Origin of the sequence: Pseudomonas sp. B19125 (assembly GCF_044218855.1) — a bacterium.
Taxonomy (GTDB): domain Bacteria; phylum Pseudomonadota; class Gammaproteobacteria; order Pseudomonadales; family Pseudomonadaceae; genus Aquipseudomonas; species Aquipseudomonas edaphica.
In genome coordinates, this window is sequence record NZ_CP162589.1 from 3,096,137 (window position 1) to 3,557,509 (window position 461,373).

Consider the following 461,373-nt stretch of genomic DNA (forward strand, 5'->3'; position numbering starts at 1 on the left):
CGATGGGCGCCGGAAATGCTGGCAGGTATGGGTAAGCTGGGTATTACCGGCATGGACGCGGTAACGCAGCTGGGCGCCATGCTTCAGGTGCAGATGAAAACTGCAGGTGGTGCCGACGAGGCGGCGAACAACCTCAAAAACTGGATGGAGAAAATCGGCGCACGGGATACCGTCACAGCCTACAAAAAGGCCGGGATTGATTATCAGGGTTCCATGCAAACGGGCTTGCAAAAGGGCATGTCTACGCTGGAGGCGAGCTTGGCGCTCGCTCAGCGCTACGTTGCTGCAACGGACCCGGCCAAGGCTAAGGCCATGGCCGAGGCTACCGCGAAGATCAACAAGGAAACGGACCCTGTAAAAGCCAAGGCCATGATCAACTCCTTGGAGCAGGCCTTGCGGACCGGCGATATTTTCGCAGACATGCAAGTTAAAGCCGCGCTCACGGCCTATACGCAGAACAAAGAGCTGTATGAGCAGCTTAAAAAAGACTCGAAATCTGCTACCGGTATTCTGGATAAGAACTTAACCGAGCGGCGCGAAGCGTCTGCGCAGAAGTGGGCCGAAATGGCGCAGAGCATGGATGACTCTATGCGCATGATCGGCGATGCAATCCGTCCTATGACAGATAGTGTTGCTGATGGTTTGGCCTGGGTAGGGCGTGGGCTTAGCTCGCTGGGTGATGAATCGCCCAAGGTGGTATCCAGCATTGCCGCCATTAGCGCGGGGCTTATCGCCTTTCGTGGTGTGGCTAGCACTGTGAAGATCGGCCGGGGGCTTTTGAACATTGCCCGTGGCGGCCTGCGTGGCGGTGATCCGAATATCCCTCAACGTGTGATCGTTACTAACATGCCAGTCGGCGGCCTTGACGGCCCTGGCATGGATTCCGTGGACGGTAAGCGCCGGAAGAAATCCAAAAGGGGTAAGTCAGGCACGACAGGCGCTGCGTCACCGTCGGCGGCACCCGCTGTTGCCCTGGGCACAGCGCGCGCCGTGCCAAGTGCCACGCGTGGTGGAATGAATACCGGCGGTATGGTCAAAGGTACGGCAGTGTTTGCTGCAGTCGATTCGTTGCTGATGGCAAAGGACACCTACGACAACGCAAAAAACCGCGACGAAATGGCCGAGGGGTACGGTGAGGCGGCCGGCAACTTGGCGGGCACGTTGGCCGGCGCAGCGGCGGGCGCTGCTATTGGTTCAATGGTGCCGGTTATTGGCACGGTTGTGGGCGGGTTGATCGGCGCCTATTTGGGTAGCACCGGCGGCCAAGCCCTCGGCGGTTACGCTGGTAAAAAAGCGTTTGGCAGTGATCCCGCGTCGAAGGTAATGCCGGCGGCCGGGCCGTTGATGATGACGGATGCCGGCAAGAATATCCCGCCTGTGCTGGGGGATATTGCCGAGTCGTTTAAAGCTACTCCGAAGGTGGCGGCGCCTGGGCCGTTGATGATGCTACGTCAGCCGGTGCCGTCAGCCACGGCGCCCGGGCCAGCATCGAGGGCGCAGCCCGTTACGCCGGAAACGAGTAACGCAGCGCCTGGGCCTACATCCTTATTGCGTGTAAAGCCTGTGCGTCTGGCTGTGCCTGATAAGTCGCTGGCGCCGCTACAAGCGGCCCCCGCGCGGACGGTCACGCCTGGTCAGCCATTGCCACCGGTTGTTCATGCGGTTACACCGCTGGAGCCGCTACGGGTCACGCCTGATCGGAACGTTGCGCCGCCTGCGCCGTTGCAGTCCGCCCAGGAGCGAGCTGTTGCGGCTATTCACCTACCGTCGCCTGTTCCACCCGCATTGGCATCTGTAACGCCGCTGCGTGACGCTTCTAAGCGTGATGCCGTACCTGTTCAGCCGTTGGCCCCAGTTGTGCGCGTTACGCCTCCTGTCGCACCCGTGGGAGCGCCTGAGCGCGCGCGCAACGGCCCGCTGTTGTTTCCGGTTCCTCTGGTGGTGCCTAGTCGCGCGCGGGATGATGTGAAATCTTCGCCGGCGCTGCTGCCTGATCGTGCGCTTGATGGTTCTGGCGTTACGCGTAACGCGCCAGGTGCTGAGGTGGGCGATTTGGTCAGGGCGTTGGCCCAGGCACCGGCGGCTAAGCCTGGCCAGGTTCTGCCGAAGCTACCAGCACCGGCAAAGCCTGAGCGTGCGAAGTTGGAGCAGGTGGTGCATGTGACCGCGCCGTTTACTTTGACCGTGAAAGGCGATGTGAAAGACGCGCAGCAGCTCGCCCGGGAGATCGAGCCTTACTTGCAGCAACATCGGCAAGAGATCAGCCGGCAGTTGTCGAGTGCAAGCCTGTTTGATGAGCCTCACGTGGGGTAAGGGGGAAGTATGGAAGATCCAGGGTATCTGGAGCGACTCCAGGCGGCGCTGAAGTACCTGGCTACCACCGGTGAGACGGGCCGGCGCAGCCTGGATGGGATGCTTGGCCCGCTGGATGGGGCTATTAGCGAAATCACGGGCGCCGCCTCAGAGCTTGAGGGGTTGCCTGTGATCGGGCCGGCCATGGGGGAAAAACTTCAGCGGGTTATGCGAGGCGTTAACGCGGCTCAAGCGAAAGTCGGCACGGTGCTGGAGACCTACAACAAGGCCTCCCGCGCAGTGTCGCAAATTGATGAACGTATGGGCGTGCTGAAGGAGCAGGCCGGAAAGGCCGGCGCCGCTATCAACCAAATCGCCGGCAAGGTCAGCCCGTCATTGGCCAATATCTTGCCCACCGGGACGTTTGCGGCGAATGCCACGCCGGCGCCGGAGGCTGTTAAACCGTATCCGCATCTGTTGATCATTCAGCCGCTGGACCCCAAGGAGGAACCCTATTTCTTCAACTTGGATACGGCGGCCTTTGACGAACTACGGCGCTCTACTGAGTTTCGCTGGGCTTCACAGGAGCGTTTAAGCCGCCGTCCGGCACAGCAGGCAGTAGGCATGGGCGAGGAAAAGATAACGCTCAAGGGCGCAATCTTTCCGGGTTTCAAGGGCGGATTGAAGCAGTTGGACACGCTGCGGCGTATAGGGGCAAGGCTGCAACCATTGGGCTTAACCACCGGCTACGGCGATGTACTTGGGAACTGGTGCCTTAAAAACATCGAAGAAGAACAGAGCGCTTTGTTGCAAGGCGGTATTCCGCGCAAGCAGGGCTTTACATTGGAGTTTGTGCGCTATGGCGACGACATGCAGAACGTCTGACGGGGATCTACTGGACACCATCTGCAATAACTTCTATGGCCACCTCAACGGCACCCTGGAGGCGGTGTTTGACGCCAATCAGGGGCTTGCCGATGAGGTCCAACCTTTCCGTGCCGGCGTGGTGATTCTGTTGCCAGATATCCCGGTAACGCGGGAAGAAGTCGTGATGTTGTGGGATTAGCTTTCGCCTGCGGCCTCTCGGCATTCGGCTTCGGATTTTAGGTAGCTGTCGTATGCGCTTTCGAACTGTTTGGCGTTATTGCCGATAAGCCCTTGCCATGATGACGCCGCGTCTATGGCAGCCTCATTGCACTTGTGGAAAGGAGTAAACAGTACGCCGAACCGCTGCGCCTCGTCCTGAAGCGCGGTCAAGGCCTGTGCCTGGCGGCGCCGCTGAACGGGGTCTATCTGCGGGTCTCTGAGTTGTTCCATTCCACGATCAACAGTTGCATTCAGCCGCTCAATAAACCCCCGCGCCTGTCCGGCGGTTGGCACCGCTTCGGGTTGTGCTGGGGCGCTGGGTGCTTGGGTTGCCGCTGGCTCTGGCTCACCCAGGTCAATGATTCTGAGCTTTTCCTGGGCCAAGGCTGGCAGGGCGGCGCAGGCAAATAGCACCGCGATGTAAGTCCGTTTCATTCATTTTCCCTTCTGGCTGGTTAATCAGCCGCAAATTCTATAACGGCCAGGCCTTGAGTCTATCCGTCATTCTGGATCGCCCAATGAAACCAACTTTCCGCATCGTTGCCGATGGGGCGGACATTACCGCCTTGATTAACGATCGGCTTTTGCTGCTGCGCACATCGGACAAGCCGGGGATGGACTCGGATGAGTTTGAGTTGCGCATTGATGACCGTGACGGCGCGGTATCGCTGCCCAAAAGGGGCGCAGGCATCGAGATCTATTTGGGCTATACCGGCGGACCTATGGCCCGCCTGGGGCGCTATGTTGTGGATGAGGTCGAGCTTTCCGGCCCCCCTGATACCTTGGTGATCAGAGGCAAGGCGAGCGATATGCGCGGCAGTGGTAAGACCATCCGCAGCGGTAGTTGGGAGAATGTGCCGCTGTCTGAAATTGTGCGCGACATTGCGGCCAGGAATGGCTGGCAGTGGGTGTGCCCGGTTGCAACGAAGGTGCCCCGGGCTGACCAGTTGAGCGAATCAGATTTTAACTTCATCACCCGCTTGGCCAAGCAATACGACTGTACCGCCAAGGTGGGTGACGGCAAGTTGTTGGTAATGCCCCGTCAGGGCGGCCAAAGCGCGAGCGGCAAGGTTTTGGGCGTCGTTACCCTAACGCGAAGTGACGTAAGCCGCTGGCAGTTTCGGCTAGGCGACCGTAGCACGCACAAGGCTGTGGCGACCAAGCATCAAGACAAGGCCACCGGGAAGTTATCCATTGTCTCCCTGGACAATGAGGACGCGCCGGCAGGCCTCCCCCCGGTTCATACAGACCGGCACATATACCCCAATAAAAGCGCCGCTGAGCAGGCGGCTAAAGCCAGGCTAGCGGCCTTTAACCGTTCTACCGCTGGCGTGCGCCTCGAAATGCCCGGGCGCACGGATTTGGTCGCTGAGCGGCAAATCAACGCCGTGGGGTTCAAGGTCGGGTTGGACGGTGAATATCTGGTGGACTCGGTAGAGCAAGTATTCACCCAGTCGGGCTGGAGTACGACGGTTGAATGCAATGGAGGCAAGAAAGGCAAAGCCAAAGCCAAGGGCAAGAAAAAGAAGAAAGCAGAAAAGCCGGTCAGAGTCGTCAACCTTTGAGCGGCGGCACGTATCACCTAAACCCGCAGCTTGCGGCTTGTTTCTGTTAGGAGTCTGTATGTCCATCACTCAGCAGCAGTTGCTGCAAATCCTCCCAAACGCCCGCCCAGTCGCGGGCGTTTTTGTTCCTGTGCTGAATGCCGCCATGGGCAAGTACGGGGTCGTCACCAGCCAGCGCATTGCTGCATTTATAGCCCAGGTCGGGCATGAGTCTTGCCAGTTGCGTTACGTGCGCGAGATCTGGGGGCCAACGGCGCAGCAACTCGGCTATGAGGGCCGCGCCGACCTGGGAAACATCGTTAAGGGTGACGGCTCCAAGTTCCGTGGCCGTGGCCTGATCCAGATTACCGGGCGGGCGAACTATGCCGCGTGCGGTGAAGCCTTGGGCATGGACCTAATCAACAAGCCGGAACTGGTCGAACTGCCGCAGAGCGCTGCGATGTCGGCTGCCTGGTTCTGGTCAACGCGCGGGCTTAACACGCTGGCGGACCAGGGCGACTTCGTGAAGATCACTAGGCGCATCAATGGCGGTGTAAACGGTCTTGAGGATCGCCTGGCGCTGTGGGAGCGGGCGAAAAAGGTGCTGGCATGACGCCCTGGCAGATCCTGGCGGCGATCCTGCTATCCATGGCCGTTAGCGCGGCCGGCACCTGGCAGGTTCAGGATTGGCGACTGGGCAAGCAACTCGCCGAGCAGCTAACCGAGCAAGGTGACGCGCACCAGAAAGATATCGATGCAATCACTGGGGAGGCCTGGCGTCAGCAGCAGGCCGAGCAAGACAAGCGCTTGGCCACCGAGCATCAGCTCGCCACCCTGGACCAACAACACACAAAGGAATTATCCGATGCCCAGCGCAACCAGGCTCTGCTGCGTGACCGCCTTGCTACTGCTGATGTGCGGTTGTCAGTCATTCTCGACGCCACGGATTCAGCCAGTGGCTGCGAAGTGCCTACCGCCCCCGGCGCCGCCGGCGTGGTTCATGCAGCCCGTCGAGCCCAACTTGACCCAGCGCATGCTCAACGAATTATCGCCATCACAGACGCCGGCGACCAAGGACTGATCGCGCTCAGTGCATGCCAATCGTATGTGCACCTGGTCAATGATAGGCAACTTCACTAGAACTCCTGAGTTCTATCCACCGCCGTCAGTTTCACCATCAGCTTGTGCCCTACGGTCTCGGTGTTCTCATAAAAGATATGGTCAATATCTTTAATTCTGAACTCCTGACCATCTGCAAGCGATCCCCAGGAACCCGAAGCTAATGCTCCAGGATTGAAACGTTCGCCTACGTGAAGAGCTTGGAATGGCGCCTGCGCCTCGGCGGTCCAAACTGGATCGTTTTCAAAGGTTTCTTCGAATACTTCAATCTGGTACTCGTTTTTTCTAATGCTCATTTCGATTCCTTTCATCGGTTGATTAGAGTTCAATCTTACAATGAAATGAAAAAGCGTGTTTCTAGCTTCGGCCCGCCTTCGTCCACCCTCTCAAACCAGTTATCGACGGGCGAGATTGTCCGGTGCGGCGCGGTCTTCTGCCAAGTGCGGCCGCCAGCCCTATCGCACCAGGTCGGCGTGCAGAACATCGCCCTGCAGGTAGAGGAGGGCGATTTGGGTTGTCGGGGCGACATTGTAGTGCTCAAGCGGCAATTCACCGACGGAGTTCGCCAAGGCATTGAGCATGCTCAGCGTTGCTACAAAGTTGTGGATTCCGCTGTGCTGTGGAAGTTTTCCTCACATACGCACCTCTCCGTCTGTCGAAATCTCCTACAGAAAAATTGACCGCAAGCGGGTGGCAAAGTTAACTGTACATTCGTACAGTATTTGCATAAGGCATCGCCATGAGCTTCAACATCTTGGGTCCAATCGCTAACGGGGGCGTCAAACTGCCTCTGTGCTCGTTCCACGTGCCGGCTGGCTTTCCATCCCCGGCAGCGGACCACATTGAGCAGCATATTTCCCTGGATGAAGTGCTCAATATTAGAGCCCCTCACGTGTACCTAGTGATGATCACGGGGGAGAGCATGCAGGGTGCCGGGATTTTTGAAGGTGATCTGGCGGTGGTAGATCGCTCGATAGAGCCCGCCCACGGGCATATAGTAGTAGCGCTGCTGAACAACGACCCCATGTGTAAGCGCCTCTGCAAGCGCGGCAAGGAAGTGATCCTGCTATCCGAAAACCCTAAGTACCCGGCGCGCTATGTTCTGGAGGGCGACGAGCTTTCGATCTGGGGCGTGATCACAAGCACAGTCCGCAGTCATGTCTAACTCGCCAGTTTTCGCACTGATCGATTGCAACAGCTTTTACGCCAGCTGTGAGCGCGTATTCCGGCCCGATCTGGCTAAGACGCCGATCGTAGTCCTTAGCAACAACGACGGCTGTGTGATCGCCCGCAGCTACGATGCGAAGCCCTTCATCAAGATGGGCGAGCCGTATTTCCAGATAAAGCACAAACTCAAACAGCACGGCATTGTCCCGTTTTCCTCAAATTACGCTCTGTATGGGGATATGAGTGAGCGAGTCATGACGCTGATCGAGAGCATGGTGCCCGCCGTCGAGATCTACAGCATCGACGAAGCCTTTGCCGACCTCACAGGCATTGTTGGGCTTGACGCACTCGGGCGGCAGATCCGTGCCAAGGTGCTTCGATGCACGGGAATCCCTGTAGGCGTCGGCATTGCCAATACGAAGACCCTGGCCAAGCTCGCGAATCACACCGCGAAGCGCCTTCAAGCGCAGACCGGCGGCGTGGTGAACATCACTGATCCGGTCAAGCGAGACTGGGTACTTCGCAACACCGACGTTTCTGAGGTGTGGGGCGTTGGCCGAAAAATGAAACTCCACCTCGACGCTCTGGGCATCAAGTCCGCTATGGACTTGGCCAAGGCGGATCCCTGGACGCTCCGCAAGAAGTTCAGCGTTGTTATCGAGAAAACGGCGCGGGAGCTTGCGGGTACATCGTGCCTAGAACTGGACGAACCAGACCCGCCGAAGCAGGAAATTTGCTGCAGCCGGATGTTCGGCAAGCGCCTGACGGAGTTGGCACCCATCCAAGAGGCGGTGGCCACCTACATGATGAGAGCCTCGGAAAAGCTTCGAGCTCAGCACTCGCTATGCAAAAAAGTCCGAGTCTGCATCCGCACCGGGATGTTCAACCCGGAGGAAGCGAAGTATGCCAATGGCGTGGTGGTGGATATGCCCTATCCAACAGACGACGTGAGATTGCTGACGAAGGCTGCCGTCGATGCGCTCGACCGCATTTTTCGGCCTGGCTTCAACTACAGCAAGGCCGAAGTAATGCTGCTAAACCTTTGTCAGCCAGGCGAGTACACCGACGATTTGTTCGCTATATCGCAGCCAGCAGAGGCAACAAGAGTCATGACGGTGCTGGACCAGATCAATGACCGGTGGGGAAGGGGAACGCTACGGTCGGCCAGTGTGCCGACGAACCCCGACTGGGGGATGCGCCGGGAGATGATGAGCCAGAGCTACACCACCAAACTGGACCAACTCTGGTCAGTGGCCTGCAAGTAGTGATTACTCGGGTGCCATTAGTACCGCCAGCGTGAGCTTGATGAACTCTTCGTTCTCATCGATGGTGTGCAAGGCGCCGCGCACATTCTCAGCCACGTCGGCAGAGCCGCGCTGCTCTACCCAGTTTGCAATTTCCACGATGGAAGCTTCAAGGGCCAACTGGTTTTCGTAAAGTTTGGAGAGCAGTGAAGGGAGTAGGTCTGAGTTCGGCATTGGTGTTCCTCTAGTGGAGTGAACAGTGTAGGAGCAGACGTTTGGTCGCCTGCACCAAAGTTATGAGTGTCCGCTCTCGACCCATAGCTGCCGTTCGGGAGGAGCTGCTTTCGGACAGAAAAGACGCTCCTTATGTCTGTAAAGCTACTCGGATCTTTCACACACTCAGCATCAACTCTAAAAGTCTTTTTCAATTTGCTCTAAAGAAATAACACTAGATCTCAAATTCTGAAGCTGAGCGCCATTATATTCTCCATCAACCTCCATTTGATTCAATATATTAAAGAGCACTATTCTATCCGCATCTTTTTGCACTATCACGTAATTTATGTCTTTAATATCAAAGCGCAGAAGATAATTATCAAATGTATGTTTATTATAAGCATCCTGTTCTGATTCAAACTTTTGAATGGGTATGCATTTTCGACCTTGAGCAAGAGTTGGCGTAAATCGCCATTCATTTTCCAAATAGAAATCCTTATCTGCCTCCCCCCCTCCAGAGCGCATCACTTTACCATTTAAAGGCTTTATGAGAGCTAACAACTCGAATAAATGATCAATGAATTTTGGCACCTGCGCTGGATGCACGTAGCATTCAGGCTGAGCTAAATTCAATATGCTGTATCTAAGTGCGCTATTTTCAGACAAATAGATCACAGGGTTCAAGCGCGCCCGGATGGCCCAGTCTCTAGACATTCCGAAGCCGAACCCACCGTAAAAGCCCACATGATCTTTTATTCTTGTTAATGGTATATCGCAAAAACTAACTAAAGGATAGGCAACATAACCTAACTGTTCGTTATACCACCTGAAGTCTTCTGAACAATAACGAGGCCAAAATCCTGTGCGAAGAATTTTGACTAGGGTTTCAATACTATCCGTGAAATGAAATAACGTATGTGATTTCGATCCCATGTCGCTGATTCTCCGAGTTGACTCTTTGCCTAGCATCATGAATCAGAAGCATTAAACATCGGCTTTAAAATATAAAACTGGAACTTTAGATTGAAAGCTGTCTGTGTCAGGTCGTTGCACTAAAACTGTCGTATTTGCGTATTTGCGTATTTGCGTATTCGCATCCTTAATTGCTCTCGATATTATCCAGAGTTTCCATAGTTAGAATTGCGCTACTGCAACGCCCAGCAAAATCCCGGACATACTTATGAGAAACTAACCGCCAGATTCATCCTGACTTAGATAGAGCAGATGCTTTTCTTTCGTTTCCCGAGAGCTTCGCTTCTGCTTCACCGGCGCTGATGATGTCATCCAGCAGACCATGGACATCAGACGGTGTTTTGTTTAGACGAACGCCTACGTAGGTTCCCTCAAAAGAGGACGCCGACGCAGTAATCTTTCGTTCCGCCCCAATAACCTTGGCCTGCCCACTGCCCAACATGAACCATCCAAAGTTGCTTCCTAACTGACTTAATACGTAAAGCCCAAAGCCAGAGTTGTCATAGATATTTTCTTCTTTCGTCAGTCCAGCGGTGCGACTAACACCCGGATTAATGGCCGTAATCAGAGCTTCCTCGTCGTTTTTTAGATCGTATGCCGTCCGTAATGTAGTACATACGCCCACCCCTTCATCAACGACTGCAAACTCAGCAGCGCCATTTCCCCATCGCTGACCGCATATGAAGCACCGGCTTGCACCAGAGTGTTCAAAAACGTTCCTGATTATTTCTCTAATTGAATAAGAATAAATCCTCAGATCCTTACTGTCGTCATGGGATCCGGCTAAAACTCCGGCAAGACTACGTGAAATCTGAATTATGCTCTCATACCAAGCTTCGAGGTCGCCGGATTTGGCGGCATCCTGTGGTTTCTCTATGACGGTTATAGGCAGATATGTTTGCGACCCCGTTGCTTCGCCGACCAACTTCCCCGCTTGAATATTAATAAAATCAAAAAAACCTAAATGCATCAGGTATGAGTGAGCCTGATTGGTGTCGCTCAATCCAGATCGCCAAGTTTCTAACCCTAGAGACTTACGATGACTAACCCAATTGCGTAATACCACTCCTAAAGCCAGCATGGACGTTGGCGTAGAAAATCCTAATGTACTGAAGTTTATTGTCACCTTGTCAGGATGTGTTTCGACCGCGCGCAGCCGTTCAAAAAAAGGATCTAAAGAGTCTTTGTCTAACTGGATAGGAAAATCAATTTTCATTTAATCTCCAAACCGGATCGAAGTGGCGGTCTGCATCTGCAGTTATAGTTATCTCGATTTTACCTGCTCGTAAACATCCTGCAAGTGGGTGCAGAAATTTATCTTCTGCTCAAAAAAGTGGTTATAAAAGAAACTACCAGTCGCTCAATAATCACTCAGCACAGCCTCGACTCCCCGAACTACCTGAAATGATAAATATGTAGAGTATTAACCGACGCACGTCTTTAAGCCAAGCAAAAGATTTGGTATGAATCAGCTTGGAAGATGCGACCCTGAGCATCACGGTCAGCTCAGGGTCGCAAGCGAACGTAGTCGAACGTCCGTTTTTTGGCCGAACGCCGCCTTACGATATGCATCATGAGGCATTGGCTGTTTGGTAGTTTGTGTTCGGTCGGCAGGACGCCGGGGAGGGGCAAAAACAGTTCCAAAACTAAAACCGCACCCCTTGTAGAATGCGGCCTGTAGCCCGGTCACTTTCCCTGAGTAATGGAACTCCGCAGGCCTTCAACGCCCCGGCCCGCTGGAGTTTGCATAGCGGTCTTGAAAACCGGCGGACGTTAATAGCGTCTCCAGGGTTCGAATCCCTGGTTTCCCGCCAAGATTTACACGAAAGCCCCGCGAAAGCGGGGCTTTTGCGTTTCTGGGGGTTGGTCGTGGCGGGTTTGTATTTGTTCCGCGTTCCATAGCTATTATGGAAGTGTTCCAGAACTTTTCTATTTTGACGGCTTCGCAGTGGCGCCAAGCCTTCTGTAAACGCGCTTTGCGATTTCCTGATTGCTATGCCCCAGCAACAGGCTTGCATCGCCAATATCCACGATTTCTGACCCCGCTTTGGGTCGAATATTCCTGAACTGATACCCGCCGATCTTTGCGGCAAGCGCCGGATCTCCCTGCCCAATTCAGTCACTACGATCGCCTCGTTAGCATCTGTGTAAAACAGTAGCGATGACATAGCTCTTCCTTGAATTGACAGTAACTGCCTATATGCGCGCCTCAACACCCGGCAAACTGCACGCCTGCCGGGTTCAAGAGCGTTTAAGGCATCAAGACCGAGTCGATAACGTGGATTACGCCGTTGGACTGCATAACGTCTGCGATGCTGATACTCGCCTTACCGCCTTTGGCATCGACAACCCAAAGCTTGCCGTCGTGCAGCTTAATATTCAGCGACTCCCCCTGAACTGTTTTCAACACAACGGTGCCGCCATTCTTCTTGGCGTCGGCCATCAGCTGTGCTGATGTATGTGTGCCAGCAACTACATGGTAGGTCAGAATTTTAGTCAGGTCGGCTTTGTGCTCAGGCTTGACCAGAGTTTCGACGGTGCCTGCTGGCAGCTTGGCAAAGGCTTCGTTTGTCGGAGCGAATACGGTAAAAGGACCTTTGCTGTTGAGTGTATCAACCAGGCCGGCAGCTTTGACTGCCGCTACCAGTGTGGTGTGGTCCTTTGAATTGACTGCGTTCTCCACGATGGTTTTGCTTGGGTACATCGCTGCGCCTCCGACCATCACAGTGTCGGCAGCAAAGCTGAGTGTTGCAGTAACGGAGAGAAACGCGAAGCAGGCTGCAGCAGCAATTTTTTTGTAAAAGGCGTGCATGATGAATCTCCTTGGCTCTTGTGCCCTCCGAGTGAGGGTATTGAATCTACGAGCCAACGATCAAAGTGGATGCACCTTTTCAGAAAATAACTTTTTAAGCGCAACGCCTGCCGGTTCAAACCTGTCGGTCGCTGTTCCTGACATTCCATCCACACTGAATGCCTGGGCAGGGGCGCAATTGTGATTTGTCCGTTCTTGGTCAAAAATGGTCATTCCACCTGCCTGCCAAATCAGCGACGATTCAGTATGAGTAGTTTAAAAAGCCCGAGATTCAAAAAAATCAGGTCTGTAATTGCGACAGTGTTGGTCGTCGTGATAGCAGGGTTTGTGCTGAGATACTACGAGGCAAAGGATGAGGCGAATATTGCGTTTCAGGAGTATTTACGTTCAAACCAACAGGTGACTACTCAGATAGGTAATGTTGCTTCCTTAACCTTGTTGAAACGGTTTGTATACGATGAAAGTGACACTGGGCCAGGTTTTCATCTTTACCTTTACTTGGTCAAAGGCGAGCATGGGAGCATGACTGTAGAAGTCAAAAGGATCGAGGGGAGCTCGCAGATTGTGATCAGTGATATACAGCAGTAGCTGAATCGCCCCGAATTTCGTAGGCACTCCTGGTGGTCGGCCATTTGCCGATATCCCTGACTCGATATCCTTTCGGCAGGTCGCCAGGCTATTCGACTTTCTTGCCTGGCAGATGGATGACAACGGATCAGCGATGACTCGCACCGCTGAGTGCTGGCTCGTCGAAGGCACAGATCTGCGCAAGATTCAGATCGCTCTCAACCTCGAGGTTTACCCGTTTGCGGACGAGCATGAGATGTACCGCGTGTTGTCTGATGTGGCTGTATCCCTCCCGCAGATGGCGGGTAGATGCCAGTTGCTGATTAGCGCTCGGAAAGTCGGTAGATAGCACCTGGTCACACAGTCAATTCAGCACATTCAGCCCGCGCAATGGCGGGCTTCAAGCCAATGCCGTGAGCGGCGCCTATCCCGCCACATGCAAATCGCCACGATGAGCGATGTGCACCTTGTTGCCATCTGGATCACGCAGGTACGCACCGTAGTAACCGTCACCATAGTGAGGGCGTTGGCCAGGTTCACCCTCATCAGATCCACCTGCAAGAAGCCCGGCTGCATAGGCGCTATCTACCGCATTTGGAGAGGGTGCAGTGAAAGCCACCATGCTGCCATTCCCTGCTTCGGCCTCATTGCGGTCATAAGGGCTGTACACATAGAAGCGAGGGAGAGCGTTATCTGGCTTGATCCAGCATGCCGAAGGTGGCCCGCCATCAGGGGTTACAGGCCGACGACAGAGCCCCAAAGGGATCAGCACCGCGTCATAGAAGCTAGACGCCTTATCAAGATCGTTTGTCCCAACGGTTACGTGACTGAACATCCTGTATTCCTGCTTACGAAGGCAAGGCGTTATCGTGTCATTTTGAAGGTGGGCGTGTATAGCGGTCGTCGGGTAAGACGTCGAGGGCACGTCTCGGCTCTCCAAATCGCAGACAAAGAAAAGCCCGCGATGGGGATTAGCGGGCTTAAAGGGATGTTCTCTAGGAGCTGGGGTAACCCTAAGCGCCCGAGTGTGAAAGGGATGTGAAAGGATGCGCTCAGTAGGACGCCGCGATCGCCTTGGCCAGTTGCATATCGGACATGAGCGGTGATCTGTAACTCAATCGATAGTGTCGGCAGGCTTGCTCAAACTGTGCTCCGCGAATCTCGCCGTCCGAACCTATGAACGCCAGTGCGTCAGTCTTGGCTGACTTGAATATCTTTGGCGGCTCGGTGGTGAGGGATGTGGTTGCCCCAATTAAAATGGTTGGCAAGGAAATGGTGATAAATATTCCTGCAGCGACAGGGTTGACGTTGTCACCTGATACGGCCTGTGTGCTGGCCGATGCCAGTAAGGCGATTGCCAGAGTCTTCCATGAATTCATGCTTCGATGCTTCCACTGCGATCAGAGCGGGCCACGATAGCAGAGCGGGGCGCCTGCCAGAAACAAGAAGCCCGGCGCTGGGCCGGGCTTCGATCTAACAGCGTCAGAACCTAACGATGCTTGTTCTTGTGTTTATGCTTGTTGTTGCCTTTGTGCTTTCTGCCATCGGATCGATGATTGCTCTCATCGTCCGCCAGGTTGTTTCCCAGCGCGCCACCCGCCGCGCCGCCGAGACCTGCACCGATAGTCGAGCCGGTTGTACCGCCGAGGCGATTACCAATCAATGAGCCACCCGCGCCGCCAATTCCTCCACCTAATGCAGCTTCCGCTCTATTGCCTTTTTGAGCACCGACAGCACTGCCGGCAGCACCACCTACGCCTGCGCCTACCGCCGCGCCCGTTGAGCCGCCGAGCTGTTGACCTACGATGTTGCCAAGTGCACCACCAACGCCGCCTCCAAGGGCGGCTGTGCCATCTCCGGCAGCCATTGCTCCTTGCGAAATGAGGACGCCCAGAAATAGGGCGGGCAGTGTCATTTTCATTTTGTGAACCTCTATGGGTTGTCAGCAGGCGCTCACGGTTTAAAGCACGCCTGTCATTGGGACTAGGACAAAAGTTTGAAGTTCTTTGCGGGTGGTGCCTGCGGGCAAATGGTTGTAACAAGATATAAGCGTACCGCCTTCACCTCATCCTCGCACACCATAGAAGTGGTTCAGCGCTATCAGCTCAACCACAGCCACGAAAACGCACAGCGCAACGAAGCCAGGGCTGAAGACTCGCTTGCGATTGGACGAGCCTGCGCCCATCCAGCCTGCGTCGCAAGCGCCAGGAATGACCATGAGGAACGTCAGCCAGGCAATGACCCCGACCTTGCTCCAGAAGCTCTGATTTCGCCATACTGTCATGCGTTATCTGTTATCCATGAATGTCATCGCCAGTCCACTTTTGGCGTCTACGGCTCGTGATACAAGAACATTCCCTTCTCGTTACTTTCATCGGCAGCGCTGAGCGCTCGAGCCGCCAAGGCCATCGTTTCACGGTATTGAAAGTGATGCCGGGGCGGCAGTACAAGCACGCTTGTCCACGAGGGGTCGCCTTCTATAGCCAGCGGTAGATTATGGCAAATCAGCTGATGCTCAGCAGATCTATTGCCCAGCGCGGCTCTTAATTCCTTAGTCAGATCCGATGCGCCGGGGCGGGTGTAGTAGTTAGCCAGCACCAGACCATAGGCCTTCAGCGCGCCTAAAATCTCACCTTGGTCTGACTCATCATTCAGCACAGCTACCACTGGCATATCGCGCTCCTTGCAATGCAGATTTAAGACTCTCGACTGCCGAATGGATGTCGGCGTTACTGGAACTCCATCCATGCTGGATGGGCCCACAAGCCAATGACAAGTTTTCTGACACAGAGATCACACTTACATACCAAGAGTAGGCATGATTACCCGGCCGCACTCTATGAGTTGGCCGGCTGTTACTTGAAGTTCGCGGGTGGGTTTCGCTGCATACCCGGCAAGGAAGCCAGCGGCGACAAGCGCAATGTACAGTAAGGTGTTTCTCAAAATCATGCTGGGCGCTCGCTAATTGATTGATGTAAAAGCAAGCAGCACTGATTCCAGATTATGCAAAAGGTTCCTGATGGTAGCCCTCATTGAGCTATGGTAATCACTGACGCTGGCGACCAAGGACTGATCATCAGGCACGTGATATTGCACACTGAGAACACTCAACTACTCTGATTGGATGCGTTCGTATTGCCGTCATCCGGTTTTTGATAGGGCACAATGGATAAGCGGCTCGCAGGTCTATCATTTTTGCTTACCCTAGGATGGGTTGCCACCGTGATAGCTGTAATGTGGTACTTCTACGACAATTAGTCTAAAGGCCAGTATCCACTTCTGGCTCCTCAGAACGCAGCGCCGGAGCGCCGCGCTTTACATCACGCCACGATGTCGCTGATGGCCGCCTGGCCCACGGTGGTGACGAGGAAATCGGCCACGCCGTGCCCGGAGAAGTCCACCGCCAAGGTGCCCAGGTTGGTACCCGAGGCATAGCTCAGCACAGCATCGCCGGCATGCCCGGTGAATGCATTGACGAAGCTCAAGCCTGCACCTTTGGTAATGCCCGACAGGTCGATCTTGTCGGAGCCCGAGGTGAAGTCGAAGATCGTGTCTGCAGCCCCTGGCCTGGAGTCGGAACTGGCACCATACACGAAGGTGTCGTTACCGGCGCCGCCCCACAGCTGGTCCGCACCGCCACCGCCGTAGATGATGTCGTTGCCGGCACCGCTTTTAATGATGTTGGCAGCGTTGTTGCCAATGATCAGGTCGTTGCCCGCGCCACCAAAAGCGTTCTCGAGGGTAACGCCCTTGGCGATGGACACGTTACCCACCAGGCCGCCGACGTCGGAGAACGCGCCTTCAGTGAGGTTGATCTTCTGGTTCTGGGTGAAGCCGGAGAAGTCCAGGGTGTCGTTGCCGCCACCGTCCCATACCGAGAACACCAGCTTGTCGGTATTGGAGGCGGCACTGTAGAAGTCCCGTCCGGTATTGGAGTTGAACCCGTAAGTGGTGTCGCCGGCGCGGGTGGCGTAGTTGGCGCCGTAGAGCTTCTGGATCGCAGCAATGTCGTCGATCAGCGGGCCGGCTGCATAGGCTTCGCCCCCGCCTTTACTGAAGTTTTGATGGGTGTTGTTCTCGTTCCAGTAACTCATCACGGAGTAGCCGTGTGTATCTTCGGCATATTTCGCATCCGAATAGGACGGCTGACCCACACTGGCATCGTAGGCGCCTGGGTGTTGCAGGCCAAGCGTGTGACCAATTTCATGGGTTAGCGTTTGACGGCCGTAATTGCCGTTCGCTGGCGTTAAATTTTCCTGGTAGCTTTTATTGGTATAAAACAGGGCGTCACTGTTTTCGCTGTTGTTTGGGTAGAACGCGAAAGCCGACCGGGCACCGCCATGCTGCAGATCATTGCTATAGTTACCCAAGGATATATGTCCGTCGCCTCCGCTTTTAGATTCACGGAATGAGATATTAGCGACGTCCGACCAGGATTGGAACGAAAGGGCTGCCTGGGACTTTTGTTGTGCGTAGAAAGCGGTGAAGCCGGAAACTTTCTCGGCGGCGTAAGATTTACTTTCTGAGGTCAGAAAGCTGTAGGTGAAATTGTATTTGCCGTTATGGTCATTGTCGCCCCAATAGTAACCGCCTCGGGTTATTTCATCCGTTGCCTGCGTAATGGTGTAAGACGGCTTTCCATTTAAATTAAATCCTCCTCGATCATAAGCGTGTGAAAAATTCAGGAGGCTTTGGTAATCTTCACTCGTCTGGATTCCTGCCGAAGAGGCAGTTGGATTAACAAGATTTTTCGTTGAGACAGTCATAAGTTTACATTCCTTCGTGTCCATTGAGCGTGGAGTGCTATAGGCTTATCACGTGTTCGCTGTTTTCTTGTTGTGTTGATCTTTATAAAGGAGTTATGCGTTTAGTGTTATTTGAAAATTAAATATAGTATATAACGTATTGAAATATCCTTAAATATTTTGAGAGCCTCAGTTTTGTGAGAGGTCGCTGACCATGGAGTGGGCGCTCCGTTAGATAAATATGAGCGGGTGGCAATAACTTCCAGCGCTTACTTGTAAGCCTCAGGAAACCAGCGTTGTGCCAACTTCACCTTGATCGCCAGGTCCTCTTTCGACTTCTGGCATTCGAGTGCTCGCTGCTCAGCGCTCGGGATGGCCGGCCAATTGCGCTCCCCTCGGGAGACGACTTGTTCATAGCCTTCATCGTATTCCGCGCTTGGCCCTGCAATCAGCTTGGATGCCTTTACGTAATCGGCAACAAGATCGGCGGGCAGCGCCCCGCAGGTGAATTGCGCCCGGGAGTACATCAGGCCATCGCTTGCCCCGAGTACCTTCCCGTCGGCAGGTTGGGTGGCTGCAACGGATAGCGTGGGGTGGGCAAGCAACATAACGACCAGCAAGGTGCGTCCGTTCATTTGAAATATCCTTAACACTCCGAGCACTGGAGGTATTTTCTCATCGGGCAATTCCCTTTGCAGGGTGATAGGCGTGCATTAAAGCATGTCTACCTCCTCGGGCTGCACACGGCAGATAGCCAAGTACCGGTCGTAAAAAAGCCCGCAACCGCGGGCTCTTCTCACATCAAATTTCGACTTACTTGAACAAACCACCAATGGCATTAATCGCATCCGCAGCCTTGTTCACGTTTTGCTGGTGTTGTGGGTTGGTATCCACCTGCGCCTGGGTGTTGTAACGCGCGTTACTGCAGCTTTTGTTGGTTTGCGTCAGGGCCGCCTGAAAGGCTGTCGCGCGCAAGGTGTCGCCTTTGGCGTTGGCTGCATTGATGTTGGCCTGCAGATCGCGGATCTGCTGCTGGCAGGAGGCGTTGTTGGTATTAGTGTTGACGGTGTTGTTGCTGCTGCCACCCAGGGCGGAGGACAGCGCGCCCGTCAGGGCTGTCAGGTCGGCGGCGTGGGCGGGCAGGGTAAACAGGCTGAACAGGGCGGCGGCGGGTGCGAGTTGGGTAAGACGCATGGTAAACCTCAATGTTTGATTGCCTGCACACGTGTCAGCGCCCGAGCTGGCGCAGAGCAATATCCGTATAAAGTTGGGCGCTCGGGTGGAGGGAAATACTATTGGGGCAATTTTTGTGCTTCAACACTGGCGTTGCGGAAGTGTGAATGCCTTCACGTTGTTGGCGGGGCATGGCCTGGGCTGTCTACACCTCTAACCGCTCGGCACGCAGGTAAAACCAGACAAAGAAAAGCCCACGATGGGGGCGCGGGCTTAAAAGGTGTTCACTTAGGAGCTGAGTTCAGGCTAGGCGCGCCACTGTGAAAACCGCGTGAAATCCGCATGTGAATTATGTTTTTTGCACCCAGGCATCACGCTCAAGTACTGTGCTGCTTCCTTATCCAGCCTAAGTGACGGTGTGTTCATGCCAAATGAAGTGCGGCTTGTCGTGATGATCAATACCCAGCCCGGCAAGGGCTTGCAGCAGTTGGCAGCGTTTCAGGCGCTGGCACCTAAGGTGCGGGCCGAGCACGGGTGCCTGAACTATGATTTGCATCCCGTGGTGGGCAACCCCGACAGCTTTGTCCTCATCGAAAAATGGGCTTCAAAGGCTGCATTGGACGCCCACCATGTCGCCCCTCATATGGTGGAAGCGGCCCAACACAATCCGTCGTTTCGTGCGGGGCCTGCGACCGTCTTGCTGCTGGAGGACGCGGTATAAGGCCGTTTTCAGAGCCAGCGCTTTCAAGGTCTTTGAATAACCCGCGATACCCTTTAATCAAGGACGAACACTGTCACTGTGGCGAGCAGGCTTGCCCTGCGTTGGGTGGCGAAGCCGCCCCAAATCAGGCGACTCGGTGAGCCAGTTACAGCGGGCTGGGGCTGCTGCGCAGCCCATCGCAGGGCAAGCCTGCTCGCCACGGGTTGCTTTTCTTCAGCTCGATTTCTGATTCGACTTGCTTGACTGCGTAGGGCATGGTTTCAAAGCGGCACCCGCCTTATCTTGCCGCTCAATGGCACCACTGTGTTGTAGGGCGTGGGGATTGGCCGCCCGGCCAGGCCCATGCCTTCGCTGATCAGCACGGCGTCCTGTACCACACATAAGTTGGACGGCGTATCCAGGCCGCGCACCAGCACTTCGACTTCCCGGGTGTGCAGGTTGCAACGCAGCAAACGCCCACTGAATCGGGTAAAACCGCCGTGCAGCGGCTCGCCGCTCCAGTCCGGCAGCAGCGGTTGTTGCAGGTGGCTGCACAGTTCCAGCACCAGCAGCCTGCCGCGCGAGCACAACGCCAGGCCCGTGGGCAATTGCAGGCCGCGTATCACCACTTCCATCTGCCCGGTGGCCGGGTGCACGCGGATCACTTGGCCGGCAAAGTCGGCAAAGTCGATGCCCTTGCGCGCCGGGTCGCCGTGCAGCTCGCCAGAGAACAGGCTGATCAACACTGCATCCGTCTGCGGTTCGTACACCAGGGTCACGGGCACGGCTTCCTGGCCCTGATCGAGTGCCGGCAGTTGCGCCAGCACCCGTTCGTCCCTGCCTTGTGTGAACTCCACCAGTTGATTGGTATCAGGTTTTACCGCCAGCCAGCTGCGGCGCGTGGGGTGGTAGCACAGCGCATTCAAATTGCCCCGGCTGTGGAACACCGGCTCAGGCGGGTTGTATTGCAGGTCGAGCAGTTGCGAGCCGCCGACGTAATCGGTCAGGCTGGCCAGGCAACGCCCATCAACACAGGCGATGTCCGACACGCCCATGATTTCATCGCGCAGCATGCGCGCCTGCATGTTCATGCTGCGAAAGCCTTGGGCGATGACTTTGCCGGGCAAGTATTCACCAGGCCGCGCAGGGTCGGGTTGAAGTTGGCTGATGCGGCCGCTGAAGGGCTGGTCCGCCAGGCCGGAACCGGCTTCGGCCAACAGCAGGCTGCCATCGTCTTGCAGGCACAGGCCGCGTGGGTTGAGCAGGCCGTCGGCGATCAGTGTAATGGGGTGCAGTGCCTCAATGGGCTGCGCCGGAATATGCAAGGTCATGGGGTGTGCTCCTATTGCGGCGGCTGCCATGGGCTGCCGGTGAGGTAGGCGCGCAGCAACGCACGCTGGGCCGGCGACATCGAGCGCACGACCGGCATGAACAGCGTGGTGCCTTTGTAGGCGTCCGAGGTGCGCGCCAAAATCGCGTTTTTGGCGCCCATGATCGCGTCGGGCTGGTTGAGCGGTACGTAGCGCGACATGGCGGGGAAGGCCAGGTAGTGAAAGCGCAACACGTTCGGGTAAACCTGTGCCCAGGTGATGGTGCTGCCCTTGGCGATGCCGAAATCAGTCTGGGCGTATTTGCGCAAGTTGGTGAAGAAGGCGCCATCGTCCACGCCGTTGGCCGTGCAGGTCAGCGCGACAAAACCGGCCTGGCCGGCACTGCCGCTTTTGAGCGTGACCGGGAAGCTCACCGTCTGTTGCCCGGCATTCACGGTCAGAGACGTGGGGAAGTTAAGGAAGTCAAAATACTGCTTTTGATCGTAAGCCCCCGGCGCGCTGGCTGCGAGGCTCACCTTGGTGGCGTTGGGCACCGGTCCGCCCAGGTAGCTGACGCGCAAGGTGATGGTCAAACCAGTGGGGTAGTCCTCCAGGTACACATTGCGCTGGTCGGCATACACCCGGTACGTCGCTTCGGTGGCGTTGAGTTTTTTACCGTTCACTGCATTGGGGGCGGTGATGTTCAGCGCCGTGGTACTCACGGCTTGCTGTTGGCTGGTATTCAGGGGCAGGTCAACGATACCGCCATACACGTAGTAATTGACCAGCGGGCTGGCGGTGGGATTGAGTGTCGTCAGCGGCGCGGCACCGGCGGCAATGGTCACCGGCCCGTAATTGGCATTCGGCCCGATGGGGCTGGTGATGTCATCGCGCACGGCGCGGAAGGTTTGCTTGGGGATGACGTTGACCATATCGAGGCTCAGCAAACCGTTGTTGCCCAGCGCTGCATAGGCGGCGTTGCCCGTGGCCTGGTTGACTATCTGGCGGCCCGGCTGGCAGCCCGGCAGTTCGCCGGCAAACGCCGGGGCCAGGGTGCCGATCACCCGGCCGATGCTCGGGTTAGGCGTATATTTACCGGCGGCGTAATCGGCGTCCAACTGCGCCGTGGTCATCTGCGGGCACATCTCAAACATCACAAACCGCAAGACAATGCCCGTCGCCCCCGGCGCCTGGATAATCGCCTTGAGGCCGGCGCTGTTCTGGTTCCAGCTGACGATACTGCTCAGCGGGAAGGTCAACTGGAACGTGCCACTGGCATGGAACGAGCCCGGTGCGTCCATTTTTGCCGGGTCGAGCACGCGGCCGGTCACGTCGTAACTGCTGCACACCGCATTGTTGCGGATCAGCAACTGGATATTGTCGTTGCCACCTATTTGCAGGCCACCCACAAAAATCTGCGTGGTGGTCGAGGCGCTGGGGTCCAGGTCCACCATCATCGGGCCGGAGACCGGGCCCTGGCCGGTCACCGGGTCCACCGAGCCGAGCAGGTACACCGGCTGGCCAATCAGGTCGCCGGTGGTGCTGATGTTGCCCGGCACACCTTGGGAACTGATCAGGGCGTTCTGCATGTCCACCACATGCTGGCCATAGTGGTTCCAGCCGCCGGCGGTGTAGTAGTTGCCGGCCGGCGCGTTGATCATGTTGTTCAGTTGGTCATCGGTATAAGACTGCGCACCCGGCGCCAGGGTCGAGGTGGTCAGGTCAAACAGCGGCCAGTTCGGGTTGCCATTGAACGGGATGGTCGGCGAGTTGTTCGGCAAGCTCACGTCGGTGCGGATGCCGCCCCAGAAATTCAGTCGTGGTCCATTGAGGATGCTCATGGTCTATTCCTTGTCCGTGGCGTGTGGGGTGACGGGCGGGTTGGCAAATTTGAACAGGTACGAGAAGTCAGACTTGAACGGGCTCTTCACCGGCGTGGCCATGGAATGGCAATTCATGCAGCTGCTGTTGGGCTGGATATAACTCTCCATGGTCACGTTGGCCGACAGCGCCGGTGTCGGCTGGCCCAGTGGGTTGCTCGGGTTGTTGGGCATCAGCGGGCGCTGGGTGGTGATCAACTGGTAGTACTTCAAAACGCTGCGTTGCAGGCCGGGGTTGGCTTGGTAATTGGCATTCACCCAGCCTGTGGCGTCGGCAATCGGCGTTACGCGGTTAAGCGGGTTCGGCGTCTTGAACGTGGTGCCGGGCTTGGGCACACAGACCAGTTGCGTGCCCTGGGTCTGCCAGTTGCACGGCGACTGGTTGAGCGTGGCGGCCGGGGCCAACGGGGTGTAGTAGGAATACGCCGTACCGGACACCGGCTGATCGACCCACTGGCCATTGACCTTGGCCTTGGGCGGCACGTTTTCGATCTGCTCGAAGGTCGACCAGATCCACTGCGGGTAGCCATTGACCTTGGTAATGATATGCAGGCCCACCAGCCCCAGATACGCCTCGGTCACCCCGGTGCGTTGGCCCTGGCTGTTGAAGGTGGCCACGCGCGCAATCTGCGTCAGGTAATGGCTGGCGTTGTCCCTGGGCGTGAGGATACGCCAGCTCGATTTGATCTCGATCACCCCATTGGGGAAGCTGATGTTATTGGCTTTGGACACCACGTTCGCGTTGTAGAAGCGGTTGCCGACAATGTAGTTATAGGACGCCTGGTTGGCCGAGATATCGTAGTAGGTCGGGTTGCCCGCCTGGTCGATCAGCCAGCCACCGACCGCCTGGTCGATGGAGTTGACCAGCGAACTGTTCTTCAACGCAGCGATATTGATGATGCCCAGGCTGCGGGCCGTCAGCGGGCTGTTCCACGGCCCGGGGTTGGCGGCGCCCGGCAGGAAGATCTCACTGACGGTCTTGTAGGTCTGCCACACGGTGTAGCCAGAATCCCCAGGCTGTTTGTTGCAGTTGGGCGTGCCACGCTGCCCGTCCTGGGCCGGCCAGTTCAGGGCGACGAACATCTGCCAGCTGTATTGATCGAACTGGTCCTGCGGCGCATTGGCGGCGGGTGCGCTGGTGGGTGGCTGGCAGTTGAGCTGCGTGGCCAGCATCGACGGCTGCGGCTCTTCGCGCGCCAGGGCCGGCAAGCTGACCAGCCCCAGCAGCATCACACTCAGTAGTGTTTTCATGATGATCTTCCTCAAGGCTTACGCTGCATCAACTGGTTCCATTGCGCCTTATGGCCGTTGCTCTGGGAGGCCGGCGGCTCGAACAGCTGGCAAGGCGGCGGGTTGGACGGGCACATCGCAGCCACTTGGTCCCAGGTCTGCCTGGGGTCGGGTTTGGCGATACGGAAGTTGGTGTAGTTCTGGCTCACGATCGGCGCATTGGCCACGCTGGTGTCCCCGGAAAAGAAGAACGACTGCGGCGAACGGTAGGGTGGTGAGCCTGTCTGGCGCTTGTTGAAGGCATAACCAAACAGGATCGGCCCCGACGGTGATTGCAGGTCCAGGGCATAGGCCTGCACGCTGGCGTTGAGGTTTTTGCTGCGCTCGGCGCTGTAGGGCAGGTGCTCGATAAAGTCCTGGCGCGGTGGGTGGTTCATCGGCGAAAACATGCAGCAGGCCGGCATGTCTTTCGGGCGGTCCTGCGGGTAAGTCAAAAAGTACGCCTTGTTGCCCAGGGACACGAATGAGCAGGTGTAGTTGTTGTTCTTGATCGGGAAGATCGGCAGGCAGTACTTCTCGTAGTGCTCCATCATCGCGCCGAAGCCGTCGCCATCCGGCGGGATATACGTGGTGTCGTAGTAGCTCGTCCCGCGCGAGACCGTGTAGTCGGCAGGTGTGAGGGTCGAGGGTGGATTGCTATAGGGCGGCGGGTTTTTCGCGTAGTTGTTCATGACCCGGTACATCGTCCAGTCGCTGATCCATTGCGCCGGAAAAAACGGATCGGACGGCTCGCCTGGCGCGCGTTTGGCGATGCAGTTGCCGTTCTGCGCGTTGCACCCTTCGCTGTTGTGTACACCATTGGTGAAGTACACGGCGCCGCTGTCGTCGGCGGCAAACGCGGCGGGGCTGAGCAGCACAAGCAGCAGCAACAGTCGGCTCAAAAGGCTGGTGTTCATAGGACACTCCTGTGAGGTGCCGGGCAGCCGTCAGGCCACCCGGCGCTCCTGCGTGTGGCTTAGTGGTAGTCGCTCATGCTCAATTGCACGGGCGGGTAGTTGCGTTTCACCAAGGCTTGCGCCCACAACTCCAGTACGGCTCGACGGCTTTGCGGCATGTCTCGCGTAATGGGCATCGCCAGGGTGCTTTCTTCCTGATAGGGCTTGCTGATCAACACAATCAGTTGGTCCACCGCGCCCTCAATGCGCGACAAGGAGTTGAGCGGCATGAACTTGCTCATGATCGGGTACAGGTAATAAAACGGCTGCAGGATGAAGGGGTAGATGAAGGTCTCCCAGATCAGCTGGCCGGCGTTTTCGCGTTGATAAATCAGGTTCCAGGCGTTGACGAAGTTCTGCTGCAACTGCGGTTCCAGCGGCAGCACCCGCAGCGGCGCGAGGAAGTCGGTGAAGGCCGTGGGCAGCGGGAAGCTGAACGGGATCGCCGGTGCCTGCTGACCTTCCTGCACAAAGAAACGCAAGGTCGGAAAACCCGGCGCCTGGGCGGTGACGGTCAGGTTGGCGATGCCGTTGGCGTCGGTCTGGATCTTCGCCAGGCTGTATTGCACCGTATTGTTGAGCGGGTCTTGCAAGGTGCCTTGCATGGCGATCGGGTTGGCGAACGTGAGCGTCGGGCTTAAGGCCACTGCCGCAGGTGTCGGTAAAAATTCCTGGTAGGTCACCGGCGTCATTTGATCGGCTGACACCGCCAGCCGCGTGGCCATCAATTGGCGACCGGTGCCCTCGGTCACGTGGCTGCGCAGCGTGGTTGCGCCTTGAAATTGCGGCCAATTGGCGCTGTTATTCGCCGGGTTGGCCGGGTCGTTGTTGAACAGCGTGAAGTTCGCCGCGTTGCTGAAGGCCAGGTAGTAGTCGGTGGTACACAGCATGTAGGCATTGCCGTATTCGGCCACCCACAACGTGGTGCCGGCAGGCGCGGGCAGGCCGTCGTATTGCACCATAACCTGCAGGGTTTTGGTGTCGCCCACGTCGATAAAGCTCGCGCTCTCGACGACTTCGGCGGTCCACATCTGCTGGGTCGCGGCGATCACGGGCGTGGTGCCGGGCTGTTGCAGTTCCAGGGTGCCGGTTTGCAGGAGTGCCTGGGCGTCCACGCCCAGCGGCAGGTCGAGGATGCCCGAGCGTTTGTCGAAGGCCGCCTGTTGATAATCGTCATAACCAAAACTGGCCAGCGGGCTGAATTGCGTGCCCTGGCGGATGCCGATCTGGTAATTGCCGGCCTGGAATTTGGCCGCGACCGGGATGTCGGCCGTCTTGTCGATCGGGTAGAACGGGAAGGCATTGCCCAGGTCCAGCGACAAGGTGTTGTCGTGGGCCTGCGCCGAGATCACCCCGAGCTGCGCCTGGGTGGCCGTGCCCGGCGAGGTCTTGTAGATGGGCACTGCACCGGCCGGCACCAGGCGCCGGCCGGCGGGGGCGGTGGGGAACTCATCGTCGAGCCACAGGCCCAGGGTGCCGACCGTGCGGCTATAGGCCGGGTTGAAGAAGATATCGCCGACGTTATCCAGCCCCTGTTGGTACATGGCCTGCACCTGGGCCTGGGCCGCCGCGCTGGAGGAGTGGGTGTCGATCGGCGGGTAGTTGTTGAGGATGCCGTTCTTGTCGTAGCACGTCAGGTAGGTCGAAAAACGGAACATCAAACCCTTGGCATTTTGCTGCGCCATCTGGGTCTGCAGGTTTTGCAGCAAGGCGGAATTGCCGATCACCCATTCCAGGTTCTCTTTGGGGAAACAGGTTTGCCAGGTGGTGGTCACGTAGGCCAGGCCACCGAGGTTGGCCCAGTTGAAGTTGAGGAAACGGTCGAGCATGCGGAACTGGCGATTGAGCGTCAGGCCGCACTCGGCGTTGCCCAGCACCAGCTTGTCGAAGTACAGCGCGGTGAAGGTGTTCTGCCAGGGGCTCACGTCGACAAAGCGCGCCGGCGAGCTGGGGGCACCGCCGAAGGGGTTGCCGAGCAACTGGAAGCTCTGGTTGATCAGCGGGTCCTGGTCCACGTAGCCACCGCCGGGCAACTCGCCGCCGGTGATCACCGACTGGGTCTGGTTGTAGCTCACGGTGCCGCAGGCATTGTCGCCGAACAGGTTCCACTCGCCAGGGATCATCGGCGTGGTCAACTGCCCGGCATTGCCTGGCACCTGCATCACGTAGTCGGGCACGCTGGCGGGCGGCAGCGGGGCGATGGTCCAGGGCAGCAAGGTGCTGGCGGCATTCAGTGGCGTGATGTCGAAGGCCTTCAAGAACGGCCAGTTCATCTGCATTTTTACCGCATCGTACAGCGGGTACATGTCGTTGTTGTTGGCCGTCGGCGGGTTCCAGAACATATGGCCGCCCAGGTAGATACGCGGGAAATTCAAGACGCTCATGTGAGGCTCCTTAACGTTGCCACTGGGCGCGTTTGAGCGACCAGACAAAGTCCAGTTTGTGGTAGCCGACAAAGTCGGAGGCGGGCAACGGCGCGGTGGGGTAGACGATGCCGCCGTCTTTGTTCAAGGCGAAATTGAAGTAGCCCTGCTTGGGCGAATAGGCCGCGGTGCCATGGCAGGCAAAGCATGAAGATTCACTTTGGAACGCCGATTCCAGCTGGGAGTTGGCCAGTAACGTTGGCGTGGTGTTGGATTGCACGCCGATCAGCTCGTACTGCGCCAACGCCGGGTATTGAGCCTGGAAGGTGGCGTTCACCGGCTGCGCCGCCGCTGTTGGCCCGGTGCTGTTGGTCATCGGCGCAGCGGGTGCGGCGTTGGTCACCGTGTACTGGCTGTTGTTACGGTTTTCGAAGGTGGTCCACACCCAATCGGGGTTCAACTTGTTGATCACATGCAAGCCGCTCAGCGCCGCATAGCCAACCTGATACTGCTTGCCCTGCTGGTAGTAGGCCTGGGCAATGTAGTAACCCTGGCTGGCCAGTTGTTGCTGGTAGGCCGTGTCGTTACCGATCCACAACCACGCGGCTTTCAGCTCCCAGGCGGTGGAGGGGAAGTTCAGGTCGCTGGTGAGTGCGGCCTGGCCGTTCACGTTGTAGACCTTCTGCTGCACGATGTACTCGAACGTGTCCTGGCCCATCAGCAGTTGGAAGCGCACCGGCTGGCCTTTCTCGGCTGCCGGCACCTGGCCGCCCATTTGCAGGATGAGCCCGTCCACCTGTTGCGTGGCGTTGAGGTTATGCAAGATTCGGTTGGGGTTCATGCCCATCGCCTGGGCCTGGCTCAGCACGGCGGCGGGTGGCGGCACGCTTTGGCCATACGGCAGCGGTTGGGCGCCGTTAGGCAGGTAGACCTGGTCTGACGGTTTGAGGGTTTCCCAGAACCGGTCAGGGCTTTGTGCGCCGGCAGGCTGGTTCAGGCAGGCAAACCAGTTCCAGGCGAGGGTGTCGGGGCCTTGGGTGAAGGCGGCCCGGGTGGCGTCGAGATTGTCTCCAAACTGCAGAAAGTTGCTGCAATCGAAGGGGGTGGTGTCCTGTGCCTGGGCCAATCCGGCCAGTGCGCTCAGGACCGTTATAGATAAGGCTCGCCGCATGAAAGCTCCTTGGCATTCGCCAGTTCGAGGTGAGGGCGCCCCAGGAAGTGCTCCAGGAGCAGTTGCTTGACTGCCGTCGCCGCCAGTTGCTGCGGCAACGCCAGGTCGCAATTGGTGATCAGCAGCGGGCCGGTCTGCGCACTGCTGGGCAGACGACCATGGCTACCACGGACTAACCCTGTGTCCAGTGGGATCAGGTCCATGTAGTAGCGAAAACCGAGTTTTTTTTGCAGCAGGCGGCGCGCCACTTTGAGCTTGGGCAAGCGAATGGCCGGGTCGATAAACAACTCGACCGGGTCGTAGCCGGGCTTGCGGTGAATGTCCACGGTGCGCGCAAAATCCGGCGCTTTGCGTTCGTCCAGCCAGTAGTAGTAATCGAACCAGAACCCGGCGGCGGCCACGGCCACCAGCTCGCCGCTGCGTGGATGGTCGAGCTGCCAAACGCGTTGTTCGGCTTTGTCCAGCACCTGCTCGATGCCGGGCTGGCGCTGCAACAGGGCTTTGACCCGCGGGATGTCTTGCGCGTGCTTTACGTAGACATGCGCAACCTGATGGTCCGCCACCGCAAACGCTGCGCTGGCGCCGGGGTCGAGCAGTTCCCAGCTCAAGGATTGGCGCACCTGCAACAGGCCTTCGGCGCGCAGCACGCGGTTGATCGACACCGACTGCGCGACGGCTTCGATGCCGTACTCAGACAGCAGCATCACCGCCGCACCCTGGGCCTCGGCGAAGGCCAGCAAACGCCCGACTTCGTGGTCGATGGCGCGCACTTCATCAGCAATCGACGGGTGCTCAGGCCCCACGCGCTGCAAGCTGTAATCAAGGTGCGGCAGGTAGATCAATTGCAGGTGCGGCCGGCTGATCTGGAACTCGGCCATGGCGCACTCGACAATCCAGCGGCTCGACGCGATGCCCGCCGCCGGCCCCCAAAAACCATGGAACGGGAACTCGCCAATCTGCGCCTCGATCTGCTCATGCAAACCGGGCGGCGACGAATACAGGCCAAATTGCTTGCGCCCATCGGCCGGGTAATGCGGGCGCGGTGTGATGGAGGCGTCCACATCGGCGTACATGTTGTACCACCAGAACAACTGGCTGCAGCGAAAGCCCGGCATTTCACGCTTGAGGGTGTGCCAGACCTTTTCGCCCTGGATCAGCGCATTGGGTTGCAGCCAGAAACGCACTTCGGCCTGGTCGCGAAAGTACCAGCCATTGCCGACGATCCCATGCTGCGACGGCGGCGCGCCGGTGAGGATCGAGGCCTGCACCGTGGACGTCACGGCAGGGAACACCGGTTGCAGGCTGGCCATCTTGGCGGTCTTGAGCAGCGCGTTGATCTGCGGCGTCGCCTCGCCCAGCAGCGACGGCGTCAGCCCGACCACATTGATCAGCAGCAGCGGTTGCTCAGAGCGCATCGGCATACGCCTCCTGCATCAGGGTTTGCAGCAGGTTGCGCTGGCGCAATTGGCTCTCGACCCAACGCAGCTCGGCGGCGATGCCTTCCAGCTGCGCCTGTTGCGTGGTGGGCCGCAGTTGCGCGGGCAACACGCCCCAGCTGTAGGTTTCCACCTCCAGCACCGGGCGGAACTCAGTGTGGGCGGCCAGGTAGTCGAAGGTCTGGGCCAGGGCCGCCTGGCTGCCGCGCAGTTCGGGCAACAGCAAGTGTTCGCTGAACAGCGGGATATGGAAGTGAATGCGCAGTTCGTTGAACCCGGTGCAACCTTGCAATGCCGCCGGCAGATCGGCCCAGGCCACGCGACGGCCCTGTGCATCGAGTGCCTTGACCTGGTGCAGGTAGGTGGCTTCGGCAAAGCTTGCGAGGGTGTCGAGCACGGCTTCGCGCCGAACGGCATCGTCGGGCGGCAAGTGGCAGATCATCGCATTGGACAGCTGGACCTTGCCCACCGGCACGCCGGCGGCACGCAGCCGTTCCAGGGATTGATAACAATCCTCGAACATCACCGCTTGGTGGCACACATCAAAACACAGCGCCAGGTAGGCATGGTTCGGGTCCATGGCCTGCCGGTGCTGGAAGAATGCGAGGGTCTGCTCGGTGTTTTCCAGCACACAGTCGGGCTCCATCTCCAGGCAGAACACAATTTTCTTGCCGGTTTTGTGGTGCAGCGTGGCAAGTGCGGCTGTGAGTTGGCTGAGGTGTTCATCGGCGCGCAGTTGCCGCGCTTTGCTCCAGGTTGCGGCATAGCCCAGCGGCACCGTGGAAATTACCCCTTGGCGGCAATCGTCGGGCAGGGCGTGGGCAAGGATGCGCGCCAGGTCCAGGCTGTAAGCCAGCCGTTGCGGGTCGGCCCAACTGGGCAAATACACTTCGGCCTTCACCGCTCCCTGGTGGAAGTCGCCATAGGGAAAACCGTTCAGTGAGGTCAGGCGCACGCCGCTTTGCTTGAGTAACTGCACAAACTGCGTGCGCGCCGGGGCGTGCTGTAATTGCGCCGCCGCCTGGGCGCAGATCCACAGGCCGCTGTCTTGTTGGGCCAGCCCGCGCAAGGTGCGCACGCCCTGAAAATGCTCGGTGATGGAGGCGCGCAGCCCGGCCAGGTCGCGTGCCGGGTGTACATTGCTGCAATAGCCGATCTGGCTGGCGGCCCAGCCGTTGGCGGCGCTCATTTGACCACCGGGTCCTGGCCACGCAGGGCCGAGTTTTCTTGCCATTGCTTGCGTTGGTCGATGGGCAGCGGCGTGCTCACCAGGGCCTTGTCGAGTTGGCCGCTCTGGGCAAAAAAGTCCACCGGGTTATGGAACAGCACCTGTTCCACCTGGGCAGCACTGAACCCGGCCGCGAGCATCGCCTGGCCGGTCTTGGGCACCTTGAGCGGGTCGCTGATGCCCCAGTCCGCCGCGCTGTTGACCACCATTTTTTCGGTGCCGTATTCCTGCAGCAACGCGACCATGCGCTGCTCCGACATCTTGGTGTTGGGGTAGATCGAATGGCCGCGCCAGCAGTCGCTGTCGAGCACCAGCGGCAAGGTCAGTTCGTTGAGGTGGTCGATGATCACCAGGTGTTCGGCAATCCCCACTTCGCGGATGACGGCGAGGGTGCGTTTGGTGCCGCCGATCTTGTCACGGTGCGGCGTGTGCACCAGCACCGGCAGGTTGAATTGCTTGGCCAGTTCCAGTTGCGCGGCGAGGAAGCGGTCCTCTTCGGGAGTGATGTCGTCGTAGCCGATTTCACCCACCGCCACCACACCATCCTTGACCAGGTAACGCGGCAGAATCTCCAGCACTTCATTGGCAATCGACAGGTCATTGGCCTCCTTGGGGTTCAGGCCGATGGTGCAGAAGTGATGGATGCCGAACATGCTCGCGCGAAAGCGTTCCCAACCCAGCAGCGTGTCGAAATAGTCGACGAAACTGCCCAGGCTGGTGCGCGCCTGGCCTTGCCAGAATGCCGGTTCGATCACCCCGGTGATGCCGGCGGCGGCCATGTTCTGGTAGTCGTCGGTGGTGCGGCTGACCATATGGATATGCGGATCGAAGTACTTGAGCATGGTGAGTCCTCGTCAAGGGAAGGCGATGTGCATCAGTTCAGGTAGGCGTGCCATTCGGGCGGCAGGCGCAGGCCGCGCAAGCGCTGTAGTTGCGCCGGGCTGAGCAGGTCAAAGGCGATCGCTTTGGGTAAGCCTGGGGACACGGTGCGTGAGGCCGCGAGCTGTTCGTCGAGCAGGTCGAGGGCGAGCTGGTTGAGGGTCACGCTGTGGTGTTGCGCCAGGTTCACCAGGCGCCCGATGTCGAGGCCCATGCCGAGCGCCTTGAGCACCAGTTGGTGAAAGGCGCGTTCCGGGTAATGACGTGACGGGTAGGCGGTGTCGAGGGCGAGCGCGGCAAACACCTGCGGGTTGCTGGTGCGCCCGGCCTGCAACGCCAGTTCCAGGCACATCCCGTCGCGGTCGAGCCAGTCGAGGGCGCTGAGCAGGGCGATTTTTTCCTGGTCATCGCCCCACAGGAACAGTTGGCGCAGCAGCGGCAGGTGATCGTCTGCCGGCGTGTGTTCCAGCGCCTTGGCTATCACCAGTGCCCGGGCTGGCGCGACAACGGCGGCAGGCAACTGGCGTTTGCACTGGCCGCTCAGCAGCGCCGCCGTGGAAGCATGCGGTTGTTCTTCAAGCTTTGCATGTGCCTGCAACCACCAATGCAGCTGCGTGGCATCCAGCCGTTGGATGAGGCTCAAGCGAAGGTCGGCGAGGTTATCCGGGCGCATGTTCATGTCGGCTTGATCCAACGCTGAAAGTGGGGAAGCAGGAAAAACACCAGCACACACACCAGGCTGCCCAATGGCTGATTGGCCACCGCCAGCACCAGTGCATCGAACAACGGCAGCGCGGCCAAACCTGCGCCGATAAACGCGCGCACCTGGCGCTGTTGCGGGTGGGCCAGGTGTTTACAGTAATGCCAGCCCAACCAGCCCAGCCACAGCAGCAATACCGGCCAGAACCACAGGTTGTTGGAGTAGAGCGCCAGGGCCAGCGGGCTGAGCATCAACAGCAGCGGCAGGCGGCTGATCAGTTGGTTGCGGTGCTCCTGGCGGGCCAGGTAGGTCAGGCCGCTGATGTACACGCCAAGCAGAATCGCGCAGAGCCAGATCGGCTCCGGCGGCACCGCCAGGCTGGCGGCGGCGGTGAGGTACAGCGCCGAGCGGCAGGCGCCCATCAGCCACACGCTGTGCGCATATTTTTTGTGCAGCAGGTTGTAGCCGAAGATGCAGCCCACCAGCAGCACCACGCCGCCGAGCAACCAATGCGGCGTGTCGATCAAGCGGCTCAGGCCCAGCACCGCCGCTGCCGCGAGTACCAGCAGCAAGGTTGTGGCCAGGCCGACTTGCTGACGGCTGGCGAGTCCCAGGGTAATGGGGCGCGGGTTGTGGTGTTGTTCGTCCCAGTCGGCATCCAGCAGGTCATTCAAGAACATGCCGGCCAGGTACAGCAGCGACAAGGTGGTCAACAGCAGCACCCACACCAGCGAGGAGGGCGGCGCCAAGGCCCCGGCGCTGCTGGCGAGCAGGGCGGCGGCCAGGGTGTTGGTCCACACCGTCGGCAGGTTGGACACGCGGCCGAGGGTCATCCAGGTTTTCATCGGGCTCATCGCGCGTAGCCCTCGGTGGCCGCCAGTGCCGGGCTGCTGTGGGCCGCCAGCCGTTGCAGCGCCGTTTGCATTTTTGCGCTGTCGATTGCATGCAGGTTCACCGATTGGCCGATGCAGGTGAGCATGGGGATCGACAGTTGCCCGCCCAAGTGCTGGCGAAATTCCTCCAGGCCGAGCAACAGCGGTGAGCGGCCCTGTGCGTCGGTCACACTCAGTTCCGGCGGGCACAGGTTGAAGCCCAGCGTGTGCAGCAGGCTCATCACCCGCTCAGTTTCGGAATCGCTCAACAGGCCCAGTGCGTTTGCGTAGAGCCCATCCAGGGCCATGCCCACGGCTACTGCTTCGCCATGGCGCAGCCGGTGGTGGCTAAGGTTTTCCAGTTTGTGCGCGGCCCAATGCCCATAATCCAGCGGGCGGCCGTTACCGCGCTCGAACGGGTCACCTGCGCCGGTGATATGCCCCAGGTGCAGCTCGGCGCAACGGCGAATCGCGTAGCGGCTGGCCGCGTGGTCGAAGTGGGCGAGGGCGCTGGCATTGGCTTCCATCCACTCGAAGAACGCGGCGTCCTTGATCAGCGCAACTTTCACCGCTTCGGCCAGCCCGGCGATCTGGTCGCGGCGGGTGAGGCTGGTGAGCAACTGGAAGTCGTTGATCACGGCGGTGGCGGGGTAGAACGCGCCGAGCAGATTCTTCTGGCCAAAGGCATTGATGCCGTTTTTGACGCCGATACCGGCATCGTTCTGGGCCAGCACTGTGCTGGGGATGCGGATCAGCCGGATGCCCCGGTGGAAGGTCGCGCAGGCGTAACCCACCGAATCCAGCACCGCGCCGCCGCCCAGGGCCAGCACGTAGCAATGCCGGTCCAGGCCGTGTTGCAGCATGTCGCTGTAGAGCTGCTGCAACACCTCTGAGGTCTTGCTCAGTTCACCGGCCGGCACCGCGATGGGCGCGGCGAGCAACTGCAGATCGGCATGGGCCGCGAAGTAGGCGTCGATCTGGTCGCGCAACGCGGGCGCGCTGTGCAGCAGTTGCTCGTCGGCGAACACCATCACTGTCACTTGGCCGCTGTGCGCTGCGGTGAGTTGCTGGTGCAAGCATGGGTTGTGCGGGTCGAACAGGTGGTCGGTGAAGATCACCGGGTAGTCATAAGCGACCGTGAACCGCCCACGCAGAGGCTGATCCCCACTTGGCTTGCGTTTGAGCAGGCTGTAAATCGCCACAAACGCCAGCGGCAACACCATGCTGGCCAGCACCGTGACCAGCAATGAATTCTGCTCGATCAGGAAGGTGCCGATGGCCGTGTAGGCCAGCGCCAGGCCGGCATTGGCCAAAGTGGTGATCAGCAAAAAGGCCCGCAGCGGGTAGCGCTGCATCCCGGCGGCCACCACCGAGGTTTCCGCCAGCACCGGTACACCGCGCAGGCAAATCAACGACAGCGTGCCCAAGCGGTACGCCAACTGCCCGGGCGAGCGCTGATGCAAGCCAAGGCGGCCGGACAGCAAACGAAAATAACCGGCGCCCAACGCATACCCCAAGCCTGCACCCAGGCACAGACCGATAAAAATCACCAGGTAACCGCCAATGCTGCCGAGCATGGCCACCGCCAGCAACGCCACCATGCTCGACGGCACCGGCAGCACCACGTCCAGCGCGAGCAGGGCGACCAGCAGCAGTGCCAGGTTGAACGCCTGGGCAGGCGAGGACGGTTGGTACAGGTTGAGGTGAATCAGGAAGTCTTGGATCTGTTGTTCAAACAACAGGAAGCTGGCAATCACCAGCACAGAAAAGCACACCAATGACAGCCAAAAATGTTCGGCTGGGCCCTTTTTCGTGAACGCACGATACCACCGGCTGCGCTTCATCAAAGCATCCCTTTTGAGTATTGAGACTTAAATTCCGTGTCTGTGCTTGCGCTGTTTTTAGAGCAATAAAACCCCTCACCTGGCGGGCAGGTTTTGTGCGTAATGGCTGATGGCTTTCACGGTATTCATGAACTTAGCCGGTTGTGGTTGTTTTGCAAGTTTGTGCGGGCGGGAGTTTGAAAAGGGCGCTTGAGTGGAGCAGGAGTGGCGATGATTATTCAATATTTACAATTAGTTGTATGGCTTTTTTGTCTGCGTCAAGAAGCTGTTGGTGAGGGGCTTTGAAAGTAACAAGTGGATTACATAAAGGTGGGGTTTGTTTGGTTAATTATTGCGGCTGGCTATAACAAGTTTATGCGCGCGTAGTTGTCGAGAACTATTCCGTTTAGTGGGTGCGACGATGGTCAATTGTGGGAGCTGGCTTGCCTGCGATAGCGGTGTATAAGTTAGAAAATCAGGTGCAGATATACCGCCATCGCAGGCAAGCCAGCTCCCACATTTTTTTACCGCGTTTAAGCCATTGCCTTGGTGGGTTGCAGGCACTCGATAGAGCGATCCACCGTGGTGCGGGCCAGCTCAAGCAAATGCCACACCGCCAGAATCTTCGCCCGTTCGGGGCTGGCGAGCATTTCACTGCAATTGAGCGTGGTGGCCGAAGCGCTGTCGAGCAGGCTGGCGGTGTAGAGCAGGGCGTCTTCAAAGCTCAGGTCTTCGATCACGCTGTGAACGCCGGGGGTGGGCAGGTAATGGTCGAGGGCGCGGTTGAAGGCGGCGCGGTCTTTGGCGCAATTGCGGGGTGGGTCGGGGACGACTTTTTTCATGGTGTAACTCCTATTGAACCAGAGAGCTATCACCAACGCTGCTAAACGAGGGTGGTAGCTGTACGCGGGTTAGCAGACCGGTCAATAGGAAAACCAGCGCACCCGAAGGTGCCCCACGCACAGCCACCATAAACGCAGCGGTGAACCGTGTTCCTATTGAAGTCAGGCTGCTAAACCCCATCACTGATGAGCAGTGACGGATCGCAGACTAGCCATCGATTCCAACAGGCACAAGGCGGCAGGGATTGTCTAGGAAACGTCCTGCAATTAAAAGGGACGCGCCTTGCTGGCCCTTTACAAACCATGTCGAAAGGCCACCGACTGATCAGCCACCTGGAGCAGCAGCCACAGATCTAATGTGGGAGCTGGCTTGCCTGCGATAACGGTATATCTGCACCTAATTTTCTGTCTGATACACCGCTATCGCAGGCAAGCCAGCTCCCACATTTTTGACCGTGTTTAAGCCATTGCTTTTGCGGGTTTCAGGCACTCGATAGAGCGATCCATCGTGGTGCGGGCCAGCTCCAGCAAATGCCACACCGTCAGGATCTTCGCGCGTTCGGGGCTGGCGAGCATTTCACTGCCATTGAGCGTGTTGGCCGACCCTTATGAGGTGCTCTCTCGGTTGATCAGGCTATTCGCTAATTCGATATACTTTTCTCGGGCCTCATGTTGTGGCGTACCTTTTAGTTTGTTCCAAGCATCCCATTTAGCTTTTCCTGCAAAATCAGTGAAGCCAGGCCTTGCAGAGTTATTGTCACCCTGTGTGGATTGTTTGTGTAACCCATACAGTTCAAGAAGTTCATCGTCGGCTGGTCGTTTTGATAACCGTGTGACCGCTTCCACTGCTGAGTCGAAATCTGCAAAGCTCATGGTGCCTCCAAGGTATTAAACCGGGTTAGGTGTGCGCTACAAATAGTAAGTGCCAGGCATAAACAATACGCCTGGTATAATTCACAGTTATCAATACCTGTTGGCTATAAGCGCCACGCTTAATGGCGCTGATTTATTCGCACAACCTCGCCTCATCCCACAAACCGAAACCCACTCGACAGTTTCTCCTTCAGGTACCCCACCAACGCACTCACCGACTTCGGCACATGGGGCGAATACGGGCGGATCAAGTAAATCTCATCGGCAAATGCGCCCTTGAGTGTCCAGCCCTTGAGCACGTGTACCAACTTGCCGCTGGCCAGGGCCGCCTGGGCGCTGAAATCCGGGAGCAGGGCGATGCCCAGGTGGTTGAGCGCCGAGTCGCGCAGGGCTTCGCTGTTGTTGGTGGAAAAACTGCCGGCGATGGGCACGGTGACGCGTTCGACTTTTTTGCCGCCGCGCTCGAATGTCCAGGCCGGCTGGTCGGCGCCGCGTGGGTAGTAGAGGCAGTTGTGGGCGCTGAGGTCGTTGGGCTCGCGGGGTTCGCCGTGGCGCTGCAGGTAGTCCTGGGTGGCGACCAGCACCGAGCCGGTGTCGCACAACTTCCAGGCCACGTGGGTTTCTGGCACCTGGAAACCGTGGCGCACCGCCAGGTCGTAACCTTCGGCTGTCAGTGAACTCAGGGCATCCGACACGTCCAGTTGAATACGCACTTGCGGGTATTGCTGCAGGAATTCCGACAGATGCGGCACCAACTGCTGCCGGGCAAACGCCACCGGCGCGGTGAGGCGCACCAGCCCGCGAATCTCTCCGGCCGAGTCGCGCACCGACGAGAAACTGCGGGCGATATGTTCGTAGGCGCTGCGCACTTCGCGGGTCAACGACAGCCCCGCATCGGTAAGCCGCACACTGCGCGTGGTGCGGGTGACCAGGCGGGTGCCGGTGGCCTTTTCCAGGTCCGAGATGCGCTGGCTGACCGCCGACTTGCTCACCCCCAGACGCGCTGCGGCGGCGGTGTAGGTGCCTTGCTCTTCGAGCACCGACAACCAGTGAATATGGGTCCACAGCCCTTCGATCTCGGATTTTTCCATGATGCTATTGTTCGCTCACAAGGACAATAAGTTCAGGATTCTGCTCTGGTTTGGAACAAACTGAAAGCCTATCGTGTGCCTCAACGCTACCCACCTGGGATCACCTGCCATGACCAGTACGATCGAGCACTACATCAACGACCAACGCGTGAGCCGCGATGATCGCTATCAGGACGTCTACAACCCAGCCACCGGCGAAATCACCGGCCGCGTCGCCCTGGCCAGCCGCCAGACCGTCGGTGAAGCCGTCGCCGCTGCCCAGGCCGCGTTTGCCAGTTGGGCCGACACGCCGCCGATCCGCCGCGCTCGCGTCTTGTTCGAGTACCTGCACTTGCTGCGTGAACGCAAGGACGACCTGGCGCGCATCATCGTCGCCGAGCACGGCAAAGTCTTCACCGATGCCCAGGGTGAAGTTGACCGTGGCATCGATATTCTGGAATTCGCCTGCGGCATTCCCAACCTGCTCAAGGGCGAGCATTCCGACCAGGTTTCCCGTGGTATGGACAACTGGACGATGCGCCAGCCGCTGGGCGTGGTTGCCGGCGTCACGCCGTTCAACTTCCCGGTGATGGTACCGATGTGGATGTACCCGATCGCCATTGCGGCCGGCAACACCTTTATCCTCAAGCCAAGCCCGACCGACCCGAGCGCCTCGCTGTTCATGGCCGAACTGCTGCGTGAAGCCGGCCTGCCCAAAGGCGTGTTCAACGTGGTGCAGGGCGACAAGGAATCGGTGGATGCACTGCTCGAACACCCGGACGTCAAGGCCATGAGCTTTGTCGGCTCCACGCCGATTGCGCAATACATCTACGAAACCGGCGCGCGCAACGGCAAGCGCGTACAAGGCCTGGGCGGCGCGAAAAACCACATGGTGGTGATGCCCGACGCCGATATAGAAAAAACCGTGGATGCGCTGATGGGCGCCGCCTACGGCAGTGCCGGCGAGCGCTGCATGGCGATTTCCGTCGCCGTGTTGGTAGGCGATGTGGGTGACAAAGTCATCGCGTCCTTGACCGAGCGTGCCAAGCAATTGCGCATCACCGACGGCCGCGATTTGAAGGCTGAAATGGGTCCGATCGTGTCGCGTGCTGCGCTGGAGCGTATCAGTGGCTACATCGAACAAGGCGTGCAAGCCGGCGCGCAATTGCTGCTCGACGGGCGTGATTACGTGCCAACCGAGGCAGGCTTGGAAAACGGCTTCTGGCTCGGCGCGACCTTGTTCGACCACGTGACCCAAGACATGAGCATCTACCGCGAGGAAATCTTCGGCCCGGTGCTGGCCTGCGTGCGCGTGAATGACTTTGCCGAGGCGATCAAGCTGGTCAACGACCACGAGTTCGGCAACGGCGTCAGCTGCTTCACCCGCGACGGCAACATCGCCCGCGAATTCGCCCGGCGCATCGAAGTGGGCATGGTCGGCATCAACGTGCCGATTCCGGTGCCGATGGCCTGGCACGGCTTTGGTGGCTGGAAGAAGAGTCTGTTTGGCGACATGCATGCCTACGGCACGGAAGGTGTGCGTTTTTACACCAAGCAGAAGTCGATCATGCAGCGCTGGTCGGAGAGCATTGAGCAGGGCGCGGAGTTTGCGATGCCGGTGTCGAAATAACTTAAATACACTGCAGGTCAATGGTGGGAGCTGGCAAGCCAGCTCCCACATTGGCGCGACCCTGTCAGCGGCGCCCCGCCCGCGTACTCACATCCACCCACACCGCCAGCACCAGAATGCTGCCCTTCACAATCATCTGCCAGTAGCTGTCCACGTCCAGCATCGACATGCCGTTATCCAGGCTGGTAATCACCAGCGCGCCGAGCAACGCGCCATACACCGTGCCCGAGCCGCCGCGCATGGAGGTGCCGCCGATAAAACACGCGGCAATCGCATCCAGTTCGCCCATATTGCCCGCCGACGGCGAACCCGCAGCCAGGCGCGCGGTGTTGACCAGGCCGGCGAGGGCGCACATCACGCCCATGATGCCGAAGATCCACAGTTTTACCGCCTGCACGTTGATGCCCGACAGGCGTGTGGCTTCCATATTGCTGCCCACCGCGTAAACGCGACGGCCGAACACGGTCTGGCTGGTGACGTAGCTGAACACGCCGAGCAGCACCAGCAACAGCAACACCGGCACGGGGATGCCGTCGTAACTGTTGAGGGTGGTGACGAACCCGGCCAGCACTGCGCCGATCACAGCCACGCGCAACAGGTCACGCACCAACGAATGCGCCGCCAGGCCATGCAGCGCGCGATTGCGCCGTTGCTTCCAGGTCAGGAACAGGGTCAAGGCAAATAGCAGCACGCCCAGCCCCACGCCCACTGAATGCGGCAAATACCCCTGGCCCACATACACCAGCGATGGCGACACCGGCGCAATGGTGGTGCCGCCGGTAATGCCGAGCAAAATCCCGCGAAACGCCAACATGCCGCCCAGGCCGACAATGAACGAGGGGATGCGCAGGTAGGCGGTCATGTAGCCGTTGGCCAGGCCGATCATCAAACCGCACAGCGCCACCAGGCTCAGGTTGGCGAGCAGCGGAATGTGGTAGACCACGTCCAGAATCGCCGCCAGCCCGCCCAGTAACCCCAGCAGTGAACCCACCGACAAATCGATCTCGCCGCTGATGATCACCAGCACCATGCCGCACGCCAGGATCCCGGTGATCGACATCTGCCGCAGCAGGTTGGACAGGTTGCGCGGCGTGAGAAAGCCGCCTTCGGTCTGCCAACTGAAAAACACCCAGATGATCGCCACTGCGATCACCAGGGCGAGCATTTTGTAGCGGGTAAAAAGGTGTTTGACCTGGTTCATCTACGCGGTTTTCCCATTCTTATTGTGTTGGCTGAGCGCAGCGGCGAGCACCTGTTCCTGGGTGAGCCCCTGGTTGATGAAGTCTCCACGCAACTGGCCGTCGCCAATCACTAGCACGCGGTTGGAAACCCCCAGCACTTCGGCCAGTTCCGAGGAGACCATGATGATCGATACACCCTCGGCGGCCAGCGCGCCCATCAGTTTGTAGATCTCATACTTGGCGCCCACATCCACGCCGCGTGTGGGCTCGTCGAGGATCAACACCCGTGGCTTGGCCATGAGCATTTTCGCCAGCACGGCCTTTTGCTGGTTGCCACCGGACAGGCTGGTGATCGGCAAAAACGGGCTGGCGGTCTTGAGGTGCAGGCGCGCGATTTGCTGGTCGATGCTGCCAAGCTCGGCCTCGGCGTCGATGCGGGTCATATGCGCGTAGCGGTCGAGCACCGCCAGGGTGATGTTCTGGCCCACGCCGAAGTCGGGAATGATGCCTTGGCGCTTGCGGTCCTCGGGCACCATGCACAGCCCGGCGCGGATCGATTTGAGCGGCGTGCGCGTGTCGATCAGTTGGCCGTCCAGCCACACCTCGGCGCTGTAGCGGCCTGGGTAGGCGCCGAACAAGGCCGACACCAGTTCCGTGCGCCCGGCACCGACCAGCCCGGCAATGCCGAGAATTTCCCCGCGCTTGAGCGCGAAAGAAACATCGTCCACGCGTTTGCGCTTGGGGTTGTCGACGTCATAGCAGGTGACGTTGCGCGCCTCGAAAATCACCTCACCGACTGCATGGGGCTCGGTGGGGTAAAGGTTGCTCATCTCGCGGCCGACCATCTGCGTGATGATCTGCGCGATATCCATGTCGGCCATGGCTGTGGTCGCGATGTGCTTGCCATCGCGAATCACTGCGATGGTGTCGCACACGGCCGCCACTTCATCGAGCTTGTGAGAGATGTACACGCAGGCCACGCCCTTGGCCTTGAGGCCTCGGATAATGTCGAGCAGCACCTCGATTTCCGAACGGGTCAGTGCCGAGGAGGGCTCGTCAAGAATCAACAGTCGCGCCTGCTTGTTCAGCGCCTTGGCGATTTCCACCAGTTGCTGGTAACCGCCGCCATACTGCGACACCGGCAGCGCCACATTCATGTCCGGCACCTTGAGTTCGCGCATCAGCGCTTCGGCGCGCTGCAGCATGGCCGGGTAGTTCATGCGCCCGCCGGGCAGGGTCAATTCGTGGCCCATGAAGATGTTTTCGGCCACCGACAAGTCCGGCACCAGGGTCAGTTCCTGATGAATGATAACGATGCCGGCGGCCTCGGTTTCGCTGATGGAATGGGCTTTAAGCGGCTGCCCGTCCCAGAGTATTTCCCCTTCCCAGGTGCCATACGGGTAGACCGCCGACAGCACCTTCATCAAGGTGGATTTGCCGGCACCGTTTTCACCGCACAGGCCGACGCATTCCCCCGGCCGTACCTTGATATCGATGCCGTTCAGAGCGTTGACACCGCCAAACGTTTTGACGATGCCGTTCATTTGCAGCAAGTAGTCGGCCATGGCGGTCACTGCCCGGCAATCTGCTCTTTGGTATAGAAACCATCCTTCTCCAGCAGGTCGATATTGGCCTTGGTCAGCGGGGTCGGCGTGAGCAGGATGGTGTCGACTTTTTTGCTGCCATTATCGTATTGCGAGCTGTAGGTAGGTTTTTCATTACGCGCAAGCTGTACCGAGAGCTTGGCGGCTTCGGTGGCGATCAGCTTGAGAGGCTTGTACACGGTCATGGTCTGGGTGCCGTCGATCACGCGCTTGACGGCGGCGAGGTCGGCGTCCTGACCGGAAATCGGCACCTTGCCCGCCAGCTTCTGCGCGGCCAGGGCCTGGATCGCGCCGCCGGCGGTGGCGTCGTTGGAGGCCACAATGGCATCGATCTTATTGTCGTTTCGGGTCAGGGCGTTTTCGACGATGCTCAGGGCTTCGGTGGGGTTCCATTCCTTGACCCATTGCTGGCCGACAATCTTGATATCGCCCTTGTCGATGGCCGGTTGCAGCACCTTCATCTGGCCTTCGCGCAGCACCTTGGCGTTGTTGTCGGTGGGCGCGCCGCCGAGCAAAAAGTAATTGCCCTTGGGCGCCGCTTGCAGCACGCCGTTGGCCTGCATCTCGCCGACTTTTTCGTTATCGAAGGAGATATAGGCGTCAATATCGGCGTTGAGAATCAGGCGGTCATAGGACACCACCTTGATCCCGGCCTTCTTGGCTTCGGCGACGGCGTTGGTCAGCACGGTGGCGTTGAACGGCACGATGACGATCACGTCAACGCCGCGAGAGATGAGGTTTTCGATCTGCGAGATTTGCTTCTGCTCGTTGGCATCGGCCGACTGCACAAACACCTTGGCGTCGAGCTTTTCGGCCGCGGCGACAAAGTAATCGCGGTCGCGGGACCAGCGCTCCAGGCGCAGGTCGTCGATGGAAAAGCCGATTTTCGGGTGGGCCGAGTCGGCCATCACCGGCAGGGCGAGCAGAGCCAGGGCAGTGGCGAGCAGGGTACGTTTGAATGCTTTCATGGTGGTGCGTCCTTTTATTGTTGTTGGAAAGACACTGACTTGATGAATGTACCGTACCTGTGGCGAGCGGGCTTGTGTGGCGAGCGGGCTTGCCCCGCGTTGGGCTGCGAAGCGGCCCTGAAACCAGGCGATGCGGTGTATCTGTTAAAACCGAGTTGCCAGTAACAGGGGCCGCTTCGCGCCCCAACGCGGGGCAAGCCCGCTCGCCACAAAATCAGCAGGCGGTCAGGTGTAGATAAACCGGTTGACCACGCCTTCGAGCATCTCCTGACGGCCGCTCACAGCCTGCGGGTTCAGCTCATGGGCAAACGCGTGCTCGGCCAACGATGCCAGGCTGAACTCACCGGCCAGCACCGCCTGGCCCAAGGGCTGCTGCCACCCGGCATAACGCTGGTCCTTGAACTGCTGCAATCGGTCGTTTTGCACCATGGCCGCCGCACGCTCCAGAGACAGGGCCAGCACATCCATGGCGGCGACATGCCCGTGGAACAGGTCAACCTCATCCAGGCTCTGGCGGCGCACCTTGGAATCAAAATTGTAGCCGCCGTTCTTGAAGCCCCCGGCCTTGAGGATTTCATAGGTGGCCAGGGTCATCTCCTCGACACTGTTGGGGAACTGGTCGGTGTCCCAGCCGTTCTGCGGGTCGCCGCGGTTGGCGTCGATGCTGCCGAAAATCCCCAGGGACACGGCGGTGGCAATTTCATGGTGAAAACTGTGCCCGGCCAGGGTGGCGTGGTTGGCCTCGATATTCACTTTTATCTCGTGTTCCAGGCCGAACTCATGCAGGAAGCCGAACACCGTGGCGCTGTCGTAATCGTACTGGTGCTTGGTCGGCTCCTGGGGCTTAGGTTCGATCAGCAGGTCACCCTTAAAGCCGATCTTGTACTTGTGCTCCACCACCATGCGCATAAAACGCCCGAGTTGTTCGCGCTCGTGCTTGAGGTCAGTGTTGAGCAGGGTTTCATAGCCTTCGCGACCGCCCCACAGCACGTAGTTGGCACCTTTGAGGCGTTGGGTGGCGTTCATCGCGCTGAACACTTGAGCGGCCGCGTAGGCGAATACCTCCGGGTCCGGGTTGCTGGCGGCGCCAGCGGCAAAACGCGGGTTGCTGAAACAGTTGGCGGTGCCCCACAGCAACTGGATGCCGGTCTGTTCCTGGTGGCGCTCCAGGTGGTCGACCATCTGCGCGAAGTGGTTGCGGTATTCCTTGAGCGAGCTGCCTTCGGGTGCCACATCGGTGTCGTGAAAGCTGTAGTAATCAATGCCCAGCTTGGAGAAAAACTCGAACGCCGCTTCAGCCTTGCCGATGGCCACGTCCATCGGCTCGCCGCTGCGCTGCCACGGGCGCTTGAAGGTGCCCATGCCGAACATGTCCGCCCCCGGCCACACGAAGGTGTGCCAGTAGCAGGCGGCCATGCGCAGGTGTTCACGCATGGGCTTGCCGAGGATCAGTTTGTTGGCATTGTAATGGCGAAAGGCGAGAGGGGCGTCGCTGCTGGGGCCTTCGAAGCGAACCTTCTCGACACCTGGGAAGTACGGCATGGTGTTTTCCTTATTGTTCTTGGTGGTGCCCCGATACTAGCAACGGCATCGGGACTGCCGATTATGAAAATCACCAAGACGTAGTGCGATTTTGACCAGCCAGGGCTAGTCTGTAGCGACCGGCCCCAGGATAAAAACAATGAAAACCCTACCGCCCGTGCACCGCATTGCCCTGTTGTTCAACGGCAGCAAAATCTACGATCGCGGCATCATTACCGGCATCGGCAATTACCTGAGCAGCACGCGTGTGTCCTGGGACTTGTTCCTGGAGGAAGACTTTTTGTGCCGTTTAAGAGGCATCGAGCGCTGGCAGGGCGACGGCATCATTGCCGACTTCGATGACCCGCTGATCGGTGAGGCGCTGGCCGATATTCATTTGCCGGTGGTGGCAGTGGGCGGCTCCTATCAGGATGCACGCGCCTACCCCAAGGGCATTCCCTATGTGGCCACCGATAACCATGCACTGATCAAGTTGGCGTACGAACATTTGATTGAGGCGGGGCTGACCCGCTTTGCCTGCTTCAGCCTGCCCGAAGCCCAGGCCAACCGCTGGGCGCAGGAGCGCGAGAAAGCCTTTCGCCGCCTGATGCAACGCGATGGTTTGCAGGTTGAGGTTTACCGTGGGCTGGGCACCAGTGCGCCGCTGTGGGACAGCGCGGTGGAGCAGCAGATCGCCTGGCTGCAAGCCTTGCCCAAGCCCATCGGCATCATCGCCGTCACCGACGCCCGCGCCCGGCAATTGCTGCAAGCCTGCCTCACCGCCGGCATCGCCGTGCCGGAACAGGTCGCGTTGATCGGCATCGACAATGACCCGCTGACCCGCACCCTCACGCGCGTGCCGCTCAGCTCGGTCATCCAGGGTACCGAAACCATGGGCCGCACGGCCGCCGCGTTGCTGCACCAGATGCTGCACGGCAAACCCTGCGCGGGCACGCAGATTTTGGTGCCGCCGGATGCAATCAATGTGCAGGCCTCCAGCCTGCATCAACCGTTGGGCAACCCGTATGTGATGCAGGCGTTGCTGTTTATTCGCCAATACGCCTGCCAGGGCATCAAGACCGCGCAGGTGGCGGCGTATGTGGGGGTGTCGCGTTCATCCCTGGAGTCGCACTTTCGCAAGGTGCGTGGGTGCAGCGTGCATGACGAGATTCTGCGCTTCAAACTTGCGGCGGCGGCCAAAAGCCTGGAAAACCACGCCCTGGCGATCGCCGACATTGCCCAGGGTTGCGGCTTCAAATCGGCGCAGTACCTGCATACAGTGTTTCGGCGAGAGTTTGGCTGTACGCCGCGCGAGTACCAGCATGGCGCAAGTGTTCCTTGAAGTGAGATCGTTCCCACGTTCTACGTGGGAATGCATCCCGTGACGCTCCGCGTCACACAGGCGCAGGTGGCGGGACGCGGAGCGTCCCATGATGCATTCCCACGCGGAGCGTGGGAACGATCCTCATTTCAGGCTTTTAGAATACGGCTTTGACCTGCAACCCCAGTACCAGCGCGTTATCGATGCTCTCACCGGAAAACGCCCCAGGCTCGATGATGTATTGCACATCCGGGCGCAGCGTCAGCCACGGCGTGGCCTGGTAGCCATAACTGAGTTCGATCAATTGCTCGGCATTGTTCAGGTTGGGGTAGTCCGTCCCCGCATTGAACGCTGCCAACTCCTGCACGTCACGGCTGCGTGGGTTGGGCACCGCACGGCCATAACCCAAGGCGATTGTGTCGCGTGGGCGGCCTTCAAACGGCTTGTACAGCACCACCCCCGCGCCGTACCACTTGCTGAACGGTGAGGCGGCTTCGCTGGCGGCCGAGTATTGGCCGAAAGCGTGCAGCACACGGCCTGCGGATGTGCTGGAGGCCCAGACGGCCTGGTCGATCAGCAGGTAGTGACCGCCGCGACCGTTCACGTCTTTGTTGCTGCCAATGCGCTTCACATCGGAGCTGTCGTAGTAATAACCCAGCTTGTACTCACCCGGCAGCGTGCCCGCGTGTTTGTACACCAGCTCGATCGGCACTACGGTGCCGGTGGTGTGTTTGGGGTCCAGGCGCCAGGCGCGGCTGGAGTTGCCGTTGCTGTCGGGGTCGACATTGAATGCCGCCACACGCAGCTGCCAGTTTGGCGAAAAATCGTATTTCACCCGCGCACCCAGGCGTGCATTCGGGTAGTTGGTCCAGCCGCTGCCGCCGGACATGTTCAGCGGGTGCCCGCAGAAACCGGCGTTCATGAAGTTGCACAGGATGCCGCTGTCGAGGCCGCCGAGGTCGTTGCCCATCGCCATGTAACCGAGCTTGATGTTCAGCGCGGGCGTGAACAGCGTGCGCTCGTAGCTCAGCTCGGTGAGGCGGGTGTAGAGGCCGCCATAGTTTTCCTGGATCGGCAGGCGGTTGCCTACCAGGTCTTCGGAGGCGCTGTTGCCGCGCCGGTCGTTGATGGTCAGCTGAATGCGGTCGCCGTTGGTGAAGCCGTAGAGCTTGCCGAGGTCGAACTGCACACCGAGCTTGATGTTTTGCGAGTAGCGCGCCGAGCGGTGTTGGCCGCCGTCGGCGTTGTAGGCGGTCTCGCCGCTGTAGTCGCCGGTGAAGCGGATGCCTTGCTCGTCGAGTTCACGGCGCAGGCCGCCCCAGTCGCCGGTCAGGGTAGTGTCGTCGGCTTGAACGGGCAGGGCGGCAGCCAAAGCCAGGCCCAGCGCCAGGCGGCCGAAGGGCATAGGAGAAGTGAGGGTCATGCGGGGTCTTCCAAACGGCATGTATAGAAAGGCGCGCGCGGTGCAGGAGAGCACCGCGCGAACAGAGGGGGCGTTACGGCAGGGCGTAGGCGATTACGTAGTCGCCACGGTCAGTGGACTGGCGAGCACCGCCGGCGGTGATGACGATGTACTGCTTGCCGGTTTTTGGCGACACATAGGTCATCGGGCCGCCCTGGCTGCCCACTGGCAGGCGGGCTTTCCAGACTTCATCACCGTTGCCGCTGTTGAAGGCGCGCAGGTAGAAGTCCTGGGTGCCGGCGATAAAGATCAGCCCGCCCTGGGTCGACAAGGTGCCGCCCAGCGTCGGCAGGCCGACCTTGATCGGCAGGTGCATGCGGATGCCCAGCGGGCCGGTGTCCTCAACAGTGCCCACCGGCACTTGCCAGGCGATCTGCTGAGTCTTCATGTCGATGGCCGTCAGGGTGCCGAACGGCGGTGCCTGGCACGGGATGCCAGCCACGGACAGGAAGCGGTTTTTGTTCACCGCATACGGCGTGCCCTTGAGCGGCACGGCGCCCATGCCGGTGTTCAGCGCTTCACCACCGGACGCGGCCTGGGCCTTGTTCTGCGACGGCACCATCTGGATCCACAGGCCCAGGCGCATGTCATTGACGAAGATAAAGCCGTGCACCGGGTCGGTGGAAATACTGCCCCAGTTCATGCCGCCCAGAGAGCCCGGGAAACTCAGCGATTTATCCGTGCCCGGCGCGGTGTACAACCCTTCGTAGCGCATGCCCTTGAAGTCGATACGGCACAGCAATTGGTCGAACGGCGTGGCGCCCCACATGTCCGATTCGGTCAGCGTCTGCGCGCCGATCTGCGGCATGCCCACCGATTTAGGCTGGGTCAGCGAGTAAGGCTCGTTGGGGATGTTGGCGGCCTTGACCGGTACTTCCTTCACGTCGGTCAGCGGCTTGCCGGTGGCGCGGTCGAGCACATAGATCTGCCCGGCCTTGGTGCCGATCACCACCGCTGGCACGGCCTTGTCGCTGCCCGGTGGGGTGAAGTCGATCAGGCTCGGCTGCATCGGCAGGTCGAAGTCCCACAGGTCATTGTGGACGGTCTGGTACACCCACTTTTCTGCACCGGTAGAGGCGTCCAGCGCCAGCACCGAAGCGCCGTATTTGTGGTTCAGTTGGGTACGTTCAACGCCGTAGATGTCGGTGGACGAGCTGCCCATCGGCAGGAAGACCGTGTTCATCTGCGGGTCATAAGACATCGGTGCCCAGCTGTTCGGCGTGCTGCGTACATAAGTGCTGCCGGCTGCCGGGGCTTGCTTGTCTTCGGGGTTGCCCGGGTCGAAGGCCCAGCGCATCTGGCCGCTGATCACGTCGAAGCCGCGGATCACACCGCCGGGCATATCGGTTTGCACGTTATCTGCCACGCGGCCGCCGACCACTACGGTGGTGCCGGCGATCAAGGGCGCAGAGGACAGTTGGTAGTAGCTGTCCGGTACATTGCCCAGGCCGGCCTTGAGGTCCACCTGGCCGTGGGTGCCGAAGTCTTCGCAGAACTTGCCGGTGTCGGCATCCACTGCGATCAGGCGTGCATCAATGGTGTTGGTCAGCAAGCGGCGCTGGCATTGCGCGCCGGCCGGTACGCTGGCAGCAATGATCGGCGAGCTGTTTGGCTGGGTTGGCTGGGCAATCGGCGCAGTGGCATCGAAATACGCCATGCCACGGCAACGCTGCCAGACCGCCGATTTGGCGTTGACTTCGTTCTTCCACAGCTCTTTGCCGGTGTCGGCATCCAGGGCGATCAGGTTGTTGTGCGGGGTGCAGATGAATACCTTGTTGCCGATCTGCAGGGGCGTCAGTTGGTCTTCGGCACCGTTGCCGTCGCTGATCGCCACGTCGCCGGTGTGGTAGGTCCACGCCACTTTGAGCTTATTGACCGTGTCGCGGTTGATCTGGTCCAGCGCCGCAAAACGGCTGCCGCCTTCGGTGTTGCCGTAATGCGCCCAGTCCTTCTGCGCATCGGCGGCGGCCACTGGCGTGACGCCAGGGCCTTTGCCGGTGGGCGCAACGCTTGGGTGTGCAACGAACATATTGCTCGCCGCCACCGCCACGCCGACGGCCAGCACGGCGGCAACGCCATAGGCGCCACGCGCCGGTCGGCCGGCCAGCAGCGGATACACCAGCGCCACCACCAGGCCGATCACGGCAAACATGAACAGCCGCGAGAACAGCGGCCAGTACACCAGGCCCACGTCCGCAATCGCCCACACGGCGGTGCCAACCAGGAACGCGGCGAACAGCCAGGCGCCCGCCGGCTTGCACCGCGCGATCAACATGCCGGAAACGGCCATGGCCACGCCACCGACCAGGAAGTACCAGGAACCGCCCAGGCTGACCAGCTTGGCGCCGCCCACAGCCAGCGCTACGCCGAGCAGGGCGATAACCACGCCCAGGCCCAGCAGGAGAAATCTAGAGGCGCCAGCGGCGCGCGATGCTCTTTTCATGTCGACAGGACTCGAAGGTGAGAGGGCAAAGACGCGATTTTAGCAATATAAGTAACCAGTTAGTACATTGTGCTGCGTAATAGTCTTTTACAAATGTGTGTACAACAGCAAAACCCCGGTTCGCAGGGCGCCGATGCGAACACAGATGTCCCCAGCGACAAAAACCAACTGTGGGAGCTGGCTTGCCTGCGATGCAGACACCTCGGTACATCAGGTACACCCAGTTGATGTCATCGCAGGCAAGCCAGCTCCCACACCAGCCCCATTCCACATTGGCTTTAGTGTAGAGCGTCAGCGACAAAGCTCAATTTGACTATGACTCCACGTGTGCCAGAAACCCCTCCACACACGCCATGCACGCCTCACGCTCCTCAACATGGGGCATATGGCTCGACTGCTCAAAAATCTGCCAGCGCACGTCGCGGATGCCATCGGCAAACGGCTGTACCGTGGCGGGTGTGGCTTCATCAAAGCGCCCGGAGATCAACAACGTCGGCACCTGGATGCGTGGCAGTCGCTCGATGATGCTCCAGTGGCGCAGGCTGCCGATCACGTGGAATTCAGTGGGGCCGTTCATGGTGTGATAAACGGTCGGGTCGTCTTCGATGGCGGCATTGGTGCGCAGCACTTCGGCGGGCTCCGGCTGGAGGCGGCAGACGTGGCGGGCGTAATACACATCCGAGGCTGCGCGGTACTCGGCGCTGTCAGTGGTGCCTGCCGCCTCATGGCGCAGCAGGGTGGCCTGCACTTCGGTGGGCAATGCCTGGCGCAGCTCATTCGCGGCGGCGCACCACAGGTCCATGGAGGCGGGCGAATTGGCGATGATCAATGCCTTTAACCCGGCGGGTTGGCGTACCGCGTGTTCAGCCCCAAGCATGCCGCCCCAGGACTGGCCCAGCAGCGCGTAGTCGCTGATGTCCAAATGCTCGATCAGGTTGTCCAGTTCCGCCAGGAACAACGCCACGTTCCAGAAGTCAGCGGATGCGTCGCGCAGGTGAGTGGAGCGGCCATTGCCCAATTGGTCGTAGTGCACCACCGCGCGCCCCGTTTCGGCCAGGTCCTTGAAACTGTCGACGTAGTCATGGGTGCAGCCGGGGCCGCCGTGCGCGACGATCAAGGGCAAGCGCCCGGAACTCAAATCGCCGGTGACCCGGAACCATGTCCGGTAGCCACGGAAATCGGCATAACCTTCGCGAACCTGCATGCTGTGTGCCTCCTTGGATAGATGCGCTACAGGCTAGTCAAAACCGCGCGTCAGGGGCACTGGTAAAAATGATAGGTTCTTGAATTAAAAAGCACCTTGAGCTTAAGCCAGCGCATCCCGCTGCATCGACTGCAGGTTCTTCTCGATGGTTTCGCAGATGGTTTCCATCTGGATCTGGTGTTCGCTGGAATGAAACGGGCTTTGCAAGTCAGTGCCGATGCGTTCGATCGCCAGCAGCATAAAGCCCACCACGGTCGAGGCCAGCGGGGTGAACCAGCCCAGGGATTCAACCAGGCCCACCGGCACGATCAGGCAGAACAGCGAGATAAACAGCCGCGGGAAATATACGTAAGGGTAGGGCAGCGGCGTATTGGCGATTCGCTCCATGCCGCCTTGGGCGTTGGACAGGTCCACCAGTGTCGACTCCAGCCGCGCCAGGCGAATACTGTCCATGTGCCCGGCCTTGTATTCGCGGGCCAATAACGTCGCTGATCCGGTGAGGATGTCATTGGCAAAGTTGTTGGTGGCGCCATTGCGCGCAAACTCTTCGGCGGGGATAAACGCACGTACTTCATCCGGGCACGGGCGGCCCTTGAGGTGCGCCGCCAGGCAATTCACATAGGCCACATGGCGGCGCAACAGGGTGGCCTTGACCGGGTTTACCTCGCCCTCGGGGTCATCCAGCAGTGTCAGCACCTGGCGGGCGAAACTGCGCGAGTTATTCACCATCGCGCCCCACAACGTGCGTGCTTCCCACCAGCGGTTATAGGCGCTGCTGTTACGAAAGCTGATCAACACCACCAGCGCCGACCCCAGCAGGGTCAGCGGCATCAGCGGCAAGTTGATCTTGGTGGTCAGGAACAACATGAAATCGACCGTGACGGCCACATCCCACAACAACAGCCAGAACAAGGCCCAACCCACATAGCCCATGGTTTTGATAATCAGGCGGTACTTTTTGATGATGGCGGCTTTCAAGCGAGGACCTCACGGCGAGCAATGGGCAATAAATACCCTAGCTCGGACGCCCGGGGGCGGTGAAAGGTTCGCGGTCATATTTCTGGCGCCATTTATTGGCTCTGCTTCACACGCAATCTTTGCACTGCTATTTCAAGCAAGTTCACCGCTTGCGCGTTAGCAAATAGCCCAGGAAGTGCAGTTGGAACAACTTTGGTAATGATGCTGTGCCACGCGGCAATCACTGTACATTGACCCCAAAGGCAAAGCGCCATCAGGGGCCGTTTTACGACGTGATTTGTTTTGGGACCTGACTACGTGAACTTTGTAGTCTAGATCAGTGGGATGAAGTTGGTTGATCAGGGTTCTTTCATGCGTGTCAGTTCGTTAAAGTTGGATATCGGTAATACTGCACAAGCACTTGAACGTCATGAGGACTTTGAATCTTGTATTCGGGCACATTATCAGGTGCTTCTTGGCCCTTACTCGAAACGCCCGTTTTTCTACAAAAGTGCAATGAAATACAGCCGTTTGATGGTCTCATTTGCACTGTTCAGCGAGTACTTTTCCAAACCGACAGCCTTGCTTTGCGAGGTGAAAGCCTTTTGTGTGGCGCGGGGGTATTGCTCAAGAAACAGCCTGGAGTCGATCTTCCTGCTGTTTCGGGCGCTGGGGTTCATGGTGGTCGACGCACACCCGGAGGACAGCCGGTTCAGGGTGTATGCGCCCTCGGATGAAGCCTGCCGGGAAGTGCGGCTGATGCTGACGTCCATTACCGACTCACTGGCGCTGATGTGCCCTGAGAAGGAGCGTTTTCGCACGATGCGCGAGATGGACGACCGCAGTTTTCTAGCCCTTTATTTCAAAGGCTTCGCTCAAATCCTGGCCGACGAAATGACCGTTGATGTGTTGCTGCCCGACTGTTTTTGGCTGGTGAAGAAAGATGCAGGCCATTTGTTGATGCTGGCGATATATAACGATGCCTTTTCACCGGAAAACGAGCGCATGACCTTCAAATCGTCATCTTATCTTGCGCTCGCCCAGCAGCTGTCGGTATCAAAAACCCATATTATTCGAATGGTCCGGGAGGGTGTCGAGAAGGGCTATTTCAAAGTGCATGCGAAAAAACAGCTGGAAGTGCTGCCCGCTTTTGTTTGCCTGGTAAGACGCTTTATGGCGTTTTCATTTGCGGTTGGCCTGCACGCGGTTGAAAGAGGGGAAAGGGATGCCTGCTAACTTGAAGTTAAGGCCACGGATGCGCCGGTTACTGTCGCCAGCGGTCACCCAGGCCGAGTTAATCGGGATTATTGCCTGGCTCGGGGTGTTGTTGATTCATCCGGACATGCAGCTGGATATATATCTGGTGGCGATCAGCCTGTGCCTGATGGCGGTGTGTCGACTTCACCACATGACCCCCCACTTTTACCTGTGGCGTGCGCTCGGGGTTGTGTATGTCGTGCTACTGTCCGTGGGGTTTGCCTATGTCATCAGCGCGCATGGAGAGTTGCGCCTGTTTGGCTTGCCGCTGGCGGTTATCCTGGTGATCAGCAGCGCCATCCTGTTTATCAGTGTGCAGGATTATCTGGTCTGCGCCACGTTGGTCTGGTTGATTTTATGGCCGTGCATCCAGGCGGACATTTACGGCGATGCCCAGGTCTATCTGTATATTTTTTGCGTCGCGTCGGTGGCCATCGGTTTTATCCTGAGTTTTTCCTATTTGAAGAACCTGCGCTCGGTGTTGCTGGTAGAAAGTGAGTTTCGCGAGCTGGCAGAGACGGATTACCTGACCTCCATTCTCAACCGGCGCGCCTTCATGCAGGGCTTTGACGCGTTGATCGCCAGCGGCCACAGCGGCTATTTCATGATGTTGGATATCGACAGTTTCAAACTCAAAAATGACCGGTATGGCCACGATGTGGGCGACAGCATTCTTTGCGCCATGGCCACCTGCCTGAAAACCGCCAAAGGCAGCCACAGTTTTGGCAGGATCGGCGGCGAAGAATTCGGCGTGCTGCTGTTGGGCGACGACCCGGCTGTCGCCTGCGAGTTCGCACGGGATTTGTTGCAGGCTATCCGGCACAGTGTGGCGGCGCCGCACAATTACACGTGCAGCGCGGGAATGGCGCGGTTTTCGGCGGGGGACCAGATGTCGGCAGTGCTTAAGGACGCTGACCGCAACCTGTATGGCGCCAAGCAAAATGGCAAGGACCGGGCCTATGTGGAGGGCAGGCCGATTAATCCGCACGGGTGTGCAGTCGCCCAATGAGTGCTCAGCGCGGCTGGATCAACGCTGGCCCATGGTTGCGTGTGTTGCCCACGGCACTGTCGACCTTGAACCATTCGAACACGTCTGCCGGGTCGCCCTGCAACAGCACCATCTGCTCGGCGCGACTTCGGGAGGTGGCCGGGTCCAGCCACTCACGGGCCAGTTCCGGAGTGAACACCACGGGCCTGCGGTCATGGATGTCGAGCATGCCACCGGCGCTGTCGGCGGTGATGATCACGAAGCCATCGTGCGCGTGCGCGCCCTCATCGGCGTCGGGCAGTTGGCCTATGGCGGCACAGAATACCGGCGCGCCGTCGCGGCGACGAATCAGGTAGGGCTGTTTTTTCGCGCCGCCTTCATCCACCCATTCAAACCAGTTGTCCACCGGCGCAATTGCGCGATGCGGCCAGATCGCGCGAAAGAACGCGCCGTGCGCGACCTTCTCGACACGCGCGTTGATCGCCAGCAGGCGTTCTTTGCTCCAGTGCGGGCGCCAGCCCCAACGCACCGGGTCAGCGTGCAAAAGATCATTGTCCAGGTGCAGTAACGCCACGGGGGTGGTCGGCGCCACGTTGTAGCGCTCAAGCGGCTGGTCGCCCACGCTATTGGCCAGCGCATTGGGCATGCTCAGCGCCGCCACAAAGTCATGAATACCGCGGTACTGCGAAAGTCGTCCGCACATGGCCGGTTCCTCGAACTGACTCCCTGAGCGTAGACGATCAATTTACAGCGGCGTGAGCACGTTCATCACCGTGTCCAGCGCCACCCGCGTGTCATCCAGTTGCACCAGCGAGGCGTGCCGGGCGCCGAGGGCGTCACGGTTCTGGATGGCGGTGAGGATCGCTTTGTGGCGGGGCAGGCTCAGGCCCTGGATGTCAGGACGGCGGTTGGTGATGTTGATCGACTCGCGCAGCGGCAACGACAGCATGTTGCACATGTAGGCGAGCAAGTCGTTGCGGGTCGCGTCGGCGATGGCTCGGTGGAAGTCCAGGTCGGCCTGCAGCAGGTCATCGTGGGTCTTGGCGGTTTCCATGCCCCGGTAGGCGGTTTCGATGGTGGCGATGTCTTCGGCGGTGGCCGTGGTCGCGGCCATGGCGGCGATTTCCGGTTCGAGGATGCGCCGCACGCCGGCCAGGGTGTTGAAGAATTCGCTGTGGGGCGTGGACTGCATCAGCCAGGACAGCACGTCCGGGTCAAGCAAATGCCATTTCACCCGTGGACGCACCACCGCGCCCACCCGTGGTTTGGAGTACACCAGGCCCTTGGCGCTGAGCACGCGGGTCGCCTCACGCAACACCGAGCGGCTGACCTGGTATTCCTCGCACAGCGTGGCTTCCATGGGCAGGCGTTCTTCGGGCTTGAAGCGACCGGAAACGATGTGCATGCCCAAGTCCTGAACGATCTGGGCATGCTGGCTCTTGCGCGGCTTGGGCGGCTGGTGATCCATAACGACGGGGAGGCTCTGGCTTAGGTTCGCGGCATCATAGCATCCCAATTAGTGGGAATGCCGGGGGACTTCAGCGCCACGGCAGCCCACCAGGAAGTCGAAGTCGCAGCCTTGATCGGCCTGCAGCACGTGATCGATATACAGCTGGCGGTAGCCGCCGACGATCAGGTTTTGCGCTGGCGCAAGGTCAGCCATGCGCGCCGCCAGTTCGGCGTCGGGGATATCCAGGTGCAACCGGCCGTTGGCGCAGTCGAGCTCGATCCAGTCACCTTCCTGCACCGTGGCCAGCGGCCCACCGGCGGCAGCTTCCGGTGCCACGTGCAGCACCACCGTGCCGTAGGCGGTGCCGCTCATGCGTGCATCGGAAATGCGCACCATGTCAGTCACGCCCTGGGCCAGCAGCTTGGCGGGCAGGCCCATGTTGCCGACTTCGGCCATGCCGGGGTAACCCTTGGGGCCACAGTTTTTCATGACCAGAATCGAGTTGGCATCCACGTCCAGTGCCGGGTCATTGATGCGTGCCTTGTACATGTCGAAGTTCTCGAACACCACCGCGCGGCCACGGTGCTGCATCAACTCGGGGCTGGCGGCGGAAGGCTTGAGCACGGCGCCCAGCGGCGCCAGGTTGCCGCGCAATACGCAAATACCGCCATCGGCGCGGATCGGGTTATCGAGGGTGCGGATCACCTCATCCTGGCCGTAGATCGGCGAGTCCTGGGTGTTCTCGCCCAACGACTTGCCATTGACCGTCAAGGCATTCGGATGCGGGATCAGGTTGGCTTCGCCCAGGCGACGCAGCACGGCCGGCAGGCCGCCGGCGTAGTAGAACTCTTCCATCAGGAAACGGCCTGACGGCTGCAGGTCGACGATGGTCGGCACGCCACGGCCCATGCGGGTCCAATCGTCGAGGTCGAGCTCGACACCGATACGCCCGGCGATGGCTTTAAGATGGATCACCGCGTTGGTCGAACCGCCGATGGCCGCATTCACCCGGATCGCGTTTTCAAATGCTTCCTTGGTGAGGATCTTCGACAGTTTCAAATCCTCACGCACCATCTCGACCGCGCGCATGCCAGACATATGCGCCAGCACATAGCGCCGCGCGTCCACCGCCGGAATCGCCGCGTTGTGGGGCAGGGAAGTGCCGAGTGCTTCGGCCATGCAGGCCATGGTCGACGCGGTGCCCATGGTGTTGCAGGTCCCCGCCGAGCGCGACATGCCGCCTTCGGCCGCAAGGAAATCGTCAAGGGTGATGGTGCCGGCCTTGACCTGCTCGCTCAGTTGCCACACCACCGTACCCGAGCCGATGTCCTGGCCCTTGTGCTTGCCGTTGAGCATCGGCCCGCCGGTGACCACGATGGCCGGCACGTCACAACTGGCCGCGCCCATCAGCAGCGCCGGGGTGGTTTTGTCGCAGCCGGTGAGCAGCACCACGCCGTCGATGGGGTTGCCGCGAATGGCTTCCTCTACATCCATGCTCGCCAGGTTGCGGGTGAGCATGGCGGTGGGGCGCAGGTTGGATTCGCCATTGGAGAACACCGGGAATTCCACCGGGAAACCACCTGCCTCGATCACACCGCGTTTGACGTGCTCGGCGATCTGGCGGAAATGCGCGTTGCACGGGGTCAGTTCCGACCAGGTGTTGCAAATGCCAATGATCGGTTTGCCATGGAACTGATGGTCGGCAATGCCCTGGTTCTTCATCCAGCTGCGGTACATGAAACCGTTCTTGTCGGCGGTGCCAAACCACTGGGCGGAGCGTAGGGCGGGCTTTTTATCAGGCATGATCGACTCTCTTATTGTATGACTATATGTTCTATATTTGCTTAAACATAAGCGCAAAAACGCAGCTTTGGAAGTGTTGTTTTGTAAATAGTCATACTATATAGTCCGGCTTAATTGAGGTTTGACCCTGGCGGATTTTCGCGAGAGGCAGCCCCCGGGCTTCTATAAAAACAACAATCGGAGATCGACCCCATGAGCCAGGAATTGCGGCTTGTTCGGCGTATCACGCTGAAACTGATTCCCTTCCTGATCCTGCTGTACCTGATCGCCTACGTGGACCGCTCGGCGGTGGGGTTTGCCAAACTGCACATGGGCGCCGACGTCGGCATCGGCGATGCCGCCTATGGTCTGGGGGCGGGGTTGTTTTTTATTGGCTACTTCCTGTTTGAGATCCCCAGCAACCTGATGCTCGACCGCTTCGGCGCGCGGCGCTGGTTTGCACGGATCATGCTCACCTGGGGCGCCATCACCGTCGGCATGGCCTTTGTGCAGGGGCCGCACAGTTTCTATGTGATGCGCTTTCTGCTTGGCGCGGCCGAAGCCGGGTTCTTTCCGGGCGTGCTGTACTACATCACCCAGTGGTTCCCGGTGCGCCATCGCGGCAAGATCCTGGGGCTGTTTATCCTCTCCCAGCCGATTGCCATGATGATCACCGGGCCCGTGTCCGGCGGCCTGCTGGGCATGGACGGCATCCTCGGTCTGCACGGCTGGCAATGGCTGTTTATCGTGATTGGCACGCCGGCGTTGCTGCTGACCTGGCCGGTGTTGCGCTTTCTGCCGGACGGCCCCAAGCAGGTCAACTGGATGAGCGAAGACGAAAAAGCCTGGCTGACCGCTGAGTTGGCCAAGGACCTGCAAGCCTACGGCCAGACCCGCCACGGCAACCCGCTGCATGCCCTCAAGGACAAGCGCGTGTTGTTGCTGGCGCTGTTCTATCTGCCGGTGACCTTGAGCATCTATGGCTTGGGCCTGTGGTTGCCGACCCTGATCAAACAGTTCGGCGGCACTGACTTGGTGACCGGCTTTATCTCGGCGGTACCCTACATTTTCGGCATCATCGGGCTGCTGATCATCCCGCGCAGTTCCGACCGTTTGAACGATCGTTATGGCCACCTTGCCGTGCTCTATGTGCTCGGCGCCATCGGCTTGTTTTGCAGTGCCTGGCTGAGCGTGCCGGTGCTGCAAATGGCGGCGCTGTGCCTGGCGGCATTCGCCTTGTTTTCCTGCACGGCGGTGTTCTGGACCTTGCCGGGGCGGTTCTTTGCCGGCGCCAGTGCGGCGGCGGGCATTGCCTTGATTAACTCGGTGGGCAACCTGGGCGGCTATATCGGCCCGTTCGTGATCGGCGCGCTCAAGGAATACACCGGCAACCTGGCTTCGGGCCTGTATTTTTTGGCTGGCGTCATGGTGTTCGGGCTGGTGTTGACCGCTGTGGTGTACCGCGTGCTGGAGCGCAAGCATGTGCTGCCCGCCGACCAGTTTGCCGCCAGCGCCCGAGGCGCCACACGTACTTAATCCTGGAGAAGTTTGATGCGTTTAGTTCAGTTCGAATTGCGTAACGGTGAGCGTCGTGTCGGCGTGGTGCAAGGCAACACACTGCGCGAAGTGCACACCGCGCGCAGTGTGCGTGAGTTGGCGCTGGCCGCCATCGATGCCGGTGTGGGCCTGGCGCAACAGGTCGACAGCCTCGGGCTGGGCGACAGTTACGACTACGCCGCGCTGTTGGCGGACCTCAAAGTCCTGCCGCCGCTCGACCATCCCGACCCCGCGCACATGCTGATCAGCGGCACTGGACTGACGCACCTGGGCAGCGCCTCGGCCCGCGATAAAATGCATCAGGCCGGTGACGACAGTGCCTTGACCGACACCATGCGTATCTTCAAATGGGGCGTGGAAGGCGGCAAACCGCCGGCCGGCCAGGCCGGCGTGCAACCGGAATGGTTCTATAAGGGCGATGGCAATATTGTCGTGCGCCCAGGCCAGGCATTCCCGGTGCCACCCTTTGCTGAAGACGCCGGTGAAGAGCCGGAAATCGGCGGGTTGTACGTGATCGGCCGTGACAGCAAACCCTACCGCCTGGGTTTTGCGGTGGGCAACGAGTTCTCCGACCACGTCATGGAGCGCAAGAATTACCTGTACCTGGCCCATTCCAAGTTGCGCAGTTGCAGCTATGGTCCGGAGTTGCGTGTGGGTGAGTTGCCCGAGCATCTGGCCGGCACCAGCCGCATCCGCCGAGACGGTCAAGTGATATGGGAAAGCGAATTTCTCAGTGGCGAGGCGAACATGTGCCACAGCCTGGAAAACCTCGAGTACCACCATTTCAAATACAGCCAGTTCCTGACCCCGGGCGACGTGCATATTCATTTCTTCGGCACCGCCACCTTGTCATTCGCCGACGGTATACGTACCCAGCCGGGGGATGTGTTCGAGATCAGCCAGGCCGAGTTCGGCGCGCCGCTGGTCAATCGGGTCGGCAGCGCCGAGGCGGCGTTCGCACCTGGCACTGTCATCAGCCTTTAAGGAGATCAGCATGAATCCGTTTCTCGGCCACAACTACATCGGCGGCCAGCGCAGCGCCCAGGGCAGCATCACCCTGAAAAGCGTCGACGCCAGCACCGGCGAGGCCTTGCCTCAGGATTTCTATCAGGCCACGCCCGCCGAGGTGGATGCCGCCGCCAAGGCCGCCGCTGCCGCCTATCCCGCGTACCGGGCATTAAGTGCATCGCGGCGGGCGCAGTTCCTGGAGACGGTGGCTGATGAGCTGGACGCGCTGGGGGATGATTTTATCGAGTTGGTGTGCCGCGAAACGGCATTACCTGCTGCGCGCATCAAAGGCGAGCGCGGGCGCACCAGCGGCCAGATGCGCCTGTTCGCTACGGTATTGCGTCGTGGTGATTTTTACGGCGCGCGTATCGACAGAGCCTTGCCCGACCGCCAACCCCTGCCGCGCCCGGACCTGCGCCAATACCGCATCGGCCTCGGCCCGGTGGCGGTGTTTGGTGCGAGCAACTTTCCCCTGGCATTTTCCACCGCCGGCGGCGACACCGCTGCCGCACTGGCAGCCGGCTGCCCCGTGGTGTTCAAGGCCCACAGTGGGCATATGGCGACGGCCGAGCGGGTGGCCGATGCAATCATCCGGGCGGCCGAGGCTACCGAGATGCCGGCGGGGGTGTTCAACATGATCTTCGGTGGCGGCGTCGGTGAGGCGCTGGTCAAGCACCCGTCGATCCAGGCCGTGGGTTTTACCGGCTCGCTCAAGGGCGGCCGTGCCTTGTGTGATATGGCGGCGGCACGCCCGCAGCCGATCCCGGTATTTGCCGAGATGTCGAGCATCAACCCGGTGATTGTGCTGCCCCAGGCCTTGCACGCCAGGGCCGCGACCATCGCCCGCGACCTCACTGCCTCGGTGGTGCAAGGCTGTGGCCAGTTCTGCACCAACCCTGGCCTGGTGATCGGTATTGCCTCGCCACAGTTCACCGCGTTTACCCAACAGGTGGCGCAACTGATCGGTGAACAGCCGGCGCAAACCATGCTCAATGCCGGCACCCTGGGCAGTTATGGCAAAGGTTTGGAAAAGCTCTTGGCGCACCCTGGCATCCAACACCTGGCGGGCAGCGCTCAAGTGGGCAGTCAGGCGCAGCCGCAGCTGTTCAAGGCCGACGTGCGCTTGCTGATCGACGGTGATGAGGTGTTGCAGGAAGAGGTGTTCGGCCCTGCCACGGTGTTTGTCGAGGTCGCCGATCAGGCCCAGCTCAGCGCGGCCTTGCACGGTCTGCACGGCCAGCTCACCGCGACGCTTATTGCTGAACCGGCCGACCTGCAGCACTTCACTGAACTGACGCCGCTGCTGGAGCAGAAAGTCGGGCGCATCCTGCTCAACGGCTACCCGACCGGCGTGGAAGTGTGTGATTCGATGGTTCACGGCGGGCCGTACCCGGCCACATCCGATGCCCGTGGCACCTCGGTCGGCACCCTGGCCATCGACCGTTTCCTGCGCCCGGTGTGCTTGCAGAATTACCCTGATAGCCTGCTGCCCGACGCGTTGAAAAACGCCAACCCGTTGCGTATCCAGCGGCTGGTGGATGGCACGCCATCGCGCGACCCGCTGTAACACCAGGAGGTTTTATGTCGTGTACCGCAGTCACTGCGCACCGTGCGCAGCTGGGCGAAGGCCCGTTCTGGGACGTGCCGACCCAGGCGCTGTATTGGGTGAATATCGCCGGCAAGCAGGCGCTGCGCCTGATGGGCGGGCAGTTGCAGATCTGGCAGTTGCCCGAGCACGTCTCGGCCTTCATCCCCTGTGAAAGCGGGGATGCACTGGTGACGCTGAGCAGCGGCGTGTACCGGCTGAACCTGGAAACCGAAGCCCTCACGCTGTTGTGCGTGGCCGACCCGCAACCGGGTAACCGTGGCAATGAAGCGCGCTGCGATGCCCAGGGCCGCCTGTGGTTGGGCACCATGCAGAACAACATTGGCGAGCAGGGTGAAGACCTGCCGATTACGCGGCGTTCCGGCGGCCTGTTTCGGATCGATGCCAACGCGCATGTCACGCCGCTGCTGCAAGGGCTGGGCATTCCCAACACCTTGGTGTGGAGCGATGACGGCGCGCACGTGCATTTTGGCGACAGCCTGGACGGCACTTTGTACCGGCATGCGGTCAAGCCAGAGGGTCAGCTCGAGCCTGCCCGGGTCTGGTTCGGCCCGCATGAGCGTGGTGGCCCGGATGGCTCGGCGATGGACGCGGATGGCTATATCTGGAATGCCCGTTGGGATGGCAGTTGCTTGCTGCGCCTGACGCCTGCCGGCGAGGTCGACCGCATTGTCGAGTTGCCCGTGAGCCGCCCCACCAGTTGCGTGTTCGGTGGCCCCAACCTCACCACCCTCTACATCACCAGCGCCGCCAGCCCACTCGATCACCCGCTGGATGGCGCAGTGCTGGCCATCGAGGTCGATGTGCCGGGCACCCCCTGTCACCGCTTTGCCGGATAAACCCAAGACCTGAAAACAATAACAAGGAGTCACCCGTATGAATCGTCGTCGAGGTATGCGTTCCCTGTGCTGCGCCGCTGTGGCGGTGTCGGCCCTGAGCTTGGGCGGTCTGTTGCAGGCCGCTGAAGCCGTGAAGATTGGTTTTTTGGTCAAGCAGGCTGAAGAGCCGTGGTTCCAGACGGAATGGGCGTTTGCCGAAAAAGCCGGCAAGGAGCATGGCTTTACCGTGATCAAGATCGCCGTGCCCGATGGCGAGAAAACCCTCTCGGCCATCGACAGCCTGGCGGCCAACGGCGCCAAGGGCTTTGTGATCTGCCCGCCGGATGTGTCGCTGGGCCCGGCCATCGTTGCCAAGGCAAAGGCCAACGGCCTGAAAGTGATTGCGGTGGATGACCGTTTTGTCGACGCCAAAGGCAACTTCATGGAGGACGTGCCGTACCTGGGCATGGCCGCGTTTGAAGTGGGCCAGAAGCAGGGCGCGGCGATGGCGGCGGAGGCGAAAAAACGCGGTTGGGATTGGAAGGACACCTATGCGGTGATCAATACCTTTAACGAACTGGACACGGGTAAAAAGCGCACTGACGGTTCGGTTAAATCCCTGGAAGATGCTGGTTTTCCTAAAGACCACATTCTGTTCACCGCGGCCAAGACGCTTGATGTACCGGGCAGTATGGACGCCACCAACTCGGCACTGGTCAAGCTGCCCAGCGGTGCCAAGAACCTGATTATCGGCGGTATGAACGACAACACGGTGCTCGGTGGCGTGCGCGCAACCGAAACGGCCGGTTTTGCCGCGGCCAATGTGATTGGTATCGGCATCAATGGTACGGATGCCATTGGCGAACTGAAAAAGGCTGACAGTGGATTTTTCGGTTCGATGCTGCCTAGCCCGCATATCGAGGGCTACAACACGGCGCTGATGATGTATGAGTGGGTCACCAAGGGGACGGAGCCGCCCAAGTACACGGCCATGGACGAGGTGACGCTGATTACACGGGAGAACTTCAAGCAAGAGCTGACGAAGATTGGGTTGTGGCAATGAGGTAGGCTTGGCGGGAGGGGTTGGATCAGACGGAGTACATATCCATTTCTTCGGTAATGGCTACTTATGGTTCCGCCCTTACGGCGGGTCACTTTTGCAAGGAAAAACGCCCCAAAAGTAACCAAAAGGTCTTCGCCCCACCACTCGGCACCTCGCTAATGCTCGGTGTGCCCTCACTCCGGCTTGAATCCGTGGGCCGCCGCGATGGGCCATCCTTGGCCCAGCGCGGCTAACCCGGCGTCCTGCCGGGTTACCCACGGATTCAAGCCTGCGTTCGGCCATCGTGGTTAACGGGGCGCCTCAGATCAAGATCAAGATCTACAGCACGGCGGCCTGAAAGCCGACCTGAGTGGTTAGATCAAAAGCGAAAAGCGGATTTGCATACACTGAAGAGCTGCTTTTCTGTGGGAGCTGGCTTGCCTGCGATGCAGACACCTCGGTACATCAGGCACACCGAGTTGATGCTATCGCAGGCAAGCCAGCTCCCACCTTTGACCGAGTATGGCTCTGCTGTTGCTGTTGCTGTTGCTGTTGCTGTTGCTGTTGCTGTTGCTGTTGCTGTTGCTGTTGCTGTTGCTGTTGCTGTTGCTGTTGCTGTTGCTGTTGCTGTTGCTGTTGCTGTTGCTGTTGCTGTTGCTGTTGCTGTTGCTGTTGCTGTTGCTCCGGCTCTTACATCCTTTTCGATGACGAAGTCAGCGGTCTTTTGATCTGCGCTTTTGATCTTGATCTGAAATCGCCCCGTTAAACACGATGGCCGGAATCTGACAGTGATTTGGGGGGTAAACCGGCAGGGATGCCGGTTTAGCCGCCCCGCGCCATGGATGGCGCGTGGCGGCGGCCCCCCAAATCAGTGTCGGATTGCGGGCATGCCGAGCCACAGCGAGGCACCGAGTGTTGGGGCGAGGACTTTTTGCTTACTTTTTGGTCCTTCAAAAAGTGAGCCGCTGTAAGAGCGGAACCATAGGCCGCCGTTACCGCAGCAACGGATATGTACTCAGCAACCCTGAGCCAGCCCAAGACTTCAAACTGCCCCGGCACTCCCCGGTCACAAGGAAAAACCGGGGTGCCTGTCGCGAGGGCCGGCTCCTGCACCCCGGTTGCACCAACACTCAGTCGGCAGAAAACTTGAGCACAGTGTTCTGGCTATAAGTCTGCCCAGGATTCAACCGAGTCGAAGCAAACTTGGGCTGGTTGGGCGCATCGGGAAAGTGCTGGGTTTCGAGGGTAAAAGCACTCCAGTGCTGATACGTCTTGCCTGCTTTGCCCTTCACCGTGCCATCGAGGAAGTTGCTGGTGTAGAACTGCACCCCAGGCTCGCTGGTGTAGAGCTTCAAACGCCGGCCAGACGCAGGGTCGTGTACTTCGGCGGCGAGTTGCTTGATATCGCCCTGGGTGTCGAGCGCCCAGTTGAAGTCAAACCCGCCTTGTTTCGGCTCGGCAAATTTAAGCTGCGGATGCTCGTCCTTGATGTGCTGGCCGATCGGCGTGGGTTTGAGAAAGTCCATCGGCGTGCCCTTGACCGGTGCCAGCTCGCCGGTCGGAATCAGGGTGGCATTTACCGGTGTGTAATGGCTGGCATGCAAGGTCGCGACCTGCTTGAGAATGTCGCCGTTGCCCGCGCCTGCCAGGTTGAAATAGCTGTGGTTGGTGAGGTTGAGCACGGTGGGTTTGTCGGTGCTGGCTTTGTAGTCGATATGCAGTTCGTTGTTATCGTTGAGGCTGTAGGTGACCTCGGTTTTAAGGTTGCCAGGGAAGCCCATTTCACCGTCCTTGGACAGGTAGCTGAGCTTGACGCCGACCGAGTCCTTGCCCTTGACGGGTTCGGCTTGCCAAACGTGCTTGTCAAACCCCTGGGCGCCGCCGTGCAGCGAATTTGGCCCGTCGTTGAGCGGCACCTGATAGCGCTTGCCATCAAGCTCAAACGCACCGCCCGCCAGGCGGTTGCCGAAGCGCCCGATGGTCGCGCCAAAAAACGCCGTGCCGCTCTGATAGCCCTGCACGTCATCAAAACCCAGTACCACGTCATCGACCTTGCCGTTTTTATCCGGCACGTGCAGTGACTGCAACACGCCGCCGTAGGTGATCACCGTGGCTTGCATGCCGTGGCTGTTGCGCAAGATGTACTGCTCGACGGCGGTGCCGTCATTTGTTTTACCGAAGGGTTTGTGTTCGCTGGTGAGGCCCGCAGCCTGGGCGCCGCCGCTGGCAATCAGCAGGGACAAGGCGAGGCCGGAAAGCAGGTGACGAGGGTGCTTCATGGTCGAACTTCCTTTTGTTGTTTTCAGTGGAATAGTTCTACTAATGTGCGATATTTTGTCGTTGCAGCAGCAGATTTATAGCCTTTTACGGCCTGTTTGCAAAATAAAATAAGACTAATTAAGTGAGGCAACCTTTATATGACCACTCAGCAGGCTGTTTACCCCGACCTTGAGGGTAAGACCGTTCTGGTTTCCGGTGGTGCCTCAGGCATCGGCGAATTCCTGGTGCGCGCGTTCGCCGCGCAGGGCGCCAAGGTGGGTTTTGTGGACCGGGCGCAAAGCCAGGGTGAGCGGCTGGCCGCGCTGCTGCATTCCCAGGGCTACAAGGTTGAGTTCGTGTGTTGCGACATCACCGATGAAATCGCCTATAAAGCGGCGATCGAACGCTTTGAGCACTCGTTGGGGCCGATCACCGTACTGGTCAATAACGCGGCCAACGATGTGCGTCACACCCTGGAAGAAGTCGATTCGGCGATGTTCGACAGGCTGATCGCGGTCAACCTCAAGCACGCGTTCTTTGCTGCCAAGGCCGTGGTGCCGATGATGAAACGCGCTGGTGGCGGGGCGATCATCAACCTGGGCTCGGTGGGGTGGATGATGGCGTCTGCTGGCTACCCGGTGTACGCCGCCAGCAAGGCGGCGGCCCATGGCATGACCCGCGCCCTGGCACGTGAGCTGGGGCCGAACCATATTCGCGTGAATACCCTGGTGCCCGGTTGGGTCATGACCGAAAAACAATTGGCAATGTGGGTCGATGATGCGGCCAAGGAGCTGATCAGCCGCAGCCAGTGCCTGCCCGGCAGCGTACTGCCGGAACACATCGCCAATATGGCGTTGTTTCTCGCCTCCGATGCCTCGGCGATGTGTTCGGCGCAGAACTTTATTGTGGATGGCGGCTGGGTCTAGGCCTGCTACTCGATGGGGTAGCGCTTGAACGCCGGGTGCTGTTCCAGTTGGTCGGCGTGACGTTGCAGGTTAGGGAATGCCTTGGGGTCGAGCACCGACGGCAGTTTGAGTTGGGTGAACGACCACGCGACTGCCGCGGTCAGCGCCGCCTGGGTCAGTGGCGCGTCGGTGGTTTGGGCAAGGTGCTTTTCCAGCAGCGAATAGGCGGCCAACAGTTGACCGGTCACGCGGTCTATCCACGGTTCATGGCGTTTTTCTGCCGGGCGCAGATTGTCCTCATAGACGATCTGCACGGTTTTCTCGCAGGCCGCCAGGGCCAGCCCGAGCAGGTGCAGTTCGTGGGCGCGGGCGCCAGGCGCTTGTGCCAGCAGCTTCTTGTCGGTGGGGGCCTGGGCTTCGAAATAATCCAGGATCAGGCTGGAGTCCATCAGCAAGGTGCCGTCGTCCAGCACCAGGGTCGGCGCCTTGACCACCGGGTTGATCGCGTGGAACTGCTCGAAGGTGCTGAACACCGACACCGACTGATGTTCAAACGCCACGCCGTACAGGTCCAGGGAAATTGCCACGCGGCGTACGTAAGGCGAGTCAAGCATGCCTATCAGTTTCATGAAGCCTCCGTTGCTTTCAGGTGATGGGATCAGGAGATTAAGGGCACATGATTGTCCTGCGCAATGGCCTTGCGCAGTTGCTGATAGGCATCCACTAACTGCTCCAGGTTGAACGCCAAATTGCGCCCGCTGGGGTTGGGCAACACCCATACCGCTGCGCCGCCCAACAACAGCGGCTGCAACCCCCAGGCAACCTCGCGTTGGCCGGACACGGCGCTATAACCGACCTTGCCCAGAAAGGCCACGAAGCGTGGCTGCCAGCGGCGGATTTTTTGCTCAAACGCAACCGCGGCGTCGTTGAATTCATGCCGCGCCAATTCCCCCGCACTCGCCGTCGGACGCTCCACCAGTGTGGTCAGGCCGCAGTGGTAGTCGAGCAAGGTGCGCCCCTCTTCGGGGTGAATTTCATGGGGCGTGAAGCCGGCCAGGTGCAACGTGCGCCAGAAGCGGTTGCTGCGGTTGGCGAAGTGCAGGCCCAAGGCGGCGGAGCCTTTGCCGGGGTTGATGCCGCAGAACACCACGTTCAAGTGCTCGGTGAGGATGTCTTCAAGTCTGTCGCTCATGTCGGGTCTACCTGCAAATGCATCAGCAACCATTGGGTAAAGCTGCGCGCCAGTGGTGCATTTTCACTGTCACGGTGGGTCGCTTAGGCGTCCTTGGCCAACAAGGTGCGGGCAAATTCGTCGGAGGCGATAAAGTCCAGGGTCTGGCGCAGTTGCGCCGCCGCTTCACGGCCGAATGCCTGATCGAAGCGTTCGGCCATTTGCGTGGAAATACGCTTGGCCGCCAGGTGGGTGCGCTTGCCTTGTTCGGTCAGCAGCACGCGCCGGGTACGCCGGTCGAGTTCGTCCACGCGCAGCTCCACCAGGCCGTCACGTACCAGCGGTTTGAGCGTGTGGCCGAGCGCGGACAAATCCATCACCAGGGTTTGTGCCAGCTCGCCCATTTTCGGCGTGCCGGCCTTGGCGATGCGGTTGAGCAGCGCGTATTGCGTGGCTTTGAGCCCGCAGGGCGCGAACGCTTCGTCATAGATCTGGCCCAGGCGGCGCGAGGTGCGGCGCACGGCACCGTTGACGCAGGCGCTGGGGCTCTCGGAGCAAGGCGGGGCAGATTTCAAGGGCAGATACTCTCTGATACAAAACACGACGCGGCTGATTATGCCTGCGCGACCTGTCAGGACAAGGCCTTTCGGACCGAACTGACGTTCCAGATGAAAACTGAGACAGCTTGAAACAAATTAGTTGCGTATGCCACTAAGTTCGATATCGTGGCATATGCCTCTTTGTGACCGGGATGTCGTTACAAAAACCCCAGGACGTGCATGGGGCGAGGCGGGAAAACGGCATGGCGAAGCCTGCTTGATCAAACAATCTCCTGTCTGGATCACCTCCTATGCTCAACCTCGTGCGCATCGCCTTGCTGCGCCCCTATACCTTTGTGGTATTGGCCATTTTCATCCTGATCGTCGGGCCGCTGGCAGCCTGGCGCACGCCGACGGACATCTTCCCGGAAATCCGCATTCCGGTGATTGCGGTGATCTGGCAGTACACCGGTTTGCCGCCAGACCAGATGGCCGGGCGCATCACCTCGCCGTTCGAGCGGGTGCTGACCACCACTGTGAACGACATTCGCCATATCGAAGCGCAGTCGATGAACGGCTACGGGATTGTGAAGATCTTCTTCCAGCCCGGCGTCAACATCAGCACCGCCAACGCCCAGGTGACGTCGGTGTCCCAGGCGATCCTGCGGCAATTGCCGCCCAGCACCGTGCCGCCGCTGGTGCTCAACTACAGCGCCTCCACCGTGCCGATTGTGCAGCTTGCACTCTCTGGGCCGGGGCTGAGCGAACAGCGCTTGGGTGATATCGGCCTGAACCAGGTGCGCCTGATGCTCACCAGCGTGCCCGGCGCAGCACTGCCATACCCGTTTGGCGGCAAGAGCCGGCAGGTACAGATCGACCTCGATTCGGCGCGCATGCAAGCCCGTGGCCTGTCGGCACAGGACGTCGCCACTGCCCTGGCCACGCAGAACCTGATCACCCCGGTAGGCACCCAGAAGATCGGCAGCTACGAATTCAACCTGCAACTGAACAACTCACCGTCGGATTTCCATGACCTGGAAAACCTGCCGATCAAGACCGCCGACGGCACCACCGTGCTGATCCGTGACGTGGCCACCGTGCGCGACGGCAACCCGCCGCAAACCAACATCGTGCATGTGAACGGCAACCGCTCGGTGCTGCTGCCGGTGCTCAAGACCGGTTCGGCGTCGACCTTGGGCGTGATCGCCGGGATCAAGGAAAAGCTTGCCGACAACAAGGCTGCGTTGCCGCCCAACTTGAATATCGATTTGATCGGCGACCAGTCGCTGTTCGTGCGCTCGGCCATCAGCGGCGTGGCCCGTGAAGGCTTGATCGCGGCGGCGCTGACCAGCCTGATGATTTTGCTGTTCCTCGGCAGTTGGCGTTCGACGGTGATCATTGCCACCTCGATTCCATTGGCGATCCTGGCCTCGATTGCCACGCTTTCGGCCCTCGGCGAAACCCTGAATATCATGACCCTCGGCGGCCTGGCGCTGGCCGTGGGCATTCTGGTGGACGACGCCACGGTAACCATCGAAAACATCAACTGGCACCTGGAGCAGGGCAAGCCGGTGCAGACGGCAATCCTCGACGGGGCGGCGCAGATCGTGACGCCGGCGTTTGTCTCGCTGCTGTGTATCTGCATCGTGTTTGTGCCGATGTTCTTCCTTGATGGTGTGGCGCGCTTCCTGTTCGTGCCGATGGCCGAAGCGGTGATCTTTGCCATGATCGCCTCGTTCCTGCTGTCGCGGACCCTGGTGCCGACATTGGCCAACTACCTGCTCAAGCCGCATGTGCATGGCGAGCACGGGCCTGCGCCGTCGCGCAACCCGCTGGTGAATTTCCAGCGCGGTTTCGAGAAGCGTTTTGAAGCCTTTCGCGAGCGTTACCACAGCGTGTTGCACAGCGCCTTGCACCATCGTCGCGCGGTGGTGATTGGCCTGCTGGCGTTTGTCGCCGTGTCGTTTGCACTGGTGCCGTTCCTGGGCCGCAACTTCTTCCCCGAGGTCGATTCCGGGCTGATCCTGTTGCACGTCCGCGCTCCGGTGGGCACACGGGTGGAGAGTAATGCGCACCTGATCGCCGACATCGAAAACGCGATTCGGCGCAAAGTCCCGGCCCAGGAGCTCAAAGCCTTGGTCGACAACATCGGCCTGTCCATCAGCGGTATCAACGTGGTGTACAACAACACCGGCACCGTGGGTTCCCAGGACGCCGATATCCAGATCAGCCTGAACGAGGGCCATCGCCCGACGGCCGAGTACATGCGCCAATTGCGCGAAACCCTGCCACGGGAATTCCCGAGCGCGGTGTTCTCGTTCCCGGCCTCGGACATTGTCGGGCAGATCCTCAACTTCGGGTCTTCGGCACCGATCGATCTGCAAATCACCGGCAATAACCTGGCGGGCAACTTCACCTATGCCAGCGCGTTGCTGCGTGATATTCGCCGGGTGCCGGGGGTGGTGGATGCGCGCATCCAGCAGTCGCGGCAATTGCCGACGTTCAATATCGACGTGGACCGCACCCGTGCGCAGTTGGTCGGCCTCACCGAGCGTGATGTCACCAACAGCCTTGTGGTCAACCTTGCCGGCTCCAGCCAGGTGGCGCCGACGTTCTGGTTGAACCCGGCCAACGGCATTTCCTACCCGATCGTGATGCAAACCCCGCAATACAACCTGGAAAGCCTGGCCGCACTGCACAACTTGCCGCTGAGCGGCAGCAATGGCGCGGCCACCGACCAGACCTTGGGCGGCCTGGCGAATATCCAGCGCAGCCACAGCAGTTCGGTGTTCAGCCAGTCGGATATCCAGCCGGTGGTTGAGGTGCTGACGGCGATTCAGGACCGCGATTTGGGTGGCGTCGCCGCCGATATCCAGAAAATCATCGCGGCCCACGCCGGTGAAGTACCGACCGGCTCCAAGGTGATTTTGCAGGGCCAGGTGCAGACCATGAACGCGGCCTTCAGTGGCTTGCTGTTCGGCCTGTTGGGCGCAGTGGTGCTGATCTATCTGCTGATCGTGGTCAACTTCCAGTCCTGGGCCGACCCGTTTGTGATCATTACCGCGTTGCCGGCGGCATTGGCGGGCATTGTGTGGATGCTGTTTGTCACGCATACGCCGCTGTCGGTGCCCGCCTTGACGGGGGCGATCATGTGCATGGGCGTGGCCACCGCCAACGCCATCCTGGTGGTGAGCTTCTGCCGTGAGCGCCTGGCCGTGCATGGCGATGCCGTGCAGGCCGCGCTGGAGGCCGGTTACACGCGGCTGCGGCCGGTGTTGATGACCGCCATCTCGATGATTATCGGCATGGCGCCCATGGCTTTGGGCCTGGGCGAGGGCGGCGAGCAGAACGCGCCGCTCGGCCGTGCGGTGATCGGCGGGCTGGCGTTTGCCACCATCGCCACGTTGATTCTGGTGCCATTGATTTTCAGTCTGGTCCACGGGCGTCGCCAACACGCCACGCTGGCGACTACCGTTTCCCAAGGGGTTTGACATGTCCGTTTCTATTGCTGAAAAAAAGCCGTCCCGTGGCCTGCTGTGGCTGATCGTGGGCGGGGTGACGGTGGTGGTCATCGTCGGTGTCGGCCTGAGCGTGCGTGCCAGTGAGTCCCGTGACCTCAAGACCTGGACCGACGCCCAGGCACTGCCCAGCGTCAACCTGGTCAAGCCGGTGGTGCAAGCGCAAGGCCCGGTCCTCAACTTGCCGGGGCGCATGGAAGCCTATTCGCGGGCGTCGATCTTTGCCCGGGTCAATGGCTACCTGAAATCCTGGAATGTCGACATCGGCACGCGCGTCAAAGCCGGCCAGGTATTGGCCGAAATCGACACCCCGGAACTCGACCAGCAACTGCTGCAAGCTCGCGCCACTTTGGCCTCGGCCCAGGCCGATGAACACCTGGCCGACACCACCGCCAAGCGCTGGCAAGCGATGCTCGCGACCGACTCGGTGTCGCGCCAGGACGTCGACGAGCGCACCGGCGACCTGACCGCCAAGCAGGCCAAAGTGACGGCGGCCAAAGCCAATGTCGAGCAGTTGGTGGCGACCAAGGGCTTCCAGCATCTGGTCGCGCCGTTTGCCGGTGTGGTCACCGCGCGCAGTACCGACGTGGGCGCGTTGATCAGCGCTGGCGGCACCGCCGGCAAAGAGCTGTTTGCGGTGGCCGAGGTCAGCCGTCTGCGCGTGTATGTGCAGGTGCCGCAGACCTTCTCGCCACAGATTCGCGAAGGCACTACGGCGCGCCTGAGCGTGCCGGAGTATCGCGGCGAAACCTTTACCGGCAAGGTGATCGCCACTGCCGATGCGGTCAACGCCGCGTCCGGCAGCACCTTGGTGCAACTGCTGGTGGACAACCCCGGCGGCCGCCTGCTGCCCGGTGGCTACACCAGCGTGCAGTTTGATTTGCCGGTGCAGGCCGACGTGCTGCGCGTACCGTCCAGTGCCCTGGTGTTCGATGACAAGGGTATGCGCGTCGCCACCCTCGACAGCCAGGACCATGTGCACTTCAAGACCGTCACCATCGCCCGTGACTTTGGCGACAGCGTGGAGATCGCCAGCGGCCTGCAAGCGGCTGACCGCGTGATCGATACGCCGCCGGATGGCCTGGCCGATGATGATTCGGTGCAATTGGCTGCCGCTTCCGTCGAGGCCAAACCCCATGGCTAAGCGCAACCTGCTGGGCCTGCTCGCCACCTTGAGCCTGGGTGCCTGCTCGTTGGCGCCGCCGCTTGAAGTGCCGCAAACACCTGTCGCCGCGCAGTTTCACACCCAAGGCCCGTGGACGGTCGGCGCGCCCGACGACCAGGCCAACCGAGACGGCTGGTGGCGCATCTACAACGACCCGCAGCTGGATGCGATGCAGCAGCAGTTGCTGAAAAACAACCCGGACCTGAGCGCGGCACTCGCGCATTACCAGCAGTCCCAGGGGTTCCTGGCCCAGGACCGTTCGGGGCTGTTCCCCAAGCTCTCGGCCATCGGCAGCGGCCAGCGTATTCGCCAGTCGGGCACCAAACCGCTGCGCTCGGCCACCTCGCCGGACGTCTATAACTCCGCGACATTGGGCCTGGAGGTGGATTATGAAGTCGACCTGTGGGGCCGCGTGCGCGACACGGTTGCGGCCGGCACCAGTGACTCGGAGGCGGCCAGGGCCGACCTGGCGTCGGTACGCCTGAGCCTGCAAGCGCAATTGGCTGACAGTTACATCCGCCTGCGCGGTATCGACTGGCAGAACCAACTGCTGGAACAGACCCGCGACGCCTACACCAAAGCCCTTAGCCTGACCGAAGGCTTGCACGGCGGCGGGATCGTGTCCGGGCTGGACGTGGCGCGGGCGCGCACGCAGCTGTCGACGGTCAAGTCGCAATTGAACCAGAGCCTGGTGCAACGGGCGGTGTTGGAGCATTCGATTGCGGCGATGCTGGGGGAGTCCGCCTCAACCTATACCGTCGCCGTGAATGTGGCGCCGATTGCCTTGCCCAACGTGCCCACGGGCGTGCCGTCGAGCCTGCTGCAACGCCGCCCGGATATTGCCGCTGCCGAGCGTCGCATCGCGTCGGCCAATGCGCGGATCGGCGTGGCCAAGGCCGCATGGTTCCCGCAGATCACCTTGAGCGCCCAGGGCGGCTATCAGAGTGACGAGTTTGCCCGTTTGCTCAGCGCACCCAACCTGTTCTGGGCCATCGGCCCGTCGCTGGTCGGCACAATCTTTGATGGCGGCGCGCGCCAGGCCCAGGTGGATATTGCCAAGGCCGCCACTGACGAAGCCGCGGCTAAATACCGCGGCGTGGTGCTGGGCGCTTTCGAGCAAGTGGAAGACAACCTGTCGCAGATCGCGGGCCTGGGCAGTGCCCTGGATGACCAGCGTGACGCGGCCGCTGCCGCGCAATACGCCGAAGACCTGTCGACCTCGCGTTATCGCCAGGGCGCCGTGGCCTATCTGGATGTGGTCACCGCCCAAGTGGCTGCGCTGGAAGCCAAGCGCAGTGTGCTGCAACTGCAAACCCAGCAATTAAGCGCTAATGTGGGCCTGATCAAGGCGCTGGGCGGCGGATGGAACGTGGCCCAACTGGCTGCATCGAACAGTACTCAAATCAAGGAGAAGTGAGCATGACCGACTACCTACCCCCGAAGGTGTGGACCTGGGACACCGAAAGTGGCGGCACTTTCGCCAGCATCAACCGACCCATTGCCGGTGCGACCCATGACAAAGCACTGCCGGTCGGCAAACACCCGTTGCAGCTGTATTCCCTGGCCACGCCGAATGGGCAGAAGGTCACCATCCTGCTCGAAGAGCTGCTGGCCCTGGGGCACAGCGGCGCGGAATATGACGCGTGGCTGATCAAGATCGGCGATGGCGACCAGTTCGGCAGCGGCTTTGTGGCAGTCAACCCCAACTCCAAGATCCCGGCGTTGATGGACCACAGTGGTGACACGCCGATTCGCGTATTCGAGTCGGGTGCGATCCTGCACTACCTGGCCGAGAAATTTGGCGCGTTCTTCCCCACCGAGCCTGCTGCGCGGGCTGAGTGTTTGTCGTGGCTGTTCTGGCAGATGGGCAGCGCGCCGTACCTGGGCGGCGGCTTCGGGCATTTTTACGCCTATGCGCCGAGCAAGATGGAATACCCGATCAATCGCTTCGCCATGGAAACCAAGCGTCAACTGGACGTGCTCGACCAGCGCCTGGCGGTGAGTAAGTACATTGCCGGCGATGAGTACACCATTGCCGATATTGCGATCTGGCCGTGGTATGGCGGCTTGGTCAAAGGCCGTTTGTACGGCGCGTCAGCGGAGTTTTTGTCGGTGCACGAGTACAAGCACGTGCTGCGCTGGGCCGAGGCGATTGAAGCACGTCCGGCGGTGCAGCGTGGGCGGCGGGTGAATCGGGTGTCCGGGGCACCTGAGGAGCAACTGGCTGAGCGCCACGACGCCACCGATCTGGACTGAAACCCGGGCAAATTGTGGGAGCTGGCTTGCCTGCGATGACGGAGTGTCAGTCGATAAATTTGCAACTGACCCACCGCTATCGCGGGCAAGCCCGCTCCCACCTTTGGACCTCCATATTCTTCCAAACTATTTGTAGCGCTGCTCGAACTGCACCCACACGTTGCGCTGGCCGAGGCGGTTGAAATACACCGATTTTGGACTGAAACTCGATCAAACTGTGGGAGCTGGCTTGCCTGCGATTGCGGTGGGCCAGTTTTTGATCGTTGTGTATCAGTTGGACAGGTTCTCCGAGGTCACGATCTGCGGTGGGATATGCACTCTGTGCCGCAGTGGATCGAAGGCCTCGGCGGCCTGCAACTCCACCAGTAATTCGATCAGCGCGGTCGCCGTCTGCCGAGGCTGCGAGTCCATCACCACATCAATCAAACCTCGGCTCAGCGCCTCACGCGACAACGCGGTGGACTCCTGCAAAATGCAGCACAGCGCCGGCCGTTTGGGCAGCTGCGCCAGGGCATTGATCACGCCGTCACCGCCGCCGCCCACCACGCACAGGCCGCGCAGGTCGGTGTGGCGGGTGAGCAGGTCGAGGGTGGCTTCTTCAGTGATGTCGCTGTTGTCCAGGTTGATCAGCGGTTCCAGCGGCTTGAGCCCCGGCGCATGCTCGGCCAGGTAACTGTGCAAGCCTTCAACCCGCGCCTGGTGGCCGAGAAAGCGATGGCCGCCCAACAGGATGCCGACGCTGCCTTTGCGTGCGCCGCAGGTGCGCGCCAGCAGCCAGCCCATGGTGCGCCCGACCACGTGGTTATCCTGGCCCACATACGGCTCCAAGGCTTGTTCGTGGATATCCGAGAGCAGCGCAACCACCGGCACGCCGGCTTCGCGCACTTGCGCCAGTGTGGCGTTGATCAACGGGTGGGCGAAGCTGACGACGGCGAGCGCGTCGCATTGCACCGCCAGTTGCTCGATTTGCGTAGCGATGGCACTGGGCGTGCGGTCGAGAATGTAGTCGAACTGGCAGGTCAGGTTGGCTGTAGCGTGCTGCTGCGCGGCCGTGCTGATCGACTGCGCCAGGTTGGCGTAAAACGCTTGGGCGGTGCCCAGCAGCAGGATGCCGAAACGGTAGGTGGGGCGCCGCTCACGAATGCGTTGGCCGATCAGCCGTGCGGCAAAATAACCCACGGCTTCGGCGGCCTGGAATACTTGCTCGGCGGTCTGCGGATTCACCGGCGCACGGGCGTTGAGTACGCGGTCGACGGTGGCCACACTCAAGCCTGCCTGGGCGGCGACAGTGGCGATGGTCGGGCGTTTATTATTCATGACAGGCCTCTCAAGCGTCTTGATAGAAAACTATCAAGCCTCGCTGGGCCTGGATGATAGCTTGATAGGGAATGGATTCAAGGCCTTGAGGCGGATTTATCCGCGCTCTATGGTTGGTTCGCAAAGCACCTGTTACCCAACGCTTGCGGAGAACAATAACAATGCCTGAACACACGCCTCACCGCGCCCGGCGCGACTACAGCCTCACCGGTCCGGAAGCTGCCCGCGCCGCAGAGAAGGGGCTGGTCTCGGCCAGTTGGTATCAATCGCCGATCTCGCGCAAACGCATGAAAGAACTGATGCAGCGCCTCGACGGCCCGGCGTTGCTCGATACGGCCCTGTGGGTGTCGGCGCTGCTGGTTACGGGTTTTGGCGGCTACTGGTTCTGGGGCTCGTGGGCCTGCGTGCCGTTCTTTATGGCTTACGGCGTGCTCTACGGCACCGCGTCCAACCCGCGTTGGCATGAGACCGGCCACGGCACCGCCTTCAAGACCCGCTGGATGAATGATGGGCTGTACCAAGTGGCGAGTTTCATGTGCATTTTCGAGCCGCATGTATGGCGCTGGAGCCATGCGCGGCACCACACCGACACCATCGTGGTCGGGCGTGACCCGGAGATCGTCGAGCCGCGCCCGCCGAGCCTGTTGATGATGGGCCTGAGCCTGTTCAACCTGCCGCTGGCCTGGAAAACCTTCAGCGGCGTGGCGCGCCATGCGATCGGCAAGATGAGCGCCCAGGAACAGGACTTTATCCCCGAGTCCGAATGGCCCAAGGTGTTCCGCGCTGCGCGGATCTGGGTCGGCATTTATGCGCTGGTGATCGGCACCGCGTTGTACCTGCACAGCTGGCTGCCACTGATGCTGGTCGGCCTGCCGAGCCTGTATGGCGCCTGGCTCGGCTACCTGTTCGGCCTCACCCAGCATGTGGGCCTGGCCGAGGATGTGCTGGACCATCGCAGCAACTGCCGCACCATCTACATGAATCGCGTGCTGCGCTTTATCTACATGGACATGAACTACCACCTCGAACACCACATGTACCCGATGGTGCCGTACCACGCCTTGGCGCAACTGCACGAAGAGATCCGCAGCGACTGCCCGCCGCCGTACGCGAATATTCTTGAGGCGTACAAGGAAATCCTGCCGACGATCTGGAAGCAGCGCAGCGATCCGACCTACTTCGTGCAGCGCCCCACTCACAGTGGCGAGCGAGCTTGCTCGCGCTGGGCTGCGCAGCAGCCCCAATAAAAACCACCGCATTCTTTCAGACAATACTCGACTGCCGACCTTGGGGCCGCTTCGCAGCCCGGCGCGAGCAAGCTCGCTCGCCACTAGGAAGGCCATGCATAGAGAGAACAACGCCATGAACGATCAATGGATCGACGTCTGCGCCGTGGGCGAGATAGACGAAGAAGACGTGCTGCGCTTCGACCATGGGCCGCACACTTACGCGGTGTATCGCTCGGCCGAGAACGAGTTTTTTGCCACTGCCGGCCTGTGCACCCACGAGAAAATCCACCTGGCCGACGGCCTGGTGATGGACCACGTGATCGAGTGCCCCAAGCACAACGGGCGCTTTGATTACCGCTCCGGCAAGGCCCTCGGCGCGCCAGTGTGCGTCAACCTCAAGACCTACCCGGTGCGAGTCGAAGCGGGGCGGGTTCTGCTCGCCGTGACGGCGTGAGCATGAACGCCCCCCTGATCATCGTCGGCGCCGGCCATGCCGGTGGCCGTGCGGCGCTGACCTTGCGCGAAGAAGGCTACACCGGGCGCCTGATCCTGATCGGCGATGAACCGCACTTGCCCTACGAGCGCCCGCCATTATCCAAGGGCTTGCTGCAAGGCAGCACGGACCTGGCGGGTTGCAGCCTGTGTGACGGCCAGCGCATGGAGGCGCTGGGCATCGAACATATCGTCGGCAACCCGGTTACGCGCCTGGAGCCGCACCAGCACCGGCTGCAACTGGCTGACGGCCAATGGCTGGACTTTGCCGGTGTGCTGCTGGCCACCGGCGGCCGGGCGCGACGCTGGCCTGTGGAGCAGGCGAACGTGCTTTACCTGCGCACCCATGATGAGGCGCTGGCCCTGCGCGACGCCTTGCGCCCCGGCACGCGGCTGGTGGTGGTCGGCGGTGGTTTTATCGGCCTGGAAGTGGCGTCGACCGCGCGCGGCCTGGGCTGCCAGGTCACGGTGCTTGAAGCTGGCCCACGCTTGGCGGGCCGGGTGTTGCCGCCGGTGATCAGCGCAGCGCTGCTGAATTTGCACCGCCAGCAAGGCGTTGAGGTGCGCTTGAATGTGGCACTCGAATCCATCGACGCCGACGCGGTGCAACTGGTCGATGGGCAGCGCTTGCCGTGTGATCGGGTGGTGGTCGGCATTGGCATGCAACCCAATCTCGAACTGGCTGCAGCGGCGGGGCTGGAAGTGGGGCAGGGCATTCGCGTCGATGCGCAACTGCGCACCAGTGCGCCGAACATTTATGCGGCGGGCGATGTGTGTGAGTTTCGCCTGGGTGGCCTGTATCAACGCCAGGAAACCTGGCGCAATGCCGAAGCCCAAGGCCGTCACGCCGCCCTGAATATGCTGGGCCGGGAGTTGCCGTTCGAGGCGCTGCCGGGTTTCTGGTCCGACCAGTACGACTGGGGCTTGCAGACCGTTGGCGTGATGACCCCGCTGACGGTCAGCCGCGCACTGCCGAGCGGTGGTTTGCTGTTGTTCCACCTGGATACCGACGGGCATTTGCAAGGCGCTTGCGGCTGGGCGCTCGGCAATGGCGTGGCCAAGGACATCAAGCTGTGCGAACGCTTGATCAGCGCGTGCATTGCACTCAATACGGCCGACCTGGCCGACCCGGATGTTTCCCTTAAACATTTGCTGCGAGGCTGATATGCGCCAATTGCTGGTGTTCCAATCCCTCTGGGCCATGCAGACCGAACCCGGGCCGCTGGAAGCTCAGCTCGATCGCATCGCCGCCGCCGGCTTCGACGGCATCACCGATCATTACTGGAAACCCGCCGAGGTCGCGCGCCTGCACGCTGCCGCCAGCGCCAGGGGCTTGCAGATCGAAGGCCAACTGTTCCCGCAATCGGTGGATGACCTGGCCGCCGTGCTGGATGTGATCAGCCGCTACGGCTGCCACCACCTCACCCTGCAGGCCGATGTGCGCCCGCGCACGCTGGCCGAGGCGGCCCGCCTGGTCGAAGGCTGGCAGCGCCTGGCCGAACAGGTGGACTTTCCGATCCTGCTGGAAACCCATCGCTACCGCCTTACCAACGACCTGCTGTTTACCCTCGCCCTGCTCGCACAGATGCCCGACCTGAAACTGCTCGCCGACCTGTCCCATTACGTCGTCGGCCGGGAGTTACCGGAACCGGGCGCGTTCGAGGACGACGAGCAGATACGCACGATATTGCGCCACAGCTGGGGCTTTCACGGGCGAGTGGCCAGCAGTGAACAGGTGCAGGTCTCTGTGGGTTTCCCCCAACACCAGGCCTGGGTAGAACGCTTTACCGGTTGGTGGCGCTACGGGATTGAAGACTGGCTGGCCCGGCCCGATGCGCCCAATAGCCTGTCGTTCACCTGTGAGCTGGGCCCGCCGCCCTATGCAATCACGGATGCAAACGGCGGTGAAATCAGCGACCGCTGGGCCGAGGCGCTGAAGCTGAAGACCCTGATTCGCCAGGTGTGGGAGAGCTGCCAGCGATGATCTGCTAATCTGCGCGGGTTAAAACCGCCCTTAGCCTGTGGACTTTCATCATGAAGACTTGCCCTGTTCAGCCACCTCTTGAGCCGCAGTCCGTCTGCCATCCCATCACCAGCAGCGCGATCTTCATGGTTGCAACCGTCGCTCCCGGCAGTGAAGACCAGGTGCGCGCCTGGTGCGGCGATATCGCCGGGCTGGTGCGTTCGGTGGGCAAGCGCGTGCCGGCGGGCAACCTGACCTGCGTCTGCGGGTTCGGCTCGGATGCCTGGAGCCGGCTGTTCGGCGGGCCACGCCCGGCGGCCTTGCACCCGTTTCGCGAGTTCGGCGTGCCAGGGCGCATGGCGCCGTCGACGCCCGGCGATATCCTGCTGCATATCCGCGCCGAGCAGATGGACCTGTGCTTCGAATTGGCCACGCAGTTGATGGTGGCCCTGGGCGACAGCGTCAAGGTGGTGGATGAGGTCCAGGGTTTCCGTTACTTCGATATGCGCAGCATCATCGGTTTTGTCGACGGCACCGAGAACCCGGTGGGGCGCAAGGCCGTCGGCTTTACCATCGTCGGCGATGAAGACGCGGAATTTGAAGGCGGCAGCTACGTGCTGGTGCAGAAGTACCTGCACAACATGAGCGCCTGGAACGAGCTGACGGTGGAAGCGCAGGAGAAAGTGATCGGGCGTACCAAACTGGCCGACATCGAGCTGGATGAAGAGACCAAACCGAGCAACTCCCACAGCGCCCTGACCGTGATCACCGACCAAAACGGCGAAGAAGTAAAAATCCTGCGCGACAACATGCCCTTTGGCCGCCCAGGCGCCGGCGAGTTCGGCACCTACTTTATCGGCTACGCGCGCTCGCCGCAGCCCTTGGAGTTGATGCTGGAAAACATGTTCGTCGGCCGCCCGGTCGGCAACTACGACCGCTTGCTGGACTTCAGTACCGCCGTGACCGGCGGCCTGTTTTTTGTGCCTTCGGCCGATTTGCTTGAAGAGCTGGCCGACCGTCAACCGGGGTCTTAACTGAGCAACCCGGTGCTGACCGCCACAATCAAGAAGACTCCCAGCAGCGCGCGATAAATCACAAACGGCCAGGTGGAGAACCGCTCCAGGAACTTCATCAGGCCCCAGATCGCGAAGAACGCCGAGATACTTGCCACCACCAGGCCGAAGAGCAAATGCGGCCAGGCGTGGGCGGGCATGTCGGCGTGCAGCAGCACCCACAGCTCTTTCAAACCGGCCAGCGCGATGGCGGGCAGGCCCAGCAGGAATGAAAAGCGCGCGGCTTCTTCACGCTTGAAGTTGAGGAACAGCGCAGCGGTCAGCGTCGAACCCGAGCGCGATACGCCGGGGATCAATGCGCCGATCTGCGCAACCCCGACAATCAGTGCATCGCGCAGGCGCATCTGGCCCATGTCCCGGGTGTGGCGTGCACGCACTTCGGCCACTGCCAGCAGTACCGCCATCACCACACAGGAAATCCCGATCACCATCAGGCCGCGCAACGGCGAGTTGCAGCTGTTGAGGGTCGAGGACAAGGCCAGGCCGGCAATGCCGATGGGGATGGTCGCCAGCACAATCGCCACCGCCAGCTTGAACCACGGGTCGTTGTAGTCGCCCCGGCGTACCGCACCGATGCTGCCCGTGGTGACCTGGCGCACATCGCGCCAGAAATAACTGACCACCGCCGCCAGCGCCGCCAACTGCATCGCCGCCGAAAACGCCGAGCCGGGGTCTTGCCAGCCGAGCAGGGCGGGCACCACACGCATGTGGGCGGTGGACGACACCGGCAGCAGCTCGGTAATGCCCTGGATCACACCCAGGATGAAAATCTGCAGGTAATCCAGGGAGGCAAAGCCCACATCCAGGCCGGCGGAACAGACGTTGGTCAAAATAGAGGTCCTTGAGGAAAAGGTCGAAGCTGACGAAGTTTATTCTAAATGTTTCAGGAGTTTCGGTTGGACGGGGCAAATCCGCAATCGGTTCAGCAAACAGAAAGGTTATGCAATGTATTGGCCTGCGCGCGTGTTTTGTGAACAATGGCGCCCTGCGTTTTGTCACCGAGAGCCCCATGCCTGAAACCACCGTTGAACTGATCCAGACTGGCCCCGAAGAGTCCGAGCTGATCCGCAACCTTTACCAGTATTACGCCTATGAGTCCTCGGACTGGGAACAGGAAGATGTCGAGGCGGATGGCCGCTTCTACATCCACGATGAGCACCTGACCCGTTACTGGCACGACCCGCAATGGAGCGCCAACCTGCTGCTGGTGGACGGTTATATCGCCGGCTTCTTGCTGATCGAAGGCAGCGAACTGCCAGGCATCGACGCCCTGGAACTGGCCGACCTGTTCATTCTCAAGCGCTACCGCCGCAAAGGCATTGGCCGTGCCATTGCCACCCAGGTGTTGAGCAGCGGCCAGGCCGATTGGCTGGTGCGTTTCTATGACCAGGATGAAGTGTCCCAGGCGTTCTGGCGTGCGGTGCTGGATGATTTGCCGCGCCCGGTGCAGACCCTGGAGCTGGAGGATGACCCGCAGTTGGTGAGTTACCTGATTACGCGAGCGGTCCTGCATTAAAGGCCTGTTGCATGGCCTGTGGCGGCTGCCCGAAGGCACGCAGAAACGCCTGGCGCATGCGTTCGCGGTCACCAAAGCCGGTTTCGCGGGCCACCACTTCGACCGGGTGGCGGCTGGTTTCCATCATCGCCCGGGCTGCTTCCACGCGCAGTGATTCGATGGCCTTGGCCGGTGTTTGCCCGGTTTCTTCGCGAAACACCCGGCTGAACTGGCGCGGGCTCAAGCGGGCAACCTCGGCCAGGGCTTCGACCGAGAGGTCGTGGGTCAGGTTTTCGCGGGCATAGGCCAGGGCCAGCTGCACGCGGTCGGATTTGGGGTCCAGTTCCAGCAGGGCTGACAATTGCGACTGCTCACTGCCGCGGCGTTGGGCGATCACCAGTTTGCGGGCGATGCGCCGGGCCAGGTCGCTGCCCAGGTCAGCCTCGACCATGGTCAGTGCCAGGTCGACGCCGGCACTCATGCCGGCGCCGGTCCAGATCTGGCCGTCGACCACGAACAGTTTGTCTTCCTCAAGCTGGATGTGCGGGTAGCGCTTGCGAAAGGCGGGCGCGTGGATCCAGTGGGTGGTGGTGCGCTTGCCCTCGAGCAAGCCGGCTTCGGCCAACACGAAGATGCCCATGCACAATGAGGCCACGCGCCGTGATTGGGCGGAGGCGGCCTTGACCAGTTCGAGCAGGTTGGCTTCCGGCAAGCGAAATTCCAGATAGCCGCTGACGATCAGCGTGTCATAGCCCTGCGCGCGGATCGGCGTGGTGTTCACCGAAAAGCCTTGGGAGGTCATCACGGCACCGCCGCTTTCCGACACCAGGTGAAACTCATAGGCCGGTTCGCCGCGCAGCAGGTTCGCGCATTCAAATACCGAGCCCAGGCTAAGGCTCAGGGATTGAAAGTTCGGGTAAACCATCAGCGCAACGCTGTGCATCATTGTTCTCCAAAAAACGCGGGCCAGGGCACGGGAGTGGCGATTGTCGGCGGGTGTCGGGTAAACGGCAACCGGCTTTGTGGCATGTCCGGAATCCTTGCGCATCTGACATTGTTGAAGGTGTGCGTGGCGCCTAACATCCCCTCAACGAACTAGACGACTGGTCTAATCGGACGGGAAGCGTGATGAACAACGAAACTAAAAGTACCCGGCAGGCGATTCTTGACACGGCGCAAGTGATTGTCGGCCGTAAAGGATTTTCTGCGGTGGGCTTGAACGAAATACTGCAAGCCGCCGAAGTACCCAAAGGCTCGTTCTATCACTACTTCAACTCCAAGGATGCCTTCGGCGTGGTGTTGCTCGACAGCTACTTCGACCACTACGTCAACGGCATGCAGCAGTTGTTCGATCAGCCTGAAGTGTCAGGTTTCGCCAAGTTGATGCGCTATTGGCACTCCTGGGTCGACAACCAGACCGGCTGCACCGATACGGGCAAATGCCTTGCCGTCAAACTCGGTGCCGAGGTGTCAGACCTTTCAGAGCCGATGCGTCTGGCCCTGCAGCGCGGCACTGCACGCACCATTGAATTGCTTGCCCAGGCCTTGCAGCACGGCATTGAAGACGGCTCGCTGCAGGCACAGCCACACCCCGAAAGCCTGGCCCGGCGCCTGTATGCGTTGTGGCTGGGGACCAGCGTCATGAGCAAGATCACCCGAACATCCGCGCCGTTTGATGAGGCGCTGCTGCTCACACAACACCTATTGCAACCCATCGATCGAGGCACTGGAAAATGAAAGTATTAATGGTACTGACCTCTCACGACCAGCTGGGCGATACCGGTCGTAAAACCGGCTTCTGGCTCGAAGAATTTGCCGCTCCGTATTACACCTTCAAGGACGCCGGTGCCGAACTGGTGCTGGCATCGCCGGCCGGTGGTCAGCCACCGCTGGACCCGGTCAGTGACCAGCCGGATGCGCAAACCGACGATACCCGGCGCTTTGCCGCCGATTCGGCCGCGCAGCAGGCCCTGGCCAACACGGTCAAGCTGGACTCGGTGAATGCTGCCGACTTCGACACGGTGTTTTACCCAGGTGGTCATGGGCCATTGTGGGACCTGGCCGAATCGCAAGCGTCGATCGCGCTGATCGAAGCCTTTGAGCGCGCCGGTAAGCCGATTGGTTTTGTCTGCCATGCGCCGGGTGCGCTGCGTCACGTCAAGGCAGTCAACGGTGAAACGTTGGTGAAAGGCCGTCGTGTGACGGGCTTCTCCAATTCCGAAGAAGCCGCCGTGGGCCTGACCGATGTGGTGCCGTTTTTGATTGAAGATGATTTCAAGGCACTCGGTGGCCTGTATGAGAAGGGCGCCGACTGGCAGTCCTTTGTGCTTGAAGATGGCTTGCTGGTGACGGGGCAGAACCCTGCCAGCTCCAGCGATGTGGCCAAGGCCCTGCTGAAACTCACCGCTTAAATTAACTAACCGTTGCAGGCATTGGCGGCTCTCAAGAGCCGCCAATGCTTTTGTTCGCCCTGAATTTGGACTTTTACTCATGACCATGCGTGTTTTAAATACCCCGGTAAAGCTGGGGCATCACAGCCTCAATAACCGGGTTGTGCTGCCGCCCTTGACCCGTCAACGCAGTGCGCAACCGGGTGATATCGCCACCGACCTGATGGCCGAGTATTACCGCCAGCGCGCCAGCGCCGGGTTCATGGTCAGTGAAGGCACACAGATCGAACCTCGCGGCCAGGGCTATGCGTGGACGCCGGGTATCTACACGCCCGCGCAGATCGACGGCTGGCGCCAAGTCACCGAGGCGGTGCATGCCGAAGGCGGGGTGATTTTCGCTCAGCTGTGGCATGTCGGCCGTGTGTCCCATAACGCCCTGCAGCCAGAAGGGTTGGCCCCGGTCGCGCCTTCTGCGTTGCGGGCGGAGCAGGCGAAAGCCTTTATCGAAACCGGCCCCGGCGTGGGTGAATTGAAACAGCCGCCGGTGCCGCGTGCATTGAGCGTGCTGGAGATTGAGGAGTTGGTTGGGCATTACGCACAGGCTGCGCGCAATGCCTTGGACGCCGGTTTTGACGGCGTGGAAATCCATGCTGCCAATGGTTACCTGGTCAACCAGTTCATCTCTGCCCATGCCAACCAGCGCGACGACGAATACGGCGGCTCGTTGCACAATCGCCTGCGCTTTTTGCGCGAAATCGTTGAAGCAGTGACGGCCGTGGTCGGGCCGGAGCGTCTTGGCGTGCGTTTTTCGCCGTTGTTCAGCGGCACTGATCAGGACCGCGTGTATATCGGCCTGGTGGAGGAAGACCCGCATCACACCTATATCGAGGCGATCAAGGTGCTGGAGGCGTCCGGCATTGCCTATGTGTCCATCGCCGAAGCCGACTGGGACAACGCGCCTGACCTGCCGGAAACCTTCCGCCAGGCGGTGCGCAACACCTTCAGCGGACGGATCATCTACGCCGGGCGCTACACCGCTGAGCGCGGTGCAAAGCTGCTGGAGGCGGGGCTGGCAGACCTGATCGCATTCGGTCGCCCGTTCATCGCCAACCCGGACTTGCCACAGCGGCTTTTCAACGGCTGGCCATTGAACCCGCTGCGGGCTGAGGGCATGTATGGCGGCTCTGAGCTGGGCTATACCGATTACCCGGTGTACGCCGGGTAAGTGCGCCAAGCCGCTGCGATGGCGGTGGTTCAGGTGGTTTATGTTTCGCCTGTGCCGCCGTCTTCGCAGCCTCGCCGGGGCTCGACAGCTCCCACATTTGAGCTTTGTCGCTGGGTGAATCTGCGTTCGATGCGATGGCCCTGCAAACCGAACCCCCAGCAACACAGCCGATTCCCTGTGGGAGCTGTCGAGCTTTAGCGAGGCTGCGAAAGCGGTGGGTCAGGCAACTTGTATGTCGCCTGTGCCGTCGCCTCGCCGGGGCTCGATTACTTCACTTGCAACACGATCTTGCCGATATGGTCCCCACCTTCCATGCGCGCATGGGCCTGGGCGGCGTCGGTGTATGCGTACACTTTGTCGATGATCGGCAGGCAGCGCCCGGCGGACAGCACCGGCCATATGTATTCGCGCAGTTGCTCAGCGATTGCGGCTTTCTCGTCCTTGGTGCGAGCGCGCAACAAGGAACCGGTGATGACTGCGCGTTTGCCGAGGATCGTCAGCAGGTCGACGTCATTGGCTTTGCCGCCGCCGAGGAATCCCAGCATCACCAAGTGCCCGTCCATGCCCAGGGCCTTGAGGTTGTTGTTCAGGTAGGAGGCTCCCATGATGTCGAGGATCACGTCGACGCCCTGGTCGCCGGTCTTCTTGGCGATGACCTCGGCAAAGTCCTGCTCGCGGTAGTTGATCGGCTCGGCGCCCAGTTTTGCAATCGCCGCGCATTTGTCGGCGCTGCCGGCGGTGGCGAACGCCTGGATGCCGAACTCCTGGCAGAGCATCAGCGCGGTGGTGCCGATGCCGCTGGTGCCGCCGTGGATCAAGGCGCGTTGGCCTGTGTGCGCGCCACCCAGGCCGAACAGGTTGGCCCAGACAGTAAAAAAGGTTTCCGGCACGGCAGCGGCTTGAATCCAATCCATGCCTTCAGGCACCGGCAGGGCCTGGCTGGCGGGTACGGCGCAGAACTGTGCATAGCCGCCACCATTGGTCAGGGCACAGACCTTGTCACCCAGGCTGTATTCACTGACGCCGTCGCCCAGCGCAACCACTTCGCCGGCCACTTCCAGGCCCGGTATCGGGCTCATGCCGGGCTTCATCGGGTACTTGCCGGCGCGTTGCAGGGCATCAGGACGGTTGACCCCGGCGGCATGCACGCGGATCAGAATTTCGCCGGGGCCGGGTGAGGGCACTGCAACCTGACGGGGCTGGAGAACCTCGGGGCCGCCGAAGGTGGTGATTTCAATCTGGGTCATGTCGTGGGGCAGAGTCATGTTTACGATTCCTGTAGCGATGAGCGTATGAAGTGGGACCGCAGCCTGGGGTGGTTGATTCAACCGGGGTAGTTTGTGTGGCGCCCAGCATAGCCGGCTCTTTGCCATAAGGTCAGCACAGGCTTGCAAGCTCGGGCGCGGCTCTGCGGACACAATCGACGTCGGTTTCTTTTATGGACGTTGCAGATGAATGAATCAAAAAGTCAGGCGCTTGGGCTGCTGTTTCTGCGAGTGAGTGCATCGCTGTTCTTGCTGTGGGTACATGGGCTGCCCAAACTGCTCCACTACAGCCAACAATTGACGCTGATCGAAGACCCGTTCCACCTGGGTGCCAATGTCACGTTATGCCTGGCGATTGGCGCTGAAGTCGTCTGCCCGTTGTTGATTATCGCCGGGGTCTGGGTGCGCCTGGCCTGTTTGCCGATCCTTGCAGTGCTGCTGGTGGCTTTGCTGGTAGTGCACCCGCAGTGGTCGCTGTTTGAAGGGCAGTTTGGATGGCTGCTGTTGATCCTGTTTTCCAGCATTCTGATCGCAGGGCCCGGTCGCCTGGCACTTGATCACGCCTGAACAAAAAAAGGCCGGGCAAGCCCGGCCAAAGAAAGGAGAGGGTGACGCCGTTGCTTCAGCGGTTGAGGAAGGCCAACAGGTCTTCGTTCAACTGCTGGGTGTGAGTGGCGGCAAAACCATGCGGCGCGTCCTTGTACACCTTCAATTGCGCGCCTTTAATCATCTGCGCCGCCACCTTGCCGGTGGTCTCGAACGGCACGATCTGGTCGCCATCACCGTGGATCACCAGGGTCGGCACATCGACCTTGGTCATGTCCGGGCGGAAGTCGGTTTCGGAGAATGCCGTGACGCAATCAACCGTCGATTTGAGCGATGCCAGCAAGGCGATCTGCAAGGTCTGGGTAAGCACGCCCGGCGAGACCTTCTGCCCCTGGTTGATGCCAAAGAACGGGGTATTGAAATCGCTGATAAATTGCGCGCGGTCCTTGAGTAGCCCGGCCTTGATACCGTCAAATACATCGGCGGGCACACCTTGCGGGTAGTCTGCTTTCTGACCAAAGATCGGCGTCACGGCACCCAGCAATACCAGGCCGGCTACGCGTGCGTTGCCATGGCGGGCAATGTAGCGAGCGACGTCGCCGCCGCCCATGGAGAAGCCCACCAGGGTCACGTCGGTGAGGTCCAGGTGTTCAATCAACTGGGCAATATCGTCGGCGAAGGTGTCGTAGTCATTGCCGGTCCATGGTTGGTCGGACCGGCCAAAACCACGGCGGTCGAAAGCGATGGTGCGAAAGCCGCGGCTGCTCAGGTATTCCATCTGGTATTCCCACATATCCGCATCCAGCGGCCAGCCGTGGCTGAACAATACAGGTTTACCGCTGCCCCAGTCCTTGAAGTAGATCTGGGTACCATCTTTGGCAACGAATGTGCTCATGCATAACTCCTTTATTGAGGGGGATGACTGCGCGTTACTATTGCCCTGCACGTGTCGAAGGGCTTGTACACCTGTGCTTGCTTGGGTTTACCAACTGAATTTGAGCTCGACTCCCAGGTAATTGCTGTCGTCACCACCGGCCTCGCGCAGGGTGCGGCCCACCGCGTAATGCACGGCTTCCACCGCGCCGGTAAGGTTCGGTGTGAAGTCATAGTCGGTGCGCAGCTGAGTGTAGGCGCCGGTCCAGCGTTCACCTTTGCCTGCAGTGCCGGCCACGGGCAAGTTCGGTTGGGTATAGACCGCGTCTTCGGTGGTCTGTCGCCAGAGCAGGCCGATGGCAGTCTGTACGCTCAGTTTGGCAATGGGCTTGACGGTGATCGACGGTTTGACGTGGATCAGGTTGCTGTAGCCCGTATAGCCGGCCAGTGAAAAATAGTAGCCGTTGGGAAACAGCGGGTTGAACGTGCCGACGGTAGCGTCACCCGCTTTGCGGTCGCCGGAGGCGATATCCAGTTGCACGCCGAGCCGTGGTTTCCATGCCAGGCCGTCAAGCGTGTAGCCCGTACGGCTGCCAGCGGCCCACGCCCGAATCGACTTGCTCCCCACCGACCCCCTTTGCAGCATCGCCTCGATGTCCCAATCGAAGCCCCGGGCCACACCGCCCAGGCGGGCGTCGAACAGCTGGCGGGTTTCCTCGCCGTCGGCGTCCAGGTAATGCGCAGCGCTGCGTTCATACACGCCGTAGTAGGCCGACAACTCATTGCTGCCGCCCACCAGTCGCTCGACCCGCAGCAGGTGAAAGCGAGCGTCGCTGTTGGAGCGGTCGTCAAAGTGTCTCTCGTCCTGATACTGCACCGGCTGGCTGGCGATCGCGATAAAACGCCAATGGGTGGTTTCCCAGTCGGCCCAGAGCGCGTCGAACGACTGGCGCACATTCGGCCCATCCCGCGACGAGATAAAACGCTGCAAGTCGAAGGCGAAGTCCTGGCGGCCGATACGGCCCTTGAACGTCCCGCTGCTGAAGGTGTTCACGTACTCGGCAAATGCCAGCCGCAAGTCGACACGGTTTTGATCGGCACCACCCACTGTGGTTTTGTCGTACGCCCGAGCATCTTCGAGTTGGGTGAACACCCGCCAGTTTTCGTCCAGGTGCAGGTCCGCGTGGATCTCAAAGCGCTGGATCAGGTAGCGATCACGCTTCACATCGCGCACGCCGAAGCCACTGGCATCGTTCATCTCGAAGCGTTCGCGCAAGCTCGCGCCCAACGACAGGTACGTCAACGGGTTGGTGCTTGACAGCGGGATGTACTTCAAGTTGTCCAGAGGTTGCGTGCGCAGCACCGGGTCTTGCAGCACCGACCAGTTTTCCTGCCAGCGGTTGGTTTTGAGCACCGGTCGGGTGGCTTGCTCCTCTGCGTGGGCGCTGGCGGTGAGCAGCGGCCACAGCACGGCCAAGCCCCAGGGGGTATGACGATTCATTTTGTCGCGCTGAGCTGGTGAATTTCCGCGACGTATCCACCGGGAAATTCGACCATTGCGCTGCGCCGCCCTTTGCTCGCGAACGCCGGTACCAGCACAGTGGCGCCAGAGCCTGTGGCTTTGGCCAGGGTAGCCGTCAGGTCGTCGACTTGGTAACCGGTGGTCTCATGGCCGAACGGGTAGGGCAGTTGGCCATTGGTCACCAGTACGGCCATGCGTCCGAACGGCGATTGCAGGTCGACACGCCGGTAGAGGCCGCCCTGGCCGATATCGATACCCGGCGCGTGTTTGTCGTCAGCCAGGACCTTGCCATGGGAAAAACCGAGGAAAGCGTTGATAAACGCCTCGGCCCGCTCGGCTGGCAGGTAGACGCGGTTTTCCGGCACCGTCTGGAACCCTGCGTAGTTCGGGGCCTGGGTGTGCCAGTAGAGCTGCATGTTCACACCGCCCGGCCACTGCACCACGGCATCGCGGCCGATGGGGTCGGGAAAGTCACTGACAATTACGGCTGCACCATTTTCCCGTGCGGCCTTGAGTGCCACGTCCATGTCTTTGACCAGATAACCGTTGCGCTCCTGGCCAAACGGATGTGGGATAGGTGTGCTGAAGCCGAACAGTGACACCGTACCGACTGGCGTCTGCAGCAATTGCGAGGTGGTACTGCTTGGCACTGGCAGTACGTTCACCACCACCTGTGGGGTACTTTTGCCACCGAAGGTCGCGAGGAAGCTCGTGGCAAAGCGGTCCACATCAGCGGGTGCCACGTAGACGTGGCTGGTGTCGTATTGCGGTGCCACTGCCACGCTCGGCTTTGCCGCAAACGCGCTGTTCATCATGGCCCCGACCAACAGCGTCAATGCCAGGCTTACCGTATTCGCGTTTCTACCCATGCCTGCTCTCCAGCCGTTTTTGGAAAGTCAGGAGCTTAGGCGGCCGGCACGGATGCGAATTGTACGGGCGTGCTCGATGGAACACTTGAGGCGGGAAAGTCACAGGGCATGACAGGTGCGTTTTTCAGCGCGCAGCACTGCTGTAGCTTCGAGTGATATCGCAACCCGACAAAAATCTACCTCCGTCAGGCCACCATAATAATTTTCGACACCAATTCCACCACCGTCTTGGCCTGCAACTTTCTCATCAAGCGCGCCCGGTGCACCTCCACCGTGCGGTGGGAGATCGCCAGGCGCAAGGCGATTTCCTTGGACTTGAGGCCATTGACGATGTGCATGGCGATTTCCCGCTCCCGTGGCGTGAGGTCGCCGGTGCCCTGGTGGGTGCGGTCCAGGCGTTCGAAGTGCCAGATCATCAGCTTGAACGGGTCTTTGGGCGTAAGGGTGTAGCCGTGGGACCTGGCCCAGAACACTTCGCCGTTGTGGTGCTGCATGAAACGTTCGTCGGAGTAAAAGCCGTTTTCGCTTTCCAGCAGCCATTCATGGCTGCGCTTGCCAATGGCGTGGTAGTCAGCCTGGGAAGGGTAGATCAGCAGCGTCAGCTGGTTGACCAATGCGTCGCGCGAATAGCCGAACAACTGCAGGAAAGCCTCATTACAGTCGACCATTACGCGGTTGCGGGTGACCAGTTGCGGCGCGGGGGAGAGCTGGAACGCCAGGCGTTCTATGTCGTGGAACTGCTGTGCAAACGCGTTCATTGGGCATCCTGCCTCGTCGCTTTTCTCAACTGGGGCTACTTAGCCATGTAAGTAGTTGCACGAATTGGCGCGCGCCCAACGGTGGGTCATTGTAGGTAAATGTCCGCGCCAAAAATAGAAGAAATTGATTATGCCAGCTGATTGCGTCTCCATTGTTGCTGCCGGTCATTCACGTTTTGGTCGCCTTGAAGGCACCCGCCTGGAGGATCTGATCGTACAGGTCACCCGCGAAGCCCTGAAGGACGCGGCGATTGACGCGAGCGAGATCGACGCGTTGTTCCTTGGCCACTTCAACTCCGGGTTGGTGCCCGACGGGTTCCCGGCCTCGCTGCTGCTGCAGGCCGACCCTGGGCTGCGCTTCAAACCGGCGACCCGCTGTGAAAACGCCTGCGCGTCCGGCTCGGCGGCAATCCTGGCCGGGGTCCAGGCGATCCTGTCCGGCAGCGCCGAGCTGGTACTGGTGGTGGGCGCGGAAAAGATGACCCACACCACCACCGCCGAGGTGACCCAGGCCTTGGCCGGCGCCGGCTATCAGAACGACCCGGCCGAAGCGGGCTTGAGTTTCCCGCAGCTGTTCGGCCGTGCGGCGCGCCAGTATGCCGAGCGCTACCACTGCCCGTTGGGCTCGATGGCGGCCATCGCCACCAAGAACCACTCCAACGCCATGGCCAACCCGCTGGCACAGATGCACCGGGTGATGGATTTCGAGCACTGCAACAACGTGTCCAAGAGCAACCCGTTTGTGGCCGATTCGCTGCGCCTTACCGACTGCTCGCTGATCAGCGACGGCGCCGCCGCGATCATCCTGGCCTCGCCCAAGCGCGCGCGGGCGTTCCGCCGTGATGTGCAGATTCGTACACTGACCCAGGTCAACGATTGCCTGCCGATTGCCCAGCGCGACATCCTCGCGTTTGAAGGCCCGCAACGCGCGATTCATGCGGCGTTGCGCGGGGCGAATATCACCCTGGCCGACCTGAGTTTCGCCGAGGTGCATGACTGCTTCACCATCGCTGAGCTGCTGATCTACGAGGCCATGGGCCTGGCGCCCAAAGGTGAGGGGCACCGTGTGCTCGACAGCGGTGTGGTGCGCGCGGGCGGGCGGTTGCCGGTGAACCTGTCCGGCGGGCTCAAGGCCAAGGGGCATCCGGTGGGCGCCACCGGTGTGTCGATGCATGCCCTAGCGTTTCGCCAGTTGACCGGCGAGCCGATCGGCCTGGCGGTACCCAACCCCGAATTCGGCCTGGTGTTCAATATGGGCGGGATGGCCGTGGCCAACTATGCCTCGGTGCTGCACGCGCGTCGGAGCTGAACCATGAACATTGCCAACTGGCTGCACGACACCCAGCGCCGCGATCCGCTACGCCCGGCGTTGTTTGAGGGCACGCGGCAAGTCGCCGACTACGCGACCTTCACCGCCCATGTCCGTCAACGCGCTGCGCAACTGGTCGATCAATATGGCCTGGTGCCGGGCGATGCGGTAGCGCTGCTGATGAAGAACAGCTGCGACTACCTGGAAGTGCTCTACGCCGTCTGGTGGCTGGGTGGCGTGGTGGTGCCGATCAACGCCAAACTGCACCCGGCAGAGGCTGCATGGATTGCCACCCATGCCGAGGCCCGCTTGATCTTTACCGACGGCGGCCGGGTCTTCGCGTCATCCCGGGACTTGCCTGCGCGCTGCAAGGAGCTGGACGCTCACACGCTGCCGCCGACCCGTGGCTGGCCGACGCTGGAGCAGCCGGTGCCGCGCCTGGACGAGGACCTGGCCTGGCTGTTCTACACCTCCGGCACCACCGGGCGCTCCAAGGGCGTGATGTTGTCCCACGGCAACCTCATTGCGATGTCGCTGTGTTACCCCACGGATGTCGACGCGGTCAGTGCCGACGATGCAGCCGTGTATGCCGCGCCGATGTCCCACGGTGCGGGGCTGTACAACTTCATCCATGTGCGCTGCGGCGCCCGGCATGTGGTGCCGGCTTCCGGCGGTTTTGATGCCGGCGAGTTATTTGGTCTGGCTACGGAGCTGGGCAATGTATCGCTGTTCGCCGCACCGACCATGGTCAAGCGCATGGTCGAACAGGCGCGGCGCCAGGGTTATGGCGGCGACGGCATCAAGACCATCGTCTACGGAGGCGGGCCGATGTACCTGGCCGACCTGTGCGAGGCGCTCGACACCTTCGGCGCGCGCTTGGTGCAGATCTACGGCCAGGGTGAAAGCCCGATGACCATCAGCGTATTGCCACGCGCTCTGATCGCGGACCGCCAGCGCCCAGGCTGGTCAACCTTGGCGGCGTCTGTTGGCCATGCGCAAGCCTGTGTCGAAATCCGTATTCTGGATGCCCGGCACCAACCGCTGCCGACCGGCGAGCGCGGTGAGATCGCCGTGCGCGGTGCCACGGTGATGCAAGGTTATTGGCGCAACCCGCAGGCCACCGCGCAAACCCTGGTGGATGGCTGGTTGCTCACCGGCGACATCGGCTTTCTCGACCTGGCCGGCTTCTTGACCCTCACCGATCGCTCCAAAGACGTAATCATCACTGGCGGCAGCAATGTGTACCCGCGTGAAGTCGAGGAAGTGCTGGTGCAGCATCCCGACGTGTCCGAGGTGTGTGTGGTGGGTGAGCCGGACGCGCAATGGGGCGAGTCAGTGGTGGCCTTCGTGGTTACACGCAGCGGGCAGGCGTTGGATGAGGCCGAACTCACCGCGTGGTTTCTGCAGCGCATGGCGTCATTCAAGAAACCCAAAAAGTATGTGTTCAGGGCCGATTTGCCGAAGAACAGCTACGGCAAAACCCTCAAGACCGACTTGCGGCAGTGGTTGAAAGCAGCGAGTATCGCCGCGCTTTCCTAGCTTTTCATGGACAGAACAACCGACAAGGAGTCCCTTCGATGGGCAATACAGCGCAAGACACGCAGCGCAAGCGCCGCCGTGCATTCCTCGGTGCCACCTCCGGCCACTTGATCGAGTGGTACGACTATGGCGTCTACGGCTTTCTCGCCGTGTACATCGGCCAGGCGTTTTTCGTCTCCGACGACCCCACCACCAGCCTGCTCGCCAGTTTCGCGGCGTTTGCCCTGAGCTTCTTTATCCGGCCGTTGGGCGGGCTGTTCTTCGGCCCGCTGGCGGACAAGATCGGCCGGCGCAAAACCCTGATCATGGCGCTGGTGATGATGACCGGCTCCACTGTAATGCTGGGCCTGTTGCCCACTTATGCGACCCTTGGTATCGCCGCGCCGATCCTGCTGATTCTGGTGCGCTGCGTGCAGGGCTTTTCGGCGGGCGGCGAGATCGGCACCGTCACCAGCTTTATCTCCGAATACGCCGGCCCCGGCCGCCGCGGTTTTGCCACGTGCTGGTTGATGGTTACCGCCGTGCTCGGCCTGCTGCTGGGTGGCGCCGTGGCGAACGGCATGACCTGGATTCTGGGCGCCGACACGATGCAGGAATGGGCCTGGCGCGTGCCGTTCCTGATCGCGGCGCCGCTGGGGTTTATCTCCATGTATATCCGCCTCAAGCTCGAAGACAGCCCGGAGTTTCTGGCCCTGCAACGCGCCGGGCAAACCTCCCGCGCGCCGCTGCGCGAGGTCTGGCAGTGGAAACGCGCCATCGCCCTGGTGTTCTTCATCATTACCTTGCACAGCTCGATCTTTTACCTGGTGCTGACCTTCGCCTCGACCTACATGGCCAAGATCCTCAAGTTCGACAGCGGCACCACCTTGCTCTATGTGTTTGTCGCCAGCTTCTCGGCGGCATTCGTGATGCCGTTTGGTGGCGCCTTCACCGACAAATACGGGCGCAAGCCGTTTCTGATGGTGATCGGCACCCTGGCCACGCTGGCGATGTTCTGGCTGTTCAAATCGGCACCCACCGCCACGCCCGCGTCGTTCTTCGCGCCGTTGATGGCCGTGGCGATCCTGTTCGGGCTGTACGCCTCATCCACCTACGCGCTGATGAGTGAGTTGCTGCCCACGCGCATCCGCTCCACCGGGATTGCCGTGGCCTATAACGTGCCGGTCGCGGTGTTTGGTGGCAGCGCGCCGCTGATCTCCACCTGGCTGATCAAAGTGACGGGCGACATTACTTCACCGTGGTACTTCTACGTGGCCACCGGTGTGGTATCGCTGATTGCCCTGGTGGTGTTGCGCAAAGAAGATTTTGTTGCCAGCGGTAGCCCGGTGGTTGTGCCGCCTGCGGCTGCGGCGTTGGCCTGATTGCTCAGGGGCGTTGGGGTTTTACCGACGTCCCGAACGTATTGCCCATGCGGTTACTGGTCGCCGCCGGCGTGGCCAACCCCACCTGGTTCGGCGGCCGCTTGTGTACCGGGAGGTTCTGCGCCTCGCGGTTCTTTTGCGCGGCCTTGGCCGCGTCCGGGTCATTGCCCATTTGCTGGCTCAGGCAGCCATAGTCGGGCGCCTTGTACCCATCTACCGTGACTTCCGTGCAGCCTTTGGCAGCGGTTTCGGCGTGGGCGGCCAGTGGCAATGCGACGCACAGCAACAGGCCGGCGAATGGGGTGTAACGCTTCATCGGAGCCTCCTGGCAGGCCCGCACAGAGGGGCCGTTAGTGTTGCGAAGTGTAGTTCAGCGGGCTTGCCGTCACCGTGATGTTTTTTTTGCTATCACCGTAACATCAGGTTCATAAACGGGCCTCAGGATGACGGTTTTCAAGGACACGTCAGCCGTGCAGCGATGCCGCGTGGGGGGTGAACAGGGAGGCTGGAAGCGCGCCATGGGTGCCCTGGCCTTGCTGTTGCTGTTGGTTGGCATAACGCCCGCCAGCGCCGCGCCATCGCTGCTGACATTGGACCTGCCCGCGCAGGACCTGGAACACGCACTGCATGCCTACAGCCGCGCCACCGGGATGGCGGTGCTGGTCGACCGTGAGTTGACGCGGGGCCGGCGCTCCATCGGTGTGCGCGGGCGGTTCACTGCGCAGGAGGCGCTGGCGGTGCTGCTGACGGGGAGTGGGCTGATGGCGCGTTATGCACGTGATGATGCGGTCACCCTGCAAGTCCCGCCGACCCCGGCGCCTTTGCTGCGGGGAGCGTCAGCGCGCAATACGGCACGCATCAACACCAGTTACGCCGCCGCGCTGCAACAGGCGATCGAAGCCAGCCTGTGCCGCTCACCACTGACCCGGCCCGGCAGCTTTCGGGCGTTGGTGCAGGTGTGGGTCAACGCTGATGGCGTGATTGAACACAGCCGGCTGGTCAGCTCCACCGGCGACGAACAACGCGATGAAGCACTGGTGCGCAGCCTTGGGACAACCCGGGTCGAACGCCCGGCACCCAGCGCGCTGCGCCAGCCGGTGACGTTACTTTTGATGCCCGACACAACAGGAATACGCATGGAATGCACAGCAGGGACGGGAGCCGCGGGCGTATGAAGAACACCGGGCACAGTGCGATGGTCAGTCTGTTTCTGGCCTCCTATGAAGACTTCAAGGTGCGCCTGCGCAAACGCTTGGGCTCGGAGGACCTGGCCAATGATGTGCTGCACGAAACCTACCTGCGGGTCGACCGCATGGACGTGCCGCCGAACCTGCAACAACCCAACGCCTACCTGTACCGCATGGCCCTGAACATCGCCGCCGACCGCCGCCAGGCGGATGCGCGCTTGCTCACCGGCAGTGAAGTCGAGGCGTTGCTGCAAAGCGCCGATGAGGCCCAGGACCCTTCGCGGGTGGTGGGTGGCCAGCAAGAGATCCAGTCGTTGGTCAAAGCCCTGTACGAACTGCCGGCGCGCCGACGCAAGATCCTGATCGCTGCGCGCCTGGAAGAAGCGCCGCACCTGGAAATCTCCCAGCGCTTCGGTATTTCCACGCGCATGGTAGAGAAGGAAATCAAGGCTGCTTTGGGCCATTGTGCCAAGCGCCTGGAAAGAAAAGTGATTCAGCGGTTCGGTCCCGGGGCCGGAAAACCGTCTTAGTGTCGAGTCCCTGATAAAACCGTGAGTATGTGCGCGCTTGAACATTTTCAGTTTCCCCTCCACCCGGCAATCGCCCGCTGACCCTGTGCACGAACAAGCCCGTGATTGGTTGCTGTTGCTGACCTCGGGCCGGGCCACCGTGGCTGATGCCAAGGCGCTGCAGGCCTGGGTCGCGCAAAGCCCGGCGCATGCCCAGGCGTTCGAGCAGGCCAAGCTGTTGTGGCGGCAATTGGGCGCGGCCGCCGAACAGTCGGCGCCGCACCGTCAGTTTGGGCGTCGTGCGTTCCTGGGTGGCGCGATTGCGGCCACGGCGGCAGTGGTGATGGTGCGTGTGGGCGTGCCGGGCGGGTTTGCCGGATTGAGGGCCGACTATCGCACCGAGGTGGGTGAGCAGCGCCAGGTGCTGTTGAGCCAAGGCGTCAGCCTGGAGCTCAACACACAGACGCGTATCAGCCGGGTCGGGCAGGGGATTGAGTTGCTTGAAGGCGAAGTCGAAGTGCTTGCACAGCTGGCGCAACCGCTCAAGGTGCAGGCCGGCGAGGGCTGGGTGACTGCGGCGCAGGCGCGGTTCAATGTGCGCAACACCGACCGCAATGTGTGCGTGACCTGTATCGAGGGTTCGCTGACGGTGGATGTTTCCGGGCGCAGTGTGCGCTTGGACAGTGGCCGGCAACTGACTTATGGCGCGGGTGGTGTGGGCGAGCCGATTGGGGTGGATGCGCAGGCGGTCGTCGCTTGGCGTGAACAGGTGCTGGTATTTAACAACGCGACATTGGCGACGGTGGTGGATGAGATCAATCGTTATCGGCCGGGGATGTTGGTGTTGCTTAACAAGGAACTGGGGCAGCGGCGGGTGCAGGCGCGGTTCAGTTTGCAGCAATTGGCAGGCGTGGCGCTGTTGATTCGGGATGCGTATGGGGCCAAGTGTACTGAGCTGCCGGGTGGGGTGGTGTTGCTCAGTTGATCGTTCCCGCGCTCTGCGTGGGAATGCCGCCATGGACGCTCTGCGTCCGCTTTTAAACACTGCTTGGTGTGTAGGATTTTTTCCTCGGTGATTGTAGGTGTCTTCTCGTTGTGTTTTTTCGGCCTCTTTGAACAGCTGCCCAATCCCACGGGCGGTGTTTATAGTCACTGCTGGGAAAAAGCACGGCAGGGAGCCGATCCTTCATGAATATCTGCAATAAGCATCTTCAGGGGCAGGCGGCACAGCCAACTTGTCTTGTGCATTCGGGGCACCGCCTGCGGGTGGCGCTCAAAGCGTGCGAAATTCCTCCGACGGCGTTTGCCGAGTGGTTGCGTATTAGTCCGCAACGTTTGAATAATTGGTTTTTGCGGGGTTTGCCGGATGTGCATCTGGAGGGGCTGGCGAGCGCGTTGAGTTTGAGCAGGGTCTGGCTTGAGACTGGGGAGGGGGAGCCGTAGGTTGGGGGTATATCCGTTATTTGGGTAACGGCGGCTATTGGTTCCGCTCTTACAGCGGGTCACTTTTGGCAAACGCCCCAAAAGTAACCAAAAGGTCTTCGCCCCACCACTCGGTGCCTCGCTTAGGCTCGGCATGCCCTCACTCCGGCTTGAATCCGTGGGCCGCCGCGATGGGCCATCCTTGGCCCAGCGCGGCTAACCCGGCGTCCTGCCGGGTTACCCACGGATTCAAGCCTGCGTTCGGCCATCGTGGTTAACGGGGCGCCTGAGATCAAAAGCAGATCAAGATCAAGATCTACAGCACGGCGGCCTGAAAGCCGACCTGAGTGGTTGGATCAAAAGCGAAAAGCGAAAAGCGGATTTGCATACACTGAAGAGCTGCTTTTCTGTGGGAGCTGGCTTGCCTGCGATGCAGACACCTCGGTACATCAGGTACAACCGGTTGATGCCATCGCAGGCAAGCCAGCTCCCACCTTTGACCGAGTATGGCTCTGCTGTTGCTGTTGCTGTTGCTGTTGCTGTTGCTGTTGCTGTTGCTCTGGCTCTTACATCCTTTTCGATGACGAAGTCAGCGGTCTTTTGATCTGCGCTTTTGATCTTGATCTGAAATCGCCCCGTCAAACACGATGGCCGGAATTCGACAGTGATTTGGGGGGGTAAACCGGCAGGGATGCCGGTTTAGCCGCGCTGGGCCAAGGATGGCCCAGCGCGGCGGCCCCCCAAATCACTGTCGGATTGCGGGCATGCCGAGCCACAGCGAGGCACCGAGTGTTGGGGCGAAGACTTTTTGGTTACTTTTGTGTCTTTATGTACGGACCGGACACATGGTTGACGGGTGTGCGGGGACATGGTGGACACTTCTCGGCGAAGCCAGCTTCGCCGGGAGGCCATCATGCCCTGGAACACGAGAGACGCCATGAGCCTAAAACAAGAGTTTGTTTCATTAGCAAAGAAACCCGGCAGTAATAAGCGAGAGCTGTGTCGACGATTTGGTATAAGTCCGCAAACCGCCTACAAGTGGCTAAAGCGTTACGAGGCCGGCGGCTCTGCGGGTTTGCAAGAGAAGTCACGCAGGCCCGCCAGCAGCCCCAAACTGACCCGGGCCGAGCTGGAGGCTGAGGTCGTTGCACTTCGCCAAGATCATCCGGCATGGGGCGGACGCACAATTAGCAGCATGCTGGACAAGCGAATTGCTCCCAGTACTGTCACTAATGTCCTGCACCGGCACAGCTTGATTAAGCCTTCAGAGAAAGAACCAGAGGCCCGGCTGAGATTTGAACATCCTGAGCCCAACGATCTTTGGCAGATGGATTTCAAAGGCCACTTTGCAATGCAGCAAGGCCGATGCCACCCCCTGACCATCCTGGACGATCATTCGCGGTTCAACCTGGCCATCCAAGCGTGTGATAACGAGCGAGGCACCACCGTAAAACAGAAGATGAGCGAGGTATTTGAAACTTACGGTTTACCGGCACGTATCAACGTCGACAATGGCGCGCCATGGGGCTCACCGCGTAATCCTGGCGAGATCACAGAGTTGAGTATTTGGCTGGTGCGTTTGGGAATTCGGATAAGTTTCAGTCGTCCCTACCATCCGCAAACAAATGGGAAAATCGAGCGTTTTCATCGATCACTCAAGGCAGAAGTCCTTAACGGGCGTCACTTTTCTACGCTAGCGGATGCTCAATCAGCATTCGATCAATGGCGTGAAATATACAACCTGCAACGTCCTCATCAGGCGCTGGAATACAAGGTGCCCATGGACCGCTATCGCAGCAGTCCTTGGGCTTATCCGCAAAAGCTACCTGAGTTTGAATACGGACCAGACGACGTGTTAGCCAAGGTTTATCACAGCCGTTTTCGCTTCCAAAAACGCTACTTCAGCATCGCAAAAGGCTTGGTAGGACAGCACATAGCAATCCGCCCGAACGCAGAAAGCGATGGTCTGTTCGACGTCTATTTCTGCCATCACTTTTTGCGAACAATCGACATTAGTAAGCCTGATTATGGTCAATAATGCGTCCACCATGTCCCCGCACATGTGTCAACCATGTGTCCGGTCCGTACATGTCTTTACAAAAGTGACCCGCTGTAAGAGCGGAACCATAGGCCGCCGTTACCGCAGCAACGGATATGTACACCGCCCACCGCCCACCGCCCACCGCGCCAAGGCAGTAAAGCTAACGCAACGGCCCCAACACCTGCCGATACCGCTCCACCCCCTGGGGCGTCTGCCTGACCAGGCTGATCTCCATGCCCAACGGATCCTCCCGCCGATTGCCACTCAACTGCCGCCAACCCTTGTCCGCCTCCCACACCCGCACCTGCACATCACTGACCCCGCTCAACACCACAACCCCGCCTTTGGCCGCCGGCAACGGAAAGCGCTCCCGCGCAGGCGCCGCCGCACGGTACAGGCTGTCGCCCTTGAGCCACCAGCGCACGCGTTGCAATCCATCTCCGGCCACCGGTGCACTGCGAATCACCTCCAGCGTAAAACCCTTGCTGTCGGAGCTGCGCACCGTCACGGCGGCCAACCCGGCAGGTTTGGCGGTGTCGTCTTCGGTTGGGCCAGGCGCGCTCAGTTCCACGCTGGCGCGCAGGCTGACATCGCGTTGCAGCTGGTTCAACGCCCGCAACAGCGCTTCTGTCTGCTCCGTGCTGGCCTGCAGGTGCTGGTCGGCGCGGGTCACGCTGTCGAGCCCACGCCAGGCGATCAGGCTGACCACCGCCATCAGCATGATCGCCACCATTACTTCGATCAGGGTGAAGCCTTGCTGGGATGGGTTCATGGTTGAGTCACCACACGCATCAGCCCGGCCGCATCGCGCTGCAGGCTGAGGCTGTATTGGCCATCGGACAGCACCACGCGCACCGGCGGGCTGATCCATTCGGCGTCGAGTACGAGCACCCGCCCGGGTTCGATTGAGACCTGCATCGGCGTGTGTTCCCACGGGCGCGGGCGCAGTTGGCTGTCGCCCTTGAAGGTCTCGATACCTGAACCGTCATCACTGCGGCGGTTGAAGCCAAAGCCCTTGGCGTCGGCGCGCCAGGTGATGGGGCGCCCGTCCGCACGGGCTTCAGCCTGGGCCACTTGCAGCAGTTGGCTCAGGCGTTCGGCATCCTTGCGCAGCAGGTGCAGCGGGTCGGGCTTGATGGTCAGGCTGATGGCGGCACTGGCAATGCCGATGATCACCAGCACCACCATCAACTCGATCAGAGTAAAGCCTTGCTGTTTCATCGCCCGACTCCTGAACAACTGGTGAGCTTGTGAAATAAAAACGTGCGAATTGGCCTGTAGGCTGAAAGCACGCACAGACAGGAGGTCCCGCTCATGGCATTTGCTCTTCGATTTTCGCCCGCCCACAGTGTGCAGGCGCTGGCCTTGTTGGCGGCCCTGGCCGGGGTGGCGGTGTGGACGCCGTTGCTGCTGACATCCGCCGAGTCCCACACGCCCCAGGCCGCGCCCCAGACGCTGGCGGCGCGCAGTGACAACCCGGCGTTGCAGTGGTTTGCCAGCGCGCCCTCGGCGTTGCAGGTCAAAGTCTCGGGCGTGCTCGCCGGCGCGCGTGGCGCGGTGGCGATCCTCAGCCTTAACGATGGGCCGCCGCGCAGCTTCCTGCTCGGCGAGCGTTTGAGCCCCGGTGTGCGGCTGACGGCCATTGAAGGTGATGGCGTGGAGATCGAGCGCGGCGGCGAGAAGCTGCGCGTCAACCTCGACAAGTTGCCGGACGCGCCCGCATTACCGTCACTCACTCGGCCATGACCTGGGTCGCCAGACGCGCCAGCGGCGGCGCTTCGCGGCTGGCATCGAGCACCAGCAGGCTGACCTGAAACAGGCGACCCTCGGCGTTGATGGTCTGCTCACAGCGCAGCTTCAGTCGGCCCTGGTCACAGTCGAAGGTCTTTTTGCCGCTGCGTAGCTGTCCGCCCAACCGCAGCTCCGCCAACCGACTTTGTCCGGCCAGCAACGCGATGGATTTGTCGCGCAGCAGGCCGTTGCTCTGGGTCATCAACCCGGCCACGCGCACGGCCGCCGCCATGGCCACAGCAATGATCGCCAGCGCCACCAGCACTTCAATCAGGGTAAAGCCTTGCTCCTTGCGGCGGCTGTACATGGCGCTCTCAAAGCCGGGAAACAGGCCCGCAGACTAGCGCCGGCAGTTGACCGATTAGCGACCAAACCTCCCGAGGATTTTCAATACGACTGACATGTGTTCTTGCAACACTGCGCCACGAAATGCACCCAAGCCAAGGAATGTCGAGATGGAAATCGCGCCCCTAACGTCCCCATTGCCAGGCCCGCGCGGCCAACGTGGCTTCACCTTGATCGAGATCATGGTGGTGGTGGTCATCCTCGGGATTCTGGCGGCGATGGTGGTGCCCAAAGTGCTCGATCGGCCCGACCAGGCACGGGCCACGGCGGCCAAGCAGGATATCGGCGGGTTGATGCAGGCGCTGAAACTCTATCGGCTCGACCACGGCAGCTACCCAAGCATGAACCAGGGCTTGAAAGTGCTGGTAGAACGCCCGGCCGACGCCAAGAACAGTAACTGGCGCGCCTACCTGGAGCGCCTGCCCAACGACCCGTGGGGCAACCCTTATCACTACCTCAACCCCGGCGCCAATGGTGAGGTCGATGTGTTCTCCCTGGGTGCCGACGGCAAACCGGATGGCGACGGCGTGAATGCCGATATCGGCTCCTGGCAGTTGTAAGGCCCGCCATGAACAGGCATTCGCCCGCAGCGGCGAAGCAGCGCGGCATGGCGATTATCAGCGCGCTGCTGATCGCGGCGGTGGTGGCGGTGATCGCCGGCGCCATGCTCACACGCCAGACCGTCTTCACCCGTAGCCTTGAGGCCGAGCAGCAGCGCGTGCAGGGCCAGTGGCTGTTGCTGGGCGCGCTGGAACAGAGCCGCCTGTTACTGTGGGACGCGCGTAAAAAGGATGTGTTGACCCGCCTCGACCAGCCGTGGGCACGCGCCCAGGGCGGTGTGTTTGAAGGGCGGCTGGAGGATGAACAGGGCAAGTTCAACCTGCGCAACCTAGTCAATCGCCAGCAACAAGATGACGAGCAATTGCAGCACTTCGAGCGCTTGTGTCGGCTGATCGGCGTCGACCCGGCCCTGAGCCGTCGCATCAGCCAGCGGGTAATCGGCTCCTATGACCAGCGTGTTGTACACAAAGGCGCGTCGGATGAGCGGCTGCCGGCCAAATACCCGATGCTGCGCAGCCTCGATGACCTCAGTGGTATTGAAGGCATCGACCCACAGGTGCTGCGGCGCCTGCACGCTTTTGTCAGCGTGCTGCCCGGCAACACCTGGGTCAACGGCAATACCGCCAGCGCCGAAGTGCTCAGCGCGGTGGTGCCGCTGCTCAGCCTGGCCCAGGCCCAGGCGCTGGTGGCCGAGCGCGACAGCGGGCGCTGGTTTATCAACCGTGGCGACTTTGTTAACCGTCTGCGCATGCCCCAAGTGGCGATGGATTCGGTGCAGGTGGGTATTACCAGCGAGTGGTTCCGTTTGCAGGGCCAGGCCCGTCGCGAGCAACGCCGAGTGACGATCGAGGCGTTGTTGCACCGGCCCGAAGACCGCCAGCCGCAGGTGATCTGGTCGCGGGTGGGTGTATGAAGCGTTTGCGCATTGGCTTGCCGCCACTTGATCAACTGACGGTCGACAGCCCGGTGAACTTTGCCTGGCTGGACGCTGGCAGGGTGATCGCCGAGGGCCGCGAAAGCCTGAAGCAATTGGGCAAGCCCCGCCAGCCAGTGGACTGCTTCCTGCACCCGCGTGACAGCCTGTTGACCAGCCTGGAGTTGCCGCCATTACCCGCCGCCAAAACCGCTGCCGCCGTGGCCTGCGCCGCGCAGGCATTGATTCTTGGGCCAATCGATCAGATGCAGGTGGCTCACGGCCCGCGTGGCAGCGACGGTCTTGTGCAGGTGGCCTGGGTGCCCAAGGCCGGGCTGGCGCAACTGAGCCAGGTACTGGCGCAGGTGCCGCTCAAGCTACGCGGCCTGTACCCGGCGCCGTATGCCTTGCCGGTGGCCACGGCGGCGCTGGACGATGGGCATTTGCTCACGCGACATAGCCTGCAACAAGCCACCGTGCATCCACTGGGGCAACACGCCCTGGATCAAACCCTTGATGTGCAGTTGGTCGAGGCCGCGCAGCGCTGGAGCGGCGCAGTGCCCGCCTGGGGTTTGCAGGGGCAGTTCAATCAACGTGCTACCGGCGGCTGGGGCAGGGCGCTGGCCTGTGCGGCGCTGGCCGTCGTTATCTGGACCGTTGGCCTGAACCTGTACGCCGCCCGCCAGGCCGAAGAAGGCCAGCGGCTGAAGGCGCTGATGAGCCAACAGGTGCGCCAGGCCTTTCCCGAGCTGCCGGTGATCCTCAACCCTCTGCAGCAGGTGCGCCAACAGTTGGCGGCGCGGCAAAGCGGGGCGGCGGCTGATCCCGGCCAACGCTTTACCAGCCTGCTGCAACTGGCGGGCAGCCACTTGCCGTTTATGGTCGGCAGTGTCGACAGCCTGAGCTTTGAGCAGGGCCGTTTGCACCTGGGCCTGTTGGCCGACAGCCATAGCCCGGCGGCGCAAGGCGACTGGCAGGCGGCGTTGGCGGAAGCCGGTTTTGCCGCGACCCGTGATGAGCAAGGTTGGACCCTGGGGCCGGCAGACAACACCGTCACCCCGGAGGAGGACGACGATGAATAAGTGGCAGCAGGTGCGCAGTCAGTCCCATGTGTTCTGGACTGGCCTGGCCGTGCGTGAAAGACGCATGTTGGCCGGTGCCGGGCTGATCCTGGCGAGCCTGCTGACCTGGCTGGTGCTGGTTCAGCCGGCGCTAAAAAAAATCGACTATTGGCAGGTCGAAACCCCGAAGCTGCGTTCCCAGGCCGAAGCCTTGCAGGTGCTGTTGCAGGGCGTCGCGGCGCCGCGTCAGGCGGATGAAACCGCGCTGCGCCAAGCCCTCGACGGCGCCGGCCTGCAAGGTCATTACCAACTGCAGGCGCTGGCTCCTGGTGGCTGGCGGCTGATCTTCGAGAAGGCCCCGGCCGACCTTGTGGTGGACTGGCTGCTGGGTAACCCCCGTTCGTTTTCTTTGGAAGTGTCCGAGGCACGCTTGCAACGCGCCCCGGATACCGTCGACAACTCGGCCGGCACTGTGTCCGGGACCGTTCGCATGGATCAGGCGCTTGGCGCTAAGGAAGCTTCATGAAGTGGTCAGTCCCCAACTCCGCGCCTTTTCGCAAAGTCGCGCCGCTGCTATTGCTGGCCCTGAGCGCGTGCAGTAACCCGCAGTCACCCAAGCCTTTGCTGGTGGACAGCGAGCTGGGCCAGCCATTGGCCGACACGCGGCGCGGCGGCGAAACCGTGCTGGACCGCCAGCGCGAACCCGCGCCGGCCCCCCGCGTGCAGCACCCGGTGACCAACAGCGCCCGTGGCCATGCCCCGGCGGTGCTCAAGGCGCGCAACCCGCTGGGTGACCAGCCGGTACAGCTGAATTTTGTGGACGCCGATATCCAGGCGGTGGTGCGTGCCTTGTCCCGCGCCACCGGCCAGCAATTTCTGGTGGACCCGCGTGTAAAGGGCAACCTCACGTTGGTCAGCGAAGGCCAGGTGCCGGCGCATCAGGCCTACGAGATGTTGCTGGCGGCGCTGCGCATGCAGGGCTTCAGCGTGGTGGATGTGGGCGGCGTCGCCCAGGTGGTGCCCGAGGCCGATGCCAAGTTGCTCGGCGGGCCGATCTACAGCGCCGGCAGCAGCGGCATGCAGACGCGTACCTTTCGGCTGCAATATGAAAATGCGGTCAACCTGATTCCGGTGCTGCGTCCCATTGTGTCGCCGAATAACCCGATCAACGCCTACCCCGGCAACAACAGCATCGTCATCACTGACTATGCTGAAAACCTGGCGCGGGTGGCGCAGATTATCGACGGCATCGACACACCCAGCGCCATCGACACCGATGTGGTGAAGATCCAGAACGGCATCGCCGTCGATATCGCGGCCATGGTCGCTGAATTGCTGGAAACCCAGGGTGCCGACCAGACGCAAAAGATCAACGTGGTGGGCGACCCGCGTTCCAACTCGATCATCATTCGTTCCGGCAGCCCCGAGCGCACAGAGCTGGCGCGTAACCTGATCTACAAACTCGACAATGCCCAGAGCAACCCGAGCAATATGCACGTGGTGTACCTGCGCAACGCCCAGGCGGGCAAGCTGGCGCAGTCGTTGCGCGGGCTGTTGACCGGTGAGAGCGAGTCCGGGGTCAGCGATGAGGCCCGTGGCAAACTCAGCTCGATGGGCGGCGGCTCCCAGAACAACCAGGGCAGTAATACTCAGAACAGCAGCGGCACGCCCACCGGCAGTGGTGTGCAGTCGTCGGGCTACGGCCAGTCGAGCAGTTCGGGCAGCAGCGCCAACAGCAGCACCCCCAGCGATCAGAACACTGCGTTCAGCGCCGGTGGTGTGACGATCCAGGCGGACGCTACCACCAACACCTTGCTGATCTCCGCGCCCGACCCGCTGTACCGCAACCTGCGCGAAGTGATCGACATGCTCGACCAGCGCCGCGCCCAGGTGGTTATCGAAAGCCTGATCGTTGAAGTCAGCGAAGACGACGCCAGTGAGTTCGGCGTGCAATGGCAGGCTGGCAACCTGGGCGGCAAGGGCGGTTTTGGCGGCGTTAACCTGGGCGGCAGTGGGCTGGTCACCACCGGCAAGACCAGCATTGATGTGTTGCCCAAAGGGCTGAATATCGGCTTGGTCAACGGCAGCGTGGATATTCCGGGGATCGGCAAGGTGCTCGACCTCAAGGTGCTGGCCCGCGCCCTCAAGAGCAAAGGCGGCACCAACGTGCTGTCCACGCCGAACCTGCTGACCCTGGACAACGAAGCAGCGAGCATTTTTGTCGGCCAGACCATTCCGTTTGTCACCGGCAGTTATGTCACCGGTGGCGGCGGCACCAGCAACAACCCGTTCCAGACCGTACAGCGCGAAGAGGTGGGGCTGAAGCTGAACGTGCGGCCGCAGATTTCCGAAGGCGGCACGGTGAAGCTGGATATTTACCAGGAGGTCAGCAGCGTCGACACGCGCGCCTCGGTGGAGGCGGGCACGGTGACCCAAAAACGCGCGATCGACACCAGTATTTTGCTGGATGACGGGCAAATCATGGTGCTCGGCGGGTTGCTGCAGGACGGCTATAGCCAGAGCAATGACGCGGTACCGTGGCTGGCGGATATCCCTGGGTTGGGGGCGCTGTTTCGCAATGAAAAGCGCAGCGTCACCAAGACCAATCTGATGGTGTTTTTACGCCCCTACATTATTCGCGACAGTGGCGCTGGGCGCAGTATCACCTTGAACCGCTATGAATTCATGCGCCGCGCCCAGGGCGGGTTGCAGCCGGAGCACAGTTGGGCGCTGCCGGATGTGCAGGCGCCGCAGTTGCCTTCGGTGGAGAAGGCGATTCCCGGGGCGCAGCAGCAGGGGCCAAGGGCGGTGATTCGGGCAGTGCCGGTTTCGCAGGTGCGGCCGTGATCTACCTGAAGTATGAAGATCAAACTGTGGGAGCTGGCTTGCCTGCGATGGCGGTGGGTCAGTTGAACATTTTTCAGCTGAAAGTCCGCTATCGCAGGCAAGCCAGCTCCCACATGTACGGTGGTGTATGAGTTTGCTCCCCTACGTCTGGGCCAAATCCCAGCGCATCCTCCTGCGCCCCGGCGATGAAGGCAGGGTGCTGACGGTTTGCCCCTCAACCCCCGGCTGGTCGATCAGCGAGGTCCAGCGCCAATTCGGCCAATCACGCCTGGAGCATGTGCGCGACGACGAACTCGACGGCCTGCTCACCAGCGCCTATGCCGACACCGGCAGTGCGGCGGCGGTGGTTGGCGCGGCTGAGAACGAAGTCGACCTCGACCGCCTGATGCAGGACATGCCCGAAATCACCGACCTGCTCGATACCCAGGACGGCGCGCCGGTGATCCGCATGATCAACGCCTTGCTCACCCAGGCTGCGCGCGATGAAGCCAGCGATATTCACATCGAACCCTACGAAACCCATTCCGTGGTGCGCTATCGCGTCGATGGCACCCTGCGTGACGTGGTGTCGCCGCGCAAGGCGCTGCATGGCGCGCTGGTGTCGCGGATCAAGATCATGGCCCAGCTCGACATCGCCGAAAAACGCTTGCCCCAGGACGGTCGTATTGCCCTGCGGGTGGCGGGGCGGCCGATTGATATTCGCGTGTCCACCGTGCCGACGGGGCATGGCGAAAGGGTCGTGATGCGCCTGCTGGACAAACAGGCCGGGCGCTTGCAGCTGGAAACCCTGGGCATGCAGCCGCAACTGCTGGCGCGCCTGGATACCTTGATCCGCCAGCCCCACGGCATCGTGCTGGTCACCGGGCCGACCGGCAGCGGCAAGACCACCAGCCTGTACGCTGCCCTGGCGCGGCTGGATGCGAGCACCAGCAATATTCTCACCGTCGAAGACCCGGTGGAATACGACTTGCCCGGTATCAGCCAGATTCAGGTCAACGCCAAGATCGACATGACCTTCGGCCTGGCACTGCGGGCGATTCTGCGCCAGGACCCGGACATCATCATGATTGGTGAGATCCGCGACCTGGAGACCGCGCAAATCGCCGTGCAGGCTTCGTTGACCGGGCATTTGGTGCTCGCCACCTTGCACACTAATGACGCGGTGTCGGCGGTCAACCGCTTGATCGATATGGGCGTCGAGCCGTTCCTGTTGGCCTCGTCATTGTTGGGCGTATTGGCCCAGCGCCTGGTGCGGCGCCTGTGCCCGCATTGCAAGCAGGAAGACCCGGCGGCGCCTGGCACCTGGCGGCCGGTGGGGTGTGCGCAGTGCAACCAGATCGGTTACAGCGGGCGTACCGGCATCCATGAATTGTTCTGCGTTGATGACGATGTGCGCAGCCTGATCCACCAAGGCGCCGGCGAGCAGGATTTGCGCCTGGCTGCACGTCGCGCCGGCATGTTCAGCATGCGCGAGGATGGCGAGCGCTGGGTACGCAGCGGCGCCACCGCAGTCGAAGAAATCCTGCGCGTGACACGGGACGCCTGATGAATCGCTATCGTTACGAAGCCGCCGATGCCAGCGGCAAAATCGAAGCCGGGCACGTGGAAGCCGACAGCCAGAGCGCGGCGTTTGCCCAATTGCGCAGCCGTGGCTTGACCGCGTTGCAGGTACAGATTGAGGGTAATCAAGCGGCGGCCGGCGGCGGCAGCCTGTTCACGCCCAAACTGTCAGACAACGATCTGGCCTGGGCCACGCGGCAACTCGCGAGTTTGCTGGGCGCCAGCCTGCCGTTGGAGGCGGCGCTGAGTGCCACGGTGGAGCAGGCCGAGAAAAAACACATCGCCCAGACCCTGGCCGCCGTGCGCGGCGATGTACGCGGCGGCATGCGTTTGGCCGACGCCTTGGCGGCGCGGCCACGGGACTTTCCATCGATTTACCGGGCCTTGATTGCGGCGGGGGAGGAATCCGGTGACCTGGCCCAGGTGATGGAGCGCCTGGCCGATTACATTGAGGAGCGTAACAACCTGCGCGGCAAGATCATGACGGCGTTCATCTACCCCGGCGTGGTCGGGTTGGTGTCCATTGGCATTGTGATTTTCCTGTTGAGCTATGTGGTGCCGCAGGTGGTCAGCGCGTTTTCCCAGGCGCGCCAGGACCTGCCGGGGCTGACCCTGGCGATGCTCAATGCCAGCGACTTTATCCGCGCCTGGGGCTGGTTGTGTTTTGCCTTGATTGTCGGTGGGTTTTGGGGCTGGCGCCTGTACCTGCGCAACCCGCTGGCGCGGCTCAATTGGCATAGCCGGGTGCTGCGCTTGCCGCTGATCGGGCGGTTTGTGTTGGGGCTCAATACTGCGCGGTTTGCGTCGACCCTGGCGATTCTCGGCGGCGCTGGCGTGCCCCTGTTGCGCGCCCTGGAAGCGGCGCGCCAGACCTTGTCCAATGACCGCCTCAGCCAGTGCGTCAACGATGCCACTGCCAAGGTTCGCGAAGGCGTTAACCTGGCGCCTGCATTGGCGGTGGAAAAGGTCTTCCCGCCGGTGTTGATTCACCTGATTGCCAGCGGCGAAAAAACCGGCTCGCTACCGCCGATGCTGGAGCGTGCGGCGCAGACCTTGTCCCGCGATATCGAACGCCGGGCGATGCGCATGACGGCGTTGCTGGAGCCGCTGATGATTGTGGTGATGGGGGCGGTGGTGCTGGTGATTGTGATGGCGGTGTTGTTGCCGATCATCGAGATCAACCAACTGGTGACCTGATTGCACCCGGTCAAATGTGGGAGCTGGCTTGCCTTCGATGGCATCAACTCGGTGTGCCTGATGTACCGAGGTATCTGCATCGCAGGCAAGCCAGCTCCCACATCTGGGTCGGTTTTATTCAGTTGATTCTGCTCGCTCCCTATATGCATCACTGCAACCTCGGGTTCCTCATTCCGTCACATCCAACCCACCGCGACACAGCCCACACCACATCCAGCAAAACCCCGCTGAAACCCCGCTGTCACTTGCCCCCAAACCGCTCAAAAGCATGACCGAAACACCCGAGAATCTTTCGTAAAATCAAGCGCTTCCTCCCGAGGTTTTTTCCTTTTGCTGTCATCGGATGCTGCGAAATTGCCTACCCATGGCCTCAACCCCAGCCCCCCCCGGAGCACGGCCTGGGATCGAAGCCATAGCGTCATGCAAGAGCCCTCTACCCAAACGTACAAACACGACGAAAGGAGATTCTTCATGTTTAAGCGCACTATGATCGCAGCCTCTTTGGTAGTTGCAGCACTGGCTTCCGCCCAATCCATGGCCGCAGTGGTCGGTGGCGGTGCCACCCTGCCGGAAAAACTCTACGGCAGCACGGCCACTTCGACCACGGCTACCGGCATCCTCTCTGCCACCGTCCCTGGTTTTAACCCCTATATCGGTGTAGGCAGCGGCGACGGCAAAAAGGCCTTCTTCGGTAATGATTCGACCAAGCTGAAACTGGCTGCCGGCATCACCGTTGACTATGCGGGCAGTGACTCGATCGTTAGCGTTGCGGAACTGGCGGCTTATAATGCTGACGCCGTGAACGGCCGTGCCGCCTACGGCCCGTTGATTCAAATCCCGGCCGAGGCCACGTCGGTGACAGTGCCTTACCACATCGACGGCAAGACATCGCTGCAGCTCAGCAGTGGCCAGTTGGCTGATATCTTTGCCGGCAAAATCACTAACTGGAACCAGGTGCTATTCAACGGGGCTGCGGGTCCAAACCTGCAGATCAAAGTGGTCTATCGCCAGGAAACCAGCGGCACTACCGAGATCTTGACCAACCACCTCAAGGCGGTAAAACCTGCTTCGGTGCCGGCTGTCAGCAACAGCTTCGTCACCGCCATCGGTTTTGACCCAGCCACCAGCGCTCCGGCCGGCTCAAGCTACATCGCGGTCACCGGCAGTCAAGGTGTTGCCACTGCCATTACCAACAACAACGGTGCCATCGGTTACGTCAGCCCTGACTATGCACAGTTCAACAGCGCTGCCGCTGTTGCTTCGGTCAACGGTTTCCTGCCGACTGAAGTCAACGTTCAAGCCAGCCTTGACGGTGTTGTACCTCCGGTTCTTGGCAGCGACGAAGCCAAAAATCCTTTGAACTGGGTCCCTACGTTTCCTAACCCTACCGCAGGCTACCCCATTGTGGGCTACACCAACCTGGTCTTCAGCCAGTGCTACAAAGACACCACTGACACCGCGCGTATCCGTGTGTTCTTGAACCGTCACTACACCGGTTTGAACAACGCAACCACCAGCAGCCACTCGTTCATCCCGTTGTCCGCTACTTGGCAGAAAGCTGTCCACGACAACTTCTACGCCACCACCAGCGCCCTGCGCCTGGGCGACACCAACACCTGCAACGGTATTGGCCGTCCGCAGTAAGCCCCGTCTCGACAGGGTTTGCCCCACAACCGGCAATGACTTCGCGTCATTGCCGGTTTTGTCGTTTCCTCGCCCAACCCGCCAGTTGAACCGCACTGCGTGAACATTGTGTGACAACAGTTCGGTCGCGCCCCCCGGCAACTGCCTTAAGCAATAACCCCGACACGTGGCCGCGCAGTGTTTGCGTGCCCGTCGTTCGCCTGACCCGTCAAAAGGACCTGTAAGTGATGCGTTCCCGACTGAAGCTGCCTGCTACCCGTGCCGACAAGGTGCCTGCCACCTCAGGTCAAGTGTTGCTGCTCAAACCCCTGGCCCAGGTCATTGCGCTGCTGGTGTTTGCCGGTGGTGCCCACGCGGCGCAGCCTCAGGCGTTCAGTTCGGGCTGGTTTTCGGCCAAGGGCGCAGCGCAAACGGCCGGCAGCGCACGACCGGGTGTGGTGATGCCGGGAACGCCGCCGCCGTTGTCCCAGCAACAGCGCGGCAACGAGCAGTTGCAGCGCTCCTTGCAGAACCTCAATACCAGCGTCGCCGCGATTGCCGCGCAACAGGCCGTGCAGGCCGCTGCCAGAAGCAGCGCGGGCGCGGCGCCGCAGAGCATCCACAACGGCCTGGGTGGTAATGGCTTGAATGTGGTGATTGGTGCAGATGGCAAGCCGCTGTTCGTCAACGCCGAAGGGCCGGTGCAGACCGATGCCAACGGCAAGACGCTGGTGTCGATCAAGCAGACGGCCGACAAGGCGATCCTCAATTGGCAAACCTTCAACGTGGGCCGCGACACCACCGTGCAGTTCCAGCAGAACAGCGATTGGGCGGTGCTCAACAAGATCAATAACAGCACCGCGCCTAGCCAGATCCAGGGGGCGATCAAGGCCGACGGCACGGTGATGATCGTCAACGGCAACGGCGTGGTGTTCAGCGGCAGCAGCCAGGTCAATGTGCGCAACCTGGTGGCGGCAGCCACCGGGTTCAGCGATGAGCAATTCACCGCCAGGGGCCTGTACAGCGCCAGCAACAGCGCGCCGAGTTTTGCCCAGGCCGCCGGCAATGTGACGGTCGAGCGCGGCGCGCAGATCCAGACCCAGGTGCCCGCGACATCGACGGCGGGTGGCGGTTATGTGCTGTTGCTGGGCAAAGAGGTGGCAAACGCTGGGAGCATTTCCACTGCACGCGGCCAGACTGTGCTGGCGGCGGGCGACAGTTTTGTGATCAAGAAGGGCTACAGCACCGACGGCAATGTCACCTCCACTACACGCGGCAACGAAGTCAGCGTCACCGGCAGTGGCAAGGCCAGCAACACGGGGTTGATCCAGGCCTCTACGGGGGACATCACCCTGACCGGCCAGCAGGTGCTGCAAAACGGCGTGGTGCTTTCAAGCTCCTCGGTGGAAGCACGTGGCACCGTGCATTTGAAGGGCACCGGCAGCAACGCCAGCGTAAGCCTGGGCGAGGGCAGCCTCAGCGCCATTGTGCTCGACAGCAGCAACGCCCTCGACAGCCAGCGCGCCGGGTTGATTACCCCGGCGGCTGACCAGGCCGGTAACGTCGTGCCGGCTGACGTGTACCGGCGCGACCAATCCCTGGTGGAGATCACCAGTGACGGCACGGTGGACTTTCGCAGCGGCTCCCTGACGCTGGCAACGGGTGGTCAGGTCGGCGTGAAGGCGGCGCAGCGCAGCTTGCTGCGTGACGGCGCAGTGATCGACGTGTCCGGCGCCATCGGCGTCAAGTTGGCGATGGAGTCCAACAGCGTCAAGGTCAATATCCAGGGTAACGAGCAGCGCGATGCGGCGGTCAACCGTGACGGCAAAACGCTGAACAACAACGATGTGTGGGTGGATGTCCGCGACCTGATTTTTGTCCCGGCCGGCACCAATGGCTATGCCACCGACCGCTGGTACACCGCGGGCGGCCTGCTGGAAGTGGGCGGCTATCTGGGCACGCGCAACCACGGCATTGGCGAATGGATGGCCCAGGGTGGCACCGTGACGTTCAGCGGCAAGGACGTGGTGACCCGGCAGGGTTCGCAGATCAACCTGTCGGGCGGCACCCTTGATGTGCAGGCCGGCAAGATCCAGCAAACCTGGCTCAAAGGCCCTGATGGACGCTTGTACGAGCTGTCCAGTGCGCCGGGGGATTTGCTTTATACCGGGATCTACAAGGGTTACGAAGACCACAGCCAGCGCTGGGGCGTGACCGACTATTACTACAACCCGCTGATCGCCCCGCGCGAGCGCAGCGAAGCCGGCTATACCGTCGGGCGGGATGCCGGGCGCCTGGTCGTCAGTACTGCCGGCGCCGTGCTGGAAGGGCAAATTGTCGGCGACACCTACCAGGGTGAGCGCCAGACCCAGGCTGCGCAAAAAGGCCTGGACGGTTACCTGCAATCGCAAAAAGCCGTGGCCCGTGGCGCCGCCCTGGTGGTGGGCAGTTATGTGCCGTATTACGTCAAGGACAGTGCCCAGTTGCAGTATGCCTTGGGCGCGGACGCCAACACGACGAAGAACGTGGTGCTGGGGCCAAGGGCCGCTGCCGTCGCGGCCGGGTTGGACTTGAACAGCGCACTGCCGGCTGATCGAGTGTCGACGTTGTATCTGGACAGCGAGGCGTTGAGCGCGACGAAACTGGGATCGATCAAAGTCGCCAGCACCGGCTCGATTCTGGTCAATGGCGCACTGGAGGTGGAGCCCGCCGGTGACATCACCTTGTTCGGGCCCAGGATCGAGGTCAATGCCAACCTCACCGCGCATTCCGGCAGCCTTCAGCTGGGCAACGTGCAGGCGCAGATTACGCCGACCGGCAAGAACGACGTGACCCTTGGTGGTCGCGGCAGCTTGGTTGTCAATGCTGGCGTGTCGCTGGATACCAGCGGTCTGTGGAGCAACCAGTTGCTCAGTGTGAGCGACAGCAGCCGGTTGCCTTACCTCAACGGCGGCAACGTGGCCTTGCGCAGCAGTGGCGATGTGAGCCTGGCAGCCGGCAGCCGGGTGGACGTGTCTTCCGGCGCGGCCCTGGATGCGAGGAACCAGTTGATCGGTGGCAAGGGCGGCGACGTCACGCTCGCGGCCAACGCCAACAGCGCAGACAGTCGCGGCAACCTGGCCCTCAACGGCGAGTTGCTCGGCTATGGCGTCAGTGGCGGCGGGCGCTTGAGTGTGCAGGCCGGCAAGGTGCTGATCAGTGATCAGCCGGCCGCGCCCCAGGCGGGCACGCTGCAACTCGACAGCGGGTTCTTCAACAAAGGCTTTGGTGCCTACGACATCACCGGCAACGAAGGTTTGTTAGTGGCCGACGGTACTCAGGTCAACGTGACTGCGCCGGTGTACCGCCTCAATGACACCGCGCAAAACCTGGTGAGCGGCGCCGATCCGCGCAGCGCACTGCAAATCTGGACCCCGCCGCAATACCGCGAAACCCCCACCAAAGGCCAGCTGACGCCACGCAAAGGCGCCAGCCTGAGCCTGCAAGCCGGCACACCATTGTCCACTGCCGCGCAAATGGCAGTGGTGCAGGCGCGCATTGGCCAGGGCGCGGTGGTCAACGTGGATCCGGGCCAGTCCATCGGCGTGCGCAGCATTGGCCAGTTGACCGTGGACGGCACCTTGAATGCCTGGGGCGGCAACATCACCCTGGGTGGCGTCAACGTACAGCCCACGGTGGCCGATGGCGTTGAGGCCAAAGGTCACGACCGTTCGATCTGGGTCGGCGAACACGCCGTGCTGGACGTGGCCGTACGCGCAGCCACGGCTGTCGACAGCCTGGGGCGGCGCTACGGCGTGGTGGGCCAGGGCGGCACTATCGTGATTGGCGGGCTGATCGACCCGGCCACCGGAATCGCCAGCGCGGCCAACCTGTTTGTGGTGGTGCGCGAAGGCGCACGCCTGGACGCCTCTGGTAGCCAGGCGCTACTGGACATGTCCGGTGCCGGCCCCACAGTGGTCGCCAGCCGTGGCGGCACCATCTCCCTGGCTTCCAACAATGGCCTTTATCTGGACGGCACGTTCATAGCCAACAGCGGCGGCGCCGGTGCGGCGGGTGGCAGCCTGAACGTGGCCCTGGAAACGCCGTTGTACCTCGATACCGCCGTTGCCCGTGTGCGCCAGGCGCGTGAATTGGTCGTCAGTGCCGCCGATTCAGGCGCGCCTTTACCGATCGGCAGTACGCCTGAAGCTGTGGCGGGCGGCTTGACCTACGGGCATGGACGGCTGACGGCCAACCAGGTCAGCGCCGGCGGTTTCGACAACCTGTCGCTGCTGAGCAACGGCCTGATCAGCTTTGACGGTGATGTGGCCTTGCGTCTGGGGCAGAGCCTGAGCCTGTATTCAGGGGCCATGGCTTTGACCGATAGCGCCGCGAAGCCGTCTCAGGTGTTTTTGACCGCACCCTATTTGCGCCTTGCCGGGGTGGGCAACAACAACAGCGCCACCGACAGCCTGGTGCGCCCGACGGTCCAGGGCGGCGTTTCCACTCAAGGTACGGCTGGCCTGTTGAGCGTCGAAGCGTCGAACGTGCTGGATGTGCGTGATAGCGTCAATTTCGGCGCCCATGCCGAGCGCTCCAAAGCGTTGGCCAACGGTATTGACCGGCGTGCCTTTGACCAGGCTCATTTGGTCAGCCAGGGGGATATGCGCTTTCTGGCCCGAAGCGCCGACAAAACCCAAACCGCCCTGACCACCCAAGCCGACCTGAACCTGATCGCCGCGCAGATTTACCCGGCGACCGGGGCCGTTGCCGAGGTGACGGCAGGTAACACCGGCGGTGAATTTGACCCGGCGCGTACGTTGCGCATTGGCCGGGTGCGCAGTACGGACCCGGCGCTGCCTTACTCAGTGTTCGGCAGCCTATCGCTGAACGCCTCGACCATCGAGCAAGGCGGTGTGCTTCGCGCGCCTATGGGCAGTCTCAGCTTGGGTGTGGACGGTGGTATTACGCGCGCTACCAAAGTGATCAATCTGTTGCCGGGCAGCCTGACCTCTGTCAGCGCAGGTGGCCTGGTGCTGCCTTATGGTGGAACAGTCGACGGCGTGACGTGGCGCTACGACGGCAAGCAGGTAGAGTTGTTGGGCGTTGGCGGCACCCGCAGTACAGGTAATGCGGCGGTGGGTGTGCAACTGGCGGGCGGCTCGCTGAATGTGCAACGGGACGCAGTGCTGGACCTTTCCGGTGGCGGCCAATTGCTTGGCGCGGCATTCGTTTCCGGGCGCGGCGGTTCCACGGATGCGCGCTACAACCCCTTGGTGCAAATCGGAGCGGACGGACGCTTTTCCTTACCGGGCCTGGCCACCAACCCCATCTATGCGATTGTCCCCGGCAGCCAGCCCTGGGTAGCGCCGAGCGGCGGCGAAGCGGGCGCGACCCAGCCTCTGGTCGGCCAGCAAATCAATATCGGTGCGGGTGTGCCTGGCCTGCCACAGGGGACCTACACCTTGCTGCCGTCCACTTACGCCCTGTTGCCAGGGGCGTTTCGGTTGGAGATCAACGGCTTGGCCGCGCCGTTCGCCAGCGGCGCGATGCACAGCGCCGCGGCCATGAATAACGGTTCCTGGTCAACCGAAGGCTTGCTGTCGGTTGCCGGTACTCACATTCGTGACAGTTTATCGAGCCAGTTGATTGTCACTCCGGCTGAGGTATTGCGCCGTTATTCCCAGTACAACGAAACCGCTTACGCAGACTTTATTCGCGCGGATGCGGCACGCCTGGGTGTGCCACGTGCTGCGCTTGAAGCCGATGCCAAAACCCTGAGATTGCGACTGGTGGGCGGTCAAAAAGACCTGGGGTTCAGCTTTGATGGTGAGGGGCGCTTCAAACCCGCACAGGGCGGTTTTGGTGCCACTGTTGCTGTGCTGTCCAGTGGCGACATAGAAGTGGTTTCTGACACCGCAACGGCCAGTAGCGCTGCATTGATGGCGTCGGTGCGGGCCAGCGACTTGAATGCCTTGGGGGCTGCCCGTTTGGTGGTGGGCGGTGAACTGACGGTGGTGTATGGCCAAGGTGGCAACTTCGTCAGGTCCGACCTGGCAGCCATCACCGCGAGCTCGGTGGTTGTGCGCCAGGACGCGACCCTGGCGGCGCCGGAAGTGTTCCTGGTGTCGGGCAGGTCATCGGGCGCGCTTGAAATCGAGCAAGGTGCGTCGATCAATACCTTGGGGCGCGGCAAGGCCGCCTATGACTCCGATGATGGTTTTATCTACCGGCCGGGCACCCGCAGCGTGTTGGCAGTCTCCAATGGACGTTTGCAGATGCTGGCGCCGGTAAACGGTGACGGCCCCAGTGGGCCGGGCAGCATTCTTATCGGCCAATGCAGCCTGAGTGCCTGCAGCGGCGACGCATCACTCTATTCCGAAGGCTCGATAGCCTTTGCCACCACCAACCGGTTTGCCTTGAGTGACAGCGTGCGCTATGGCACCCGCCATCTGGCCCTGGCGGTGGGTGGGATCAACGTCGGCAGTGCCGAGGCGCTGGCTGACGCCGCTGCGCGTGGTGTGCTGCCGTCGGGCCTGACCCTCAACCAGCAGGTGCTGGACCGCTTGCTGCGCGGCGATGCTTCCAGCGGTGCACCGGCCTTGCAAAGCCTGGCGCTGACCGCCGGGCAATCGTTGAATTTTTATGGCAACACCACGCTGAGCACCCTCGACAGTTCGGGTAAGTCGCTGCTCGATGAGCTGCTGCTGACCACGCCTGCGATCTATGGGTACGGCAGCGCCAGTGATGTGGCGCTGATCCAGACCGGCACCCTGGTATGGGGTGGCGCCACCAGCACACCGCCAGCCGTGATCAGCAATGGGGCGGGTACCGGCAGCGGCACTCTGGCGTTGCAGGCCCGGCGCATCGCGTTCGGTTATGGCCGCGATGCCCAGCCCGACAGCCTGGCCAACAATGGCCGCATGACGCTGGGCTTTGCCACGGTCAACCTCAACGCCAGCGAACGTATCACGGCCAACCACAAAGGCAGCCTGACGGTACATCAGGCCCAGGGTGCGTACGAGGCCGGCAAAGGCTTCGCCTACAGTGGCGGCAACCTGAACATCAGCACGCCGCTGTTGACCGGCGAAGCCGGCTCGGTCAATCGCATCACTGTCGGTGGCGCGTTGACTGTGCGGGCCCCGGCCAGCGGCACAGCGCCGGTAGAGGCGGCGGCCATCGACGCCTTGGGCGCCGAGCTGCTGCTGTCCGGTCGCAGCGTGGCGCTGGATACCTCGGTGGTGCTGCCGAGCGGCAAGCTCACCCTCAGCGCCGATGAAGAACTGACCCTTGGCGCGGCTTCACGCCTGGACCTCAGTGGTCGCAAAGTGCAAATCAGCGATGTGAGTAAATACAGCTGGGGCGGTGATGTCAGCCTGGAAAGCCGTCACGGCAACATTCGCCAGGCGACAGGTGCACTGATCGACTTGTCTGCGCAATTCAATCAGGGTGGCTTGCTCAAGGCTGTGGCGGTGGACGCCGGTGCCGGGCAGGTCGACTTGCAAGGGCAGGTTCGCGCCGGCAGCAGCGGTTATTACGATGCCGGTGGCACCCTGGTGCCGTACAAAGCCGGTGGTGTGGATATCCGCGCGCAGCAGGTAGGGGACTTTGCCGCCTTGAACCAGCGCTTGAACCAGGGCCAGGTCGTTGGCTCGCGCAGCTTCCAGCTCAAGCAGGGCAACCTGGTGATTGGCGATGAACTCAAGGCCAATCAAGTCAATGTCTCGGTGGATAACGGCAGCCTGACGGTGCTGGGCACCATCGATGCCAGTGGCGAGCGGGTCGGCAGTATTCGCCTGGCCGGCAAGCAGGGCGTGACCCTTGCCGGCAGCGCGCTGCTGGATGCGCACGGCAGCGTATTGCGGGTCGACAGCTACGGCAAGATCATCGATGCGCCGAACCGAGCGATGGTGGAACTCAACAGTGGCGACGGTCAATTGACCTTGGCCGATGGCGCGCGTATCGACCTGCGCCACGGCACCGCTGCGGCCCCGGGCAGTGGTCCGGGACACTCTGACGGCGTGGCCCGGGGCACGCTGGAATTGAACGCACCGCGGCTCAATGCCAATGACGTGGCCATCGACGCCAGCGGGCAGGTCAACATCCAGGGCGCCCGCTCCATTGCAGTCAACGCGGTGGCCCGTTACAGCGATGCGCCGGTGGGCACAGAACCGTCGGCCAGTGGCCGACCGTATCAGGTGATTGACCAGAACTACCTCACGCAAAAGCACGCGCTTGCCGAGGCTTTCATAAACAACGCCCTTAACAACGCCGGGCTGATGCAGGGCAAGCTCGCGGGCTTGAATAACAGCCGTTATACCGAGGCGTTCCACTTGCGCCCAGGTGTGGAGATCGTCACCCAGGGCGACCTGGTGGTGAGCGGCGACCTGGACCTTTCCGGCTACCGTTACGCCAGCGTCAACCCCAACACGCCGAAGACTTCGGTGTACGGCTCGGGCGAGGTGGGCAGCCTGGTGGTGCGTGCCGGTGGCAACCTGGATGTCTACGGCAGCATCAACGATGGCTTTGCGCCGCCACCGAAGACGCCCGACGATAATGGCTGGGTGCTGACGCCGGGGCTGCAAGGGTTCGGTGCCGATGTGATTGTGCCCGGCCCTGGCGTGGTACTCGCCAACGGCAGCGCATTCCCCACGGGCAAGACCCTCAATTACCCGTTACCGATCCAGGCCACTGCATTGGCCCAAGGCACTGTGCTGCCGACCCGAGGCACACTCGACGCGCCACTGACCCTGCCGGCCAACACGGTGTTGAGCGCGGCGGTGCGCGACAGTGGCGGCAACCTGTTGTACGCCGCGGGCACCTTATTGCAGCAGCCTGTGGTGCTGGCGGCCGGAACACAACTGGAGGCGGGCACGGTCTTGGCCGGCGCGGCTTCGCTGCGCGCCATGACCTGGCCGGCGGGCGTGCCACTGCCCAGCCGTGGGGGCGTGACGGGCAGTGCAACGGACGGTGTGTTGCTGGCCGGTGACATGGCCCTCAAGGTCGGGGCGCTGATTCCGTATGGTACAGACGTCAAGTTGCCCAATGGTGCGGTGTCGGTACCGTTGCGCACCGTGACCGGCGCCACGGCGCGCCAGAACTGGGCCGTGGCACCGATGCTGGCCGAGGGCTCGCAGTCGTGGTCATTGCGCCTGGTGTCCGGTGCCGATACCCAGGCGGCTGATACCCGTGCGATCCAGCCAGCCTACGCCGGCGACCTGACCCTGGCCGACACGCACTACGGAATCTATGAGACCCACGACAAAATCATCATCCCGGCGCAACCGGCGCGGCCGGGTGGGGCATGGTACTGGAGTGATTTGGCCGCCGAGCTGTTCGGTTACGAGGCAGGGACTCCAGTGTCGCAGTCCGAGTCGGGATTGTGTGATGAACCCGACATGTGTATTCGCGTCAAGTACGTATGGAGCGACCTCGGGGAACTCTTCGGCTTTGTACCGGGCCAGCCGGTATCGCCTCAGGACGAAGGCACCTGCGACCCTGATTTGTGCGTTTCCCTGGGCGAACCGATTCCAGCAATACCTGAGCAGGTCACCATCGGGCCGGTGAAACGGGTCTCACCCGTGAGCCAGCACTTTAGCGTGCTGCGCACCGGCACCGGGGATCTGGACTTGATAGCCGCGGGCAATGTGGCGATGAAGTCGCCCTATGGTATTTATACCGCCGGCGCCTCCAGTGCTTCTCGTGCAGGCAGTGCCGCCGCTGAGTTTGATCGCGCTCGCGCCACCTCAGCGGATGGAACGGTGCTGGGCAGCGCGGCCAAGGCGTATGAAACGCTTGTCGATAAAAGCAGCCCCTATGCCGCTTGGTATCCCGATGGGGGCGGCAATGTGTTGTTGCGCACGGGTGGTAGCCTGACAGGCGATGTTTGGACGCCGCTCACCGACGCGATCATGCCCAATGACGGTCGCACTCAACTCAACAGTGCGAACCTGGGCAATTGGTTGTGGCGCCAAGGTACCGGAAACACTGCGGGTGTGACCCCGACACCTGCCAGTTGGTGGATCAATTTTGGTACTTACGTTAAAAGCGACAGTGGGGCCAACATCGAACTCGAAGACCGCGCACAGATAAACCTGCTTCCACGCCTGGTGGGGTTCACAGGTGTAGGCACCCTGGGCGGTGGCAACCTGACCCTGGACTTGGGCAGCGATGCCGGCATGCTCGTTCGTCGCGGCGATCCCGGTGCAGTCAGAGCACCGCGCAGCGAAGGGTTGGTGCTGGCTGTTGGCAGCACTGGCCGGGTGGTCGACGGGCAATTGCTGCTCACCGGTGGCGGTGATCTGGATGTGCGCATGGGCGGTGATTTGAACCCCGGGCTGGATGCCCGCGCGAGCCGTGATAAATCCGCTACGTTGTCAGCCGATTATAAAGCGCAGGTGCTCAGCCTCAACGGCGTACTGACCAACCTGCGTGGTGCATTGAACCTGCAAGCAGGCAGCCTGGGGGGCATTGCCTTGAACTACGGTGAAGTGCCCGGATCTCAGGATGCCAAGGACAGCCGTGCTTACTCACCGTACACCGCCAGCCTGGGCACGGCCACGGGCGGTATCACGTTGATGTTGGGGGACGCCACGGCCAACCTGTCGACCCGAGGTGACTTGGTGCTGGCGGGGACAGGCGATCCAGGACGTGTTTCTACCGAAAATACCCAGGCATTCAGTTACAACGGCACAGACTATGGCAATGGGACCACCTGGTTCTCGCTGTGGACCGATCGCACGGCCATTGACCTTTTTTCCGCAGGTGGCAGTTTGACGCCTAGCGTGCAGAGCATGTCGCTTGCCAGGTCAGGCATCCTTGCGCCTTTGCAAGGGCAGAACTACTCAAGCTCCGATGGGCGTTTTATCTTCCCTTCCAAACTGGGCGTGGTGGCAGCCAATGGCAGCATCTATCTCGGTGCGTCCGCGTTGGGCGTTGGCCCGCTGCCCAATAATCCCGTTTACTCGTTATTGCTGGCGCCATCGAGCCAGGGGCGGCTGGCGATGTTGGCCGGCGATTCCATCTACGCCAGTGGCTATGCAGTCAACCAGTCGGGTGACAGCCTGAGTTCCATAGCGACGCCTTTGGCGCCAGCCTTTGTTGGCAGGAACGGGTTCAATCGCGTCATCGACAACCTGGGCGGTGACGCGATACAGGCTGATCTTTCCTTGTTTGCCTTGCGCAGCCCAACCGATCTTGCGCGCCCGCCAGCCCAGACACAGCCGGCCAGGTTTTATGCCAATCAAGGCGATATCGTCGGCTTGCGCAGTGGTGAAATCATCACGTTCAGCAGCGGTCGGCAAGGGCAGGTCCGCTATGAATCCGCAGGTCCGGTGTGGATGCGAGCGGGGCGCGATATTGTCGGCTCAGGCACGTATCTGGGCACATCCACGGTGTTTCCGGCGTTGCTTGCTGACAACGGCGACTACATAGGCGAAAGCCGCGGCAACCTGTTCGTGCATAACCGTCCCGAGGATGTCTCGGTGGTGTCTGCCGGGCGCGACATTACCTACAGCAGCTTCAACGTCGCCGGCCCCGGCACCCTGGAAGTCAGTGCCGGGCGTAATCTATTGATGGAAGACAAAGCCTCCATCACCAGCCTGGGCCCGGTGGCGGTGGGGGATTCCCGGCCAGGTGCGTCTATCGTGCTGGAAGCCGGGGTAGGGCCTAATGGCCTGGATTACCTGAAGTTCGTCACGCCTTACCTGGACCGCGCCAACCAAGCGGTCGAAGGTGTGCCTCTGGCCGGGCAGACGGGCAAGGTGGTGAAAACCTACGAGACCGAACTGCTGCAATGGCTCAAGGAACGCTATGCCTTCAGTGGCGATGCCGACCAGGCGCGGGCGTACTTCGCCGGCCTGGGGCCTGAGCAGCAACGCATTTTTGCGCGCTCGGTGTATTTCGCTGAAGTGCGCGCGGGCGGTCGTGAATTCAACCTGAGCGCAGGCCCGCGTTCCGGCAGCTTTTTGCGCAGCCGCGCGGCTATCGACGGGTTGTTGCCGAGCAAGGACGTGGCGGGCAACCCGATCGTGTATGACGGCGATATCACCCTGTATGGCGGTGCCGGGGTGCATACCCGGTTTGGCGGCGATATCCAGATGCTCAGCCCTGGCGGGCAGCAGGTGTTCGGGATCGAAGGCACAGCGCCGCCGGCGACTGCGGGGGTGCTGACCCAAGGTGCCGGGGATATTCAGTTGTACGCCCAGGGCAGCATCCTGTTGGGCCAGAGCCGCATCATGACCACCTTTGGCGGCTCGATTCTGGCGTGGTCCGATGCCGGTGATATCAACGCCGGTCGGGGATCGAAAACCACCGTGCTCTATACCCCGCCGAAACGCGTGTATGACAACTGGGGCAATGTGACTTTGTCGCCTAACGTGCCGAGCGCGGGGGCGGGTATTGCGACGTTGGCGCCGATTGCCGAAGTGCCGGCCGGTGATATCGACCTGTTGGCGCCGGCGGGCACCATTGATGCGGGCGAGGCGGGGATTCGTGTTTCGGGCAACGTCAACATTGCGGCGTTGCGCGTGGTGAACGCGGCCAATATCCAGACCCAGGGCAAGTCGTCCGGGGTGCCGGTGACGGCGGCGGTCAACACTGGGGCGATGACCTCGGCGAGTGCGGCGGGGGCGGCGGCGTCCCAGGCGGCGGAGGACGCGGCGCGCAGTCAGCAGGCGGCGGCGAAGCAGGGCAGGGCTTCGATCGTGACGGTGGAGGTGTTGGGTTTTGGCGCTGAGCCGGTGGAGCGTGAACCGCAGCCTGCGGGCCAGCAAAAGACCTCGGGGTATAACCCCGGCAGTCCGGTGCAGGTGTTGGGCGCGGGGCCGTTGAGTGAACAGGCGCGGGCGCGGTTGACTGAAGAGGAGCGTAGACAGATTAGTTTGTAAGGGTTTTTGCGGGACCTCTCGTTGTAAGGTTTGGGGCGATCGGTGATTGCCCCTTTTTTTTGCGTGTATATCCGTTATTTGGGTGATGGCGACCTATGGTTCCGCTCTTACAGCGGGTCACTTTTGGCAAACGCCCGGAATGCCGGCCCAGCCAAAAGTAACCAATCTGAATACACTGAAGAACTGCTTTTCTGTGGGAGCTGGCTTGCCTGCGATGCAGACACCTCGGTACATCAGGTTCACAGAGTTGATGCCATCGCAGGCAAGCCAGCTCCCACCTTTGATCGAGTGTGGCTCTGCTGTTGCTGTTGCTCTTACATCCTTTTCGCTGACGAAGTCAGCGGTCTTTTGATCTGCGCTTTTGATCTTGATCTGAAATCGCCCCCCAAATCACTGGCGGATTGCGGGCATGCCGAGCCATAGCGAGGCACCGAGTGTTGGGGCGAGGACCTTTTGGTTACTTTTGACTGGGCCGGCATTCCGGTCCTTGCAAAAGTGACCCGCTGTAAGAGCGCAACCAATAGCCGCCGTTACCTGAATAACGGATATACCCCCCTACAATCTCTCAGCAAAAATTGCCCCCGAACCAATCCCAAATGAAGCTTTCATGACAAAAGTTCGGTAGCCCCCACCCACTCCCGTCTTGCCTATGTAACGCGCTGCAGGCGATCAAAAGTCGCCTCCAAAGCCGTCAGCAGGACGCCAGGAGTGGGGCAATGGGAACTATGGAACGTTATTCGAAAGTGGGCATGCAGGAGCTCGATCAGCGCCTGTCGAAGATCGTCGAAGCCGCGCGCAAGAAGCCGGTTTCGGTATACCGCTACGGCGCGCCGTGGGTGTGGATCGTCTCCCAGGACGATTGGCAAGGCGCCTTGAAGGAAGTCTCCAGCTACATTCCGGCGGGCCACTCGCTGGTGTTGTTGCGCCCGCAGATCGACGACGTGCTCGAACAGTACCGCGACTGGCTCCAGCCCGAGCCGGGCATGTTGATCGCGCCGCACACCGTGGTGCACATCCTGTTGCTGCAGCTGCTGTATTCGGTGCCCAGCGAACAGCAACTGCACGAGCAGCTCAATTACAACCTGCTGTTTCGCTGGTTTGTCGGCCTCGACCTGACCCAGAAGGTGTGGAGCCTGCACGCCCTGCAGCGTGACATCGCCAGCCTGCTGAACAACCCGCAGGCGGTGCAATTGATCCAGAAAATCATCGGTGAAGTGTTTTGTGGCGCCTTGCTGCACATGCCGGAGTTCTCACTGAACTTCGCCTTGTTGCACACCTGGCTGGCCCGGCACAGCCATCTTTCGACCACCAGCAATTGAGCAGGCCGAACGCCGTGCAATCGGTGAAGGCGCGCAACTTTTTTAGACAACCAGGGGGCAGTGTGGAGCATCTGTTCAAGTCAACGCTGGCGCTGTGCCTGACGCTGGGGGCCTTGGCCCAACCCGCGCTGGCCGAGGAGGAGGGCGCAGCGCGGCGGGTCGACGTCAACGAATATTTCGTGCGCGGCAATACCGTGCTGGATGCGGCGGCCATCGAGGAAGCGGTGTACCCGTTCCTGGGCCCGCAAAAGACCCTCGGTGATATCGAAGGCGCTCGCGATGCGCTGCAAAAGATCTACCAGGCACGTGGCTATCAGTCGGTGTTTGTGGAGCTGCCGGAGCAGAAGGTCGATGACGGCATCGTCTACCTGCAAGTCAGCGAAACCAAGGTCGGCCGCGTGCGCGTGGTCGGCGCCAAACACTATTCGCCGGTGGAAATTCGCGAAGACGTGCCGGCGCTCAAGGAGGGCGCGGTGCCGGATTTTGCCAGTGTGCAAACCCAGCTCGCCGGGCTTAACCGGGGCGTCGGGCGCCAGGTCACGCCGCTGGTACGCGAAGGCGCGCGGCCAGGCACCATGGACGTGGACCTGCAAGTGGAAGACCAGAACCCCTGGCACGCCAGCATCGGCCTGAACAACGACTACAGCGCCGACACCGAGAAGCTGCGCACGGTGGCGACCCTGGGCTACGACAATCTCTGGCAACTGGGCCACAGCATCTCGCTGACCTACTTCACCGCGCCCCAGGACAGCAGCAATGCCAAGGTCTGGTCGGGTTCCTACAGCGCGCCGCTGGATGAGCGCTGGACCTTGCAGTTCTCCGGCTACCAGTCCGACAGCAACATCGCCACCATCGGCGGCAGCAACGTCTTGGGCAAAGGCCATTCCTACGGTGTGTCGGCGATCTACAACCTGCCGGCCAGTGATAACTGGGCCAATTCGTTCTCCTTCGGCGTGGACTTCAAGGACTTCGACGAGCAGCTCAAATTGGGCAGCAATGCCGACAAGGTGCCGCTCAAATATGCGCCGTTCACCTTCGGCTATAACGGCTATCGCTACAGCGAGCAATCGGCCCTCAGCCTGGGCCTGAACCTGGTGGTCGGCACCCGTGCGTTCTTCGGCTACGGCAGCGATGCCCAGGAATTCGAATACAAGCGCTACAAGGCCAGCCCGAGTTTTGCGGTGCTTAAAGGCGACACGACGTACACCTACACCTTCGCCAGTGATTGGCAATCGGCAACCAAGGGCGGTTTCCAACTGGCCTCCGGGCCGCTGGTGTCCAACGAGCAGTATTCCGCCGGTGGCGCCACTTCGGTGCGCGGCTACCTGGCGGCAGAGCGCACGGGGGACGAGGGCCTCCTGTTCTCCCAGGAAATGCGCACGCCCTCATTGGCCAAGTTTCTTGGCAGCTACGTGCAGGAATGGCGCTTCTACGCGTTCGCCGAAGGCGCGCGCCTGCGCCTGCAAAAGCCGTTGGCCGAGCAAGAAGACGAATACAGCCTGGCCAGTGTCGGCCTCGGCACCCGCGCCAGTTTGAGCAAATGGTTATCCGGCAGCCTGGACTGGGGCTACCCGCTGCTCGATGGACCGAACACCCAGAAACAGGACTCGCGACTGCACTTCAGTGTGCAGGCGACTTTCTGACCCTTTCTCCCGGAGATTTCACCATGCAACGCCTATTTCTGAGCCTGTTGATCTGCCTGGGCTTCGCGCTCCCGGCCACCGCCCATGCCTGGTGGCAGGACGATTGGCACTACCGCAAACAGATCACCGTGGACACCACCGCCCAAGGCGCGGCCATCAATCAAGCCCTGGGCCGCACCGCGCTGCTGGTGCGTCTGCACACCGGCAACTTCACCTTCGATGGGGTGAAGGAGGATGGCAGTGATCTGCGCTTTGTCAGCGCCGATGACAAGACCGTGTTCAATCACCAGGTCGAAAGCTTCGACCCGCTGATGGGCATGGCGCTGATCTGGGTCGACGTGCCCAAGGTCGAAGGCGGCCAGCGCCAGGAAATCTGGATGTACTACGGCAATCAAAAAGCCCCGGCCATCGCCAACGGCCAACTGACCTTCGATCCGAACTACACTGCCGTCTACCATTTTGACGGGGCCAACGGCACCCCGGCCCGGGACACCACGGCCTACAGCAACACCGCGCTGAACGCCACCGGCGCCAGCATCGATGGGGTGATCGGCCGCGCCCTGCAGTTTGGCGGCCAGCCGCTGATGCTGCCGGCCAGCCCATCCCTGCAACACGCCGCCGGCAGTGCATTGACCTTCAGTGCCTGGCTGCGCCTGGACCAGGCCAGTGGCGAGCAAATCGTCCTGGCCCGTCGCGATGGCCCCCACAGCCTGTTGCTGGGCTTGAACCAAGGCACGCCGTTTGTGGAAATCGACGGCCAGCGCGCGGTCTCCACCCAACCGTTGAACCCGGGCCAGTGGCAACACCTGGCGTTCACCGCCGAGGGCGAAAAAGTCGCGCTGTACGTCAATGGCCGTGAAACCGCGAACCTGGCCGTGGCCGTGCCGGCCTTCACTACACAGACGGCGATCGGTGCCGATGTGCCGGAGGCGGGCAGTACGCACCTGCCGTTTGCTGGCGCCATGGATGAGTTGCGCCTGTCGAAAGTGTCGCGCCCGGCTGCGTTGCTGCTGGCCGATGCGAGCGCCCAGGGCGCCGAATCCAAGCTGGTGGCGTATGGCGTGGATGAAGAACAGTCGGGCTTCGGTTTCGGCAGCCTGGGCTTTTTGCTCAAGGCCGTGCCGATTGACGCCTGGGTGATCATCCTGGTGCTGGTGGCGATGATGATTCAGTCGTGGTTCATCATGCTGCGCAAGAACCGTCAGGTCGGCCGCGTGAGCAGTGCCAACGAGATCTTCCGTGAGCACTTTGCGCAGATCGGCACCCGCCTGGAAATGTATGCCGATGACGCACAGCTGGCCGAGCGCCTGGGCCACTCTTCGCTCTGGCGCCTGTACTTGGTGGCGGTCAAGGAGATCCGCACCCGCCGTGCCCAGGGCGCAGATACCTCATCGGTTTCGGCGGCCACCATCGAAGCAATCCGCTGCTCCATGGACGGCGTGCGTACTCGCGAAAACCAGGCCCTGAGCTCCAAATTGTCGACCCTTTCCAATGCCATCGCCGGCGGCCCTTACATCGGTCTGCTGGGTACGGTGCTGGGGATCATGGTGGTGTTCCTCGGCACGGCCATGGCCGGTGACGTGAACATCAATGCCATCGCCCCCGGCATGGCGGCCGCCTTGCTGGCCACGGCCATGGGCCTGTTCGTGGCGATCCCGGCGCTGTTTGGCTACAACCGCCTGATCACGCGCAACAAGGAAGTCAGCGCCGACATGCGCGTATTTGTCGATGAGTTCATCACCCGCCTGGCGGAAATGCACGGCGAGAGCCAGTTCAGTGAAGCCGCCCACTCGCGCGGCCACCACGCCTCCGTTCCGGCCTGAGGAGAATCAGCATGGCTTCCGTAAATGCCGCCCACGACGATGACGATGACGCCGCTGTCGACACTATTAACATCACGCCCCTGGTGGACGTGCTGATGGTGGTGCTGGTGATGTTTATCCTCACCGCCACCGCCCAGGTGTCGGGTATCCAGGTTCACTTGCCCAAGGCGAGTGCTTCGGTATCGCTGTCCGAGGCCAAGACCAAGGCCATCTCCGTCAACGACGGCGGCCAGGTGTTTCTCGACGCCTACCCGGTGACGCTGGGCGAGCTGGAGGAGCGCCTGCGCATCGAGAAGGCGCAGAACCCGGACTTCCCGGTGATTGTGCGCGGCGACGCCATGGTGCAGTACCAGAAGGTGATCGAGGTGCTCGACTTGCTGCGCCGGCTGGAGCTGTCCCAGGTCGGGCTGGTCACCGGCAAGCCGAGCCAGGGTTGAACCATGACCGCACAGATGCCGATCCCGCCCATGCCCGTGAAGAACAAGCTGCTGCGCCCGCTGAAGTGGGGCGCTGGCCTGCTGCTGGCCGCCCTGGCGGCCTGGTTCCTGTGGCAGTGGGCCAATGACATGAGTGGCGTGCGCCGCGAAGCGCCGAAGGTGCCGACCATTATCCCGTTGCCGCCGCCACCGCCACCACCACCGGAAAAACCCAAGGAGCCCGAGCCCAAGGTTGAAGAAAAAATCCCGGAGCCGGTGCCCACGCCTGAGCCCGAAGAGGTTAAGCCGGCGGAAGAAGCCCCGCCTTCGCCCGCCGATGACTTGGCCAACCCGATGCAGATCGATGGCGATGCGCAGTCCGGCAACGACGCGTTCAACATCGGCGCCGGCAAGGGCGGCGGCATGGCCGGTTCCGGTGGCGGCGGCTTGGGCACCGGCACCTACAAACAGTACCTGGCGGGGCTGTTTCAACGGCTGCTGAGGGATGACCCCGAGTTACGCAAAAAGGCGTATGCGGTGCAGGCCGATTTGTGGCTGAGCGCCGCAGGCGAGGTTGTGCGTGCAGAGCTGGTGAAGTCCAGCGGCGATGCCGAGACCGACGCGCAAGTGCTCGCCGCCTTGCGTGCAACCCATGCCACACAACGCGTTCCAGCAGCCGTGACGATGCCGGTGCGCCTGTCGCTCAAGGGCCGACGCCCGGATTGATCACACCCATTTCTTGCAGGTTTTTACAGGAGTTGCGTATACATGATTTCCCCCGTGAATCGACTGACCCTGGCGGTCGGCATGGTCATCGCGACCCTGGTTGGCCAGGCGACGGCTGCCCCGGTTGCACCGTCGGAAAACGTCACGATCAACCTGATCCGCCTGCTGGTGCAGCAAGGTGTGCTGACCCAGGACGCCGCCAACGGGCTGATCGCCCAGGCCGAACAACAAGCCCAGCAGGCCCGGCAAGCCGCTGCTGCGCCGGTGGTTGCCAGCGGCCCGACGGCGGCGCCTGGTGATGTGCGCGTGCAGTACGTGCCGCAAGCGGTGCGTGACCAGATCCGTGACCAGGTCAAGGCCGAAGTCATGGCCACCGCCAAGCAGGAAAACTGGGCGCAGCCCAATACTTTCCCGGACTGGGTGTCGCGTGTCAGCTTCGACGGCGATATTCGCCTGCGTGACGAGTCGCGCTACTTCTCGGGCAACAACAGCAACGAAATCGTCGACTACGCCAAGCTCAATGAAAGCGGCCCGTATGACGTCAACAAAGACACCAACACCAAGTTGCCGCCATTGCTTAACGCCAATAAAGACCGCGAAAACCTGTTTCGCCTGCGCGCTCGCCTGGGCATGAAAGCGCTGATTACGCCGGAGTGGACCGCCGGTATCCGCATCGGCACCGGCTCGGACAATAACCCGGTGTCCACCACCCAGACCCTGGGCGGCGGCTTCGGTAAAAAGGACATCTGGCTCGACCAGGGTTACCTGAGCTGGAAAGCCACCCCGGACGTGACCCTCACCGCCGGGCGTTTCGCCAACCCGTTCTATTCCACCGACATTTTGTACTCGCCGGACCTGAACTTCGATGGTATTGCGGCCAACTTCAACCATGCGCTGAACAGCGAGTGGGGCGTATTCGGCACCCTCGGCGTATTCCCCGTGGAGTACACCTCCGACGCGTCCAGCAGCAACGGTTTCGACAAGGAAGACAGCGACACCAAATGGCTGTTCGGCGGCCAGGTTGGCGCCAACTGGAAGATCAACCGCAGCAACAGCCTCAAGGGTGCGATGGCGTACTACCACTTCGACGATATCGAAGGCCAACGCTCCAGCCCGTGCAGGCCGTGGGCCGGCCAACCCGCCTGCGACAGCGACGGCTCGCGCCTGGCCTTCATGCAAAAGGGCAACAGCGTGTTCCTGCTGCGCGATATCACCCCCAACCCGGCCACACCTGGGTTGACCCCGCAGCCGCAGTTTGTGGGCCTGGCCTCCAAGTTCGACGTGCTCGACCTGAACCTGGCTTGGGACGCCGAGCTGCCCAGCGACTTCAAGTTGCGCACCCAAGGCAACTACATCCACAACCTGGCCTACGACAAGGGCGAGATGCTCAAGCGCAGCGAAGGCCAGATCGTCAACAACATCAACAGCAAGGGCCAGTTTGAAAGCGGCGGCAATGCGGCGATGGTGCAGTTCACCCTCGGCAACGCGTTCGAGATGCGCAAGCGCGGCGACTGGAACCTGTTGGCCGGCTACAAATACATCCAGCCCGACGCCTTGCCGGATGGCTTCAATGATTCCTCGTTTCACCTGGGCGGCACCAACGCCAAGGGCTATTTCGTGGGCGGCAACTACGGCATCGACAAGAACATTTACGCCAGCGCCCGTTGGTTGAGCGCCTCCGAAGTGTATGGCGCGCCGTTTGAAGTGGATGTGATGCAACTGGAACTCAACACGCGCTTTTGATGCGCAGGGAGATGCCACATGAACACGCGAATCTTAGGCGGGCTGTTGCTGGTGCTGGTGGCCACGGGCGCTTCGGCCGAAGGCATGGAGGAGCGCCTGCGCACTCAACTGCGTAGCACTACCCAACAGTTGCAGGCGTTGCAAAGCGAGCAGGCCCAGGCCAGTGCCGCGCGTATCGCCGCCGAAGCACAGGCCAAGCAGGCCCAGGCGCAGATCAAGCAATTGACGGCCGAGCTGGAAAAGGCCCGGGGTGCGGCCGAGCAATTGGCCGGCCAGCAACAGAGCCTGCACAGCCAGGCGCAAGCCCAGGTGGCGGCGAGCAATGAACAGATCGGCAAGTTCAAGAAGGCCTATGACGAGCTCTTGGTTTTGGCCAAGGGCAAGGAAACCGAACGTGCCCGCCTGCAGGCGCAACTGAGCGAACGTGACACACAAGTGCAGCAATGTTCAGCCAAGAATCAACAGATGTACGGCGTGGCCCGGCAACTGCTGGCGGCTTACGAAAAAATCGACGTGGCCGAGGTGATGAGCATCCGCCAGCCGTTCGCCAGCAGCGCGCGGGTCAAGTTCGAGGAACTGGCCCAGGGTTTTGGAGATGAGCTATACCTTAATCGGTTTGATGCTCCGCACACCGCCCTTAATCAATGATCAACAAGGAAGAGACACTATGAGCGATGTTCAACTGATCTCCAGCGTCACCCCGCAAAGCCTCACCGAGTTGCTGCAGGAAGCCGGCTACCGGGTCAACCAGACCGAACAGAACGGCATCGTGCAACTGCTCAGCGCCAGCCAGGGCATCGGTTTTGCCGTGCGTTTTGGTAACGCGGCGGCCGAGCAGGGCAGCTACGTGGACTTCACCTACAGCTGCGCGCTGCGAGTACAAGGTGAACTGCCCAAGGGGCTGGCCGAGGTGTGGAACGCCTCGCGGCGCTTTGCCCGCCTGTCGTTGCAGGGTGAATTTTTGCTGATGGAAATGGACGTGGTGGTGGCCGGCGTGGGCGCCGCGCACCTGCGCAGCCAACTGGAATTGTGGGACCGACTGCTGCAGGAATTTATCGTGTACCTGCGCGATTACAGCCAGCAAGCCGCGCAATTGCAGGCCCAGGCTAGCGCTGCGCCAGTGGATGAAGAGGCGCCTGTCCTGTGAAAAAACCAACCCTGCTGGTCGGCGCCGGTGCGCTGACATTGCTGGTCGTGGCGATAGGGTTGAGTCTGCGACCGGGTGCTGACCCGGTCGCCGCTCAGCAGCCGGCGCCGGGCGTGAACACCGAAGGCGCAGGCCCGGCGGTGGCGCGCCTGGGTAACCAGCAGATCGACCTGCCTGAACTGCAACGCGTATTGGCCGGCTTGCCGGCTGAAACCCGCGAACAACTGCGCGGCAACCGTGGCGCACTGGAAGCCTGGATTCGTTCACGCCTGGCGCAAAAAGCCGTGCTCGAACAGGCGGATGCCCAGGGCTGGCGCCAGCGCCCGGAGGTGGAGCAGCAGACCCGCGCCGCCACTGAGCAGATAGTGTTCCGTGACTACATGCTGTCGGTCAGCCAAGTGCCGGCCGACTACCCCAGCGCAGCTGAATTGCAGCAGGCCTACGACAGCGGCAAGGCCCAATGGGTGACGCCGCCGTTGTACCGGGTCAGCCAGATTTTCCTCGCCGTCAATGACCCGCAAAACCTCGACAGCGTGCGCCGCCAGGCCCAGGAACTGAGCCGCAAGGCCCAGGCTGCACCGGCTGAATTTGCCGCCCTGGCCACACAATATTCCCAGGACCCTGGCACCGCTCAACAAGGCGGTGACTCCGGGTTGCAACCGTTGCAGCAACTGGTACCGGAAGTACGTGGCGTGGTTTCGCGCCTCAAAGTCGGCGCGGTGTCGGATGCGCTGCAAAGCGCGGCCGGTTTTCATGTGCTCAAACTGACCGGCCAGCAACCGGCACGCACCGCCAGCCTAGATGAGCTGCGCGAACGCCTCACCCAAGCCTTGCGCGCCCAACGCCAGGAACAGATCGCCAAGGCCTACCTGGAAGGCATGCTCAATACCGCGACCTTGAGCATTGACGGTGCCGAGCTGAACAAGGTGCTGGAATAACACCGGCCTGGCTTGGCACTGGATGTATCGACCGACACGACAGGGAGTCTCCCATGGCATATTTAGAACCGTCCGGCCCTCAGGGGGCTGCAGCCTATCGCGCGCCAAACGAGCCGCGCAGCGCCTGGCTGGCCCTGGCAGAGGAGATCGAGCCGGAGGTGGTGCGCTACTTTTTGGTCAGCGCGCGGTGTGGCTGTTTTATGCAAGCCGCGCGCAGTTTGAATATCAAGGCCACGCTGTTGCGCAAGCGCCTGGCGCAGTTGGAAGAGCAACTGCGCCGTTCACTGTTCAGCTATCAAGGCAATGGCTTGGCGCTGAGCCGCGACGGCTTGCAACTGCAAGCGCAACTGGTGAGCCTGGCTCGCGAGCGGCGCCTGCCGGTGATGGTGCAACAGCCGCTGATACGCCTGGCCGTTGCTGAGCCGATCCTGCATGACATCCTCGGCCGCGACCTGATCGCGTTGTTGCGCCGCAATGCCAGTGTGCGTCTGGAGATCATCTCCATCGACAGCCAATTGTCGTTGCAGGCGGTGGATGTGGACGTGGTGTTATGGCTGTCGGATGCCGACGGGCCGGTACCTGGGCCGAGTTTTGCCACCGAGCCGCCGCGGCGCCTGGCGCTTTTGCAGTATTTGCCGCATATCGCCAAGCGCTATTCGCGGTTGACCACGCGCCCGGACAGTGTGGAAGACCTGGATGACTACATGCTGGTGCAGTGGCAGCCGGATGTGCAGGTCGAGGCCTTGCAACCCTGGAACAGCGTGGTCGAACAGCGCTTGGCGGCGGTGGTGAAAGTGCAGGCCTATTCGCTGATGCTGGAGATGATTCGTTGCGGCGCGTGCATTGGCCTGCTGCCGCACTACATGGGCAGCTTCGACCGTGGGTTGGTGGCGTTGCCCGGGTTGATGGGCGAGACCATGCAGCGTCAGGTGTGGCTGGCGGTGAATGCCCAGGCGCATGATGCTGAAGCGGTGCGGATGGTGGTGGAGCTGATTGTGGGGACGTTTGAAGGGCGGCGGGAGTGGTTTGATTGACGGGCTGCTGAGTACCGAGAGGCATCCTGTTTCATGTGTGTTGTAATATATCGAGACAACCTCGCCAGTCTCCGCGGACTGCGCCATGAAACAGAGTGAAGAGTGATGCAGGCCACCCGGTTGACCTTGATTTGCCATGCCGTCACGCCGCTGCAAAAGCACGGGCGTTTTCCCGATGACGAGTCTGTCGCGATGGATTGGCAAGGAGCGGCGTTATCCCTGGCCGGGCGTTTCAAGAAAACCATGCGGTTAGTCAGCGCGCCCGAGGCCAGAAGCCGTCAGACGGCGGGCCTGTTCGGTGCCGACGCGCAGATCGAAAATGCTTTGCGTGATGTTGATTTCGGCGCCTGGAAAGGCCAGGCCATCGATCAATTGGCCCCCGACGCCTTGGCGGCCTGGATGACCGACAGCGCCGCCGCACCCCATGGCGGTGAATCGGTAGAGCAGCTCTGCACGCGGGTTGGGCACTGGATCAAATCCCTCGAAAGCCACCCCGGCCATGTCGTGGCCGTCACCCACCCCTTCGTGATCCGTGCCGCCTTGCTGTACGTCATGCAATTTCCCCTCTCGAAGTTCTACTTGATCGACGTCGAGCCGCTGTCCGCCACCGAGCTGCGCTTCAACACTGTATGGCGCCTGCGCCTGGAAACTCACGCCGAGTGCCATGAACATGGCAAAATCCACGCCCCGCAATGAGAGCACCCCATGAAACGCATCCTGATCATCGGCATTGGCGCCGGCAACCCTGACTACATCACGATGCAGGCCGTAAAGGCGCTGAACCGCACCGACGTGTTTTTTTTGATGGACAAGGGCCAGAGCAAAGACAAGTTGATCGACCTGCGCCGTGAGATCTGCGAAACCTACATCACCGAGCCCGGTTACCGTTTCGTCGAGGCCGACTGCCCCGAGCGCGTGCGCGGTGATATCGACTACACCACCGCCGTGCAGGACCTGAACCGCGACAAGCAGCTGACCTTCGAGCGCATGATCAACGAGCAAATGGCCGACGGTGAAGTGGGCGCTTTCCTGGCGTGGGGCGACCCTGCGCTGTACGACAGCACCATCCGCATCCTGCAGGCGATTCTGGCCAGCGGCCGTTGTGAGTTTGAGTTCGAAGTGATCCCCGGCATCACCAGCGTGCAGGCCCTGGCGGCTCAGCATAAGGTGGCGCTCAACCGTATCGGCCGCTCGATCGAGATCACCACCGGGCGCCGGCTGGCGGCGGGGCAGGCAAGTGATGCCGATACCTTGGTGGTGATGCTTGATGCCGAGGACTCCTACCGCACTGTGGCCGACCAGGATATGGATATTTACTGGGGAGCCTACCTGGGCACCCCGGATGAAATACTGATCAGCGGCAAAGTCAGTGAAGTGGCCGACGAAATCCAACGGGTGCGCAAGGCTGCGCGCCTGGAGAATGGCTGGATCATGGACACGTATCTGTTGCGCAAACCCTGAGGTTGATGCCCATGTTCAAACTGTTCGCCCTGGCGCTGGCGTTAGTCGCCGGTGCCGCCCACGCCGATGATGCCTTGCACACGGACTTGCCGTTGGCCTACCTGGAGCAGACGCAGAGTGATGCGCGCAACCAACCCCTGGTGATCTTCCTGCACGGGTTTGGCAGCAACGAAGAAGACTTGTTTGGCATCAAGGACGCGTTGCCGTCCACCTGGACCTATTTGTCGGCCCGCGCGCCGATGCCGGTGGACCCCAGTGGTTATCGCTGGTTTGCCAAGAAGCCTGGGGAGGGTGATTACGACGGCGAGACGGCGGATTTGCAGCGCAGCGCCCAGCTGATTGAAAACTTTGTCAGCAAGGCCACGGCCAAGTACCACACTCAAAGCGATCGGGTGTTCCTGGTGGGGTTCAGCCAGGGCGCGATCATGGCGTATGAGGTGGGCTTGCGAAAGCCTGCCATGGTGCGCGGGATTGCGGCGCTGAGTGGCAGCGTGTTGCCGGTGCTCAAGGCTGAGCTCAAGCCTGATGAGTCATTGAATAAGCTGGCGATTTTTATCGGCCATGGCACCTTGGACCAGGCGCTGCCGTATGCGTCGGCCACCCGCGCCAATGAGGTGTTGCTGGGGCTGGGGCTGAAGCCTGAGTTTCATGGGTATATGGGCATGCCGCATACCGTGAGCGCGGCTGAAATACAGGACCTCAAAGCCTGGCTGGAAAATAGTTTGAAGTAAAAACGCGGTTAAACAATGTGGGAGCTGGCTTGCCTGCGATAGCGGTGTATCAGTCACCCAATAGGTCGACTGGTAAATAGCTATCGCAGGCAAGCCAGCTCCCACAGTTGATGTGTGTTGTTTGTTAAACCAGGTTACTTGCCGCCGGTAATCTGCTTCACCAGCTCAGCATGCCCCTTCACGTCATCCGCCCGCGAAATCGCCTGGATCACCAGCAGATGGTTGCCCGAACCGCCGAGGAATGTGGAGTTCAGGGTCTTGCCACCGCCTTGGGTCGCCGTACTGTCCACCTGGCGCAGGCCCAGGCCTTTGAAGGTCAGCTTCTTCTCGTTTTGCTTCTTGAAGTCGGGCAGGGCAGCGCTCTGGTCCTTGACGAAGTCCGCCACGGCACCATCGAGAAACTGCGGGTCATTGTCCTTGATGGTTGCCCCATCGTTGCGCACGGTTTCGGCGACGATCACGACACTTTTCGTGGTCGAGTTCGCGTACAGCGTGCCTTGGGTGTCGGCGGTGCCATCCTCGACCTTGCCAGTCGGCAACGTGTCAGCGACGAAAGCCTTGGGCAGGTTGAAGGTGAACTTGCCGCCCAAGGTCGAGATGGTCTGGGTGGCAGGGGACTTGCTGGCGGCGAACACGCTACCGGCGGTAAGCGCAAGGGCCAGCAGGACGGCGGTCTTGGTGAAAGTGGCCATGAAACGCTCCAGGGATGAACGAAATTGCGGCATATTCTGTCAGAAATTTCGCAATATCGTTCATCCCTAAGTTCACACCTTGTCGGACTCCTCTTGAAGCCGGTCCATCTCGAACAGCCGCGCCAGTTCCGTGCGGGCTTCCTGGGCCGATTGCAATACTTTGGCCGCGTCGTCATACACCGCGTGTTGAGCGGCGAGTAACTGGTGGTCGTGGTTTTTGAATCGATCAATGCGTGCATCGGCCTGGGCCTGGCTCAAGCCGAGGCCGACCAGGGTGCGACGGCTCATTTCCAGGCTGGAGTAGAAGGTCTCGCGCACCGGCGAGGCGTCCAGGTCGACCAGGCGGTGAACGTGCTGGCGGTTACGTGCGCGGGCGATGATTTTCATGTGCGGATAAAGGCTGCGCACCAGGGCGGCGGTCTTGATATTTATTTCCGGGTCGTCCATGGCGATCACAAAAAACTCGGCTTGGTCGACCTTGGCTGCATGCAGGATTTCCGGGCGCTGCGGGTCGCCGTAGAACACCGGCATGCCGCCGAAGCTGCGGGTCAGCTCGATGGTTTCCACCGAGGTGTCGAGGGCAATGAACGAGATGTTTTGCGCGCGCAGGATCCGCGCGACGATCTGGCCCATACGGCCCATGCCGGCGATCACCACGCGGGGCGCATCGCTTTCGATGGTGCGGTATTCCTCCGGCACCTCCACGGTCTTGGCCTTGTGTTTGAACAGCTTGGGGCACACCAGCAACAGCAGCGGCGTCACCGCCATCGACAAGGTGATGGTCAGCACCAGCACATCGTAAAGGTGCGGCTCGAACAGGCCCTGGTCGCGGCCGATCTTGAACACCACAAAGGCAAACTCACCACCCGCCGCCAGCACGATACCGAGGCGCAAGGCGCTTTCGCGGTTGAGATCACCCACCAGCCGGCCCACGGCGTACAGCAGCGGCAGTTTCAGGCCGATCAGCAGCAAGGTCAGCCCGATCACCATCAACGGCGTGCTGAGCAGCAGGCTGAGGTTGGCGCCCATGCCCACGCTGATAAAAAACAGGCCCAGCAGCAGGCCCTTGAATGGCTCGATCTGGGATTCCAGCTCGTGGCGATATTCCGAATCGGCCAGCAGCAGCCCGGCGAGGAAGGCACCGAGGGCCATGGACACACCCACCAGTTCCATCAGCCACGCGGTGCCGATAACGACCAGCAGCGCGGTGGCGGTGGACACTTCGCGCAGGCCGGTCTTGGCGACGATGCGAAACACCGGGCGCAACAGGTAGCGCCCACCGATGATCACCACGGCGATGCTGCCCAGTATCTGCAGCACGTGTTGCACGCCCTGGGCTTCGGTCGTCGGGTGATCGCTGCCGGCCAGCAGCGGCACCATGGCGATCAGCGGGATCGCCGCGATGTCCTGGAACAGCAGGATGGCAAAGGCCAGGCGCCCGTGGGGCTGGTTGAGTTCCTTGCGTTCGGCCAGGCTTTGCAGGCCAAAGGCAGTGGAGGACAGCGCCAGGCCCAGGCCCAGCACGATTGCACTGTTCCACGGCTGACCAAATAGCCACAGCGCCGCCACGCCCATCACCACGCCGGTGAGCACCACCTGGGCCAGGCCGACGCCGAACACCGCCTTGCGCATCACCCATAAACGTTTGGGCGACAGCTCCAGGCCGATGATAAACAGCAGCAACACCACACCCAGTTCAGAAAATTGCGCCACGCTCTGCGGGTTGCCCACCAGGCCCAGCACGGACGGGCCGATGATCACACCGGCAAACAGATAGCCCAGCACGGCGCCCAATTGCAGGCGCTTGGCCAAAGGCACGGTCAACACAGCGGCGAGCAGGAACACCACGGCTGCTTGTAACAGGTTGCCTTCATGGGGCATTGAGATCTCCCAGATCTTTAAAGCGAATCAACAGGGCGTTATTAGCGCCTTTTTTACATTTGGAAACTTGTATTTATGTCGCGACAGTCAATGGATGCTGGCTGTAATCCCATTCTGACAGGGAGTTTACGAAAGTATTAATACCATTTAATTCAATGACTTTTCTGTAGGTCTACTACCGTTTCGACAAATTGGATCAATTGTCACCACGGTCAGGTATCTCGAATTCGATGCGTGTGGGTCAATAAAGTTGAGTTTGTACGCACCCATGGATGAAAGGCTTGGACCACAAGGAGTTGAGCGTGGATAAAAGACTTGCTACTGCCGTTGTACCTCGTATTTCTGCGCTTTCTCTTGCTATTCGCCTCGGCGTAGCGGGGCTGGTGATGGGCCTTGCAAGCCCCGAAGCGATGGCGGCCTGCTCGCCCGCAAGCCCCACGGCGGGTGCCACGGTGACGTGTACGGGGGTGCCGTCGTTACCGCTGTTTCTGAACACCTTCTCGAGTGCGGTGAATGACCTGACGGTCAACGTCAACCCTGGCGCGCAGCTCAACGCAACGTTGGGCGGCATTGCGTTGAACCTGACCGGTAACAACACCACACTGAACAACTCCGGCACCATCGACCCGGCGCTGCTCGGGTTTGTATCCGTGCTCAGTGGCGGTGTGGTGGTGGGCAATACCGCGGCCAGTACGGTGAATATCACCAACACGGCCACCGGGATCATCCGCGGTACCGGCGCACTGCTGGGGCTTAATCTGACTTCGTTGGGTGGTGCGGCGCTGAACGTCACGAATGGCGTCGGTGGCACCACCACCCTCACCAACGCCGGCACCCTCGGCTCCAGTTCGTTGCTGGGTCTTACGTTGTTTGCCTCTGACACGCCAGTGGTCGCCGTGCAAGGTGGCGGCCAGGTCAACATGACCAACAGTGGCACGCTCACCGGGCGGGTTGCCTTCGAGGCGTCCACTTTGGGTAATACCTTCGTCAACAGCGGGACCATTTCCGGCGGCGTGTCGATGGGAGCAAACAGCACCAACACCTTTACGGCGGTGACCGGGTCGAGCGTGTCCTCGGGTGGCGGTATCGGCTTGAGCCTCGGCGGCCTGTTGGGCGTAAACCTGACGTTTGCCCCCACCGGCCAGGTGGATGGCGGCGCAAACGGCAGCAACACCTTGATCCTGCAAAACCCCGGCGCCACCGGCAGCAGCGGCACTGGCACGGCGTCCAGCGCCACCTATGTCAACTTCAACAACCTGACCATCAACGGCGGCACCTGGACGCTGCAGGGGCCGTTGGTCAGCGGCAGCACAACGCTCAATGGTGGCATTTCGCAGTTCGATAACAGTGCGACGTTCGGTACTGGGGCAATCACCGCCAATGGCGGGGTTATCGAGGCAACGGCCAATAACCTGACGCTGGCTAACCTGCTCACGCTGGGCACCGGCGGGTTGACCGTCCAGGGCGCCAATACCGGGCTGACCCTGGGCGGCGTGCTCTCGGGCACCGGCGGCTTGACCAAGGCGGGCACGGGTCAACTGATCCTCAATGCCGCTAACACTTACACCGGCGCCACCACGCTGTCCGGCGGTTCGGTGCAGTTGGGCAATGACCTGGCGCTGAGCAGCGGCGCTGTCACCGTCACGGCCGCATCGACTTTGCAGGCGCCTGGCACAGTCAGCCTTGCCAACACGTTCACGCTTAACGACAACCTGACGACCGATGTGGCCGGTACGCTGAGCCTGAACGGCGCCATTACCGGCAACGGTGGGCTTACCCAGAGCGGCGCGGGCAGCCTGACGCTCAATGGCGTCAACACCGGCTTCAGCGGCGCCACCAACCTGGGCGCCGGCACCCTGGTGCTGGGCAATAACAATGCCCTGGGCAGCGGCAACCTGAATGTGACAGGTACTGCCAACCTGGACACCAGTGGCGCCTCATTACTGAACAACAATGTCGTCTTGACCGGCGATCTCAGCCTGCTCAACGCCAACCCACTGACCCTGAGCGGCGTGATGTCCGGCGTCGGCGGCCTGACCAAAACCGGCGCGGGCCTGCTGACCCTGGCCGGTAACAACACCCGCAGCGGTGTAACGTCGCTGAATGCCGGCGGCTTGTTGCTCAGCACCAACACCGCCCTGGGGACGGGCGCGCTGAATACGGCTGCGGGCACTTCGCTGGACGCCACGACGGCGGTGACCCTCGCCAACGCGGTCAACCTGGCCGGCAACCTGGGCATTGGCGGCACCGCCGACCTGACGCTGGCCGGTACGATCAATGGCGCTGGCAGCCTGACCAAAAACGGCGCCGCCAATCTAGTGCTCAACGGCGTCAACAACTTCCTGGGCGGCACCACGCTCAATTCGGGCACCCTGACGGCGGGCTCCAACTCAGCCCTGGGTCTGGGTAACTTGACCGTTGGCGGCGCGTCGACGCTGGACAGCAGCGGGGCATTCAGCCTAGGCAACAACGTTGTGCTCAACGCCGGGTTGACGGCCGGCGGTACCAATAACCTGACCCTGGCGGGTGTGCTCAGTGGGGCAGGGCCGCTGACCAAAAGTGGCCTGGCCAACCTGACCCTCAACGGCAACAACACCTTCAGCGGCGGCACCAACCTCAATGCAGGGACCTTGACCCTGGGCAACGCCAATGGCCTGGGCAGCGGCGCCTTGACCGTCGGCGGTGCGGCGACCCTGGACACCAGCGCGTCCTTTGGCATCGGCAATGCCATTGCGCTGAATGCTGACCTTACGGTCGCCGGCAACAACGACCTGAGCCTGAACGGCGTGGTCAGCGGCGCTGGCAACCTGATCAAAAATGGCTTGTCCGACCTGACCCTGGCCGGCAACAACACCTTCACCGGCGCCGTGAACGTGGTCTCCGGCAGCCTGACGTTGCTCAATGCCAATGCCTTGGGCAGCACTTCCGGGGTTAACGTGAGTGCGGGCGCCGGGGTCAACCTGGCCACTGACGTCAGCCTGGCCGGCTTGAGCGGCAGCGGTAGCGTGCAACTGAGTGGCGCCAACAGCTTGACCGTTGGCGGGGTCAACACCACCAGTACCTTTGATGGTGGTTTGAGTGGCGCTGGCGGGCTGATCAAGGTCGGCACCGGCACTCTCAACCTTACCGGCATCAATGGCGTCACTGGCAACACGGCGATCAATGCAGGCACCTTGAACCTCAGTGGTTCCCTGGCCAGCGCCCAGGTCAATGTCAACAACGGCGGTACGCTGACCGGTACCGGTTCGTTATTGGGCGCGTTGAACGTCAATAACGGCGGCCATTTGGCCTTGAGCAGCGGCAATACCTTGTCAGCCGGTGCACTGAACATGGTCGCGGGTGGCAACCTGGATGTTGCCCTCGGTGCGCCATCCCTCACTTCCTTGCTCAATGTCGGCGGTAACGTGGCGCTCGCCGGCAACCTGAACGTCACCGATGCCGGTGGTTTTGGCGCGGGCACTTATCGCCTGATCAACTACACCGGCGGCCTGACCGGTGGCCTGACGGTAGCGGGTGTTCCCGTGGGTTATGGCCTCGGCGATCTGCTGGTACAAACCTCGGTCGGCAACCAGGTCAACCTGGTGGTGTCGGCTCCCAATATCCGCTTCTGGGACGGCAGCCAAGCTATCGCCAACGGCGTGGTGGATGGCGGCACGGGCGCCTGGACCGCCGGCGGTACCAACTGGACGTCCGCCGACGGCTTGACCAACTCTCCTTGGTCCAGTGGCTTTGCGGTGTTCACCGGTGCTGCCGGTACGGTCACCGTGCAAGGCCCGCAAGCCTTTACCGGCCTGCAGTTTGTCACCGACGGCTACAGCCTGGTCAGCGGCGCAGGCGGGCAATTGACTGCGATCAATGGCGGCAGTGGCAATGTATCGATGCGTGTAGATCCGGGCGCAACCGCGACCGTCGGGGTCAATATCGATGGCGCCGGCACCTTGAACAAGCTCGACACCGGCACCCTGGTGCTCAACGGCGCCAACACCTATACCGGTGGCACCTTGCTCAATGGCGGCGCGCTTATCGTCGGTAGCAACACTGCACTGGGCGGCGGCCTGTTGACGACAGCGGCCGGGACGACACTGGACAGTAATGCTGCCATCACCTTGGGCAACACGGTGCTCTTGAACGGCGACACCACTGTCGCGGGCGGCAACGCGCTGACCCTTAATGGCGGGATCAGCGGCGTTGGCGGCCTGATCAAAAACGGCGCGGCCACTTTGACCCTGGGCGCAAGTAACACTTTCCTCGGGCCTGTGGCCTTGAACGCGGGTGGGCTGATCCTGGCCGCCAACAATGCCTTGGGCGCTGGCGCGTTGAATGCGGCTGGCGGCACGACACTGGATGCCAGTGCGGCGGTCACTGCCAATAACGCGATCAACCTGGCAGGCAACCTGGGTATAGGCGGCACGGCTGATCTGACCTTGGGCGGTGCAATCAATGGTGCTGGCAGCCTGACAAAAAATGGCGCAGCCAACCTGATTCTCAATGGCGCCAATACTTACCTCGGCGGCATGACGCTGAACGCGGGCACATTGACCCTGGGCAATAACCTCGCGCTGGGCCTGGGCAACCTGACGGTGGGGGGTGCATCGACGCTCGATAACAGCAGCGCGCTGAGCATCGGCAATGGTGCTGTGCTGAACGCTGCGTTGACGGTGGCTGGCAACAATGACCTGACCCTGGGAGGCCTGCTCACGGGCACCGGCGCGCTGGTCAAGGATGGCGCGGCCAACCTGACCCTCAATGGCCTCAATGCCTACAGCGGTGGAACGACCGTCAATGCGGGTACCTTGACCCTGGGCACCGCGACAGCCCTCGGGACGGGCGCCTTGACGGTGGGCGGCGCGGCCAACCTAAACAATGGCACGCCACTGGTGCTGGCCAATGCGGTCAACGTCAATGCCAACCTGACGGTGGGCAGCCTGAATAACAACCTGACGCTGGCGGGTGTGGTGGGGGGGAGCGCCAATCTGATCAAAACCGGCACTGGCGACCTGGCCCTGACTGGCAACAACACCTTCTCCGGCCTGCTCGATGTGCAAGCAGGCAGCCTTACCACCGTGGGTAATGGCGCGCTGGGCGCAGGCGCCGGGGTCAACCTGGGCAGTGGTACGCAATTGAACCTGGGTGGCTCGGCCAGCCTGGGTGAACTCACCGGCAACGGCGTGGCCGTTGTTGGCACCGGCAGCACCTTGAGTGTCGGCAGCAATAACCTCGACAGCACGTTCGGCGGCGTACTCGCCGGGTTGGGCGGTCTCAACAAAATCGGCAGCGGTGCCTTGACCCTCGGCGGCCTCAGCGTGTTGACCGGTGACACCCAGGTCAACGCCGGCAGCCTGCTGGTCAACGGCGCGCTGGCCAGTACCAACGTGAACGTGGCTAATGGCGCCACCCTCGGCGGCACCGGCACCCTGGTGGGGGCCGTCAACATTGCCGACGGTGGCCACCTGGCCGTCAACTCGGGCAACACCCTGACAGTCGGCTCGTTGGTGCTCAATACCAACTCCAACCTCGATGCCGGGCTCGGTGCCCCGTCTACCGGCGGCACGGCGCTGATTCATGTGGGCGGTAACCTGACCCTGGATGGCACGCTGAATGTCAGCGATATCGGTGGCTTCGGCCCCGGTATCTACCGGTTGATCGACTACACCGCCGGCCTGACCAATAACGGCCTGCAGCTGGGCAGCCTGCCGGTGAATATCCCGGCCACCGACCTGGACCTGCAAACAGCAATCGGCAACCAGATCAACCTGCTGGTCAACGGCAACACCACCGTGCAGTTCTGGGACGGTAGCCAAACCACCGGTAATGGCAGCATCGAGGGCGGCAGCGCTACCTGGACAAGTGGCGCCACCAACTGGACAGGCGTCAACGGTTCGTTCAACGCCGCCTGGGCGCCAAACAGCTTTGCGGTCTTCCAGGGCGCGGCGGGTACTGTCAGCGTGGACGGCGCCCAAGCGATTACCGGTCTGCAATTTGTCACCGACGGCTACAACGTGGTCGGCGGCACGGCGGGGGCCTTGACCTTGTTCAACGGCACCGGCGGCAACACTGCCGTGCGCGTTGACCCGAATGCCACCGCGACCCTGGGCGTCACCCTCAATGGCGGCGGTACTCTGGCCAAGCTGGATGCGGGCACCTTGGTGCTCAATGGCGCCAATACCTACACCGGCGGCACCGCGCTCAATGGCGGTACGTTGGTGGTCGGCAATAACAGTGCGTTGGGCAGCGGTGCGTTGACCGCGTCCAATGGCACCACCCTGGACAGCAATGCCGCTGTCAGCCTGGCCAATGATGTGAACGTCAACGGCACGCTGACAGTCGGCGGCAGCAACGCGCTGACCCTGGCCGGCAGCGTGGCCGGCACCGGTAGCCTGATCAAAAACGGCATCGCCAGCCTGACCTTGAGTGGCAACAACACCTATGCAGGGCCGACGGCATTGAACGCCGGCGGGTTGATCCTGGCCTCTAACACTGCGCTGGGCACCGGCGCGCTGAATGCGGCGGCAGGCACCACGCTCGATACCAGCAGTGCAGTCACCCTGGCAAACGCCGTGAACCTGGCGGGCAACCTGGGCATTCTCGGCAGCGCCGACCTGACCCTTGATGGGTTGGTCACCGGGGCTGGCAGCCTGGCTAAAAGTGGGGCGGGCAACCTGACACTCAACGGCAACAATGCTTACCTCGGCGGTACGCAGTTGAACGCAGGTGGCTTGGTACTGGGCAATGGTTCGGCACTTGGCACCGGCAGCCTGGCCGTCAACGGCGCAGCGACGCTGGATACCAGTGCCGCAGTGGCGCTGGCCAATAACACCACGCTCAATGCTGCGCTGACCGTGGTTGGCAGCAACGACCTGGCGCTTGGCGGTGTGGTTGATGGCACCGGATCGCTGATCAAGAACGGCACTGCCAACCTGACCCTCAACGGCGCCAATACCTACAGCGGCGGCACCACCCTTGCGGCCGGTACGCTGACTGTCGGCAATGCCACGGGCTTGGGTTCCGGCGCCTTGACCGTCAATGGAGCAAGTACGTTGGACAACAGCGTGCCGCTGGTATTGGCGAACGCCGTCACCTTGAATGCCGACCTCAGTGTGGCCGGTAACAACAACCTGACCCTGGCGGGTGTGTTGGCCGGCAATGCGGCGCTGATCAAAAATGGCGCGGCGGACTTGCTGCTCAGTGGTAACAACACCTTCACCGGTCCACTCAATGTGCTCGGCGGCAGTGTGACCACTACAGGTAACGCGGCCTTGGGCAACACCACCGGCGTCAACGTCGGCAGCGGTGCCAGCCTCAACCTGGGTGGCAATGCCAGCCTCAATACCCTGACCGGTACCGGCGCGATTCAAGTGGCGGGCGGCAGCACGCTGGCGGTGGGTGGCAGCAACCTCGACAACACCTTCGCAGGCACGCTCAACGGTGCCGGTAACCTGGATAAAAACGGCACCGGCGTGCTCAACCTGAGCGGCACCAATGGGATCAGCGGCGCGGCCAACGTCAATGGCGGCACTTTAAATGTGAGCGGCTCACTGGCCAGTGGCACGGTGGCGGTGAACAACGGCGCGACGCTGGCCGGTACTGGCTCATTAGCGGGTGCGGTGACGGTGGCTGATGGCGGGCACATCGGCCTGAACGCCGGCAGCACGCTGTCGGTGGGCTCGTTGGTGCTGGGTAATAACGCCAACCTGGACGTCGGCCTCGGCGTGCCGGTGGTGGGCGGTGGCAGCGGGCTGCTGAATGTCGGCGGTGATCTGACCTTGGGCGGCAAACTCAACGTCACCGATATCGGCGGCTTTGGCAGCGGCGTCTACAACATCATCAACTACGGCGGTGCACTCACCAATAATGGCCTGGCCCTTGGCAGTTTGCCGGGCAGTGTGATTCCGGGCGATGTGCAAGTGCAGACGGCCATCAGCAACAAGGTCAACCTGCTGGTGACTGCGCCCAATACCACCGTGCAGTTCTGGGACGGCGCCAACCTGATCGGCAACGGCGCCATCGACGGCGGCAACGGCACCTGGGGCACTGGCACCACCAACTGGACCAACGTTGACGGCACCCTCAACCAGAACTGGAACAACAGCTTTGCAGTGTTCCAGGGCGCGGCGGGTAACGTGACCGTGGAGGGCACGCAAAACCTCACCGGCATGCAGTTCGTCACCGATGGCTACAACCTGGCCTCCGGCACGGCGGGCGTGCTCAACCTGGTGAATGGCGGCACCGGCAACACGGCGATCCGTGTCGACCCGAACGCCACCGCAACGTTGGGCGTCACGCTCGGTGGTGCTGGCACCCTGGCCAAACTCGACACTGGCACCTTGGTGCTTAACGGCACCAATACCTACACCGGCGGCACTGCGCTCAATGGCGGCACGCTGGTGGTCGGCAATAACAGCGCGCTGGGCAGTGGCGCACTGACGGCGGCCGACGGCACCACCCTGGACAGCAACGCGGCCGTCACACTCGGCAACGCTGCGGTACTCAATGGTGCACTGGCCATCGGCGGCAGCAATGCGCTGACGCTTAACGGCAGTATCAGCGGCAATGGCAGCCTGCTGAAAAAAGGCGCGGCAACCCTGACGCTCAACGGCGCCAACACCTACAGTGGCGGCACCGGCCTGAACGCCGGGCAACTGACCCTGGGCAATAACGCCGCATTGGGCAGCGGCGCGCTCACCGTCGGCGGCGCTGCGGCGCTGGATGGCAGCACCGACCTGCAACTGGCCAACGCCATCAGCCTGAGTGGGCCGCTGACCCTGGTCGGCAGCAATGCACTAGCGCTTAACGGCGTGGTCAGCGGCACCGGCAGCCTGGTGAAAAACGGCAACGGTGCGCTGCTGTTGACCGGCGCCAACACCTACAGCGGTGGCACCACCCTTAACGGCGGCACCACCACCGGCAACACCAACAGCTTGCAAGGCGCGATTGCCAACAATGCGGCCCTGACCTTCGAGCAAGGCACCGATGGCACCTACACCGGTAACCTTACCGGCGCAGGCGTGCTGAATAAAACCGGCACCGGCGCGTTGCTGTTGACTGGCAACAACACCTTGACCGGCAACACCAACGTCAACGCCGGCAGCTTGCTGGTCAACGGCACCTTGAACAGCGCAGCGGTGCAGGTAGCCAGCGGCGCGACCCTTGGCGGCAGCGGCAGCCTGGGCGGTGCTGTGACGATGGCCGATGGCTCGACCCTCAAGGCCGGGGCGGCGACGCCGCTGTCGGTGGGTTCGCTGGCGTTGTCGTCGGGCACTGCCCTGGACTTCGCCCTCGGCGCGCCTGGCGCATCCACCACGGCGGTGAATGTGGCGGGCAACCTGACCCTTGATGGCACGCTCAACGTTACCGATGCCGGGGGCTTCGGACTCGGCGTTTATCAACTGTTCCGCTACGGCGGCGCCTTGACCGACAACGGCCTGACCCTCGGCTCGCTGCCGGTCGGCGTGGGTAATCTGAGCCTGCAAACGGCGCTGGCCAACCAACTGAACCTTCTGGTGCAAACCACGCCGGGGCAAATCCAGTTCTGGAACGGCGGCACCACCAACCCTGACGGCACTATCACCGGCGGCAGTGGTACCTGGGGCCCAGGCACCAACTGGACCGATCCAACCGGTACCCAGGGCCAGGCGTCAAATAACCAGTTTGCCGTGTTCGGCGGGCAGGGCGGTACGGTCACCGTGGTCGGTAACCAAGGCTTTACTGGCCTGCAATTCCTTGACCCTGGTTACACGCTGACGGCAGGCGCAGGTGGGACCTTGTCGCCAACCGGTGCCGCAGTGGTGCGTGTCAATTCGGGCGTCACTACCGAAGTGGCTGCGCCAATCGTGGGGGCCGGGTCGATCAACAAACTTGACGCCGGCACCTTGCTGTTGACCGGCGCCAACACCTATTCCGGTGGCACGACCGTCAGTGGCGGTACGCTGGCCGGTAACACGCTGAGCTTGCAGGGTCGCATCCTCAACAATGCGCAACTGTTGTTTGTCCAACCCACTAACGGCACCTTTAATGGTGTATTGAGCGGAACCGGCAGCATTACCAAACAAGGCGCCGGCGCGCTGTTGCTGACCGGCAACCAGCCATTCAGCGGCACGGTGGCGGTGGACCAGGGCGTACTGCAAGTCGGCAACGCGGCCAACCCAGGCGCGGTGTTTGGTGGGCAGGTGACCGTCGCCAACGGTGCAGGCCTGACCGGCAACGGCAGCGTCGGCGCGTTGGTCAACAACGGCAGCGTCACACCTGATAACGGTAAGCTGACGGTGGCCGGTAACTTCACTAATGGCAGTACCGGCGCGTTGAACCTGCTCATCACCCCATCGTCGACCGGCTCCCTGGCCGTTGGGGGTACGGCGAACCTGGGCGGCACGTTGAATGTGGTCAACCTGGCGCCGTACGCCGGCCCGGCCACCTACACGCTGCTCACGGCGGGTGCAGTGAACGGCACCTTCGGCACCACCAACCTGGAGAACCTGGCATTCCTCAATACCGCGTTGAACTACAGCCCTACTCAGGTGGCGCTGGCGGTTAGCCGCAACAACGTCAGCTACGCCAGCGTGGCAGCCACTGGTAACCAACGTGGCGTGGCCGCCGCGTTGGACAGCGGTGCCGCGGTGGGTGGCGCAACGGTGCAGAACGCGCTGCTCAACTCCAATGTTGCCGGGGCGCGCGCCGCGTTCGACAGCTTGTCCGGGGAGATTCATGCCAGCACCGCCAGCGCCATGCTCGAAGATTCGCGTTACGTGCGTGACGCAGTCAACGAGCGCCTGCGTCAGCCCGGCTGCTACCGCGAAGATGACCCACGCAACAGCCTGGCACCCAGCGAAAACCGCCTGAGCAGCGCCGGTTGCCACGGCGAGATGGTCGGCTGGATGCGTGTGTTGGGCACCTGGGGCCACATGGGCGGCGACAGCAACACCGCCAAGCTGGACCGCAACCTCGGCGGCTTCCTGCTCGGCACCGACAAACAAGTGGATGACGCCTGGCGCGTCGGTGTGGCCGCCGGCTACACCCGCAGCGACCTGGACGCCAAGCGCCGCAGCTCCAGCGCCGACGTCGACAGCTACCACTTGATGGCCTACACCGCGTACCAGCAGGAAGCCTTCGCCGCTCGCATGGGCGTGGCATACAGCTGGCACGACATCGAAAGCAAACGCGATGTGGCCGTAGGCGGCGTGGGGCAACGCCTCAAAGCCGACTACAAAGCGCGCAGCGCGCAAGTGTTCGGTGAAGTGGGCTACACCATTGAAACCGGCAAAGTGGTAGTAGAACCGTTCGCCGGCCTGGCTTACGTCAACTACGACAGCGACACGATCAAGGAGAAAGGCGGTTCGGCGGCCCTGCGCGGTGATGCCGATCAGGACGTGACCTTCTCGACCCTGGGCGTGCGCATCGGCCAGACCATCACCTTGGGTAACGGCTCGAAAATCACCCCACGGGGCAGCATCGGCTGGCGTCATGCCTTTGGCGACACCAAGCCGGATGCCGACCTGAGCTTTATCAACGGCGGTGCATCGTTCAGCACCCAAGGTGTGCCGATCGCCAAGGACAGCGCGGTGGTGGAGGCGGGCGTGGACTACCAGATCAGTCAGAATGGCAAGTTGGGCCTGGGCTATTCCGGCCAACTGTCGCGCAACGATAAAGACCATGCGATGACGATCAGCTTCTCCCTCGGTTTCTGATCAAAGCCGAGTATTTTTAACCGCCCGAAAGGGCGGTTTTTTTTTTGGAAATATTTCTTAACGCTATTCGATGGTTTGCCAATAGGGCAGGGTTGTTGCTCAGCGTCTGGTCAGAAGGATGTACAAACAATTTCCCCTGGAACCCGGCTGGTAATGCAGTCTTTTCTGAATCTAAAGTATGCCCTTGAGTTTATATTCCTTAGGTGGCATATTCGCATGGATTGGGACGTTGAATACACGGATGAATTCGCAGAATGGTGGGATGAACTGGGCGCAAAGGAGCAAGTCTCCGTGTCCGCCAGCGTAGATCTGCTGGGGCTTTTCGGGCCTGGCCTGGGCTTCCCCCATACCAGTGATATCAAGGGTTCCCGGCATGGCAACCTGCGGGAACTGCGGGTCCGGCACGCCGGCCGGCCCTATCGAGTGCTGTATGCATTTGATCCCCGGCGCTGCGCTGTCCTGCTGATCGGCGGCGATAAAGCCGCACACCCCAGGTGGTACGAGGTGCATGTGCCCTTGGCCGAAAATGTGTACGACATCCATTTGCAAACATTGCGTAAAGAGGCCCGTCACCATGGCTAAAAAATTCGCTGAACTTCAAGCGCGCATGACCCCGCAGTCGCGTGCCGAAGCCGAGCAGCTGTTCCGCCAGCACCTCAAGGAAATGCCCCTGCATGAGCTGCGCAAGGCCCAGCAACTGAGCCAGGAAAGCCTGGCCAAGGCGTTGAATATCAACCAGGCAGCGGTTTCCAAGATGGAGCGGCGTACCGACATGTACATCAGCACGCTGCGTGACTACATCCGGGCAATGGGCGGCGAGTTGGAAATCATCGCGACCTTCCCGGATGGCCAGGTCAAGATCGACAACTTCGCTCACTAAGTCACAGTGGACCACCCCGATGAATCAGCTCCTGGCCATGCGCGCCTTCGTCCGTGTTGTCGATACCGGTTCATTCAGCCGTGCATCCGACCAGTTGGCGCTGCCACGCTCTACCGTCAGCAAACTCATCACTGACCTGGAAAGACACCTGGGTACCCAGCTGATGCACCGAACCACCCGCGCCCTGGCGCCCACGCTTGAAGGGCTGGAGTATTACCGCCATGCGCGACGGCTGGTGGCTGAGCTGGATGAAGTGGACAGCGCCGCACGCGGGCAGATCCTCAAGCCCGGCGGGCACCTGCGCGTGGATGCACCGGCCTCGTTTGCCAATTGCCTGTTGATTCCGGCGTTGGTGGACTTTCATCGTGAGTACCCCGATATCACCATCGCCTTGGGCATCAGCGACCGTGCGGTGAATATCGTCGGGGAGGGCGCCGATTGCGTGATCCGTGCTGGCAAGCTGGAAGACATGGCGATGATCGGGCGCAAGGTGGCGGACCTTGAATACCTGACCTGTGCGGCACCCAGTTACGTGGCGCGCCGGGGTTTGCCGGTTTCGCCCGAAGACCTTGTAAACAACCACCTCAGGGCCGGGTATTTTTTTGCTGGGTCGGGCAAGCCGGAGCCGCTGATTTTTGAGCAGGGCCAGCAACGTATCGAGGTCAACGACTGCGCTTTTTCGACTAACGAAGGCAACGGCCTCAAGGAAATGCTGCTCGCGGGCCTTGGTGTGGGGCAGCACTTCAAGTCGATCGTGCAGCACTACCTCGATACCGGCCAGTTGGTTGAGGTGCTGCCGGGTTGGTCGCGCCCGGCCACGCCATTGCATATCCTCTACCCACCTAACCGTCATCAGAGTGCGCGGCTCAAGGTCTTTACCGAGTGGGTGATCCGCACGTTTGGGGTCAGGGAATAATCGCGGTTACGCGTATCTCCACGCGCATGGTCGGCAGTCCCAGGGCCTCGACGCCGACTTGCGTCCAGATCGGCGCATGGTGGGGCATGTAGCGCCGGTATTGCTGGACCATCGCTTCGTTGACCTCAGGTGCAAACCCACCGACGTGGTAGGAGTTTATGTGAATCACATGCTCCCAACCCGCGCCGGCGGTGGCCAGGGTTCGGTCCAGGTTGTGAAACGCCTGGGCGATTTCTTCACTGAGGTCGGCGGGGATCTGGAACTCATCGTCCCAGCCGCCCTGGCCTGACGTTTCCACGCGGTTACCGATTTTCACTGCTTGGGAATAGTGCAGGTGTTCGCGCATGGTATCGCCATAGCCTGGGGTGACAAAAAATTCGGGCATGCTCATGGTATTTCCTCGGTTGAATACACGATCCGACGAATGCTAATAGAGCGAATGCGCGAACAATATCCCAAGTTTCTGTCATGACTATCTACTGGTATGCACAATCGGTTTGCGATAAAGCCCGACTGCCAAGCCGCTGATAATCACTGCGATAAAGACCAGATTGGCTGTGGAAACACGCTCGCCCAGTATCAACATCGAACTGGCAATCCCGAACACCGGGATCAATAGCGACAGCGGCGCTACCGTGGACACGGGGTACGCCTTGAGCAACGTGTTCCAGCCCCAGTAAGCAAAGTGCGTGGCCAGGTAAACCTGAAACAGCAGCGACCACACGGCGGTGAGGTCGAGGTTGGCGGGGAGGCTTACGAACGCACCGTCGCCGTGCACCCACCAGGCCATCAGGAACAGCGGGATTGGCGGAAACAGGCTGGCCCAGACCATGAACGAAAAGATTTCTTTAACCCCCGACGTCTTGATGATGACGTTGCCGATGCTCCACGCCAGTGCGCTGAACACGATCATCAGCACGCCGAGCGCAGCGTGTTCGCCTTGCTGGTTGGCGATGATCCCGGTTAGTCCGATCAACGCGAGAAAGGCCCCGGCCCACTGCGCGCCGCGAATTTTCTCCTTGAATAGCACGCAGCCCCAACCCAGGGTGAAAAACACGCTGAGCTGGATGAGCAATGAGGCAATCCCCGGGCTCACCCCAAGCTGGATGCCATAGTTGATCACACCCCACATGCCCAGCCCGAAGATCACGCCATAGGCCGCTACATAACCGAATGGCACGGCGGGGCGCTTGATGACGAACACCAGGGGCAAGGCGGCGAGGGCGAAGCGCAGGCCGGTGAGTACAAACGGGTCGATGGCCCGCAGGCCCAGTTTGGTGATGGGGAAATTCAGCCCCCAGGCCAGCGTGACCAACAGGGCAAGTGCCAGGTGTTTCTTGTGCATGGACGTTCCTTCGAACCGGTTGCTTCAAAGGGGTGAAGGTTAGAGCTCGGGCGTATGGCCCGCTTGCTATGCCAGGTCATACTTTGACAAGATCGGGCCATGATTCCGACCTTTGACGACAACGACCCCGAAGCGCTTGTGACCCTGCGTGAATACCCGTGCGGCAGTGTGTTTGCCCGGCATACGCACCCGCGCGGCCAGTTTGCCTATGCTTCCACCGGTGCCTTAAGAATGTTCACCGACCTGGGCAACTGGGTGGTGCCGCCGCAGCGGGCCGTCTGGGTGCCCGGTGGCATTGCCCATGAAATGCACATGCGCGGCGATGTGGTGATGCTCAATACCTACCTCGATGCTCAAGCCGCCGAGCGCGCAGGGCTGCAGGGGTACTGCCAGGTTTTCGAGGTGTCGCCGCTGCTCAGGCATCTTTTGGAAGCTGCGTTGGCGGTGGGTTCATCGGCAACGTCCAAGGTGCGGCGGCACTGTGTATTGACGCTGCTGATCGACGAAATCAGTACGCTATCGGCCTTGCCCCTCAGTGCGCCGCTGCCCTCTGAACCGCGTTTGGCGAGGGCTTGCCAGCGCTTTCTGGACGCGCCTGCGCAAACCGTGTCCCTCGATCAAATGGCGAGTTGGTCGAGCATGAGCCGGCGGACCTTTACTCGCCACTTCCTGGAAAGCACCGGCATGACCTTCGTGGCGTGGCGCCAGCAAGTCTGCCTGCTGGAGGCCACCGCGCAACTCAGCCACGGCGCCTCGATCACCGAGGTCGCATTTGCATTGGGCTTCAGCAGCCCCAGCGCCTTCACCGCGCTGTTCCGCCGTCACCTGGGCGATTCCCCGGCGCGCTACCTGGCCAAGTCCAAGGCCGTGTCGTTGTTCTAAAAAGCTCACACGCTGGTCAGGATTCACCTTGCAGGCGGTCCTGCTTTGTTACTATCGCCGCCCACCGTCATCAGGAGTCACCGGCCCATGCAACACCAGTGGGATGAAATGCACCGCACCCGCAAGCCCACGTTTCTGTTGTGTGGCGAGCCTCAGGGGGATGTGCTCAATCTCTATGTTCACGGTTATTCGGCGTTCTTCAACCGCCAGCAACTGGGCAATTTCACGCAACAACTGGCAAGCATCGAAGGCTCGACCAACCTGATGCTGTTCTGGCCGGCGGGTCACTTTCTGGAAAACCTTTTTGCTCCCTTTAAAGATGTGATTACCGCAATGCTTGGCGGTGGCGGCCTGGGCGCGGCAACCGTGGGTGTGGGCCGTGCGATTGCCTACTTTCTCGACCATTACAAAAGTGTCGAGGCGCGTGTCGATGAAGTGGCCAAGACGCTATTGCCTGAGCTTGCCCATTACCTGCACGGCGAAGCGCTGCCCGTGCGGCGCATCAACCTGATCGGGCATTCCCTGGGCGCGCGTATCCTGGTCAAGAGTCTGCTGGCCAGCCCCGAGGTCGCCCGCCAATTGCCGCTTAACAATGTGTTGCTGATGGGCGGCGCGATCAGTACGTCCAGCCCCTGGGATGAAGTGTCGGCGCCCCTCAAAGGGCGCGTGATCAACTGCTACTCCAGCAAGGACTGGGCGCTTGCCATCAAGCCGGACACCGAGCGCTGCATAGGCCGGTATGCGATCGACGTCACGCCCTCGCTCAAGGCCAAGGTCACCAATGTTCACCTGGCCACCTTCGACCATGCTGCCTACTGGCCGCAGCTGAAAACGGTGGTGCAGTACACCGACCTGCTGCAGGAACGGCGTGGCCTGATCCGCGCTGACCTGCGCAGCAGCGAAGTGCGTTTTGCCGAGGAGGACGTGGAACTGTTCCCCGCGCTGGTGCAGGCGCGGCCGGAGGAGCTTAAGTTTCTGGCTGAGTTGATGGCACAAAAACGCAGTGCCTCGATCGATGCCGATGTACGTGAACCGCTGAAACTGGCCATCGAGCTGCAACGCATGGGCGGTGACAGCTTTATGAACATCGCCCGTGGCCATGGCGTGAGTTATCGCCAGATCGCCGAAGATGTCGCACAGCGGCTGGGCATCAAGTTCGATGGGCCGCTTGAAACCGTGGTGCTGGCAGATATCGAGGCACAGGTCGCGGAAAAACTCATCGAGCAGTACAAGGACAAACTCAGTCGCGCCGACCGCCAGGCCTTCGACGCCGAGCTTAAGGCGGCCGCGCAAAAAGAGCAGGGCCTGTTCAATCGTATCGATATCGGCCGCTCGGCCACCACCGCCCTGAGCGGCACGGCGTTGGCGGGGCTCACCGGGTTTATCTTGCGGCGCGGCGCGGCCACCGCAATTCCGGTGGTGGGCCAGGCGCTGGCGGCGGCGATGTTGCTGGTAACGGGCGTGCGTGCGTTTTCCGGCCCGGCCTATTCGATCACCACCTTGGCGGTCTTGGTGATTGGCGTGATTCGCCAGCGCATGGAGCGCGAAGCGTTGAACCAGGAGATGGACCTGGTGGTGCAAGTCGTCGAAGCGTTCGACTTGCCCCGGGAGACGGTGATGCGCACGGTCGCGTCGGACTGATAAGCTGCGGCCCTGACTTGTGTGTTTGCCTGGGATACCGCGTGAAATTCAGCCTGCCGAAAATCGCCACTGCCCCGTTCTGCCCGCCGGAAGTGGCCGGCTCCGTTATCGTCGACCCCAAGGCCTCGTTTTTCAAACGGGCGCTGATGTTTGCCGGCCCCGGCCTGCTGATCTCCATCGGCTACATGGACCCCGGCAATTGGGCTACCGCCATCGAAGCCGGTTCTCGTTACGGCTACAGCCTGCTATTCGTGGTGCTGCTGGCCAGCCTGGCCGGGATGGCGGTGCAGTGCCTGTGTTCGCGCCTGGGCATCGCCACCGGCAAAGACCTCGCGCAACTGTGCCGTGAGCGCTACAGCAAACGCTCCGCGCGCACGCAATGGGTGTTGGCGGAAATCTCCATTATCGCTACCGACCTGGCTGAAGTCCTCGGTTGCGCCTTGGCGTTTCACTTGTTGCTCGGCGTATCGCTGACGACCGGTATCGTGATCACCGCGTTCGACACACTATTGATCCTGGCCCTGCAAAATCGCGGTTTCCGCCGCCTGGAAGCGATCATGCTGGCGCTGGTTGCAACCATTGGCGTGTGTTTCTTTATCGAACTGGTGCTGATCAAACCTTACTGGCCGGACGTACTCAGTGGCTTTACCCCGTCACTGGCGGCCATCAGCGATGCAGCGCCGTTGTATTTGGCTATCGGTATCCTTGGCGCCACGGTGATGCCGCATAACCTCTATTTGCACACCTCGATTGTGCAGACCCGCCTGATTGGCAAAGACCTCGCCAGCAAACAGGACGCGGTCAAGCTGGCGCGTATCGACACCATCGGCTCCCTGGCCCTGGCGTTGCTGGTCAACGCCGCGATCCTGGTGTTGGCCGCCGCCGCGTTTTACAAGACCGGCCACACCGAAGTGGTCGAGATCCAGGACGCCTATCACCTGCTTGACCCATTGGTGGGAGGCGCCTTCGCCAGCATCCTGTTCGGCATCGCCTTGTTGGCTTCGGGGCAGAGTTCGACCTTTACCGGCACCATCGCCGGGCAAGTGATCATGGAGGGTTACCTCAACCTGCGCATCCCGTGCTGGCAGCGGCGCCTGATCACGCGCGGGCTGGCGCTGATCCCAGCGTTCCTGGGGGTGTGGCTGATGGGCGACGATGCCATCGGCAAACTGCTGATTCTGAGCCAGGTGGTGCTCAGCCTGCAGCTGCCTTTCGCGTTGTACCCGCTGATCCGCATGACTGACGACAAGCAACTGATGGGGCCCTTCGTTAACCGCTTGCCCACGCGGTTACTGGCGTGGTTTCTGTTTGCGCTGATCAGTGGGGCGAATGCGTGGTTGATTGGGCAGTGGTTGTTTTGACTTAAACGTGTGATCGCTCCAACGCGGTCTACACCAGAATTGCCAAGGATGTGTACTGGGCAACCTGCGGATCGGCCGTCAGCAGTTTCATCGGCTCGCTCATGGCTGCCGCAACGATAAGCCGGTCGAACGGGTCTTTATGGTGGTGCTCAAGATCCTTCACTGCAATCGCGTGTTCTGGGGTGATCGGCAATTCGGTGAAACCGCTCTCCAGGCAGTATTCACGAATTTCATCCAACTGCACCTCGAGCTTTCCCAAGCCTACCTTGATCGCCATTTCCCAGAAGGTTGCAGCGCTGACGTAAATCTCAGCAGCGTCTTCAATCAATTTTTTGGCTTTATTGGATAGCCTGGGGTCATCACTCAGTGTCCACAGCAGAATATGGGTATCCAATAGCACCCTCATAAAGGGTTGACCTCAAACGCATCCAGCAGGTCATCGGGTAAAGGCGCATCAAAGTCTTCGGGGATAATGAGCTTGCCTTTCATTGCGCCAATCCGGCGGCCTTTGGCCTTTCCTACGGGGACGAGCTGTGCCATCGCACGCCCATGCTTGGCGATGGTGATCACTTTGCCAGCAGCAGCCTCATCGACCAGCTTTGACAGATTATTTTTTGCTTCACCCAGCGGTACGGTAATCATGTGGCGATCTCCATATTTTGGCCAAATATAGCCAAAATCAGCTGAGCTATCAAAGACGGCATGACGACCGGCTTTAGCCGCGCGTTCAGAGCGCGATTGTTTTTGATAAACGAAACCCATGGCACCTCTCCAAAAAAAGATTGAGCCAAAGTCTGCCTGCCATATGCCGTGTCTGAAATAGTGGCCCGAAAAATCAGAACGAGCCTACTTTTCCCACGAGGATTTTTTACCTTCCAATGCTTTTCCAGTGAGAGGGAGGAGCCTCACCGATCCCAATACGGCACCGCTCCAAAACACTCCACAAAATAATCAATCACCGTGCGCACCTTCAGCGACAGCCGCCGGCTGCCTGGCCACAGCGCGGCAATCTGTTGCGGTTCAAGGGTGGTGGCCACGTCGTACTCCGTGAGTACCGCCTGCAAGGTGCCGGCGCGCAAGCCTTCGCCGATCAGCCAGGACGGAAACACCACCAGCCCAAGGCCTTGTTCCGCCGCGTGGGTGAGGGTGTCGGCGTGGTTGCCGGTGATCGGGCCTTTGACGCTGTAAGGCGTCCAGTCGCCCTGGCCGCGGCGGAAGAACCAGCGCTGCTGGCCGGTGATGCCTTTGTAGGCCAGGCATTGATGGTTGGCCAGTTCTTCGGGGTGGCGCGGCGTGCCATGCCGGGCCAGGTAGGCGGGGCTGGCCGCGAGGCGAAAACGCTGCGGCGCGAAGATGCGCGCCTGCATGCTGGAGTCGTTCAGCACGCCGATGCGAAACAGCAGGTCGGTGCCGTCTTGCAGCGGGTCGACGTAGGTGTCGGTTTGCTGGATATCCAACTGTAGCTTGGGGTAGCGACGGCACAACTCGCCCAGCCACGGTGACAGGTGGCGTTGGCCGAATACCATCGGCGCGTTGATGCGCACCAGCCCGCTGGGTTCGCTTTCCTGCTCTTGCAGGGCCTGGCCGGCGGCCTCCAACTGTTCCAGCATCAGGCGCGCATGACGCCCCAGTAGCCGCCCGGCTTCGGTGGGGCTGACCGCACGCGTATGGCGGTAGAGCAATTGCTGGCCGAGCGCCTGTTCCATCAATTGGATTTGCCGTGAGATGGAGGAGGGCGCCAGCCCTTCGCGACGTGCCACTTCGGAAAAGCTGCCGTGATCCAGCACGGCTACAAACAGGCGCAATGCCTTGAAACTCAGTTCATTCAAACCCTGCATCGTGGCTCCGTGCTGTGCGTAATGCGCAAAGGTGTTGTTTGCATGTTCCCATTTATCGCACAAGACGGCCACCGGATAATGCGCGCCATGTTTCGTTTCTTGACGCGCAGGTGATGTATGCAGGCAAGTTCCATCGAAGGCGTGGCGCAGGCCAGGCCGAAAAAAAACCTTTTGCGATTGCTGCTGTTGCCGCTGGTGATTCTGGCGGGCATGGGCCTGTCGGTTGAGGCCGGCTTGCTCGGGCCATTGGGTGTACAGGTCGGGCATTTGTGGGCAACGTTGAGCATCTTTGGCGTCGGTACGGCGATTCTGTTTTTGCTGCTGCTGTTCAGCGGCGCGCAAAAAGGCCCGGCACTCACCGACCTGCCGCGCTGGCAGTTGATCGGCGGCTTTTTGGGGCCGATGTACGTGGTGGTGCTGACTTTGGCCACGCCGCATATCGGCATCGCCATGACCATGGTCGCGATCCTCTCGGGCCAGGTCGGCAAGAGCGTGCTGATCGACCATTTCGGCTGGTTCGGCACCGCGCGTAAACGGGTCAATGGCGAACGCTGGATTGCCCTGGCGTTGATTGTGGCGGCACTTGTTCTGATTGCACGGGGTTAAAGCGATGAATCTGATTCTGTTGTTGGTACTGGTGATTGCCGCCGGTGCGGTGCTGAGTGTGCAAGCCGCGATCAACGGCCGCCTGGGCCAGACGGTCGGCGTGTTGCGCAGCAGTTTATTGACCTTTGCGGTGGGCGCAATCAGCACGGCGTTGTTGATTTTCTTCTTCGAACCCGCACAGGCCGTGAGCTTGCTGGACGTGCCCAAATGGCAGTTGACCGGCGCGTTGTTTGGCGTGGTGTACATGATGGTCATGGTCGGCGCAGTGCCCGTGGTGGGGACGGCAGTGGCCACGGTGGCGGTGATCGTCGGGCAGTTGGGCATGGGCATGCTGATCGATAACTTCGGCTGGCTGGGCAACCCGGCCATCGAGCTGTCGGGCAGCCGTATCGTGGCAATGCTGCTGTTGGCAGTGGCGCTGGTGTTCATGTACCGCAGCAACAGCCGACTGGCCGATTAACGGCGGTGAACCTTGAAACCTTGCCGGTAGTCACTGCTTAAGGTGCAGCGCCCGTTGCACCTGGACGACCATGCAAAAGGAGTCTGAACATGGCTGATAAAACCTGTGCCTGCCCACACTGCAAATGCGTACTGGGCACCAACGCGGTGATGAAAGACGGCAAGGGCTACTGCTGCCAAGGCTGCGCCGAGCACCATGCGCATGGCGAACCGTGTGCCTCGTCGACCGGTTGCGAGTGCGCCAAGTCTGCCCACGGCTAAAAATCCGCTCGGCTTATCGGGTGGCGGTCATTACCATGGCCGCTCACCCTTGATTGATGTGTGCTTCATGGCCCTGGCCGCGCCTCCCGACCTCACTGATCATGCCGTCCCCGTGCAACCACTGGCGCGCACCTACCCCCGTGGGTTGTATGTGGAGCCACACAGCCACGACTGGGGCCAGTTGCTCTACGCCATGAGCGGGGTGATGTGGGTTGAAACACCGCGCGAAGCCCTGGTAGTACCGCCGCAGCGCGCCGTGTGGTTGCCACCGGGTGTGGAGCACGGGATTCGCGTGGTCTCGGACTTGCAGATGCGCAATATCTACCTGCGCCCAGCCTTGGCGGCGACGCTGGACAGCCAGGTGCAGGTGATTGAAGTCGGCGGGCTGCTGCGTGAGCTGATCGTCACGCTGGTTGATCAAGGCGATAACGGTGATACCGCCTATTACGACGCCGTAGTCGGTCTGGCGCTGTTGGAGTTGCAACGCGCGCGCCGCTCCCAGATCCGCATTGCCATGCCACTGGGGGCGGACCGCCGGTTGATCAATGCCTGCCAGGCAGTGATGGCGGCGCCCTCGCTGGAAATCCCCTTTGAGCAACATGCCGAAGCGGCGGGTGCCAGCGTGCGCACCCTGGCGCGGTTGTTCCAGAACAACCTCGGTATGGGCTTTGCCGAATGGCGCCGTCAGGTGCAGCTAGCCACGGCGGTGGCGGAACTGATCCAGGGCCAGTCGGTGAGCGGCATTGCCCGCTCTTTGGGCTATTCGCCGAGCAGCTTCAGCGACATGTTCCGCCGTGAACTGGGTGTGGCACCGTCGCAATACGTCGGTTGAGGCTTTGGCCGAAATCCTGAAGCACTTGGCCGATGCTTCGGGGGGGTGCTCACTACACTGAGCGCATCAACCCACCCGGCGTAAACCCTATGAACTATCCCCTATGAACTATCTCATTTCCCTCGCCATCGGCCTGTTTGTCGGCGTGATCTATGGTGCCCTGGACTTTCGCTCACCCGCGCCGCCTGCCATTGCCCTGGTGGGGCTGATGGGGATGTTGATCGGCGAGAAGCTCTGGCCCATGGGCCGTGAGCTGGTCAGCGGTTGGTTGTCCTGATTTCTTTTTCCACTTCGATGGATATTGGCCATGAAAGCACTGCAATTTTCCGCCACCGGCGACCTCGCCGCCCTCAGTTTCGTTGAAGTCGACAAGCCGCTGCCGGCTGCCGGTGAAGTGTTGGTCCAGGTTAAAGCGGCGGGTTTGAACCCCAGCGACGTTAAAAACGTACTTGGCCGGTTTCCCTACACGACGTTGCCGCGTATTCCCGGCCGGGACTTTGCCGGTGTGGTGGTGGAAGGCCCGCAGCAACTGGTTGGCCAGGCAGTGTGGGGCACCGGCCGTGACCTCGGCTTTTTTGCCGATGGCTCCCACGCGCAGTACCTCACGGTGTCGGCGAAAGGCGTGGCGCATAAACCGACGCATCTAAGCTTTGCCCAGGCTGCCAGCCTCGGTGTGCCGTACACCACCGCCTGGGATGCGCTGGAGCGCAGCGGTGTCGGCAAAGGCACGCGGCTGCTGGTGATTGGCGCCAATGGTGCTGTAGGCAGCGCGGCGTTGGCGCTGGCGAAAATTCGCGGTGCGCAGGTGCTGGCGGCGGTGCGCAAAGCGGATCAGGTCGAGGCGTTGCAGGCGCAGGGCTTCGACGCGATTGCCCTGGGCCAACCGGACGCATTGGGCGGGCAGGTGAATGCGGTGTTCAAGGGCGGCGCCGATGTGATCTTCGACACCACCGGTTTCTGGCTGCCGGCGGCTGTCGCCGGTTTGGCCCCGTTCGGCCGCATCGCGATCATCGCGGCGCCGGTTGATGGGCATGTGCAGCTGCCGGCGCTGGCGTTGTACCGCAGGGGCGGCTCGGTGGTGGGCATCAATTCATTGCTCTACAACTGCGAGCAATGTGCGGTGATGCTGGAGCAGTTTGGGCGGTTTTTTGATGAGGGTTCGCTGCCGTTGCCGACAGGGTTGCGTGAGCTGGCGTTGGCGGATGGGGTGCAGTGCTACGAGGAAGTCAACAAAGGCAGCGCGGACAAGGTCATCTTCCTGCCTTAATGCGGTTAAAAAGTGTGGGAGCTGGCTTGCCTGCGATGGCGGTCTGTCAGTCAGAGAGTTATTGACTGATCCACCTCTATCGCAGGCAAGCCAGCTCCCACATTTTGATCTTCACCAGGCTTGAGGGTGTGTTCTCGATCGGACGTTTCCCACAAAGGTTTCAGGTTGTCGCTCGGAAGCGGGCTGACTAACCTCACTGGCGTCGCTGCCAATTCAGCGGCCGGATTTGACCGTCTGCCCCCCAAATGTATATGCCGCATCGAATCAGGCGTTTTTTTTACGTCTGCTGTATCGTGTCGCGGCAGCTGTACGCGGGATACCTTAGGGTATGCCGGGCTACTTTGGGACCGGTCGGTCAACCCGCGTATAGCTGCCACCCTATTTCGCTTGACCGCGAAACGTGGCGGCTCCACTCCCGAAGAATTCCACCATGATCAAAGACAGCCCCAACCCCCCAGTCCATCAAGACTACGACACCAGCACCCTGCACGAAGTCGCCTACCGCGCGATCAACCACTATCTCAACCCCGGCAAACCCATTCCTGAATCCAGCGAAGGCATCTTCACCGTGCGCGCAGACTTGGGTACGGAAACCTTGCTGGTCAATGCTTCCCAGGATCTGGCTTCCATCAGTGATATCGCCAACCACCTCGCGTTTGAAATCGAGGGTTCGCAACGCAATGTCGCGCTGGGTATCTGCCGAATGCTGGAAGGTGTGCAACTGCTGGTCGACAAGGCGCTGAATGTAGCCCACCCCGTGACTTAAAAGTGTGGGAGCTGGCTTGCCTGCGATGGCGGTCTGTCAGTCAGAGAGTTATTGACTGACCCATCGCTATCGCAGGCAAGCCAGCTCCCACATTTTGATCTTCACTAGGCTTGAGGGCTGTTCTCGATCGGACGTTTCCCACAAAGGTTTCAGGTTGTCGCTCGGAAGCGGGCTGACTAACCTCACTGCCGTCGCTGCCAATTCAGCGGCCGGATTTGACCGTCCGACTTGTTAACGAATCGCTACGCCCAGTACCAACCTCAGGCGTTTTTTTTATGCCTGAGGTATTGTGTCGCGGCAGTTGTGCGCGGGATACCTTTGGGTATGCCGGGTTCGTTGACAACCGGTCGGTCAACCCGCGTACAGCTGCCACCTTATCCTTGCTTGACCGCGAGCGTTGGCAGCTTCACTTGTCGACGGAATTCCACCATGATCAAAGACAGCCCCAACCCCCCAGTCCATCAAGACTACGACACCAGCACCCTGCACGAAGTCGCCTACCGCGCGATCAACCACTATCTCAACCCCGGTAAACCCATTCCTGAATCCAGCGAAGGCATCTTCACCGTGCGCGCAGACTTGGGCACGGAAACCTTGCTGGTCAATGCTTCCCAGGATCTGGCTTCCATCAGTGATATCGCCAACCACCTGGCGTTTGAAATCGAGGGTTCGCAACGCAATGTCGCGTTGGGTATCTGCCGAATGCTGGAAGGTGTGCAACTGCTGGTCGACAAGGCGCTGAATGTAGCCCACCCCGTAGCTTGAATGGGGGGCTAAGATCGTTCCCACGCTCTGCGTGGGAATGCATCCTGTGACGCTCCGCGTCACCTTGCATCCTCTATGGCGGGACGCGGAGCGTCCGGGGCGGCATTCCCACGCGGAGCGTGGGAACGATCTCAACACAAGGTCGCGCTGGGTATCTGTCGGATGCTGGAAGGTTTGCAACTGCTGGTCGACAAGGCGCTGAATGTAGCCCACCCCGTGACTTAAAAGTGTGGGAGCTGGCTTGCCTGCGATGGCGGTCTGTCAGTCAGAGAATGATTGACTGATCCACTGCTATCGCAGGCAAGCCAGCTCCCACATTTTGATTTTTACTAGGCTTCAGGGACGCCTTTTTCCCAGGCCGACCAGTTCTTCAGGATCGCCTGTACCAGCGGATTGCCCGTGCGGTACAGGTTCTCCAGTGCCGGTACAAACCCACCCTGGTCCGCATACTTCAGCAAGTTGTCCACTTCGCTGTAACCCGGATACGGCCGGTCGAAATCGGAACCGGCGCGTACCACGGCCAAGCGCTGAATATCCACCAACCCTTCTCGGCTGGCGCGCAGCAAGGCTTCATAGGTGGAGTTGTCTTCCTGCTGGGTGGTGCAGTACTCGCCTTTATTGTCGGTGAGCAACTTGGTCCAGACCTCGGCGCGTTCGCTCAGGTGTGTGCCGGAGAACCAGGTGTTGCCCGCCAAAGTGTCGCAGCGTGTGACTTGCGGCGGCTGGTTGGCCGGCGCGGCCGGGTAGTGTTTACGCCAGGCGCTGGATTCCTTGCTTTCGCTCAGCTCTACCTTTTGCGACAGGGCAAACGCCTTGGCCTGCAACTTCGGGTTCAGCTCGAATACTTCGGTCTTGTAGTCCAACGGTGGTTTTTCGTTGGGGCCTTTGGTGTTGATGCCGATGTAACCGGTTGGCCAGTCTTTAGGCGCATCGCGCGAATCCAGCTCCCATTGGGTGCCAAACTCCACCAGGTAATGCGCCCAGGCGGCGGTGCCGATGGTTCCGTGTTTAGGGCTGATGCCGGCGATCCCGGCAATCAGGAAGTAGCTCTGGCGCAGGTCGAACTTGGGCGACAACGCCAGGGCCAGTGTGGACGCGGCGGCGTTGGTTTGGCCCATGCCGGTCACCAGCAGGCACACGTCCTGGGTGTTGCAGCGGATCACCGGGTATTCGGCCGACAGGCCTGGCACACGGACTTCCTGCTTGAGTTCCAGGCGGTCGATCCAGGTTTGCGCCTCGGGGGCGAACATGGTGATCAGCATCACTTTGGGTTTGATCGGCGCCGCAGCATCGGCCAGCACCACGTGGGGCAAAAAGGCCAGGCCGATGGCCATCGAGAGACGGGTAAGCATGTTCATCTATAGCTCCTTGATCAGAATTGGTAACCGACACCGGCGTAGTAGCCCCAGCCATCCGAGCGGGCGCGGAAGTTGCCTTCGCCAAAATTCAGCTCGCTGCCATCCTCCCAGTTGCCGCCGTTGTGGAAGTAACGACCGACCAGGGTGAAGCGCAGGTGGGTGAACGAATACAACAGCACGTTGGTGGCCACCAATGAATTGGCGGTGCGCGCCGGGTTGTCCTTGTGCAAGTCCGAGCCGAAATCGTAGTTGGTAAAGCCGATGTAGGTCAGCGAGGCACCGTTATCGAAGCTGCTGATGGGCACGATGTACTTCATTTGCGCACGATAGCCGTCCCACGAGTATTCGTTGCTCGCGCCGTAGTTTTCCCACTGGTAGCGCCCATAGAAGTTGGCCGACAGGTTGACCCGCGAATGAGTGTCGATGTCGGTGCCCAGGCCGCTGTACAAGGTGTTGGCGCGGTTGGACTTGTTACTGCCGTGGTCGTAGATCCAGTCAAAGGCTACATACCATTCCTTGAACGGACCGATGGCCAAACTGCGGCCGGCCAGGTAGTCGATGGAGATACGCGGCTCATGCTCCATAAATACCGGCGAACCATGGTCCCACGCGCCTTTGTCATTACTGTTACCGATGCCGAGGATTTTCGGCACGTCGATATAGCCATACAGCTCGAACGGGCCTTTGCGGCCGAAATACTCGTATTCCAGGTACACATCATCCTGCGGCTTGGGGCCGAAGCTGATGTCTTTGCTGCCGATCAGGGTCAGGTCCTGGTTGAACCAGTCCGACATGTACACGCCTTTTTTTACCGGGCTGGCTTCCGGGCTTTTGGTTTCAGGGCTGAGGGTTTCGCCCTGTGCTGAGTCATCGGTGGGTTTTTGCTGCGCCAAAATGGGGGCGCTGAGTACTCCCGTAACGGCGGCCAGTAGCAAGGAAACACCAAAACAAGCGGGACGCCTTGAGGTGAGGTGCATTGAAAATCCCTATTCTTACGCGGTTGGAACCCGTTTCTGCGGGTGGTGGTGAACTTGGCGGCCAAGTTCGTTCCGCAAACGTTTGCACGTGGCGTACCAACTTTGCTCAAAGGGTTGAGCAGTATGGAAAAAACAGGGATTAGTCGACCTTTTGGTCAAAATTGGCTGGGTGTCAATTTCTCGATGCGGTTGAATAAATGCATCGCGGTTTTGCGTCGATACTCGCTCGGCGTCTGGTGCATCTCGATGCGAAAGTGCCGGTTGAAGTTGGACAGGTTGGCGTAGCCCACTTCAAAGCAGATGTCCGCCACTGACATGTCGCTTTGCAGCAACAGGCGGCAGGCGCGTTGCACGCGGAACTTGCGCATCAGGTCTATAAACCCGTGACCGGTGTTGCGTTTGAAGAAGCGTGAGAAGCCGGGTTCGCTCATCTGCAGTTGCTGGGCGATGACCGAGAGGCGCAAGTCGCCGGTCAGCTCGCGCATCAGGTAATCGAAGGCTTTGTTGATGCGTTCGGCGCTGCGCGCATCCAGGGTTGGCGCGTAGCAGGGGCTGGCCAGCGCCTTTACCTGCGGCTGGGGTGCATTCTTTAGCGTGTCGAGCAGTTGCAGGAACAGGATCAACCGTTGCAGGCCTTGGGCGTTGCCGATGGCTTCCATCAACCCGGCTGCCTGTACAGCGGTCTCGCCAGTAAATTCAAGGCCGCGCCGGGCCTGTTCGAACAGCGGTTGCAAGTCGCCGAGTTCCGGCAGGGTTTTGCGCAGCGCGAGCAGGGCGGCGCCGTCGAATTGCAGCACCACGTCGCGGCCAGTCAGGTATTCGCCAGGGGCCAGGTCGCCGATCCAGTCGTGGGGCAGGTCGGGACCGATCAGCGCCACATGCCCGGCGCTGAACGCACCGATATAGTCGCCCGCTACCAACTTGCCACTGCCTTGGCGGATCAGGTGGATCTCAAACTCGGGGTGGTGGTTCCAGCGCGCCAGGTCATACGGGTAGTCATGTTCGAACCAGCGAAAACAGTGGTCCGGCTCGGGCAGGATCACTTCGAGTTCGGCGGGGCGATGTTCGAATAGTTTGTCGCGGCTGACGGGCACGGTGATGCCTCTTATACATTGGATAACGCCAAAATACGCGTAGCGGCAATCAGTGCGCTACCCCCGGTTTTGCCCGGCACTGATACTTTTTTGACTTTCAAGTGCGGGTTAAAAAAGTATCAGCAGCGCATTCGCCATTCGTTTGTGAGGCCTTGACCAAGCTGCTGTAATCGCAACTCAACAACAAAAACAACAGGTGGATACCGCCATGCTCAAGCTTCCACACGCACTGTTCCTGCTGACTGGCCTGGCGCTGGCCATGCCCAGCTACGCCGGCGACACCGTGACCATCGCCACAGTCAACAACAGTGACATGATCCGCATGCAGCGCCTGTCCAAGGTGTTCGAGCAGCAGCACCCGGACATCAAGCTCAATTGGGTGGTGCTCGAAGAAAACGTGCTGCGCCAACGCCTCACCACCGATATCGCCACCCAGGGCGGGCAATTCGATGTGCTGACCATCGGCACCTACGAGACGCCATTGTGGGGCGCCAAACACTGGCTGGAACCGCTGACCGAACTGCCTGCCAACTATGACGCCGAGGATATTTTCCCTTCGGTGCGCCAAGGCTTGTCGGTCAACAACACCCTGTACGCGTTGCCGTTTTATGGTGAAAGCACGGTCACCTACTACCGCACCGACTTGTTCAAGCAAGCGGGGCTGAGCATGCCTGCGCACCCGACCTGGACTCAGCTCGGTGAGTTTGCCGCCAAACTCACGGTAAAAGATAAAGACCAATACGGCATGTGCCTGCGTGGCAAAGCGGGTTGGGGCGAGAACATCGCCTTGTTGAGCACCATGGCCAACGCTTTTGGCGCACGCTGGTTCGACGAACAGTGGAAGCCGCAGCTGACCAGCCCTGAATGGACGGCCGCCGCCAACTATTACGTCAACACCCTGAAAAACTACGGCCCGCCAGGCGTCTCCAGCAACGGCTTCAACGAAACCCTGGCGCTGTTCAACAGCGGCAAGTGCGCGATCTGGGTGGATGCCAGCGTCGCCGGCTCGTTCACCACCGACAAAACCCAGAGCAAAGTGGCCGACAGTGTAGGGTTTGCCGCCGCGCCGACCGAAGTCACCGACAAAGGCTCCTCCTGGCTCTATGCCTGGTCCCTTGCCATCCCGGCCACGTCCAAACACAAGGACGCCGCCAAGGCCTTTATTGCCTGGGCCACCTCCAAGGACTACATCCAACTGGTCGCCGACAAAGAAGGCATCACCAACGTACCACCGGGCACTCGCCAGTCCACCTACAGCGAGGCTTACCTGAAGGCCGCGCCGTTTGCCCAGGTGACGCTGGAAATGATGAAACACGCCGACCCTGCGCACCCGTCGGCCCAGCCGGTGCCGTATGTGGGCATTCAGTACGTGACCATCCCGGAATTCCAGGCCATCGGCACCTCGGTGGGCAAGCTGTTCTCGGCGGCGCTTACCGGCGGCATGACGGTTGACCAGGCGCTGCTTGAGGCTCAGTCCACCACCGAACGCGAAATGAAACGCGCCGGTTACCCTAAGTAAACAGGACTTCCTTATGAAACGACTCGAAGGTAAAAGCGCGCTGATCACCGGATCGGCGCGCGGTATTGGCCGCGTCTTTGCCCAGGCTTATATCGCTGAAGGCGCAACGGTTGCCATTGCCGATATCAACCTGCAACGCGCGCAGGCCACAGCCGCCGAACTGGGGCCACTGGCTTACGCGGTCGCGATGGACGTCACGGATCAAGCCTCCATCGACGGCGCGATTGCCACCGTGGTGGCCCATGCCGGCAAACTCGATATCCTGATCAACAACGCCGCACTGTTCGACTTGGCGCCCATCGTCGATATCACTCGCGACAGCTTTGACCGGCTGTTTTCGATCAACGTCGGCGGCACGTTGTTCACCTTGCAGGCCGCGGCCCGCCAGATGATCCGCCAGGGCCACGGCGGCAAGATCATCAACATGGCCAGCCAGGCGGGGCGGCGCGGCGAGGCATTGGTGGCGGTGTATTGTGCGACCAAGGCGGCGGTGATCAGCCTCACGCAGTCAGCGGGCTTGAACCTGATCAAGCAGGGTATCAACGTCAATGCCATCGCGCCGGGCGTGGTGGACGGCGAGCACTGGGATGGCGTGGATGCGCTGTTTGCCAGGCATGAAGGGCTGGCGCCTGGCGAGAAGAAACAACGGGTTGGGGCCGACGTGCCGTTCGGGCGCATGGGCACGGCTGAGGATTTGACCGGCATGGCGATCTTCCTGGCCTCCAAAGATGCCGATTACATCGTGGCCCAGACCTACAACGTCGACGGCGGTAACTGGATGAACTAGGTCAAGTGTGGGCCTGGCTTGCCTGCGATGGCGGTCTATCAGTTGCAGTCTTGCTGCCTGACCCACCGCTTTCGCAGGCAAGCCAGCTCCCACCTTTGATCTTTGAGCTTCTTGGACGGCAACACTGTGCTCAAAAAAGTAAACAAAGTGTTTGTGGAGGCAGCCGTCCCTCATGTCTACTTTTACCTGCACCTCACAGGAGTGCCGCCATGCCCCTTGCGATAACTGCCATTGCCTCATTCGACGTCGACCCTCAAAAGAGTTTCACGCCGCTGTGCCCCAATGAACTGCCGGTGGCCGGTGGCGACCAGATCGGTGCCGAACTCAACTACATGGCCAGTCTTGCCGGTTACCGTGTCGGCAGCAAAGACGCCCATACCCCGCAAGCACCGTGGGTGGTCACGCAACCTGGCGACATGCTCAAACCCACCGGCCTTGAGCATGCCGACCTTACCTGGCTCAGTCATTGTGTGCCGGGCACTGAAGGCTTCACCTTGCTCGACGAATTACCCACCCCGTATGACTACGACTACTTCATCTGGAAGGGCGTTGAACCCGACCTGCATCCCTATGGCGCCTGTTACCACGACCTGCACGACAAGCTGTCCACGGGGGTTATCGAGTACCTCAAGGCCCAGGGCGTGCGTCGCGTGATCGTGGGTGGCCTGGCCCTGGACTTCTGCGTCAAGACCACCGCCTTGCAACTGCTCAAGGCTGGCTTGGAAGTGGTTCTGCACCTGCCGGCGTGCCGAGGCATCAGCGAGGCGGGTGGTGCGGCGGCGGTAGAGGAGTTGCTCAATGCCGGTGCAGTCATCAGCCGTAGTCGCGAAGAGCTGAGCGCGATGGCCACGCGCTAACTGCAGGCCCGGTAACGTGCTGTGCCGGTGTTTCGCGGCTAGAGCGGTAGTTCTGCGCGTTAAAAAATGAGACGCGTCCTACATCACTCGCTGGGAGTTACTGATTACCCTCTACGCTTTTGCACAAGCGGCCTTGTCTGGCCGGGGGGCGCTATCGCGTGAGGGAGTCAACTGCAAACCGTGTTGCCCGGTTCCTGCCGGAATTTATGCTTATGGTCGTTGTAAGCCTGCTTTCAGGCGGGGCCGCTACCTTTCTGGCGAGCACCACCTATTTGCGCCGCCTTGGCCCGGCGATGCAAACCGGATGTACCGTTGCGCTGTTGCTGGGCTTGATGATTTTATCTGGCCTTGGCCATTGGATGCTGGCACGCGGGCGCGTTGCTTCCACTGGATGGCATACCGGCTATTTTGTCCTCTGCTTGATAGTGGTGACCCCGACCATTCAATACCGGCCCCACGCGCTGGCTTATCTGTTGGGGGTTGTGTTTCCACTGCTGGGAATACTTCTGCTAAACACTTACCGCTATCACGACATGCGACTGAAACTGGCAAACATTCGCTGCCCGTAGCTCCCGCGCAGTCACGCGGGAGCACACCAGGCCTGCCCGCTACCGCTCGATCGAGCGGCTCCACCGCGCATTCCACTCCGGCCGCGCCTGGTTCACCTGGTCCCAATCAATCGAAATCGCTGTCTGCAAGTAACCTTGCATGGCCTCCACCCGCGCGCGGGTTTTGTCGGTGGTTGGCGTAGTCGGATTCGACGGGATCTGGTCACCTTCTTCCAGCGCCGGCGCCTGGGCTTGGGCGGTCAGCAAGAAGGCCGCAAGTTTCTGTGCCAGTTCCGGCTGGTCATTACGCGCAATCACGCATTCGGCCACGTTGAGCACCACTGCGCCTTCCTTGGGCTGGGAGTATTCCATCGGGATGCCGAGCAATTGCTGCGTGGTGACCTGGGTTGGGGTGAGCGGGAAGATCGCCGCTTCGTCGGTCTGTACCATCTCGGAAATCTTCGCGGAACTGGCGATGTATTCCAGCACGTTGGGGCCGATGGTTTTTGGCCAGGCCTTGAAACCTGGCTCCACGTTGGTTTCGGAGCCGCCCTGGATGCGGTTGAACATCAAGAAGCCGTGCAGGCCGAAGGTGGAAGAGGCCAGCGATTGGAACACCACTTTGTCCTTGAATCGCGGATCGGCCAGGTCCATCCATGAGGTGGGCGCGGCCCAGCCTTTTTCCTTGAACATCTTGGCGTTGTAGCCCAGGCCCGTGACGCCCAGGGTCACGGCGACCGCTTCATCCTTGATTTTGGCCTTGGCCGGGATTTGGTCCAGGGTCGGGTTGGGTGTGAGTTTGTCGCACAGGCCCATGGAAATGGCGCGGTACATGATGCCGTCGTCGAGGAACATCACGTGCATCTGCGGGTTGTCTTTGTTGGCCTGGACCTTGGCGAGGATGTCCGACGAGGTGCCGGGCACAATCACCACCTTGACGTTATTGGCCTTCTCGAACGCGGGCAGCACCTTGTCGGCGTACACCCGTTCCATGGTGCCGCCGTTCATGCCCAAGTATAGCGTTGGCGCGGCATGGGCGGTGGCGGTGAGCAAGGCGAGGGGCAAGCAGGACAGCGCGATACGTGGGTTCATGGGTTTTTCCTCTCAGGCTTGGAAACGACGAATGGAAAACGCTTCGATGGGTTGGCGGCTGGCGCCTGTGCAGACGATCTCTGCCAGGGCTTCACCGACGGCGGGGCCGAGCTGGAACCCGGCGCCGGCAAAGCCGAAACCGTGGAGCAGGCCAGGTTGGGTGCTGCTGGGGCCGATCACCGGTTCATGATCGGGTAAGTAACCTTCGGTGCCGCTCCAGGTACGAATCGCCTGGGCACCCTTGAGAAACGGGTACAGTTCGCCGGCATTGCGCAGAATCTCCAAAACTGCCGCTTGCCCAGGGCGCGCCGTCAGCGGGCCAAGGGCAAAACCACGGCCGCCGCCGAGGATGCAATTGCCACGGGCGACCTGCCGTGCATAAATCCCGCCGCCTTCAACGCCGGTGCTCACGTTCATCACCACTGGCAGCGGCTCGGTCACCAGCATCGCCGGGTGTGCCGAGGTAATCGGCACCGGCTCGCCAAATTGCGCGGCAACCGTACCGGCCCAGGCGCCCGCGCAGTTCAGCAACCACGGCGCGTGCAGGTGCTGGCCATTGGCGCAGCGCACCTCAAAGCACTGGCCGTCATGTTCGATCTGAGTCACTTCGGCCTGCTCGTGCACCGCCGCGCCAAGGCGCTGCGCCGCACGGGCGAAAGCGGGCGACACCAGGCGCGGGTTGGCATGCCCGTCTTCAGGGCACAGCGAGGCGCCCACCGCGATATCCCCGATCCAAGGGAAGCGAGCGCGCAGTTCGGTGTAATCCAACAACTGCAAGCCCAGGCCAAAGCCACGGGTCTGTTCGGCATAGGCTTGCAGCGCGGCGAAATCCCCATGGCTGCGCGCCAGTTTCAAATGCCCGGACCGCACATACTCGCCGTCGATGCCGATCAACCCCGGCAGGTCGGCCCACAGTTCATGGGCGCGTTGTGACAGTGGCAGTTGATGCAAGGGGCGGCCCTGGCGGCGCACACCGCCGTAATTCACGCCGCTGGAGTGCGAGCCACAAAAGTCTCGCTCCACCAAGGCCACACGCTGGCCTTTTTGCGCGAGCATCAACGCCGCCGAGGCGCCGACGATGCCACCACCCAACACGATCACGTCGATCATGGCTGCACCTGCACACCAAACGGCAGCGGCTTGATCGGCGCCTGACCGCGCAGGCGGCCAACGTCTTGTATGGCGCGACCGCTGCGTTCGGCCACAACCTCTGCTGCCGCCAGCCCACACATGCGGCCCTGGCAGCGGCCCATGCCGACCCGGCAATGGGCTTTGACCCGGTTGATTTCCCAGTGGCCTTCATCGACGACGGCGCGCACGTCGCCGACGCTGACTTCTTCGCAGCGGCACAGGATTAACTCATCCGGCGCCTGTGCAGCCCATTGCTCGGGGAAAGGGAACGCAGTTTCCAGCCCATGGCGAAAGCGCTGGATACCCGCCAGTTGCTGCTCAAGCAGCGCTGGGCGAAGCGGATCGATGGCGACGCCTGAATCTTCCAGTACCGCCAACGCCGCACGTTCACCGGCCATCTGCGCGGCATCGGCGCCCATGATCCCGGCCCCGTCACCGGCCAGGTACACGCTGCTGACGCTGCTGCGCCCGGCACTGTCGCGCTGTGGCAGCCAGGCGCGATTCAAGCTGTTCCAGGCAAATTCACAGCCGAGCAAATCCGCCAGTTGCGTCTCGCTGCGCAACGCATGGGCGAACGCCACGGCATCGCATTCCACTACGTGCTTATCCCAGCGGATGCCACGCACCCGTTGCTCGCCGTCGATTTGCTGGAGCGTCGCGCCCTGATACACGGGAACCCCATGGGCAGTGAGCCAGGCACGGTAATAAATGCCTTTGGCCAGGGTCGCCGGTTGCCCCAGCAGCGCCGGCAAAGCACGGCACTGGGCACTGAACGGCGCGCTGTCGAGCACCGCCACCACCTTGGCCCCGGCCTTGGCGTATTGGTACGCGACCAGATACAGCAACGGCCCGCTGCCACACAAGGCCACGCGTTCTCCGATGGCGCAGCCCTGGTATTTCAACGCGATTTGCGCAGCGCCAAGGCTGTAGACACCAGGCAAGGTCCAGCCGGGCACCGGCAGAATGCGGTCGGTGGCGCCGGTGGCGACGATAATCTGCGCGTACTCCACGCTTTCGGCGTAGCCGTTAGTCAACATATCCAGGCGACCGTCCTCGGCATTCCACACCAGGGTTTCGGGCCGGTAGTCGATCAGCGGCGCCAACTCATCCAGTGTGCGGTGTACGGCCGTAGCCTTGCCCGCCTCAAAGCCATACAGTTGCTTGGCCGAGCGCTGAAAATTAGCCGGTTGGCGCCGGTAAATCTGCCCGCCGCCGCGCAGGCTTTCATCCACCAGGCAAGGCTTGACGCCATGGTCGAGTAAGGTGCGCGCCGCGCTGATGCCCGCCGGGCCTGCGCCCACAATCACGATCGGTTTCATGCCTGACGCCCCGGATCGCGGCTGATCGCCTGGCCCTCTTGCAGCAGCGTCGAGCAAGCCCGCACACGGCGCCCATCCTCCAGCCGCACCCAGCAGTCCTGGCACGCGCCCATCAGGCAGAAACCGGCGCGGCGTTCGGCGCTGAAATCGCTGCCGCGCAGGTGCTCGGCGCAGGTCAATATGGCGGTGAGCAACGTGTCGCCCAGCAAACCGGTGGCCGGTTGCCCGTCGAGGGTGAAGGCCAGGGCAGGGCGCCGGGTTTCGGCCAAGCGTTTGAACAAGGCCATCAATGTTTCCCCACCAGTACGCGGTCCAGGCCATACACCCGGTCGAGCAGGACCATGGTGGCTGCGGTGAGTGCAATGACCAGCGCCGAGACCGCCGCCATCATCGGGTCGATGGACTCGGTGGCGTACACGTACATGCGCACCGGCAGGGTTTGCGTGGCTGGCGAGCTGACAAAAATAGACAGCGTCACTTCATCGAAACTGTTGATGAACGCCAGCAACCAGCCGCCGGCCACGCCCGGCAGAATCATCGGTAAGGTGATTTGACGGAACAGCGTGAAGCGCCCGGCACCCAGCGATTCGGCGGCTTGCTCGGCACTGCGATCAATCCCGATGGCCGCCGCCAGCACCAGGCGCAGCACATACGGCGTGATGATCACCACGTGCGCCAGCATTAGCCAGGTGAAGCTGCCATTGACGCCCATCAGCGCAAAAAGACGCAGCATCGCCACGCCCAGCACCAGGTGCGGGATGATGATCGGCGAGAGGAACAACGCGCTGAAAAAGTTGCGCCCCGGGAACTGATAGCGGCTGATCGCCAAGGCGGCGGGCACTGCAATCAACGTGGCCAATGTGGCGGCGGTAAACGCCAGGATCAGGCTGTTGTAGAACGCCTGGATAAAGTCGGCACGCTCGAACACCGCGCGAAACCAGCGCAGCGAAAAGCCCGAGGTGGGCAGGCTCAAGGTGTTTTCCGGGGTGAAGGCCACCAGGCACACCACCACCAGCGGCGCCATCATGAACAGCACCACCACACCATGAAAACCGAGGGCCAAAGGACCGTTTCTGGACATGCGCTTAAACCCCCAGGGACTTTTTGTAGCGGCCTTCGACCATGCGGTTCCAGCTCAGCATGATCAGCAAATTGACCAGCAGCAGCACCACCGCAATGGTCGCGCCCATGGGCCAGTTGAGTTCCGAGAGGTACTGGTCGTACACCACGGTGGCGACCATTTTCAGGCGGCGTCCGCCGAGCAGGCCGGGGATCGCAAACGAACTGGCGGCCAAGCCGAACACGATCAAGGTGCCGGACAGCACGCCCGGCATCACTTGCGGCAATACGATCTTGCGCATCACCGTGGCCTGGCTTGCGCCCAGCGACAACGCCGCCTGTTCCGCCGACGGGTCGAGCTTTTGCAGCGAGGTCCATACCGGGATGATCATGAACGGCAGCATCACGTGCACCAAGGCGATCACCACGGCGAACGGCGTGTACAGCAGCTTCACCGGGCGCCCGCCGAGGAATTGGATGACTTGGTTGACCAGCCCATCGGCGCCGAGCAACAAGCTCCAGCCGAAGGCGCGCACCACCACCGAAATCAGCAGCGGCGTGAGGATCAAAATCAAAAAGATTGAGCGCCACGGCGTGCCCATACGGCTGAGGATGTAGGCTTCGGGTACGCCGATCACCACGCACAGCAGGGTCACCAGGGCGCTGATCCAGAAGGTGCGCCAGAAGATCTCGTAGAAGTACGCATCGCTGAACAGCGACAGGTAGTGGGCAAAGGTCCACTCACCAGCCTTCACGCCCACCTGGTAGTCGAACACGTTGAACGACAGCACCAGGGTCATGAGCAGCGGCAGGATCAGCAGGCCGCTGAACAGCAGCAGCGCCGGCAGCGACAACAGATAACCGCGGCTCATGCGCGCACCTCATCGGCCGCCAGCACACGCAGCAATTCGGCGTGCCAGTCCAGGCCCACCGGCGCGCCGCAGCCGAGCGGCGCGCTGCCGTCATTGCTGCGTACCACGGTAATTTCGCCCAGAGACGTTTGGATGCGGTAGAGCCACTGGCTGCCGAAGAAATAACTGTCGAGAACCTTGCCCTGCAGGCGGCCTGCGCCGGCATCCACCAGCTGGATTTTTTCCGGGCGCAGGCTCAGTACCAGTTCGCCTTTGCCGCCGACAAGACGCACTTGCGCAGTGCCGAATTCGTCATAGTCACCGGCCAGCAGGTTGGCCTTGCCGACAAAGTCCGAGATAAACCGCGTACGTGGGTGTTCGTAGAGCTTGTAGGGCGCGTCGATCTGGGTCACGCGCCCGGCCTGCATCACCACCACGCGGTCGCTGATCGACAGCGCTTCGGCCTGATCGTGGGTGACCATCAAGGTGGTGATGCCCACGGCGCACTGGATGCGGCGGATTTCAAACTGCATTTCTTCGCGCAGGTTGGCATCGAGGTTGGACAGTGGCTCATCGAGCAGCAGCACGGGCGGCTCGATCACCAGCGCACGCGCCAGGGCCACACGTTGGCGCTGGCCGCCGGACAATTCACGCGGGTAGCGCTCGGCGTGCGGGGCCAGGCGCACCAGTTCCAACACGGTTTTGACTTTGCTGGCGATTTCGGCGGCCGGCACTTTGCGCATCTTCAGGCCGAAGGCCACGTTGTCACGCACGCTCATGTGCGGGAACAACGCATAGCTCTGGAATACCACGCCCAAGCCACGGCTGGCGGGTTTGGCGTGGGTGATGTCGCGGCCGTCGAGCAGGATCTGCCCGCCGCTCACGTCCACAAAACCGGCGATCATTTGCAGCGTGGTGGTTTTGCCGCAGCCCGAAGGGCCGAGCAGGGAAACGAACTCGCCTTTTTCCACCGCAAGGTCGGTGGCGACCACAGCGTCGACGGCGCCGTAGCGTTTGCTCAAGGCGTTGAGTTGGAGAAAAGCCATGTCTGCGTTCCACCTTTTTTGAGACGCGTCGAAACGCGCTTTTTTGTTTTGGGCAGATGCGAAAAGAGTGTTGCGGGTGCGTTGGCGCTCGATCTCACGTCGGCTGCTCGTTGTTGTTCATTTCGCCCCTGTGGACGCAGATTAGGACGAAGACTAGGATGGGCGGAAGATGGAATTTCACTGAACGGACTATTATTTTCAATTTTATTCATTCACCAGAATGTATACCGAGATTAAGTGTTATGAATTCCACTGAACGGAATGAAAACGGTAAGGAAGTCGGCGCTGGGAGCGTCTCTCGGCTGTTTGCGTTATTGCGCACGCTGGGCGAAGTGCCCGAAGGCGGTGAGCGCGTGACTCAGCTCGCGCAGCAAGTCGGGCTGTCGCAACCCACCACGCACCGGCTGCTACGCAGCCTGATGGAGGAGGGCATGGTTGAGCAGGATGCGCGCAGTAAGCGCTATCGCCTGAGCCTGGAGTTCTTCGCCCTGGCGGCCAACGCGGGTAAGACTGGTAATTTGCGCGATCTGGTGCGCCCGAGCATGTTGCGCCTGAGTGCTTCATTGGGCGATTCGCTGTTTTTGCTGGCGCGCAGCGGCTTTGATGCGATCTGCCTGGACCGCAGCGAAGGGCCGTATCCGATTCGCACCTTCACTGGCGATATCGGCGGGCGCGTGGCGCTCGGCGTGGGGCAGGGCAGCCTGGCGATTCTGGCGTTCTTGCCGGAGGAGGAGCGTGAGACGGTGATTCGCTACAACCTGCCACGCCTCAAGGATTTTCACCTGTATGACGAGGTGTTGTTGCGCTCCGAGGTCGAGAATGTGCGGCGTCTGGGTTATGCGGCGCGTAACACCGGCGTGCTCGAAGGCATGGCCGGGTTGGCGGTGCCGATTCTGAATCGCGACGGGCACGCGGTGGCGGCGCTGAGTGTGGCGACCATCAGTGACCGCTTGGGGCCGAGCCGGTTGCCGATGGTGGTGGAGTTGCTCAAGCGCGAAGCGGCGGCGATCGGGCCACGGATCAACCCGTTTGATCCGACGTTGCGTCGGCCGTCGCAGACCTTTGGTGGCTAGCTCATCTCAACGCAATGAAGATCCGCTTTTGTGTGGGAGCTGGCTTGCCTGCGATAGCGGTAAACCAGTCGCCGAAGATGCAAGCTGCCAAATCGCAATCGCAGGCAAGCCAGCTCCCACAGGTTCAGGTTGCAGCTAACGCGACAAGTGTGTGGCCGCGCCGACGGTTTTTACCGCATCGGCTTGCGGATTATTGAAATACAGTTAATATAATCCGGGTAAAATAAATATCACCCGGGTAATAATCAATGCCTATTCAAAATACAGCAGTCTGCACTGCCTTTGTCCGTCACCAACGCGTGGCAGCCGGCGCCTATTCCCAGGTGGCCGAAGCGCTGGCGGGCCTTGACCTGCCCACCGGCAGTTTCCTGGTCTTCGACGATGCCACCGGCACCCAGGTCGATTATCCGTGGCCTGCGGATTATGCGCCTGTCCAAGCGGCACCGGCCCAAGTCGATGAAGAGCAGCCTGCAGTGCCTTCGGTCGGCCGTCCCAAGCTGGGCGTGGTTGCGCGGGAAGTCACTCTGCTGCCGCGCCATTGGGAATGGCTGGGCCAACAACGTGGCGGCGCGTCGGCGGCGTTACGCCGGTTGGTGGATGAAGCGCGCACTGTTCACGCAGCCCATGATCAAATGCGCCAAGCCAAAGAAGCCAGCTATCGTTTCATGAGCGCCCTCGGCGGTGACCTGCCAGGGTTTGAAGACGCGTCACGGGCGCTGTTTGCCCATGATGGTGCTGACTTTTCCCATAAGATCGCGCATTGGCCGGTAGACGTGCAGACGTACCTGGCCTGGCTATCACGCAATGCCTTTACCGCATAACAATAATTCAAGGATTCAAACCAGCATGGACGTCACCCCAAAGCGGCCGTTGTGGCAGATCTACCTGATGTTTTTGGCACCCATGGTGCTGTCCAACTTCCTGCAAAGCTTTTCCGGCACCCTCAACGGCATCTATGTCGGGCAGATGCTCGGCACCCAGGCGCTGGCGGCGGTGTCGGGGATGTTCCCCATCGTATTTTTCTTTATTGCGTTGGTGATCGGCCTGGGGGCGGGCGCTTCAGTGTTGATAGGGCAAGCCTGGGGCGCCCAGGAAACTGCGATGGTCAAGGTGATTACCGGCGCCACCCTGACACTTGGCGCGCTGGTGGGCTTGATCGCGGCAGTGCTGGGCAGCCTGTTCGCGCGCCCGGCGTTGCAGGCGTTGGGTACGCCAATCGATGTGCTCGACGACGCAGTGGGTTATGCCCAGATGATGATGTTGATCATGCCGCTGCTGCTGGTGTTTATCCTCTACACCCAGCTGTTACGGGGTGTGAGCGATACGGTTTCGCCGTTGCTGGCGTTGATGGTCTCGACCCTGGTCGGCCTGCTGCTGACCCCGGCGCTGATCCGTGGCTGGATCGGCTTGCCACCCCTGGGGATTCAGAGTGCGGTGTATGCAGGCTTGGTGGGCAACGCGGCGGCCATGCTGTTTCTGATTTTGCGCCTGCGGCATAAAAACCATGTGATGGCGCCGGACCGTGAACTGCTCGCGGCCTTGCGCCTTGACCGGGCCATCCTCGGCAAGGTCCTGCGCATCGGCTTGCCAACCGGCTTGCAGATGGTGGTGTTGTCGCTGTCGGAGCTGGTGATTCTGGCGCTGGTCAACGGTCACGGCTCACAAGCTACGGCGGCCTATGGCGCGGTGACGCAGATCGTCAACTATGTGCAGTTCCCGGCGCTGTCGATTGCGATCACGGCCTCGATCCTCGGTGCCCAGGCGATTGGTGCCGGGCGCCTGGAGCGTATCGGGCCGATCCTGCGCACCGGGCTTGTGATCAATCTGTGTCTCACCGGTGGCTTGATCCTGTTGGGTTACTTGTTGTCCCACTGGTTGCTGGGTTTGTTCATCACGGACGACGCGGCGCGGCTCAATGCCGAGCACCTGCTGCATATCATGCTGTGGAGCATCCTGGTATTCGGGTTCCAGGCGGTGATCGGCGGGATCATGCGCGCCAGCGGCGTGGTGTTGATGCCGGTGGCGATTTCGATCTTCTGTGTGCTGTGTGTCGAGTTGCCAATGGCGTATCTGTTCAACGCGCACTTCGGCCTGGAAGGCGTGTGGATGGCGTTTCCGGTGACCTACCTGGCGATGCTGGTGTTGCAGACCGCCTATTACCGCTTGGTGTGGCGCCACAAGCAGATCAAACGGCTGGTGTGACAGGTTGCTTCAGGCCTTGCAGTAACAGCTCCAGGCCCTGCAAACCTTCTTGCAGACGCACGTGTGGGTGTTCGTCACGGGCGATCCACAGGGCCGTGTTGACCAGGCTGCCATTGATCAACTGGGCCAGCGCGACGCTGGAGGCTTGCGCGATGACACCGGCCTGCATCATCGCCTCCAGCAACTGGCGCAGGGATTCCACGCACTGTTGCTGAGAACCCGTATCACCGAGTACGGCAGGCGCATCCTGCAACACGATGCGTTGGATCTCGCCATCCTGGGCCATGCGCAAATAGGCGCGGCAGCGCTCACAAAAGCCGCTCCAGGGCTCCTGCGCCTGGTCGCTGATGCCTTGCAGGCGCGCGTCCATCTCCGCGTCGATCTCGGCGACCACCGCCGCCAATAAACCTTTCTTGTCGCCGAAGTGATGGTACAACGCACCGCGTGTGAGGCCGGCGCGCGCGGTAAAATCATCCATCGAAGTGTTGGCGTAGCCTTGGGTAGCGAAGGCTTGGCGAGCGCTGGCGATCAGCCGGGCACGGGTGGCGTCGATCATTTCGGTACGGACTCGGCTCATGGGTAAGGCTCGCGTTATCTCAGTGAGTGATTGACATACGCTGCGTATGTTACGCATGATTTGTCACATACGCACCGTATGTATTTTGCCTTGCTACCTGCAAATCGCAAGTTTCAAAGGTTAAGGAAGAGGTTAAGCAGGATGGCAAATCCCTACGCCGAGTTATTCCAGGCCCCAGGCAGCCGGGCGTTTGTACTGGCGGGCATGCTTGCGCGCATGCCGATTTCGATGACCGGCATCGGCCTGATCACCATGCTCTCGCAAGTGCATGGCGGCTATGGCCTGGCAGGCTCGGTGGCGGCAGTGTTTGCCCTGGCGACGGCATTCTGCGCGCCGCAGGTGTCCCGCCTGGTGGACCGCTATGGCCAAGGTCGGGTGCTGCCGGTTGCGGCGCTGATCGGCGGCGGAGCGTTGTTGCTGCTGTTGCTGTGCACACGCTTGCAGGCGCCAGCCTGGACGCTGTTTGTGTTCGCCGCACTGGCTGGTTGCATGCCGAACATGTCGGCCATGGTACGGGCGCGCTGGACCGAGCTGTACCGCGGCCAGCCCAGGCTGCAAACCGCGTTTGCTCTGGAGTCGGTGCTTGATGAGGTGTGTTTTATTATTGGCCCGCCAATTTCGGTGGGGCTGTGCGTGGTGCTGTTCCCGGAAGCGGGGCCGTTGGTGGCGGCGTTGCTGTTGGCGGTTGGCGTCACCACGTTTGTGCTGCAGCGCGCGACAGAACCGCCGGTGCACGCGCAACAAGACCACCACGGGCGCTGGTTGATCGCTTCACCGTCGGTATTGATCCTGATGATCCTGCTGCTCGCCATGGGCGTGATCGTGGGTGTGGTGGACGTGGTCAGCGTAGCCTTTGCCCAACACCAGGGCCAACCGGCGGCGGCCAGTATCGTGCTGTCGGTGTATGCCATCGGCTCGTGCCTGGCGGGTTTGGCCTTTGGCATGCTCAAGCTCAAGGCGCCGCTGCCTCGGCAATTTCTGTTTTGCGGCGTGGCCACGGCGTTGACCACATTACCTTTACTACTGGTGACCAATATCCCTGGTCTGGCGGCGGCGATCTTTATCTCCGGGCTGTTCTTTGCCCCAACGCTGATCGTATCCATGGCCTTGGTGGAGCAGGTGGTGCCGCCCAGCCGCCTGACCGAAGGTATGACCTGGCTGATCACCGGCCTGAGCATCGGCGTGGCCATTGGTGCAGCCAGCTCCGGTTGGATGATCGACCACTTTGGCGCTGCCAGCGGGTTCTGGGTGGCATTGGCGGCCGGGGCGGTGGTGTTGGGCTCGGCGGTGTTTGGGTATCGGCGCTTGGGCGGTCAGCCGAGCGTCGGTAAAGGTTCTGCGCAGTGATGTTGCAAAAACTCATTCAACGCCTGCCGCGTTAGGTCATTGAGCGTTACTTTCTTGCGCGTCGCTGCCAGGGCCGCCGCCAAATGCAGGTCGTGGCCGACGCGTACGTTGAATGAACCCTTGCAAGGTTTCTCCGGGGTTTGCCCCAGCGCCTGGCAGGTTACGAGGTAGTCATCCACGGCCTCACGGAACGCCGCGTCCAGCTCGGCGACGGTTTTGCCTTCGTAGCTCACCAGTGCCTTGATGAACAGCACCTTGCCGAACAGGCAGTTGTCTTCGAGGCTGGCTTCGATAGAGCCGATGTAGCCTTGGTGTTTCAGTTGGTTGTCCACTGAATCAGTTCTCCTGATTTCAATTGTTCGATGATCTGGCGCCGAATGTAGTGTTTCAGTTCGTTGCCAGGGTGAGGCCTGTGCAAGGTGATCATTGCACTGGGGTTGCCGATATCGAATTTTACGCGGCTTCCAGCCCCTTCAATCTGTCTGTAGCCGAGCTGGTGCAGCAGCGTTACCAGCTCAGGCCAGGTAAAAGCCATGTGCTCATTGAGCAGTTTGGCGAGCAGCTTTTCATTTTTGGACACGGCGTTCCCTGCGTGTAACTAAATGTAGTTGCAAAAAGTGGTGTTCGTCAATGCTAGCCTGAGTTTGCGAGCCTTGGCTGAGATTGATGTAACCCTTGATGACACCGCGCTTCACGCCGCTTACGCCCCGCTAATTTTTCCTTGTCCGGTTCGTTTTATAGGGACGACGTGCCTTTGTGCTTCCTGCCTATTGTTCCGGACTCCAAGAAATGAATGCTGAAGACTCCTTGAAACTTGCTCGCCGGTTTATCGGGTTGCCCCTGGAAAAGCGCCAGGTTTTCCTGCAAGCCCTGCAGAAAGAAGGCGTGGATTTTTCCCGGTTTCCGATTCCGGCGGGCGTGGACGTGGAGGATCGCCAGGCGCTGTCCTACGCGCAGCAGCGCATGTGGTTTCTGTGGCAACTGGACCCGGCCAGTGGCGCATACAACCTGCCCGGCGCCGTGCGGCTCAAGGGCGCCCTCAGCCTGCGCGCACTGGAACAGGCATTCGCAAGCCTGGTGACACGTCATGAAACCCTGCGCACGGTCTTCCAGCGCCAGGCCGACGATCGTTTGCTGCAAGTTGCCATCGAGCCGTCGGTTGCCGTCGAGCCTCTGGACTTCAGTGCGCTGGGCTTTGACGAACGCGAGCAGGCCGTCAACCAGGCGGCGACCCGTCAATCACTGCTGCCGTTCGATCTGGAAAACGGCCCACTGCTGCGCGTGCAATTGCTCAAGCTCGATGCGCAAGAGCATGTGCTGCTGCTGACCCTGCACCACATCGTCTCCGATGGCTGGTCGATGAATGTGCTGATCGACGAGTTCATTCGCTGCTACGACGCCCACGAACGCCACGAGACGCCGCAATTGCCGGCGCTGCCGATCCAGTACAGCGACTACGCCCTGTGGCAGCGCCGTTGGCTGGAAGCGGGGGAGCAGGCACGCCAGCTTGAATACTGGCAGGCACGTCTGGGTGATGAGCATCCGGTGCTGGAACTGCCCACCGATCGCCCGCGTCCGGCCATGCCCAGCTACCAGGGCACCCGGCATAATTTCGCCATCGATTCAGGCCTCGCCGCGCAGCTGCGTAGTTGCGCGCAAAAGCACAACGTCACCCTGTTCATGTTGCTGCTGGGCGCTTTCAACGTGTTGTTGCATCGCTACACGGGGCAGGGCGATATCCGCGTCGGTGTGCCGATCGCCAATCGTAATCGCAGTGAGGTCGAAGGGCTGATCGGTTTTTTCGTCAACACTCAGGTTCTGCGTACCGAGTTAACCGGGCAAACCCGTGTCGCCGAACTGTTGCAGGGCATCAAGGAGCACGCCCTCGGCGCCCAGGCCCATCAGGAGCTGCCGTTCGAGCGTCTGGTGGAAGCCCTCAAGGTCGAGCGCAGCCTGAGCCATACGCCGCTGTTTCAGGTGATGTACAACCACCAGCCGGTGGTAGCGGACATTGCCACGGTGAGCACCGCCTCCGGCCTGGAACTGGCGCTGGTGGAGTGGCAAGGCCGTACCACCCAGTTCGACCTGACCCTGGATACCTATGAAAAGTCCGGCACCTTGCAGGCTGCGTTGACCTACGCCAACGACCTGTTTGACGCGCCCTCCATAACGCGCATGGCCCAGCACTGGATCAGCCTGCTGCAGGCCATGGTTTCCGGCGACGAACACCGCATCGGTGAGTTGCCGATGCTGGCCGCCGATGAGCAGCAGGTGCTGGTCCAGGCATGGAACCAGACGGCCCAGGCGTACCCGACCGCGCAAGGAGTGCATCGGCTCATTGAAGAGCAGGTACAGCGCACCCCGGATGCTCCGGCGCTGGTGTTTGGTGCGACCACGTTGAGCTATGCCCAGCTCGACGCCCGCGCCAACCAGTTGGCCCATGCCTTGCGCGAGCAGGGCGTTGGCCCTGACGTGCTGGTGGGTATCTGTGTGGAGCGTTCGGTCGAGATGGTGGTGGGCCTGTTGGCGATCCTCAAGGCCGGCGGTGCCTATGTGCCGTTGGACCCCGAATACCCCCAGGAACGCCTCGCCTACATGATCGAAGACAGCGGCATCACGCTGTTGCTCAGCCAGCAAAGCCTGCAGGCTTCGCTGCCGATTAATGGCGTGCAAGTGATCGTTCTGGACCAGGCGCCGGGTTGGCTTGCCGGCTATAGCAGTGAATCACCGGCCGTGGCCATCCAGGCGCTCAACTTGGCCTACGTGATTTACACCTCCGGTTCCACCGGCAAACCCAAGGGCGCCGGCAACAGCCATCGCGCGCTGGTCAACCGCTTGTGCTGGATGCAGCAGGCTTACGGCCTGGACGCCAGCGATGCGGTCTTGCAGAAAACCCCGTTCAGCTTTGATGTGTCGGTGTGGGAATTTTTCTGGCCATTGATGACCGGCGCTCGGCTGGTGGTCGCCGCTCCTGGCGAACATCGCGAGCCGGCGCGACTGATCCAGACCATCGGCCGTCACGCCATTACCACCTTGCACTTCGTGCCGTCGATGCTCCAGGCGTTTATCCATGAGGCGGGCGTGCAGGCTTGTACGAGCCTCAAACGCATCGTGTGCAGCGGCGAAGCCTTGCCGTTGGACGCGCAGTTGCAGGTGTTCGCCAAACTGCCAGCGACGGGTTTGTTCAACCTCTACGGCCCCACCGAAGCCGCCATCGACGTCACCCACTGGACATGCGTCGACGAAGGCGCCGACAGCGTGCCCATCGGTCGTCCGATTGCCAACCTGGCCACCTATGTCCTCGACGCCCAGCTCAACCCGGTGCCCGCCGGTGTCTCTGGCGAGTTGTACCTGGGCGGCGTCGGCCTGGCGCGCAGCTATCACCGCCGCCCGGGCTTGACCGCCGAACGCTTTGTGCCGAGCCCTTTTGTTGACGGAGAGCGCCTCTATCGCACCGGCGACCGCGTGCGCCAGCGTGCCGATGGCGTGATCGAGTACCTCGGCCGCCTCGACCATCAGGTCAAGCTGCGCGGCTTGCGTATCGAGCTGGGCGAAATCGAAACCCGGCTGATGCAACACCCGCAGGTGCGCGAAGCGGTGGTGCTGGTGCAGGGCGGCAAACAGCTGGTTGCCTACCTGGTTAACGAGGGTGAAGCGCCGAGCGACCTCAAGGCCTGGTTGCTCAGCAGCCTGCCGGAATACATGGTGCCCACGCACTTCGTCACCCTGGCCAAACTGCCGGTCACTGCCAACGGCAAGCTCGACCGCAAGGCGCTGCCGTTGCCGGATGCTGCGCCGCAGCAAGCCTTTATCGCGCCTGAAAACGCCCTGCAAAAAGCCCTGGCGGCAATCTGGAGTGATGTGCTCGACGCCGCGCAAGTCGGTCTGGACGACAACTTCTTCGAGCTGGGTGGCGACTCGATTATCTCCATCCAAGTGGTCAGCCGCGCCCGTCAGGCGGGGATTCGCCTCAGCCCGCGTGACCTGTTCCAGTACCAGAGCGTGCGCAGCCTGGCGCTGGTGGCGAGCTTTGAACAGGCGGCGGTTATCGATCAGGGGCCAGTCAGCGGCGAGGTGATCCTCACGCCCGTGCAACACAGCTTTTTCGAGCAGGTGATCCCGGCGCGCCAGCATTGGAACCAGTCGCTGCTGTTGGCCCCGCGTGAAGCCCTGGAGCCCGCGCGCATTGACGCGGCCTTGACCCGTTTGATTAACCACCATGACGCCCTGCGCCTGCGTTTTGTGCGCCAGGCAGACGGTTGGCAGCAGGCCCACGCCGAGCCGGTTGCAAGTGCTTCAGTGTGGCAGGCCCAAGTCGCTGACGAGGCTGAGCTGGCCGCACTTTGCGACAAGGCACACGGCAGCCTCAACCTTGAACAGGGTCCGCTGCTGCGCGCGGTACTGGTCTCGATGGCAGACGGCGCCCAGCGCCTGCTGCTGGTGGTGCATCACCTGGTGGTCGATGGCGTGTCGTGGCGCATCCTGCTCGAAGACCTGCAGCAGGCTTACCGCAACGCTGCGCTGCCGGCCAAGACCAGTGCCTACCAAGACTGGGCGCAGCAGTTGCAGGCCCATGCGCTGACGCTGGATAACCAACTGCCGTATTGGCAGGCCCAGACCGCGAGCGCCGATCTGCCCTGCGACAACCCCCAGGGCGGCCTGCAGAATCGCCTGGGCAGCAAGCTCGAAATCCGCTTGAGCGCCGAACACACCCGTCAACTGCTGCAAGACGCCCCGGCGGCCTACCGCACCCAGGTCAATGACTTGCTGCTAACCGCGCTGGCGCGCGTGGTCAGCCGCTGGAGCGGGCAGCCTGCCGCGCTGATCCAGCTGGAAGGCCATGGCCGTGAAGACCTGTTCGATACGCTCGACCTGAGCCGTACCGTCGGCTGGTTTACCAGCCTGTTCCCGGTGCGCCTGCAAGCCGATGGCGAGCTGTCGGCGGCGATCAAGTCGGTGAAGGAGCAACTGCGCGCCGTGCCGCACAAAGGCATTGGCTACGGCCAGCTGCGCTACCTCGGCCCGCCTGACGCCCGTGAAGCCCTCTCGAACCTGGCCGCGCCACGCATCACGTTCAACTACCTGGGGCAGTTCGACCGCCAGTTCAACGAGTCGGCGCTGTTCGTTCCCGCCACCCAGGGCAGTGGGCAGGCTCAAGACCCGGAGGCGCCGCTGGCTAACTGGCTGACGGTGGAGGGGCAGGTGTACGGCGGTGAATTGGCCCTGCAGTGGGGGTTCAGCCGTGAAATGTTCGAGGTCGCGACTGTCCAGCAGCTGGCGGATGATTACCAGCAGGAACTGCTGGCACTGATCGCGCATTGCGTCGACCCTAAACAGGGCGGCCTGACACCGGCCGACGTGACCCTGGCGCAATTGACCCAGCCCCAGCTCGACGAGTTGGCACTGCCGGCAAGGGACGTGCAGGACCTGTACCCGCTGTCGCCGATGCAACAGGGCATGCTGTTTCACAGCCTCTACCAACAGGGCGAGGATGATATTTACGTCAGCCAGCTGCGCGCCGATGTGCACGGGCTGGACGTGGCAGTCTTCCAGCGCGCCTGGGCGCAAGTGCTGGCACGGCATGACATGTTGCGCACCGGGTTTGTCTGGCAGGACGACCAGGGCCAGGCCCTGCAAGTGGTGTATCGACAGGTCAGCTTGCCGTTCACCGATCTCGACTGGCGTGGCCGTCAGGACCTTCCCGCCGCCCTGGGTAGCCTGGCCGCCGAGCACCACCGCGAGGGCTTCGAGCTGGCGCGTCCGCCGTTGCTGCGAGTGGCGTTGGTACGTACGGCTGAAGACTGCTGGCACTTGATCTACACCAGCCATCACATCCTGATGGATGGCTGGAGTAACGCACTGGTGCTCAATGAAGTGCTGCAGGCCTGCAAGGGCCAGGCATTGGCGCCGGTGGGCGCGGGGTTTTCCCAGCACATCGCCTGGTTGCAGCAGCAGGATCCGGCGTTGGGCGAGGCCTTTTGGCGCCAGCGCCTGGCGCAGTTGGACGAGCCGACGCACCTGGCGCGCAGTGTGGCCAAGAGCCCAGCGCAGAGTGCGGGTGAATACGGTGAAGTCCTGTGTGAGTGGGATGCTATCCAGACTCAGCGCCTGACGGCCTTCGCCCGTGCACACCAAGTGACCCTCAACACCCTGGTGCAATCGGCGTGGCTGTTGCTGCTGCAACGCTACACCGGCCAGTCCAGCGTCGCCTGTGGGGTGACGGTGTCCGGGCGCCCGGCGCAGTTGGCGGATGTCGAGCAGCAAGTCGGCCTGTTCATCAACACCTTGCCGCTGATTGCCGCCGCCAGCCCGGCGCAAAGCGTCAGCGATTGGGTGCGATGCGTACAGGCACTGAACCTGGAAATGCGCGAGCATGAACACACGCCGCTGTTTGATATCCAGCGCTGGGCCGGTTCGGCCGGTGAGGCATTATTCGACACGCTGGTGGTGTTCGAAAACTTCCCGGTGGCCAAGACGCTGGAACAGTCGGGCGAGGGCGGTTTGCGTTTCAGTGGCGTCAGTCATCAGGAGCGCACCAACTACCCGTTGACACTGACCGTGCACGGCGGCGAGCGCCTGAGCCTGCACCTGGAATACCTGCGTGCGCAGTTTGCCACCGACACCGTGCAGCACATTGGCAACTACTTGCAGGGCTTGCTGCAGCAATTTATCCAGGCGCCGGAGCAAGCCGTGGGCGCCATCCCCTTGCTGTTGGACCCTGAATACACCCGCGTGCTGCAAGACTGGAACCCGCGCAGTGTTGCTCAAACGGCCAAGGCAAGCGTATTGCAGCGCTTCGAACAACAAGCCGCGCTGCACCCGCAAAACATCGCACTGATCCTGGACCAGCAGCGTATGACCTACGCCGACCTCAACCTGCGCGCCAATCGCCTGGCCCATCGTCTGATCACGTTGGACGTCAGCGCCGACACCCTGGTGGGCGTGGCGGTGGACCGTTCCCTGGAAATGATCGTTGGCTTGCTGGCGGTGCTCAAGTCCGGTGGCGCTTATGTGCCGCTGGACCCGAAATACCCGGCCGAACGCCTGCAATGCATGATCGAGGACAGCGGTCTGCAATTACTGCTGACTCAGCAGCCGTTGGTGGCGCATCTGCCGATCAGCGCGAACCTGACGCTTGTGTGCCTGGAGTCCGGCGCAGACTGGTTGGCCGATTACAGTGCTGAAAACCCCGTGTCGAGGGCGCAGCCGGCCAACCTGGCCTACGTGATGTTCACTTCCGGCTCGACCGGCAGGCCAAAAGGCGTGGGCATCGACCTGGCGTCCCTGGCCCGGCATGTGGAGGTGTTCACCGAACTGTTTGCGCTGCAGGCCCATGACCGCGTGCTGCAATTTGGCACCTTCAACTTCGACGGTTTTGTCGAGCAGCTCTACCCGGCGCTGTGCTGCGGTGCGGCGGTGGTGGTACGCGGTGGCGAACTGTGGGACAGCGACACCTTCTACCAGCAACTGATTGAACACGATATTTCCGTGGTCGACCTGACCACGGCCTATTGGCTGTCTCTGGTGCGCGACTTTGCAGACCTAGGCCCACGTGATTATGGGCGCCTGCGCCAACTGCACATTGGCGGCGAAGCCATGCCGCCTGAAGGGCTGAATGCCTGGCGCGCAGCAGGCTTGCAGCATGTGCGGCTGCTCAATACCTACGGGCCTACCGAAGCCACCGTGACCGCCACTGCCCTGGACTGCGCCGCGTATGTCGAGGGCCGTGAAGCCTTGCCGTCGATGATGCCGATTGGCCGCGTGCTGGATGGCCGTGCCATTTACCTGCTGGATGCCAACCTCAACCCGGTGCCGGTAGGTGTCGCCGGCGAGTTGGTGATCGGCGGGCCGCTGCTGGCGCGGGGTTATTTCAAGCGTGCGGACCTGACGGCCCACCGCTTCATTCCCGATCCTTTCTGTGCTGACGGCGTCGGCCGTTTGTACCGCACCGGTGACCTGGCGCGCTATCGCGCCGATGGGATGATCGAGTACGTGGGGCGAATCGACCATCAGGTCAAGGTGCGAGGTTTCCGTATCGAGTTGGGTGAAATCGAAGCGCGCCTGCTGGTCCAGGCCAGTGTGCGCGAGGCGCTGGTGATCGCGGCGGACAACCAGTTGGTCGGCTATATCGTGGCCAGCCAGTCATTGTCCGACACCGAGCAGGCCCAGTTGCGCACGCAGCTCAAGGCCGCGTTGCGCCAAGAGCTGCCGGACTACATGGTGCCGGCGCATCTGCTGGTGCTGGAGCGCCTGCCGCTGAGCCCCAACGGCAAGCTCGACCGTGCCGCGCTGCCCAAGCCGGATACCAGCCAAGCTCTGGTCGATTGGGTTGCACCGGTCACCGAGACCCAGCAACGTGTCGCGGCCATCTGGGCCCAGGTGCTGGGCGCCGTACGGGTAGGGCTCAACGATCACTTCTTCGAGATGGGCGGGCATTCGTTGCTCGCCACGCAAGTGGTGTCCCGCTTGCGCCATGGCCTGGGGCTCGAAGTTGCACTGCGCACGCTGTTTGAGCAGCCCGTGCTGGGCGACTTTGTTAACACTCTGGCTGGGGTCAACACTCTGGCCGCGGTCAGCGCTTCGGCGCCGGCGATGGTGGCGGCGGATCGCGATCAGCCATTGTTGCTGTCCTATGCCCAGGATCGGCAGTGGTTCCTCTGGCAACTGGACCCGCACAGTTCGGCCTATCACGTGCCGAGTGCGCTGCGCTTGAAAGGTCCGCTGGACCGCTGCGCCCTGCAACGTGCCTTCGATACCCTGGTGGCGCGTCACGACAGCCTGCGCACGCATTTTCAGCAAGAAACCGACCGCACGGTGCAAGTGGTCAGCCCACAGGCGCGGATCGAACTCGCATTCGCGCTCACCGACCAAGCGCAGCTCAAATCCAGGGTGCAAGCGCTGGTGGCGCAACCGTTCGATCTGCGCCAGGGGCCGCTGATGCGTGTGAGCCTCTTGCGCCTGGCTGAAGACGAGCATGTGCTGGTCCTGGTGCAACATCACATCATCTCCGACGGCTGGTCGATGCAAGTGATGGTCGACGAACTGGTGCAGTTGTATACGGCCTACAGCCAAGACCAGGCCCTGCAATTGCCGGCGATGCCGATCCAATACGCCGACTACGCAAAATGGCAGCGCGATTGGATGGAAGCCGGTGAAAAGGCGCGCCAGCTCGACTACTGGCGTGAACTGCTCGGCGGCGAGCAACCGGTGCTGGAGTTGCCTTTTGATCACCAGCGCCCTGCGGTACCGTCCCATCGCGGCGCGCGTTTGTATATGGCGCTGCCGACCCCGTTGCTCGATGGCCTCAAGTCGTTGGCCCAGCGCGAAGGTGTGACGCTGTTCATGCTGTTGCTGGCCTCCTACCACGCGCTGTTGCATCGCTACAGCGGCCAGCAGGACATCCGTGTCGGCGTGCCAATCGCCAACCGCAACCGCGTAGAAACCGAACGGCTGATCGGCTTCTTCGTCAACACCCAGGTGCTCAAGGCCGAGATCGACGCGCAAACCACCGTTGCCCAGTTGCTGCAGCAGGTCAAACAGCGCGCCCTGGAAGCCCAGGCCCATCAGGACCTGCCGTTCGAGCAACTGGTCGAGGCCCTGCAACCTGAGCGCAGCCTGAGTTTGAGCCCGTTGTTCCAGGTGGCGTTCAACCACCACATCAGCCAGGCCAGCGAGCATTTACAGCGCCTGGCGCAGTTGGACATGAGCCCGGTGAGCTGGGATGAAACGGCTGCGCATTTCGACCTTACCCTGGACATCGAGGAGTCCCGTGACCAGTTGAGTGCGTCCCTGAGCTATGCGACCGACCTGTTCGTAGCGTCGACCATTGAACGCATGGCACGCCACTGGCAGAACCTGTTGCAGGCGATGATTGCCGACCAGCAGCAGCCCATCAGCCAGTTGAACCTGCTCAGCCAGGATGAGCAACAGCACATCCTGCAGCTGTGGAACCAGGCCGACGCCGGTTTCCCGGCCGAGCGCCTGGTACACGAACTGTTCGCCGATCGCGCCCGGGAAACCCCGGATGCGGTGGCGGTCAAGTTCGATGCACAAACCCTGACTTATGACGAGCTGGACCGCCAGGCCAACCGCCTGGCCCATGCGCTGATCGCTCGTGGCGTCGGCCCGGAAGTGCGGGTGGCGATTGCCATGCCGCGCAGTGCGGAAATCATGGTGGCGTTCCTCGCAGTGATGAAAGCCGGTGGCGTGTATGTGCCGCTGGACATCGAATACCCGCGTGATCGTTTGCTGTACATGATGCAAGACAGCCGCGCCAAGTTGCTGCTGAGCCACACCAGCGCCTTGCCGCAATTGCCGCTCGCCGAGGGTCTGGACACACTGGCCATTGACCGCACCGAAGACTGGACCGGCTACAGCGATACCGCGCCGCAGGTAAATCTGGATGGCGATAACCTCGCCTACGTGATCTACACCTCCGGCTCCACCGGCATGCCCAAGGGCGTGGCCGTTTCCCACGGGCCACTGGTGGCGCACATCATCGCCACCGGGGAACGCTACGAAACCAGCCCGGCCGATTGCGAATTGCATTTCATGTCATTTGCCTTTGACGGCTCCCACGAAGGCTGGATGCACCCGCTGATCAACGGCGCCAGCGTACTGATCCGCGACGACAGCCTGTGGCTGCCGGAATACACCTACGCGCAAATGCACCGTCACCACGTGACCATGGCCGTGTTCCCGCCGGTGTACCTGCAACAGTTGGCCGAGCATGCCGAGCGCGATGGCAACCCGCCCAATGTGCGCGTGTACTGCTTCGGCGGCGATGCGGTGGCGCAGGCCAGTTACGACCTGGCGTGGCGCGCACTGAAACCGACCTACTTGTTCAACGGCTACGGCCCGACCGAAACCGTGGTCACGCCGCTGCTGTGGAAAGCCCGTCGCGGCGATCCGTGCGGCGCGGTCTATGCGCCGATCGGCACACTGTTGGGCAACCGCAGCGGCTACGTGCTGGACTCACAACTCAACCTGCAACCCATCGGCGTGGCTGGTGAGCTGTACCTCGGCGGCGAAGGCGTGGCCCGTGGTTATCTGGAGCGCCCGGCACTCACCGCCGAGCGTTTTGTGCCGGACCCGTTCGGCAAGCCTGGCAGCCGCGTTTACCGCAGCGGCGACCTGACCCGTGGCCGTGCGGACGGCGTGGTGGATTACCTCGGGCGTGTCGACCATCAGGTGAAAATTCGTGGTTTCCGTATTGAGTTGGGCGAGATCGAAGCACGCCTGCGCGAGCAGGACAGCGTCGGCGAAACCGTCGTCGTGGCCCAGGAAGGCCAGGCCGGTAAGCAATTGGTCGCCTATGTAGTGCCTGCCACCGTGCAGCTCGACCACACCGCGTTCCGCGACAGCCTGCGCCGTGCCCTGAAAACCCGGCTACCGGATTACATGGTGCCCACGCACTTCATGTTCCTGGACCAAATGCCATTGACCCCCAACGGCAAACTCGACCGCAAGGGCCTGCCCGAGCCGGATGCTAGCCTGATGCAGCAGCACTACGTCGCCCCGCAAACCGAGCTTGAGCAGCAGATTGCCGCGATCTGGGCCGAGATTCTGCACCTGCCCCGCGTGGGCCTGGACGACAACTTCTTCGAAGTGGGCGGCCACTCCCTGCTGGCGATCCAGATCACCTCGCGGGTGCAGGCCGAACTGGGGCTGGAAGTGCCGCTGGTGGAAGTGTTCCAGACTGAAACGTTGCGCGCCTATGCCCAGGCCGCTGCCACCTTCCGCGCCGGCAGCGCGGAAGACTTTGATGATCTTCGTGACTTTTTGAGCGAACTAGAGGCGATTTGAACCATGCTTTCCAACCCTAATATCGATCTGGTTTCGCGCTTTCTTCGCCTGCCTCTGGAACAGCGTCAACAGTTCTACCAACGCCTGCAAAGCCGTGGCATGAGTTTCGCGCAACTGCCGATCGCCTCGATTCGCGAGGACGGCCAACACGCGCAGCTGTCTTATGCCCAGGAGCGCCAGTGGTTTCTCTGGCAACTGGACCCGGACAGCGCGGCCTATCACGTCCCCGGCGCCTTGCGCCTGAGCGGGCGCCTGGACAAGGCCGCGCTGCAGCGCAGCTTCGACACGCTGGTGACACGCCATGAAAGCCTGCGCACCCGTTTGCACCTGGAGGGCGAGCAGCGTGCCCAGCAAGTATTGGCCCAGGCTGTGATCGAGATCGCTGAACACTCAGCCGACGAGGCCGGGCTAAAAGCAAGCGTCGAAGCTGAAATCGCCCGACCTTTCGATTTGCAGCAAGGTCCGTTATTGCGGGTCAGCTTGTTCGGCCTAAGCGAAGAAGAGCATGTGCTGGTGCTGGTTCAGCACCATATCGTCTCTGACGGTTGGTCGATGGGCGTGATGGTGCAAGAGTTGATGCAGCTTTATGCCGCCTACAGCCAGGGCCAGGAGTGCACGTTGGTACCGCTGCCGATCCAGTATGCCGATTACGCGTTGTGGCAACGCCGCTGGATGGAGGCGGGGGAGAAGGCCCGTCAACTGGATTACTGGCGTGAGCTGCTCAGTGGCACGCAGCCGGTGCTGGAGCTGCCGCTCGATCACCCGCGCCCAGCACAGCAGAGTTTCCTTGGCGCACGCCAGGACATTGCCCTGGAACCCTCCCTGGTCGCCGGTCTCAAGGCCCTGGCCCAGCGCGAAGGGGTGACGCTATTCATGCTGCTGTTGGCGTCGTTTCAGGTATTTCTGTATCGCTACAGCGGGCAGTCGGACATTCGCGTCGGCGTGCCGATCGCCAACCGCAACCGCGTCGAGACCGAATCGCTGATCGGCTTTTTCGTCAACACGCAGGTGCTCAAGGCCGATCTCGACGGCCAGATGACCTTCGCCCAGCTGCTGCAACACACCAAGCGCCGCGCGTTGGAAGCCCAGGCCCATCAGGATTTGCCCTTCGAGCAACTGGTCGAAGCGCTGCAACCCGAACGCAGCCTTAGCCATAACCCGCTGTTTCAGGTGATGTTCAATCACCAGGCCAAGACCCCATCCGCAGAGCAGCAACTGCCGGGCCTGCGTGTGGCCAGCCTCGAACTGGAAACCCAAAGCGCCCAGTTTGACCTGAGCCTGGATACCCAGGAAACCGGCGACGGCCTCTGGGCCTCCCTGACCTATGCCACCGATTTGTTCAACACGGCGACCGCCTCGCGCATGCTGGGCCATTGGCTGAACCTGTTGCGCGCCGCCGTGGCCAACCCTGCAATGGCCTTGCAGGACCTGGCGACGCTGGACGCCACGGAGCGCCAACAACTCCTCTACCAGTGGAATGCCACCGAGCGCGCCTACCCGCAAGGCCAGTGGGTGCATCAGTTGATTGAAGCGCAGGTGCTGGCGCAACAGGATGCACCGGCATTGCGTTTTGGTGACGTTTCGCTGAGTTACGCCGAACTGAACCGCCGCGCCAATCGCCTGGCCCATCGTTTGATCGAGGCCGGCGTTGGCCCGGATGCGCTGGTGGGGCTGGCGGTGGAGCGCTCCATCGAGATGGTGGTGGGGCTATTGGCGGTGCTCAAGGCCGGTGGCGCGTATGTGCCGCTGGACCCGGAATACCCGCGTGAGCGCCTGGCCTACATGCTTGAAGACAGCGGCGTGAAGCTGCTGCTGACTCAGGCGCATTTGCTCGAACAGTTGCCGATCCCACAAGGATTGGAAACCCTGGTGCTGGGTGAGTCCGGCTTCGACAGCTACAGCGACGCAAACCCGGATTTCGCGCTGGACGGCGAAAACCTCGCCTACGTGATCTACACCTCCGGCTCCACCGGCCAACCCAAAGGCGCCGGCAACCGCCATTCAGCGCTGCTCAATCGCCTGCAATGGATGCAGGAGGCCTATGGCCTGGGCGCCAGCGACAGCGTGCTGCAAAAGACCCCGTTCAGCTTCGACGTGTCGGTGTGGGAGTTCTTCTGGCCACTGATAACCGGCGCGCGCCTGGTCGTTGCAGCACCGGGCGATCACCGTGATCCGGCCCGGTTGGTCAGCCTGATCACTGCCGAACAGATCACCACGCTGCACTTTGTACCCTCGATGTTGCAGGCGTTCCTGCAAGACCCGGCGGTTTCGACCTGCCACAGCGTGCAGCGCATCGTGTGCAGCGGCGAGGCGCTGCCGGTGGATGCGCAACAGCAAGTCATGGCCAAACTGCCGCAAGCCGGGCTCTATAACCTCTACGGTCCAACCGAAGCCGCCATCGACGTGACCCACTGGACCTGTGTCGATGAAGGGCGTGACGCCGTGCCGATTGGTCGCCCGATTGCCAATCTGGGCTGCTACATCCTCGACAGCCATTTCGAACCGGTACCGATTGGCGTGCTGGGCGAGCTTTACCTGGGCGGTCTCGGCCTGGCCCGTGGTTATCACCGACGTCCGGCATTGACCGCCGAGCGTTTTATCGCCCATCCCTTTGTCAGCGGTGAGCGTCTGTACCGCAGCGGCGACCTGGCGCGGTATCGCGCAGACGGCGTGATTGAATATGCCGGGCGTGCCGATCATCAGGTCAAGTTGCGTGGCCTGCGTATCGAATTGGGCGAAATCGAAGCGCGTTTACTGGAACACGATTACGTCCGCGAAGCGGCCGTGTTGGCACCGGACAGTCAATACCTGGTGGGCTACCTGGTGCTGCAAAACGCAGCGGATGATTGGCGCGATGTGCTCGGCGCTCATCTTGCCGAAACACTGCCGGATTACATGGTGCCCGCACAATGGATGCTGCTGGAGCAGATGCCGCTGAGCCCCAACGGCAAGCTTGACCGCAAGGCGCTGCCAAAGCCCGAAGCCACGCAGCAATATGAAGCCCCGCAAAGCGCGCTGGAGCAGCAGATCGCCGCCATCTGGGCCGACGTGCTGGGCATCGAGCAGGTGGGGTTGAATGACAATTTCTTTGAGCGCGGCGGTGACTCGATCATCTCGATTCAGGTGGTCAGTCGCGCACGTGCCGCCGGTATTCATTTCACCGCCAAGGCGTTGTTCCAGCATCAAACCGTGCGCAGCCTCGCGCGGGTGGCGCAGTTGCAAACCGCGCGGGTGATCGACCAAGGTTCGGTGCAGGGTGAGACGCCGTTGCTGCCGTTCCAGCAGTTGTTCTTCGAGATGCAGCTGCCGGACCCGCATCACTGGAACCAGTCCTTCTTGCTGACGCCACGCCAAGCGCTTCAGGGCGATCGTCTGGAAGCCGCGTTGCAGGGCCTGATTGCTCACCACGATGTGCTGCGTTTGCGCTTCAGCCAGCACCTTGAGGGTTGGCAAGCCGAGCATGCTGCGGCTGGCACACAGGTACTGTGGCAAGCCAAGGTGGCAGATGCCAGCGAGTTGACCGCGCTCTGCGAAAAAGCCCAGCGCAGCCTCGACCTGCAACAGGGGCCATTGCTGCGTGCGGTACTGGTCGAGCTGGCAGACGGTTCCCAGCGCCTGTTGCTGGTAATGCACCACTTGGTGGTGGACGGCGTGTCCTGGCGGGTGTTCCTTGAAGACCTGCAAGCGCTGTATCGCGAACAAAAATTGCCGGCCAAGACCTCTTCATTCAAAGCCTGGGCCGAGCGCTTGCAAGCCCACGCCCGTAGCGCTGCGATGGCGTCCGAGCAAGCCTTTTGGCTGCAACAGCTGCAGGGTGCGGCCACCGACTTGCCGTGCCGCGACCCGCAAGGCGCGCGTCCCGGGCGACTGGCTGAGACTGTGGTCAGCCAACTGGATGCCGAACGCACCCGGCAATTGCTGCAACAGGCGCCGACGGCCTACCGCACTCAGATCAACGACCTGCTGCTCACGGCCCTGGCGCGGGTGATCTGCCAGTGGACGGGCCACGCCTCAAGCCTGATCCAGCTGGAGGGCCATGGCCGTGAAGACCTGTTTGACGACATTGACCTGACGCGCACCCTGGGCTGGTTCACCAGCCTGTTTCCGGTGCGCCTGACCCCCGACGTGTCCCTGGCGGTTTCGATCAAACAGATCAAGGAGCAATTGCGCAGCGTGCCGCATAAAGGCTTGGGTTTTGGCGCTTTGCGTTACCTGGGCGATGACGCCACACGTGAGGCGTTCAGTGCTTTGCCAGCGCCGCGCATCACCTTCAACTACCTGGGCCAGGTTGACGGCAGTTTCGACCAACCGGACACCCTGTTCGCGCCCGCCGCAGAAAGTGCCGGTGCCGAACAAAGCCCGGATGCGCCGCTGGGTAACTGGCTGACGCTCAACGGCCAAGTCTATGGCGGCGAACTGCAACTGGGCTGGACGTTCAGCCCGCTGATGTTCGACCCCGCGGTGATCGAAACGCTGAGCGCGGCCTACACCCGCGAACTCAACGCGCTGATAGAACATTGCTGCACGCCCGGCAATGGCGGTGTGACCGCCTCGGATTTCCCGTTATCGCGCTTGAACCAATCGCAGCTGGAGTCGTTGCCGCTGGCGTTCGATGCCGTAGAAGACATCTACACCTTGTCGCCCATGCAGCAAGGCATGCTCTTTCACACCCTCTATGAGCAGACGGCGGGCGACTACATCAACCAGATTCGCGTGACGGCGCAAGGCCTGGATGTGGCGCGCTTCCAGCACGCCTGGGATGCCACGGTGCAGGCCCATGATGTGCTGCGCAGCGGGTTCTTCTGGGAAGGCCAGCTGGAATGGCCATGCCAGGTGGTATACCGCGAAGCGCGGCTGCCGATTCAGGTTCTGGACTGGCGCGCCATGCCGGAGCGCGAACTGGAACTGCACAACCTGCAACAGGCCCAGCGCCGCAAGGGTTTTGACCTGGCCAAGGCGCCACTGGTGCGGCTGGTACTGGTGCGCACCGATGAGCAGTGCTACGAGTTGATCTACACCAGCCATCACATCCTGATGGACGGCTGGAGCAATTCGCGGCTGTTCGGCGAAGTGCTGCAACGCTATGCCGCTGTGGCAGTGCCGGAAGCGGCCGGGCGCTATCGCGATTACATCGGTTGGCTGCAACAGCGTGATGCCGCTGCGACCGAAGCCTTCTGGCGTGAGCAATTGAGTGCATTGCAAACCCCGACACGGCTGGGCAGCAGTCAACCGATGGCGGTGCAAGGGCATGGCGAGTATCAACTGGCGCTTGATCGCACACTCACGACTCAACTTGAGTCGTTCGCCCGAAGCCACAAAGTCACGCTCAATACTTTGATCCAGGCGGCGTGGCTGATTCTGTTGCAGCGTCACAGCGGCCAGGCGGTAGTGGCCTTCGGTGCTACCGTGGCCGGTCGCCCGGCGGAGCTTGCGGGCGTTGAGCAGCAGATCGGTCTGTTCATCAATACCTTGCCGGTGATCTGCGCGGTCGAGGGGCAGGTGTCAGTGGCCGACTGGTTGCAAGCCGTGCAGGCGCAAAACCTGGCCTTGCGTGAGCATGAACACACTGGCCTGTATGACATTCAGCGCTGGGCCGGGCAGGGCGGTGAAGCCTTGTTCGACAATATCCTGGTGTTCGAAAACTACCCGGTGTCCAAAGCCCTGGCGCAAAGCGGCGGCAGCGGCATTCGGTTTGGCGAGCCCCATGCCCATGAACAAACCAACTTCCCGCTGACGGTGCTGGTGGATCTGGGCGAAACGCTGTCGGTGCAGTTCAGCTTTGCCCGCGCGCATTTCCACGAAAATACGGTGCAAGGTTACGGCCGGCATCTGGTCAACCTGCTGCAAGCGATGCTTGAGGGCGGGCAGCAACGCCTGGGTGAGCTGGCGATGCTCGACGCCACTGAGCGCCAACAGGTGATTGAGGACTGGAACGCCACATCCTGCGATTACCCGTTGCAGCAAACGGTGCAGCAACTGATTGAGGCGCAGGTTGCGCTCACGCCAGAGGCACCGGCACTGGTGTTTGCCGAGCAACGCTTGAATTACGCTGAGCTGAACCGTCGCGCCAATCGCCTGGCCCATCGTCTGATCGAGGCGGGCGTGGGGCCGGACACGCTGGTGGGGCTGGCGGTGGAGCGCTCCATCGAGATGGTGATCGGCCTGCTGGCGGTGCTCAAGGCTGGTGGCGCATACGTGCCGCTGGACCCGGAGTATCCGCGTGAGCGCCTGGCCTACATGCTTGAAGACAGTGGCGTGAAGCTGCTGCTCACTCAGGCGCATCTACTCGGTCAGTTGCCGATTCCACACGGCCTGGAAACGCTGGTACTTGGCGAGACTGGATTCGAAGACTTTAGCGCAGAGAATCCGGGTATTGCTCTGGACGGCGAAAACCTCGCCTACGTGATCTACACCTCCGGTTCCACCGGCCAGCCCAAAGGCGCCGGCAATCGTCATGCGGCCCTGACCAACCGCCTGCAATGGATGCAGGAAGCCTACGGCCTGGATGTCAGCGACAGCGTGCTGCAAAAGACCCCGTTCAGCTTTGATGTGTCGGTGTGGGAGTTCTTCTGGCCACTGATGACCGGCGCACGCCTGGTCGTTGCTGCGCCCGGCGATCACCGTGATCCGGCCAGGCTGGTCAGCCTGATCAATGCCGAACAGGTCACCACGCTGCACTTTGTACCCTCGATGTTGCAGGCATTCCTGCAAGACCCGACCGTCGCGACCTGCCACACCTTGCACCGCATTGTGTGCAGCGGCGAGGCGTTGCCGGTGGATGCGCAACAGCAGGTCTTCGCCAAACTACCGCAAGCCGGGTTGTATAACCTTTACGGTCCGACCGAGGCCGCCATCGACGTGACCCACTGGACCTGCATCAATGAAGGTCGCGATGCGGTGCCGATTGGTCGCCCGATTGCCAACCTGGGCTGCTACATCCTCGACGGCAACTTTGAGCCGGCGCCGGTGGGCGTGTTGGGCGAGCTGTACCTGGGCGGTGTCGGCCTGGCCCGGGGTTACCATCGCCGCCCGGCATTGACCGCCGAGCGCTTCATTGCCAACCCCTTTATCGACGGTGAGCGCCTGTATCGCACCGGCGACCTGGCGCGCTATCGCGACGACGGCGTGATCGAGTATGCCGGGCGTATCGACCATCAAGTCAAGTTGCGTGGCTTGCGTATCGAGTTGGGTGAAATCGAAGCGCGCCTGCTCGAACACGAGTGGGTGCGTGAAGCCGCGGTGCTGGCCGTCGACGGCAAATACCTGGTGGGCTACCTGGTGTTGCAAAACGCCGCCGACGACTGGCGCGACGTATTAAGCGCGCACTTGGCCCGACACCTGCCGGACTACATGGTGCCCGCGCTATGGATGCTGCTGGAACAGATGCCCCTGAGCCCCAACGGCAAGCTCGACCGCAAGGCGCTGCCGAAGGTGGACGCCAACCTGCAGGCGCGCGAATACGCGGCGCCGCGCAGCGACCTGGAACAACAGATCGCCGCGATCTGGGCCGAAGTGCTCGACGTGCAACGGGTGGGCCTGAACGACAACTTCTTCGAATTGGGCGGGCATTCCCTGTTGGCCACCCAAGTGGTGGTGCGCCTGCGCGAGCAGTTGCACGCCAAATTCGACGTCAAATCGATCTTCACCACCCCGACCCTGGCGGATTTCAGTGCCTATGTCGCCACCCGGCAAACAAATAATTCACCGGTGCAGGACGCATTGGCTAAATCCTTGGAGGCCCTCAAACGTCTATCAGCAGAAGATTTGGATAAATTGATTTCCTGAGGGGCGTGGCGTGCAAGCATTAATCGAGTCGGTAGGTTCACTTTCTGCGCAACAAAAGAAAGCGTTGGCGGTAATGCTCAAGCAGCAAGGCATCAACCTGTTTGAGATTGCCCCGGTTTTCAAGCGTCAGGAAGGCGAGCCGCTGCGACTCTCTTATGCCCAGGAGCGGCAGTGGTTTTTGTGGCAGTTGGAGCCGCAGAGCCCTGCCTACCATTTGCCACGTGCGTTGCGGTTGAAAGGCCGACTTGATCGGTCGGCCTTGCAGCGCAGCTTTGACGCCTTGATTGCCCGTCACGAAAGTTTGCGCACCTGCCTGCATCAAGACGTCGATCAGGTATTACAGGTGGTGAAGCCTGAGCTGCACCTTGAGATCGCTGAGGGTGTGGGTGAGCGCACGCAACTCGAAGCTCAAGTGCAAGCCGAAGTCGCCGAACCCTTCGATCTGCAACAAGGCCCGCTGTTGCGGGTGAAGTTACTGCAGCTGGCACCGGATGAGCATGTGCTGGTGCTGGTGCTGCACCACATTGTCTCCGACGGCTGGTCGATGCAGGTCATGGTCGATGAGCTGGTGCAGTTGTACGTGGGCTACAGCCAGGGCCAGGATGTGCGTTTGCCTGAGTTGCCGGTTCAATACCCCGACTACGCCTTGTGGCAGCGCAGTTGGATGGAAGCCGGCGAAAAAGAGCGCCAGTTGGGTTATTGGGTTGAGCGGTTGGGCGGTGAGCAACCGGTGTTGGAGTTGCCCTTGGATCATCCGCGCCCGCTGGTGCAAAGCTATCGCGGCGCGCGCCTGGACATGGACCTGGACGCGGTATTGGTCAGCCGTCTCAAGGCGCTGGCTCAACGCGAAGGTGTGACGTTGTTCATGCTGTTGCTGGCGTCCTTCCAGACGCTGTTGTATCGCTACAGCGGGCAGTCGGATATCCGCGTCGGTGTGCCGATCGCCAACCGTAATCGCGCAGAAACCGAGCGCCTTATCGGCTTCTTCGTCAATACCCAGGTGTTCAAGGCTGATATCGACGGGCAGATGCCCTTTAGTCAGTTGCTGGCCCAGGTCAAGCAGCGCGCACTCGAAGCCCAGAGCCATCAGGATCTGCCATTCGAGCAGCTTGTCGAGGCGCTGCAACCGGAGCGCAGCCTGAGCCATAACCCGTTGTTTCAGGTGATGTTCAACCACCAGACTGAAGCCCATAAGTCGCGGGGCGAGCTGCAATTGCCGGGCCTGGCACTTGAGGCGCTGGAGTGGGGCAGCCAGAGCGCACCGTTTGACCTTAGCCTGGATACTCAAGAATCTCCGCAAGGTATCCGGGCTTCGCTGACCTACGCCACGGACCTGTTTGAGGCGCCCACTGTGCAGCGCATGGCCGAGCATTGGCAGCGTTTGCTGCGCGCTATTGTCGGGCGTGCGGACACCCGTGTGGCGCAGTTGGCCATGCTGATCGATGCAGAACAGCGTGATTTGCTGTACGCCTGGAACCAGGGTGGCCCCGTGTTCGAGGCGGCGGCAGGCGTTCACGGGTTGTTCGAGGCCCAGGTGCAGCGGCGCCCGGAGACAGTTGCGCTGTGCCTGGACGAACACACCATCAGCTATGCCGAGTTGAATCGCCAGGCCAATCGCCTGGCGCATGCACTGATTGAGCGCGGTGTCGGCCCGGAAGTACGGGTGGGTGTGGCGGTCGAGCGCTCGTTCGAGATGGTGGTTGGCTTGTTGGCCGTGCTTAAGGCGGGCGGCGCCTATGTGCCGCTGGACCCGCAATACCCGCGTGAACGCCTGCTGCACATGCTTGAGGACAGCGGCGTGCGTGTGGTGCTGACGCAACCCCATGTGCCGATGCCGCTGCCCGAAGGCATGGCGACGTTGGATGTGGCGGATTCGGGGCTGGCCCACTACGGCGAGAGCAACCCGCTGGTCAAGGTCGACAAACACAACCTGGCTTACGTGATCTACACCTCCGGTTCCACCGGCAAGCCCAAAGGTGTGGCGATCAATCATGCGGCGCTGACTGAGTTTTCCCGGATGGCCGCCGATTACTCGCGCCTGACCCAGGATGACCGCGTACTGCAATTCGCTACCTTGAATTTCGACGGTTTCGTCGAACAGCTCTACCCGGCGCTGACCCACGGCGCGACGGTGGTCCTGCGCGGGCCGCAGCTGTGGGACAGCGCTCGGCTGTACGACGAAATCATCGCCCAAGGCATCACCCTGGCCGACTTGCCCACCGCTTACTGGAACCTGTTCCTGCTCGATTGCCTGGCGGCGGGGCCTCGATCCTATGGCGCGCTTCGCCAGGTGCACATCGGTGGCGAAGCCATGCCACTGGACGGCCCGGCGCAGTGGGTGAAAGCCGGTCTTGGCCATGTACGCTTGCTCAATACCTATGGCCCCACAGAAGCGACCGTGGTGTCGAGTGTGCTGGACTGCTCAGCGGCTGCTGAAATCGTCGGTGCCACCGCCAGCCCGATTGGCCGTTCCTTGCCAGGGCGCGCCCTTTACGTGCTGGACCGTGACTTGAACCTGACGCCGTTGGGGGCGGTGGGCGAGTTGTACATCGGCAGCCGCTGCGGTTTGGCGCGCGCCTATTTGAACCGCGCGCTGCTCACGGCTGAGCGCTTTGTGCCGGACCCGTTCGGCGAAATCGGCGAGCGCCTGTATCGCACCGGTGACCTGGCACGCTATCGCGCCGATGGCGTCATCGAGTATGTCGGGCGGGTCGATCATCAAGTCAAGATCCGCGGTTTTCGTATCGAGCTGGGTGAAATCGAGGCGCTGTTGTTGGCTCAGCCCTGCGTGCGCGAAACACTGGTGCTGGCCGTCGACAATCAATTGGTCGCCTATCTGGTTGCCGAGCAGCAAGACGCCGCAACCCTCAAGCTGACGCTGCGCGAACAACTGCCGGATTATATGGTGCCGACCCACATCATCTTCCTTGACCGCATGCCGCTGAACCCCAACGGCAAGCTGGATCGTCACGCGCTGCCCAAACCCGACGCCAACCAATCGCAGCAGGCATGGGTGGCACCGGTGACTGAGCTGGAGCAGCAGGTCGCTGCCGTATGGGCGCAAATCCTGGGTGCCGAGCGGGTAGGGTTGACCGACCACTTCTTTGAGATGGGCGGGCATTCGCTGTTGGCCATGCAGGTGGTATCACGCTTGCGTCATACGCTGGGGCGCGAAGTACCGCTCAAGCTGGTGTTCGAGCAGCCACGCCTGGAAGGATTTGCTGGCGCTTTGCACGCGCTGGATGGTGGCCTGGGTGAGCAGGCGCCGGCACTGGTGGCGGTCGGTCGTGACCAGCCGTTGCCACTGTCCTATGCCCAGGAGCGCCAGTGGTTCCTTTGGCAACTGGCCCCGGACAGCGCCGCCTACCATATCCCCAGTGCCTTGCGCCTCAGGGGGCGGCTGGACACGGCGGCGTTGCAGCGCAGTTTCGATGAGTTGGTCGCTCGCCATGAAAGCCTGCGCACCTGCGTCGAACAGCACGCGGAGGGGGCGCGGCAAGTTATCCGTGCGCAGGTGGTGTTGCCTGTCCAGTGCGTTGACGTGCAAGAAGCTGATCTGCAAGCGCAAGTCGAAGCCGAAATCGCCCGCCCGTTCAATCTGCAACGCGGGCCGTTGCTGCGCGTGACCTTAATGCGTGTGGCGCAGGACGATCATGTGTTGGTGCTGGTGCAGCATCACATCGTTTCTGACGGTTGGTCGATGCAAGTCATGATCGACGAACTGGTGCAGCTCTATGCCGCGTTCAGCCAGGGCCAGGCTGTGCAGTTGCCGGTGATGCCGATCCAGTACGCCGACTTTGCCGTGTGGCAGCGTACGTGGATGGAGGCGGGTGAAAAGTCCCGCCAGCTGGATTACTGGCGTGACTTGCTCGGTGGCGAGCAGCCGGTGCTGGAGTTGCCGTTCGACCATCAACGCCCAGCGCAGCAAAGCCATCGCGGCGCGCGCCTGGATGTACCGTTGCCTGCCAGCCTGGCGCAAGGTCTTAAAGCCCTGGCACAAGCGCAGGGCGTGACGATGTTCATGTTACTGCTGGCCTCGTTCCAGACGTTGCTGCACCGCTACAGTGGCCAGCAAGACATTCGCGTAGGCGTGCCGATCGCCAATCGCAACCGTGTGGAAACCGAGCGTCTGATCGGCTTTTTCGTCAACACTCAGGTACTCAAGGCCGATATCGACGGGCACATGACGGTTGCCGAGTTGCTGGTCCAGGTCAAGCAGCGTGCGCTGGAGGCCCAGGCCCATCAGGACCTGCCGTTCGAGCAATTGGTCGAAGCCCTGCAACCCGAGCGTAGCCTGAGCCTGAACCCGCTGTTCCAGGTGATGTTCAACTATCAGAGTGAGGGTCACCTGGGGGCGCAAGCACTGACGGATTTGCGCATCGAAGGCCTGGAGTGGGAACGCCGTACCGCGCATTTTGATCTCGACATGGATGTGCATGAAAGTACAGAAGGGCTGTGGGCCTCGCTGGGCTATGCCACCGACCTGTTTGAAGCCGTCACCATTGAGCGGATGGCCCGCCACTGGCAGAACCTGTTGCAGGCGATGGTGGCCGATCAACAACAGAATATCGGCCAGTTGCACTTGTTGGACAGCGACGAGCAGCAGCACATCCTGCAACTGTGGAACCAGACCGACGCCGGCTTCTCGGCCGAGCGTCTGGTGCATGAGCTGTTTGCTGATCGCGTGCGGGAAAACCCGGATGCGGTGGCGGTCAAGTTTGATACCCAAACCCTGACTTATGGCGAGCTGGACCGCCAGGCCAACCGCCTGGCCCATGCACTGATCGCCCGTGGCGTCGGCCCGGAAGTGCGGGTGGCGATTGCCATGCCGCGCAGCGCGCAAATCATGGTGGCGTTCCTCGCAGTGATGAAAGCCGGTGGCGTGTATGTGCCGCTGGACATCGAATACCCGCGTGTTCGTTTGCTGTACATGATGCAAGACAGCCGCGCGAAATTGCTGCTGAGCCACAGCAGTGCCTTGGCGCAATTGCCGGTAGCGGAAGGGCTCGAAACCCTGGCCATTGACCGCACCGAAGACTGGACCGGCTACAGCGATACCGCGCCGCAGGTAAATCTGGATGGCGACAACCTCGCCTACGTGATCTACACCTCCGGCTCCACCGGCATGCCCAAAGGCGTGGCGGTTTCCCACGGGCCGTTGGTGGCGCACATCATCGCCACCGGGGAGCGTTATGAAACCGGCCCGGCCGATTGCGAACTGCATTTCATGTCCTTCGCCTTCGATGGTTCCCATGAAGGCTGGATGCACCCGCTGATCAACGGCGCCAGCGTACTGATCCGCGACGACAGCCTGTGGCTGCCGGAATACACCTACGCGCAAATGCACCGTCACCACGTGACCATGGCCGTGTTCCCGCCGGTGTACCTGCAACAGTTGGCCGAGCATGCCGAGCGCGATGGCAACCCGCCCAATGTGCGCGTGTACTGCTTCGGCGGCGATGCGGTGGCGCAGGCCAGTTACGACCTGGCGTGGCGCGCACTGAAACCGACCTACTTGTTCAACGGCTACGGCCCGACCGAAACCGTGGTCACGCCGCTGCTGTGGAAAGCCCGTCGCGGCGATCCGTGCGGCGCGGTCTATGCGCCGATCGGCACACTGTTGGGCAACCGCAGCGGCTACGTGCTGGACTCACAACTCAACCTGCAACCCATCGGCGTGGCTGGTGAGCTGTACCTGGGCGGCGAAGGCGTGGCCCGTGGTTATCTGGAGCGCCCGGCGCTTACCGCCGAACGTTTTGTGCCGGACCCGTTCGGCAAGCCCGGCAGCCGCGTTTACCGCAGCGGCGACCTGACCCGTGGCCGTGCGGACGGCGTGGTGGATTACCTAGGGCGTGTCGACCATCAGGTGAAAATTCGTGGTTTCCGTATTGAGTTGGGTGAAATCGAGGCGCGCCTGCGTGAGCAGGATGCGGTTGGTGAAACGGTCGTCGTGGCCCAGGAAAGTCCGAGCGGCAAGCAGTTGGTGGCGTACGTCGTGCCCGCTGAGCCCGTGGCCGACCCGGTCGCATTCCGCGAAGCCTTGCGTCGTGCCCTGAAAACCCGTCTGCCTGACTATATGGTGCCTGCGCACTTCATGTTCCTGGACCAGATGCCGTTGACGCCCAACGGTAAGCTCGACCGTAAGGGCTTGCCCCAGCCGGACGCGGCGCAGTCGCAAGGTGTGTGGGTTGAGCCGGTTACGCCATTGCAACAGCAGGTCGCGGCGATTTGGGCCCAAGTGCTGGGCGCTGTGCGCATTGGCCTGACGGCCCACTTCTTCGAGTTGGGTGGGCACTCGTTGCTGGCCATGCAGGTGATTTCCCGTGTGCGCCAGTTGCTTGAGCGTGACGTGCCACTGCGCACCTTGTTTGAGCAGCCGCAATTGCAGGGTTTTGTGCTGGCACTGGACGCCGCTGAAGAGGACTTGGCGCCGCCAATGCGGGCGATAGGGCGGGATCAGCCGTTAGTGCTGTCCTTTGCCCAGGAGCGACAGTGGTTTCTTTGGCAGCTGGACCCGCAAAGCGCCGCTTACCACATCCCGAGCATTCTGCGCCTGAGCGGCCGCCTTGATCTGCATGCCTTGCAGTGCAGCTTTGATCGCTTGGTGGCGCGACATGAAAGCTTGCGCACTCGCATCAATCAGCAGGATGAGCGCACGGTGCAGGTGGTTTTGCCTGCCGAACCGTTGTCAATCATGCGAGGCGATGCCACTGAGCAGACACTGCAGCAGCAGGTAGAAGCCGAAATTGCCAAGCCTTTCGACCTGCAGCAAGGGCCGCTGCTGCGCGTCACCTTGTTGCGCCTGGCCGAAGATGAGCACGTGCTGGTGCTGGTGCAGCACCATATCGTTTCCGATGGCTGGTCGATGCAGGTGATGGTCGACGAACTGGTGCAGTTGTATAGCGCCTACCGCCAGGGCGAGGTCGCGCAGTTACCGGCGCCGGCGTTGCAGTATGCCGATTACGCACACTGGCAACGCGAGTGGATGGCGGCAGGTGAGCGCGAGCGTCAGTTGGCTTACTGGTGCGAACTGCTGGGCGGTGAGCAACCGGTGTTGGAACTTCCGACCGCGCACGCGCGCCCGGCGCAGCAAAGCTATCGCGGTGCCAGCCTGGAGCTTGAGTTGCCGACGCAACTGGCCGAGGGGCTCAACGCATTGGCGCAGCGCGAGGGCGTGACGCTGTTCATGCTGTTGCTGGCGTCTTTTCAGGGTTTGTTGTACCGCTACAGTGGCCAGCACGACATCCGTGTCGGGGTGCCGATCGCCAACCGCAACCGGGTTGAGGTCGAGCGGTTGGTCGGCTTCTTTGTCAACACGCAGGTGCTCAAGGCCGACCTTGACGAGCAGATCACCGTCACCCAACTGCTGCAGCAGGCCAAACACCGCAGCCTGGATGCGCAGAGCCATCAGGACCTGCCCTTCGAGCAACTGGTCGAAGCCTTGCAACCGGAGCGCAGCCTGAGCCATAACCCGTTGTTCCAGGTGTTGTTCAACCATCAGAGCGAGGCGGGGTTGGCTACCCGCGGCCGTCAGTTGCCCGATTTGCGGGTAGAGGGCCTGGATTGGGGTAGCCAGACCGCGCAGTTCGACCTGAGCCTGGACACCCAGGCCACCGCGCAGGGTATCTGGGCCACCCTGACCTATGCGACCGACCTGTTCGAACCGGCCATGCTCACGCGCATGCTGGGGCACTGGCAAAATCTGTTGCAAGGCATGCTCGACGACCCGCAGCAGCGCGTCAGCCAGTTGCCACTGTTGGGCGACGCCGAGGAACGTAGCGCGCTGCAAGACTGGAACGCCACTGCTCGCGACTACACGCAGCAGCCTGTGCATCAGTTGATCGAAGCCCAGGTCGAACTCACGCCGGATGCCGAGGCGCTGGTATTTGCCGGGCAGCGCTTGACGTACACCCAACTTAATCGGCGGGCCAACCGCCTGGCCCATCGCCTGATGGACGCCGGTGTCGGCCCCGACGTGTTGGTGGGGCTGGCCGTGGAGCGTTCGATAGACATGGTCGTTGGCCTGTTGGCGGTACTCAAGGCCGGTGGCGCTTATGTGCCGCTCGATCCGGAATACCCACGCGAGCGACTGGCCTACATGCTGGAAGACAGCGGCGTGAGTATGTTGCTGACCCAGGCCCATCTGCTGAGTCGATTGCCGATTCCACACGGAGTGGACACGCTGGTGTTGGGCGAGGCCGATGTCGACAGTTACAGCGAAGCCAATCCCATTAGCGTGCTGAGCGGCGAAAACCTCGCCTATGTGATCTACACCTCCGGCTCCACCGGCCAGCCCAAAGGTGCGGGCAACCGCCATTGTGCGCTGACCAACCGCCTGTGCTGGATGCAGGAAGCCTACGGGTTGAACGCCCGTGACACGGTGCTGCAAAAGACCCCGTTCAGCTTTGACGTGTCGGTGTGGGAGTTCTTCTGGCCGCTGATGACAGGCGCACGCCTGGTAGTGGCTGCGCCGGGTGATCACCGCGACCCGGCCAGGCTGGTAGCGTTGATCAACGCCGAACAGGTCACTACGCTGCACTTTGTGCCGTCGATGCTGCAGGCTTTCCTGCAAGACCCGGCCGTTGCTTCCTGCCACTCCTTGCAACGCATTGTGTGCAGCGGCGAAGCGCTGCCGGTGGATGCGCAACAGCAGGTATTGCGCAAGTTGCCGCAAGCCGCGTTGTACAACCTGTATGGCCCGACCGAAGCCGCCATCGACGTGACCCACTGGACCTGCATCGACGAAGGGCGTGACACGGTGCCCATTGGCCAGCCGATCGCCAACCTGTGCACCTATGTGCTGGACGCACAACTGCAAGCGACCGCTGTGGGTGTGGCAGGTGAGTTGTACCTGGGCGGTATCGGCTTGGCACGCGGTTATCATCGACGCCCTGGGCTCACCGCCGAACGGTTTGTTGCTTCACCGTTCGAGCCCGGAGCGCGCCTGTATCGTACCGGCGACCGCGTGCGTCAGCGTGCCGACGGGGTTATCGAATACCTTGGGCGCCTGGATCATCAGGTCAAATTGCGTGGCCTGCGCATTGAATTGGGTGAGATTGAAGCGCGTGTTCTTGAACATCCACAGGTGCAGGAAGCCTCGGTCCAGGTGGTTGATGGCAAGCACCTGGTGGGCTATCTGGTGTTGCTGGCGCCGAGCGAAACCTGGCGTGAATCCCTGGGCGCACACCTGTTGGCGCACTTGCCGGACTATATGGTGCCGGCGCAATGGGTGCTGCTGGCGCAAATGCCCCTGAGCCCGAATGGCAAGCTGGACCGCAAGGCGTTGCCCAAGCCTGATGCGCACGCGCAAGAACGCGTCTATCAGGCGCCGCAGACGCAGCTGGAGCAGCGCCTCGCGACGATTTGGGCCGAGGTCCTGGAGGTTGAACGCGTCGGGTTAAATGACAATTTCTTTGAGCTGGGTGGCCATTCGCTGTTGGTGTTGAGGCTCAAGGAGCGCATCCGCAAGGCGACCGGCACAGCGCTGTCGGTCAGCCAACTGATGCTTAACCCGACCATTGCGGGGCAGGTGGCCTGCCTGGGTGGCGAAACCCGCCACTCGCTGATCGTCAAACTCAACAGCCAGACCCAAGGCACGCCACTGTTCCTGTTCCACCCAAGCTTTGGTTCGGTGCATTGCTACAAGGCCATCGGCCTGGCACTGCGTGAACAACGGCCGGTGCTGGGGGTGATCAGTCGGGCGTTGGTCGAGGAGGGCAGTGACGTGCCCAACTGGCAATCGATGGTCGATGACTACACCGCGCAACTGCTCGATGCCGTACCCGAAGGCCCTTATCGCCTGGCCGGTTGGTCCCTGGGTGGCAACCTGGCCATGGAGGTCGCGTATGCGTTGGAACAGGCGGGGCGTGTGGTCGAGGTTGTCGGTTGGATCGATGCATCGCCGCCGCACTGGCTCAAGGCCTATTGGGACACGGCGGTGATGACCGATGACAGTGAAGTGCCGGTTAATCAGCGGCGTGTCGAGTTATTGCAGGTGATGTTTGCGCAGTCGAGCGCGTTGATTCAGGCGGCGTGGTTGCAAAGCCAGGCGCTCTCTGAAGACGAGGTGCAGCAATGGCAGGCGTTCAGCACGTGGGCCGAAGGCGCGCTTGGTGAGACCTATGTGGAGGTCAAGGCCAGCTTGCTTGAGGGCGACGAAGCGCAGATCTCCTGGGAACTCGACCGTGCTCTTGGCCAGAGTCTCAAGGACGCCGACTTCAAGCCGATCCAGGCACCGATCAATTGCTGGTGGGCCGCTGCGAGCCGGGCAGGGCAGCATCGTCAGTTAATTGAGGCAAGCATGGCGCAGGTTATGGGCCGTCCATGTATTGAGCAGTCAGTACTGATCGACTCTACCCATGATCGAATCATCGATAACGCCGCGTTCGTGCAGAGCTTTGCTGATGCGATGAAGTAACCCCCGGTGTAAAAGAAACGCCCCTGGACCGATGGCCAGGGGCGTTTTTTTATCGGTGTTATTCGCCAAACGCCACGATTCAGCGGGCAACAAAAAGCCCCTGGTCATCAGCGATGACCAGGGGCTTGGGCCGGATCAGAAGTTCCAGCGGGTGCTGAGCATGACGTTACGCGGGTCGCCGTAGTAAGCCGAGTTGTAGAAGCCGATGTTGGTGTAATACTTCTTGTCGAAGATGTTGTTGACGTTGAGGGTCGCCGATACGTTCTCGGTCACCTGGTAACGGGCCATCGCGTCGACGATCCACAGTGGGTCCTGGGAGAAGTTTTCCTCGGTGCCTTTGGCATAGTTGTTCAGCAGTTTCCAGCCAGTGCCCTGCCAGCGCACGCCGGTGCCCAGGGTCAGCTTGTCGAGTGGGCCGGTCAGCTTGTAGCTGGTGTAGATATTGACCTGATCTTCCGGCTCCCAGGTGGAGAGCTTCTCACCCTGTTTGTCGCGCATGATCTTATGGGTATAGCCCGCCTGCAACTGCCAGCCTGGCGCCAGCTCGCCGGAAATTTCCGCTTCGTAGCCTTTGGTCTTGGCTTCGGTGCCCCTGGAGGCGTAATCCAGCCCTGGGTGGCTGTTGGGGATGTAATCCGTGTCGTCGACGGCGCGGTTTTTCTCGTGAACCTCGAAGTAGGCCAGGCTCGAATTCAGGCGACCGTCGAAGAACTCGCCCTTAAGGCCGATCTCGTAGTTCTTGCCTTCATCTGGTTCCAGCGGTTTGTCGTTGCGGTCTCGGTAATCGTCCTGGGGCAGGTAGATTTCGGTGAAGCTGGCGTAGGCCGAGAAGTTGTCGTTGAGGTCATAGGTGATGCCGGCATAAGGCACTACCTTGCCGGTGTCCTTGACCTGGCTGGTGCCGCTGACTTCGTAGTTGTTGACCCGAGTGCCGAGGATCAGGTGCAAGTCATCCGCGAGGCTGAAGCGCCCGGTGATGTAGCTGGCGCTCTGGCGGGTCAGCTCGTCGTTCTTTTTGGTTCGAGGACCACGGTCCGGCTTGGGGGCGTCGCCGTCCCAGTTGAAGTAGTCGTGGCTGTTGTCGTAGTTGGTGGCGTTGGTGTAGTCGCTGCCCAGCCAGTGCGAGCGCGAGACCGACGTACCGACCACCAGTTCGTGCTCACGCCCGAACAGGCTGAACGGCCCAGTGGCGTAGAGATCACCCGTGTCGCTGGTGGTTTCACCATTGTAGGTACGGGTCAGCAGCGATGCCTTGCCCGTTTCGGCATTGGGTGACAGCAGGGCCGACAACGGGGCTTTGTAGCCGTTGATCTGGTGGTTGTACTGCGCCTTGCCGACCCAGCCGTTGTCGAACGTGTGTTCCAGGGTGGCGAAGGCGGTACGGGTGTACTGTTTCCACTTGCTGTACTTGGCGCCGTTGTTGAAGGAGCGCGGGGTGCTGATGTGGTTGCCGGCCGAGTCAAAGAGCGAGGCCGCACCGGACCAGCTGGAGCCCTGCGGGTCACTGTCCTGGTAGTCGCCACCGATGGTCAGCAACGTATCCGGTGCCAGGTCGAACTCGAGAATGCCGTAGTAGACGTTGGTCTGGCGTTGGTAGTGATCGAGGAACGTGTGTTTGTCCTGGTACGCCGCAACAGCACGGCCACGCACGTTGCCGGTCTCGGTCAGCGGGCCGCTGACGTCGATTTCCGAACGGTAGTTGTCCCAGGAGCCTGCGCCCAGGTCCACATAGCCCTTGAATTCCGAGGTGGGCTTTTTACGCACCATATTGATGGTGCCGCCCGGGCCGCCGGCGCCGGTCAGCAGGCCGGTGGCGCCCTTGAGGATTTCGACGCGGTCGTAGATCACGGTGTCGGTCAAGGTGTGGCCCGACGAGTACTGGGCATCCTGCAGGATCGGAATACCGTCGTACTGGAAGTTCTGAATGGCGAAACCGCGAGAGAAGTAGCTGGTGCGCTCGCTGTCGTAGGTGGCAACGGTGATGCCCGGTGTGTGACGCATCACGTCGTCGATCGACTTGAGGCTGAAGTCGTCCATAGCCTGGCGGGTCACCACGGAAATCGATTGCGGCGTCTCACGTGGGCTTAACACCATGCGCGTCGCGGTGGCGATGGTGCCAGGGGTGTAGGAGCCGGAGCCTTCGGTGATGGTCCCCAACTGGTTGGCGGTTACCTGGGTAGCACCCAGTTCCAGTGCCGACGTTTTCGCCGCGCTGATGGTGAACGAGCTGCCCTGCAGGTCATAGCTGATGCCCGTCCCGGACAGCAAGGTGGTCATGGCCTGGCCAGGTTGCAACTTGCCTTTGATCGCGTGGCTGCGCTTGCCTTCTACATCGGTAGGGCTGTAGAGCACCTGCAAGTTGGTCTGGCGACCGAACTCCTGAAGCGCGCTCCCCAGCGGCTGTGCGGGCACATTCAGCTCGACCTCCTGCGCCTGCACATAACCTGCGACCGGCAATGCCAGTGCCAGGGCAATCGCGCTTGGCAGCAGAGGGGTATTCAAGAGGCGGCGCATGGAGAGTGCCTTGCTCAAGGGACTCAGACCGAACGTTGCTGGCATGGATGCATTCTCTTCTATGTTTTAAGTGGGCAGCTTTTAGTGTTTATTGAGGTCAATTCTCATTACCACTAGTGAGACGTTCCTATCCGGAAAAACCGGAAAATAAATTTCAAGCCGGCTCCATCTCGTGCACGACCTTGCCCGCTCGCAGGCGCACCAGTTGGTCGGCGATGTCGAAGTAGCGGTCGTCGTGGCTGATCACGATGATGGTTTTGCCCAGGCGCTTGAGGTCGGGCAGCAGCTCGGTGTAGAACACGCGGCGGAAGGCCGGGTCCTGGTCGGCGGCCCATTCGTCGAACACCAGCACCGGGCGCTCTTCGAGCCAGGCATTGACCAGCGCCAGGCGCTTGCGCTGCCCGGTGGAGAGGTCGGTGGTGCTGAATACGCCGTCCTTGACGCTGACTTTGTGCGCGATTTCCAGGCGCTCCAGGTACTTGGCAGCACTGTCCAGCGATTGCGTGGCGCTGCCCTGGACCAGGTCGTCGAACAGGTAATAGTCGGCGAACACCGTGGTGAACAATTGGCGATAGTCATCGCGCACCGGGTCGGTCACGGTTTCGCCGTTCAGGCGGATTTCGCCGGCGTCGGGTTGATACAGGCCCAGCAACAGTTTGATCAGTGTGGTCTTGCCGCAGCCGTTCTCGCCGACGATAAACACGATATCGCCCTGCTGGATGCTCAGGTTGATCGGCCCCAGGTGAAACGGCTCGCTGCCCTCTACCGGCGGCGGGCTGTAGGTGACACCACGCAGTTCAAGGCTGTTGACCACCGGCGTGGGAGCTTCGCTGCCGTCCATCAACAAATGCGGCTCGGGGGACGAGAAGCGATCAGACAGCTCGGTGATACGCGCAAAGGCAATGCCGGCCTTGCCGATGATCGGCAGGTAACCGATCACGTGTTCGAGCGGGCCTTTCATGTACAGCAGCACCAACACAAAACCGGTGATCACCGCCGGGTCCGGATTGGGGCTGTAGGCTTGCATGGCCAGGGCCAGGCCGATGACCACAAAGAACAGCATCGAGCCAAAGGTTTTGGCCACGATGTAAATGTTGACCGAGCGCACCTGGATGTCGCTGATCCGGTCGGCGGTTTCCTGGATACGGTGGGTGTTCATCCGGTAGCGCCGTGGCCGGTGGATGCGCAACTCCTTGGCGCCGGAGGCGATCGCCGAATAGTAGCGCTGCAGTTCGTCTTCCAGGTCGCGGGCTGCATCGAAGCCGCGTATGCCTTTGTGGCCGGCGATGAACTGCACGCTGCTGCCGATCACAATGGCGACGATCATCATCAGGAACATCGGCACAGACAAGTAGGCCAGGTAACCCAGGCAACCCAGGGTTACCGTGCTGGCGATGGCCAGCGGGGTGAACGCGAAGGAGAAGTCGCTGATGGTATCGACGTCGTGGGTGAGCACCGGGATCAGGCGGTGCGAGCGGTAGCGTTCGATCTGCTCGATGGGCGCCGACAGCACTTTCTCGCCGAGATCCTTGCGCAGGGCGGCAATGATCCGCTGGCCCACATAGTTGGTGCCGATATCCGAGACGATCGAACTGGTCAGCGCCAACAGGCACAGCGCCGCAAAGGTCAGGACCACGCCCTGGGTCATGCCGGTTGTAGAGTGCAGGGCGTTATTGATAGTCGCCAGCAGCAACGTGATGGCCAGGCCGCCGGCCATGCCCAGCGCGACAGAGACTGTCACGATGGTGCGAAAAGGCCTGAGCAATGCGAGCAAACCGTTAAAGGCGCCGCGCTTGGGGTCGGTCATAAATACTTCCCGGAAAGTGAAAAAAGAGGGGGCTGGGCACACAGACCCTTACCCATGACAAACGAAGTGTCGGGGCGACTATTTAGCGCGGCGCGCCGGGCGGTGGCCTGGGTCGATAAATTGCCTGCAGGCTGGTTCGTTCTTGTTGTGTAGGCGCACGCGTATTGGCGCGTGCCTGATCTATCCAGCGAGAGCGAAACAATGACGAAAAAGAATCTGGTGTATGTCTGGTCCCTGAGAAACGCTGCCGCCGACAAGGCCGGGCAGCCGGTGGCCTACAAGGACCACGAGCGCTATATGAAGTCGGTGCTGGAGTTTCTGGTGGGGTCGCTGAACGACACACCGTTGGGCCAGGCCTACAACCTGGTCGGCGTGGTGTACGACGATGACGAGCAGAACCCGCGGGACCAGCAGTTGGTGGCCGACTATGGTTTTGCCTATCAGCCGGGTCGCCAGTGGCTGTACCCGGCGGACCTGCGCGTGCAGGGCAAGCTGGTCAATGACTTGTTGCTGAGCGTGCCGTCCACCTACCGTCGCCTGCCGCGTGGCAGCGCCGAACACATCGCCGGCAAGCAGGATTTTGAACGTCGCTTGCACGACACCCTGGTGGAGTTGAAGGCCGATATCGTGGTGCTGGACGGCCTGTTGGTGATCCTCGATGAGTTGGTGCGGCCCGGCGCGCCGTTCGCGCGGCGGATCATGAACATCCACCCAGGCATTACCCGTATTGAATCGCCTTACGAGCGCCGTGGCGCCTATGCCACCTGGAATGCCTTGTACGGCGCGCGCGGGCAGACGGTGGTGGATTGGGCGACCAAAGCCACCAAGGCCAGCGAACCGCTGTACCTCACCGGCGCTTCGTTCCATTACGTGGACAACGGCATTGATTCGGGCGAAGTGTTCCACGACGTGCTGAAAACCGAGATTTCGCCTGAGGACACCATCCTCGAATTGCGCTGGAACAACTTCAACAACAGCCTGTTCCCGGCGTTGCATGAAGGGTTGGAGTTGTTGGCCAAGCAGGCCTAAGGCGATCCAAGTGTGGGAGCTGGCTTGCCTGCGATGGCATCAACTCGGTGTACCTGATGTACCGAGGTGTCTGCATCGCAGGCAAGCCAGCTCCCACCTTCTGCTCGGTGTGCTGCTTAAAGGTCGCGCACTACCCGGAACCCAATCCAGTCCCCACGGGTTTGCGGGTAGATGGTGTTGCGGTTGCCCGAGCGTGAGAACACCGGCGCTTCGCCCCAGTCATTGCCGCGGATCTGGTAGCCCTCGCAGTTGGGCTCCATCCAGGCGCTGCCGTCGGTAGGGGCGCCGATATAGTTGGGGTGCTCGCAGTCGGCAACCCGCTCATACACATTGCCGTGCATGTCGTACATGCCGAATGCATTCGGCGGGTAGCTGCCCACCGGCGAGGAATAGCTGTAGCCATCTGCCGGGCCGTAGGTGTTGGCGTGCTGGGCGATGCTGTAGCCCTTGCTCTCGTCGAACGGGAAGGGGAACGGTCCGGCGGAGCCGGCGCGGGCAGCGTATTCACGTTGGGCTTCGCTGACCATGTGGTACTTGTGCCCGGTTTTTTCCGATAGCCAGGCGACGTACTGCTTGATGTCGTCCATGTCCATGCACACTGCCGGCTGGCGTGGCCCTTGCGGGTAGCGGGGCTTGCTGGCGATGCATTCGCGGCCGGGGCGGGTGTCGCCGTCGGCGATCTTGACGCCGGTCTGGCGGATATAGCTGTCCCATTCGGCGGCAGTGACGTGGAAGCGGCTCATGGCAAACGGTTTGGCGAAGGTCACGTCGTGCATCGGGCCTTCATCGGGCTCGCGGCCGACTTCGTCTTCCGGCGTGCCCATGGTGAAGGTGCCGGCGGGCAGCACCACCATTTCCGGGCAGTCCTTGCAGTCCTTGAACACTTTGCCGGGTTGCGGCGTGGCGGCCTGCGCCAGGTTGGGCAGCCATGCCGCGCAAAGAGCAGTCAGCGCCAGGGCGGTCAGGGGTTTGAGTCGGGATGGATTCATGTGGGCATCTCGTTCAAAGGAAAAAAGGGCGCATCACAGGCGTTGGCTCAGCAGGGCCATAAACTGCTGGATTTCGTCGGAGCTGTTGAGCAGGCCGGGGGAGGTACGGATTACCGGGCCGACATCACGGTCGACGGCGTCGATCACCACGCGGTTTTTCATCATGTGGGCGACCACGGCTTCGCTTTCCTGACCCTTGATGCGGAAGAACGTAAAACCTGCCGACAGGTCGGTGCTGCGCGGTGTCACCAACTCGATCTGCGGATGCGCCAGCAACTGGGTTTTGAGTTCGCTGTTGAGTACGTGGATGCGCGCCTCAACCTGTGCCTTGCCCAGTTGCAGGTGCAGCTTGAACGCTTCATCCGCCGCCCAGCGATGCTCAAAGGCGTGGTAGCCGCCGGGCGTCATGGTGGTGGCAAAGTTGGTGTCTTCGGAGAAGGTCGGCACCATGGGTGTGACGTATTTGTTTTCGGCATCGCGGGCGCAGACCAGCCCGGTGCCGCGTGGGCCGAACATCCATTTATGCGTGCCGGCGATAAAGAAGTCGCAGTGCATGGCCGGGAAGTCGAGGTTCTCCACGCCAAAACCATGTACGCCATCGACCACATACAGGATGCGGTCGTTGTCGTCGCGGTTGCGATTGAGTTCCTCCACCAGCTTGCCGATTTCGCCGATCGGCAGCTTCACGCCACTGCCGGACTGCACCCAGGTCATGCCCAGCACGCGGGTAGTGGGGCGAATGGCGCGCTTGATGTTGCCCAGCACTTCGTCACTGGAGACCTGGCTGGCGCGCTCGAACAAGCGGATGCGCCGCACCTGGGTGCCTTGGCGGGCGACGCGAAAGTCCAGCACGTTCTGGGTGGCGTAGTGTTCGTGTTCGGTGGTGAGAATCTCTTGGTCGGGGCGCAGCTTGATCCCGCCGTAGATCATCGCCAGGCCTTCCGACGTGCTGCCGGTGAGGGCGATCTGAGCCGGCTTGGCGTTCAGGTAACGACCGGCCCATTCGCGCACCTGGCCTTCACGTTTCCAGGTTTCTTCCAGGCCCCAGTCCATGGCCAGGCCGGGGTTGCGGTCGATCTGCTGGCGGTAGCGCTCAATGGCTTCGCGCACGGGGCGTGGGTGGGAGGTCACCAGGAAGTTGGAAAAGTGCAGGTAGTCCGGGTCTTGGGTGAACAGCTGTTTGAAACCCGTCCATGGGTCGTTTGTGGCAGGCGACTGGGTGGCTGCCTGGGCGTGCGCGAGCAATGTGCTGCCCAATGGCAGGCTAGCGGCGAGTACGCCAGCCTGCTTGAGGAATGTACGGCGGTCGGTCATGGACTGGCTTCTGAGTAATTAGCGGTTGGCCAACGGCTTGGCGGCTTTTTGTACCTGGTCCCACACCCGCAGGAAGTTGCCTCCCCACAGCTTGGCGATGTCGGCCTCGGAGTAGCCGCGCTGGATCAGTTCGGCGGTGACATTGCGCACTTCGCCGACGTTCTCCCAGCCCTGGATGCCGCCGCCGTCGTTGAAATCCGAGGCGATGCCGACGTGGTCGATGCCGATCTTGCGCACGGTGTAGTCAATGGCATCGCCCCAGTCCTTGAGGGTGGCCTTGGGTTCTTCTTCAAGAATGACGTACAGCCCCTGGGCGTACTGGCCGAACTTCTGCTCGGGCCAGGCGGCGATGATGGCGTCACCGGGCATCAAGGCCATGGCCAGGTTGGGCAACGGCGGCAAATCGAAGCGCGCACGCAAAGTGTTGAGCTTGTCTTGGGTGGGTTGGCTCAGCGGGCGCAAATAGGCCGGGAAGCCCACCACCTGCACCACGCCACCGCTGTTTTTGATCAGTTGCAGTTCTTTGTCGCTGAGGTTGCGCGGGATATCCACCGAGGCACGCGGCGCCGAATGCGAGGCAATCATGGGGGTACGGCTCAATTGCGCGACTTGCTCCAGCGCCTTGGTCGACATCTGCGACACATCGATGATCACGCCCAGGTCGTTGAGGCGGTGCACGGCTTGTTGGCCGATGGCTGACAGCCCTTCAAGCGCGTCGGTGGTGTCATTGAAAAACGGCAGCGGGCGTGACGAGTCGGACCAGGCGTTGTTGCCGATATAGCTGAAGCCGAACATGCGCATGCCGCGTGCCGCCCACAGGTCCAGCTGGTTGAGGTCGTCGCCCAGCGGGTAGGCGTTGAGCATGCTGATAAAGATCGCAAACTTGCCCTCGCCATGCAGGCGCCGCATATCGTCCGGGGTGTAGGCGATGCCGACCTGGTTGGGGAAGTCGCGCACCATGCCGGAGATGATCTTGTAGCGCACCTCCTGCTCGTGACGGGCCTCCTCGACAAAACCGTCGGTGGGTTTGTGCGGCGCGTTGGGGCCGTTCCAGATTTCCGGCCAGCCGAAAATCGTCAGGGCCGCGCCCGACAAGCGCCCGCGTGCCGCCTTGGCGAGGTCAAACTGGCCGCTGCCATCCTTGTCGGCTTCGTTGCCGGCGGTGCCGAAATCCATGGGCACGGTGATATGGCTGTCGAACGACAACAAGCGGTCCTGCATTTCGTTGGCCTGCTTGATCACCTCCAGCGGGTAGCCGGCATTGCCTTTGAACCAGTGATCCCAGGCCAGGAAACCGACCCCGGCGCCGATGGCCAGTGCCAGCGGCAGGCCGATATACAGCGCCTTTTTCGAACGTGATTTTGTCATTGCCATCTCAGTCAGTTGAGGCCTTTGCTATCAGGGAAGAACGAGCCATGGCCGGGGAAATTTAGGCGCGGGCGCTGGGCCGGTAAATTTCTCGCGGCCGTCAACGTTCTAGCTCTGATCAAGCTGTTTCCTAAGGTAGACAATGACCCTCTCTCGACGTGGCTTCATCGCCGGCCTGGCGCTGACCGGCGCTGCCGTGCCAGCGGCCCTTTATGCCCACCGCGAGCTGACGCGTGAAGAATTCCCGATCACGCCGGGCGAGGCCACGGTGGACCTGGCCGACACCGCCGGCCAACACCTGGCCAATACCCTGCGCGGTGTGTGGAGCCTGCGCCTGGAGGGCCGCGATGCAGGCCTTAAAGGCTTGCCGCTGCAAGGCCTGGAGCTGTTGCTCGACATCGCCCCGCGCGGCCGTGGCTTGCGTGGCTATCTGGACACCGCTGCAAACCTGCGTGCCGAGGGCGAGCCGCGTTACCGCGTGCTCGGTGATCTGCTGACGGGCGAGGGCGCCGTGCTCTACTGGCGCCTGATCGACCGCGACGCCGCGGATGGCGCACCGGCCTATGAGTTCAAGATGACCCTCGACGAAGTTTGGGCCGACTTCGCCAATGCCGGCAGCAGCACCCTGAGCGGGCAGGTTCTCGACCTTGAGCGTCCCCTGGCCCTGACCGAGCGCGACAACCGCTTTATCGCCCACAAGCAACTGTTCCCCGAGGCGCGCCAGCGTATCGGCCTTAACCCGACCTTGCTGGCCTGGCTGATCGCGCCTGAGCACCGGCTGTTCCACCAGCTCTGGCACGCCACCCGTGACCAGTGGCACAAGCTGTCCGAGGAAAAACGCGATGCCCTGCGCGGTATCGGTTGGCAACCCGGGCCACGCGGCCAGGAGCGCGACGCGCGCGGCAAACGCAAAGACCGCAACGGTTCGGGTATCGACTTCTTTTTCATGCACCGGCATATGCTTGGCACTGCGCGCTCCATGCAAGACCTGCCTTCCTGGCCGCAATTCCCTGAACCCCAACCGGCGCTGGAACGCGATCGCCTGGGGTTTTTGCGTTATTTCGATAACCACGACGGCTTTGCGCTGCCACCCTGTTGGTCAGCACCTGATGACAGCGACTACACCCAATGGGTCAGCGATATCAAGGCGGCCGAGACCTACCACAGCAACTTCCAGGTGTGGGAGTCGCAGTACCGTGACCCGCGTTACCTGGCCAAACTGACCTTGGGCCAGTTAGGTTCGGAGATGGAGCTGGGCCTGCACGACTGGCTGCACATGCGTTGGGCCTCGGTGCCCCGTGACCCGTCCAACGGCGCGCCGGTGCCGTTCGCCCGTGACCCGGCGGACTTTGCCGCGCGTTGGTACGCGCCGCAGAACGACTTCCTGGGCGACCCGTTCTCATCGCACGTAAACCCGGTGTTCTGGCACTTTCACGGCTGGATCGATGATCGCATCGAGGACTGGTTTCGCGCCCATGAGCGGTTCAATCCAGGCGAGGTCAGCCGGCTGGAGGTCAACGGGGTCAAGTGGTTTGCCCAAGGCCGCTGGGTGGAAGTCGCTGACCCATGGCTGGGGCCGGACACCCACGGTTGCAGCACCACGCCGGGGCTGCAGATGGGGCGGTCGATGGAGATGGACCCGGAGACCATGAAGCTGGCGCTGCGCATCACCTTCGCCGAAGAAGACGGATTGCAGGCCTTGTTCAAGCGCGTGCCGAAACGGCCCTGGTATGCGCGCCACCTGAAACTCAAGTAATGCCCGGGACGTTTGGCCACAGGTCTGCAACAAGGAACAAACGTTCGGCTTCTTCCCAATCTGCGCCTTGCTGAACCAGCCGCACCAGTAATTGGGCCGGTGCCATCGGGTCGAGGTCTGCCAGCCAGGCTTGCATCTGGTCAGCACGCCACACCTGATCCTCCGAGTAATGCGCCGGCGCCAGCCAGGCGTGCCGAGGCAGGGGTTGCCAGCGCCCCGGCGGGCTCTGGCTGACGAAGTCGCGCCAATCACGCTGATGCAGCCAGCGCCCGCGCAGGTGCTGTGGTTCAACGCCCAGCGGGGATTCGGCGGTGCCGGGCCACGGATAGAGCAAATACCCGCCCAGCCACAAATGTGCATCGAACTGCGCAATATCCAGCGCCGCCAGGGCTTCGCGGCTTTCCGGGCGGGCCGAAATCGGTAGTTGATGCTGGGCCAGGTGCGCGAGCTTGCGGTCCAGCCGGTCATGACAGCCGGGGCCGAGCCATTGCGCGGGGTCCTGGCCGTTGCCGTCCTGCGGCCCCAGATACAGTTTGATCGCCAGTTCCAGGTGGTGCACGCCATCGCGGTCGCGCACCAGCATATCCAGCTCGCCCAGCGTATGCCCGGCGCGGCGGATCGGCAGGTTGGCGGCCAGTAACTCCACCCCCGGCGCATGTTGCACCGCGAATTGCCACAGGCGCTCGTAGTACAGGCCCAGGCGCCGCGTGCGCGACAGGCTTAGCCAATGCTGCAAGGCGCTGCTGTCCTGGTCGAGGGTGCGTAACCACTGTTCGAGCCGGTGCGGCGCCTGCACCCAGTCGCTGCCGGCCAGTGGATGGCGCTGCGGCCAGGGCGTTTGCGCAAGCATCGGCGGGGCGAGCACCACCCACGCCAGGTCGCGCACCTCGGGGTGGCGCAATTGGCGGGGCAGGTTGAGCAGGTCGGGGAACACAGTCATGGTCCGAGCATAGCCTTTTAGAGCCGTTAAGGGTGGCTGAGAACCATTGTCATCAAGGCCCTGCGGCGACAAAGGGTTTTGCCTGACGCGGCCTTTCGCCCATAATCGTTCTTTTTGCCAGACCCCAAATCCCGCAGGAGCCCCATGGAGCAATTTCGCAATATCGGCATTATCGGTCGCCTGGGCAGTACCCAGGTGCTGGACACCGTCCGCCGGCTGAAAAAATTCCTGCTGGAACGCCACCTGCATGTGATCCTCGAAGACACCATCGCCGAAATCCTGCCCGGCCACGGCCTGCAAACCTCGTCGCGCAAGATGCTCGGCGAAGTCTGTGACATGGTTATTGTGGTCGGCGGCGACGGCAGCCTGCTGGGTGCCGCCCGTGCACTGGCGCGGCACAACGTGCCGGTGCTGGGGATCAACCGTGGCAGTTTGGGGTTCCTCACGGATATCCGCCCGGATGACCTCGAAGTCGAAGTGGCCAAGGTGCTCGACGGCCATTACCTGGTGGAAAACCGCTTCCTGCTGCAAGCCGAAGTACGCCGCCACGGTGAGGCCATCGGCCAGGGCGATGCGCTCAACGATGTGGTGCTGCACCCTGGCAAATCCACGCGCATGATCGAGTTCGAGCTGTATATCGACGGCCAGTTCGTGTGCAGCCAAAAGGCTGACGGCCTGATCGTCGCCACGCCGACCGGTTCTACCGCGTACGCACTGTCGGCTGGCGGTCCGATCATGCACCCCAAACTCGATGCCATTGTGATCGTGCCGATGTACCCCCATATGTTGTCCAGTCGGCCAATTGTGGTTGATGGCAACAGTGAGCTGAAAATCGTGGTGTCCAAAGACATGCAGATCTACCCGCAAGTCTCCTGCGACGGGCAGAACCATTTCACCTGCGCCCCCGGTGACACCATCACCGTGAGCAAAAAGGCACAGAAGTTGCGGTTGATCCACCCGCTGGACCACAACTACTACGAAGTGTGCCGCACCAAGCTGGGCTGGGGCAGCCGCTTGGGGGGTGGAGGCGACTGATGCTCGATCCCGCGCGTAGCTACGACCTGATTGGTGACGTGCACGGTTGCGCTCATACCCTTGAGCACTTGCTCGACCGGCTGGGCTACCATAAACAGGCTGGAACCTGGCGCCATCCGACGCGTATGGCGGTGTTCCTCGGCGATATCATCGACCGTGGGCCACGCATCCGCGAGGCGCTGCATATCGTCCACGATATGACCGAGGCCGGCCAGGCGCTGTGCATCATGGGCAACCACGAGTTCAACGCGCTGGGCTGGAGCACGCCGGCGCCGCCGGGCAGTGGCAAGCAGTTCGTGCGCGAGCACAACCCACGCCATGCGCGGTTGATCCACGAAACTCTGACCCAGTTCGAGCACCACCCGGCCGACTGGCACGACTTCCTCGGCTGGTTCTACGACATGCCGCTGTTTGTCGACGCCGGGCGGTTTCGCGTGGTGCATGCGTGTTGGGACGAAGGCTTTATCCAGCCGCTGCGCGCCACCTTCCCGGATGGCTGCATCGACCAGCACTTTTTGCAGGCCGCCGCCGTGCCGGGCAGCTTTGCCTGCAACGCCTTCGACCGCCTGCTGCGCGGCACCGACATGCGCCTGCCGGACGGCCTGACGCTGACCGGTGGCGATGGCCTGACGCGCTCATTTTTCCGCACCAAATTCTGGGAAGACGACCCCAAAACCTACGGCGACATCGTGTTCCAGCCCGATGCACTGCCGGAACCGGTGGCGCGAACGCCGCTTTCGTCTACGGAAAAAAATTCCCTGCTGCGTTATGGCGTCGACGAACCGTTGTTGTTCGTCGGCCATTACTGGCGCAGCGGCAAGCCGGCGCCGATCCGCGACAACCTGGCCTGCCTGGACTACAGCGCGGTGCTTTACGGCAAGCTGGTGGCGTACCGACTGGACCAGGAAACCCGCCTGGATCCGCGTAAATTTGTATGGGTCGACGTTGAGCGGCCTGAGGTGATCACATGATCCTGTGTGTACCACCACTGAACTTTTAAGGAAGCACCATGGATGATTCGACGTTCGACCAGCTGAAAGCCGCGCTGTCTGCGGCGCCCGGCAATGTCGCGCTGCTGACGATGCTGGTCGGCGCCAGCCTTGAGCGCGGCGAGCTTGAGCGCGGGCTTGACCTGCTGCCGGCCGACCTTGAACAATGGCCCAACGCCGCAGCCCTTAAGCTGGCCGCCGCGCAGCTGTGTCTTGCCGCCGGCCAGGCACCACGTGCCTTGCAACTGATAGAGGGCAACGACCCTGCCGCACGCCTGCTCAAGGCCCGCGTGCTGGCGTCGCTGGAACGCCTCAAGGAAGCCCAGGTGGAATACCGCGCGGCAGTCGATGCCAATCCGGCGCTGGAAGACATGGCGCTGTGGCGTCGGTTGAATGTGTCGGTGCTGGATTTTCCTGCGGCCGAAGGGCGCCCGCGCCTGCGCGTGATTTCCAACGACGACACCGACAAGAGCGAAGTGGTGCGCCTGCTGGTGCCGGAAAAGGAAACCCTGACTTTTGACGATATCGGTGGCCTGGACGAGCTGAAAAAGACTATCCACAAAAAGATCATCCTGCCGTATCAAAAACCTGGGCTATTCCAGCGTTTTCGCAAGAAGGTCGGCGGCGGCGTGCTGCTGTACGGCCCGCCAGGGTGTGGCAAGACCCTGTTAGCCCGCGCGACGGCCGGGGAGTGCAAGGCGACGTTTTTCAATGTGGCGATTTCTGATGTGCTGGACATGTATATCGGTGAGTCCGAGCGCAAGTTGCACGCGTTGTTCGAACAGGCACGGGCCCAGGCGCCTGCGGTGATGTTCTTCGATGAAGTCGAGGCGTTGGGCGGCAAACGTTCGAATACCCGTGAATCGACCTCCTCAAAGTTGGTTAGCCAGTTCCTGTCCGAGATGGACGGGTTTACCAATGACAACCACGGGGTGTTGATCCTTGCCGCGACCAACGTGCCATGGTCGGTGGACTCGGCCTTCCGTCGCCCTGGGCGCTTTGACCGCGTGCTGTTCGTGCCGCCGCCGGATCGTCCTGCGCGCGAAAGCATGCTCAAGGCGATGATGAAAGGCCGGCCCATGGCCGATGACATCGACTTTGCCTTCCTGGCCAAGAACACCTCGGGTTTCTCAGGCGCGGACCTCAGCGAGTTGGTGGAAACCGCTGCCGATGAGGCGATTGAAGCCTCGATCGAGAGTGGTACCGAACAGTTGATCTGCGACCGGCATTTCAAGGCCGCGTTGAAAGACGTACGTGCGACCACCCTGGAGTGGTTGACCACCGCGCGTAACTACGCGCGATACGCCAATGAAGGCAATCAATACGACGAGGTGCTGGCCTTCCTCGACAAACACGGGAAGGGTCGCTGATGGCGCAGTACGGTGGGTACCGCATTGAAGATGAGCCGCGCCCGGGCGCCTTGGCCAAATGGGCGGTGTCACCGCTGTGGCCCTTGTTGGGCTTGATGCTGGGTGGCGCCTGGCTCGGCTTGCCCTGGTTTGTGTTCAACTCGATTGCCGTGGGCAGCCCGACGCGGGTGCGCGAGTGGGTGTTGGCCGGCGTGGCGCTGGTGGGCAGCGTGGTCATTGGGTTCGGGCTGCTGCAACTGGTGGGCTTTGGCTATATCCAGTCCCAGGCCGGGGTCCAATATGCCTTGCTGGTATTGGTGGTGTGGAAATTGAGCATTGGTTACCTGTTGTATATGCAGCAAAACGCGACCATCGAGATTTACCAATACTACGGCGGTGTCCTCAGCCGTTTTGGTCTCCCATTGGCGTTGATCGGTGGCTTTGTTCTTAAAGGCATGGTCGTCAAATGGGTGCCCAGCACCCTTTGGTATCTGGTGGTGAGCTGATGAATACCGACTACCTGTTGCAACTGGCTTATCAGCGCCTGCAGGCTGACCACAATGACGGTGCCATTGATGCGTTGCGCCAACTGCTGGCCAGCGACCCGCACTCCGGCGAAGCCCATGCGCTGCTGGCGATCTGTTTGATGAACATGCGCCGCGTGCATGCGGCCAAGCGTGAAGTGCAGCTCGCCCTGGCGTCGGATGCGCAGTTGCCGTTGGCTCACTACGCGGCCGCCCAGGTGGCGATGGCCTTGCGCAAGTTCAGCCTGGCCCAAGAACATTTGACCCAGTTACTGGATATGGAACCGCTCAACCCCATCAATTACCGCTGCCTGGCCGAGCTGTATCAATTGACCGGCCGCCTGGCGCAGAGCCGCGAGCCGCTGGAAAAAGCCCTGGAGCTGGCCCCCGATGACGCTTCCAACTTGGTCGCCATGGCGCAGTTCCATCGCGCCAGTGGCCATTGGGATCAGGCGCATCAGTTTGCGCGTCAAGCGTTGCAGGCCGATCCGGGCAATGCCGGCGCGGTGGTGGTGCTGGGGCATTTGCTGCTGCGCGAGGGCGACGTCAAGGGCGCCCGCGAGAATGCGATCTGGGCTTTGCAGGAAAATGCCACGAATGTCGCGGCGCTGCACCTGCTGACGGCAGTAAAAGCCCGCAGTAATTTGTTTTTGGGCGCTTGGTGGCGCTTCAATAGCTGGATGAACGAGCGCAGCGCCACTCGCGCCATTGTCCTACTGCTGTTTATGTTCGTGGCCTACCGTGTGGTGGTCATCACCCTGACGGCCCAGGGTTACCCGCAAGTGGCGCAGATGATTGATTGGGTGTGGCTGGCGTTTGCCGCCTATACCTTCGCGGCGCCGCAGATCTTCCGGCGCTTGCTGGAAAAGGAGCTGGTCCAGGTCAAGCTGTCCAAGGAATTCTGACGCGTCGGTGTCGAGCCCTGCGTTCAATTGTCAATCACGGTATTCGCCGAACCAGCGACCGTTATCAAGAGGTTGTGTACATGTCGTCTTTTGCTGAAATGATCGAAAACATCACCCCGGACATCTACGAGAGCCTCAAGCTGGCCGTGGAAATCGGCAAGTGGTCCGATGGCCGCAAGCTCACTGCGGAGCAGCGCGAGCTGTCGCTGCAAGCGGTGATCGCCTGGGAAATCCAGAACCTGCCCGAAGAGCAGCGTACCGGCTACATGGGCCCGCAGGAATGCGCGTCCAAGTCGGCGCCGGTGCCGAACATTCTGTTCAAGTCGGATGCGATCCATTGATTGAAATTGGTCGCGGTGCAGTCAGTAAAATGTCGGCGCAACTCGGTGAGCCGACCGTTCAATACGCGTTTCGCCTGGGCGACACCGAGGTGCCGGTCAACCCGTTGATCGGTAGCCACGTGCGCCTGGAGTATCTCGGTGCCATCCATTGCAGCCATTGCGGCCGCAAGACCAAGACCAGTTTCAGCCAGGGTTACTGCTACCCGTGCATGACCAAACTGGCCCAGTGTGACCTGTGCATCATGAGCCCCGAGCGTTGCCATTACGACGCCGGCACCTGCCGTGATCCGGGCTGGGGCGAACAATTCTGCATGACCGACCACGTGGTGTACCTGGCCAACTCGTCGGGCATCAAGGTCGGCATCACCCGTGCCACCCAGTTGCCGACCCGCTGGCTCGACCAGGGCGCCAGCCAGGCGCTGCCGATCATGCGCGTGGCGACCCGTCAGCAATCCGGTTTCGTTGAAGACCTGTTTCGCAGCCAAGTGGCCGATAAAACCAACTGGCGTGCTTTACTCAAGGGCGATGCGCAATCGGTGGATCTCAAGCAGGTACGCGATGAGCTGTTCGCCACCTGCGCCGACGGCCTGCTGGGGTTGCAGGAACGCTTTGGCTTGCAGGCCATCCAACCGGTAACCGACATCGAGCCGATCGAAATTCGTTACCCGGTCGAGCAATACCCGGCCAAGATCGTCAGCTTCAACCTGGACAAGAACCCGATTGCCGAAGGCACGTTGCTGGGGATCAAGGGCCAGTACCTGATCTTCGACACCGGCGTTATCAACATTCGTAAGTACACGGCCTACCAGCTCGCCGTGCATCAGTAAAAAGGATGCTATCCATGCGCACCGAACAACCGAAGATGATTTACCTGAAGGACTATCAGGCGCCGGATTACCTGATCGAAGAAACGCACCTGACCTTCGAGTTGTTCGAGGACCATAGCCTGGTCCATGCGCAGCTGGTGATGCGCCGCAACCCCGAGCGCGGCACCGGCTTGCCGCCGCTGGTGCTCGATGGCCAGCAGTTGGAGCTGTTGACCGTCAACCTGGGTGACAAGGAACTGACCGAGGCCGACTACCAGTTGACCGACAGCCACCTGACCCTGCACCCGACCTGCGAAACCTTCACGGTCGACACCAGCGTGCGTATCCACCCGGAAACCAACACTGCCCTGGAAGGCCTGTACAAATCCAGCGGCATGTTCTGCACCCAGTGCGAGGCCGAAGGTTTCCGCAAGATCACTTACTACCTCGACCGCCCGGACGTGATGAGCACCTTCACCACCACGGTGATCGCCGAACAACACAGCTACCCGGTGCTGCTCTCCAACGGCAATCCGATTGCCAGTGGCCCCGGCGAAGACGGCCGTCATTGGGCGACCTGGGAAGACCCGTTCAAGAAACCTGCCTACCTGTTTGCATTGGTGGCCGGTGACTTGTGGTGCGTTGAAGACACTTTCACCACCATGACCAATCGTGAAGTGGCGCTGCGCATCTATGTCGAGCCGGAAAACATCGACAAGTGCCAGCACGCCATGACCAGCCTGAAAAAATCCATGCGCTGGGACGAAGAAACCTACGGTCGCGAGTACGACCTCGACATCTTCATGATCGTGGCCGTGAATGACTTCAACATGGGCGCCATGGAGAACAAGGGCCTCAATATTTTCAACTCCAGCGCCGTGCTGGCCCGCGCCGAAACCGCCACCGACGCCGCTCACCAGCGCGTCGAGGCGATTGTTGCCCACGAATACTTCCACAACTGGTCGGGCAACCGTGTGACCTGCCGTGACTGGTTCCAGCTGTCGCTCAAGGAAGGCTTCACCGTGTTCCGTGACTCGGGCTTCTCCGCCGACATGAACTCGGCCACGGTCAAGCGCATCCAGGATGTGGCGTACCTGCGCACCCATCAGTTCGCTGAAGACGCCGGCCCGATGGCCCACGCGGTACGCCCGGACAGCTTTATCGAGATCTCCAACTTCTACACCCTGACCGTATACGAAAAGGGCTCGGAAGTGGTCGGCATGATCCACACCTTGCTCGGCGCTGAAGGCTTCCGTAAAGGCAGCGACCTGTACTTCGAACGCCATGACGGCCAGGCCGTGACCTGCGACGACTTCATCAAGGCCATGGAAGACGCCAACGGCGCCGACCTCAGCCAGTTCAAGCGCTGGTACAGCCAGGCCGGTACGCCGCGTCTGGCGGTAAGCGAGTCGTTTGATGCCGCAGCCAAAACCTACAGCCTGACGTTCCGCCAGAGCTGCCCGCAAACGCCGGACAAGGTTGAGAAACTGCCGTTCGTGATTCCGGTGGAATTGGGCCTGCTGGACGGGCAGGGCGCCGCTATCGCCTTGCGCCTGGCGGGTGAAGCGGCGGCTGGCGGCACGTCGCGGGTGATTTCGGTGACGCAAGCGGAGCAGACCTTCACCTTCGTCGACATCGCAGAAAAGCCGTTGCCTTCGCTGCTGCGCGGCTTCTCGGCGCCGGTGAAACTGAGCTTCCCGTACAACCGCGACCAACTGATGTTCCTGATGCAGCACGACAGCGATGGCTTCAACCGCTGGGATGCCGGCCAGCAATTGTCGGTGCAGGTGTTGCAGGAGCTGATCGCCCAGCATCAGCAAGGCCAGGCCTTGAAGTTGGACCAGCGTTTGATCGACGCACTGCGCACGGTGCTCAGCGATGAAAGCCTGGACCAGGCCATGGTCGCCGAAATGCTCTCGCTGCCAAGCGAGGCCTACCTCACGGAAATCAGCGAAGTGGCGGATGTGGAGGCCATCCACGCCGCCCGTGAGTACGCCCGCAAGCAACTGGCTGACAACCTGTTCGAAGCGCTGTGGCTGCGTTACCAGGCCAATCGCGAGCTGTCCAAGCAGACGCCTTATGTGGCGGCGGCCGAGCACTTCGCGCGGCGCGCCTTGCAGAACATCGCGCTGTCGTACCTGATGCTCAGCGGCAAGCCTGAAGTGTTGGCCGCAACGCTGGACCAGTTCGACACCAGCGATAACATGACCGAGCGTCTCACGGCATTGGCGGTGCTGGTGAACTCGCCGTTTGAGGCGGAAAAAGCCCAGGCGTTGGCCGTGTTTGCCGAGAACTTCAAGGACAACCCGTTGGTGATGGACCAGTGGTTCAGCGTGCAGGCGGGCAGCACGTTGCCGGGTGGTTTGGCGCGGGTCAAGGCGTTGATGGAGCACTCGGCGTTCAACATCAAGAACCCGAACAAGGTGCGCGCACTGGTGGGTGCATTTGCCGGGCAGAACCTGATCAACTTCCATGCTGCAGACGGCTCGGGTTATCGCTTCCTGGCGGACCTGGTGATCCAGCTCAATGGCTTCAACCCACAGATTGCTTCGCGCCAGTTGGCGCCGTTGACCCGCTGGCGTAAATACGACAGCGCCCGTCAAGCGCTGATGAAGGCGGAGCTTGAGCGCATTCGTGCCTCCGGCGAGCTGTCGAGCGATGTATTCGAGGTGGTCAGCAAGAGCCTTGCGTAAACCGCGCGCATAAAAAAACGGCCTGAACGGGCTAATGCCAGTCAATTAAGACATAGCCGGTAATTGTGGCGAGGGAGCTTGCTCCCGTTGGACGGCGTAGCAGTCCCATGCTTTTAAAGCAAAGAGCAGGGGCCGCTTCGCGCTGGAGCGCCAGCCCGGCCCAGCGGGAGCAAGCTCCCTCGCCACAGGTTACTGGTTGTCAGTTCTAGCGCTTAACTGGCTGGCATTAGCCTGAACAGGCCGTTTTTTTTCGTCTCAAATAACCGGTGGGCGCGGTGTGTCTGCGCCGTGGTCGAGCGCGAAGCGCTCCGAGATAATCCCGTGGGGAACGCCCAATGGAATTGCGCCGGCAGTGTCCAGGCGGGCCACTTGCTCGTTCGACAGGCCGGCATAGTGGATCTTGCCGGCGCGCACCAAGTCATCGAAGCTGCGCAGTATCTCTTCCATCGGCGTGACGTTGTCGCTCATGTGCGCCCAGAGCAGGTCGATGTGATCGGTGTTCAAGCGTTTGAGGCTTTCTTCGACCGCCCGCACCATGTTCTTGCGGTTGTTGCCGAGTTTTGTAATTTATTCGGTCAAGGGTCTTTTTTGCTGCTGACATTTTCTGACAGGACGCTCTGCTAAGCTGCGGCACTTTTTCCTTTTTCGGCGGGGTCCAAGTGTCGCGTACCACTCGTTTACTCACCTTGTTGCAGGCCCTGCGGGGCAAGAAGCGCCCGGTGACCGCGGCCGTACTGGCTGCGCAGTTGGAAGTCTCCGAGCGCACGCTGTACCGCGATATCGCTGAGCTGACGGCACTCGGCGCGCCGATTTTTGGTGAGGCGGGGGTGGGTTATGTGTTGCGCAGCGGGCTGTTTTTGCCGCCATTGATGCTCAACGCCGAGGAAACTGAAGCCATCGTGCTGGGGTTACGCTATGTGGACCAGCGCGGCGACGACGTGCTCAGTCGTGCGGCGGCTAATGCCTTGGCAAAAATTGCCGATGTGCTCGACCCGGTTGCGCAGGAAGCCTTGCGTAACCCCACGCTGCTGCCGGGGCCGCCGGGGTTTGGCTACCCGGAAAATCGCGTACCGCTGAATGTGTTTCGTGAGGCGATTCGCAACCAGGCCAAGCTGCATATCGATTACGCAGACGCCAGCCAAACCCAGAGCCAGCGGTTGATCTGGCCGTTGGCATTGGGGTTTCTCAATGAGGTCCGTGTGATCGTGGCCTGGTGCGAGTTGCGTGGCGCTTACCGTACGTTTCGCACCGACCGGGTGGCCGCAGCTGACGCCCGAGGTGAGCGTTACCCTGGCCGGCGCAGCGACCTGCTGCGCGGCTGGCGCAAGTTGATGGAACACAATGATTCAGGATCGTTCACTCCTGACAAAAACTGACACAGGGCTGGCTTAGCATGGCGCCATAAATCACTAAAAAGGAGCTGTGCCATGTCTTTTCCAGCGTTAGCCCCCGCCATTGCAGCCTACATAACCGCGACCAATACCGGCGACACCTCAGCCATTGCCCAGTGCTTTGCCGATGATGCCAACGTATTCGATGAAGGCGATCATCAAGTTGGTCCGACAGCCATTGCCCGCTGGGTTGAAGACACCGGGCGTCGCTATCAGCCTCGTGTTGAAGTGATCAACGTGCAGCATCGCACCGGCAAGGTATTGGTCAGCAACAGGGTCTCCGGCAATTTCCCCGGTAGCCCTTTGGAGCTGCGTTATACCTTCCGCCTGAACGAACAGGGCAAGATTTCACGGCTGGATATCTCGCTGTAAGTCATACTGGCACGCATGACTTTCGACTCGCCGCTTGCCGCCTACCAATACGCCATCGCCCAGCAAGGCTTCGTGCCCGACGACGCCCAGTGCCGGGCGGTGCAAGCCCTGCAAACCTGCTTTGAGGCCTTGCACCACGGCCGCTTGCCGATTCCCGGGGTTTACCTGTGGGGGCCAGTGGGCCGGGGCAAGACCTGGCTGATGGATCAGTTCTATCACAGCTTGCGTGTACCTGCGCGGCGCCAGCATTTTCATCACTTCATGGGCTGGGTGCATAAGCGATCTTTCCAGCTCAGTGGCATCCATGACCCCTTGCAGGCTTTGGCGCGCGAACTCAGCCAGGACGTGCGCGTGTTGTGTTTCGACGAACTGTTCGTCAGCGACATCGGTGATGCGATCATTCTCGGCCGGCTGTTCCAGGTGATGTTCGAGGAGGGCGTGGTCATGGTCTGCACCTCCAACCAACCACCGGACGAGCTGTACGCAGGCGGCTTCAACCGCGAGCGATTCTTGCCGGGTATTGAGGCGCTCAAGCAACATATGCACGTGGTGGCAGTGGACGGTGGTGAAGATCACCGTTTGCATCCAGGTGTGGGGCTGCAGCGCTATTGGGTCAATCAGCCACAAGCGCTCGCGACACTGTTCAAACAGTTAAGCGAAGGCCGGGTGACCGGCAGCGGCGTGGTCAGCGTCGGGTACCGTTCGATAGTGGCGGTGCAGTCCAGCGACACGGTGCTCTGGTGCCGGTACGCCGATTTGTGCGAGCAACCCTTGGCAGCGATGGACTTTATGCTGCTGTGCGATCGCTACAAGGCGATCCTGCTGGGTGAAGTGCCCAACCTGAGCGCACAAAAACGTCCGGGACGGATTGCCCGTGGCACCGAAGATGGTGTTCAGCGAGTAATGGCCGGTGACCGTGAGTTGCCTGAATTGTCGGTACACGATGACAGTGTGCGGCGCTTCATCGCGCTGGTGGATGAGTGCTACGACCGCAAGGTGCCACTGTTTATCGAGGCCCAGGTGCCGTTGGCAAGTCTTTACACCGAGGGTTATCTGGAGTTTGCGTTCCGGCGCACCTTGAGTCGTTTGCAAGAGATGCAACTGCAGCGGTTCGGCGCCTAGGACAAATCCCAGGCCAGTGGTGCTTGTTGGTGGGCGCAACCTTCGTCATTTCCGTCAGGTATTTGTAGCTAATCTCCTTCATCTGCGACGGGCTCCCCGCTTACAATTGTCTCCTCAAAGGGAACCGATTCCCTTGTTGTCGTGATTGAGGAAGGAAATGGACACCCCAGACATCCTGGTGCTGCAAGCCAGCTACACCAACCCCGTGCATGCCGAAGCCATTGGCCTGGTGCTTAACCATTACGCTGAAGACCCGATGGGTGGCGGTCACACCTTGCCGGCCGATCTGTTGCAGCAACTGCCAGCCGAACTGGCCAAGCGCCCCCACGCGTTCAGCGTACTGGCGTTTGTCGGCGGGGAGCCGGCGGGTCTGATCAATTGCTTTGAAGGTTTTTCGACGTTTGCCTGCCGCCCGCTGATCAACGTGCACGATGTGGTGGTGATGAATCAGTTTCGTGGCCTGGGGCTTAGCCAGAAAATGCTGCTCAAGGTCGAGGAAATTGCCCGCCAGCGCGGTTGCTGCAAGATCACCCTGGAAGTGCTCGAAGGCAATGACGTGGCGCAAGCGGCCTATCGCAAGTTTGGTTTTGATGATTCGATATTTGACCCCGCCCACGGCCGTATGCTTTTCTGGAGCAAACCGCTTTAATCACTGCGCTTAATATAGGCAACATAAAAAAGGCGCCATTAAATGGCGCCAAATTAACCTTTGCCAAAGGAGCGGATTGGCATAGGGGCATGCAGATTAACTAAAGATTAAATCAGCTGTTAGGCTGTTGTTCAGCGCTGTTTTGTTCGGGCTTTACAGACTTGCCGTCGGCCAGTGCTGTTTTGTCCGTGGTGCCGTGAATTTGCTGCTGGGTGAAGGCGAAGTTGTTGTAAAACTCCTTCGAGCGCTCTGAACCGCCCTCTGCGAAGGCGGCTACGGAGGTCAGGCTCATCAGGCCGGCAAGCATTAAGGTCGAAAGTTTCATGGCAGTATTCCCATTAAGAGTGAGTGGTGTTCGATCGCTCCGTGATCCGATTCATGGAGCGACTATGGGGCTGTCTTATTAAGTGGGAATTAACATGGAACGGCCCCGAAGTTAACGTTTTTGTTAACTTCGGGGATGCAGTTTATAGCCGCCAATCCAGTGCCAGTGTGATGGAGCGTGGGTCTCCCCAATACACGCCATTATAAAAACCGACGCGTTCGTAATATTTTTTATCAAATAGATTGTTGACGTTAACTGACGCCGAAACGTGTTCGTCGAATTGATAGCGCGACATCAGGTTGACCACGGTGTAGGCCTGCTGGGTGATCTTGGTGCTTTCGGTGATCAGCCGGCCGTCACTGTCCCGGCCACCGGTAGGGCGTGGGGCAAATTTGTAGAAATCGCTCTGCCAGTTAACCGCGCCACCTACGGTCAACCCGCGCCATTGGCCCGGCAGGCGATAGGCCGTCGATAGTTTCAACAGGTTGAGTGGCTGGTCGGTGTTGTTGCGCTGTTTATCACCATTGACCGAGTGGGTGTAGGTGTAGCCTGCTGTCAGGTTCCAGTCTGGCAGGACCTCGCCCGATGCTTCCACCTCAAAGCCCTGGACCTTGTTGCCTTTGCCGCCCGACTTGTAGAACTGCTCGCGCGTGACCGGATCCGGCGGTGCGCTGTTATCGAGTTCGGCGACGTTATCCTGGGTGCTCCAAAAGTACGCGGTGGCCAGGTTCAGGCGCTCATTGAGCAGGCTGCCCTTGAGCCCGACTTCGTAGTTGCTGCCCACCACCGGCTCCAGGTACTTCTTGCTGGAATCGCGCTCATCCTGAGGGTTGAAGATATCGGTGTAGCTGGCATACACGGTGTACTCGGGGGTGATGTCGTAGAGCAGCCCCGCATACGGCGTCCACATATCGTTGTGGGTCTGGCGAGTTTTGCTCGATTGAGTCAGTTGGTTATTGTCGTTGTACTGCGGCGAGACGCTTTCGATTTCCCAACTGCCATAGCGGCCGCCGAGTACAGCGTGCAGTTGGTCGGTGAGGCTCAGGCGCGTTGCCAGGTAACCGGCTTTCTGTTTTTTGCTGCTGTGTTCGCCTTTGAGGCCGGTGGTGCGGTCGGGGAACTTGGGGATACCGCCCATGTGCCGCCAGTCCTGAATGTTTTCATAACCTTCGGGTGTGCTGTAGCGCTGAAACGGCGATGAGTCTCGCTGCTCGGATTCGCCATACCCTGCCATCAGCTCATGTTCACGGCCAAACAATGAATAGGCCCCGGCAAGGTTGAAGTCCACCACGTCCATTTTCGATGTACCGACCATCTGGTTGGTCCAGGCGTTCATGCCGCTGCCATCCGGGTTGGGGTAGCCGGCGCCGCCGTAGTACACCTTGCCATCAGTATCACTCTGGCGATGGGTGTAGGCCGCCTTGAGTCGCCAGTCAGCGGACAGTTTATGGTCGATAGAGGCGAAGGTGGTCTTGTCTTTGAGTGGCCAGGAACTCCAGTCGGCAGCCATGTTGGCCGAGCGTGACAGTCGCGCCTTGCTGCCATCGCTGTTCCAGTAGGGCAGGGTGCCCCAAGAGGTGCCTTGCACATGTTTGTTCTGATAGTCCAAGCCTACGGCGACCACCGTGTCGTCGGTCAGGTCGCCTTCGAGGATGCCGTAGCCGACCTCCCGTTGCATGGCGTAATTGTCGCGATAGGACTGGCTGTCGCGATAGGCCAGTACCGTGCGTCCACGCAGTCGCCCATCAAACGCCAGGGGGCCGCCCACATCAACGTAGCTGTAGTAGTTGTCATGGCTGGCGCCGCTGACGCCGGCCCTGGCTTGCCAGTCTGCGGTCGGGCGCTTGCGGATCATGTTGACCGTGGCCGAGGGGTCACCCGCGCCGGTAGTCAGTCCGGTGGCACCGCGCACCACCTCGATGCGGTCGTAGATGATGGTGTCGGCATCCGGCTTCATGCGCCCGTAGGTGCTGAGCATGCCGTCGACCTGGTAGTTGCTGATCGAGTAGCCGCGGGAAGAGTAGCCGACCCGATCCGAGTCCAGGTGTTGCACCGTTATGCCTGTGGTCTGGCGCAGCACGTCAGTCAGGGTATTGAGGTTGAAGTCATCCATCTGCTGACGGGTGATCACCGAAACCGATTGCGGGGTTTCCTTGATCGACAGGTTCAGCTTGGTGGCGGTGTTCATCGAACCGGTGGTGTAGGCCCCGGTGTGTTCGGTGGTCGCGCCCAGGCCTTCGGCGGTGATGCTGGTGGCACCCAGCTCAAGGGCGCGTGGCGGGGCAGGCTCGGGGTCGGTTTCAGCCAGCAGGTCCGGGCTCAGCGCGACGCTGAACAGGCCAAGGGTGAGGGTCATGGAACGGGTAAAGGGCGCGAACATCGCGGCAGACTCCTTGTCGTCTTTGCGGCCTTCTCAGTAAGAGAAGGCCTTGGCTCAAAGACGAAAGGGCGCGCGGAACTTTAGGCTTAAACGAGAATGATTGTTATCTTTCTGTTACAAGGCTCACGCTATTTAGCAACCACTTCGGAGGCGTCTGACTTCTTCGGTTTGATCAGACTGAAATCAATCAAACCCTTTTTCTGGCCGATGTAAGGGTCACCAATCAGCAACGGGCGTGGCTTGAAGCTGTCGTTCACCAGGCTCTTGCTGCGGTCCCATTCATCGAAGCTCAGCCCGGCCAGGTCGGCCCAGGTGTGGATCAACTGCGAGCTGCTGTAAGGCCGCTGCAAATCGCTGGCAAAGCTCCAGTCATGGGTTTCGCGCCATTTCGGCGAGGCGTAGGCCATAAACGGGATGGTGTACATCGGCGCCGTCGGTTTGCCTTCGTTACGGCCCAGGGTACTGTGGCCGGCCGAGTCGAACACATCTTCGCCGTGGTCCGAGAGGTACAGCAGAAAGCCGTTCGGGTCGGTCTTGGCGTAATCCTTGATCAGGCTCGACACCACGAAATCGTTGTACAGCACCGCATTGTCGTAGCTGTTGTAGGTCGGCAACTGATCATCGCTGATGCCGGCCGGTACGCCCTGGCGATCGGTGAACTTGTCGAAGGTTGGCGGGTAACGGTACTGGTAGCTCATGTGAGTGCCCAGCAGGTGCACCACGATGAACTTGCGCTCGGCGGGGTCGGCCAGGGCCTTGGCGAACGGTGCCAGCACGTCGCCGTCGTATTGGCGGGCGTTCTGGTTGCGGTTGTTGTTGAGGTACACCTGCTCGTCAGCCTGCTCGGAAAAGGTGGTGAGCATGGTGTTGCGCTTGGTCATGGTCTGCTGGTTGGTGATCCAGTAGGTCTTGTAGCCGGCCTGTTTCATCACGCTGACGATCGAGGGCGTCTTCAGGTACAGGTCCGGGTTCTCTTCGTCGGCAAACGTCAGCACCTGCTGCAGTGCTTCGATGGTGTAGGGCCGCGGAGTAATGACGTTGTCGAACACCGCCAATTGGTCGCGCAGCTTGTCCAGTTCCGGCGTGGTGTTGCGCGGGTAGCCATAGAGGCTCATGCGCTGACGGTTGGTGGATTCGCCGATTACCAGCACCAGGGTCGACGGCTGGTCGGCCATGGTGTCCTTGAGGTTCTTCAAGGGCGGGATCTTGCTGGCGCTGGTGAGCATGCCCTGCATGCTGTTGAGCTGTTCGGTGTAGCGACGGTAGGCAACGATCATCTGCCATGGCACGGCCGGTTCGACGCGGCTTTCGAAACCGTCGATGGCCAATTCCATGGTCGGGTTGGTTGCAATCTGCTTGACCAGCGGGTAACCGATCACGGCCAGCACAATGGCGGTGGCTGCCAGCAGCGCCTGGCCACGCGGCAGGTAAACCGGGCGCAGGCGGGTCCACAGGAATACGGCTACTGCGGTATGGGCGATGAATGCCAGCACGATCCACCAGGCGAAGTACTGGGTCGCGTATTCGCCGGCTTCAGAGATGTTCGACTCGAACATGATGAAGATGACGCTTTGCGAGAATTCCTGCTGGTAAATGAAGAAATAACCCAGGCTGGCCATCGAGCACGCCCACAGCACCACGCCGATCAAGCCCGCGAGCAAGCGCGTGCGCTTTGGGAACAGCAGCATCGGCGCGAGCCAGAACGCGCTCAGGAAGAAGGCTTGGCGAAAACCACTGAAACCGGAGGTGCCGGTCAGTTGGATCAGGAGTTGGGTAATACCCGAGAAATACCAGAAAAACAGGAACAACCAGCCAAGACCGGCCCAATCAAAGCCTTTCGCAGACTTGGTGCTGCGTTTGAACATCGCCATCCAGTACTCCAACCCGATAATTGCTCAGTCGCTGCGCAGGAATGCGCGCGACAGTGGGCCGCCGCGTGTGCGTGGCCCTATTCGGCGGGAGTATCGGGAGGAGGATGTGAAAACTTCGTGAGTTATTTCTGAAGGCTTTGTTCAGCTCAGGTTCAGCAAAGTGCAGGCTGGGTGCCGGATGCCTGATTGACCTGTGCTTGAAGGTGTGCGCGCAGACGCAGAACCTCCTGCTGCAGTTGATCGCGTTCTTCTTTTAATTGGCGCAATTCATCGCGACGCACGCTCACGTAGAGGGTCTGTGGCGGTCGGGTCATCTGTGCTGTGCTCATTGCTTACCTCGCAAATAGCCGGTAGATCGCGGTGCCGGAACGCGTCAATCGAGGTTCTCGGCAACAGTCGAAAGCAATTCTGAATTCTTTTTCGGGGCAATGGAACTTTTTTATTTTTGGTGGTCACTGTGACTTTTTCAGCGGTGATGCTGAAACGATGGCGTTTTTTTGTCATGAAACTACACCGATCCGCTCTGGACTAACCCTCATTAGCCTCATTGCGCTATAAACTATGTCACACATTTATTTAGTAGTTAGGAGCATCAGCACATGCAACTGGGGATTATCGGACTAGGCCGCATGGGCGGTAACATTGCGCGGCGCCTGATGCTCAATGGGCATACCACCGTTGTTTACGACCGTAACGAAGCATTCGTCAAAGGCTTGAGCGAGGAGGGCGCCACCGGCGTCGCCGACCTGAAGGCCCTGGTAGCCGGGCTGCAAAAGCCGCGCGCTGTGTGGGTGATGTTGCCGGCAGGCGCGCCCACCGAAGACACCATTAATACGCTCAGTGAGTTGCTCGAAGACGGTGACGTGATCATCGATGGCGGCAACACCATGTACAAAGATGACATTCGCCGAGCCAAGGCCTTGTCGGAAAAAGGCCTGCATTACGTTGACGTCGGCACCTCCGGCGGCGTCTGGGGCCTGGAGCGCGGTTACTGCATGATGATCGGCGGCGACGTCGAGACCGTGCAGCGCCTCGACCCGATTTTCGCCAGCCTGGCACCGGGCCTGGGCAGCATCCCGCGCACCAAGGACCGTTCGGCCTCTGCCGACAGCCGTGCCGAACACGGTTACATCCATGCAGGCCCAGCCGGTTCCGGGCACTTCGTGAAGATGATCCACAACGGCATCGAGTACGGGATGATGCAGGCCTTTGCTGAAGGCTTCGACATCCTCAAGACCAAAAACTCGGAGAACCTGCCGGAGCACGAGCGCTTCGACCTCAATGTTGCCGATATCGCCGAAGTCTGGCGCCGTGGCAGCGTGGTCTCGTCCTGGTTGCTGGACCTGACCGCCGACGCGTTGGCCACCGACCCGAAACTCGATGGCTACTCCGGTTCCGTGGCCGACAGTGGCGAAGGCCGCTGGACCATCGAAGCCGCCATGGAGCAAGCCGTGCCGGTACCGGTGCTGTCCACCTCGTTGTTCGCCCGCTTCCGTTCCCGTCAGCAGAGCACCTACGGTGACAAAATGCTGTCTGCCATGCGCTTCGGCTTTGGTGGCCATGTGGAGACTTCCAAAAAATGACCGCTAACGGCAAGAAACCCAAGGCCGAACCCGCTCCACCCACTACCTTGTTTCTGTTTGGCGCCCATGGCGACCTGGTCAAGCGCCTGCTCATGCCGGCGCTGTACAACCTGAGTCGTGACGGGCTGCTGGGCGACGGCCTGCGCATTGTCGGCGTTGACCACAACGCTATCAGTGATGCCGACTTCGCCAAGAAACTCGAAGACTTCATTCGCACCGAGGCCGCGAGCAAAGTCCGGGGCAATGCCGAAAACGCCCTGGACCCCGCGTTATGGGCGCAGTTGGCCAAAGGCATCAGCTACGTCGAGGGCGATTTCCTCGACGACAGCACCTACGCCGACATCGGCAAGAAGATCGCCGACAGCGGCACCGGTAACGCGGTGTTCTACCTGGCGACTGCACCGCGCTTCTTCGGTGAAGTGGCGCAGCGCCTGGGCAGTGCCGGCTTGCTCAACGAGACCGATGATGGTTTCCGTCGTGTGGTGATCGAAAAACCCTTCGGGTCGGACCTTGCCACCGCCGAAGCGCTGAACGCGTGCCTGCTCAAGGTGATGAGCGAGAAGCAGATCTATCGCATCGACCATTACCTGGGCAAGGAGACGGTGCAGAACATCCTGATCAGCCGTTTCTCCAACGTGCTGTTCGAAGCGTTCTGGAACAACCATTACATCGACCACGTGCAAATCACTGCGGCGGAAACCGTCGGCGTCGAAACGCGGGGTAACTTCTTCGAGAAAACCGGCACCCTGCGCGACATGGTCCCCAACCACCTGTTCCAGCTCCTGGCGATGGTCGCCATGGAGCCGCCGGCGGCGTTTGGCGCTGATGCGGTGCGCGGTGAAAAGGCCAAGGTAGTGGGTGCGATCCGCCCGTGGTCGTTGGAAGATGCGCGCGCCAACTCGGTACGCGGCCAATACAGCGCTGGCGAAATTGGCGGCAAGTCGTTGCCCGGTTATCGTGAAGAAGCCAACGTTGCGCCTGATAGCAGCACTGAGACGTTTGTCGCCCTCAAGGTGATGATCGACAACTGGCGTTGGGTCGGCGTGCCGTTCTACCTGCGTACTGGCAAGCGCATGAGCATCCGTGACACCGAAATCGTGATCTGCTTCAAGCACGCGCCGTATGCGCAGTTCCGCGACACGGATGTGGATGAGCTTAAGCCCACCTACCTTAAAATCCAGATCCAGCCAAACGAAGGTATGTGGTTCGACCTGTTGGCCAAAAAACCCGGGCCGGCCCTGGAAATGGCCAATATCGAGTTGGGTTTCGACTACAAGGACTTCTTCGAAATGCAGCCGTCGACCGGGTATGAAACCCTGATCTACGACTGCATGACCGGCGACCAGACCTTGTTCCAGCGCGCCGACAACATCGAAAATGGCTGGCGTGCGGTGCAGCCGTTCCTGGATGCCTGGAAGCAGGATGACGCGATTCAGGCTTACAAGGCCGGAGAAGACGGCCCCGCTGCCGCCGACGAGTTGCTGGCCCGCGATGGTCGCACCTGGCATAGCCTCGGATGAGTGATGCAGCGATTCATCCCATCCAGTTGGTGCTCAGTGATGTAGACGGGACCTTGTTGCATCCTGACCATAGCCTTAGCCAGCGCACTGCCGATACTGTCCGCGCGTTGCGTGACGCGGGGGTATTTTTCAGCCTGGCCAGTGGGCGGCCGCCCAAGGCCATGCTGCACCTTATCGAAACGTTCGGTATTGATGTGCCGGTCGCGGGTTTTAATGGCGGCACGTTGATCAACCCGGATGGCAGCATCCTGGTTGCCCATCATCTGCCGGCAGAGGCGGCGTTGGTGACACTGGCGCTGTTTTCGGCCGAACCGGATGTGGAAGTCTGGGTGTTCGCTGACGGCGATTGGCTGCGCCGTGATCCGCCTGGGCCGATGATGCAGCGTGAAGCCGATGGCTTGGGCTACGGGCCGGTGGTGGTGGAGAGTTTTGAGCCGTACCTGGACCGGGTCGACAAGATCGTTGCTGCCAGCAACAACACGCAGTTATTGGTGGAGCTGGAAGCGCAGTTGCAGCCCAAGGTGCAGGGCCTGGCGCAGGTATCACGCTCGCAGCCGGTGTACCTGGATGTCACGGCCATGCTCGCCAACAAGGGCGAGGCCTTGAAAACCTTGGCCGCGCACCTTGGTGTGCGCATGGAACAAACGGCAGCTATCGGCGACGGCGGCAATGACCCGGCGATGTTTGCAGTGGCGGGTTTGTCGATTGCGATGGGGCAGGCGGAAGAAACGGTCAAGCGCCAAGCCAGTGTTGTGACCGGCAGCAATGTCGAGGACGGCGCAGCTGAAGCGATCGAGCGCTTTATTCTCGTACCGCGATAAGCCGCTTACGTTGTGATGCTCAACTTCCGATCATTGTTATACAATGATCGGAAGTTACTGCCGCGTCTTACTTGGGCATGGTCCACGACAACAACTGATGGCCATCTTTGTCGAGTTCGGCACGCGCCTGCAACAACAAATCCTCAAGTTGAGTCGGATCGGTATAAGTACTCGAAGACAGCTGTTTGCTGCCGATGCGGGTATTGGTACAGTCGATGACGCTCAGGCTGAGGGCGCCGTTGCCATCGTGCCAGGCCACGCACTGAAAGGGCTGGAAGGCACGGTCTGCGATCAAAAGAGCTTCGTTGATGCGGAGCGGGGCGTTCATGTGGGTCTTCTCTCTAAATGCCCAGTCATTTAAGTACCGTCGGTTGGGCGAGCCAGACGGTGAGTTACTTGTACTGATGCACGATGGCAGGGTACGGGTCACATCTTAGATCAAGAAATTTCAACTTTTCGTGATTGGCGTCATGTAAGCGGCTGTTTTGAAAGCGCATTGAGTGTGGCGGTCGCGCCTGATTTTTTGGCCCCAGCGACGCCGAGATGGCTTTGTGCCCAGACTTATAGCGAAATAATACAAAGGCTGCGTCAATAACTTGCTAGTGTTAGCGCCAGGCCGCACAAACCGTTGTTTATAAATAACTTTAACAATTTTGGCGCCAAGGAATAGTCATGGTTGTTACACCTGTCCAACGACGCTTGCTTGTAGTCGACCCGTGCGACGACTGCCACCAGCTATTGCCTGGTTTGCACAGTGCGGGGTGGGAAGTGGACAGCTGCACGCTCGGCGCCGTAGGCGACAGGTCGTGCGATGTGGGGCTGTTGCGCCTGCAGCCCTATCACCTGGAGCGCCCGGAGGCCGTCAAGGAATTGATCAGCCGCAGCGGCACCGAATGGATCGCGGTGCTCAGCCAGGATGTACTACGCCTGCAAAATGTCGGTGATTTTGTCTGTGAATGGTTTTTTGACTTCCACACTTTGCCGTTTGATGTGGCACGCGTGCAGGTCACGCTAGGGCGTGCATTCGGCATGGCCCGCTTGCGCGGCAAGGGCCACACACTGATCGACGCGCAGGAACACGAGCTGCTGGGCGACAGCCGGCCCATTCGTGAGCTGCGCAAATTACTCGCCAAGCTGGCACCTACAGAGTCGCCGGTGCTGATTCGCGGCGACAGCGGCACCGGCAAAGAGCTGGTGGCCAAGACCCTGCATCGCCAATCCCAGCGTCATGCCAAGCCCTTTGTCGCGATCAACTGCGGTGCCATTCCCGAGCACCTGATCCAGTCCGAACTGTTTGGCCATGAAAAAGGTGCGTTCACCGGCGCGCATCAGCGCAAGGTCGGGCGTATCGAAGCGGCCCACGGTGGCACTTTGTTTCTCGATGAGATCGGCGACTTGCCAATGGAACTGCAAGCCAACTTGCTGCGTTTCCTGCAGGAAAAGCAGATCGAGCGCGTCGGTGGCAGCCAGCCCATCCCGGTGGATGTGCGGGTGCTGGCGGCGACCCACGTGGACCTGGAAGCGGCGGTTGAGAAGGGCACGTTTCGCGAGGACTTGTATTACCGGCTTAATGTCCTGCAGGTGATAACCGCGCCGCTGCGTGAGCGGCATGGCGATGTGGCCATGCTGGCCAACCATTTCTCACGTTTCTACAGCCAGGAAACCGGGCGCAGGCCGCGCAGTTTCAGTGAGGATGCTCTGGTTGCCCTGGGCCAACACCCGTGGCCGGGCAACGTGCGCGAATTGGCGAACCGCGTGCGCCGTGGCCTGGTATTGGCAGAAGGGCGTCAGATCGAAGCCGGTGACCTGGGGTTGCAGTGCGAGCAGGCAATTGCGCCACCGATGGCTACACTGGAAGATTACAAGCACCGCGCTGAACGCCAGGCGTTGTGCGATGTGCTCAACCGGCACAGCGATAACATGAGTATCGCGGCCCGCGTGCTGGGCGTGTCCCGGCCGACGTTCTACCGGTTGCTGCACAAACACCAGATCCGCTAGGGCGGGTAAACCGAAAAGCCCCGCAACGACCCTTATCGTTGCGGGGCTTTTCCTTGCTGCCTGGGACGCTCCGCGTCCCACTACTGCTAAAAGTAATACGGGAATTTCAGGCTGAACGTAAAGTCCGGCGCATCATCGGTCATCCCAATCGACAGGTTCGGTACGATCGTCAGGTTATCCGACGCCGCAATCGTCATGCCCACGTTGAAATACCCGGCGTTGGCATCGCTGGACACCACCGATTGCCAGTCCTGGCCGCTCTGCTTGACCTTGCTTTTACGTTGCACCAGGTCAGACACCGAGAACGACATGCTCATCTTCTCATTGAGCGCGAAGGCCACCCCGACACCGAGTTGGAAGCTGTCACCCAGGCTGACTTTGCCAGGGATCTTCTGATTGAGATTGGGGCTGATATCGCTGAACGAGTCTTCGAAGTTATGGGTGTAGGAGAGCGAGCCGAACAGCACGGCGGGGTCGAACGTCTTGACCAGCGAAATACCTGGCGTGACCGACCACACCCCGTTGCCGGTCGGCAGGCTTTCCGGCACGGCGAGGTTGTTATTGCTGGCTTGCTCGATCAGCTTGATGCCATAGGGTTCCTTGCCGGTCGGTGCCTTGACCCGCAGCGACACCACCGCATCCGGCAGGCTGGCGCTCTCATCGAGGAATTTATAGGCGATGCCGAAGTTGACATCACCAATGGTTGGGTCGCGGCTGACTGAGGCTTCCGACGTATTCTTGGCATCGCCGCCGGCGCCACCGGACTGGTAGGTCGCTTCGCGATACACCACCGGTACGTTCAGGTCGAACTGCCAACGGTTGTCCAGGTTGTAGCGGCCGGTGAGGTCCAGGGTCCAGCTGTCCGACTTGATCCGGTCCAGGTTGATATTGCCCAGGAAGATCGAGTCCAACGCCAGAAAGCCGTTGAGTGACAATTGGCGCGCGTCGTAGCGGGCATAGGTGAGTCCGGTTTCAAAGCTGAACTTGCCATTGCCAAAAAAGCCGCTGGCCTCGTTGTACAAGTTGCTCACACTTTGTGCCGGGGCGGAATCGTCCTTCAGGCTTTGCCCGTACGAGCTGTTACCGGCTGCACCGCCGGACGCTGCGCCCGCGCCGACGCCGGCCACTGTCGTACCGCCTTTCTGGAAGTCTGCAGGCGACTTGGCCAGGCGTTTGGGCGTAGGTGTTGCGGGCTGATCTTCCACTTGCCTTACGCGTTGCTCCAATACGGCCAGTGCTTTTTGCTGCACTTCATAACGTTGCTTGAGCTCCAGCAGTTCCTGCTTCAGTGTTTCGATATCGGCATCCGGCGCGGCGTACAGCACCGAAGCGGGTAGGAGCGTACTCAAACAAATCACGGCACGTAACGATAAAGATCGATGCATGAAATAAGCCGTCCCTTTCTAATGCGTAAGTGTCGAGGCTCAGCGTAGTTCAATAACCGGAGGGGCGTAGGCCTTTGAGTTGATCCAGGTTCAGGTTCTGCGTGATGTTGTTCAAACCGTTGTTGCCCATGACCACATTAAGGTGGGTCATATTGTTCACGAAGTTGCTGTTGCCCTGAATAACCGTGCCTTGCAGCACATTACCGGCACCGATTTGCTGCACCACATTGCCCTGATTGTTATTGGCCTGGAGCGCCATTTGCAGGCCACCGTTTTTAGCCGTGACCGTCACTTGGCCGGCGGCTGTGCCTCCGGTGATCGGCTGGCCGGCAATCAATGCCTGACCCGACTGCACGTAGTTGGCGGGCGCCAGGCCGTTTTTCGTCACGTTGATATCCACGCCGTTGTTGGCCGTGTTGCCATCGCCCGCTGCGCGCACGCTTTGCGTGACACCCTGGCCGGTGCCGAGGCCGGCACCGCCGACGACGGTGCCCTTGCCGTCAGGCTGTTTGATCACGCCGGTGCCGTCGTTACCGGTGATTTGCACGTAGAATTGCGGGGTGACGGTGGAAGCGTTGACTTGCATGTCGGCGGTGCCGGTCACGGTCGCGCCGGCGGCATTGGTCCAGGTGCTGCTCATCACAATGCCAAAGCTGATAATCCGCCCGGGCATCACATAGCGCCCGCGCAACTCGGCCATTTCCGCGTCCTTGAGCTCGATCGGCTTAAATGCCGAAGAAGCATAGGCAGGTGCTGCGGCTGCCAGGCACATGACCGTCAGCCAGCGTCGAGTGTTCATCGTTTGCTCCTGGAGCGTCCTGCTCCTTATTGCGCTTCTAGAAGAAGTCGCTCTGGATAAAACCGAAGTCCATCAATTCACTGTCGCGTACCGGGCTGAACTCGTTGAACTGGTTCTTGGCCGTCAGCGGCGCACGGGGTGTGAGCAAGGCGTTGGCCTTGTCGTAACCCTCACCGATCACCGCGAACACGATGCCGTTCCAGCCCTTGACGAAATCGTTCTTGGCATAGCGCTTGTTGCCCAGCACGGGGTCGCCGATATACACCCAGTCTTTGTCGGCCCGTTGCAGCACGACAAAGTGCTTGTAGCCACGAATGTCCAGCAACACCACCACCGGCACTTTCACGGTGACGAGTACCTCAGGCGTAATCCGGTAGCCCTTGGCGCGCATGTGGATGCTTTCCAGGTAGCGCTTCATGTCGAGCATTGAGAAGCCTTGGGTGCGCACCAGGTTCTGGTCGGCATTGACCAGCATGCCCTTGATCACGTGGTCTTCATCCACGTCCATCCAATAGGCTTGGCGCAGGATGGTTGCCAGCGCGGCGGCGCCGCAGCTGAAATCGGTTTTTTGTTCCACCAGGTTGGCGAATTTGCGCTCGCGGATGCTTTCGACCTTCTTGTACACCACCGCGCCGTTTGGCATGACAACGGCCATTTGCGCCGCCCAGGTCGGGCCGGTGAGTGCGAACAAGAGGAGGGCAGCTGTGAGGCGCATGATCGTATGACCTGCTGGACACTGGAAATAAAAAGGGCCTTGTTGCCAAGGCCCGATCTGAATCAGAAGCGAGTGATTGCTACGTTGTTCTGACCTTGGTTGTTGCTGCCCGACAGAACGTTGGAGTTCGACACCCCAGAGCTGTAGTTCATCGAGTTGTTCACGCTGGCGTTGTTGACCACCGGTTTGGTGCTGCCCCAGCCGTGGCCGCTGGCCAGGTTGAGGGTCAGGTTGCCCGACACATCCTGCACGCCAGTGACGGCTGCAGCACCGCTGTCGCCATTACCCGAGGCAATTGCAACGCTGTTGCTGCCTTGGTTGGAGGTGCCCGATGCGGCGTTCAGCTGAATCACGCCTGAAGCGTGGTTGCCACTGTCGTTAAGGGAAGCGTTGTTTCTAGTGCCGCTGTTGGCCACAAAGTTACCGGTGTTCGATTGAGCGGTACCGGTGGCGGCGAATACGAAATCCGCATCCCCGGAAACGATGGCAACGTCGTTTTTGCCTTGGTTGTTGTCGCCGCTCAGCACGTTGCCGTTGGCCACGCCACTGATGTTGTTGTAGGAATCATTGGCCGAGGCGTTGTTTTTGGTTTTGTCATTAAGTACCACGTTGCCATGGTTGCTCTGACCGTCCTGTGTGGTCGCAGCAGCCGTGGTAGGCGCGTGATAACCGCCCGCTTGAGCAGCAACAGCCATGAGCGCAGCGAGAGCAAAAGCCAGTGGTTTAAGAGCCATTGAAGTTTTCATGGTGTATCTCCTTGCTTCTAATTAGTTGGTTAAGTGTTGGTACGGTCTAGCTATGGACTCAGCTCCATCAGTTGAGTCGTAAGTTCAGGGTGTTAGCCACTCGGTTCCCCACCCCGGCGCTCTGGTTGACCTGAACCACTCCACGGCTGCCGGTGAAGGCCTGGTCGCTGGTAACGACCTGGCGGCTGCCAGTGGTAGGGGTCAACCCTGAGTCGGTTGCAAGCGCAACGTTTTGTTGCGACATGACGCTGTCGTCGATGCTTTGCGGGCCAGCACTCACGCTGATGCGCACGGCATTGATCATCTGGTTCTGGGCCCCGGCGGACTGGTTGACACTCAGTGCACCGTTGCCATTACTGAAGGAGTTGCCCTGGATCGCAGCATTGGCGTTCAGGGAGCGGTCGGTGGGCGCGCCGCTGATTTTTTGCGTGACGGCGATGTTCGCCCGGGCATTGTGGCCCACCGCAATAGCGACGTTGTTGCTCAGTTGTTGCTGGTCACCCGCGGCCTGGTTGATCGTCACCACACCGTTGTACTGCTGGCCCGAGTTATCAATGGTTGCGTTGTTATTGCTGTCGGCCATCGCCGCCGTGCAACCGAGCGCTGCTAGAAGCATCCAGGAGTGGTTCATTTCATTGCTCCCCCCACCATGCCGCTGATGTTGTTCAGAGGGGCGAGCCCGCTGGATATCGCACCGTTGACCGTGCCTGCAATACCGCTGCCGCTACTGCCGTGGCCGGCTGCTCCCGCTGCGCCGAGGTTGTTGGCGCCACCGAGCGAGTTCAAACCGGTAATGTCACCGTTTGGCATGATGCTGCGCGTAATGCTGGAACCGCTGCTGATACCGGCAATGTCGTTATCGCTGAGCTCATGGTTCATGGCGCGATTGACTTGGGCCGATGGGTTGGCATTCACGGTATTGGGGTAGGGGTCTTGGCCGCGTGAGCGACCGATTGCATAAGGTTGAACCTGGCGTTCAACCACGATCACACCATCACCGGCCGCAAGCACTGGAACGCTCACGCTGGCACTCAGTGCACAGCTGATCAGCAGGAGGCTCAGTGAGCCCTTATTGTGTGTGTCCATGGCAGTGTTCCTTGTTCTTCACGCTGACCCTAAACAGCGTTATCAGGAACAGAGCAGAACGCGTGCCGCTTTTTATTTATTGTTTATATTCAGAGGGTTGGAGATAAAACGAGGCAAAGTGATGGCGGTGCTGTTTCAGGGTTGAAACAGTGTCGCCGTCAAGGGGCATGCCCGGCCCCGCCTCAAGGGTGTCTCAGCGATGTAACACTGCACGTGACAAAGCCATGAATGCGCACCGGGCGGGCGATTCAAGCGAGGGAGGTGTTTCAAAAATGGACACTTGGGCGCGAGCAAACTCGCCGTTGCCGGCTGGCAGACTCAGCCCTTGGGGGCTTTACGCGGTATGGAATTGAGGACCGTGTTGCCGTCCTGGTTCTGGGTCAGGTAGACCGGCAGTACCTTGGGCAGGGAAGGCACGAGGTTGTTGACCTCGTTGATGTTGTAGATGCCGCCGATGCGAATCGCCCCGGTACTGGCATCTGCCAGCATCACCGGTTTGTTCAGGTAGCGGTTGATCAGCGGCAACGCGTCCGTCAGGGCCAGGTTGTCGAGTACCAGTTTGCCCTGGCGCCAGGCCAGGGTTGAATCATTGGGGTTAATCGCAGCGATTTGCGGGGTGGCATCGCCCAGGTTGTAAGTGGCCTGCATGCCTGGGGTAAGGGGCACGCTGGCGTGCTGCTTGTCACTGGAAATCTGCACCGAGCCTTCAAGCAACATCACCCGCACCTGGTCTTCATATTTCCAGACGTTGAACTGAGTGCCGGTCACCCGAACCTGGCCTTCGCCCGCCTTGACGATAAACGGGTGAAGGCGGTCATGGGTGACTTTGAAAAACGCTTCGCCCTTGTTCAAGGTTACGCGGCGTTCATCCTTGTAATGGCTGTAGACCAGTTCGGTGCCCAGGTTCAATTCAACCAGGCTGCCGTCGCCGAGGGTGACTTTGCGCAAGCCCGTGTCGGCTTCGAAATGCTCATAGGAACTGGGCAACCAGCCCGCTTCCCAGCCGGTAAAGGCGGCCAGCGGCAGGGCGGCGAGGCATATCGCGGCGGCCACCGCGTAAGTGCGCAAGCGGCTGCGCGGTTTTAACGGCAGCACAACCGCAGCAGGTTCGCTGCGTGGCAGGTGGTCAGCCACGTCCCAGATTTCCAGCATGGCCGCATACTCAAAGGCATGCAGCGGATGGGCGTCGTGCCATTGTTCAAAAGCCCGACGCTCGCCCGCCGAGCAATCACTGGCATGCAGGCGCATGCACCAATGCGCGGCGGCATCGGTGATCGCGTCATAGTCGTCTTCTGAAAGGGGCTGTTGAGTCATTAAACCGTCCTGATTTCCCACATTCTAACCTCCCAAGGCGGATGGCGAGAACAGCCGTCATGGCGATTGCACATCAATTGGAACTTATTCTCGTTTGGAAACATCAGAAAACACAGGACACGAGTCCGTCATTCCCACAATGGAGAACGAATATGCTGAAGAAAACCTTAGTCGCCCTGTGTGCAACCACCGCACTGCTCAGCGCCGGCGCCGCCCTGGCCGATAAGCCGGGCGCGGGCTGGATCACCATCGAAAAAGCCATTGAAACCGCCAAGACCAAGGCCGGCTATGTCGAGGTCTACAAAGCCGAAGCCGATGACAACGGTTACTGGGAAGTCAAAGGGCGCAAGTCCGATGGCATCGTGTATGAAGCGCGTATCGATGGCGCCTCCGGCAACGTTCTGCGCGATCAGAAAGACTGACGCGACTGGCGGGGGCTGCTCAAGCCCCCGGATCCAAAACACGACCCAAGTGCGTAATCAAGTAAGTCACTGAGTCGGCATTGGCCAAAATCGTGTCAATGCGTTTGTCGGCGTTACTCATGAAGACGTCGCGGGCATCCTTGAGGTCCTTGGTGCCGGTGGTGTTCAGGACTTTTTGTCTAACGTGAGCCGTTGCAGTGTCAGGCCCATAGTCTTCCCATTGCGCCGAGTAATCATCCCAGGTCTTGAACAGCATCGTCGCGGGCGTCATGGTGGAGAGCGCGGTTCTTTGCAGGTCCTCCAGGGTTGTTTTGAGTATCTGGGCGCCCGGTTTGGCCGCGTTGATCAAGTCGGTGAACGGCCGCATCGAGTCAAGATAGGCGATGTCTTCAGTCTCGAGCTTCAAGTGCGTCAGTTCGTGAATCAGGGTACTCGCCCTGGCGTGGGCGCAGAGGTCAAAAGGTGAATTCAAACGGTTCTGGTAACTGTCCATACCTGGATCAAAGAACCGATTGAGCAGGTACAGCTTGCGCTCCCTGTCTTCAGGAATGACAAACGCGTATTGGTGCGCTGCACTGACACGGCTGGTCCCACTGACAAAACGCTTGGAGTCGGCACTGGTCAGGGTCGGATCGCTCAGTTCATCCAATATCAGGTCGACTATTTTCTCGACTCTGCTCAACTGGCCAGGTGTCAGGCTGACGACACCGAATAATTCACCTAAAAAGCGGCCTGCCCGGCTATCGGGCGCACGCTGTTTTGCAAACTGAACGATGTTGCGTTTGCAATTGACGGTGTAATAGATCGCAACGTTTAACCCTTCTGTGATGACTTGGGCTTTCCAACTCGAGAGTGCGGCAATTTCGCGCATGCCCGTCGCCTCGATATTGATCGCTGCCCGTTCGCCGGCCCGCGTGTGCATGCGCGACATGATTTTGCCATATCGCGGGTTATGCAGGCTGAGGTCCAGCACCCATTTACCTTGTGAATTACGGCCCACATACGCGCCCACATGCTTATCCTTGGACAGGCGCCAGCGCTCGGCGGTTTTCTTCACCGCGTACACCTTGCCTGCCAGTGGCACATAGTCTTTCAAGCTCGCCTTGTCCATGTACACATGGCTGGAAGCACTCTGTTCCAGGTCCTTCAATGCGACATCGTGAGCTTCGAAAGGCTGCAACCCGGTACGCGCGGGTGCGGTGATATCCAGGGTCGTCAGGTGGGGGGCCGCGGGCAGGGTTTCGTCTGACAGGTTGGCTTGTGATACTTCCGTTTCGGTAGGCGGCGGGGCTTCGGTGCCCTCAAGCTCATTGTGCAGGGCGGCCAAATGAGCCACGCCGATGATGAAATCCTTCAGGCCGGCCTTCCACTGATGCAACTGCAATGCATCGGCTGAACGTTTGAACATTTTGTAGCTTCGCCACACCGCCAGCGGATACGCGAGTTTTCCTGCCATGAACTGAGCGGCTGCGGGGATGCCCTCGCGCAGCAGGTAGATGACCCTGTCCCAGAGCGATTTCGCGCCTTTCTCGAATTGGCAGGCGAGCATTTTGAGCAATATCTGCGTGTTGTCGTCGAACAGGTAGTGAAGGGCATTGCCGGTGACGACGGTCGAGGCCAGGCGGATATCGAGGGGGCGATGACGGTTGTTTTGCAGCAAATTGCGGTAGGTTGCCTGATGCGTCGCCTCCAGGTGCAGCACCACCCAGTCCTGAAGCTCTCCAGGCTTGGTCAATTCATCCAGCAGCGCTTGCTCGTTCGCATACTCCTTGAGTGTATGGTTTTCGCTGTAGGGCGCGTACAGCACCAGCGGCCCAGCGCTGCGGGTTGTGGGACCAATCAAGTACATCCCCAGCACCTTGGCCAGGGAAGCACCTTCGGTGGCAATCAACTCCAAGGGTCTGAACATTGCCGTTGCCCCGTCGAGCTCAGCCCGCGCCAGTGCGTCCGGCATGTCGAATACCTGCTGAACATGGCTCAGTGCCTGCGCCGTCAGCCGCTCCTGCAGCCTTTGCTCATGGGCGTATTGCAGGGTTTGCCAGGGTAACTGTCGGCAATACAGGCCTCGGCGTTTACGGCCTTCATCCGTGTTAGCGTCCAGGTGGCTTTGCAACAACTTCTGGTAAGCGCTGTTCAGGTCCAGTTGGCGCACCATTTGCACCACGGCACTGGCATCCAATGTGGCCGGCAAGGCAGTCGCGTTGCGTGAGCGTGGGCGGATGTTTTCGGCGTCCAGGTCGGGCCAATGCCGCAAAGCAAAGTCGGTCAGGCTGCAGACATTCACGTCGAGCGCCTGATGCAACGGGATCATTACATCATCGGGGTTCAGTGGCTGTTCGGGATAGCGTGCCTTGAGCAACGCCAGAAGTGCCGTGTGCGCATGCTTGCCGATAGCGGTGATGCCATTGAGGTAGTCTTTTTCGTCAGGCGCACTGTTGTGATACTGCTCAAGCAGCTCGGCTTGATGAAGCTGATCCTGAGGGGGTGCCAAACCCAGCCAGACGGGCAGAGCCTGTTGATGGGTCATGGCACTCGCCACCGCCCTGGCCCGTGCAAGGTTGGTCGGCGCGGCGTGTTCCAAGGCCGTTTCAATGTGGTTTTGCAAGGCGCGAGCGGCCCATTTGCTCGCAAGCAATTGGTCGATACCGTCCATGACGAAATCGCTGTAGGTTTTCAGACGATTATCCAGCAAGTTGTCGTCAATGCGTTGCAGTGGCCCCAGACCATATGCCTGATGCGGCGCACGCAAGGAAATAGCCAGGTTTTCCAACAGGGGCAAGCGCTTGATCGGGTGCTCCAGGCGCTGACTCATCTCCTCGCGCAAGGCTTGCACCGAGGCGAATACCTCATACCCGCGCCGAGGCGTCCAGAGCACCGCCTGGCCCGAACGCTGCGGGTCGATGCCTCCGCGTTCAGTCAGCACAAACAGGTTGGCAAGCGCATGGGCGGTGTCGGATGTGCCAATGTTCAGTGTCAAGGTGTAGGCGTCCGGAAGAAAGCCGTTCAGGCCGTGGCGGGTCAAGCGCACAAGGCTGTCGGTGCGTAGAACGGTGTCAATCACCGCCTGGTTGCTGGGCGACAGTGTTTTACCCAGCAGTCTCAGTTCGGCTTCACTGCGCAACCCAAGCAGCATCGAGTGCGCCTGTTTTTTGCTCATGTTGCTGAGGAACAGCAATGGAAGCTGGCGCATCTCGTGGTTGGCAAACACCTTCAAGACTTGATCATTGATCATGTTGAAAGTACTCAGGGTCATGCTGGGTAACTTCTGCGCCAGATGCGGCTCGAGCTTGCTGTAAAACCCGCTTGTGACACTGTTGGGAACGCGCGAGGCTTCATCGCTCAGGCGTTCAATGAAGTGTTCAACCATGCTCACAGACGTCAACGAAGGACGCTCTTCGCGCTCTTGGGCGCGGGTGGGATAAGTGTTGATATAGACCTCGTCGGCCTTGAGCGCCAGGCGTTGTGATTGCATTTCTGCATTCAGGGCGAGGGTGACCATTGAGCGTAATGTCGGCTGTTGTTTGCGCTCTGTGGCCAGTGCATCTTCAGTGGCACTGAGGCGCCGTAGCTGCACCTTGGCGTGCTCTGCCCGCACGGTGGATGGCCGGTCGTTGCCGCTGGTGACCGGGTGCGCCGTCCAGCGCCCTGCGGTTTCCAGCGTTGCGAGGCGGCTGTCCAGCATCGTGCGTATGTCCAGTGCGCAATCGAGCAGCGCATCCAGATTTATCTGGCCATCACTGCGTCGGTAAAGGTCCAGTGCGTGGTTCATATTACTGATCTGCTTGCCCGCAATGTCTTCGACCATGCCGGCAAAAACGTCACCCGCAATGGGTTGGGCGGCGATGTTAATCTGATCCAGGCCAATAAAGGTGTCGCGCTCATCCAGCGACAGGAAATTGAGCAGTTCATCTTCGTGGCCAGCGGCCTTGAGCATGCTCAATAGCGTGTCTTTGAGATCTTCCATGTCTTTGAGTACTTGTACCCCACGCGACTGCGTGTACAGGTAGGCGTGGCTCTCGCTGATCAATAGCGTGCTGGCCAGTTCCACATAGTGCTGGTAGGGCGCATGCAGGCGTACTTTTTCCACGCTTAGTTCGTTGGCGTGGGCGTTGCGGGCGCCTTGGTCTGGTAGAAACAATGCCTGAAGGGTGTGGCTTTCGTCGGCGTTGAGAATTTGCGCCTGACGCTTGAGCAAGACATCCAGGCGAAATTTATCCGCCATGACCTGGGTGAAGAGTTTCAGGCGTGAGGTTTCGTTGCCGATGTCCTCGTTCCAATAAGTCTTCAGCAGGCTGTCCAGCAGTTTTGACAAGCTGCCGGATGTTTCTTTGATCAGGGTTTCCCAGTACTGCTGATCTTGTTCGCGTTCTACCGGGGTGAAGGCGCTGGTGACGTGTTTCGGGTTGAAATATTCACGGATCTGGTCCTGGGGCCAGGCATGTCTCACATAAAACTGCAGGAACGCTTCGCTCAATGGCAGGGAATTGACCCAGCGTCGCTGACCGCCTGCCGGGTCCTGGATAAAAAAATCGACCCGTGTATCGCGTTGATCCAGGTTGGGAAAGTACGAGCGCGCCATGATGCTGAGCAGCGTGTCAAGCATGCCGTACAGCGTGGGCGTCGTCTGCAGTTGCTCCAGTACGACGCGCACGTTGTCTTGCTGGCAGGCCTCCAGGGCTTGCTCCTGGTCTTGCATGACGGCGCCTTCGACAAGGGTGGCGGTCAGCGTTATCGGCGTACTGGCGGGCAAGGCGTTGCGCTGTGCAATCGACAGAAAGCTCAGCAATTGGACACGCTGCACCGCATCCGCCAGTTGCTCGGCGACGTCGACCAGCAGGCTGGCGTGGTCGTCAAACACCTGAATACCACCATAAGGCGTGTAAAGCAGTGCTTTGCCGTCGTCCGGGGCAGGGCTCATCAGAAAGGCGCCGGCAAGTGGAAAAGGCGGCTGGCCCGATACATTGATCAGCAGTCTTTCGACGCGCATGGGGTAGGTTTGCCGTTCGGGGTCGTTACGTGCGGCATCGCTGGCTTGGTACACCGTGTGCAGCCAATCGAGGTCTTTGACGGTCAGCCCCAGCGCGCGCTCACGGTCGGTCGGCGCGTTTCTTTTAATCGGCAGCAGGAATTCGTCAAAAAAATATGCGGGGGTTACGCCGGTCATGGGCTTGCTCCGTTAAGTAGGGGAGTGACAGGCTAGGGAGGCGTGACCGGAGGGCGGGGGTAACTATTGAGGCCCGTCGCAAGTTGACAGCAGGCACAGTGCGTGGTGTTTAATCGAACACTTGAATGTCCATTCGTTGCCTCTCCTAATCATAAAAACGCCATCATAAAAACGGAGCTTCAAATGTCTGCGCAGTCTCCGACAGTTGCCAAGGCTTCAACCGCAATCGGCTTCACCGAGTTAGTGGCCCTGCTACAACAGGTTTTTGTGCGGCACGGTACGTCACCGCAAGTGGCGGCGATCCTTGCGCACAATTGCGCCAGCGCTGAACGTGACGGCGCGCATAGCCACGGCGTGTTTCGCATTCCAGGGTATGTGTCGACGCTCAACAGCGGCTGGGTCAATGGCAAGGCGGTGCCCGTGGTTGAGGATGTGGCCTCAGGCTTTGTGCGTGTGGATGCCGATAACGGCTTTGCCCAACCAGCACTGGAGGCCGCGCGCTCGCTGTTAGTGCGCAAGGCGCGCAGCGCCGGGATCGCGCTGCTGGCGATTCGAAACTCCCATCACTTTGCGGCTTTATGGCCCGATGTCGAACCTTTTGCCGAAGAAGGTCTGGTAGCGCTCAGCGTGGTCAACAGCATGACCTGCGTGGTGCCCCATGGCGCGGATCGACCGCTGTTCGGCACCAACCCTATTGCTTTTGCCGCGCCGCGCGCCGATGGGCCACCCATCGTGTTTGACCTGGCCACCAGTGCCATTGCCCATGGTGACGTGCAGATCGCAGCACGCAAGGGCGAGCGTTTGCCGCCGGGCATGGGCGTGGACAGCTTGGGCCAACCGACCCAAGATCCGAAAGCCATTCTTGAAGGCGGCGCGCTGTTACCGTTCGGCGGCCACAAGGGGTCAGCGCTGTCGATGATGGTCGAGTTGCTGGCGGCGGCGCTGACGGGCGGCAATTTTTCGTTCGAATTCGATTGGGCCGATCATCCCGGCGCGCGCACACCATGGACCGGCCAATTGCTGATCGTGATTGACCCCGGCAAAACCGCCGGGCAAGGCTTTGCCGAGCGCAGCCAGGAACTGGTGCGACAGATGCATGCGGCGGGGTTGCGGCGGTTGCCGGGGGATCGACGTCATCGCGCACGGGCGAAGTCGCAGGAAACAGGCATCGAGATTGATGCGCAGGAGCTCAAGCAGTTGCAGGCACTGGCAGAAGCATAAAAGGGGCTGCGCTATCAGCGCAGCCCCTGTGGTTTAGCCGCGACGACCCAACAAAAGGCCGACCACCAGGCCAAAGCCTGCGGAAATGGCCACCGTCTGCCATGGATGGCCACCGATATAGTTTTCGGTGGCGTCCACCACCGGTTTGCTGCGTTCACGCACGTTGGACACCGAGTCCAGCGCTTGCTTGAGCTTGATAGCGACCTGCTCACGCAGCGTTTCACCTTCTTCGCCTACCAGCGAAGCGCTGCTTTTGAGCAGCTTGTCCGACTCTTCGATCAAGGCCGTCAGTTCACTGAAAGCTTGATCCTTGATTTGATCTTCGACAGCTTGGGCGGCAGTTTTGCGGGCCATTGTGTGACTCCTTGCGAGTGAATGTGGCAGTGAACAATGGAGTGTCGGGCTTGGCTAAAAGTTGCAGTTTTTTTGCCGTGAGCGGCTTACGGGCAAAATCCGGATCAGGATATTTCGACCTACAGTGTAAGATGTCACCTATTTGTGCAGCAGGTAATTCAACATGAGCTTCAATCTGGCCAACAAAACCCTTGCCGAACGCGCCGAACTGGAAGATGAAAAGTCACGCCTTTACGATCTGTGGCAAACCAACCTGGGTAAGGCCAAGGGCGAAGCTGCGCGTTTGTTCGGCGAGCGTGCCAAGCGTAAGGGCAAGTGGGCCGAATGGGTCCGTGCCGAGCTGGACGGCATGTCGCCGCCGGAGTTTTCCAACATGGTGCGCAGCGAAGTCAACAAGCTGATGGCCGCCGCTAAGTAAAGCTGGCCACAATCGCTTCACGCACTTTGAGTAACAGCGGATCCAACTGCGCCTGGGTACGCCAACCCAGCTCCACCGGGTAGCGTGGCAACGCCAGTGGGCAAGTCAGTACGCGCAAGCCGGTCATCTGCGCAATCGCTTCGGCAGCATGCCCGGGAATCGTCGCCACCGCCGCGCTGCCCTTGAGCAAAAACGGCAGCCCGGCAAAGTGACTGGTGGACGCACACACCTGGCGGCTCAACCCTTTAGCCGCCAACCCTTCATCGGTAATCCCGATAAACCCGCCCGACGACACCAGTACATGTTCGCGTGCCACGAATTCCTCCAGGCTGATGCCGTCTTGGCCCGGCGCCAGGCTGTGTGGGTCGACCAGGCAGCGGTAATCGCCTTCGCCCAGCACGTGCCGGCTCAACCTGCGCTCGGCAAAGCCGCCGGCGGTGATCGCCAGGTCCAGGCTGCGCTCGAGCAGGGCGCCTGCCACGATTTGGCTGTGGGTCTGGCGGAAAATCACCCGCAGATTCGGCGCGCGCCGGGCAATTTCGGCCATCAGCCGCCGGCCATGGGCAATCTCGAAGTCATCGGACATGCCCAACACCACCGAGCGGCCCTGATAGTTCGGGTTGGCCGGGTTGATCATTGCCAGGCTCTGCCGACAACGGTCCAGTGCCTCGCTGATCACCGGTTTCAACTGATTGGCACGCAAGGTCGGCGCCAGCCCACGCCCGGTGCGCACGAACAGTGGGTCGCCGTACACGTCACGTAACCGCCGCAGGCCGGCGCTGATCGCCGATTGCGTGACGCCCAGGCGCAAGGCTGCGCGGCTGGCGCTGGACTCGTCGTGCAAGGCTTCGAAGGTTTTCAGCAGGTTCAAGTCAACTTGGGCGATATTTATTTGGCTCATATCATTTAGCACTGATGGGGGCTTTATTCATGATTGCCCCTCGCCGGAGAATGGGCAACCCCTTTAACTGGAGTGAACCTGATGCCCATTTCTACCGTGGCGGCGTTGCAGATCGGATCCTTGCCGGGTGGCAAGGCTGACACCCTGGCGCAGATCCTCACCTATGAGGACGCGATTGTGCGCAGTGGCGCGCAATTGGTGGTGATGCCCGAAGCGTTGCTCGGCGGTTATCCGAAGGGCGAAACCTTCGGCACGCAGTTGGGCTACCGCTTGCCGGAGGGGCGCGAAGCCTTTGCACGCTATTTTGCCAATGCCATCGATGTGCCGGGCGCCGAGACCGAGGCGCTTGCTGGCTTGTCCGCACGCACCGGCGCCAGCCTGGTACTCGGCGTGATCGAACGCAGTGGCAGCACGCTGTATTGCACCGTGCTGTATTTCGAACCCACCGGCGGCCTGGTGGCCAAGCACCGCAAGTTGATGCCCACAGGCACTGAGCGGCTGATATGGGGCAGGGGCGATGGCTCGGCCTTGCCGGTGATCGACGCGCAAGTTGGGCGTTTGGGCGGCGCGGTGTGCTGGGAAAACATGATGCCGCTGCTGCGCACGGCGATGTACGCCAAAGGCGTGCAAGTGTGGTGCGCGCCGACGGTCGATGAGCGTGAAATGTGGCAAGTGAGCATGCGCCACATCGCCCATGAAGGCCGCTGCTTTGTGGTGAGTGCCTGCCAGGTGCAGGCTTCGCCCGAGGCGCTGGGCACGCAGGTTGCCAACTGGCCGTCAGAGCGTCCGTTGATCGCCGGCGGCAGTGTGATCGTCGGGCCGATGGGTGACATCCTGGCAGGCCCACTGGTGGGTGAAGAGGGCTTGCTGACCGCGCAGATCAACACCGATGATTTGGTGCAGGCGCGCTATGACTACGATGTGGTGGGGCATTACGCGCGGCCGGACATATTCGAGTTGGTGGTGGATGAACGCGCCAAGCCGGGCGTGCGCACACTGACTGATTAAACACGGTAAAAATGTGGGAACTGGCTTGCCTGCGATGGCCTCAACTCGGTGTGCCTGATGTACCGAGGTGTCTGCATCGCAGGCAAGCCAGCTCCCACATCAGATCTTCAGCGTTTGGAAGATCTGAATGCCAACCACTCTTCGCGGGTAATCTCCCAAATGTCGCGTGGCAACGTACCTTCTACAAACTCACCCATCTGCGTGCGGATCAGGCGCATCCCGGTGCGCTCGGAAATCCGCCGCGACGCCAGGTTAGGCGCAGCCTTGGGCACGCGCATCCGCGGGCGTTTAAGCACATCGAACCAGTACTCCGTCACCGCCGCACAGGCTTCAGTCATAAAGCCCTGGCCTTGCCATTGCGGGCCCAGCCAGAACCCTCGGTTGTCGTCTTGCTCGTCCGTCAAGTTGATATTGCCGATCAACTGTTGCGGCGCGTGTTTGAGGCGGATCGACCAGTGCCATTGGTCGCCACGGGCCATGCCCGGCAAGGCCACCTGTTCCAGGTAGCGGCGAGCGCCGTCCGCCGGGTACGGCCAGGGCACCTCGGCAGACAGGTAACGCACCACGTCCCAGTGCGCGAATTGCGCCTGGGTGTCCTCGGCATCCTCCAGGGTCAATGGGTGCAGGATCAGTCTTTGAGTAAACAACGTCGGTTGCATGGCCGTTACCAGGTCGCAGTGTTGGGCAGGTCCAGGGTGCCGCGTTCCACAAAGCGCATGGTACCGAACAGGCCACCTGCGAGTTTGCCGCGCAGTGTGTAAGGCAGGTTGTTCAGGCTTTGGGTCTGGCTGAGACCCAAGGTCTGACGCAGCACAGAAAACGCCGAAACGCTCACCGGCACCATCAGCACTGTCTCGGAAAAGCGTGGGATGCTTCCGGCCTGATCGCTCACGCCGGACGCCAATGGGCGCCCATTCACGTCCAGGTCCAGGGCCACACCACTGTAGTCGATCGCCGTTTCATTGGGGTTTTGCACCCGCAGCTTCACGGCGAAACGCACTTCCAGGTCCTGGCTTTGCAGCGGCTCGATACCCACCACACTGATATTGACCGGGTCGCGATTGGGGAACAGCGCACAGGCGCTCAAGGTCAGCAGCAGTAACGATAGAACCATGAGCTTGCGCATAACAAAGGTGCTCCTATTTCGTGACGTCCGGATCCTGCATGACCTTGAGGGTAGAGGACTCCGGATCAAATTCATCCTCTTCCAGCTCTAAGAACTCCTCCGGCAAGAAAATGTTCAGCAGGATTGCACAGAACGCGCCCACCGTGATCGGCGATTCAAAGATGTTGTGCAGCGCCTTGGGCAGGTCGCGCAGCACTTGCGGTACAGCAGCCACACCCAGGCCCATCCCCAGGGAGATCGCCACGATCAGCACATTGCGCCGGTGCAGCCCGGCTTCGGCGAGGATCTTGATCCCGGCCACGGCCACGGTGCCGAACATGATCAGCGTGGCACCGCCCAATACCGGTTTGGGCATCAGTTGCAGCACCGCGCCGATCATCGGGAACAGCCCCAGCAGCACCAGCAGGCCGGCGATAAAGTACGCGACATAGCGGCTGGCCACGCCGGTAAGCTGGATCACGCCGTTGTTCTGGGCGAAGGTCACCATTGGCAGGCTGTTGAACGTGGCTGCCATCGCCGAGTTGAGGCCGTCGGCCAACAGGCCGGACTTGATGCGCTTGATGTACAGCGGGCCTTTGACCGGCTGCTGGGAAATCATCGAGTTGGCGGTCAGGTCTCCGGCAGCCTCCAGCGGCGAAATCAAAAAGATCACCGCCACCGGGATAAACGCCACCCAATCGAACGAGAACCCGTACTTGAACGGCACCGGCACGCTGATCAACGGCACCTGGGGCAGGGCGGCCAAATCCACACGGCCCATCATCCAGGCAACGACAAAACCCAGGGTCAAGCCGATCACGATCGAGCCCAGGCGCAGGAACGGGTTGCTGAAGCGGTTGAGGACCACGATGGTCAACAGCACCAGAGCTGCCAGCCCCATGTTGCCCGCTGCACCCAGGTCGCTTGCCCCAAAGCCGCCGGCCATGTCGGTGACGGCTACCTTGATCAGCGACAAACCCATCAAGGTAATGATGGTGCCGGTGACCACTGGAGTAATCAGCTTGCGCAGCTTGCCGATGAACTGGCTGAGCACCACCTCGATAAACGCGGCGAAAAAACAGATGCCAAAAATCGTCGAGAGAATCTCGTCGGTGCCACCGCCCCGCGCCTTGACCATGAACCCGGCGCTGAGGATCACGCTGATAAACGAAAAACTGGTGCCTTGCAGGCACAACAGGCCGGAACCCACCGGGCCGAATGTGCGCGCCTGCACAAAGGTGCCAAGCCCGGACACGAACAGCGCCATGCTCACCAGGTAGGGCACCTCGCTTTCCAGGCCGAGTACGCCGCCGACGATCAGCGTGGGCGTAATGATGCCGACGAAGCTGGCCAGCACATGTTGCAGCGCGGCAAAAATCGCCGCGGTGAAGTGCGGGCGGTCTTCCAGGCCGTAGATCAGGTCGGATTTATAGCGGGGGCGGGGAGCTTGAGCGTCAGACAAAGTGCAGGCTCGGGTCAGAAAATGGAGGCGCAGGATGCCAGAAAGTGTCGGCTGTCAGAAGTGTGAAAAAATATTTCGAAATGTACCGATTAATTTCTCAAGCCTGCCGATAGCCTGAATAGGCCCACACACCAATTAAAACAGTGGCGCCTGACGGTCCGAGACGCGCGTTGCCGCTAACGGATCGTGTCGCGGCAGGGATGCGCGCCAACACTACTTCTTGAGAGCACCGCTATGTCCCTTCGTAATCTGAATATTGCACCTCGCGCTTTTCTCGGTTTTGCGTTCATTGCATTGCTCGTTGTGATTCTTGGCGTGTTTGCGGTCAACCGCATGGGTACGATCCGCCAGGCCTCAGTAGATATGGGGACCAACCAGTTACCCAGCGTGAAGTTACTCGGCAACATGACCGAGAACGTACTGCGCTTGCGCATTCTCTCGTTCCGCATCTTGATCAACCGCGAGCCGGCCGCGCTCGAAGAGGCCAAAACCCGCGTGGCCGTGCTGGTCGACAAGGTCAAGCAGGCCCAGAGCGCCTATGCCGTTTTGCCGGCGGGTGCTGATGAGGCTGCTTTATACAAGTCTTTCACCGCCACGCTCGACAGCTATCTGGCCGCCCAGGCTGAAATGATGTCGTTGTCCCAGCAGAATAAAGTCGAGGACATGCGCACCCTCATCAATACGCGCATCAAGGACGGCACCGACCTGATGGGCGAGCAACTGAACAAACTGATCGCCATCAACAGTGCCGATGCCGACACGGCCGGCCGGGAAGCTGAAGGCAGCTACCAGCAGGCGGTGACGGGCATCGTCATTGTGGCCGTCGCGGCGGCGCTCATGACGGTACTGCTCGCCTGGCTGCTGACCCGCAGCATCGTCACGCCGCTGCGCAAAGCGTTGGAAGTGGCCGAAACCATTGCCGGTGGCAACCTCACCAAAGTTATCGAAGATGCCGGCAAGGACGAGCCTGCGCGCCTGCTGGGCGCCTTGTCGGCGATGCAAACCAACCTGCGCCAGACCATCCAGCACATCGCCGGCTCGGCCACGCAACTGGCGTCTGCCGCCGAAGAGCTCAGTGCGGTCACCGAAGAAGCCTCCAAAGGCCTGCAACAGCAAAACAACGAAATCGACCAGGCCGCCACGGCCGTCAACGAGATGACCGCCGCTGTCGAAGAAGTGGCGCGCAATGCGGTGTCCACCTCCGAAGCTTCCAGCCAGTCCAACCAGGCGGCGCGGGAAGGGCGTGACCGCGTGGTGGAAACCGTCGGTGCAATCCAGACCATGACCCAGGACGTGCAAAACACTGCGTTGATGATTGAAGGCCTGGCAACCCAGGGCCGTGATATCGGCAAGGTGCTCGACGTGATCCGCGCGATTGCCGAACAGACCAACCTGCTGGCGCTGAACGCAGCGATTGAAGCCGCGCGCGCCGGTGAAGCCGGGCGTGGGTTTGCGGTGGTGGCCGACGAAGTCCGCGCCTTGGCGCACCGCACTGCGCAATCGACTCAGGAAATTGAAAAGATGGTCGCCGGCATCCAGAGCGGTACCGGTGAAGCCGTGCAATCAATGCAACAGAGCAACCAACGCACCCAGACCACCCTGGAGCTGGCCCGCGCGGCCGGTGTGGCCCTGGAGCAGATCACCCAGTCGATCAGCTTGATCAACGAGCGCAACCTGGTCATCGCCAGCGCCTCGGAAGAGCAGGCCCAAGTGTCCCGTGAAGTGGATCGCAACCTCGTCAACATCCGCGACTTGGCAACTCAGTCGGCGGCGGGTGCCAACCAGACCAGCGCGGCCAGCCATGAACTGTCGCGCCTGGCGGTGGATCTGAATGGGATGGTCGCGCGGTTCGTTATCTGAATTGAGCACACGGGGGAGCACGCCGCTCCCCTTGATCAGACCTCACCTACGTCGACCCAGCGCTCCTCACGGGCGGCCAGGCGAATCGCCGTTGCCAGCCGCTCGACCGCCCAGGCGGCTTCAAAGTCAGTGCCCGCTGCACCTTGCCCCGCCAACGCCATGACCAGCTCCTGCACTTCCAGGGTCTTCAATTCGTTGTAACCCAGTTGATGCCCGGCAGCCGGGCTGAATGCGGCATAGCCGGTCAGGGCGGGCCCGGCGAGCACACGCTGGAAACCGTCCTGGCCGGCGCGGCATACGCGCAGTTCATTCAAGCGTTCCTGATCGAACGCCAACGTGCCGCGAGTGCCGCTGATTTCAAAACTCAGGTGGTTCTTGTAGCCCTGCTTGAGCCAACTGCTGCTAACGGTGCCACGGGCGCCATTGGCGAAACGCAGCAGTGCATGCACTTGGTCATCCACTGCAATGGGTTTGAGCGCGTTGCTGCCTTTGACGGCAGGGCGTTGGGCATGCACGGTGTGTGTGTCGGCACACACGCTCACCACGTCGCCCACCAGATAGCGCGCCATCGACAGCAGATGGCTGCCCAGATCCGCCAGCGCGCCACCGGCATGTTCCACTTCACAGCGCCATGACCACGGCGAGGCCGGGTCGGCCATGAAGTCTTCGCTGAACTCGCCCTGGAAGCTGATGATCTCGCCCAGTTCGCCGTCGACAATCATCTGCCTGGCCAGGCCAATCATCGGGTTGTGCTGGTAGTTGTAACCGACCCGGGTGACCACGCCGGCAGCACTTGCGGCACGGCGCATGGCGTCGGCCTGTTCCAGGCTGACCGCCAGGGGTTTTTCGCAATACACCGCCTTGCCCGCCGCAATGGCCGCCATGGCCATGGGGTAGTGCAAGTGATTGGGCGTGGTGATGGCCACCACATCAACATTAGGGTCGTTGACCAGCGCCTGCCAGTCACCGTGGGCCTGGGCAAAGCCCCAGGCCGTGGCGCAACGTTGGGCGCGTTCGGTGTCGGCATCGGCCAGCGCCGCCAGCTTGAGGTGTACCGGCAGTTCGAATACCGCGCGGGCATTGTTGAACGCCAGCGCATGGGCGCGCCCCATAAAGCCTGTACCGATCAAGCCGATTCCGAGTTCACGCATCGCCGTGGTCCTTTGGATTATTGTTGTCAGGAAGGCTATTAATGGAATAAAAATTCCCATAATTCAATAGATGGAATAAAAATTCATTAATCAGCCTGGGTAATGCAGGCATATTCAGGCCAGCGCCAAAACCCGTCAGTTAACAAAAGATAACGTAGCGCCGATTGTCAGACGATTCCAAAGCCCGATAGGATGGCCCCTGCTTCCTCCAGGCGCTCTAGATTGCAGGTTTCAGAGCCCGGGAAGGCGAGACCACCTAACAATAATAAATGGGGAGAAAGGTCTATGAGTGAGCCTGTCATGGGTTGGGCTGTTTGCCGCCCGCGCGCCGCACGCAGGGCTGCGATGCTGGCCACAGCGCTCTCGCTGCTTGGGGCGTTGTCGACACCCGCGCTGGCAACCGGCGACACCAGCAGCGCACAGCCGGTATTTGCAATTGAGTCTCCCAAGGCCGCCAAAGGCCTGATGATCGATGTCGTGCATGCCGGCAAGCGCCTGGTGGCGGTCGGCGATCGCGGGCACATCCTTTATTCCGATGACCAGGGCAACACCTGGACCCAAGCCAAAGTGCCGACCCGGCAACTGCTCACGGCGGTGTATTTCGTTGACGACAAACACGGTTGGGCGGTGGGCCATGACGCGCAGATCCTGGCCAGCACCGACGGTGGCGCCACCTGGGCTCAGCAATACCAGGACCTCAAGCGCGAAGCGCCATTGCTCGACGTGTGGTTCAAGGATGCCGAGCATGGCCTGGCCGTGGGCGCCTACGGTGCGCTGATCGAAACCACCGACGGCGGCAAAACCTGGGACGACGTGAGTGATCGCCTCGACAACGAAGACCAGTTCCACCTCAATGCCATCGCCGCTATCAAGGGTGCCGGGCTGTTTATCGTCGGCGAGCAGGGCAGCATGTTCCGCTCCAGCGACGACGGCCAGACCTGGGAAAAACTCGAAGGCCCCTATGAGGGCTCGCTGTTCGGAGTGATCGGCACCGCCCAGCCGCAGACCCTGTTGGCGTATGGCCTGCGCGGCAATCTCTACCGCTCCACCGATTTTGGCAGCACGTGGGAGCCAGTGGCGTTGAATGCGGCGCGTGGTGCCCTGGAGTTTGGCTTGTCGGGGGCGACGTTGCTCGATGACGGTGCCATCGTGGTGGTCGGCAACGGCGGCAGCGTGGTGATCAGCCACGACGACGGCCAGACCTTCAGCGTATTCAACCGCCCGGACCGCATTTCGCTCTCCTCGGTCACGGCGGCGGGCAATGGCAACTTGATTCTGGCGGGGCAGGGCGGCGTTCGTGTTGCCAAGCCAACCGGCGCTGAACTCGAAAAACAATAAGAAGGCGGGGAAAGAATGAGCAGTCATCACAACGATAAAGCGACCTTTCTTGAGCGCCTGATCTTCAACAACCGCCCGGCAGTGATCGTTATCTGCCTGCTGGTGAGTATTTTCCTGTTCTGGCAGGCGACCTTGATCCGCCCGTCCACCAGCTTTGAAAAGATGATCCCCCTCAAGCACCCCTTCATCGAAAAGATGATGGAGCACCGTAACGACCTGGCGAACCTGGGCAACACCGTGCGCATCTCGGTGGAGGCCAAGGATGGCGACATCTTCTCGAAGGAGTACATGGAGACGCTGAGGCAGATCAACGACGAGGTGTTCTACATCTCCGGCGTTGACCGCTCGGGCCTCAAGTCGCTGTGGAGCCCCAGCGTGCGCTGGACCGAAGTCACCGAAGAGGGTTTTGCCGGCGGTGAAGTGATCCCGCAAAGCTACAACGGCTCGCCGCAAAGCCTCGACCAACTGCGCAACAACGTGCTCAAGTCCGGCCAGGTCGGGCGTCTGGTGGCCAACGATTTCAAGTCGAGTATCGTCGATATTCCTTTGCTGGAGTCCTACCCGGACCCGCAGGACCAAGGCAAGTTGCTGGCCCTGGACTACCGCAAGTTTTCCCATGAACTCGAAGACAAGATCCGCGACAAATTCGAAGCGCAAAACCCCAACGTCAAGATCCATATCGTCGGTTTCGCCAAGAAGGTCGGTGACCTGATCGACGGCCTGGTAATGGTGGTGATGTTCTTCGGCATCGCGTTTGTGATCACCTTGATTCTGCTGTTGTGGTTCACCAACTGCCTGCGCAGTACTGTCGCGGTGTTGAGTACCACGCTGGTGGCGGTGATCTGGCAATTGGGGCTGATGCACTTTTTCGGCTTCGGCCTGGATCCCTATTCGATGCTGGTGCCGTTCCTGATCTTTGCCATCGGTATTTCCCATGGCGTGCAGAAGATCAACGGCATCGCCCTGCAATCCAGCGAGGCAGATAACGCCCTGACCGCGGCACGGCGCACGTTCCGGCAACTGTTCCTGCCCGGCATGATTGCGATCCTCGCCGACGCCGTGGGCTTTATCACGCTGCTGATCATCGACATCGGCGTGATCCGTGAACTGGCCATCGGCGCGTCCATCGGCGTGGCGGTGATTGTGTTCACCAACCTGATCCTGCTGCCGGTGGCGATCTCCTATGTCGGTATCAGCAAGCGCGCGATCGCCAAGAGCAAGAAAGACGCGCACCGCGAACACCCGTTCTGGCGCCTGCTGTCCAAATTCGCCAGCGCGAAAGTTGCGCCAGTCTCGATCCTGCTCGCGCTGGTCGCCTTCGGCGGCGGCCTCTGGTACAGCCAGAACCTCAAGATCGGCGACCTCGACCAGGGCGCGCCGGAACTGCGCCCGGACTCGCGCTACAACAAAGACAACAACTTCATCATCAGTAACTACTCCACCAGCTCCGATGTGCTGGTGGTGATGGTCAAGACCAAGGCCGAAGGCTGCTCGCGTTATGAAGCCATGGCGCCCATCGACCAGTTGATGTGGAAGATGCAGAACACCGAGGGCGTGCAGTCGGCGATCTCGCTGGTGACCGTGTCCAAGCAGATGATCAAGGGCATGAACGAGGGCAACCTCAAATGGGAAACCCTGTCGCGTAACCCCGACGTACTGAACAACTCCATTGCCCGCGCCGACGGCCTGTACAACAACAATTGCTCACTGGCGCCGGTGCTGGTGTTCCTCAACGACCACAAGGCCGAAACCCTCGACCGCGCCGTGCATGCGGTGCAGGACTTCGCCAGGGAAAACAACAAGGACGGCCTGGAATTTATCCTCGCCGCCGGTAACGCCGGGATCGAAGCTGCCACTAACGAGGTGATCAAGCAGTCGGAGCTGACCATCCTGATTCTGGTGTACCTGTGCGTGGCCACCATGTGCATGATCACCTTCCGCTCCTGGGCGGCGACCCTGTGCATCGTGTTGCCGCTGGTGCTGACCTCAGTGCTGGGCAACGCCCTGATGGCGTTCATGGGCATCGGGGTCAAGGTCGCAACCTTGCCGGTGGTGGCGCTGGGCGTGGGGATTGGCGTGGACTACGGCATTTACATCTACAGCCGCCTGGAAAGCTTCCTGCGCGCGGGCCTGCCGTTGCAAGAGGCCTACTACCAGACGCTCAAGTCCACCGGTAAAGCCGTGCTGTTCACCGGCCTGTGCCTGGCCATCGGTGTGTGCACCTGGATCTTCTCGGCTATCAAGTTCCAGGCCGACATGGGCCTGATGCTGACCTTCATGCTGCTCTGGAACATGTTCGGTGCGCTGTGGCTGTTGCCGGCACTGGCGCGGTTCCTGATCAAACCCGAGAAGCTGGCGGGGCAGAAGGGCAACTCGCTGTTTGCGCACTGAGCGTGCTTGACCACAGGCAATTTGGAAACAAACGCCCGACCTGACCCGTCGGGCGTTTTACTGTGTGCCTACCGATGGCGAAGCCGTGCCTTGTTTTGCACGCTACAGGCCTGCCACGGCTGGCGGGATTTGGGTCCTGCGGGTGCGTTCGGTGGCCAGGCGCTTGAGCACGCTACCGCCTTTTACGCGTAGGCTCATATCGAACGACCAATTGCCTTGCTCGTCGACTTTTACGCGAGGTCCGCGGTTGCCTGAACTCGCGCGAACGATCGCCACACGCTCGTCGTCGAGCATGATGACCTTGAAAAGAATCCCAGAGACGTTCAAGTGCCAGGCGTTGTCGATCCGGTAGAGCCCTCGGTACGGGCCGTCAGACGAAGCTTCAGGCAGCGCTTCAAAACAGGCAAAGCCGAAAAAGCTGGTGACGTTCGCCCAATGCCCGTACGGCATTCTGTTTTGGAAAAAGGTGTATCCAAATTCCAGTGCTGAATCGAGCTTTTTGTTGGCTCCGTAGTAGTAGCCAATGACGTTTTCCGTCAGTACCACGTTGCTGGAGAGCTGCCGTCCCTCTTGGGATTGACGCGGCGCGGGCGGGCGTAACGCCTGGTCTTTGAGCGTGGCGTCCACAGGCTCGGTGGTCGAGGCAACCGGCATGCTTTCAGCGAGCAGGATAGCCAGGTTGAGTGTCATGTCGGCTATGGCCACTTCGCGTGTGATGGGGTCATTGCTATTGAGTGCAGGCAGATCAGGCGTCAATTGATTCACCAGTGTGCCTAGCCAGGCGGTCAGCAAAACCGGTGCTCGCTGTTGCGGCTGCAGTAACGCATCAAACGGGCCGCCGCCCATTTCCAGCAATGCTGCCCAGCGTTTTGTTTTATTCAGCGACGCGCCATCACCTCCCACATTGGTCAGCGCCTCTACGATGTAGAAGTAGAGGAAGGACTGGGCGCTGGAGAAGTTCATGCTTGTCAGCGATTTGTCGACCTCGCGTTGATCGGCCAGTTGTGCCGTGGGTAGGGGTGAATCGGGTACAGACTCGGCATTCAGGCCAACATCCAGGGGATGGGGTGCCAGGAGTCCACCGTTGTCATAGTCAGTCCGGGCTTCATCGGACATCCAGGCCAGCACACTGTCGTGCAGTTCTCCTGGCTGCGAGATAGCATTCAACAGCGCGTCGCGTGTGGCGAACTCACATAAGGCGTGTGCATAAAAGGGGCGGTAAAGCAGATGGGGGCCTTTGCTCTTGTCCTGCGCTTCGATGATGAACATAGCGCTGACGACGTCAGGTTCCGCTTGCGCTGCGCGCAACAGTGCCAACGGTTGAATGATCACCGATGGGGTGTCGACGAAGCCTTTGCTGCCAATGGAGGCTTCGTTGGCGTTGTGCTGCAGCAGCGTGGCAACGTATCCGGCGGCCAGTGCGCTGACACTGCTCGGTTGTTTCAGATGCAACTCCAGCGCCTGCAACGGTAGTTGATAACATAGCTGGGCGACGAGCTGGCGCTTGCGCGCGAAAGACTCTGGCGTGTGATTCAATAACTGTGTTTCGAGGTAGTCGGAATAAGCCTTGCCGATGTCGAGTCTCTCAATTAGCCCGCCGTTGCGGGTGATGAAGTCCGCCGTCAACCATCCAGGCAGGGGCAGGCCGTCACGGTGCGCCAGGGTAAAGGTGCCAGCAGGGCGGCCTTTCAGGCAGGTGATCACCAGGTCTGTCAGGCTCATCGACTCAGTGGAAATGCCCTGTGCGGTGTCTTCAGCGTCAGCAGCAGGGGTCACCGTGACAAGCACTTTGTCGGGCGCATAGGTCTCGGGTAGCGCAGCCTCTTCGTCGCTCGCGGGCAGGCTTTGCTGCTCGGCGTCGAGCGCCTTTGACAAGGCGGCGGTGGTGAAGGCGTTGATGTCCGTAATGCCGCTGAGAAAGGTATGGCCCCTGCTGAGCCGCTTACTGTTCGCCAACCCCAAACTGTAGCGGGAGTAGTTTTTTTTGGGGATGTGCGAGGCGTTTTGGAGCCAGTCTGGCAGTTGCGGGCTCAGCACGTTCTGAAACTGTGCCTGGACTTGGGTCGTGTTGGCAAAGCAGGGCGTCGGGTCACTGAGCTCATGGTAAAGCGCTTGCAGCTTAGCCTTCCCGAAGGAGCAGGGCAGTTTCACGGCTTCAATGTTGAGTAATTGTTGATTCAGGATCAGTTCGGCTTGATGCCCGAACGCATCGCCATAAACCTCGTAACGTTTGCAGCTCAGCGAATCGACGCTGTATTGAGCGGTGAGGGCGCTGCCCCAATGCTGGTTAAAGGCATCCATTGAGCTAAATGTTTCGATTTTTCCACCCGGATGGCATAACAGAACGACCGTATGCGTATTGACGGTACGCTCCAGCAACAGCTCGGGGGCGAATAAAACCGAGTTGCCGCTGGCGCTGTTCAGGTAGGTTTCCAGTTCGTAGACAAGGGTGTTGCTGTCGTTATTTTGCTGACGCGGATAACTGTCAGGGAAGTCAATGACCTGTTGTACCGTCTCGCGCTCAATATCGCTCAAGCCTGGCTGGGTCAGCACTGAAATCTGCAGCGCTTGCACCAAGCTCTCACTGAGTAAACTCCAACGGCTGGGTAGCTCGCCGGCCGGGTTCCAATAGGCCGTCAAGGCATCTTGCAGGCCGATCGGCAGCGACCAGGCCAGTTCGCGAATCAGTGCCTCGACCTGCATCATGTCCAGCGCGTCACCGGCGGGGGTGGTGATGGGCGTGGGTGCCTGCTCAGTGAGGAAAAAGGCGTGCGAGCCTACCGCACTAAAGTCCAAGGCGGCCCCATCGGCCAGATAGTCCAGCGCTTTTGTCGTGAGTCGCTCGAAGGTATAGCGCCCATCGGCCTGGGGCGTCGCCAGTTGGGTGCGGGAAAGGTCCAGCGCCATCCCCGGGTATTTTTGCGTAAGGGTTGTCGCCAACATTTGCTCAACGACGGCTTCAAGCCTGGGACGGTCTGCGAACTGCGCGCTGACGGTAGCGCCCATGCTTGGGCATTGCGCGAGCATCACATCGCTGGCAGGCGGCTCGTTGATGGACGGTGGTAGCATTTTTTGAGGTCTCCACGATTGGTTAATCGAACATCACAGGTGTCATGGCGAGTTAACGTCGATCTCGTGGTAAAGGAGCGGTATCTGGGTACTGCATGATGCGCGTTGGTGTGTTTGAGGCAGGGTTTTAGGCTGATGCAGTAATTTGCCCTATCATGAGCGCTTTCCCCTTGATGATTGATGTCTATGACTGCCGACACCGCTACCTTGCTGCATGCTTTTGAAGACTGCCAGATGGTTGAAATCGATGGGCTGCACACCTTTGATTTCAGCCTGGATGACCAGAAACTGTTGATCATTTGCATGGACGGTCGCGCCGAAAAGCGCTGGAGCTTCAGCCTGGAGCAAGTCAAAGCAGCAGTGTTTGATCCCACCTTGCAAAGCTGGACCCTTACCGGTGACTCGGGCGAGCATCGCCTGGTCTGCATGAGCGGCGTCACCGGCAACAATAACGACGAGGACGAAGCGGATGATGATGCGTAAATTCTGGCCCCTGTTGATGGCGGGCAGTGTCGGTGCGATGTCGGTGCAAGCCGCGCCGGCCGACACCTATAAACTGTTGGTCGGCAGCTACACCGCCGGCACCAGCGAAGGTATTTACCGCCTGCAATTTGACAGCCGCACCGGCCAATTCAGCGGCAAACCCGTGCTGGCGGCCAAAGCGGCCAACCCCTCGTGGCTGACGATTTCCAAAGACCGCAAGCACCTGTTTGTGGTCAACGAGAACGGTCCAGGGCAAAAAGATCCGGTCGGCCGCGTCAGCAGCTACAGCATCGACCCGCAGAATCATCAGCTCAGCCTGATCAACCAGGTGCAGAGCCTGGGCAACGAACCGACCCATTCCAGCCTGGCCGCTGATGGCCGTTACCTGTTCGTCGCCAACTATTCGGTGCTGGAAGACCCGGGCGGCAGCCTGGCCGTGCTGCCGGTTGACGCCAACGGCAAGCTGTCGGCGCCGGTGCAGTTGAGCGGGCACCCGGCCAGCCGCGTGAACCCGGAGCGTCAGGCCTCCAACCACGTCCACTCGGTAGTGTCGTCACCGGACGGCAAGTATGTGTTTGTGCAGGACCTGGGCGCCGACAAGGTGTTTGCCTACCACTACGATCCCAAGGCCAACCACGAACTGCCCTTGACCCCGGCCGATCCCGCCTTTGTGCAACTGCCACCGGGCAGCGGCCCGCGCCACCTGTTGTTCAGCGCTGACGGCAAGCATGCCTGGCTGACCACTGAAATGAGCGCTCAGGTGGCTGTGTTCGATTACAACGACGGCAAGCTCAGCCAGACCCAATTGGTCGATTTTGCCGCCGGGCAGCCGGTTTCCGACAAGGCCGGTGCGGCCGTACACGCCTCAAGCGACGGCAAATTCCTGTACGTGAGCAACCGTGGCACGGCCAACCAGGTGCTGGTGTTCAGCATCGACCCGGCCACCGCGCACCTCAAGGAACTGCAGCGCCGTTCGGTAGAAGGTGACCACCCGCGCGAGTTCAGCCTGGACCCGAGCGGCAAGTTTTTGCTGATCGCCAACCAGAAAAGCAATGAAATCGTGGTGGTCGAACGCGACCCCAAGACCGGCCTGCTGGGTAAAACCGTGCAGAAACAGTCGATCGATGCGCCCAGCGACCTCAAGTTCCTGGTGCGTCAATAAGCCACAGGCCCCGCAGTGCGGGGCCTGACCCTTTGTATTAATTCTATTAATAGCGGCTACTGTTTCAAAGCATTTCTAAGGTTTAACCCTCGGGCGTAAGTTTGGTTCCAAGGCCTTCCCCGGCCACCTAACCAAACGAACACAAGGGTTACCGCCATGAACTTGAACCTCTTCTCCATCATCGCTGCTTCCGCTGTTTCCGCCACCGTGGCATTGCCTGCTGCCGCCAGCGTGGAAGTCACCGGCAAAAAATCCACCACCACCGCCTACACCCAGAAATACCTGCAACAAAGCGCCAACTTCTATGCCGCACTGGATCACAAAGCCCAGCACTGAGCTTGAGCCAAGCGACGGTCAAATGTGGGAGCTGGCTTGCCTGCGATGAAATCGATGCGGTGGATCAGTTACACCGAGTCGTCGGCATCGCAGGCAAGCCAGCTCCCACATTTGATTGTGTGGACCTCAGGGTTTTGCCATGACCGCCACAAACAGCGGCGATTCCAGAAAGCGCTGTAGCCAGGTCTGTAACCGGTGATACGGGGTACAAGCAAACCACTCGCGGTCGACATGCGCAAACTGGCGCACAAACGGCGCCAGTGCCATATCGGCCAGGCTCAAATGTTCGGCCAGCAAGTAATCATTCCTCGCCAGCAACGCTTCCAGCTTCTGCAAAAACACCTCGCCCTCGGCCCGATAATGTTCCATCGGCTGCTCGGGGTAGCGCTCGGCGTACTTGTATCGATTCAAATGATGTTTGAACACCTGGTCGTTCTCAGCGATCAGTTCCTGAACCCTCGGGTCGCCCTGTAGCAACCAATCATCAGGATCGTGCTGCGCCAGCGCCCAATGCATGATGTCCAGGCTTTCCTCGATCACCTGGCCGCCCACGCAAAGCACCGGCACCGTGCCCTTGGGCGACAGTGCCAGCATCTCGGCCGGCTTGGCCTTGAGGCTCACTTCGATGATCTGCACGGGCAGGCCCGAATAGCGCACGGCCAGGCGCGCCCGCATCGCGTACGGGCAGCGCCGAAACGAATACAGCAGCGCCTCGCTCACTTGACCTCCAGCGTGCTCAAACCATTGCCCTGGCGCTTGACCTGGATCTGCACCGGGATGCGCTCATGCATTTCCTGTACGTGGGAGATCACTGCCACCTTGCGGCCCTGGGCTTGCAAGCCGTCCAGCGCGTCCATCGCCAATTGCAGCGATTCGGGGTCCAGGCTGCCAAAACCTTCGTCGATAAACAGCGACTCGATCTTCAAGGTGCTGGACGCCATCGACGCCAGCCCCAACGCCAACGCCAGCGACACCAGGAACGTCTCGCCACCCGACAGCGAATGCACCGAGCGCAATTCGTCGCCCATCTCGGTGTCCATCACCAACAGCCCCAACATGCTGCCGCCGCGCTTGAGGCGATAGCGGCGCACCAGTTGGCGCAACTGCACGTTGGCGTGGTGTACCAGCAAGTCGAGGTTGTAGGCCTGGGCGATCTTGCGGAACGTGTCGCCGGTGGCCGAGCCGATCAGCGCATTCAGGCGTGCCCAGCGCTGCCACTCGTCATAAGCCTTGGCGATATGCTCGCCCAGGACATGGTTGGCGTCCTGGCGACGTTGGTCTTCGGACTGACGCGCACGCAATTCGGCGCAGCGGCTGTCGCCCTCGGCCAATTGCTGATTAAGCGCGGCGAGACTGCTGTCCAGCTGTTCGGCGTCCAGGTTGCCATTGTGCAAGGCCTGGTGTTCGGCCAGGCGCTGTTCGCGCTCCTGCAACAACACCTTGGCTTGCTCGACGGCTTTTTCGCTGTGCTGCAACTGCTGGCGCAAGGCGCTGACTTGGCTGTCATCAAAGGCCAGCAAACGCGTAAGACCGTCGTTATCCAGTTGCGGGTGCAGCGCGCGCCATTCGCCCAGGCGCGCATCGAGGGTCTGCTGCTCGGCGGTCAGCGCCTGTACGCGTTCCTGCTGGGCCTTGAGGTCGGCAGCCAATTGGATCAGGGCATCGCGCAGCTCTTGCAGCTGTTGGTTGGCGTCTGTCTCGCTTCGGCGAGCTTGCGCCACGGCCTCATCCAGCCGGTGTTGCCACTGTTGGGCACTGGTGTGCTCGCCGAGCAAGGCGGTGAGTATTGCCTGGGCGGCCTGTTGCTGGGTGGTCAGCTCGGTGACTTGCTGTTGAAAAGCTTCCACCTGCTGCTGGCGATGCTGCTGATGGGTCTGCTCTTTTTCGATGGCCTGCTGGCGTTCTTGCTGTTCAGCCAACTCATCACGCTGATGGCCCAGCTGTTCCAGGCGCTGGCTGACGTGCTGGTCCAGCTGCATAAAGGTCGCTGCCGGTTCACGGCGCAAACCGTCGAGGGTGTCGGCCGGTAGCAGGCCGGCGAAGGCCTGCAGTTCTTCGTCCAGGCGCTCACGGTCATTGGACAGTTCGCGTTGCTGGTCCACCAGCAGCTGGCGGGCTTGCTGGCTGGCATCCTGGGCCGCTTGCAGTTGTTGCTGCAAGCGCCCGGCATTTTGTTGCAGGTTGAGCAGGGCGCCTTGGCGTTGCTCATCCTGGGCGATGCTTTGCGTGAGTTGCGCCAACTGCTGGGCCAGCCAGGCGCTGCGCTGGGTGGCGTCCTGATTAAACAGCGAGGCCGACAATGGATGTGCTTGCAAGCTGGGGGCCAGGCCCTGTTGTTGTGTCGCCAACAGCTCTTGCTGTTGCAGGAACTCCTTTTGCTGGGCGATCAAGCCGCCCACTTCGCCACGCAGCTCGGTGAGTTTTTCCTTCAGCGTATCGACGGCCTTCTGCGCCGTGGCTTCTTCGTTTTCATCATGGCGGCCAAGGCTTTGCAGCAAGGCTTCGGGCTGATGGTACGGATGCTCATGGCTGCCGCACACAGGGCACGGCTGGTCGTCCTGCAACTGCTCGCGCAACTCTTCGACACTGGCACTGCGCGCCAACCGCTGGCGTTCCAGCAGTTGCTTGGTCACCGACAGGGTTTGCTCGGCCACCGTGAGTTCGGCCTTGGTTTGCAGGCCGGTCTGGTTCAACTGTTCGCGCTGTTGCTGGGCGTCTGCGAGTTTTTGCGTCAGCGCGGCGCTCTGTATATCCAGCTGCTGCTGGCTGTCCCACAAGCGCGTAAGGTCTTCGAAGGCGCGTTGCTGCTTGCGATTGTCCTGCAGCAGGCTTGCGAGCAATTGGACCTGCTCGGCGACGGCGTGCGGTTCGGCGCCGGCTTCCTGGTACAGCAGGTCCAACGCCTCGCGCTGCTGGGTGAATTTTTCGGCAGCGGTGGCGGCTTTGTGTTCAAGCTGCGGCAGTTCGGCCTGGCCCTTGTTCAGGCGGTTGCCGATCAGCATCAGCTGTTGCAGGCGGTCGCGATAGGCGGTCCAAGCGTCGCTCAGCGGTGCAAAGGCAGCGCTGCGCTCAAGCTCAGCGGCCAGGCGTTGCAGGCGCCCGGCAACTAGGGCCTGTTTCTCCAGCAAGCCATTGAGCAACGACTGCCCTTCGGCGCAGGCGGTTTCCTGTTGTTGCTTGTCGTCACTGCGTTTGGCCAGGTCTTTGCTCAGATGGGCGAGGGTGCTCTGCTGTTCGAACGCCTGGCGCAGCAAGGGCACGGCGTCGGCCTGGTGTTTCAAGGCGTCAGCCAAGGCGACCTGGGCGGCGGCCTGCTGTTGTTGCGCCTGCTCCTGGCGTGCTTGCAGCGCGGTTTGCTGCTCGATGTGCTGTTGAATCTGCGCCGCCAGCGGGGTGAGCAGGGTGTCGAGTTCAGCCAGTCGCGCGAACTGATGGCGTTGTGGCGCTAACTGCTCCAGGCGGCTCAGGTCCTGACGCTGTTGGCCTTGGCTGTCCCAGAGCTGTTGGGCTTGCTGCAATTGTTCGGTGGCACTGAGCTGGCGCTCCTGCCACTCACGTAGCTCCTTGAGCCAGGTGTGTTGCAGCTCCAACTGCTTGAGTTGCGCCTGCTGGGTCTTGAGGTGCTGCTGCGCCTCGGCCAACTGCTGGTCAAGTTCGGCGCGGGCCTCAGGCGCCAGCGGCACCAGGCCGGTGGCCTGGTCTTGCAGCTGTTTATGCGCGTCCCGGGCATCCTTGGCCTTGTCGAAGGCGCGGCGGCCGAGCTGGGTGTACAGCGCGGTGTCGGTGAGCTTTTCCAGCAGTTCGCTGCGCTCATTGTCGTTGGCCTTGAGGAACGCGCTGAACTCACTTTGCGCCAGCAATACGGCACGGGTGAATTGCTCGAAATTCAAGCCCAGGGCCAGTTCCAGCTGGGTCTTGTATTCGGTTTTCTGGCTGGCCAGCAGTTGGTCGCTGTCCAGGTCGATCAGGCTTTGGCGGCTGTTCTGCAACTTGCCACTGGCCTTGTCGCGGGCGCGGTTGGCTTCCCAGCGGGCGCGGTAACGGCGGCCGTTGACGCCGACAAAATCCACCTCGGCATACCCGCCGCCGGTGCCGCGGCGAATCAGAGTGCGTGGGTCGCCGATGGAGATATCGCTGTCGGCATCCGGCATTTTGGCCTGGCCGGTATCGCCCAAACGTGGCACGGCACCAAACAGTGCCAGGCACAAGGCATCGAGCAGGGTACTTTTACCCGCGCCGGTTGGGCCGGTAATCGCGAACAACCCGGCGCTGGCCAGGGGCTCGGCAGTAAAGTCGATCTCGAACGGGCCAGCCAGGGAGGCGAGGTTTTTCAGGCGGATGGCGAGGATCTTCATGGCTGTTCGCCCTCCTGTTGCACTTCCTGAAGCAGCACGGCGAAATCCTTCATGGTCTGTTCATCCACCTCACTGCCGTAGTTGTCGTGCCAGGCGCGGCTGAACAGTTCCTGGGGCGTGAGCTGGTCAAGTTCGACCAGACCGGCTTCGTCCGTGTCGTCGCTGCCGCGTTTGCCTGCGTATTCGGCGGCGATGCGCACCAGGCGCACGGCCTTGCCTTGCAGGGCAGTCTCGATTTGCTGGCGCAGGTCCGGCTGCGGCTCGTCGAGGCGCACGCGTACCTCCAGCCAGGGGTGGCGCTGGGTTTCGGCGAGCAGGTCGATGTCGGGCAGGTCGGCGAGCTGTGCGAGGATATCCGCCAGCGGCGCAGCGTCCAGGCGTTGCAGGTTGACCGAGCGTGGGATCAGGCGTGGCTCGACGCCCACCAGGCGTTGGCCCTGGAAGGTCACATCGAGAATCTGGTGCTTGTAGCCGATTTCGGAAAACGACAAGGGAATGGGCGAGCCGCTGTAGCGGATGCGCTCCTCGCCGTTGACCTGCTGCGGCTTGTGCAAATGGCCCAGCGCCACATAACTCACACTGGCATCGAACAGGCTGGCAGGCAGTGCTTCGGCATTACCAATGATCAGGCTGCGTTCGGAGTCTTCCGACACCGAACCACCGGCCATGTGCGCATGGCTGATGGCAATCAGCGCCTGGCCTTTCTTGCGTTTGGCATTGGCGGCGGCGATCAGCCATTCATGCACCTGGCCAATGCCCCGCAGATAGTCGTCGCCCAAGTGCGCACCCGTGACTTCCGCCGGGCGCAAAAACGGCAGCGCCAGGCACCAGGCGGCGATCTTGCCTTTGGCGTCGGGCAGCGGGATCAGCAGGCGCTCGGCGTCCAATTGGCCGTCGTCCAGCCACAGCACGCGGCCCAATGCATGGGTGCGCAAACGGCGCATCAACGGCGCGGGCAGCTCGATCCGCGAGCCGGAATCGTGGTTGCCGGCGATCATCACAATGGTCAGCTTGGGGTTTTGTTCGTGGGCGCTGATGATGAAGTCGTACAGGCGCTCCTGTGCCTTGAGCGGCGGGTTGACCGTGTCGAAGATATCGCCGGCGATCAGCAGCGCATCCGGCTGCTCGGCTTTTAATTGGCCCAGCAGCCAGTCGAGAAAACAGGCGTGTTCGAAGTCGCGTTCCTGGCCGTGCAGGTTTTGGCCAAGGTGCCAGTCGGAGGTGTGGAACAGACGCAAGGCGAACTCCGTTAAATACAAGAGGTGAATGGCCGCCGTGAACAGAGAAGGGCGGTGAAAAAGAAGGGAGTTTACCTGTAAAAACCGCTGGTATGCGGGCTTGTCGGGGGGAGACCGGGGAATCTACGCAACACCACAGTGGAAACATTTGCCGACGAATGCAGCCCCATTCGGTGATCCCTGTAAGGGAACCAGAGTTCTGACCTGCGTTAATTAAGAATGACCTCCCGAATTCTGCGAGGCATCTTTTTCCTTTTGGAGTCACTACACAATGTCTCTGGGTAATATTGATCAGCACGAACATGAACGACGGGGCTTTAGCGCAGGGGAACTCTTTCCAATCTATGTGCCAACGCCTGTGCGCGGCCCCATCGACCCGCTGCGCGGCGAGAAAAATCAGCATGTTGTCCCGAGGGGAAATCTCCAGCGCCCCCTGGGCGATACTCGATCCGCTGAGCAAATCATTAATGACAACCCCATACTCAAATGGCTGGACAGCCAACGAGGAATACGTCGTGACTGGGTCGGTAAAGTGAACGGCGAAATAGTCGTGAGACGACCCGTGCGTGAAAATAATATTTACTTTGAAATGGCCTATAGACAATTGGGCGATTGGACCTCCAGTAACCCTTACCCCCAGTCTAGAGCGGATGCGGCCTACAACGCGGCCAGAGTACTTAACTGGATTGATGCGTCTCTGAGTGCAGCAGGCAAAACTCGCGGTGAGGATGCAAACAACGGTGTACTCGAAGGGTTCACCGGCAGCGGCTATGCGGTGGCCGAAACACCGGCAAGCATGTGGCAAGCCTTCACTCAGGAGGGGTATGGGGCTCTCAGCGATAAGCAATGGCTGGCTTCCCGCGAAGACGCGCCGCATAAGGTCGGCCCACAGCCGTTCTGGAGCAACGAATACTTATTGCGGCACATCGCCTATCACTTGCGCGAGTTTGCCGCCGGTAAAAACGACCGTTTTGTGAATATTCATGAGTTGAAAGAAGCCGCCGGCATGGTGCCCAGCACCCGGACTTTTTCGGCACAGGCACAAGAGAGCGCTTTGGAACTTCTGGCCCGCCCGGAGTTGCTGCTGGCGCTGGATATCGGGATTGGCGACGATGGGCCAGGTAAGCAGGACGGCCGGTTCGATATTGAAAACATCGCCTATATCTACAAGCGCAGTCGCGCAAAGACCTGACGTTCACGCGTAGACGCTGACCAGTGGGAGCAGGCAAGCCTGCGATGGCCATAGGTATCTACACAACCGGTTAACGCGAAGCCTGCGGCCAGTGGGCTATTGTGGCGAGCAGGCTTGCCCTGCGTTGGGCTGCGAAGCAGCCCCAAACCCAGACACTGAGTTCTTTCAGGAAAATTGCAGTGCCTTTACTGGGGCCGCTTCGCGGCCCAACGCAGGACAAGCCTGCTCGCCACAGGAGAAATTGGCTGCCTTCAGAAGTTGTGTAGAGACCTATGGCCATCGCAGGCAAGCCAGCTCCCACATAAGCCAGTTCCGGCAGAGGGTTACGCGGCGTTCATGCACTCCAGCGCGCGGTCTGCGAGGGTTTTGGCCTGGTTGACCAAGTGCTCGGTGGCGCCGGCCATGTGCTGTTCATCACCGCTCAGCGCCTGGCGGGTGGCCGCTGCGGTGGCGGCTGCACAGCGCAGCAAGTCGCAGATTTGGGCGAGGGCGTCTTCGAAGCTGAGGTCGTGATGCACGGTGAAGGATGGCGGTGCGGCGGGTTGCAGGTAGTGGCTCAGGGCGCGTTCGAAGATTTCACTGTCGGGGGTGAAACGGGGTGGGTCTGGGACGATTTTGGTCATGAATGAAACTCCTAAAAGTTGGGAGCCATTCTTTTGCAGATCTCACTCGACAAAAGGTGGCAGCTATGTGCGGGGTGAGATAACCGGTCAGGAGCACCCGGCCAGACCTAGGTCTGCCCGCACACAGCCGCCATAGAGCATGTTGCTCGCGGTTGTGGCACTTGGCACTCCGTTCACAGGATCTCACTCCCGATCGCTGATATGCAGCGACGGAGCGAAGGCTAGCCAGTGAAGTGAGCAGGCGCAAGGCCAAAGGATTGTCTAGGAAACTTCCCGCAAATTAAAGGGATATGGACTGCTGGCCTTTAACAATGCATGTCACCCAGGCTACACCCATCATCTGTGGGAGCTGGCTTGCCTGCGATGCAGACACCTCGGTATTTCAGCAACACGAAGCCTGTGGCAAGTGTGCTGTTGTGGCAAGCCTGCTCGCCACAACAGCCCGCGTGCTACAGACTTCGTGTATGGCCATCGCAGGCAAGCCAGCTCCCACACAAGCCAGCTCCCACATGGGTTTTGTGCTGTCAGGTAGAGAGAGATTTACTTGGGATACAACGGCGGCAAGCTGGTGGTGTCCGTTGCCGGGTCTTGCGCACGCTCGACCATCGGAATTGCTTTGACCGCACGCCATAAATCTTCACCCAGCCAGTATTGGCCGCTCTCGCTGTACAGCGCGCCGTTCAACCCATCCAAGGCATCCGACAGCGGCACGAACCGCGCCGCCATGTCGGCCAGGGTTTCCGGTTGTTGCCGCGCCCAGGCGTCGAGTGCCTGGCGCGTGGCTTGCGGGTCGTTGGCCTGGGTGGCGCGCTTGAGGTCGTCCAACAGCGAGCGCGGGCTCGGGCCGGTTTGTACGGCGCGTTGCACGGCGGGTTGGCGACGTGCGCGCCACCACAGGCCAAAACCCAACAGCGTGGTGCAGGCAAGTATCAAGGTGCTCAGTTGCCACAGCCACAGGCGGCTATCGTCCGGTGCGGTAATGACCGTTGGTGTGGCGGGCGTGTCCACCACCAGGCTTGGGTTGGTCGCCACTTGCAGCGTGCGCGCGGGCAGGCTGGTGCGTTCCAGGTGATCTTCGTGGGTGTTCCACCACACCACTTCCACGGCGGGCAACTCCACGGCACCGGCGCGGGTTGGCACCAGGGCTTCGCGGTCCTCACGGCTGCCGATCAGGCCACGGTCGCTGTTTTGGTTGCCGAGCACCGGCTGGTCCGGGTAGCGGCGCAGGCCATTGATGTCGCTGCTGGGCAGGGCCGGCAATTGGGCGCTGGACAGGCCTTCGGCCTTTACCGTGAGGCTGCGGGTCAGGGAGTCGCCCACTTGAACGTGATCAGGCTCGGGGTTCCAGACTTCGCTCAGGGTCAAGCTGCGCGCGGGCAGCCAGGCGGCGTCGGCGGGGTAGAACTCCGGCTTGGGCTTGACGGTCAGCGGCAATTGGGCAGAGCTTGCGTGAATCAACTTGCCCGGCTTGGTGCCCTGCAGCGTGTTCTCTTGGGGCGGGCGCGATTCCACCAAGGTGGCGCTGAAAGTCTGCGCCGGAATCACCAAGGCACCGCTGTGCTGCGGGTAAATCGCATAGCGGGTTTCGATTACGCCGTGGCGAATGCTGTTGATGACCTTCTCGTAAGTGCGCGACTCGCCCAATTGTTCAATGCGCGCATCGGGGATTTGCAACGGCGTGAGGCTGCTGTCGTCATACAGCGACACCGAGTGGTACACGCGCACGGTCAACAGCACCTGGGCCTGAACGTAAACACTGCTCTGGTCCAGATTGGCTTCGATAAACACCGGGGCCAGTTCGGCACTGGTGTTCTGGCTGGCGGTTTCCAGCACTTGCAGGCTGATCGGCTGGGTCTTGAGTTCGCCCACTTGCAGCGGCGGAATCACCACGGTGCCGTTTTCCTTGGGCAGCAACGTGATGATCCAGCGCGTGGTGGCGTGGTTATCGCCGCCCAAGGTAGTCAGCTGGTTGATCTGGCGCGTGCCGCTGACTTCAAACTGCGCATCCAGGGGTGACAAGTCGGGTTTGCCGAACTGGGTGACGTCGCTGGATTCCACTGTCAACTCCACCGTTTCCCCGGAATTGACGCGGCTGCGGTCGACACTCGCCACCAGGTTGGCCGCCTGGGCGTGGCTTGCCGACAGGGCGAGCAGGAGCAGAAGGGTGGTGCGGCGGCTCATCGAGTCTTGTCCTGATGTTGTTGCTGTTCGTACCAGAATTTACGTCGCAGCAGTTCGCCGGGGTTGTCCGGGATCTGCTGCAGCCATTGCTCCAGCGCCTGGCGGTGCTCGCCATCGAGGCTGGCATCGACGGGGCGCAAGGGCGGGGTGGTGGTGTGTTCGTCCCCTAGCTCGCTGCCCGGTACGTCGTTGCCGCCGGCTTTGGGCGTGGCGCCCGTCTGGTTATCGCCGGCACTGGCCTGGCCTTGGCCTTGGGGTGATTGCTCGCCCCCCGTGGCACTTTGGCCGCTGCTGCCCGGTTGCGCAGTTTGGCCGGGTTGGGTGGTTTCGTCATCCTCATTTTTGACAGGCTTGGCCGGCTCGGGCTCGGCTTTTTCCTGGATCAGGGTTTCGACCAGCGCTTTGTTTTTCAGCGCCGGTTGCAGGTCGGGCTGGGCTTCGAGTGCTTGCTCATAAGCGTCGATGGCGGCTTCCAGTTCGCCGGATTTGGCCAGCGCATTCCCGCGATTGTAGTGGGAATACGCGTCATTGCCTTGGGCAAAACGCTTGATCGCCTCGGCGTAGTTGCCCGCCTCATACAGTGCCACGCCTTGCCATTGCGGGTCTTCGAAGTGTTTGGCGGCCTCGTTGGGGCGTTGTTTCTTCAGCAGATATTGGCCTTGCTGGTCGGGTCGCAGCCACAGGTCCTGAAGTTCAAAGGCATAGCTGGGCTGCGGCGCACCGAGTAACAGTAACGGCAAGCAGAACAGCCAGCCGCGACGCCCGGCGCAGGCGGCGAGCAACAATAACGGTAGCAGCAGCCAGTAACCCTGGTCGGCCCAGGTGTCGAGGTGCAGCAGTTGGCCGTCGTTGCGCAGGGCCTGCGGGCCATCGAGCAGGTTGAGCTGGCGCAGGTCTTTGTCATCCAGGCGCGCGGCGCGGTAGCGGCCGCCCATTTCACTGGCAAACGCCTTGAGCGTCGGCCCGTCCAGGCGCGGCACCAGAATGGCGCCCTGGTCATCCTTAAGGAACTCACCGCTTTCCTGGGTCACCGGCGTGCCTTCGCGGCTGCCGATGCCGAGGATCGACAAGCTGGGGGCCTGGGCGCTCTGCAACTGCAGGCGAATGCCTTGACGCTCCTGTTTCGACAGCGACGAGCCGACCAGCAACAGGCGACCCTGGCCGAGACCGGCTTGCTTGAGCAAACCCAAGGCTTTTTCCACCGCCAGATCGGCGCGATGGCCGGGCTCGGGCATGATCGAGGGGCGCAGGGCTTCGAGCAGGTTGCGGCTGGTGGCCAGATCATCCGACAGCGGCACCAGCGTATGGGCGCTGCCGGCATACACGACGATGGCGGTGGGCGCGTTGTCGCGAGCCTGCAGCAAGTCATAGAGCTTGCGCCGCGCCTGCTCCAAACGATTGGGCGGGCTGTCGGTGGCGAGCATTTCCGGGGTCAGCTCCAACAGCACCACCACCGGGTCGGCCGGTTTCTGGCTGTTCTGTTCAACCCTTTGCCAACTGGGGCCAAGCAATGCCAGCACGGCCAGCAGCCAGGCGATGCCCAACACCACCCAGGGCGATTTACTCTCGCGGCCATTGCCGCCACTGAGCAGCACCGCATGAAACGCCGGCGGCAAAATCATTTGCCAACGCCCGGCGCGCTTTTGTCGGTGCCACAGCTGCCACAGCAGCCAGCCGAGCAACGGCAGCAGCAACAACCACCAAGGGCGAAACCAGTGTGGCCACAGGTCGATCATCGACGCCTCCGCAAGCGCAGGCGTTTAAGGCGTTGGCGCCATTGCGGGTGCTGTTGCAGGAAAATGCCCTTGGTCGAGAGTTTGTTGAAGGTGCGTTGCAAGGGGTTATTGGGCCAGCGTTCTTGAACCACCAGCAACATACTCAGGATCAACGCCAGCGCCAGCGGTGCGCTGTACAGCGCCTGGGCCGGGCGTGCCTGGGTCGGCTGTTGCGCGACGGGCTCAAGCTGGTCCAGGGTTTGTTTGATTTTTTGCAGCTCGTCGCCGTCGCGGGCGCGGAAGTAGCGGCCACCGGTGGCGTCCGCGATGGCCTTCAAGGCCGGTTCATCCAGGTCCAGGCTCGGGTTGACGCCCAAGATGCCCAACGAACCGGTTTGCTCGGGGTCGGCGCCGATGCCGATCGGGTAGATTTTTACGCCTTCTTCGGCCGCCAGGCGTGCGGCGGTCAGCGGGTCGATCTGCCCGGCATTGTTGGCGCCATCGGTGACCAGGATCAGCACACGGCTTTGCGCCGGGCGCTGGCGCAGGCGTTTCAAGGCCAGGCCAATCGCATCGCCGATGGCGGTGTTTTTGCCGGCGATGCCGATACGTGCTTCATCCAGCCAGGTGCGCACGGTGCGCCGGTCGAAGGTCAGCGGGGCTTGCAGGTAAGCCTGGCTGCCAAACAGGATCAGGCCCACGCGGTCGCCTTCACGGCTTTCCAGGAAGTCGCCGAGCAAATGCTGCACCAGGCTCAGGCGGCTGACGTCATCGTCCTGCCAGTGCATGTCAGGGAAATCCATGGAGCCGGACACATCCACGGCCACCAGCAAGTCACGGCCGCTGGCGGCAATGGGCAGCGGTTCGCCAAGCCATTCCGGGCGCGCGGCGGCGGTCAGCAGCAGCAGCCACAGCACCACGAACGGCGCTTGCTGGCGCCAGCCGGGCAGGTTGACCCGCGCACGGCGGCGCGCCAGGCCCTCAAGGTCGGCCAGGTAGCTGACCTTCAGCGCGGGTTCGCCGCTGTCGGCCACTGGCAGAATGAAGCGCATCAACCACGGCAAGGGCAACAGGGCGAAGATCCACGGCCAGGCGAACTCAAACATGTTTGCGAATCCAGGTATCGACCGCTTGGGTCAGGCCGGCGATGGCCTTGTCGTCGAGTTTGCATTCGGGTTTGTAGGCGCCTTCGACCAACACCATCCAGCGTGTAAGCCCGGCGGCGGGGCAACGGTTGTCGAGGAACGCCAGCCATTTGCGCCCGTTTAATGTGTGGCTCTGGCTGTAGGGGTAGTCGTTGCGGCACAGGCGCTTGAGCAGGCCATTGAGCTGCTGCAGCCAGGCACCGGCGGGCGCGCCGTCGTAGGGTTTGGGCATCAGCGCAAGTTCGGCCAGGGCGGCGATGCGCAGCGGGTCCAGCGGTTGTTCGGCGCGGGCCACGGGGCGTCGGGTGGGCAGGAAACGGCGCAACCACCACAGGCCCCAGCCCAGCAGCGGGATCACCAGCAGCAGCAGCCACCAACCCGGCGCAGGCGGCCAGAACCCGATGGCCGGCGGGGCGATCAGTGGCTGCAGTTGGTCGAGGCTGCTCATTGCTTTTTAACCGGGCGTTGCGGGTTGAGGTATTCGCGCAATTGCTCGACCATCTCGCTTTGGGTGCTCAGGGGCATCAATAGAATGCGCAGCTTCTGTGCCAGCAGTTCCCAACGTGCAATGCGTTCCTCAGCCTGGGCTTTATAGGCCTGGCGCAAATCGAAATTCAGCGTGTCCAGTTCCAATTGCGCGCCACGTTCAGCGAAACGCAGCAGCCCGGCGGCGGGCAGGGCGTGGTCCAGTGGGTCGGAGATCGGCAACAATAACAGGTCGCAATGGCGTGACAGCAGGCTCAGCTGTTGCTCGGCGCCTTCGGTCAACGCGCGTTCATCGCAGATCACAATCACCAGGCTGCCCGGGCGCAACACTTCGCGGCCACGGCGCAGCGCCATGCCCAACGCGTCGGCTTCGGGGCGGCTTTCGGTATTCAGGCTCTGGTTCACGCGCACCAGGCGGTTAAGCAATTGCAGCAGGCTTTGTTTACTGCGCCGGGGCTTGATTTCGTAGTGCTCGCTGTCGCCGAACACCAACCCGCCGACGCGGTCGTTGTGCCCCAGCGCGGCCCAGCCGATCAAGCTGGCGGCTTGGGCGGCGAGTACCGATTTGAACATTTGCCCGGAGCCGAAGAACAGCCGACAGCTTTGCTCGACCATGATGAAAATCGGCCGTTCACGTTCTTCATGGAACAGCTTGGTGTGCGGCTCCTGGGTGCGGGCCGTCACGCGCCAGTCGATGGTGCGCACATCGTCGCCAGCCTGGTACACGCGAACTTGGTCGAAGTCGACACCGCGCCCACGCAGTTTGGAGTGGTGCAGGCCAATCAGCGGGCTGCGCTGGCTTGGCGTGGAAAACAGCTGCACTTCGCGCACGCGGTGGCGCATCTCAATCAATTCGCTGAGCGTGACGCGGATTCCATCGCCGGCATTCATGGGGTTCAAGCGACGGCAACGACGTCGAGAATGCGTTGCACCACGCGGTCCTGGTCAATGCCGGCCGCTTCGGCCTCGAACGACAGGATGATGCGGTGACGCAGCACATCAAACAGTACTGCCTGGATATCTTCCGGGCTGACAAAGTCGCGCCCGGCCAGCCACGCATGGGCGCGGGCGCAGCGGTCGAGGGCGATGGAGCCGCGCGGGCTGGCGCCATAGGCGATCCACTCGGCCATTTCAGGATCGAACTTGGCCGGGGTGCGCGTGGCCATGACCAGTTGCACCAGGTATTCCTCCACCGCATCGGCCATGTACAGGCCGAGGATTTCCTTGCGCGCGGCAAAAATCGCCTGCTGGCTCACGCGGCGCTCGGGCTTGGTTTCGCCATTGAGCGCCTCGCCACGGGCTTGCTGCAGGATGCGTCGTTCGACCGCCGCGTCCGGGAAACCGATTTTGACGTGCATCAAGAAGCGATCGAGCTGGGCTTCTGGCAGCGGGTAGGTGCCTTCCTGCTCAATGGGGTTTTGCGTGGCCATGACCAAAAACAGCGGCGACAGGTCGTAGGTGCTGCGACCCACACTGACCTGGCGCTCGGCCATGGCTTCGAGCAATGCCGACTGCACCTTGGCTGGCGCGCGGTTGATTTCGTCCGCCAGTACCAGGTTGTGGAAGATAGGGCCTTGCTGGAACACGAAGCTGCCGGTTTCCGGGCGATAGATCTCGGTGCCGGTGATGTCGGCCGGCAACAGGTCGGGGGTGAACTGGATACGATGGAACTGCGCTTCAATGCCTTCGGCCAGCTCTTTGATGGCCTTGGTCTTGGCCAGGCCCGGTGCGCCTTCTACCAGCATATGGCCGTCGGCGAGCAGGGCGATCAGCAAGCGATCGATGAGTTTTTCCTGGCCGAGAATCTGCGTAGAAAGAAAGGTTCGCAGCGCAAGCAGCGCTTCACGATGTTCCATCGATGACGGTTCCTGGAGAGATGAGCCCCAACGTCGAAAAAAAACCGCCGGGCCTGGGGCGTCTACTTTAATGCATCGCGGGGTGTAGCGACTAACGGCGCGGCGGGTATTTTTAGCAAAACTTGTAGGATTTTTGTGTGGAAAGCACAAATTCCACTGAGGGTCGCTCGGCCCCTGTGGGAGCTGGCTTGCCTGCGATGGCATCAACTGGAGTGACCTGATACACCGAGGTGCCTGCATCGCAGGCAAGCCAGCTCCCACATTTGATCCTTGGAACAGCCTAAATCCGGCTAAAGGTGCCGGTGCCCTTGAGGATGTTCTGCAAGGTTTCTTCCACTTCAGCCAAATCCGACGCGGCGGTGGTGTGGTTGATCCGCAAGTGGTCCTTGCCGCCCAGTGCATCGGCATCACCCGCCGCCAGTTCAATCACCAGCGTGGTGTCACTCAAGGTCACTTTCAGCCCATCCAGGGTCGACGGTTCGTAATCCCAGGTCAGCTCAACCTCATCTTCGTCCGGGTAACGGCTGAGCATGAACATTTCGCCATTATTGCCGTGGCAGCACAGCATGGCCATGTTGTCTTCTTCTTCGTCACAGGGTGTGGCGATCAGGTGGGGAGTGGTCAGTTGCATGGGCAGTCCTCTAAAAGCAGCGTACTTGAACGACGGGCGGCTAATTTTGCCATCGTACAAACGTTTACGCTGCTCTTAAGTGGATGGGACTGCCCCTGCCACCATGGGTATCGCACTTGCAGTGGGTTATTTCGCCAAAATAGTGGCCTTTAACACTGTTTTGATCGGCCCGGTGATGGGCTCTGAAGCCTTGCCAGCCCCCGCAGTCAGTATTGGCTTGAGCGCATTGAATACACCGAACGTAATCCTGTCATCGGCGTTTGCGCGGTCGTTGGCGTTGTCGTGAATGCCCACGCCCACTTCCAGCAATCCGGAGCCCACACTCAGCGCCGTCAGCAAGATGCCCACGGGGGGCAGTGCCAAGCCAATGGGGGTTGCAAGCAGAAGCGCTCCATCCAACCATTTTTTTGCCTTAAGAATTGTTTGCTTGTTGTGGTCTGTGTTCAGCACGAACGCCTGGTTGGTACTGGCTTTCATGCTTTTTTCTGTGCGCTCTTGAACCTCGCTGAAAGGGTCGCCCGTGATGTTTTTGCCATCAAATACGCCACCCTCTTCCCAAAAGCCTTGCCGTTCCAGGAAGTCCACAGCGCCTGGCTCTTTGATGTGCTGTCGAATCAGCTCCAATCGCGCATCGAAGCCTTTTTTAAATAATGAAGACGAAGCATCTTTTGGGGAGAAATGTTTTTTGAAAGCGGCGGCTTTATCTTCGTCAATCAATTGGGTAGCCAGCCATTTATTCATTGCTTGGGGCGAATCGAACGAGTGGATGGGGGACGAATTGCCTGGAATGTATAGAAGCGTTTTCTGAGTATTGACGTCTCTGGTATAGAAAATGTCAGTGGAGTGGAAGCCATTGAAACTCAGAAATTTGGTCTCCAGGCTTGCGTCTGGCGTGTGCGGTTTAACCAGTGTTTCCAGCCCTGCATCCAGATAAGTCTGGTTGGCGGGTACACCGACGAGGCTCATGGCGATCTTTCGGCCTTCCTCGTCCAGCGAGCGCTCATGATGTTGCGCGTGCGCAGCATTAAGGTAGCTAATTTTGGCAAGTGCGGTATAGGACTCACGGGTTTCAGGCGACCACTTGAAGTTCAGGTACTGGTCGTAGGGTTTTTTATAGGCATGGTCCCAGACCATTTTTTTGAAGTCGGCCGGGGGGATCTGAACATGCTGGCCCGCACCGTAAGTAGTGGGTGCGTCGGGCGAGGGCTCAGTCACAATACCGTGATAATAAGTATTGAAATTACCCACGAGTGGACGTGGGAAAGTGCCGTCCCAATTGGGCTTTTCCGTGTGGCGGGAATTAGGCTGTATGTCGAAGGGTTCGGTAGGTTGCCCTTTGGGAGCCTCTTGTTTTCCAGTCATCCCCTTGGGCCGTGGTGTGTGTTGAATATTCAGGCATGCCGCATCCGCCAGGGAGATTTTTTGTGTAATGACCGCCTTGTGAGGCGTGGTGTTTTTGTCATAAGCAAAGGTGACCAGAAAGGTTTTTTCCGGATCGACGTCGATCCCCCACTTTTGTTTAATCTGGGCTGCTACATGTTCTGAGGTATGTTGAGTGGCGGACATGAAGGGTTTGTACTTGTCGGCTGCATACCTGTCGAGCGCGTTGTTTCTTTTTAATGGCTCGGAAAAATAAGAGGCTGGCCAGCTATCGTGTTGCACGGCAGGTTGTTCTGGCCGTACGGTCTGCTCGCCCCACTTCAACTCCGGGCGATCCCAGTTTAATTCAGGGAGGGGAGGCTTATTATGGGCTTGGCGCGGTGTTGGGTAAGTGGGAACGCCATTCGGTACATTCGTCGAGGCACTGACAGTACCCTGACTTACAGTTGCAGTTATGCTGGTCATACTAAACGCTCACTTCAATTAATCAGTGGGCCGTCCGTGGTGTGTTTGCGCAATCGATGCTGTGTGCATCGAGTCAGTTCTAATTGGTCGAATGAGCTGTATTCACTCCATTCGAAATGCCTATGGCCTACACAGAAAAAAACTATCGTCTTACTCGCCCAGGTGCAGGGCGCTAGAGAATGTTCAGCGCTGCCTGCGCTTGACCGAATATGTCGCCGTACGGAAAGCAACCGTCTTCCTACACTCGTTAAGCTGCGCAGTGGATGCGCCACCGTCAGGCCGTTGACCTGCCCGTCGTACCGTCACCTGCCAAACGGCGCATCCGATGTGACCTGATCGCCTTGCGCAGCTTCACCCACCTGTCACCTCGATTCGTTATAAGGTTATTGACGAACAGAGCTGACGGTCTCCCCGCAAGGGGATAACACGCGACGCTTCCATCAATAACAAGCCCAAGCGGAGTACCACAGATGGCGTTCTTCACCGCAGCCAGCAAGTCCGACTTCCAGCATCAACTGCAAGCGGCACTGGCGCAGCACATCAGTGAACAGGCACTGCCACAAGTGGCGCTGTTCGCTGAGCAATTCTTCGGCATTATTTCCCTGGACGAACTGACCCAACGTCGCCTTTCCGACCTGGCCGGTTGCACCCTGTCTGCCTGGCGCCTGCTTGAGCGCTTTGATCACACCCAACCGCAAGTGCGGGTCTACAACCCCGATTACGAACGTCATGGCTGGCAGTCGACCCACACCGCGGTCGAAGTACTGCACCATGACCTGCCATTTCTGGTCGACTCGGTACGCACCGAGCTGAACCGCCGTGGCTACAGCATCCACACCCTGCAAACCACCGTGCTCAGCGTGCGTCGCGGCAAAAAAGGCGAGTTGCTGGAAATCCTGCCAAAAGGCACCCAGGGCGAAGGCATTCTGCAAGAATCGCTGATGTACCTGGAAATCGACCGTTGCGCCAATGCCGCCGAACTCAACGTGCTGAGCAAAGAGCTTGAGCAAGTGCTGGGCGAAGTGCGCGTGGCCGTGGCCGATTTCGAACCGATGAAAGCCAAGGTCCAGGACCTGCTGGCCGGTATCGACGCGAGCCAGTTCAGCATCGACGGCGAAGAAAAAGCCGAGATCAAGAGCTTCCTGGAATGGCTGGTGGGCAACCACTTCACCTTCCTTGGCTATGAAGAGTTTGTGGTACGTGACGAGGCGGACGGCGGTCATATCGAATATGACACCGGCTCCTTCCTCGGTCTGACCAAATTGCTGCGTGCCGGCCTCACCGCCGAAGACACGCGCATCGAAGACTACGCCGTGGCTTACCTGCGTGAACCGACCGTGCTGTCGTTCGCCAAGGCCGCGCACCCAAGCCGCGTGCACCGTCCGGCGTACCCGGACTATGTGTCGATCCGTGAGATCAGCGCCGACGGCAAGGTGATCAAGGAACACCGCTTCATGGGCCTCTACACCTCGTCGGTGTACGGCGAAAGCGTGCGAGTGATCCCTTACATCCGCCGTAAAGTCGCGGAAATCGAGCGCCGCTCGGGCTTCCAGGCCAAGGCACACCTGGGCAAAGAGCTGGCCCAGGTGGTTGAAGTCTTGCCGCGTGATGACCTGTTCCAGACCCCGGTCGACGAGCTGTTCAACACCGTGATGTCGATCGTGCAGATCCAGGAGCGCAACAAGATTCGCGTGTTCCTGCGCAAAGACCCGTACGGTCGTTTCTGCTACTGCCTGGCCTACGTGCCGCGCGACATCTATTCCACCGAAGTGCGCCAGAAGATCCAGCAAGTGCTGATGGATCGCCTGAAAGCCTCGGACTGCGAATTCTGGACCTTCTTCTCCGAGTCCGTCCTGGCCCGTGTGCAGCTGATTCTGCGGGTTGACCCGAAGAACCGCCTGGACATCGACCCGCTTCAACTGGAAAAAGAAGTGGTGCAGGCCTGCCGCAGCTGGCAGGACGACTACGCCAGCCTGGTGGTGGAAAGCTTCGGCGAAGCCCAGGGCACCAACGTGCTGGCGGATTTCCCGAAAGGCTTCCCGGCAGGTTACCGCGAGCGTTTTGCTGCGCATTCGGCTGTGGTCGATATGCAGCACCTCAACAGCCTGACCGAAGCCAACCCGTTGGTCATGAGCTTCTATCAGCCGCTGGGCCAGGTCTCCGGCCAGCGAGAGCTGCATTGCAAGCTCTACCACGCCGACACGCCACTGGCGCTGTCCGACGTGCTGCCGATCCTGGAAAACCTCGGCCTGCGCGTGCTGGGCGAGTTCCCGTACCGCCTGCGTCACGCCAATGGCCGTGAGTTCTGGATCCATGATTTTGCGTTCATTGCCGCCGAAGGCGTGAACCTGGATATCCAGCAGCTCAACGACACCCTGCAGGACGCGTTCGTGCACATCGTGCATGGCGATGCCGAAAACGATGCGTTCAACCGTCTGGTACTTACCGCCGGCCTGCCTTGGCGCGACGTGTCGCTGCTGCGTGCTTACGCGCGTTACCTCAAGCAGATCCGCCTGGGCTTCGACCTGGGTTACATCGCCAGCACCCTGAACAACCACACCGACATCGCTCGTGAGTTGACCCGGTTGTTCAAGACCCGCTTCTACCTGGCGCGCAAGCTCACCGCCGATGACCTCGAAGACAAGCAGCAACGCCTGGAACAAGCGATTCTCACGGCCCTGGACGATGTTCAGGTGCTTAACGAAGACCGCATCCTGCGTCGCTACCTGGACCTGATCAAGGCTACCCTGCGCACCAACTTCTACCAGACCGACGCCAACGGCCAGAACAAGTCGTACTTCAGCTTCAAGTTCGACCCGCGTGCGATTCCTGAGCTGCCCAAGCCGGTGCCGAAGTTTGAAATCTTCGTGTACTCGCCGCGCGTTGAAGGCGTGCACCTGCGCTTTGGTAACGTTGCGCGCGGCGGCCTGCGCTGGTCCGACCGTGAAGAAGACTTCCGTACCGAAGTGCTCGGCCTGGTAAAAGCCCAGCAGGTCAAGAACTCGGTCATCGTGCCAGTGGGTGCGAAGGGCGGCTTCCTGCCGCGTCGCCTGCCATTGGGCGGCACCCGTGACGAGATCGCGGCCGAGGGCATCGCCTGCTACCGCATCTTCATTTCCGGCCTGTTGGACATTACCGACAACCTCAAGGACGGCGCCCTGGTGCCACCGGTCAACGTCGTGCGTCATGACGACGATGACCCGTACCTGGTCGTCGCGGCGGACAAGGGCACTGCGACCTTCTCCGACATCGCCAACGGCATTGCCATCGACTACGGCTTCTGGCTGGGCGACGCGTTCGCTTCCGGTGGTTCGGCAGGTTACGACCACAAGAAAATGGGCATCACCGCCAAGGGCGCGTGGGTCGGTGTGCAGCGTCACTTCCGTGAGCGCGGCATCAACGTGCAGGAAGACAGCATCACCGTGGTGGGCGTCGGCGATATGGCCGGTGACGTGTTCGGTAACGGCTTGCTGATGTCCGACAAGCTGCAACTGGTCGCGGCCTTCAACCACCTGCATATCTTCATCGACCCGAACCCGAACCCGGCGACCAGCTTCGTCGAGCGCCAGCGCATGTTTGAGCTGCCGCGTTCGGCGTGGACCGACTACGACACCAGCATCATGTCCGAAGGCGGCGGGATCTTCTCGCGCAGTGCCAAAAGCATCGCTATTTCGCCACAGATGAAAGAACGCTTCGACATCCAGGCCGACAAGCTGACCCCGACCGAACTGCTCAACGCCTTGCTCAAGGCGCCGGTGGACCTGTTGTGGAACGGCGGTATCGGCACTTACGTCAAGGCCAGCACTGAAAGCCACGCCGACGTGGGCGACAAGGCCAACGACGCGTTGCGCGTCAATGGCAATGAGCTGCGCTGCAAAGTAGTGGGCGAGGGCGGTAACCTCGGCATGACCCAATTGGGCCGTGTGGAATTCGGCCTCAATGGCGGCGGCTCCAACACTGACTTCATCGACAACGCCGGTGGTGTGGACTGCTCCGACCACGAAGTGAACATCAAGATCCTGCTCAACGAAGTGGTGCAGGCCGGTGACATGACCGACAAGCAGCGCAACCAGCTGCTGGCGAGCATGACCGACGAAGTCGGCAACCTGGTGTTGGGCAACAACTACAAGCAGACCCAGGCGTTGTCCCTGGCCGCGCGCAAGGCTTACGAGCGTGCTGCCGAGTACAAGCGCCTGATGAGCGACCTGGAAGGCCGTGGCAAGCTGGACCGCGCCATCGAGTACCTGCCGACCGAAGAGCAGCTTGTGGAGCGTGCCTCCACCGGTAAGGGTTTGACCCGTCCTGAGCTGTCGGTGTTGATCTCCTACAGCAAGATCGACCTCAAGGAAGCCCTGCTCAAGTCGCTGGTGCCGGATGACGACTACCTGACCCGTGACATGGAGACCGCGTTCCCACCGAGCCTGGTGGCCAAGTTCGGTGAAGCCATGCGCCGTCACCGCCTCAAGCGCGAAATCGTCAGCACCCAGATCGCCAACGACCTGGTCAACCACATGGGCATTACCTTCGTTCAACGACTCAAAGAGTCGACCGGCATGAGCCCGGCGAACGTGGCCGGTGCTTACGTGATCGTGCGTGACATCTTCCACCTCCCGCACTGGTTCCGTCAGATCGAAGCCCTGGACCACCAGGTGTCCGCCGACGTGCAACTGGAGCTGATGGATGAGCTGATGCGCCTGGGCCGTCGTGCCACGCGCTGGTTCCTGCGCAGCCGTCGCAACGAGCAGGACGCTGGCCGCGACACCGCGCACTTCGGTCCGCACCTGGCGGCGTTGGGCCTCAAGCTCGACGAATTGCTGGAAGGCCCGACCCGCGAAGGCTGGCAGAACCGCTACCAGGCCTACACCGAAGCCGGCGTACCGGAATTGTTGGCGCGCATGGTTGCAGGCACGACCCACCTGTACACCTTGCTGCCGATTATCGAAGCCGCCGACGTGACCGGGCATGACGCCGCCGAAGTGGCCAAGGCCTACTTCGCCGTCGGCAGCGCGCTGGACCTGCCGTGGTACCTGCAGCAGATCAGCGATCTGCCGGTGGCCAACAACTGGCAGGCCCAGGCCCGCGAAGCGTTCCGCGACGATGTGGACTGGCAGCAACGGGCGATCACCATCTCGGTACTGCAAATGGCCGACGCGCCACAAGACATGGAAGCCCGCGTGGCCCTGTGGCTTGAGCAGCACCAGGACATGGCCGATCGCTGGCGCGCAATGATGGTCGAAATCCGTGCAGCAGTCGGCACGGACTACGCCATGTATGCGGTCGCCAACCGTGAGTTGCTCGACCTGGCGTTGAGCGGTCAGTCGGTGCTGCAACCGGCTTGATCCCTCGGTAAAACAAAAGCCCCCGTATCGTAAGATGCGGGGGCTTTTTGTTGGCGCCACATTCATCAAACCCCACACACCCAATGTGGGCGCTGGCTTGCCTGCGATAGCGGTCTTTCAGTAACAGGAAGGCTGCTGACCCACCGCTATCACAGGCAAGCCAGCTCCCACAGTTTGATGTTCATCCACTTGGACTCAGTGGTGTTTGAGTAATTTGCTTTCCAGATGATCCAGGTGCTGAGTCATCAGGGTCACGGCGCCACTTGAATCGCGTTGCTCCACCGCATCGACAATCCCCAGATGCTCCTGCCAGGCGCAGTAGGTGCAGGCTTTCGCCTCATATTGCGCAATGATCAATGACGTCAACGGCACCAGGCTGTTGAGGAATTGCGCCAACGGTGCGTTGCCTGCCATCTGCGCCAATTGAAGATGAAACTCCCCCGATAATCGAATCGCTGGCCCACGCTGGTCGCGTTCGATGCAGTCGCGCTCCCGTGCAATCAACTCGCGCAGCTGGCGTATCTGCGGGGTGGTCGCTTGGGCGCAGGCCAACTGCACCACGGTGATCTCGGTCATCCGCCGCGCCTCCAGAATCTGACGCGCCTGCTGCGCATCCGGCGCCGCCACCTGGGCACGCTGGTTGGGGCGCAGGATGATCACTTGCTGATGGGACAGCTTGGCCAGCACACGGCGAATCACACTGCGGCTCACACCAAAGGTTTCGCCCAGGCTCTCTTCGGTAAAACGGCTGGCCGGGGCGATGCGTTGTTCGAGGATGGCATCGAACAGGCGTGGGTAGATGTCATCCACCGAAAGTTTTTTACCGCCAACCAGGCGCAGGGCAGGGAGGACGGCATTGCGTTGCAGGGCGGGGGCGCTCATGGTCGGTCTCCAAAAAATCAGCTGCCCAGATGGTCGTCCGGGATATTCAAACGAATGCCCATGCGCAGGCCTTCCTGGAGGATATGTCGGCGCATTTCGGCGCTGGCCAGGGCGCTGTTCTTGTTGCGGATGGCGCGCACCACGGCGTCGTTTTCCTGCAGGCGTTCGGCCAAGTGCTCGGGTGAATTGCGCAGTACCTGGGCGCTTTGCTTGAGGGCGTTGCTGGTTTGTTGCACCACGTTCTGGAAGATCGGGTTGGACGTCAGCGCGAACAGCTCTTCGTGAAAGCCGATGTAGGCGTTCATGCCCGCTTCGGCGTCGCCGGCATCCAGGGCTTCGCGCATGTCCATCAAGGTCAGGCGCAATTGGCCGACTTCCTTGCTGCTGATGGACTGGGCCACCAGGCCGACAATGAAGGGTTCGAGGGTGTAGCGCAGTTGCAGGATATCTTCGAGGCTGGCGTCGGCCACGGCGTCGCTGGACTGTGGCTCGCTGACACTGGTTTCCAGCACGACCACGCCTTTGCCGGGCATCGAGCGCACCAGGCCCAGGGTTTCCAGCACGATCACGGCTTCGCGCAGGCTCGGGCGGCTGATGCCCATCTGCTCGGCCAGTTCACGCTGGCCGGGGAGCATGTCGCCCTGGCGCCACTGGCCCCGCTTGAGTGCGGCGCGCAGTTTTTCTACGACTGAGTTGACGACGGTTGAAGTGCTGATCACGTCTACGTCTCCTTGGATGTTGCCAATAGGGTCGCGATTCCATGTGGGACCCGACAAGCCAGCTCCCACAGTTGGATCGCGTTGCTAGAATTCCTGATGCGCCGGCAGCACCGGCTTCTTGGCCTGGAAGGCATACCCTTGCTCGCCATCGAGCACCTTGTTGGCGCGCTGGATATCAATGTCTTTTTCCCAACGGGCAATGGCCACGGTAGCGACACAGTTGCCGATCAGGTTAGTCAGCGCGCGGCCGATGCCCATGAACCAGTCCACCGCCAACACCAGCACCAGCCCCACCACCGGAATCGCCGGGATCGCGGTCAGCGTGGCCGCCAAAATCACCAGCGCCGAGCCCGGAATGCCGTGGGCACCTTTGGAGGTGATCAACGACACCAGCAGGATGGTCAGCAAATCAGTCATCGACAGCGGTGTGCCGGTGGCATTGGCGATAAATACGATGGCCAGGGTCAGGTAGATCGAGAAACCGTCGAGGTTGAACGAATAACCGGTCGGAATCACCAGGCCGACGGTGGAGCTGCCAATGCCCAAGTGCTCGAGTTTACGCATGATCTGCGGCAATACCGCGTCGGAGGAGGCGGTGCCCATCACGATCAGCAGCTCTTCGCGCAGGTACTTGAGCAGCGGCAGCATGCGCAGGCCGGACAAACGCATCACCAGGCCCAGCACCAGCCCGACAAAAGCAAAGCAGGTCAGGTAGAACAAACCCACCAGGCTGCCCAGGTGTTGCAGCGAATCCAGGCCGTAGGTACTGGTGGTAAAGGCGATGGCGCCGAATACACCGATCGGCGCCAGACGCACAATCATGCCCATGATGCGAAAGATCACATGGCTCAGCTCGTTGATCAGCCGCGAGATGCCGGAAGCGGCTTCGCCCACCAGGTTCAGCGCGCTGCCGAACAGCACCGAAAACAGCAGCACTTGCAGCACATTGTTGTCGGCAAAGGCGCCGATCACCGAATTGGGGATCAGGTCCATCAGGAACTGGCTGGTGCCGCGAATGTGCTGGCCCTTGTCGGCCAGCTCATTGAGACCGGCGGACGACAGTTGCTCCAAGTGAATATTGGCGCCTTGGCCGATACCCGTGCTGAAGGCCATGATCAGGCCGATCACCAGGGCGACGGTGGTCAGCACTTCGAAGTAGATCACTGACTTCAAGCCAATGCGTCCGACCTTCTTCAGGTCGCCGGCGCCGGAGATCCCGCTGACCACCACGCAGAATACGATCAGGCCAATCAGCATTTTGATCAGCTTGATAAAGCCGTCACCCAGGGGTTTGAGTTGTGAGGAGAATTCGGGAAGGGCCAGGCCGCAGATAACGCCTAACATCAGGCCAATCACGACTTGCAGGAAAATCGAACGCGAGCACCATCTGAGCATGGGAGGGATCTCTATTCGGTGCCCTGGTGGTTCCAGGGCTTAATTGTTGTGGTCTTACCGGTATGTCCAGTGCGCGGCCAGTCTACGCTGGGTTTTTTTCAAATCACAAGTAAATATTCGACGGTTGTCAGGTCCCGGTCTGACCAGTTGGTCGGTAAGGGTGATGCTTGAGCGGTTGGCGGGCAGTAAATTTTTTCGCTTATGATCCGCGCCTTGATTGGCGAGGTAGTCGATGGATAAACCAGGGTTGACCACGGATTCAGCAGGCCAGACTCACTGCACCTGGCGCACGGCCGCGCCGGAGTACCCGCATTACCACGACGCCGAGTGGGGTGTGCCGGTCGCAGACGATATCCAACTGTATGAGAAGATCTGCCTGGAGGGATTTCAGGCGGGCATGGCGTGGATCACCATTTTGCGTAAGCGCGAGCAGTTTCGGGCGGCGTTCGAAGGGTTTGATTTTCGCCGTGTCGCCCACTACACCGATGCCGATATCGAGCGGCTGATGAACGACCCAGGCATCGTGCGCAACCGCGCGAAGATCGTCTCGACCATCAATAACGCACGCAGGGCCTGTGAGTTGGTGGACGAAACCGGTTCGCTGGCGCGCTGGTTGTGGGCGTTTGAACCCACGCCCGAGGAACGCCCGGCGGTGGTGGACATGGCGTACTGGACCGGCAACCCGACGTCACCGGCGTCGGTGCGTTTGTCCAAAGCCTTGAAGAAGCGCGGCTGGACCTTTGTTGGCCCCACCACGATGTACGCGCTGATGCAGGCGATGGGGATGGTCAATGATCACTTGGAGGGCTGCGTTTGCCGCCCGCGCATAGAGGCGCTACGCCAACAGTTCAAGCGCCCTTGAGTGTGTGGCGAGGGAGCTTGCTCCCGTTGGACTGTGCAGCAGTCTCCCGATTTTTGGGGGCGCTTCGCACCCCAGCGCAAGCAAGCTTGCTCGCCACAGTAAGCTTGCTACCCCAGGGATTTTGCGGTGCCTGGAAGGTCAGGTCAGGACAGGAAGCCACCGTCCACATTCAGCGACACACCGGTGGTGTAGCTGGACGCATCACTGGCCAGGAACAGCACCGCACCGGCCATCTCGCTCGGGTCGGCTACGCGCTTGAGCGGGATCTGCGCCAGGGCCACCTTCAGGATCGAGTCGTTCTTGACCAGCGCCGAGGCGAACTTGGTGTCGGTCAGGCCCGGCAGCAAGGCGTTGCAACGGATGCCGAACGCCGCGCATTCCTTGGCAAACACTTTGGTCATGTTGATCACGGCGGCCTTGGTCACCGAGTAGATGCCCTGGAACACGCCCGGGGAGATGCCGTTGATCGAGGCCACGTTGATGATGCTGCCGCCGCCGTTGTCGCGCATCAGCTTGCCGGCTTCCACCGACATGAAGAAGTAACCGCGGATGTTCACGTCAACGGTCTTCTGGAAGGCGCCCAGGTCGGTGTCCAGTACGTTGCAGAATTGCGGGTTGGTTGCAGCGTTGTTAACCAGGATATCCAGGCGCCCAAACTGTTCGCGGATACCGGCGAACACTTGGGTAATCTGCTCCATTTCGCCGATATGACAGGCCACGGCGGTGGCTTTGCCGCCCGCGGCGATGATCCCGTCGGCCACGTGCTGGCAGCCTTCGAGCTTGCGGCTGGAGACGATCACATGGGCGCCTTGCTGGGCCAGGAGCTTGGCGATGGCTTCACCGATGCCACGGCTGGCGCCGGAAACGAAAGCGATCTTGCCGTCGAGGTCGAACAGGTGGGTCTTGGACATGCTGGGTTCCTTGCTCTTGTAGTCAGAGGGCTGATTTAGCGATGACATTCAGGCTCATTTGCTCCAGCAGCTTGTTCATATGGATGAACTGCGCAAAGCGTTTGTCCTGGGTCTGGCCGTGAAAAAAGCGGTAGTAGATCTGCTGCACAATGCCGGCCAGGCGGAACAGGCCGTAGGTGTAGTAGAAGTCGAAATTATCGATCTGGATGCCGGAGCGCTCGGCGTAATAGTCGACGAATTGGCGACGAGTCAGCATGCCCGGCGCGTTACTGGGCTGGCGGCGCATCAGTTGCACGGGCGCAGGGTCAGCGGCTTCGATCCAGTAGGCGAGGGTGTTGCCCAAGTCCATCAGCGGGTCGCCCAACGTGGTGAGTTCCCAGTCCAGCACGCCGATGATCTGCATCGGGTTGTGCGGGTCGAGGATCACGTTGTCGAAGCGATAGTCGTTGTGCACGATGCTGGAAGTCGGGTGGTCGGCCGGCATCTTGTCGTTAAGCCACGCGCGGACCTTTTCCCAGCTGGGCGCGTCGGGCGTCAGGGCTTTTTCGTAGCGGTCGCTCCAACCGCGGATCTGGCGTGCTACATAACCTTCGGGCTTGCCCAGGTCGGCCAGGCCGCAGGCAGCGTAGTCGACCTGGTGCAGCTCGACGAATTTATCGATAAAGCTCTTGCACAGCGCCTCGGTCTTGGCCGCGTCCAGGCCCAGTTCGGCCGGCAGGTCAGAGCGCAGGATGATGCCGTTGACGCGCTCCATCACATAGAACTCGGCGCCGATCACCGACTCGTCAAGGCAGTGCACATAGGCTTTGGGGCAATACGGGAAGCCGTCCTTGAGCTGGTTGAGAATGCGGTATTCGCGGCCCATGTCGTGGGCGGACTTGGCTTTGTGGCCAAATGGCGGGCGGCGCAGCACGAATTCCTGGCCAGGGTATTCCAGCAGGTAAGTCAGGTTGGATGCGCCACCGGGGAACTGGCTGATCTTGACCGTGCCGGCAAGGCCCGGAATATGCGCCTTGAGGTAGGGATCGATGAGGCTGGCATCAAGTTCTTCGCCGGGGCGAATATGGGTCGAGTGGTCGTTAAGCGCCATGCTTATCCCTTCTGCTTATTCTAAAGGCCTTGGACTATTGGCTAATCTAATGCGCACCGCCGCCCAGCGACAAGGTCGGGGCGGCTTAATAGGTTAGCGTGTTGGACGATGATCAGCGGGCCTGATGTGCTCAAATGACCAGCATGGCCCGGCCACCGGGGTTGCACGACAAATTGGCACCGATTTCGACTTTTGCCAGGTCGATGCCCAGGCCGGCGAGCAGGTTGTTGACGATGGGGTCGAGCAGCGGGCCGAGCAGCCCGGCAATCAAGCCGCCCAGGGTGGTGAGCAAGCCGTTGACCACGCCCGTGACCAGGCCCAACACGGCGCCCAACAGGCTGGCCATTTTGGGCGGGTGGTTGATCAGTTGGATGCCGGTGAGTGTTTGCTTGAGGCTGCTGACTGCGTTCGAGCTGGCGAATGCGTAATAGAGCGGTTGCTGGTTGATAGCGGGCGGCTCGGTGTAGGTGTGCGCACGCTGGGTTTCCAACACGTCGCTGTCGATTCGGATGCCCAGGCCGCCCGCCGCAAAGGCCTGCCTGTCGCTACACACGCCGGTGCCGCGCTTGCAGGTTTTGGTGCCGATATCCACCACCGGGTACTCGTCTACCTTGAGTTTTTCTGTGGACGAGTACAGATTCTTGGGGTCAACCTGGCCAATCATCGCGCGCAATGCCGAGGTTTCGCCGAGTACCGACAACGACTTTTTGCCGCTGTCGCAACTGTAGCCAGTGACCATAGCGCTGCCGCCAGCGGCTTCCAGGGCGATGTCGAGGGTGTCGCCGATTTGCAGGCTGGCGACCAGGCAACAATTGGGATCGAGTAAGCCAAACAGGCCGCCCAGCAGGTCACTGAGCGCTTGCACCGTGCCACCCAGCAGGTTATTCACCAGCGTGACGATCGGCAGTTTTACCGAAATCAAAGTGCGCACCTGGGCGGTGCGCACATAAATGGGCTGCTTGGCGATATCTTTGGGGTTGCCGATGCTGGAAACCTGCCCGGGCTCGATCACTTTGGTCGACACGGTCACGCCGAGCAGGCCCAGCACATCCACCGGCAGCTCCACGGCAACTGCGCTGGCCTTGTTCGACAGCTGCACAAAGCCCTGGATCAGGTTGAACAGTTGCAAGTTCACATCCAGCGCACTTTTGTCGGTGCCGTTCTGGATATTGATCAGGTCGCCCAGGTGCAGGATCTGCGTGCCCGGCGCAATCAGCTTGATGGCTTCCAGGTTGTTGATCACCACTTTGACCGCGTCACCGCCCAGCTTGAGCACATCAATGGCCGCCTGGATCAGTTGGCCTACAGTGGCGTCGGTCTTGAGCAGTTGGTCGTAGTTACCGGCGCTGACTTTCAATTGGATGGCCAGCGCATCCAGGTACTTGAGCAAGCTGATATCGGTATTGAGCAGCCCATTCCAGCCGACTGCGTCCAACTGCAACTTGCCGCCCAGCAGGCCGCCGATCAAGGCGTTGAGGGCGACCGACTGGGTGCTGTCCACCGTTAACAAGGTGCTGCGAACCGTGAGCTGGGCAACCGTTGGGGTGGGTGCGGCGGCGACGGCGGTGGCGCTGAGCAGCGTTGTCAGGTTGACGGGCTGGCCCGAGAACAGCGTGAGCAAGCCATGGGCAAGGCTGGTGTGCACGCGATGGGTAGCAATCACCCGGATGGCATCGGTTTTGCTCGGGTCGGCGCTGAACGTGCGCATAAAATCTGCGCCGGTGGCCAGGGTGCCGCAGGCGGTCGCCAGCGTGCGATTGTCGTCAAGGCTAAAGTTGTTGCGTGCGGCGCTTTCGGTCGCAAATTGTGCGGCATTGTTAGCGGGCGCCGCGCATGTGCCGCTGCGGCTCACCGCTTCCAGCGCAGCCGTATCGGCCACACGCTGCAATTTGCGCTTCTCCAGGTACAGGCGACCGCTGTCGACCACCAGCAGCAGAAACAGCAGCGCAATACCAAGGGTTACCGCGCCTATCAGGCCGATGGCGCCGCGTTGGCGGGCCGGGCCGAGTCCATGGCCAATCATTGTGCGTTCCTTCGCCGGTCCTGCACCGACGTCCTGAGCATCCCCGCAAGCAGTGTAGTCAGGTTTTGCGTCGGTGCTGGCTAATCGCTACTAGTTGCGCGGCGGCAGGGTAACCGGTGTCAGCACTGGGCGGCCGGCGAAATATTCCACCAGGTTATCGGCCACGCGTTGCACGGTGTCGTGGGCCGCTTCCGGCGACAGGCCGGCGACATGGGAGGTGAGCACGGTATTGCTCAGCCGCTTGAGGGCGTCGGGCACTTTCGGTTCATCGTCGAACACATCCAGCGCGGCACCGCCGATACGCCGTTGCTCCAGCGCAGCCACCAAGTCCGCAGTCACCACCACGCTGCCGCGTCCGATGTTCACCAGGTAACCGTTCGGCCCCAGCGCATCCAGGGCATGGCGATCAATCAGGTGGCGGGTGCTGGCCCCGCCCGGCGTGGCCAGGATCAGGAAGTCCGAGGTGCGCGCCAGCTCCACGGCGGTTGCGCAATAGGTGTAGTCCACATCGTCGCGGGGCTGGCGGTTGTGGTAACTCACTTCCATGCCAAAGCCGAGGGCGGCACGTTTGGCAATCTCCATGCCCACTGCGCCGAGACCGAGAATGCCCAGTTGCTTGCCGCCCAGGGAAGGGCGCATCACTTTGGGCCATTCGCTGCGCCGCACCGCCGCGTCAGTCTGGGGAATGCCACGCACCAGTGCCAACAGCAACGCCATGGCGTGGTCAGCCACTGACGGCGCGTTTACGCCGGCGCCGTTGGTTACCACGATCCCGCGATTGCTCGCCGCTTGCAGGTCCACGTGTTCATAGCCGGCGCCGATCACGCAGATAATCTCGAGCAACGGCAGCGCCGCGATTTCCTCGGCATACAACCCCAGCGGGCCACGGGTGAGTACCGCCTTGATCTGCGCGCCGTGGGCCTTGATCGCCTGGGCACGCTCGGCCGGTGTCGGCGCCAGAATCACATGGAAGTCGTTACTCTCGATGATTTGCAGGTATTCGTTGATGGTTTCAACCAGGACCAGAACAGTGGTGGACATCGGAAGGCTCTTCCTGAAGGGTTTGATAGGAGGAGTATGCGGGATTTGTAAGACGGAACGATTTGTTCGGTCAGAAAAAATCCCGCACAGGCAGTTCTAGAACTCAACATCCTGAGCTTTCACCCGCTTCACAAACGCCCCCGCCAAGGTCGCATTGTGATGCTCGATGATCGCCTTGGCCGGCAAGGTCGGGGTGTCCATGCAAGTATGAGCGTCCTCGGGCAGTATCACCGAAAACCCAAGCTCGGCCGCTACTCGGCACGTGGTGTCGATGCAAAACTGGGTTTTCATGCCGACCACCACCAATTCATCGACCTGTGCCGCCGCCAGTTGTTGCGCCAGGTCAGTGCCCAGGAAGCAGCTGGGGCGGGTTTTGTTGAACAGGTGATCGTGAGCGTCGTCGACGTCGAGGCCATGCCACAGTTGCCATAACGGGCTGCCAGCTTCGATCGGCGAACCTGCCGGGCCGGTGTGGCGAGCGACGAAGATAGCCACGTTGGCCCTGCGGGCGCGCTGGATAAGCTGGTTGATGGTGCCCAGCACGCGCTCGCGCTCGAAGGGCTGTTGCGGCCCGTCGTATAAACCGGTTTGCATATCGATGATCAACAGGGCGTTAGCCATGGTCTTGCTCCTTGCAGTGGCCAGCGGGCGGGGCAATAAAAAGGCCCCGTCCATTGCTGGCGGGGCCTTGGGGTGTTTCGGGGTGTTTTTAGCTTTCGCACCCACAGCCACCGCCCGACCCGCCATAAGCGGTCGTGGTGGTGCGGGTGAGGCGGCGCTGAATGAGATTCATGGCTCGATCATGCTGGGGCGGGCGCGTGGCTGTCAACGGCGCTGCCATAGCTTCCTCAAAGGGCTGCCGCCACACTGCCATTATTGGGCAGAATCCGCCTGCTGCGCCTGGATTTGCTCTGCTTGCGCGATCGGCCTGAAATCGTAGGTAGGATAGAATTCCGTTGTGTAGGCGCCCCAGGCAGTGCGCTCTATCGCCAGATTGACCTCTACCAGGCGCGAAGCCGGCAGGCGTAGCACGACGATCTGTCCGATGCCCATGGTGACATTCCAACTGACCACTTCAACCCCGGCAGGAGGAAATACCTTGTGAAAGGCTTGCTTCGCCAATTGTGCCTTCAACTCGCTCAAGGGCCGCGACTGATCATGTTTGAGAAACACCGTTAACATGACGGCGTTATCAGCTGTAGCCGCCACAGTGCTTACGCTGGAGGGAGCGGCGGTGTTGGCAGTGGCTGTTGCGGGCAACAGAGCAACAGTCAACAGCACAGGTATTAACAATGATGTGAGGGCGTTACATGGCTTCATCTTGGGCACCTTGCAGTCTATTAATTCAAGCGGCGTAGCGTCAGGCGTGAGGGCTGACTAGTTCGACAGCGCAGTTTTTATCGGGCCGATATAAGGCGCATGGACGACATAGATTCGAACAGGAGGGTTGTTGGCAATCATGTCGCGAGGTACTTCGCGCGAGTAGGTGAACTCGTTCTTATCCAGTTTTTCCAGTCGCCTGACCACGGTTTTGATCGGTCCCACATCGGGCACCAGAATATGGGTATTTTGGTCGCCTGTGACGAGGAAGTAGCCGCCACCGCCATCGGCGTATTTTGAAAGCCCGGTGTCAGCATAGAAGAACTCATAACGGTTGCGCTGTGGGTCCCACATTGAAATGCCCACCACACCGGGGTAGTTGGCCTTGACATCCTTATCCGGGGCACCCTCGATATAGACTTTGGTGGTCAACCATTGTGGGGAAGAGGCCAGCGCCTGGATATCCCGTTCAGGCACGGTTGGCGTTGCGTAACTTTCGCTGGATTTAAATAGGCCGATAAGACACAGACCAGTTAATACAATACTGAGTGTTTTCATTCTTGAATTCCTGAGGCTGCTGGCTAAGAGCGCGGCATGATGTTTGTGCGAGGGACGCGGCGATCTTAGTGTGTGCTCTGGCGGCGGCTCAATGGTTATGTATGGTCTTGTAATAGTTAATGGTCTATCTCAGTGGAAATATTATTTAGATGTAGGCTGTGTCTGCTTTAAATGTCGGATACTTCTTGGAAGTTGCTTCTTTTGACGGATTTTTGGCAAGGCCATAACCTTTCGCAGCCCACGAAAGCTGCCGTCCGCCTCCCTCCTTGAATTGCTGCGCCGCTCAACCATTCCTCAGCTAAGTCTTTGCTTATTCGAGAGAATCCCGGACAATCCGGCCCCTTCTATGGTCGAGGCGCTGCCTGTCAGGTTTTTCTGACTCGCCCCGGCCGTGTAAATGCGGAGATCCGACCGGATGAATGATCAGGCCAATAGCGTCGACGAACGCTATGCAACGACACCTGCAACCCTCACAAGCTGGAGCCGCCAGGACACCACCTGGATGCTCGGCCTGTTCGGCACCGCTATTGGCGCCGGTACTTTGTTTTTGCCGATCAACGCCGGCCTGGGCGGCTTCTGGCCCTTGGTGATCCTGGCATTGCTGGCGTTCCCGATGACGTTCTTCGCTCACCGTGGCCTGACGCGCTTCGTGCTGTCCGGCCGTGCCGGCTCTGACATCACCGACGTGGTTGAAGAGCATTTCGGCCTTAAGGCCGGTGCACTGATCACCTTGCTGTACTTCTTCGCCATCTTCCCGATCCTGCTGATCTACAGTGTGGCCCTGACCAACACCGTCAGCAGTTTCATGGAACACCAACTGCACATCATGCCGCCGCCACGGGCGATCCTGGCCTTTGTGCTGATCCTCGGCTTGCTGGCGGTGGTGCGTTGCGGCGAGCAAGTGATCGTCAAGGCCATGAGCCTGATGGTGTATCCGTTCATCGTCGCCTTGCTGTTCCTGGCGGTGTACCTCATCCCGCACTGGACCGGCGGCATCCTCAGCACTGCCAGCGAAGTCCCGGCGCCGTCCGCGCTGCTCAATACCCTGTGGCTGGCGATTCCGGTGATGGTGTTCTCGTTCAACCATTCGCCGATCATCTCGGCCTTCGCGGTTGATCAGAAGCGCCAGTACGGCGCCAATGCCGATGAGCGCAGCTCGCAGATCCTGTGCCGCGCGCACCTGTTGATGGTGGTAATGGTGCTGTTCTTCGTGTTCAGCTGCGTGCTGACGCTGTCGCCGGCACAGCTGGCCGAAGCAAAAGCGCAGAACCTGTCGATCCTGTCGTACCTGGCCAACCACTTCGACAACCCGACCATCGCCTTCGCCGCGCCGTTGATTGCGTTCGTGGCGATTGCCAAGTCGTTCCTGGGCCACTACATCGGTGCCAGTGAAGGCCTCAAGGGGCTGGTATTGAAAACCGGGCGTCGTCCGGCTGCCAAGTCCCTGGACCGCATGACCGCCGCGTTCATGCTGGTAGTGTGCTGGCTGGTCGCCACGCTCAACCCGAGCATTCTCGGCATGATTGAAACGCTGGGCGGCCCGATCATCGCGTCGATCCTGTTCCTGATGCCGATGTACGCGATCCGCAAGGTGCCGGCCATGGCCAAGTACCGTGGGCAAGCATCCAATGTGTTTGTCACTGCGGTGGGCCTGGTCGCGATTACTGCGTTGGTTTACTCGCTGTTGTCCTGATGACAGACGCCGGGTAACAAAGCCGATTCGCGCACTGCGTGAATCGGCTTTTTTTTGTGTCCGAAAAAATCCCCATGCCAATGAGGGCTAAGCTGTCGACGTGTTGGTTCCCTTTGGAGATACCCATGGCTCGGCCCCGCCCGCAATTGGTCACAGGCAAGCTGGAAAAACTGCACCCTACACAATTGACGGTCGGCATGGCGGAAGTCGCTGCCAAGCGCGACGCCTGGACCAAACTCAAGCGCAAGGAGCGCGCCGCCGCCCTCGACAAGCACTGGTTCCCTTGTGTGCTGGGGCCGGACGAGCGCTACTACATCACCGACCATCACCACTTCGGTATGGCTTTGATTCTGGAAGAGGTCAAGAGTGTGTCGCTGCTGATGCTCAAGGACCTGTCTTTCGTGGAGCGCAGCACCTTCTGGAATGTCATGGCATTCAATCAATGGGTCCACCCCTACGACGCGCGCGGTTTGCGGCGTACCTATGAGGCCATTCCCCGCAAGATTACCGACCTGCAGGACGACCCTTACCGCAGCCTTGCCGGCCTGCTGCGTACCGCCGGTGGTTACGCCAAGGACGCAACACCGTTCAGCGAGTTTTTGTGGGCGGACTTCTTTCGCAGCCGTATCGGCAGCGATGTTGTCAGCCAGCCAAATGCCAAATTGTTGGGCAAGGCCATGACTCTGGCGCGCAGCCAGGAAGCTCGTTATTTGCCAGGATGGGTTGGGCCGATTGAAAACTGAAACCGTTACGCCCGTTGCCGTACCCCCCAATCGTACCCAGGACATCCTGGCCGGGTTGTCCATCGCCGGGTTACTGCTGCCGGAGGCTGTGGCGTATTCCAGCATCGCTGCGTTGCCGCCGCAGGCCGGTGTGATCGCCTTGTTTGCCGGGCTGGTGTGCTACGGCCTGTTGGGCACCAGCCGTTTTGCAATTGTCTCGGCCACTTCCTCTTCTGCGGCGGTATTGGCGGCAGCTACCGCCAGCCTGGCCGGGGATGATCCGGCGCTGAGGCTGTCCCTGGCCTTCGGGCTGGTGCTGATCACCGGCGTGCTGTTTGTGTTGGCCGGTTTGTTCAAGCTGGGCGGTGTGACGTCGTTTATCGCCAAGCCGGTGTTGCGCGGTTTTGCCTTCGGCCTGGCGTTGACCATCATCCTCAAGCAACTGGCCAGTGTGGTGGGCGTACACCTGACCGATAACAACCTGATCCGCTTTCTGCCGCAGTTACTGGAGCAATTAGCGCACTGGAATTGGCCGGCGGCACTGGTGGCAGCGGCAGCATTGGCGGTGTTATGGCTGTGCGCGCGAATCCCGCGCCTGCCGGGCGGCTTGCTGGTGGTGGTCCTGGGGATTGTTGCCGGGCAGTACCTGGGCTTGCAGGCCCATGGCGTGGCCTTGATCGGCATGATTGATCTGCGCCTGGAGCTGGGGCACTTTCCCGTGCTGCCGTTCGCGGATTGGTTGCGCCTGGGCGAGTTAGCGTTTGCCTTGGTCATGATCCTGTATGCGGAGTCCTACGGCTCTATCAGTTCGTTCGCACTTAAACATGGCGACCGGGTGTCATCCAATCGCGATCTGTTGGCGCTGGGCGCGGCGAACCTGGTGTCCGGGTTGTTCCACGGCATGCCCGCCGGTGCGGGCTATTCGGCCACGTCGGCGAATGAGGCTGCCGGCGCCGGTTCGCGCCTGGCGGGCATCGTTGCGGCGCTGGTGGTGCTGGTGATCGTGTTGACGGTGCTGCCGTATGTGGCGTTAACGCCGGAGCCGGTGCTCGCAGCCATCGTCATCTATGCGCTGGGCCGTGGCTTGAGCCTGCAACCCCTGGGCCGTTACTTCCTGTGGCGTCGCGACCGTTTGCTGGTGATCTGTGCGGTGGCGGCAGTGCTTGTGCTGGGCGTGCTGGATGGCTTGCTGGTGGCGGTGGCGATCAGCGTAGTGTTGATGCTGCGCCAGATGTCTTCGGCGGATATTCAAGTGCTGGGGCGCTTGGGCGACAGTCATGACTTTGTTGACCGTCAACACCATGCTGATGCGGTGCAGGTGCCTGGCTTGCTGATTGTACGGCCCAGTGAGGCGCTGTTTTTCGCCAATGCCGAACGCATCCTGGGCGCGGCGTTGCGCTTGATGCGTCAGTCGCCGGTCGAGGCGGTGGTGTTGAGCCTGGAAGAATCGCCTGATCTTGACGGCACCAGTATCGAGGCGCTGGCAGCGTTTTTTGCGCAGGTGCACGGGGAGGGCAAGCGGCTGGTACTGGCGCGGGTGCGGCATGCGGCGATGGAAGTGCTGCAAGCCTTGCCCGAAGCCGTTGCGCCACAGGTTTTGCTGAGTGCCTTGAGTGTTGATGGTGCAGTGCAGTTGGCGTTGCACGCCAGGTCTTGAGTGCAAGTGATCAAAAAATGTGGGAGCTGGCTTGCCTGCGATGGCGGGTTGTTGGTGGTGTACATATCCGTTGCTGCGGTAACGGCTCCTATTGGTTCCGCTCTTACAGCGGGTCACTTTTGTAAAGACCGGAATGCCGGCCCAGACAAAAGTAACCAAAAAGTCTTCGCCCCAACACTCGGTGCCTCGCTTAGGCTCGGCATGCCCGCAATCCGCCAGTGATTTGGGGGGGGCGCCGCGATGGGCCATCCTTGGCCCAGCGCGGCTAAACCGGCATCCCTGCCGGTTTACCCCCCAAATCACTGTCAGATTCCGGCCATCGTGTTTGACGGGGCGATTTCAGATCAAGATCAAAAGCGCAGATCAAAAGACCGCTGACTTCGCCAGCGAAAAGGATGTAAGGGCCGGAGCAACAGCAACAGCAACAGCAACAGCAACAGCAGAGCCATACTCGGTCACCTGTGGGAGCTGGCTTGCCTGCGATAGCATCAACTCGGTGTGTCTGATGTACCGAGGTGTCTGCATCGCAGGCAAGCCAGCTCCCACAGAAAAGCAGATCCTCAGTGTATGTAAATCCGCTTTTCGCTTTTGATCTAACCACTCAGGTCGGCTTTCAGGCCGCCGTGCTGTAGATCTTGATCTTGATTTTGATCTGAGGCGGCCCGTTAACCACGATGGCCGGAGTGCGGGCATGCCGAGCCTAGGCGAGGCACCGAGTGGTGAGGCACAAACCTTTTGGTTACTTTTGGCTGGGCCGGCATTCCGGGCGTTTGCCAAAAGTGACCCGCTGTAAGAGCGGAACCATAGGTCGCCGCTATCAAAGAAATGGATATGTACACCACCAAAAGCCCGCCACAGCAGTCAAGCCAGCCCCCACAGTTGTTTATCAGTGTGACGAATACTCGTATTCCAGGCATAAAAAAACGCCGCGCATCTTGCGATGCGCGGCGTTTTTTAAATCACAACATCTTAGGCTTGAATCACCGGGATGTTGGCGCTTGCTGCGATTTTGCGGAACTCGGCGATCTGGTCGAAGTTCAGGTAGCGGTAAACGTCGCTGGCCATGGTGTCCAGTTTCGCTGCGTAACCCATGTACTCTTCGACGGTCGGCAGGCGACCCAGCGTGGAGGCAACTGCCGCCAGTTCTGCCGAAGCCAGGTAGACGTTCGCGCCATCACCCAGACGGTTCGGGAAGTTACGGGTCGAAGTCGATACGACAGTCGAGTTCGGCTCTACACGTGCCTGGTTACCCATGCACAGCGAGCAGCCCGGCATTTCCATGCGCGCGCCAGCCTTGCCGTAGATGCCGTAGTAGCCTTCTTCGGTCAGTTGGTGAGCGTCCATCTTGGTCGGCGGCGACAGCCACAGACGGGTTGGCAGCTGACCCTTGACTTGCTCCAGCAGCTTACCGGCAGCGCGGAAGTGACCGATGTTGGTCATGCACGAACCGATGAACACTTCGTCGATCTTCTCGCCGGCAACACTGGACAACAGACGGGCGTCGTCCGGGTCGTTCGGTGCGCAGAGGATCGGCTCGTTGATTTCGGCCAGGTCGATCTCGATGATTTCGGCGTATTCGGCGTCGGCATCGGCTTCCATCAGCTCCGGGTTGGCAACCCAGGCTTCCATCGCTTGGGCGCGACGTTCCAGGGTGCGTGCATCGCCGTAGCCTTCGCCGATCATCCAGCGCAGCAGGGTGATGTTGGAGTTCAGGTACTCGGTGACGGAGTCCTTGGACAGCTTGATGGTGCAACCGGCAGCCGAACGTTCAGCCGAGGCGTCGGACAGCTCAAAGGCTTGTTCCAGCGTCAGGTCGTTCAGGCCTTCGATTTCCAGGATGCGGCCGGAGAAGGCGTTCTTCTTGCCTTTCTTCTCTACGGTCAGCAGGCCAGCCTGGATCGCGTAGTAAGGAATGGCATGAACCAGGTCACGCAGAGTGATACCAGGTTTCATTTTGCCTTTGAAGCGCACCAGGATCGATTCCGGCATGTCCAGTGGCATTACGCCAGTGGCCGCGGCGAACGCGACCAGACCGGAACCGGCCGGGAACGAGATGCCCATCGGGAAACGGGTGTGGGAGTCACCACCGGTACCGACGGTATCCGGCAGCAGCATACGGTTCAGCCAGCTGTGGATGATGCCGTCGCCTGGACGCAGCGAAACACCGCCACGGGTCATGATGAAGTCAGGCAGGGTGTGGTGGGTGGTCACGTCGATCGGCTTAGGGTAAGCCGCGGTGTGGCAGAAGGACTGCATTACCAGATCGGTCGAGAAGCCCAGGCACGCCAGGTCCTTGAGTTCATCACGGGTCATTGGACCGGTGGTGTCCTGGGAACCTACGGTGGTCATCTTCGGTTCGCAGTAGGTGCCAGGACGAACGCCTTTGCCTTCTGGCAGACCGCATGCCTTGCCGACCATTTTCTGTGCCAGGGTGAAGCCTTTGCCGGTGTCGACAGGTGCTTCAGGCAGTTTGAACAGGTCGGTAGGGCCAAGGCCCAGTTCAGCACGCGCCTTGTCGGTCAGGCCGCGACCGATGATCAGCGGGATACGGCCGCCGGCGCGAACTTCGTCCAACAGAACCGGGGTCTTCATTTCGAAGGTGGTCAGGACTTCGTCGGTGCCGTGTTTGCAGACTTTGCCAGCATGCGGGTACAGGTCGATCACGTCGCCCATGTTCATGTTGGTGACGTCGAATTCGATTGGCAGTGCGCCAGCATCTTCCATGGTGTTGTAGAAGATAGGAGCGATCTTGCTGCCGAAGCAGAAGCCGCCGGCGCGCTTGTTCGGCACGTAAGGTACGTCGTCGCCGAAGAACCACAGTACCGAGTTGGTTGCCGATTTACGCGACGAACCGGTACCCACCACGTCGCCGACGTAGGCGATCGGGAAACCTTGGCCGCGCATTTCTTCGATCTGCTTCATCGGGCCGGTTTTGCCTTGCTCGTCCGGCACGATGCCTTCGCGCGCCATTTTCAGCATGGCCAGAGCGTGCAGCGGGATGTCAGGGCGGGACCAGGCGTCCGGGGCAGGGGACAGGTCGTCCGTGTTGGTTTCGCCGGTGACCTTGAAGACGCGCAGGCTGATCTTGTCGGCCAGGGTTGGGCGGTTGCGGAACCACTCGCCGTCAGCCCAGGACTGGATCACGCCTTTGGCATGTTCGTTGCCGTTCTTGGCTTTTTCGGCCACGTCGTGGAACGCATCGAACATCAGCAGGGTGTGCTTGAGTTGGGCGGCAGCGACAGGGGCCAGCTCGGCGTCGTCCAGCAGCTCGACCAACGTCACGATGTTGTAGCCGCCTTGCATGGTGCCAAGCAGTTCAACCGCGCGTTTCTTGTCGATCAGGGGAGAAGTGACTTCGCCCTTGGCCAGGGCGGACAGGAAACCGGCCTTGACGTAGGCAGCCTCGTCAACGCCTGGTGGAATGCGGTTGGTGATAAGGTCAACGAGAAATTCTTCTTCGCCAGCCGGAGGATTCTTCAGCAGCTCGACCAGGCCTGCGGTTTGTTCGGCGTTAAGCGGCTGGGGAACGATACCCAGTGCTGCACGCTCTTCGATATGTTTGCGGTAGGCTTCAAGCACAGTTATTACCCTCATCAGTGGTCCCACGGGACGCTCATCCAGAAATGAACGGCACGCATGCGCTCGGGGGCTTTTTGGGCCGCAAAGCCAGCGCTGCCGGCATTCCTCACAGAAGCTGCTTTCAAAGTTTTACGCCTGCAGAACGGAGCTGATGAGGGTTGGCGCGGGCTCTGACCTACCGGGTCGAACCTGCGCCAACACCGTTCTGAAGGAACGACTGTGCTCGTGACGCTTTGAAAACAGCTTCCAGCGGATTATTGGCGCCTTACAAGGCCGGATGATTCTACGGCAAAAAAAATCTAAAGGTAAGTTACCTAGCCAAGTTTGCTGGGTGATCAACCTTAGACAAAGGGCTAACATGGCGCACTGTTTCGCTGATTTGTGTGCATTGCCCATGTCCAACCAAGCCATCAAGACCCCCTGCGTCGGCCTGTGCTCCACGGTTTACGGCGATCTCGTCTGCCGCGGTTGCAAGCGCTTCCACCATGAAGTGATTCAGTGGAATGGCTATAACGAAGAAGAAAAACGTGCGGTATGGCTGCGGTTGGAGCAACTGTTGGTGCAAGTGATGGCCGGCAAACTGGAAGTCTTCGACCCCAAGATGCTGCGCGGGCAGCTTGAGCTGCGCAAGATTCGCTTCGTGCCGCACCAGTCCGAGTACTGCTGGGCCTACCAGTTGATCGCCCGAGGCGCGCGGGTGATTTCCAACCTGGAAGCCTATGGCATGGTGTTGCTGCCGGAGTTTCGTGAGTGGGCACTCCCGGAACTGCGCGATGCCATCGATCGTGAGTTCTTTATCTTGTCCGAGGCGCATTACCAACGCTATATCGCGCCGGGGTTCCTGAGAGACGCACTGGGACACTGACCGCGCAGGTCAATGTGGGAGCTGGCTGGCCTGCGATGGCGGCAGATCAGCCAAAGGTGTTTTGACTCAAAGGTCGCTATCGCAGGCAAGCCAGCTCCCACCTTTGATCTCCATAGTTTGAAGAGGCTATGTCAGGCCTTGGTGGCCAACTCCTCCAGGTGATCCATCAACGCCTGCGGCTTAAGTACCAGCACATCACCTTCCACCGCATCCAGCACCACCTCCGCCGTATTGCCGATCAATGCGCCGGAAATCCCGGTGCGCGCCACTGTGCCGATAATGGTCACCGCCGCTTGCAGTGTGTGCGCGGCATAGGGGATCAACACATCCGCCGGGCCTTCGTTGATGTGCAAGTGGGTGTCGTCGATATCAAACTCGGCCTGGAACGCCTTGCATTGCTCGCGATAGCGCGCCTCGATAGTTTCCTTGAGCTGGAAGGTCGGGTCTGCTGCTGACAGCATGGGGGACGGGTGAGCGCTGATCACATGCAACTGTGCCTTGGCCAGGCTTGCAATATCGAACCCATGGTCGACGATAGCGTTATGCAGTGCCTGGTGTTCGCTGTCGGTGTTGCCCACATCAATGGCCGCCAGCACCACCTTGCCGGCCCAGGGCGTCGAGGTTTTTACCAGCAGCACCGGCGTAGGGCAGTAGCGCAGCAGTTTCCAGTCTGCTGGCGTCAGCAGGGCCTTTTTCAATGGGCTGTCCGGGAAGTGCTGCTTGATCACCAGGCCACAGCCTTCGGCCTGCTGCACGTCGATGATGGTTTCATGCAGGCTGTCATTCCACGCCTGCTCGGTGGTCACGCTGTAGCCGTCCTCCTGCAGGCCGGACTTGAGCAGGCTGAGCAGCGCCGAATGCTCGTGCTTTTTGTCGCACACCAGCAAATGCAGGTGCGCGCCGGTGACCCCGGCAATCAGCTTGGCGCGCTTGAGGGCCAGGCTTTCGGAATGCTCGGGTTCGATAACCACCAGGATGCTGCGGATGGCTTGCATGGTCGGGGTCTCCAAAGGGTGGGCCTGGAACAACTATAGTTGCTGCCCGCCAGACGTCATGTTGATGCACATCAAGGCCAGTAGCTGGTGGTCTGCGGCGGGGTCGGTATAATCGCCGGCCTTTTGTGATCCTTTTGCCCGTGAGCCCGATGAACCTGCCCGAAATCCACGAATTCCTCGGCTGCCGCACCCCCGACGCCTGGGTCCAGGCCGCGTTGGCCGATCAGCACACCCTGCTGATCGACCACAAGAACTGCGAATTCAAAGCCGCGAGCACCGCCCTCAGCCTGATCGCCAAGTACCACGCCCACGTGGACCTGATCAGCATGATGTCGCGCCTGGCCCGTGAAGAGCTGGTGCACCACGAACAGGTCATGCGCCTGATCAAAAAGCGCAAGATCGAGCTGCGCCAACTGCATGCCGGCCGTTATGCCTCGGGTTTGCGCAAGGTTGTGCGCAGCCACGAGCCGGTCAAGCTGGTGGACACGCTGGTGGTCGGCGCCTTTATCGAGGCGCGCAGTTGCGAGCGTTTCGAAGCCCTGGTGCCGCATTTGGACGAAGAACTCGGCAAGTTCTACTTCGGTTTGCTCAAAAGCGAGGCCCGGCACTTCCAGGGTTACCTGAAGCTTGCCTACCAGTACGGCGACGCCAAGGACATCGCCCAGGTGATAGAACGGGTGCGCGCCGCCGAGCAGGAACTGATTGAGTCACCCGACATCGAGTTCCGCTTTCACAGTGGCGTGCCAGCCTGAGGCGACGGCCACGCCGATCAGCGCGGTGATCCCGGCCAACAACAGGATCACCGTTTGCGTGCCCAACGGCGCCGCCAGCACGGCAATCAACAGACCCGCCAGCGGCTGCGCCAGGTTGTTGAGCAACGTAATCACGCCGACTGTCTTGCCGAAGTCCTGCACCGGAATCACCCGCTGGCGGGTGCTGCGCATGTACACGTTGAACATCTTGTCGAAGCCGGTGATCAGTAAAAATCCCAGGGTGTAAGCCCACAGGTTAGTGCTGACGGCCATGACCAGTGCCCCCGCCGCGATCATTGAATAAGACAGCCCGCCGAGCAGCTTCAACGGCAGGCTGGAACGCGCCAGGTAAAACAGAATAACGATGGTCACCACCGCGCCCGCAGCCTGCAACAACGCATAGGCATCTTTGCCGGCGTCGAACAGGCCAGTGACCATGGCCGCAGACGTCGCCAGCGTGACTCCGATGATCAGGTTGACGCCCACCGCCAGGGCAATGACCCGCTTCAGTTCCGCCAGTTTGCGGATATGCCCGAAGGCAATGCGCAGCGGTTGCAGCCAGATATCCTGATGTTGCTCAAAGCTCTCCAGACTGACCGTGGTGTTGCGCTGCCACACCAACATCGCCAGGTCCGCCAGCACAAACAGCCCGGCAATGCCCGCCACCACCCACGGCCACGCCCACACCTCCAGCATCAGCGCCGCCACCAGTGGCCCCAGCACCAGGCCGCTCTGGTCGGCGATCTGTGAGTAGGACAAGGTCTTGGCATAGGTGTAATGCTTGAAGATATGCGGCATCACCACTTCGCGGGCCATGATGCCCTGGGTCGTCAACACGCCGCACAGCGCCGACAGGATCACCAGCCAATAGATGCCGTCGAACACGCCATACAACGCCACCGCCAGCACGCACGCCAATGCGCGGTAAACCTGGCTGATATGCAGGATGCGCACCGGCGAAAACTTGTCGCACAATGCGCCGCACACCGGGAACGCCAGGTAACGCGGCAGTGACTCGACGAAAAACGCCAAGCCAGCCCACGACACACTGTTGGTGGTTTGGAATACGATCAGCGGCACGATAAATAACAGAATCTGGTCCGCCAGCCGCGACAGGAACAGCGAGATAAAAAAAGCCAGGTAGTCCTTGCGCATATAACTCCTGTTAGTGGCGTAAAAGATTGCAGGCTATTTGTTAAAAACTCTTAAAAGCATGAAGCTTCGTCGGGCGGTAATGGCCAGTTGCTTAAGTCGGCCAGCTTGCCACCTATAATGCTCCAACTTCAATCCGCGCATCCACACTGAGAACTTATGGAAAACCTGGGTCTGGGCAAGGTCCTGCTCGTTGAGGACGATGAAAAGCTGGCAGGGCTGATCGCGCACTTCCTGTCGCAACACGGTTTCGAGGTGCGCGTGGTGCACCGGGGCGATGAGGCCCTGGCGGCCTTTCTCGACTTCAAGCCGAAAATTGTGGTGCTCGACCTGATGCTGCCGGGCCAGAGCGGGCTGCACGTGTGCCGGGGAATTCGCAGCGTGTCCGACACGCCCATCGTCATCCTCACCGCCAAGGAAGACGACCTGGACCACATCCTGGGCCTGGAGTCGGGCGCCGATGACTACGTGATCAAACCGATCAAGCCGCCGGTATTGCTCGCCCGCCTGCGCGCGCTGCAGCGCCGCCAGGTGCCGGAGCCCACGGTGCGCGGTGCGCTGGAGTTCGGCCGCTTGTCGATTGATCGCAGTTGCCGGGGCGTCAGCCTGGGCGGTGAGGCCATCGACCTCACCACCATGGAGTTTGAGTTGCTGTGGCTGCTGGCCAGTCACTCTGGAACTATCCTTTCGCGCGACGACATTCTCAACCGCATGCGCGGTATTGCCTTCGACGGCCTGAACCGCAGTGTCGACGTATACATCAGCAAATTGCGCAGCAAGCTCAATGACAACCCGCGCGAACCGGTGTGCATCAAGACCATCTGGGGCAAGGGATATCTGTTCAATCCGTTTGCGTGGGAGGTTTAGATGCTGCGCCTGTTTCTGCGCCTGTATGTGATCCTGGCGCTGGGGTTGGCCGGGGCAATCTGGCTGGTCAACTACACCTTCGACGAGTTATTGCCCGAGGCCAACGAGGTTTATAACCGTGAAGCCTTGCGCGGGCCGGCCTATGGCCTGGTCGAGCAACTGCGCCCGGTGCAGGGGGCGGCCCGCGATGCGCGCCTGGCTGAGCTGCAACCCCATTATGGTTTGCGCCTCAAGCTGGTGCCGCGCGACACCCTGGCGCTCAATGACCGCGAACAGCAACTGTTGGCGGGCGGCCAACTGGTGGTGCGCGGCGACTTCATGGAGTTCCTGACCACCATTGATGGCGGCCCGCAATTGTTGCAGATCAAGCTGCCGGAAGAGCCCAAATGGTTGTACCTGTGGGCCTATGGCTTCCTGGGTGTGAGCCTGGCCATCGTCCTGTATTTTTGGGTACGCCCGCATTGGCGCGACCTGGAGCATATCCGCCTGGCCGCGCAGCGTTTTGGCGATAACGACCTCGGCTCGCGCATCCTGCTGCCGCGCCGTTCCACCGTGCGTGAGCTGGCCGGGCACTTCAACCAGATGGCCGAGCGTATCGAAAGCCTGATCGCCAACCAGCGTGAACTGACCAACGCGGTGTCCCATGAGTTGCGCACACCGATTGCGCGCTTGTCGTTTGAGCTGGACCAACTCAAGCAACAGGCCGACCCACGCCAGAGCCGCGAATTGATCGCCGATATGTACGCCGACCTTGGCGAACTGGAAGAAATGGTGTCTGAGTTGTTGACCTATGCCAGCCTGGAGCGCGGCGCCACACAGGTCACCCGGGAAAATATCGAAGCGCATAGCTGGCTCGATAGTGTGATCGGCAGTGTGGCCCTGGAAGCTGAAGCCGCGGGTGTGCAGCTCTCGTTGCGCACCTGTGACGTCGACTTTATCCAGATCGAGCCGCGCTTTATGGCGCGCGCAGTGATCAACCTGCTGCGCAATGCCATTCGTTATGCCGAGCGCCGTGTAGAAGTGTCGCTGGTCAAGTTCGGCAATGGTTACGAAGTGCGGGTCAATGATGATGGCCCAGGTGTGCCGATGGAGGGCCGTTCCAAAATCTTCGAACCCTTCCTGCGCCTGGATGCCAGCCGCGATCGCCGCACCGGCGGCTTTGGCTTGGGCCTGGCGTTGGTCAAACGCGTCAGCCAGTGGCATGGCGGGCAGGTTGAAGTGCTGGACTCGGAGTGGGGCGGGGCGTCGTTTCGGATGACGTGGGCGTATGGCGAGTAGGCGGTTGCCGGCGGTCGCGGGCAGCCGCCAAAGGCTTTAAGGTGCCCCGAACCGTACCAGCATGCGCTGGCCCACACGCAGTGACGCAGGTGCAGGTTGTTCGAACGCTACTATGCATTCCACGGTACGCATATTGGCTCGTGCCTGTGGGTCGCCTTCAAGCGTGCTGTTACCCAGCACGGAGCTGATACGCACCACATGACCGGACAGCGACGGTTGGTCGTTGCCGTTTTCGGTCGATATATCGGCTTTCATACCGGCGTGGACCTGCGCAATAAACGACTCGTTGAGCTCGGCTCGCACGATGCGTACCTCGTTCGGCAGCAACACGAAGGCAGGCCCTGACTCCGATGAAACGGTAGCGCCAGGTTGGGTCAGGCGCCGCACGACTTCGGCGTCCGCCGGTGCATAGAGGTTGCGCTGGGTCAGTTCGTAGCGCGCACCGGTGAGTGTTCTTGTGGCGGCTTCGAGGTGTCCTTGGTTTTTTTCAATAGCGTCGCGCAGTTGCTCGGCGGCCTCGCGCGCATCATCGGCACTCTGGCCATCTGCGGCTCCAGCCGCGGCCGCCTTTGACAGGCGCGTGGCTTTCTGGTCGGCAAAGTTGAACTGTCTTTGCAGGTGCCTGGCGTGCACTTGAGCCTGTTGTTGGTCGGCAAGCGCGGCACTTACGGCCAGGCGCGCCTGTTCGCTGTCCAGGGAGGCGAGCAGTTGACCTTTTTTTACAGAATCACCTTCTTTGACTTTGATCTCGGCCACCACGCCATCGCGGGCAAACTGCAGGTTGAGCAGGCCACCCTCGACATCGACGCGGCCGCGAGCCACTGCCAGGTAAGTCGGTGACGAGGCCGTGGCTTGAGCCGGCGTATCCTCACGTGAACAGCCGTTCAGGAGCAAACAGGCACTGAACAGGGTCAGCCAAGGGGAGAGGGAGCGGACATTCATACACAGTGTTCCTGGGGGGCGGCAGGGCTGGCGGGCCGCAGGTGATGGTGGGAGTCGCTGATGATGCGGCCGTCTTCAATGGCCAATACACGGTCGGTGTGGCTGATCAAACGCGGGTCGTGGCTGACGCACAGCACCGTAGTGCCGCGTTCACGGGCGATACGGTGCAAGATATCGATCACGATCTGGCCGTTGGCCGCGTCCAGGGCGCTGGTGGGTTCGTCTGCGAACAGCAACTCGGGCGCCTTCGCCACGGCGCGGGCGATAGCCACCCGTTGTTTTTCTCCCCCGGACAGCGCGGCCGGGCGCAAGGCCATGCGCGAACCGAGGCCTACATCTTCCAGAGCCTGAGTCGCGCGCCTGCGCACTTCCTGCGAAGTGAGCCCGAGGTAACTCAGGGGCAACTCGACCTGTTGCAAGGCCGTCAGCGCCGGGAACAGATTGAAGCCTTGGAATATGAAACCCGTGTGATGCAGTCGAAAATGCTCCAGCGCCCGTGGGGCAAGCGTTCCCAGGCTTTGCCCGAGGGCCTCCACACGGCCTTGGTCGGGTTGCTGCAAGCCGCTGAGAATCGCCAGCAGCGTGCTTTTTCCGCAACCGGATGGCCCCGCGATCAGGGTCAGTTCCGCGGGCCTTATTGCCAGGGTGATGTCGTGCAGTACAGGGGTCATAACCTGGCCTGATACAAATGCCTTGCCGATGCCAGTGGCATGCAGGGTGAAGGATGTGGTCATCGTGGGTTCTATCTCAAAAGGCTTGCTGGGTCGGCATGACGCAATGAGTGCATCGCGGCCAGGCCGGAAACCAGGGCCAGGGTCATGTTCAAGAGCAGGCAGGCCAGGGCTGCGACGGGGGAAAGAGTCATCGGAACGTTGTAGTAATGCGCCAGGGCGAAGAACAGACCGGTCAGCCCAGTGCTGCCCAGCAAGCCCAGGGCGCCCACCCAGAACGCTTGTTCCATCACGACTTTGCGCAGAGACGTGACGCCGACGCCGAGGGCGTTAAGGGTTGCGTATTCGCGGATCGATCCAATCACGGCCGCCACCAGGGTCTGGCTGGTAATCACCGCCCCTACCAGGAACACGATCACTGCCAAAAACAACACACCCGCGCCGGCCCCGGTGTCGAACATCCAATGCATCTGCGAGCGGTAGCTGAACTGCGCTGCGGTCCACACCGCGTATTTGCCGAATGCCGGGCTGCCGTCGATGCGTGCTGCAACCGCGTCCGCCTGACTTGGGTCTCGGACCTTGGCCACCCAGTAGGTTATGCGATCTGTATCGGCGCTCGTATCCAGCTGGCGGGCCGTGGCTAACGATGCAATCACGTTAACCCCACCCAGTGCGCGTAATCCGCTGATGACGCCGACTACATGCACCCGGTGGCCGTTGATAGTGGCCGCGTTTCCAGGATCAAGGCCCAGGCTGTCGAGGTCGGCGCGGTCAACGATGACCGCTCCCGGTTCATTCAGGCGTGCCCGCAACGAGCCGGGCAGTAAGCGGGCGAACATCAAACCTTGTGGGTCTGCGTCGATACCGGAAACAAATACCGAGACTCCACCTGTGTCCTGGGTACCCCGCCAGTCAGCATCCACCCAGCGGTAGGGCTCGACCCTGAGGACATCGGGGTCCATGCGTATACGCATCTCTACACCGGCATCGATCGGTCGACCCAGGTTGACGCTTTGGGTGCCGGGATAGCCCACCCAAAGGTCGGCGCGCGAGCCGGTGACGTACACACTGGCGCTGCTGAAGATACCCAGTACCAACGCGGTCTGAAGCAGTTGCAGCAGCCCTGCGAAGCCCACTGCAATAATCGCTGGCAGGAAGCGCCGCCATTCATGGATCAGCGTCAGGCGTGCAAGCGCAACCATCAGTCAGTCTCCTTATGGCGCGTGGCTGTCTGAGGTGCAGCGCTGGGCAACGGTGCGCCGCCGAGTGCCTTGTAGAGTGCGACGTAGGCAATGGCACGCTCGGTGCCGGCCCGGTCGACTTGTTGCTGCGCATGCAGTGTCTGAACCTGCGCTTCTACCAGGTCCAATGGACTCAAGAGCTTCAACGCTGCCCGTTGTTGCAGTGCGCCAAGCTGGGTTTGCCTGGCGGCATAGGCCTGACGGGACAATTGTTCGCGTGCACGTAATTGCTCCAGGTCACCCAAGGCGTTTTCGACTTCGGCAACCCCCTCCAGCACCGCTTGGCGATACCCGAGGACGGCGGCCTGCAGATGGTGGTCCTTGGCTTTCGCAGCCGCCACGCGCAGGCCCCAGTCGAACAAGGGAATACTGATGCCGGGGCCCGCCGAGAAGATGCTGTTGCCATTGGGGGTATTGTTGCGGTTGCTGGCGATATTGAGCGACCACTGCAGTGAGGTGCCGAAGCTGATGTGCGGGTAAATATCGGCCTGGCTCATGCCCAGCTCACCGGCGGCGATAATCACCGAGGCTTCGGCGCCGGCAATTTCCGGGCGGGTGCGCAACAGGTCTGTGGGAACGCTATTGAGTTGCCAGTCACCGAGCGTCGGTAGCCGCCCCGGTTGCAGCCAAAGAGGGTCGGGCGCGCTCTGGCCCAACAATAATGCCAATTGCTGCGCGCTGCGGTTTGTCCGCTGGTGCACGCGCGTCAGCGCCATTTCAGCGAGGGCCAGTTCAGCCTGTGCAGCGGCAACGTCTGCGCAGGAGGCCAGTGCGAGCTGTTCCCGGGCGCGCAGCCGTGCCAGTTTTCCATGGCCAACTTCGCGCAGGGTTGCAAGGGTCTGCTCCGTTTGTTGGGCTGCTCGCAATTCGATCCAGCGCCGGCTGACTTCAGCCACCAATGAAACTTGTAGGGTGCGCAGGTTGTTATCCGCCAATGCCTGGTTCCCTTGGGCGAGGCGCTCGGCACTTTGTTGCATGCCAAACAATGGCAACTCCCAGACCGAATCGAAGCCGATCAGGAAATAAGAAGTACTGGTATCAGGGCTGACGGCATCCTTGGTTTTTATACTCAGCGAGGGCAGGTAAGGGGACTGCGCGTGCTGGCTCATAATCCGGATGGCGCGCAAGCGCTCCACCGCTACGGCGACGTTCAGGTTGTTTTGCAGTGCACGATCCACCAACGCATTGAGCTGGGGGTCGTTGAATGCATGCCACCATTGGTTCAGGTCGGGTTGGGGCGGCGCAAGAGAAGGTTGGACGTTGCGCCATTGCTCCGGTGTAGACGGTTTCAATACCGGCAGGGGGGCTGTTGAGCATCCTGCAAGCGCCATTGACACTAACGAGAGTGCGCATAGCGATCGAAAGGCATGCGATCGGTTAAGAGGCTTGATGGTCGTTCCCCGGTTAAATACGGATACTGCGGTATTCATGCGATGGGCGCGTTGGTCGGCGCGCCAATGCACGATGTCACTGATCGGTTGATATTGAATGAAGCGTTCGAGCACCAACGTAGCGGCAGGGGGTGTTCAGTTCTGTTGGTAAATTGTATTGGTGCGCAATGATGGCTTTTGCTTCAGCCCAGGTTCAGAAACTCAAGGGTTTATCTCGCGATTGCGTGCGTTTGAAGGAGTAACCCGAAGCGCTGAGTCCGTTTACCTGGCGGCTTACCGTGTCGCCCAGGCCGTAGCCGTTGCCGGCCAGCACCGCGTGGGCGTTGTCGACGGGAAGCAGGATGTAGTCGGTGAGCGGCTCGTTGTGCAATTGGCCGCGAATCACCAGAAAGCCTTCTTCCAGGCGCACGCTGATACCGCTCAACGGCGCGTCGGGTTCGTGGGTGTTAAGCACCTGGTAGGTGCCGATGGTGTTGGCCCACGCCAGCGGCAGCGGCGGCGGGTCGATGCGCTCGCCGATGGCCAGGCGTTGGCCATGGCTGCGGGCCGTGAGTACTTGGCGGCCCTGCACCGTGACCACGTCCAGCTGCACGCGGCCCAGCTCACCCAAGTCCTTGAGCCAAAAGCCAAGGACTTTTTTCTGCGCGCGCAGCCAGCCGTGTTCGTCGCGCAACAACTCGAAGTCAAACCCGGCCAGCTCACCGCTCAGTCGATCGCCCTCATCCTTGACCCGGAATACGCCCCAGGCCGTGGCATAAAACCCGGCCAGGCGCTTGCGGTCGACGGCGGCGGGCACCTGGCGCAACTTGAGCCCATGGCTGGGCGCCTGGCAGTCGTCGGCGCACACGGACTGCCCGGTTTGCGCCTGGAACATCAGGCGCAGGGTCTCGGTGGCCAGGCGCGCGACCAGTTCTTCGGCGTTGCTGTCATTGGCCATGATGATCACCGCCAACTGCTGGTCCGGCAGCACGCTCAGCTGCGCGGCAAAATCATCGCCGCCGCCACTGTGCTGGTAAGTGCGCACGCCGGGGGCGACGGGTTCATCGCCGCAGGGCGCCAGGAACCAGCCCAGGCCCATCTGGCAATCGAAGTCCAGGGCATTGCCGGTGTTTTGCTGGGTGAACATCTGATCAATCGACGGGCTCTCAAGCACACGGTTGCCCTTATAGAGGCCGTGGGCAAACAGCATCTGCACATAATGGCTAAGGTCTTTGGGGCTGGCCCACAAGCCGCCGGCGGCAAGGTCACGCACCTGTGCATCGGTACTTGCCACGCCGTCTTCGTAGCCCAGGGCGCGAAAGCTCAATTGCGTGCCGGTGCCGACAAAACTCGACTGGTTCATCTCCAGGGGCTTGAGCAGGCGGCTTTGCAGTTGGGCTTCAAAACTCTTGCCGCTGCTGCGCTCGATGGCCGCACCGACCAGCGAATAACCGAGGTTGGAATAGGCCACCTGCGAGCCTGGCGGGCTGCTCAGCCATACACCCGACACCCGCATCGGCATCTGGCCCATGGCGTAGGTGCTGCGCACGTCGCGCAGGTGCTCGCTGGGCAAGCCGGATTGATGGCTGAGCAGGCGGCGCAGGGTGATGTCGCGGTCGGCGGCGGCCTGGTCAGTGTGAAAGCGCGAACGCACGTAGAATTCGCGCAAGGTCTGCTGGATCGGCGCGTCGAGGGCCAGGCGCTGTTGGTCGACCAACTGCATGGCCGCTGTGGCCGTCAGTAACTTGGAAATGCCGCCGGCGCGAAACGCCGTGTTGGCGGTCACCGGCACACCCTGGGCCTTGTCGGCCAGGCCAAAGCCGCGCGCCCAGATCAGCTCCTGGCCATTGACCAGCGCAATCGACAAACCGGGCACATTCTCGCGGGCCAGGTCCTTGGGGATGCGCGCTTGCAGGTAACGGATGATCGCGCCGTAATCGCCCTTGGGAATCGCGGGCGGGGCAGGCGGCTGCACGTGGCAGCCGAGCGTGCCGAGCAGGCAACCCCATAACGGAATACCGCGCAATGTGCGAAACATGAAGAGCACCCGAATGGTGGTTTGGATGCTCGAATGCTAAGGCGATGCTGGCCAACAATCTTTGAGAGCTTTGTCGAGAAACTGTCAAAGAGTGTTAACGCGCGAGCCCCAAACGCTCATGCCACTGGGCGATAGATTCTTCGGGGTACTCGTCGAACTGCAAATCGCCTTTGTGCACACTGACTTCGACCCACGGCACCTTCGAGCCGAGCATCAGGTGCGTGTGCTCGGGCGGCACCGGCAATGGCGTGTCGATGGCTGAAGCAAACGGGTGAATCAGCTCTGGCCATTCGGGGCTGAACAGCCACAAGGCGCTGCCGCATTGCGAGCAAAAATGCCGTTCGGCAGTGCTCGCATGCGCGCGGCTGGCGCCTTCGGGCTTGAGCCTGGCGTGGTAGACCGAGATCAGCTTGCGCCCGCGTACCTTCAAACTCTTGGCGTCGCCGCCCAGGTTGATCGCATAACCGCCGCCGCCTTGGGTCTTGCGGCAGATCGAGCAATAGCAACGCTGGTACGGGTAGGGATGCTGGCTGTTCAGGCTGAATGTTACGGCGCCGCAATGGCAGGATCCTTCGAGTTGCATGGGCTGGCTCCTCTAAGAGTGTGTAACAACACTTTGCTAATACCTTAGCCTCAGGCAAGATTCTCTGCTTTGGTTTCAGGGAAGACACCCATGATTGCTCAGTTGCAAAGCGCTGCCACGCAAATCCGCCACGCTGTGCGCAAGGCGACCGAAGGATTGATCGGGCGCGAGCAATTGGCCGAGCTGATTGTGCTGGCGGCGGTCGCCCAAGAGCACATTCTGGTGATCGGCCCGCCTGGCACGGCCAAGAGCGCCGTGGTACGCCGTGTGGCGCAGTCCATGGGTGGGCGTTACTTCGAATACTTGCTGGGGCGCTTCACTGAGCCGTCGGAGCTTTTTGGTGCCGTAGACCTGAAGAAATTGCGTGAAGGCACGGTGGAAACCGACGTCAGCGGCATGCTGCCAGAGGCCGATATCGTGTTTCTCGATGAAGTCTTCCTGGGCTCGACCGCCATTCTCAATACCTTGCTGGGCGTGCTCAACGAGCGTCGCTTTCGCCGGGGCCATACTCAAATTCAATGTCCGCTGCGGGTGTGTGTCGGCGCGGCCAACGGTTTGCCGGACGATGAGGCACTGGCGGCGTTTGGCGACCGCTTCCTGTTGCACCTGTTCGTCGATTCGGTGCCGGACAATCAACTGGAAGCCATGCTGGCGGGCGGTTGGCAGTCGGAGCAGCGCCCGGTGCAACAGTTACTGGGTCTGGCCCAGTTGGATACGCTGAGCCAAGCCCTGAAAAACGTCGACCTGGGCGCGGTGCGTCCAGCCCTGGCCCAGGCGATTCGGCGCCTGCGCGAAGCCGGCATAGCGTTATCGGACCGCCGTATCGTCAAGTCTCAACGGCTGATCGCGGCCGCCGCGTTGCTGGGCGGGCGGCTGGAAGCCAGCGACGCGGATCTATGGCCCCTGCTGTATGTGCTGCCCACTAAAGAGACTCAGCAGCATGGCCGCGAGGTGCTGCGCGACCTGTTTGCCGCGTCCAGCAACAGCCATTTGTTCAGTGCGGTCGAAGAGGCCACCTTGCAACCGATGTCGCGCTTGAGTCGCTTGCTGGAAACTGCGCAAGACTACCTGGCCCGCAGCGAGCCGCCCGACAGCCCGGTCCTCGAAGGGCTGCTGCGCGAGATCGACGCCAACTTCAATAGCGAGACAATGCCGGAGACCTTGCAGCAGGTACGCGGGCAACTGTCCCGAATGCTGACGCCATGAGTGCAGACCACTACGCCTGGACCTGGCGTCCAAGGCGGGAGCCTGCCGAACCACAAGCCGCCGTCGGATGGGGCGACGCCGCGCGCCGCTTGCTTGCGCGCTTGCTGCTGCTCGCAGATGAACAGGCTGCCCGCTTGCACGCTACCGCCAATGGCGATGTATTGGTCGTCACTGGGGCGGTGGCGGATTTGCCGTGGGTCGACGGTGTCGAATACGCCGCAGTACACCCCGGCGCGCCTGGCGTATGGCTGCCCACCAGTTGGGAGCCGACAGTGCCGGTAGACTTGCTCGGCCAGACGCTGTCGGCACGTTTCAAGCGCTCGCCCTTGCTATTGTGGCGCGAACCGCAAGCCGTAGTGCCGTTGGATCGCCTGTTGCCGGTGACGGTTGAACACCTTCAGCGCATCGCGACGAATTGGGGCACCCGCCATGCAACTGCCTGAAGCCTTGCAACCCTGGCGCCAGTGGCTGGAGTGGTTTGCGCCGCAGCATCTGCCGCTGTTCGCCGACTTGCTTGGGCGGCTTAACCCGGTGCTGGGGCCACTGCGCGGTAGGCAGCAAGGCGGGGTGCCTGAGCCGGATGGCGTGGGCGATCTGCAACGCCGTGGGCCTTACGAGCGCCTGCTTTCCAGCGAATGGCTGCTGGCCGATGAAGTGCCGGATGAGTTTATGCGCAGGGCTGTCGGCGGCGAGCATATGTTCCTGGCGCCGCAGTACCGCGCCCGTGAAGCCAACCGCCTGATTGTCGTGCTGTTCGACGCCGGCCCGTTGCAATGGGGCGCCGCGCGGCTGGTGCATATCGCCTTGCTGATGCTGCTGGCCCGGCGTGCCGAGGAGGCAGGGGCGCAGTTGCGTTGGGGGATCCTGCAAGGCGCGCCGCTGCTGCATGAGTTCGATAGCGCGGGGCAGCTCAAGCAACTGCTCAGGGCGCGCACCTATGAAAGTGTCGCCCCGGCGCACTGGCAAGCCTGGCAGGAATGGCTTGCCACGCAGGGTGAGACGTTGGGTGAGTGCTGGACAGTCGGGCAACGCTTGCCCAAGGACACGACCAAGACCTGTACGCACCGGGTGCAGGTGCAGCGCAGCCTGGATGGGCACAGCCTGTCATTCGAGTTGCAAGCCGGTTCTGTGCGGCGCGTGCTGTTGCCTATGCCGGATGAGGCGCACGCGGTGCAACTGCTCAAAGGCCAGTTCGACGATGAAGTCCAGGCGCCGCCGCCGAATCTCGCACGTGCGGTGCCACGCGTAGCCTTGACCTTGCCGCCGGTAATCTCCAGCGCCGGTAACTATGTGGCGCTGCGCCTGCTCGATGAGGCGGGCATGGTGGTGATCAAGCTGCCGCACAAAAACCAGAAAAAGTCGCTGGAGGTTCGACGCCGTCTGTGGGGCAAGCATCAGCGCGTATTGAGCACCACCTTTCACCACCGCAGCCTCGGTGCCGTGTTGAGCGACAACGACAGCCTGACGTTCTGGAACATTCCCGGTATGCCCACCGTCGACAAGCCCGCCCGTGAACAGCTGCAACTGCCACCGGGCACCGCGACGTTCCTGCCGAGTGTCTGGCTGCACAGTCAGAACGCCGTGCGTGTGTACTTGCTCGACAGCCAGGGGCGGCTTGCCTATTGGAAGTCGCGTCAACTTTGCCAGGTGGCGGATGACGTGATGAGCCTGGTGCAGGTCGACCCCTTGACCATCGCTTATGCGCGCAGAGAAGGCGGGCAGATTGTCGCGTATTCCGGGTCTGCTGACGGTTTACGCGCCAATGGTCATGCGGTCGGCTCGGCAGCGGGCGTCAGCCAGGTATTGTTGGCTGCCAACTTTTACTGGCGCCAGTACTGCGGTGGTTGCGCGCTGCTGACCACCGAGGACGGCTACCAGAGTTGGCGCCTGGTGACCCATGAAAGCTTTCCGGCGAAACACGAACAGATCGACTTGGCGCCCGGTTGGAAAGCCATCGGCCTGCACTATACGTACGCCCAACGGCCGGCTTACTCACTGGTGCTGCTGGGGCCGAACCAGCACAGCGTCGGGCTGTACGCCGAGGGGCAACAGCGCACGTTGTTCACCACCTCGGCGCCAATTGCCCGCGCGAGCTTTTGCCCCATGAGCGGCTTGATCGCCGTACTGACCACTGACCGCGAATTACTGGTTTACTCGGTTGGCGAGCGCTCCATGCGTTTGCAAGTGATGTGCAACCAGGCACCGCAGCTCACCCAGGAAGCTGCCAATGCATGAGCCAGAACGGATGCTGATTCGCCGCCCGGTACTCACCGGGCACCAACAGATTGACGGCCTATGGTTTGCCGCCGAGCGTTTTGATGAGAGCGAGCGCAGGCGCCTGATCCTCAAGTATTGGCAAGTCGACGCGCGTGCCTACCGTTTTGCCGACGGCGACTTGCTGCAGTTCCACACACCTTGCCCGGTACACTGCGAAAGCCTGCACGGCTGGCCGCTGATCCGCCAGGGCCTGGGCTTGTCGTCTGCCGCGCTGCACCCTGAGGAATTGCGCGGGCTGCCCGTTGCCGACTTGTGGCTGGTGCGCGGCAGCCAGATCCATGCATTGCAGTTGCGCGATGCACACGTGCTGACGCCTGGGCTGTGGCTCGACATCAGTACCTACACGCTGCTCGACACCTTTGACTGCCATACCCCGTTGCCGGCAACGCTGCCGGAGGCGGTGGTCACCGACCTGCGTGAAATCCTCGGTGGGCCACTGGAGCCCGTCAGCCCGGAGCGCGAAGCAATCATGCAAGCACTGCTGGAGCGCCCGCGTCACACGTCGAGTAAAGGGCCTGGCGCCAGCGCGGCGTCTGCGCAAAACAACGCAAACAGCGCCCGCGAAGTCTCTTCCCCGGTGCTGAAAATCGTGATCGGCCTGGTACTGCTGGGTGGGCTGGTCCGCCTCTTCGGCCAGAGCGAGCCCGCCGCGCTGTTGGCCGAGCACACACAGTCCTTCGGCGGCATGCTCCTGGGCGCCGTGATCTGGATGGTGGTGATCACCGCGTTGTTGTACGGGTTGAACCGCTTCCTGCACCGTGGCGCGTCTGCCCCCGCCCAAGCGGCGCCCCGGCCGGTGGCTCGCGCACCCGCTAACCCAGGCATCGCTGCGCGTGCCACCCCGCGCAGTTATAAACCTGCCGCGTGGCGCCGTTTGTTGACCCGGCTGACCCAGCATTCCCAGCTGTCCAAACTGTATGGCAAACGCCAGGCCGCCTACATGCAGCGCATGTTGGAGATGTTCGAAGACGGCAATTTCGAAGAAGCCTTGCGCCACGCGATCCCCTTGAACGGCGCTGCCTCCAGCGGTGAACAGAGCTTTGGTACGCCACAGCGCCGCGAGGATTTGAGCCTCAGCCAAAAGGCTGGCCCCGCGCGCTCGATGCTGTTTGAAGACGACTTGACCGAGCATTTGCGCCAGGTGTATCGCCAGACTTTTGAACGCCTGGACCGTGCCGGTCGTATCGAGGAAGCGGTGTTTGTCCTTGCCGAATTGCTCAAGGAGCATCAGCAAGCTCTCGATTACCTGGAGAAACACGCGCGCTATCAGCAGGCCGCTGACCTGGCCCTGGCGTGGGACATGCCGCCTGCGGTGATCGTGCGCTTGCTGTGCCTGGCCGAGCAGTGGCAGCGCGCCGTGCTGGTGGCGCGGCGCGACAATGCGTTTGCTGACGCCGTGGTGATGCTCCAGGCCAAGTCGCCGGAAGCCGCCGACCGCTTGCGCCTGGAATGGACCGAGGCGTTGATCGCCAAAGGCCTGTGGTTGCAAGCCGTCGATGTTATTTGGAGCCTGCCCGCAGAGCGCCCACGCGCCGCGCAATGGCTGCTCAACGCCGAGGCTGCCGGCGGGCGCTTGGGCATTGAGGCGCTGGTTAAACGCGCGGTCCTGTTGCCCGAAACGCTGCACGCTTACGGGCCGTGGGTCGAGCAATTGCGTGACGACCCCGCGCGCGCCGGGGAACGCGCCGCCCTGGCGCAGGCGTTGTTGCAACACAAGGCACACACCACCGCCTTGGCCTGGCTGGCAGGTGCCACTGTGCACGCGATTCTGGCCGATCAATTCAGCGATCAAGGCCAACTGACCCATAACCAGTTACAAGCGCTGGTCAAGATGAGTCGCGATAAAGCGCTTCAGGCGGACTTGCCGGGCCAAGCCCTGAAGCGTACGCCCGTGGTCTCACTGGAGCACTTGGGCGACACCCGCGAGTGGGCTGCGCCGGCGGCTGGCAGCCGGCCGATTTTCGACGCGGCGCCGCTGGAAGACCAGCGTTACCTGGTGGCGCTGGGCGAGTCGGGTGTGATGGTGGTGGATGCGGCGGGCACAACGTTGTTTCACTTTGCTGTACCGGCGCAGAAAATCGTGATTGCCCATAGCCGACAGGTTGCGTTGGTGCTGATCTGGCGGGGGAATGTATGGCGCGTGAGCAAACTGGACCTGGTCAATCGTGTCGCCAAAGACCTCGGTATGCTGGCCATGGATGTCTTTGCACACGCGTTTGATGGCAGCAACTGGACCATCGGCAAAGGCCCGCAGTTGCGCGTGGTGGATGTTGACCGTGGCTTTGAAACGCTCTGGCATGTGAGTGATCTACCGGAGTCGGTGCGTGCCATCAAGGTGGATGAACACAATGAATACCTGTGGCTGTCGGCGCCGGGCGGGTGCCTGATGCTGTGGCATTATCGTCTGCCGGAGCGGCGTTTGGTCAGCCGCGAAAGCGCGTTTGACATCGTCGCGACGGACTTCCAGGTTCCCAGTGCCACCGCTGAATCGGCGCAGTATCGGATCAAGCACGACTATGGAACACCCACGCTGATACTGAAGCAGCACGGGGTTCGAAAGCGCTACCGGCTGCCTGGCAACTTACCGGAAGAAGAATGGGATGAGTCCGTCAGCCCGTTTCTATTTGAGGACTGGTTGCTGATCAGTTATCGGGTTGAGGAGCACGACACCTGCTGGCACGTGATCCACCGTGCCAGCGATCGGCTTTGCGTCACGTTGCACTGGCCGCAATCGCCGGCCCAGCTTCGCCGCCTCGGGTCTGATCTGTTGCTGTTCGATGGGCAGGGCCGGCTGAGCCATATCAATATTGATAACGCCAGCCAGCGCAACATCAGCCTGCACTGAGTGTGTCCGGCATCAAGGTGGCGATCAACGCCCGAATGGTGCCGGGCAATGCCTCAAGCTCGCGCACCAGGATACTGCGTTCGCGAATCGCCCATGGCTCATCGAGCTTCACCGTCACCAACTGCATGGTCCTGCTGTGCCGCACGGCGGCGGATTCGGGAATGATGCCAATGCCCACGCCGGCCTCGACCATTCGGCAGATCGCTTCGAAGCTCGACACCTGAATGCGCAGCGACAACTGCTTGCCCAGGCGATCGACGTGTTCACGCAAAAAACTCAATAACGTGCTGCCTTCATGCAGGCCGATGTGCTGGTAGGCCAGGGTTTGCTCCAGCGTCACCGAAGACTGGTCGGCCAATGGGTGGCCCACGGGCACCATCAACACCAATTCATCGGTGCTGAAATGCAACACCTGCAAACCTGCTGCCTCAACCGGCCCGGCAATGATGCCCATGTCGCTGGTGCCATCAAGCACGCCACGTACGATGTCGCGGGATAAACGCTCTTGCAGGTCGACGGTCACGCCCGGGCGCTGGGACAGAAAACCCGCCAGCACCTCCGGCAGAAACTCGGTCACCGCCGTGGTGTTGGCGAAGATGCGGATATGCCCGGCCGAATCCACGCCGTATTGGGTGAACTCGCTTTTTAGGTAATCCACCTGGCGCATGATCAGCCGCGCATGGTGCAGCAGCCGCTCGCCCGCCGGGGTGATCTCCACGCCACGGCTGTCGCGGTACAGCAGGCGCGTATCCAACTGGCCTTCCAACGCCTTGATCCGCGCACTGGCGGCGGCCGGCGAGAGGAACGCACGCTTGGCGCCTTGGGTGAGGCTGGGGGATTCGGCGATGTGGATAAACAGGCGCAGGTCGGCGAGATCGAAATGCATGCAAACCCCTATTTTGGCAACGGTGAGGTTCAAGTGTGGGAGCTGGCTTGTTGTGGCGAGCAAGCTTGCTTGCGCTGGGGTGCGAAGCGCCCCCAAAAAACCGGAGACTGCTGCGCAGTCAACGGGAGCAAGCTCCCTCGCCACAACAAGCCAGCTCCCACAGGGGATGGAGTGGTACTCATGGCTAGCGTTCAGCATAACCGAACGCTGGTTTATTGAAATGCAAATTCTCAGAACGGGCAGGCGCTTGCATGATCCGGGGCAGACACTCACTGCCCGAGGACCTGCACCCGATGAGCACCACTGACTGGATCGGCCGAAGCGAGACCGCCCACGACCACCTGAGCCTTAACCTGCTCAAACGCATTGCCGCCACCTTTGGCGAGGCTGTGCCGGAACAGGGCGCCGATTTGCCGCCGCTGTGGCAGTGGTGTTTTTTCCAGGACCCGCTGCCGGAATCGGCCTTGGGCACCGATGGCCACCCGGCCCGTGGCGGGTTCCTGCCGCCCGCTGATAACCGCAATCGCATGTGGGCCGGTGGGCGCATCGAGTTCGTGCATGCCTTGCGCGCGGGTGAGGCGGCGACCCGCGTGTCGACCATCACCCAGGTCGAAGAAAAGACCGGGCGAACCGGCTCGCTGCTGTTTGTCACCGTGCGTCATGACTATTCCCAGGACGGTCGCCTGGCGATCCGCGAAGAACAGGACATCGTTTACCGCGAACCGACGCCGCCCAAACAGGGCAGTGGCGACGCCTTGCCCGAAGGCGAATGGCAGGCATCGATCAGCCCCACGCCAACCCTGCTGTTTCGTTACAGCGCCGTGACCTTCAACGGCCACCGCATCCACTACGACTACCCGTATGTCACCGACACCGAAGGCTATTCAGGCCTGGTGGTGCACGGCCCGCTGATCGCTACCTTGAGCCTGCGCACGTTTTGCCGCGCCCATCCCGACGCGACCCTGCGCCGTTTTGCCTATCGCGGTGTTCGCCCACTGATTGCACCGCAGCCATTTGTGGTCGGTGGGCGCGTGACCGAAACCGGTGTGGCGCAGTTGTGGGCGGGCGACGCCGGTGGCCTGGCGCAGACCGCTCAGGTCCACTTCGAATAATCCAGGAACAACAGGCGGAGAGCCGTTAATGAACCCCAATGACAACGAAGAACTCAATGCCATCCGTGAAGGCGTGCGCGCCTTGTGCGCCGAGTTCGACGCGGCGTACTGGCGCAGGATCGACGAACAAAAAGGCTTCCCCGAAACCTTTGTCAAAGCCCTGACCGACGCCGGCTGGCTGTCGGCGATGATCCCTGAAGAATACGGCGGCTCTGGCCTGGGCCTGGCCGAAGCCTCGGTGATCCTCGAAGAAGTCAACCGTTGCGGTGGTAACTCCGGCACCGTGCACGGCCAGATGTACAACATGTTCACCTTGCTGCGCCACGGCAGCGAAGCGCAAAAAAGCTTCTACCTGCCCAAGCTCGCCAGCGGCGAATTGCGCCTGCAATCGATGGGTGTGACCGAGCCCACCACCGGCACCGACACCACCAAAATCAAGACCACGGCGATCAAGCGTGGTGACAAATATGTGATCAATGGCCAGAAGGTCTGGATCTCGCGCATCCAGCATTCCGACTTGATGATTCTGCTGGCGCGCACCACGCCGCTGGCCGAGGTGAAGAAGAAGTCTGAAGGCATGTCGATCTTCCTGGTCGACCTGCGCGAAGCCATCGGCAACGGCCTGACCGTGCAGCCCATCGCCAATATGGTCAACCACGAAACCAACGAACTGTTTTTCGACAACCTGGAGCTACCCCTCGACAGCCTGATCGGCGAGGAGGGCAAAGGCTTTAAATACATCCTCGACGGCCTCAACGCCGAACGCACCCTGATCGCCGCCGAGTGCATCGGCGACGGTCGCTGGTTTATCGAAAAGGCCAGTGCCTACGCCCGCGACCGCGTGGTGTTTGGCCGCCCGATCGGGCAGAACCAGGGTGTGCAGTTCCCGATTGCCGAGGCGCATATCGAAATCGAAGCGGCGGACCTGATGCGCTGGCGTGCCTGCGAAGAATACGACAGCGGCAAGAATGCCGGGGCCAGCGCCAACATGGCCAAGTACCTGGCTGCCAAGGCGTCCTGGGAAGCGGCCAACGCCTGCCTGCAAACCCACGGCGGTTTCGGCTTTGCCTGTGAGTACGACGTAGAGCGCAAATTCCGCGAAACACGCCTGTACCAGGTGGCGCCGATCTCCACCAACCTGATCCTGTCCTACGTGGCCGAGCACCTGCTCGAACTGCCACGCAGCTTCTGAGGGCCTGAGCATGAGCCATACCCAAACGCTGTGCCGGTTCCTTGCGGACCTGAACTACGAACAATTGCCGGAAAAGGTACTGGCACGCACCGAAGACCTGTATCTGGACTGGTTGGCCTCGGCGCTGGCAAGCAAGGGCGCGCACCCGATCCCGTTGTTTGAACGCTATGCACAAAAAATGGGACCCCACAGCGGTCCCGCCCAGGTGATCGTCAATGGCAGCACCACCAGCGCGTATTTTGCGGCGCTGGTGAACGCCGCATCCTCACACCTGGTGGAGCAGGATGACCTGCACAACAGCTCGGTGCTGCACCCCGCGACCGTGGTGTTTCCGGCCGCGCTGGCTGCCGCCCAGGACCTCGGCAAATCCGGCCGTGAATTGCTGCTGGCCTCGGTGGCCGGTTATGAAGCCGGAATTCGCATCGGCGAATTCATGGGCCGGTCCCACTACCGCATCTTCCACACCACAGCCACCGTCGGCACCCTGGCGGCGGCGGTTGCCGTGGGCAAACTGCTGGACTTTAACCAGGAACAGTTCATCAACCTGCTCGGCAGCGCCGGTACCCAGGCCGCCGGATTGTGGGAGTTTTTGCGCGATGCCGCCGACTCCAAGCAACTGCACACCGCCAAGGCGGCGGCGGATGGCTTGCTCGCGGCGTATTTGACGGCGGACGGGCTCACCGGCGCACGCAATATTCTGGAAGGCGATCAAGGCTTGGCAGCAGGCATGTCCAGTGATGCCGAGCCTCGCAAGTTATCGGCCGACCTTGGCAGCCGCTGGGCGCTGCTGGAAACCTCCTTCAAGTTCTACGCCTCGTGCCGTCACACCCATCCGGCCGCCGATGCGCTGCTGGATCTGATGCAGCGCGAAGGGCTGTGCGCTGCCGATATCGCCACAGTTGAAACGCGTGTCCATCAAGGTGCCATCGACGTGCTGGGCCGCGTGACCACGCCTGCCACTGTGCACCAGGCCAAATTCTCCATGGGCACCGTGCTCGGCCTGATCGCCGTGCACGGTAAAGCCGGGCTCACCGAGTTCCACGAACGGGCGCTGACCGACCCCGCCGTCTCGGGTTTCCGCGACAAGGTCAGCATGACCCTCGACGCAGAAGTTGACGGCGCCTACCCGCAGCGCTGGCTGGGCCGCGTCACTGTCACCACGCTCGATGGCCGCACGCTGCAGGGCGCCATCGACGGACCCAAGGGCGATCCTGGTAACACCCTGAGTCGGGTGGAGCTGGCGGATAAATTCCGGCGCCTTACCCAATTCAGCGGCGCGCGCACACCCGCGCAGGCCAATGCACTGATCGAGAAGGTCTGGCACCTGCGCAGTGCAGCGTCCATGGCCCACTGGCTTTGAGGAAGCGTCATGACTAATCAACGACCGCTGGACGGCATCACCGTGATCAGCCTTGAACACGCGATTGCTGCGCCATTCTGCACCCGCCAGTTGGCGGACCTCGGCGCCCGTGTGATCAAGATCGAACGCCCCGGCGCCGGTGACTTTGCCCGTGGCTATGACGAGCGCGTGCGCGGCCTGGCCTCGCACTTTGTGTGGACCAACCGCTCCAAGGAAAGCCTGACCCTGGATCTCAAACAGGACGAGGCCGGCGACATCCTCCAACGCCTGCTGGCCGATGCCGACGTGCTGGTGCAGAACCTTGCACCCGGCGCGGCGGCGCGCATGGGCCTGTCGTTTGAAGCGCTGCATGAGCGCTTTCCACGGCTCATCGTCTGCGATATTTCCGGCTATGGCGAAGGCGGGCCTTACGAAAAAAAGAAAGCTTATGACCTGCTGATCCAAAGCGAGGGCGGTTTTTTATCGGTAACCGGTGGCCCGGGTGAAGATCAGATGGCCAAGGCCGGTTGCTCGATCGCCGATATTTCCGCCGGCATGTACGCCTACAGCGGCATCCTCTCGGCCCTGCTGTTGCGCGGCAAGACGGGGCAGGGCAGCCGCATCGATGTGAGCATGCTCGAAAGCCTGGTGGAGTGGATGGGCTACCCGATGTATTACGCCTTCGACGGCGCGCCCCAGCCACTACGGGCCGGGGCGGCGCATTCGACGATCTACCCGTATGGGCCGTTTCCCTCCGGCGACGGCGGCACGGTGATGCTCGGCTTGCAAAACGAACGCGAATGGGCGGCGTTCTGCGACAAAGTGCTGCTCACGCCTGAGCTGGCTACCGATGAACGTTTCTCGGCCAACTTCAAGCGCTCGGCCAACCGTGACGTGCTACGCCAGATCATCGTTGACAGCTTTGCGCAGTTGGACGCTGAAGCTGTGATCCAACGCCTGGAAAACGCGCAGATCGCCAGCGCCAGGGTCAACGACATGCAAGGCGTGTGGGACCACCCGCAGCTCAAGGCGCGAGACAGCTGGCGTGAAGTCCAGAGCCCGGCCGGGCCGCTGCCGTCGTTGTTGCCGCCGGCGCGTAATGCTGCGTTTACCCCGCGCATGGACGCCGTTCCCGCCTTGGGCCAGCACAGCCAGGGCATCCTCGATCAGCTTGGGTTTTCGGCGCAAACCATCGACGGCCTACGCGCACGCGGCGTTATCTAATAAGGAATTCAAGTGATGCCAAAGCCTATAGTTCGTTCGGCCTTGTTTGTGCCCGGCAGCCGCCCGGAGCGGTTTTCCAAAGCGCTGGCCAGTGGCGCCGACGCGGTGATTGTGGATTTTGAAGACGCGGTTGAAGAACCCCTCAAGCGCCAGGCGCGGGATAACCTCGGGGTATTCTTGCAAGCGCATCCAGAGGCTCAGGTGTGGGTGCGCATCAATGCGCCGGAGCATGCCGAGCATTTTGAGGATGTGGCGTTCTGTAAAGCCCATGCCAATGTGACGGGTGTGCTGCTGCCCAAGGTAGAGAGCGCCGCCCAGGTGGCCGTGGTGGCGGCTGCCGGCAAGGTGATATGGCCGATTATCGAAAGCGCCAGGGGCTTGCTGGCCGTGGCTGAGATTGCCCACGCGCCGCAGGTTGAGCGCCTGTCGTTTGGCGGGCTGGACCTGGCGCTGGACTTGAACCTGAGCAGCGGTTCCGCGGCTGCGCAGTTTGCGTTGGATCAGGCACGCCTGGCGCTGATTGTGCACTCGCGCGCTGCTGGTTTGGTGGCGCCACTGGACGGCGTGCACCCGGCCATCGACGACCCTGAAGGCCTGCGCCGTTCGATCCGGCATGCCTATGAAATGGGCTTTGCCGGCGCGCTGTGCATCCATCCCAAGCAGGTGGCAGTGATTCATGCCGCACTGGCGCCCAGCGCTGAAGACCTGGCCTGGGCCAAGCGCGTGGTAGAGGCGGGTGCCCATGGGGCCGGGGCTTATCAGATGGATGGGCAGATGGTGGATGCGCCGGTGTTGCTGCGCGCACAAAGGCTCCTGGCCGGCCAACTCTGACTGACACAACCGGGAGCAAAATGTGGGAGCTGGCTTGCCTGCGATAGCGGTGGACCCGCCCATGAATCTGCTGCCTGACACACCGCCATCGCAGGCAAGCCAGCTCCCACACTGGATCTTCATTGTTCTGAAGTATGGCGTTCGGCCTGGCCGAACGCAGGTATCTAAAATTCGAAATTCACTACACGCACCACATCAGGCACCTTGCCCTGTAACACAACAATAAGAAGGTGATTCCCCATGCTCAAGCTTTCTCGGGCGCTGCTGTGCGCCGCCACTCTGTTTGCCGCGGGCCTGGCCCAGGCGGCAGACCCGATTGTGATCAAGTTCGCCCACGTGGTTGCCGAAAACACGCCTAAAGGCCAGGGCGCGCTGCTCTTCAAGAAGCTCGCCGAAGAACGGCTGCCGGGGCGTGTGAAGGTCGAGGTGTACCCCAACTCCTCGCTGTTCGGCGATGGCAAGGAGATGGAAGCGTTGTTGTTGGGCGATGTGCAGATGCTGGCGCCGTCCCTGGCCAAGTTCGAGCAATACACCAAGCAAGTGCAGATCTACGACCTGCCGTTCCTGTTCAACGACCTGGCCGCCGTCGACCGTTTCCAGGCTGCTCAGGGCAAGGCATTGCTGACCTCGATGCAAGACAAGAACATCCTCGGCCTGGCCTATTGGCACAACGGCCTCAAGCAGCTTTCCGCCAACAAAGCACTGCGTGAACCCAAGGACGCCCGTGGCCTGAAGTTCCGTGTGCAGGCTTCCAGCGTACTTGAAGAGCAGTTCAAGGCGATCCGCGCCAACCCGCGCAAGATGAGCTTTGCCGAGGTGTATCAAGGCCTGCAGACCGGCACCGTGAATGGCACCGAGAACACCTGGTCCAATTATGAAAGCCAGAAGGTCAACGAGGTGCAGAAGTACTTCACCGAGTCCAACCATGGCCTGATCGACTACATGGTGATCACCAACGCCAAGTTCTGGAACGGCCTGCCGCCGGATGTGCGCACCAGCCTGGACCAGATCATGGTCGAAGTCACCGTCGAGGTGAACAAGCAGGCCGAAGCGCTGAACCAGTCGGCCAAGCAGAAGATCATCGACGCCAAGACCAGCGAAATCATCGAACTGACCCCGCAGCAACGCCAGCTGTGGCGCGAAGCCATGCGCCCGGTGTGGCAGAAGTTCGAAGGTGAGATCGGCGCCGACCTGATCAAGGCGGCGGATGCGTCCAACCAGTGATTGGGCGACCACCCAAAACTACTGTGGAAAGGGCTTTATGTGGGAGCTGGCTTGCCTGCGATGCAGGCAACTCGGTGTATCTGTAGCGCCAAGTTGATCCCATCGCGGGCAAGCCCGGCTCCCACAGAGGTCCGCTTCCACAGTTTGTTCCGCTTTCCACCCCGACATCATTCCCGCTTCGCGAGGTTTTGCCATGCAAACGCTAAGGCGCGTCTGGGAGCACCTGGAGGAAGGGTTTATCGCCTTCCTGCTGGCCGCCATGACCCTGGTGACATTCGTCTACGTCATGCTCAACAACATCTACACCCTGTTTTTTGCTCTGTCTGACAAGTGGGCATGGAGCAGCAGCTTTTTCGGTGCCTTGGGCGACCACACCATGACCTGGGCCCAGGACATGACCTGGAGCGTGGCGCTGACCAAGGCCATGTTCGGCTGGCTGATTTTCTTCGGCATCTCCTACGGCGTGCGCACCGCCGGCCACCTTGGCGTAGATGCGCTGGTCAAGCTGACCAAACGCCCGGTGCAACGCCTGCTCGGCATGCTCGCGTGCCTGTGTTGCCTGGCCTATGCCGGGCTGTTCATGGTCGCCAGCTACAAGTGGGTGAGTGCGGTGATGACCGCGCAGATCGGCGCCGAAGACCTCGACCAATACGGCGTGGACGTGGGCGATATCGTGATCATCGTGCCCATCGGTTTTGCCCTGGTGTTTATCCGCTACCTGGAAATTTTCTACCGCATCTTTACCCACCGTCAGGTCGGGTTGGGGCTGGCCGACGAGGCCGGGGAGGCCAGTAAGCTGGCCGGCAGCCATGAGGAGCGTCACTGATGGCCGTGCTCTGTCTGTTTTTGCTGTTGTTCGTGTTCATGTTCCTCGGCGTGCCGATCGCGATTTCCCTGGGGCTGTCCGGCGCGGTGTCGATCCTGATGTTCAGCCAGGACTCGGTGAGTTCGCTGGCCATCAAGCTGTTCGAAACCTCCGACGCCTACACCTTCCTGGCGATTCCATTCTTCCTGCTGTCCGGTGCGTTCATGACCACCGGCGGTGTGGCGCAACGGCTGATCGACTTCGCCAACGCCTGTGTCGGGCATATCCGAGGCGGCCTGGCGATTGCGGCGGTGCTGGCGTGCATGCTGTTTGCGGCGCTGTCCGGGTCATCGCCGGCGACGGTGGCGGCAGTGGGCTCGATTGCCGTGGCGGGGATGGTGCGCTCGGGTTACCCGAAGGAGTTCGGCGCCGGGATCATCTGCAACGCCGGCACCCTGGGCATCCTGATCCCGCCGTCGATTGTGATGGTGGTGTACTCGGCAGCCACCGAAACCTCGGTGGGCAAGCTGTTCATGGCCGGTGTGATTCCAGGGTTGCTGCTGGGCCTGATGCTGATGGTCGCGATCTACATCGTCGCGCGCATCAAGAAGCTGCCGGCGCAGCCACGTGCGACCTTCCGCGAGTGGCTGACCTGCGCACGTCGCGCGTTCTGGGGCTTGCTGTTGCTGGTGATCATCCTCGGCGGCATCTACAGCGGCATGTTCACGCCGACGGAAGCGGCGGCCGTGGCGGCGGTGTATTCGGCGTTTGTCGCGCTGTTTGTGTACAAGGACATGAAGCTGCGCGATTGCCCCAAGGTGCTGCTGGAGTCCGGGCGCCTGGCGATCATGCTGATGTTTATCATCGCCAACGCCATGCTCTTTGCCCATGTACTGACCACCGAACAGATCCCGCAGGAAATCACCGCCTGGGTGATCTCCGAAGGCCTGACGCCGATTGGCTTTTTGATCATGGTCAACGTGGTGTTGCTGGTGGCCGGCAGCTTTATGGAGCCTTCCGCGATTGTGCTGATCCTGGCGCCGATCTTCTTCCCGATTGCCATGAAGCTGGGGATTGACCCGATTCACCTGGGGATTGTGATGGTGGTCAACATGGAAATCGGCCTGGTGCACCCACCGGTAGGGTTGAACCTGTTTGTGACCTCGGCGGTGACCGGGTTGACCCTCGGGCAGACGATTCGCGCGGCATTGCCGTGGCTGATGATCCTGCTGGTGTTTTTGATAATGGTCACGTACTTGCCGTTTATCTCGCTGGCGCTGCCGCACTGGCTGGGCATGTAACACGGTCTGAAAATGTGGGAGCTGGCTTGCCTGCGATAGCCATACGTTCGAAGGCACCCCGTTCCCCTGTGGCGAGCAGGCTTGCCCTGCGTTGGGCTGCGCAGCAGCCCCAAAACCAGGCGCTGAGTTCTTTCAGAAAGAATTTCAGTGCCCTTGCTGGGGGCTGCTGCGCAGCCCAACGCAGGGCAAGCCTGCTCGCCACAACAAGCGGCGTACCGCAGGCTTTGTTTTAACCGGCAGTTGTGTAGATACCTATGCTGAGATAGCGGTGGTTCAGTCAGCCAATTCGGTGACTGATATACCGCCATCGCAGGCAAGCCAGCTCCCACCTTTGGTTTTTGTCAGGTCTTAGTGGTCCATCGCGCCCAAGATCGCATAAGCCAGCTTCACCCGTTCGGCATTCGGGTAATTGCGGTTAGCCAGAATCACCACACCCATGTCCTTGCTCGGTACGTAAGCCACATACGCGCCAAAACCGCCGGTGGAGCCGGTTTTGTTGTACAGCACGTTGGCCGGTTGTGCCTGCGCCGGCGTCAGCCAATTGACCTTGTGCGGCTGCATCGCCATTTCGGTCGAGTTGCCCTCCAGCAAGGCCTGCAGCTTGATCGGGTAGGGGTAGCGTTCCCAGCCCAGACCCTGGGTCATGCCATTGACGGTGTAGTAACCCGCGTGAGTGGTGGAGATCGCTTGTTGCAGCGGTTTTTCCAGGGTCTCGGGGTGCAGGTTGGCAATCACATAGCGCGCGAGGTCCTGGGTGCTGGTCTTGATACCGTAGGCTTCGCTGTCCAGGGCGCCGGGGCTGACGCGAATGGGTTTCAGATTTTTGTCATAGCCTTGCGCATATTGAGCGGTTTTGCTCGCCGGCACGCTGACGTGGGTGTTGGTCAGGCCCAGCTTGGGCAGCAAGGTTTTCTCCATGGCAACGTTAAACGGCTGCCCCAGGCTTTGCGCCGCGAGGTAGCCAAACAAGCCGATGCTGGGGTTGGAATACAAACGCTGTTCGCCCGGCGCATACGCGGGTTTCCAGTGCTGGAAATAACCGAGCATGGCACCGGCGTTGTCGGCCGCGTCGGGAAACTGCAACGGCAGGCCACCCGGTGTGTAGGTCGCCAGTTGCAGCAGGCTGATGTGATCGAATACGCCACCGGCCAGGGCTGGCAGGTGCTGGCTGGCGGTATCCGAGAGCTGGAGCTTACCGGTAGCCTGGGCGTAGCCGCCGAGGGTGGCGGTAAAGGTTTTGCTGATCGATCCGATTTCAAACAGGGTGTCTTGGTTAACGGCCTGTTTGGTTTCCCTTGATGCAACACCGTAGTTAAAGTATTGAACCTTGCCTTGGTTAACCACCGCGACCGACAGGCCGGGAATCCCTTGTTGCTGCATCAGCGGCGCAACGCTGGCATCGACTACCGTGCGCAGGTCGGTGGCGGCCATGCAGCTACCGGAGCCTATTAACAGGGCGCTGAACAGAATTTTTTGTAAGGTGTGATTCATGCGGGTTCGCTTCCATGTAAAAGATGTGCTGACGATCAAGGCCTGCGCAGGCGGGGCAAATCTAGGTGGATTTTGTTCGGCGGGCAAACGATGATATCTCGCATCAGCCATTAGTTAATTTAGGGTCATGCATGCTGCGCTCCCATTTACCGCTCAATGCGTTGCGCGCATTCGAAGCTTCCGCCCGGCATTTGAGCTTCACCCGAGCGGCCATCGAGCTGTGCGTGACCCAGGCGGCAGTCAGTCATCAGGTCAAAAGCCTGGAGGCGCAGTTGAACGTCACCTTGTTCAAGCGCCTGCCACGCGGCCTGATGCTGACCCGCGAAGGCGAAACACTGCTGCCGGTCGTGCGCGACTCTTTCGACCGGATTGCCCTTACCTTAGGCCAGTTCGAAGGTGGCCATTACCGTGAAGTGCTCACAGTCGGGGCGGTGGGCACCTTCGCCGTCGGCTGGTTGCTGCCGCGCTTGCCGGACTTTCAAAGCCGCTACCCGTTTATCGACCTGCGCCTGTCGACCCACAACAATCGTGTTGACGTCGCCGCCGAGGGCCTCGACTACGCGATCCGCTTCGGCGCTGGCGCCTGGCATGGCACCGACGCCTGCCAGTTGCTTGAAGCGCCGTTGACCGTGCTGTGCGTGCCGCAGATTGCCGAGCAATTGCACACGCCGGACGACGTGCTCAAGCACACCTTATTGCGCTCTTACCGCGCCGATGAATGGAACCTGTGGTTCCAGGCCGCCGGGCTGCCGGCCGACACGCCGGTGCCGCGCAGCATCGTGTTCGACTCGTCCCTGGCGATGATGGAGGCCGCGCAGCAGGGCATCGGCGTGGCCTTGGCGCCGGCGATGATGTTCTCACGGCAACTGGAGAGTGATGTGATTCGCCAGCCGTTCAGCGTGCGCATCAGCACCGGCAGTTATTGGCTGACGCGCTTGCAGTCGCGGGCCGAAACCTCGGCCATGGCCGCGTTCAAAGGCTGGTTGAAAGCGCACACCGCCCAGGCTTGAAGTTTTTATTCTTGAAGCAAAATGAAACATTTGTGACGGGCCAGCCTCTACCGTACCCCGTACCGAGTGCTTCCATGAAAATTCCGCGCCCCTCTGCCCGCATGCCCCACCTCATCCAACTGCGCAACCTGAAGATGGCGCGCTCGGCCCATGCTTATGTGCGCGGCAGCACGGTGCAGTTTTACGAGTGGCTGCACAGCCAGCCCGGCCGCCGCTTGCCCCATGGCCCGGCGATCTGGATCTGCGGCGATTGCCACGCGGGCAACCTTGGCCCCACGGGTGATACCAAGGGCCGTATCGACATGCATATCCGCGACCTCGACCAAACCGTGATCGGCAACCCGGCCCATGACCTGGTGCGCCTGGCGCTGTCGTTGGCCACCGCCGCACGCGGCTCGGACCTGCCGGGCGTGACCACCGCACGCATGCTGGAAGAAATGATGGTGGGCTACGAACAAGCCTTCAAAGACAAGCCCGATGAAGCGCCGCCGCGTCCGTCCCAAGTCAAGGCCGGCATGCGCAGCGCGGTGGAACGCACCTGGAAAAACCTGGCGCGTGAACGCATTGAAAATGCCCGGCCTACTATTCCGTTGGGCAAACACTTCTGGTCATTATCACGGGCGGAAAAGAGCGCGCTGCAAAGTGTTTGCGCCTCGGATGAAATCCACCAGTTGGTGACCTCGCTCAAAGGCCGGCCCAAAGACGCCAAGGTCCAATTGCTCGATTCGGCCTATTGGGTCAAAGGCTGCAGCTCCCTCGGCTTGCTGCGTTATGCAGCCTTGTTGGGCGTGGGCGACAAGGACGACCAGGAATATTGCCTGATCGACATCAAGGAAGCCGTCGGCGCCGCCGCGCCCCGGGCGGCACGCGCGAAGATGCCACGCGACAATGGCCGGCGTGTGGTGGAAGGCGCCCGCCAGCTGTCACCGGGCCTGGGCGAGCGCATGCTGGCCACACGTTTTCTCGATCACGGTTTCTTCATCCGTGAACTGCTGCCTCAAGACATGAAGCTGGAACTCGATGAGCTAAGCGAGATCGACGCCATGCACGCCGCCGGTTACCTGGCCCGCGTGGTCGGCATCGCCCATGCCCGCCAGATGGACCGCGATACGCGCAAGGAGTGGATGGCGGTGTTGCAGGAAAACCGCTCCAAACAGCTGGATGCGCCGTCGTGGTTATGGACCAGCGTGGTGCAGTTGGTGGGCAGCCATGAGCAGGGGTATCTCAACCATTGTCGGCGGTATGCGTTGGAGCACTAGAAGCGGCGCATGAGCGGTGTGGCTGTTTATGGCGTTAATAAAACTCGGCTATTGCTCAGCATTAAACGTGGTGCGCCGCCTATTTTTCTATTCTTTTTTATTTGATAACGGTGTGTCAGCCAATTAACTCGCCACTGACACACCGCCTTCGCAGGCAAGCCAGCTCCCACAGTTGGTTTGTGGTGTGTCAGCAGGTTTTGGGTTGCAGGCACTCCAGCGCACGGTCGGCCAGGGTTTGGGCCATGTCGATCAGGTGTTCGGTGGCGCCGGCCATGTGGCGTTGATCGCCTGTCAGGCCTTGGGTGGTGTCGGCAGCGGTGGCGGCTGCGCAGCGCAGCAGGTCGCAGAGTTGGGCGAGGGCGTCTTCGAAGCTGAGGTCGTGATGCACTGTAAAGGGCTGCGGTGAGGTGGGTTGCAGGTAGTGGCTCAGGGCGCGTTCAAATATTTCGCGGCTGGGGGTGAAGCGCGTTGTATTGCTCATGCATAAGCTCCTGATAAGGGGCCTACTTGTTTCAGGTTTCCACACCTGTTCGCTGATAGGCAGCGACAGAGCACAGGCTAGCCAGTGGCATGCGCAGGCGCAAGGCCGAAGGGCTGCTTAGGAAGCTTCCTGCAAGGTTAAGGGATATGGATTGCTGGCCTTTAACACTGCATGTCGATCAGGCAACACCGATCAAAGCTGAGAGGCGGGGTGTTGTGGCGAGCGGGCTTGCCCCGCGTTGGGCTGCGCAGCAGCCCCAGGGGAGTCAACGCGGTTTTCCAGATGTATCGCGTCGTGAGGTGTCAGGGCCGCTTCGCGCCCCAACGCGGGGCAAGCCCGCTCGCCACAAGAAGTTAGCTGCCACAGTTCTGAACGTGTTCAGACCAGGTATTTGCGGAACCAGCCCAACGTGCGCTCCCACGCCAGATTCGCCGCTGCCTCGTCATATCTCGGCGTCGAATCATTATGAAAGCCATGATTGGCGCCCTTATAAATAAACGCCTCATAGGTGGTGCCTGCGGCCTTCAACGCCTGTTCATACGCCGGCCAACCCTCGTTGATTCGCGTGTCCAACTCGCCATAGTGCAGCATGATCGGCGCCTTGATGCGTGGCACGTCCTTCGCTTCTGGCTGCCTGCCGTAAAACGACACCGCTGCGCCGAGTTCTGGATAAGCCACCGCCGCCGCATTGGTCACGCCGCCGCCATAACAGAAGCCGGTAATCCCGACTTTGCCGGTGCTGCTGTCGTGGTGCATCAGCCATTCGATGGCGGCGAAGAAGTCGTTCATGAGTTTGGTGGGGTCGACTTTTTGTTGCAGTTCCACGCCTTTTTCATCGTTGCCGGGGTAGCCGCCCACGGAGGTGAGGCCGTCGGGTGCCAGGGCGATGAAGCCGGCTTTGGCCAGGCGCCGGGCGACGTCTTCGATGTAGGGGTTAAGGCCTCGGTTTTCGTGCACCACCACCACGGCGGGCAGTTTGCCGCTGGCCTTGGCCGGGCGTACGAGGTAGCCGCGCACGGTGCCGTTGCCTTTGGGCGAGGGGTAGGTGATGTAGTCGGCGACGATGTCTGGGTCAGTGAATTTGACTTGTTCGGCCAGCGCGTAGTTGGGGCTCAGGGCTGCCAGCAGGGCCGAGGCGGTGAGGCCGCCGAAGGTGAACAGCGCGGCGCGGTCGAGAAATTCGCGGCGGTTGAGCTTGCCGTGGGCGTAGCCGTCGTAGAGTTCCAGCAGTTCGGGGGCGAAGTCTTTCGCGGTGAGACGAGTCATCGGAGCAGTCCTCGATTAGCGGTGGTCATCACTGTAGACCAGGATCAACGTTCGCGGCCATGGGCGGAATCCGACAGTTGCCGGGTATCGACGCGCACGAACACCGAGTCGCCGAGGGCGGTGAGCACGTCACCGGCGTACACCTCGCAGACCACGCGGCTTTTACGCCCCACGTCGCCTTCAACCCGCGCGCGCAGGGTCAGCGTGACGCCCATGGGTGTGGGCTTGATGAATTTGATCCCCAGGTTACCGGTCACGCAGTCGATGCGCGGCAGGCTGCCGGGCTCGCGCAGTTCGTTGCGGTAGTGGTAGGCCATGGCCGTCCAGTTGGAGTGGCAGTCGACCAGCATGGCGATCAGGCCGCCGTAGACCAGGTCCGGCCAGCCGCTGTATTGAGCTTCGGGCAGGTGCTCGGCGATCACATGGATACCATCGGCATCCCAACGGCTTTTGATGTGCAGGCCATGGGGGTTGCTGCCGCCGCAGCCGTAGCAGATGCCTTCGGGCGCGGTGATGTCCTGCAGGGAAGGGGTGTGCATGCAAAGTCCTTATTGTTTCTTTTGGCGACTACTCTGTTTAGCAGGGCACGCTGCGAAAGGGAATAAAACCATGGCATGGCGTGTTAGCTCAGCACATCTGTTCATTTATCTTGCGGAGTGTTGCATGAAGTGTCGAATGCCCCTGTTTGTAAGCCTGGCGGTGCTCCTTGGTGTGTTTCTCGGCAACGCGCAGGCCGTGGAATACAAAGACGTCAACCGCACCGCCAGCCAGATCAGTTTTACCTTCCAGCAATTCGGGCAGCGGGTGTATGGCACCTTCAGTGACTTTGAAGGCACTCTGACCTTCGACACGCAAAAGCCTGAGGCGGCGCATGCGTTGCTCAAGATCCAGCTCGCCAGCATCGACGCCGGCAGCCAGGACGCCAATACCCAATTGCAGCAACCGGCGTGGTTCGACACCGCGACCTATCCTGTGGGCGTGTATGAGTCCAATGGCGCCACGGCGCTGGGCGATAACCGCTACAAGATCACCGGTAACCTGACGATCAGGGGCATCACGCGGCCGGTGGATATTGAGGTGCAGCTCAAGGAGCAAAGCGGCATCGGCGTGTTTGACGGGGCGTTCATCCTCAAGCGCAGCGACTTCAAGATTGGTGAGGGTGAATGGGCGGGCAACAGCGTGGTGTCCAATGACATCAACATCAAATTCAAGATGGTTGCGCCGCAGCGCTAACGGGCAAACTTCTTGGCCCCGGCCACACAGCCGATCACCGCAACCGTCACCAGCACCATGCCCAGGCTGACCTGCTCATGCAGCAGGCTCGCCGCCAGCGCCAGGCCGAAAAACGGTTGCAGCAACTGCAACTGGCCGACCGCAGCGATGCCCCCCTGGGCCAGGCCGCGATACCAGAACACAAAGCCGATCAGCATGCTGAATAGCGACACATAGCCCAGGCTCAGCCACGCCGGCAGGCTGATGCCCGTGAGGGTTGCCGGCGCCAGCATCACGCTCAACGGCGCCACCACCGGCAACGACACCACCAGCGCCCAGCAGATCACCTGCCAGCCGCCCAGGCTGCGCGACAACGTGGCGCCTTCGGCGTATCCCAGGCCGCACACCAATACGGCCAACAGCATCAGCAGGTCACCGGCCGGCGCGGCGCTCAAGCCTTGGGCAACGGCGTAGCCCATCACCAGCAGGCTGCCGAGAATCGAAAACACCCAGAACACCGGGCGCGGCCGCTCGCCGCCACGCAGTACACCAAACACTGCAGTGGCCAGCGGCAGCAGGCCAATGAACACGATGGAGTGCGCCGAGGTCACGTATTGCAGCGCCAGTGCCGTGAGCAGTGGAAAACCGATCACCACACCCAGGGCGACGATCACCAGCGGCCCCCATTGGTGGCGTGCAGGGCGTTTTTCCCTGAACAACCACAACAACAGCACGCCGAGCACGGCGGCGATGGCGGCGCGGATCATGGTCAGAAACACCGGGTTGAACTCCATCACCGCCAGGCGCGTGGCTGGCAGTGAACCGCTGAAGATCACCACGCCGATAAACCCGTTGATCCAGCCTTGGGTGCTGGTGTGCGGCGCAGTGAGGCTTGAGGTGCGTTCCATGATGAGGGCTCGAACTAGGTGGTTGCGTAAACACCATCCTAGGGGCCAGGATTAAGACAATCAAAAAATTGTCATGGATACACCGCCTATGCCGCGCGCCCGCTACAAGTCGCTGGTCGACACCTTTGCCCAAGACATCCGCAGCGGCGCACTGGCGCCCGGTACACGTCTGCCCACGCACCGGCAATTGGCGGCTGAACATGGCCTGGCGTTGGTCACCGCGAGCCGGGTGTACACCGAGCTTGAAGCCATGGGCCTGGTCAGCGGCGAAACCGGGCGCGGCACCTTTGTGCGGGAAATCGCGTTGCCGCCAGGGCAGGGCAGTGGGCAGATGAATGTGGCCACCGGCATGCTCGACCTGAATTTCAATTACCCCTCACTGCCCGGTCAGGCAGACCTGCTGCGCACCGCTCTGCGCCAATTGGCGCTGTCGGGCGACCTGGAAGCGCTGTTGCGTTACCAGCCGCATGCCGGTCGTCTGCATGAGCGCGCTGCCGTGGCACGGCATCTATTGAGCCGAGGCCTGGCGGTTGAGGCGGAGCAGGTGCTGATGGTCAGCGGCGCCCAGCACGGCCTGGCGGTGACGATGATGGCGTTGCTCAAGCCTGGGGATGTAATTGCCGTGGATGCGCTGACCTATTCAGGCTTCAAGGTGTTGGCCGAAACCCTGCACCTGGAAATCGTCGCCATTCCGGTGACCGCCAGCGGCCCGGATCTGGCGTTCCTGCACGCGCTGTGCCGCAGGCGCCCGGTGCGTGCGGTGTACAGCATTCCAACCCTGCATAACCCGTTGGGGTGGGTGATGAGCCTTGCGCAACGCGTGCAACTGATTGCCATCGCGCGTGAGCACCATCTGATGCTCATTGAGGACGCGGCCTATGCGTTTCTGGCAGAAGACGCGCCACCGCCGCTGGCCACATTGGCGCCTGAGTGCACGGTGTATGTGGGCGGGCTTTCCAAAAGCGTTGCCACGGGTTTGCGCGTCGGGTTTATCGCCGCGCCGTTGGAGTGGGTGAAAAAACTGGAGCGCACGATCATGGCCACCACCTGGAACGTGCCCGGTGTGATGAGCGCGATTGCGGTGGGCTGGATCGAGGACGGCACCGTCGCGCAGCTCGAAGCACAAAAGCGCCAGGACGCACGGGCACGCCAAGCCTTGGCTGCGCAGGTGCTCAAAGGCGTGCCTTACATCAGCCATCCGTCTTCGTATTTTTTGTGGTTGCCGCTGGGGGACGAGGCGCGGGCCGATCAGGTGGCCATGGCCTTGCAGCGCGAGCAGATTTCCGTGTCCACCGCCGAGCCGTTTGCGGTCTCGGCCACGGTGCCGCACGCGCTGCGCCTGGCGCTGGGTTCGTTGAGCATGGCCGCGCTGGGTGAGGCGCTGCTGAAGGTCCGGGAAGCGGTGCGGTGGTGAGCCGCACCGCTTGGCGTCAGTATTTGTAAGCCTGACGCCCGATCAGCAGCCATTTGCCTTTTTGCTTCTGCCAGACCTGGAAGTTGTCGATATCGGTCGGCACTTCGACGCCGCTGTTCACGGCCAGGGCGTGAAAGTGGTTGCGCACCAGTGCGGTGTCGCCGTCCAGGGTGATGGTCTGGTTTTGCATTTCGAGGGTTTTGAACGCGCTGGTGTGGGTTTCCAGGTCAGCGATAAATTGCGCTTTGTTCTGCACCTTGCCGCTGGAGTGGCCATAGGTGAGCTTGTCGGACGTCAGCGCGTGCAGCGCCTTGAGGTCCAGGTGCAGCATGGCTTGGGTCAGTTGGTCGACCGCTTGAGCCACATCCTTTTCGGCCGGGGCAGGCGCAGCTGCGACGTAGCCGGTGAACAGGCACAGAAAACCGATCAGCACTTTGACGTTTGGCATGGGTGTTTCCTTATTGTTGTTGGGGTGAACACGACAACTTAAGTCGTCGTACAACCATGCAATATTTTCGGGGGGCAAGGAAAGTGAAATTTTGAAATATCTCGAAAAGATTAGGCTTTATGACGTTATAAAGAATTCCAGTTCTTGTACGACGTCCCAACACATCAAATAAGTGTGGGCGGCACGCCTTGTCGCTTCCAGCCCAACAAGCCGGTCGCTATGCTACTGCGCAAATAACAAGCCGCCCGAGAGACAACATGGATTTTGACTGGCACAGCGACGCCATCACCCGCGCCACTCCCGTGACCCCACACTACAAAAATACCCAGAACGTTCGCCGTTTCATGCTCGAACACTGCGGCCCGACGTTCAAGTTCGACCGGCCGTTCATGGCCTGGATCCGCAACGACATGCCCAAAACCTTGGGCGATGTGGTGGATGAGTGGAAACGCCGCAACGAGGACGCACGCCCATGACACGCGACGAAAAATACCAGGCTGCCCAGGAACGCATCGGCTACCTGCTGGAGGAATTCAAAATCGGCGGCAACTACACGCCGTTGGTGCGCGATGGCAACCAACTGTACATCAGCGGCCAGATTCCGCGTGTCGGTGACACCCTCATGCTGCCGGGCAAGGTCGGTGAAAGCCTGACCCTGGCCCAGGCGCAAATCGCCGCCAGTATCAGCGCGTTGCGTTGCCTGGGGTTGCTCAAGCAAGCGCTGGGTTCGCTGGATCAGGTCAAGACCCTCGTGCGTATCACCGTGTATGTGCGCAGCGCAGAAGACTTTGATCAGCAAAGTGAAGTGGCCAACGCCGCGTCGGACCTGTTCCACGAAATCCTCGGCGCTGCCGGTGTGCACACGCGCACGTCGGTGGGGGTGATGCAGTTGCCCAAATCGGCGGCCGTCGAGATCGACATGATCGCTGTTGCACACGATTGAACTGGCGATGATCACCCAAGGGCTTGAGGTACTGAACGACTACGCCGTTCACTTGGCGCCGGGTCTGCTGCTGTTTGGTGCGTGGTTCGCGTTGACACCGAGAGCGCAGGTGGCGATGCGCATCCTGATTCTGCTGGCGGCGTTTGTGCTGATGCGCGATGTGATGACGCCGCTGGGCATGTGGGCGGTGAGTCGCGATGTGCAGATCGCATTCAGTGGCAATGCCTTCGTACTGGCGGCGCTGGGCGGGCTGTCGGTGCTGCTGATCATGCTGCTCTCACGCCTGGCACCGGAGCTGTGGCGGTTGATGCGTTGGACCCTTGGCAACCCGTGGGTTGGCATGGCGGCAGGCATCGTCGTCGGCTGTTTGATCGGCGTGCCGTTGCGGGTTTATCAAGGCATTGACGCAAGCCAGCTCCACGGCTACTGGGTGTGGCTGCCGGGCATGGTGGTATTGGCCTACGGCGCCAATGCGTTGGAGGAGGTGCTGTTCCGCGGCTTTTTGCAGGGTTACCTGGAGCAACAGGTCTCACCCCTGCGCGCTGCATTGATCAGCGGCGTGGCCTTTGCAGCCTGCCATGCGTTCCTGGCCTTAAGCGTCACCCAACTGGGCTGGCCGGTGTTGCTGTTCACCCTGCTTGAAGGGTTGGCCTGTGCGCTGGTGCGCATGCGTTACGGCGTACTGCCCGCCGCACTCGCCCACGGCACCGCCATCCTGCTGATCGCCGTGCCCTACATGGCCTGATATTAAACACAACCCTGATCGCCCTGATCGTTCCCACGCTCCGCGTGGGAATGCAACCCTGGACGCTCTGCGTCCGCTCTTGAAGTCGTGACGCGGAGCGTCACAGAATGCGTTCCCACGCGGAGCGTGGGAACGATCAGTGATCCCACAATTTTTACAGCGGCGGAGTGCGCGGCGGGATCAGGCGTTTGCTGCCGGTGGCTTCATACGCGCTGGCGAAGCTCAGCAGTGCCGAATCATCGTAAGCACGACCGGCAAAGGTCAGGCCGACGGGCATGCCGATGTCGGCCATCACGCCCATCGGCACGGTGACGGTGGGCACGCCGAGGTGGCGGATGGCGAGGTTGCCGTTAGCGACCCACACGCCATTGCTCCAGGCGATGTCGGCACTGGCTTCGTTCACGTCGGCATCTGCCGGGCCTACATCGGCCACGGTCGGGAACAGCACCGCATCGAGCCCAAGCGTGTCCATCCAGTCTTCCAGGTCGATGCGCCGGGTTTGCTCCAGGCCGCGCAAACCGTCCGGCACCGTGCTGATCTCGTTCCACGGCGTGATGCCGCGCTCGGCCATGCGCACGTATTCGTCCATGCCGGCGGCCAGGTCATCTTCGCGGTTGGGCAGGGTGCCCGGGTCGTGCGGGAAGATTTTCGGCCCATCGACATCCGCCAGGCGGTTGAGTGCCGGGTCGTTGTTGGCGCGCAGAAAGTCATCAAAAGCCCAGGCCGACAGTTCCCACAATTCGTCGTGCAGGAATTCCCTGGAAACCAAGCCACGGGTAAACACGGTTGGCGCGCCAGGGCGATCGCCTTCGCAGTTGGACACCAGCGGGAAATCCACCTCGATCACTTCGGCGCCGGCGGCTTGCAGCGCCTTGCGTGCAGCTTCCCACAGGTCGATCACGCTGGCGCGGGTGTTGATCTTCTGCCCGGTCGGCCCGCCAATGCCGGGCTTTTCGCTGGTGCCCGCCTCGGGGTCGGCATTGATGTACATGCGCGGCACGCCGAAACGTTTACCGGCGAGGGCTTCGCTGCTTACCGCCAAGTCGGCGTAGGAAGCGGGGCGCACCGACGCTACGCTTGGGATTGGCACCCAGGGCTGCAGGCGCCACAGGTCGCCACGGGTGTCGGAGTCTTCGGCGACCACCACATCCAGCACTTCCAGCAGGTCGGCCATGGTGCGTGCATAGGGCACCACCACGTCCATGGTCGGCGTGAGCGGCCAGTTGCCGCGTACCGAAATCACCCCACGGGACGGTGTGTAGGCGCACAAACCATTGTTGGACGCCGGGCCACGCCCGCTCGACCAGGTTTCTTCAGCCACACCAAAGGCGGCGAAGCTTGCCGCCGTGGCGGTACCCGCGCCGTTGGACGAACCGGAGGCAAATGGTGCAGTCAGGTAGTCGGCGTTGTAAGGGCTTTCGGCACGGCCATACACACCCCGCTGCATCCCTCCATTGGCCATCGGCGGCATATTGGTCTTGCCCAGGCAGATGGCGCCGCCCGCTCGCAGGCGTTCGATGGTGAAGGCGTCGCGCTGCGCAACCAGCTTGGCAAAGGCCGGGCTGCCGGATGCGGCCGTTAGGCCCTTGACCAGGTAGCTGTCCTTGGCGGTATAGGGAATGCCGTCCAATGGCCCCAACGTTTCACCCCTGGCCCGGCGCGCATCGGACGCCTCGGCTTCTTTGAGGGCTTCAGGGTTGCGCACCACCACGGCGTTCAGCGCGGTGGCGGTCTGCGGGCCGTCATAGGCATCGATCCGCGCCAGGTAGGCGTTTACCAGTTCAACGGCAGTGGTCTGGCCGGTTTCAAGCGCCGCGCGCAGTTGGGCAATGGAGACTTCGGTAACTTGCATCACGTTTTTTTCGCCGCCTTCAAGTGGGAGGTATGGCGGCAGTCTACGGACAGATATTTCACAAAACCAGCGCGGCATGCTCCGCATAGGCGGCGCGCATGACTTGCCACGTCGGCTCGTCAGCCGGAATCAGATGCTCGATACGCAGCGACGTGAGGGTGATGTCCTGGGGCATGCCGAACGTGGTGAAGGTCGACAGAAAGCTCAGCTCGCCCTGGGGTGAGCGGATGCGCGTCAGCGCCAAGGGCGGCATGTGGCCGGGTGGTTCGGTGTGGGTGGGCGTCGGCAGGCTGGCTAATAAAACCGCCAATTCAGGATTGCCCAACGCCTCCCGGCTGGCGCGTTGCCAGGCAAGCGTGCGGATCTCTTCGGCGTTGATCAGGTGGTCGCCAAAGCCGCCGGTTTGCAGCAGCGTGGTCAGCAGGTTCAGCCCGTCTGCCGCATCCGGTTCAAGCCCCAACAATTCAAACAGGACGCCGGTACTCGCATTCGCCGCCAGCACTTGCCATTGGCTGTCCAGCAGAATCGCCGGGGCCGGGTTGTTGGCGTGCAACACATGGCTGACGGCTTCGCGAATCGCGGCCATGGCCGGTGAGGCGAGCGGGGTGGCGGTGTAGCGTGGCGCGTAGCCGGCGGCGAGGAACACGCGATTGCACTGCTCAAGCGGCACATCCAGCGCGGTCAGTAAATTGTGCAACGTGCCCGGGCTCGGCTTGGCGCGGCCGGTTTCGATGTAACTGAGGTGGCGTTGCGAAACGCCGGTGATCAGCGCCAGGTCCAGCTGGCTCAGCTTGGCGTGGCGACGCAGTTGGCGCAGTTGGTCGCCGGCAGTAGTGTCCATGGCGGGTTCATAACCTGTGAGGTCATTGCGAGGGCCAAGACCTTATCACTATCGTGAGCTTCATTCACTTCAAGGACGAGACCATGCACAGACCCTCTATTGCCCTGGTCGGGTTAGTTGGATTTTCACTCTATACACTGGTGACGATGCTCACCGCCGAGCAATCACTGCTGGCCTTCGGGCGCCAATTAATGTCGCGGCCGGACACCGCGCAGGTGGTGATCGACCTGTACCTGATGGCGGTGCTGGCGTGTGTGTGGATGTATCGGGATGCGCGCGGGCGCGGGCGGTCAGTCGTGTCTGTGCTGCCGTATTTTGCGCTGACGGCGGTGTTTGTTTCGGTGGGGCCGTTGCTTTATATCGTCGTCAATGGGTTGCGCGATGAATGACCTGCTGGCTATCTACGCAGGCTGTGTGCTGGTGCTGTGCCTGAAAATGTTTGCGATTTCCTGCTATCAGGGTTTTTGGCGGATTCGGCGGCGGGCGTTCACCAACCTTGAAGATGCGGCGTTCTTCAGCCGCATGGCGCAGCCACAAGAATTGCCGCACGTCGTGAGGGCGCAAAGGGCGTGGGCCAATGACCTGGAAAACATCCCGCTGTTTTTTGTGTTGGGCGGATTATGTGTGGCGCTGGGGAGTTCCCAGGGTGTCACGGGTTGGCTCTTTGGCCTGTTTACCCTGGCCCGATTGGCGCACACGGTGACGTATCTGGCAGGGCTGCAACCCTGGCGCACGCTGGCCTATGCAGTGGGCGTGGCCTGCCTCTTCGGGCTCGGTGCCCTGGTGGTCTTGAGGCTGAGATGAAATCCCCCCTGGCTGAGCAAACTTATTGTGGCAAGCCCGCTCGCCACAACAAGCCCGCTCGCCACAAGAAAACCTGGCCATAGGCAAGGGATTAAGGGTTCAGAAACGCCTGGTAATTGTCTTTGGTGATCTGCTGATAAGGAATGGTCAGCTCAGCCACATAGGGTTCCTTCTTGACCATCTTCACCGCCAGATCAATCGAGCCGACGGCCTGGCCTTTGTTGTCCTGATACACCGTCACCAGCAACTGGCCCTTCTTCACCGCGTCCAGCCCCGCTGCGCCGCCATCGCTGCCGGCCACCAGGATATCCTTGCCCGGTTGCATGCCCGCCTGGCTGATCGCCATGGCGGCGCCAATCGCCATTTCATCGGCATTCGCCGCCACGGCATCGATTTTGCGTCCGGACACAATCCAGTTGCTCATCAGGTCAATCGCCTTGCCGCGCTGCCATTCGGCGCTTTGCTCCTCGACAATCTTGATGTCCGGGTAATCCTTGAGCACCGTCTTCACCCCCAGCGTGCGGTTGTGCGTGGCGTTGTTGGACAACAGCCCGAGCATAATCGCTAGGTTGCCCTTGCCGCCCATTTTCTCTGCCAGGTAGCGCATCTGGATTTCCCCGGCCTTGATCTCATCCGAGCCAACATAACCCACGCCCGGCGGCACGTCCTGGAACTCCGGGCGGCGGTTGACGTACACCAGCGGGATCTTGGCCTGCTGGGCATTGACGGTCATTTTCTGCGTGGCCGCCGTGTCCACCGCGTTGACGATAATCGCGTCCATGCCCTGGGCGGTAAAGTTCTGCACCTGATTGAGTTGGCGCACCACATCGCCCTGGGCGTCTTCAAATTGCAGGGTCACGCCGGGTAGCTCCTTGGCGTGGGCCGCCATGTAGTCACGCATCTGTGCGAGGAACACATCGTCGACCTGGGCGATGCTCACGCCGATACGTATATCCGCCCAGGCCCAGGGCGTAACAGCGAGGGTCAGCAGTGCTGCGAGGAGTTGCTTCTTCATGGTTATGCTCCGTTCTTTTTGTTGTTGTAAAAGCAGTGGGATTCACGCCTGGCGCTTGGCCCGCAGTTGCGCCACGGCAGCGGCGAAGTCTGAATAGGGCCAGCGTTCGTCAAGGGCTTGTTGCATTAATTGCTGCCCGGTTTGCGGGGCGAGCCCGTGCAAGGGCGGGTCGGTGTCGAGGTTGGTGGGGAAGGCATAACCGTCGGCCGTACAGGCGATCACCGCTTCGGCATTCAACGCAGGGTTGGCCAGCAACACCGGGTACACCGCGAGCATCATGCGGTCGCGGTCGAGGGCTTCCATGGGCTTGCCGAACGCCGACGAGATTTGCAGCAGGTTGGCCATACGCCGGTGGTGGGTCGTGCGGTTGGTACCCGCCGCGTGGAACAGCGCCGGGTTGAAGAACAGCAGGTCGCCCTTGTTCAGCGGCAATTGCACGGCGTGCTGCTGGAAGTAGTCGATAAACTCTGCGCAGCGCCAGGCCAGGTAACCCAGCGGGTATTGCTGGGAGAAGGGCAGCAGTTGGGTCGGCCCGCTTTCCAGCGGCATATCCGAATGGGCCACCGCGCCTTGCAGCGTCAGGTATTGCGACAACAGATGCAGCGGCAGCGGAAAGCGTTCAACCACCTCAGTGGTCTGAAAGCCCAGGTGATAGTCACGGTGCGGCTGTTGCGCCTGCCCGCCAGGGTGGACCACGTTCACTTGCGCGGTCATCTGAAAGCTCGGCCCCAGCCACGCTTCGGCGATCAAACCGAGCAGCGGGTTGGCGTAGTACTCGGCAAACGATTCCGGCGACTGCAGCGCGGCTTTCTGCAGCGAATTCCAGATGCGCCCGTTGCTGCCGGCCTGGGCAAAATGGTCGGCGGCCACGCCTTGCGCAGCCTCATGGGCAAAGATCGCCTCGAATACCTGGCTATGGCGATCGACCACCGCCAGGTCTTCATAGGCCTGGCGCACCACCATCACCCCAGGCCCGTCGCGGAACAGGTGATGCAGCTCATCCATGACGCGCAAGCGCTCGCTGTTGCGTAAAGTGCCGGCCTGATAGATCGGCACATTGCTCACCACCTCGGCACACAGCGGGTAGTCCTCGGCGTTGGTCCGTTGGGCGCAAATACGGCTGAAATCCGCCAGGCGCACCGCCGCGCCGGTCACGAACGCCGACATCACACACCTCCCGGCAGGCTCAGCGCCTGGTGCGGTTGCGGGCTGCCGCTGTCGGTGCAGCCGACCACGCCTTGCTCCAGGTCGATCACCGAGCCGGTCATCATCCCGGCTTCACGCGAGAGCAAAAACGCCACGCTTTGCGCCACTTCTTCGGGCTTGAGCAGCCGCCCGAACGGCTGCGCGCGCTCGGCCTCGGCCAGCCAGCCGTCCTGCGCGCCGTGGTATTGGCGCTGGATCTGATCCTCGTGAGGCGTGTCCATCCAGCCGATATTCAGGCCATTCACGCGGATGCGATTACGCAATGCGCTGAACGCCACGTTCTTGGTCAAAATCGCCAGCGCGCCCTTGGACGCCGCATAGGCGCTCAAAAACGATTGCCCGCCATGCCCGGTGATGCTCTGGATATTCACCACCGCGCCTTCCACGCCGGTGCTGATCATCAGCTTGAGTGCTTCCTGCATCAGAAAAAACGGCGCCCGCACGTTCACCGCAAACAGCCGGTCAAACAGCTCGGGCGAGGTGTCGAGAATAGTGCCGCGATCCGACATGCCGGCGCAGTTCACCAGCCCGTGCAAGGTGCCGAAGTGGGTGCGTGCTGCGTCGATGATCGCACGGCAATCCTCGACGTTTTCCAGGTCGGCCTCGACAAAAAATGCCTGGCAATCGAGCTGTGCCAGTTGCCGGACCTGCTCTTCGCCCTCGGCGCGGCGGCGCCCGCAGACGATCAGCCCGGCAGCGCCACGCTGCGCCAGGGTATGTGCCACGGCAGCGCCCAGCCCCTGAGTGCTGCCGGTGACAACAAAATATTGGCCGTTGAATGCGCTGGCGAGATCGGTGTGAGGCATGCGGTTCTCCTGAAATTGTTGTTGTTTTATCGACCCGGCTCGACGCCGGGCAAAACTGAGACTAGCATTGCAAAACCTCAGTAACGCCCAAAAAAGACCTCAAAAACACCTCAGGCGAACCGCATGCTCGAACGCGCAAAACACTTCTCCATCAAGCAGCTCGCGACCCAGGCCGGCGTGAGCAAAGCCACGGTCGACCGCGTGTTGCACCAGCGCGGCAGCGTGCATGCGCAGACCACCCGGCGCATCGAGCAGGCGCTGGATGAGTTGGAGGCCCAGGAAAAAAACGGTCTGGCGGTGGGGCGCACGTTTCACGTCGATGTGATCATGCACACACCCCAGCGCTTCAGCGCGGCGGTGCAGGCGGCGATCACCGCGCAATTGGGCAGCTTGGCGCCGTTTCGCATCGCGCCGCGTTTTCACCTGTTTGAAGAAATCGAACCCCAGGCCATGCATGACCAATTACTGCGCTGCCTCGACACCGGCAGCCAGGGCGTGGTGCTTAAAGCGGCGGATGAGCCGGCGGTGAATCAGGCCGTCAAGCAGCTGATCGCGGCCGGCATTCCCGTGGTAACCCTGGTCACCGACCTGCCGCAAAGCGAGCGCATCGGTTATGTAGGCATGGACAACCGCACCGCCGGCCAAACCGCGGCCTACCTGATGTCGCGCTGGCTGCCGGCGCAACCCCAGGACGTAGCGGTGGTGATCGGCAGCGAACTGTTCCGTGGCGAAGAAGAGCGCGAGATGGGCTTTCGCGCCTGGCTGCGTGGGCGTGCCCCGCACCTGCGGGTGCTGGATATCAGCGGCGGCTATGGCGTGTACGACCGCACGTTTGAGCGCGTCACCCAGGCCCTCAAGCAACACCCCGAACTCAAGGCGGTGTACAGCGTCGGCGGCGGTAACCGCGCGATTGTCGATGCCTTCACCGCGCTCGAGCGCCCGCTGGAAGTGTTTATCGGCCATGACCTGGACGAAGAAAATCGCCAGCTGCTGCTGGAAGAAAAAGTCGCCGCGATCATCGACCACAACCTGCAGATCGATGCCCGCAGCGTGTTTTTGCACATCCTGCAACACCACCGGCTATGGAAAACCGGGCCGATTGCGCCGTCACAGGTGCAGATCGTGACACCGTTCAACCTGCCGGACTGAAGCTCCCTCAATAACAACGCCAGGAGTTCGACCATGCTACGTATTGCCGTTTTAGGTGCCGGGCGCATCGCCAGGATCCACGCCGCCAACGTCGCCGCTCACCCCAACGCCACGCTGGTGCTGGTGGCCGACCCCTGGCGCGAAGGTGTCGATGCGCTCAGCACACAATTGGGCTGCGAAGCGGCCTATGACTGCGCCGCCGTGCTTGCCCGCCAAGACATTGATGCCGTGGTGATCGGCACGCCCACCGACACCCATATCGACTTGCTGCTGGCAGCGGTGGCCGCAGGCAAGGCGGTACTGTGCGAAAAGCCCATCGACCTGGATATCGCCAAGGCTCGCAGCGCCGCCCAGGCCGTCGAACGCCTGGGCGGCAAGGTGATGCTCGGTTTCAACCGACGTTTTGACCCCGACATGCTGCGCCTGCGCCAAGCGCTGGACGCCGGCCAGATCGGCGCCGTGCGCCAGGTGATCATCACCAGCCGCGACCCCGGCCTGGCGCCGCGTGACTACCTGGAACACTCCGGTGGCATCCTGCGCGACATGACCATCCATGACTTCGACACCGCCCGCCACCTGCTCGGCGAGGAGCCGGTGCAAGTCAGTGCCTTCGCCAGCCGCTTGGTGGACCCGAGCCTGGCCGACATCGACGACTACGACAGTGTGATGGTGCTGCTGCGCACGGCCTCCGGCAAGCAATGCCACATCAACTGCTGTCGCCAGGCGGTGTACGGCTATGACCAGCGCGTGGAAGTGTCCGGCGCCACGGGCGTGCTGCTCACCGACAACCACCGCCCCAGCACGTTGCGCCATTGGAGTGCCGACCACACCGAAGCGCTGGAGCCGTTGCAGCACTTTTTCCTCGAGCGTTACGCGGATGCTTATCGCAATGAGCTAACACAGTTTATTGACGCGCTGAACGCTGGCCGAGAGCTACCGACCAGCGTGCGTGATGGCCTGTATGCCTTGCACCTGGCCGATAGTGCATTGGAGTCGGTGAAGACCGGGCGCAGCGTAGCGGTGCATTACGACCTTTAGCCGAACGTGCCGGTCTGGTCCACCAGACGAATGCTGTCGCGCCCGCCACGCTTGGTTTCGTAGAGCGTGGTGTCGCCTTGTTCGATCAGCGCGGCCAGGCTTGCCGGTGGTTGGTCGAACAGGTTGGCGCCGATGCTCAAGGTCACCGGCGCCGGCGTGGTAAAGGTTTCAGCGGCGACTTGCTGGAACTGTTCACGCAAGCGGCTGCCCAGCTCGACAATCTGCTGGGTCGAGGTGTTGTTCAGTAGAATCAAAAACTCGTCCCCACCCAGGCGCGCAGCTAACGCACTTTGGGGTACGACGCTGCGGATCATCTCGCTGAGGGCGATGAGCAAACGGTCGCCGGCGGTATGGCCGTAGAGGTCGTTGACCCCTTTGAAGTTGTCGATATCGATCAACAGCACGGCGCCTGGCTGGGCCGACGAGACTTGCGCCAACAGGCGGGGCGCTTGCAGGTCAAGGGCGCGGCGGTTGAAGAGCGCAGTGAGTGGGTCGCGGGCCGCCAGCCGCGCGATGTGCTGCTCGCGGCGGTAGCGTTCGGAGCCGGTCATCGACAGCGCGATCAACATGATCGCCATCGCACCTTCCACCAGGGACACCTGGATGATTTCGCCCTTGAAGGCAGCCAGGTCAATCAGTGTGCCGGGGATCATCACTGACAACGCTTTGGCTACATAAAACGCGCCATGGATCAGCAGCACATAGCGCAACTGCACCGCGCCGATGCTGAGTGATTTGCCGTGCGGGCGCAGCAAAAAGCTGGCGCGCAGAGTCGGCGCTGCCACCAGCAGCGACTGCACCGCCAGCATGGCTTTGGACCATGGGAGCTCGGCTGGAAGCATCAGCATTCCCAGCCACACCAGCAGCATCAACAGCCATAGCGGTGAAAGGCGCGCCTGGGTAAAACGCGCCACGCCGAGCAGGAACAGAAAGTGCGCAGTCACCAGCAAGCCGTTGGCGAACCAGATGCCGATCATTAACAGGCCACTGCCGCGCAGCAACGCCAGGGTGGAGCCGACGCTGATGGTCGCAAAACCTGCGGCCCAGAACAGCAGGGAAGCCTCGCGTACGCTGCGCCATTCAATGGCCAGATACAACGCGGCAGCGGCGGCCAGCGCGATGGTCAGAATCAGAATCGTAGGAGGGTCGAGCGTCATGTCGTGCCGGGCTGCCTGGGTGTGCGCTTGAAAATCGGGATTGTAAGCGCACACGCAGGTTTTTCAGAGCATTCCGGCTAATAGCACACGGCCAGCCGATAATCGGCGGGTCAGACGCCTTTGGTCGAAGGCAGCAATATCGTGAGGATGCCCGCCAGCGGCAGGAACGAGCAGATCTTATACACGTACTCAATGCCGTGGTTGTCAGCGAGCAAGCCCAGCAGCGCAGCACCAATGCCGCTGAAGCCGAACATCAGGCCGAAGAAGATACCGGCGATCATGCCCACATTGCCCGGCACCAGTTCCTGGGCGAAGACCACGATGGCCGAGAAGGCCGAGGCGATGATAAAGCCGATGACCACGCTGAGTACGGCGGTCCAGAACAGGTCGACGTAGGGCAGGGCCAGGGTGAAGGGCGCCGCGCCGAGGATCGAGAACCAGATGACTTTCTTGCGCCCGATCTTGTCGCCAATCGGGCCACCGGCGAAGGTGCCCACCGCCACCGCGCCAAGGAACAGGAACAGGTACATCTGCGAACTGGCCACCGACAGCTGGAACTTCTCGATCAGGTAGAACGTGAAGTAGCTGGTCAGGCTGGTCATGTAGAAGTATTTGGAGAACACCAGCAGCGCCAGCACCACCAGGGCAAAGGTCACGCGGCCTTTGGACAGGCCATGAGTGGCCTTGCCGCCTTGCTTGAGCTTGAACAGGTTGAGGTGGTTGCGGTACCAGCGGCTCAGGCCGTACAGCACCAGAATCGCAAACACGGCGAACAGCCCGAACCAGGCGATATGGCTCTGGCCGTAAGGAATGATGATCGCCGCCGCCAGCAATGGGCCGAAGGCGCTGCCGGTGTTGCCGCCGACCTGGAAGGTCGATTGCGCCAGGCCATAACGCCCACCGGAGGCCAGGCGTGCGACGCGCGAGGTTTCCGGGTGAAAGGTCGACGAGCCGACGCCCACCAGGGCCGCCGCCAGCAAAATCGCCGGGAAGGTGCCGACAAACGCCAGCATCAGAATGCCGATCAAGGTGCACACCATGCCGGCCGGCAACAGCCAGGGCTTGGGGTGGCGGTCGGTGTGGTAGCCGATCCAGGGTTGCAGCAGCGAGGCGGTCAATTGGAAGGTCAGGGTGATCAGGCCCACTTGGGTGAAACTCAGCCCGTAGTTGGCCTTGAGCATCGGGTAGACCGAGGGCAGCACGGCCTGGATCAGGTCATTGATCAGGTGGGCCAAGGCGCAGGCGCCGAGGACGCGCATAACCAAGGGGCTCACTTGGGGTGTAGTGGTTGCAGCGGCGGGTGACGCGGTAACGGTCGTCATGCAGGCATTCCATACAGGGCAGCAAACTGAGGTGGCGAGTACTTGAGCCCGGCACCCATTTCTAATTGTTTCGGCGGTTATGCTAAATTCGGTGCCAATGCCTGTCTCACGAAATTCGGGAGGCAACTGTCGCAAAAAGGGCGAAATGATCAAACCACTGAATGAATTTTTGCAGGAAATCGACGCAGGCGACTGGGCTGTCATCAGTTCCGCTACCGATTACCCCGAAAACTGGGTGATCCCCGAGCATAGCCACGAAAAGCACCAGTTACTCTACGCCATCGAGGGCGTGATGGTGGTGCACTCGGCGCACAACCAATGGACGGTGCCGTCCAATCGTGGCTTCTGGATGCCTTGCGGGCAAGTCCACTCGCTGCGCTGTGTCGGCCCGTTGAAAATGCGCAGTGTGTTTGTGCGCCCCGATGCGTTCCCGAACCTGCCGACCGAGACCAAGGCGGTGAGCGTTTCACCGTTGCTCAGTGAGCTGATCAAGGCGTCGGTGAGTTTGAAACCGCCGTATGCCGAGGACTCACGCGATGCGCGGATCATGCACCTGATCCTCGATGAGCTGGCGATTCTGCCGGCCTTGCCGCTGTCGTTGCCGCAGCCCGGCGACCCGCGTATCAACCGGATTTGCCTGGCGCTGCAGCAGGATCCCGGGGATGCGTCGACGGTGGAGGATTGGAGTGGGCGCCTTGAGCTGGACCAGAAGACCATCCAGCGTCTGTTTCGCAAGGAAACCGGGTTGACCTTTGGCCAATGGCGCCAGCAGGCGCGCTTGCTGCTGGCGCTGGAGCGGATTGCGGTGGGGCAGAAGATTATCGATGTTGCCATCGAACTGGGCTACGAGAGCCCGAGCGCCTTTACCAGCATGTTCAAGAAACAGTTTGGCAAGACGCCGAGTCAGTTTTTCAGGTAGGGCGGCAGGCCATCAACCCCGGCGCTGAGTGCCGCGCGGCCAGGCCTGCCAGCAGCGCGGCAACCCCCAGCGTGGCTGCGCTCAGTTCAAAGGTGGCCTGATAACCGCTGTGGTCGAACGCCACGCCACCGACAGTGGCACCGGCAGTAATCGCCAATTGAATGATTGCCACCATTAATCCACCGCCGGCCTCGGCATCGTCCGGCAACACGTGCGCCAACCAGGTCCACCAACCCACCGGCGCGGCGGTTGCCACGAAACCCCAGCAACCGAGTAACACGGCTGTGGTGATCGGCGAGCCGCCGAAGGCCACCAGAGCCACGGCGATCACCGCCATGATCAATGGAATGGCAATCAGCACAGGATACAGGCGGTTTTTCAGCATGCGCTCTATCAGCACAGTGCCCGCCAGCCCGGCCAGGCCGAGCACCAACAGCAGCAACGAGAGTGTGGAGGTACTGACCCGCGTGGCGCTTTCCAGAAACGGACGCAGGTAAGTGAACAGCATGAACTGGCCCATGAAAAAGCCGCTGATGGCGAGCATGCCCAGGGCCACAGGCGTCTGTTTGAACAAGCGCAGCACATTGCCAGTCTTGGCCTGGCCTTGCACCTTGATCGCGGGCAAGCTGAACAGCAGCCATAGGCCAGCCGCTACCGCCACCGGTACGACGCAGAAAAATGCGCCACGCCAACCGATCAGTGCGCCGAGAAAACTGCCCAAGGGCGCTGCGATCACCGTCGCCAGTGCGTTGCCGCCATTCACGATCGCCAACGCGCGCGGTACTTGGGCCGTGGGCACCAGGCGCATGGCGGTCGCCGCCGACAGCGACCAGAAGCCGCCGATGGCCACGCCGATCAGCGCGCGACCGAGCATGAACGTCAGGTAGTTCGGTGCCAGCGCCACCACGGTTCCAGACAGGATCATCAGGACGGTCAACGCCAACAGCAGACGCTTGCGCTCAACCCGCGCAGCGACGGCAGCGATGACCAGGCTGGTGAGCAAGGCGAACAGACCGGACACCGAGATGCCTTGGCCGGCCTGGCCTTCGGAAATCTGCAGGTCGGCGGCCAACGGCGTCAGCAGGCTTACCGGCATGAACTCAGAGGCCACCAGTGCGAACGCCGCCAACGACATCGCAAACACCGCGGCCCAGCTATGCATCTGTGATTTATCGGGCATTATTTCAAGTGGCCTTTGAAGAAAGTGGCGAGTCTGTCGAAAGGGATCAGATCGACCAGGTCGTAAAGATCGACATGGCCTGCGCCCGGGATAATCAGCAGTTCCTTGGGCTCGGCCGCGCGTTGGTAGGCGTCTTCACTGAATTCACGTGAGTGCGCGTCGGCGCCGGCGATCAATAACAGCGGGCGAGGGGATAGCGTCTCGATATCGTTGAAGGGGTAGAAGTTCAGGAACTTCACGTTACTGGTCAGGATCGGCCGCGTGGTGGTTTGCAGCGAGCCGCCGACGGGTGTGAATTCGCCGCGCGCCGTACGGTAGAAATCGTAAAACTCATCACCCACCGCATCGCCGGTGAGGGTGGCTGGCGTGCCGCCGGTGTAGACGGTCTCGCCGCCCTGGAATTCCACATAACGCTGGTTGGCGGCCTGGCGCAGCAGCTGCTGACGTTGCGCCAGCGTCACGCTATGTTTGAGGCCATTGCGGTTGGCCGCACCCATGTCGTACATGCTCACGGTAGCGATTGCCTTAAAGCGTGGGTCAATCTTCGCGGCGGCAATGGCGAAGCTGCCACTGCCGCAAATACCGATCACACCGATGCGCTCGCGATCAACTTGCGGGCGGGTACCGAGGAAATCCACGGCAGCGCTGAAGTCCTCGACGTAGAGGTCGGGCAGCACCGCATTGCGTGGTGAGCCTGCGCTATCGCCCCAGAATGACAAGTCCAGAGACAAGGTGACGAAGCCTTGTTCGGCCATTTTGGTGGCGTAGAGGTCTGCGCTCTGCTCTTTGACGGCGCCCATCGGGTGCCCAACCACAAGGGCTGGGTTTTTTGCGCCGGGGGCGAGGTTTTTCGGCATGAACAAATGGCCCGCCACCGCCATGCCGTACTGGTTGTTGAAGGTGACGTTTTGCACCGTCACTTTGTCGCTTTTGTAGAAGTTGTCAGCACCGTTGGACATATCGGCTCCCAATGAAGAAAAAGACGTCAGCAGCACGCTCAGGGCGAGCAAAAGGCTTTTCATGGCGTGATCCCGGATAAGGTTGGTCCGCGCATTTTCCCGGCATGGACCGGCGTTCTGTAGTGCGTTCCAGTGGATTACTTGCCTGATCCTCTGAGTCTTGTGGGTTGTCGGTGACACTTGCTTGGTGTGCGCGGTACAGTTCGGTCACGCGTTAAAAGAGCCTTTTATGACGATTAATCCATTGCCCCTGGACGCCTTGATCCAGGCGATCAACGCGCAGGTCACGGCGCCCGGCGATTACCCCATGCCAGTCCCGGGCCTGGGCTTTTATCGGCGTGAGCAGCCGGCAGCGCCGGTGGTGTGCATGGTCGAGCCGTGCGTCGTGCTGGTCGCCCAGGGTGAAAAACAACTGTGGGTCGGCGGTGAAGGCTACCCCTATGACCCGACGCGGTTTCTGCTGACGTCTTTGGATATCCCGGCCAACTCCGAAGTGCTGGTTGCCAGCCCGGCCCGGCCCTGCCTGGGCCTGACCTACAAACTGGACCTGCACATCCTCGCCGAGCTGATCGCCCAGAGTGAGTTGCCGCCCACTCGGGAGCGGGCAGTGATGAAAGGGGTGGGAATCGGCACGGTCACCGAAGGCATGCTGGCAGCGTTCGCACGCTTGGTCGCTTTGCTGGACGAACCCGAGGCGATCCCGGTACTCGCGCCGTTGATTCAGCGTGAAATCCATTACCGGCTGTTAAAGACCGACCAGGCCGGGCGCCTGCGCAGGATCTGCGCCGTTGACGGGCAGGGCTATCGGATCGCCAAGGCGATCGATTGGCTGAAGCTCAATTACACCGCGCCGTTGCGGGTGGAGGAGTTGGCGGCGCGGGTGCAGATGAGCGCTGCCACCTTTCATCATCACTTTCGTCACCTGACCGCGATGAGCCCTTTGCAGTATCAGAAATGGCTGCGCTTGAATGAAGCGCGGCGCTTGATGCTCAACGAACATCAAGACGTGTCCAGTGCGGCGTTCAAGGTGGGTTATGAAAGCCCGTCACAGTTCAGTCGCGAGTACAGCCGGCTGTTCGGTGTGCCACCCAAGCGCGATATGGCCACCTTGCGCGGCAAGCTCACTGATCAACCGCGTTCAAGTTAGCGAAGAAAATACAGCCGATCAGCCGCGCAAACAGGCTCAGGGTTTCCGGCAGGTTGGGGTCTTCAAACAGCATCGCCCGCGAATCCAGCGCGCACAATGCGCCGAACAGGCGCCCATCAGGCAGGAAGATCGGCGCACCGGCGTAGCTTTCGATGGCGAACTGCTTGACCACCGGGCGCGCGGCGAAGCGGCCGTTGTGGCTGATCTGCGGGATGAACAGGGTCTGCGGGTTGATGCAGAACTCACTGCACAGTGTGGTTTCGAGGTCGAGCACGTCGTCGACATGAATGCCCATGTCGGCCGTGTCGTGCACCGAGCAGACGACCCACTCAAGGTCAGTGAATTTGGCGATGCCGGCAAAGCGCATGCCGGTCAGGCGGGTAACCAGTTGCAGGATGCTGGTAGTGGCTTCTATTTCGGCGATGGCAGCGCGTTCGTCGGCGCTGAGTAGCGAGTGTGCTGCGGTGACGCTTGGAACCATGCTTAGGCACTCCAAAGGCATGGCGGCAGGGGCCGCCACGCCAGGTCAGTAGTCAGTTGATGCGTGGGTGCTGCTGCACCAGGTTCTGGCGCTTGGCTTCCAGTTCGGCAATCTGAGTGTCGATGTCTTCGATCTTCTGCTCGATATTGTCGTGGTGCTCTTGCAGTATTTCCTTGGCTTCTGCCATGTCCGAGGCCGCAGGCGCGGCGCCGCGCAGTGGCTTGTTGGCGGTTTCCTTCATGGTCAGGCCCGTGATCAAGCCGACCACGGCAAACACCATCAGGTAGTAGGCGGGCATGAACAGGTCGTTGGTGCTTTCCACCAGCCACGCCACGGCGGTGGGGGTGACACCGGCGATCAATACCGAGACGTTGAACGCACTGGCCAGCGCGCTGTAGCGCAGGTGCGTGGGGAACATCGCCGGCAGGGTCGAGGCCATCACGCCGATAAAGAAGTTGAGGACCACCGCCAGGATCAGCAGGCCGGCGAAGATCAGGCCGATCTTGCCGCTGGTGATCAGCATGAACGCCGGAATGGACAGGAACAGCAGGCCCACGCTGCCGGCGATGATGAAGGGCTTGCGGCCGATCTTGTCACTGACAAAGCCGATAAATGGCTGCACGAACAGCATGCCGACCATGATCGCGATGATGATCAGTACGCCGCTGTTTTCTTTGTAATGCAGGTTGTGCGACAGGTAGCTGGGCATATACGTGAGCAGCATGTAGTACGTCACGTTGGTGGCCGCGACGATACCGATGCAGGTCAGCAGGCTGCGCCAATGCTGGGTCGCGACTTCCTTGAACGAGACTTTGGGGCCGTGGGTCAGGCCCTGGCGGTCGCCTTGTTCGAGCTTGTCCATGTGCTGCTGGAAGGCCGGGGTTTCTTCCAGCGCGTGACGCAGGTACAGGCCGATGATGCCCAGGGGCAGGGCGAGGAAGAACGGCAGGCGCCAGCCCCAGGCCTCGAAGTCAGCTTCACCGAGGATCGTCGAGATCAGTACCACGACGCCGGCACCGAGCACAAAACCGGCGATGGAGCCGAAGTCCAGCCAGCTGCCAAGGAACCCGCGTTTACGGTCCGGTGCATATTCGGCGACAAAGATCGAGGCGCCGGTGTATTCACCGCCCACCGAGAAGCCCTGGGCCATTTTGCACAACAGCAGCAGGATCGGCGCCCAGATGCCTATCGAGGCGTAGCCGGGGATCAGGCCGATGGCGAAAGTGCTCAGGGACATGATCACGATGGTGGCGGCCAATACTTTCTGCCGCCCGTATTTGTCACCCAGGGCACCGAAGAACAGGCCGCCCAGCGGGCGAATCAGGAAGGGCACGGAGAAGGTACCCAAGGCAGCGATCATTTGTACGCTGGGCGAGGCGTCGGGGAAGAACACCTTGCCGAGCACATAGGCGACGAACCCGTAGACACCAAAGTCGAACCACTCCATGGCGTTACCCAGTGCGGCGGCGGTGATCGCCTTGCGCACCTTGGTATCGTCGACGATGGTGATGTCTTTCAAACCGATGGGTTTGACGCTTTTCTTACGTAATTTCATGCGGGTCACTCTAAAACTGAACAGGGGAGGTGCCATCGTTGCGATGGCACCGCTCTGTCAGTTCAGATACAAGCCGACATGAAATAATTCACCTCTATTTGCGTTTTTTTGCTGATGCGTTGAACTTCATGGCATCAACAAGGAATTATGCGCATGCCTGACACCCTCTCACGGCTGATCTACCGCAAGCCCGAAGCCAACGATGTGCAGCGATTGTTCGCGATCTTCGGTGACCCGCAGACAAATATGTTCAACCCTGCAGGGCCGATGGCCAGCCTGGAGCACGCCCAGCGTGTGCTCAACCATTGGCTCGAACAGTGGGCCGCCCAGGGTTATGGCTGGTGGGCGATCGCCCGTAAGGAGCAGCCTGGGCACCTCATTGGCTTTGGCGGCATAGCGCCGCTTAATTACCTGACCGAGCGGCGCATCAACCTGGGTTATCGCTTCGCCGTGGAGGCGTGGGGGCAGGGCTACGCCACCGAGCTGGGTCGGGATGCGCTGGCGCTGGCCTTCCAAACACTGAATCTGCCGGAGGTTTTCGGTCTGGTGCGACCCGATCATGCGGCTTCGATCCGTGTGTTGGAAAAGCTAGGCATGCAGCCCTACGGCCTGCTCGACGATGTACCGGGCAAGGCGCCTAGCCGGGTGTTTCGCGTTTGTCATCCTACAACCGCTTTGAACTGATTGTTTATACGCCCAAGTAATACCTGAAGAAACGGCAATATTTCAGATTGACACCGCCAAGGCGCCCGGCTATAAAAGTCGCAGTTGTACGACGACATATGACGTTACATATGTCCTATCTAACAAAAATAAAAAGTGATGCCATGAATTTGAATGAGCCCATCAACGCCCACCGCGTCGGCCAGGCCGTCGGCAACTATCGCTGGACCATCTGCGCGATGTTGTTCTTTGCCACCACCGTCAATTACCTCGACCGCCAGGTGCTCAGCCTCTTGGCGCCGCAACTGTCGACGCAATTTGGCTGGAGCAACACCGATTACGCCAACATCGCTGCGGTGTTCCAGTTCGTTTATGCGATTGCCATGCTGTTTGCCGGGCGGTTTGTCGACAAGATCGGCACCAAGGCGGCCTATGTGGTGGCGATTGCCATCTGGTCCACCGGCGCGATCATGCATGCGTTCTCGGTGCCGATGGGCGCGGGGATTGCCTCGCTCAGCGCCGCCATCGGCCTGGCGGTGATCCCGGTATCGATTGCTGGCTTTATGCTCTCCCGCGCCGTGCTGGCGATTGGCGAGGCGGGCAACTTCCCCATCGCGATCAAGGCTACTGCGGAATATTTCCCGAAAAAAGAACGCTCCCTGGCCACCGGCATCTTCAACTCCGGCGCCAACGTGGGTGCAATCCTCGCGCCGATCTGTGTGCCGCTGATTGCCGGCATGTGGGGCTGGGAAGCCGCGTTTATCGTGATCGGCATGCTCGGGTTTGTGTGGGTGGCGGTGTGGTCGATGCTCTATGAGAAACCGGAGCAGCAAAAGCGCTTGTCCGCCGAAGAACTGGCCTACATCCGCAGTGACCAGACCGTACAGCCTTTCGCGCCTGAGCCTGTGGGGGCGACGCCGAAAAAAGTCTCGTGGTTCAAGCTGCTGACCTACCGCCAGACCTGGGCGTTCGCCTTCGGCAAGTTCATGACCGACGGCGTGTGGTGGTTTTTCCTGTTCTGGCTGCCCACGTACCTGTCGGCGCAATACAACATGAAAGGCGCGGATATCGTGATGCCGTTGGCCGTGCTGTACAGCATGACCATGGTCGGCAGTATCGGCGGCGGCTGGTTCCCCAGCTACTTTATGGCGCGCGGTGATGCCCCGTATGACGGCCGCATGAAAGCCATGCTGGTGATCGCGCTGTTCCCTCTGGTGGTGCTGTTGGCGCAACCGTTCGGTTACCTGAGCTTCTGGGTGCCGGTGTTGTTGATCGGCGTGGGCGCCTCGGCGCACCAGGCGTGGTCGTGCAATATCTTCACCACCGTGTCGGATATGTTCCCGCAAAAAACCGTGGCGTCGGTGGTCGGCATCGGCGGTATGGCGGGCGGCCTGGGCGGTGTGGTGATGACCAAGATCGGTGGCTGGGTGTTCGACTACTACAAGTCCATCAACGACATTCACACCGGCTATATGATCATGTTTGCGATTTGTGCCTTGGCGTACCTGGTCGCGTGGAGCGTGATGAAGGCGCTGGTGCCGCGGCATAAGGAAATCACTGACCTGTAAACCCGTCCCCTGTGGCGAGGGCGCTTGCTCCCGTTGGACTGCGTAGCAGTCCCATGCTCTTGAAGCAAAGAGCAGGGGCCGCTTCGCAGCCCAGCGGGAGCAAGCTCCCTCGCCACAGTGACAAGGTTCAACGGCGGTTACCGATTGCGTGTCACCCGCCAAACGGTGTTGGCCAAGTCGTCAGCAATGATCAGCGCACCTTTGGGGTCGACCGTCACGCCCACCGGGCGGCCACGGGTCTTGCCGTCGTCGCCACGGAAACCGGTGGCGAAATCAATCGGTTCGCCAGCCGGCTTGCCGTTGCTGAACGGTACGAAGATCACCTTGTAGCCCACCGGGTTGTCGCGGTTCCAGCTGCCGTGTTCGCCGACAAACACGCCGTCGGCGAATTGTTCACCCATGGCCGGTATCGAAAAATCCACGCCCAGTGCCGCAACGTGCGAGCCCAGGCTGTAATCCGGCTTGATCGCGGCCGCCACTTTCAGTGGGTTCTGCGGTTGCGCGCGGGGGTCGACGTTCTGGCCCCAGTAGCTGTAGGGCCAGCCGTAGAAGGCGCCTTCGCGCACTGAGGTGAGGTAGTCCGGCACCAGGTCGGGGCCGAGTTCATCGCGTTCGTTGACCACCGTCCACAATTGCCCCGAGCCCGGCTGAATGGTCAGTGCGGTCGGGTTGCGCAGGCCGGTGGCGTAGGGCTTGTGCGCGCCGCTGGCTGCGTCGATCTGCCAGACCATGGCGCGGTCGATCTCCACTTCCATGCCGCGCTCGGTGATGTTGCTGTTGGAGCCAATGCCCACATAGAGCTGGCGCCCGTCTTCGCTGATGGCCAGGGATTTGGTCCAGTGATGGTTGATCTGCGCCGGCAGGTCGATGATTTTGGTTGGCGCGCCGCTGGCTTTGGTCTGGCCGTCGGTATAGTCGAAGCGCACCAGGGCATCCTGGTTGGCCACGTACAGCTTGCCGTCGGCGAAAGCCAGGCCATAGGGCGCGTTGAGGTTGTCGGCAAACACGGTCTTGAGCTCGTAGTTGCCGTCACCGTCGGCATCGCGCAGCAACGTGATGCGGTTACCGCTCTTGACCTTGGTGTTGCCCTGGGCCTTGATCACGCTGGCGATTACGTCCTTGGGCTTGAGTTTGGCCGCACTGCCGCCACGGCCTTCGGCAACGAGAATATCGCCGTTGGGCAGCACCAGCGTCTGGCGTGGAATGGCCAGGTCGGTGGCGATGGCCGTGACGCTGTAGCCTTGCGGCACCGTGGGTTTTTGCTCGCCCCAGGGTGTCGGCTCGGCAATCTTCATGCTCGGCAGCAGGCTGCTTTGTTGCTCGGGCAGTTTGGGATCTGGACCGCGTGCCTGGGTTTTGTCGCCGGCGTCGCCACACGCGCTCAGCAACAGCGCTGCGCTCAGCAAGGTCAGCGTATTGAGTGGGTTCATTTGGCAGCTCCCGAGCGCAGGTTGGTCAGGCCGACCCATGTGGCAACAATCGCCAGAACCGTCACGATCACCGACAGTACCAGGCCAACAGGCATCATGGCGTAGGCGTCCTTGGCATGCTGGAAGGCGTTGACCAGCCCGAGTCCCCAGGTGATCAGCAACAGCAGGAAGTACGCGGCGGGGCGTCCGCCTTTATGCTCGGCGCGCACCAGGTTGACCAGCGCGAACAACAATGCAAAGCCACAAAACACCAAGGCACCGGCGATCAGCCAGGACGCGAAGTTGGCCCATTGGATCTGATAGGTCTGGCCGTAGGCGATGTCACTGAGCAACGTGCCCAGAAACAACGGCACGGTGCCGGCCAACAGGGTCGAGTGCAGCGGGCCAGGCCTGACGAGTGGGTAGGCGGGAAGGGTGGTCATGGGGTCGCGGCTCCTTGTTTTATCCAACGCCCCGGGGCGGGGCAGCGCATAGGGAAGGAGCGTAGAGCCTGGCGGATAGTTCAGCGCAATTCGTGTCGAAATATTATTTCAGGGTTTGACAGCGCCTCAACGGGTCCACACATAGCGCACCTCTTCCAGCGTCACGCCACCGCGCACCAGCGTGCGACGGCTACCCGGGTCTTCAGTGCCGCCAAAGCGTGTATAGAAACGTACGGCTCTTTGGTTGGCGGCTAAAACCCATAAGGAAATGCGTTTATAACCCTGTTCAACCAAACGTTGGAAACCCGCCTGCCACAATTGCGCGCCGATGCCGTGACCCCAGTAGTCCGCCAACACGTAGATAGCCATGACCTCTCCCGATGCGACCTCAGGCGTGTCCGTATCCCGGCAAAGGCCCAGCGACAGCCAGCCGATAACGTTGCCATCCACTTCGGCGACTAATACGCCAGCGTCTTGGCTTTCAATCAAGCGCGCCCAGTTAGCCTCTTTCTGCGGCAGTGTTGTGCTCAGCGAGGCCAGAAAATCTGCTGGCATCAGGTCTACATAAGCCTGTTGCCAACTGCTCACATGCACCTGGGCGATCTGCTTGGCGTCCTTGGGCAATGCATCGCGAATCATAACCATCCCTTGTCGGTAATTTATCGAAACCAGGGTGCCCATTCACTGTTACAGAATAGGTTCTCATTATGCAGAGCCCTGAAAACTGGCATGCTTCAGGGCCTGACAAAAGGAACCCTGTCCATGCCAACCCTGCACCTGCTGTGCGGCAAGATCGCCTCCGGCAAATCCACCCTGGCCAACACTTTGGCCGCTGAACACGCCGCCATCCTGTTGAGCGAAGACCATTGGCTCGCCACCCTTTACCCCGGTGAAGTCCTCTCGATTGCCGATTACGTGAGCTGCGCCCAGCGTATTCGAGGTGTGCTCGGGCCGTTGGTGATCAACGTGCTGCGATCGGGCATCAGCGTTGTGTTGGACTTCCCGGCCAATACGCTGGCTAATCGCGAGTGGCTGCTGAGCTTGGCCCAGGCTGCGCAAGCGCCGCACTGCCTGCACTATCTGGAGCTGGATGACGCCACCTGCCGCAGCCGTTTACAGGCGCGCAATGCCCAGGGCGAGCATGATTTCGCCGCCACCGACGCCGAGTTTGACCTGATCACCCGCCATTTCTGTGTGCCGAGTGAGGCGGAAGGCCTGGTGATCGAGGTGCATCACCCATGAGTACGGTGACCGGTGTGGATGCCCAGGGCTGTGTGCTGACGCTGGGCAATGCCGCCTTCCAGCCTGAGTTTGAGCCGCTGCTGGCGGATGTCATCGCCAGCCTCTCCCAGTCCGGGCTGGACGGCATTTATGTGTATGGCAGTGTCGCCAGGGGCGAAGCCAGCCCAGGTGAGTCGGACCTGGACCTTAGCCTGATTCTGCTCGAACCGCCGGATGCACAGGTATTGGCACACTTGGAAACGCTGCGCCAGGCGCTGGAGCAACGCCACCCGGTGGTCACCAAGATTGACTTCGATATCGGCCACCGCGCCGAAGTACTGGCGCCCGAAAATGCAAATAAATGGGGTTTCTGGCTCAAGCATCATTGCCGTTGTGTGTGGGGCGAGGATCTTTCGCTGCGCTTTGAACGCTTCCAGCCTTCGCGCGAAATCGCCCTGGCGTTGAATGGTGATTTTGAATCCGTGTTGAGCGGCTATCTCAACCTCATCCATCAGGCCAATACCCCAACCGAGCGCCTGCGGCTGCAACGCGAAGCGGCTCGCAAGCTGATTCGAGCGACCAACATATTGCGCGGCCCCGACGCGCCCTGGCCGTACACCCTCGAAGAGCACGTTGCCTTGTTCGTACAGCATCACCCCGCGATGCGCATCCAGATCGCGTATTTCCTGTTCGAGGCGCGAAACCCGAGTGCCGTGGGCGAGCCCTTCAGCGTGCGACTGCAAACCTTTATCGACTGGATGGTTTCACAGCAGGTATAGACAGCAGGTATAGATAGGTAATTTGGCACTCAGGCTCACTTTACCTACGCTGCGCACATCAGGATTTAAAACGCCCCACCAAGCCATTCAGCTCCTGCGACAGGCTCGATAACCGCCCCGAATCATCCTGCGCAGCATTGGCCAGGCTCTCCACCAACCTTGCCTCGTCATAAATCTGCTGGATATGGCGGTTGATCTCTTCGGCCACGCTGTGTTGTTCCTCGGCGGCGGCGGAAATCTGCAGGTTCTGGTCGCGGATCTCGTTTACCGACAACTGGATGCCCTCGAAACTGTCCCGCGCGTTTTCGATGGACGACACGCTGGCGCGGGACAGGTCCAGGCAACTGCTCATCTTCTGGGTGACTTCTTCGGTCTTGCTGCCGAGGGTGCCGAGCAACTGCTCGATCTCGCCGGTGGAGTCGGAGGTGCGCTTGGCCAGTGCGCGCACTTCGTCGGCCACCACGGCAAAACCACGGCCCTGATCACCGGCGCGGGCGGCTTCGATGGCGGCGTTGAGGGCCAGCAGGTTGGTCTGCTCGGCGATGGCGCGAATAGTGCCGAGGATCTGGTTGATGCTGCGGCTGCCGGCTTCCAGCTCGACCATGGCCTGGGATGACTCGGTCAGGCGGCGGCCCAGGCGGTTGACGTTATCGGTGGTGACTTCGATCTGCTGTTTGCCTTCGGCCACACGGCGATGGCCGTTCTCGGCCGACTCCGCCGCGCCGCTGCACGAGCGTGCGACTTCGTTGGCGGTGGCGACCATTTCATTGAACGCGGTAGACACCAATTCCACCGCCTCACGCTGGCGCCCGGCGGCTTCGTTCATGTTGTGTGCCACTTCACTGTTGACCCGTGACGCGTCCTGAAGATTGGTGGAGGCCGCGCCAATATGCTGGATCAGTTGACGGATTGCGGCGAGGAATTTATTGAACCAGCCCGCCAGCTCGGCAGTTTCATCCTTGCCCTGTACTTGCAGCTCATGGCGCAAATCGCCTTCACCCTGGGCGATGGACTGCAAGCCGGTGCTGACCTGGCCGATCGGTTTGACGATCACCTTGGAAAACGCCGCGGCGATCAGCCCGAAGATCAGCACCAGCACGGCCACGATTGCCGTGGTCAGGTAGGTCATGCGCGTCGCCGCTGCCATGACTTCGTTGTATTCGATCAGCCCCACATACCGCCAGCCCAGGCCCGGCGAGGTCCACACGTTGGCCATGTAGCGCACGCCGTCGATGACCACCTCGGTTGAGCCCTGGGGCGTCTCGGCCAGGTGCGCATAGGGCGCGCCGAGGTCCTTGAGCGGCTTGAAGTTGTGCGCGGCGTTGCGCGGGTCGACCAGCACCACGCCGTCTTCGATCAACATCACGTAGCCGCTTTCACCCAGCTTGATGCTCTTGAGCAATTCGGTGAGGTTCTTCAGCGACACGCTGACCACGAACACGCCCTTGGCCTTGCCGCTGCTGTCGAGCAGCGCACGTGCGGTGCCCACCAGCGCCACATCATCCTTGTCGTAGTAGTAAGCGGGTGTGCGCACGGTCTTGTTGGGGCTGGCCATGGCAGCCTTGTACCAGGGGCGGGTGCGCGGGTCGTATTTGGCCAGTTGTGGGTCATCGGGCCATTTGGCGTAGGTGCCGTCTTCGAGGCCAATGGACAGAATCGCAGCGGAAGGGTGGGTGGCGCCAAAACGGGCAAACTGGTCGATTACCTGCTGCGCCTGGGCGGGCATTGGCTGACTCGCGGCGTTTGCAGGCTGATAATCTTTTAGAGTGTTCACTGAAGTGTATACAGGATCAGCGGACATTTGATCGACGTTCTGCAAGGTGCCGTCGAAGAATTGCCGGATATTGCCATCGATCTGACGTATTTCGCGGGTGCTGCCATCAATAAACTGATCGACCGCCTGAGTCCGCGTGTTCATGACGGAGATAACTGCAACCAGGCTAACCGGGATAAAGGCGACAGAGACGAACGCGAGGACGAGCTTGTTTTTTATTTTCATCGAGACGACCACCGGGCGAAGAGGCGATTTGATATCACTGACTGTCTCGGCCCGAGGGTTATAAAGCTTTAGCTTTATTTTGTGTACAACAAAAAATGTTTTTGTCCTGAAAATTTAACCATGCCCAAGCATGGGGCCCGCCAGGTTGAAAGTGTTGAGCCCCGTGGTGTTTTCACCGTTAAGATGCCATCGATATTTTTTCATTAAGGATGATGCATGCCACTGATCACGGAACGTGTCGCACTGGCCCGCAGCGGTGCCAACGATAAAGTCATCTGCCGCATGGCCTCAGGTTGGGCGGTGATGGGCGATGCATAGAAATAATCTGGTCCCGGAATTGATGGTGACTGACCTGAACCGCAGCCTTGAGTTCTGGGTCGGTTGTCTGGGGTTCACGGTGGCTTATCAGCGCCTGGAAGACGGCTTCGCGTATCTTGACCTGGACGGCGCTCAGGTGATGCTTGAACAAGTCGACCCACTCGCCAGTCAATGGCTCACGGGGGCGTTGGAACGGCCGTTCGGGCGCGGCATGAACCTGCAAATTGATGTCGTGGCGGTACATCCGGTTATTCAACGGCTGGAGAGGGCGGCCTATCCCGTGTTCAAGGCCTGCAAAGACGTGTGGTACCGGGCAGGCGAGGTCGAGGTTGGGCAGCGCGAGTTTCTGGTACAGGACCCGGATGGTTATCTGGTAAGACTGGTAGAGCGGCTTGGTGAAAGGACGAGAGACAATGCGTGAGCGCAAGGCGGCACGCCTTTTGGTGATCAGCCCGGCTCGAAAAGTGCTGCTGTTCCGGTTCGTCCACAAGGACGGGGCACTGGCCGGCAGGAATTACTGGGCGACGCCCGGCGGCGGTGTTGAAGCCGGGGAAACCTTTCACACCGCTGCGATCCGTGAGCTGCGCGAAGAGACCGGCATTGTGGTCAGTGACGTACAAGCGCCGGTAGCAGATCGCCGATTTGAGCTGATGCTACCCAGTGGTGAAACGGTGTTGGCCATTGAGCAGTACTTTGTTGTGCAGGCGCAAAACGAGCACCTGTCGCGAGACGAATGGACAGTGCAAGAAGCCCAGGTCATGGCGGATCACCATTGGTGGTCCACCGAGGCGCTGCATTCGACGGCAGACACGGTATGGCCAGAAGGGCTTATCGACATGCTCGCGCAGGCAGGCGTTTTTTAAAGCATGGCCAGGATATCGGCAGTGGCTGTGACCCTGGCGTAATCCATCGCCAGGTTGCTGAGCGACAGTGCATGCACATCCTCGGCAGGCCAGAGGCGGCCCGATAAATCGGCTTGATCAAAGGTGTAGCAGGCGTCCGCCGCCACTGTTACCTCAAAACCCAGGTTGCCGCCGGAGCGCGCCGTAGACTCGACAGAGTTGTTGGTGATCACCCCAACGATCACCAATTGCCGGATCCCACGCACATGCAGCCAACGCTCCAGGCCGGTGGCGGCGAACGCATCCGGGACGTTTTTTTCCACCACATGCTCATGCTTGAGCGGTGCCAGTGCCGGCTGGAACTCACAGCCCGGTTGGCCCGGCCAAAACACCGAGCCTTCGCTGCGGGACATGTGCCGCACATGCACCACGGGGCGATTGGACTGCCGCCATGCACGCTGCAGGTGCTGTATCTGCACCTCGGCGTCGGGGTTATTGCGGCGCCCCAGCGTGGGGTCATTCATGCCTTGCTGCATGTCGATGATCAACAACGCGGCGTTTGTGGCTAGCGGTTCCATGGCACATCCTTTAGCTGGATCAGGCGCGAAACATAGCAGCGATTGGGCGTGCTTAAACAGGTCTATTGTTCGAAGCTCATTTGCACGATGCACATCGATCCAAAGTGGGAGCTGGCTTGCCTGCGATAGCGGTCTATCCGTGCATACATCGGTGACTGACCCATCGCCATCGCAGGCAAGCCAGCTCCCACAGTCGCCGATACTCCCATCGAGCGCTGGTGCCTTCAATCGCCGTGTGAACCTTGCGCTACGGCTTCGTAAGCAATCAGGGCCGATTGAGTGTATTCACATAAGCACTGAACATAGCGGCCATGCCATTGGCATACACCTCGATTTCGGCAGCGGTGCGCGGGCTGAAGGAAAAGTCCTTGCCCACGCAACCCAGCGTGCTGCGGATCAGGTCACACGCCAGTGCGCGGGTTGCGTCGGGCACCTCGGGCAGCAACTCATGCATGAATGTCTCAAAGGCTTGCCGGCCGGCAGCGCGCACTTGCTCCGCTTCCGGCGCATCGCGGTACAGCGGCGCCGCGTCGTGCAGCGCACCGCGCATCAGCGCCTCCTCGCACTCGGAATGGATAAATGCATGCACCAAGGTACGCAGGCGGGTCAGCGGTGCTATTTCGGTTTGTTCGAGGATGTCGCGCAGCATTTGGGTGGTCTGCTGCCATTCATCACTTTGCAGCCGAAACAGGATCGCGGCCTTGTTGGGGAAATATTGATACACCGAGCCGACACTCACGCCGGCTTTTTCCGCGACCCGCGCGGTGGTGAAACGCGTAGCGCCTTCCTTGGCCAAAACCTGAATAGCGGCTTCGAGAATCGCCGCCACCAACTCGGTCGAGCGTGCCTGTTGTGGCTGTTTGCGCGAGGCAATACGGGGCGTCTGGCGGGTGGTCATTTCGGGTTCCGAGCGCTGGGCGAACGCGAATAGCGAAGGCGATGAATCACTCGCATACTTTTAATGCGACGAATTAATCGCATCTTAGTCCCCATTCGACGGAAATCAATCATGACCACCCTGACTACCGCGCCTCTTGCAGCCTTGATCGAACGCCTCTACGCCCAAGCCAATGCGGCGACCAGCCCGCTCATCGACACTGTGTCGCCGCAGGAACGCAACCGCCTGATGCACAGCAAAACCGAATACCTGGAGCTTTACACGATGCTCAAGGACTTGTGGCTGCCCGTCTCGCGTGACACCGGCAACCTGCTCTACATGCTGGCCCGCAGCAGCCATGCAAAAGCCATTGTTGAGTTCGGCACCTCGTTTGGGTTGTCCACCTTGTTCCTGGCTGCCGCACTGCGCGACAACGGCGGCGGTGTGCTGGTCGGCAGCGAATTCGAACCAACGAAGATCGCCGTGGCGCGCGAGCATTTCATTGAAGGCGGCGTCAGCGACTTGATCGAAGTGCGTGAAGGCGATGCGCTGGTATCACTGGCTCAAAACCTGCCGCAATCGGTCGACCTGCTGTTGCTCGATGGCGCCAAGTCGCTGTATGGCGACGTGTTGAAGCTGGTAGAGAAGCACCTGCGGCCGGGCGCGCTGGTGGTGGCTGACAACACCAACTACTGCCCTGAATACCTGGCGCACGTGCGCGAACCTGGGAACGGCTATCTGTCGGTGCCGTTTGCCGATGATATCGAACTGTCGATCCGCCTCGGCTAAGGTTCAGCGCTTGCTCAATGCCAAGCGCGCGGCGAACAACACGAAGATCATGCCGGTGGTGCGGTCCATCCACCGGATCACCTTTTCCCTGCGCAGGAAACCGGACAGCGGTCGGGTGGCGCCAATCAGCAGCAGTGACCACAGCAGGCCCAGCAGCACATGAATGCTGACCAGGCCAAAGGTCCAGGCAATCAGCGGCTGGCCTTGGGGGATGAATTGCGGCAGGAAGGACACGTAGAAGATGCCCACTTTGGGGTTCAGCACATTGCCCAGCATGCCCTTGAGGAACCAGTTGCCGCCCGGTTTGCCCTCGGCTTTGGCGGGTGACAGTGAGCGGCGTGGGCGCACCAACATGTTCAGGCCCAGCCACGCGAGATAAGCCGCGCCGCAATATTTGAGCAGGTTGTACGCCAGCTCCGACACTGCAATCAAAGCGCCCAGGCCAAACGCCACGGCCGCGCCCCACAGCAAGCAACCGGCGTTGATGCCGAAGGTGGCGTGCAGCGCCTGGCGTTTGCCTTCGACTGTGGCGGTGCGCAGCACCAGCGCGGTATCCAGCCCCGGCGTGAGCGTGAGCAGGGTGGCGGCGAAGGTAAAGGCGAGGAGGTTATCGGTAATGGACATGGGCCGATGGCTCAAAGTGTGGTGGGTGGACGTTAGCACCGATCGGCAGCCGATTCGCAAAACCCTGAGACTTCCCGGCGAAAATCTTCATAATGGCGGCCAATTTGTTTAGCTCGTTATTCTGGTGTGCCCGCATGGAAATTAAGGTCAACTTTCTCGACAACCTTCGGCTTGAAGCCAAGTTCGATGACTTCACGGTGATTGCCGACCAGCCGATTCGCTACAAAGGCGACGGTTCGGCCCCGGGTCCGTTCGATTACTTCCTGGCTTCGTCGGCGTTGTGCGCGGCGTACTTTGTGAAGCTGTACTGCGCAACACGCAATATTCCCACCGAGAATATTCGCCTGTCACAGAACAACATCGTTGATCCGGAAAACCGCTACAACCAGATCTTCAAGATCCAGGTCGAGTTGCCAGCGGACATCTCCGACAAGGACCGCCAGGGCATCCTGCGTTCAATCGACCGCTGCACCGTGAAGAAAGTCGTGCAGGCCGGGCCGGAATTTGTGATCGAGGAAGTGGAAAACCTCGACGCGGATGCGCAGGCATTGTTGATGCCCAATTCCACCTCCGAGGCGGGCACCTACATCGCCGGCAAGGACCTGCCGCTGGAGCAGACCATCGCCAACATGTCCGGCATTCTCGCCGGCCTGGGCATGAAGATTGAAATCGCCTCGTGGCGCAATATCGTGCCCAACGTGTGGTCGTTGCATATCCGCGACGCACACTCGCCGATGTGTTTCACCAACGGCAAGGGCGCAACCAAGGAAGGCGCATTGGCGTCTGCCCTGGGCGAGTTTATCGAGCGGCTGAACTGCAACTTCTTCTACAACGACCAGTTCTGGGGTGAGGAGCTGGCCAACGCGCCGTTCGTGCATTACCCGGACGAACGCTGGTTCCAGCCTGGGCCCAAGGACGAGCTGCCGAGTGAAATCCTCGATGCCTACTGCCTGAAGGTCTACAACCGTGAGGGCGAGCTGCGTGGCTCGCACCTGTTCGACACCAACTCGGGCAATGAAGAACGCGGGATTGTTGCGCTGCCGTTCGTGCGCCAGTCCGACGGCGAAGTGGTGTATTTCCCGTCCAACCTGATCGAAAACCTCTACCTCAGCAACGGCATGAGCGCGGGCAATACCTTGGCTGAAGCCCAGGTGCAGTGCCTGTCGGAGATTTTCGAGCGCGCCGTGAAGCGCGAAATCATTGAAGGCGAGTTCGCCTTGCCGGACGTGCCCGCAGAAGTGTTGGCCAAATACCCCGGCATTGTCGCGGGTATCGAAGGCCTGGAGGCCCAGGGCTTCCCGGTACTGGTCAAGGACGCATCCCTGGGCGGCGAGTTCCCAGTGATGTGCGTCACCCTGATGAACCCGCGCACCGGCGGCGTATTCGCCTCGTTCGGCGCACACCCAAGCATGGAAGTGGCGCTGGAACGCAGCCTCACCGAACTGCTCCAGGGCCGCAGTTTTGAAGGTTTGAATGACCTGCCGCAGCCGACCTTTGAAGGCCAGGCGGTGACCGAGCCGAACAACTTTGTCGAGCACTTTATTGACTCAAGCGGCGTGGTGTCGTGGCGCTTCTTCAGTGCGCAGTCGGACTATGAGTTCGTCGAGTGGGACTTCTCGGGCGAAGGTGAAAATTCCAACGCCGAAGAAGCCGCCACCCTGTTCGGCATTCTCGAAGGCATGGGCAAAGAGTCCTATATGGCGGTGTACGAACACCTCGGCGCCACGGCTTGCCGGATCCTGGTGCCGGACTACTCGGAAATCTACCCGGTAGACGACCTGATCTGGGACAACACCAACAAAGCGCTGTTTTTCCGCGCCGATATCCTCAACCTGCACAGCCTTGACGAGGAGGCGCTGCAGGCGTTGGTCGAGCGACTGATCGAAAGCGAGCTGGACGATTACACCGACATCACCACCTTGATCGGCATTGAGTTCGACGACAACACGGCGTGGGGCCAGTTGACCATCCTGGAGTTGAAACTGCTGATCTTCCTGGCCTTGCAGCAATATGAGGAGGCCAAGGAGTGCGTGGAGATGTTCCTGCAATACAACGACAACACCGCTGAACGCGGCCTGTTCTACCAGGCCATGAACGCAGTGTTGGAGATGCAGTTGGACGACGACCTGGACCTCGCCGATTACGAGGCCAACTTCCGCCGGATGTTCGGTCACGAGCGGATGGATGCGGTGATGGGTTCGGTGGACGGCAGTGTGCGGTTTTATGGCTTGACCCCGACCAGCATGAAGCTGGAAGGCCTGGATCGGCATTTGCGCTTGATCGAGAGCTATAAAAAACTGCACTCGGCGCGGGCCAACGTCACTTCAGCCTGACACTATCCCCCTTGTGAAAGCTGGCTTGTGTGGGAGCTGGCTTGCCTGCGATAGCATCACCGCGGTGCAACTGATACACCGAGGTGTCTGTATCGCAGGCAAGCCAGCTCCCACAGGCGTCTAGATCAGGGCCAGCGCCTGAGCCAGATCGGCTCTCAAATCTTCCACATCCTCAACCCCCACCGACAACCGCACCAACCCATCGCCGATCCCCAACTGCGCCCGCGTCGCCGCAGGAATACTTGCATGGGTCATGATCGCCGGGTGTTCGATCAGGCTTTCCACGCCGCCGAGGCTTTCGGCCAACGCGAAAATTTTCACGTTTTCCAGAAAACGTGTGGCACCCGCCAGGTCACTGTTCAAATCCACCGAAATCATCCCGCCAAACCCGCGCATCTGCTTGCGCGCCAGTGCGTGCTGCGGGTGCGAGGCCAGGCCTGGGTAGTACACCCGCGACACTTGCGGCTGCTGTTCCAGCCAGGTGGCCAGGTCCAGGGCGTTGCTGCAATGGCGCTCCATGCGCAGTGCCAGGGTTTTTACCCCGCGCAGGGTCAGGAAGGCATCGAACGGGCCGGCAATCGCGCCGACCGAGTTTTGCAAAAAGCCCAGGCGCTCGGCGAGTTCCGGGTTGTGGCCGACGATGGCGATACCGCCGATCACGTCGGAGTGGCCGTTGAGGTATTTGGTGGTGGAGTGCACCACGATGTCGAAGCCCAGCTCCAGTGGGCGCTGGATCCATGGGCTGGCGAAGGTGTTATCGGCCACGCAGATGATGCCGCGATCGCGACAGATGCGCGCAATGGCGCTGAGGTCGGTGAGGCTCAGCAGCGGGTTGCTCGGGGTCTCGACCCAGACCATGCGTGTGTCGCTCTGCAGTGAGGCTTCAAAGGCCGACAGGTCGCTTAAATCGACAAAGCTGAAACGGTGCCCGGCACTGCGTTGACGCACCTTGTCGAACAGCCGGAACGTACCGCCGTACAGGTCGTTGCCGGAGACAATATGCGCACCGGCATCCAGCAGTTCCAGCACGGTGGAAATCGCCGCCAGCCCCGAAGCAAACGCAAACGCCGCACTGCCGCCCTCCAGGTCGGCCACGCAGCGCTCCAGGGCAAACCGCGTGGGGTTGTGGGAGCGCCCGTAATCAAACCCCTTGTGCACGCCGGGGCTGTCCTGCAAATAGGTGGAGTTGGCGTAGATCGGCGGCATCAGCGCGCCCGTGGTTGGGTCGGGGGATTGCCCGGCGTGGATCACACGGGTGGCAAACGCGCTTTTATCGGGCAGGCTCATGCAAGGGATCTCCGTAGGTGGTTAAGCAGGTCGACGCGGGTGATCAGGCCATGGAAGCCGGATGTGTCGGCAATAATCGCGACCAGGCCGCGATCCAGTTCCGCCTGCAATTGGGCCAGGCTGGCGCTGGGGGCCAGGGTTTGCAAGGTTTTGCTCATGGCGTCTGCCACCACCATGGAAAAGTGTGTGGCGTCCTGATGCAAGCCCAGCAGGATGTCGGATTCGTCGATGACGCCGACCAATTCACGGCCGTCCACCAACACCGGTAGCTGCGAAACATCCGCCAGGCGCATGCGCTGGAAGGCGGTGAGCAAGCTGTCATCGGGGCTCACGCTGATCACCCGGCCGTCTTCGAAGCGCCGCGCGATCAGGTCGCGCAGGTCGCCATAGTGTTTGTATTGCAACAGGCCCGCGTCGTTCATCCATTGGTCGTTGTAGACCTTGGACAAGTAGCGCGTACCGGTGTCGCAGACGAAGGTGACCACACGTTTTGGCTCGGTTTGTTCACGGCAGTAACGCAGTGCGGCGGCAAGCAGGGTGCCGGTGGATGAGCCGCCGAGGATGCCTTCGGCCTTGAGTAACTGACGGGCGTGGTCGAAGCTTTCTTCATCGCTGATGGAGTAGGCATGGCGCACACTGGAGAGGTCGGCAATCGAGGGGATAAAGTCTTCGCCGATGCCTTCCACGGCCCAGGAGCCGGGCGTTTCCATTTTCCCGCTGCGGCTGTATTCGGCCATCACCGAGCCCACGGGGTCGGCCAGCACCATTTCCAGTTCGGGCTGCACGCGTTTGAAGAAGCGCGTAAGCCCGGTGAGGGTGCCGGCCGAGCCGACACCGACCACAATCGCGTCCAGATCATGCTGGGTTTGCGCCCAGATTTCCGGGGCGGTGCTGGTTTCGTGGGCCAGCGGGTTGGCGGGGTTGTTGAACTGGTCGGCGAAGAATGAACCGGGAATGTCTTTGGCCAGGCGAGCGGCCACATCCTGGTAGTACTCGGGATGGCCCTTGCCGACATCGGAACGGGTGATGTGTACTTCGGCGCCCATGGCCTTGAGGTGCAAGACCTTTTCAGTCGACATCTTGTCGGGCACCACCAGCACCACACGGTAGCCTTTGGCCCGGCCGACCAGCGCCAGGCCCAGGCCGGTGTTGCCGGCGGTGGCTTCGATAATGGTGCCGCCCGGTTGCAGGCGGCCGTCACGTTCGGCGGCGTCGATCATGGCCAGGCCGATACGGTCCTTGATCGAGCCACCGGGGTTTTGCGATTCCAACTTGAGAAACAGCGTGCAAGGGCCAGTATCGAAACGGCTGACCTTGACCAGCGGCGTGTTGCCGATCAGTTCGAGCACGGCGGGACGTGGGAGGCTGGGCATGAATTCACCTTGGTTGCGAGCAGACAGAGGTGGTGCAGCAAAGTAAAGGCGTGCCTTGGAACATAGGCCGGGATCGCGCCGGTCGCAACCGGGCGGTCCGTTGGATGTCTTTTTTTGGCGCATGAACCCGACAGGGCGTTTACAGCAGCGCGCCCAACGCCTGTTGTACGCGCGCACTGGCAGCTTGCATCGGCGCGCGCAGTTCGCTGCCGATCAAGCCCTGCAACGCCAACCCAGCCTTCACCGGTGCCGGGTTGGGCTCCATGAACATCGTGTTGATCAGTGGCAATAACGTGAAAAACGTCGCCCTGGCCTCGGCCAATTGGTTATCGCGCACTTGCTGGCACAGCGCCACAAAGGTCTCGGTATGCAGATGCGCCGAGGCCGCAATCGCGCCACTGGCGCCCAGGCACAGCGCGTTAAAAATCTGGACGTCTTCGCCGCACAACACATTCACGTCACCACTGGCCAGCAACGCCAGGGTATTGGCCAGGTTGCCGCCACAATCTTTGATCGCGCTGATTCGCGGGTGTTTGACGATGCTCAACAACGTGGTCTGCTCAAAGGTCACGCCGGTGCGGTAGGGTATGTCGTAGAGCACAATCGGCACGCTGGAGGCATCCGCCACCGTGCGGAAAAACGCCTGAAGGCCAGCCTGGGAAGGGCGGATATAGCTGGGCGCGGGCACCAGCAGACCGGCTACCGGGCGCTGGAGAATTTCGCTTTGAAAGTGCAGCAGTTCTATCTGGTTGTTGCCCGCCAGGCCCATCACCACCTGCTGCGCGGGCACCCATTGCAGCACGGCATCGAGCACGGCGAGCTGCTCCTGACGGCTCAACGACGCGGCTTCGCCCGTGGTGGTGCAGACCATGATCCCGGCGACGTGTTTTTCCAGCAGGTGACCGACCAGCCGGTGCAGGCCGATAAAGTCGATGGCGCCATCCTGAAACGGCGTGACTATGGGAACCCAGATACCTTGAAACGATGACATGCACTTTCTCCTGATGGTTGACCGCTAAAGTCACCGTCAGAAGGGCAGAGGGATTGTGCAGAAGGAGGAGGGGGCCGCCGCGCTCAATGTCCTGTCAGCTCATCTGACGGGACAGCGCGCCCCGGTCACATGAGCGACTGTTTCTTCGATTTAAGGGCGTGCGCCACGCAACCTTGCGCCTTGGCAATCAAGCCAATGGCACAAAGGTTAACGAAAGACGTTGCTGACATGCGCTGGCACACCCTGAATAAGATCTCCATCTTCAGGGGATGTGACTGAATATGTCAACTCCGCCGAAGGTGCTCGCGCACAAATGCGGCGACCTCGGCTGCCAGTTCCGCATCTTCCGGTGCGCCCATGAAGCCGCCATGGGGCATGGCCTCGAACACATGCAGCAGCGCCGGCACCTGCGCCTGGCGCAAGGCGCGGTGCATGCGCACGGTGTTGGACAGGAACAGATCCCGTGTACCGCTTTGCAGGAAGGTCGGCGGGAAGCCGGCCAAATCACCAAACAGGGGCGACAGGTACGGGTGGGACAAATCCGCGCCGTTGGCATACAGCAGGTTGGTGTTCATCAGCGGCATGGGCAGAACCACGTCGACGCCTCGGTTGACATGGAAACTGTCGCCGGATTCGGTCAGGTCGACCTCCGGCGAGAGCAGCACCAGCGCCGCTGGCATTGGCAACCCTTCGTCACGGGCGCGCAAGACCATTGCCGCCGCCAGGTTACCGCCTGCCGAACGGCCGCCAATCACGATGTGCTCAGGCGCATGGTGCTTGAGTACATGGCGGTAGGTGGCCACGCAGTCATCCAGCGCCGCCGGGTACGGGTGATCAGGCGGCATGCGGTAATCAATGCCGTAGCACATCAGGTTGTGCAGGTCGGCCTGCTTGCCGGCGGCAATACGGCAGTTTTCGCCGCCACCGAACACCAGTGCGCCGCCGTGCAGATCGATGTAGGCAAAGGGCGTGTAGCCCGGCGGTGTGGCCACGTGCACGGTGGCGCTTTCTACTGTGATGGTGTGCAGGCTGGCGCGCAGGCCGTCCGCCTGTCCGGCATTGGCGCTGGTGTAGTTCTGGTCGACGACGGCTTGCAGCTGGCGCCAGCCATCGTGGTCGTGCGGCGCGGGCATGCTGTGCAGTGCGTTCAACGGCACGCCATCAGCCCCGACCAGGCGCTGGAGTGTCGCCTGGGCTGGGGCGCTGATCGAGCTTGGGACCGGGATGGTGCGCGGTTCAAGTTTTACGCCATGGTTCATGGGCCTGAGACTCGTGTTCGACGACTGAGGCCGCAAGAATGCCAGACTGCGGGCGGGTGTGGGAGCGGGCTTGCTCGCGAAAGCGGTGGGTCAGTCAATATCTGCCTGTCTGAAAGATTGCATTCGCGAGCAAGCCCGCTCCCACACTGGTCTGTGTTGCGTTCAACGCCCAGCTATCGCAGCTTCGATGGCGGCCACGTCGATCTTGGTCATGGTCATCATCGCATCGAACGCACGCTTGGCGATGGCCGGGTCGGCATGCGTCACCGCCGCAGACAAGACGCGCGGGGTGATCTGCCAGGACACGCCCCATTTGTCCTTGCACCAGCCGCAAGCGCTGGCCTGGCCGCCGTTGTCGATAATGGCATTCCAATAGCGATCGGTTTCGGCCTGGTCGTCCGTCGCCACCTGAAACGAAAACGCCTCGCTGTGCGGGAACGCCGGGCCACCATTCAGGCCCAGGCAGGGAATGCCCAGCACGCTGAAGTCGACGGTTAATACATCGCCTTGCTTGCCCGCCGGAAAGTCGCCAGGGGCGTGATGCACGGCCGTAACAGCGCTGTTCGGAAACGTCCGGGCGTAGAAAGTGGCCGCCTCCAGGGCGGTGCCGTTGTACCAGAGGCAGAGGGTGTTTTTGTTCATCTTGGGTCTCCACGGGGTGGTTGGGTGTAGAGAGTCTAGACGGTCGATCAAGGTTTATCGGGTGTCAGCTGTTGGGCTATCGCGGCTTTGTCGATGACCGACCAGACCTGCGCAATTTTGCCGTCGCGGCACTCGTAGAACACGTTTTCATCGAAGCTCACCGTCCTGCCATTGATCGGCAGCTCGAAGAACTCACCTTTGGGGCTGACGTTGAAATTCAACCGGCTGGCGATGGTAGGCGGGTCGGCTACCAGCAGTTGGATGCGAAACACCAGGTCCGGGATCTCACGAAAGTCGCGTTCCAGCATCGCGCGGTAGCCTGCTAGGCCGACGGTGGTGGCGTTGTAGGTCACCTGCGGGTGGACGAAGTGGCCCAGGTGCTCCCAGTCCTGGCGGTTGAGGCAGTCGATGTAGCCTTGGTAAAAGTCGGCGAGTTCGATTCGGGTCATGTCGCGTTTTCCCTGTTCGTTGAGTGCGCAGGCTTGTCCTCACGCCCTGCGCGCCATCAACAACACCGCCGCCGCCGCCGATAACAGCCCGGCGCAGCAGCGATTGAATAAGCGCTTGCCGCTGGGTTCGGCAAACCAGCGGCGCATGTGCGTGCCCATGTAGGCGTAGGCGCTGATCGCTATCCATTCTAAACCCAGGAACATCCCACCCAGCAGCGCGAATTGGGGGGTGATCGGTTGGCCGGGTACCACGAATTGCGGGAGGAACGCGGTGAAGATCAGGATGGCTTTCGGGTTGCCGGCTGCCACCAGGAACTCCTGACGTGCCAAGGCCCACAATCCCACCTTGTCTGTCGCTGATTCAGCTTCTTTCTGCGGGTTAGCCCGCCAGAGCTGAAATGCCAGATAAAACAGATACGCCGCACCGAGAATCTTGATCCCGTAGAACAGCAGCTCCGAAGTCTGCAGCACCACCGCCAAGCCGGCAGAGGCGAGGGCAATCATGCCGGCAAAGGCCAGCAAACGGCCAATACCCGCAAGGCAAGAAGTGCGATAGCCATAGCGCGTGGAGTTGCTTACGGACAGCAAGTTATTGGGGCCGGGCGCCATGTTCAGGGCGAAGCAGGCGGGGAGGAAGAGGGCGAGCGTGGCGAGGTCCATGGCGGCTCCGGAGTGGGTCGAGCGGGAGCGAGGAGGATAAAGGGTCTTGAGGGGGTTGGACAATCCGCAAAAACCGCACCAGGCGCGGTGAAATACCATGAGTGTTTTGATGCGACGCAATGATCCCTAAGTACGCGTGCTTTCACTATAAAAGTGTTGGGTTCACCGCGCCGGCCAGAGGCGTGCACAAAGATAAAAGATGGACGGGGCCAGCGCGAAGGCTGGTCCCATCTCGCGGGCGGCTCAGCGCTTCGCGGCTTCACACTCGTTACGTAAATTGCTGTCTTGAATGTTGCCGCAGCTTTGGCCGTTCATTTCTGCCTGGCACGTGGCTCGAAGGTTGCCGTCACTGATATTGCCGCACCCGGCGTAAGCGTAGCCACTGAGCATCAACAATATTGCAATGATGACTCTCATTATTCTCTCCATGGGTGTCAGGAAGTAGCCTGACGCTGACTGATCCATGCTGCTTTTGCTGCGCTAGCGAGCCGTCAAATTGACATCGTTGTTTAGAGAAGTTCCATCGGCAAACGCCTCCACATGGTAAACCGCCGGTTCTGCAGAGAAGTACGCCTCCAACCCCGACATAAACACACGATGATCTTCACTCGCCTCAAACCCCGGCGTGTGATCCTCCAAGGTCTCCCAGCGCACTATCAAGTTGAACACCTCTGGGCTTTCAACCCCTTGCGCGAGCATATGCCCACCGTAACCTTTAGCGCGGCTGAGCAGCGGCAAGACCTCGGCAAATGCGGCTCTAAACGCTTCGAATTGTGCTTTGTAAACCGGCAGCAGCGCGATCTCGTAAACCATGATGTTTCTCCAGGCAAGTTTTCAACCTTAAACCGCTGTATTCACGCGAGAAGCGACGGCGCGACGGCAATCGCAATCTTCCCCAGCAGGCCGTTATTGCGACGCTCCAACCGCGCGTGGGCGAGCGGGATATCTGCCAGCGAATACACCTCACCCACGTGTGGCCGCAGTTGTCCGCGTTCTACCAACGCGCTGAGTTCATCGAGTTTGCCGCGGTTCTGCCGCGTGAAGACAAAGTGATAACTGGCATTCTTGCCCCAGGCATTAACCAGATTTTGCGGCTGCGCAATGTCCACAATCGACACCACACGGCCCAGTTGCGCGAGTGCGTCGGGGCTGCGGGCCAAGGTGTTGCCGCCGATGGTGTCAAACACCACATCAACGCCACGACCAGCGGTTTCGCGCAGGATGACCTCAAGGTAATCGTCCTTTTCATAGTCGATGATCACATCGGCGCCCTGGCTGCGGGCGAACTCAATGTTGGCTTCGCGTACGGTGGTGAACACCTTGGCGCCGATGGCTTTTGCCAGTTGGATCGCCACATGGCCGACGCCGCCTGCGCCGCCATGTACCAGAACGCTCTCGCCGACCCGCAGCGCCGCGCGCACCACCAGTGCTTCCCAGGCGGTGCCGCCGACCAGGCTCAGGCTCGCGGCTTCCAGGTGGCTCAGGGCCGCAGGCTTTTTGCCGATGATGTGTTCGGCCGCCACGTGGTACTCAGCGTAACTGCCGGGGCCGTCAAATATTTGCGGGGTGTACCAAACCTCATCGCCTGGTGCAAAAGCAGTGACGCCTGGGCCGAGGGCTTCGACGACGCCGGAAACGTCGTGCCCGGTTATCGCCGGCAAGGGCACCAGGTCAGGGTAGTCGCCACGTCGCACCTGATAATCCAACGGGTTGATGGAAGTGGCGTAAACCCGCACTAACACGTGCCCGGCATGGGGGACGGGCTTAGGCACGTCGCGAAGTTCGAACGCTTGCGGGCCGCCAAATGCGTTGAGTATCAATGCTTTCATTGCTCATCCTCGTTTCGATAAAAAGAGATATCGCGAAAACTAGATATATTGCGATAAAAAAAACCTACAACTCTTTGCCTATGATCTCGGCAAGCACACGGATGTTTGCCTCGTTACGCTTGTAGTAGGTCCACTGCCCGATACGGGTGACTTCGACCAACCCCACCCGTTGCAAGGTGGCCAGGTAGCCCGACACGGTGGACTGCGAAAGGCCGATGCCTTCCTGGATACTGCTTACGCACACGCCCACCGTGTGAACGTCACCCTCATCTTGTGCGGGGAAGTTCTTTTCGGGGTCTTTCAAACCTTTCAGTATTTCCAGGCGTGTCTGGTTTGAGAGGGCTTTGAATACGTCGCGTAATTCCATGGGCGGATCATATCGAGAATTATCGATATGTCAACCAGCCTGTCCCGCGCTTTACTTGAGCAGCCCTGCAAAATAACCTGCGCCTGCAGGCATCACTCGGTTTCATCACCAACCGCGCTTTTCAGGGAGAAATCAGTTGGTTACTACAGATGTTATTCACACACTGGGCACACCTGCAGAGCTGGATTACTACGACCGCAGGTCGGTCATGTTGCCAACTGATGTCACAGCACTGGAGGCCTGGAACATTGTGACCGCCGAGCGCGGGTGGCCGATGCAGTTGGCTTTTCGAATCCGCGACGGGATTTCGTCGCTGTTTGGGGTGAAACGTATCGGTGGGTTCTCCGGCACACCGCAAAATGCGGTACAGGCGGGCGAGCGCTTGGACTTCTTTCTGGTGGAGCACAGTGCTCCCGATAGGTTGGTGCTGACCGAGCGCGACCGGCACCTGGATGTGATGATTTGTCTGTCTGTCAGTGACCGCGTGTTTACGATCACCTCATCGGTGATCACCCATAACACCTTTGGGCGCCTGTACATGTTGCCGGTAGGGCCGGTGCACAAGCTCATCGTCAACAATGACTTGAGGCGACTGAAACGCAGGCTGGATGCGCTGCAAAAGTAACCTGTGGCTATGTTTGCCTTGGCTGATGGGTGTGGGCCAAGTGCGGCTGTTTTTCAATAAGACGGGCTTGTTCCGGCCTGTTTAGCCAGTATTCTGTTCCACTCCCTCAGTGAGGTTTACCCATGCGCGTCACGGTCGTAGGTGCTGGAGCAATCGGTGGTTTCCTGGCGTGCAAATTGTTCGCCGCCGGCCACGACGTCAGCGTGATCGCGCGTGGCGAAACACTCGCCGCCATTGGCGAGCATGGGCTGAAGCTGCACACGGGCGATGAGGTGTTGGTTGCCCCACTGAAAGCGACCTGCGCACCTGAAGAGCTTGGCATTCAGGAGATGGTCATATTTGCCGTCAAGGCGCCGGCATTGCCCAGTGTGGTGGAACAGGCCAAGGCATTGATTGGCCCGCAAACCCTGGTTATTCCTGCACTCAACGGCTTACCCTGGTGGTATTTCCTGCAGTCGGCAGGCGCTTTGGCGGGTATGCGTCTTGAGGCTGTCGACCCCGGTGGCGTGATAGAAAAGGCTGTGCCCGTTGCAGCCGTTGTCGGTTGCGTTGTATTTGCCTCATGTACCGTGCTGAGTCCCGGTGTGATCAAGCACATGTCCGGAAGCCGAATGGTGTTCGGTGAGCCGGCCGTTGGTAATAGCGCGCGCGTAGATGCAACCACCGAGGCTTTTCGTGAGGCAGGTTTTGATGCCCACGCCCACGCCAATGTGCGCGAAGAAATATGGTTGAAGCTGCTGGGCAATGCCTGCTTCAACCCGGTCAGCCTGTTGGTGGGCTGCGCAACCGATGAGTTGATCGACGACCCATTCCTGCACGCACTGTTCATCGGCATGATGGATGAGTTGCTGGATTTGGGACGCACACTGGGCATCGCGCCCCAGATTGATTCCGCGCAACGCATTGCGATCACCCGCAAGCTCGGCAAGGTGAAAACCTCGATGCTGCAAGACGTTGAGGGGCACAAACCGGTGGAGATCGAGGCCATCCTTGGCACGCTTGTTTCAGTGGCTGATCGCATCGGGGCACCGATACCTCGCACGCGCACCGTGTATGCCTTGGCGCGCATGCGGGCTAAAAAACTGGGGATTTTGCCAGGCTGAGCCATCCTCACGTTGAGGCGTTTTTCAGGAGTGAAACCTGCGCCCCAACGCATCCAGCCGCACTGCAATCGGCGGCAACTGCTCACTGCTGCGCGCGAGGGTTTCCACATCATCCGCGGTGTTTTGTGCAATGTTCTGCACGGACTGCAGGCGCCCGACGATCTCCAGGTTGGCCGAGGTTTGTTCGCGGGTGGTCATCACGATTCGCCCGTTCAGCTCGTCGATATGCGCGATGTCGGCGCCCACGGCCTGCAACATGTCCACCGCCAGTTGGCTGTCCTCCACACAACGCGCTACACCTGCCTGGCTGTCGTGCATTGCCTCGACGGCCTGGCGGCTGCCGTGTTGCAGGCCTTCGATGATCTGTTTGATTTCCTGGGTGGAGACGGCAGTGCGTTGCGCCAGGCTGCGGACCTCATCGGCGACCACCGCAAAACCCCGGCCTTGCTCGCCGGCGCGGGCGGCTTCGATGGCGGCGTTGAGCGCCAGCAGGTTGGTCTGGTTGGCGATGCTGCTGATCACTTCGAGTACCGAGCCGATCTGCTCGGCCTGGGTGGCCAGGCCTTGTACGGTGTGGTTGGTGCCGTCGATGCGTGAGGCCAGTTGGGTGATTTCATGTTGGGCACGGCCGACGCTTTGCTGGCCGCGCACAATCTGTTCGCGGGCCTGGCCTGCATGCTCCACCGCGTGTTCGACGTGTTGCGTGATGTGGGCGGTGGCGTCTTCCATACGCTGCATGGAGCCGGTCATCTGGTTGATTTCCGCCAACTGATGGCGTGCGCCGGTTTCCAGGGTACCGCTGGCGCTGGCCAATGCCTGGCCGAGTTGGCCGAGACCGTGGGAGTCACGGGTCACGCCATCGATCAGGTGGGTGATCTGCTGCAGGAAGTGGTCGAAACGCTTGGCCAGGGACACATGCACCTTGCCTTCACCCTGGGCGGTTTCTACCGTGAGCTGGGAGGTCACGGCGAGCATTTTTTCCAGCATCTCCTGGCTTTCGACCGCCTCGGCCTGGCTATGAATGGCGAGGTAGAGCAGGGCGACCGTCTCCATCACAACGTAGAAGGCGTGCACGAACACCATGTTCCAGCCGCCATGATGGTCCATCACAAATACCGGGAAACCCTGATGTTGCAGCGCGTGAAACACCACGTGGTGGACGGCGATGGTCAGCGCCGCGACGAGGATCGGCAGCCAGTCGCGGTAAAACGTCAGCACCGCCAGCAGCGCGAAGATACCGAAGTGCGCTTCGATCAAGCCCTGCGCCTGGTTAATCTGCAGCGCCGCCATGACCATCAGGCCGGCGCCCAGCAAACAACGCATCAAACGGGTGCCACCGAGGGCGCGATAGAGCAAGGTGAGCACCACGCTGGCGCCGCCGCCGACGATCACCGCTTGCAACCAGGTGTCGTGCCAGAAGGCCAGGCCCAGGGAGAATAAAAACATCAGCCAGATCAACGCCAGCATGATGCGGTCGGCTTTGCGGTAGTGCTCCAGGAAGCGGGCGCGTGCGGGCATTCACTCTTACTCCATGTGGTCGAGCCAGGAACAAAGCATGCGGCGTGCCATGACGGCTCGCAAAAGGAACGCCAAAGGGCGGCGCCAGAAGCGTATCGGCATTCCTTTGGGCGACTTTAGGCACGGCTGCTACGCAGTTCATGTCGCTTCACAGGCGATCGGCGTCCACTATGGCCTTGGCAAACGCCGCCGGCGCTTCTTGCGGCAGGTTATGGCCGATGCCGCCGCTCACCAGACGAAACTGGTACTTGCCGGTAAAGCGTTTGGCGTAGTCCTCAGGTAACGGGTGCGGCGCACCGTTGGCGTCGCCTTCAAGCGTGATAGTCGGCACGCCAATGCTCGGTGACTGCGCGAGTGTTTGCTCCAGGGCAGCGTATTGCGGTTCGCCCTGTACCAGGCCCAGGCGCCAGCGGTAGTTGAAGACGGTGATTGCCACGTGATCGGGGTTGTCCAGGCCTTTGGCGCTGCGTTCGAAGGTGGCCTCGTCAAAGGCCCACTTCGGCGAGGCGGTCTGCCAGATCAGCTTGGCGAAATCGTGGGTGTTTTTCTGGTAGCCGGCGGCGCCGCGTTCGGTGGCGAAGTAGAACTGGTACCACCACTGCAACTCAGCTTTGGGTGGCAGCGGGTTCTTACCGGCGGCCTGGTTGCCGATCAGGTAGCCACTGACTGACACCAATGCCTTGACCCGTTCCGGCCACAGCGCCGAGACGATATCTGCTGAGCGCGCGCCCCAGTCGTAACCGCCCAGTACCGCTTGCTGGACCTTCAGCGCGTCCATGAAATCGATCACGTCCTGGGCCAGCGCCGCCGGTTCACCATTGCGTAAGGTTTTATCCGACAGAAAACGCGTATCGCCATACCCACGCGCATACGGGATCAACACGCGGTAGCCCTTGGCGGCCAACAGCGGTGCGACGTTAGCGTAGCTGTCGATATCGTAGGGCCAGCCATGCAACAGGATCACCACTTGGCCATTGGCCGGGCCGACCTCGGCGTAGGCCACATCCAGCAGGCCGGCCTTGATGTGCTTGAGCGTCCCGAACGCCGATTGATGCTGCGGTGCCGGGGTTTGCGGTTCGGGCATCTCGGCATGGGCCATGCCCATGGCCGCGAATGGCAACAGGGCAAAAGCCAGGAAAAGTGGGTGGCGTTTCAACTGAGCGTGCATGGCGAGCCTCCTGGGGCTTGATGTGTGCCGGGTGCTCAGTTGAACGTCGTGCTGTATCGGCTGTGTTTCAGCAAGTGCCATGGGTTAAACGTTGTGTATCGCAACGGGCCCTGGATACAGTGCGATACACATACGCGGATCAGAAATCCATTCGAAGCCCCAGCGTGCCTTGGCGGCCGTTGAGGGCATTGCTGTCCAGGTTGCGGTTGTAGCCCAGTTGGCCGTACAGGCTGATGCCTTGGGCAACGGTCAAGGTGGCGCCGACGTTGAGGTCCAGCGTGGTCGACTTTTGCTCGGTGTTTATGTCGGTAGCATCATCGAACCTTACGGTGTTGGTGCCGGCGCGGGCATGCCAGACGTTGGCACGCGCGTATGGCTGCAGGGGCATACCACTCACCTCATAGCTGCCACGCAAGCGGGCACCCAGGCGGGTGGTGACATGCGTGTCAGCGTCGTAGGAGACGGCGGAGATTCGGTCGTTCTGGCTGTCCAGCCGCGTGCGGTCGACGATGAGCTGGGCTTGTGGCTCCAGTTCCCATTGGGCACTCACAGTAAAAGGCCAGCCCGCTTCGGCGGACGCCAATGCGTTGCTGCCTTTGGTTTTCATCTTGATGCCCCGGTCGGACTCGTTGTTGCCGGTGAAGCGGGTGCCCATTACCACCAGGTCCAGATAGGCGCGGTTGGCGCCGATCAGTGTCCAGTAGGCGCCCAGGCTGTCGCCGCGCAAGGTCAGGCGGCCTGCGTCCTTGTCTTGGAAGCCACCGTTGAAACCCTTGACGTCGCCTTGCAGGCGGCTGTGGCCCACAAAGAAGCCAAGCCGGTGAGTCTGGCCGCTGTCCGTGCTGGTGGCGTACAGGTCGCTGCCCACCTGGAAGGCCGACAGCGAACTGTCCAGTGTCGGGCTGACCGTTCCCGCGAAACTCTGGCGACTGTTGCCGCCGTACACCCTGGCCCAACCTGTGGGGAATACCCCGGTTTGTTGCTGCTGGCGCTGATCGCCCACGCGTTCGTGGTAAGTCCCCAGCATGCCTTGCACGATTTGCTCGGCAGCTTGAAACAGCACGGCGTACACCGGCACTTCGGCGCGGTAAAGGGGGATTGCGGTGTTGCCTGGATTGGGCGGCAATGCCGGGGTGCCAGGCGCTGGGGTGGGCGGGGTAATCACCGCATCCGGCGTGGGCTGCGCCGGCACGGTGGAGCGCAGGTAGTAATTCTGTTCCGTACCCGCGGTCACGCCCCCTCTGAACAAGTGATAGTCAAACGCACCAGCAGACACGGGGCCAGCCAGCGAGAACGCACCGACGCTGCTGGTTGCGCCCTGGGTTGCCTGTACCACCTCAATGCCATCCTTCACGGTCAGCGCACCTGCACCGCCCAGGTTGGTGATGCTGATCGCCGTGGCGCCCAGCAGGGTGCCTTGGCTGACCACCAGTTTGTCGCTGGGTGAGTTATCCGCGCCCAACATCGTTTGCAGCGCCAGCCGACCGCCCGTGCCGATGTAATTGCCGTTGACCGTCAAGCTGTCGGTCGTGCTGGAACTGTCGGTACTCATATCGATCAGACCGGCGTTGTTCAAGGTTGCCAATTGTCCGGACGTGAAGGGCGCGAGAGTGCCCGTTGTGACGATCAATCTGCTCGTTGCATCAATGCTCATTGCGCCGGTACCGGTATCGCTGCCTCCCAATACGAATGTGCCACCGAGTGTCAGGGCCGACCCATTGACCATAGACACCCGCTCCCAGCCGGTGTAGCGGCTCGGGACGCTGGTTTGCGTTGCGTCAAAGGTGAGGGTGTCGTTACCCGCGCCGCCGTCCAGTTGGGGGGTGGCGGCCAGCAAGGTTTCGCGGAGGTTTTTCAGCAGGGCAGAATCATCATCGGCACCCATGAGAATTGCCCCGTTGATTGTTCCCCCGTCGGTCCAAATGAACTGATCGGCGCCGAAGCTCGTGAGGATTTGGCCGTTGACCCTGCCACCGCTGACCTGGATCAAATCCACGCCGGCGCTGGTGCTGATGTTGCCGCCGATGGTGCTGGTGCCCGAGACGAGAATGGTGTCCCTGCCAAGCCCTGTGACAAGGTTGCCGACGATGGTGCCGCCGCGCATATCGAAGACGTTGTTATCGAGTTTCATGTCGACCCGGCCGATGGTGCCGCCGGTCATCAATGCTTGATCGCCGTCTTCAAAGGCGCCCTTGATGGTGCCACCACTCATAACGAATGTGTCATGGCCGTCGCCTTGGGCCAGTGACTCGACAGTGCCATCGCGCATGACAAAACTGTCAATGCCCCCGCCCTGGATGATCGCCCCCGCGTGCCCACCGTTGATCTGCACCAGATCCACACCATCGCCCTGGGTAATGGACCCCGTGACCGCGCCCAGCGTCAGACGAAACGTATTCGCACCGTCGCCCTGGTGCAGCATCCCATTGATTGCCGCTGTCGCACCGTTGATGTCAACCAGATCGTTGCCGGCCCCCAAGGTGACATCACCGTTGAGGGAGCCGCTGCCGCTGAGGTTCAGCGTGTTGTTGCCGGCGGTGTCGGTAAAGCCCGGCGCGGCGCCGCTGTTGCAGGTCGAGGTGTCATTACCGGCGGTAATGTTGATCGTGCAGGCGCCAAGCGACGGCAGCGGCCACACCGCCATCAACGTGATACCCAGGTAAGTCAGAAAAACTGGCAGTGTGCGCATGACGGCTCCTTGTCCGAAGGAAGTTCCCGCACCTGAGCAATCAGGTGCGGTTCAAGCCATGGGAAGGTAGAGCGCGATACGGAGCAGGCACGACGGGTTGCCTGTTCTACGAAAACACCGGCGAATGCAAGGGGTTGGCATGGCTTTCTCGACTGCACATCAAGCTGTGCAGGCTTTTTGCACCTTAGTCGCAGAGTGAGCCGGGTGCTACTGTGAGAACTGACAGGTACAGGCGAGTGCTGGCCTAGGCAAACACGATCTCATAGGGCTCACGCATCCGCTCCAGCAACTCCTGGGCAAGCATGGGCGCCAGGCCGATCTCCGGGTCGCCGACCAATTGGCTGGCATACGCATGGGCGGCGTGAAGCTTGCGCGCAACGCTCCAACTGTCCAGGCGCACCTTGCGCGCGCGATGCCAGGGGATCACCGAGCCTTCACGCAGCGGCCAATGCCAGGCCCATATCGGCAGTTCATACAGGCGCGCGCCGGTGAGCTGGCAGGCTTTGGCGCTGGCTCGGCCGACGGCGTCATGGTCGTCCTTGCCGTCGTGGCGCCAAGTGGTAAACACCACGTCGCCCGGTTGCAGATAGCGCGCAATGAACTGGCTCATGGGCTGCTCGCGGGCGGCCAGGGCGTCGTCGCAAAAGCCGCCGCGAATCCACTTAAGGCTGTGCAGCGGCATCCCCAGGCGCCGCAGCGCTTCAGCGCTTTCCTGCGGGCGGATCACACTCAGGCGGCTTGCCGGCCAGGCATTCGAGCCTGGGTGGCTGGCGCTGCCATCGGTGATCGAGATCAGTTGCAGTGGGTGGTCGAGGGTGCTGAGCAGTTGCAATAATCCGCCACACGCCAACACCTCATCGCCGGGGTGAGGCGCGATGACCACCACGCGCGCGCCGCGTGGCACCAGGGAGGAGGGCTTGATAAAGGGGATTTGCGCCAACTGTGGCGCACTGTTCCAGATTTGCGCAGGGCCGCGACGGCCCTCACTTAATGAGGCAGATTTCATCGGTGTCACGTCCTTGTCGAATGATGCCGGGTCGTACCCCGTTGACGGGACGACGCTTTTGTACTCAGCACAGGCTCCGCTGCGATGAACTGCGGCCATCCAACCCTGGATGACCAGCAAGGCGATTTCAGCATAGTCAAGGATTCGGCGTTTTTACATCGTGCAGGGTCGAAATATTCAGGTGGCCTGCATCAAACTCTTCAAGTAATCACCAAAACCGCCTTGGGCACGGCAGTCCAGGCGTGCGCTGGTAATTACCTGTGGCGTATGACTCCAGGCGATTGAAGCGCCGCAGCGCTCCAGGTTGCGCACCAGTTGCACATCTTCGTGGCAGGCCAACGGTTCGAATCCGCCGGACTGCACATACGCCCCGGCACTCACGCCCAGGTTGGCACCGTGAATATGGCGATGGCCGTCGCGAGCCTCATAGGCTTGGGTGTAGCGGATTTGGGCTGCCACGCAGAAGCCTTCGCTCCAGTCGTCCACCGTCACTGTGCCGCACACAGCATCGGCGCCCAAGGCCAGTTGCGCCACCAACCAGTCGGGGGCGACACGGCTGTCGGCGTCGGTGCACGAAATCCAGCGTGCGCCCTGGTTTAACAAGTGCCGCGCACCCACTCCGCGCACCTGCCCGACGTTACGTGCCTGCACGTGTAAACACTGCACCGGATACGCCTGGGCAATCGCCGCACTGCCATCGCTGCAGCTGTCGAGCACGGCCAGGATCTGCACAGGCTCACCCAGCAAATCAGGGTGGCTGGCGGCAATCATCGCGGCTTTGAGGCACTCGCCCAACAGCGCTTCTTCGTTATGCACCGGGATTAGAATGCCGATCATCGCAAGCCCTCATGGGTGGCGACTGAGGTGCCGTCACGGCTCCACAGGTCGAGTAGAAAGTCACTGTCGTGATGCTGGACGAGGTGGGCCATGCCCAGGCGTTGCGCGAGCATTTCGTGCACCTGTTCGGCCGTTTGCGGGCAGCCATCAATGCGCGGGCGCCAGTGGCAGGCGAGCAGTTGGCCGTTGTCGGTCAGCGCATTCAGGGCACAGTCGATCAAGCGCTGTAAATCCTCGGCATCGAGGTAGTAGCAGAGTTCGCTCAACACAATCAGTTCGAACTGGCCGGGCGGCCATTCCTCAGGCAAACGGCTTTGATGAACCTGGGCGTGGCTGAACCCCCGCAATCGGGTTTGCGCCAGCGCCACGGCAGCGGCGGCCGTGTCGCAACACACCAGGCGCTCGCAGCGCGGCGCCAATTCGGCACTCAGCTCGCCGTTCGCGCAGCCGGGTTCAAAAATCGAGCGATAGCGGGGCCGTGTCAGCACCGCCAGGGTGAGTGCGCGTTTACGCTGTTCGTACCAGCGCTGGCGAAAGGCCCAAGGGTCGTCATTACCGGCGAACAGTTGATCAAAATAGGGTGTGGCCACACTCATACAAACACCACTTCAAAAGGTTGCAGCAAACGCTCCACCACATAGGGTGCCAGCACCGGTGCAAGACCCACTTGCGGGTCGCCTTCAAGTTGGCTGGCAAAGGCGTGAATGGCATGCCGTTTGCGCGCCACCGCTTCAGGTGTCAGCACGATTTTGCGCGCACGTTGCCATGGCACCTGGCTGTCTTCGGGCGTTGCCCAATGCCAGGTCCAAACGGGCAGTTCGTACAGGGTTGCACCTACCGCCTGCGCCGCTTTGGCGCTGGCGCGGCCAACGGCTTCATGGTCGCAATGCCCGTCTTCGCGCCAGGTGGTGAACACCACATCGGTGGGCTTGAGATACCGCTCTATGAACGCGCTCAACTCATCTTCACGGGCCGCCACCTGGCTGTCGGCAAAGCCTGCGCGCAGCCACTGCAAACTGTGCAATGGCAGGCCGAGACGGTGCAGGGCCTGGGCCGACTCCTGCGGGCGCACGATGCTCAAGCGCTCGACCGGCCAGCGCCTGGAGCCTGGGTGGCTGGCGCTGCCGTCGGTGACGGAAATCAGTTGGATCTGCCGGTCCAGCAAGGCCAGGCCTTGCAGCAGGCCGCCGCAGCCCAGCACTTCGTCGTCCGGGTGCGGAGCAATAATAACGGCGCGATGCCCCGCGGGCACCAACTGCTCGACACTGATTTGCGGCAATTGGGCCATATGGGCTGAACCCTGCCATTGATGCAACGGCGTGCCCTGGCCAATGATCGGGTTGAGTTTCATAACAGCCACCTACCTGTGGGGTCGTCCGCAACCAGCTTTCCCAGCGCCGCCAAGTCACGCTCGGCGTGGCTTTGACGTACATATACGGGTAAGTCCGCCATCAATTGGGCGAAGTGCGGATCTTTGCAGTAAGGCCCGGCACCCACCGCGCGCCCGACGTGATGAATGACCTGCTCGACGGTATCCTCGACGCACGCCCGTGCCTGTTGGGCCAGTTGCCGCGCATTGGCGCGAGGGTCGCGGTCAATCTGCTCAGCACCGTCGCGCAGTACACAGGCGGCGCTGTTGAGCACGCTGTCGACCGCGCCCAAGTGCGCCAGCGCATGCTGTTCGGGACGCTGGCTGCAATGCACACGCAGCACCTCAGCCAGACGTTGCGCACCGCCATACCAGCACGCGGCGATACCGACGCCGCCGTGCCAGAAGCCAGGCCGTGACAGGTAGTCGCCCGGCTCGCCAACTGCGATGCCGCGGGCCTCATCAAAGATGATTTCGACACTGCCGGTGGCCGCCATGCCCACGGCTTTCCAGCCTTCGTGGGTGACGGTGACGCCGGGCTGGTCCATCTCGACCGCCACCAACTGTTGGCGGTCGTTTTCGTCCCAGGCGGTCAGCAAGCCATGGCTGACCACCGCTGCACCGGAACACCAGGCTTTACGCCCATCGACGATCAAGCGCTGGCCGTCGCGGCGTACGCGTACCTTGGCCGTCGGCGGTTCGGCGGCCCACATGCCCCAAACACTGCCCACGGGCGGCAAGGGGCTGTCGAGCTCGGCGATGATCGCCAGGGCGTCGGTGTGACCTTCGAACAGCTTGCACAGGCGCAGGTCATGACCTGCCACCTGCGCCAGCCGGCTGAAGCGTTCCAACGTCTGGCCGCTGCCGGGCAATGGCAGTTGGTCCAGGCCTTCTTCCTGAAGCGCCTTCAGTGCAACGCCCAGCGCCTGCGTGTCGGCGTAGCTGCGGTTGCCTTGAAGGAATCCATGCAGAGCCATCTCACACCTCGTCGTCGCGTTGCAATTCGAACAGCAGCAGTGAGCGTCCGGTCACCGCGTACTCGTGCTCGAAGTCAAAACGCTCCTGACCGCGCACTGCGGGGGCGTTGGTATCGAGCATGCAGGTCCAGAATTCACCCTGGGGCACCGGCGGCAGGCGGAAATTCACCATGTCGTGGTGGGCATTGACCACCAGCAACAGGGTCGCATCACCCCCAGCGCGACGAATCCCGGTTTCCTGGGCGCGGCCATCCATCAGCATGCCCAGGCAGCGGCCATGGCTGTCTTGCCACTGTTCGGTGCTCATCTCGTTGCCATCCGGCGCCAGCCAGGTGACGTCTTTTACGCCGAGGTCTTCGTTGTAGTCGCCCACCAGGAAACGCCCACGGCGCAGAATCGGGTAGGCCAGGCGCAATTTGATCAGGCGTTTGACGAACTTGAGCAGTGCCTTGCCGTCGTCGTCCAGGTCCCAGTTGACCCAGCCGATCTCGCTGTCCTGGCAATAGGCATTGTTGTTGCCGTGCTGGGTGCGCGCGAACTCGTCACCGGCCACGATCATCGGTGTGCCTTGGGCCAGCAGCAGCGTGGCGAAGAAATTGCGCATCTGGCGCAGGCGCAGGGCGTTGATTTCCGGGTCTTCGGTGGGGCCTTCGACGCCGTGGTTCCAGGACAGGTTGTTGTTGCTGCCGTCCTGGTTGTTTTCGTCGTTGGCCTCGTTGTGCTTGTCGTTGTACGACACCAGGTCGTGCAGGGTGAAACCATCGTGGGCAGTGATGAAGTTCACCGAACTGTAAGGCCTGCGCCCACGGTGGTTGAACATCTCGCCCGAGGCGGTCATGCGCCCGGCGAAGTCCGCCAACTGGCCGTCATCGCCTTTCCAGAAGGCGCGCACGGTGTCGCGGAAGCGGTCGTTCCATTCCACCCAGCCGGGTGGAAAGTTGCCCACTTGGTAGCCGCCGGGACCACAGTCCCAGGGTTCGGCAATCATTTTCAGCTGGCGCAGCACCGGGTCCTGGCGGCAGGCCACAAGGAAGCTGTGGCGCTCGTCGAAACCGTCGCGGTAGCGCCCCAGAATGGTCGCCAGGTCAAAGCGGAAGCCGTCCACGTGCATTTCGGTGGCCCAGTAGCGCAGGGAGTCGGTGACCATTTGCAGCACGCAGGGGTGGCTCAAGTCCAGGGTATTGCCGGTGCCGGAATCGTTGATGTAGAAGCGCTTGTCGTCGGGCATCAGCCGGTAGTACGAGGCGTTGTCGATGCCGCGCATCGACAGGGTAGGGCCGCGCTCGTTGCCCTCGGCGGTATGGTTGTAGACCACATCAAGGATCACCTCGAGCTTCTGCTCATGCAGGTGCGCGACCATCTCCTTGAACTCGGCGATCTTGCCGCTGGCCAGGTAACGCGGGTCAGGCGCAAAGAACGCGATGCTGTTGTAGCCCCAATAGTTGGTCATGCCTTTTTGCAGCAGGTGCTGGTCGTTGACGAAGGCATGCACCGGCAGCAGTTCGACGGATGACACGCCGAGCTGGCGAATATGTTTGAGCACGTCATCTTCCATCAGCCCGGCACAGGTGCCGCGCACCGACTCGCCCACTGACGGGTGACGCATGCTGATGCCACGCAGATGGGTTTCGTAGATGATCGTGCGGTCCCACGGCACCCGTACCGGCTGGTCGTTGCCCCAGGTGTGCGCAGGGTCGATGACCTTGCACTTGGGCACAAAGGGCGCGCTGTCGCGCTCGTCAAAACTGAGGTCGTCGTCCGGGTGGCCGATGGTGTAGCCGAACAGTGCCTCGGACCATTTGAGTTCACCCACCAGCTGTTTGGCATACGGGTCGATCAGCAATTTGTTGTGGTTGAAGCGGTGACCATTGGCCGGGTCATACGCACCGTACACGCGGTAGCCGTAAATCAGCCCGGGATGGGCGTCGGGCAGGTAGCCGTGGAAGATTTCGTCGGTGTATTCGGGCAGTTCGATACGTTCAAGCTCGACCTCGCCGGTATCATCGAACAGGCACAGCTCGACCTTGGTGGCATTGGCTGAGAACAGCGCAAAGTTGACACCCAGGCCATCCCAGGTGGCGCCTAGAGGGAAGGGCAAACCTTCACGAATCCGCGACGGCTCGTTTTCCGGCGTGGCTGGGTTGTTATCGGGTTTGCTCATTAAATTGCTCCTGCAAGGGTCTTTTTTCGGGCCGAGCGCTACCGTGCCGACGGTTGCTCAGCTGGCGCACTGAAAAGTAAAAAGGGCCTCCTGGCGACAATGTCGGCAGGAGGCGCGTGGGCTGTTAAGGCTTGGGCTTTTTCGGCGCCGCAGGCTTTTTGGCCGCTGGCGGTGCGGGCTTGCTGGCCGCCGGGGCCGGCGGCTTGGCTTTTGGCGCAGGCTTGGGAGCGGTCTTGGGTTTGGCCGCAGCTTTGGGTTTGCTTGGGGTCAGCGCTTCGGCTTCGGCTAATTTGCGCGCCATCTCCCAGTGGCGTGCATCTTCACCGTGGGGCTTGCCTTCGGATTCCCAGATCTGATGCGCCAACTCGCGTATGCGTTTGTCTTCAGTACTCATCGCAATACTCCTCACAGAAAATTTTCAGCTTTCTTGATCATCGGGATTGATAAAGACATTGACCGGGAAATCCCCCAGGGCAGCGCTGATCAACAGCTCCTTGTTTGGTGTGACTGCGCCTGTATGAAAAAGTCCCTTCCAGTTTTGTGTTGTGGTGGCGAACGGTAATTTCACCCGCGTATCGCCCCAAACCTGCGCATTGATATGGGGTTGTTCACCGTTTTCCAGCAGGCGATGGGGCCAGCGTGGCACCACCACCAGCAGGTGTTTGCCTTGATACGTGCGGCAAAATGCGACGACGTGATCGGCGTGTTTGCCTACCACTTCCAGCGGCGTGTAGCTGCCGCGTTGGAAGCGTTCGGCGTTGGCCTTGCGCACGGCCAGCACCTGGGCAATCAGCGCCTGTTTGATACGCCCGTCGCGCCAATGGGACAACAGCTCGCCGACGTCCGGCGGTGTGTTCAACGCCTGTTGCCGTGCGTTGAAGTCCACCGGGCGGCGGTTGTCCGGGTCTACCAGGCTGAAGTCCCAGAACTCATCGCCCTGGTACAAATCCGGTACACCCGGCACGGTGATACGAAGCAAGGATTGCGCCAGGCCGTTCAGTGCGCCCGCCGGGGCGATGGCCTGGGCGGCGCTGCCGATGGCCTTGCGTAACGGGGTGCCGGCATCGCTGAGCAACAGGCGTGACAGGAAGGCATCGACCGCCTGTTCATAGGCTTCGTTGGGCGCGCTCCAACTGCTTTGCAACTTGGCTTCGCGCAGGGCTTTTTGCTGCCATTGCCACAGGCGTTGCTGGTAACCCTGCATGTCCGGGTTGCTATCCAGCGGCCAACTGCCGAGCAGCACTTGGTAAAGGATCAGTTCATCGCCCGCCGACGGGCTGTGTGCATCGTCGCGCAACGGTGCGGCGAGGCGGCGCCAATGCTCGACTTGTTCGACGTACCAAGGTGCGCATTCACTCAGTACCGCCAGGCGCGCTCGCGTGTCTTCGCCGCGCTTGTGGTCGTGAGTGGCGGTGGCCAGCAGGTTGTCGGGGAAGGTCTGCAGGCGCTGTTGATTGGCCGCATGAAAGTCCGCCAGCGGTGCACTGAACTGTTCGGTGCTGAAGCCCACATCGTTACGCGACAGCAGCACCGCCGAGCGGTAGAAGGCGGTGTCTTCCACGGCCTTGGCCGCCGCCGGCGACGTGAGCTGCTGGAAGCGCACGCAGGCATGCTTGAGCATCTTGCGTTCACGCCCGACCGGGCGGTTGCGCCACGGCTGGCCGCCCAGCCATTTTTCCAGGTGGTCGAGCACCGGCCAGTCGCCTTCGCCCAAGGTGCTGCGAGCACCGGCCAAGGCTTGCAGGAAAAACACATCATCATGGGCGCTGCGCCCACGGGCACTGATGTAGGTGCGGTACACCGGGAAGTGCACGATCAGCTCCTGCAAGGCACGGCGGATTGCGCCCAGGGTCAGGTCGCGGGTCATCACGTCGTCGCGGGCCACTTGCAGCAGGGCCTGGGCCACACTCTCGAAGTCACCGGCCAGGGAACCGTTGAGAATCTGCTGGCGGGCCAGCCAGGCTTCTTCGATAAAGGCAGCAGGCCGTTCGCTGTAGCGCGTCCACAGCTCCGCCAACGGCGCAAAGCCTGTTGGGTCGTGCTGCAACAGCGACAGCTGGTTCATGAATTCATAGCCGGTGGTGCCGTCTACCTGCCAGTCTTCGCGCAGGGTTTCGCCTTCACCGAGGATTTTTTCTACGAAGATCGGCAAATGCCGGTTGGGCGAAAGGGAATCCACGCGCCTGCGCAACTTGCGGCAATACCCGCGTGGGTCAGCCAACCCGTCGATATGGTCGATGCGCAAGCCGTCCACCAGCCCTTGGCTGATCAGCTCGAAAATCTTGCCGTGGGTGGCTTCGAACACGGCGCTGCGTTCTACGCGCAGGCCGCCGAGTTCGTTGACGTCGAAGAAGCGCCGCCAGTTGATATCGTCCGCTGCGGTGCGCCAACTGGCCAGCCGATAAACCTGTTGTTCCAGCAAGGCGTGCAAGTGATTGAAGCCGTCCGGCTGGCGCCCATCAAATTCGGCCAGCTGGCGTTCGATGGCGTGCAGCACCGAGGCTTCGGTGGCCCGTTCGGCCAGCACGTGTTTGAGCCAGCCGGCTTCGGTGTAGGCGTCATCCTGGTAGGCAAGGGCGCTGAAACGCTCGGCCAGGGGCTTCAACAATTCATCGCCGCCCAGAATCATGGCGTAGTCACGCGGGCAAATCGGGAAGCGGTGCTCGTAATGCTCGACGTAAAAACCGCCCTGCACGGCATCGAACTTGAGCGCCAGGTTGCCGCTTTGCAGCGCTTCACCGTAGTCGCTGCCCAGAAACGGCATCAGTAACTGACCCTTGAGCAGCGGGTCCGGCGAGTGCCACTGGATATCGAAAAACTCACTGTAGGGACTCAGGCGGCCCCATTCCAAGAGGTCCAGCCACCACGGGTTGTCTGCACCGCCGACGGCCATATGGTTGGAGACAATATCGAGGATCAGCCCCATCCCATGCTCACGCAGCGCCGCAACCAACCTGTGCAAGGCCGGCTCGCCGCCAAGCTCGGGGTTGACGCGGGTCGGGTCAACCACATCGTAGCCGTGCATGGAACCGGCGCGGGCGGCCAGCAGCGGCGAGGCATACAGGTGGCTGATGCCCAGTTGGGCGAAGTAGGGCACCAGGGGCACGGCATCATCCAGGGTGAAGCCTTTGTGAAATTGCAGGCGCTGGGTTGCGCGCAGGGGTAATGCGTTCATCGGTCACGCTCATGGGCCTGGTTGCGCGCCACGGCCAGCAGCTCCAGGCGGCGGGCGGCGCTGTCGTTGTCGAGCAGGCTGGCGGCTTCACCCGGTAAGCGGCGGCGCCAATTGGGGTGGGTGTCGGTGGTGCCGGGCAGGTTGGCTTGTTCCTCGATGCCCAGCGCGTCTTCCAGCGGCAACAGCACCAACGGCGCGCGGGTGTGGCCCAGGTAGCGCACGCTGGCGTCGAGCATATGGTCGGTGTTATTGCGGATTTCATCGACGAAGTTCTGCGGGTCCTGGCTCAAGGCCTGGCGCAGCGCCTGGCGTTCGCGCAGGCGGTGCTCGCTCCATTGCTCCACGGTGGGCGCATCGATCAGGCCCAACTGGATATTCCATTCGATATCGCGGCTGTGCCACCAGCCGTTGAGGGTTGGCAAGTCGTGGGTGCTGGTGGTAGCCAGGGCGTTGTCCGGCCAGTCGAGGATCGGCTTGAAGTGGCCGTCGTGGTTTTGTTCAAAGAGTAAGACGCGCATGCCCAGGATCGAGCGGCCGCTGAGTTTTTCGCGCAGGCCATCGGGCACGGTGCCCAGGTCTTCACCGAGCACGATGGCCTGGTGGCGGTGGGATTCCAGCGCCAGCAGGCGCAGCAGGTCATCCACCGGGTAGTACAAATAGGCGCCTTCGCGCGGCGTAGCGTCCATGGGGATGACCCACAGGCGTTGCAGGCCCATCACATGGTCAATGCGCAGGCCGCCGGCGTGGGCGAAGTTGGCCCGCAGCATTTCGATAAAGGCGCGAAAGCCGTTGCGCTTGAGACCTTCAGGGGAAAACGCCGAGATGCCCCAGCCTTGACCCGCGCGGTTGAGAATGTCCGGTGGCGCGCCGACGGTAAGGTTGGCGAGTAGCTCGTCCTGCCGGCTCCACGCCTGGCTGCCGCCGCCATCGGCACCGACCGCCAGGTCTGCGATCAGGCCGATGCCCATGCCGCTGCCACGCGCGGCTTGTTGCGCGCGCTCCAGGCTGCGTGCGATCAGCCATTGGCAGAAGGCAAAATAGCCGATCTCATTCGTATGGTCGGCGGCAAATTGCGTCAGCGCCGGGCTCTGAGGCGAGCGCCATGCTTCGGGCCAGTGGCGCCAGTCAAGGTCTTCACCGGCGGCGGCACGCAAGGCTTGCACGGCTTCAAAGCGACAGTGGTTTTCCAGGGCTTCGCCGCCGGCCTGGCGAAAGCTCAGGAAGTCGGCGTGTTGCGGGTGCTGGCCGTGGCGGAAATCTTCATACAAGGCACGCAACAGGCGCTGCTTGGCGCGGGCGGCGGTGGGCCAGTCGATCAAGGTGAGCTGTTCCAGGGCGTGCAGCTCATCCGTAAGGTCCAGTGCCTCGATGGCGTTGCGCACTTCGCGCTCGCCAAGGATGCAGGCGGGCGAGGCGTACAGGCTGTTGAGGAACAGGCGGCTGGAAGGTGAGTAGGGGCTGTAGCGCTCGGTGTCGGCGCTGAACATCGCATGCATCGGGCTGATGGCCAAGGCATCGGCGCCGCGTTCGGCGGCGCTGCGGGCCAGGTGCTCCAATGCCAGGGTGTCACCGAAGCCGCCGTCACCCAGGCGGCGCAGTGCATACAGCTGCGCACTCAGGCCCCAGGCGCGGGCCGGTTGGCTGTCGACCGCTTCAGCGACGCTGTAGCAATGGGTAGGGGCCACGGCCAGGGTGAAGGTTTGGTCGTCGATATGCACCTGGTGATAGCCCAGCGCGATTACGCCGGGCAGTTCGGCATTGCCGTCCAGGCGCAACTCCAGGGTTTCGCCCTGTTCCAGGCTGACGCGGCACGGTGTGTCCGGGGCGAAGTAATGCGCGAGGTCCAGACCCGCGCCGGTGTCCACGGTCATCAGCGGTGGCAGGTGCTTGTCTTGTTGCACCCGTTCCATTTCGAGCAGGCTGGCATTGATCTCGGCGTCAGTATCGGCCGGGTGGCCCAGGCCTTTGAGGACGGCACGCAAGGCGGCGGGTTCGACATGTTGCGGGCGGCCGTTTGCGTCGATCCAATCGACGGCCAGGCCCGCGCGGCTGGCGAGTATTTCCAGGTTCGCTTCGCTCAAGGGTGATCTCCAACAGGGGATAAGGCGACGCGTGCGCTGAACGGCGCCAGTTGCGCGCCTTCATGGGCAGACGTCTCGAATAGCAGGTGCGGCGGCGCCGGGTGATCCAGCGGCGTGGCACCCAGGTTCAGGTCAATCTGCAACAGGCTGCCGTTGCCCAGGCGCCAGCGCGCGGTGACGGCGCCGTCGGCCAGTACCTGCGCGCCCAGGGCCACGCTGCCGGGCAAGTGCGGCACGATGTGCCGATGGCGCAGGCTCAGCAGCTGACGGTAAAGCTGCGCGTGTTCGTTCTCGGTGAAGCGGGGCGCCGACTGCAGGAAAGTCGGCAGCGCATTCGGGTCAGGGATCTGTTCGCGCCGCTCAGGGTCTTTAAACGCGGCGAAATCGGCAAATTCGTTGCGTCGGCCTTCGCGCACGGCTTCGGCCAGCTCACCGTGATGATCGGTGAAAAACAGGAACGGCTGCTCGGCGTTGACTTCATCGCCCATAAACATCAGCGGAATCATCGGCGACATCAGCAGTAAGGTGGTGGCCGCCTTCAGCGCCTGGGGCGAGCACAGTTGGTGCAGGCGCTCGCCCAAGGCGCGGTTGCCGACCTGGTCGTGGTTTTGCAAAAACGCCACGAAGGCGCTGGGTGGCAGATCACCACTGGGTTCGCCGCGCGCATGGCCGTGACGGGTGGTGTGGCCTTGGTAGATAAAACCTTCGCCCAGGCAGCGCGCGAGTTTCTCGGTGGGGGCTTGTGCGAAGTCGCTGTAATACGCATCCGTTTCGCCCGTGAGCAGTACGTGCAGTACGTTATGGAAGTCGTCATTCCACTGCGCATCAAAGTCGTGCTTGAGCAGGCGAGCCTGGTTGAGTTCGTTTTCCAGCACCAGCCACACGTGCCGGCCGGTGTCCACCTGCTGGCGTACCCGTTGCGCAAGTTCCTTGAGGAAACCGGGGTTGTCGATGGCGTGTACCGCGTCCAGGCGCAGGCCGTCGAAGCGGTACTCGAGCAACCACATCAGTGCGTTGTCGAGGAAAAAGTCGCGCACCTCACGGCGATCAAAATCAATCCCGGCGCCCCACGGCGTGTGCACGTCTTCTTCAAAGAAGCCTTGGGCGTACTGGCCCAGGTAATTGCCATCGGGGCCGAAGTGGTTGTAGACCACATCCAGGATCACCGCCAAACCGTGTTCGTGGGCACTGTCGATCAGGGCCTTGAGTTGTTCGGGGGAGCCATAGGAGGCTTGCGGGGCGTAGGGCAGCACCCCGTCGTAGCCCCAATTGCGCTCGCCGGGAAATTGCGCCAGCGGCATTAGTTCAATGGCGGTCACGCCCAGTTCGGCCAGGCGTGGCAGGTGCTTTTGCACGCCGGCATAGCCACCCAGTGCGCCCACATGCAGTTCGTAGATCACCGCCTCATGCCAAGGGCGCCCTTGCCACTGGCTGTGTCGCCATTCGTAGGCGAGGGGGTCGACGACCACGCTCCAGCCGTGCACGTCGAGTGCCTGGGCCCGGGATGCCGGGTCCGGCACGTCCTGTTCGCCATCAATGTTGTAGCGGTAACAAGTGCCCGCCGGGCACTCGGTTTCTACCTCGAACCAGCCATCTGCCTGGGGCAGCATGGCGATGGACTTGCCGTCTTGCAATTCAACGCTGACATAAAACGCGTCTGGCGCCCACAAGGCAAAACGCGTGTGTTGCGCGTCCAGCATGATTGCGCCGTGGGGCCAGGTTTCCAGAGTCCGTGACGGCATCTATGAAGACCTCCCTTCTTTGAAACAACAACCAAAAAATTACTTCGTGGGTTTCCCCAGGGCCTTGGCCACCAGTTGCTCGTAAAGCTCGGCGTAGGGTTCCACCGCCTGGCACCAGTTGAACGGTTGGGTCATGGAGCGGCTGCGCATGGCGTTAAGCAGGCCTTTATTGGCAAACACCCTGAACGCGCGGCTCAGTGCTTCTTTATAGCTCTCGACAGTGGACTCATTGAACAGGAAGCCGGTGACGCCATTTTCGATGGTGTCCGCCAAGCCGCCGGTATTGCGCGCCACCGGCAGCGAGCCGAAACGCTGGGCGTACATCTGGCTCAAGCCACACGGCTCATAGCGCGAGGGCATCAGCAGGAAATCGCTGCCGGCGAACATGCGCCGTGCATCGGTTTCGTTGAAGCCGATGCGCACCCCGACCTGGCCAGGAAAGCGCAGGGCCAGTTCGCGCATGGCGTGTTCTTCTTCCGGCTCGCCACGGCCGATGATGGCGATCTGGCCACCGTTCTCGACAATAAAGCTGCTGACCGCTTCGGTCAGGTCCAGGCCTTTTTGGTACACCAGCCGTGATACCACCGCGAACAGCGGGCCGGTGGACTCGTGCAGGCCGAACAGTTCGCGCACATGGGCGGCGTTCACCGCCTTGCCTTCCCAGTCGCCAATATTGAAGTTATGGGTCAGATGCGTGTCGGTGGAGGTTTCCCAGCTCTCGTCGATGCCATTGGGAATCCCGCTGAGCAGGCCTTGCTGGGTCTTGCTGGCGAGGAAGCCGTCGAGGCCACAGCCGAATTCCGGGGTGGTGATTTCCTGGGCGTAGGTCGCGCTCACGGTGGTGATATGGCTGGAATACGCCATGCCCGCCTTGAGGAACGACATCTTGCCGTAGAACTCCATGCCTTCCTGTTGCAGGGCATGGGGTGGAATGCCCAATTCCGGGGTCGACGCCAGGCTGACCACACCTTGATAGGCGAGGTTATGAATGGTGAACAGCGTGGGGGTGCGCGACCCACGCCAGTGCATATAAGCCGGCGCCAGGCCAGCCGGCCAGTCATGGGCGTGCACCAGGTCCGGGCACCAGTGGATCTGCGCCAGGTTGGCGGCCATGTCGGCGGCGGCCAGGCCCAGGCGAGCGAAGCGGATATGGTTGTCCGGCCAGTCGCGGCCATTGTTGGCGCCGTAGGGCGTGCCTTCACGCTCGTAGAGCTCGGGGCAGATCAGCACATAGATGACCAGGCCATCCTTGAGGTCCATGCGCCCGATCTTGCACGGCGGCAGCGCTGCGTGCCCGCCCAGCTCGCCAATGATATGGATCGGGTTGTCACTTTCCATTACCTGCGGGTAGCCCGGGATCAACACGCGCACATCATGCAGGTGCGCCATGGCGCGGGGCAGGGCAGCGGAGACGTCGCCCAGGCCGCCGGTTTTCACCAGGTCGGCGAATTCGGACGTCACAAACAGGACTTTCTTACGATTAGGGTTCTGACTCACGATCGGCCGCACAGTGTTGGGCAGGTCGGCCAACGAAGTCGGTCCCCCTGCCGGCTGACTAAAACGCTCTCCCTGAGTATCGACTGCAGCACTGATCATAGTTCTCTCCTACATGTTTGGTCGGCTGATGGCCCGCTGCCATCGGCTCCGATTGGCCACATCCTGCGGCCAGGCGCACAAGCACAGTACAAGCTGGCAAGGCGTATGCCAGTTGCACCCATTGCGAAAAAAGAGTGGATGGACGGGCGTTCGGCTGAAGCGCCTGCGCTCGTCTCCCTTAAAAACTTGACCTGCGGCAGAGTTGTAAAGTTTCGATTTTTTGCGGGGTTTTTGTTTTGAAACGGACCCATCGGTCATCAGTCTAGGACAGATCCCAGAGACTGTACGGTTTCTAGGGGTTTTTTGTAGGACAAAAAACTTGTAACGATATGCACCGTTCGGAACTTGCGGTGATTCTGGGAGAACGGCGGGTAATTGAAGTGAAAAGAGCTGGTGTGGCGAGCAGGCTTGTTGTGGCGAGCAGGCTTGCCCTGCGTTGGGCTGCGCAGCAGCCCCATAATGAGCACACCCGGCCTATCTGATGCACCGATTGGGCGATTTGGGAGCGTTGCGCGCTCCAACGCAGGGCAAGCCTGCTCGCCACAACAAGCTTGCATGCCACAACAAGCCTGAATGCCAAGACAAGCTTGCTTGCGATGCCGCTTATAGGCTGCGAATCGGCGTCCCGCTGGCCCAGGCCTGAATGTCCTCGATCATCTGCTGATAAAACTGCCGATAATTCTGTTCACTCACATACCCGACGTGGGGCGTGGCCAACACATTCGGCAAGCGCCGGAAGGGATGATCAACCGGTAGTGGCTCTTCGCTATACACATCCAATGCGGCCCCCGCCAGTCGCCCGGCCGATAACGCCTCGATCAGCGCCTGCTCATCCACAATCGGCCCACGTGAGGTATTGACCAGGCGCGCACTCGGTTTCATCCAACCCAGCGCCTGCGTATCCACCAGGCCGCGACTGCGCTCACTGAGTACCAGATGCACGCTCAGAATATCCGCCTGTTCGAACAACTCACGCTTGCTGACCCAGCTCACACCCGCCTCTGCGGCCCGCTCCGGCGTAAGGTTCTCGCTCCAGGCAATCACGCGCATGCCAAATGCCTGGCCAAACTGCGCAACCTTCTGGCCGATGCTGCCCAGTCCGAGAACCCCCAGGGTTTTGCCATACAGATCGCCACCCAGCCCGACCTGCCAGCCGCCGGCGCGCAGTGAGTTGGCTTCGGCCAGCAGGTTGCGGGTCGAGGCCATGATCAGCGCCCAGGTTAACTCCGGCGCTGCCTGCTTGTAGCTGTCGGTGCCGCACACCTGGATGCCCAGGGCTTTAGCGGCGGCTATGTCGATAGCCGCGTTGCGCATGCCGCCGGTCACCAGCAGTTTCAGCTTGGGCAGGCCTTGTAACAGGGCCTGATCGAAGGTCGAGCGCTCGCGCATCAGGCAAATCACGTCGAACCCCTGCAAACGTTCAACCATCGTGGCGGTATCGGCGGGGTAATCGTGCAGAAAATGCACCTGGCCCACCGCCGCCAATGCCGACCAATCCACCACACCACTGGCCACATTCTGCCAATCATCAATGACTGCGATCTGTACCGACATTCAGGAGTGCCTCGAAAAAGGTTGGATTAAAGGGCATTCAACCCCTGTAACAGTGCCTTATGAAACTGCGCCGGTTCTTCCATCTGCGGTGCGTGGCCCAGGCCCGGGAACTCCACCAGGGTCGCATGGGGGATCAGCTTGGCCACCTGCTTGCCCAGCACGTCGTAGTGACCGAGCCTGGCCTTGACCGCCGGCGGCGCGATATCGCTGCCAATGGCGGTGGTGTCGGACGTGCCGATCAACAGCAGCGTGGGCATCTGCAAATCCTTGAACTCGTAGTACACCGGCTGGGTGAAGATCATGTCGTAAATCAGCGCCGAGTTCCATGCGACCTGGGTATGGCCCGGGCCATTATTGAGGCCGGCAAGCATGTCGACCCAACGTTCGTATTCCGGTTTCCAGCGCCCGACGTAGTAAGTGTTGAGTTCATACTGGCGAATGCCGTCGGCGCTGAGTTTCAACTCGCGCTCATACCACTGGTCGACGCTGCGATACGGTACGCCCAAGGCTTTCCAGTCTTCCAGGCCGATGGGATTAACCAGTGCCAACTGCTCGGTTTGTTGCGGATACAGCAGTGCATAACGGGTGGCGAGCATGCCGCCGGTGGAATGGCCGATGAGGGTGGCCTTCTGAACGCCGAGTTTCTCCAGCAGTTGGTGGGTGTTGATCGCCAGTTGCTGGAAGCTGTACTGGTAGTGGTCCGGTTTGCTGGAGGTGCAAAACCCGATCTGGTCCGGCGCGATCACACGGTAACCCGCTTCGCTCAAGGCCTTGATCGATTCTTCCCAAGTGGCGCCGCAAAAGTTCTTGCCGTGCATCAACACCACGCTGCGGCCATTGGCACGGCCCTTGGCGGGCACGTCCATATAACCCATTTGCAGGGTTTTGCCTTGGGACTGGAAACTGAAATGTTCGACCGGGTAAGGGTATTGAAAGCCTTGCAGCTCGGGGCCATAGGTAGTGGCAAGGGGAGCAGCGGCGAGGGCGGGAGCGGCGCTCGCCGTGAGCAGGCCGGTGATGCAAAAGGCGCGGATTAGCGACATGAACAGGGCTCCGGAAGGAATGCCCGGATGCTGTTGCGAGGGGATTAAGTGGGGATTAACACCCAGTGCAGGGTCAGCGCCGTCAGCACGCCATAACGCAGGCTCTTGGCCAGCGTGACCAACAGCAAAAACCGCCACAGCGGTTCGCGCATTACCCCAGCGACCAAGGTCAGCGGGTCACCGATGATCGGCACCCAACTGAGCAATAACGTCCAGTGCCCCCAGCGTTCGTAATGGCGACTGGCCTTGTCGAGCTGCTTTGCGCTGACCGGAAACCAGCGGCGATCCTTGAAGTGTTCAACCCAGCGGCCCAGCCACCAATTGACCACCGACCCCAGGACATTGCCCACCGTCGCAATACCCAGCAGCAGCCACAGGCTATAGTGGCCGCTGAGCAATAAGCCAACCAGCACGGCTTCCGATTGCAGTGGTAACAAGGTTGCTGCGCCAAAGGCGGCAAAAAACAGCCCCAGGTAACCGGCGAGCATTAATCAGTGGGCCGGGTAGTCAGCCACCACCACATCCTGACCGTCGCGCGTCAGGCCGATGACCTGGTAGGCCTCGCGGCGGTCACCCATTTCCATACCGGGCGAGCCCATGGGCATGCCGGGCGCGGCAATGCCTAGCAGATCATCGCGTTCGCGCAGTGCCAGCACCTGCTCGGCGGGCACATGGCCTTCGACGAACTTGCCGTCGATCACGGCGGTATGGCACGAGCCCAGGCGCGGCGCTACGCCCAGGCGCTGCTTGATGGCGCTCATATCGGCTTCGACATGGTCATTAACCTTGAAACCGTTGGTTTCAAGGTGACTGATCCATTTTTTGCAGCAACCGCAGTTGGCATCGCGGTGCACGTCGATTGGGATCAGGTCGGCCGCCTGGGCCAGTGTGGTGGTGAACAGGGCGCAAAGTAGGGCCAGTCGCAGGGGGTTTTTCATGTGGGGCTCGTGGGCAAGAGGACGGCGTCGGGATTTTGCGGCGATCATGACGACGTCATCGCAGGCAAGCCAGCTCCCACAGGGTGAGCGGGGTGGCAGTAATGTTTCTAAATTATACGAAAGCCGCGTTTTCAAGGCGGTGCTTGAGTTGGTCCAGCGCAATGGTCGACAGGTCGATCATGCGCGCGTGCAAGGTGGCCAATTGCAATTCGGTCTCGTAGGTGAGCACCCGTTTGAACAGCGTGCCGCCACGGTGGGGTTGCAGGAAGTAGTGAATCGAACCGTCTACCGCGAGGGAGGTGAACACGGTCTTGAATTCACTGGGGCGGCGGGCGATTTGTACGCGATAGCTCATGGGGACGCGCACGCCCAGCAGGTCGATGATTTCGGTAAAGCGCGTGCCGGCCGGCAGTGAGCCGGTGGTGCCGGTGTCGGCACTCAGGGAGGTGGGGTGCCACTCGTGCCAGCGATCCGGCTGGGTCACATAGTCGTAGATGACCTCGATTGGCGCCTGGATGAAGCGTTCCTGACTGATCCGCTCCAAGCGGGCCGAATGCTCAGCTGCATGCATGACACACCTCCTGTGTGGCGAGAGTTTGTCCTGAGAACTGTCAGAATAGTCCCACTCCCGCGCATTGCACGGGAGTGTCTCAGTCTTTTATCAGCGCACCTTGAAGCGGCCCATCAATGCAATGACCCGGCCATTGGCATCCAACAGGCTCTGAGTGTTGGTTTGGGTGGCGTGGCCACTTTCTACCAACTCATCGACCATCTGTCGGATCTGCACCATGCTGCGGTTGATCTCCTCGGTCACCGCGCTTTGCTGCTCGGCCGCCGTGGCGATCTGGGTGCTGAGGTTATTGATATGGCTGACGGAACCGGCCATCTCATCCAGCCCGGTGTTCACCCGTGCCGTGGCATCCGCCGCCGACTGGCAACTGGCCTGGGTGTTTTCCATGGCCGCCACCGACGAACTCACGCCGGTGGTCAGGCGCGCGAGCATCTCGTTGATCTGCGAGGTGCTGGCCTGGGTCCGTGCCGCCAGCGCCCGTACTTCATCGGCCACCACCGCAAAACCACGGCCTTGCTCGCCAGCCCGCGCTGCTTCAATGGCTGCGTTAAGGGCCAGCAGGTTGGTCTGGCCGGCAATCGCGCCGATCACGCCGAGGGTTTCGGTGATGCGTGCAGCGTCCTGGCGCATGGCCTCCACGGTGTGGGTGGCGCTGGCGACTTCGCCGATCAAGGCGCTGACACTGGTGGACGCTTCGCCCACCACCACGCGGGAGCGGTCGGCATGCTCGTTGGCGCGCTGGGTGAACGAGGCGGTTTCCGCCGCGTTTTGCGCGACGGTGTCGGCAGTCGAGCTCATTTGCGTGATGGCGGTGACGGTCTGGTCGGTCTCCGAGGCGTGGCGCACCAGGATCTGGTTGGTGTGGGCCGATGTCTGCTGCAGTTGCGCCAGGCTCGACGACATGGCGCCCGTGGCCTGGGTCACTTCACCAATCATGTTCTGCAAGTAGACGATAAAGTGGTTGACCGAATGGCCGATGGCGCCCAGTTCGTCTTCGGCGCGAATGGTGATGCGCCGCGTCAGATCGGCGTCGCCGGCTGACAAGGCATCGATATTGGTCTTCAACGACTTCATGCGCTGCACCAGTTGGCGGATCGCATAGGCGGCCAGCAGCACCAGCAGCAACACCATGGGAATTTGCAGCAGGGCCAGGCTGCCGAGCACGTCATCGCGTTGGGCGGTGATCAACGAGGTCGGCAGGGCGGTGGCGAGGAACCACGGCGTGCCCTCGATCGGGCGCAGGTAGAAGGTGCTGGCCACGCCCTGGTTGTCGAACTCGTTACGCACAAGCCCTTGGTCACGATGGGCCAGGGCTTGACTCACCTGGGCGGCAAACGCCGAGGTGCCAGCCAGTTCGCTGATGTTCTTCAACACCACCGGGCCGCTGATGCGCGAACTGTTGCTGATGATCTTGCCGTCGCCTTCAACGATGAGCATCTGGCCGCCGATGTCTTTTTCCTTGCTGGCCACCAGCTCATTGAAGAACCCCAGGGTTACGTCAATGGTGGCCACGCCATAGGCTGCGCCATCGCGCTGAATAGCCATGGCACAGTTGGTGCGTGGCTCCTGGCTGGCGTCGTCCTTGTAGGCGGCGGCCCAGGCGCACTGGCCGCGCGGCGAGGCGAGGCCGCCTTTGTACCAGCTCTGGTCGTAGTAGTTGGGCGCAGCGTCGCTGTTCCAGAACGTGTTGACCGCCAGTTTGCCTGACGCATCACGGTGCCAGAAGGTGCTGAACTTGTTGCGCCCTGGGGCGCGCTGGTTGGGCAGTGGCCAGATACCGCCGCCGAAGACTTTCAGCTCGCCATACTGGTCCACCAGGCCGGGCAGCACCTTGTCGATGGCATCGCTGTCAAGCAGGGGAATGGTTTGGGTGATGCTGCGTTGTTGGGCTTGAACCTTGTTCAGTTCGCCCTGGATGCGCTCAGCCACTTCGGCGACGCGGTTGAGCACCACCTGTTCTTCGGTATGGCGCAGCGTGGGGGCCACCAACTGGCCGATACCGACAACGGTCAACACCAATATCAGCAGGACGAACAGCACCAGAAACAAGGTGTAGCGGGTTTGGATGGAGCGCAGAGGGGGCATGGGATCGTCCTTACGAAGCGTTATTATCGACGCGGCTTTGTTAGAGCTTCGTAGGGCTATCGGCTTGGAGAGAAGGAGCTTTAGGTACGATGGTGCAAAGTGAGTGGGCAACGGTGACCTTGCCGGTGTTCGCCACTGCAAGGTCACCCCTTGAGCTGACCTTATTGGCCAGTGGTGCTCGGTTTCACCTCAGTGAAAGCCGAGCCTTGCGTGGTGTCGAAGTGATCATTGGCGCCAGCGAAAATACGGTCCTTGCTCCGATTATTCCGAATGCGGTCATTACCTTCGCCGGTGAAGAACGACGTACGGTCATGCCCCACCAATTCGTCGTCGCCGCCTTCTCCGTGCAGGTAGTTGTCCCCACTCCCACCCAAGAGCGTGTCGTCGCCGGGACCACCATTGAGAAGGTTCCATTTATGCGCGCTGCTGAACCCGGCCTGGAGGTGGTCGTCGCCAGCCTCGCCGAACAGAATGGTAGGGCCGCTGCCGCCGTACAGCCTGTCGTTGCCGTCGCCACCTTGTGCAACGCCAAAGCCACTGCCCAAGCGCAGCGTATCGTTGCCGTCCTGCCCAAGGAGTCCGGTCGGGCCTGCGCCGGCCTGGAGTCTGTCGTCGCCATCACCCCCCTCGATTAACACGTAATGCTTGACGTCATCCTCGACGATGACTGTGTCATTACCGCCATTGGTCTTGATCAACAGGTTGTTGTTCAAGCTTTGTTGGGGTGGGATATCGACCACATACGACTGTCCGTTGACGATGAACTGCAACTTGTCACCTGGCCAGCTGCGCACGCGAATGATGTCGTCGTCGTTACCGGTTTCCACCTTAAGTTGATTGGCAACAATCTTAGGTTTACCGGGGTACGCCGTGCTCCAGGTGATTTCGCGGCTAAAGGTCATATCGCCTTTTTGGAGCAGTATGTGTGTCCTGACGTCTCGCGCGCCCGGTGACAGGTCGGCGGGTGGATCATAGGGTGAAGGTTTGGGCTTGACCGGCTCGACGCTTGGCACAAGGTGACGCGCGGTTGCTGGGGCGTGAGCGTAGGGAGAGAGCATGGTGATGTCCTTCTCGATAACCAAGGTATAAACCTGACCGCATGTCAGGGCTCCTCTTACGTGGGCGATCGATGCAAGAGCGTTCCTGGCAACCGCGCAGAGCTTGCGACTGGATATGTCGTTCGTCCGGTGATGATCGGCCGTAGAGGGTCAGACCAGGTAGCGCTTGCGCAAAGGCCGGTCCATTTCACGACTGGAGGTATAAACAGGAAGCTTCTCTCATCGCCTAAAACGGTCGGATCGCAATACACCACCGCCACATCGGCACGTGAGCCGGGCCTGTTGTGTGGTGCGTTTTCATGCGATTTCCAGCTTTCCTGTTTGCTAATTCCGCCATTGACCTTTGCGATAAGCCCCAGGCTGCTGGCCGGTGGTCTTGTAGAACGCCCGAGTAAACGCTGCCACCGACTGATAACCCACCGCCAGTGACACATCGGCCACGGTCATGTCTTCTTTGAACAAGCGGCAGGCATGGCGCATGCGCATCATCAACAGCACCTGCCCCGGCGATTGCCCGCACAGCTCGCTGAAACGCTTGAAAAATGCCGAGCGCGACAAACCGGTGCAGGCTGCCATGCTTTCCAGGGTCCATGGGTCTGCCGGTCGGGCGATCAATTGCTCGAGCAACTCGGCGAATGCCGGTTGTCGGCCCAGTGCCGCCAGACCGCCCAGTTCGCTGTTATCGATGACTTGCTGACGCAGCACATACAGAAACAATAAATGGCACAAACGCTCGAGCAATGCCGAGGAGGGCGCCGGGACGCGCTCGCACTCTTGCAGGATCAATTCGAACAGATTACGCGCGGCAGTAAGCGATGGGTCGCCGGCGCGCAGGATGATCCAGGCGGGCAAGCCGTCGACGATCATCGCCGACAAACCGGAATGGAAGTGAAAAAAACCGCAGACCAGGCCGACGCCATCTTCGGCGTTGCTGTCCAGCGCCAGCATCGGTCGGCGCGGGCATTCCTGCGCTGCCGCGGCCGTGGCCTCGCCAGACAGCCGATACTCGAGGTCACGCAGCAGAAACACCGCATCACCATTATTCAGGTGATGGGGAAGGGGTTCGCCGTCAATATGCAACCAGCATTGGCCCTGCACAATCAGGTGGAAACTCGCGCTGGCCAGCCCATGGGTGCTGGCATGCCACGCGCCGCAATAGCGGCCGACATGGAACAGGCTGGTGTTGAGTTCGAGGCTGTCTAATAACCAATCAACGAGCGCACTGGACGAATTCATCTAACGGAAAGACTCTAGAGCAAGTAATCGCTACTTTAGCCTATTGAGGCGTTTTTTTATAACCAACAGACTTAGGCGATGAACCCATCAGGAGACCACTCCATGTCCCGTGTACCGTTGCTCACCCCCGAAACCGCTCCGGAAGCGGCCAAGCCCTTCCTGGAAAATGCCCTCAAAGGCTCGGGTTTCATTCCCAACCTTCTCGCCGTGTTGGCCAATGCACCGGCGGCGCTGGAAACCTACATCACCGTGTCCGGGCTCAACGCCAAGTCTGAGCTGAGCCTGGCCGACCGCGAAGTGGTGCAGCTGATTGCCGCCACCACCCACGGCTGCGATTTCTGCGTGGCCGGCCATACCGCCGTGGCGCGCAATAAAGCCAAGCTGCCCGAAGACGTGATTGACGCCCTGCGCCAGCGCGGTGAATTGCCCAACGCCCGTTATGAGACACTCGCCGCGTTCACCCGCGAAGTGATCGCCACCCGTGGCGATGTCAGCGACGCGGGTTTTGAAGCGTTCCGCGCCGCCGGTTATACCGAGGGCCAGGCGCTGGAAGTTATTTTGGGCGTCAGCCTGGCAACCCTGTGCAACTTCGCTAACGTGTTTGCCCGTACCCCGCTGAACCCGGAGCTGGCGCAATACCGTTGGGAAAAACCGGCAAGCTGAATCGGCGATGGTCCACCTGCTGTAAAAAGGAGAAACGAATGCTTGACCCTATCTTGAGCCGTTGGCTCGATGTTCAAGCGCAGGCCCTGGATGTGGGCAGTTGCGATCCACAGGAAGTGCTGCCAAGGCTGGCAGAGTCGAATGTATTAAGCATTGGCGTGCCCAAGGCGCTGGGCGGCTTGGGCGGTGATGTGACCGGCGCGGTGGAAGCCATTGCCAACGTGGCCAGCCATTCCCTGGCGGCGGCGTTTGTGTGTTGGGGCCAGCGCTCTTTTATCGAATATTTGTTGCAGAGCCCGAATGAGCGGCTGCGCGAGCAACTGTTGCCGGACCTGCTCAGCGGCAAGCTGGCCGGGGCGACCGGGCTGTCGAACGCGATGAAGTTTTTGTCCGGCATCGAGACCCTGCAAATCAGCGCGGAGCCGACCGAGGACGGGTGGACCCTCAACGGCCGCCTGCACTGGGTGACCAACCTGCGCAAGAACGGTTTTGTTGCGGCGGCGGCGATTGAGCATGCCGGCGGCGGCGCGCCGTTTATCCTGGCCATCCCGGATTCGGTCGCAGGGCTGCAGCGTTCGCGTGACCTGGAACTGATGGGCCTGCAATCGAGCAATACCGCGGCCCTGGGCCTGGAAGGCGTGGAGCTGAGCCGCGACTGGTTGCTGCATGAAGATGCACGCAAGTTTCTGCCGGCCGTACGCCCGGCGTTCCTGGGTTTGCAGTGCGGCATGTCCATTGGCCTGGCGAGGCGCTCACTGGCGGAAGTGGCCAACCATTTGGGCTCCTCACGCACGGTGTTGCGTGACGAGTTGGAAGCCTTGCGAGCGACCCTCGATCACCTGGTCACAGAACTCAAAGGCGGCCTGTTGGCCGGTCGTTTTGCCGTCGAGCCGGTGCCCTTGTTCAAACTGCGCATCGCCCTGGCCGAAACCGCCGCCAGCGCGGTGCAGCTGGAACTGCAAGCCAGTGGTGGCAAGGCCTACCTCACAGCCCATGGCAGTGGCTTTGCACGGCGCTGGCGCGAGTCGGCCTTTGTGCCGATCGTGACGCCAAGCCTGGTGCAGCTGCGCACCGAGCTGCACCGTCAGGCCAACCTATGAGTCAGGCGGTACTGAGCGCCGAGGGTATTTGCCTGGGCTATGCCAGCGGGCCGGTGTTGCAAGGGTTTGATTTGCAGCTGCAGCCGGGCGAAGTGGTGTCGATCCTCGGCCCCAGCGGCGTGGGTAAATCCAGCCTGCTGCGCGTGCTGGCCGGTTTGCAGGCGCCCCAGGGCGGTAGCGTGCAGGTGCTGGGCGAGCCGCTGGCCGGGCCGCATCCACGGGTGGCAGTGGCGTTTCAAGACCCTAGCCTGTTGCCCTGGCTGAACCTGGAAAAGAACGTCGCCTTTGGCCTGGATTTCGCCCGTCAGCCGCACTTGAGCCTTGAGCAGCGCCGCCAGCGCGTCGACCACGCCATTGCGGCGGTCGGCCTGGAACATGCGCGCCAGCAGTTTCCAGCGCAGTTGTCCGGCGGCATGGCCCAGCGCACCGCGTTGGCCCGTTGCCTGGCCCGCCAGCCGCAGGTGTTGCTGCTGGATGAGCCGTTCGGCGCGCTGGACGAAGTCACCCGCGCCGACATGCAGCACCTGCTGCTCAAGGTCAACCGCGAGCAGGGTTCGGCGGCGGTATTGATCACCCACGACATCGACGAAGCGCTGCTGTTGTCCGACCGTATCCTGCTACTGGGCAACCGCCCGGCGCGGACCTTGGGCGAATGGCACATCGATTTGCCGCAACCGCGCGAAGAGCAGGTTGAAGCCATCGGCGCGTTGCGTATCGAGATTCTGAAAACCTTACGGCAGGCGAGCCGCCCTCAACCCAACCCCATTGATCAACAGGAGTTTTCACATGTGTCTGGATGACCTTACGCACTCGCGCCGTGACTTTCTCAAACTCTCGGCGGTGCTCAGTGCCGCCGGTGCCTTGCCGCTGCTCAGCAGCCTGCAAGCCCGCGCCGCCAGCGAGCCGGACGCGCCTGTACGCATCGGCTATTTGCCGATCACCGACGCCACGCCCTTGCTGGTGGCGCATAACAACGGTTTGTTCGAGGCCGAAGGCATCAAGGCCGAGCGCCCGGTGCTGTTGCGCAGTTGGGCGCAGGTGATCGAGGCGTTTATTTCCGGGCAGGTCAACGTGATTCACTTGCTGTCGCCGATGACGGTATGGGCGCGCTACGGCAGCAAGGTGCCGGCCAAAGTCGTGGCCTGGAACCATGTCGGCGGTTCGGGCCTGACGGTTTCGCCGGGCATTACCGAGGTGAAGCAATTGGGCGGCAAGTCGGTGGCGATTCCGTTCTGGTACTCGATCCACAACGTAGTGGTGCAGCAACTGTTCCGCGACAACGGCCTCACGCCAGTAGCGCGTGCCGCCGGGGCTGCGATTGCGGCCAATGAGGTCAACCTGATCGTGTTGCCGCCTTCGGATATGCCGCCGGCATTGGCGAGTAAACGCATTGACGGCTACATCGTCGCCGAGCCGTTCAACGCCCTGGCGGAAAACCTCAAGGTCGGCCGCGTGCAGCGCTTTACCGGCGATGTGTGGCGCAACCACGCCTGCTGCGTGGTGTTCATGCACGAGCATGACCTGACCAACCGCCCGGAGTGGTCGCAGAAGGTGGTCAATGCCATCGTCAAGGCGCAGGTGTGGACCCGTGATAACCGCGAAGAGGCGGTGAAGCTGCTGTCCAAGGACGGCCCGAACCGCTATACACCGCACGCCGAGCCGGTGTTGAGCAAGGTGCTGGCCCCGGCCGCCGCCGACCGTGCCGCGTACCTGGCTGACGGCGCGATCCAGCATGCCAACTGGGACGAGCATCGCATCGACTTCCAGCCGTACCCATTTCCCAGCTACACCGAGGAATTGGTACGGCGCTTGAAGGACACTTTGATCGAAGGCGACAAGAAATTCCTCGCTGACCTGGACCCAACGTTCGTGGCCAAGGACCTGGTGGACGACCGCTTCGTGCGCAATGCCATCGAGTCCGTGGGCGGCATGAAAACCTTCGGCTTGCCCGACGGTTACGAACGGCACGAGGAGATCGGCGTTTGAACAACGGCAGAATCCCTGGCTGGTGGCTGGGGCTGAGTGGTTTGGCCGGCTTGCTGTTGCTGTGGTGGTTGGGCGTGAAAGTGTTTGGCGACGCCGATGGCTTGTCGGCGCGCTTTTCCCTGGCGGCAACCGCAAGCAGCTTGTGGGAATTGCTCGGGCGCAGCGAGCTGTACCTGCACATCGCGGTGAGCCTGAAGCGCATATTCGTTGGGCTGTTTCTGGCCTTGTTGGTCGGTGTGCCGTTGGGGCTGCTGGTGGGCAGTTCGCGCAACCTGGAGGCCGCCACCACACCGGCGTTCCAGTTTCTGCGGATGATCTCGCCACTGTCCTGGATGCCCATTGTGGTGATGTTGATGGGCGTGGGTGATCAGCCGATTTACTTCCTGCTGGCGTTTGCGGCGGTGTGGCCGATCATGCTCAACACCGCCGCTGGCGTACGCCAGTTGGACCCGCGTTGGTTGCAACTGAGTAAAAGCCTGAGCGCCACGCGCTGGGAAACCCTGCGACGGGTGATCATTCCCGGCGTAGTCGGGCATGTGTTGACCGGCGTGCGCCTGGCCATTGGCATTTTGTGGATCGTGCTGGTGCCGTGCGAAATGCTTGGGGTGAGCGCGGGGCTGGGGTATTACATCCTCGACACGCGTGACCGCCTGGCGTATTCGGAGTTGATGGCGATGGTGGTGGTGATCGGCTTGCTGGGGTTTGCGCTGGATGCCTTTGCGCGCTGGCTATATCAACGTTGGGTGCATGCAGGCTGACTGCAGGCGTCTCGCTTTGCTCACTGCAAAGCGAGACGCGCGTGGTGTCAGCGGTGCTCGTAGCCACGGCCGCCATCGTAGCGATGGTCGTGGTCGTGCCAGCCGCCACCGCCGCCACGTGGGAAAAAGAAGCAGCCGCTCATGGTTAACATGATCAGCAATGGAATCAACAGTGTGATTCGACGGAGCATTTTCAAATCCTCTAAAGTACCGACAGGTTCAATCAGGCGCGGAACAAGCCAAAATTTCTCAGCGCCTGTAACATATGACCCTGCCGAACCGGTGCCATCCCCGTAACCGGGTATGTGCTTGGCATGCTCGGCGATACAAAGTGGATACATTCTTAAGCTTCAGGAACCCGTCATGACCCAAAAGCAACGTTTGAAATATTCGATTCTGATCGCCCTGACAGTACTGGCGTCGATGTTTGGCCTGTCTTATCTGCAAAACACCGGCGTGATCAGCGAAAAAACGTTCCAGTACCTGGCGATTGCGATTGCCGTCGTGGTAGTGGTGATCAACGGCATCATGCGTCGCAAGGTCAAGCCTCACTTCTGATGCCTATCAAGGCGCCAGGTCAAAGCATCAGGCGCGACCGTCGAGCACTTTGGCAGCCTCTGCATGGAGGCTGTAGCTTTTATCGGCATTGAGGGTGATCACGCCCTCGCTGCACAGGCGCTTCAGCACCTCGCGCACACTGAGAAACGACAACGGAATGCCCAGCTCCAGCAAATGGCTGTGCACGCCGCGCACGCCCAATGTGCGCTGGTTGTCGGCAGCAGTGAGGAGGGCGTCAATGACCTTCAGCCGGATCAGGCTGGTGCGCAAACCGAAGCACTTGAGCAAATGGCGGATACGCTGGTTGCCGTGCTCCGGCGCTTTGCCGAACGCTTGTGCGCCGCCGCCGTAATTGGCGTCGGCAGCCGGTGAATGTCCATCCATGGGCGGTTGCGGGTTGTACATGCAAAAAACTCCTTATCAGAGCCTGATCAGGAAAATGATGGCGCTCTTATTTGAATAAGACGAACGAGCGAGCGAAATCATGAAGTCCTGGATGTAGAAATTTTGTCGGTATCCGCTTTGTCACACGTCGACCGCCCTTAAAAAACACCCGCTGCGGCTAAATTATTCCCGGTTGCCTGCGTTCTTACGGTGGGGTCGTTGCCCCTTGTAAGGGTGTCCAAATTGACTGTGGAGCTTGCGTGATTATTTCCAACCGGTTGTCCAAGGCGTGCGTGGCAGGGCTGTTGCTGGGGCTGAGCCTGAATGCTTCAGCGCGTGAACAGGTGACACAGGCTTCAGCCGATATTCGCCGCACCACCTTCGGCGTGCCGCACATCCGCGCCAATGATGAGCGTGGCTTGGGTTACGGTATTGGTTACGCGTATGCGCAAGACAACCTGTGCCTGCTGGCCAATGAAGTGGTCACGGTGAACGGCGAGCGTGCGCGGTTTTTCGGCCCGGACCAGGCGGCCCTCGAAGAGCGCAACAACCTGGCCAGTGATGTGTTTTTCAACTGGCTGAATACGCCCCAGGCGGTTGCCGCATTCTGGAAGGCGCAAACCCCACAGATGCAGCAGCGCATCGAAGGCTATGTCGCCGGCTACAACCGTTATCTGAAAGAGCAGGGCGCACCGACCCAGTGCCACGCCACCTGGGTGCGCCCGTTGGTCGTGGAAGACCTGGTCAAGCTGACCCGCAGGCTGCTGGTGGAAGGCGGTGTCGGCCAATTCGCCGAAGCCCTGGTCGGCGCCACGCCGCCTAACGCGACTGCCGCTGTGCCGTCGAGCATGAAGGCCTTTGAACTGGCAGCAGCCAATCAACAACGCTTCAGCCTCGACCGTGGCAGCAACGCCGTGGCCGTGGGCCGTGATCGTTCATTTAATGGCCGTGGCATGCTGCTGGCCAACCCGCATTTTCCGTGGGTCGGTGGCATGCGTTTTTATGAGATGCACCTGACCATCCCGGGCCAACTGAACGTGATGGGCGCAGCACTGCCGGGTTTGCCGGTGATCAATATCGGCTTTAACCAGCACGTGGCCTGGACCCACACGGTGGACACGTCCAAGCATTTCACGCTGTATCGACTGACCCTCGATCCCAAGGATTCCACGCGTTATCTGCTGGATGGGAAATCCATCGCTATGGAGCATCGTGCGGTGAAGGTCCAAGTCAAACAACCCGATGGCAGCCTCAAAGAGGTCACTCATACGGTCTACAGTTCGCAATTCGGCCCCGTGGTGCAATGGCCCGGCAAGCTCGACTGGGACAGCCACTACGCCTTCAGCCTGCGCGACGCCAACCTGGGTAACGACCGCGTGCTGCAACAGTGGTACGCGATGAACCGCGCCACCAGCCTTAAAGACCTGCAAACCTCGGTGCACACCCTGCAAGGCATACCGTGGGTCAATACCGTGGCCGCCGACGACCAGGGCCAGAGCCTGTACATGAACCTGTCGGTGGTGCCCAACGTCAGCGCCGCCAAACTGGCGCAATGCAGCGACCCTCGCGCGGGCCTGCAAATGATCATGCTCGACGGCGCCCACAGCGCCTGCGCCTGGGACGTTGACCCGCGTGCAGCGCAACCGGGCATCTTCGCTGCCGACCAGTTGCCGCAATTGCAGCGCACCGACTACGTGCAACACTCCAACGACTCGGCGTGGCTGGCCAACCCCAAGGCGCCACTCAACGGCTTCTCCCCGGTGATCAGCCAGGACCACATCGGCCTCGGCCCGCGCGCACGCTTCGCCGTGCAACGCCTGCAATCCCTGGAGAAGCAACCGATCAGCGTGGCCGACCTGCAAAACATGGTCATGGACAACGAGGTGTATCTCGCCGGACAAGTCATGCCAGACCTGCTCGAATATTGCGCCAAACATCTGGGCACTGACGCCGCCGCGCTGCAACCGTTGTGTACCAGCCTGAAAGCCTGGGACCAGCACGCCAACCTCGACAGCGGCATCGGCCTGGTGCATTTCATTAACCTGGTCGAACACCTGCAACAAATCCCCGACGCCTGGCGCGTGCCTTTCGATTCGTCACAACCGTTGACCACCCCCCGTGGCCTGGCCATCGACCACATCGAGGTGGCCAAAGCCCTGCGCGAAGCCATGCTGGCCTCCAGTGAAGAGGTCAGTAAACTCAAGGCCACCCGCTGGGGCGACATCCAGGTCAGCGGCCAAACCCCCATGCACGGCGGCCCGCAACAGCTGGGCATCTACAACGCCATGCAAACCGTGCCCCGCGCCGACGGCAAACGCGAAGTCGTCAGCGGCACCAGCTACCTGCAAATCGTCACCTTCGACGACAAAGGCCCCCAGGCACTGGGTGTGCTGGCCTTCTCCGAATCCAGCAACCCCGCATCCAAACACGCCAAGGACCAGACCCAAGCCTTCTCCGAGAAAAAGCTGCGCGCGCTGCCTTTCACCGAAGCCCAGATCAAGGCCGACCCGCACTATCAGCAACAGCGCATCCAGGAGTAGGGCAGGCCCGCAACTCCTTGATGACTATACGAAATATTTTTGAAATCAAGGGGTTGCAGGTAAAAGCAAATGCGTACATAATGGCGCCCATCGAACGCAACGAAGCATTTAAAACTTCAATGCATTCAATGAGTTAGAGTAGAGACAGGGTTTTACAGCCCACTCAAGTTTTTATGCGGTGAATGTCAGCAGTCAGGGCGTTGATCGTTTGAGGCCGAGTAGCAAAATGGTTATGCAGCGGATTGCAAATCCGCCTACGCCGGTTCGATTCCGACCTCGGCCTCCACTCTTGAAAACCCCGTAGATTAACGTCTACGGGGTTTTTTATTGTCTGAGATTTGCTCATCGCTTTCGCAATTTTTCGGATCACTTCCGCAACACTGCCTTTTTTCGGGAAATTCAAGACGCCGTTATCGTTATGCCTCTCCTCGATTGGACGTGGGATTGTGCTTGAGACTAAGGAGCCTAAGCGCCCACAACGGCCGGAAGCGGTCATACGTAGCATCTGCTGGCTCATCCGAAGTCCAGACGCGTTTGTTATCAAGGTTGACGTTCGGATTCCATTGACGGCTCGGCGTTCTTGCAGGTCGTCGATAAAGCTACTCAGGCCGGATTGGATTCCGGCATCCTCCAAACGAAGACGGAGACGTTTTTCGGTCTTGCCCTGACCAATCAGCAAAAAGCCATTGTTCAAGTCGGTGGCTGCAATCTTGAGCACATCGGCGGGACGTTGGCCGGTCAGGTAGGCCAGATCCATCCCGTTCTTGAGCTCCTGTACCGCTTCCGCGTATACCGCGTTCCATACGGTTTCACCGGCATAATAGTCCCGTGGCTTTTCCTTGTTTCGGCGAACGCCAAAGCAAGGGTTTGCTTTGTCAGTCAGCCCTGCATACAACGGAGGGGAAAGAGAGAAAGTTCGGTTCTCATGCTGACCAGCGCTTCGTTTGCTCAGATGGAGCTCGACCGTAGTCTGAAGTTAGTCCGAGATGGCCGCTGACTGAGTTACGACAGGCAGGCGTTTTTCTGCCTCGTCGATAATCAGTGCGATGGTTTTTCTGGCGATGGGTGACAACGTACGGCCGGCATGAAACACGATGGTTTCCGGGATAGAGCGCAAATGTATGGGGATCGCAGGCTGGATTTTTTCGATTAGATCGATCAGCACGCCACTCTCCAAATCAGGCGCTAGCCAAGATTGCCAAGTGAGCAGTAGCGCGTCGCTAGTCAGCGTGGCCTGACGCAGGCAGTTCAGCTCATTGCATACCAACTTCCACGGCAGTAGTGTCGTCGAGGGCATTCCGAATAGCGCCCGGGCGTGCACGTCGTCCGTGGTCACAGCAGCCCACGGGTAGGCGAGTAGTTGCTGATGCGTCACCGGCTCGGCCTGTCGAGCCAGTGGGTGCTCGTGGCGACAGAAGATAGAGGCCGGTTGTGGCGGCAAACTCCGAACGTCAAAGCGTGGGTCTACCCCCTGCTCGACCCGCACGCTCGCTACGACAAACTCGATGTCTTCCTGTGCCAGTTGGTTGGCCAAGTGATGCCAGTAATTGACTTCAGGGGTCACCACCAGCTTGGGCGCGCTCTTGCGCAAGGCCAGCAGCACGTTGGGAAGGGTGGTGTTGGCGGTCATCATGCCGACGCCGAAGTTGAGTTCACCTCCCTGCCCCCCGGCGATGTCGCTGGCCTCCGCGACCAACTTGTCGGCGCACGCCAGCATCTCGCGCGCCCGAGCAATGAGCTGGTGACCAGCGCATGTCAGCGTCACTGAGCGGGTGTCCCGATCAAACAGGCGCACCTTTAGGTCTTTTTCCAGCGATTGGATGCTACGGCTGAACGCCGTCTGCGAAAGATGGGCTCGCTCCGCGGCCCGGGAGAAGTGCAGTTCCTCTCCAAGCAAGACCAGGTGACGAATTCGCTTCAAGTCAATTAAGTCGCTCAATGCATCAATCGCTCTTCATATTTGCATTGGACGGTTGTACCTCACTCCCAGAAAATTCGCCAGAGTTTGCGCTTGGCTGGCAACCTGTGCGTTTGCGTTTCGATGCCCTGAAACGATGACGGCCGGCTCAACTTTAAAAAGGGTGAGACCTTCTCGAAGATCTTCAAAGGCATTCACGACCTGCAATTGAGTACAGAGCTCCGTGTGATCTTGCGGCCTTAGGTCTAATTGGTTGCCGTGAACAGAAAAGGCCTGCTGGCCACCCGATTGCGACGCAATCCGAGTAATCAAGCGTGCGAAGGAGACTAAAATGCAAGTGAAAATAGACGCTCTGCAAACCTTGCCGGGCAGCGCTATAGCCCAGTCTGACGTCCAGCCGCAGTTCCTCAGCGCCGACGCCAGCGATCCGCAGGTCATAGGCTGGATGCAAGGTTCACCGCCGGTGCCGGAAAAGGTCGTGCGATTCAGCAACATCCTGCAGTTCCCCCAGACGCGCTGGTCGTTCTCGCATCTGCGCGAGCTGTTGCCAAGCGTGCAGGTCGCGCGTGGAAAGGGAGCAGCCAGCCCGTTACCTCGCGCCGAACGCGGAGACATCGACGCCCTGGTCTTCACCCTACTGGGCAGCGACCGCACTATGACCTGGGAACAGTCACTGAAGGCCAACTACACCGATGGGATCCTGGTACTGCACCGCGGGCAAGTGGTCTATGAACGCTACTTCGGCGCGTTGACTGATCAGGGCCAGCACATTGCCATGTCGGTCACCAAATCTTTTATCGGCACCTTGGCGGCGATGCTGGTCGAGGAAGGTAGTATCGACCCACAGGCGAAGGTCAGCCACTACGTTCTGGAGTTGAGGGACAGTGCATTTGGCGATGCCACGGTACGCCAAGTAATGGATATGACAGTCGGTGTTCGCTACTCGGAAGACTACGCCGACCCCAAAGCGGAAATCTGGGAGTACTTACGAGCCGCCCATATGACATCGCGACCGGAGGGATACGTCGGCGCAACCGCGGTGACCGAATACCTGATGAAACTGCGCAAAGAGGGCGAGCACGGTCAGGCCTTTGCTTACAAGACGGTCAATACCGACGTTTTGTCCTGGGTGATCCAGCGCGCGACGGGCAAACCCATCGCAGTCAATCTACAAGAGCGCATCTGGAGCAAGCTGGGGGCCGAGCAGGACGCCTACTTGATCGTCGATGAGGTGGGTACCGCGTTTACCGGTGGCGGTTTCAACACCTCGTTGCGCGACTTGGCCCGTTTCGGCGAGATGATGCGCCTGGACGGCAAGTTTAATGGCCAGCAGATAGTGCCCAAGAGCGTGATCGCGAATATTCGTGGGGGCGCCAGCCAGCAAGACTTCGCCAAGGCAGGCTATGAGCTGCTGCCAAACTGGAGTTATCGCAACATGTGGTGGGTGTCCCACGACACTCATGGCGTCTACTCGGCACGTGGGCTCCACGGACAAAGCATGTATATCGACCCCAAGGCGAAAATGGTCATTGTGCGTTATGCCTCGCACCCCTTGGCTAGCAGTTCGAACTTCGATCCGACTACCTTGCCCGCCTATCGAGCGGTGGCCAATCATCTGATGGCCAGCTCGCTATAGTGCGATGAAAAGCGGTAATAGCAGGCATTGGAGAGTGGGCGGCAGTGTTCCGCGATGTACCATTCGCCAATGTTGAGTCGTTTCGCAATAACGAATACTGCTTAGACCGGTTGACCAACGCTGGTTTGAACGATTACTTATTTTAATTTTTAATAATATTTATACTGGAATATATTGTGGGCTCGCTAACTAATCCTCAAAAATCTAGTTTTAGAAGTCGCGCACTTATAGCATATCTTTTGCTGGTCAGGCGAAAATCAGTTTATGGCTCCTTGGATAGAGTGCTGAAGAGTTTTCGGAAATCACGAGAGCAGGGCCCTGCAAGACCAACTATTAAAATGCAAAAGAAAATCTCCATCGAACTCCAAATGGTTGATGGTATCGAAGTCTACAGGCTAGCCCCTAAAGATGACCAAGCAAGCTCCAAACATATTTTCTATCTTCATGGTGGAGCTTACGTTTGGCCTATTACGTTTCTGCACTGGCGCTTTCTTCAAACGTTAGTCGAAAGATATGGCTATATTATCATAGTGCCGCTTTATCCCCTTGCACCAGAGACTAAATGTAAAACCGTTATTTTTCGCATGTTGTCTATATATAAGCTTGCTTGTTTTAACGCTCGATGTCACGCAATGAATGTAATGGGCGACTCAGCTGGCGGCGGCCTTGCAGTTGCCCTCTGCTTCGCGTTAACAGATATCGGATATGTGCAACCTACTAAGCTAGTATTGATCTGCCCTTGGATGGATGTCACGTTGAGTAACGAGTTAATTTCAAAAACCGAGAAGTCAGATCCAATGCTCTCCGCGAGAGGTTTAAGAGCGGCCGGCATGATGTATGCGGGAGATCTTGGTACGGACCACAACTACGTAAGTCCGATTAACGGAGATCCAGAAAATCTACCTCCGATCCTTATTTTCGCTGGCACCCGCGACATTATTCACCACGATGCAATTAATTTCTGTGAGAAAACGTTGGCGCTTGGAGGTGAGGTTCAGTTGCATATCGGGAGAGGAATGATTCACGTGTGGCCAATCCTTCCGATACCTGAAGCGAAACAAGCTATGGATAAAATAGCTTGTTTTCTTTAATGCTGGTATGAGCGTCAACTGTCAAGTAAATAAGTGATGCGCAGCAGTCCTGTATGATTTCGAATCGGTCAAGCTAAATAGCTCTATTTAGAAACTCAGATCTCGCGGCTAACGACGGCATTGAGATTGCGATGCTGACTTCACGCTGCAAAGCGAACGGAGGGCGGTTCTTCATAATGTAAAACACGGTAATTGTGACATATGGCAGGTTTCTCAAGCCCGGTGGGTTCGTCATGCGATTAACAGCGGTGATATTGTCATGCTCTGTCTACGTGAGCGTTCTTTCACTGTGCGCATCTGCGGACAATGTAATGCTGAAAAATGGTGACCGTGTTAGCGGAGACATCATTTTGATGGAGGGCGCAAATCTTGTTCTGAGTACGAATTACGGAGGCGATATAACGATCAGTAAGGACCAGATTCAAACTTTGGAAAGCAAACAGCCGCTCATGGTAAAGCAAGTGGGCCAGTTGCAAGGAACTGTTGAATCGATTCAAACCGGTCCGCAAGGCAACGTGCGAGTTGGTGTGGGCGTTGGTTTGAGTCTTGTCGACCTTAACAATATCGACCAGATTATGAAGCCCCAACCCAACCTCACGGCTGCAATTTGGAAGGGGAACATTGACCTTGCGCTTCATGCCGAAAAGGCTAAGGCAGAGAGTGAAAATGTTGAACTTGCGGCACAAACAAGTTTTGTCAGTGGCTCTTGGCGGCATAGCGCGACTGCTCACGTCCGCGAAGATGACGCAGAGGTTGCAAGTACGGCAAACTGGAGTGCCGAGTACTCCGTGGATCGTTTCCTAACCGATAACTGGCTTTGGGAAGGAGGCTTCAATTACAAAAAGGATCAGTTCGAAGACCTAATAACCAGGCGAAAAATTGGCACCGGTCCCGGTTACCAATTCTGGGACGATCAATTAGGCAAGCTTACCATCGTAGCGCTGTTGAATCGTATGCGTTTCGGGTACTCAGACGGTAGCAGTAGTACGTTTTACTTCACGTCTGCCCGCTGGGACTTCAAACGATATCTGGTTGGAAAAAAGTTTGAATTTTTTACATCGGGTGAGCTGGGAAGGCCACTCAGCGATATAGCATATTATGCTTATGACTCTGAGCTAGGCTTGCGTTACAGCGTCACGGAATGGGCTTCCTTAAATCTGAAATATGAACACGCGGTAGTCGCGGGTAAATCCGATAATAGCAACTTGGACAGTGCTAGATATACAGCCGGTTTTGGTGTGAATTGGTGATGAATATTTTGCATGCCTGGATGAGCGCCCAGTGCGACCTCGAGCCCGAAGGTTCGGCCATCAGCAAAGCAATCGATGACAGCCTGAAATTCTGGGCAGCGCTGTAGCGCTACTGCAAACATGGACACCAGCGCCGGGTAGTAACCAGGGAAATTGATATTCTTGGGCTGACTCCGCCGACCTGGCAATCTGGACTGGATTACGAATATGAGACGTGGGGAAACGATCCGTTTAATATAGACACAGTCTTGGCGTCATCGCAAAGTGTGATTGGCAAACGCTTACTTAGCGGGCGCTTACAGCGTAGCTTACTGCGTCTCGTCTTATATGAGGCGGGCAGCTTAGATAAAAAACTAGATCCGGCTATGGAGGGCAGCGATGCCTATCCATTTCAATATCAATATCAGGAGATGTAGCGTGAGTCGTAGCAAAAAAGTGTTGGGCTGTGCATTTGTTATGGCAGTGTTGGCAGGGACGCTCTGGGGGGCATGGAAATTCTCATCACCCTCGGTTCAACCCTTTGCTTCGCTAAGACCGCAAGTCGGTCAAGGATCTCCGGACTTGACGGTGCGTTTTCTGGGCGCTGGCACATTGAGCTTCGATGATGGGGAGACTGCGATCATGGAGGACGGTTTTTTCTCACGGCCAAGTATTTATTCGGTGCTACTGACGGCTATACAGCCTAATGAGCAGCGCATTGATGCAAGTTTGCGCAGCGCTGGCATTTCCAAGCTTGCAGCGATATTCGTCGCGCATTCGCATTACGACCATGTCCTGGACAGTGGCTTGGTTGCTCTCAAAACAGGCGCTACGGTATTGGGTACAGCATCGACTGCCAACGCCGTTATGGGTGCCGGATTACCTCCTGAGCGTATCAAGGTAATCAAAGACGGAGATTCTTTTTCGTTTGGTCAATTTCAAATCAAAGCCTTCGAGACCCCGCATTCACCCCATCCCACCTCACCAGGTTTCATCGATCATCCGCTGCACACTCCTGCCCGGCAGGAGGATTTCAAAGTTGGCGAAAACTTCTCGTACCTGATTACTCATGGCAGCCGTCGTCTTCTGGTGATCGCCAGTGGTAATTACAGTCCAGGCAAGTTCAAGGATGTCAGGGCAGATGTGGTGTTCCTTGGCATCGGAACGTTAGGTAAACAAACCCCGGAGTTTGTCGCGCAATATTGGCAAGAGGCGGTTGTCCAGACGGGCGCTAAAATCGTGATCCCGATCCATTGGGATAATTTTTTTGAGCCCTTGGACCAACCGTTGACCGCTATGCCGCGCATATTGGACTCTTTCGATCAGAGCATGGGCATGTTGATACCCCTGGCACAACGGGACGCTGTGAAGGTGCAACTGCCTGTCGCTTTCGCCCCGATCGATCTAGATGCCTTGTAGCCATCGAATAGGCCGGCGACTCGGTTGGCCTAAAGAAGCCACCGGTAAATTAAGAAAACGCAAGGACCCGATTTTCTCAAAGAAATATGGGGGGAGTGATCTATGGCGCCCAAAAAATAGCCCCATGCGCTCGGTCTTGTGTCGGTTGCAGGCAGCAGGAATCAGCCAATTCCTGCTCTTCGTGAAGGAATGTTTTGGGCCGATAGCTGCCTGTCTTGCCGTTGTGTCGAGGGCCAGCTCAGGGAGTGGGTGAAGCGACGGCGGCGATGCTGATCAGCCAAGATTGGAGCGAAAAACAGTTCCGCAATGAAAAATCAACGTCGCGCAAACAAAGGTCTCCGGCCGTTTAAATACATCACAAATGCGGAAAAGTAATTTATTTAACTAATTGATTTTTAGAGTTTTAATTGTGGATTGCAAATCCGCCTGCGCCGGTTCGATTCCGACCTCGGCCTCCACTCTTGAAAACCCCGTAGATTAACGTCTACGGGGTTTTTTATTGCCTGCAATTTGAGAGCCGTTCCGCAACCCCGCGCATGGCTCGCGCATTTGCAGTCAAGCGAATGCGCGAGCCATGCGCGGCGGCTGCGGGGAGGCGGAGATATTCTTCTTTTGCCTGGCCAAAGGCGACCCGCAATTAAAACGCCAAAAGTACAGCCCCGATCCAACTCAAAAAATCGAAATCGACCAGCGCTGATGCTCTGCTGCCGAGAGAAGGGACGGACCTATGTTCAGTGACATGAATCCATCCCTTTCTTTTGTTAAGCCGCCACCGCCGTAGCAACCGGAGCGTACAGTGCTTGGCGTTCCAGAAGGCTCAGCAACTGCCAATTTTTCCCGACGCGTTTATACAGATCGGCGTTGTGTGGGATCTTCACCGTATTGAGCAGCCGCTGTTGGTAGCAGCCATACAGGTGTTTCAGAAAACCAGGTGGCATCACGATGTCTGTACTTGGCACATGGAACGAAATTGCCATGGGCCATTCTTTTTGACGAACGGACCCCAGCAGAGCAGGGCTGACGTCTTCAGGTTTGCCAATGGATACCCAGGTGGCGGGGTGTTTGCCATCCATCCAATGGGCGAACCATTCTGGCAGGCGCCCGCGCTTTGCCGGGTAGGGCATCAATACGCCAGCCTGCATTTTTTTGATCAGGTTTTCCCGAGTCAGTCGGTGGGTGATGCGCACGGTGGGAAGGCGATTTATTGCCTCCAGAAACGCTTTGTTATCAGCGAGTGCGCCAAGGTGCGCAGCCACGTGCATGATCATCACGATGAGCGCCAGAACCCCAAGGAAAAGCCAGAATTTAATCGACGGGTCAACACGGACGTAAAGGGGGAAGGCATAAACGACAGCGGCCAACGGAATGAACGCGCCAGTGCAATATAGAAATTTCTTGTTCACGCGGGGGCCTCAAAAGAAAAGCAGTGATGCTACAGTGCCATCACTGTTTTGGCTTCTCCATTTCATCCATTTTTTGTGTTATTACCCCCAACTCCCTTCCTCCAAGGAGCACCCAGCCATGTCCACTACTGCCGGCGTATTCACCCGCCAGTTCTTCCACGGCACCCGGGCTGACCTGGAGCCAGGCGACACCGTCCGCGTCGGCTACCCCTCCAACTTCACAGCGGGCAAGCCACTGTCCTGGGTGTATTTCGCGGGCACGTTGGACGCTGCGATTTGGGGCGCTGAGCTGGCGTTGGGTGACGGTCCAGAACGGATTTACGTGGTAGAGGCCACCGGGCCAATCTTGGATGACCCCAACGTGACGGATAAGAAATTTTGCCGGTAACCCGACGCTGTCCTATCGCTCGTTGGAGCCGCTACGGGTGGTGGCTGAGGTGACGAAGTGGCAGGGGCATGCGCCTGAGCGGTTGCAGCAGATGAAGGACAACCTTGCCCGTTTGAAGGCGGAAGGTCGCGATGTGATTATCGACTGATTGAGTTGCGAGCTAAGCCTATTCAGGCGGCGTGACACGTCAGTTAGAGCGAACTGGGGCTGCTTCGCAGCCCAACGCAGGGCAAGCCTGCTCGCCACAGTTACGGTGTTCGCCTTTAATTGATGGGTGATGGCCGTTAAAACGTGCAGGATTTCGGCTGTGGTTTACACTTTTTTGTCAGGTTTTTTGCGCGAGCGCCACAGCCGCGGTAATGGCTGCCCGTGCCTGGGGGCTGTTTTTCCAGCAGGTCGACCCGACTGCTGCCGATGCTTGCGCCAGAATGTCGCTCACGTTCGACTTTCCAAGCACTTCCAATGAGTCAATGCCCAACTGCTCCAGCCGTGTAATCACGGTGGGGCCTACGCCCTTGAGAGCGATCAAGGCGGTTCTTTCTTCCAATGAAAACGGCATGTATATATTCCTTTTTTTATTACTCGCTAGGCCTCAGCGCGGACAATACGCTGTGCCTTCACCTCTTCGGCGTACACGCCAAGCTTTTCCTGCTGCGCAGCCAGCAATGCACACATTTTCATTAGCGCCACCGCTTCATCGGGTGTTCGGCCGTTCGCGGCCATCGCCGTCAGCTCCACCACCGACCAGCCGATAACTGCGCGTGCATCGTCAAGGTCGTAAAACAGTTCTTGTTGTGCGGTTCTGGGCCCGTCGAGCCCCTCTATCAGTTCGGCCATTTAGCACTGCGCCTGCTGTTTCAATTGAAGTCCCATGACGACCATCCCGATGTCGGCAAGGTCCGTGCTGAAGGGGATTTCGCCCATGCGCCGAAACCCGAATGCCTCATAAAAGCCCTGTGCACTGACGTTGGTTTTGAGCACGTCCAGCCACAGTAAATGCTCACCACGTTGCGCCACTTCATCGCGAACACACTGCAACAGTTGTTTGCCGTAACCCCTGCCGGCGGCGGATTTGAGCAGGTAGATTTTCTGCAGCTCCGCGCCCACTTCAGCGGTTAACGGCGCCGGCACCGACCAATTCACTTTGGCAAACCCGACGGCGTTGCCTTGTTCATCGAAAGCAGTGAACCACGCATGCTTGCCTGGCAACTCGAGTGACTGGCGCAGTGCACTGGGTGAAAAATCCTGCTCAAGAAAACCGTGCATACCGGCAGGCGACCATAACGTCGAAAAATGCTCGCGATAGGTCTGGCAACCGACCTCGCGCAGCGTATCGATATCGGCCGTTGTCGCTTTACGAAGGGTGATCATGTTGTTCCTTGGTTTATGTGCGTAGAACCCTTTACAGCGTCCAGCCTAACCCAAGCGCCTTGTGCAGCGAGGCAAAATCCTTCAGCAGTTCAGCGTCGCCGGATATCCGGCTCTCTTGCGCCTGGTAGCGCGTGCGCTCGGCATCCAGCCAATCGAGGGTGCTGGCCGTGCCCGCGCGATAACGCTGGCGTGTCAGGTCGGCGGCGCGTACTGCCGAAGATTCCACGTTACGCAGCAGCACCACATTCTGGCGCTGATGCCCATAGCGTGCCAAGGCCACATCCGCATCGCGCAATGCACTCAATACCACGCTCTTGTACTGCGCCAAGGCTTCATCGCGTCCGGCCTCGGCGCCTTTGACGCTGGCGGCGACGCGGCCGAAGTCGAGGGCGTTCCAGGTGATGCGCGGCAGGACCAGCCAGGTGCCGCTGTCTTTACGCGCAAGGTGGCCGGGGTCGCTGGCGGAGAAGGACAGGTCGCCGGTGAGGCTGAGCTTGGGGAACCAGTCGGCGGTTTTTTCGCCGATCTGTGCGTTGCTGGAGGCCAGTTTACGCTCGGCCATGCGGATATCCGGGCGCGCCCTCAGCACCGCCGCCGGGTCGGCCAACGGCACGGTGCCGGGTAAGGCGGGCAGGGCGCGGGCGATGGCGAGTTGGCCATCCAGTTCGCCGGGTTCCAGGCCGCAAAGCAGGCCGAGTTGGTCGAGGGATTCGACGATGGCGGCTTGCAGTGGCAGGCGCTGGGCCTGGGTGTTTTCGGCTTGGGTGATGACTTGTTCAAGTTGCAGTTGCGAGGCCACGCCGCGCTCGCGGCGCTGCTGGGTGAGGTCCAGGGCCTGGTTTTCGATGTCGACGCTGGAGTCCACCAGTGCCAGGCGTGTTTGCTGGTCGCGCAGGTCGGTGTAGGCCTGGACGATTTCGGCGGCCAGTTGCACCTGGGCATCGGCCAGTTGCGCCTGGGACGCGTCGGCTTCGGCCTGCGCAGCCTCGACGGCGCGACGGGTGCCGCCGAACAGGTCGGCTTCCCAACTGGCATCGAAGCCGGCGAGGTAGAGGTTCAGCGGGCCGCGGCCGCCGCCACTGTTGCCACCCAGCGCGGAGGTGTCGGGCGAGCGCAGTTTGAGCATCGCAGCATCACCGCTGACCTTGGGCATCGCGTTGGCCTGTGCGCCGCTAAGGCTGGCGCGCGATTGCTTCAACCGGGCCTGGGCGGTGGCGATGTCGGGGCTGTTGCGCAGGGCTTTGTCCACCAGTTCGTTGAGCTGCGCGTCGCCCAGCGTGCGCCACCACTGCGCGACAGCGGGTGCGCCAGCGGAGGTGTTATCGGCATGCGGCAGGCGCCCGGCCGCCAGGGTTTTTGGCGCAACGTTGGGGGCACCCTGGTAGTCGGGGCCGACCGTGCAGGCGGACAGCAGCGCAACGTTGAACAGAAGAGCAAGCTTGCGAGGGATCATCGGGTTACCGTGCGCTTTTTCAGAATAAAGATCAGGGGCAGGCACGCCAGCATCGCCAGTCCCAGTAGATAAAACGAGTCGTTGTAGGCCATGACCGAGGCTTGCCGCGCGATGTCATTGGCCAGTTGCGCGAAGGCTTGCAGCTGTGAGGTGGACGCATCACCGGTTTGTGCCAGGTAGCTGGCGGTGCTGCTTGCCATGTGGTCCTGGGCCAATTGGCTGTTGGCCTGGACGCCTTCGCGCAGCATGTCGTCGTGAAAGTGGCTGCGCCGGTCCATCAACACGCCGAGCAGGGCCAGGCCGATGGTGCCGCCCAGGTTGCGCGACATGTTGTACAGCCCGGCAGCGTCCCCGGCTTCGTGGGTTTGCACCGAGCGCATGGATAATTGGCTTAGAGGCATCATCACCAGGATCTGCCCGAACCCGCGCAGCAGTTGCGACCAGATAAAGTCATGGCCAACGCTGTCAGTGGTGAGCGTGGTGTCGACGTAGCAACTGGCCCAGTACAGCAACAGCCCGGCGCCGACCATCCAGCGCAGGTCGTAGCGGCCCAGCATTCTTGGCAGAATCGGCATCAACACAAACGCCGGAATCCCCGATAACAGCATGATCGCGCCCGACTGCTGCGCGTTGTAGCCCGACAAAATGCCCAGGAATTGCGGCACCAGGTACGCCGTGCCATAGATGCCGGCGCCGACCGCTGTGCCGATCAACAGCACGCTGCCAAAGCTTTTGTTGAGCACCAGTTGCAGGCGCAGGATCGGGGTTGTTGAGCGCAGTTGCCCCAGGGCAATCAGGAAGAACCCGGTGACGGTGGCGATGCTCAGCCAGATGATCAGCAGCGAATCAAACCAGTGTTCGCGCTGGCCTTCTTCGAGCACCACGGTCAGCGAACTCAAACCCATGGCCAGGCCGAGGATGCCCAACCAGTCAGCGCTGATAAAGCGTTGCAGGTTCATGCGCTCGGTCGGCAGGCCGGTGATCAGCAAGGTGATCAGCGCAATGCTGATGGGCAGGTTGAGAAAGAAACACCAGCGCCAGTTGATGTTTTCCGTGAGCCAGCCGCCGATCACCGGGCCCAGCAACGGGCCGAGAATCACGGTCATGCCGAACATGGTGGTGCCGATCGCCAGTTGGTGCGGGGGCAGGCGCGTGCGCACGATGGTCTGCGCGGTGGGGATCATCGCACCGCCGGCGAAGCCCTGGCCGATGCGCCCGGCGATCATCGCACCGAGGCTGGAGGACAAGCCGCAGAACATCGAAAACGCGGTGAACATCAGCGCGGTGCCGATCAGAAAGCGGCGCAGGCCGAATACCCGCGTCAGCCATGCGGCGAGCGGGATCATGACGATCTCCGACATCAGGTAGCCGGTGGCGATCCACGTACCTTCGGTGCCGGTCGCGCCGATCTGGCCCTGGATCTGCGGCAGCGCCGAGTTGGTGATCGACACGTCCAGCGTCGCCAGCAACGCGCCCAATGCCCCGGCAGCCACGGCGATCCAGTCGGTCAACGAGGCGTTACGCGGTTTTTCGGCGACGGCCTCGGCCATCAGCGCCTCAGCCATGATTGGCATCCGCCGCGTGGCTACGCGTGTCGACTTCGACGGTGGCCGACAGGCCGGGCATCAACGACGCGCGAATATCATCGGGTACATCAAGGGCAATCCTCACCGGCACACGCTGCACGATTTTGGTGAAGTTGCCGGTGGCATTTGAGGGCGGCAGCAAGGCGAACTGCGCGCCAGTACCGGGCGACAGGCTGTCGATATGCCCCTGCAGGTTGCGGCCGGGCAGTGCATCCACGTGCACTGTGACGGCCTGGCCGGGACGCATGGCGCCGATCTGGGTTTCCTTGTAGTTGGCGGTCAGGTAGATCGCGCTGATCGGCACCACCGTCAGTAAGCGCGTGCCGGGCTGCACATACTGGCCGACGCGCACACCACGGTCGGCCACCCGACCCTCCAGCGGGCTGCGGATCACCGCATCATCTACATCCAGCTGGCTCTGCGCTTCGCTGGCCTTGGCCACGCCGAGTTGCGCCTGGGCCTGCTTGAGTTGGGCTTGTAGGGTGCCGTAGCGGGTTTCGCTGGAGCGCAGTGCAGCCTGTTTGGCCGCCACGGTGCTGCGTGCCTGCGCCAGTTGGTTGTTGAGTTGCGCCAGGCGTTCTTCTGGCTCGGCGCCGGAGCGGGCCAGCGGTGCATAACGGGCCACTTCGGTTTGTGCGTGTTGTGCGTCGGCCTGGGCGCCTTGCAATTGGGCGCGGGCTTCGGCAATGGTGGAATCTTGCTGTACCAGGTCGGCCTGGGCTTTGGCGTAGTCGGCATTGCGCGCAGCTATCGTCGCCGAGGCTTCGTCGCTCACCGCCTGGTATTTGCGCGCATCCAGGCGCACCAGCACGTCGCCACGCTTGACGTTCTGGTTGTCGCTGACCAGCACCTCGGCCACATAGCCGTTGATCTTGGGCGCTACGCTGATGCTGTCGGCCTGCAGGTAGGCATCGTCGGTGGTTTCGACAAAGCGCCCGTTCAGCCACCACCACCCGGCCCAGCCAAGGCCGCCCAGCAGCGCGAGGGTGGCGATGCTCAGGAGAATGCGGCGCGCTTTGCTGCGCTGGCCATTAACGGTGTCTTCAGGAATGACCTGAGGGGAGGGTGTTGCAGCGGACATCGAGTCATTCCTGTTTGTGAGAGCCGGTTTTATATCGGATGGAATAAATTCTATTTTTCGCGAATTTTTGTCAACTGGTATATTTTGGTCCGGTATTCGAGAGGAGCTGCACATGGCACGACATAAACCTGCTGCCGAAGGTGGTTACCAGCGCGGTGAAGAAACCCGCGCACGTATCGTCGAAGCGGCGGTCGAGGTGTTTGGCGAACGCGGCTATGACCGCGCGTCCACCCGTGACATCGCCACGGCTGCCGGGGTTAATGCGCCCGCGATCCAGTACTACTTCGATGGCAAGGAAGGCGTGTACCTGGAGTGTGTCGAGCATTTGATCACGCTGCTGTGGCGCAAGATGTCGCCGTGCGTGGAAGCGGCCGAGGCCGCGTTGGCGGATGCCAAGGCGAGCGATAAAACCTTGATCGACGTCTCGCTGGGCATTCTGGGTACGGTGGTCTCCACCATCCAGGACAGCCCCCAGACCACGATCTGGCGCGCATTTATGGATCGTCATCAGGCCGGCCTGTGCCCGCAAAGCGCAACCACCGCCTTTGAAGACCGCTTCAAGGCACGCATTGGTCGGGTCATACGCCAACTGATCGCGCGCCTGTCCGGCTTTGCCTTGGAAGACGAGCGCACGGTGATTCACTCCATGGCGCTGTTCACCCAGGGCTTGGCGTTTCGGGTGCAGAAGCCCAAGTTGCTGGAAGCGCTGAAGTGGACCGAGGTGAATCAGAAGGAGATGGAGGCGGTGCGCGATGTGGTGCTGATGCAGGCACGGTTTACGCTGGAAGGGTTGGCCAGGCAGCGGGATGTGCGCACGGCCTGATGATTTTTTCGAATTGCTTGTATGTGGGAGCTGGCTTGCCTGCGATGGCCCTAGGTACCTACACAACTTTTCAAGGCAGCCAATTTCTCCTGTGGCGAGCAGGCTTGTCGAATCGTCGCACCGCCTGCGTTGGGCTGCGAAGCAGCCCCAAACCCAGTCGCTGAGTTCTTTCAGGAACATTGCAGTGCCTTTATTGGGGCCGCTCGCACCCCAGCGCAAGCAAGCTTGCTCGCCACAACAGCCCACTCATACTAGAGGTTGTCAGCTAGCACAGGGTAACGGCGCTTCGAAAACACCGGCAAAACCCGCCTGGCGTTGTGAAATGTTGTGAAGCGTGCGGAATGGCCCTTTGCCCATGCTAACGTCCGCGTCGGGGTATCGTCAGCTTGACGATTTCATTCGTTCCATTGAAGGAGCAGCGCCGATGTCTACTACCGTAACGCCCGCGTCTGGCGGGTCGAATACGCCAAAGTCTTCGCCTTCCACGTTCGACGACAAGTTGAACATTGCCAAGTCCAGCAAGGTTATTGCCGACTACATGCGCCAAACGGGCAAGTCAGCGATCACCAAGCAGGAGCTCACGCAACTGGCCAACAACGCTTCGGGCAAAGTGCCCACGGATGTGTCCGACGCTGCCAAGTACATGGAGCGCCACCCGGACGTGTTCACCGCGATTGAAACCCACGACGTGGCGGGGGCCGACAACCTCTCCGGCGTGTGGAACTTTGATTGGGCGGCCAAGGGTGGGCTCGATGGCACCTCGACCGACGCCATCGCCAAAATGCAGGACACCTTCGACTTTGCCATCGCCAAGTCCGCGCAGATCACCGAGATCTCCACGGGCAAAAAGGCTGAGCTGGACTCGACCAAGCAACGGCCCCAAAACTGAGACGCGTGGGTTGTCTGCCAACACCAACGGTTCCCGGCGGGCTCAGCGGGAACCGTAGTCGGCCGGTACGCCGTTGTGATGTGTTCAGCGCAGACTCAAGCAAGGCGCGCAACTCTACCGATCAGCTCGATAACGCCAAAGTGTATGCCTCGATCCGCCCCTAGCTGTACGGGGCGGCAAGGGCTGTAACCCACTACTGTCGCAGGCATACCACTACCGCCTGGATGCCGCGCCATGTTCATGTCCACCAGCCTCTTGTCCGCCTTTGTCCTGTTTGCCTTCGTGTCCTCGATCACGCCCGGCCCGAACAACACCATGTTGCTCGCCTCGGGGGTGAATTTTGGCTTTCGCCGCTCGATGCCCCACGCGCTGGGGATCAGCATCGGCTTCATGCTGTTGGTGATGTCGGTAGGCCTGGGCCTGGGCGAAGTGTTCAAGGTATTCCCGTGGGCCTACACGGTGTTGCGCTATGTGGGAGCAGCCTATTTGCTCTACCTGGCGTGGAAGATTGCCACCGCTGGCGGCATGTCCGAGAACCCTGACGAGCGTGGCAAACCCATGACCTTTCTTGGCGCGGCCGCGTTTCAGTGGGTCAACCCCAAGGCATGGATCATGGCGCTGGGAGCAATCACCACCTATACGCCGGCCGAAGGTTATGTGACCAATGTACTGGTGATTGCGCTGGTATTTGCGGTGGTCAACCTGCCCAGTGTGTGCGTGTGGGTGGGCTGCGGCAGTGGATTGCGCAACGTGCTGCGCGAGCCGCGTTGGTTGCGGGTATTCAACGGGTTGATGGCGGCGCTGTTGGTGCTGTCGTTGTACCCGATGCTTTTTGCGTGAAGCAGTGCCTCACACCGGCGAGATGGTTGCCAGCAAGCCGATACCGATGGTCAGCACCAGAAAACCGAACAGGAAAATTGCCATCTTGGTCATAAGGCCTCCGAAGGGAAGGGAGTCGACAGGAGTGTCGGAATGGCGCCCATTGTCCGCTTCACTGGCGTTTCGATACAGACGCAGATAGCAAAGAAAAAACCGTATCAGATGGCCCCGCAGCTGCCAGGCTGCGGGCCTGGGAGGCGGTTGCTTTTGTAAAGATCAGGCTTAAAGGTCGTGTTGACTATCAACAGGCAAGCGTCCTCCATCGTGGCGGCGGCCACGCAGCATAGTCATTATTCTTCGTGGGAATGCGGCACGACAGCCGGCGCATTTGCCCCTAAGATAGCGCCCATTGCATAAACAAAAAGAGTGGGCCAACCCTCGATGGAAAGACGCCAGTTCAGCGGTGGCATGAAAGGCAAGAACCTGCGCTACCTGAATGAAAACTTCCAGCAGCCGTCGCCGGTCACCCGCGTTGGTTTTTTGCTGCTCGAACACTTTTCCCTCCCGGCATTCACCCAGACCCTCGACACCCTGATCACCGCCAACCTGTTGCGCCCCGAGCTGTTTGCCACGCGTACCTTCGGGTGTGACGAGGGCGAAGTTATCAGCGACCTGGGCCTGGTGATCCGCCCGGATGCCCGCCTGCAAGCGTCGGCATTGCCCGACCTGGATTTGCTGGTGATCTGCGGCGGTTTTCGCACCGAACTCAAAGCCGGCGAGGATTTCATCCAGCTGTTGCGCAGCGCCGCCGAACAGGGTGTGAGCCTCGCCGGCCTATGGAACGGCGCCTGGTTCCTTGGTCGCGCCGGGCTGTTGCAGGGTTACCGCTGCGCGATCCACCCGGAACATCGCCCGGCGCTGTCGGAAGTGTCCAAAGCTGCGCAGGTCACCAGCGAACCCTACGTGATTGACCGCGATCGCCTCACCGCCTCCAGCCCATCGGGCGCGTTCCATATGGCCCTGGACTGGATCAAAAGCCTGCATGGCAAGGCCTTGGTCGAAGGTATTGAAGACATCCTGGCGTTTGAAGAGTCACGCTACCGGCGTATCAAACCCACAGAGAACATCAGCGTCAGCGCTCCACTGCGTGAAGTGGTGAAACTGATGGACGCCAACCTCGAAGAACCCTTGGAACTGGATCAATTGGCAGTCTACGCCGGCCGCTCGCGGCGCCAGCTCGAACGCCTGTTCAAGGAGCAACTGGGCACTACGCCGCAACGCTATTACATGGAGTTACGTGTCACCGAGGCGCGGCGTTTGTTGCAGCACACCGAACTGTCACAGGTGGATGTGCTGGTGGCGTGCGGGTTTGTGTCGCCGAGCCATTTCAGTAAGTGCTACAGCGCGTATTTCGGCTATCGGCCGTCCAAAGAGAAGCGCTTGGTCAAGTAGCGTTGAGGGCGAGCACTGCCACTGTGATTGTCACTGTGGCGAGCAGGCTTGCCCTGCGTTGGGTGGCGAAGCCGCCCCTCATTCAGACGACTCGGTGAGTCAGGTGTAACGGTATGGGGCTGCTGCGCAGCCCAACGCAGGGCAAGCCTGCTCGCCACAAAAACGCCAAAGACTTAAAAGCGCGCCAATCGGTAAGGGGCCAGGTCCGGCAGCGCCATGCGCTTACCTGGCGTGGCCAGTTGCACGACCATCTCCGCCGTCACCGCCGCCTGCGTCAACCCCAAATGCTGATGCCCAAACGCGAGCAGTACCTTGCCTTCCGCCACCCGATCAATGATCGGCAGCGAGTCCGGCAGCGACGGGCGAAAGCCCATCCATGGGGTTGCGTCCCGGGTACTCAAGTCCTGGCGAAACAAGCCCTGGCTCAACCGGTGTAACTGCCAGGCGCGTTGCATATTGGCGGGGCGCTCCAGGCCTGCGAATTCGACCGTGCCGGCCAGGCGCAAGCCATCGTTCATGGGGGTCATGATAAATTTGCGCTCGAACGAGGTCACGGCAAAGGGCAAGCGCTGGTGTTCGTGGGGCAGCATCAGGTGATAGCCGCGCTCGGTGTCCAGCGGGACGTGCTTGCCGGTAAGTGCAGCGGTGAGTTTGGCCGAATGGGCGCCGCAGGCGATCAGCACCTGGCGGGCAGTCAGGCTGCCTTGATCGGTCAGCAGCGATACGCCGTCCGACTCCAGGCGCCCATCGAGCACGCGTTGCTGCACAAACTGCACACCGCAAGCCTTGGCCGCGCTCACCAGTGCGCACACCACGCTGTACGGATCAATAAAATGCCCGGTGCCCGGGAAGAACAGGCCGCCCTGGATCGCATCGTTCAGTTGCGGCGCGGCCTTGCGTATTGCCTCGCCCGACCAGAAATCCACCGGCACATTCTGCTGCTGCATGCGTTGGCGCAATGCGTCGATGGCTTCCCCGGACGCGGCACGCTCAAATACCAGCAACGAACCCTCGGCGCGCAACAGCTGCGGCTGCTCAATGGCCTGCAGCAGACGCTGCCAAGCGCCCAGGCTGGCCTCATTG

381 protein-coding genes, 1 tRNA gene and 7 pseudogenes (2 of these 389 only partly in view) are annotated in these 461,373 nt (G+C 60.9%); 184 read left to right on the plus strand and 205 right to left on the minus strand.

All coding sequences use genetic code 11. The annotated features are described in order from the left end of the window. The 3 genes in view from AB4P96_RS14240 to AB4P96_RS14250 are tightly spaced (at most 9 nt apart) and all read left to right on the plus strand, a layout consistent with a single transcriptional unit that may run on beyond the window. Positions 1-2,313: the 3' portion of a phage tail tape measure protein gene (locus tag AB4P96_RS14240; RefSeq protein ID WP_395600913.1), read on the plus strand. It extends 798 nt beyond the left edge of the window; only the last 2,313 of its 3,111 coding nucleotides appear in the window; its start codon lies off the left edge, out of view; its stop codon occupies positions 2,311-2,313. 9 nt (positions 2,314-2,322) lie between these two features. After that, positions 2,323-3,177 (plus strand): phage tail protein, encoded by an 855-nt coding sequence (locus AB4P96_RS14245; RefSeq protein ID WP_395600914.1) that lies wholly within the window; start codon positions 2,323-2,325, stop codon positions 3,175-3,177. Beyond that, positions 3,152-3,358 (plus strand): tail protein X, encoded by a 207-nt coding sequence (locus tag AB4P96_RS14250; protein WP_395600915.1) that lies wholly within the window; start codon positions 3,152-3,154, stop codon positions 3,356-3,358. The genes AB4P96_RS14245 and AB4P96_RS14250 overlap by 26 nt, the downstream gene beginning before the upstream one ends. Here the strand turns inward: AB4P96_RS14250 and AB4P96_RS14255 are convergent. Then, positions 3,355-3,813 carry a hypothetical protein gene (locus AB4P96_RS14255; protein ID WP_395600916.1) on the minus strand — a complete coding sequence of 153 codons (459 nt, stop codon included), beginning with the start codon at positions 3,811-3,813 and terminating at the stop codon, positions 3,355-3,357. The genes AB4P96_RS14250 and AB4P96_RS14255 overlap by 4 nt on opposite strands. Positions 3,814-3,896: 83 nt before the next feature. Between AB4P96_RS14255 and AB4P96_RS14260 the strand changes: the two genes are divergently transcribed. From AB4P96_RS14260 to AB4P96_RS14270, 3 genes are read left to right on the plus strand one after another with little or no spacing between them, the layout of a single operon-like run. After that, entirely contained in the window at positions 3,897-4,943 is a 1,047-nt protein-coding gene (locus AB4P96_RS14260; RefSeq protein WP_395600917.1) for a phage late control D family protein, read from the plus strand. Positions 4,944-5,001: 58 nt separating this feature from the next. Then, positions 5,002-5,535, plus strand: coding sequence for a glycoside hydrolase family 19 protein (locus AB4P96_RS14265; protein ID WP_395600918.1), 534 nt, complete (start codon positions 5,002-5,004; stop codon positions 5,533-5,535). Beyond that, entirely contained in the window at positions 5,532-6,062 is a 531-nt protein-coding gene (locus AB4P96_RS14270) for a lysis system i-spanin subunit Rz (RefSeq protein WP_395600919.1), read from the plus strand. Before AB4P96_RS14265 ends, AB4P96_RS14270 begins: the two co-directional genes overlap by 4 nt. On the opposite strand, the gene AB4P96_RS14275 is transcribed toward AB4P96_RS14270, so the two are convergent. Both AB4P96_RS14275 and AB4P96_RS14280 read right to left on the minus strand, forming a co-directional pair. After that, positions 6,059-6,337, minus strand: a complete 279-nt coding sequence (locus AB4P96_RS14275; RefSeq protein ID WP_395600920.1) for a hypothetical protein — start codon at positions 6,335-6,337, stop codon at positions 6,059-6,061. The genes AB4P96_RS14270 and AB4P96_RS14275 overlap by 4 nt on opposite strands. Positions 6,338-6,402: 65 nt before the next feature. Next, positions 6,403-6,622: pseudogene (locus AB4P96_RS14280) on the minus strand (DUF159 family protein); the annotation flags it as partial. Between the two features lie 158 nt (positions 6,623-6,780). Between AB4P96_RS14280 and AB4P96_RS14285 the strand changes: the two are divergent. Beyond that, positions 6,781-7,206, plus strand: a complete 426-nt coding sequence (locus AB4P96_RS14285) for a LexA family transcriptional regulator (RefSeq protein WP_177013449.1) — start codon at positions 6,781-6,783, stop codon at positions 7,204-7,206. Next, on the plus strand, positions 7,199-8,473 hold the full coding sequence (gene umuC, locus AB4P96_RS14290) for a translesion error-prone DNA polymerase V subunit UmuC (RefSeq protein ID WP_395600921.1): 1,275 nt from the start codon (positions 7,199-7,201) through the stop codon (positions 8,471-8,473). Before AB4P96_RS14285 ends, umuC begins: the two co-directional genes overlap by 8 nt. A 3-nt stretch (positions 8,474-8,476) precedes the next feature. Here the strand turns inward: umuC and AB4P96_RS14295 are convergent, their stop codons facing one another. From AB4P96_RS14295 to AB4P96_RS14355, 13 genes and pseudogenes are all read right to left on the minus strand, one after another. Further along, entirely contained in the window at positions 8,477-8,686 is a 210-nt protein-coding gene (locus AB4P96_RS14295) for a hypothetical protein (protein WP_305453948.1), read from the minus strand. A gap of 177 nt (positions 8,687-8,863) precedes the next feature. Continuing rightward, complete coding sequence (locus tag AB4P96_RS14300; RefSeq protein ID WP_395600922.1) at positions 8,864-9,601, minus strand: abortive infection system antitoxin AbiGi family protein; 738 nt, start codon at positions 9,599-9,601, stop codon at positions 8,864-8,866. 268 nt (positions 9,602-9,869) lie between these two features. Further along, positions 9,870-10,856, minus strand: a complete 987-nt coding sequence (locus AB4P96_RS14305) for a hypothetical protein (RefSeq protein ID WP_395600923.1) — start codon at positions 10,854-10,856, stop codon at positions 9,870-9,872. 713 nt (positions 10,857-11,569) lie between these two features. Further along, positions 11,570-11,746: pseudogene (locus AB4P96_RS14310) on the minus strand (integrase); the annotation flags it as partial. A 145-nt stretch (positions 11,747-11,891) separates the two neighbouring features. After that, on the minus strand, positions 11,892-12,452 hold the full coding sequence (locus AB4P96_RS14315; RefSeq protein ID WP_017136558.1) for a fasciclin domain-containing protein: 561 nt from the start codon (positions 12,450-12,452) through the stop codon (positions 11,892-11,894). A 991-nt stretch (positions 12,453-13,443) separates the two neighbouring features. Continuing rightward, entirely contained in the window at positions 13,444-13,854 is a 411-nt protein-coding gene (locus AB4P96_RS14320; protein WP_099547932.1) for a VOC family protein, read from the minus strand. Between the two features lie 217 nt (positions 13,855-14,071). Next, on the minus strand, positions 14,072-14,398 hold the full coding sequence (locus AB4P96_RS14325) for a DUF2388 domain-containing protein (protein ID WP_099547931.1): 327 nt from the start codon (positions 14,396-14,398) through the stop codon (positions 14,072-14,074). Between the two features lie 110 nt (positions 14,399-14,508). Further along, entirely contained in the window at positions 14,509-14,940 is a 432-nt protein-coding gene (locus tag AB4P96_RS14330; protein ID WP_099547930.1) for a hypothetical protein, read from the minus strand. Between the two features lie 144 nt (positions 14,941-15,084). Next, positions 15,085-15,303, minus strand: a complete 219-nt coding sequence (locus tag AB4P96_RS14335) for a hypothetical protein (RefSeq protein WP_099547929.1) — start codon at positions 15,301-15,303, stop codon at positions 15,085-15,087. 47 nt (positions 15,304-15,350) lie between these two features. After that, on the minus strand, positions 15,351-15,692 hold the full coding sequence (locus tag AB4P96_RS14340) for a hypothetical protein (RefSeq protein ID WP_099547928.1): 342 nt from the start codon (positions 15,690-15,692) through the stop codon (positions 15,351-15,353). Positions 15,693-16,339: 647 nt separating this feature from the next. Then, positions 16,340-17,785: a serralysin family metalloprotease gene (locus AB4P96_RS14345; RefSeq protein ID WP_395600924.1), complete on the minus strand. Its 1,446-nt coding sequence runs from the start codon at positions 17,783-17,785 to the stop codon at positions 16,340-16,342. A 248-nt stretch (positions 17,786-18,033) separates the two neighbouring features. Continuing rightward, complete coding sequence (locus AB4P96_RS14350) at positions 18,034-18,399, minus strand: hypothetical protein (protein WP_176992576.1); 366 nt, start codon at positions 18,397-18,399, stop codon at positions 18,034-18,036. A 178-nt stretch (positions 18,400-18,577) separates the two neighbouring features. After that, positions 18,578-18,958 carry a DUF1090 family protein gene (locus AB4P96_RS14355; RefSeq protein WP_169988296.1) on the minus strand — a complete coding sequence of 127 codons (381 nt, stop codon included), beginning with the start codon at positions 18,956-18,958 and terminating at the stop codon, positions 18,578-18,580. A gap of 403 nt (positions 18,959-19,361) precedes the next feature. Between AB4P96_RS14355 and AB4P96_RS14360 the strand changes: the two genes are divergently transcribed. Further along, positions 19,362-19,658 (plus strand): putative quinol monooxygenase, encoded by a 297-nt coding sequence (locus AB4P96_RS14360; protein WP_099547926.1) that lies wholly within the window; start codon positions 19,362-19,364, stop codon positions 19,656-19,658. A gap of 260 nt (positions 19,659-19,918) precedes the next feature. Here the strand turns inward: AB4P96_RS14360 and AB4P96_RS14365 are convergent, their stop codons facing one another. The 15 genes from AB4P96_RS14365 to AB4P96_RS14435 all read right to left on the minus strand — a co-directional run bounded on the left by AB4P96_RS14365 (position 19,919) and on the right by AB4P96_RS14435 (position 38,330). Then, positions 19,919-20,968, minus strand: coding sequence for a hypothetical protein (locus AB4P96_RS14365; RefSeq protein ID WP_395600925.1), 1,050 nt, complete (start codon positions 20,966-20,968; stop codon positions 19,919-19,921). A gap of 11 nt (positions 20,969-20,979) precedes the next feature. Next, positions 20,980-22,788: a hypothetical protein gene (locus tag AB4P96_RS14370; protein WP_169988300.1), complete on the minus strand. Its 1,809-nt coding sequence runs from the start codon at positions 22,786-22,788 to the stop codon at positions 20,980-20,982. Between the two features lie 3 nt (positions 22,789-22,791). Continuing rightward, complete coding sequence (locus AB4P96_RS14375; RefSeq protein ID WP_177035053.1) at positions 22,792-24,078, minus strand: hypothetical protein; 1,287 nt, start codon at positions 24,076-24,078, stop codon at positions 22,792-22,794. Positions 24,079-24,089: 11 nt separating this feature from the next. Continuing rightward, complete coding sequence (locus AB4P96_RS14380; RefSeq protein ID WP_176992577.1) at positions 24,090-25,013, minus strand: hypothetical protein; 924 nt, start codon at positions 25,011-25,013, stop codon at positions 24,090-24,092. Positions 25,014-25,072: 59 nt separating this feature from the next. Beyond that, complete coding sequence (locus AB4P96_RS14385; protein WP_099547922.1) at positions 25,073-27,436, minus strand: hypothetical protein; 2,364 nt, start codon at positions 27,434-27,436, stop codon at positions 25,073-25,075. 10 nt (positions 27,437-27,446) lie between these two features. After that, positions 27,447-28,586: a hypothetical protein gene (locus tag AB4P96_RS14390; protein ID WP_395600926.1), complete on the minus strand. Its 1,140-nt coding sequence runs from the start codon at positions 28,584-28,586 to the stop codon at positions 27,447-27,449. Then, positions 28,565-30,001, minus strand: a complete 1,437-nt coding sequence (locus tag AB4P96_RS14395) for an alkaline phosphatase family protein (RefSeq protein ID WP_236460999.1) — start codon at positions 29,999-30,001, stop codon at positions 28,565-28,567. Before AB4P96_RS14395 ends, AB4P96_RS14390 begins: the two co-directional genes overlap by 22 nt. Beyond that, positions 29,991-31,211: a metabolite traffic protein EboE gene (eboE, locus tag AB4P96_RS14400; protein WP_395600927.1), complete on the minus strand. Its 1,221-nt coding sequence runs from the start codon at positions 31,209-31,211 to the stop codon at positions 29,991-29,993. The genes AB4P96_RS14395 and eboE overlap by 11 nt, the downstream gene beginning before the upstream one ends. Beyond that, positions 31,208-32,092: a TatD family hydrolase gene (locus tag AB4P96_RS14405; protein WP_099547919.1), complete on the minus strand. Its 885-nt coding sequence runs from the start codon at positions 32,090-32,092 to the stop codon at positions 31,208-31,210. The genes eboE and AB4P96_RS14405 overlap by 4 nt, the downstream gene beginning before the upstream one ends. Before the next feature lie 32 nt (positions 32,093-32,124). Continuing rightward, the gene (locus AB4P96_RS14410) at positions 32,125-32,808 is read right to left on the minus strand and encodes an EboA domain-containing protein (protein WP_395600928.1); all 684 of its coding nucleotides are present in this window, start codon (positions 32,806-32,808) and stop codon (positions 32,125-32,127) included. Then, on the minus strand, positions 32,805-33,674 hold the full coding sequence (locus tag AB4P96_RS14415; RefSeq protein WP_395600980.1) for a UbiA family prenyltransferase: 870 nt from the start codon (positions 33,672-33,674) through the stop codon (positions 32,805-32,807). The genes AB4P96_RS14410 and AB4P96_RS14415 overlap by 4 nt, the downstream gene beginning before the upstream one ends. Before the next feature lie 5 nt (positions 33,675-33,679). Continuing rightward, positions 33,680-35,545 carry a 3-dehydroquinate synthase gene (locus AB4P96_RS14420; protein WP_395600929.1) on the minus strand — a complete coding sequence of 622 codons (1,866 nt, stop codon included), beginning with the start codon at positions 35,543-35,545 and terminating at the stop codon, positions 33,680-33,682. 512 nt (positions 35,546-36,057) lie between these two features. Further along, positions 36,058-36,366 carry a DUF6124 family protein gene (locus tag AB4P96_RS14425; RefSeq protein ID WP_395600930.1) on the minus strand — a complete coding sequence of 103 codons (309 nt, stop codon included), beginning with the start codon at positions 36,364-36,366 and terminating at the stop codon, positions 36,058-36,060. Positions 36,367-36,972: 606 nt separating this feature from the next. After that, positions 36,973-37,239 carry an acyl-CoA-binding protein gene (locus tag AB4P96_RS14430; RefSeq protein ID WP_395600931.1) on the minus strand — a complete coding sequence of 89 codons (267 nt, stop codon included), beginning with the start codon at positions 37,237-37,239 and terminating at the stop codon, positions 36,973-36,975. Positions 37,240-37,391: 152 nt separating this feature from the next. Then, positions 37,392-38,330: a LysR family transcriptional regulator gene (locus tag AB4P96_RS14435; protein ID WP_395600932.1), complete on the minus strand. Its 939-nt coding sequence runs from the start codon at positions 38,328-38,330 to the stop codon at positions 37,392-37,394. A gap of 109 nt (positions 38,331-38,439) precedes the next feature. Between AB4P96_RS14435 and AB4P96_RS14440 the strand changes: the two genes are divergently transcribed. Beyond that, positions 38,440-39,939 (plus strand): CoA-acylating methylmalonate-semialdehyde dehydrogenase, encoded by a 1,500-nt coding sequence (locus tag AB4P96_RS14440; RefSeq protein WP_017136533.1) that lies wholly within the window; start codon positions 38,440-38,442, stop codon positions 39,937-39,939. Between the two features lie 64 nt (positions 39,940-40,003). Here AB4P96_RS14440 and AB4P96_RS14445 read toward each other — a convergent pair whose 3' ends face one another. From AB4P96_RS14445 to xylA, 4 genes are all read right to left on the minus strand, one after another. Beyond that, complete coding sequence (locus AB4P96_RS14445) at positions 40,004-41,140, minus strand: sugar ABC transporter permease (protein WP_219267497.1); 1,137 nt, start codon at positions 41,138-41,140, stop codon at positions 40,004-40,006. Next, a complete protein-coding gene (gene xylG, locus AB4P96_RS14450; protein ID WP_395600933.1) occupies positions 41,141-42,685 on the minus strand; it encodes a D-xylose ABC transporter ATP-binding protein in 1,545 nt (514 codons plus the stop codon). It lies immediately after the preceding gene. Between the two features lie 5 nt (positions 42,686-42,690). Beyond that, positions 42,691-43,692, minus strand: a complete 1,002-nt coding sequence (gene xylF / locus AB4P96_RS14455) for a D-xylose ABC transporter substrate-binding protein (RefSeq protein WP_017136530.1) — start codon at positions 43,690-43,692, stop codon at positions 42,691-42,693. Positions 43,693-43,917: 225 nt separating this feature from the next. Continuing rightward, positions 43,918-45,234, minus strand: a complete 1,317-nt coding sequence (gene xylA, locus AB4P96_RS14460) for a xylose isomerase (protein WP_395600934.1) — start codon at positions 45,232-45,234, stop codon at positions 43,918-43,920. A gap of 139 nt (positions 45,235-45,373) precedes the next feature. On the opposite strand from xylA, the gene AB4P96_RS14465 reads away from it, so the two are divergent. Further along, positions 45,374-46,555, plus strand: a complete 1,182-nt coding sequence (locus AB4P96_RS14465) for a XylR family transcriptional regulator (protein ID WP_395600935.1) — start codon at positions 45,374-45,376, stop codon at positions 46,553-46,555. 136 nt (positions 46,556-46,691) lie between these two features. Here the strand turns inward: AB4P96_RS14465 and AB4P96_RS14470 are convergent, their stop codons facing one another. The 4 genes from AB4P96_RS14470 to AB4P96_RS14485 form a co-directional block, all read right to left on the minus strand. Then, positions 46,692-47,957 carry a carbohydrate porin gene (locus tag AB4P96_RS14470; protein WP_169988323.1) on the minus strand — a complete coding sequence of 422 codons (1,266 nt, stop codon included), beginning with the start codon at positions 47,955-47,957 and terminating at the stop codon, positions 46,692-46,694. Between the two features lie 73 nt (positions 47,958-48,030). Next, on the minus strand, positions 48,031-50,439 hold the full coding sequence (locus AB4P96_RS14475; RefSeq protein ID WP_395600936.1) for a glucose/quinate/shikimate family membrane-bound PQQ-dependent dehydrogenase: 2,409 nt from the start codon (positions 50,437-50,439) through the stop codon (positions 48,031-48,033). A 313-nt stretch (positions 50,440-50,752) separates the two neighbouring features. Next, positions 50,753-51,643: a proline iminopeptidase-family hydrolase gene (locus tag AB4P96_RS14480; protein ID WP_395600937.1), complete on the minus strand. Its 891-nt coding sequence runs from the start codon at positions 51,641-51,643 to the stop codon at positions 50,753-50,755. A 102-nt stretch (positions 51,644-51,745) separates the two neighbouring features. After that, positions 51,746-52,621: a bestrophin family protein gene (locus AB4P96_RS14485; protein ID WP_236447563.1), complete on the minus strand. Its 876-nt coding sequence runs from the start codon at positions 52,619-52,621 to the stop codon at positions 51,746-51,748. Positions 52,622-52,945: 324 nt separating this feature from the next. Between AB4P96_RS14485 and AB4P96_RS14490 the strand changes: the two genes are divergently transcribed. Together AB4P96_RS14490 and AB4P96_RS14495 are read left to right on the plus strand one after the other, a co-directional pair. Next, positions 52,946-53,836 (plus strand): hypothetical protein, encoded by an 891-nt coding sequence (locus tag AB4P96_RS14490; RefSeq protein WP_017136524.1) that lies wholly within the window; start codon positions 52,946-52,948, stop codon positions 53,834-53,836. Continuing rightward, positions 53,826-54,866, plus strand: coding sequence for a GGDEF domain-containing protein (locus AB4P96_RS14495; RefSeq protein ID WP_169988330.1), 1,041 nt, complete (start codon positions 53,826-53,828; stop codon positions 54,864-54,866). The genes AB4P96_RS14490 and AB4P96_RS14495 overlap by 11 nt, the downstream gene beginning before the upstream one ends. Positions 54,867-54,870: 4 nt before the next feature. Here the strand turns inward: AB4P96_RS14495 and AB4P96_RS14500 are convergent, their stop codons facing one another. Genes AB4P96_RS14500 through AB4P96_RS14510 form a run of 3 tightly spaced genes read right to left on the minus strand, consistent with a single transcriptional unit; the run spans position 54,871 to position 58,098 of the window. Beyond that, positions 54,871-55,548 carry an SOS response-associated peptidase family protein gene (locus AB4P96_RS14500; protein WP_017136522.1) on the minus strand — a complete coding sequence of 226 codons (678 nt, stop codon included), beginning with the start codon at positions 55,546-55,548 and terminating at the stop codon, positions 54,871-54,873. A 42-nt stretch (positions 55,549-55,590) separates the two neighbouring features. Beyond that, on the minus strand, positions 55,591-56,313 hold the full coding sequence (locus AB4P96_RS14505) for a FadR/GntR family transcriptional regulator (protein ID WP_017136521.1): 723 nt from the start codon (positions 56,311-56,313) through the stop codon (positions 55,591-55,593). Between the two features lie 48 nt (positions 56,314-56,361). Further along, positions 56,362-58,098 (minus strand): IlvD/Edd family dehydratase, encoded by a 1,737-nt coding sequence (locus tag AB4P96_RS14510; protein WP_017136520.1) that lies wholly within the window; start codon positions 58,096-58,098, stop codon positions 56,362-56,364. Between the two features lie 192 nt (positions 58,099-58,290). Between AB4P96_RS14510 and AB4P96_RS14515 the strand changes: the two genes are divergently transcribed. From AB4P96_RS14515 to AB4P96_RS14540, 6 genes are all read left to right on the plus strand, one after another. Beyond that, positions 58,291-59,613, plus strand: a complete 1,323-nt coding sequence (locus AB4P96_RS14515) for an MFS transporter (protein WP_395600938.1) — start codon at positions 58,291-58,293, stop codon at positions 59,611-59,613. Positions 59,614-59,628: 15 nt separating this feature from the next. Further along, a complete protein-coding gene (gene araD1, locus AB4P96_RS14520; protein WP_099547905.1) occupies positions 59,629-60,618 on the plus strand; it encodes an AraD1 family protein in 990 nt (329 codons plus the stop codon). A gap of 10 nt (positions 60,619-60,628) precedes the next feature. After that, positions 60,629-62,209 (plus strand): aldehyde dehydrogenase (NADP(+)), encoded by a 1,581-nt coding sequence (locus AB4P96_RS14525; protein ID WP_395600939.1) that lies wholly within the window; start codon positions 60,629-60,631, stop codon positions 62,207-62,209. A 14-nt stretch (positions 62,210-62,223) separates the two neighbouring features. Then, the gene (locus AB4P96_RS14530) at positions 62,224-63,087 is read left to right on the plus strand and encodes an SMP-30/gluconolactonase/LRE family protein (RefSeq protein WP_099547903.1); all 864 of its coding nucleotides are present in this window, start codon (positions 62,224-62,226) and stop codon (positions 63,085-63,087) included. A gap of 37 nt (positions 63,088-63,124) precedes the next feature. Continuing rightward, a complete protein-coding gene (locus AB4P96_RS14535; protein ID WP_017136516.1) occupies positions 63,125-64,129 on the plus strand; it encodes a substrate-binding domain-containing protein in 1,005 nt (334 codons plus the stop codon). Between the two features lie 501 nt (positions 64,130-64,630). Next, positions 64,631-64,816 carry a hypothetical protein gene (locus tag AB4P96_RS14540; protein WP_395600940.1) on the plus strand — a complete coding sequence of 62 codons (186 nt, stop codon included), beginning with the start codon at positions 64,631-64,633 and terminating at the stop codon, positions 64,814-64,816. 422 nt (positions 64,817-65,238) lie between these two features. Here the strand turns inward: AB4P96_RS14540 and AB4P96_RS14545 are convergent, their stop codons facing one another. Next, the gene (locus AB4P96_RS14545; protein WP_017134566.1) at positions 65,239-66,387 is read right to left on the minus strand and encodes an aldose epimerase family protein; all 1,149 of its coding nucleotides are present in this window, start codon (positions 66,385-66,387) and stop codon (positions 65,239-65,241) included. A gap of 138 nt (positions 66,388-66,525) precedes the next feature. Between AB4P96_RS14545 and AB4P96_RS14550 the strand changes: the two genes are divergently transcribed. Next, positions 66,526-67,293, plus strand: coding sequence for an SDR family NAD(P)-dependent oxidoreductase (locus AB4P96_RS14550; RefSeq protein ID WP_017134567.1), 768 nt, complete (start codon positions 66,526-66,528; stop codon positions 67,291-67,293). Positions 67,294-67,298: 5 nt separating this feature from the next. Here AB4P96_RS14550 and AB4P96_RS14555 read toward each other — a convergent pair whose 3' ends face one another. The 3 genes from AB4P96_RS14555 to AB4P96_RS14565 all read right to left on the minus strand — a co-directional run bounded on the left by AB4P96_RS14555 (position 67,299) and on the right by AB4P96_RS14565 (position 69,018). Next, entirely contained in the window at positions 67,299-67,901 is a 603-nt protein-coding gene (locus tag AB4P96_RS14555; RefSeq protein ID WP_017134568.1) for a glutathione S-transferase family protein, read from the minus strand. Positions 67,902-67,930: 29 nt separating this feature from the next. Continuing rightward, the gene (mug, locus tag AB4P96_RS14560; RefSeq protein WP_138450835.1) at positions 67,931-68,464 is read right to left on the minus strand and encodes a G/U mismatch-specific DNA glycosylase; all 534 of its coding nucleotides are present in this window, start codon (positions 68,462-68,464) and stop codon (positions 67,931-67,933) included. 83 nt (positions 68,465-68,547) lie between these two features. Continuing rightward, entirely contained in the window at positions 68,548-69,018 is a 471-nt protein-coding gene (locus AB4P96_RS14565) for a MarR family winged helix-turn-helix transcriptional regulator (protein WP_186354821.1), read from the minus strand. Between the two features lie 275 nt (positions 69,019-69,293). On the opposite strand from AB4P96_RS14565, the gene AB4P96_RS14570 reads away from it, so the two are divergent. Genes AB4P96_RS14570 through yghU form a run of 4 tightly spaced genes read left to right on the plus strand, consistent with a single transcriptional unit; the run spans position 69,294 to position 75,921 of the window. Then, a complete protein-coding gene (locus AB4P96_RS14570; protein ID WP_395600941.1) occupies positions 69,294-72,473 on the plus strand; it encodes an efflux RND transporter permease subunit in 3,180 nt (1,059 codons plus the stop codon). A gap of 1 nt (position 72,474) precedes the next feature. After that, positions 72,475-73,644 (plus strand): efflux RND transporter periplasmic adaptor subunit, encoded by a 1,170-nt coding sequence (locus AB4P96_RS14575; protein WP_017134577.1) that lies wholly within the window; start codon positions 72,475-72,477, stop codon positions 73,642-73,644. After that, positions 73,637-75,082 (plus strand): efflux transporter outer membrane subunit, encoded by a 1,446-nt coding sequence (locus tag AB4P96_RS14580; protein ID WP_236459124.1) that lies wholly within the window; start codon positions 73,637-73,639, stop codon positions 75,080-75,082. Before AB4P96_RS14575 ends, AB4P96_RS14580 begins: the two co-directional genes overlap by 8 nt. 2 nt (positions 75,083-75,084) lie before the next feature. Beyond that, positions 75,085-75,921 carry a glutathione-dependent disulfide-bond oxidoreductase gene (gene yghU, locus AB4P96_RS14585; RefSeq protein ID WP_017134579.1) on the plus strand — a complete coding sequence of 279 codons (837 nt, stop codon included), beginning with the start codon at positions 75,085-75,087 and terminating at the stop codon, positions 75,919-75,921. Positions 75,922-76,191: 270 nt separating this feature from the next. On the opposite strand, the gene AB4P96_RS14590 is transcribed toward yghU, so the two are convergent. Then, entirely contained in the window at positions 76,192-77,238 is a 1,047-nt protein-coding gene (locus tag AB4P96_RS14590; protein WP_395600942.1) for a LacI family DNA-binding transcriptional regulator, read from the minus strand. Positions 77,239-77,399: 161 nt separating this feature from the next. On the opposite strand from AB4P96_RS14590, the gene AB4P96_RS14595 reads away from it, so the two are divergent. From AB4P96_RS14595 to AB4P96_RS14615, 5 genes are all read left to right on the plus strand, one after another. Continuing rightward, positions 77,400-78,485, plus strand: a complete 1,086-nt coding sequence (locus AB4P96_RS14595; RefSeq protein ID WP_395600943.1) for a fatty acid desaturase family protein — start codon at positions 77,400-77,402, stop codon at positions 78,483-78,485. Between the two features lie 115 nt (positions 78,486-78,600). Next, the gene (locus AB4P96_RS14600; protein ID WP_017134582.1) at positions 78,601-78,921 is read left to right on the plus strand and encodes a MocE family 2Fe-2S type ferredoxin; all 321 of its coding nucleotides are present in this window, start codon (positions 78,601-78,603) and stop codon (positions 78,919-78,921) included. A 2-nt stretch (positions 78,922-78,923) separates the two neighbouring features. Further along, a complete protein-coding gene (locus AB4P96_RS14605; protein ID WP_017134583.1) occupies positions 78,924-80,123 on the plus strand; it encodes an NAD(P)/FAD-dependent oxidoreductase in 1,200 nt (399 codons plus the stop codon). A 1-nt stretch (position 80,124) separates the two neighbouring features. Next, the gene (locus AB4P96_RS14610; RefSeq protein ID WP_017134584.1) at positions 80,125-80,943 is read left to right on the plus strand and encodes a sugar phosphate isomerase/epimerase; all 819 of its coding nucleotides are present in this window, start codon (positions 80,125-80,127) and stop codon (positions 80,941-80,943) included. Between the two features lie 50 nt (positions 80,944-80,993). Then, positions 80,994-81,956: a Dyp-type peroxidase gene (locus AB4P96_RS14615; RefSeq protein ID WP_395600944.1), complete on the plus strand. Its 963-nt coding sequence runs from the start codon at positions 80,994-80,996 to the stop codon at positions 81,954-81,956. Here the strand turns inward: AB4P96_RS14615 and AB4P96_RS14620 are convergent. Further along, positions 81,953-82,825 carry an undecaprenyl-diphosphate phosphatase gene (locus AB4P96_RS14620; RefSeq protein WP_099549168.1) on the minus strand — a complete coding sequence of 291 codons (873 nt, stop codon included), beginning with the start codon at positions 82,823-82,825 and terminating at the stop codon, positions 81,953-81,955. The genes AB4P96_RS14615 and AB4P96_RS14620 overlap by 4 nt on opposite strands. 179 nt (positions 82,826-83,004) lie before the next feature. Between AB4P96_RS14620 and AB4P96_RS14625 the strand changes: the two genes are divergently transcribed. Continuing rightward, entirely contained in the window at positions 83,005-83,511 is a 507-nt protein-coding gene (locus AB4P96_RS14625; protein ID WP_026013489.1) for a GNAT family N-acetyltransferase, read from the plus strand. Here the strand turns inward: AB4P96_RS14625 and AB4P96_RS14630 are convergent. After that, complete coding sequence (locus tag AB4P96_RS14630) at positions 83,489-84,433, minus strand: GlxA family transcriptional regulator (protein ID WP_395600945.1); 945 nt, start codon at positions 84,431-84,433, stop codon at positions 83,489-83,491. The genes AB4P96_RS14625 and AB4P96_RS14630 overlap by 23 nt on opposite strands. A gap of 185 nt (positions 84,434-84,618) precedes the next feature. Between AB4P96_RS14630 and AB4P96_RS14635 the strand changes: the two genes are divergently transcribed. From AB4P96_RS14635 to AB4P96_RS14645, 3 genes are all read left to right on the plus strand, one after another. Then, positions 84,619-85,227, plus strand: a complete 609-nt coding sequence (locus AB4P96_RS14635; protein WP_099549179.1) for a TetR/AcrR family transcriptional regulator — start codon at positions 84,619-84,621, stop codon at positions 85,225-85,227. After that, positions 85,224-85,901, plus strand: coding sequence for a type 1 glutamine amidotransferase domain-containing protein (locus tag AB4P96_RS14640; protein ID WP_099549180.1), 678 nt, complete (start codon positions 85,224-85,226; stop codon positions 85,899-85,901). Before AB4P96_RS14635 ends, AB4P96_RS14640 begins: the two co-directional genes overlap by 4 nt. Before the next feature lie 79 nt (positions 85,902-85,980). Further along, entirely contained in the window at positions 85,981-87,105 is a 1,125-nt protein-coding gene (locus AB4P96_RS14645; protein WP_099549181.1) for an alkene reductase, read from the plus strand. A 266-nt stretch (positions 87,106-87,371) separates the two neighbouring features. On the opposite strand, the gene AB4P96_RS14650 is transcribed toward AB4P96_RS14645, so the two are convergent. Then, a complete protein-coding gene (locus AB4P96_RS14650) occupies positions 87,372-88,370 on the minus strand; it encodes an NAD(P)H-quinone oxidoreductase (protein WP_099549182.1) in 999 nt (332 codons plus the stop codon). 186 nt (positions 88,371-88,556) lie between these two features. On the opposite strand from AB4P96_RS14650, the gene AB4P96_RS14655 reads away from it, so the two are divergent. Further along, on the plus strand, positions 88,557-88,937 hold the full coding sequence (locus tag AB4P96_RS14655; protein ID WP_026013490.1) for a DoxX family protein: 381 nt from the start codon (positions 88,557-88,559) through the stop codon (positions 88,935-88,937). Between the two features lie 55 nt (positions 88,938-88,992). Here the strand turns inward: AB4P96_RS14655 and AB4P96_RS14660 are convergent, their stop codons facing one another. The 4 genes from AB4P96_RS14660 to AB4P96_RS14675 all read right to left on the minus strand — a co-directional run bounded on the left by AB4P96_RS14660 (position 88,993) and on the right by AB4P96_RS14675 (position 92,938). Further along, positions 88,993-89,811: an alpha/beta fold hydrolase gene (locus tag AB4P96_RS14660; RefSeq protein WP_395600946.1), complete on the minus strand. Its 819-nt coding sequence runs from the start codon at positions 89,809-89,811 to the stop codon at positions 88,993-88,995. A gap of 87 nt (positions 89,812-89,898) precedes the next feature. After that, the gene (locus AB4P96_RS14665; protein ID WP_395600947.1) at positions 89,899-91,290 is read right to left on the minus strand and encodes an alginate export family protein; all 1,392 of its coding nucleotides are present in this window, start codon (positions 91,288-91,290) and stop codon (positions 89,899-89,901) included. Continuing rightward, on the minus strand, positions 91,287-92,180 hold the full coding sequence (locus AB4P96_RS14670; protein WP_176992604.1) for a VOC family protein: 894 nt from the start codon (positions 92,178-92,180) through the stop codon (positions 91,287-91,289). The genes AB4P96_RS14665 and AB4P96_RS14670 overlap by 4 nt, the downstream gene beginning before the upstream one ends. A gap of 185 nt (positions 92,181-92,365) precedes the next feature. Next, the gene (locus AB4P96_RS14675; RefSeq protein ID WP_138453870.1) at positions 92,366-92,938 is read right to left on the minus strand and encodes a LuxR C-terminal-related transcriptional regulator; all 573 of its coding nucleotides are present in this window, start codon (positions 92,936-92,938) and stop codon (positions 92,366-92,368) included. 130 nt (positions 92,939-93,068) lie between these two features. Here AB4P96_RS14675 and AB4P96_RS14680 point away from each other — a divergent pair, with 130 nt between their 5' ends. From AB4P96_RS14680 to AB4P96_RS14690, 3 genes are read left to right on the plus strand one after another with little or no spacing between them, the layout of a single operon-like run. Then, on the plus strand, positions 93,069-94,247 hold the full coding sequence (locus AB4P96_RS14680) for an acetyl-CoA acetyltransferase (protein WP_395600948.1): 1,179 nt from the start codon (positions 93,069-93,071) through the stop codon (positions 94,245-94,247). A gap of 3 nt (positions 94,248-94,250) precedes the next feature. Next, the gene (locus AB4P96_RS14685; protein WP_395600949.1) at positions 94,251-95,786 is read left to right on the plus strand and encodes a class I adenylate-forming enzyme family protein; all 1,536 of its coding nucleotides are present in this window, start codon (positions 94,251-94,253) and stop codon (positions 95,784-95,786) included. Positions 95,787-95,824: 38 nt separating this feature from the next. Further along, positions 95,825-97,147, plus strand: a complete 1,323-nt coding sequence (locus AB4P96_RS14690) for an MFS transporter (RefSeq protein WP_099549187.1) — start codon at positions 95,825-95,827, stop codon at positions 97,145-97,147. Positions 97,148-97,151: 4 nt separating this feature from the next. On the opposite strand, the gene AB4P96_RS14695 is transcribed toward AB4P96_RS14690, so the two are convergent. After that, positions 97,152-97,463 carry a hypothetical protein gene (locus AB4P96_RS14695; RefSeq protein ID WP_017134601.1) on the minus strand — a complete coding sequence of 104 codons (312 nt, stop codon included), beginning with the start codon at positions 97,461-97,463 and terminating at the stop codon, positions 97,152-97,154. Between the two features lie 202 nt (positions 97,464-97,665). On the opposite strand from AB4P96_RS14695, the gene AB4P96_RS14700 reads away from it, so the two are divergent. From AB4P96_RS14700 to AB4P96_RS14715, 4 genes are all read left to right on the plus strand, one after another. Next, positions 97,666-98,322 (plus strand): secretin and TonB N-terminal domain-containing protein, encoded by a 657-nt coding sequence (locus tag AB4P96_RS14700; protein WP_395600950.1) that lies wholly within the window; start codon positions 97,666-97,668, stop codon positions 98,320-98,322. Further along, on the plus strand, positions 98,319-98,864 hold the full coding sequence (locus AB4P96_RS14705) for an RNA polymerase sigma factor (protein WP_017134603.1): 546 nt from the start codon (positions 98,319-98,321) through the stop codon (positions 98,862-98,864). The genes AB4P96_RS14700 and AB4P96_RS14705 overlap by 4 nt, the downstream gene beginning before the upstream one ends. A gap of 37 nt (positions 98,865-98,901) precedes the next feature. Beyond that, on the plus strand, positions 98,902-99,828 hold the full coding sequence (locus tag AB4P96_RS14710) for a FecR domain-containing protein (protein ID WP_236462222.1): 927 nt from the start codon (positions 98,902-98,904) through the stop codon (positions 99,826-99,828). Between the two features lie 1,350 nt (positions 99,829-101,178). Then, on the plus strand, positions 101,179-102,303 hold the full coding sequence (locus AB4P96_RS14715) for an IS481 family transposase (RefSeq protein ID WP_017135449.1): 1,125 nt from the start codon (positions 101,179-101,181) through the stop codon (positions 102,301-102,303). A 163-nt stretch (positions 102,304-102,466) separates the two neighbouring features. Here the strand turns inward: AB4P96_RS14715 and AB4P96_RS14720 are convergent, their stop codons facing one another. Next, a complete protein-coding gene (locus AB4P96_RS14720; protein WP_017139660.1) occupies positions 102,467-103,078 on the minus strand; it encodes a prepilin-type N-terminal cleavage/methylation domain-containing protein in 612 nt (203 codons plus the stop codon). Next, positions 103,075-103,527, minus strand: coding sequence for a type II secretion system minor pseudopilin GspH (gene gspH / locus AB4P96_RS14725; protein WP_026013888.1), 453 nt, complete (start codon positions 103,525-103,527; stop codon positions 103,075-103,077). Before gspH ends, AB4P96_RS14720 begins: the two co-directional genes overlap by 4 nt. A 93-nt stretch (positions 103,528-103,620) precedes the next feature. On the opposite strand from gspH, the gene AB4P96_RS14730 reads away from it, so the two are divergent. Continuing rightward, a complete protein-coding gene (locus AB4P96_RS14730) occupies positions 103,621-104,052 on the plus strand; it encodes a type II secretion system protein N (RefSeq protein ID WP_169986412.1) in 432 nt (143 codons plus the stop codon). Here AB4P96_RS14730 and gspI read toward each other — a convergent pair. After that, entirely contained in the window at positions 104,039-104,404 is a 366-nt protein-coding gene (gspI, locus tag AB4P96_RS14735) for a type II secretion system minor pseudopilin GspI (RefSeq protein ID WP_017139657.1), read from the minus strand. The genes AB4P96_RS14730 and gspI overlap by 14 nt on opposite strands. A gap of 148 nt (positions 104,405-104,552) precedes the next feature. Here gspI and gspG point away from each other — a divergent pair, with 148 nt between their 5' ends. The 22 genes from gspG to AB4P96_RS14845 all read left to right on the plus strand — a co-directional run bounded on the left by gspG (position 104,553) and on the right by AB4P96_RS14845 (position 140,051). After that, positions 104,553-105,002 carry a type II secretion system major pseudopilin GspG gene (gspG, locus tag AB4P96_RS14740; RefSeq protein WP_017139656.1) on the plus strand — a complete coding sequence of 150 codons (450 nt, stop codon included), beginning with the start codon at positions 104,553-104,555 and terminating at the stop codon, positions 105,000-105,002. A gap of 8 nt (positions 105,003-105,010) precedes the next feature. Continuing rightward, positions 105,011-105,916 (plus strand): type II secretion system minor pseudopilin GspK, encoded by a 906-nt coding sequence (gspK, locus tag AB4P96_RS14745; RefSeq protein ID WP_395600951.1) that lies wholly within the window; start codon positions 105,011-105,013, stop codon positions 105,914-105,916. Beyond that, positions 105,913-106,998, plus strand: coding sequence for a type II secretion system protein GspL (gene gspL / locus AB4P96_RS14750; RefSeq protein WP_099549246.1), 1,086 nt, complete (start codon positions 105,913-105,915; stop codon positions 106,996-106,998). The genes gspK and gspL overlap by 4 nt, the downstream gene beginning before the upstream one ends. After that, positions 106,991-107,503 carry a type II secretion system protein GspM gene (gspM, locus tag AB4P96_RS14755; RefSeq protein WP_099549247.1) on the plus strand — a complete coding sequence of 171 codons (513 nt, stop codon included), beginning with the start codon at positions 106,991-106,993 and terminating at the stop codon, positions 107,501-107,503. Before gspL ends, gspM begins: the two co-directional genes overlap by 8 nt. Next, a complete protein-coding gene (gspD, locus tag AB4P96_RS14760) occupies positions 107,500-109,824 on the plus strand; it encodes a type II secretion system secretin GspD (protein ID WP_395600952.1) in 2,325 nt (774 codons plus the stop codon). The genes gspM and gspD overlap by 4 nt, the downstream gene beginning before the upstream one ends. A gap of 127 nt (positions 109,825-109,951) precedes the next feature. Continuing rightward, positions 109,952-111,370 carry a type II secretion system ATPase GspE gene (gene gspE / locus AB4P96_RS14765; RefSeq protein WP_170039731.1) on the plus strand — a complete coding sequence of 473 codons (1,419 nt, stop codon included), beginning with the start codon at positions 109,952-109,954 and terminating at the stop codon, positions 111,368-111,370. Next, complete coding sequence (gene gspF, locus AB4P96_RS14770) at positions 111,370-112,581, plus strand: type II secretion system inner membrane protein GspF (RefSeq protein WP_395600953.1); 1,212 nt, start codon at positions 111,370-111,372, stop codon at positions 112,579-112,581. The genes gspE and gspF overlap by 1 nt, the downstream gene beginning before the upstream one ends. Positions 112,582-113,052: 471 nt before the next feature. Further along, positions 113,053-114,225 carry a substrate-binding domain-containing protein gene (locus AB4P96_RS14775; protein WP_017139649.1) on the plus strand — a complete coding sequence of 391 codons (1,173 nt, stop codon included), beginning with the start codon at positions 113,053-113,055 and terminating at the stop codon, positions 114,223-114,225. 227 nt (positions 114,226-114,452) lie between these two features. Beyond that, a complete protein-coding gene (locus tag AB4P96_RS14780) occupies positions 114,453-127,070 on the plus strand; it encodes a filamentous haemagglutinin family protein (RefSeq protein WP_395600954.1) in 12,618 nt (4,205 codons plus the stop codon). A 725-nt stretch (positions 127,071-127,795) separates the two neighbouring features. After that, positions 127,796-128,389, plus strand: coding sequence for a transposase (locus tag AB4P96_RS14785; RefSeq protein WP_017139647.1), 594 nt, complete (start codon positions 127,796-127,798; stop codon positions 128,387-128,389). Positions 128,390-128,451: 62 nt separating this feature from the next. Next, positions 128,452-130,032: a ShlB/FhaC/HecB family hemolysin secretion/activation protein gene (locus tag AB4P96_RS14790; protein WP_017139646.1), complete on the plus strand. Its 1,581-nt coding sequence runs from the start codon at positions 128,452-128,454 to the stop codon at positions 130,030-130,032. Positions 130,033-130,055: 23 nt separating this feature from the next. Beyond that, positions 130,056-131,855: a DUF2341 domain-containing protein gene (locus AB4P96_RS14795; protein WP_395600955.1), complete on the plus strand. Its 1,800-nt coding sequence runs from the start codon at positions 130,056-130,058 to the stop codon at positions 131,853-131,855. A gap of 11 nt (positions 131,856-131,866) precedes the next feature. Next, positions 131,867-132,292: an ExbD/TolR family protein gene (locus tag AB4P96_RS14800; RefSeq protein WP_395600956.1), complete on the plus strand. Its 426-nt coding sequence runs from the start codon at positions 131,867-131,869 to the stop codon at positions 132,290-132,292. 3 nt (positions 132,293-132,295) lie between these two features. Beyond that, positions 132,296-132,997, plus strand: coding sequence for an energy transducer TonB (locus tag AB4P96_RS14805; protein WP_099549254.1), 702 nt, complete (start codon positions 132,296-132,298; stop codon positions 132,995-132,997). 42 nt (positions 132,998-133,039) lie between these two features. Continuing rightward, positions 133,040-134,740 (plus strand): putative porin, encoded by a 1,701-nt coding sequence (locus AB4P96_RS14810; protein WP_099549255.1) that lies wholly within the window; start codon positions 133,040-133,042, stop codon positions 134,738-134,740. An 18-nt stretch (positions 134,741-134,758) separates the two neighbouring features. After that, positions 134,759-135,388 (plus strand): DNA repair protein, encoded by a 630-nt coding sequence (locus AB4P96_RS14815; protein ID WP_169986393.1) that lies wholly within the window; start codon positions 134,759-134,761, stop codon positions 135,386-135,388. Between the two features lie 19 nt (positions 135,389-135,407). Next, positions 135,408-135,887: a YbjN domain-containing protein gene (locus AB4P96_RS14820; protein WP_170039719.1), complete on the plus strand. Its 480-nt coding sequence runs from the start codon at positions 135,408-135,410 to the stop codon at positions 135,885-135,887. Further along, entirely contained in the window at positions 135,884-136,825 is a 942-nt protein-coding gene (locus AB4P96_RS14825; RefSeq protein WP_177032456.1) for a peptidylprolyl isomerase, read from the plus strand. Before AB4P96_RS14820 ends, AB4P96_RS14825 begins: the two co-directional genes overlap by 4 nt. Positions 136,826-136,878: 53 nt before the next feature. Beyond that, entirely contained in the window at positions 136,879-137,859 is a 981-nt protein-coding gene (locus AB4P96_RS14830; RefSeq protein ID WP_017139638.1) for a LysR family transcriptional regulator, read from the plus strand. Positions 137,860-137,964: 105 nt separating this feature from the next. Further along, the gene (locus AB4P96_RS14835; protein ID WP_170039751.1) at positions 137,965-138,555 is read left to right on the plus strand and encodes a histidine phosphatase family protein; all 591 of its coding nucleotides are present in this window, start codon (positions 137,965-137,967) and stop codon (positions 138,553-138,555) included. Between the two features lie 9 nt (positions 138,556-138,564). Then, positions 138,565-139,320, plus strand: a complete 756-nt coding sequence (gene cobF / locus AB4P96_RS14840; protein ID WP_017139636.1) for a precorrin-6A synthase (deacetylating) — start codon at positions 138,565-138,567, stop codon at positions 139,318-139,320. An 11-nt stretch (positions 139,321-139,331) separates the two neighbouring features. Beyond that, positions 139,332-140,051, plus strand: a complete 720-nt coding sequence (locus AB4P96_RS14845; protein WP_017139635.1) for an alpha/beta hydrolase — start codon at positions 139,332-139,334, stop codon at positions 140,049-140,051. A 134-nt stretch (positions 140,052-140,185) separates the two neighbouring features. Here the strand turns inward: AB4P96_RS14845 and AB4P96_RS14850 are convergent, their stop codons facing one another. Together AB4P96_RS14850 and AB4P96_RS14855 are read right to left on the minus strand one after the other, a co-directional pair. Next, positions 140,186-140,743, minus strand: a complete 558-nt coding sequence (locus AB4P96_RS14850) for a hypothetical protein (RefSeq protein ID WP_017139634.1) — start codon at positions 140,741-140,743, stop codon at positions 140,186-140,188. Positions 140,744-140,815: 72 nt separating this feature from the next. Continuing rightward, entirely contained in the window at positions 140,816-142,624 is a 1,809-nt protein-coding gene (locus AB4P96_RS14855; RefSeq protein ID WP_017139633.1) for a monovalent cation:proton antiporter-2 (CPA2) family protein, read from the minus strand. A gap of 302 nt (positions 142,625-142,926) precedes the next feature. On the opposite strand from AB4P96_RS14855, the gene AB4P96_RS14860 reads away from it, so the two are divergent. The 4 genes from AB4P96_RS14860 (at position 142,927) to AB4P96_RS14875 (ending at position 156,101) form a co-directional block, all read left to right on the plus strand. Continuing rightward, positions 142,927-154,305, plus strand: coding sequence for an autotransporter-associated beta strand repeat-containing protein (locus tag AB4P96_RS14860; protein ID WP_395600957.1), 11,379 nt, complete (start codon positions 142,927-142,929; stop codon positions 154,303-154,305). Between the two features lie 216 nt (positions 154,306-154,521). After that, positions 154,522-154,887, plus strand: coding sequence for a type II toxin-antitoxin system RelE/ParE family toxin (locus tag AB4P96_RS14865; RefSeq protein WP_080593813.1), 366 nt, complete (start codon positions 154,522-154,524; stop codon positions 154,885-154,887). Further along, the gene (locus tag AB4P96_RS14870) at positions 154,880-155,185 is read left to right on the plus strand and encodes an XRE family transcriptional regulator (protein ID WP_017139630.1); all 306 of its coding nucleotides are present in this window, start codon (positions 154,880-154,882) and stop codon (positions 155,183-155,185) included. The genes AB4P96_RS14865 and AB4P96_RS14870 overlap by 8 nt, the downstream gene beginning before the upstream one ends. A 19-nt stretch (positions 155,186-155,204) precedes the next feature. Then, positions 155,205-156,101, plus strand: coding sequence for a LysR family transcriptional regulator (locus tag AB4P96_RS14875; RefSeq protein WP_017139629.1), 897 nt, complete (start codon positions 155,205-155,207; stop codon positions 156,099-156,101). On the opposite strand, the gene AB4P96_RS14880 is transcribed toward AB4P96_RS14875, so the two are convergent. Both AB4P96_RS14880 and AB4P96_RS14885 read right to left on the minus strand, forming a co-directional pair. Beyond that, on the minus strand, positions 156,091-156,492 hold the full coding sequence (locus AB4P96_RS14880; RefSeq protein ID WP_017139628.1) for a RidA family protein: 402 nt from the start codon (positions 156,490-156,492) through the stop codon (positions 156,091-156,093). The genes AB4P96_RS14875 and AB4P96_RS14880 overlap by 11 nt on opposite strands. 81 nt (positions 156,493-156,573) lie before the next feature. Beyond that, positions 156,574-157,446, minus strand: a complete 873-nt coding sequence (locus tag AB4P96_RS14885) for an EamA family transporter (RefSeq protein ID WP_395600958.1) — start codon at positions 157,444-157,446, stop codon at positions 156,574-156,576. A gap of 99 nt (positions 157,447-157,545) precedes the next feature. On the opposite strand from AB4P96_RS14885, the gene AB4P96_RS14890 reads away from it, so the two are divergent. The 3 genes from AB4P96_RS14890 (at position 157,546) to AB4P96_RS14900 (ending at position 161,330) form a co-directional block, all read left to right on the plus strand. Beyond that, positions 157,546-158,328 carry a helix-turn-helix domain-containing protein gene (locus AB4P96_RS14890; RefSeq protein WP_138451498.1) on the plus strand — a complete coding sequence of 261 codons (783 nt, stop codon included), beginning with the start codon at positions 157,546-157,548 and terminating at the stop codon, positions 158,326-158,328. An 87-nt stretch (positions 158,329-158,415) separates the two neighbouring features. Then, positions 158,416-159,969 carry a DUF726 domain-containing protein gene (locus AB4P96_RS14895; RefSeq protein ID WP_017139625.1) on the plus strand — a complete coding sequence of 518 codons (1,554 nt, stop codon included), beginning with the start codon at positions 158,416-158,418 and terminating at the stop codon, positions 159,967-159,969. Between the two features lie 41 nt (positions 159,970-160,010). Beyond that, positions 160,011-161,330 (plus strand): Nramp family divalent metal transporter, encoded by a 1,320-nt coding sequence (locus AB4P96_RS14900; protein WP_017139624.1) that lies wholly within the window; start codon positions 160,011-160,013, stop codon positions 161,328-161,330. A gap of 28 nt (positions 161,331-161,358) precedes the next feature. On the opposite strand, the gene AB4P96_RS14905 is transcribed toward AB4P96_RS14900, so the two are convergent. The 3 genes from AB4P96_RS14905 to AB4P96_RS14915 all read right to left on the minus strand — a co-directional run bounded on the left by AB4P96_RS14905 (position 161,359) and on the right by AB4P96_RS14915 (position 163,168). Next, positions 161,359-161,736: a type II toxin-antitoxin system VapC family toxin gene (locus AB4P96_RS14905; protein ID WP_026013886.1), complete on the minus strand. Its 378-nt coding sequence runs from the start codon at positions 161,734-161,736 to the stop codon at positions 161,359-161,361. After that, positions 161,733-162,092 (minus strand): type II toxin-antitoxin system Phd/YefM family antitoxin, encoded by a 360-nt coding sequence (locus tag AB4P96_RS14910; protein WP_099549267.1) that lies wholly within the window; start codon positions 162,090-162,092, stop codon positions 161,733-161,735. The genes AB4P96_RS14905 and AB4P96_RS14910 overlap by 4 nt, the downstream gene beginning before the upstream one ends. Before the next feature lie 143 nt (positions 162,093-162,235). Continuing rightward, positions 162,236-163,168, minus strand: coding sequence for a LysR family transcriptional regulator (locus AB4P96_RS14915; RefSeq protein WP_017139621.1), 933 nt, complete (start codon positions 163,166-163,168; stop codon positions 162,236-162,238). 117 nt (positions 163,169-163,285) lie between these two features. Between AB4P96_RS14915 and AB4P96_RS14920 the strand changes: the two genes are divergently transcribed. From AB4P96_RS14920 to AB4P96_RS14955, 8 genes are all read left to right on the plus strand, one after another. Further along, complete coding sequence (locus AB4P96_RS14920) at positions 163,286-163,774, plus strand: DMT family transporter (RefSeq protein WP_017139620.1); 489 nt, start codon at positions 163,286-163,288, stop codon at positions 163,772-163,774. Positions 163,775-163,778: 4 nt separating this feature from the next. Continuing rightward, complete coding sequence (locus AB4P96_RS14925) at positions 163,779-164,234, plus strand: DMT family transporter (RefSeq protein WP_017139619.1); 456 nt, start codon at positions 163,779-163,781, stop codon at positions 164,232-164,234. A gap of 89 nt (positions 164,235-164,323) precedes the next feature. Then, positions 164,324-164,494, plus strand: a complete 171-nt coding sequence (locus tag AB4P96_RS14930; protein WP_017139618.1) for a metallothionein — start codon at positions 164,324-164,326, stop codon at positions 164,492-164,494. 67 nt (positions 164,495-164,561) lie between these two features. Further along, positions 164,562-165,326, plus strand: a complete 765-nt coding sequence (locus tag AB4P96_RS14935) for a helix-turn-helix transcriptional regulator (protein WP_170039749.1) — start codon at positions 164,562-164,564, stop codon at positions 165,324-165,326. Between the two features lie 103 nt (positions 165,327-165,429). Beyond that, positions 165,430-165,603, plus strand: coding sequence for a DUF1427 family protein (locus AB4P96_RS14940; protein WP_017139616.1), 174 nt, complete (start codon positions 165,430-165,432; stop codon positions 165,601-165,603). A 30-nt stretch (positions 165,604-165,633) separates the two neighbouring features. Further along, complete coding sequence (locus tag AB4P96_RS14945; protein WP_395600959.1) at positions 165,634-166,593, plus strand: zinc-binding alcohol dehydrogenase family protein; 960 nt, start codon at positions 165,634-165,636, stop codon at positions 166,591-166,593. Between the two features lie 430 nt (positions 166,594-167,023). Beyond that, positions 167,024-167,359 carry a DUF6124 family protein gene (locus tag AB4P96_RS14950; RefSeq protein WP_200433701.1) on the plus strand — a complete coding sequence of 112 codons (336 nt, stop codon included), beginning with the start codon at positions 167,024-167,026 and terminating at the stop codon, positions 167,357-167,359. Between the two features lie 429 nt (positions 167,360-167,788). Then, positions 167,789-168,124, plus strand: coding sequence for a DUF6124 family protein (locus AB4P96_RS14955; protein ID WP_099549271.1), 336 nt, complete (start codon positions 167,789-167,791; stop codon positions 168,122-168,124). Positions 168,125-168,453: 329 nt separating this feature from the next. On the opposite strand, the gene AB4P96_RS14960 is transcribed toward AB4P96_RS14955, so the two are convergent. From AB4P96_RS14960 to AB4P96_RS14970, 3 genes are all read right to left on the minus strand, one after another. Beyond that, positions 168,454-169,482: a purine-nucleoside phosphorylase gene (locus tag AB4P96_RS14960; RefSeq protein WP_395600960.1), complete on the minus strand. Its 1,029-nt coding sequence runs from the start codon at positions 169,480-169,482 to the stop codon at positions 168,454-168,456. Between the two features lie 14 nt (positions 169,483-169,496). After that, entirely contained in the window at positions 169,497-170,459 is a 963-nt protein-coding gene (locus tag AB4P96_RS14965) for a nucleoside-specific channel-forming protein Tsx (RefSeq protein WP_017139612.1), read from the minus strand. Between the two features lie 155 nt (positions 170,460-170,614). After that, positions 170,615-171,553 carry a helix-turn-helix domain-containing protein gene (locus AB4P96_RS14970; protein ID WP_395600961.1) on the minus strand — a complete coding sequence of 313 codons (939 nt, stop codon included), beginning with the start codon at positions 171,551-171,553 and terminating at the stop codon, positions 170,615-170,617. Between the two features lie 259 nt (positions 171,554-171,812). Here AB4P96_RS14970 and AB4P96_RS14975 point away from each other — a divergent pair, with 259 nt between their 5' ends. The 4 genes from AB4P96_RS14975 to AB4P96_RS14990 all read left to right on the plus strand — a co-directional run bounded on the left by AB4P96_RS14975 (position 171,813) and on the right by AB4P96_RS14990 (position 175,285). Further along, entirely contained in the window at positions 171,813-173,072 is a 1,260-nt protein-coding gene (locus AB4P96_RS14975; RefSeq protein WP_395600981.1) for an ABC transporter substrate-binding protein, read from the plus strand. Positions 173,073-173,085: 13 nt separating this feature from the next. After that, entirely contained in the window at positions 173,086-173,859 is a 774-nt protein-coding gene (locus tag AB4P96_RS14980; RefSeq protein WP_177032469.1) for an L-iditol 2-dehydrogenase, read from the plus strand. Between the two features lie 209 nt (positions 173,860-174,068). Then, positions 174,069-174,716, plus strand: a complete 648-nt coding sequence (locus AB4P96_RS14985; protein WP_099549275.1) for a nicotinamidase — start codon at positions 174,069-174,071, stop codon at positions 174,714-174,716. 212 nt (positions 174,717-174,928) lie between these two features. Next, entirely contained in the window at positions 174,929-175,285 is a 357-nt protein-coding gene (locus tag AB4P96_RS14990) for a hypothetical protein (RefSeq protein ID WP_017139607.1), read from the plus strand. Between the two features lie 39 nt (positions 175,286-175,324). On the opposite strand, the gene AB4P96_RS14995 is transcribed toward AB4P96_RS14990, so the two are convergent. Genes AB4P96_RS14995 through AB4P96_RS15025 form a run of 7 tightly spaced genes read right to left on the minus strand, consistent with a single transcriptional unit; the run spans position 175,325 to position 181,762 of the window. Beyond that, positions 175,325-176,356 carry an ABC transporter substrate-binding protein gene (locus tag AB4P96_RS14995; RefSeq protein ID WP_395600962.1) on the minus strand — a complete coding sequence of 344 codons (1,032 nt, stop codon included), beginning with the start codon at positions 176,354-176,356 and terminating at the stop codon, positions 175,325-175,327. A 12-nt stretch (positions 176,357-176,368) separates the two neighbouring features. Then, positions 176,369-177,466: an NAD(P)/FAD-dependent oxidoreductase gene (locus AB4P96_RS15000; RefSeq protein WP_395600963.1), complete on the minus strand. Its 1,098-nt coding sequence runs from the start codon at positions 177,464-177,466 to the stop codon at positions 176,369-176,371. Further along, positions 177,463-178,806 (minus strand): FAD-dependent oxidoreductase, encoded by a 1,344-nt coding sequence (locus AB4P96_RS15005; RefSeq protein ID WP_395600964.1) that lies wholly within the window; start codon positions 178,804-178,806, stop codon positions 177,463-177,465. The genes AB4P96_RS15000 and AB4P96_RS15005 overlap by 4 nt, the downstream gene beginning before the upstream one ends. After that, a complete protein-coding gene (locus AB4P96_RS15010) occupies positions 178,803-179,093 on the minus strand; it encodes a (2Fe-2S)-binding protein (RefSeq protein WP_017139603.1) in 291 nt (96 codons plus the stop codon). Before AB4P96_RS15010 ends, AB4P96_RS15005 begins: the two co-directional genes overlap by 4 nt. Next, the gene (locus tag AB4P96_RS15015) at positions 179,093-179,887 is read right to left on the minus strand and encodes an ABC transporter permease (RefSeq protein ID WP_099549278.1); all 795 of its coding nucleotides are present in this window, start codon (positions 179,885-179,887) and stop codon (positions 179,093-179,095) included. Before AB4P96_RS15015 ends, AB4P96_RS15010 begins: the two co-directional genes overlap by 1 nt. A 4-nt stretch (positions 179,888-179,891) precedes the next feature. Then, positions 179,892-180,737: an ABC transporter permease gene (locus AB4P96_RS15020; protein ID WP_099549279.1), complete on the minus strand. Its 846-nt coding sequence runs from the start codon at positions 180,735-180,737 to the stop codon at positions 179,892-179,894. Next, positions 180,734-181,762: an ABC transporter ATP-binding protein gene (locus AB4P96_RS15025; protein WP_017139600.1), complete on the minus strand. Its 1,029-nt coding sequence runs from the start codon at positions 181,760-181,762 to the stop codon at positions 180,734-180,736. Before AB4P96_RS15025 ends, AB4P96_RS15020 begins: the two co-directional genes overlap by 4 nt. Before the next feature lie 242 nt (positions 181,763-182,004). Between AB4P96_RS15025 and AB4P96_RS15030 the strand changes: the two genes are divergently transcribed. From AB4P96_RS15030 to AB4P96_RS15040, 3 genes are all read left to right on the plus strand, one after another. Beyond that, entirely contained in the window at positions 182,005-182,835 is an 831-nt protein-coding gene (locus tag AB4P96_RS15030) for an IclR family transcriptional regulator (RefSeq protein WP_017139599.1), read from the plus strand. Between the two features lie 248 nt (positions 182,836-183,083). After that, positions 183,084-183,656: a DUF2239 family protein gene (locus AB4P96_RS15035; RefSeq protein WP_170039692.1), complete on the plus strand. Its 573-nt coding sequence runs from the start codon at positions 183,084-183,086 to the stop codon at positions 183,654-183,656. 25 nt (positions 183,657-183,681) lie between these two features. After that, complete coding sequence (locus AB4P96_RS15040; RefSeq protein WP_395600965.1) at positions 183,682-185,037, plus strand: MATE family efflux transporter; 1,356 nt, start codon at positions 183,682-183,684, stop codon at positions 185,035-185,037. Here the strand turns inward: AB4P96_RS15040 and AB4P96_RS15045 are convergent. Beyond that, positions 185,021-185,614 carry a TetR/AcrR family transcriptional regulator gene (locus AB4P96_RS15045; protein ID WP_017139596.1) on the minus strand — a complete coding sequence of 198 codons (594 nt, stop codon included), beginning with the start codon at positions 185,612-185,614 and terminating at the stop codon, positions 185,021-185,023. The two genes, AB4P96_RS15040 and AB4P96_RS15045, sit on opposite strands and share 17 nt — an antisense overlap. 141 nt (positions 185,615-185,755) lie before the next feature. On the opposite strand from AB4P96_RS15045, the gene AB4P96_RS15050 reads away from it, so the two are divergent. Beyond that, positions 185,756-186,961, plus strand: coding sequence for an MFS transporter (locus tag AB4P96_RS15050; protein ID WP_395599722.1), 1,206 nt, complete (start codon positions 185,756-185,758; stop codon positions 186,959-186,961). Here the strand turns inward: AB4P96_RS15050 and AB4P96_RS15055 are convergent. Together AB4P96_RS15055 and AB4P96_RS15060 are read right to left on the minus strand one after the other, a co-directional pair. Then, positions 186,928-187,293: a type II toxin-antitoxin system HicB family antitoxin gene (locus tag AB4P96_RS15055; RefSeq protein ID WP_017139594.1), complete on the minus strand. Its 366-nt coding sequence runs from the start codon at positions 187,291-187,293 to the stop codon at positions 186,928-186,930. The genes AB4P96_RS15050 and AB4P96_RS15055 overlap by 34 nt on opposite strands. Continuing rightward, positions 187,278-187,541, minus strand: a complete 264-nt coding sequence (locus AB4P96_RS15060; protein ID WP_017139593.1) for a type II toxin-antitoxin system HicA family toxin — start codon at positions 187,539-187,541, stop codon at positions 187,278-187,280. Before AB4P96_RS15060 ends, AB4P96_RS15055 begins: the two co-directional genes overlap by 16 nt. 209 nt (positions 187,542-187,750) lie before the next feature. Here AB4P96_RS15060 and AB4P96_RS15065 point away from each other — a divergent pair, with 209 nt between their 5' ends. The 3 genes from AB4P96_RS15065 to AB4P96_RS15075 are packed head-to-tail and all read left to right on the plus strand — an operon-like array spanning position 187,751 to position 216,968. Continuing rightward, positions 187,751-198,766 carry an amino acid adenylation domain-containing protein gene (locus AB4P96_RS15065; RefSeq protein ID WP_395599723.1) on the plus strand — a complete coding sequence of 3,672 codons (11,016 nt, stop codon included), beginning with the start codon at positions 187,751-187,753 and terminating at the stop codon, positions 198,764-198,766. A gap of 3 nt (positions 198,767-198,769) precedes the next feature. Beyond that, complete coding sequence (locus AB4P96_RS15070) at positions 198,770-206,551, plus strand: amino acid adenylation domain-containing protein (protein WP_395599724.1); 7,782 nt, start codon at positions 198,770-198,772, stop codon at positions 206,549-206,551. 10 nt (positions 206,552-206,561) lie between these two features. Continuing rightward, positions 206,562-216,968, plus strand: a complete 10,407-nt coding sequence (locus AB4P96_RS15075) for an amino acid adenylation domain-containing protein (protein ID WP_395599725.1) — start codon at positions 206,562-206,564, stop codon at positions 216,966-216,968. Between the two features lie 135 nt (positions 216,969-217,103). On the opposite strand, the gene AB4P96_RS15080 is transcribed toward AB4P96_RS15075, so the two are convergent. Together AB4P96_RS15080 and AB4P96_RS15085 are read right to left on the minus strand one after the other, a co-directional pair. Next, positions 217,104-219,482 carry a TonB-dependent siderophore receptor gene (locus AB4P96_RS15080; protein ID WP_017138098.1) on the minus strand — a complete coding sequence of 793 codons (2,379 nt, stop codon included), beginning with the start codon at positions 219,480-219,482 and terminating at the stop codon, positions 217,104-217,106. A gap of 154 nt (positions 219,483-219,636) precedes the next feature. Then, positions 219,637-221,289, minus strand: a complete 1,653-nt coding sequence (locus tag AB4P96_RS15085; RefSeq protein WP_099549287.1) for a cyclic peptide export ABC transporter — start codon at positions 221,287-221,289, stop codon at positions 219,637-219,639. 201 nt (positions 221,290-221,490) lie between these two features. Between AB4P96_RS15085 and AB4P96_RS15090 the strand changes: the two genes are divergently transcribed. Next, positions 221,491-222,318, plus strand: a complete 828-nt coding sequence (locus AB4P96_RS15090) for a formyltransferase family protein (RefSeq protein ID WP_099549288.1) — start codon at positions 221,491-221,493, stop codon at positions 222,316-222,318. Between the two features lie 116 nt (positions 222,319-222,434). Here AB4P96_RS15090 and AB4P96_RS15095 read toward each other — a convergent pair whose 3' ends face one another. From AB4P96_RS15095 to pvdM, 3 genes are read right to left on the minus strand one after another with little or no spacing between them, the layout of a single operon-like run. Then, a complete protein-coding gene (locus tag AB4P96_RS15095) occupies positions 222,435-223,307 on the minus strand; it encodes a formylglycine-generating enzyme family protein (RefSeq protein WP_395599726.1) in 873 nt (290 codons plus the stop codon). Positions 223,308-223,340: 33 nt separating this feature from the next. Continuing rightward, complete coding sequence (locus AB4P96_RS15100) at positions 223,341-224,621, minus strand: aminotransferase class V-fold PLP-dependent enzyme (protein WP_138452336.1); 1,281 nt, start codon at positions 224,619-224,621, stop codon at positions 223,341-223,343. A gap of 18 nt (positions 224,622-224,639) precedes the next feature. Further along, on the minus strand, positions 224,640-225,989 hold the full coding sequence (gene pvdM, locus AB4P96_RS15105) for a pyoverdine-tailoring dipeptidase-like protein PvdM (protein WP_395599727.1): 1,350 nt from the start codon (positions 225,987-225,989) through the stop codon (positions 224,640-224,642). A 142-nt stretch (positions 225,990-226,131) separates the two neighbouring features. Here pvdM and AB4P96_RS15110 point away from each other — a divergent pair, with 142 nt between their 5' ends. Next, a complete protein-coding gene (locus tag AB4P96_RS15110; protein WP_017138104.1) occupies positions 226,132-227,745 on the plus strand; it encodes a hypothetical protein in 1,614 nt (537 codons plus the stop codon). Here AB4P96_RS15110 and AB4P96_RS15115 read toward each other — a convergent pair. Next, complete coding sequence (locus tag AB4P96_RS15115) at positions 227,738-228,685, minus strand: DUF1853 family protein (RefSeq protein WP_017138105.1); 948 nt, start codon at positions 228,683-228,685, stop codon at positions 227,738-227,740. The two genes, AB4P96_RS15110 and AB4P96_RS15115, sit on opposite strands and share 8 nt — an antisense overlap. A gap of 144 nt (positions 228,686-228,829) precedes the next feature. Here AB4P96_RS15115 and AB4P96_RS15120 point away from each other — a divergent pair, with 144 nt between their 5' ends. From AB4P96_RS15120 to pepN, 8 genes are all read left to right on the plus strand, one after another. Next, positions 228,830-229,720 (plus strand): NAD(+) kinase, encoded by an 891-nt coding sequence (locus AB4P96_RS15120; protein ID WP_010210870.1) that lies wholly within the window; start codon positions 228,830-228,832, stop codon positions 229,718-229,720. Then, positions 229,717-230,691 carry a metallophosphoesterase gene (locus AB4P96_RS15125; protein WP_395600982.1) on the plus strand — a complete coding sequence of 325 codons (975 nt, stop codon included), beginning with the start codon at positions 229,717-229,719 and terminating at the stop codon, positions 230,689-230,691. The genes AB4P96_RS15120 and AB4P96_RS15125 overlap by 4 nt, the downstream gene beginning before the upstream one ends. A gap of 38 nt (positions 230,692-230,729) precedes the next feature. Continuing rightward, entirely contained in the window at positions 230,730-232,079 is a 1,350-nt protein-coding gene (locus tag AB4P96_RS15130) for an ATP-binding protein (protein WP_099549294.1), read from the plus strand. Next, positions 232,079-232,564 carry a hypothetical protein gene (locus AB4P96_RS15135; protein WP_099549295.1) on the plus strand — a complete coding sequence of 162 codons (486 nt, stop codon included), beginning with the start codon at positions 232,079-232,081 and terminating at the stop codon, positions 232,562-232,564. Before AB4P96_RS15130 ends, AB4P96_RS15135 begins: the two co-directional genes overlap by 1 nt. Beyond that, a complete protein-coding gene (locus AB4P96_RS15140; RefSeq protein ID WP_099549296.1) occupies positions 232,564-233,487 on the plus strand; it encodes a lipopolysaccharide assembly protein LapB in 924 nt (307 codons plus the stop codon). The genes AB4P96_RS15135 and AB4P96_RS15140 overlap by 1 nt, the downstream gene beginning before the upstream one ends. 80 nt (positions 233,488-233,567) lie before the next feature. Beyond that, complete coding sequence (locus tag AB4P96_RS15145) at positions 233,568-233,828, plus strand: YeaC family protein (RefSeq protein WP_017138108.1); 261 nt, start codon at positions 233,568-233,570, stop codon at positions 233,826-233,828. Then, on the plus strand, positions 233,825-234,655 hold the full coding sequence (locus AB4P96_RS15150; RefSeq protein WP_017138109.1) for a DUF2797 domain-containing protein: 831 nt from the start codon (positions 233,825-233,827) through the stop codon (positions 234,653-234,655). Before AB4P96_RS15145 ends, AB4P96_RS15150 begins: the two co-directional genes overlap by 4 nt. Positions 234,656-234,669: 14 nt before the next feature. Then, positions 234,670-237,327, plus strand: coding sequence for an aminopeptidase N (gene pepN / locus AB4P96_RS15155; protein WP_395599728.1), 2,658 nt, complete (start codon positions 234,670-234,672; stop codon positions 237,325-237,327). A gap of 375 nt (positions 237,328-237,702) precedes the next feature. Here the strand turns inward: pepN and AB4P96_RS15160 are convergent. Then, positions 237,703-237,894: pseudogene (locus AB4P96_RS15160) on the minus strand (aldo/keto reductase); the annotation flags it as partial. Positions 237,895-237,986: 92 nt separating this feature from the next. On the opposite strand from AB4P96_RS15160, the gene AB4P96_RS15165 reads away from it, so the two are divergent. From AB4P96_RS15165 to AB4P96_RS15180, 4 genes are all read left to right on the plus strand, one after another. After that, positions 237,987-238,703, plus strand: coding sequence for a YafY family protein (locus AB4P96_RS15165; protein WP_138449587.1), 717 nt, complete (start codon positions 237,987-237,989; stop codon positions 238,701-238,703). Positions 238,704-238,754: 51 nt separating this feature from the next. Beyond that, positions 238,755-239,090, plus strand: a complete 336-nt coding sequence (locus tag AB4P96_RS15170; protein ID WP_017138114.1) for a nuclear transport factor 2 family protein — start codon at positions 238,755-238,757, stop codon at positions 239,088-239,090. Positions 239,091-239,105: 15 nt separating this feature from the next. Further along, entirely contained in the window at positions 239,106-240,212 is a 1,107-nt protein-coding gene (gene zapE, locus AB4P96_RS15175; protein WP_017138115.1) for a cell division protein ZapE, read from the plus strand. Between the two features lie 157 nt (positions 240,213-240,369). Next, complete coding sequence (locus AB4P96_RS15180; protein ID WP_017138116.1) at positions 240,370-240,861, plus strand: GNAT family N-acetyltransferase; 492 nt, start codon at positions 240,370-240,372, stop codon at positions 240,859-240,861. A 112-nt stretch (positions 240,862-240,973) separates the two neighbouring features. On the opposite strand, the gene AB4P96_RS15185 is transcribed toward AB4P96_RS15180, so the two are convergent. From AB4P96_RS15185 to AB4P96_RS15200, 4 genes are all read right to left on the minus strand, one after another. Continuing rightward, entirely contained in the window at positions 240,974-241,186 is a 213-nt protein-coding gene (locus AB4P96_RS15185; RefSeq protein ID WP_017138117.1) for a hypothetical protein, read from the minus strand. A 142-nt stretch (positions 241,187-241,328) separates the two neighbouring features. Continuing rightward, the gene (locus tag AB4P96_RS15190) at positions 241,329-243,566 is read right to left on the minus strand and encodes a TonB-dependent siderophore receptor (protein WP_017138118.1); all 2,238 of its coding nucleotides are present in this window, start codon (positions 243,564-243,566) and stop codon (positions 241,329-241,331) included. A 128-nt stretch (positions 243,567-243,694) separates the two neighbouring features. Continuing rightward, positions 243,695-245,437, minus strand: coding sequence for a phosphoethanolamine transferase CptA (locus tag AB4P96_RS15195; protein WP_017138119.1), 1,743 nt, complete (start codon positions 245,435-245,437; stop codon positions 243,695-243,697). Between the two features lie 152 nt (positions 245,438-245,589). After that, positions 245,590-245,751 carry a DUF6026 family protein gene (locus tag AB4P96_RS15200; RefSeq protein ID WP_017138120.1) on the minus strand — a complete coding sequence of 54 codons (162 nt, stop codon included), beginning with the start codon at positions 245,749-245,751 and terminating at the stop codon, positions 245,590-245,592. Positions 245,752-246,036: 285 nt separating this feature from the next. On the opposite strand from AB4P96_RS15200, the gene gnd reads away from it, so the two are divergent. The 3 genes from gnd to AB4P96_RS15215 are packed head-to-tail and all read left to right on the plus strand — an operon-like array spanning position 246,037 to position 249,361. Then, entirely contained in the window at positions 246,037-247,020 is a 984-nt protein-coding gene (gnd, locus tag AB4P96_RS15205) for a phosphogluconate dehydrogenase (NAD(+)-dependent, decarboxylating) (protein ID WP_017138121.1), read from the plus strand. Continuing rightward, the gene (gene zwf / locus AB4P96_RS15210; RefSeq protein ID WP_017138122.1) at positions 247,017-248,540 is read left to right on the plus strand and encodes a glucose-6-phosphate dehydrogenase; all 1,524 of its coding nucleotides are present in this window, start codon (positions 247,017-247,019) and stop codon (positions 248,538-248,540) included. Before gnd ends, zwf begins: the two co-directional genes overlap by 4 nt. Beyond that, on the plus strand, positions 248,537-249,361 hold the full coding sequence (locus AB4P96_RS15215) for an HAD family hydrolase (protein WP_099549302.1): 825 nt from the start codon (positions 248,537-248,539) through the stop codon (positions 249,359-249,361). The genes zwf and AB4P96_RS15215 overlap by 4 nt, the downstream gene beginning before the upstream one ends. A gap of 67 nt (positions 249,362-249,428) precedes the next feature. Here AB4P96_RS15215 and AB4P96_RS15220 read toward each other — a convergent pair whose 3' ends face one another. Next, positions 249,429-249,689, minus strand: coding sequence for a hypothetical protein (locus tag AB4P96_RS15220; protein ID WP_395599729.1), 261 nt, complete (start codon positions 249,687-249,689; stop codon positions 249,429-249,431). 344 nt (positions 249,690-250,033) lie between these two features. Here AB4P96_RS15220 and AB4P96_RS15225 point away from each other — a divergent pair, with 344 nt between their 5' ends. Then, complete coding sequence (locus tag AB4P96_RS15225; RefSeq protein WP_017138125.1) at positions 250,034-251,359, plus strand: sigma-54 dependent transcriptional regulator; 1,326 nt, start codon at positions 250,034-250,036, stop codon at positions 251,357-251,359. A gap of 86 nt (positions 251,360-251,445) precedes the next feature. Here AB4P96_RS15225 and AB4P96_RS15230 read toward each other — a convergent pair whose 3' ends face one another. From AB4P96_RS15230 to AB4P96_RS15260, 7 genes are all read right to left on the minus strand, one after another. Then, positions 251,446-252,744 carry a transporter gene (locus AB4P96_RS15230; RefSeq protein ID WP_017138126.1) on the minus strand — a complete coding sequence of 433 codons (1,299 nt, stop codon included), beginning with the start codon at positions 252,742-252,744 and terminating at the stop codon, positions 251,446-251,448. Positions 252,745-252,793: 49 nt separating this feature from the next. Then, positions 252,794-253,543 carry a hypothetical protein gene (locus tag AB4P96_RS15235; protein ID WP_017138127.1) on the minus strand — a complete coding sequence of 250 codons (750 nt, stop codon included), beginning with the start codon at positions 253,541-253,543 and terminating at the stop codon, positions 252,794-252,796. A gap of 37 nt (positions 253,544-253,580) precedes the next feature. Continuing rightward, positions 253,581-254,258: a C39 family peptidase gene (locus AB4P96_RS15240; RefSeq protein ID WP_017138128.1), complete on the minus strand. Its 678-nt coding sequence runs from the start codon at positions 254,256-254,258 to the stop codon at positions 253,581-253,583. Positions 254,259-254,320: 62 nt separating this feature from the next. Then, positions 254,321-255,004, minus strand: coding sequence for a hypothetical protein (locus AB4P96_RS15245; RefSeq protein ID WP_017138129.1), 684 nt, complete (start codon positions 255,002-255,004; stop codon positions 254,321-254,323). Between the two features lie 67 nt (positions 255,005-255,071). Beyond that, complete coding sequence (locus tag AB4P96_RS15250; RefSeq protein WP_017138130.1) at positions 255,072-255,635, minus strand: hypothetical protein; 564 nt, start codon at positions 255,633-255,635, stop codon at positions 255,072-255,074. Beyond that, entirely contained in the window at positions 255,632-256,090 is a 459-nt protein-coding gene (locus AB4P96_RS15255) for a hypothetical protein (RefSeq protein ID WP_017138131.1), read from the minus strand. Before AB4P96_RS15255 ends, AB4P96_RS15250 begins: the two co-directional genes overlap by 4 nt. 318 nt (positions 256,091-256,408) lie before the next feature. After that, a complete protein-coding gene (locus AB4P96_RS15260; protein WP_017138133.1) occupies positions 256,409-257,404 on the minus strand; it encodes a FecR family protein in 996 nt (331 codons plus the stop codon). Positions 257,405-257,556: 152 nt separating this feature from the next. Between AB4P96_RS15260 and AB4P96_RS15265 the strand changes: the two genes are divergently transcribed. Beyond that, entirely contained in the window at positions 257,557-257,826 is a 270-nt protein-coding gene (locus tag AB4P96_RS15265; RefSeq protein WP_017138134.1) for a PepSY domain-containing protein, read from the plus strand. Positions 257,827-257,845: 19 nt separating this feature from the next. Here the strand turns inward: AB4P96_RS15265 and AB4P96_RS15270 are convergent, their stop codons facing one another. Continuing rightward, positions 257,846-262,990, minus strand: a complete 5,145-nt coding sequence (locus AB4P96_RS15270) for a dermonecrotic toxin domain-containing protein (RefSeq protein ID WP_395599730.1) — start codon at positions 262,988-262,990, stop codon at positions 257,846-257,848. A 183-nt stretch (positions 262,991-263,173) separates the two neighbouring features. Between AB4P96_RS15270 and AB4P96_RS15275 the strand changes: the two genes are divergently transcribed. Further along, entirely contained in the window at positions 263,174-264,211 is a 1,038-nt protein-coding gene (locus AB4P96_RS15275) for an Ldh family oxidoreductase (protein ID WP_099549307.1), read from the plus strand. A gap of 33 nt (positions 264,212-264,244) precedes the next feature. Here AB4P96_RS15275 and AB4P96_RS15280 read toward each other — a convergent pair whose 3' ends face one another. Then, positions 264,245-264,565 (minus strand): YqjD family protein, encoded by a 321-nt coding sequence (locus AB4P96_RS15280; protein ID WP_017138137.1) that lies wholly within the window; start codon positions 264,563-264,565, stop codon positions 264,245-264,247. Positions 264,566-264,728: 163 nt separating this feature from the next. Between AB4P96_RS15280 and AB4P96_RS15285 the strand changes: the two genes are divergently transcribed. Next, complete coding sequence (locus tag AB4P96_RS15285; protein ID WP_003190904.1) at positions 264,729-264,983, plus strand: hypothetical protein; 255 nt, start codon at positions 264,729-264,731, stop codon at positions 264,981-264,983. Here the strand turns inward: AB4P96_RS15285 and AB4P96_RS15290 are convergent. Then, positions 264,976-265,884, minus strand: a complete 909-nt coding sequence (locus AB4P96_RS15290) for a LysR family transcriptional regulator (protein ID WP_099549308.1) — start codon at positions 265,882-265,884, stop codon at positions 264,976-264,978. The genes AB4P96_RS15285 and AB4P96_RS15290 overlap by 8 nt on opposite strands. An 81-nt stretch (positions 265,885-265,965) precedes the next feature. Here AB4P96_RS15290 and AB4P96_RS15295 point away from each other — a divergent pair, with 81 nt between their 5' ends. Further along, a complete protein-coding gene (locus tag AB4P96_RS15295; RefSeq protein ID WP_099549309.1) occupies positions 265,966-266,892 on the plus strand; it encodes a carbon-nitrogen hydrolase family protein in 927 nt (308 codons plus the stop codon). Positions 266,893-266,999: 107 nt separating this feature from the next. Here the strand turns inward: AB4P96_RS15295 and AB4P96_RS15300 are convergent, their stop codons facing one another. The 3 genes from AB4P96_RS15300 to AB4P96_RS15310 are packed head-to-tail and all read right to left on the minus strand — an operon-like array spanning position 267,000 to position 269,459. After that, positions 267,000-267,551, minus strand: coding sequence for a GNAT family N-acetyltransferase (locus tag AB4P96_RS15300; protein WP_017138140.1), 552 nt, complete (start codon positions 267,549-267,551; stop codon positions 267,000-267,002). Between the two features lie 5 nt (positions 267,552-267,556). Continuing rightward, on the minus strand, positions 267,557-268,018 hold the full coding sequence (locus AB4P96_RS15305; RefSeq protein WP_017138141.1) for an LEA type 2 family protein: 462 nt from the start codon (positions 268,016-268,018) through the stop codon (positions 267,557-267,559). 13 nt (positions 268,019-268,031) lie between these two features. Continuing rightward, the gene (locus AB4P96_RS15310) at positions 268,032-269,459 is read right to left on the minus strand and encodes a nucleobase:cation symporter-2 family protein (protein WP_017138142.1); all 1,428 of its coding nucleotides are present in this window, start codon (positions 269,457-269,459) and stop codon (positions 268,032-268,034) included. A 234-nt stretch (positions 269,460-269,693) separates the two neighbouring features. On the opposite strand from AB4P96_RS15310, the gene AB4P96_RS15315 reads away from it, so the two are divergent. Beyond that, entirely contained in the window at positions 269,694-271,319 is a 1,626-nt protein-coding gene (locus AB4P96_RS15315) for a methyl-accepting chemotaxis protein (RefSeq protein ID WP_099549310.1), read from the plus strand. A gap of 35 nt (positions 271,320-271,354) precedes the next feature. On the opposite strand, the gene AB4P96_RS15320 is transcribed toward AB4P96_RS15315, so the two are convergent. After that, complete coding sequence (locus tag AB4P96_RS15320; protein ID WP_017138144.1) at positions 271,355-272,470, minus strand: Gfo/Idh/MocA family protein; 1,116 nt, start codon at positions 272,468-272,470, stop codon at positions 271,355-271,357. Positions 272,471-272,770: 300 nt separating this feature from the next. Between AB4P96_RS15320 and AB4P96_RS15325 the strand changes: the two genes are divergently transcribed. Together AB4P96_RS15325 and AB4P96_RS15330 are read left to right on the plus strand one after the other, a co-directional pair. Further along, entirely contained in the window at positions 272,771-273,808 is a 1,038-nt protein-coding gene (locus tag AB4P96_RS15325; protein WP_178075643.1) for a YCF48-related protein, read from the plus strand. Between the two features lie 15 nt (positions 273,809-273,823). Then, positions 273,824-276,199, plus strand: coding sequence for an RND family transporter (locus AB4P96_RS15330; RefSeq protein ID WP_099549313.1), 2,376 nt, complete (start codon positions 273,824-273,826; stop codon positions 276,197-276,199). Between the two features lie 102 nt (positions 276,200-276,301). On the opposite strand, the gene AB4P96_RS15335 is transcribed toward AB4P96_RS15330, so the two are convergent. Next, positions 276,302-279,268, minus strand: a complete 2,967-nt coding sequence (locus tag AB4P96_RS15335; protein WP_395599731.1) for a dermonecrotic toxin domain-containing protein — start codon at positions 279,266-279,268, stop codon at positions 276,302-276,304. A gap of 186 nt (positions 279,269-279,454) precedes the next feature. Between AB4P96_RS15335 and AB4P96_RS15340 the strand changes: the two genes are divergently transcribed. The 3 genes from AB4P96_RS15340 to AB4P96_RS15350 all read left to right on the plus strand — a co-directional run bounded on the left by AB4P96_RS15340 (position 279,455) and on the right by AB4P96_RS15350 (position 281,249). Beyond that, positions 279,455-279,751: a DUF5629 family protein gene (locus AB4P96_RS15340; protein ID WP_017138148.1), complete on the plus strand. Its 297-nt coding sequence runs from the start codon at positions 279,455-279,457 to the stop codon at positions 279,749-279,751. Continuing rightward, positions 279,738-280,913 (plus strand): lactonase family protein, encoded by a 1,176-nt coding sequence (locus AB4P96_RS15345; protein WP_395599732.1) that lies wholly within the window; start codon positions 279,738-279,740, stop codon positions 280,911-280,913. The genes AB4P96_RS15340 and AB4P96_RS15345 overlap by 14 nt, the downstream gene beginning before the upstream one ends. 156 nt (positions 280,914-281,069) lie before the next feature. Further along, entirely contained in the window at positions 281,070-281,249 is a 180-nt protein-coding gene (locus tag AB4P96_RS15350; protein WP_017138150.1) for a hypothetical protein, read from the plus strand. 126 nt (positions 281,250-281,375) lie between these two features. On the opposite strand, the gene AB4P96_RS15355 is transcribed toward AB4P96_RS15350, so the two are convergent. Genes AB4P96_RS15355 through AB4P96_RS15365 form a run of 3 tightly spaced genes read right to left on the minus strand, consistent with a single transcriptional unit; the run spans position 281,376 to position 286,842 of the window. After that, positions 281,376-281,969 (minus strand): glutathione S-transferase, encoded by a 594-nt coding sequence (locus AB4P96_RS15355; protein ID WP_138449801.1) that lies wholly within the window; start codon positions 281,967-281,969, stop codon positions 281,376-281,378. Further along, positions 281,966-285,604 (minus strand): AAA family ATPase, encoded by a 3,639-nt coding sequence (locus AB4P96_RS15360; RefSeq protein ID WP_395599733.1) that lies wholly within the window; start codon positions 285,602-285,604, stop codon positions 281,966-281,968. Before AB4P96_RS15360 ends, AB4P96_RS15355 begins: the two co-directional genes overlap by 4 nt. After that, positions 285,601-286,842 carry an exonuclease SbcCD subunit D C-terminal domain-containing protein gene (locus AB4P96_RS15365; RefSeq protein ID WP_138449805.1) on the minus strand — a complete coding sequence of 414 codons (1,242 nt, stop codon included), beginning with the start codon at positions 286,840-286,842 and terminating at the stop codon, positions 285,601-285,603. Before AB4P96_RS15365 ends, AB4P96_RS15360 begins: the two co-directional genes overlap by 4 nt. Before the next feature lie 271 nt (positions 286,843-287,113). Between AB4P96_RS15365 and AB4P96_RS15370 the strand changes: the two genes are divergently transcribed. Next, positions 287,114-288,034 (plus strand): hypothetical protein, encoded by a 921-nt coding sequence (locus tag AB4P96_RS15370; RefSeq protein ID WP_395599734.1) that lies wholly within the window; start codon positions 287,114-287,116, stop codon positions 288,032-288,034. A gap of 323 nt (positions 288,035-288,357) precedes the next feature. Here the strand turns inward: AB4P96_RS15370 and AB4P96_RS15375 are convergent, their stop codons facing one another. From AB4P96_RS15375 to AB4P96_RS15415, 9 genes are all read right to left on the minus strand, one after another. Continuing rightward, entirely contained in the window at positions 288,358-288,657 is a 300-nt protein-coding gene (locus AB4P96_RS15375) for a DUF6124 family protein (RefSeq protein ID WP_395599735.1), read from the minus strand. Between the two features lie 540 nt (positions 288,658-289,197). Continuing rightward, on the minus strand, positions 289,198-290,838 hold the full coding sequence (locus tag AB4P96_RS15380; protein WP_170039624.1) for a BatD family protein: 1,641 nt from the start codon (positions 290,836-290,838) through the stop codon (positions 289,198-289,200). Continuing rightward, positions 290,835-292,574, minus strand: coding sequence for a tetratricopeptide repeat protein (locus tag AB4P96_RS15385; protein ID WP_395599736.1), 1,740 nt, complete (start codon positions 292,572-292,574; stop codon positions 290,835-290,837). The genes AB4P96_RS15380 and AB4P96_RS15385 overlap by 4 nt, the downstream gene beginning before the upstream one ends. Continuing rightward, a complete protein-coding gene (locus AB4P96_RS15390) occupies positions 292,571-293,659 on the minus strand; it encodes a VWA domain-containing protein (RefSeq protein ID WP_017136651.1) in 1,089 nt (362 codons plus the stop codon). Before AB4P96_RS15390 ends, AB4P96_RS15385 begins: the two co-directional genes overlap by 4 nt. After that, on the minus strand, positions 293,652-294,146 hold the full coding sequence (locus AB4P96_RS15395; RefSeq protein ID WP_017136650.1) for a DUF4381 domain-containing protein: 495 nt from the start codon (positions 294,144-294,146) through the stop codon (positions 293,652-293,654). The genes AB4P96_RS15390 and AB4P96_RS15395 overlap by 8 nt, the downstream gene beginning before the upstream one ends. Next, positions 294,143-295,075, minus strand: coding sequence for a DUF58 domain-containing protein (locus AB4P96_RS15400; protein WP_017136649.1), 933 nt, complete (start codon positions 295,073-295,075; stop codon positions 294,143-294,145). The genes AB4P96_RS15395 and AB4P96_RS15400 overlap by 4 nt, the downstream gene beginning before the upstream one ends. Positions 295,076-295,080: 5 nt before the next feature. Further along, entirely contained in the window at positions 295,081-296,040 is a 960-nt protein-coding gene (locus AB4P96_RS15405; protein WP_003174327.1) for a MoxR family ATPase, read from the minus strand. 280 nt (positions 296,041-296,320) lie between these two features. After that, on the minus strand, positions 296,321-296,671 hold the full coding sequence (locus tag AB4P96_RS15410) for a hypothetical protein (protein ID WP_017136648.1): 351 nt from the start codon (positions 296,669-296,671) through the stop codon (positions 296,321-296,323). Positions 296,672-296,797: 126 nt separating this feature from the next. After that, on the minus strand, positions 296,798-298,516 hold the full coding sequence (locus AB4P96_RS15415) for a dermonecrotic toxin domain-containing protein (RefSeq protein WP_395599737.1): 1,719 nt from the start codon (positions 298,514-298,516) through the stop codon (positions 296,798-296,800). Between the two features lie 470 nt (positions 298,517-298,986). On the opposite strand from AB4P96_RS15415, the gene AB4P96_RS15420 reads away from it, so the two are divergent. Continuing rightward, on the plus strand, positions 298,987-303,855 hold the full coding sequence (locus AB4P96_RS15420) for an NAD-glutamate dehydrogenase (RefSeq protein WP_395599738.1): 4,869 nt from the start codon (positions 298,987-298,989) through the stop codon (positions 303,853-303,855). Positions 303,856-304,050: 195 nt separating this feature from the next. Here AB4P96_RS15420 and AB4P96_RS15425 read toward each other — a convergent pair whose 3' ends face one another. The 3 genes from AB4P96_RS15425 to AB4P96_RS15435 all read right to left on the minus strand — a co-directional run bounded on the left by AB4P96_RS15425 (position 304,051) and on the right by AB4P96_RS15435 (position 306,866). After that, positions 304,051-304,737, minus strand: a complete 687-nt coding sequence (locus AB4P96_RS15425; RefSeq protein WP_017136645.1) for a GntR family transcriptional regulator — start codon at positions 304,735-304,737, stop codon at positions 304,051-304,053. Positions 304,738-304,754: 17 nt separating this feature from the next. Beyond that, positions 304,755-305,456 (minus strand): FadR/GntR family transcriptional regulator, encoded by a 702-nt coding sequence (locus tag AB4P96_RS15430; protein ID WP_017136644.1) that lies wholly within the window; start codon positions 305,454-305,456, stop codon positions 304,755-304,757. An 84-nt stretch (positions 305,457-305,540) separates the two neighbouring features. Beyond that, entirely contained in the window at positions 305,541-306,866 is a 1,326-nt protein-coding gene (locus tag AB4P96_RS15435) for a C4-dicarboxylate transporter DctA (protein ID WP_169986452.1), read from the minus strand. Between the two features lie 217 nt (positions 306,867-307,083). Between AB4P96_RS15435 and AB4P96_RS15440 the strand changes: the two genes are divergently transcribed. Continuing rightward, complete coding sequence (locus AB4P96_RS15440) at positions 307,084-307,713, plus strand: DNA-3-methyladenine glycosylase I (RefSeq protein WP_395599739.1); 630 nt, start codon at positions 307,084-307,086, stop codon at positions 307,711-307,713. A 143-nt stretch (positions 307,714-307,856) separates the two neighbouring features. Here AB4P96_RS15440 and AB4P96_RS15445 read toward each other — a convergent pair whose 3' ends face one another. From AB4P96_RS15445 to AB4P96_RS15475, 7 genes are all read right to left on the minus strand, one after another. Next, positions 307,857-308,624, minus strand: a complete 768-nt coding sequence (locus AB4P96_RS15445) for an SDR family oxidoreductase (RefSeq protein WP_395599740.1) — start codon at positions 308,622-308,624, stop codon at positions 307,857-307,859. A 22-nt stretch (positions 308,625-308,646) separates the two neighbouring features. Further along, positions 308,647-309,714: a phosphotransferase family protein gene (locus AB4P96_RS15450; RefSeq protein ID WP_395599741.1), complete on the minus strand. Its 1,068-nt coding sequence runs from the start codon at positions 309,712-309,714 to the stop codon at positions 308,647-308,649. 130 nt (positions 309,715-309,844) lie between these two features. Next, positions 309,845-311,737 carry a pilus assembly protein TadG-related protein gene (locus tag AB4P96_RS15455; protein WP_395599742.1) on the minus strand — a complete coding sequence of 631 codons (1,893 nt, stop codon included), beginning with the start codon at positions 311,735-311,737 and terminating at the stop codon, positions 309,845-309,847. Between the two features lie 90 nt (positions 311,738-311,827). Then, the gene (locus AB4P96_RS15460) at positions 311,828-312,778 is read right to left on the minus strand and encodes a 2-hydroxyacid dehydrogenase (protein ID WP_170039601.1); all 951 of its coding nucleotides are present in this window, start codon (positions 312,776-312,778) and stop codon (positions 311,828-311,830) included. A gap of 96 nt (positions 312,779-312,874) precedes the next feature. Beyond that, positions 312,875-313,399, minus strand: coding sequence for a cysteine hydrolase family protein (locus AB4P96_RS15465; RefSeq protein ID WP_177032521.1), 525 nt, complete (start codon positions 313,397-313,399; stop codon positions 312,875-312,877). 252 nt (positions 313,400-313,651) lie between these two features. Next, positions 313,652-314,098 carry a hypothetical protein gene (locus AB4P96_RS15470; RefSeq protein WP_017136636.1) on the minus strand — a complete coding sequence of 149 codons (447 nt, stop codon included), beginning with the start codon at positions 314,096-314,098 and terminating at the stop codon, positions 313,652-313,654. Positions 314,099-314,155: 57 nt separating this feature from the next. Beyond that, positions 314,156-314,656: a DUF4822 domain-containing protein gene (locus AB4P96_RS15475; protein ID WP_170039595.1), complete on the minus strand. Its 501-nt coding sequence runs from the start codon at positions 314,654-314,656 to the stop codon at positions 314,156-314,158. Between the two features lie 415 nt (positions 314,657-315,071). On the opposite strand from AB4P96_RS15475, the gene AB4P96_RS15480 reads away from it, so the two are divergent. From AB4P96_RS15480 to AB4P96_RS15490, 3 genes are all read left to right on the plus strand, one after another. After that, on the plus strand, positions 315,072-316,349 hold the full coding sequence (locus AB4P96_RS15480; protein WP_170039592.1) for a serine/threonine transporter: 1,278 nt from the start codon (positions 315,072-315,074) through the stop codon (positions 316,347-316,349). Positions 316,350-316,474: 125 nt separating this feature from the next. Continuing rightward, positions 316,475-317,092, plus strand: coding sequence for a ParB-like protein (locus tag AB4P96_RS15485; protein WP_017136633.1), 618 nt, complete (start codon positions 316,475-316,477; stop codon positions 317,090-317,092). Continuing rightward, a complete protein-coding gene (locus tag AB4P96_RS15490) occupies positions 317,082-318,728 on the plus strand; it encodes a SulP family inorganic anion transporter (protein WP_169986312.1) in 1,647 nt (548 codons plus the stop codon). The genes AB4P96_RS15485 and AB4P96_RS15490 overlap by 11 nt, the downstream gene beginning before the upstream one ends. A 969-nt stretch (positions 318,729-319,697) precedes the next feature. On the opposite strand, the gene acnB is transcribed toward AB4P96_RS15490, so the two are convergent. Then, positions 319,698-322,307: a bifunctional aconitate hydratase 2/2-methylisocitrate dehydratase gene (acnB, locus tag AB4P96_RS15495; protein WP_017137496.1), complete on the minus strand. Its 2,610-nt coding sequence runs from the start codon at positions 322,305-322,307 to the stop codon at positions 319,698-319,700. Positions 322,308-322,701: 394 nt separating this feature from the next. Here acnB and AB4P96_RS15500 point away from each other — a divergent pair, with 394 nt between their 5' ends. Beyond that, positions 322,702-323,172 (plus strand): DUF1289 domain-containing protein, encoded by a 471-nt coding sequence (locus tag AB4P96_RS15500; protein ID WP_017137495.1) that lies wholly within the window; start codon positions 322,702-322,704, stop codon positions 323,170-323,172. 131 nt (positions 323,173-323,303) lie between these two features. Here AB4P96_RS15500 and AB4P96_RS15505 read toward each other — a convergent pair whose 3' ends face one another. Further along, positions 323,304-324,167 carry a universal stress protein gene (locus AB4P96_RS15505; protein ID WP_099549609.1) on the minus strand — a complete coding sequence of 288 codons (864 nt, stop codon included), beginning with the start codon at positions 324,165-324,167 and terminating at the stop codon, positions 323,304-323,306. Between the two features lie 149 nt (positions 324,168-324,316). Here AB4P96_RS15505 and AB4P96_RS15510 point away from each other — a divergent pair, with 149 nt between their 5' ends. Next, positions 324,317-324,919, plus strand: coding sequence for a tRNA-(ms[2]io[6]A)-hydroxylase (locus AB4P96_RS15510; RefSeq protein WP_017137493.1), 603 nt, complete (start codon positions 324,317-324,319; stop codon positions 324,917-324,919). Here the strand turns inward: AB4P96_RS15510 and AB4P96_RS15515 are convergent. Next, positions 324,875-326,074, minus strand: a complete 1,200-nt coding sequence (locus tag AB4P96_RS15515; protein WP_177033250.1) for an MFS transporter — start codon at positions 326,072-326,074, stop codon at positions 324,875-324,877. The two genes, AB4P96_RS15510 and AB4P96_RS15515, sit on opposite strands and share 45 nt — an antisense overlap. Before the next feature lie 156 nt (positions 326,075-326,230). On the opposite strand from AB4P96_RS15515, the gene AB4P96_RS15520 reads away from it, so the two are divergent. Together AB4P96_RS15520 and AB4P96_RS15525 are read left to right on the plus strand one after the other, a co-directional pair. Continuing rightward, positions 326,231-326,938: a winged helix-turn-helix domain-containing protein gene (locus AB4P96_RS15520; protein WP_017137491.1), complete on the plus strand. Its 708-nt coding sequence runs from the start codon at positions 326,231-326,233 to the stop codon at positions 326,936-326,938. Then, positions 326,939-328,216, plus strand: coding sequence for an ATP-binding protein (locus tag AB4P96_RS15525; protein WP_017137490.1), 1,278 nt, complete (start codon positions 326,939-326,941; stop codon positions 328,214-328,216). It begins immediately after the preceding gene. A 36-nt stretch (positions 328,217-328,252) separates the two neighbouring features. On the opposite strand, the gene AB4P96_RS15530 is transcribed toward AB4P96_RS15525, so the two are convergent. The 6 genes from AB4P96_RS15530 to AB4P96_RS15555 all read right to left on the minus strand — a co-directional run bounded on the left by AB4P96_RS15530 (position 328,253) and on the right by AB4P96_RS15555 (position 335,061). Further along, positions 328,253-329,158, minus strand: coding sequence for an HlyD family secretion protein (locus AB4P96_RS15530; RefSeq protein WP_170037731.1), 906 nt, complete (start codon positions 329,156-329,158; stop codon positions 328,253-328,255). Beyond that, positions 329,155-329,892, minus strand: coding sequence for an ABC transporter ATP-binding protein (locus AB4P96_RS15535; protein ID WP_099549613.1), 738 nt, complete (start codon positions 329,890-329,892; stop codon positions 329,155-329,157). Before AB4P96_RS15535 ends, AB4P96_RS15530 begins: the two co-directional genes overlap by 4 nt. A gap of 8 nt (positions 329,893-329,900) precedes the next feature. Next, complete coding sequence (locus AB4P96_RS15540) at positions 329,901-331,031, minus strand: ABC transporter permease (RefSeq protein WP_169986306.1); 1,131 nt, start codon at positions 331,029-331,031, stop codon at positions 329,901-329,903. Continuing rightward, positions 331,031-332,575 (minus strand): TolC family protein, encoded by a 1,545-nt coding sequence (locus AB4P96_RS15545; RefSeq protein WP_225932996.1) that lies wholly within the window; start codon positions 332,573-332,575, stop codon positions 331,031-331,033. The genes AB4P96_RS15540 and AB4P96_RS15545 overlap by 1 nt, the downstream gene beginning before the upstream one ends. Positions 332,576-332,654: 79 nt before the next feature. Then, positions 332,655-334,478, minus strand: coding sequence for a serine hydrolase (locus AB4P96_RS15550; protein WP_017137485.1), 1,824 nt, complete (start codon positions 334,476-334,478; stop codon positions 332,655-332,657). A 94-nt stretch (positions 334,479-334,572) separates the two neighbouring features. Further along, positions 334,573-335,061, minus strand: a complete 489-nt coding sequence (locus AB4P96_RS15555; RefSeq protein ID WP_017137484.1) for a GFA family protein — start codon at positions 335,059-335,061, stop codon at positions 334,573-334,575. A 90-nt stretch (positions 335,062-335,151) separates the two neighbouring features. Here AB4P96_RS15555 and AB4P96_RS15560 point away from each other — a divergent pair, with 90 nt between their 5' ends. Genes AB4P96_RS15560 through AB4P96_RS15575 form a run of 4 tightly spaced genes read left to right on the plus strand, consistent with a single transcriptional unit; the run spans position 335,152 to position 341,389 of the window. Continuing rightward, entirely contained in the window at positions 335,152-336,267 is a 1,116-nt protein-coding gene (locus AB4P96_RS15560) for an AAA family ATPase (RefSeq protein ID WP_395599743.1), read from the plus strand. After that, a complete protein-coding gene (locus AB4P96_RS15565) occupies positions 336,264-336,710 on the plus strand; it encodes a hypothetical protein (RefSeq protein ID WP_395599744.1) in 447 nt (148 codons plus the stop codon). The genes AB4P96_RS15560 and AB4P96_RS15565 overlap by 4 nt, the downstream gene beginning before the upstream one ends. Continuing rightward, positions 336,697-338,502 carry a hypothetical protein gene (locus tag AB4P96_RS15570; RefSeq protein ID WP_138450114.1) on the plus strand — a complete coding sequence of 602 codons (1,806 nt, stop codon included), beginning with the start codon at positions 336,697-336,699 and terminating at the stop codon, positions 338,500-338,502. Before AB4P96_RS15565 ends, AB4P96_RS15570 begins: the two co-directional genes overlap by 14 nt. Beyond that, positions 338,495-341,389, plus strand: a complete 2,895-nt coding sequence (locus AB4P96_RS15575; protein ID WP_395599745.1) for a bpX6 domain-containing protein — start codon at positions 338,495-338,497, stop codon at positions 341,387-341,389. Before AB4P96_RS15570 ends, AB4P96_RS15575 begins: the two co-directional genes overlap by 8 nt. Here the strand turns inward: AB4P96_RS15575 and AB4P96_RS15580 are convergent. Further along, the gene (locus AB4P96_RS15580) at positions 341,376-342,275 is read right to left on the minus strand and encodes a LysR family transcriptional regulator (RefSeq protein WP_017137479.1); all 900 of its coding nucleotides are present in this window, start codon (positions 342,273-342,275) and stop codon (positions 341,376-341,378) included. The two genes, AB4P96_RS15575 and AB4P96_RS15580, sit on opposite strands and share 14 nt — an antisense overlap. Positions 342,276-342,568: 293 nt before the next feature. Here AB4P96_RS15580 and AB4P96_RS15585 point away from each other — a divergent pair, with 293 nt between their 5' ends. The 8 genes from AB4P96_RS15585 (at position 342,569) to dctM (ending at position 351,303) form a co-directional block, all read left to right on the plus strand. After that, positions 342,569-343,387 carry a MaoC family dehydratase N-terminal domain-containing protein gene (locus tag AB4P96_RS15585; RefSeq protein WP_395599746.1) on the plus strand — a complete coding sequence of 273 codons (819 nt, stop codon included), beginning with the start codon at positions 342,569-342,571 and terminating at the stop codon, positions 343,385-343,387. Between the two features lie 28 nt (positions 343,388-343,415). Continuing rightward, positions 343,416-344,579: an acyl-CoA dehydrogenase family protein gene (locus tag AB4P96_RS15590; protein WP_099549621.1), complete on the plus strand. Its 1,164-nt coding sequence runs from the start codon at positions 343,416-343,418 to the stop codon at positions 344,577-344,579. A gap of 10 nt (positions 344,580-344,589) precedes the next feature. Further along, positions 344,590-345,939, plus strand: coding sequence for an MmgE/PrpD family protein (locus AB4P96_RS15595; RefSeq protein ID WP_395599747.1), 1,350 nt, complete (start codon positions 344,590-344,592; stop codon positions 345,937-345,939). A 9-nt stretch (positions 345,940-345,948) separates the two neighbouring features. Further along, entirely contained in the window at positions 345,949-347,142 is a 1,194-nt protein-coding gene (locus AB4P96_RS15600) for a CaiB/BaiF CoA transferase family protein (protein WP_395599748.1), read from the plus strand. Between the two features lie 15 nt (positions 347,143-347,157). Then, positions 347,158-347,973 (plus strand): CoA ester lyase, encoded by an 816-nt coding sequence (locus AB4P96_RS15605; RefSeq protein ID WP_236461383.1) that lies wholly within the window; start codon positions 347,158-347,160, stop codon positions 347,971-347,973. Positions 347,974-348,213: 240 nt separating this feature from the next. Then, positions 348,214-349,197, plus strand: coding sequence for a TRAP transporter substrate-binding protein (locus AB4P96_RS15610; RefSeq protein WP_395599749.1), 984 nt, complete (start codon positions 348,214-348,216; stop codon positions 349,195-349,197). A gap of 193 nt (positions 349,198-349,390) precedes the next feature. After that, entirely contained in the window at positions 349,391-350,023 is a 633-nt protein-coding gene (locus AB4P96_RS15615) for a TRAP transporter small permease (RefSeq protein WP_017137473.1), read from the plus strand. Continuing rightward, positions 350,023-351,303, plus strand: coding sequence for a C4-dicarboxylate TRAP transporter large permease protein DctM (gene dctM, locus AB4P96_RS15620; RefSeq protein ID WP_017137472.1), 1,281 nt, complete (start codon positions 350,023-350,025; stop codon positions 351,301-351,303). Before AB4P96_RS15615 ends, dctM begins: the two co-directional genes overlap by 1 nt. 348 nt (positions 351,304-351,651) lie before the next feature. Here the strand turns inward: dctM and ampC are convergent, their stop codons facing one another. Then, positions 351,652-352,794: a class C beta-lactamase gene (gene ampC, locus AB4P96_RS15625; RefSeq protein WP_138453627.1), complete on the minus strand. Its 1,143-nt coding sequence runs from the start codon at positions 352,792-352,794 to the stop codon at positions 351,652-351,654. A 131-nt stretch (positions 352,795-352,925) separates the two neighbouring features. Here ampC and AB4P96_RS15630 point away from each other — a divergent pair, with 131 nt between their 5' ends. After that, positions 352,926-353,804 carry a LysR family transcriptional regulator gene (locus AB4P96_RS15630; RefSeq protein WP_395599750.1) on the plus strand — a complete coding sequence of 293 codons (879 nt, stop codon included), beginning with the start codon at positions 352,926-352,928 and terminating at the stop codon, positions 353,802-353,804. A 74-nt stretch (positions 353,805-353,878) separates the two neighbouring features. Then, the gene (locus AB4P96_RS15635) at positions 353,879-355,063 is read left to right on the plus strand and encodes a DUF2252 domain-containing protein (RefSeq protein WP_026013734.1); all 1,185 of its coding nucleotides are present in this window, start codon (positions 353,879-353,881) and stop codon (positions 355,061-355,063) included. A 187-nt stretch (positions 355,064-355,250) separates the two neighbouring features. On the opposite strand, the gene AB4P96_RS15640 is transcribed toward AB4P96_RS15635, so the two are convergent. The 3 genes from AB4P96_RS15640 to AB4P96_RS15650 all read right to left on the minus strand — a co-directional run bounded on the left by AB4P96_RS15640 (position 355,251) and on the right by AB4P96_RS15650 (position 357,349). Continuing rightward, positions 355,251-355,544, minus strand: coding sequence for a DUF6124 family protein (locus AB4P96_RS15640; RefSeq protein ID WP_240792816.1), 294 nt, complete (start codon positions 355,542-355,544; stop codon positions 355,251-355,253). Between the two features lie 378 nt (positions 355,545-355,922). Further along, a complete protein-coding gene (gene yghX, locus AB4P96_RS15645) occupies positions 355,923-356,810 on the minus strand; it encodes a YghX family hydrolase (protein ID WP_017138976.1) in 888 nt (295 codons plus the stop codon). A 44-nt stretch (positions 356,811-356,854) separates the two neighbouring features. Beyond that, the gene (locus tag AB4P96_RS15650; protein ID WP_065931619.1) at positions 356,855-357,349 is read right to left on the minus strand and encodes a PaaI family thioesterase; all 495 of its coding nucleotides are present in this window, start codon (positions 357,347-357,349) and stop codon (positions 356,855-356,857) included. Between the two features lie 136 nt (positions 357,350-357,485). On the opposite strand from AB4P96_RS15650, the gene AB4P96_RS15655 reads away from it, so the two are divergent. Further along, positions 357,486-358,043, plus strand: a complete 558-nt coding sequence (locus AB4P96_RS15655; RefSeq protein WP_395599751.1) for a YceI family protein — start codon at positions 357,486-357,488, stop codon at positions 358,041-358,043. Here the strand turns inward: AB4P96_RS15655 and AB4P96_RS15660 are convergent. Further along, the gene (locus tag AB4P96_RS15660; protein WP_099549630.1) at positions 358,040-358,930 is read right to left on the minus strand and encodes a DMT family transporter; all 891 of its coding nucleotides are present in this window, start codon (positions 358,928-358,930) and stop codon (positions 358,040-358,042) included. The genes AB4P96_RS15655 and AB4P96_RS15660 overlap by 4 nt on opposite strands. 88 nt (positions 358,931-359,018) lie before the next feature. On the opposite strand from AB4P96_RS15660, the gene AB4P96_RS15665 reads away from it, so the two are divergent. Beyond that, positions 359,019-360,344: a PLP-dependent aminotransferase family protein gene (locus AB4P96_RS15665; RefSeq protein WP_395599752.1), complete on the plus strand. Its 1,326-nt coding sequence runs from the start codon at positions 359,019-359,021 to the stop codon at positions 360,342-360,344. Between the two features lie 16 nt (positions 360,345-360,360). On the opposite strand, the gene AB4P96_RS15670 is transcribed toward AB4P96_RS15665, so the two are convergent. Beyond that, a complete protein-coding gene (locus tag AB4P96_RS15670) occupies positions 360,361-360,792 on the minus strand; it encodes a nuclear transport factor 2 family protein (RefSeq protein WP_017138971.1) in 432 nt (143 codons plus the stop codon). 257 nt (positions 360,793-361,049) lie between these two features. On the opposite strand from AB4P96_RS15670, the gene AB4P96_RS15675 reads away from it, so the two are divergent. Genes AB4P96_RS15675 through AB4P96_RS15685 form a run of 3 tightly spaced genes read left to right on the plus strand, consistent with a single transcriptional unit; the run spans position 361,050 to position 362,480 of the window. Continuing rightward, positions 361,050-361,268, plus strand: a complete 219-nt coding sequence (locus tag AB4P96_RS15675) for a DUF6434 domain-containing protein (RefSeq protein ID WP_099549633.1) — start codon at positions 361,050-361,052, stop codon at positions 361,266-361,268. Next, positions 361,265-361,735: a RidA family protein gene (locus tag AB4P96_RS15680; protein ID WP_176992126.1), complete on the plus strand. Its 471-nt coding sequence runs from the start codon at positions 361,265-361,267 to the stop codon at positions 361,733-361,735. The genes AB4P96_RS15675 and AB4P96_RS15680 overlap by 4 nt, the downstream gene beginning before the upstream one ends. A gap of 7 nt (positions 361,736-361,742) precedes the next feature. Continuing rightward, positions 361,743-362,480: a CPBP family intramembrane glutamic endopeptidase gene (locus AB4P96_RS15685; RefSeq protein WP_395600983.1), complete on the plus strand. Its 738-nt coding sequence runs from the start codon at positions 361,743-361,745 to the stop codon at positions 362,478-362,480. 154 nt (positions 362,481-362,634) lie between these two features. Here the strand turns inward: AB4P96_RS15685 and AB4P96_RS15690 are convergent, their stop codons facing one another. Together AB4P96_RS15690 and AB4P96_RS15695 are read right to left on the minus strand one after the other, a co-directional pair. Continuing rightward, the gene (locus AB4P96_RS15690) at positions 362,635-364,335 is read right to left on the minus strand and encodes an amidase (RefSeq protein ID WP_395599753.1); all 1,701 of its coding nucleotides are present in this window, start codon (positions 364,333-364,335) and stop codon (positions 362,635-362,637) included. Positions 364,336-364,390: 55 nt separating this feature from the next. Next, positions 364,391-365,173: a helix-turn-helix domain-containing protein gene (locus AB4P96_RS15695; protein WP_395599754.1), complete on the minus strand. Its 783-nt coding sequence runs from the start codon at positions 365,171-365,173 to the stop codon at positions 364,391-364,393. Between the two features lie 83 nt (positions 365,174-365,256). On the opposite strand from AB4P96_RS15695, the gene AB4P96_RS15700 reads away from it, so the two are divergent. Both AB4P96_RS15700 and AB4P96_RS15705 read left to right on the plus strand, forming a co-directional pair. Further along, on the plus strand, positions 365,257-365,562 hold the full coding sequence (locus AB4P96_RS15700) for a DUF2834 domain-containing protein (RefSeq protein ID WP_026013836.1): 306 nt from the start codon (positions 365,257-365,259) through the stop codon (positions 365,560-365,562). Then, a complete protein-coding gene (locus tag AB4P96_RS15705; RefSeq protein WP_099549637.1) occupies positions 365,555-365,977 on the plus strand; it encodes an MAPEG family protein in 423 nt (140 codons plus the stop codon). Before AB4P96_RS15700 ends, AB4P96_RS15705 begins: the two co-directional genes overlap by 8 nt. Positions 365,978-366,068: 91 nt before the next feature. Here AB4P96_RS15705 and AB4P96_RS15710 read toward each other — a convergent pair whose 3' ends face one another. Genes AB4P96_RS15710 through AB4P96_RS15720 form a run of 3 tightly spaced genes read right to left on the minus strand, consistent with a single transcriptional unit; the run spans position 366,069 to position 369,004 of the window. Further along, a complete protein-coding gene (locus AB4P96_RS15710) occupies positions 366,069-366,992 on the minus strand; it encodes a sugar ABC transporter substrate-binding protein (protein ID WP_017138963.1) in 924 nt (307 codons plus the stop codon). Positions 366,993-367,034: 42 nt separating this feature from the next. Continuing rightward, positions 367,035-368,159 (minus strand): phytanoyl-CoA dioxygenase family protein, encoded by a 1,125-nt coding sequence (locus tag AB4P96_RS15715; RefSeq protein WP_099549638.1) that lies wholly within the window; start codon positions 368,157-368,159, stop codon positions 367,035-367,037. After that, positions 368,159-369,004: an SDR family oxidoreductase gene (locus tag AB4P96_RS15720; RefSeq protein WP_017138961.1), complete on the minus strand. Its 846-nt coding sequence runs from the start codon at positions 369,002-369,004 to the stop codon at positions 368,159-368,161. Before AB4P96_RS15720 ends, AB4P96_RS15715 begins: the two co-directional genes overlap by 1 nt. A 123-nt stretch (positions 369,005-369,127) precedes the next feature. On the opposite strand from AB4P96_RS15720, the gene AB4P96_RS15725 reads away from it, so the two are divergent. Further along, positions 369,128-370,153, plus strand: coding sequence for a LacI family DNA-binding transcriptional regulator (locus AB4P96_RS15725; RefSeq protein ID WP_099549639.1), 1,026 nt, complete (start codon positions 369,128-369,130; stop codon positions 370,151-370,153). Positions 370,154-370,186: 33 nt separating this feature from the next. Then, on the plus strand, positions 370,187-371,191 hold the full coding sequence (gene iolG, locus AB4P96_RS15730) for an inositol 2-dehydrogenase (RefSeq protein ID WP_099549640.1): 1,005 nt from the start codon (positions 370,187-370,189) through the stop codon (positions 371,189-371,191). Here iolG and AB4P96_RS15735 read toward each other — a convergent pair. Then, positions 371,188-372,348: a GGDEF domain-containing protein gene (locus AB4P96_RS15735; RefSeq protein ID WP_017138959.1), complete on the minus strand. Its 1,161-nt coding sequence runs from the start codon at positions 372,346-372,348 to the stop codon at positions 371,188-371,190. The two genes, iolG and AB4P96_RS15735, sit on opposite strands and share 4 nt — an antisense overlap. Before the next feature lie 110 nt (positions 372,349-372,458). Further along, the gene (locus AB4P96_RS15740) at positions 372,459-373,670 is read right to left on the minus strand and encodes an MFS transporter (RefSeq protein WP_395599755.1); all 1,212 of its coding nucleotides are present in this window, start codon (positions 373,668-373,670) and stop codon (positions 372,459-372,461) included. A gap of 97 nt (positions 373,671-373,767) precedes the next feature. Here AB4P96_RS15740 and AB4P96_RS15745 point away from each other — a divergent pair, with 97 nt between their 5' ends. Then, positions 373,768-374,589 carry a helix-turn-helix domain-containing protein gene (locus AB4P96_RS15745; protein ID WP_065931628.1) on the plus strand — a complete coding sequence of 274 codons (822 nt, stop codon included), beginning with the start codon at positions 373,768-373,770 and terminating at the stop codon, positions 374,587-374,589. Here the strand turns inward: AB4P96_RS15745 and AB4P96_RS15750 are convergent. Together AB4P96_RS15750 and AB4P96_RS15755 are read right to left on the minus strand one after the other, a co-directional pair. Further along, entirely contained in the window at positions 374,582-375,769 is a 1,188-nt protein-coding gene (locus AB4P96_RS15750; RefSeq protein WP_395599756.1) for an MFS transporter, read from the minus strand. The two genes, AB4P96_RS15745 and AB4P96_RS15750, sit on opposite strands and share 8 nt — an antisense overlap. Further along, positions 375,769-376,791, minus strand: coding sequence for an alpha/beta hydrolase (locus tag AB4P96_RS15755; protein ID WP_395599757.1), 1,023 nt, complete (start codon positions 376,789-376,791; stop codon positions 375,769-375,771). The genes AB4P96_RS15750 and AB4P96_RS15755 overlap by 1 nt, the downstream gene beginning before the upstream one ends. 166 nt (positions 376,792-376,957) lie before the next feature. Between AB4P96_RS15755 and AB4P96_RS15760 the strand changes: the two genes are divergently transcribed. Continuing rightward, a complete protein-coding gene (locus AB4P96_RS15760; RefSeq protein WP_395599758.1) occupies positions 376,958-377,875 on the plus strand; it encodes an AraC family transcriptional regulator N-terminal domain-containing protein in 918 nt (305 codons plus the stop codon). Here the strand turns inward: AB4P96_RS15760 and AB4P96_RS15765 are convergent. Together AB4P96_RS15765 and proP are read right to left on the minus strand one after the other, a co-directional pair. Continuing rightward, the gene (locus tag AB4P96_RS15765) at positions 377,850-378,356 is read right to left on the minus strand and encodes a GAF domain-containing protein (protein ID WP_177033224.1); all 507 of its coding nucleotides are present in this window, start codon (positions 378,354-378,356) and stop codon (positions 377,850-377,852) included. The two genes, AB4P96_RS15760 and AB4P96_RS15765, sit on opposite strands and share 26 nt — an antisense overlap. Positions 378,357-378,408: 52 nt before the next feature. Further along, complete coding sequence (gene proP, locus AB4P96_RS15770; protein WP_017138953.1) at positions 378,409-379,911, minus strand: glycine betaine/L-proline transporter ProP; 1,503 nt, start codon at positions 379,909-379,911, stop codon at positions 378,409-378,411. A 153-nt stretch (positions 379,912-380,064) separates the two neighbouring features. Here proP and AB4P96_RS15775 point away from each other — a divergent pair, with 153 nt between their 5' ends. After that, positions 380,065-380,595, plus strand: a complete 531-nt coding sequence (locus tag AB4P96_RS15775; RefSeq protein WP_017138952.1) for a GNAT family N-acetyltransferase — start codon at positions 380,065-380,067, stop codon at positions 380,593-380,595. Between the two features lie 143 nt (positions 380,596-380,738). Then, complete coding sequence (locus AB4P96_RS15780; protein ID WP_099549644.1) at positions 380,739-382,142, plus strand: MFS transporter; 1,404 nt, start codon at positions 380,739-380,741, stop codon at positions 382,140-382,142. 137 nt (positions 382,143-382,279) lie between these two features. Here AB4P96_RS15780 and AB4P96_RS15785 read toward each other — a convergent pair whose 3' ends face one another. The 3 genes from AB4P96_RS15785 to AB4P96_RS15795 all read right to left on the minus strand — a co-directional run bounded on the left by AB4P96_RS15785 (position 382,280) and on the right by AB4P96_RS15795 (position 384,633). Then, positions 382,280-383,572 carry a PQQ-dependent sugar dehydrogenase gene (locus tag AB4P96_RS15785; protein WP_395599759.1) on the minus strand — a complete coding sequence of 431 codons (1,293 nt, stop codon included), beginning with the start codon at positions 383,570-383,572 and terminating at the stop codon, positions 382,280-382,282. Continuing rightward, positions 383,569-383,994, minus strand: coding sequence for a DUF2231 domain-containing protein (locus AB4P96_RS15790; RefSeq protein WP_017138950.1), 426 nt, complete (start codon positions 383,992-383,994; stop codon positions 383,569-383,571). The genes AB4P96_RS15785 and AB4P96_RS15790 overlap by 4 nt, the downstream gene beginning before the upstream one ends. A 126-nt stretch (positions 383,995-384,120) precedes the next feature. Then, entirely contained in the window at positions 384,121-384,633 is a 513-nt protein-coding gene (locus AB4P96_RS15795; protein ID WP_395599760.1) for a GNAT family N-acetyltransferase, read from the minus strand. Between the two features lie 123 nt (positions 384,634-384,756). Between AB4P96_RS15795 and AB4P96_RS15800 the strand changes: the two genes are divergently transcribed. Both AB4P96_RS15800 and AB4P96_RS15805 read left to right on the plus strand, forming a co-directional pair. Continuing rightward, the gene (locus AB4P96_RS15800; protein WP_236447656.1) at positions 384,757-385,236 is read left to right on the plus strand and encodes an ATP-binding protein; all 480 of its coding nucleotides are present in this window, start codon (positions 384,757-384,759) and stop codon (positions 385,234-385,236) included. After that, positions 385,233-385,994: a nucleotidyltransferase domain-containing protein gene (locus AB4P96_RS15805; protein ID WP_017138947.1), complete on the plus strand. Its 762-nt coding sequence runs from the start codon at positions 385,233-385,235 to the stop codon at positions 385,992-385,994. Before AB4P96_RS15800 ends, AB4P96_RS15805 begins: the two co-directional genes overlap by 4 nt. Before the next feature lie 58 nt (positions 385,995-386,052). Here AB4P96_RS15805 and AB4P96_RS15810 read toward each other — a convergent pair whose 3' ends face one another. Beyond that, complete coding sequence (locus AB4P96_RS15810; RefSeq protein WP_225932994.1) at positions 386,053-387,912, minus strand: methyl-accepting chemotaxis protein; 1,860 nt, start codon at positions 387,910-387,912, stop codon at positions 386,053-386,055. On the opposite strand from AB4P96_RS15810, the gene AB4P96_RS15815 reads away from it, so the two are divergent. The 3 genes from AB4P96_RS15815 to AB4P96_RS15825 all read left to right on the plus strand — a co-directional run bounded on the left by AB4P96_RS15815 (position 387,796) and on the right by AB4P96_RS15825 (position 389,174). Further along, positions 387,796-388,065 carry a hypothetical protein gene (locus AB4P96_RS15815; protein WP_395601009.1) on the plus strand — a complete coding sequence of 90 codons (270 nt, stop codon included), beginning with the start codon at positions 387,796-387,798 and terminating at the stop codon, positions 388,063-388,065. The two genes, AB4P96_RS15810 and AB4P96_RS15815, sit on opposite strands and share 117 nt — an antisense overlap. A 238-nt stretch (positions 388,066-388,303) precedes the next feature. Continuing rightward, the gene (locus AB4P96_RS15820; RefSeq protein ID WP_169986247.1) at positions 388,304-388,732 is read left to right on the plus strand and encodes a VOC family protein; all 429 of its coding nucleotides are present in this window, start codon (positions 388,304-388,306) and stop codon (positions 388,730-388,732) included. Beyond that, positions 388,725-389,174 carry an NUDIX hydrolase gene (locus AB4P96_RS15825; protein ID WP_017138943.1) on the plus strand — a complete coding sequence of 150 codons (450 nt, stop codon included), beginning with the start codon at positions 388,725-388,727 and terminating at the stop codon, positions 389,172-389,174. The genes AB4P96_RS15820 and AB4P96_RS15825 overlap by 8 nt, the downstream gene beginning before the upstream one ends. Here AB4P96_RS15825 and AB4P96_RS15830 read toward each other — a convergent pair. Continuing rightward, a complete protein-coding gene (locus tag AB4P96_RS15830) occupies positions 389,171-389,731 on the minus strand; it encodes a cysteine hydrolase family protein (protein WP_017138942.1) in 561 nt (186 codons plus the stop codon). The two genes, AB4P96_RS15825 and AB4P96_RS15830, sit on opposite strands and share 4 nt — an antisense overlap. Positions 389,732-389,996: 265 nt before the next feature. After that, positions 389,997-390,629: a TetR family transcriptional regulator gene (locus tag AB4P96_RS15835; protein WP_395599761.1), complete on the minus strand. Its 633-nt coding sequence runs from the start codon at positions 390,627-390,629 to the stop codon at positions 389,997-389,999. 111 nt (positions 390,630-390,740) lie between these two features. Here AB4P96_RS15835 and AB4P96_RS15840 point away from each other — a divergent pair, with 111 nt between their 5' ends. Next, a complete protein-coding gene (locus AB4P96_RS15840) occupies positions 390,741-391,397 on the plus strand; it encodes an O-methyltransferase (protein WP_395599762.1) in 657 nt (218 codons plus the stop codon). A gap of 3 nt (positions 391,398-391,400) precedes the next feature. Here the strand turns inward: AB4P96_RS15840 and AB4P96_RS15845 are convergent, their stop codons facing one another. After that, positions 391,401-392,021 (minus strand): LysE family translocator, encoded by a 621-nt coding sequence (locus AB4P96_RS15845; RefSeq protein ID WP_017138939.1) that lies wholly within the window; start codon positions 392,019-392,021, stop codon positions 391,401-391,403. 134 nt (positions 392,022-392,155) lie between these two features. On the opposite strand from AB4P96_RS15845, the gene AB4P96_RS15850 reads away from it, so the two are divergent. Beyond that, positions 392,156-394,354 (plus strand): OsmC domain/YcaO domain-containing protein, encoded by a 2,199-nt coding sequence (locus tag AB4P96_RS15850; protein WP_138454053.1) that lies wholly within the window; start codon positions 392,156-392,158, stop codon positions 394,352-394,354. A gap of 120 nt (positions 394,355-394,474) precedes the next feature. On the opposite strand, the gene AB4P96_RS15855 is transcribed toward AB4P96_RS15850, so the two are convergent. From AB4P96_RS15855 to AB4P96_RS15900, 10 genes are all read right to left on the minus strand, one after another. Continuing rightward, positions 394,475-395,641 carry a cystathionine gamma-synthase gene (locus tag AB4P96_RS15855; RefSeq protein ID WP_099549649.1) on the minus strand — a complete coding sequence of 389 codons (1,167 nt, stop codon included), beginning with the start codon at positions 395,639-395,641 and terminating at the stop codon, positions 394,475-394,477. Beyond that, complete coding sequence (locus AB4P96_RS15860) at positions 395,638-397,014, minus strand: cystathionine beta-synthase (RefSeq protein ID WP_017138937.1); 1,377 nt, start codon at positions 397,012-397,014, stop codon at positions 395,638-395,640. Before AB4P96_RS15860 ends, AB4P96_RS15855 begins: the two co-directional genes overlap by 4 nt. Before the next feature lie 139 nt (positions 397,015-397,153). Further along, positions 397,154-398,005, minus strand: a complete 852-nt coding sequence (gene dapA / locus AB4P96_RS15865; RefSeq protein ID WP_017138936.1) for a 4-hydroxy-tetrahydrodipicolinate synthase — start codon at positions 398,003-398,005, stop codon at positions 397,154-397,156. Positions 398,006-398,289: 284 nt separating this feature from the next. After that, positions 398,290-399,264, minus strand: coding sequence for an alpha/beta hydrolase (locus AB4P96_RS15870; RefSeq protein ID WP_395599763.1), 975 nt, complete (start codon positions 399,262-399,264; stop codon positions 398,290-398,292). A gap of 162 nt (positions 399,265-399,426) precedes the next feature. Continuing rightward, complete coding sequence (locus AB4P96_RS15875; RefSeq protein ID WP_017138934.1) at positions 399,427-399,906, minus strand: VOC family protein; 480 nt, start codon at positions 399,904-399,906, stop codon at positions 399,427-399,429. 47 nt (positions 399,907-399,953) lie between these two features. Next, positions 399,954-400,355, minus strand: a complete 402-nt coding sequence (locus tag AB4P96_RS15880; RefSeq protein WP_395599764.1) for an ester cyclase — start codon at positions 400,353-400,355, stop codon at positions 399,954-399,956. 39 nt (positions 400,356-400,394) lie between these two features. Continuing rightward, positions 400,395-401,015 carry a LysE family translocator gene (locus tag AB4P96_RS15885; protein ID WP_395599765.1) on the minus strand — a complete coding sequence of 207 codons (621 nt, stop codon included), beginning with the start codon at positions 401,013-401,015 and terminating at the stop codon, positions 400,395-400,397. A gap of 480 nt (positions 401,016-401,495) precedes the next feature. Further along, positions 401,496-401,828, minus strand: coding sequence for an antibiotic biosynthesis monooxygenase (locus tag AB4P96_RS15890; RefSeq protein ID WP_017138930.1), 333 nt, complete (start codon positions 401,826-401,828; stop codon positions 401,496-401,498). 41 nt (positions 401,829-401,869) lie between these two features. Continuing rightward, positions 401,870-402,844: a zinc-dependent alcohol dehydrogenase family protein gene (locus tag AB4P96_RS15895; RefSeq protein ID WP_017138929.1), complete on the minus strand. Its 975-nt coding sequence runs from the start codon at positions 402,842-402,844 to the stop codon at positions 401,870-401,872. Positions 402,845-402,908: 64 nt separating this feature from the next. Next, positions 402,909-403,211 carry an ArsR/SmtB family transcription factor gene (locus AB4P96_RS15900; RefSeq protein WP_395599766.1) on the minus strand — a complete coding sequence of 101 codons (303 nt, stop codon included), beginning with the start codon at positions 403,209-403,211 and terminating at the stop codon, positions 402,909-402,911. A 136-nt stretch (positions 403,212-403,347) separates the two neighbouring features. Here AB4P96_RS15900 and AB4P96_RS15905 point away from each other — a divergent pair, with 136 nt between their 5' ends. After that, positions 403,348-403,836, plus strand: a complete 489-nt coding sequence (locus tag AB4P96_RS15905) for a DUF2867 domain-containing protein (protein WP_032865873.1) — start codon at positions 403,348-403,350, stop codon at positions 403,834-403,836. A 122-nt stretch (positions 403,837-403,958) separates the two neighbouring features. After that, positions 403,959-404,939, plus strand: coding sequence for a ketopantoate reductase family protein (locus AB4P96_RS15910; protein ID WP_395599767.1), 981 nt, complete (start codon positions 403,959-403,961; stop codon positions 404,937-404,939). Positions 404,940-404,963: 24 nt separating this feature from the next. Here AB4P96_RS15910 and AB4P96_RS15915 read toward each other — a convergent pair whose 3' ends face one another. From AB4P96_RS15915 to AB4P96_RS16025, 23 genes and pseudogenes are all read right to left on the minus strand, one after another. Continuing rightward, positions 404,964-406,457 (minus strand): methyl-accepting chemotaxis protein, encoded by a 1,494-nt coding sequence (locus AB4P96_RS15915; protein ID WP_395599768.1) that lies wholly within the window; start codon positions 406,455-406,457, stop codon positions 404,964-404,966. 148 nt (positions 406,458-406,605) lie between these two features. Next, positions 406,606-407,625 (minus strand): alpha/beta fold hydrolase, encoded by a 1,020-nt coding sequence (locus AB4P96_RS15920; RefSeq protein ID WP_395599769.1) that lies wholly within the window; start codon positions 407,623-407,625, stop codon positions 406,606-406,608. 139 nt (positions 407,626-407,764) lie between these two features. Continuing rightward, positions 407,765-410,314, minus strand: a complete 2,550-nt coding sequence (locus AB4P96_RS15925) for an autotransporter outer membrane beta-barrel domain-containing protein (protein WP_186616839.1) — start codon at positions 410,312-410,314, stop codon at positions 407,765-407,767. A gap of 244 nt (positions 410,315-410,558) precedes the next feature. After that, positions 410,559-411,320 carry a PIG-L deacetylase family protein gene (locus tag AB4P96_RS15930; RefSeq protein ID WP_017138922.1) on the minus strand — a complete coding sequence of 254 codons (762 nt, stop codon included), beginning with the start codon at positions 411,318-411,320 and terminating at the stop codon, positions 410,559-410,561. A 177-nt stretch (positions 411,321-411,497) separates the two neighbouring features. Then, entirely contained in the window at positions 411,498-412,157 is a 660-nt protein-coding gene (locus AB4P96_RS15935) for a glycosyltransferase family 2 protein (RefSeq protein WP_170037617.1), read from the minus strand. Beyond that, positions 412,154-412,753 carry an SAM-dependent methyltransferase gene (locus AB4P96_RS15940; RefSeq protein ID WP_099549662.1) on the minus strand — a complete coding sequence of 200 codons (600 nt, stop codon included), beginning with the start codon at positions 412,751-412,753 and terminating at the stop codon, positions 412,154-412,156. The genes AB4P96_RS15935 and AB4P96_RS15940 overlap by 4 nt, the downstream gene beginning before the upstream one ends. Continuing rightward, complete coding sequence (locus AB4P96_RS15945) at positions 412,750-413,508, minus strand: PIG-L deacetylase family protein (protein WP_395599770.1); 759 nt, start codon at positions 413,506-413,508, stop codon at positions 412,750-412,752. The genes AB4P96_RS15940 and AB4P96_RS15945 overlap by 4 nt, the downstream gene beginning before the upstream one ends. Next, on the minus strand, positions 413,505-414,503 hold the full coding sequence (locus AB4P96_RS15950; RefSeq protein WP_395599771.1) for an acyl-CoA dehydrogenase family protein: 999 nt from the start codon (positions 414,501-414,503) through the stop codon (positions 413,505-413,507). The genes AB4P96_RS15945 and AB4P96_RS15950 overlap by 4 nt, the downstream gene beginning before the upstream one ends. Position 414,504: 1 nt before the next feature. Next, positions 414,505-416,664, minus strand: a complete 2,160-nt coding sequence (glgX, locus tag AB4P96_RS15955) for a glycogen debranching protein GlgX (RefSeq protein ID WP_017138917.1) — start codon at positions 416,662-416,664, stop codon at positions 414,505-414,507. Between the two features lie 124 nt (positions 416,665-416,788). Continuing rightward, on the minus strand, positions 416,789-417,058 hold the full coding sequence (locus AB4P96_RS15960) for a DUF2934 domain-containing protein (protein ID WP_017138916.1): 270 nt from the start codon (positions 417,056-417,058) through the stop codon (positions 416,789-416,791). A gap of 24 nt (positions 417,059-417,082) precedes the next feature. After that, complete coding sequence (locus tag AB4P96_RS15965; RefSeq protein WP_395599772.1) at positions 417,083-419,839, minus strand: malto-oligosyltrehalose synthase; 2,757 nt, start codon at positions 419,837-419,839, stop codon at positions 417,083-417,085. Next, positions 419,836-421,920 carry a 4-alpha-glucanotransferase gene (gene malQ / locus AB4P96_RS15970; protein WP_395599773.1) on the minus strand — a complete coding sequence of 695 codons (2,085 nt, stop codon included), beginning with the start codon at positions 421,918-421,920 and terminating at the stop codon, positions 419,836-419,838. Before malQ ends, AB4P96_RS15965 begins: the two co-directional genes overlap by 4 nt. Then, entirely contained in the window at positions 421,917-423,662 is a 1,746-nt protein-coding gene (gene treZ, locus AB4P96_RS15975) for a malto-oligosyltrehalose trehalohydrolase (RefSeq protein ID WP_176992151.1), read from the minus strand. Before treZ ends, malQ begins: the two co-directional genes overlap by 4 nt. A 39-nt stretch (positions 423,663-423,701) precedes the next feature. Next, the gene (gene glgA, locus AB4P96_RS15980; RefSeq protein ID WP_026013833.1) at positions 423,702-425,258 is read right to left on the minus strand and encodes a glycogen synthase GlgA; all 1,557 of its coding nucleotides are present in this window, start codon (positions 425,256-425,258) and stop codon (positions 423,702-423,704) included. A 603-nt stretch (positions 425,259-425,861) separates the two neighbouring features. Further along, positions 425,862-426,812, minus strand: a complete 951-nt coding sequence (locus AB4P96_RS15985) for a D-2-hydroxyacid dehydrogenase family protein (protein ID WP_170037601.1) — start codon at positions 426,810-426,812, stop codon at positions 425,862-425,864. Positions 426,813-426,838: 26 nt separating this feature from the next. Continuing rightward, positions 426,839-427,855, minus strand: coding sequence for an alpha/beta fold hydrolase (locus tag AB4P96_RS15990; RefSeq protein ID WP_395599774.1), 1,017 nt, complete (start codon positions 427,853-427,855; stop codon positions 426,839-426,841). A 44-nt stretch (positions 427,856-427,899) separates the two neighbouring features. After that, positions 427,900-428,343 carry a YqaA family protein gene (locus AB4P96_RS15995; RefSeq protein ID WP_395599775.1) on the minus strand — a complete coding sequence of 148 codons (444 nt, stop codon included), beginning with the start codon at positions 428,341-428,343 and terminating at the stop codon, positions 427,900-427,902. A gap of 3 nt (positions 428,344-428,346) precedes the next feature. Then, entirely contained in the window at positions 428,347-428,793 is a 447-nt protein-coding gene (locus AB4P96_RS16000; protein WP_395599776.1) for a DUF411 domain-containing protein, read from the minus strand. 112 nt (positions 428,794-428,905) lie between these two features. After that, the gene (locus AB4P96_RS16005) at positions 428,906-429,364 is read right to left on the minus strand and encodes an SRPBCC family protein (protein WP_017138908.1); all 459 of its coding nucleotides are present in this window, start codon (positions 429,362-429,364) and stop codon (positions 428,906-428,908) included. A 90-nt stretch (positions 429,365-429,454) separates the two neighbouring features. Beyond that, positions 429,455-430,300 (minus strand): methyl-accepting chemotaxis protein, encoded by an 846-nt coding sequence (locus AB4P96_RS16010; RefSeq protein WP_370589404.1) that lies wholly within the window; start codon positions 430,298-430,300, stop codon positions 429,455-429,457. Between the two features lie 63 nt (positions 430,301-430,363). Continuing rightward, a pseudogene (locus AB4P96_RS16015) lies at positions 430,364-431,449 on the minus strand (cache domain-containing protein); the annotation flags it as partial. A gap of 161 nt (positions 431,450-431,610) precedes the next feature. Then, positions 431,611-432,507 carry a calcium-binding protein gene (locus AB4P96_RS16020; protein WP_395599777.1) on the minus strand — a complete coding sequence of 299 codons (897 nt, stop codon included), beginning with the start codon at positions 432,505-432,507 and terminating at the stop codon, positions 431,611-431,613. A gap of 324 nt (positions 432,508-432,831) precedes the next feature. After that, positions 432,832-433,743 (minus strand): AraC family transcriptional regulator, encoded by a 912-nt coding sequence (locus AB4P96_RS16025; RefSeq protein ID WP_017138905.1) that lies wholly within the window; start codon positions 433,741-433,743, stop codon positions 432,832-432,834. Positions 433,744-433,845: 102 nt separating this feature from the next. On the opposite strand from AB4P96_RS16025, the gene AB4P96_RS16030 reads away from it, so the two are divergent. Genes AB4P96_RS16030 through AB4P96_RS16050 form a run of 5 tightly spaced genes read left to right on the plus strand, consistent with a single transcriptional unit; the run spans position 433,846 to position 438,250 of the window. Further along, on the plus strand, positions 433,846-434,406 hold the full coding sequence (locus AB4P96_RS16030; protein WP_099549676.1) for a carboxymuconolactone decarboxylase family protein: 561 nt from the start codon (positions 433,846-433,848) through the stop codon (positions 434,404-434,406). A 38-nt stretch (positions 434,407-434,444) separates the two neighbouring features. After that, positions 434,445-435,506, plus strand: coding sequence for an acyl-CoA dehydrogenase family protein (locus tag AB4P96_RS16035; protein ID WP_169986208.1), 1,062 nt, complete (start codon positions 434,445-434,447; stop codon positions 435,504-435,506). Beyond that, complete coding sequence (locus tag AB4P96_RS16040) at positions 435,503-436,306, plus strand: ABC transporter ATP-binding protein (RefSeq protein WP_395599778.1); 804 nt, start codon at positions 435,503-435,505, stop codon at positions 436,304-436,306. Before AB4P96_RS16035 ends, AB4P96_RS16040 begins: the two co-directional genes overlap by 4 nt. Continuing rightward, positions 436,293-437,492: an ABC transporter substrate-binding protein gene (locus AB4P96_RS16045; RefSeq protein WP_138451690.1), complete on the plus strand. Its 1,200-nt coding sequence runs from the start codon at positions 436,293-436,295 to the stop codon at positions 437,490-437,492. Before AB4P96_RS16040 ends, AB4P96_RS16045 begins: the two co-directional genes overlap by 14 nt. Positions 437,493-437,503: 11 nt before the next feature. Continuing rightward, a complete protein-coding gene (locus tag AB4P96_RS16050) occupies positions 437,504-438,250 on the plus strand; it encodes an ABC transporter permease (RefSeq protein WP_370589405.1) in 747 nt (248 codons plus the stop codon). A gap of 47 nt (positions 438,251-438,297) precedes the next feature. Here AB4P96_RS16050 and AB4P96_RS16055 read toward each other — a convergent pair whose 3' ends face one another. Beyond that, positions 438,298-438,441, minus strand: coding sequence for a hypothetical protein (locus AB4P96_RS16055; protein WP_169986206.1), 144 nt, complete (start codon positions 438,439-438,441; stop codon positions 438,298-438,300). 172 nt (positions 438,442-438,613) lie between these two features. On the opposite strand from AB4P96_RS16055, the gene AB4P96_RS16060 reads away from it, so the two are divergent. Beyond that, positions 438,614-438,808, plus strand: coding sequence for a hypothetical protein (locus tag AB4P96_RS16060; protein WP_017138898.1), 195 nt, complete (start codon positions 438,614-438,616; stop codon positions 438,806-438,808). A gap of 27 nt (positions 438,809-438,835) precedes the next feature. Here the strand turns inward: AB4P96_RS16060 and AB4P96_RS16065 are convergent, their stop codons facing one another. Continuing rightward, complete coding sequence (locus AB4P96_RS16065; protein WP_017138897.1) at positions 438,836-439,213, minus strand: fe2+ zn2+ uptake regulation protein; 378 nt, start codon at positions 439,211-439,213, stop codon at positions 438,836-438,838. A gap of 239 nt (positions 439,214-439,452) precedes the next feature. Between AB4P96_RS16065 and AB4P96_RS16070 the strand changes: the two genes are divergently transcribed. The 3 genes from AB4P96_RS16070 to AB4P96_RS16080 all read left to right on the plus strand — a co-directional run bounded on the left by AB4P96_RS16070 (position 439,453) and on the right by AB4P96_RS16080 (position 442,729). Further along, positions 439,453-441,732: an acylase gene (locus AB4P96_RS16070; protein WP_395599779.1), complete on the plus strand. Its 2,280-nt coding sequence runs from the start codon at positions 439,453-439,455 to the stop codon at positions 441,730-441,732. 212 nt (positions 441,733-441,944) lie between these two features. Beyond that, positions 441,945-442,018, plus strand: a tRNA-Cys gene (locus tag AB4P96_RS16075). Between the two features lie 294 nt (positions 442,019-442,312). After that, positions 442,313-442,729, plus strand: a complete 417-nt coding sequence (locus AB4P96_RS16080; protein ID WP_329606475.1) for a hypothetical protein — start codon at positions 442,313-442,315, stop codon at positions 442,727-442,729. On the opposite strand, the gene AB4P96_RS16085 is transcribed toward AB4P96_RS16080, so the two are convergent. Beyond that, on the minus strand, positions 442,709-443,671 hold the full coding sequence (locus AB4P96_RS16085) for a LysR family transcriptional regulator (protein ID WP_017138895.1): 963 nt from the start codon (positions 443,669-443,671) through the stop codon (positions 442,709-442,711). The two genes, AB4P96_RS16080 and AB4P96_RS16085, sit on opposite strands and share 21 nt — an antisense overlap. 111 nt (positions 443,672-443,782) lie before the next feature. Here AB4P96_RS16085 and AB4P96_RS16090 point away from each other — a divergent pair. The 6 genes and pseudogenes from AB4P96_RS16090 to AB4P96_RS16115 form a co-directional block, all read left to right on the plus strand. After that, positions 443,783-443,860, plus strand: a pseudogene (locus AB4P96_RS16090) (hypothetical protein); the annotation flags it as partial. Between the two features lie 121 nt (positions 443,861-443,981). Next, on the plus strand, positions 443,982-445,286 hold the full coding sequence (locus tag AB4P96_RS16095) for a serine hydrolase (RefSeq protein WP_017138894.1): 1,305 nt from the start codon (positions 443,982-443,984) through the stop codon (positions 445,284-445,286). 338 nt (positions 445,287-445,624) lie between these two features. Continuing rightward, the gene (locus AB4P96_RS16100) at positions 445,625-446,377 is read left to right on the plus strand and encodes an alpha/beta hydrolase (RefSeq protein WP_017138893.1); all 753 of its coding nucleotides are present in this window, start codon (positions 445,625-445,627) and stop codon (positions 446,375-446,377) included. 311 nt (positions 446,378-446,688) lie between these two features. Beyond that, positions 446,689-447,627: a DUF481 domain-containing protein gene (locus AB4P96_RS16105; RefSeq protein ID WP_225932993.1), complete on the plus strand. Its 939-nt coding sequence runs from the start codon at positions 446,689-446,691 to the stop codon at positions 447,625-447,627. Positions 447,628-447,743: 116 nt separating this feature from the next. Beyond that, positions 447,744-447,899: pseudogene (locus tag AB4P96_RS16110) on the plus strand (kinase); the annotation flags it as partial. Between the two features lie 145 nt (positions 447,900-448,044). Continuing rightward, on the plus strand, positions 448,045-449,025 hold the full coding sequence (locus AB4P96_RS16115; protein ID WP_236447893.1) for an MBL fold metallo-hydrolase: 981 nt from the start codon (positions 448,045-448,047) through the stop codon (positions 449,023-449,025). 761 nt (positions 449,026-449,786) lie between these two features. On the opposite strand, the gene AB4P96_RS16120 is transcribed toward AB4P96_RS16115, so the two are convergent. Continuing rightward, a complete protein-coding gene (locus tag AB4P96_RS16120; RefSeq protein WP_170037568.1) occupies positions 449,787-450,428 on the minus strand; it encodes a hypothetical protein in 642 nt (213 codons plus the stop codon). A 118-nt stretch (positions 450,429-450,546) separates the two neighbouring features. Here AB4P96_RS16120 and arr point away from each other — a divergent pair. After that, a pseudogene (arr, locus tag AB4P96_RS16125) lies at positions 450,547-450,964 on the plus strand (NAD(+)--rifampin ADP-ribosyltransferase). A gap of 177 nt (positions 450,965-451,141) precedes the next feature. On the opposite strand, the gene AB4P96_RS16130 reads toward arr, so the two are convergent. From AB4P96_RS16130 to AB4P96_RS16155, 6 genes are read right to left on the minus strand one after another with little or no spacing between them, the layout of a single operon-like run. Continuing rightward, complete coding sequence (locus AB4P96_RS16130) at positions 451,142-451,375, minus strand: helix-hairpin-helix domain-containing protein (protein ID WP_395599780.1); 234 nt, start codon at positions 451,373-451,375, stop codon at positions 451,142-451,144. A 26-nt stretch (positions 451,376-451,401) separates the two neighbouring features. After that, positions 451,402-451,653: a hypothetical protein gene (locus AB4P96_RS16135; protein WP_099549685.1), complete on the minus strand. Its 252-nt coding sequence runs from the start codon at positions 451,651-451,653 to the stop codon at positions 451,402-451,404. Next, positions 451,654-452,187: a GNAT family N-acetyltransferase gene (locus tag AB4P96_RS16140; protein WP_017138883.1), complete on the minus strand. Its 534-nt coding sequence runs from the start codon at positions 452,185-452,187 to the stop codon at positions 451,654-451,656. A gap of 31 nt (positions 452,188-452,218) precedes the next feature. Next, positions 452,219-453,640: an efflux transporter outer membrane subunit gene (locus tag AB4P96_RS16145; protein ID WP_395599781.1), complete on the minus strand. Its 1,422-nt coding sequence runs from the start codon at positions 453,638-453,640 to the stop codon at positions 452,219-452,221. Beyond that, positions 453,637-455,205 (minus strand): DHA2 family efflux MFS transporter permease subunit, encoded by a 1,569-nt coding sequence (locus AB4P96_RS16150; protein WP_236447949.1) that lies wholly within the window; start codon positions 455,203-455,205, stop codon positions 453,637-453,639. The genes AB4P96_RS16145 and AB4P96_RS16150 overlap by 4 nt, the downstream gene beginning before the upstream one ends. Next, a complete protein-coding gene (locus AB4P96_RS16155; protein ID WP_017138880.1) occupies positions 455,198-456,307 on the minus strand; it encodes an HlyD family secretion protein in 1,110 nt (369 codons plus the stop codon). The genes AB4P96_RS16150 and AB4P96_RS16155 overlap by 8 nt, the downstream gene beginning before the upstream one ends. 112 nt (positions 456,308-456,419) lie before the next feature. On the opposite strand from AB4P96_RS16155, the gene AB4P96_RS16160 reads away from it, so the two are divergent. The 4 genes from AB4P96_RS16160 (at position 456,420) to AB4P96_RS16175 (ending at position 460,290) form a co-directional block, all read left to right on the plus strand. Continuing rightward, positions 456,420-457,130, plus strand: coding sequence for a CerR family C-terminal domain-containing protein (locus AB4P96_RS16160; RefSeq protein ID WP_395599782.1), 711 nt, complete (start codon positions 456,420-456,422; stop codon positions 457,128-457,130). A gap of 424 nt (positions 457,131-457,554) precedes the next feature. Next, a complete protein-coding gene (locus AB4P96_RS16165; RefSeq protein ID WP_017138878.1) occupies positions 457,555-458,019 on the plus strand; it encodes a hypothetical protein in 465 nt (154 codons plus the stop codon). A 234-nt stretch (positions 458,020-458,253) separates the two neighbouring features. Further along, positions 458,254-458,859 carry a LysE family translocator gene (locus AB4P96_RS16170; protein WP_395599783.1) on the plus strand — a complete coding sequence of 202 codons (606 nt, stop codon included), beginning with the start codon at positions 458,254-458,256 and terminating at the stop codon, positions 458,857-458,859. 447 nt (positions 458,860-459,306) lie between these two features. Further along, on the plus strand, positions 459,307-460,290 hold the full coding sequence (locus AB4P96_RS16175) for a GlxA family transcriptional regulator (protein ID WP_050547755.1): 984 nt from the start codon (positions 459,307-459,309) through the stop codon (positions 460,288-460,290). 173 nt (positions 460,291-460,463) lie between these two features. Here AB4P96_RS16175 and AB4P96_RS16180 read toward each other — a convergent pair whose 3' ends face one another. Then, positions 460,464-461,373, minus strand: the 3' portion of a protein-coding gene (locus AB4P96_RS16180; RefSeq protein ID WP_236447745.1) for an FAD-binding oxidoreductase. The gene runs 347 nt beyond the window's last position; only the last 910 of its 1,257 coding nucleotides appear in the window; the start codon falls outside the window, past its right edge — the gene reads right to left on this strand; its stop codon occupies positions 460,464-460,466.

What these genes read in the sequence shown, in the direction of transcription:
- AB4P96_RS14245 (WP_395600914.1), top strand. Translation starts at nt 2,323, where the DNA reads ATGGAAGATCCAGGGTATCTGGAGCGACTCCAGGCGGCGCTGAAGTAC.
- AB4P96_RS14250 (WP_395600915.1), top strand. Translation starts at nt 3,152, where the DNA reads ATGGCGACGACATGCAGAACGTCTGACGGGGATCTACTGGACACCATC.
- AB4P96_RS14255 (WP_395600916.1), bottom strand. Translation starts at nt 3,813, where the DNA reads ATGAAACGGACTTACATCGCGGTGCTATTTGCCTGCGCCGCCCTGCCA.
- AB4P96_RS14260 (WP_395600917.1), top strand. Translation starts at nt 3,897, where the DNA reads ATGAAACCAACTTTCCGCATCGTTGCCGATGGGGCGGACATTACCGCC.
- AB4P96_RS14265 (WP_395600918.1), top strand. Translation starts at nt 5,002, where the DNA reads ATGTCCATCACTCAGCAGCAGTTGCTGCAAATCCTCCCAAACGCCCGC.
- AB4P96_RS14270 (WP_395600919.1), top strand. Translation starts at nt 5,532, where the DNA reads ATGACGCCCTGGCAGATCCTGGCGGCGATCCTGCTATCCATGGCCGTT.
- AB4P96_RS14275 (WP_395600920.1), bottom strand. Translation starts at nt 6,337, where the DNA reads ATGAGCATTAGAAAAAACGAGTACCAGATTGAAGTATTCGAAGAAACC.
- AB4P96_RS14285 (WP_177013449.1), top strand. Translation starts at nt 6,781, where the DNA reads ATGAGCTTCAACATCTTGGGTCCAATCGCTAACGGGGGCGTCAAACTG.
- umuC (WP_395600921.1), top strand. Translation starts at nt 7,199, where the DNA reads ATGTCTAACTCGCCAGTTTTCGCACTGATCGATTGCAACAGCTTTTAC.
- AB4P96_RS14295 (WP_305453948.1), bottom strand. Translation starts at nt 8,686, where the DNA reads ATGCCGAACTCAGACCTACTCCCTTCACTGCTCTCCAAACTTTACGAA.
- AB4P96_RS14300 (WP_395600922.1), bottom strand. Translation starts at nt 9,601, where the DNA reads ATGGGATCGAAATCACATACGTTATTTCATTTCACGGATAGTATTGAA.
- AB4P96_RS14305 (WP_395600923.1), bottom strand. Translation starts at nt 10,856, where the DNA reads ATGAAAATTGATTTTCCTATCCAGTTAGACAAAGACTCTTTAGATCCT.
- AB4P96_RS14315 (WP_017136558.1), bottom strand. Translation starts at nt 12,452, where the DNA reads ATGCACGCCTTTTACAAAAAAATTGCTGCTGCAGCCTGCTTCGCGTTT.
- AB4P96_RS14320 (WP_099547932.1), bottom strand. Translation starts at nt 13,854, where the DNA reads ATGTTCAGTCACGTAACCGTTGGGACAAACGATCTTGATAAGGCGTCT.
- AB4P96_RS14325 (WP_099547931.1), bottom strand. Translation starts at nt 14,398, where the DNA reads ATGAATTCATGGAAGACTCTGGCAATCGCCTTACTGGCATCGGCCAGC.
- AB4P96_RS14330 (WP_099547930.1), bottom strand. Translation starts at nt 14,940, where the DNA reads ATGAAAATGACACTGCCCGCCCTATTTCTGGGCGTCCTCATTTCGCAA.
- AB4P96_RS14335 (WP_099547929.1), bottom strand. Translation starts at nt 15,303, where the DNA reads ATGACAGTATGGCGAAATCAGAGCTTCTGGAGCAAGGTCGGGGTCATT.
- AB4P96_RS14340 (WP_099547928.1), bottom strand. Translation starts at nt 15,692, where the DNA reads ATGCCAGTGGTAGCTGTGCTGAATGATGAGTCAGACCAAGGTGAGATT.
- AB4P96_RS14345 (WP_395600924.1), bottom strand. Translation starts at nt 17,785, where the DNA reads ATGACTGTCTCAACGAAAAATCTTGTTAATCCAACTGCCTCTTCGGCA.
- AB4P96_RS14350 (WP_176992576.1), bottom strand. Translation starts at nt 18,399, where the DNA reads ATGAACGGACGCACCTTGCTGGTCGTTATGTTGCTTGCCCACCCCACG.
- AB4P96_RS14355 (WP_169988296.1), bottom strand. Translation starts at nt 18,958, where the DNA reads ATGCGTCTTACCCAACTCGCACCCGCCGCCGCCCTGTTCAGCCTGTTT.
- AB4P96_RS14360 (WP_099547926.1), top strand. Translation starts at nt 19,362, where the DNA reads ATGCCAAATGAAGTGCGGCTTGTCGTGATGATCAATACCCAGCCCGGC.
- AB4P96_RS14365 (WP_395600925.1), bottom strand. Translation starts at nt 20,968, where the DNA reads ATGACCTTGCATATTCCGGCGCAGCCCATTGAGGCACTGCACCCCATT.
- AB4P96_RS14370 (WP_169988300.1), bottom strand. Translation starts at nt 22,788, where the DNA reads ATGAGCATCCTCAATGGACCACGACTGAATTTCTGGGGCGGCATCCGC.
- AB4P96_RS14375 (WP_177035053.1), bottom strand. Translation starts at nt 24,078, where the DNA reads ATGAAAACACTACTGAGTGTGATGCTGCTGGGGCTGGTCAGCTTGCCG.
- AB4P96_RS14380 (WP_176992577.1), bottom strand. Translation starts at nt 25,013, where the DNA reads ATGAACACCAGCCTTTTGAGCCGACTGTTGCTGCTGCTTGTGCTGCTC.
- AB4P96_RS14385 (WP_099547922.1), bottom strand. Translation starts at nt 27,436, where the DNA reads ATGAGCGTCTTGAATTTCCCGCGTATCTACCTGGGCGGCCATATGTTC.
- AB4P96_RS14390 (WP_395600926.1), bottom strand. Translation starts at nt 28,586, where the DNA reads ATGCGGCGAGCCTTATCTATAACGGTCCTGAGCGCACTGGCCGGATTG.
- AB4P96_RS14395 (WP_236460999.1), bottom strand. Translation starts at nt 30,001, where the DNA reads ATGCGCTCTGAGCAACCGCTGCTGCTGATCAATGTGGTCGGGCTGACG.
- eboE (WP_395600927.1), bottom strand. Translation starts at nt 31,211, where the DNA reads ATGAGCGCCGCCAACGGCTGGGCCGCCAGCCAGATCGGCTATTGCAGC.
- AB4P96_RS14405 (WP_099547919.1), bottom strand. Translation starts at nt 32,092, where the DNA reads ATGCTCAAGTACTTCGATCCGCATATCCATATGGTCAGCCGCACCACC.
- AB4P96_RS14410 (WP_395600928.1), bottom strand. Translation starts at nt 32,808, where the DNA reads ATGAACATGCGCCCGGATAACCTCGCCGACCTTCGCTTGAGCCTCATC.
- AB4P96_RS14415 (WP_395600980.1), bottom strand. Translation starts at nt 33,674, where the DNA reads ATGAAAACCTGGATGACCCTCGGCCGCGTGTCCAACCTGCCGACGGTG.
- AB4P96_RS14420 (WP_395600929.1), bottom strand. Translation starts at nt 35,545, where the DNA reads ATGAAGCGCAGCCGGTGGTATCGTGCGTTCACGAAAAAGGGCCCAGCC.
- AB4P96_RS14425 (WP_395600930.1), bottom strand. Translation starts at nt 36,366, where the DNA reads ATGAAAAAAGTCGTCCCCGACCCACCCCGCAATTGCGCCAAAGACCGC.
- AB4P96_RS14430 (WP_395600931.1), bottom strand. Translation starts at nt 37,239, where the DNA reads ATGAGCTTTGCAGATTTCGACTCAGCAGTGGAAGCGGTCACACGGTTA.
- AB4P96_RS14435 (WP_395600932.1), bottom strand. Translation starts at nt 38,330, where the DNA reads ATGGAAAAATCCGAGATCGAAGGGCTGTGGACCCATATTCACTGGTTG.
- AB4P96_RS14440 (WP_017136533.1), top strand. Translation starts at nt 38,440, where the DNA reads ATGACCAGTACGATCGAGCACTACATCAACGACCAACGCGTGAGCCGC.
- AB4P96_RS14445 (WP_219267497.1), bottom strand. Translation starts at nt 41,140, where the DNA reads ATGAACCAGGTCAAACACCTTTTTACCCGCTACAAAATGCTCGCCCTG.
- xylG (WP_395600933.1), bottom strand. Translation starts at nt 42,685, where the DNA reads ATGGCCGACTACTTGCTGCAAATGAACGGCATCGTCAAAACGTTTGGC.
- xylF (WP_017136530.1), bottom strand. Translation starts at nt 43,692, where the DNA reads ATGAAAGCATTCAAACGTACCCTGCTCGCCACTGCCCTGGCTCTGCTC.
- xylA (WP_395600934.1), bottom strand. Translation starts at nt 45,234, where the DNA reads ATGCCGTACTTCCCAGGTGTCGAGAAGGTTCGCTTCGAAGGCCCCAGC.
- AB4P96_RS14465 (WP_395600935.1), top strand. Translation starts at nt 45,374, where the DNA reads ATGAAAACCCTACCGCCCGTGCACCGCATTGCCCTGTTGTTCAACGGC.
- AB4P96_RS14470 (WP_169988323.1), bottom strand. Translation starts at nt 47,957, where the DNA reads ATGACCCTCACTTCTCCTATGCCCTTCGGCCGCCTGGCGCTGGGCCTG.
- AB4P96_RS14475 (WP_395600936.1), bottom strand. Translation starts at nt 50,439, where the DNA reads ATGAAAAGAGCATCGCGCGCCGCTGGCGCCTCTAGATTTCTCCTGCTG.
- AB4P96_RS14480 (WP_395600937.1), bottom strand. Translation starts at nt 51,643, where the DNA reads ATGCAGGTTCGCGAAGGTTATGCCGATTTCCGTGGCTACCGGACATGG.
- AB4P96_RS14490 (WP_017136524.1), top strand. Translation starts at nt 52,946, where the DNA reads ATGAAGTTGGTTGATCAGGGTTCTTTCATGCGTGTCAGTTCGTTAAAG.
- AB4P96_RS14495 (WP_169988330.1), top strand. Translation starts at nt 53,826, where the DNA reads ATGCCTGCTAACTTGAAGTTAAGGCCACGGATGCGCCGGTTACTGTCG.
- AB4P96_RS14500 (WP_017136522.1), bottom strand. Translation starts at nt 55,548, where the DNA reads ATGTGCGGACGACTTTCGCAGTACCGCGGTATTCATGACTTTGTGGCG.
- AB4P96_RS14505 (WP_017136521.1), bottom strand. Translation starts at nt 56,313, where the DNA reads ATGGATCACCAGCCGCCCAAGCCGCGCAAGAGCCAGCATGCCCAGATC.
- AB4P96_RS14510 (WP_017136520.1), bottom strand. Translation starts at nt 58,098, where the DNA reads ATGCCTGATAAAAAGCCCGCCCTACGCTCCGCCCAGTGGTTTGGCACC.
- AB4P96_RS14515 (WP_395600938.1), top strand. Translation starts at nt 58,291, where the DNA reads ATGAGCCAGGAATTGCGGCTTGTTCGGCGTATCACGCTGAAACTGATT.
- araD1 (WP_099547905.1), top strand. Translation starts at nt 59,629, where the DNA reads ATGCGTTTAGTTCAGTTCGAATTGCGTAACGGTGAGCGTCGTGTCGGC.
- AB4P96_RS14525 (WP_395600939.1), top strand. Translation starts at nt 60,629, where the DNA reads ATGAATCCGTTTCTCGGCCACAACTACATCGGCGGCCAGCGCAGCGCC.
- AB4P96_RS14530 (WP_099547903.1), top strand. Translation starts at nt 62,224, where the DNA reads ATGTCGTGTACCGCAGTCACTGCGCACCGTGCGCAGCTGGGCGAAGGC.
- AB4P96_RS14535 (WP_017136516.1), top strand. Translation starts at nt 63,125, where the DNA reads ATGAATCGTCGTCGAGGTATGCGTTCCCTGTGCTGCGCCGCTGTGGCG.
- AB4P96_RS14540 (WP_395600940.1), top strand. Translation starts at nt 64,631, where the DNA reads ATGGCTCTGCTGTTGCTGTTGCTGTTGCTGTTGCTGTTGCTGTTGCTG.
- AB4P96_RS14545 (WP_017134566.1), bottom strand. Translation starts at nt 66,387, where the DNA reads ATGAAGCACCCTCGTCACCTGCTTTCCGGCCTCGCCTTGTCCCTGCTG.
- AB4P96_RS14550 (WP_017134567.1), top strand. Translation starts at nt 66,526, where the DNA reads ATGACCACTCAGCAGGCTGTTTACCCCGACCTTGAGGGTAAGACCGTT.
- AB4P96_RS14555 (WP_017134568.1), bottom strand. Translation starts at nt 67,901, where the DNA reads ATGAAACTGATAGGCATGCTTGACTCGCCTTACGTACGCCGCGTGGCA.
- mug (WP_138450835.1), bottom strand. Translation starts at nt 68,464, where the DNA reads ATGAGCGACAGACTTGAAGACATCCTCACCGAGCACTTGAACGTGGTG.
- AB4P96_RS14570 (WP_395600941.1), top strand. Translation starts at nt 69,294, where the DNA reads ATGCTCAACCTCGTGCGCATCGCCTTGCTGCGCCCCTATACCTTTGTG.
- AB4P96_RS14575 (WP_017134577.1), top strand. Translation starts at nt 72,475, where the DNA reads ATGTCCGTTTCTATTGCTGAAAAAAAGCCGTCCCGTGGCCTGCTGTGG.
- AB4P96_RS14580 (WP_236459124.1), top strand. Translation starts at nt 73,637, where the DNA reads ATGGCTAAGCGCAACCTGCTGGGCCTGCTCGCCACCTTGAGCCTGGGT.
- yghU (WP_017134579.1), top strand. Translation starts at nt 75,085, where the DNA reads ATGACCGACTACCTACCCCCGAAGGTGTGGACCTGGGACACCGAAAGT.
- AB4P96_RS14590 (WP_395600942.1), bottom strand. Translation starts at nt 77,238, where the DNA reads ATGAATAATAAACGCCCGACCATCGCCACTGTCGCCGCCCAGGCAGGC.
- AB4P96_RS14595 (WP_395600943.1), top strand. Translation starts at nt 77,400, where the DNA reads ATGCCTGAACACACGCCTCACCGCGCCCGGCGCGACTACAGCCTCACC.
- AB4P96_RS14600 (WP_017134582.1), top strand. Translation starts at nt 78,601, where the DNA reads ATGAACGATCAATGGATCGACGTCTGCGCCGTGGGCGAGATAGACGAA.
- AB4P96_RS14605 (WP_017134583.1), top strand. Translation starts at nt 78,924, where the DNA reads ATGAACGCCCCCCTGATCATCGTCGGCGCCGGCCATGCCGGTGGCCGT.
- AB4P96_RS14610 (WP_017134584.1), top strand. Translation starts at nt 80,125, where the DNA reads ATGCGCCAATTGCTGGTGTTCCAATCCCTCTGGGCCATGCAGACCGAA.
- AB4P96_RS14615 (WP_395600944.1), top strand. Translation starts at nt 80,994, where the DNA reads ATGAAGACTTGCCCTGTTCAGCCACCTCTTGAGCCGCAGTCCGTCTGC.
- AB4P96_RS14625 (WP_026013489.1), top strand. Translation starts at nt 83,005, where the DNA reads ATGCCTGAAACCACCGTTGAACTGATCCAGACTGGCCCCGAAGAGTCC.
- AB4P96_RS14630 (WP_395600945.1), bottom strand. Translation starts at nt 84,433, where the DNA reads ATGCACAGCGTTGCGCTGATGGTTTACCCGAACTTTCAATCCCTGAGC.
- AB4P96_RS14635 (WP_099549179.1), top strand. Translation starts at nt 84,619, where the DNA reads ATGAACAACGAAACTAAAAGTACCCGGCAGGCGATTCTTGACACGGCG.
- AB4P96_RS14640 (WP_099549180.1), top strand. Translation starts at nt 85,224, where the DNA reads ATGAAAGTATTAATGGTACTGACCTCTCACGACCAGCTGGGCGATACC.
- AB4P96_RS14645 (WP_099549181.1), top strand. Translation starts at nt 85,981, where the DNA reads ATGACCATGCGTGTTTTAAATACCCCGGTAAAGCTGGGGCATCACAGC.
- AB4P96_RS14650 (WP_099549182.1), bottom strand. Translation starts at nt 88,370, where the DNA reads ATGACTCTGCCCCACGACATGACCCAGATTGAAATCACCACCTTCGGC.
- AB4P96_RS14655 (WP_026013490.1), top strand. Translation starts at nt 88,557, where the DNA reads ATGAATGAATCAAAAAGTCAGGCGCTTGGGCTGCTGTTTCTGCGAGTG.
- AB4P96_RS14660 (WP_395600946.1), bottom strand. Translation starts at nt 89,811, where the DNA reads ATGAGCACATTCGTTGCCAAAGATGGTACCCAGATCTACTTCAAGGAC.
- AB4P96_RS14665 (WP_395600947.1), bottom strand. Translation starts at nt 91,290, where the DNA reads ATGAATCGTCATACCCCCTGGGGCTTGGCCGTGCTGTGGCCGCTGCTC.
- AB4P96_RS14670 (WP_176992604.1), bottom strand. Translation starts at nt 92,180, where the DNA reads ATGGGTAGAAACGCGAATACGGTAAGCCTGGCATTGACGCTGTTGGTC.
- AB4P96_RS14675 (WP_138453870.1), bottom strand. Translation starts at nt 92,938, where the DNA reads ATGAACGCGTTTGCACAGCAGTTCCACGACATAGAACGCCTGGCGTTC.
- AB4P96_RS14680 (WP_395600948.1), top strand. Translation starts at nt 93,069, where the DNA reads ATGCCAGCTGATTGCGTCTCCATTGTTGCTGCCGGTCATTCACGTTTT.
- AB4P96_RS14685 (WP_395600949.1), top strand. Translation starts at nt 94,251, where the DNA reads ATGAACATTGCCAACTGGCTGCACGACACCCAGCGCCGCGATCCGCTA.
- AB4P96_RS14690 (WP_099549187.1), top strand. Translation starts at nt 95,825, where the DNA reads ATGGGCAATACAGCGCAAGACACGCAGCGCAAGCGCCGCCGTGCATTC.
- AB4P96_RS14695 (WP_017134601.1), bottom strand. Translation starts at nt 97,463, where the DNA reads ATGAAGCGTTACACCCCATTCGCCGGCCTGTTGCTGTGCGTCGCATTG.
- AB4P96_RS14700 (WP_395600950.1), top strand. Translation starts at nt 97,666, where the DNA reads ATGGGTGCCCTGGCCTTGCTGTTGCTGTTGGTTGGCATAACGCCCGCC.
- AB4P96_RS14705 (WP_017134603.1), top strand. Translation starts at nt 98,319, where the DNA reads ATGAAGAACACCGGGCACAGTGCGATGGTCAGTCTGTTTCTGGCCTCC.
- AB4P96_RS14715 (WP_017135449.1), top strand. Translation starts at nt 101,179, where the DNA reads ATGCCCTGGAACACGAGAGACGCCATGAGCCTAAAACAAGAGTTTGTT.
- AB4P96_RS14720 (WP_017139660.1), bottom strand. Translation starts at nt 103,078, where the DNA reads ATGAACCCATCCCAGCAAGGCTTCACCCTGATCGAAGTAATGGTGGCG.
- gspH (WP_026013888.1), bottom strand. Translation starts at nt 103,527, where the DNA reads ATGAAACAGCAAGGCTTTACTCTGATCGAGTTGATGGTGGTGCTGGTG.
- AB4P96_RS14730 (WP_169986412.1), top strand. Translation starts at nt 103,621, where the DNA reads ATGGCATTTGCTCTTCGATTTTCGCCCGCCCACAGTGTGCAGGCGCTG.
- gspI (WP_017139657.1), bottom strand. Translation starts at nt 104,404, where the DNA reads ATGTACAGCCGCCGCAAGGAGCAAGGCTTTACCCTGATTGAAGTGCTG.
- gspG (WP_017139656.1), top strand. Translation starts at nt 104,553, where the DNA reads ATGGAAATCGCGCCCCTAACGTCCCCATTGCCAGGCCCGCGCGGCCAA.
- gspK (WP_395600951.1), top strand. Translation starts at nt 105,011, where the DNA reads ATGAACAGGCATTCGCCCGCAGCGGCGAAGCAGCGCGGCATGGCGATT.
- gspL (WP_099549246.1), top strand. Translation starts at nt 105,913, where the DNA reads ATGAAGCGTTTGCGCATTGGCTTGCCGCCACTTGATCAACTGACGGTC.
- gspM (WP_099549247.1), top strand. Translation starts at nt 106,991, where the DNA reads ATGAATAAGTGGCAGCAGGTGCGCAGTCAGTCCCATGTGTTCTGGACT.
- gspD (WP_395600952.1), top strand. Translation starts at nt 107,500, where the DNA reads ATGAAGTGGTCAGTCCCCAACTCCGCGCCTTTTCGCAAAGTCGCGCCG.
- gspE (WP_170039731.1), top strand. Translation starts at nt 109,952, where the DNA reads ATGAGTTTGCTCCCCTACGTCTGGGCCAAATCCCAGCGCATCCTCCTG.
- gspF (WP_395600953.1), top strand. Translation starts at nt 111,370, where the DNA reads ATGAATCGCTATCGTTACGAAGCCGCCGATGCCAGCGGCAAAATCGAA.
- AB4P96_RS14775 (WP_017139649.1), top strand. Translation starts at nt 113,053, where the DNA reads ATGTTTAAGCGCACTATGATCGCAGCCTCTTTGGTAGTTGCAGCACTG.
- AB4P96_RS14780 (WP_395600954.1), top strand. Translation starts at nt 114,453, where the DNA reads ATGCGTTCCCGACTGAAGCTGCCTGCTACCCGTGCCGACAAGGTGCCT.
- AB4P96_RS14785 (WP_017139647.1), top strand. Translation starts at nt 127,796, where the DNA reads ATGGAACGTTATTCGAAAGTGGGCATGCAGGAGCTCGATCAGCGCCTG.
- AB4P96_RS14795 (WP_395600955.1), top strand. Translation starts at nt 130,056, where the DNA reads ATGCAACGCCTATTTCTGAGCCTGTTGATCTGCCTGGGCTTCGCGCTC.
- AB4P96_RS14800 (WP_395600956.1), top strand. Translation starts at nt 131,867, where the DNA reads ATGGCTTCCGTAAATGCCGCCCACGACGATGACGATGACGCCGCTGTC.
- AB4P96_RS14805 (WP_099549254.1), top strand. Translation starts at nt 132,296, where the DNA reads ATGACCGCACAGATGCCGATCCCGCCCATGCCCGTGAAGAACAAGCTG.
- AB4P96_RS14810 (WP_099549255.1), top strand. Translation starts at nt 133,040, where the DNA reads ATGATTTCCCCCGTGAATCGACTGACCCTGGCGGTCGGCATGGTCATC.
- AB4P96_RS14815 (WP_169986393.1), top strand. Translation starts at nt 134,759, where the DNA reads ATGAACACGCGAATCTTAGGCGGGCTGTTGCTGGTGCTGGTGGCCACG.
- AB4P96_RS14820 (WP_170039719.1), top strand. Translation starts at nt 135,408, where the DNA reads ATGAGCGATGTTCAACTGATCTCCAGCGTCACCCCGCAAAGCCTCACC.
- AB4P96_RS14830 (WP_017139638.1), top strand. Translation starts at nt 136,879, where the DNA reads ATGGCATATTTAGAACCGTCCGGCCCTCAGGGGGCTGCAGCCTATCGC.
- AB4P96_RS14835 (WP_170039751.1), top strand. Translation starts at nt 137,965, where the DNA reads ATGCAGGCCACCCGGTTGACCTTGATTTGCCATGCCGTCACGCCGCTG.
- cobF (WP_017139636.1), top strand. Translation starts at nt 138,565, where the DNA reads ATGAAACGCATCCTGATCATCGGCATTGGCGCCGGCAACCCTGACTAC.
- AB4P96_RS14845 (WP_017139635.1), top strand. Translation starts at nt 139,332, where the DNA reads ATGTTCAAACTGTTCGCCCTGGCGCTGGCGTTAGTCGCCGGTGCCGCC.
- AB4P96_RS14850 (WP_017139634.1), bottom strand. Translation starts at nt 140,743, where the DNA reads ATGGCCACTTTCACCAAGACCGCCGTCCTGCTGGCCCTTGCGCTTACC.
- AB4P96_RS14855 (WP_017139633.1), bottom strand. Translation starts at nt 142,624, where the DNA reads ATGCCCCATGAAGGCAACCTGTTACAAGCAGCCGTGGTGTTCCTGCTC.
- AB4P96_RS14865 (WP_080593813.1), top strand. Translation starts at nt 154,522, where the DNA reads ATGGATTGGGACGTTGAATACACGGATGAATTCGCAGAATGGTGGGAT.
- AB4P96_RS14870 (WP_017139630.1), top strand. Translation starts at nt 154,880, where the DNA reads ATGGCTAAAAAATTCGCTGAACTTCAAGCGCGCATGACCCCGCAGTCG.
- AB4P96_RS14875 (WP_017139629.1), top strand. Translation starts at nt 155,205, where the DNA reads ATGAATCAGCTCCTGGCCATGCGCGCCTTCGTCCGTGTTGTCGATACC.
- AB4P96_RS14880 (WP_017139628.1), bottom strand. Translation starts at nt 156,492, where the DNA reads ATGAGCATGCCCGAATTTTTTGTCACCCCAGGCTATGGCGATACCATG.
- AB4P96_RS14885 (WP_395600958.1), bottom strand. Translation starts at nt 157,446, where the DNA reads ATGCACAAGAAACACCTGGCACTTGCCCTGTTGGTCACGCTGGCCTGG.
- AB4P96_RS14890 (WP_138451498.1), top strand. Translation starts at nt 157,546, where the DNA reads ATGATTCCGACCTTTGACGACAACGACCCCGAAGCGCTTGTGACCCTG.
- AB4P96_RS14895 (WP_017139625.1), top strand. Translation starts at nt 158,416, where the DNA reads ATGCAACACCAGTGGGATGAAATGCACCGCACCCGCAAGCCCACGTTT.
- AB4P96_RS14905 (WP_026013886.1), bottom strand. Translation starts at nt 161,736, where the DNA reads ATGAGGGTGCTATTGGATACCCATATTCTGCTGTGGACACTGAGTGAT.
- AB4P96_RS14910 (WP_099549267.1), bottom strand. Translation starts at nt 162,092, where the DNA reads ATGGGTTTCGTTTATCAAAAACAATCGCGCTCTGAACGCGCGGCTAAA.
- AB4P96_RS14915 (WP_017139621.1), bottom strand. Translation starts at nt 163,168, where the DNA reads ATGCAGGGTTTGAATGAACTGAGTTTCAAGGCATTGCGCCTGTTTGTA.
- AB4P96_RS14920 (WP_017139620.1), top strand. Translation starts at nt 163,286, where the DNA reads ATGCAGGCAAGTTCCATCGAAGGCGTGGCGCAGGCCAGGCCGAAAAAA.
- AB4P96_RS14925 (WP_017139619.1), top strand. Translation starts at nt 163,779, where the DNA reads ATGAATCTGATTCTGTTGTTGGTACTGGTGATTGCCGCCGGTGCGGTG.
- AB4P96_RS14930 (WP_017139618.1), top strand. Translation starts at nt 164,324, where the DNA reads ATGGCTGATAAAACCTGTGCCTGCCCACACTGCAAATGCGTACTGGGC.
- AB4P96_RS14935 (WP_170039749.1), top strand. Translation starts at nt 164,562, where the DNA reads ATGGCCCTGGCCGCGCCTCCCGACCTCACTGATCATGCCGTCCCCGTG.
- AB4P96_RS14940 (WP_017139616.1), top strand. Translation starts at nt 165,430, where the DNA reads ATGAACTATCTCATTTCCCTCGCCATCGGCCTGTTTGTCGGCGTGATC.
- AB4P96_RS14945 (WP_395600959.1), top strand. Translation starts at nt 165,634, where the DNA reads ATGAAAGCACTGCAATTTTCCGCCACCGGCGACCTCGCCGCCCTCAGT.
- AB4P96_RS14950 (WP_200433701.1), top strand. Translation starts at nt 167,024, where the DNA reads ATGATCAAAGACAGCCCCAACCCCCCAGTCCATCAAGACTACGACACC.
- AB4P96_RS14955 (WP_099549271.1), top strand. Translation starts at nt 167,789, where the DNA reads ATGATCAAAGACAGCCCCAACCCCCCAGTCCATCAAGACTACGACACC.
- AB4P96_RS14960 (WP_395600960.1), bottom strand. Translation starts at nt 169,482, where the DNA reads ATGAACATGCTTACCCGTCTCTCGATGGCCATCGGCCTGGCCTTTTTG.
- AB4P96_RS14965 (WP_017139612.1), bottom strand. Translation starts at nt 170,459, where the DNA reads ATGCACCTCACCTCAAGGCGTCCCGCTTGTTTTGGTGTTTCCTTGCTA.
- AB4P96_RS14975 (WP_395600981.1), top strand. Translation starts at nt 171,813, where the DNA reads ATGCCCAGCTACGCCGGCGACACCGTGACCATCGCCACAGTCAACAAC.
- AB4P96_RS14980 (WP_177032469.1), top strand. Translation starts at nt 173,086, where the DNA reads ATGAAACGACTCGAAGGTAAAAGCGCGCTGATCACCGGATCGGCGCGC.
- AB4P96_RS14985 (WP_099549275.1), top strand. Translation starts at nt 174,069, where the DNA reads ATGCCCCTTGCGATAACTGCCATTGCCTCATTCGACGTCGACCCTCAA.
- AB4P96_RS14990 (WP_017139607.1), top strand. Translation starts at nt 174,929, where the DNA reads ATGGTCGTTGTAAGCCTGCTTTCAGGCGGGGCCGCTACCTTTCTGGCG.
- AB4P96_RS14995 (WP_395600962.1), bottom strand. Translation starts at nt 176,356, where the DNA reads ATGAACCCACGTATCGCGCTGTCCTGCTTGCCCCTCGCCTTGCTCACC.
- AB4P96_RS15000 (WP_395600963.1), bottom strand. Translation starts at nt 177,466, where the DNA reads ATGATCGACGTGATCGTGTTGGGTGGTGGCATCGTCGGCGCCTCGGCG.
- AB4P96_RS15005 (WP_395600964.1), bottom strand. Translation starts at nt 178,806, where the DNA reads ATGAAACCGATCGTGATTGTGGGCGCAGGCCCGGCGGGCATCAGCGCG.
- AB4P96_RS15010 (WP_017139603.1), bottom strand. Translation starts at nt 179,093, where the DNA reads ATGGCCTTGTTCAAACGCTTGGCCGAAACCCGGCGCCCTGCCCTGGCC.
- AB4P96_RS15015 (WP_099549278.1), bottom strand. Translation starts at nt 179,887, where the DNA reads ATGTCCAGAAACGGTCCTTTGGCCCTCGGTTTTCATGGTGTGGTGGTG.
- AB4P96_RS15020 (WP_099549279.1), bottom strand. Translation starts at nt 180,737, where the DNA reads ATGAGCCGCGGTTATCTGTTGTCGCTGCCGGCGCTGCTGCTGTTCAGC.
- AB4P96_RS15025 (WP_017139600.1), bottom strand. Translation starts at nt 181,762, where the DNA reads ATGGCTTTTCTCCAACTCAACGCCTTGAGCAAACGCTACGGCGCCGTC.
- AB4P96_RS15030 (WP_017139599.1), top strand. Translation starts at nt 182,005, where the DNA reads ATGAATTCCACTGAACGGAATGAAAACGGTAAGGAAGTCGGCGCTGGG.
- AB4P96_RS15035 (WP_170039692.1), top strand. Translation starts at nt 183,084, where the DNA reads ATGCCTATTCAAAATACAGCAGTCTGCACTGCCTTTGTCCGTCACCAA.
- AB4P96_RS15040 (WP_395600965.1), top strand. Translation starts at nt 183,682, where the DNA reads ATGGACGTCACCCCAAAGCGGCCGTTGTGGCAGATCTACCTGATGTTT.
- AB4P96_RS15045 (WP_017139596.1), bottom strand. Translation starts at nt 185,614, where the DNA reads ATGAGCCGAGTCCGTACCGAAATGATCGACGCCACCCGTGCCCGGCTG.
- AB4P96_RS15050 (WP_395599722.1), top strand. Translation starts at nt 185,756, where the DNA reads ATGGCAAATCCCTACGCCGAGTTATTCCAGGCCCCAGGCAGCCGGGCG.
- AB4P96_RS15065 (WP_395599723.1), top strand. Translation starts at nt 187,751, where the DNA reads ATGAATGCTGAAGACTCCTTGAAACTTGCTCGCCGGTTTATCGGGTTG.
- AB4P96_RS15070 (WP_395599724.1), top strand. Translation starts at nt 198,770, where the DNA reads ATGCTTTCCAACCCTAATATCGATCTGGTTTCGCGCTTTCTTCGCCTG.
- AB4P96_RS15080 (WP_017138098.1), bottom strand. Translation starts at nt 219,482, where the DNA reads ATGCGCCGCCTCTTGAATACCCCTCTGCTGCCAAGCGCGATTGCCCTG.
- AB4P96_RS15085 (WP_099549287.1), bottom strand. Translation starts at nt 221,289, where the DNA reads ATGACCGACCCCAAGCGCGGCGCCTTTAACGGTTTGCTCGCATTGCTC.
- AB4P96_RS15090 (WP_099549288.1), top strand. Translation starts at nt 221,491, where the DNA reads ATGACGAAAAAGAATCTGGTGTATGTCTGGTCCCTGAGAAACGCTGCC.
- AB4P96_RS15095 (WP_395599726.1), bottom strand. Translation starts at nt 223,307, where the DNA reads ATGAATCCATCCCGACTCAAACCCCTGACCGCCCTGGCGCTGACTGCT.
- AB4P96_RS15100 (WP_138452336.1), bottom strand. Translation starts at nt 224,621, where the DNA reads ATGACCGACCGCCGTACATTCCTCAAGCAGGCTGGCGTACTCGCCGCT.
- pvdM (WP_395599727.1), bottom strand. Translation starts at nt 225,989, where the DNA reads ATGACAAAATCACGTTCGAAAAAGGCGCTGTATATCGGCCTGCCGCTG.
- AB4P96_RS15110 (WP_017138104.1), top strand. Translation starts at nt 226,132, where the DNA reads ATGACCCTCTCTCGACGTGGCTTCATCGCCGGCCTGGCGCTGACCGGC.
- AB4P96_RS15115 (WP_017138105.1), bottom strand. Translation starts at nt 228,685, where the DNA reads ATGACTGTGTTCCCCGACCTGCTCAACCTGCCCCGCCAATTGCGCCAC.
- AB4P96_RS15120 (WP_010210870.1), top strand. Translation starts at nt 228,830, where the DNA reads ATGGAGCAATTTCGCAATATCGGCATTATCGGTCGCCTGGGCAGTACC.
- AB4P96_RS15130 (WP_099549294.1), top strand. Translation starts at nt 230,730, where the DNA reads ATGGATGATTCGACGTTCGACCAGCTGAAAGCCGCGCTGTCTGCGGCG.
- AB4P96_RS15135 (WP_099549295.1), top strand. Translation starts at nt 232,079, where the DNA reads ATGGCGCAGTACGGTGGGTACCGCATTGAAGATGAGCCGCGCCCGGGC.
- AB4P96_RS15140 (WP_099549296.1), top strand. Translation starts at nt 232,564, where the DNA reads ATGAATACCGACTACCTGTTGCAACTGGCTTATCAGCGCCTGCAGGCT.
- AB4P96_RS15145 (WP_017138108.1), top strand. Translation starts at nt 233,568, where the DNA reads ATGTCGTCTTTTGCTGAAATGATCGAAAACATCACCCCGGACATCTAC.
- pepN (WP_395599728.1), top strand. Translation starts at nt 234,670, where the DNA reads ATGCGCACCGAACAACCGAAGATGATTTACCTGAAGGACTATCAGGCG.
- AB4P96_RS15170 (WP_017138114.1), top strand. Translation starts at nt 238,755, where the DNA reads ATGTCTTTTCCAGCGTTAGCCCCCGCCATTGCAGCCTACATAACCGCG.
- zapE (WP_017138115.1), top strand. Translation starts at nt 239,106, where the DNA reads ATGACTTTCGACTCGCCGCTTGCCGCCTACCAATACGCCATCGCCCAG.
- AB4P96_RS15180 (WP_017138116.1), top strand. Translation starts at nt 240,370, where the DNA reads ATGGACACCCCAGACATCCTGGTGCTGCAAGCCAGCTACACCAACCCC.
- AB4P96_RS15185 (WP_017138117.1), bottom strand. Translation starts at nt 241,186, where the DNA reads ATGAAACTTTCGACCTTAATGCTTGCCGGCCTGATGAGCCTGACCTCC.
- AB4P96_RS15190 (WP_017138118.1), bottom strand. Translation starts at nt 243,566, where the DNA reads ATGTTCGCGCCCTTTACCCGTTCCATGACCCTCACCCTTGGCCTGTTC.
- AB4P96_RS15195 (WP_017138119.1), bottom strand. Translation starts at nt 245,437, where the DNA reads ATGGCGATGTTCAAACGCAGCACCAAGTCTGCGAAAGGCTTTGATTGG.
- AB4P96_RS15200 (WP_017138120.1), bottom strand. Translation starts at nt 245,751, where the DNA reads ATGACCCGACCGCCACAGACCCTCTACGTGAGCGTGCGTCGCGATGAA.
- gnd (WP_017138121.1), top strand. Translation starts at nt 246,037, where the DNA reads ATGCAACTGGGGATTATCGGACTAGGCCGCATGGGCGGTAACATTGCG.
- zwf (WP_017138122.1), top strand. Translation starts at nt 247,017, where the DNA reads ATGACCGCTAACGGCAAGAAACCCAAGGCCGAACCCGCTCCACCCACT.
- AB4P96_RS15215 (WP_099549302.1), top strand. Translation starts at nt 248,537, where the DNA reads ATGAGTGATGCAGCGATTCATCCCATCCAGTTGGTGCTCAGTGATGTA.
- AB4P96_RS15220 (WP_395599729.1), bottom strand. Translation starts at nt 249,689, where the DNA reads ATGAACGCCCCGCTCCGCATCAACGAAGCTCTTTTGATCGCAGACCGT.
- AB4P96_RS15225 (WP_017138125.1), top strand. Translation starts at nt 250,034, where the DNA reads ATGGTTGTTACACCTGTCCAACGACGCTTGCTTGTAGTCGACCCGTGC.
- AB4P96_RS15230 (WP_017138126.1), bottom strand. Translation starts at nt 252,744, where the DNA reads ATGCATCGATCTTTATCGTTACGTGCCGTGATTTGTTTGAGTACGCTC.
- AB4P96_RS15235 (WP_017138127.1), bottom strand. Translation starts at nt 253,543, where the DNA reads ATGAACACTCGACGCTGGCTGACGGTCATGTGCCTGGCAGCCGCAGCA.
- AB4P96_RS15240 (WP_017138128.1), bottom strand. Translation starts at nt 254,258, where the DNA reads ATGCGCCTCACAGCTGCCCTCCTCTTGTTCGCACTCACCGGCCCGACC.
- AB4P96_RS15245 (WP_017138129.1), bottom strand. Translation starts at nt 255,004, where the DNA reads ATGAAAACTTCAATGGCTCTTAAACCACTGGCTTTTGCTCTCGCTGCG.
- AB4P96_RS15250 (WP_017138130.1), bottom strand. Translation starts at nt 255,635, where the DNA reads ATGAACCACTCCTGGATGCTTCTAGCAGCGCTCGGTTGCACGGCGGCG.
- AB4P96_RS15255 (WP_017138131.1), bottom strand. Translation starts at nt 256,090, where the DNA reads ATGGACACACACAATAAGGGCTCACTGAGCCTCCTGCTGATCAGCTGT.
- AB4P96_RS15260 (WP_017138133.1), bottom strand. Translation starts at nt 257,404, where the DNA reads ATGACTCAACAGCCCCTTTCAGAAGACGACTATGACGCGATCACCGAT.
- AB4P96_RS15265 (WP_017138134.1), top strand. Translation starts at nt 257,557, where the DNA reads ATGCTGAAGAAAACCTTAGTCGCCCTGTGTGCAACCACCGCACTGCTC.
- AB4P96_RS15270 (WP_395599730.1), bottom strand. Translation starts at nt 262,990, where the DNA reads ATGACCGGCGTAACCCCCGCATATTTTTTTGACGAATTCCTGCTGCCG.
- AB4P96_RS15275 (WP_099549307.1), top strand. Translation starts at nt 263,174, where the DNA reads ATGTCTGCGCAGTCTCCGACAGTTGCCAAGGCTTCAACCGCAATCGGC.
- AB4P96_RS15280 (WP_017138137.1), bottom strand. Translation starts at nt 264,565, where the DNA reads ATGGCCCGCAAAACTGCCGCCCAAGCTGTCGAAGATCAAATCAAGGAT.
- AB4P96_RS15285 (WP_003190904.1), top strand. Translation starts at nt 264,729, where the DNA reads ATGAGCTTCAATCTGGCCAACAAAACCCTTGCCGAACGCGCCGAACTG.
- AB4P96_RS15290 (WP_099549308.1), bottom strand. Translation starts at nt 265,884, where the DNA reads ATGAGCCAAATAAATATCGCCCAAGTTGACTTGAACCTGCTGAAAACC.
- AB4P96_RS15295 (WP_099549309.1), top strand. Translation starts at nt 265,966, where the DNA reads ATGCCCATTTCTACCGTGGCGGCGTTGCAGATCGGATCCTTGCCGGGT.
- AB4P96_RS15300 (WP_017138140.1), bottom strand. Translation starts at nt 267,551, where the DNA reads ATGCAACCGACGTTGTTTACTCAAAGACTGATCCTGCACCCATTGACC.
- AB4P96_RS15305 (WP_017138141.1), bottom strand. Translation starts at nt 268,018, where the DNA reads ATGCGCAAGCTCATGGTTCTATCGTTACTGCTGCTGACCTTGAGCGCC.
- AB4P96_RS15315 (WP_099549310.1), top strand. Translation starts at nt 269,694, where the DNA reads ATGTCCCTTCGTAATCTGAATATTGCACCTCGCGCTTTTCTCGGTTTT.
- AB4P96_RS15320 (WP_017138144.1), bottom strand. Translation starts at nt 272,470, where the DNA reads ATGCGTGAACTCGGAATCGGCTTGATCGGTACAGGCTTTATGGGGCGC.
- AB4P96_RS15325 (WP_178075643.1), top strand. Translation starts at nt 272,771, where the DNA reads ATGGGTTGGGCTGTTTGCCGCCCGCGCGCCGCACGCAGGGCTGCGATG.
- AB4P96_RS15330 (WP_099549313.1), top strand. Translation starts at nt 273,824, where the DNA reads ATGAGCAGTCATCACAACGATAAAGCGACCTTTCTTGAGCGCCTGATC.
- AB4P96_RS15335 (WP_395599731.1), bottom strand. Translation starts at nt 279,268, where the DNA reads ATGCTACCACCGTCCATCAACGAGCCGCCTGCCAGCGATGTGATGCTC.
- AB4P96_RS15340 (WP_017138148.1), top strand. Translation starts at nt 279,455, where the DNA reads ATGACTGCCGACACCGCTACCTTGCTGCATGCTTTTGAAGACTGCCAG.
- AB4P96_RS15345 (WP_395599732.1), top strand. Translation starts at nt 279,738, where the DNA reads ATGATGATGCGTAAATTCTGGCCCCTGTTGATGGCGGGCAGTGTCGGT.
- AB4P96_RS15350 (WP_017138150.1), top strand. Translation starts at nt 281,070, where the DNA reads ATGAACTTGAACCTCTTCTCCATCATCGCTGCTTCCGCTGTTTCCGCC.
- AB4P96_RS15360 (WP_395599733.1), bottom strand. Translation starts at nt 285,604, where the DNA reads ATGAAGATCCTCGCCATCCGCCTGAAAAACCTCGCCTCCCTGGCTGGC.
- AB4P96_RS15370 (WP_395599734.1), top strand. Translation starts at nt 287,114, where the DNA reads ATGTCTCTGGGTAATATTGATCAGCACGAACATGAACGACGGGGCTTT.
- AB4P96_RS15375 (WP_395599735.1), bottom strand. Translation starts at nt 288,657, where the DNA reads ATGACCAAAATCGTCCCAGACCCACCCCGTTTCACCCCCGACAGTGAA.
- AB4P96_RS15380 (WP_170039624.1), bottom strand. Translation starts at nt 290,838, where the DNA reads ATGAGCCGCCGCACCACCCTTCTGCTCCTGCTCGCCCTGTCGGCAAGC.
- AB4P96_RS15385 (WP_395599736.1), bottom strand. Translation starts at nt 292,574, where the DNA reads ATGATCGACCTGTGGCCACACTGGTTTCGCCCTTGGTGGTTGTTGCTG.
- AB4P96_RS15390 (WP_017136651.1), bottom strand. Translation starts at nt 293,659, where the DNA reads ATGTTTGAGTTCGCCTGGCCGTGGATCTTCGCCCTGTTGCCCTTGCCG.
- AB4P96_RS15395 (WP_017136650.1), bottom strand. Translation starts at nt 294,146, where the DNA reads ATGAGCAGCCTCGACCAACTGCAGCCACTGATCGCCCCGCCGGCCATC.
- AB4P96_RS15400 (WP_017136649.1), bottom strand. Translation starts at nt 295,075, where the DNA reads ATGAATGCCGGCGATGGAATCCGCGTCACGCTCAGCGAATTGATTGAG.
- AB4P96_RS15405 (WP_003174327.1), bottom strand. Translation starts at nt 296,040, where the DNA reads ATGGAACATCGTGAAGCGCTGCTTGCGCTGCGAACCTTTCTTTCTACG.
- AB4P96_RS15410 (WP_017136648.1), bottom strand. Translation starts at nt 296,671, where the DNA reads ATGCAACTGACCACTCCCCACCTGATCGCCACACCCTGTGACGAAGAA.
- AB4P96_RS15415 (WP_395599737.1), bottom strand. Translation starts at nt 298,516, where the DNA reads ATGACCAGCATAACTGCAACTGTAAGTCAGGGTACTGTCAGTGCCTCG.
- AB4P96_RS15420 (WP_395599738.1), top strand. Translation starts at nt 298,987, where the DNA reads ATGGCGTTCTTCACCGCAGCCAGCAAGTCCGACTTCCAGCATCAACTG.
- AB4P96_RS15425 (WP_017136645.1), bottom strand. Translation starts at nt 304,737, where the DNA reads ATGAGCGCCCCCGCCCTGCAACGCAATGCCGTCCTCCCTGCCCTGCGC.
- AB4P96_RS15440 (WP_395599739.1), top strand. Translation starts at nt 307,084, where the DNA reads ATGGATAAACCAGGGTTGACCACGGATTCAGCAGGCCAGACTCACTGC.
- AB4P96_RS15445 (WP_395599740.1), bottom strand. Translation starts at nt 308,624, where the DNA reads ATGTCCAAGACCCACCTGTTCGACCTCGACGGCAAGATCGCTTTCGTT.
- AB4P96_RS15450 (WP_395599741.1), bottom strand. Translation starts at nt 309,714, where the DNA reads ATGGCGCTTAACGACCACTCGACCCATATTCGCCCCGGCGAAGAACTT.
- AB4P96_RS15455 (WP_395599742.1), bottom strand. Translation starts at nt 311,737, where the DNA reads ATGATTGGCCATGGACTCGGCCCGGCCCGCCAACGCGGCGCCATCGGC.
- AB4P96_RS15460 (WP_170039601.1), bottom strand. Translation starts at nt 312,778, where the DNA reads ATGTCCACCACTGTTCTGGTCCTGGTTGAAACCATCAACGAATACCTG.
- AB4P96_RS15465 (WP_177032521.1), bottom strand. Translation starts at nt 313,399, where the DNA reads ATGGCTAACGCCCTGTTGATCATCGATATGCAAACCGGTTTATACGAC.
- AB4P96_RS15470 (WP_017136636.1), bottom strand. Translation starts at nt 314,098, where the DNA reads ATGAAGCCATGTAACGCCCTCACATCATTGTTAATACCTGTGCTGTTG.
- AB4P96_RS15475 (WP_170039595.1), bottom strand. Translation starts at nt 314,656, where the DNA reads ATGAAAACACTCAGTATTGTATTAACTGGTCTGTGTCTTATCGGCCTA.
- AB4P96_RS15480 (WP_170039592.1), top strand. Translation starts at nt 315,072, where the DNA reads ATGAATGATCAGGCCAATAGCGTCGACGAACGCTATGCAACGACACCT.
- AB4P96_RS15485 (WP_017136633.1), top strand. Translation starts at nt 316,475, where the DNA reads ATGGCTCGGCCCCGCCCGCAATTGGTCACAGGCAAGCTGGAAAAACTG.
- AB4P96_RS15500 (WP_017137495.1), top strand. Translation starts at nt 322,702, where the DNA reads ATGTCCAACCAAGCCATCAAGACCCCCTGCGTCGGCCTGTGCTCCACG.
- AB4P96_RS15505 (WP_099549609.1), bottom strand. Translation starts at nt 324,167, where the DNA reads ATGCAAGCCATCCGCAGCATCCTGGTGGTTATCGAACCCGAGCATTCC.
- AB4P96_RS15510 (WP_017137493.1), top strand. Translation starts at nt 324,317, where the DNA reads ATGAACCTGCCCGAAATCCACGAATTCCTCGGCTGCCGCACCCCCGAC.
- AB4P96_RS15515 (WP_177033250.1), bottom strand. Translation starts at nt 326,074, where the DNA reads ATGCGCAAGGACTACCTGGCTTTTTTTATCTCGCTGTTCCTGTCGCGG.
- AB4P96_RS15520 (WP_017137491.1), top strand. Translation starts at nt 326,231, where the DNA reads ATGGAAAACCTGGGTCTGGGCAAGGTCCTGCTCGTTGAGGACGATGAA.
- AB4P96_RS15525 (WP_017137490.1), top strand. Translation starts at nt 326,939, where the DNA reads ATGCTGCGCCTGTTTCTGCGCCTGTATGTGATCCTGGCGCTGGGGTTG.
- AB4P96_RS15530 (WP_170037731.1), bottom strand. Translation starts at nt 329,158, where the DNA reads ATGAATGTCCGCTCCCTCTCCCCTTGGCTGACCCTGTTCAGTGCCTGT.
- AB4P96_RS15535 (WP_099549613.1), bottom strand. Translation starts at nt 329,892, where the DNA reads ATGACCACATCCTTCACCCTGCATGCCACTGGCATCGGCAAGGCATTT.
- AB4P96_RS15540 (WP_169986306.1), bottom strand. Translation starts at nt 331,031, where the DNA reads ATGGTTGCGCTTGCACGCCTGACGCTGATCCATGAATGGCGGCGCTTC.
- AB4P96_RS15550 (WP_017137485.1), bottom strand. Translation starts at nt 334,478, where the DNA reads ATGTTTCGCACATTGCGCGGTATTCCGTTATGGGGTTGCCTGCTCGGC.
- AB4P96_RS15555 (WP_017137484.1), bottom strand. Translation starts at nt 335,061, where the DNA reads ATGCAACTCGAAGGATCCTGCCATTGCGGCGCCGTAACATTCAGCCTG.
- AB4P96_RS15560 (WP_395599743.1), top strand. Translation starts at nt 335,152, where the DNA reads ATGATTGCTCAGTTGCAAAGCGCTGCCACGCAAATCCGCCACGCTGTG.
- AB4P96_RS15565 (WP_395599744.1), top strand. Translation starts at nt 336,264, where the DNA reads ATGAGTGCAGACCACTACGCCTGGACCTGGCGTCCAAGGCGGGAGCCT.
- AB4P96_RS15570 (WP_138450114.1), top strand. Translation starts at nt 336,697, where the DNA reads ATGCAACTGCCTGAAGCCTTGCAACCCTGGCGCCAGTGGCTGGAGTGG.
- AB4P96_RS15575 (WP_395599745.1), top strand. Translation starts at nt 338,495, where the DNA reads ATGCATGAGCCAGAACGGATGCTGATTCGCCGCCCGGTACTCACCGGG.
- AB4P96_RS15580 (WP_017137479.1), bottom strand. Translation starts at nt 342,275, where the DNA reads ATGCATTTCGATCTCGCCGACCTGCGCCTGTTTATCCACATCGCCGAA.
- AB4P96_RS15585 (WP_395599746.1), top strand. Translation starts at nt 342,569, where the DNA reads ATGAGCACCACTGACTGGATCGGCCGAAGCGAGACCGCCCACGACCAC.
- AB4P96_RS15590 (WP_099549621.1), top strand. Translation starts at nt 343,416, where the DNA reads ATGAACCCCAATGACAACGAAGAACTCAATGCCATCCGTGAAGGCGTG.
- AB4P96_RS15595 (WP_395599747.1), top strand. Translation starts at nt 344,590, where the DNA reads ATGAGCCATACCCAAACGCTGTGCCGGTTCCTTGCGGACCTGAACTAC.
- AB4P96_RS15600 (WP_395599748.1), top strand. Translation starts at nt 345,949, where the DNA reads ATGACTAATCAACGACCGCTGGACGGCATCACCGTGATCAGCCTTGAA.
- AB4P96_RS15605 (WP_236461383.1), top strand. Translation starts at nt 347,158, where the DNA reads ATGCCAAAGCCTATAGTTCGTTCGGCCTTGTTTGTGCCCGGCAGCCGC.
- AB4P96_RS15610 (WP_395599749.1), top strand. Translation starts at nt 348,214, where the DNA reads ATGCTCAAGCTTTCTCGGGCGCTGCTGTGCGCCGCCACTCTGTTTGCC.
- AB4P96_RS15615 (WP_017137473.1), top strand. Translation starts at nt 349,391, where the DNA reads ATGCAAACGCTAAGGCGCGTCTGGGAGCACCTGGAGGAAGGGTTTATC.
- dctM (WP_017137472.1), top strand. Translation starts at nt 350,023, where the DNA reads ATGGCCGTGCTCTGTCTGTTTTTGCTGTTGTTCGTGTTCATGTTCCTC.
- ampC (WP_138453627.1), bottom strand. Translation starts at nt 352,794, where the DNA reads ATGAATCACACCTTACAAAAAATTCTGTTCAGCGCCCTGTTAATAGGC.
- AB4P96_RS15630 (WP_395599750.1), top strand. Translation starts at nt 352,926, where the DNA reads ATGCTGCGCTCCCATTTACCGCTCAATGCGTTGCGCGCATTCGAAGCT.
- AB4P96_RS15635 (WP_026013734.1), top strand. Translation starts at nt 353,879, where the DNA reads ATGAAAATTCCGCGCCCCTCTGCCCGCATGCCCCACCTCATCCAACTG.
- AB4P96_RS15640 (WP_240792816.1), bottom strand. Translation starts at nt 355,544, where the DNA reads ATGAGCAATACAACGCGCTTCACCCCCAGCCGCGAAATATTTGAACGC.
- yghX (WP_017138976.1), bottom strand. Translation starts at nt 356,810, where the DNA reads ATGACTCGTCTCACCGCGAAAGACTTCGCCCCCGAACTGCTGGAACTC.
- AB4P96_RS15650 (WP_065931619.1), bottom strand. Translation starts at nt 357,349, where the DNA reads ATGCACACCCCTTCCCTGCAGGACATCACCGCGCCCGAAGGCATCTGC.
- AB4P96_RS15655 (WP_395599751.1), top strand. Translation starts at nt 357,486, where the DNA reads ATGCCCCTGTTTGTAAGCCTGGCGGTGCTCCTTGGTGTGTTTCTCGGC.
- AB4P96_RS15660 (WP_099549630.1), bottom strand. Translation starts at nt 358,930, where the DNA reads ATGGAACGCACCTCAAGCCTCACTGCGCCGCACACCAGCACCCAAGGC.
- AB4P96_RS15665 (WP_395599752.1), top strand. Translation starts at nt 359,019, where the DNA reads ATGCCGCGCGCCCGCTACAAGTCGCTGGTCGACACCTTTGCCCAAGAC.
- AB4P96_RS15670 (WP_017138971.1), bottom strand. Translation starts at nt 360,792, where the DNA reads ATGCCAAACGTCAAAGTGCTGATCGGTTTTCTGTGCCTGTTCACCGGC.
- AB4P96_RS15675 (WP_099549633.1), top strand. Translation starts at nt 361,050, where the DNA reads ATGGATTTTGACTGGCACAGCGACGCCATCACCCGCGCCACTCCCGTG.
- AB4P96_RS15680 (WP_176992126.1), top strand. Translation starts at nt 361,265, where the DNA reads ATGACACGCGACGAAAAATACCAGGCTGCCCAGGAACGCATCGGCTAC.
- AB4P96_RS15685 (WP_395600983.1), top strand. Translation starts at nt 361,743, where the DNA reads ATGATCACCCAAGGGCTTGAGGTACTGAACGACTACGCCGTTCACTTG.
- AB4P96_RS15695 (WP_395599754.1), bottom strand. Translation starts at nt 365,173, where the DNA reads ATGGACACTACTGCCGGCGACCAACTGCGCCAACTGCGTCGCCACGCC.
- AB4P96_RS15700 (WP_026013836.1), top strand. Translation starts at nt 365,257, where the DNA reads ATGCACAGACCCTCTATTGCCCTGGTCGGGTTAGTTGGATTTTCACTC.
- AB4P96_RS15705 (WP_099549637.1), top strand. Translation starts at nt 365,555, where the DNA reads ATGAATGACCTGCTGGCTATCTACGCAGGCTGTGTGCTGGTGCTGTGC.
- AB4P96_RS15710 (WP_017138963.1), bottom strand. Translation starts at nt 366,992, where the DNA reads ATGAAGAAGCAACTCCTCGCAGCACTGCTGACCCTCGCTGTTACGCCC.
- AB4P96_RS15715 (WP_099549638.1), bottom strand. Translation starts at nt 368,159, where the DNA reads ATGTCGGCGTTCGTGACCGGCGCGGCGGTGCGCCTGGCGGATTTCAGC.
- AB4P96_RS15720 (WP_017138961.1), bottom strand. Translation starts at nt 369,004, where the DNA reads ATGCCTCACACCGATCTCGCCAGCGCATTCAACGGCCAATATTTTGTT.
- AB4P96_RS15725 (WP_099549639.1), top strand. Translation starts at nt 369,128, where the DNA reads ATGCTCGAACGCGCAAAACACTTCTCCATCAAGCAGCTCGCGACCCAG.
- iolG (WP_099549640.1), top strand. Translation starts at nt 370,187, where the DNA reads ATGCTACGTATTGCCGTTTTAGGTGCCGGGCGCATCGCCAGGATCCAC.
- AB4P96_RS15735 (WP_017138959.1), bottom strand. Translation starts at nt 372,348, where the DNA reads ATGACGCTCGACCCTCCTACGATTCTGATTCTGACCATCGCGCTGGCC.
- AB4P96_RS15740 (WP_395599755.1), bottom strand. Translation starts at nt 373,670, where the DNA reads ATGACGACCGTTACCGCGTCACCCGCCGCTGCAACCACTACACCCCAA.
- AB4P96_RS15745 (WP_065931628.1), top strand. Translation starts at nt 373,768, where the DNA reads ATGCCTGTCTCACGAAATTCGGGAGGCAACTGTCGCAAAAAGGGCGAA.
- AB4P96_RS15750 (WP_395599756.1), bottom strand. Translation starts at nt 375,769, where the DNA reads ATGCCCGATAAATCACAGATGCATAGCTGGGCCGCGGTGTTTGCGATG.
- AB4P96_RS15755 (WP_395599757.1), bottom strand. Translation starts at nt 376,791, where the DNA reads ATGAAAAGCCTTTTGCTCGCCCTGAGCGTGCTGCTGACGTCTTTTTCT.
- AB4P96_RS15760 (WP_395599758.1), top strand. Translation starts at nt 376,958, where the DNA reads ATGACGATTAATCCATTGCCCCTGGACGCCTTGATCCAGGCGATCAAC.
- AB4P96_RS15765 (WP_177033224.1), bottom strand. Translation starts at nt 378,356, where the DNA reads ATGGTTCCAAGCGTCACCGCAGCACACTCGCTACTCAGCGCCGACGAA.
- proP (WP_017138953.1), bottom strand. Translation starts at nt 379,911, where the DNA reads ATGAAATTACGTAAGAAAAGCGTCAAACCCATCGGTTTGAAAGACATC.
- AB4P96_RS15775 (WP_017138952.1), top strand. Translation starts at nt 380,065, where the DNA reads ATGCCTGACACCCTCTCACGGCTGATCTACCGCAAGCCCGAAGCCAAC.
- AB4P96_RS15780 (WP_099549644.1), top strand. Translation starts at nt 380,739, where the DNA reads ATGAATTTGAATGAGCCCATCAACGCCCACCGCGTCGGCCAGGCCGTC.
- AB4P96_RS15785 (WP_395599759.1), bottom strand. Translation starts at nt 383,572, where the DNA reads ATGAACCCACTCAATACGCTGACCTTGCTGAGCGCAGCGCTGTTGCTG.
- AB4P96_RS15790 (WP_017138950.1), bottom strand. Translation starts at nt 383,994, where the DNA reads ATGACCACCCTTCCCGCCTACCCACTCGTCAGGCCTGGCCCGCTGCAC.
- AB4P96_RS15795 (WP_395599760.1), bottom strand. Translation starts at nt 384,633, where the DNA reads ATGATTCGCGATGCATTGCCCAAGGACGCCAAGCAGATCGCCCAGGTG.
- AB4P96_RS15800 (WP_236447656.1), top strand. Translation starts at nt 384,757, where the DNA reads ATGCCAACCCTGCACCTGCTGTGCGGCAAGATCGCCTCCGGCAAATCC.
- AB4P96_RS15805 (WP_017138947.1), top strand. Translation starts at nt 385,233, where the DNA reads ATGAGTACGGTGACCGGTGTGGATGCCCAGGGCTGTGTGCTGACGCTG.
- AB4P96_RS15810 (WP_225932994.1), bottom strand. Translation starts at nt 387,912, where the DNA reads ATGAACACGCGGACTCAGGCGGTCGATCAGTTTATTGATGGCAGCACC.
- AB4P96_RS15820 (WP_169986247.1), top strand. Translation starts at nt 388,304, where the DNA reads ATGCATAGAAATAATCTGGTCCCGGAATTGATGGTGACTGACCTGAAC.
- AB4P96_RS15825 (WP_017138943.1), top strand. Translation starts at nt 388,725, where the DNA reads ATGCGTGAGCGCAAGGCGGCACGCCTTTTGGTGATCAGCCCGGCTCGA.
- AB4P96_RS15830 (WP_017138942.1), bottom strand. Translation starts at nt 389,731, where the DNA reads ATGGAACCGCTAGCCACAAACGCCGCGTTGTTGATCATCGACATGCAG.
- AB4P96_RS15835 (WP_395599761.1), bottom strand. Translation starts at nt 390,629, where the DNA reads ATGACCACCCGCCAGACGCCCCGTATTGCCTCGCGCAAACAGCCACAA.
- AB4P96_RS15840 (WP_395599762.1), top strand. Translation starts at nt 390,741, where the DNA reads ATGACCACCCTGACTACCGCGCCTCTTGCAGCCTTGATCGAACGCCTC.
- AB4P96_RS15845 (WP_017138939.1), bottom strand. Translation starts at nt 392,021, where the DNA reads ATGTCCATTACCGATAACCTCCTCGCCTTTACCTTCGCCGCCACCCTG.
- AB4P96_RS15850 (WP_138454053.1), top strand. Translation starts at nt 392,156, where the DNA reads ATGGAAATTAAGGTCAACTTTCTCGACAACCTTCGGCTTGAAGCCAAG.
- AB4P96_RS15855 (WP_099549649.1), bottom strand. Translation starts at nt 395,641, where the DNA reads ATGAGCCTGCCCGATAAAAGCGCGTTTGCCACCCGTGTGATCCACGCC.
- AB4P96_RS15860 (WP_017138937.1), bottom strand. Translation starts at nt 397,014, where the DNA reads ATGCCCAGCCTCCCACGTCCCGCCGTGCTCGAACTGATCGGCAACACG.
- dapA (WP_017138936.1), bottom strand. Translation starts at nt 398,005, where the DNA reads ATGTCATCGTTTCAAGGTATCTGGGTTCCCATAGTCACGCCGTTTCAG.
- AB4P96_RS15870 (WP_395599763.1), bottom strand. Translation starts at nt 399,264, where the DNA reads ATGAACCATGGCGTAAAACTTGAACCGCGCACCATCCCGGTCCCAAGC.
- AB4P96_RS15875 (WP_017138934.1), bottom strand. Translation starts at nt 399,906, where the DNA reads ATGAACAAAAACACCCTCTGCCTCTGGTACAACGGCACCGCCCTGGAG.
- AB4P96_RS15880 (WP_395599764.1), bottom strand. Translation starts at nt 400,355, where the DNA reads ATGACCCGAATCGAACTCGCCGACTTTTACCAAGGCTACATCGACTGC.
- AB4P96_RS15885 (WP_395599765.1), bottom strand. Translation starts at nt 401,015, where the DNA reads ATGGACCTCGCCACGCTCGCCCTCTTCCTCCCCGCCTGCTTCGCCCTG.
- AB4P96_RS15890 (WP_017138930.1), bottom strand. Translation starts at nt 401,828, where the DNA reads ATGGTTTACGAGATCGCGCTGCTGCCGGTTTACAAAGCACAATTCGAA.
- AB4P96_RS15895 (WP_017138929.1), bottom strand. Translation starts at nt 402,844, where the DNA reads ATGAAAGCATTGATACTCAACGCATTTGGCGGCCCGCAAGCGTTCGAA.
- AB4P96_RS15900 (WP_395599766.1), bottom strand. Translation starts at nt 403,211, where the DNA reads ATGGAATTACGCGACGTATTCAAAGCCCTCTCAAACCAGACACGCCTG.
- AB4P96_RS15910 (WP_395599767.1), top strand. Translation starts at nt 403,959, where the DNA reads ATGCGCGTCACGGTCGTAGGTGCTGGAGCAATCGGTGGTTTCCTGGCG.
- AB4P96_RS15915 (WP_395599768.1), bottom strand. Translation starts at nt 406,457, where the DNA reads ATGCCCGCACGCGCCCGCTTCCTGGAGCACTACCGCAAAGCCGACCGC.
- AB4P96_RS15920 (WP_395599769.1), bottom strand. Translation starts at nt 407,625, where the DNA reads ATGCACGCTCAGTTGAAACGCCACCCACTTTTCCTGGCTTTTGCCCTG.
- AB4P96_RS15925 (WP_186616839.1), bottom strand. Translation starts at nt 410,314, where the DNA reads ATGCGCACACTGCCAGTTTTTCTGACTTACCTGGGTATCACGTTGATG.
- AB4P96_RS15930 (WP_017138922.1), bottom strand. Translation starts at nt 411,320, where the DNA reads ATGAAATCTGCCTCATTAAGTGAGGGCCGTCGCGGCCCTGCGCAAATC.
- AB4P96_RS15935 (WP_170037617.1), bottom strand. Translation starts at nt 412,157, where the DNA reads ATGATCGGCATTCTAATCCCGGTGCATAACGAAGAAGCGCTGTTGGGC.
- AB4P96_RS15940 (WP_099549662.1), bottom strand. Translation starts at nt 412,753, where the DNA reads ATGAGTGTGGCCACACCCTATTTTGATCAACTGTTCGCCGGTAATGAC.
- AB4P96_RS15945 (WP_395599770.1), bottom strand. Translation starts at nt 413,508, where the DNA reads ATGAAACTCAACCCGATCATTGGCCAGGGCACGCCGTTGCATCAATGG.
- AB4P96_RS15950 (WP_395599771.1), bottom strand. Translation starts at nt 414,503, where the DNA reads ATGGCTCTGCATGGATTCCTTCAAGGCAACCGCAGCTACGCCGACACG.
- glgX (WP_017138917.1), bottom strand. Translation starts at nt 416,664, where the DNA reads ATGAGCAAACCCGATAACAACCCAGCCACGCCGGAAAACGAGCCGTCG.
- AB4P96_RS15960 (WP_017138916.1), bottom strand. Translation starts at nt 417,058, where the DNA reads ATGAGTACTGAAGACAAACGCATACGCGAGTTGGCGCATCAGATCTGG.
- AB4P96_RS15965 (WP_395599772.1), bottom strand. Translation starts at nt 419,839, where the DNA reads ATGAACGCATTACCCCTGCGCGCAACCCAGCGCCTGCAATTTCACAAA.
- treZ (WP_176992151.1), bottom strand. Translation starts at nt 423,662, where the DNA reads ATGCCGTCACGGACTCTGGAAACCTGGCCCCACGGCGCAATCATGCTG.
- glgA (WP_026013833.1), bottom strand. Translation starts at nt 425,258, where the DNA reads ATGATCAGTGCTGCAGTCGATACTCAGGGAGAGCGTTTTAGTCAGCCG.
- AB4P96_RS15985 (WP_170037601.1), bottom strand. Translation starts at nt 426,812, where the DNA reads ATGTCGGTACAGATCGCAGTCATTGATGATTGGCAGAATGTGGCCAGT.
- AB4P96_RS15990 (WP_395599774.1), bottom strand. Translation starts at nt 427,855, where the DNA reads ATGTCGCTAATCCGCGCCTTTTGCATCACCGGCCTGCTCACGGCGAGC.
- AB4P96_RS15995 (WP_395599775.1), bottom strand. Translation starts at nt 428,343, where the DNA reads ATGCTCGCCGGTTACCTGGGGCTGTTTTTTGCCGCCTTTGGCGCAGCA.
- AB4P96_RS16000 (WP_395599776.1), bottom strand. Translation starts at nt 428,793, where the DNA reads ATGAAAAACCCCCTGCGACTGGCCCTACTTTGCGCCCTGTTCACCACC.
- AB4P96_RS16005 (WP_017138908.1), bottom strand. Translation starts at nt 429,364, where the DNA reads ATGCATGCAGCTGAGCATTCGGCCCGCTTGGAGCGGATCAGTCAGGAA.
- AB4P96_RS16010 (WP_370589404.1), bottom strand. Translation starts at nt 430,300, where the DNA reads ATGATTGGTGAAGTGACCCAGGCCACGGGCGCCATGTCGTCGAGCCTG.
- AB4P96_RS16020 (WP_395599777.1), bottom strand. Translation starts at nt 432,507, where the DNA reads ATGCTCTCTCCCTACGCTCACGCCCCAGCAACCGCGCGTCACCTTGTG.
- AB4P96_RS16025 (WP_017138905.1), bottom strand. Translation starts at nt 433,743, where the DNA reads ATGAATTCGTCCAGTGCGCTCGTTGATTGGTTATTAGACAGCCTCGAA.
- AB4P96_RS16030 (WP_099549676.1), top strand. Translation starts at nt 433,846, where the DNA reads ATGTCCCGTGTACCGTTGCTCACCCCCGAAACCGCTCCGGAAGCGGCC.
- AB4P96_RS16035 (WP_169986208.1), top strand. Translation starts at nt 434,445, where the DNA reads ATGCTTGACCCTATCTTGAGCCGTTGGCTCGATGTTCAAGCGCAGGCC.
- AB4P96_RS16040 (WP_395599778.1), top strand. Translation starts at nt 435,503, where the DNA reads ATGAGTCAGGCGGTACTGAGCGCCGAGGGTATTTGCCTGGGCTATGCC.
- AB4P96_RS16045 (WP_138451690.1), top strand. Translation starts at nt 436,293, where the DNA reads ATGTGTCTGGATGACCTTACGCACTCGCGCCGTGACTTTCTCAAACTC.
- AB4P96_RS16055 (WP_169986206.1), bottom strand. Translation starts at nt 438,441, where the DNA reads ATGCTCCGTCGAATCACACTGTTGATTCCATTGCTGATCATGTTAACC.
- AB4P96_RS16060 (WP_017138898.1), top strand. Translation starts at nt 438,614, where the DNA reads ATGACCCAAAAGCAACGTTTGAAATATTCGATTCTGATCGCCCTGACA.
- AB4P96_RS16065 (WP_017138897.1), bottom strand. Translation starts at nt 439,213, where the DNA reads ATGTACAACCCGCAACCGCCCATGGATGGACATTCACCGGCTGCCGAC.
- AB4P96_RS16095 (WP_017138894.1), top strand. Translation starts at nt 443,982, where the DNA reads ATGCAAGTGAAAATAGACGCTCTGCAAACCTTGCCGGGCAGCGCTATA.
- AB4P96_RS16100 (WP_017138893.1), top strand. Translation starts at nt 445,625, where the DNA reads ATGCAAAAGAAAATCTCCATCGAACTCCAAATGGTTGATGGTATCGAA.
- AB4P96_RS16105 (WP_225932993.1), top strand. Translation starts at nt 446,689, where the DNA reads ATGCTGAAAAATGGTGACCGTGTTAGCGGAGACATCATTTTGATGGAG.
- AB4P96_RS16130 (WP_395599780.1), bottom strand. Translation starts at nt 451,375, where the DNA reads ATGCCGTTTTCATTGGAAGAAAGAACCGCCTTGATCGCTCTCAAGGGC.
- AB4P96_RS16135 (WP_099549685.1), bottom strand. Translation starts at nt 451,653, where the DNA reads ATGGCCGAACTGATAGAGGGGCTCGACGGGCCCAGAACCGCACAACAA.
- AB4P96_RS16140 (WP_017138883.1), bottom strand. Translation starts at nt 452,187, where the DNA reads ATGATCACCCTTCGTAAAGCGACAACGGCCGATATCGATACGCTGCGC.
- AB4P96_RS16145 (WP_395599781.1), bottom strand. Translation starts at nt 453,640, where the DNA reads ATGATCCCTCGCAAGCTTGCTCTTCTGTTCAACGTTGCGCTGCTGTCC.
- AB4P96_RS16150 (WP_236447949.1), bottom strand. Translation starts at nt 455,205, where the DNA reads ATGGCTGAGGCGCTGATGGCCGAGGCCGTCGCCGAAAAACCGCGTAAC.
- AB4P96_RS16155 (WP_017138880.1), bottom strand. Translation starts at nt 456,307, where the DNA reads ATGTCCGCTGCAACACCCTCCCCTCAGGTCATTCCTGAAGACACCGTT.
- AB4P96_RS16160 (WP_395599782.1), top strand. Translation starts at nt 456,420, where the DNA reads ATGGCACGACATAAACCTGCTGCCGAAGGTGGTTACCAGCGCGGTGAA.
- AB4P96_RS16165 (WP_017138878.1), top strand. Translation starts at nt 457,555, where the DNA reads ATGTCTACTACCGTAACGCCCGCGTCTGGCGGGTCGAATACGCCAAAG.
- AB4P96_RS16170 (WP_395599783.1), top strand. Translation starts at nt 458,254, where the DNA reads ATGTTCATGTCCACCAGCCTCTTGTCCGCCTTTGTCCTGTTTGCCTTC.
- AB4P96_RS16175 (WP_050547755.1), top strand. Translation starts at nt 459,307, where the DNA reads ATGAAAGGCAAGAACCTGCGCTACCTGAATGAAAACTTCCAGCAGCCG.